Origin of the sequence: Xanthomonas campestris pv. phormiicola (assembly GCA_025666215.1) — a bacterium.
Taxonomy (GTDB): Bacteria; Pseudomonadota; Gammaproteobacteria; order Xanthomonadales; family Xanthomonadaceae; genus Xanthomonas_A; species Xanthomonas_A campestris_A.
Window position 1 is genome coordinate 1616868 of sequence record CP102593.1, and the last position, 456019, is coordinate 2072886.

Consider the following 456019-nt stretch of genomic DNA (forward strand, 5'->3'; position numbering starts at 1 on the left):
GACACGGTTGGGAAGCGCGGTCAGTTGATCGTACTGCGCCATGTATTGCAGTCGAACCTGCATTTGCTGGCGGTGGATGGCGGTGGCAATTTGCGTCGAGACGAACTGCAGCAACTCCTGGTCCTGTTCGCTGTAGCAGACACCGCCCGGATAGCTTTTGACCATGAGCAGGCCAATGGTCCCTTCCTGCGATTTGAGCGGAACACCCAGCCAAGAGAACGGAGGCGTGCCAAAGGAGGGGCGCAGCACTTTCAGGCGATCCACCATCGTCTCAGGTGTCAGCAGCAGCGGCTGGCCGGTCTGAATGATCTCTGCGTAGAGTGTCCCCGGGACCAGGGTGAAAGGCGCTGGCGTTTGCAGATGCTCATCCACATGATAGGGGAAGCTGAGCTGGTCGGTTTCATCGTCATAGAGCGCCACGGAGAAGTTATCTGCGGGCAGTAGTGTGCCGACGATCTGATGGATGCGTTGGAATAGCTTGAGAAGATCCTCGGCAGTGTGGGCTGCTTCGGAAATGGAATAGAGCGCAGCCTGCAAGGATTCGGATCGCTTGCGTTCGGTAATGTCGCGCGCAACCCCGATGCGCAGCTGGTCCGCCGGCGACCAGCGCGCTGACCACATGATGTGCACGACGTGCCCATCCTTGTGCAGGTAGCGGTTCTCGAAATGCAGCTGAGGATGGCCTGCCATCACGGCCACCAGCGAGTTGCGGGTCATCTCGCGATCTTCAGGCAGCATCATGTCGAACATGTTCTTGCCGATCATTTCCTTCGGCGTATATCCGAAAATACGCTCGCACGACGCGCTCGCAAAGACGACGTGGGCATCGACATCCACCGCAAAGACGGCATCCATCATGAGGTCGATAAAGCTGGCCGACGGCGCGTGAGGATTCGGTTCCATAAAAAAGTGTAAGACCTGGATAGCGAGGGGAACCTGGGTCAGTATGCACTTATCGGACCCCGGCACAGGAGGCAATCAGATGGAGTGATTGTTCGGAGGCGCGGCACTGGTTCTAGCGCACAGCGCAGGACGCCACCTCCCAGGCCGACCCCAAATGGATCTCCCCGGTGTCGCCCAGCCTCCCAGAGGAACGTACACGCTCCCCTGTTCTTCATGTGGCATGGTCTGTGCGCGGCCTGCCGGGTGTCGGCACCAGCAAAACGGCCAGAGGAGATCGCCGATTCAAGCGGGCTTGCTCTCGCCCCTTGTTTGGGTGCTAGCTGGCGATGTGGCGCTGCACGTATCGCGAGGGAGCGGCCCCTGCGTCACAAGGGCCGCTTCCGTTGGCCGCGTGGTTCGGCGCCTACCGGGCGGCCGTGTCGTTGAGCGCTTGCGTGCCCACCTGGTCCAGGATGCCGCGCGCGGCGCGGGCGGTGGTGTAGATGGCCTCTCCCAGCGCTGGCAGCGTGCGCGGATCCAGATAGGGCGCCGTGCCGGCGGCGAGGATGTCGCCATGCGCGGTGATGGTGCGGATCAGGCCGTCCAGCGCATTGGCCTGCTCGAGCGTGATGCCGAAGACGAAGCGGTTGGATGCCATCTCAGCGATCCTCCGGTGCGTGGTGGGCGATGGCTGCGTCAGTCTTCGCAGGCCACGCTCACCACCAACTCGCCGTCGCGCACCTGCACGCGCAGCGTGCTGCCGATGGTGAAGCCCAGTTCCTCCATCCAGCGGCCGCCCAGGCGCAGCGCGGGCGTGCGCTTGCCGCTGGCGGAATGGCCGCAGCCGACGGTGCAGGTCCGAGGCGGGCGTGGGCGGGGGGGGGACGTGGCGGGCGGGCCAGTTCGGCAGCGATGGCGGCCGCTGCGTCTTCAACAGTCATCATCGGCGTACACGGTGGCTCGATGTAACGCAGTAACCCGGCCGGCTCGGGCCCGTGGTCGGGCTTCGGTTGGCGCGTTGCACGGTTGCGGGCAGGTGCGGGGCGGGTAGGGGCGCTACGGGATGTGGGTTGACGCATGGCACAGCCTCCTTGGCAGACAGGAACCCGCGCCGATCGGCGACGGGATGTCGGGAGGTTAGAAACCGCACGTAGCCGGCGGGCTTATTTCCCCGAAGGGTGTTGTATTCGCCGCCCTCCCGACGCAGACAGCGCGTCGGAGTGTGCCTGCGAACAGGCACAAAAAACCCACCGGTTTGACGGAGGTGGGCGCCGCTACGTGAGGAGTTTCTACGCTCCTTGAAAGGGATGTCGCTACTGGCTTTTGGGGATGTCAACTGCTTTGGGTTGTAAAGCGATGATGCGTTTTTAAGTGAGCCTGACACTGCTAATGCTGCTGCTGCTGGGCTGATATTTCCTCTGGCCCCGTTGTTCCTTCCGCCGGACGCCTCTCTGCGAAGATTTGAAGACCGTCGACGGAGTTAACGCTCCTTTGATCGACCGGCGCGTCCTGTCAGCGCGGCACGGTAGCTTGCAGGGCGGCCAATCCTTTTGAGTTCGGCCATCCCTCAAATGACGTGAGTACCTTTCCGTCTTGCACCAGGTAGAACGTCGGTGTATCCAGGCTGGTCAACGCTTTCCAGTCATGGCGGAGATACATCGGGTGCATCTGTAGCTTCGGGTGTGCGGTGTTCCAAGCAAGTATGCCGTTGACCGCTAGCGCTGTGTCTGGTGGTACGACAAGCAACAAGTTGTCGCGTATCCACTGTAGTTCAGGCTTTTGCTCAATCTCCGATAAAGCGCGCACCGAGAAAGCGCAAGTTGGATGTACCACTGCAACGATACGCGCGCGGTGCTTCTCCGGAGTCCATGCCTCCACCCGTGCATGCATACGGTCTTCAAGAGCAATAAGTCGGAAACTAGAACCTACAACCGTCCGCGGGATTTTCAGTTGTGGCAACACTGGCAAGTCTGTCGAACCACTGTGTCTGCGTAGTTCGTTGGCCTCGGAGTACCGCGCGACGGTGACGAGCGCCCCGGCATAGGTCTGCGTGTGCCAGTCGGTCAGACCGCCAGCTGCAGCCAACTTGCGGTATAGGCAGCCGAGTACGTCGACGTCGGCAGCTTCCAGTGAGTAGAATTCTGCGTATGCCGTCGCCCTAAAGAGATCGTCATTGTTAAAGCCATGAATCGTCCCTTCCGCGCATGGTTGGATACCGGCAGTCAGCTGGCGGTAGCGCACTACAACTGCATCGCCCCGCGATTGTCCGCTCTCTTCGCGTAGTTGCGCGTTTAAATCTGCTAGCTGCTCATAGAGAGAGTCTGTGCGTGTCTTATCAGATGCAGGGGATGCCCAGGATGCCAATAACGCCGCCATCCAGAGGATGGCGACGCCGAAGCGGGGTGCAGCTCGCATTAGCAGTTGCCCGTACAAATTGAACCAATATTGCGCGAGCAGGTCGCGCGGCCACTGCACCAATAATCCTGATGGTCCTCCGGGAGCGGAATTCCAGGAGTGCTACTTTGGGTGCTACTGCCGCCGCCAAAGGCGCGTATGATTTCTCGGTCGCTGGCGGTATTGATCCGCAGTTTAGGCATGAATTGCAGGGTGCCTTGCAAGCCGAATAGAGACAGTAGTTCATATGCCTGACTACTAGTCAGCTGTGACTCAATGTCGGCGTAGTAAAACGACGTGACGCCGCCGTCATTGAACTGGAGGGAATCAATAAAACGCTTGCGTGCGGCGGGGGAAAGAGAATTGAGTGGTGAATCGCTGGCGTTATTTTTAGATATATAGGCGGCAAGCCCGGACGGCGAGTGAATATGAGCATTCTTTCGAATTATTTTCTGCTGCTCGGAATAGCTGCTACTAAGTTCAGCGGCAACTAGTTCGGCCGCTTTATCAGCGGCTTGCGCTGCTTGCAATGGGGCGGAGCTGCTGAAAATCATGCCTAAACCTAGTGCGGAGCAGGCGATAGCTGTTTGCCACTTCATATAAAACCTCCTGTTTCACATGTATGAAGAGCGGAAAGAACCGTCTTGCCGAACAAAAATTTCAAACTGGAGCAAAAAACCGCAGCAACGAGCGTCCTACTACCAGCGCATGTCTAGCATGCAGATCAGATCGCTTGCGATTTCTAATTTTGTCTACAAGTGGAGACGCTTCTGATGTTTTCCTTGTGCACCAGGCGCTTACGGGGGGCAGGAAAACCCGAGGTCAAAGTGCACTTCTGAACCGCCCCGGGTTTCCTGGAGCGGTTCAGAAGAGAACTAGCAGTGTTCCCAATAGGATAACTCTTGGTTGTCCTTGGTCGTAGGTGGGTCTCCTAATCGACCGCGGCACGTCCATGTGGCTCGGTCGAAGAACTCTAGCTTTTAGCTCATGTGCCCGGAGTAGGGCACGACTTCACGTTCTCGCCGTGGTAAGCCTGGAGCGCCCAGGAGCCACCGCCGTTGCCGTCAGAGACCCATACATAGGTCCAAGATTCCTTCTGGTGGTTGATGCACGAGTTGATCGTCACTGAATCACCAGGCTGACCTCCCGACGGGAGAGACGTAATTGGCGGATTTGAACCGATTGCATTGGCGGTCGCCCGGTCAAGCTGCAGAATCGTCTTAGTGACCGTAACGGTGCCCAACTGATCCACGCCGCCGAGTGGCAGCTTGCTGTCTCGACTGTAGTGTTGCTTCATCCAAGCTTTGAGGGCGCTAAGTTCGGGGGAACCAGCGTAGTATGTCGTAGTGGAGGAGGTAATGACCCAGTTGTCCTGCTGCGCAGACGCAGCGCCAGCAACAACGCTCAGGCCAAAGATACATGCGAAGCTCAGCTTTTGAAGAAATACACGGGAGCGCATGGTAGTAATTTCCTTATTGGCGAGGAAGCGGTCGGGTCGTCCGAACCGCCGATAAAAACGCTACTCCCGCGCCAAGAAGGCTGCAATTGATACAAATTGACACATTGAATATGTCTACAAATCGAACCGCTGCGTGAGTTTCAGAAAGATTTGTGAAGCACTACGACCAAACAGTCCTGCAGAAGCGGCGCTATCACACGGAGCGCTCGCAACTGTTGAGCGTTGAATACAAGGCCCGATGTCCCCCCGTCCTGAGTAGCAGCGGGATTTAGAGTCTGGGGTTGATGATATCGGTGTTAGCAAGGTATTTGGCGTAGTCGGCGGGTGTCATGCCGTCGATGGCCTTCCTTGGACACTCCTCGTTGTATTCCCCGCGCCAACGTTCGATCTCGGGCGTGCGTGCAGCAGCGTCGGGAACCAATGTTCGTTGAGGCACTCATCGCGCAGGCGGCCATTGAACGACTCCATGTAGGCGTTCTGGTTCGGCTTGCCCGGTTGGATCAGTCGAAGCTGCACACCACGCCCGTGCGCCCAGCTCACCATCGTCTTGCCGCAGAACTCCTTGCCGTTGTCGGTACGGATCACCTGCGGCAGGCCGCGACTGATCGCCAGGCGGTCCAGGACGCGGCTGACACCATGGCCGCAGATCGCACGTTCCACCTCGATCGCGACCGCTTCATGTGTGGCATCGTCCACGATCACCAACGATTTGATCACCCGCCCATCGGCAGTGCGGTCGAACACGAAGTCCATCGACCATACTTGGTTGGCCCGTGCTGGCCGCAGCAGCGGCTGGCGCTCGCCCACAGGCACCTTCTTGCGCTTGCGGCGCCTGACCTGCAACTGCTGTTCCTGATACAGCCGCTCCACGCGCTTGTAGTTCACCATCTGCCCTTCCTGCCGCAGTTTCAGGTAGATCATTCCGACGCCATAGCGCTTGTGCCGGTGCGCCAGCGCCAGGATCCGCTGGCGCAGGTCGACATTGCGGTCATCGCGCGGGGCATAGCGCAGTGCACTGGCACTCATCCCGATCATTGCCAGAGCGCGACGCTCGCTGGCGCCACGTCCGATCCACTCGCGCACCAGCGCACGACGCGCCGGTGCGCTCACCACTTTTTTCGCAGCGCATCCTTGATCAACAGGAGGAGATCTATTTGCTCCGCTGCTACCGCTATGTCGAACTCAACCCAGTGCGGGCTGGCATGGTTGTCGATCCGGCGGACTATCGGTGGTCGAGCCATTCCTGCAACGGACTCGGCCAAGCCAACGCGCTGGTGCACCCAAATGGGAGCTATCTGGCCATTGCTTCAGCGGGCGAACGCGCAGACCACTATCGCCGCTTCGTCCTGGATGCCATCGACCCGGACGAAACGGTTGCCATCCGTCTCAACCTGCAGCGCCAACACGCGCTGGGCAACGAGCGCTTCCGTGCGGCCATCCAGCGCCAGCTTGGCCGCCGTGTCGGACCCGCTGCGCGAATGGGTAGGCCGCCAAAGGTCAGACCGATAGGGGAGGAAAGTGCACTCTGACCCTGAGGTTTACCTGATGGATTGGCTCGAGCCAGACGTTGGGGTTAAGCTTTTCCTGACGAGCCGAGAGGCACACGGACGGAATACAGCGCATGGAATCATCAACGCCCAATCAACCCCTGCCTGGGGAGTTCTTCATCCTTGAAGCGGGCACCATCAATGGCCCGGTGAATGGGGTGATGTTTGAGAACATCGACCGCTTGCTGTCGCCTCCGCGACTGATCCTGAAGCCCGAAGGTGGCGGCTTCCCGCCGCTGCGCGAAACCCACGTTTGGTCTACAACCCCAGCAAAGGTCCTTTGCCAAAAGACCTGGAGCCCGGCTTCAGTGGTTACTGGCTGGTGTCAGAACGGCTTCATCAGGTCATGATCTCGGTCGATCCCAACGCGTTTGCGTTCGCAGAGGTGGACTACCGTTTGGCCGACGGCTCGAAGGGGCCGCGCCACTTGCTCTGCGACGTAGTCCAAGAAATCGATGCGCTGGACGAAGACGCTTCTAAGCTCTTCATCGACACCACCGAAGACTTCGTTAACGGCAAGTTCTATGACCTGACCGGCGGCGCAAGCATCACGTTCGACCGTGAACGACTTGGTTCGGCACATGTATTTAAAACGCCGTACACAGGTAGGGTCTTCTGCGATCGAGTATTCAAGGATGCAGCCGCTGCCGTAGGCATTGAGACCAATGCCGACGCCGACGGCCTGTGGTTCATTGATGCTTCGGACATCTAGCAGTGCAGAGCGGCGACCAGGAAGGAGCCTAATTCATGCCTCGCAATGGAGCTGTCTTTCAAGACCACCACGCCATCGAGCAGGAGACTCTGGAGTGCAGTCTGCTGGTTAAAGCGCTATCGACATGCGCGGTTCTTCTTGTGGCAACCTCAGTCACTTGACGATCGACAGCCGTCAGCACATCAGCGTGGCGGTGAGGAAGTGTGCATAGCCCCCCATCAACTGATGGATTGGCTCGGGACAGGCTCGGAGGTTAAGCTGTTCCAGCCGCTGTAAACGCACCCTCATGGATGGGACGAAACGTATGCAATCGAATTCACCGAATCAGCCAAAACCAGGGGAGTTTTTCCTGTTGGAAGCTGGTGCCATCAGCGGCCCCGGGCATGGGGTGGTCTTTGTCAATCTGGATAGATTGCTGACACCGCCGCGGCTTATCCTTTGGCCGGACGGAGGCGGCTTCCCTGTGCTTCGTGAAACACCCCAGTTGATCTACAGTCCGAGCAAAGGCGTTCCTCCGCGGGATTTGGAGGCTGGATTCAGTGGTTATTGGCTCGTATCCGAGCGACTTCACCAAGTCATGGTCTCGGTCGATCCCAATGCCTTTGCTTTTGCAGAGGTGGATTACCGCCTCGCTGACGGTACCGCGGGACCGCGCTACTACCTCTGCGACGTGATTCAGGAAGTCGACGCGCTGGACGAGTCGGCTTCCAAGCTCGTCATCGACACAAGCGATGAGTTCGTCAACGGCAAGTTCTACGATCTGACTGGTGGGGCCAGCCTCACGTTCAAACGTGAACGGCTAGGTTCAGCCCATGTCTTCAAGACCCCTTATAACGACACGGTCTTCTGCGACCGGATCTTCAAGGATGCGGCCGCTGCAGCAGGCATTGCCACCGACACCGATGCCGATGGCATGTGGTTCATCGATGCCTCGGACATCTAGCAGCGCTGCAATAGTGACAAGGAAGGAATCTGATCCATGCCCCGCAACGGACCTGTTTTCCAAGATCATCATGCTATCGAGCAACGAACGCTCGACCGAAGCCCGCTTTGGGAGATGTTGGCAGAACGGGGGGGCGCTTGACATCCACGCTCCTGAGAATCGCATCTTTCTACCTGCCGATCCTGCGTTTGCGCACACTCTGGGCATCGTGCCTCATAGCGGCGGGCCTGTCGGTCACCTGATGGGTTGGACCGGGCCAGACGTTGGAGTTAAGATTTTCCTTACCAGCCGAGAGGCTCGCGGAAGGGATGTAACGTATGGAATCGACAACGTCCAATCAGCCCAAGCCTGGGGAGTTCTTCATCCTCGAAGCGGGCACCATCAATGGTCCAGCGAATGGGGTGGTGTTTGAGAACATCGATCGCTTGCTGTCGCCCCCGCGACTTATCCTGAAGCCAGAAGGTGGCGGCTTCCCGCCGCTGCGCGAAACCCCACGTTTGGTCTACAACCCCAGCAAAGGCCCTCCGCCCAAAGACCTAGAGCCCGGCTTCAGTGGTTACTGGCTGGTGTCGGAACGGCTTCATCAGGTCATGGTCTCGGTCGATCCCGACGCGTTTGCGTTCGCAGAGGTGGATTACCGCTTGGCCGACGGCTCGAAGGGGGCGCGCCACTTCTTCTGCGACGTAGTCCAAGAAATTGATGCGCTGAACGAAGAAGCGTCCAAGCTCTTCATCGACACCACCGAAGACTTCGTCAACGGCAAGTTCTACGACCTAATTGGCGCCAGTGTCACGTTCGACCGCGAACGATTGGGCTCGGCGCATGTGTTCAAGACGCCTTATACGCTTGAGGTCTTCTGCGACAGGGTCTTCAAGGATGCAGTCGCCGCCGCAGGCATTGAGACCAATGCCGATGTCGATGGCATGTGGTTTATCGACGCCTCGAACTGCTAGTGGGAAAAAAGCAGCTTAGGAAGGAGCTCGATCTATGTCTCGCAAAGGACCTAATTTCCAAGACCACCACGCCATCGAACAGCAGACGCTGGAGCGAAGCCAACTGCTCAAGACACTATCGGACGCAGGGCGTTTCGATATCCATGCCCCAGAAAACCGGATCTTTCTACCTGCCGATCCAGCGTTTGCGCAGACCCTGGGCGTTACCCCTCATAGCGGCGGGCCGATCGCGGACTACCAGATCGGATTGCAACGGCGCTTGAGACGTTTGGAGTTGTCCCCAGATGGGAGCGGGGCGCTAGGTGGCGATCCGGACGCATTAGTCCGCATTACAGAGCGCGTGGAAACCCTCCGCGACACAGTGCGAGTGGGTCTTATCAATGGCGATTTGCACACCAACGCGCCGCTTGGCCTTCGCGCCGACGATATCCGTCCGAGTGTCCAGAACTTCTTTTACAACGAAGTTGCGTATGGGCAGGCCAATGCAGCGCAACTCCAGGGCCTGCAAGGCTACGCGCCGGTCGATCACGGCTGGGCGGCGGTGACCCACACCGAAGGCCGGGTGGTGAGTACCCTCCAGCACATTCAGAGCGTCCCCAATCCTTTGACCCGTGGTGGTGCGGTCGAACTCCAGCGCCATGGTCTGTCCCAAGCCATCTCGAATGCCTACCACGACGGCCGCTTGACCCTGTCGCCGAGTAGCGTGGTCGTGGTCGAGAACACCTTGGGCGAAGAAGCCGCACGCAACCTCCGCGTGCCCCGCGGCCAACGCGGCGAAGTCGCCATGCAGCTGTTGATGGGCGAGGCGTCCGCCCGCGGTTTGACCCGTGCTGGTGGACTGCTGGCTACGGGCGTGGATGCCGTGATGACCGCGCGCACGGCTTCGGCGCTGATGGAGCAGGGCAACACCACGGCCGCGCAGTCTGAGGTCGATCACGCCATTGCACGCAACGTTGGTGGCTGGGCCGGCGGTGCGGCGACGGCGGCTGCATTGGGCAGCAGTAGCGGGTTCGTGCCCTCGGCGCTGGTGGTGGGCGATGCCATCCTGATGAGCAAGGCCTTCGACAAAGCCGTCGACCTCAACGAGAACCGCGACATCTTCCACCAGACCGACAAGGCCGGGGTGGAGTGGCAGTTCAACGGGCGGGATTGGGAGCGCCAAGGCGCGTTCGACCGCACGCCCGACGGGCGCGACACTCCTGCTCAGGGACCGGTGGGAGCCAGTTACGTCAAATCGCAGGAATTGGGCGCCATGGCGAACGCCAAGGCCGCCGAGTTCGCGCTGGGCAAAGCGCCCCCGCCGCAGGATCCGTTCAACCTCCCGGCCCAGGCCGGCGACCGGACGGGCCTCGACAACCAGAACTGGCAGCGCAATCCGACCACTGAGTCCTGGGAGCGCCAGGTCAAGACAGGCGTGTCGGGTGCCAACGACCATGGCGTCTATGAGCCGCAGGCCGCTACACCAGAACAGGCGCAGCGCCTGAACCAGGAAGCCCTGGCGCGCATCGAGAACAACGTCGCCACCGGCCGCGAGGCCATCGCCCAGGCCTATCTGGAAAGCCATGCCGCCCAGCGCGGGCAGGACTACGGCGTGGGGGTGCCCGCCGCGGTGGAGAATGCCCGGGCCAGGCAGGATCAGGTGCAAGGCCACGACGGTCAGCTTTACCAGCGCACTGCTGAGGGGCAATGGGCCGGGAAGGACGGGATGGCCAGCGGCAACCTGGCGGTGGAGCTGGAGCTCACCAACCAGATGCGCCAGCCGTCCCTGGAGCGTGCCCAAGAAACCTTGGCGGCCATCGAAGCGCGTCCTGCGCCGACGGTGGCGCAGATGGAGCACAACGAACTCCTGCACCGCTATCGGGTTGCCGGCATCGACCTCAACGCCCAGGAAAACAACTTGGAGGCGGTGAAGCTCGCCACCCAGCGGACAAAGGAGGCCGAAGGCCTCACCGGCCGGATGATGCAGCAGTTGAAGCCGAACGAGCAGGGGCAATACGGCTACGACAGCCCGATTGTTCACTACCAGATCGGACAGGACGGGATGGCCCACCAGGTCGCCTTGACCACCCCGGAGGAGTTGCGCCACGCCAAGGCTGAGTTGAGCCAGTCTGCTGTGGCGCACGTGCCGACGCTGGCCACGGTCTCGGTCACCGCACCGGGCCGCAGCAAGCAGCAGGAGGCCGAGCCGGCGCAGGAGAAGAGCGCGCAGGGTCCGATGCTGGCCGACAACCCCGCGCATCCAGACCATTCCACCTACCAGACGATCCATTCCTGGGTCAGCGGAACGGGGAACTGGAACGAAGACGAGAGCCGCAACGTCACCGCTGCGCTCTACAAGCAGCAGGCCGAAGACCCGTTGGTGAAGCGGGTGGACCGAGTGACCGGCGCGCTGGGCAAGGACGGGGCCGAGAGCGTGCTGGCGGTCTATGCGCCGTTCGGCGACAAGCTGCCGTTCTTCCACGCCCGCGTGGATGGGCGGGAAGCGGCCCAGCAGCCAGCAGAACAGAGCCTGGTGCAGGCCGAGCAGATCAAGGTGGAGCAGGTGCGCCAGCAGCAGGTGGAGATGACGCAGCAGCAGACCACGCAACAGCAGGCAGGCCAAAGCCGGTCTCTGTGAGGGCGGCTACCGGCGTGGCACTGCGGTGCGTGTTGCGAGGGGGCGGACCCCGCAGCACAAGGGTCCTGTCTCCGTTGGCCGCGTGGTTCATTGCCTACCGGGCGGTCGTCTCCTTGAGCGCTTGCGCGCCCACCTGGTCCAGGATGCCGCGCGCCGCGCGGGCGGCGGTGTAGATGGCCTCTCCCAGCGCGGGCAGGGTGCGTGGATCCAGATAGGGCGCCGTGCCGGCGGCGAGGATGTCGCCATGCGCGGCGATGGTGCGGATCAGGCCGTCGAGCGCATCGGCCTGGTCGAGGGTGATGCCGAAGACAAAGCGGTTGGACGCCATCTCAGCGATCCTCCGGTGCGTGGTGGGCGATGGCTGCGTCAGTCCTCGCGGGCCACGCTCAACACCAGTTCGCCATTGCGCACCTGCACGCGCAGCGTCTGGCCGATGGCGAAGCCCAGCTGTTCCAGCCAGCGGCCGCGGAAGCGCAACATGGGCACGTGCTGGTGGCTGGTGGGGTAGTAGCCATAGCCCACCGTGCACTGCGTGGGCGGGCGCGGGCGGCGAGGCGCGCGTGACGCGCGGGCCAGCTCGGCGGCGATGGCGGCCGCGGCGTCTTCCACCGACATCATCGGGGTGCACGGTGGCTCGATGTAACGCAGGAACCCGGCCGGCTCGGGCTCAGGTTTGGGCTGCGGCTGGCGCGCTGCACGTTTGCGGGCAGGCGGGGTGCGCGGAGTGGTGGGGCGGGGTGACGGTTGACGCATGGCACAGCCTCCTTGGCAGACAGGAACCCGCGCCGAAGGGCGACGGGATGTCGGGAGGTTAGAAACCGCACACAGCCGGCGGGCTTATTTCCCCGAAGGGTGTTGTATTCGCCGCCCTCCCGACGCAGACAGCGCGTCGGAGTGTGCCTGCGAACAGGCACAAAAAACCCACCGGTTTGACGGAGGTGGGTGCCGCTGTGTGAGGAGTTTCTACGCTCCTTGGAGGGAATGGTGCTACTGGTTTTCGGGGATGTCAACTAGTTTTTGGCTATAACGGGAAAGGTAATTTTTTAGGTGAATCTGACCTCTTATCTAACTGTTAAGCGCCATCCTTTCGCTTTGCCATTCTTTCGATTGCGGCTTGAACCACCAGCTTGGCAGCCTGTCGGCCTTCTTCATTTTGCGACCAAGTTACGCTTTCGCGTGACAACGCTAAGCCAGCGAGAGTTTCGCTCAAGACGACTTCAATGCCACGATCTACGAGCTCAGACGCTTCAACGTAGATGTCAGGTCCGCAGCCAAAATGCTTGCGCGCATGGTCGAGTTCCACAAGGACAACAATAGCGCCAGAGGCAAGGCGGCAACCAAAGCCGTGGGCCCCGCCCATGCCTGGCTCCTCCCAGCTGTCCAAGGGAATCTGTAATCGCTCAGAGAGTTCAAAGATTGAAGTCTGGATGGTGCAGAGTGGGAACTCTACCCGCAGCCTGTCGCCTTTGGAGAGCTTTGATGGTGCCAGCATGGGTCATGACTTTTTGAGTTAAGCCGAGTCGCGAAGAGGCTCATGCTTTAGTGGGTATAATATCTACGCTCATGCCCAATGTCATTGGGGGAAATATATGACGAAAAGTAATGCATCGACCATTGTTGGTGACCAGGGAGTATTGGCTAACGGCGCCATCCCCTATTGGGTCGTACTCATCAATCCTAACAATGGAAAATGGCAGAAAGGGAGCTGCCTCTATCAGAGGAACGGCCTCGACAAGGTGGCCGTCATTCGAGGTGAAGTGCAGCGCTGCGGAAGTGCAAATTTGAAGGGATAGTCCAAGACTGGGATACCTATCCGGCCCTAAGGTCACCTCGCACGGACTAATTTGAATGAACGTGCCATCGACGAACTCTAGAAAAGCATCGAAGCCAACGATAGGCAGAGTTAGGTCGTTCACCCACGCGGGGTGAACTCCCTCTGAACGGAAAAGCCAGAGGTTGCATATATTGTTTTTGAGCAGCGGGTATTTTTCCAGTGACATCCGATTTCCGAATTAAGCGGCGCCGCTAGGTCATTTTAGGTTGAAGGAATTTATACGAAAAAGCACGGTAAACGTTTGTTTCATCGCTGGACCATGCTGCGGAACGCCAGGAATGGCGATGCGAAGGAGTCGGGCCATGTGAGCCAGCGTAGCCCTTTTCGATGGTCAGCACATTCCGAAAAGCTCTCGCCACGTGACCGGAAGATACCGTATTCGCTTGAACAAAGAGGCTAGAGGGAATATAAATGTCAAACGCATATTTCCTCTGGCCCTGAGGTTTCCCCAGCTTTAGTTCTTAGCAATCAAGAGTTTGCAGCGTCTTTGGTTTGCAAAAGCGCGCGCATGGCGCGATCTTCGCGGTTACCACACCAATGAGGATCGCAGACCATGCGCGCGAGCCAAGTATTGCAAAGATGCCTGGAGTCGGCACTGTCGCCGATGCATGCACTACGCCGGCAGACGCTGCTGCTGGCGGTGGAGTCGCTGCTGGCGGGTCGCCGCCTGGTGCTGATCGATCTGGCCCGCAGCTGGTTGGACGCCGAACGTATCCGTGCGCCGCTGAAGCGACTGGATCGGTTGCTGAGCAACCCACGCTTGCACGCCGAACGTGAGCGCCTGTATGGCGGCATGGTGCGCTGGCTGGTGCGCTCGCCCACGCCGGTGATCGCGGTCGATTGGTGCCGCTTGAAGGGCGATGGCCGCTGGCATCTGTTGCGCGCCGCGGTGCCAGTGGGCGGACGAACCTTGACGTTGCTGGAGCAGGTGTTACCGGAACGGGAACTGGCGTCGCCAAAGGTAGAGCGTCGCTTCCTTGAACGCCTCAAAACACTGTTGCCCGAGCACAGCCGTCCGATCCTGATCACCGACGCAGGCTTCCGGGCGCCGTGGTGCCGGACGGTGGAGCGGCTGGGATGGCAGTGGATCACGCGCCTGCGGCATCGCACCCAGGTCAAACCTATCGAGATCCCCGACCAGGCCGATCAGTGGGTACCGTGCCGCGCTCTGTACGCGTTGACCCTGACGGGCAAGTCACGCGATCTGGGCGTGTTCGACGTGGTGCGCAACGAGCCGATTCAGGCGCGCCTGGTCCTGCATGCGGATAGGCCGCGGGGACGGCGGCACACGACGCTCAAGGGCGAGCGCCGCCGCGGCAAGCAAAGCCGGCAGCATGCACAGCGCGAGGCCGAACCCTGGTTGTTGATGGCGTGCAAGGAGATGGCTCACGTCAGCGCCGGGCAGGTGGTGGCGATCTATCGCCGGCGGATGCAGATCGAACTCGGGTTCCGCGATCTGAAATCGCATCGCTACGGCCAGGCCTTCGAGGACAGCCTGACCCGCAAGCGCGAGCGGATCGAGACGTTGTTGCTGCTGCACGCATTGGCGATGTTCGTGTCCTGGCTGGCAGGCATGGCGGCCGAAGCGATCGAGGCACAGGACAAGCTCAACCCTTACCCGACCGCACGCAGGCTCTACTGCCTGGTGCGATTGGGTCAGGAAGCCTTACAGCGAGGATGGTTGGAACGACCGCTCCACGCCATGCTTCACGCGCTACGTCAGCTGTCACCGGAGGCCAGTCAGAACATGCGGTTCGTAACATGAAAAAGTGGGGAAACCTCAGCCTCTGGCCCCTTTTTTTATTGGTTTCGTAGTTCTACAACTCCTGGTCGGCATATGCGTCCAAAATGCGGTCGCGTATGTTGGGGTTGTAAAAGTCCTTTTTGCTGCTGCTAGGGTTGTTGGGGTCGAGTAGGCGTGAGTGGACAAGCCCGCGCTCTTTCATTAATGGCTTCTTGATGGCATGGAACTCGGCGTTGAACTTGATGTCCGGTTTGCGGCGGCGCAACTGAACCTGCAAATCGGCGTAGGACCATGGGTACGTTTCCATCAGTTGGTTTTCGTCCAGCCGTATGGCAAGCGCTTCGGGATCACGAGTGACCTGCACATTGGCCGCCGTGTCGAGGTTTGACCGCCGCAGGCGCACGTCAACGCGCACAGCGACCTGGTACTCGCCATTGGCAGCGGGCTGTGTTGCTGTTGCTTGCAAGCGATCAATCAATCGCTTCTCGTCTCGCGTGACAACAACGGCGCCCACTTCCTCGATGCCGTGGAAGAACGCAACAGGCAGCATCAACGAAAGGGAGGACCCGAAGTCGCGGTCAAACCATGTCTTGCTTAGTGCCACGTAGTTGCGCACGCTCGCGCAAGCCAGTTCAAGCACGTTTCGCTGCAACAGAGCACTGGCGACGATGAAGTGAGTAGCGTTGTCGCGGACATCGATAATCGCTTCTAGGTTCAATGCCACTTCTTGCGGCACACGACTGGCGCGGTCCTGTGCCTTTTCCAATGCGACGACGCACGCACTCAACTGCAATGTCATCGCGTTGCCCGCGCGGTTCTTCTTCACAGTCATGTGCTTGGTGCTCTTCTCGCCACCCTTCAACTGTCGTGGTACACGCACCTGGATGGCTTTGGGGTCGTTCTTTGACTCTTTCAACAACTTCGCCTTTAAAAGCAGTTCCCATGCATTGACGGCGAGGATGCAAAAGGTCTCTTCGCGGTATGAAAAGGTGGGTTTGTTGTAGACCTCAATTGCCGCAAGCATCGCTGCGTGCGACTTTTCAATGAATTTTTGGTGCAGTGCAGCGGCCATCCCTTAGATTCCCTGTTCCTGTGGATGCATCATGATGGTCAGTTGAACAAAGGAGCCAGAGGAAATATCAATGTCAAACGCATATTTCCTCTGGCCCCTTTGTTGGCGTCGGCTTGGACGAATTGTTAGGCGGCAGGCCGGGAGACGAAGGCATAGATTGCTTCCTCTAGGCTGATGTTGCCGCCTTTGATGCGCTCAAGATAGAACGGCGAGAAGTCTTCTTGCCCCATGATTTCCTGGATGTTGCTGCTGGACAGGGTGTAGAAGAAATCACTGGCTGCCGAAGTGGCCACTGGCTGCTTGTTCTCATGATGCTGCTGGGCCCGCGCTAGACAATGTCGGGCGAGCCGCACCGCGTCACGTGCGGCGACAGGCCGCACCAAGTCTTTTGGACTTTGAATCGAGCCATCCGCGAGAACGCCAGTATACATCGATGGCTCGCGGCCGCGGCGGAGGCTGCCCATAAGCTCAAGTGATGTCTCAAGTGCCTCCTCCATGTTGTCTCGCGCCGTCAGGTTCAGCGCAGGTCCGAAGGCAGCGATGATCTTGGACTTGTGATCGAGAAGGTTGTTCCAAGTCTTCTTGAGTACTTGCCGATCGGCGAGGTTTCGACCTGCGGCACCGAATGCTAAGGCAGACTTGCCGATTTCCTCGATGCCCGCAACCGCAAGAAAATAAGCGCGTGCGAAGTGTTCGGCACTTAGCAACGTTTGGGCCTCATCAACTAGCGCCGTGGCGTTATCGAGCGACGCGACCGAAAGCTTTACGAGCGTTTGCTTGTTGAGTTCTCTCATATGCCGTCTAACACCTGAATTAAGCCGGCCCGCTCGATCAACTGCCCGCTCGTGGCCACAACGAAGCGGGCTCGGCTTGAACGAATTGTTAGGCTCCGCGCCCGATGCCCACGCCTGGCGGATAGTTGACGATAATCCGAACGTCAGTGACCGGACATGCTCCATAGACACGCCTCTGCCAGTTCTTTATGAGCCACGAGCGGGATATGGCTTGAACTCTACCCTTTGCTTTGGCTGAGGCGGGAAGGCTCCAAGAAGCCGCTCCTGCTTTGTAGCCCGTAGTCACAACCAGCGCAAAGCCGCTCGGCGATGACTCCGAAGATACAAGCATAAGATCAACCGGCGCCTCGTGAGGCCAATCGCTCTTCAGTAACCGGAAGACCGAACCCCGCCACAGTTCTTCTTCCGGCCAATTGATCAACTTGCGCCATCTCATAAGGGGCCTAGCTACTATTCGACGACAAAATGGTGTGTAAAACAGGTGCGTAGCGCGCCGATACCGCTACCTTTCGGAGCAGCATGCATCGCAAATTCGATCTTTCGCCAGTCCCGCCGTCGCATAATCCCTGCGTCCAACCCCACGGTCGTTCCCCAGTGCATCCCCGCACAAGGCCGACGCTATCACTTGTTGACGGCCGTCACAAGTTAAAGGCCGCTCGGCGTAACCGCCGGCCGCCTTAATTTGTAGACAAGTTCTTTGATCCCGCGCCATCCAGATGTGCCGAATGGCGGGTTTTCTCGCGATGCGTTAGTTACTCGGCGCACTCCAAACCTGCGCCTTAACTCCCCGAACACTCGCATCCGCCGCGCTATCCAGATCGAACACGATCACGCTGTTCTCGCCTTTACGCTGCATCGGCGCCGGGAAATACAACGCCCGCTGCGGCCCGATGTTCCAATGCCGCCCAGGTTATGGCCGTTGGCCCAGGCGAAACCCTTACCAAACGCCTGCATATCAAGGAAGGTGTCGGTGGGCGTGCCGATCTTGACGGTGCCGCGGCGGAAGGCGGGGCCGTCGGTGGTCCAGCCGATGAGCTTGCTCGGGTCGTCCATCGGTAGCGGGAAGGTCTGCCAGCCGGTCAGGGGCTTGCCGTCGAGCAGCACGGGGTCGACCAGGCCGACGCGGCCGTCGGCCAGGTGGACGCCGTAGTTGATCGGCCGCCGTTTTCTCTCAAAACGGGGGTAGGTTTACTTAGCCAGAAGTCGCGAGATGGGCCGTGAGTAGAGCGGCAATGTCATCTGGATAACTCCAAAACTCTTCCTCTAGGGCGTCCCAAGCCGGAGCCGCGTCTTCGCTGATTTCTTCCAGGCGGCTTCGTCGCGCACTACTGTCGCCCGGCGGCCCCTCTTGGCCAAACTCGGTGTTGGCCAGTTCGACGATCTCGGCCATTCTGTTTGCTCCAATCGCGCGTAGCGCGCTCGGCGCCATCTTTGCCTGATCGCCGTAGGAGTTGAAATAGTATTGATCGAAGTCACCATTGTTCACGTCGGCTTCTAGGCCCCAGATGGTCACCAGAAGTCGATCGCAATCGCCAAGCGTGTCAAATCCATGATCTTGGAGCTTCTTTAAAGCAGCGTCAGTAAGCGACTCGACTTCCATGGCGGCCTAGCTTTTGAGTAAATTTATGTCAACGCATGGACGCAGCTTCCACGCCTTCCTGCAGCAGTTCGGCACCTTGGCCTGTCCGATCCTGTTGCGTCTTCCCTGCACAAACCCCTAGTTCCTGAGGTCGACGCTATCACTTGTGGAATGCCGTCACAAGTTCGGGTCGCCGGCGGAACTGCCAGCGGAGAATGTCAGTGAGAGCGGTAGTGGCCGATGCCACCATCCAATGCCGGTCCAAGTTGTGGATGTTCGACCGAGTATCGGTGAGAAGGGACGCTTAACGCCTCGATTGGGCGTTTTTTGGGCTCAGGGTGGCGTGCATTGCTGGTCTTGTGGTCCAGCAGCCAGCCTTTCTTGGCCTGTTGCAACGACAACCCTCTTTCTAAGCACGTCCATGCGTCTCACGAACTTTTCGTTCTCGAATGCAGCCATCCGGGCGTTGTAGCAAACCTCAATCTGGCCGGACTGCACTGTGACCATGACTAGCACATGGCGTCCTGGTGCAGAAGAGTTCCGCTCCCTCTCGGTGAGAGCAGGAAAAGCCCTTGTCCATCGCATACTTGCGAACTGCGTCTACCACCGATTTCCGGGCTTCTGGGGTGTCCGAAACAACGATCCTGCTCTCGAAGAATCCATCGCAGCCGGTGAGCGATATGGCTGCAGCGACGACAAGAAATGGCACTTTCGGTCGCATAAATCGTCGAACTCCTGGACTTATCGGTTGGAGAACGGTGGACGACCGAAATGCCGCGCCATCCGAATGCAGCGGATAGCGCAGCGCGCTGAGTGACTCAACCGCCCGGCGTCGGCGTACTCCAAACCTGCCCCTTAACCCCACGCACCCTCGCATCCGCCGCACTATCCAGATCGAACACAATCACACTGTTCTCGCCTTTCCGCTGCATCGGCGCCGGAAAATACAACGCCCGCTGCGGCCCGATGTTCCAATGTCGCCCCAGGTTATGGCCGTTGGCCCAGGCGAAGCCTTTGCCGAAGGCCTGCATGTCCAGGAAGGTGTCGGTGGGCGTGCCGATCTTGACGGTGCCGCGGTGGAAGGCGGGGCCGTCGACCTTGGCGGTGGTCCAGCCGGTGAGCTTGCTCGGGTCGTCCATCGGCAGCGGGAAGGTCTGCCAGCCGGTCAGCGGCTTGCCGTCGAGCAGGACCGGGTCGATCAGGCCGGCGCGGCCGTCGGCCAGGTGGGCGCCGTAGTTGATGCGGCCGCTGTTCTCCACCAGCACGTCGAGGGTGTGGGTGCCGGCGGGGATGTCCACGTCCACGGCCACTTGCTGCAGGCGGCGCTCGGCGCTGCCGGCCAACTGGCGATCGACGTAGACGCGGGCGTAGTCGCGCACGTCGCCCAGGTACAGGCTGCCCTTGCGCGGGCCGGTGACGGTGGTGCGGTAGAGGATGTAGCCGTAGGCCTGGCCGTAGCGTTCCATCGGCTGCGGGGTGTCGGTGGTGGCGGCCGGCGCGGGCAGGTTGTCCCACAGCGAGGCGGATTCGCGCAGCGGGGTGGCCGGCAGCTCGGCGAAGCGGATCGGGGTGGGCAGGGCGGGCGGCTGCACGCCGGTGACGCGGGCGATGGTGTCGCGGAACAGGGCGAACTTGGGGGTGGGCCGGCCGGCTTCGTCCAGCACGGCGTCGTAGTCGTAGCTGGTGGTCTGCGGGACGTAGTGGTCGCTGGCGTTCTTCTGGAAGTTGGCGCCGTTCATGAAGCCGAAGCTGGTGCCGCCGACGAACATGTAGAGGTTCGCGGAATGGCCCTGGCGCAGGATCCATTCGAATTCGCTGGCCTGTTTGGCGGCATCGGTGTTGGCGTGTTTGTCGCCCCACTGGTCGAACCAGCCGGCCCAGTATTCGCCCACCATCTGCGGTTGGCCGGGGCGGAACTTGCTCAGGGTCTGGAACGCTTTTTCGGCGTCGCCGGGGCCGAAGTTCACCACGGCCAGGGTATCGGGCAGGGTGCCGTTGGCCAGCACGTCGGCGCCGTCGGCGGTGAACAGCAGGGCCTTGTCGAAGCCGGCCTTGACGAACATGGCGCGGTTGGCCTGCATGTAGACGTGGTCGTCGTCGTAGGAGCCGTATTCGTTCTCGACCTGGACGGCGATGATGGGGCCGCCGTTGCGGTTGAGCCTGGGCTTGACCTGCGCGGCGACGGCGTCGAGGTAGGCCTGGCTGGCGGCGAGGAAGCGCGGGTCCTGGCTGCGCACGCGCATGCCCGGTTCGGCGAACAGCCATGCCGGGTAGCCGCCGGCTTCCCATTCGGCGCACACGTAGGGGCCGGGGCGCAGGATCACGTTGAGGCCCTGCGCGGCGGCTTCGTCGATGAAGGCGGCCAGGTCGTTGTTGCCGCTGAAATCGAACTGGCCCTGGCGCGGTTCGACCAGGTTCCAGAACACGTAGGTCTCCACGGTGTTCAGGCCCATGGCGCGCGCTTTCTGCAGGCGGTCCTTCCAGTAGGCGCGCGGGATGCGCTGGAAGTGGATGGCGCCGGAGATGATCTGGTAGGGCTTGCCGTCGCGGGTGAACTGCGTGCCCTGGGTGGCGAAGGCGGGCCAGGGCGCGGTGGCGTGCGTCGGCTGTGCGGATGCCGGCAGGGACAGCAGGAGCGACAGGGCAAGGGCGGACAGGGAGTGGCGCAGCATGTTGGGTCTCTGGCGGTGGTGGTTGGGCGTTTTGTAGCAGCGGCTTCAGTCGCGACCGGGCGTTACGGGTAAGTTTCGGTCGCGGCTGAAGCCGCTGCTACAGGGGCGTGGGGTGGATCAAACGAAGGAGGGCGGCAGATCTTCCTTGGCTGCGCCGAAGGCGGGATTCGGCTTCGGGCCCATCTCCAGTTCCAGGGTGCCGCCGGCGGCGAGGTCGGCGTGGCGCAGCCAGCTGCGCGTATACGGCTTGCCGTTCCAGCGGGCGCGCTGGATGTAGACGTTGGCGGCGCTGTTGCCGTGGGCGACGACGCTCAGGGTGCGGCCGTTGCCGACGTCGACGTCGGCGCGCTTGAACAGCGGGCTGCCGAGCACGTAGGTGGCGCTGACCGGGTCCACGGCGTAGAAGCCCAGGGCGCTGAGCACGAACCAGGCGCTCATCTGCCCGCAGTCCTCGTTGCCGGACAGGCCGTTGCGTGCGTCGTGGTATTGCTCGCGCAGCAGCCGCCGCACCATCGCCTGGGTCTTGTACGGTTGCCCGGCGTAGGCGAACAGGTAGGCGACGTGGTGGCTGGGTTCGTTGCCGTGCGCGTACTGGCCGACCATGCCGTCGATGTCCGGCGGCGCGTCGGCCGGCAGGTCGGAGCTGGTGGAGAACAGTTCGTCGAGCTTGGCGACGAAGCCGTCGCGGCCGCCGAACAGCTCCATGTAGCCGTACAGGTCGTGCTGGTTGAGGAAGGTGGCCTGCCAGGCGTTGGACTCGGTGAAATCGCGCCATTTCGTGATGTGGCCCATCGCGCGCGGATCGAACGGCGCGGCCCAGTCGCCGTTGCTCAGCCGCGGCTGCACGAAGCCGCTCTTGCGGTTGAACACGTTGCGGTAGTTGCGCGAGCGTTCGCGCAAGGCGCTCGCTTCCTTGGTGGCGCCGGCGGCCTGCGCCAGGTGCGCCACCGCCCAGTCGTCGTAGGCGTATTCGAGGGTGCGGCTGACCGCTTCGTCGACGGTGTCGCTGGGGATGTAGCCGCGCTTGCGGTATTCGTCCAGGCCGTGTGTGGTGTCGTCCATCGCGCGCTTGCGGTAGGCGGGCCAGGCGGCGGCGTAGTCGATACCGGTGAAGCCCTTGGCGTGCGCTTCGGCCAGCACCACGGCGGAGTGGTAGCCGATCATGCAGCCGGTTTCGACGCCTTGCAGCGGCCAGATGCCGACGCCGTCCGGGCATTCGTTGGCGCCGCGCACCAGGCACTGCACCAGGTCGGGCACGCGTTCCGGTTGCACCAGGGTCAGCAAGGGATGCAGCGCGCGGTAGGTGTCCCACAGCGAGTAGGTGCTGTAGTTGTGGTAGCCGGCGGGCGCCTGGTGCACCTTCAAATCCATGCCGCGGTAGCGGCCATCGGTGTCGCTGAACAGGGTCGGCGCGAGCAGGCTGTGGTACAGGCCGGTGTAGAAGATGCGCTGCTGCGCGTCGTCGTCGCTGTCGATGCGCACCCGCGCCAGTTCCTTCTCCCACGCGGCCACGGCGGCGGCGTGTACGCGCGCGAAATCGAAGTCGGGCAGTTCGGTGTCGAGGTTGGCCAGGGCGTTGTCGGCGCTGACCGCGGAGATGCCGACCTTGACCAGCAGCGGCGCGTCGGCGGCGTCGGGGTAGTGCAGCGCCACCTTCAGGTGGGTGCCGTCGGCCTGGTGCGCGCCGGCGGCCAGCGGCTGGTCTTCGGAATAGAGCTGGGCCTTGGCGAACGGCCGCGACAGGCGCATGGCGAAGTAGATGTAGCGGCCCGGCGCCCACTGGTACACGCGGCGCCCGCCGGTTAGGGTGCGCGCATCGACGATGCGCAGTTGCGCGTCGCTGACCCGGGTGGCGATCTCCGGCTTGTCCTGCATGCCGTGGCACAGGTCCAGCAGCAGATGCGCCGGCTTGCCCTTGGGGAAGTGGTAGCGGTGCAGGCCGGCGCGCGCGGTGGCGGTCAGCTCGGCGTGCACGCCGCTGTCCTTCAGGCGCACCCGGTAGTAGCCGGGCGAGGCGGCTTCGTCGGCATGGTCGTAGCGCGAGCGGTAGCCGGCGTCCGGATCCTCCAGCGTGCCGGGGACCAGCTTGACCTCGCCGGTGGCCGGCACGACCAGGAAATCGAGCAGGTCGCCGACGCCGGTGCCGGACAGGTGGGTGTGCGAGAAGCCCATGATCGAGCCGTCGGACTCATGGTAGCCGGAGCACGCATCCCACACTGCGTTGTAGGTGTCCGGGCTCAACTGCACCATGCCGAACGGCAGCGTGGCGCCGGGGAAGGTGTGGCCGTGGCCGCCGGTGCCGATGAACACGTCGACGTGGCGGGTGAGCTCGGCCTTGGCGCGCGCGTCGGCGGGCAGCGCGTAGCTGCCGGCGCGCGCCTGCGCCAGGCGGGCGATGCCGCTGCTGCCGAACAGGGCCAGGGCGATGGCGCCCTGCAGGAAACCGCGTCGTGTGGCCATGGTGCTGTCCTCGATAGATGCAGCGGAGAGGTTGAGGTCTGGGAACTGCGGTAGGGCGGGCTGTTGTGGAAGGGACTTCAGGCCCGACGCTTTCTCGGTAATGCCCGTCGGGACTGCAGTCCCTCCCGCAAGGAGCCGCGAGCGGATCAGCGGCGCAACAGGTGCGGCTTGCGTTGGTGCAGGTCGATGATCAGTTCGCCGAACAGGGTGTTGGCCCAGGCGAACCAGTCGCGGGTGAATGTGTTCGGGTCGTCTTGGTCGAAGGCCTCGTGCATGAAGCCGCTGCCGGCGTCGGTGTTTTTCAGCCAGGCCAGGCATTGGCGGATCTGCGCGTCGTCGTCGCTGGCCAGCGCGTACTGCATGATCGACATCGGCCAGATCATGCGCAGTCCGGCGTGCGGGCCGCCGACGCCTTCGGCGGCGCGGCCCTTGAAGAAGTACGGGTTGCGCTCGCTCCACGCCAGCTGGCGGGTGCGCAGGAACAGCGGGTCGCGGCGGTCGCAGCAGCCCAGGTAGGCCAGGCTCAGCAGGCCAGGCGCGTTGGCGTCGTCGATGAACAGCTGGTTGCCGTAGCCGTCCACTTCGTAGGCCCAGAACGCCTGCCCGTCGGCATCGCGCATCTGCCCGAACCGGCGCGTGGCGGTCTCGACCTCGTCGGCCAGTGCGCGGCATTCGCCGGCGAAGGCGGCATCGTGGTGCAGCGCCTGGCTCATCGCCGCCAGCTGCCGCAACGACGTCACCGCGAACAGGTTGGCCGGCACGAACAGCGGATACACGCAGGCGTCGTCGGAGGGACGGAACATCGAGTGGATCATGCCGTTGGGCCTGGTCGGCTGGCCGTAGCCTTCCAGCACCAGGGTCTCGGTCGCCAGCGGCGAGGGGCGCTGGAAGCTGTAGGGGCCGCGGTCGTGCAGGCGCTGCTGCTCGCGGAAGGTCTTGACCACCACGTGCATCGCTGCGCGCCAGTCGTCGTCGAACGGCGCGGTGTCGCCGCTGGCGCGCCAGTATTCGTGCGCCAGCCGGATCGGGTAGCACAGCGAATCCACTTCCCACTTGCGCTCGCCGACGCCGGGCTTCATGTCGGTGATGTCGGCCACCGACCACTTCAGGCGCTGGCTCTTGCCGTCGGGCAGGAACGCGTTGGCGTAGGGGTCGAGCTGGATGCAGTAGGCCTGGCGCTGGATCAGGCCATGGAACATGCGCCGCAATGCGGGATCGCGTTTGGCGAGAGGGATGTACGGATGCACCTGCGCGGAAGAATCGCGCAGCCACATCGCCTCGATGTCGCCGGTGATGACGAAGGTGTCCGGCTTGCCGTTGCGGGTGCCGGCCTCGACGGTGGTGTCGAGCGTGTTCGGATAGCAGTTCTCGAATAGCCAGGCCAGGCGCGGATCGCCGATGCCGGCCTTGACCGTGCGCAGGTGTCTTTCCACCGCGGCGCTGACGAAGCGCCGTTGCGCCGGGGCTGGGCGCTTGCTGGGCAGGCCTGCCGCCGCTGCACCGGACGCGGCGAAGCCGGGCACGGCGCTGGCGAGCAGGCCGGCGCCGGCTGCGCCGCCGAGCAGGTGGAGGACCTCGCGGCGGGTGACGCCGGGACTCGGGACTCGGGACTCGGGACTCGCCGAGTCACTGCACGGAAGCATGGACGTGGAATCTTGGGGCATGGCGTGAACGAACTCCTGCAATAAGCGTTGCGATGTGCTGTGCTTTCCCGAGTCCCGAGTCCCGAGTCCCGAGTCCCGACGTCACCGCGGAATGGGCACCGTGCCCTGGATCGAAAACGCGGCCTCGTCGCCGGGCGCGCCGGTGCCGGGCTGGCCGCCGCCGACGAACACGCGGTAGTCGCCGGGCTGCACCGCGCGCTGGCCGGCGCGATCGACGTCGCTCAGCTGCCGCGGCGCCAACTCGAAACTCACTTCGCGCGTTTCGCCCGGCTGCAGCGTCACCCGCTGGAAGCCGACCAGGCTGCGCAGCGGCGACTGCGCGCGTTGCGGGTATTCCAGGTACACCTGGACCACTTCGTCGCCGGCACGCGTGCCGCTGTTGCGCACCTGCGTGCGCACCTGCAGGGTCGTGCCGGCCTGCAGCGTCGTCGCCGACAATTGCGGCGCGGCGTAGGCGAAGCGGGTGTAGCTCAGCCCGCTGCCGAACGCGAACAGCGGTTCGCCCTTGAAGTAGCGGTAGGTGCGGCCCTTCATGTCGTAGCTGACGTAGGCCGGCAGGTCCTTGGTGGAGCGGTAGAAGGTCACCGGCAGGCGGCCGCCCGGGTTGACGTCGCCGGCCAGCACCTGCGCGATCGCGGTGCCGCCGGACTGCCCCGGATACCACGCCGCGACGATCGCGTCGGCATGCTGCTTGGCCCAGTTCAGCGCCACCGCGCTGCCGCTCATCAGCACCACCACGAGCGGCTTGCCGCTGGCCTTGGCGCGCTCCAGCAGCGCCTGCTGCGGTGCGGGCAGGGCGAGGTCGTTGCGGTCGCCGCCGTCGAAGCCGGGCACGTCGATGCGCAATTCCTCGCCTTCCACGTCCGGCGACAGGCCGACGAAGGCGACCACCGCATCGGCCTGCGCGACCGCGCGTTCGGCCTCGGCCAGCTGCAGCGCCGGCGGCGCCAGCCATTCCAGGCGCAGGCCCTGGTCCTGGCCGCGGTGCTCCAGTTCCAGGCGGATGCGGCGCGGGCGCGCATCGTCGAAATGCAGCGCGGTCTCGACGTTGCGGCCGTCGGCGTTGTGCATGCCGGCGGGCAGGTGCTTGTCCTCGGCATTGCCGGCGACGACCAGCTGGTCGTCGATGTACAGCCGCACCGGATCGTGGCCGGTGCAATCGAAGCAGCGCGCCACGCGCACCGCCAGGGTGTAGTCGCCCGGCCCGGGCGGCAGCAGCTCGCCGCTCCAGCGCACCGAGTAGCGGTCCTTGTCCACGCCCTTGGCCGGCGCCACGTGGTCCCAGTTGAAGCTGACCACGCGGTCCTGGCGTTGCGTGCGCGGCGTGCCGGCCAGATCGACGTTGTCGAAATACTCGCCACGCAGGCCGGGCTTGCCGTCGCTGCGCAGGGCGGTCTCGGGGATCATGCCGGGCACGCCGGCGGCGAGCGGGGCGCCTTGCGCGTAACTGACGTTCGCGGCACCGAAGCGTTCGCGCAGGCCCAGCAGCGGCGTCACCGGCGCGGCCGAGGTGCCCTGGTAGTTGGCTTCCAGCGCGGCCAGCGCGTCGGCGTTGGGGCCGATCACCGCCAGCCGCAGGCCCGGCTGCAGCGGCAGCGTGGCGTTGCGGTTCTGCAGCAGCACCAGCGATTGCTGCGCGGCCTGCAGCGCCAGCGCGCGGTGCGCGGCGCTGTCCACGTCCTTGGCGCCCAGCCGCGCGTACGGGTCCTTGCGCGGCGGCTGCAGTTCGCCGAGCCGGTAGCGCGCGGCGAACAGCCGCACCAGCGAGCGGTCGAGCGTGGCTTCGTCGGCGTCGCCGCGCTCGATCGCCTTGTCCAGTTCGCGGTAGGCGTAGCCGCAGTTGAGGTCGTGGCCGGCCTTGAGCGCGGCGGCAGCCGAGCCGGCGTTGTCGGCGCGGAAGTAATGGAACTGGGTCATGTCGTCCACGGCATCGCAGTCGGAGACCACGAAGCCCTTGAAGCCCCAGTCGCCGCGCAGGCGACCGTTGAGCAGCCAGTCGCTGGCGCAGGCCGGGGTGCCGTGCAAGGAGTTGTAGGCGCACATCACCGAGCCGGCGCGGCCGTCGACGATGGCGGCGCGGAACGCCGGGGTGTAGGTCGCCTCCACGTCGCGCGGCGACACGTCCACGTCGAAGCCGTGGCGGCCGGGTTCCGGGCCGCTGTGCACGGCCAGGTGCTTGGGCGTGGCGATGGTGCGCGGGTGCGCCGGATCGTCGCCCTGCAGGCCGTGGATGAAGCCCACCGCCAGTTGCCCGGTGAGGTAGGGATCCTCGCCGTAGGTCTCCATGCCGCGGCCCCAGCGCGGGTCGCGGAAGATGTTGATGTTCGGCGACCAGATGGTCAGCCCGGCGTAGCGCGGGTGGTCCTTGCCGGGGCCGCCGGCGAGATTGAACTTGGCGCGCGCTTCGGTCGAGGTCACGGTGCCGACCTGCTCGAGCAGGTCCGTGTTCCAGGTCGCGGCCAGGCCGATCGCCTGCGGGAACACGGTGGCGTAGCCGTTGCGGGCGATGCCGTGCAGGCCCTCGCTCCACCACTCGTAGGCCGGCACGCCCAGGCGCGGGATCGCCGGTGCGTCGTTCATCGCCTGCGCGATCTTTTCCTCGCGGGTCATCTTCGCCACCAGCGCGGCGGCGCGGTCCTCGGCGTCGTCGGCATGGGCCAGGGGGAAGGTGAGCAGTCCCAACACGCATAGCGCCTGTGGGAGGGACTTCAGTCCCGACGCTTTGACGGTACCGTCCTGTCGGGACTGACGTCCCTCCCACAGTGGCGCAGGCTGGCTGCTCTTTCCGGTCCGCATCACTTCGCCTCCGCCGGCTCGGGTGGCGCACCGGCCAGGGTGGCTGCCAGATCGCGCACCTGCAAGGCGCCGCGCAGCTGTTCCAGCGTGGCGGCGCTGCGCACGTGCACGGTCAGCGGCTCGCCCGGCAGCAGGTCGAAGGCGTTGTCGGACAGCGTGGCGTCCAGGTCGCCGAACGCCAGCCACACTTCGCGCGCCAGGGTGTTGCTGGTCAGGGTCAGCGCGTAGCCGTCGCCGTCGGCGCGCAGCTCGCTGCGGATGTTGGGGCTGGGCAGGTGCAGATTCTTGGCCGCATCGAAGAACACCAGGTTGCGCGACAGCACGCGCGCGCCGTCTAGCAGTTCGAACACCGCGAAGCTGCGCAGCGGATCGGCGCGGCGCAGCAGCTGCGCATCGCTGAAGCTGCCCACGCGCACGCTGGACAGCGGCGCCAGGGTCACCGGCTTCTCGCTCTTGCTCAGCACCTTGCCGGACACGTCCATCACCCGCATGCGCCAGCGCGCGGCCAGCGGCGTGGTGCGGTCGGAGACCAGCGTCACCTCGGTCTGGCCCTTGTCGTTGCGCAGCGCGGCAATCAGCTCCGGCGCGTAGAAGCGCTTGGCGTGGTAATGCAGCGCCTTCCAGCGGCCGAAATAGTCCAGGCTCGACCAGGACGCGCCCGGCCACACGTCGTTGAGCTGCCAGTACAGCGAGCCCATCGACTGCGGCCGCGACGCGCGCAGGTGCTCGGCGGCCAGGGCGATGCCCTCGGCCTGCATCAGCTGGCTCAGGTACACGAAGCTCTCGAAGTCCTTGGGCTCGCCGAATGCGCGGCGGATGTACAGCAGCAGGCGCTGGTTGCCGTTGCCCTTGTCGAACTTCTGGTGCGCGCGCATCACCGGCGATTCCGGCTGCAGGTCGCCGGGTTCGGCGAAGGCGCGGATGGTGCGCATCTCCGGGAACGACTGCAGGCCGTATTCGGACATGAAGCGCGGGGTCACGTTGAGGTAGTCGGTGACCGGCAGCGCCGGGCCGCCCCACACCTTCCAGTAGTGCATGTCGCCGTCGTCGGGCTGGTCGGCGGCGCCGTCGAAATCGGTGCCGGGCGAAGTGGCCCAGTACGGGGTGTCGCTGTCGTACTTGCTCACCGCCTCGCGCAGCACGGTGCCGAACAGGGTGGTCATGCCGCGCTCGATGCGGCTGCGTTCCTCCGGATCGATCGATTGCTTGAACTTGACCCGGTCGCCCCAGTTTTCCCAGCCGGTCTGCACTTCGTTGTTGCCGCACCAGATCACGATGCTGGGATGGTCGCCCAGGCGCTTGACCTGCGCCTCGGCCTCGGCGCGGGTGTTCTCGCGGAACGCCACGTCGTAGGGCGGGATTGCGCCGCCGAACATGAAGTCCTGCCAGATCATGATGCCGAGACGGTCGGCGTCCTCGTAGAAGCTGTCCGGCTGGTAGTGGCCGCCGCCCCACATGCGCAGCATGTTCATGTTGGCGTCGCGCGCCGATTGCAGGATGGCGTGCCGCCGCGCGTCGTCCACCCGGCTCGGGAAACTGTCGAACGGGATCAGGTTGGCGCCCTTGGCGAACACCGGGATGCCGTTGACCACGATCGCGAAGCCCTTGCCCCACTGGTCGGTGTCGCGGCGCAGCTCGACGCTGCGCAGGCCGGTGACGCGCTGGGTGGCGTAGCTGTCGCCGGCGGCGTCGCGGATGCGCGCCTTGAACGTGTACAGGTCCTGCTTGCCGTAGCCGGCGGGGAACCAGCGCTGCGGCTTGGCGATGCGCACCGGCACGGTGAGCGTGTTGCTGCCCGGATCGAGCACCGACTTCTGGCTCAGCTGCGCCACGCGCTGGCCGTCGGGGCCGAGCACGTCCAGCTCCAGTTGCACCTCGCCGCTGCGGCCGGCCTGGACTTCCAGTTGCGCGAGCAGTTGCGCCACGTCCGCATCGACGCGTTGCTGGGCGACGTGCAGGCCTTCCACGCGCAGCGCGTCCCAGGCTTCCACGCGCACGTCCTGCCAGATGCCGGCGGTGACGATGCGCGGACCCCAGTCCCAGCCGAAGGTGTACGGCGCCTTGCGCACGTAGGTGGAGCTGTGCCGCGCCACCGGTTCGTCGCCGAACGCCGAGTCGTAGGCGCCGGGCAGCGCGTACGGCTGCTTGGCCAGCCACGGCTGGATCTTCTTGATCGGCGAGAACAGCCGCACTTCCAGTACGTTGTCGCCGCGCTTGAGCAGCGGCTTGGCGTCGACGCGCCACTGCCGGAACATGTTGTCGGCGGCGAGCAGCTTCTTGCCGTTGAGATAGACCTCGGCGAAGGTGTCCAGGCCGTCGAACACCAGTTCCACGTGCTCGCGCGCGAGCAGCGCGGCTTCGGCCTTGAAGCGGGTCTGGTACTGCCAGTCGCTCAACCCGGCCCACTGGATCTTGGCTTCGTTGTCGCGATAGAACGGGTCGGGCACCACCCCGGCCGCGATCAGGTCGGTCTGCACCGTGCCCGGCACCTGCGCCGGCAGCCACTGCGCGGCCTTCGGGAAGTCCTTGGCATGCGCCTCGCCCGGCGCCAGCCGCACCTGCCAGCCCTGTTGCAGCGACAGCGTCGCCGGCACCGCCGCCTGGGCCAACATCGGCAGGCCCATGGCCAGCAGCAGCCCGAGCCGGGCGGGGAAGCGCGCGCGCGGCGCGGAACGGGGACGGCGGTGCGGCTGGGTCATGCGTGGGTCTCCAGGGTCAACGCGCGGCGGCGGGGGGCGCCTGCGCGGTGGTTTCGATCAGGTGGACGGCGCCGATGGCGTAGTACGGGCCGTTGATGCGGGCGGTCGAACGCAGGCACAGGTCGTGCGTTCCGGTTTGCTTGGGCAACGGCGCTTCCAGCGAGAACTGCTCGCCAAGGGCCTTGCCGCCCGGCAGCGGGATCCGCGCCAGCAGCTTGCCCTTGCAGTCGCCCAGGCGCACTTCCAGTTCGCCGTGCGCGGTCCTGGCCGGGTAATGCTTGACCTTGGCCTGCTCGTGCGCCAGCCCGTAGTTGCGCGCCAGCCGCGCCGCATCGATGCGGATGCTGGCGATGCCGTCCAGGCGCGCGTCGGCGTAGCGCCAGCAGCTGCCGAACAGGTCGATGTTGAACACCGGCGTGTCCTTGCCCGGCATGTCCGGCAGCAGCGGCACGCGCAGGCCCAGGCTGCCGTCGGCGCAGGCCCCCAGGCCCTGGGTGTCGCGGCTGAGCAGGCCGGGGCGGTCGAGGATGCGGGTGCGCGGTGCGGCCAGCACGCTGCCGTCGTCGGCGAAGGTGGCCGCGCGCACGGTGACCGGCAGGGTCACCTCGAACGGCTTGGCGTAGCGCGGCGAATCGGCCTTGGGCTCGCTGCCGTCGGTGGTGTAGCGGAAGCTGCCGAACCTGGCCTGGTTGCCGAGCACGATGCTGGCCTTGCCGCTGTCCAGCGCGGTGTTGTCGCCGCCCTGGATGGCGATGTCCGGCGCGAACGCGCCGTCGCCGTAGTCGATGCCGAGCGCGCGGTAGCGGTTGAGCTGCGCCGGCAGGCGCTGCAGGAAGCCGTCCCAGCCGCGCACGGCCATCGGCGACCACGCCGCCTCGGCCAGTGCGTCCAGGCGCGGGAACAGCGCGTGGTCGATATGCCAGGCCGAGGGAATGTATTCGGCCCACAGCGCGGCCTGCGCGCCGAGCACGTGCTTGGCGTCCTCGGCGCTGAGCGCGGCCGGGACCGGATCGAACTCGTAGACCTTCTGCAGCGGCAGCACCGCCAGGCGGCCGTTGGGCTCGTCGCTGCGTGCGCTCTGCAGATTGTCCAGGTACAGCCAGCCGGCCGGCGCCAGCACCACGTCGTGGCCCTGCTTGGCCGCGGTCACCGCGCCGTCGACGCCGCGCCAGGACATCACCGACGCGCTCGCCGGCAGGCCGCCTTCCAGGATCTCGTCCCAGCCGATCAGGCGCCGCTCGTGCTTGGTCAGGTAGTCGGACAGCTGCTGGTTGAACCAGCCCTGCATCGCATGCGCATCCTTGACCCCGAGCTTGCGCATCTGCGCGCGCACCGCGGGCGACCGCTCCCACTGGTCCTTGACCGCTTCGTCGCCGCCGATATGGATGTACGGCGAGGGGAACAGCTGCAGCACTTCGTCGAGCACGCCCTGGATGAAGGTCATGCTCTTTTCGTCGGTGTCGAACAGGTAGGGATTGACGCCCCAGTCCACCGACACCTTCGGCCGCTGCCTGGTCACGCCGACCAGTTCCGGATACGCCGCCACCGCCGCCTGCGCATGCCCGGGCATGTCCAGTTCCGGCACGATGGTGACGTGCCGCGCAGCGGCGTAGGCAACCAGGTCGCGGATCTGGTCCTGGGTGTAGAAGCCGCCGTAGCGGTCGGGCACGCCCTGCGTGCCGGCGCCGGGCGGGGTGCGCCAGGCGCCGATCTCGGTGAGCTTGGGATAGCGCTTGATCTCGATGCGCCAGCCCTGGTCGTCGGTCAGGTGCAGGTGCAGCACGTTGAGCTTGTGCTCGGCCATCGCATCGATGACGTGCTTGACCGTGTCCGGGCCGTGGAAATGGCGGGCCACGTCGAGCAGCAGGCCGCGCCAGCCGAAGCGCGGCCAGTCGCGGATCTTGACCTCCGGCACGTCCACCTCGCCCTTGCCGGCATCGGGGGTGAGCAGCTGCCAGGCGCTCATCGCGCCGTAGAACAGGCCGCGTTCGTCGCGCGCCTGGATCAGCATGGTGCTGCCGTCCACGTCCAGCCCGTAGCCTTCCGGCGCTTCCACCGGGGCGTTGGGGTTCATCTGCAGGCGGATGGCGCCGTTGGCCGGAATGGTCTCGGCGCGCACCTCCAGCGACAGGCCGCGGGTTTTCTCCAGCAGCGTGGCCAGTTGCCGGGCCACGCGCATGGCCGCCTCGTCGTCGGTCGGGACCGACAGCGTGCTGCCGGTGCCGATGGTCAGCGTGGCGCTGCCGCGCTTGACCTGCGCCGGCGCCGGAATCAGCGGCAACGGCGCGGTGCTGACCGGTTTCGGCGCAGCCGGTGCGGGCGCTGCAGCGGGCTTGGCCGTGTCCGCCGCGGCGGGGGCCTGGCGGTCGCAGCCGCTCAGCACGGCAGTGAGGGCGAACAGGGCAAGCCCCAGCCACGTGGTGCGGGACGTCGCCGCGACGCCCGCCGGGGCGGTCGTCGGGCGGTGTGGCGTGCGCTGGCGTGCACCTGCTGCAATCATTCGGTCTACCTCGTGCTGTGCGGACGCCTATCGTAGTGGATCGGCGCGTAACGGATCAGCGCGATGCGGTCGGCAGCTCGTCCCACACCTTCGGATCCTCGGCGCCCAGCACCCAGCAGCTGAAGCCTTCCAGGCCGTATTCCTTGACCAGGGCGTAGCGCGCGCGGAAGCTGCGCGCGTCCGGGCGGAACACCCACTCGCGCATGTCGTCGCGGTAGAAGTAGAACCACGACTCCTGCTCCTGCGCATCCCACTGCACGGTGGCGTTCTGCTCGATCGCCAGCGGGAAGGACTCGTCGGCGTCGATATAGTTCGCCGAGATGTTGGAGGCTTCGGTGCCGTCGGCCTTGACCGGGTTGCCGGTGTACCAGCGGTAGCCATAGGTGGCGATGCCCAGCGACAGCTTCTCCTTCGGCACCTGGGTCAGCGCATAGTCCAGATGCTTCTTCATCCACACCATGCCGTCGACCGGGCCGGGCGTGGTCCAGCGGGTGTGCTGGTCGTAGGTCATCAGGCTGACCAGGTCCACCGCCTGGCCCAGCGCCTTCAGGTCGTAGGCGCCGCGCCAGTACTCCCACATCCACTTGGAGAACGGCCCGCCCTCGGCGTAGCCGGGTGCGTTCGGCACCACCGCCACCGACATCTTGAAGCCGGCCTTGTGCAGCGCGTCGGCGGTCTGCTTGACCATCAGCGTGTAGGCGTCGCGGTCGGTCCAGGCGATATTCTCGAAATCGAACTGGAAGCCGTAGTAGCCGTTCTTTTTGCCGTGGATCAGCAGCGAAGCGATCATGCGCTGCTTCGCCTCCTCGTCGTGCATCAGCTTGTGGAAGCCGTCGCGGCCGGTGGTCATCGACAGGATCGGCATCACCCGCAGCTTCTTCTGCTTGGCGATGTCGTAGATGTAGGTGTTGGGGGTGCCGTTGACCAGGCCGTTCTGGTCCACGCCGTACCAGGTCGGCACCACCACGTCGATCTTGTCGACGTTGGCCAGGAACGAGTTGGTCGATTTCTGCGTGCTCATCAGATAGAACAGCGCGGTCGGGTTCTTGGCCATGGCCGGAGCGCAGACCATGGACAGGGCAAGCAGCAGCCCGGCGAATCGCTTCATCATCGGGGAATATCCGTCAGCGGGTGGAGGTGGGGGAGGGCAGGTCGATGCGGAACACGTAGGCGTGTTCGCCGGCGGGCTTGGCCGGCAGGGTCAGGTGCAGGCCGTCGGCGCGCTGTTCGAACGGCACTTTCTTGCCGGTGGCCAGCAGGGTCACGCCGCGCACGCCGTCGGCGGCGGCGAGCGAGCGGATCACCGCCCTGCCGTCGCCCGGCCAGCCCAGCTCGATCGCGTACAGCGCGCCGTGGCCGGTGGTGAAGCGGAAATCCTCGGCGGTGTAGGGCTTGGTCTTGGTGTCCTGGAAGGTGCCGCCGACCACTTCGGTCGGGCCTTCGCCGTAGGTGCGCCACGGCTGGCTGTCGTAGATCGCCTCGCCGTTGGTCTTCAGCCACTTGCCGATCGACAGCAGGATGTCGCGCTCGGTGTCGGGGATCGAGCCGTCGGCGCGCGGGCCGATGTTGAGCATCAGGTTGCCGTTCTTGCTGACCACGTCCACCAGCATGTGCACGATGAAGGTGGGCGTCTTGTAGGTGTCGTTCTCCACATAGCCCCACGAGGCGTTGCTGACCGAGGTGTCGGTCTGCCAGTGGGTCGGATGGATGCCGGTGAGCTGGCCGCGCTCGATGTCCAGCGTGCCGGCGCCTTCCGGGAACGCGCCGAGCTTGTAGTTCACCACCACCCCGTCGCCGCGCGCGGCAGCATGGTTGTAGTAGTACGACAGCATGGTCGGCAGGGTGCTGCGGAAGGTCGGGTGCGCGATCCACCAGTCGAAGTAGATCAGCTCCGGGTCGTAGCGGTCGATCAGTTCGGTGGTGCGCGCCAGCCAGTCGTCCAGCCACGCCTGCGACACCGGCGTCCAGTCGTTGGCGACGTCAGCGTCGTCCTTGCCGGGAAGGCGGATCTGCGCCGGGCCGTACAGGCCGGCGTAGCGCGGATCGTTGACGTCCGACTCGAAGCTGCGGCCGCCATCGAAGAACCAGTTGTGCTCGGCGCGGTGCGAGGACAGGCCGAAATGCAGGCCTTCGGCGCGGATCGCCTTGGACAGTTCGCCGATCACGTCACGCCTGGGGCCCATCTTGGTCGCGGTCCAGTCCGACAGCTGCGAGTCGTACATCGCGAAGCCGTCGTGGTGTTCGGCCACCGGCACCACGTAGCGCGCGCCGGCCTCGCGGAACAGCTTGGCCCAGCCCTGCGGGTCGAACTTGGGCGCGGTGAACAGCGGGATCAGGTCCTTGTAGCCGAAGGTGGACTGCGGGCCGTACTTCTCGCGGTGGTGCGCGTAGTCCTGGCTGTCCTTGGCGTCGGGTTGGTACATGTTGCGCGAATACCACTCGTTGCCGAAGGCCGGCACCGAGAACACGCCCCAGTGGATGAAGATGCCGAACTTGGCGTTGTCGTACCAGCCGGGCGAACGGTAGTGCTTCAGCGAGGTCCAGTCCGGGCGGAACGGCCCCTTGCGCGCGCCGGCATCGGCTTCGCGCACCAGCCGCGCGCGTTCGGGCGCGTACCTGGCGGTGGCCTGCAACCACTGCTGGTCGATCTGTTCGGGACTGAGGGTGGTGGCGGTGGGCGCGGTCGGCGAGGCGGCATCGTCCGCCGCGGCAAGGAAGGCGCTGGTGCACAGCACAGCGGACAGGGCGAGCGAAAAGGAGCGCAGGCGGCGGCTACGGCGCGGACGGAGGCGGCGGTCGAACGGCATGGGAACTACGCTCCTTTGGCAAAGACGGTCATCGGTTGCCCGGAGGCGACCGGCGATACATGCCGCGGCAGCGAGCGCTGCCGGCAGGTATCGGAGAGGCGATGGGGCGGTACGGGCTTGCGCGAATCACACGTCCGATTATGCAACAGCTCGCAGTGCGATGAGTCGCTTTTCATGGCGCAAATCAAGTGGTTTTCATCGAATCGGCAAGCGTGTCGATCGATGTCGCGCACTGGCACGCGGGCGCGGCGGCTGCGCATGGCGCAGCGTGTCGATGCCGCGACGCACAAACGAAAAAGGGCGGGCGATAAGCAATATCGCCCGCCCCCGAAAAACACGTGCGACCAGGCGGTGGTCGCACGCGCGGCGCATCAGAACTTGAAGTTCAGCTGCGCCTGGTAGCCGCGGCCGTTCTTGTACATGCCGATCGGCGCGTACTTGACCTCGTTGTACCAGTAGTACGTGGAGTCGAGCAGGTTGGTGGCGCTGACGCTGACGCTCATCCAGTCGTTGATCTCGTACGAGGCGGTCAGGTCGAGTTGCTTGTACTCGTCGGTGAACACGTTCGATTCCAGACGGCCGATCTGGGTGAAGTACTTGGAGCGGTAGCTGTAGTTCACGCGCACCATCCACGGGCCGTTTTCCCAGTAGGGGATCACGTTGTAGGTATTCTTGGACAGGTACGGCAGGTTCAGGCCGTTGCTGCTGTTGGATTCGGCATAGGTGTAGTTGGCTTGCAGGCCGAAGCCGTAACCGAACGCCTGCTGATAGTTCAGCGATGCGCCCTTGACCTTGGCGCCCGTCGCGTTCTCCGGCCGGGTGACGCTGTAGGGCTGGTTGACGATGTTGTTGGTCGGGTCGCTCAGGTTCTCCGTCGTCGTCGTGGTGACGATGTAGGAGCTGATGTCGCGGTAGAACACTTCCGCCGACAGCATGCTGGAAGGCGCGAAGTACCATTCTGCCGCCAGGTCGTAGTTGTTCGACTGATAGGGCTTGAGGTCCGGGTTGCCGCCGCTGGCGGTCAGGTCGCCACTGGTGCTGTTGAGCGTGAACGAACCGGCCAGATCGCCGTAGCGAGGGCGGGCGATGACTTTGGCCGCCGAGAAGCGCAGCACCTTGTCGTCGTCTAGGTCATAGGCGATATTGAAGCTCGGCAGCGGCTTGTAATAATGCGTGCTGCTCTGCACCGGGGTGTAGGTGGCGCCGCCATCGTTGGTCTGCCAGTAGGAGGACTTGTCCTTGGTGTCCACATAGCGCAGGCCGAGATTGCCGCGCAACTTGCCAGACTCGAAGTTCAACTGTGCGTACAGGTCGCTGGTGATCTCCTTGACATCGAAGATCTGACCATACTTGGGCAGCATGGCGCCCTGCGGCAGCGACTTCAGGTATTTCAGGATCGCGCTGCGACTGGCTGTGGGCCAGTTGGTCAGATCGCCGCTGGCGCCCAGCCCGTCGTATAGGCCGTTGGGGGTGGTGCCCGGGCTGAAATCGGTGAGCAGGATGTCCTGGTCGGCGTATAGCGCGTTGCCGCGTGAATTCTGACCATTGTCGTGGTTGATGTACTTGTAGCCGAGCTGAAGTTTGTTCAGCGGACCCCAATCCAGGTCGCGCGCCGCATCGAACTGGAAGTACTTTTCCTTGTCCTTGGTGGTCGTGTATTCCAGGCCGCCGGCCTGCTGGCCCGAGGCCAGGCCCCAGTTGGACGCCGAGTTGTCGTCGTAGGTGACGCCGGTGTGGGAGCCGTCGTAGTTGAAGTTGTAGCCGCCGTTCTGCAGCAGGAACTTCATCAGGTATTCGGGATTCTTGCCGCCGGTTGCTTCCGTGGTGCCGACCTGCGAGGTAAGCACCCACTTGTCGCCGTAGAAGTCGTGGCGCAGGTTCAGGCTCTTGGTGACCACCTCGCTCTCGCGATAGTTGGCGTCCAGCTGCGCGTAGGGCTGCGCCAGGCTGCCGTCGGAAACGGTGGCCGAGGTGATGTAGCCGTTCTGCACGTTGGCCTGGGTGACCAGGCGCTGGTTATTGATACTTACGCTCGGATCGGCGGTCGAAGGAGAGCCACAGGAGGTACAGACGTAGCGCGATTCGCTGAAGTTGTTGTACTTGCCCTTGATGTAGATGCCGGTCAGGTTGAACTCGTTCTGTTCGTTCGGCTTCCACTGCAGCGCGCCCTGCAGGCCGTTGCGCTCGCGGGTCTGCTGGAAGTAGGCGCTGTTGATGCCGGCCGGGATCTTGGCGGTAGCGACGTTACCACCGTCGCCCGTGATCGTAGCCGTGGATGGAATATTGGCGCCGGTGCCGTAGCCGAAGAACTCGATGCCAGCGCGCGAGATGTCCTGCTTGTCGTGCGTGGCGGAGATCAACGCGCCGAAGGTCTCGTCGTCGTTCTTCCAGCTCCACAGCGCCGAGCCGCGCGGGTTGCCTTCTTCCGAGCGGTCGTTGTAGTTGTAGCCGACCGAGCCGCGGATGGTGTTCTTCGGCAGGTCCAGCGGCTTGCGGGTGTGCACGATCACGGTGCCGCCGATCGAGCCTTCGTCGATGCGCGCTTCCGGGGTCTTGTAGACCTCCATCAGGCCGATGATTTCCGGCGACAGCAGGGTGTAGTTGAAGGTACGGCCGCTGGTGTCGGTCGGGTTGCCGCCCCAGTCGCCCGAGGCGATGGTCTGGCCGTTGAGCAGCACGCGGTTCAGCGCCGGATCGGTGCCGTTGATGCTGACCTTTTCGCCTTCGCCGAACTGGCGATCGACGCTGATGCCGGGCAGGTGCGCCAGCGACTCGGCGGCGTTGGTGTCCGGGAACTTGCCGATGTCCTCGGCGCTGATCGCGTCGACGATGGAGTTGGCCGAGCGCTTGACCGCCTGGCTCTTCTCCAGCGAGGCGCGGTAGCCGGTGACGGTGATGGTGTCGAGTTCTTGCACGCTCTTGGAAGCGTTGCCGGAAGCGGGCGCTTCCTGGGCGGCGGCGATGCCGGTACCGGACAGATACAACGCAGCCATGATGCTGACGGCTAAAGTGGTGGTGCGGCTATTCATGTTGGCTAAACCCCTGCTGTTTGATGAGTGCGTTGGGCAAGAAGCACCACCCGTCACGCGGTGTGCAGGCCGCTGCCGGCCTTGCTGACCAGTGAGGTCGGCTTGGTGTCCCTGGTGCTGCTTCGGTGCGTGTCGTCCGGCATCTCTAATGACGTGGCGCCTGGGACCGGCGGCACCGACGCGCCGGTCTGCATATTTCCTGGTACTGCTGAAGAGCGATTGCGAAAGCGCGGCAGCCGGGAGGCCAGGCATCCCGGTTGCGTCTTACCTAATGCGAGGTGCAGGAGCAGGAGAAAGTGCGGTGGGACGACTGCGAAGCGTGCATTGGCTGTGTGGCGACATCGGTCCGCTCCCGTGGAATGCCTTCAATTCGTCGATGGAAGGTGTTGGCGCCGTCCGGCCGTGCCGAACCGTGCGTGTGTCATTCCGGTCGCCGCCTGACGCAATCGCACGCGCGTCTGACCGGGACTGGCATTTCCACATTCCATAACCTCCTGTGTCTCGAGTCTGTAACACCGCTGACAGCGTTGTCAATACTTCCTTCACATATTTTTGACTGTCTGTGCCGATGCCGGCAAACGGCCTTGTGGCAAGGGTTCCCGGGGTCCCGGCAGGGCCGCGCTGGGGGGCGATATTGTTGCGTCGCAGCAGGTTTGGCGGGACGCGGTGGACCTCGCATGCTTGCTGCCGGCGGACAGGGTCGGTAACGGTCTACGTGCCGTGCGGCGCTTTGGATGCAGCGGTTCTGACGAATGGGCGCCGGTGATCCAAGGTGGCGGCGGCCTTGCAAGCGCCGCAATGTGCCTGACAACGTTATCAAGAGTGGTCCGGCAGCGACGTGCCATCCATGCTGGATGCGTTTCTCTGTGCTTTGCGGCCGCAGGTTCTTGCGCGGGCGAAGCCTTCGCGGTGGCGGATGGGCGCTGTCGTTCGCGCCGGCAGGAGCGCGCCCACAAAAAAGCCCCCGTCGCTGGACGGGGGCTTTTTTGTGGGGAACGTCGGCGAGGGCTTAGAACTTGAAGTTCAGTGTCGCCTGGTAGGAACGGCCGTTCTTGTACTCGCCGATCGGGGCGTACTTGACCTTGTTGTACCAGTAGTAGGTCGAGTCCAGCAGATTGGTGGCGCTGAAGTTGATGCTCAGCCACTTGTTCACGTTGTACGACGCCGACAGGTCCAGCTCCTTGTAGGCGTCGGCGAAGTAGGTGGAGTTGAGGCGGCCGATCTGGGTGAAGTACTCCGAGCGCCAGCTGTAGTTGACGCGCACCATCCACGGCCCGTGTTCCCAGTAGGGGATCACGTTGTAGGTGTTCTTCGACAGGTACGGCATGTTCAGGCCGTTGCTGGTGTTGGCGGTGGCGTAGGTGTAGTTCGCCTGCAGGCCGAAGCCCAGGCCGAAGCTCTGCTGGTACATCGCCGAGGCGCCGCTGACGGTGGCGTTGGATGCGTTGACCGGCGAGCTGACCGAGTAGGTATGGGTGACGCCCGACGAATCCTGCAACTGCTGGTCGCTGGTGGTGGTGACGATGTAGGTGCCGATGTCGCGATAGAACAGTTCCATGCCGACCATGCTGCTCGGATTGAAGTACCACTCCGCAGCGAGGTCGTAGTTGGTCGATTCGTACGGCTTCAAATCCGGGTTGCCGCCGCTGGCGGTATAGACGCCGGTGGAGCTTTCGCTGAGCGCGATGGCGCCGGCGAGGTCGGAGTAGCGCGGGCGGGCGATGACCTTGGCCGCGGAGAAGCGCAGCACCGCATCGTCGGTCAGGTCGTAGGCGATGTTGAAGCTGGGCAGGGGCTTGAAATAATCCTTGCTGACCGACTGCAGGTAATAGGTACTGCCGCTGTCTTCGGTGGCCCAGTAATTGGACTTGTCGGTCGTGTCGACCAGGCGCACGCCGAAGTTGCCGCGGAACTTGCCCCATTCGTAGTTGGCCTGAGCGTAGGCGTCCTTGGTGATTTCCTTGACGTCGAACGAGGAGGAATAGTCGTAGTAGTTGTGGCCCTGGTCGCCGAGCGACTTCAGGTAGGCGATGACCGAGCTCAGGCTGGCGCTGGACCAGTTGACCAGATCGCCGCTGGCGCCGAGTCCGTCGTACAGTCCGCTCGGGGTGCTGGTCAGGCCGAAGTCGCTGAGCGAGACGTCCGACGTGGCATACAGCGAGCTGCCCCATGCCGAGTTGCTGTTTTCGTGGTTGATGTACTTCACCCCGAGCAGCAGCTTGTTGATCGGCCCCCAGCTCACGTCGCGCGCGGCGTCGAACTGGAAGTACTTCTCGTTGTCGTGGCTGACCGAATAGTAGATGCCGCCGGCCTGCTGGCCGGTGGTCAGCCCCCAGTTGCCGGCGCTGGCGTCGTCGTAGTTGACCGAGGTGTTGCTGCCGTCGTAGGAGAAGTCGTAGCCGCCGTTCTGCAGCAGGAACTTCATCAGGTATTCCGGGTCCTTGCCGCCGCGCGCGCCGGTGGTGCCCATCTGCGAGGTCAGTACCCAGTTGTCGCCATAGAAGTCGTGACGCAGGTTCAGGCTCTTGGTGGTGACGGTGGTCTTGCGGTAGTTGGTATCCAGTTGCGCATACGGTTGGCCGTTGCCGGTATCGCTGGAGACCGACGCGGAGGTGATGTAGCCGTTGTCCACGGTCGCCGAGGTGACCTTGGCCAGGTCGCTGTTGCAGCCCGGACAAATGTAGCGGGACTGGCTGTAGTTGTTGTACACGCCGCGGATGTAGATCCCGGTCAGGTTGAACTCGTTCTGCTCGTTCGGCTTCCACTGCAGCGCGGCCTGCACGCCGTCGCGTTGCCGGGTCTGCTCGAAATAGGAGCTGTTGATGCCGACCGGCACCTTGGCGGTGGCGGTGTCGCCGCTGCCGCTGATGCTGGCGGTGCCGGGAATGCTGGCGCCGGTGGTGTAGCCGAAGAATTCGATGCCGGCGCGGTCGATCTCTTCCTTGTCGTGGGTCGCTGCAACCAGCAAGCCCAGGGTTTCGTCGTCGTTCTTCCAGCTCCACAGGGCCGATCCGCGCGGGTTCGACTTGCCGGAGCGGTCGTTGTAGGAGTAGCCCAGCGAGCCGCGGATGGTGTTCTTCGGCAGGTCCAGGGGCTTGCGCGTGCTGATCATCACCGTGCCGCCGATCGAGCCTTCGTCGATATGCGCTTCGGGCGATTTGTACACCTGCATCAGGCCGATGATTTCCGGCGACAGCAGGGTGTAGTTGAAGGTGCGGCCGCTGGTGTCGGTCGGGTTGCCGCCCCAGTCGCCCGAGGCGATGGTCTGGCCATTGACCAGCACGCGGTTCAGCGCCGGATCGGTGCCGTTGATGCTGACCTTCTCGCCTTCGCCGAACTGGCGATCGACGCTGATGCCGGGCAGGTGCGACAGCGATTCGGCGGCATTGGTATCCGGGAACTTGCCGATGTCCTCGGCGCTGATCGCATCGACGATGGCGTTGGCCGAGCGCTTGACCGCCTGGCTCTTCTCCAGCGAGGCGCGATAGCCGGTGACGGTGATGGTGTCCAGTTGCTGCACCGTTTTCTCGCCGCTTTTCGAATCGCTGTCGGCGCTGGCCGTCGAGTCGGTCGGAACGGTCTGTGCGGCGGCGTTTGCGGACAGATGCAAGGTGGCCATGATGCTGAGGGCGAGTGTGGTGTTGCGGCTTTTCATTGGCGGGAAACCTTATGAGGTGGTGACGCGGGCACGCGGCGGCCACCGAAAGGCCGGTGCACAGGGCCGCTGCCCGGGCTGTGGAAGCGCAGGAGCAACAAAGCGGATGACCGCTCAGCAAGTGGTTCGGTGCCTGTCGTCCGAAGGCTGACGTGGTGATCGCCGTCCGCCGGCACCGATGTCGCCGGACGTTCTGTGTTTCCTGTGTCTTAAGCGGCGGCCGGGCGGTGGTGCATGGCCTAGCCCGAAAATCCGTCGGTGGGATGCGGTGTCGCCGCGTGCGTCTGCGGGATGGAGGGCGAGCGATGGGGCGCGCGCACCGAAAGCGGCATGCGCTCGACGCTGCTGCCGGTTCCTGCGGCGCAACGTGTGCCGGCTGCGGCGAGGGTCGTGTCGAATTGGCCTAACATGCGGTGCCCCATCCCCTGAACATGCGGTGTATTGAGAATGTAATCCGCATGACAGCGATGTCAACGAGATTTTTATGTTTTGCTTGACATCTGGTGGGCGATGTGGTCAAAAATCTACGTGTTTTGCCCGCGTGTAGAATTAATGCCTTTAGAATGCGGCGCACGTCGCAAAGTGGCCGCGTTGGCAAGTGTCAGGCAGGGACGCAGGCGTGCCGCGCCGTGGCAACGCTCCTGCAGCAACCGCTCGTCCTCAGGCGGGCGCGGGATCTTGCCCGCGGACGATGCCGGGGCGAGGCTGCGGGCGAAGTTTTCTCGTGCGGACAGGGGGCTGTCTACATATATATTTGACAACGTTGTCAAGCGTGCTTAACACTCAGCGTATAGTCCGTTCCCGGCGTCCCTCAGGGAGAAAGCGTGTCCGCAAGCAGTTCCCCAATGGTGGCGGCCTCTCCGCGCGCCGAACCCTTCATCGCCGCCGATGTCGGCGGCACGCATGTCCGCATCGGTCTGATGCGCGAGGATGGCGACCTCGCCCATCCGGTCACCGTGCTCGACTATCGCAAGTATCGTTGCGCCGACTATCCGGGCCTGGCCGAAATCATCGGCGAGTTCCTGGCCGGGGTGGGGGGCGAGCCGGTCACCCGCGGCGTCATCGCCAGTGCCGGCTATGCGCTGGAAGATGGCAGCGTCATCACCACCAATTTGCCGTGGAAACTGTCGCCGCCGGACATCCGCGAGCGGCTGGGCCTGAGCGCGCTGCACCTGGTCAACGACTTCGAAGCGGTGGCCTACGCCGCCAGCTACATGGGGGCCAGCGAAGTGCTGCACCTGACCGGTCCGCGCAGCGCGCAGAACGGGCCGGCCTTGATCATCGGCCCGGGGACCGGGCTCGGTGCGGCGGTGTGGATCCCCACCGGCGACGGTGCGGTGGTGCTGGCGACCGAAGCCGGGCATGCCGCGCTGACCGCATGTACCGTGCTGGAGATGGACCTGGTGCGGCATGTGCTCAACGGCAAGGACTACGTGCCGGTGGAGCATCTGCTGTCCGGCCCGGGTCTGCTCAATCTATATGGAGCGTTGTGCGCATTGCGCGGCGCGGTGCCGGTGCATGCGGCGCCCAGCGCGGTCACCGCAGCGGCGCTGGCGGGCGACGATGCGCTCGCGCACGAAAGCCTGTCGGTGTTCTGCGGCCTTCTCGGCAGCATGGTCGGCGATATGGCCTTGCTGTACGGCATCCAGAGCGGCATCTACCTGGCCGGCGGCTTCCTGCCGCAGATCGGCGAGTTCCTGGCCGCAAGCAGCTTCGTGGAGCGCTACTTGAACAAGGGCGCGATGCGCCCGGCGCTGGAGCAGATCCCGGTGAAGCTGGTGGAACACGGCCAGCTCGGAGTGATCGGCGCGGCGAACTGGTTCCTGCAGCAGCCGCGTTGAGCGGCGGCGAGGCAGGGGCGGCGGCGTCCTGCCTGCCGCCGCTGCATCGCCCCCCCACGCCGACGCGCGATGCGCCGGAAGCGGCTGCCGGAGACGGCCCGCGGCCGCCAGAGGCCGTGCCCCGCATGCTGTCCGTGCCGCGGGACATTGCCTGCTATAGCGTGAAGTGCACGCTGAGCATGTAGCTGCGGCCGTTCTTGTAGAGATAGTAGGGCTGGCTTTCCTGGCCCACATAGCTGTAGTAGGTCTCGTCGAGCAGATTGCTGCCTTCCAGTTGCAGCTTGACCTTGTCGGTGATCGCATAGGACAGCGAGGCATCGAGCTGGGTGAAATCGGCGGTCATCTGGTTCGCGCCCAGGCGGCCGATCTGGGTGAAGTAGGCCGAGCGCCAGCCCAGCGTCAGCCGCGCCTCCCATGGCCCTTTCTCGAAGTAGGGGCTGAGGTTGTAGCTGTTCTTGGAGTTGTAGGGCAGGTTGTAGTCGCCCTGGGTGTCGGCCTTGGAGTAGGTGTAGTTGGCCGCCACGCCGAAGCCGCCGCCCAGCTCCTGCTGGTAGCTCAGCGATACGCCCTTGACCTTGGCCGCGCCGGAGTTCTGCGGCAGGGTCACCTCGTAGATGTCCTCGCGGTCGTAGGTGTTGTTGTGCAGCGGCTGCTGCACCAGCGTCTGCAGGATGTAGTTGGAGATGTCGCGGTAGAACAGCTCGCCGGCCAGGACGCTGTTGGGCGCGAAATACCATTCCAGCGACGCGCCGTAGTTGGTCGAGCGGTACGGATCCAGCGCCGGATTGCCGCTGCTGGCGGTGAGCTTGTTGTCGTCGGCGTTGACGTACGGGGTGAGGTCGGCATAGCGCGGGCGGGCGATCACCTTGGCCGCGGCCACGCGCAGGATCAGCGCATCGGACAGGTCGTAGGCGAAGTTCAGCGACGGCAGCCATTCGCCATAGGACTTGTTGTAGCGCACCGGCGCATAGGCGCTGCCGTCGTACTGGTAGCCGCCGATCGCGTCGCGGGTGTTGACGTAGCGCACGCCGATGTTGCCGCGGTAGTTGTAGCCGGAGAAATCCGCCTGCAGATAGGCGGCGCGGTTGCGCTCGACCACGTCGAAGCTGCTGCCGTAGCTGGGCGCGAGCGTGTCGCTGCCGGGCAGGCCGCCGACGTAGTCAACCAGCGCGCCAGGGCTTTGCCGCGGCCAGTGGCGCATGTCGTCGCTGACCGACAGCCCGTCCAGATAGCCGCCGGGCGTGCCGCCGCCATAGACCGCGGCCAGCGTCGTGTTGGGGTCGGCCGGGAAGCTGTCGTAGTACATGTCCTGGGCGGTGCTGTGGCGGGTGGCCTTGATCCCGGCGCGCAGCTTGGTGATCGGCCCCCAGGCCACGTCGTGGTCGAAGTCCAGTTGCGCGTAACGCTCCTTGTCCAGGTTCGGATAGCGGTTGACGGTGGCGCCCAGTACCGACATCGATTCCAGCGCCGACGGCGGCACCGCGTAGTCCACGCCGACATTGCGGTGGTCGATGGCGTAGTCGTAGGCGTCGTTGCCGCGGAAGGTGAGGCCGTAGATGCGATCGGCGCCGCCGGCCGAGCGGGTCGCGCCGACCTGGCCGGAGACGTTCCAGCCATCGCCGTGCCAGTCGCCGCGCAAGGTGTTGCTGCTGGTCCTGACCGTGGTCTTGCGCACGTACGAATCGAGGATGGTCTCGGCGTTGTCGCCATAGGCCCCCGAGGTGGCGACGCCGTCGGTCACGTCCAGCGCGGTGGCATCGGCCGGCACGACGTTGGCGTAGCGGCTCTGGTTGACGTTGTCGAAGGTCTCTTCGACATACAGGCCGGTGTAGGTCAGCTCGAAGGCATCGTTCGGCTTCCACTGCAGCGAGCCGGTGACGCCGTCGCGCTTGCGGGTCTGGGTGAACAGCGCGCTGTTGATCGCGGTGGGATAGACCCCTTGCTTGCCGGCGGCGACCGCGTCGGGGAAGCCGGCGCCCTGGATGTCGCTGTAGCCGAAGATCTCCACGCCGTCGCGGCGCAGCGAGCGCTCCGAATGCATCACCGAGCCGAGCACGCCGAGCGTGCCGGCGTCGTTCTTCCAGTTGTACAGCAGCGAGGCGTTGGGCTTGCCGTCCTCGGAGCGGTCGTTGTCGCCGTAGCTGACGCTGCCGGTCAGCAGGTTCCTGTCCAGTTCCAGCGGCTTGCGCGTGTGCAGGATCACGGTGCCGCCCAGGCTGCCTTCGTCGATGCTGGCCTGCGGGCTCTTGTAGACCTCGGCGCTGCCGATCACTTCCGGCGCCAGCAGCGAATAGTTGAACGAGCGGCTGTCCGGATTGTTCGGATCGCCGCCCCAACTGGTGGAGGCGATGCTCTGGCCGTTGAGCAGGACCCGGTTCAGGGCCGGGTCGGTGCCCAGGATCGAGACCTTCTCGCCTTCGCCGAACTGGCGGTCGACGCTGACCCCGGGCAGGTGCGACAGCGATTCGGCGACGTTGGCGGCGGGAAACTTGCCGACGTCCTCGGCCGAGATCGCATCGACGATCGCATCGGCGTTGCGCTTGATGTTGAGCGATTTCTGCAGGCTGGCGCGGTAGCCGGTGACCTTGACCGCATCCAGTTCCTGGACCGCCGCGGGCGTGGCCTGGCCGTTGGCGGACGCGCCGGCGTCGGCCGCAGGCGTTGCCGCGTCGTCGCGCTGCGGCGTGGGAACTTGCTGGGCGAAGGCGCTGGCCGGTGCGGCCAGCGCGGCGGCGATGGCGAAGGCCAGGGGAGCGAGGCGGGTGTGGTTCAAGCGGGCGGTCTCCGAAAGGTGCGCAGGACGCGAAAGGCCTGCCGGCGTGGCGGCAGGCAAGTGACGCCCTCGGCCCGGATGCGGCGCGATGGGCGAATGGAAAAGAAGGGCGGGGGGGGGGCATGCCGCCGCGCGGCGGAGACGGCATGTCGGCATCGACGCTGTGCGGCGTGACGGCGCGCGCCGCACGTGGGCGCGGCAGCGGCGGATGGTGCACGCGGCTGCGCGTACGTGGGTTGTGCGGACGGGCGGCCACGCACTGGCGGGCCGTGTCGTTCGTTGCGCCGGTTCAAACCGGAAGCACCCCGCGCGATGGCTCAGGAGCGCGGACTGTGTCGCGCTTGTCCTTCGTTGTCAACGCGCATCGCGGTTAAGGAATCGCTAAGAAAAGCGCTGTTTTGCAGGGGAAATCCGCGATTCGTGCGGTGTCGGCAGCGCCGCCGCGGCGCGCCTGCGGTCAACGATGGCTACGCGATTGCGTGCGCCGGTTCACAGATCCCCGCACTGCGCCTGCAAGGCCGCGATCGCGGCCAGGCCGGCGGTCTCGGTGCGCAGGATGCGCGGTCCCAGGCGCAGGCCGGCGAAGCCGGCGGCGTGCAGCGCGGCGCGATCGCGCGGCGACCAGCCGCCTTCCGGGCCGATCGCGATCGTCGCTGCGTTGCCGTCGATGCGTAGCGTGCGCAGCCGGTGTTCGCCTTGCGGATCGAGGGTGAGCTTCAGTTGCGCGCCGGCCACGGCAGCGGCGGCATCGGCCAGCGCCAGCGGCGCGGCCAGGTGGGGGACGCGCGCGCGACCGGATTGTTCGCAGGCCGAGACGACGACGCTGCGCCAGTGCGCCACGCGCTTTTCCACCCGTGCCGCATCCAGCTTCACCTCGGTGCGTTCGGCCCACACCGGCACGATCGCGGCCACGCCCAGTTCGGTCGCTTTCTGCAGGATCAGGTCCATCTTCTCGCCGCGCGCCACGCCCTGCAGCAGGGTGATCGCCAGCGGCGATTCGGTGTCGGCCGGCCGCGCCGCGCCGATGCGCGCGCTGGCGCCGCGCTTGCCGACCTGCAGCAGTTCGGCGTCGTAGTCGCAGCCGTCGCCGTTGAACAGCACGCAGCGGTCGCCCTCGCGCAGCCGCAGCACGCGCAGCAGGTGCCCGGCGACGTCCTCGGGCAGGACCAGGTCGTCGCCTGCGCGCAGCGGCAGCTGCACATGGCAGCGGGTCAGGCGCATGCCACGGCCTCGTCGATCGCGGCCAGGGTGGTCTCGGCGAGCAGCGCCAGCTGGTCGTCGTCCACGCAGTACGGCGGCATCCAGTACAGCACGTCGCCCAGCGGGCGCAGCACCACGCCGCGCTGCAGCGCCGCGCGGTAGGCGCACAGGCCGACCCGCGCGGCGGCCGCGAACGGCGTGCGCCTGTCGCCGTTGCGGGTGAGTTCGAATGCGACCACCATCCCGGCCTGGCGCACGTCGGCCACGTGCGGATGGTCGTTGAACGGGGCCGACAGCGCGCGCATGGTTTCGGCGGTGCCGCGGTTGCGCGCGATCACGTCGTCCTGCTGGAAGATCCGCAGGCAGGCCAGCGCGGCGGCGCAGGCCAGCGGATTGCCGGTGTAGCTGTGCGAGTGCAGGAAGGCGCGCTCGCGGCTGTCGTCGAGGAAGGCGTCATATAAGTGTTGCGTGGCCAGCACCGCCGACAGCGGCAGGAAGCCGCCGGTCAGGCCCTTGGACAGGCACAGCAGGTCCGGCATCACCCCGGCCTGCTCGCAGGCGAACAGGGTACCGGTGCGGCCGAAGCCGGTGGCGATCTCGTCGGCGATCAGGAACGCGCCGTTGGCGTCGCACAGCTCGCGCGCGCGGCGCAGGTAGGCCGGGTCGTGCATGCGCATGCCGCCGGCGCACTGCAGGCGCGGCTCCAGGATCACCGCGCAGATCTCGCCCGGATGGCGGTCGAACAGGTCGGCCAGCGCATCGGCGGCGGCATCGGCGCGCTGCCGCGCGCTCTGCCCCGGCGCGGCCAGGTAGGCGTCGGGCGAGGGCGCGAACAGCGCTTCGCACAGCAGCGGCGCGTACACCCGCCGGTACAGCGGGATGTCGCCGACCGCCAGCGCGCCGATGGTCTCGCCGTGGTAGCCGTTCTCCAGCGCCACGAAGCGGGTGCGGCGGGTCTCGCCGCGGTTGTGGAAATAGTGGAACGCCATCTTCAGCGCCACTTCGACCCCGGCCGAACCGTTGTCGGCGTAGAACACCTTGGCCAGCGGCGCGCGCCCGTCCTGGCGCGGCGCCAGCGCCAGCAACTGCTCGGCCAGTTCCACCGCCGGCGCGTGGCTGAAGCCGGCCAGCATCACCTGTTCCAGCTGGGTGGCCTGCGCTGCGATGGCCGCGGCGATGCGCGGCTCGCTGTGGCCGAACAGATTGGTCCACCAACTGCTGACCGCATCCAGGTAGCGGTTGCCTTCGTGATCGATCAGCCAGGCGCCTTCGCCACGCGCGATCGGCAGCAGCGGCAGGGTGTCGGGATGCTCGCGCATCTGCGTGCAGGGGTGCCACAGCACCGCCAGGTCGCGTTGCCGCCAGGCGGCGGCAGTCTGTGATGCGGTCAGGTCTGTTAGCATTTCGCGCTCATGAACAGGTTCTTCGCTCCGTGCATTCTATCGGTCGACGCTGCGCCGCGGCGCGGGGCGGCGGCGTGAGCCGTCCGTTGCCGATCATCCACGCGCGGCGCGAGCGCGGCGAATCGGCCATGGAGCGCAAGGTCGAAGAGCTGGACCTGGAGTTCAGCAACGGCGAGCGGCGCGTGTTCCACCGGCTCACCTCCCCCGGCCACGGCGCGGTGGTGGTGGTGCCGATGCTGGACGCGCAGACCGTGCTGCTGGTGCGCGAATACGCCGCCGGCGTGCACCGCTACGAACTGGGCCTGGTCAAGGGCCGCATCGATGCCGGCGAGACACCGCTGCAGGCGGCCGACCGCGAACTCAAGGAAGAAGCCGGTTACGGCGCCCGCCAGCTGCAGGTGCTGCGCGCGATGACCCTGGCCCCCACGTATATGAGCCACCAGTCCTGGCTGGTGCTCGCGCAAGATCTCTATCCCGAAAAACTGGCCGGCGACGAGCCGGAGGAACTAGAAGTGGTGCCCTGGAAACTGGCTGAACTGGATCAACTGATGTTGCGTGAGGATTTTTCCGAAGGGCGTTCGCTGGCGGCGCTGTTCATCGCCCGCGAGTGGCTGGGTCGAGCCGGATGATGCGCATCACCGCAGACCTGCGCGAAACCGTCATCGCCATCGCCATCGACGCCGCCGCGGCGATCATGGCCGTCTATGCCACCGGCTTCGACGTCGAGCACAAGGCCGATGCCAGCCCGCTGACCCAGGCCGACCTGGCCGCGCACCGGATCATCGTCGAAGGCCTGGAGCGGCTGACTCCGGACCTGCCGGTGCTGTCCGAGGAGTCGGCGCACATTCCGTGGGACGTGCGCGAGCACTGGACCAGCTACTGGCTGGTGGACCCGCTCGACGGCACCCGCGAGTTCGTCAAGCGCAACGGCGAGTTCAGCGTCAACATCGCGCTGATCCACCAGGGCGCGCCGGTGTTCGGCGTGGTCCAGGCGCCGGTCGATGGCCGCGTCTGGCACGCGGTGCGCGGCGAGCAGGCGTACCGTCGCGACGGTTTCCGCGACACCGCGCTGAATACGCGGCGGCCGGCCAGCGCGCCGCTGCGGGTGGCGGCCAGCCGCTCGCACCGCGATCCGCGCACCGACGCGCTGCTGCTGCGCATGGGCGAGACCGAAGTGATCGCGCAGGGCTCGTCGCTGAAGTTCTGCCGCATCGCCGACGGCGAGCTGGACGTGTACCCGCGCTTCGGCCCGACCTCCGAATGGGACACCGCCGCCGGCCAGTGCGTGCTGCAGGCCGCCGGCGGCACGCTGCTCGCCGCCGATACCGGCAAGCCGTTCCGCTACAACCGCCGCGAATCGCTGCTCAACGGCGATTTCCTGGCGCTGGGCGATCCGATGCTGCCGTGGCGCAGCTGGCTGGGCTGAGCGCTCGCTGTCGCCGGCAGCGGCGATGGCCTGCAAGGCGGCGTCGCGGCTGACGCGGCCGCAATGCGCGCCCTCGGTCGCCGGGCGCGATGACGGCGCTGCGGCCATGCGCCGCCGGTCGTTCGCGTGCGCCGCCGCGCCGCTGGTCCCGTCGCCGGCCGCTCATCGTGCGGGCCGCTCTGCCAAACTAGCCGGCAGGCGGCGCCGTTGCCGTCGCATCGGAACCCGCACGTGACCGCAGCCCGCTACGACCTTCCCGCCCTGCTCGAGATCATGGCGCGCCTGCGCGATCGCGCGCACGGCTGCCCCTGGGACCTGGAGCAGGATTTCGCCAGCATCGCCGCGTACACGATCGAAGAGGCGTACGAGGTGGCCGATGCGATCGACCGCAACGACCTGGACGAGCTGAAGGACGAACTCGGCGACCTGCTGCTGCAGGTGGTGTTCCATGCGCAGATGGCGCGCGAGCAGGGCGCCTTCGGCTTCGACGACGTGGTGACGGCGATCTGCGGCAAGATGGTGCGCCGGCACCCGCATGTGTTCGGCGACAGCCAGGTCGCCGACGCCGAGCAGCAGACGCTGAAGTGGGAAGAGATCAAGCGCAACGAGCGCGCCGCGGCCGGCAAGACCGACAGTTCGGCGTTGGCCGGGATCGCCCGCGGCCTGCCGGAATGGCAGCGGGCGGTGAAGCTGCAGGCGCGCGCGGCACGGGTCGGCTTCGACTGGCCGCGGCCGGAACCGGTGCTGGAGAAGTTGCAGGAAGAGCTGGAGGAAGTGCGTGCGGAATTCGCGCGCGGCGCGGTGCAGGACAACCAGGCGCGGCTGCAGGACGAGATCGGCGATCTGCTGTTCGTCTGCGCCAATCTCGCGCGCCACGCCCAGGTCGATGTCGGTGCTGCGCTGCGCCATGCCAACCAGAAATTCGAACGCCGCTTCCGCGCGATGGAGCAGCTGGCGCAGCACGACGGCAGCGCGCTGGATGGCTTGTCCCTGGATGGGCAGGAAGCCTACTGGCAGCGTGCCAAGCGCCAGGAACGCGACGCGGCGCAGTGAAGACGCTGCTGCTGTTCGTGCTGACCGCCGTGGCCGAGATCGTCGGCTGCTACCTGCCGTACCTGTGGCTGCGCGAGCAGCGCAGCGCGTGGCTGTTGCTGCCGGCGGGCGCCAGCCTGGCCGCGTTCGTGTGGCTGCTGAGCCTGCATCCGGAGGCCAGCGGCCGCGTCTACGCCGCGTACGGTGGCGTCTACATCGCGGTGGCGCTGCTGTGGCTGTGGGCGGTGCAATCGATCCGGCCCACGCGCTGGGACCTGCTCGGCGCCGGCCTGTGCCTGCTCGGCATGGCGGTGATCATGTTCGCGCCGCGGCAGGCCTGAGCGGCGGAAGGTGGGCGTGGCGCAGACGCGGCGGTCCACGCTGCTGGGGACGTCCTGCGCAGCGGCTCCCCGCTGCCGCGTCCGTCCTCTTTAATGTAGGCGCCCGCGCGGCGGCGTATGCTGTGCCTGCGCTGCCTGGGAGGGCCAACGCATGCGTCGCTTCGACAGTTTCCGCGCGTTCTATCCGTTCTACCTTAGCGAGCACCGGCATCCGCTGTCGCGGCGGCTGCATTTCGTCGGCAGCCTCGGCGTGCTGGCGAGCCTGCTGCTGGCGCTGTGCACCGGCCAGCCGCGTTGGCTGTGGGCGGCACCGGTCTGCGGCTACGGCTGCGCCTGGATCGGCCATTTCGTGTTCGAGAAGAACCGCCCCGCGACCTTCAAGCATCCGCTGTACTCGCTGGCCGGCGACTGGGTGATGTTCAAGGACATGCTGCTGGGCCGCATCCGCTGGTGACCGGCACGTGGGCGTGCGCTGGCTATACTGCCAATTCGATTCCTTCCTGGTTAATGGAGCAACCTGATGCCGTCCACCTTCTTCCTCGCGCTGGTGATCCTATTTTTCGGCGTGGTGGTGCTGTTCAAGACCGTGCGCATGGTGCCGCAGGGCTTCCAGTGGACGGTGGAGCGCTTCGGCCGCTACACCCACACCCTGTCGCCGGGCCTGCACTTCCTGATCCCGTGGATGTATGGCGTGGGCCGCAAGGTCAACATGATGGAACAGGTGCTGGACGTGCCCAGCCAGGATGTCATCACCAAGGACAATGCGGTGGTGCGCGTGGACGGGGTGGTGTTCTTCCAGGTGCTGGACGCGGCCAAGGCCGCCTATGAAGTGTCGAACCTGGAGATCGCCACGATCGCGCTGGTGCAGACCAACATCCGTACCGTGATCGGCTCGATGGACCTGGACGAATCGCTGAGCCAGCGCGAGACGATCAACGCGCAGCTGCTCAACGTGGTCGACCACGCGACCAATCCGTGGGGCATCAAGGTCACCCGCATCGAGATCCGCGACATCCAGCCGCCGCGCGACCTGATCGATTCGATGGCGCGGCAGATGAAGGCCGAGCGCGAGAAGCGCGCGCAGATCCTGGAGGCGGAGGGCTCGCGGCAGTCGGAGATCCTGCGCGCCGAGGGCGAGAAGCAGGCCGCGGTGCTGGAGGCCGAAGGCCGCAAGGAGGCCGCGTTCCGCGACGCCGAGGCGCGCGAGCGCCTGGCCGAGGCCGAGGCGCGCGCCACCACGATGGTGTCCAAGGCGATCGCCGAGGGCGACGTGCAGGCGATCAACTACTTCATCGCGCAGAAGTACGTGGAGGCGTTCAAGGAACTGGCCACTGCGCCGAACCAGAAGTTCGTGCTGATGCCGATGGAGTCCAGCGGCATCATCGGCTCGATCGCCGGCATCGGCGAACTGGCGCGCGAGGCGCTGAGCAAGCAGCAGTCCGCGCCGCCGGCGGTGCCGCGCGGCATGCCGCCGCGCAGCGGAGTCTGAGCGATGCGCGCGGAGGTGGTGGCGTGGGGCGCGCTGACCCTGCTGCTGTTCGCGGCCGAGGCGCTGGCGCCGGGCGCGTTCATGCTGTGGATGGGCTTCGCCGCCGCGGCGGTGTTCGTCGCCGTGCTGGCGCTGCCGGACATCGCGCTGCTGCTGCAGATCGGCGCGTTCGTGGTGCTCAGCTTCGTCTCGATTCAGGTGTACCGCACCTGGTTCCGCGGCCGCGACCGGGTCAGCGACCGGCCGCTGCTCAACCGCCGCGCCGAGCAGTTGATCGGCCGGGTGGTGAGGCTGGACCAGCCGATCCAGGCCGGCCGCGGCCGCGCCAAGGTCGACGACGCGTTCTGGGTGGTCGGCGGCCCCGACCTGCCCGCCGGCAGCGCGGTGCGCATCGTCGGCGTCGATGGCATGACGCTGCTGGTGCAGGCGGAGTGAGGCCGGGATTCGGGACTCGGGACTCGGGACTCGGGACTCGGGATTTTCGCAGGTGCCGCGCTTTTTGCTCTTCTGTGGGAGGGGCTGGACTGAGATTGCAGAGAGGCAGTTGCTTTCTCAAATAGTTGGCACTTCTTTCATTGCATCGCTTGACGGCGATTTGCCCCGGGAAGCCATCCTGCCGTCCCGAGTCCCGAGTCCCGAGTCCCGAGTCCCGAGAGTGCCATTCCTTATCCCCCACATGGCCGGCGATAATGGGCGACTTTCCTCACGGACCCGTGCCATGACCCAGAAGACCATCCTCAACGACAGCCATCGCGCCCTCGGCGCCAAGATGGTCGACTTCGGCGGCTGGGACATGCCGATCCACTACGGCTCGCAGATCGACGAGCACCATCAGGTGCGCCGCGACGCCGGCATGTTCGACGTCAGCCACATGACCGTGGTCGACCTGCATGGCGCGCAGGTGCGCGGCTTCCTGCGCCACCTGCTGGCCAACTCGGTGGACAAGCTGAAGCTGCCGGGCAAGGCGCTGTACACCTGCATGCTCAACCCGCAGGGCGGGGTGATCGACGACCTGATCGTCTACTACATGTCCGACACCTTCTTCCGCCTGGTGGTCAACGCCGCCACGCGCAGCAAGGACCTGGCCTGGATCGGCGCGCAGGCGCAGGCGTTCGGCGTGGAGGTGCGCGAGCGCGAGGACTTCGCGATGATCGCGGTGCAGGGCCCGAATGCGCGCGCCAAGGCGATCGGCCTGCTGCGCGAGGACGACCGTGCCGCGGTGCAGAAGCTGGGCCGCTTCGCCGCGTTCGAGGCGACCTCGACCGACGGCGTGGCGCTGTTCGTCGCGCGTACCGGCTACACCGGTGAGGACGGCTTCGAGATCGTGCTGCCGCAGGAGCGGGCGGTGGCGTTCTGGAACGCGCTGCTGCAAGCGGGGGTCAAGCCGGCCGGACTGGGCGCGCGCGACACGCTGCGCCTGGAGGCCGGCATGAACCTGTACGGGCAGGACATGGACGACAGCGTGTCGCCCTACGAGGCGGCGCTGGCCTGGACCGTGGCGCTGGACGAGGGCCGCGTGTTCATCGGCCGCGACGTGCTCGAGGCGCAGAAGGCCAACGGCGCGCCGCGGCAGATGATCGGCCTGGTGATGGACGAGAAGGGCGTGCTGCGCCACGGCCAGAAAGTGCTCACCGCGCAGGGCGACGGCGAGATCCTGTCCGGCACGTTCTCGCCGACGCTGGGCAAGGCGATCGCGTTCGCGCGCGTGCCGGCCGGCGACCCCGGGCAGGTGCGGGTGGACATCCGCGGCAAGGAGGTGCCGGTGCGCGTGGTCAAGTTCCCGTTCGTGCGCGAAGGCCAGGTCCAGCCCGGCGTCCTCGAGTGAACCGGCCGCCGCCGCAATGCGCCCGTGACGTCGTTGCGGAGCATCCGGTTCGCTACACTAGCCACCCATCCCCGATACCGTCTTTTTCCGGAGCAGCCCCATGAGCGAGATCCCTGGCGACCTCAAATTCCTCAAGTCCCATGAATGGGCGCGCGTCGAAGGCAACGGTCGCGTCACCGTCGGCATCTCCGAACATGCCCAGGGCCTGCTCGGCGACCTGGTCTATGTCGAGCTGCCCAACGTCGGCGACGAGGTCGTCGCCGGCAACGGCGTGGCCGTGGTCGAGTCGGTCAAGGCCGCGTCGGACGTGTACAGCCCGCTCACCGGCAAGGTGGTCGAGGTCAATGCCGCACTCAGCGACAAGCCGGAGACGATCAACGAGGACGCCTACGGCGAAGGCTGGATCTTCGTGCTGGAGATCGCCGATCCGGAGCAGTTGAACGACCTGCTGACGCCCGACGACTACGCCGAACTGCTCGAGGAAGACGGCCACTGAGCCGAGCCCCACGTCGCGACAGCCGAACCGGCCGCCTTGTGCGGCCGGTTTTCGTTTGTGCGGCACAAGCGAAAGCGGCGGCAGGAAGCGGAGCGCGCTGTCGACAGTCCGCGAGGTTTGCCGATCGGGCGATCGGCATGTCCACGTGGGCGGCGTAGCGGCGAGCGGACGCAACGCAGGCGCCGGATGCGCCGCACCAGGCGGCGGATGCCGGCCGCGCCGCACGCATTGACGCGCACGACGCGGTCGCCACGTGCTGGAAGGCGGCGCCACTGCAGCGGTGCCTGGACGCGGCGAACGTCGCGCCGGTTTTTTGGCAGTGACGGTGATGTGCATCGCAGTCGGGCGTCGCGGGCGCGGCGTCTGCCGATCGCAGCAGCGCTTGCTGCGCTGCGGCCAGCGTCGGCCAGCGGCGTCGCGTTCGTCCGCTCGGGTGTGTTCGTCGTGGCGTGCGCGCGCGGTGCTGCGGGTCGGTCGAGGCGAGACACGCACTCGGCAGCGGACGCGGCGGCAACAGCACGCGCGACGCATCCGGTCGCGTGTGCGTGATGTGCCGGTGAGGAGCATGCGCAGACATGCGGACGCTACAACGGCATCGTCGCCGCCGCTTCGATGCACTGCGAGGCGCCGCGCACGTGCGCTCGCAAGCGCCGAACAACGCGAAAAAGTTTGCGCAGTTTTGCGCATTTGCTCTTGTGCGATGCCGGAACGGCGCATGCCGCGAAAAGTTTTTTTCAGCTTGCGGACAGGCTCGCGTGCGTGTGCCTGGCTGCCGTCAGCGCCGCGCGCGGCAGCGCGCGAAACGGCCGGTCGCGTCGGCGTGTTGCGAAAAAGCACGGGAATTACCGCTGTTTTTGTTTGCGTCGAAGTTTCGCCGCGGGTTTCGCAACGGCTGTTGTCGAGGTCCCGGGGTCGCCGATCGCGACGATCGGTGCGTTCGCGGCACGCGACGCCTGAAAAAAAATTGCGTAGAACTGTTGACAGTAAAAAAAAGCGTGATTAGGTTTCGCCCAGCAGACGTTGCTGCGCAAGCGAGTGAATCGGATCGACATCAGAACGCGAAGCACAACTTGGACCTCCACCAGGAACCTGATGATGGTGGATCAGGTGTCGCTTCCTTCCGAGAAACGCAACGTCTCCCCTGGCACGACACCCGTATCGAGCTTCGATACGGGTGTTTCTGTATCCGACCCGGCCCGCACTACGCGCCGGCGGATCCTGCAGGCGGACCATCGCCGCGGGTTTGCTTTAACTGGGCGTTTTCAATCCATAGTTCACTGACGAGGAGCCATCCCATGGCCACGAAAAAAGCTGCGAAAAAGAAGCCGGCTGCTAAGAAAGCGGTCAAGAAGACTGCCGCCAAGAAGCCGGCAGCGAAGAAGGTCTCGGTAAAGAAGGCGGTCAAGAAGGTCGCCAAGAAAGTCGCCAAGAAGGTCGCCAAGGTGAAGAAGGCGATCAAGAAGGTCGCCAAGAAGTCCACCGCGAAGAAGGCGGTAAAGAAGACTGCGAAGAAGGCCGCCGCCAAGAAGACCGTCAAGAAGGCCGCCCCGAAGAAGGCGGTAAAGAAGACCGCGAAGAAGGCCGTCGCCAAGAAGGCCGTGAAGAAGTCGGCTGCCAAGAAGCCGGCCGCGAAGAAGGCCGTCGCCAAGAAGGCCGTCGCGAAGAAGAAGCCGGCCGCTCGCAAGAAGAAGGCCGCTCCGGTCGCGCTGCCGGCAACGCCCGCGCCGCTGATCTGATCTGATCCATCCCGATAGCCGTACCCTAAGCTCTCTCCCCGGTGCCCAGCGGGGAGGGAGCTTTTTTATGGGCGTGCGTTTGCCGTCGCTGCGGCGAACCGTTTGCCGTGGCGCCGATGCGCCACCGACGTGTGCGCCATCTGCCGGGTGCCTGCCACCGACGCGTCGCCTGCGCGCTGGCCAGTCTCCGAGCCGGCGCCGTTGCCGCCATCGCATTCTATTGCCGCCTGGTGCGTGCCCGAACTGCACCGAATTCCGGACTGGGTCGCGCCCGGCAGCAGCGATGCCGCGCGCGTCCGCCAAGCGGCTGCGTCGCTGTCGCAGACGAGGTGTTCGCCGACTCCGCTCGGCTTCTCCTGCGTTTGCACAATGGCATCCAGGCAGTGCCGCCATGCCGGCGCTGGCAGCCTCGGCGTTTTCAAACCATCCGCGCCGCGTGCTCTGCGCTGATTGCCGCGCTCGATGCGCCTGTGCGGCGCGTGCGAGCGCGGCAGAGCCGACGTTGCGTGCTGTACCCCATCGCCGCAGTGCCGAGCTGCTGCGTGGCTTGGCCGACCGATCCTCTTTCTCCTGCCGGTGCCTGGGGCCCCTTTGCGAAGGCAGGCACGCAGCGCCGAACGAGGGGGCGTGCGTAGCGTGGCGATGCGCATCGCATGGGCAGCGGCTGCCGCGAGGCTTCGCCCGGACCCGTACGGCGACCTTTTTGCCACGAGGCTTCGCCCGGACCCCTACAGCGACCTTTTTGCCACGAGGCTTCGCCCGGACCCTCACCCCAACCCCTCTCCCGACGGGAGAGGGGCTTTATTCGCTTGATGGGACATCTGTGCGAGCATCCGCGCCGGTTGCGGTTGCGGTTGCGGTTGCGGTGGCGACAGCCGACGGCCAACGCAACCACGGCGTTTCGGTAGACGGGTTCAAGCAGCGCCTGCGCATGGGCGATGGGCCGGGCCGGTGCCGCTACCGCGCGTTGCTCCCGTATAGGAGCGGCAGCAGCGGCGACCGTATCGCCTATCGACGCCGGATTGCGCGCAGTCGCTGGCTTGCGTAGCACCACCCGAGCTTGTCGCGGTGAAGCCGCCCCCTATCGGCCAGGTCTCGCGAAGGCCGCGCACCAGACAGCAGAAAGGCGGCTTGCGCCGCCTTCCGCCGAACCATCGGGGACTGCCTGCGTCAGTGCGGCGACGCGGTCGACTTGGACGAGGACGCGCCCTTCTTGTCCTTCGGATCCGGACGCTCGGCCATCATGTTGTCGCTGCCGAAGTCGGTGTCCACGTCCAGCCAGCGCTGCGTCGGCAGGCCGATCGCGCGGTCCAGGATGGTCGGCAGCAGGCCGGAGGGCAGGCCGCTCTCGCCGTTCCACAGGATCGCCACGCCCAGGTCGCGTTCCGGCACCAGCGCGATCAGGCCGCGATAGCCCTGCACCGCGCCGGCATGGAACACCACCTGGTGGCCCGAGTAATCGAAGATGCGCCAGCCCAGCGCGTAGCTGGCCGAGTTGACCCGCTCGCGGCGCCAGCCCGAGCGCATCTCGCCCGGGGTGGTGATCAGCGGCGCATGCAGCGTGGCCAGCAGCGGCGCCGGCAGCACGTCCGGACGGTGCCCGGTCTGCGCGATCAGCCACTGCGCCATGTCGCTGATGCTGGCGTTGACCCCGGCGGCCGGGGCCAGCCGGTAATAGGTGGGCTTGGGCATCAGCGACACCCAGCCGTTGCGGCTGCGCACGTGCGGGCGCGCCCAGCGCGGGCTGGCCTGGATCCCGGCCAGGCCCATGCTGGCGTCGTTCATGCCCAGCGGCTTGAAGATGCGGCGCTCCACCGACTGTTCGTAGAAGCTGCCGGAGGCGGCGAACACCACATCGCCGATCAGGCTGAAGGCGACGTTCTGGTAGGCGTAGCAGTCGCCCGGCGCGCACTTGAGCGGCGCGTAGGCGAGCTTGTGGCTGAGCGTGTAGTAGTCGGTATTGGATTCGACGTCGCGGTCGTAGGCGTTGTAGGTCAGGCCGACGCGGTGGCTGAGCAGGTCGGCCACGTTCAGCTGGCGGGTGGCGACCGGATCGCTGAGCTGGAAGCCGGGCACGTAGTCGACCACCTTGCTGTCCCAGCGCAGGGTGCCGTCGTTGACCAGCAGCCCGGCCATGGTGCCGGCGAAGGCCTTGGACAGCGAGGCCAAGCGGAACACGGTGTGCGCATCGACCGGCTCGGGGCGGTTGACGTCGGTGACGCCGTAGCCGCGCGCGCTGATCACCTGGCCGTTGTGCACGATCGCCACCGCCAGGCCGGGCACGCGCTCGCCGTAGGTGAGCTGTTCGGCCATCGCTTCCAGGCTGGCGACATCGAAGTCCCTGGCCAGCGGCAGCACCTTGCTCTCCGGCAGCGACGCGCGGTACGGCAGCGGCTGGGTCGGCGAGGTGTAGCGCGTGGCCTCGGTGTAGATCGGCGGCGGCAGCGGCTGCGAGGGCGCCGGCGTCTGCGCGGTGGAGGACATCGCAAAGGGCAGCAATGCCCCGAGCAACCCGGTTGACACCGGTCGAAGGAGCCGGTGCCTGCTGTTCTGTTTCATCGCGCGTGTGGCCTGTGAGGTGCTGCCGAAACCGATTCTAGCGCCGCTTTTCGTGATTGCACAAACCGGGAGAAGATGAATGGGCATCGTCTTGATCCTGCTGGTGATTTTGCCGGGCCCACAATGCCGGCACCGCGGCGTCCGGCGCGGCTGCCGCGACGGCGCGGCGGGTGCCTGAAACACATGCAACCGGTGTGCCGAAGCCGCTGCGGTCGCCGCGGGTCGGGCTGAACCGTTGCCGGTGCAGTGACGGCACGGTGCCGCTGCGGGATCATGGCGCATGCCCAATCCCGACCTTGCCCCGATCCCCGCCGCGCGGACGGCGCCTGCCGCCGCGACCTGGCTGGGCCTGGCCTTCGTGCTGGTCTGGTGTACCGGCTACATCGCCGGCAAGCAGGTGGTGGCGCATGCCGCGCCGTTCACCGCGCTGTTGTGGCGCTTCGGCCTGACCGCACTGTGCTTCGCGCTGGCCGCCGGTCCCGCACGCCTGCGGGCGCTGCCGCGGCAGGAACTGGCACGCAGCGCCGTGGCCGGGGTGTTGATGCTGGCCTTGCAGTTCGGCGGGGTGTACGCGGCGTTCGCGCTGGGCACCGGCTCCGGCGTGGCCGCGCTGGTGATCGGGGCGATGCCGTTGCTGGTGGCCTGGGCCAGTCCATGGTGGGGCGGTCAGCGCTTGCGCGTGGCGCAGTGGCTGGGCATGGCGCTGGGTTTCGCCGGTGTCGCCACGGTCGCTGCCGATCGTATCGATGGCGCCACGCCGTGGGGCGGCTGGCTGGCCTTGCTGGTGGGCCTGTTCGGCATCGCCGCCGGCACCCTGTACCAGAAGCGGCATGCCGCACAGCTCGACCTGCGCGTCGGGCTGGCGGTGCAGAACGCGGCGGCGACGCTGCTGCTGCTGCCGCTGGCGGCATGGGAAGGCTTCCGCTTCCAGGCCAGCGACGGCTTCGTGGCGGCGATGGCGTGGCTGGTGCTGGTCAATTCGATCGGCGGCTTCGCGCTGCTGTTCCTGTTGCTGCGGCGCGGCGCCGCCACCCAGGTGGCGAGCCTGTTCTTCCTGATGCCGCCGGTGACCGCGGTGTTCGGCCACGTGCTGCTCGGCGAGCACCTGACCGCGCTGAAGCTGTGCGGCTTCGCGCTGGCGGCGCTGGGCGTGTGGCTGGCCGGACGCACGCGCTGAAGCGCGGGTTTGCTGTGCCGGCCGCGCCTCAGTCGTCGCGCAGCACGCTGCGGCCGCGGATCAGGTCGGCGGCGCGCTCGGCGATCATCATCGTCGGGCCGTTGGTGTTGCCGCTGACCAGGCGCGGCATCACCGATGCATCGACGACGCGCAGCCCCTCCAGTCCGCGCAGGCGCAGCTGCGGATCGACCACGGCCTGCGCATGGTTGCCCATGCGGCAGGTGCCGATCGGATGGTAGATGGTCTCGGCCTTGGCGCGGATGTAGGCGACCAGGCCGGCCTCGTCCAGGTCCTCGCGCACCGGCAGCAGCGGCGCGCCACGCCAGGGATCGAACGCCGGCTGCTGCAGGATGCGCCGCGCCAGGCGCGCGCATTCCACCAGCATGCGCAGGTCGAAGCCGTCCGGATCGCTGAGGTAGTTCGCCTGGATCCGCGCCGGCGTGCGCGGGTCGGCGTCGTTGAGCGACAGGCGGCCGCGGCTGCGCGGCTGCAGGTGGCAGGCGTGCAGGGTGAAGCCGTCGCCGGGCAGCCGGTTGCGGCCGTGGTCGTCGAGCATCGCCGGCACGAAGTGCAGCTGGATGTCGGCGCGCGCGTCCGGCGCCAGCGGCGAGCGGATGAAGCCGCCGGCCTCGGCGATGTTGCTGCTGCCGGCGCCGCGGTGGCCGCGCAGGAAATAGTCGAAGGCGATCTTCAGCTGGTTGCGGCGGTCGTAGCTGATGCCCGGGCGGGTGCGGTACAGCGTGCACACGTCCAGATGGTCCTGCAGGTTGGCGCCGATCTGCGGCTGGTCCAGGCGCACCGTGATGCCATGGCGCTGCAGTTCGTCGGCCGGGCCGATGCCCGAGAGCATCAGCAGCTGCGGCGAATTCACCGCGCCGGCGCTGAGCAGCACCTCGCGTGCGGCCCGCGCCTGCACTTCGGCGCCGCGTTGCGCGTAGGCGACGCCGACCACGCGTTCGCCCTCGAGCAGCAGGCGCAGCACCAGCGCGTCGGTGATCACCTGCAGGTTGGCGCGTGCCTGCGCCGGCGCCAGGTAGGCGACCGCCGCCGAGCAGCGCGCGCCGTCCTTCTGGGTGACCTGGTACAGGCCCACGCCCTGTTGCTGCGGGCCGTTGAAATCGCGGTTGTGGGCGAAACCGGCCTGTTGCCCGGCGGCGATGAACACGTCGGACAGCGGGTTGTGGTAGCGCAGATCGGACACGTGCAGCGGACCGTCGCCGCCGTGCAGCGCATCGCCGCCGCCGCTGTTGCGCTCGCTGCGCCGGAAATACGGCAGCACGCCCCGCCAGTCCCAACCCTCGGCGCCGTCGGCGGCCCAGTCGTCGTAGTCGGCCGGCACGCCGCGCACGTAGCACATCGCGTTGATCGAACTGGAGCCGCCCAACACCTTGCCGCGCGGCCACCACAGGCGCCGATCGTTCAAGTGCGGCTCCGGCGCGGTGAGGTAGTTCCAGTTGATGCGGCGATTGCCGGTCAGCCGCGCCAGGCCCGCCGGCATGTGGATGAAGGGATTGCGGTCGCGCGGCCCGGCCTCGATCAGCAGCACCTTGCAATCGCGATCCTCGCTGAGCCGGTTGGCCAGCACGCAGCCTGCCGAGCCTGCGCCGATGATGATGTAGTCGTACACCCGCGGTTCCCCTGTTTCGTGGCGCCGACGCTAGTCGCCGCGGATAGAGCATATGCTCGGCGCGCGCTGCGGCGTGCAGATGCCGCGCCCGGCATGCATCTGCGCGCGGCGGCGGCGCTGGCGATGTTGCAGTGCATCGGCTACCGTGCGCGCAACCACCCGGCGAACGGCAGGCCGATGCAAGCGGAAAACAAGCGCGTCCACACCGGCGAGCTGCGCGCGGTGCTGCTGTCCTTCGTCTATTTCTTCTGCGTGCTGTCGGCTTACTACGTGATCCGGCCGGTGCGCGAGCAGCTGGCCGCGGCGGTCGGCTCGACCCAGCTGCCCTGGTTCTACATGGCCACCTTCGTCGCCACGCTGCTGCTGACCCCGCTGTTCGCGTGGATGGCGGCGCGCTGGCCGCGGCGGATCGTGGTGCCGGCGGTGTACGTGTTCTTCGCGCTGTGCCTGCTCGGCTTCGTGCCGCTGTTCAGCGGCCATGGCGGACTCGGTCCGCGCGTGCTGGGCATCGTGTTCTTCGTCTGGGTCAGCGTGTTCAACCTGTTCGTGGTGTCGGTGTTCTGGAGTTTCATGGCCGACATCTGGAGCAACGAACAGGCGCGGCGGCTGTTCCCGCTGATCGGCCTGGGCGGCACCGCCGGCGCGGTGGCCGGGCCGCTGCTGACCCGCGGGCTGGTCGGGGTGATCGGCGTGGCGCCGTTGCTGGTGGTATCGGCGGCGTTGCTCGGCGTCGCCCTGGTGTGCGTGGTCCTGCTCGGGCGCTGGGCGCGGGTGCATGGCGCGCGCCGCCACGACGTCGGCCACGAGGCGGCGGTCGGCGGCGGCATGTTCGACGGCCTCAAGCAGATCCTGGCCAATCCGTTCATGCGCGGCATGGCGCTGCTGATGCTGCTGGGCGACTGCATCGGCACGGCCGGCTATGCGCTGATGACCGATTACTCCGGCGCCACCTTCCACAACGCGGTCGAGCGCACCCAGTTCGCCGCCGACATCGATATGCTGACCAATGTGCTGCAGGTCGCGGTGCAGATCACCGTGACCCGCTGGCTGCTGATGAAGAAGGGCGCCGGCGCGGTGATCGCGCTGTGGGCGCTGGTCAGCGTGGGCGCGTTGGTGGCGACCGCGTTGTCGCCCGATCCGTATGCCCTGGCGGTGTGGATCGTGCCCTGGGTGGTGTTGCCGGTGGTGATCACCCGTTCGCTGACCTACGGCATGGTCGGCCCGGCACGCGAATCGCTGTACACGCGGGTGCCGCGGCAACTGCGCTACCAGGGCAAGAACGCGGTGGATACGGCGGTGTGGCGTGCCGGCGACGTGGCCGTCACCTCGGCGATGATCGGCCTGCGCACGCTGGGTGTGGGCGTGCCCGGTTTCGCCGCGCTGGCGGCGCTGGCGGCAACGCTCTCCGGTGTCATCGGCTGGCGCCTGGCGCGTGCGGTCGAAAGCGCCGCGCCCGTTGCAGCGGCGCAGACGCCCCCGACGCGCTGAGCCTGCGCGCGCGCCGTACGCCCCCGCTGCCGGCCGCCGCGCCAGCCGCTATGCTGTGCATCCTCTTTCGCCGATGGACGCGCGCATGACCCTGCTGGCCTCGATCCTGGTATGCCTGGTGGCCTGGCTGCACGTCTACATCCTGGTGCTGGAGATGTTCCTGTGGACCCGCCCGCTGGGCATGAAGGTGTTCCGCAACACGCCGGACAAGGCGCAGCTGACCAAGGTGCTGGCAGCCAACCAGGGCCTGTACAACGGCTTCCTCGCCGCCGGCCTGGGCTGGGGCGTGGCGGCGCAGCGCGTGGACGTGATGCTGTTCTTCCTGGGCTGCGTGGTCGTGGCCGGACTGTACGGCGCATGGAGCGTCAGCCGCCGCATCCTGTTCGTGCAGGCGCTGCCGGCGGCGCTGGCGAGCGCGGCGGTGCTGCTGGCGTATTGAGCGAGGCAGGGCGTGCTGCCTCGCCCTTAGCCTTTCGCCGGCGTGCGCGGCGACACCCACATGGCGATGCTGGCGAAGAACACCACCTGTTCGCGGTCGTCGCGGATCTCCACGCTGACCGGCAGCTCGTAGCCGCTGTCGGCGGCCACGATCGCCAGGTCCGGCGTCGCCACCGCGTGCATCGTGCCGCTGGCCTTGCTGCGGTATTCGACGCGCATGCCCTTGGGAATCCAGCGCATCGACGGCGGCAGGCTGGCATCGACCATGACCCCGCCGGCCAACTCGGCCAGGTTGCACAGCGCGATCGCATGCACGGTGCCGAGGTGGTTGCTGACGCGGCGCCGATGCGCGATGCGCGCCTCGCAGCGGCCCGGCTGCAGCACGGTGATGCGCGGGGCGATGCTCGCGAAGTAGGGCGCCTTGAAGCAAACGGCGCGGGAAAACAGCCATTGCCCGGCCGGCCAGCGCTGCATGCGTCGATAGAGCGACAGCAGTTTGCTCATGGTGCGTGCCTCAAATGAAGACGGCGGACCGAAGTCCGCCGTCGTGATGAGCGTATTGCCGAGTGGGTTTCAGGCCGCTTCGCGCGAATGGTCGTCGCCGGCCGTGGCACGGTGGTAGTAGCTGGCCGAGCGCAGTTCGTCGGCATCGAAATCGTCCACGCTGATCGTGTCCATGGTGATCTCGCGCAGTTCCTCCAGCTGGCGGCGCTCGTCGGCCGACAGCACGCCTTCGCGCACCGCTTCGTCCAGCTGCGCGGCGAAGTCCAGCGCCTCGATGCCCTTGCTCTTGAGCGCCTTCAGGAACTTGCGCTCGACCGGCTCGGCCAGCACCGCCTTGGTCAGGTAGCTGGCGATACGGCCTCCCGGGTTGTTCTCGCACGGGGTCAGGAACACGCCCTGGCCCAGACGGTCGCGGGCTTCGTTCGGCGTCATCAGCAGCGCGGCGACGCGGTGGCCCAGGCGGTCGCCCGGGGCTTCGGCGCGGCGGCCCCACGGGAAGATCAGCGCCCACATCAGCCAGCCCACCGGACGGATCGGGAAGTTGCGCAGCGCCGCGGACAGCGCCAGTTCGATCTTGTGCACGCTGTCGTGGAACGCCCAGGCCAGCAGCGGCTGGTCGGTGGCCGGCGCGCCGTCGTCGTGATAGCGCTTGAGCATCGCGCTGGTCATGTAGATGTGGCTCAGCACGTCGCCCAGGCGGCCGGACAGCGATTCCTTGAACTTCAGCTTGCCGCCGAGCATCAGCATCGACACGTCGGCCATCAGCGCCAGGTTCGCCGAATAGCGGTCCAGCTTGCGGAAGAAGCGGCGGGTGTAGGCGTCGCCGGGCGCCGCGCCGATGCGTGCGGCGGTCAGGCCGAACCACAGCGAGCGCACCGCGTTGGAGATCGCGAAGCCGATATGGCCGAACAGGTTGCGGTCGAACTCGTCGAGGCCGGCCTTGTGGTCCGGGTTGCCGGCGGCCTTCATCTCCTTCATCACCCACGGATGGCACAGGATCGCGCCCTGGCCGAAGATCAGCAGGCTGCGGGTCATGATGTTGGCGCCTTCCACGGTGATCGCGATCGGCGCCGCCTGCCAGCTGCGGCCGGCGAAGTTGCGCGGCCCGAGGATGATGCCCTTGCCGCCGACCACGTCCATCACGTCGCTGATGACTTCGCGGCTCATCGTGGTGCAGTGGTATTTGGCGATCGCCGACGGCACCGACGGCACGTCGCCGCGGTCCACCGCCGCGGCGGTGGCCTGGGCCAGCGCACTGATCGCATATGCCTTGCCGCCGATCCGCGCCAGCGCTTCCTCCACGCCCTCGAAGCGGCCGACCGACAGGCCGAACTGCTTGCGGATGCGCGCGTAGGCGCCGGTCACCACCGCGCCGTACTTGGCGCCGCCGCTGGCGGTGGAGGGCAGGGTGATCGAGCGGCCCACGGCCAGGCACTCGTTGAGCATGTTCCAGCCCTTGCCGACCATGTCCACGCCGCCGATCAGCTGGCTGAGCGGGATGAACACCTCGCGGCCGTGGATCGGGCCGTTCTGGAACGGCGAGTTCAGCGGGAAGTGGCGGCGCCCGATCTCGACGCCGGGGGTCTCGCGCGGCAGCAGCGCCAGGGTGATGCCGATGTCCTTGGTGTCGCCGATCAGCCCGTCCGGGTCGTACATGCGGAACGCCAGGCCGACCAGCGTGGCCACCGGCGCCAGGGTGATGTAGCGCTTGTCGAAGGTCAGCTTGACGCCGAGCACGTTGGCGCCGTTCCACTCGCTCTTGCAGACGATGCCGTAGTCGGGAATCGAGGTCGCATCGGAGCCGGCGAACGGGCCGGTCAGGCCGAAGCACGGCACTTCCTGGCCGACCGCCAGGCGCGGCAGGTAATAGTCCTTCTGCTCCTTGGAGCCGTAGTGCAGCAGCAGTTCGCCCGGGCCCAGCGAATTGGGCACGCCGACGGTGGAGCTGACCACGCTCGACACCGAAGCGATCTTCTGGATCACCTTGTGATGGGCCAGCGCCGAGAAGCCCAGGCCGCCGTATTCCTTCGGAATGATCATGCCGAAGAAGCGGTGCTTCTTGATGAAGCTCCACAGCTCCGGCGGCAGGTCGGCATGGACGTGGGTGATTTCCCAGTCGTTGGTCATCCGGCACAGCTCTTCCACCGGGCCGTCGAGGAAGGCCTGCTCCTCGGCGGTCAGCTGCGGCTTCGGATAATCGAGCAGCTTCTGCCAGTCCGGATCGCCGCTGAACAGTTCGCCCTCGAAGCCGACCGAACCGGTTTCCAGCGCGATCCGCTCGGTCTGCGACAGCGGCGGCAGCACCTTGCGGAACACCTTCAGCATCGGCGCGGTGAGCAGCGGCTTGCGCACGAACGGCAACAGCAGCGGCACCGCGACCAGCGCCAACAGCACGGCGGCGACGATGGTGGCGGTGTGGTTGGCGCCGAGCAGCCAGCATGCGACCAGCAGCGTGGCGCTCAGCGCGGCCCAGACGGCGAGCCGCATGCGGTGATAGGCGGCGAAGGCGCCTGCCAACAACAACACGAGGAAGGGTGCGACGATGCTCATGGGCTTGCTCCGGGGACATGCTCGGTAACGGCGGACGGTGCGCCGGCGCTAGCCGGTGGCAGTGCGTCCAGATAATGCAACACAGTGGCGGTAAACGCGGCGTTGTCGTCGCCGGCCAGCATATGCGTGGCCTCGGGCAGGTGCACATGCTGCGCATGCGGCACCAACGACAGGAATTCTTCGATGGTCTGCGGGGTGACCAGATCGCTGCGCCCGCCGCTGACCAGCAGCACCGGGCAGTGCACGTTGCTGGCTGCCTGCGCGATCGCGGCCTGGTGCTGCTCGCCATCGCGCGCCAGCTCCTCGACCAGGCGCGGGTCCCAGTGCCAGTACCAGCGGCCGTCGGCGTGCCGGCGCAGGACGCTGCGCAGCGCCTCGGTCGACTTGCGCGCGCGCTGCGGCAGATAGGCGGCGATGGCATCGCCTGCTTCGTCCAGCGTGGCGAAGCCGTGCGGATGCGCGGTCATGAAGGCGAGGATGCGTTCGACCCCGGCCGGTTGCCAGCGCGGGGTGATATCGACCAGCACCATCGCGCGGAACAGGCCCGGCCAGCGCGCCTCGGCCATCAGCCCGAACAGGCCGCCCATCGAGGCGGCGACCAGCACCGGCGCCGGCGCCATTTCGCCGGCGACCACGATCAGGTCGTCGGTGAACTGCTCGCCGCGGTAGGGCAGGGCGGCGGGATTGCGGGTGGAGTCGCCATGGCCGCGCGCGTCGTAGGCGACGCTGCGGTAGCCGTGGGCCTGCAACGCCGCGGCGCTGCCCATCCAGGCATGCCGGGTCTGCCCGAAGCCGTGCGCGAACAGCACGCTGCCCGCAGCGCCGGGCGCGATGACGGTCGCGGCCAGCTGCATGTCGTCCGCGCCGGCGAGCAGGGCGGAGGCGGCCATCGGCATGCGGGAGGGAGAGGAAACCATACGAGTTAGTATGGATGAGTCGCCAGCGATGTCAATACGATGCAGTATGGAAACGAAAAGCCAATGTTGTCGGGCATTTGCGTGCGATTCATGGAGGGCACATACTGCAATCGACTCCCCCGTATGGTTAAATCGACGGATGAACAATGTCTCCGTGTCTTCCACCGACGATGCCGCCGCTCCCAGCGGTGGCCGCAACAACCGACTCAGCGCCGAGGATTGGGCGCAGGCCGCACTGGACCTGATCGCCGAACAGGGCGTCAACTCGGTGGCGGTGGAACCGCTGGCACGGCGTCTGGGCGTGACCAAGGGCAGCTTCTACTGGCATTTTCCTTCGCGCGATGCCTTGCTGCAGGCGGCGCTGGAGCGCTGGGAACTGGTCGAGCAGCAACAGGTGTTCGGCAGCCTGGAAGAGGTGCCGGATCCGCGCACCCGGCTGCGTGCGCTGTTCCAGCTGGTCGCGCACGAGGTCAAGCCGCACATCATCTACAGCGAGTTGCTGAAGGCGCTGGACCATCCGGCGGTGCGCCCGGTCATCGACCGGGTCTCGCAGCGGCGCATGGAGTACCTGATCGCCTCGTTCCGCCAGGCCGGCCTCAGCCGCACCGATGCCCAGCACCGCGCCCGCCTGGCCTACGCGGCCTACGTCGGCTTCCTGCAGCTGTCGCTGCAGCTGCACCAGCCCAAGCAGGCGCGCGAGGAATTCGAGGCCTACGTCGAACACGTGATCGTGACCCTGATCCCGGGGTGATGTTCGTGTCTGGCTGGTGTTTCTGCGAGAGTGGTCTTGCGGGCGTGGGCGAGTTGCGGGAAAGAGTTGTAATGCGTATGCATCAGCTGAACTCCTGTTCCGTCGCTATCTCGTAGTACCTTTCCACGCCGACTTCAAGCACACGCGTACCTAGCATGTAGTGCTGCGAAATACGAATGAGCGTGGGACGATCGGGCGTGCAGGATAAGGGCATGCCTGTTCGCTTGGTCCCTCGCTCAGGATTGCGTTTTCAACGTTCACGTCAATGTTGCACAAGGCTGCCAAGTGAAGCGGCGATGCTTCGCTGGAGCCGCTGTCGAAGTGCTTCGTGCAATTTGCCGTCGCGACGTGTGATTCCTCTCAAAGATCGCGAATCGGGCAGTTTCCGGCTGTCGTACTATCCAAAAAACAACGGCTCCTTTCGGAGCCGTTGTCGTATCAATGCTGCAGATTGCAAACGATCAGAAACGCTGCTGGTACTTCATGTAGATGAAACGACCGATGTCATAACCGCCGTAATAAGAATACCCGGAGCTCGGCTGCGAGTAAGACGGGGCGGCATAGTGCTCGAACACGTTGTTCGCACCGACAGCGACAGTTGCATTCCACGGTGTGTTGTAGCTGACCTGCACGTCGTGGAAAGTGTTTGCCCCGATCTTGTTGACCGGATAGGTGGCGCCAGCGTATTCCGGTGCGGTGAAGTCCGGATTGCTGCAGCGGTCATCGAAATAGCATTGTTCCTTGGTGCTGGAGTAGTAACGCGTGCTCCAGGTGACAGTCCAGTCGTTCAACTGCCACGTCAAGGTCAGGTTCGAGCGCAGGCGGAAATAGCTGCCTCCAGCGCTTTGATAACCGTTTTGCTGGCTGGCCGGATTGTCAGAGTTGTCCTGCTTCAGTTCGTTCTTGGTGACATAGGTGCTCAGCCAAGCAGCGTTGAAGTTACCCCATGCGGTATCCAAGCGGTAGTTGACATCGAAGTCGAAGCCTTCGGTTTCCTGGTAACCAGCGTTGCGCAGGCCGAACGAAAGCGACGTGATGTTGCCTGCTGCGTTGCGGGTAAAGCCGGTGCAACGGGACTCGATGCCGCGCAGGTAGCAATCTTCCAGTAGCGTGGTCGGGTCGTCGGAAACGATGGTGTTCTCGATACGAACGTTCCACCAGTCCAGCGAAGCATTCAGGCCGCTGATGAACTCGGGACTCCACACAAGACCGAGGGTCTTGGAGGTGGAGGTTTCCGGGGTCAGAGTCGGAGTGGAGCCGGAGCTGAAGGGAACGTTGCTCTGCTCGCCGGGACCCGGGGCCGGAGCCGTACCGGAGGCGTTGAGCTGGCGGTAGCCAGCCGGGACCACGGCCGAGCAGCGCGCGTTGCCCGCCGCCGTGCCGAACGAGGTATCGCAGGGGTCGGTGTAGTACTCGAAGCTCTGCGACAGCCCGCCGTACAGGTCGGCAATGGTCGGCGCACGGAAGCCTTCCGCCCAGGTGCCGCGAACCAGCAGCGAGTCGATCGGTTTCCACTTGAAACCGAACTTGCTGTTGACCGTATCACCGAAGTTGTCGTAGTCCGAGTAGCGGCTTGCCAGCGACAAGCTCAGCTCCTTGGCAAGCGGCAAGTCGGCCAGCAGCGGAACCTGGAATTCGGCGTAGACCTCGTCCAGGCTGTACTTGCCTTTCGTCGGACCCGCCGCGAGATCGGTGGAAATGCCGGCCTGGGCCATTGCGTCCGGAGAGAAGCTGCCACTTTCCTGGCGGTGCTCGACGCCGACTGCCACGCCCAGGTCGCCGGCCGGGAGGCTGACGATGGTGCCGGAGATATTTGCGAAGAAGTTCTTCGTTTCGGTCTTCGAAACTGCCTGGCCATCCTGATAAAGGAATGCCTGGACGTTAGGATCGCCGAGGCTGTTGGGCGAGTTGTAACCGTACGGAATCAGCGGATTCCACGGTGTGCAGGTGCCCGCTGCGGTGCCGAGCGGGATTGGGCTGGCCGAGGTGCCGCACTGAGCGACGCCGTTGGCATTGATGAAGGAGGGGCCGGTCGCCTGGCCAACCGCGAGCGTGTTCAAATTTCCGGTGCTGATCTGTACGCCCTTGTTCTGGTTGTACAGGTAGCCTGCATCCCAGTCCCAGAATTTGCCTTCGCCGAACTCGAAGCTGCCGCTGAACGTGCCCGTGAAGCGATAAGTGGTCACGCTGTTGCGCACTTCGCGCGGCACTTCCCAGCCGCGACGAACATATGAAACTGACTGTGGCGATACGCCGGCCGGCAGAGCGCCAGTGGCTTGGTTGCCTACTGGATTGAAGACGCTGTCGATCGACAGTCCGTCGCGCGAAAGCGCAGTGTCGGTGCCACTTGCAGCGGAGTTGAACGGATAGCCGGCATTTTGCGCGAATGACTCGCGATCCGTGTACAGGACGCTGGTGTCGAAGCGGACGTTGTCAGTGAAATTGAACGTGCCGTTCAAGAACGCAGACTTGCGCTCGATGCCGCTATAAACGGTCGATGCGAGCGACGGATTGGACACATCGCTACTGTTCAGTGCACGGTAGCTGGCAATATTGCTCGGATCCAGGCCAGCGACGTCGCGATTCAACGTGCGCGTCACCGAGGTGCCTGCATCAGTTTCGTAAACGAAACGACCGAACTGGGTGGTCCCTGATAGGCCGCCCGGGCGCGCCTCCGACTTCTCGCCGGTCGGGAAGCGGTTGCGGCTGAACCAGCGGTTCTTTGCCCAAACCGGATCTTCCTTGGTGTACTCGACGCCGGCCGTCAGCGAGCCGCGATCGCCAGCAGCGCCGATGATGAAATCATAGACCTGACGTTCGCCATCGCCTTGGCCCCATTGCCCGATATAGGCATTGGCTTCGGCGCCATTGAAATTCTTGCGGGTGATGATGTTGATCACGCCCGCGATGGCATCCGAGCCGTAAATGGTGGAAGCGCCGTCCTTCAATATTTCGATACGTTCGACCGCCACAGCGGGGATCGAAGAGACATCCTGCAAGCCACCATTGGTCGCGCCCAAGCGCTTGCCGTCGACCAGGATCAGGGTGCGGGCAGGGCCCAGGTTGCGCAGGTCGATATAGTAGCCGCCCACATTTTCGCCCGATGACAGCGGCGAGGTGCGGCTGATGGCTGGCGAGCCGGCAGTCGGGATGTTCTGCAGGATGTCGGCGACGGACTTGAAGCCCTGCTTCTCGATCTGGTCGCGGCTGATCAGCAGCACCGGCTGCGAGGTTTCGGTGTCTACTTGGCGGATACGCGAGCCAGTGACTTCGATGCGATCCAGATTGGTCGCACCGGTGCCGGCATCCTGTGCCGAGGCAGCGTTGATGCTGACGCCTGTGCTCGCCACCAGCGCGAGCACAACGGCATCGCGCAGTTTGTTGGTCTTGCAATTCATTATCTCTCTCTCCGAATGAGATCTGGGTTTGACCCATGGTGTGCCTGTCGGTGGAGTCGAAAGAGCGACGCCAAGACCCACAGGGTGAACCGATAGTAACTTCGTCTTGCCAGAAATTAAAGAGTTGTTAATAGGATGGGTAAAATTGTGATGCATGTATCACTAATTTGCGTCTGGCGGACAAAAAAAAGCCCCTGAAAGGGGCGTTTTTTCCGCAGCAACTCCTTTTCGAACAAGGGGTTGGTGTTTACAAGTCCTGCTCGTAGCGCACGTAGGGGATGGTGCCTTCCTCGGTGCTGATGTTGTTCGGGGCGAACGGGTTCTTGCCGCGGGTGATCACGTTCTCGGCGCCGACGGTCAGCTGGCCGCTCCATGGGGTACGCCAGGTCAGGCCAACGCCCAGGCCGGACCACTTGCCGGGCTGGCCCGGCGCGTCGACGACGCGGCCGATGACGTTGGCGCTGAACGAGCCGTAGCCGCCGCCGATGCTCAGGCTCTTGCTGTCCCACTGGTCGACCAGCGCCTGCGAGGCATCGGCGATCGGGACCAGGCGCGCCCGCGCATAGGTGCCGCCGATGGAGACGAAGCCTTCGCGGCCGATGTTCTGCTGCGCGAACACGGTCAGATCGTTCTGCTCCATGCGCAGCGAAGGCGTCTTGTTGGGGCCTGCCAGCCATGCCGGCATGTTCTCGCGGCCGGTGCCCGCCGACAGCGACACGCGCCCGCCGGGGCGGTTGAAGGTGGTGGTCGCGGCGACGTGGTGGCCGACATCGCCGTCGTCGTCGCCCAGGCTGGCGAGCATGCAATGGCTGGCCAGCCCACTGATGCTGCTGCCGCTGGCGCTGTTGCACAGCAGGCCGAGCGAGTCGCCGGACGACAGGCCGAAGGCGGCGTCGAGCGAATTGCGGCCGAAATGCCAGCGTGCGCCGACCGCCTGTTCGCCGGTCGGCTCCAGGTACAGCAGCGCCTCGACCTTGCCGCTGCCCTTGTTCCAGACCGGCAGCACGGTCCGGTCCGAGGGCTTGGTCTGCGCATGCGCGCCCGTGCTCGCCGCAAGGGCGATCAGCAGGGCAAGTGGCAGGCGCAGTAGGGCTCGCATCGGCAGTGTCAGACTCTCGGGCAGGGACTAAAGTTCCCGCCGTGCAGGGTGAACGATACTAGTGGGTTTATGTTTCTTTAACAAGTCGGACTCCCCGGTCCTCGTCCCCGCCCCTGGCTATTGCAAGCGCTCCGAGGGCGCTGGTTCAGCCGGGGTTACAGCGAACAATACGCCGAATTCCGTCAAGGGGAAGTCATAGTGTCGGCCGCAGAACTCGCACCGTATCTCAACTTGGCCGGTTGCCTCGGCCGCGGCGCGCGCTTCTTCCTCGCCGAGCGAGCGCAGCATGGCGGCCACCCGCTCGCGCGAGCAGGAGCAGCCGAAGCGCAGCGGCCTGGTGCCCAGCAGTTCCGGCGCTTCCTCGTGGAACAGCCGGTGCAGCAGGGTATCGGCCGGCAGCGCCAGCAGTTCGGCTTCGCTCACCGTCTCGAACAAGGCGCCGGCGCGGTTCCAGCCGTCCTCGTCGCCGCTGTCGCCGGGCAGTTTCTGCAGCAGCAGGCCGGCCGCCTGGCGGCCGTCGGCGGCCAGGATCAGGCGCGTCGGCAGCTGTTCGGACTGGCGGAAATAGTCTTCGAAGGCCTCGCCCAGTTCGGCCGCCGACAGCGCCACCAGGCTCTGGTAGCGCTGCGGTTCGCGCGGGTCCAGGCCGGGATTTTCGATGGTGATCGCCAGCAGCGCGCCGCTGCCGAGCGCGCGCAGGTCGCGCGGGGCGTCGCTGCCCTCGCCGAGCTGGACGATGCCGCGCAGGGTGCCGGCCGCGGTGCACTCGGCGAACAGGGTGCGCAGCGCGCCCTGGCTGCGCAGTTGCACCGACAGGCGCCCGTCGACCTTGGTGTGGCCGGTGAACAGGGCCGCGGCCACGCAGGCCTCGCCCAGCAACTCGGTCGCCGCGGCGGGATAGCTGGCCGGCGCGAGGATGTCGCGCCAGGCGGACTCCAGGCGCACGTGCACGCCGCGCACGCCGGCGCTGGGCAGCAGGAAGCGGGTCAGGTGATCGTGATCGGAAGAACTCATCGCGGCCTCGCTGCGCATGGGAAGATGGCGGCCGCAGGATAGTGGGTCATCTCGGTGGACAAAGTCGAAGAAGGCATAGCAATGGGGGCGACGCGGGACGTTGCAAGTGGCGCAGCCGTGCCGCGGCGCCGGCGCTGGCTGCGCTGGTTGCTGGCGGCACCGCTGCTGTTCGTGCTGGCGAGCACCTCGCAGGTGATCATGCTGCGCTTCGTCGATCCGCCGTTCTCGGCCATGATGCTCGCGCGCCAGCTCGGCGCCTGGGGCGAGGGCGACTGGTCGTTCCGCATCGCCTACGACTGGCGCGACAGCGCGCAGATCGCCGCCAGCCTGCCGATTTCGCTCGTGGCTGCCGAGGACCAGCGCTTCCCCAGCCACCATGGCTTCGATCTGGAGGCGATCGAGAAGGCGCGCGACCACAATGCGCGCGGCGGGCGCCTGCGCGGCGCCAGCACGATCAGCCAGCAGGTGGCCAAGAACGTGTTCCTGTGGCAGGGCCGCAGTTGGCTGCGCAAGGGGTTGGAGGCCTGGTACACGGTGCTGATCGAGGCGCTGTGGTCGAAGCAGCGGATCCTGGAGGTCTACGCCAATGTCGCCGAGTTCGGCGACGGGGTGTACGGCGCACAGGCGGCGGCGCGCAGTTTCTGGGGCAGGGATGCGGCGCAGCTGAGTCCGGCGCAGAGCGCGCTGCTGGCGGCGGTGCTGCCGGCGCCGCAGCGCTACGCCGCCGCGCGCCCGGGGCCGTACGTGCAGCGCCGCGCCAACTGGATCCAGCGGCAGACGCGGCAGCTGGGCGGGCCGGCCTATCTGCAGGCGCCCTAGGAACATTTGAGCTATAGCGTGCGACGTTGGCCGGTATGAGGCGTTTTTGTATATGTGCGTAGCGACGTGAGCGCTCGGGCACCAGCCCATGGCTATGCCTTCGTGCCTGCCTGAGCCGTCCATGCGCAAGGCGGACACCGCCTGCCAGGAAGTGGTCGAGGGTTTCGGCATGGCGCTGCGGAGGCGCTGGGTTTAGTCCCTCTCCCATCGGGAGAGGGGTTGGGGTGAGGGTAGGGGGCGAAGCGTCTTGTGCAATTTGGGCGCACGAGGCTTTGCCCGTACCCTCATCCGCCCCTTCGGGGCCCCTTCTCCCGGTGGGAGAAGGGAACAGGTCCCGGTGGGAGAAGTGAGCGACTCCAGTTTCTCGTCAGGCGTGCCCTGCCGCTGGTGATCGCGCAGGCCGCTCCGTACCATCGGCACATGGAACCCGAGCGCCTGACCGTCGTCGTCACTGCCTTCAACGAGGCGCAGACCCTGCCGCTGCTGCAGCCGCGGATCCTCGCCGCGCTCGATGGCGTGGATGGCCTGGAGGGGCGGGTGCTGTACGTGGACGACGGCAGCCGCGATGCGACCTGGGAGGTGATCCTGGCGCTGGCCGCGGCCGATCCGCGGGTCGGAGCGCTGCGCCTGTCGCGCAATTTCGGCAAGGAGCTGGCGCTGACCGCGGGCCTGGACTTCGTCGAGCACGGCGCGGCGATGCTGCTGGACGCCGACGGCCAGGATCCGCCGGAGTTGATCGCGCAGTTCGTCGCGCATTGGCGCGACGGCTACGACGACATCTACGGTACCCGCGTTGCGCGCGACGGCGAGGGCTGGCTCAAGCGCGGTACCGCGTCGATGTTCTACCGGGTGATCGGGCGCCTGTCGAAGACGCCGATTCCGGCCGACACCGGCGATTTCCGCCTGCTGTCGCCGCGCGCGCTGGCGGCGCTGGCGCAGTTGCGCGAGCGCCATCGGTTCATGAAGGGCCTGTTCGGCTGGGTCGGGTTCCGGCAGATGGCGCTGCCGTACCGGCGTGCGCCGCGCCTGGCCGGGCGCAGCAAGTTCGGCCTGTGGCGGCTGTGGAACTTCGCGCTGGAAGGCATCACCAGTTTTTCCACCGCGCCGCTGCGGGTGGCCACCTATCTGGGGCTGGCGACCGCGGTGGCCGCGTTCGTGTTCGGCACCTGGATCGTGATCAAGGCGGCGCTGTGGGGCGATCCGGTCGCCGGCTGGCCGACGATGATGGCGGTGATCCTGTTCCTGGGCGGCGCGCAGCTGATCGCGCTGGGGCTGATCGGCGAATACCTGGGCCGGCTGTACGAGGAATCCAAGCAGCGGCCGCTGTATCTGGTCGACAGCTGGCGCGCGCCGGCCGGAGGAGTATCCTCGGCCGTGCGATCCAGCGAACCGGGAGGCAGCGATGCGTACGGTACGACAGTTGTTGGGCGACAAGGGCGGTGAGGTTCACGCGGTGCCGCCGGATGCGGCGGTGGTCGATGCGCTGCGGCTGATGGCCGACAAGGGCATCGGCGCGGTCCTGGTGATGCAGGACGGGCGCCTGGCCGGCATCCTCTCCGAGCGCGACTATGCGCGCAAGGTGGTGCTGCAGGACCGCTCTTCGGCGACCACGCCGGTGCGGGACATCATGAGCACGAAGGTGTACACGGTGGACCCGTCGCAGAGCGTGCAGCAATGCATGGAGCTGATGACCGGGCAGCGCATCCGCCATCTGCCGGTGGTACAGGCCGGCGCGGTGGTCGGGGTGATCTCGATCGGCGACCTGGTCAAGGCGGTGATCGAGGAGCAGCGGCAGGAACTGGACCAGTTGCAGCGCTATATCGCGAGTTGACGGGACTCGGGACCGGGGACTCGGGACCCGGAAAAGCAAGAGCGGGGCTTTTGACTTTCCGAGTCCCGAGTCCCCGGTCCCGAGTCCCGGCTACTTGGCGTAATGACCGCCGCAATCGGCATCCTTGCCCGGGCCGGTTTCCAGCGTCGCCAGCAACGCCGCCGGCGGGGCGATGCTGCCCAGCGCCAGGGCGATCGCGCCGCGCATGCCCAGGGCCTTGAAGTCGGGGCGGAAGGTCGGATCCTTGAAGGTGCCGCCGACGCGCAGCGGCGAGCGCAGCGACAGGATGCTGCGGTCCTTCGGGCGCGCCTTCAGCAGCAGGTCCAGTTTCTCTTCGCCCAGGTCGATGTTGCCGCTGCCGACGAGCAGCGTGTCGGTGCTGTCGAACGCCAGGGCGCGCGCGTCCATCACCCCGTCCCTGACCGCGAAATCGCCGAACGCGCAGCGCACCGGAATCTCGCGGTCCCTGGTGATCAGGAACTTCAGCGATTCGGCGATGTCCAGCCCGGCCAGTTCCATGATCAGGTTGCTGATATGGCCCTTGCCCATGCCGATGGCGACGCTGCCGTCGGCGCTGCCGAGCATCTGCGCGATCGAGTTGCCGGTGCCGGCGAGCGCGATCTCGCCGCCGATCGCGCCGGAGGCTTCCTTGGCCAGTTGTCCGTCCGGGAACAGCTTGCCCAGTTGCATGCCGCGCACCGAGATCTGCGCGCGGGTGGCGATGGTCGGCTTGCGCGCATCCATGCGGATGTCGGAGCGGATGTTGCCGCCGGCCACGCCGAAGTCGAGCGGCTGCAGCAGCAGGACGCCGTCGTTGAGTTTGAGGTGCGCGTCCATGTCGTCCAGCGGCAGCGTCTGCGCGTTGATCCGCTGCGCCTTCCAGCGCACGTCCGCGTCCATCGCACGCAGCTTGCCCAGGTCGTACGGGGTGGACGGCAGCACCTTGCTGTTGGCGGCGAGCTTGGCCGCCTGCGCCTTCTGTTCGGCGTTGGCGGTCTCGCCGGCGCCGGTGCGCGGCGGCGCGCCGACGAAGCCGGCCAGGTCGTCGAAGTCCAGGCGCCGCGAACGCAGGTCCGCGCGCAGGAACGGGCGCTGCCCGGCGGTGTCGATCTGCACGCTGCCGGCCAGGTCGCTGTCGCCGGCGCGGCCGCTGAAGTCCTCGTAGCGCCAGGTTTCGCCGTTGCGCTTGAGCCGGCCGTCGAGCTGGTAGGGCGGGGTGGAGGGAATGGCGATGCCGAGCAGTGGATACAGGTGTTCCATATCGGTACCGGCCAGGCTCAGCTGCAGGTCGAACACACGCAGCTGGAACGGATTGGTCAGCGTGCCGCGCATGTGTGCGCGGGTGCTGCCGGCGCTGCCGCGCAGGTCGATCTTGAACGGATGGTCGCTCTCGCTCAGTTCCAGCGGCGAGGCGGTGCTGCCCTTGAGCGTGAACGGGTTGCCGCGCCAGCGGCCATCGCCGGCGACCGCGATCGGCGGCGCGGCATCGCCGCGGCGGCGCTGCGAGGTCAGGCTGTCCACGCTGACGTCGATGTCGGTGCGGCCGGGAAGGTCCTGGAAACGCAGCCGGCCCTGCTGCACCAGCATGCGGCCCAGGACCACTTGCGTGCCGCCGTCGTTGCTGCCGAAGCTCCAGTTGCCGGGTTGCCCGTTCGGCCCGGTCTCGAGCAGCAGCTTCGGTTGGGTCAGGCGGATCTCCGGAATGCGCACCTTGCCGCGCAGCAATGGCCACAGCGCCAGATCGATCTCGGCGCGTTGCGCGCTGGCCATCTGCGCTTGTTTCGACCAGTCCGCGTTGGCGAAGCGCAGGCGATCGCCGCGGATGGTGACGGTGCTGCCGAGGTCGACGTCGAGATTGCCGTCGATGTGGAAGGCACGGCCGGTCTTGGCCTGTACCGCACGCTCCACCGGGCCCTTGAACCAGTTCCAGTCGAACACCAGGATGACGATCAGCAGCACCAGCACCAGCGCGCCGAGGGCGAACGGCCAACGCCGCAAGCGGCCGTCGGGACGGCGCCAGGGCCAGGAGCGGCGCCGGCCACGTACTGCAGAAGTGGGTTCGCGATCCATCCCGCCATACTAGGCGGCAGGCGTGCACGGGGTGCGAAAGCGCGGGCCGCGCCAGGCTTCGCTAGAGCACTTGCCCGGTCACCGCGACGAAGTGGCAGACGCTGCCGCCGAGCACGAACAGGTGCCAGATCGCGTGGAAGTAGCGCACCGTGTCGCGCTGGTAGAAGTAGGTGCCCAAGGTGTAGAACAGGCCGCCGGCCAGCAGCCAGCACAGGGTGCGCACATCGACCGAGCGCAGCAGCGGTTCGATCGCCACCACGATCAGCCAGCCCATGGCGAGGTACAGGATGGTCGACAGCAGCCGGAAGCGGCCGGTGAAGAACAGCTTGAAGATCACTCCGGCCAGGGCGATGGTCCAGATCGCCGCGAACAGGCCCCAGCCCCAGGGGCCGCGCAGGCCGATCAGGGTGAAAGGCGTATAGGTGCCGGCGATCAGCACGTAGATCGCGCAGTGGTCCAGCACCTGCAGCCGCGCCTTGGCGCCGGGATGCGGGATGGCGTGGTACAGCGTGGAGGCGGTGTACAGCAGCAGCAAGGCGACCCCGAACACGATCGCGCCGGCCAGTTGCCAGCCGTCGCCGTAGATCGCGGCCAGGGTGATCAGCACCGAGCTGCCGGCCAATGCGGCGATCGCGCCCAGGCCATGGGTCAGCGCGCTGGCCAGTTCGTCGCGCCAGTCCGTAGAAGGCGGCGCGTCGGCGTTCGTGAGCGAGGACCGCGGGTCTGCTTGCATGGCTCGAAACGGTACCGCAATTGCGAGCGGTTCGCATCCGTTGCGATGCGGCAATTGGCGCGCGGTTCACGCCCGCGCGCAGGTCGCTTCAGTGCGCCGCGTCAGTCCAGCGCGACGCTGTGCGCGTGCTCGCGGGTCGCGGCGAAGCGCACGTCCGGCGCGCGTTCCTGCGCCAGCTGCAGGTTGACCCGGGTCGGCGCCAGATAGACCAGTTCGCCGGCGCCGTCGATGCCGAGGTTCATCGCGTTCTTCTCGCGAAACTCCTCCAGCTTCTTCGGGTTGTCGCAGTGCACCCAGCGCGCGGTGACCACGCCGACCGGCTCGAAGCTGGCGTCCACGCCGTACTCGTCCTTGAGCCGGTAGGCGACCACTTCGAACTGCAGCACGCCGACCGCGCCCAGGATCAGGTCGTTGCTCATCAGCGGGCGGAAGAACTGGGTGGCGCCTTCCTCGGACAGCTGCGCCAGGCCCTTCTGCAGCTGCTTGAGCTTGAGCGGGTCGCGCAGCCGCGCGCGGCGGAACAGTTCCGGGGCGAAGTTGGGAATGCCGGTGAACGACAGCGCCTCGCCCTCGGTGAAGGTGTCGCCGATGGAGATGGTGCCGTGGTTGTGGATGCCGATGACGTCGCCGGGGTAGGCCTCGGCGGCGATCTCGCGGTCGCTGGCCATGAAGGTCAGCGCGTTGGCCAGCTTGGTGTCCTTGCCGGTGCGCACGTGCAGGGTCTTCATGCCGGCGCTGAAGCGGCCGGAACAGATGCGCATGAACGCGACCCGGTCGCGGTGCTGCGGGTCCATGTTGGCCTGGATCTTGAACACGAAGCCGGTCAGCTTCTCCTCGGTCGGCTGCACCGGGCGGCCGGTGGTGGCATGCACCTGCGGCGGCGGCGCGTGCTCGGCGAAGAAGTCCAGCAGCGGCTGCACGCCGAAGTTGTTGACGCCGGAGCCGAAGAACACCGGGGTCTGCTTGCCGGCGCGGTAGGCATCCAGGTCGAACGGATGGCTGGCGCCCTGCACCAGTTCCAGTTCCTCGCGCAGTTCGGCCAACATCTGCGCGCCGATGCGTTCGGCCAGGCCGGGCGCGTCCAGCGACGGGAAGATGGTCGAGTCCTGGCGGGTGAAGTTGCGGCCCTGTTCGTACAGGTGCACTTCGCCGCTGATCAGGTGCACCACGCCCTTCAGGCGCTGGCCCATGCCGATCGGCCAGGTCACCGGCGCGCACTGGATGCCGAGCACGGTCTCCACTTCGTCGAGCAGGTCGATCGGTTCCTTGCCTTCGCGGTCGAGCTTGTTGATGAAGGTCATGATCGGCGTGTCGCGCAGCCGGCACACTTCCATCAGCTTGATGGTGCGTTCTTCCACGCCCTTGGCCACGTCGATCACCATCAGCGCCGAGTCCACCGCGGTGAGCACGCGGTAGGTGTCCTCGCCGAAGTCGGCGTGGCCGGGGGTGTCGAGCAGGTTGATGATCTTGCCTTCGTACGGGAACTGCATCACCGACGAAGTCACCGAGATGCCGCGCTCCTTCTCCAGCGCCATCCAGTCGGACGTCGCATGGCGCGCGGCCTTGCGGCCCTTGACCGAGCCGGCCATCTGGATCGCGCCGCCGAACAGCAGCAGCTTTTCGGTCAGCGTGGTCTTGCCGGCGTCGGGGTGGGAAATGATGGCGAAGGTGCGGCGGCGCGCAGCTTCCTGGGTAACATCGGACATGGCAACGGCGCCCACTGGGCGATCACGGCTACAGGGAAGAGCGCAATTATAGCGCCGCGGCGCCGGGCACGGGCTGCGCGCCGTCCGCGGCGTCCTCGCTGCGCGGCAATTTGAGTTCGCCGAGCGCGCCGGCCATGCGGAACGGGATCGACTCCAGGCGCATGCCGCGGTTGACCTGCACCGCGAAGTGCAGGTGCGGCGCGGTGCTCAGGCCGGTATTGCCCGACAGCGCGAGGCGTTGCCCGGCAACGACGCGCTGGCCCGGCTGCACCGCCACGCCGCTCGGCGCCAGGTGCGCGTACAGCGCCATGCTGCCGTCGGCGTGGAGGATGCGCACGAAGTTGGCGCGGCCGCCGAAGGTCTCGCGGTCCAGTCCAGCCTCGGCGAAGCCCGCTTCCACCTGCATCACCGTGCCGCCGCGCGCGGCCAGCACCGGGGTGCCTTCGGCCAGGGCGAAATCCAGCGCGTAGTAGTTCTGCGCGTCGTGGTGGCTGAAGTGGCCGCCCACGCCCTGCTCGACGCGCACCGGCGCCGCGGTGAACGGCAAGCGGTACAGGGCATCCTGCGGCGTGGCGGCCGGGTCGCCGGGCACGGCCTCCAGGAGCAGGTCGAACGGGTTGGCGTAGCGTGGGTCGCGGGCGTACAGCCGCGACAGCAGCGCACTGCCGCGGGCGGGCAGCAGCGCGCGCAGCGGCAACGCCGGGACCGCGGCGAGGTTGTCGGCGCGGCGCGAGCGCAGCTGCACCTGCAGCGGCCCGTCCAGGCGGTTGTCGGCCCAGGCCTGTTGCCGTGGAGGTTGGCCATCCAGGCGCAACTGCGCCAGCGGCTGCTCGGTGCTCGCCGACGCCGGCAGCGGTTCGGGCGCCGCAGCGCGCTGCGGATCGGCCACGTGGTCGCCGTAGTGGGCGATGCCGTTGGCGTCCTTCCACGCATACAGCGTCCCGGCTGCGCCTGGGGTGGACGCGACACCCAGCGCCCAGGCGACCAGCAGTGGCCAGCGTGGCGCGGCGCGGAACGGAGCGATGGCGTGGTGGGCGGTGGCGGGGGCCGGGCACTGGCCGGGCATCGGGGCTCCTGGCGCCGGCGTGGGGAGCGCCGTCGCGGTGCGGAGTATGCGGCAGCCGCGATCCCGGCTTCCTTATATCGCTCCATCCGAATAAAGAGATTTGACAATGCCGAAAAACGCTGGCATCGTGGCGTCACCATCGAGACCGGCGGAGGGACAGGCCCTTTGATGCCGGGGCAGCCAGCGGACGCGCAAGCGACCGTGTAGGTGCCAAATCCTGCGGGGACCACCGCGTCCGCCGAAAGATGGTTCGATTCGTGCCTTCCGCACGTCGAACGCGAGCTCCGCGAAGCTCGATGGCCGTTCCTCCCCGGATACCGCCATGAGCCTCGTGAATACGCCAAACCGCCCCCTTGCTGTGAATGCCCCGCTCGATCGCCATGCCGCCGCCGTTGCGCCGGCTGCCGACGGCGTCATCGCGATGCGCGGCGAAGTGGCGGTGGCGCTGCCGTTGCGCCATGCCGGCGTGCAGCTGCTGCGCCTGCGCTACGAACTGAGCGGCCCGGCGGAGGCGCCGGTGGTGTTCGTCGCCGGCGGCATTTCCGCGCATCGCCATCTCGCCGCCAACGCGAGCTTCCCCGAGAAGGGCTGGGCCGAAGGCCTGGTCGCGCCGGGGCGGACGCTGGACCCGAGCCAGCGGCGGCTGCTGGCGTTCGATTTCGTCGGCGCCGACGGCAGCCTGGACGCGCCGATCGACAGCGCCGACCAGGCCGATGCGATCGCCGCGCTGCTGGACGCGCTGGGGATCGACCAGCTGCACGGCTTCGTCGGCTATTCCTACGGCGCGCTGGTCGGCCTGCAACTGGCGGTGCGGCACCCGCGGCGCTTGCTGAAACTGGTCGCGGTCAGCGGTGCGCACCGCGCGCATCCGTATGCCGCGGCGTGGCGCGCGCTGCAGCGCCGCGCGGTGGCACTGGGCCAGTTGCAGTGCGCCGAGAGCCACGGGCTGTCGCTGGCGCGGCAGTTCGCGATGCTCAGCTACCGTACTCCAGAAGAGTTCGGCGAGCGCTTCGATGCGCCGCCGGAAGTGATCAACGGCCGCGTGCGCGTCGCCGCCGAAGACTACCTGGACGCCGCCGGCGCACAGTACGTGGCGCGCACCCAGGTCAATGCCTACCTGCGCCTGTCCGAATCCATCGACCTGCACCGCATCGACCCGGCCGCCGTCGCCGTGCCGACCGTGGTGGTCGCGGTCGAAGGCGACCGCCTGGTGCCGCTGGCCGACCTGGTCACCCTGGTCGAAGGCCTGGGCCCGCGCGGCAGCCTGCGCGTGCTGCGCTCGCCATACGGCCACGACGCCTTCCTGAAAGAAACCGACCGCATCGACGCGATCCTCGCCACCGCCCTTCGCCCCACCGGAGCTACCGCATGAGCACTGCCCACGACAACGATCTGCCCTGCAGCGCCGCCACCGCCGCGGTGCGCGCCGGCATCGATCGCGATACCGCCTACGGCGCGGTGACCCCGCCGATCGTGCTGTCGTCGAACTTCAGCTTCGACGGCTTCGGCAACAAGCGCCAGTACGACTACACCCGCAGCGGCAATCCCACCCGCGACCTGCTCGGCGAAGCGCTGGCGGAACTGGAAGGCGGCGCCGGCGGCGTGATCACCGCCACCGGCATGGGCGCGATCAACCTGGTGCTGAACGCGCTGCTGCAGCCGGGCGACAAGCTGGTGGTGCCGCACGATGCGTACGGCGGCAGCTGGCGGTTGTTCAACGCGCTGGCCAAGAAGGGCCATTTCGAGCTGATCACCGCCGACCTGACCGATCCGCGCTCGCTGGCCGAGGCGCTGGCGCAGTCGCCGCAGCTGGTGCTGATCGAGACCCCGTCCAATCCGCTGCTGCGCATCACCGACCTGCGCTTCGTCATCGATGCCGCGCACAAGGCCGGCGCGCTGGCGGTGGTCGACAACACCTTCCTGTCGCCGGCGCTGCAGAAGCCCATCGCCTTCGGCGCCGATCTGGTGATCCATTCCACCACCAAGTACGTCAACGGCCACAGCGACGTGGTCGGCGGCGCGGTGGTCGCCGCCACCGCCGAACTGCATCAGCAGCTGGTGTGGTGGGCCAACGCGCTGGGCCTGACCGGTTCGCCGTTCGATGCGTTCCTGACCCTGCGCGGCCTGCGCACGCTGGATGCGCGCCTGCGCGTGCACCAGGAAAATGCGCAGGCGGTGGTGGCGCTGCTCGACGGGCATGCCGCGGTCAACCAGGTCTATTACCCGGGCCTGGCTACGCATCCGGGGCATGCGGTGGCGGCGCGGCAGCAGAGCGGCTTCGGCGCGATGATCAGCTTCGAGCTGGCCGGCGGCGAAGCCGAGGTACGTGCCTTCGTCGATGGCCTGCGCTATTTCACCCTGGCCGAGTCGTTGGGCGGGGTCGAGAGCCTGGTCGCGCATCCGGCGTCGATGACGCACGCGGCGATGACGGCCGAGGCGCGCGCCAATGCCGGCATCAGCGATGGCCTGCTGCGGCTGTCGGTGGGCATCGAGTCCAGCGAGGACCTGATCGCCGACCTGCAGGCCGGTCTGCTGCGTGCGCAGCAGGCGGGCGAGGCGGTGGCGCGCAAACGGGTGGACGCGTGAGCGACAGCGTCGCCGATGCAATAGCGCCGGCGCCGGCGCCGGCCGCCGATGCCGCATTGCCGCGACTCGGTCTGCTCGGCACCGGCACGGTCGGCCGCGCCTTCGTCGCGCGCTACCAGGTGCTGCAGCAGCGCCGCCCCGGCTTGCCGGCGTTCGCCTGGCTGGCCAATTCGCGGATCCTGCAGGAGTGCCGGCAAGCGCCGGCGCAGGCGCTGGCCGTGGCCAATGCCGCCGCGCGTGGCGATGGCGGCAGCGCGCCGCAGCCGGCCGACCTGCGTGCCGGCGACATCGTGGTCGACGCCACCGCCAGCGAGGCGGTGGCGCAGCGGCATGCCGAATGGCTGGCGCGCGGGGTGCATGTGGTGACCGCGAACAAGCTCGGCCAGGGCGCGGCGTTGGCGCGCGCCGAACAGATCCATGCCGCGCGGCATGCCGCCGGCGCGCACTACGGCGACAGCGCCACGGTCGGTGCGGGCCTGCCGTTGTTGAGCAGCCTGCGCGCGCTGGCTGCCGGCGGCGACCATATCCACGCGGTGGAAGGCGTGCTGTCCGGCTCGATGGCGTGGCTGCTGCATCGCTACGACGGCAGCCGCGCGTTCTCCGAGTGCGTGCGCGAGGCCGCGGCGGCCGGCTATACCGAGCCGGATCCGCGCGAGGACCTGTCCGGCGAGGACGTGCGCCGCAAGCTGCTGATCCTGGCGCGCGCGGCCGGGCTGCCGCTGCGCGCCGAGCAGGTGCAGGTCGAATCGCTGCTGCCGGCGGCGCTGGCCGCGGCGGCACCGCGGGACGTGGATGCCGCGTTGTCGGCGTTGGATGCGCCGCTGGCGACGCGCCTGGCGCAGGCGCACGCGAACGGCGCCTGCCTGCGTTTCGTCGGCCGCTTCGATGCGCACGGCGCGTCGGTGGGACTGCGCGAGCTGCCGCTGGCGCATCCGCTGGCCAGCGGCGCCGGTACCGACAACCGCGTCGCCATCCACAGCGACCGCTACCTGCAGCAGCCGTTGCTGATCCAGGGCCCCGGCGCCGGGGCCGAGGTGACCGCGGCGGCCTTGCTCGACGACGTGCTGCGCATCGCGGTGCGCTGAAACGCCGGCATCCGCTGCGCCGCTACGGCGCAGCATCCGGTGCGGCGCTCGGCGCGGCCAGCGCCTGCAGCAGCGCGGCGTTGAAGCGCTGCGGCGCTTCCACCTGCGGCGCGTGGCCCAGGTCGGCGAATTCGACCAGCGTGGCGCCGGGAATCGCCGCCGCGGCGCGCTTGCCCAGCGCCGGATAGTCGCCTAGGGTCCTGGCCAGCGCCGGCGGCGCCAGGTCCTTGCCGATCGCGGTGCGGTCGCGCTGGCCGATGAACAGGGTGGTCGGCACGCGGAGTTGCGCGAACCGCTGCAGCACCGGCTGGTTGAACACCATGTCCGAGGTCAGCGCCTGGTTCCAGGCCACGCGCGCGTGGCCGGGGCCGGCGTACAGCCCGGCCTGCATCGTCACCCAGCGGTCGTATTCCGGTTTCCATTGCCCGCCGTAGTAGACGCTCTGCTGGTACTGCTTGATCGAGGCGGCATCGGTCTTGAGCTCCTTCGCGTACCAGTCGTCGACGCTGCGCCACGGTACGCCGGCCGCCTTCCAGTCCTCCAGCCCGATCGGATTGACCAGTAGCAGCCGGCTCACGTCCTGCGGATACTGCAGCGCGTAATGCGCGGCGAGCATGCCGCCCATCGAGTGGCCGACGAAGACCGCCCGGGTGACCCCGGCGTGTTGCAGCAGCGCATGGGTGTTGGCCGCCAGTTGCGCGAAGGAGAACTGGTAGGCCTGCGGCTTGCTCGACTTGCAGAAACCGATCTGGTCCGGCGCGATCACCCGATAGCCTTGCGCGACCAGCGCGGCGATCGCCGACGCCCAGGTCGCCGCGCAGAAGTTCTTGCCGTGCAGCAGCACGACCGTGCGGCCGTTCGGCGTGCCGGTCGGGGCCACGTCCAGGTAGGCCATCTGCAACGGCTGGCGCTGCGAAGCGAAATCGTAGCGCGCGACGGGATACGGATAGTCGAAGCCTTCCAGCTGCGCGCCGTAGCGCGATGCGGGCGTGGCGGCATGGCAGGGCGGCAGCAGGAGCGCGGCGGCGAGCGCGGCGAGAAGCGAGGATCGGCGCATGCGGGCGGGGAGACGTGCGGGGACGCCGCGACTCTAGCCCGGGCCATGCCTGGGCGGCGTCAACGCGCCTCAGCAGCGCGAGTGCACCAGGCTCAGGCAGGCATGGTGCTGCATGCGCTCGGCCGGTTCGTGCAGCGCCGCCAGCACCTGCTCGGCCTGCGTGCCCAGCACCGGGCGATATGCGGCCCAGCCGTTGCGGCCCTTGGCCTTGGCCTGGTACAGCGCGCGGTCGGCGAGGATCAGCAACTGCTCCCAGCCCAGGCGGCTGTCGGGATCGTGCACGAACGGGAATTCGGCCAGGCCGATCGAGCAGGTGATCTGGCCCTGGCGGCCGTGATCGAGCACGAAGGTATGCGCGGCGATCGCCCGGCACATGCGCTCGGCGGCCACGGTCAGGTTCTCGCGCGGCGCCGAGCGCAGCACCAGCAGGAATTCCTCGCCGCCCCAACGCACCACGTAATCGCTTTCGCGGGTCAGCTTGACCAGCAGCTGCGCCATCTGCTGCAGCACCGCGTCGCCGGTATGGTGGCCGCCGCTGTCGTTGATCGACTTGAAATGGTCGATGTCGATCAGCGCGAACAGCATGCCCGAGGACAGCATGTCCTGGTCGTTGGCGGCCATGCGCCGGTACAGCGCGATGTCGCTGGGAATGTGCAGCGACAGGTAGCGGCGATTGCGCAGCTGGGTCAGGTCGTCGGTGAAGCTGGCTTCCTGCAGGCGTTGGTTGGCCGCCTGCAGCGCCTCGGTGCGTTGCCGCACCTGCCGTTCCAGGGTCGCGCGCTGGCGCTGGTTGACCACGCGCGCCATGCCGATGCCGAGCAGCGCCAGCGCCAGCGCGCCCAGCGCCAGCAGCAGCTTGTAGTACAGCGTCTCCTGGAAGCGCAGCCGAATGCGCAGCGGCAACCGCGCCGGCGCCAGTGCCCAGACGCCGGCGTTGTTGCTGCCGCTGACCTCGAACACGTAGTCGCCGCCGGGCAGGTTGGTATAGCTGGCCACGCGCTGGCGGATGTCGTCGAGGGTGCGCCATTGGGTGTCGTAGCCGACCAGGCGGTAGCGCAGTTCCACGTTCTCGGGGGCCTGGAACGAGGCCGCGGTGAACTCGAAATCCAGATCGCGCGCCTGCGCCGGCAACGGCGTGTCGCGCAGCGCCTGCGGCGCCATCCAGCGGCCCTGCGCGCGGATCCGTTCCACCACCGGTTGCGGCGCGACCGGGTTCTTGACGATGCCGGCGGTGTCCATGGTCACCACGCCGTCGCGGCTGGGCAGCCACAGCGTGCCGTTGTCGATGAAGCCCTTGCCGTTGCCGGCGCCGTTGCAGCACAGGCCCTGCACCCCGCCGTGGCGCTGGCCGCGCTCGTTGAGCAGCAGTTCGGCCTGCAGCGGCGTGCCCGGCACCTCGATGCGCTTGAGCAGGCTGGCCAGCGGCATCCGGTACACGCCACGCAGGCCGGCCACCCACAGGCTGCCGTGGCCGTCGTCGGCGATGAAGAACGCCGCGTTGGCCGGCAGTCCGTCGTGTTCGTCGAACATGGTCCAGCGCTTGCCGTCGAACACCCACAGCTGCTCCGACAGGGTGCCGAGCACCCACTGTCCGCCGGGCAGTTCGTGGATCGCGGTGACGTCGGCGTCGGCCAGCGCCGAGCCGGCCTCGGCGAGCGGGAGCAGGCGCTCGCCGCGCAGTTCGTACAGGCCGGCCTGGGAGCCGATCAGCAGGCGGCCGGCGCGGGTTTCGTGGATCAGGCGGATGCGCGGATCGCGCAGGCCCTCGCTGCTGCCGTAGCGATGCAGGCGCACGCCGTCGCTGCGGAACAGGCCGTCGCTGGTGGCGAACCACAGCCGCTGCGCGCGATCGCGGACGATGCCGCTGACCTGCAGTTCGTGCAGCGGCGCCAGCAGCGGCGGCTGGGTGGCGTGCCCGTCGCGGTACAGCAGCGCGCCGCGGCGGGTGCCGATCCACAGTTGACCGGGTTCGGCAAGCAGGGTGTAGGGCACGTCGGGCAGTTGTTCGCGGTGCAGCACCTGTTGAAAGCGGCCGTCGCGCAGCCGTTCCAGGCCGCGGCCGGTCCCGACCCACAGCGAGCCATCGGGATCGCGCGCCAGCGTCCACACCAACGTGTCGCTCAGGCCTTCGTAGCTGCTGTAGCGGCGGGTCCAGCCGTTCCACAGCCGGGTCGCGCCCTTCCAGCGGCTGCCCAGCCACAGGTTGCGTTCGCGATCCTCGAAGATCGCGCTGGCGCCCGCGTCCTGATCGTCTTCGACGTATTGCTCGACGATGCCGCCATCGCGCACGCGCAGCAGGTAGCCGGGCAGGCCCACCCACAGGTTGCCGTCGCTATCCTGGGACAGCGCCTCCACCGCGCGCCGGGTCAGCGCCGGGTCGCCGGGCAGCCGCTGCCAGCGGCCGTCGCGGCGGAACAGCAGGCCGTCGCGGCTGCCGGCCCACAGGCGTCCCTGCGCGTCCAGCAACTGCCGTACCGGCGCCTCGCGCGCGTCGGCCGGCAGCGGCAGCGGCTCGTCGCCGCCCTCGGCGAAACGCAGCACGGCGCCGCGCGTACCGACCCACAGCTCGCCGCCGCGCGGCAGCAGCGCATAGGCGCCGTCGGCGATGCGATGACGCAGGCGCAGCCTGTCGCCGACCACGGCATAGACGCCATCCTGCGCCGCGACCAGCACCGTGCCCTGCGCGTCGACCGCGATCGCTTCGATGTTCAGCAGCGGCGCTTGCGGATCCTGCGGCAGCAGGTTGCTGAAGCGGCCGTCGCGGTAGCGCGCCAGCCCGCGGTAGGTGCCGATCCACAGGTCGCCGCTCGGGTCCACCTGCAAGGCCTTGATCCATGGGCCGGGCAGGTTGGCCGGGGCCTTTTCGCCGAAGGTGGTCATGCGCACGCCATCGAAGCGCGCCAGCCCGCTCATCGTGCCGATCCACAGATAGCCCTGCCGGTCCTGCGCGAAGGCCTGCACGCTCAGTTGCGGCAGCCCTTGTTCCAGGCCCCAGCGTTGGCGTTCGTAGTGGTTGAACTGCTTGTCCGGCTGCAAGGCGGCCGCCGTCGGCACCAGCGAGATCCACGCTCCCAGGAGCATGGCCAGCTTTAGCGCACAGGTGCACCAGGAAGCGGGATGGGACTGCAAGGGCATTCCAGTGCCGGCTCGGCGTATTGTCAAAGTCGCTATCGGCGCAGACCTGCCGATCTTTATCCGTAGCGCGGCAAATGCCTGCGCGGCGCCAGCGATCGCGACGGCCGCGGCAAGGCCTGTCATCCAGGAAGATCCCAGCTGCGCGGCGCCGTGGCGCGCAGCCTGCGCCGTGTCATCGTGCGGGCGCGCCGCGATGCGCCGGTTCGCGCGCCGGTCTGTCCGGTGCATGCGCAGCAGCAGCGCGATCGGCTCGGACATGCAGGGCGCGCCCGCGGCATCGTCTCAGCACTCGATCACGTTCACCGCGAGCCCGCCGCGGCTGGTTTCCTTGTACTTGTCCTGCATGTCGCGGCCGGTGTCGCGCATGGTCCGGATCACCTTGTCCAGCGAGACCTTGTGCTTGCCGTCGCCGCGCATGGCCATGCGGCTGGCGTTGATCGCCTTCACCGCGCCCATCGCGTTGCGCTCGATGCACGGGATCTGCACCAGCCCGCCGATCGGGTCGCAGGTCAGGCCGAGGTTGTGTTCCATGCCGATCTCGGCGGCGTTCTCGATCTGCCCCGGCTTGCCGCCGAGCGCGGCGACCAGGCCGCCGGCGGCCATCGAGCAGGCCACGCCGACTTCGCCCTGGCAGCCGACCTCGGCGCCGGAGATGGAGGCGTTTTCCTTGTACAGGATGCCGATCGCCGCGGCGGTCAGCAGGAAATCGAAGATGCGCTGTTCGTCGCTGCCCGGGCAGAACCGGTCGAAGTAGTGCAGCACCGCCGGAATGATCCCGGCCGCGCCGTTGGTCGGCGCGGTGACCACGCGCCCGCCGGCGGCGTTCTCTTCGTTGACCGCCAGCGCGTACAGGTTGACCCAGTCCAGCGTGGTCAGCGGATCGCGCATCGCCGCTTCCGGCTTGGACGACAGTTCGCGGTACAGCGCCGGTGCGCGCCGCGACACGTGCAGGCCGCCGGGCAGCGTGCCTTCCTCGCGGATGCCGCGCGCCACGCAGGCCTGCATCGCGTTCCACAGCTCGCGCAGGCCGGCGCGGATCTCGTCCTCGCTGCGCCAGCACTTCTCGTTCTCGAACATCAGCGCGGCGATGCTCAGGCCGCTGCGCGCGGCCTGCGCCAGCAGTTCGTCGCCGCTCTTGAACGGGTAGGGCAGCGGCGTTTCGTCGGCGACGATGCGGTCGTCGGCGGCGTCGTCCTGGTTGACCACGAAGCCGCCGCCGACCGAGTAGTAGTCGCGCGTGGCGATCACCGCCTCGTCGGCGGCGTAGGCGGTGAAGCGCATGCCGTTGGTGTGGTACGGCAGCTTCTGGCGCTTGTTCATCGCCAGGTCGCGCTTCTCGTCGAAGGCGATCTCGTGCTGGCCCATCAGGTTGATGCGCCTGCTGCTGCGGATGCGCTCCAGGGTGCTCGGAATGATGTCCGGGTCGATCAGGTTCGGGCGCTGGCCTTCCAGGCCCAGCAGCACCGCCTTGTCGGTGCCGTGGCCGCGCCCGGTCAGCGCCAGCGAGCCGAACACCTCGGCGCGGATCCGCACCACCTCGCCGAGCCGGCCCGGATCCAGCAGCCAGCGGTGCACGAAGCGCTCGGCCGCACGCATCGGCCCCACGGTATGCGAGGAACTCGGCCCGATGCCGATCTTGAACAGGTCGAAGGTGCTGACAGCCATACGTGCCGGAGAGGTGGAAGGCCAAAGACCGTCTATTCTATGCCCCTGGCCCGCCGCGGGCGTCCGCAGCGCAGCATCGGAGCCCGCCATGCCCCTGACCCTGTACCAGCGCGACGACTGCCACCTGTGCGACCAGGCCTTGCTGGTCCTGGCGCAGGCGCGCGCGGGCGACCTGGAAAGCGTTTTCATCGATGGCAACCCGGCGCTGGAGGCGCGCTACGGCGAGCGGGTGCCGGTGCTGCGCGATGTGGGCGGACGCGAGCTGGCGTGGCCGTTCGATGCCGGCGCGGTCGGCCATTGGCTGACGCAGCAGGGCTGAGCCGCTCGGCTCGAGCGGCGCGCACGCGATGCCGCGTCCCCAGGACTCACGCTTGAATGCGTCTTTCAGTCCGGCTTCGGCCCGGCCTGCCGGATGCGCCAGGCCGCAAAAGCCGCCAGGCACAAAAAAAGCGGCGGACCCGACGAGGGAATCCGCCGCCCAGTGGCCGCGTGCCGCTGCGGCCTGTGGCGAATCACTTCGCCTTGAACACGACCTTGGTGCTGATCGCGGTTTCGTTGGGGATGGTCTTGGTGTCGGCCCAGTCGCCGCCGCCGACGCCGAAGTCCAGGCGCTTGACGGTGGCCTTGCCTGCCAGCACCGGCTGCGCGCCCGGGGTCCAGGTGAAGGTCAGGGTCACCGGCCTGGACACGCCGCGCAGTTCCAGGGTGCCGTCGGCAGCGTACTGGTTGTTGCCCAGCGAACGGAACTTGTCGGCGCGGTAGTGGGCGGTGGCGAACTTGGCCACGTTGAAGAAGTCCGGCCCCTGCAAGGTGGAGTCGCGGTCGGCATTGCCGCTCTTGGCGCCGGCCAGCGGGATCGCCACGTCGAGCCTGGCGCCGGCCAGGTTGGCCGGATCGAAGCTGAGCTTGGTGTCGAAGCCGGGGAACTGGCCGGTGAACACTTCGCCGTCGTACTTGCTGGCGAACACCAGGCTCGAGCCCGGCGCCTGCACGTAATCGGCGGCGAACGCGGGGGCGGCGGCGAGCATCGCGACCAGACTGGCGGCGACCGCGGTGGGGGAGGCGAAACGGGACGACATGATGGAACTCCTCAGGACTTGGGGGGCAGCCAGCCGCGCGGCAACATCCGCGCCAGGGTGGCATCGCGTTGCAACAGGTGGTGGTAGAAGGCGGCGCCGGCATGCGCCAGCACCACCGCGATCAGGATCCAGAAGCCCCATTCGTGCACCGCATGCGACAGGTCGCGCAGGTGCGCGTCGGGCGCGCTGAGCTTGGGCACGGCGACCAGGCCGAACCAGCGGAACGGGCGCAGGCCGCTGCTGGAGTCGTACAGCCAGCCGGACAGCGGCATGGCGAAGATCAGCAGGTACAGCAGCGCGTGGGTGGCGCTGGCGATGCGTTCCTGCCAGCCCGGCGTGCCCGGCACCGGCCTGGGCGCGCCGGCGTACAGGCGCCAGCCCAGGCGTGCGATCACCAGCGCCAGCACGGTCAGGCCGAGCGATTTGTGCGCGGTATACACCCAGAAGTACCTGGGCGTCTTCGGCAGCTCGCCCATGGTCAGGCCGACCACGCCCAGCAACAGGATCAAGGCGGCGATCAGCCAATGCAGGGTCTGGCTGACGCCGCCCCAACGCTCGGCGGTGTTCCTGGCGGTCATGGCGTGGATTCCTGGCTGCGGCTGGGTGGCGGAGGGGCGGTGTCGGCGGCGGGCGTGGCCGCTGGCGCCGGGTCGGCGTCGGCGCGGCCCTCGCGGGTGGCCTCGGCCTCGATGCGCAATTCGACCGTGCCGCCGATCACCGACGGCCAGGCGGCGATGCCGAAGTCGGCGCGCTGCAGCGTGGTGGTGGCGGAGAAGCCCACGGTGCGGCGGAACGGCGGCAGCGGATGCCGCTTCAGCGCGTTGAGGGTCACGTCCAGCGCGATCTCGCGGCTGACCCCGTGCAGGGCCAGCATGCCGAACACCTTGGCGTGGGTGGCGTCGATCGGCTCGATCCGGGTGGAGACGAAGCGCGCCTCGGGGAAATGCTCGCCGTCGACCAGGTTGCGCGCCAGCGCGGCGCGGTTCCACTTGTCGTCGCCCAGGTCCAGCCGCTGCAGCGGCACCCGCGCGTCCAGCCGCGCGCTGCGCCAGTCGTCCGGGTCGAACGACAGCGTGCCGGTGCTGCCGGACACGGTGCCCAGCGCCTTGGAGAAGCCGGCGTGCTCGATCGCGAACAGCACGCGGGTGTGCACCGGGTCCAGCGCGTACTGCGCCGGGGCCGCCAGCGCGGCGCTCGGCGAGGTCAGCAGCAGGGCGATCAGGCAGCGCTGGAACATGGGCGGGCCAGGCGAGAGGAGTAACCAGGATTCTAGGCGCAGTCCGCGCTGCCTGCGCCGGTGCCTGCTGCAATGGTTCGTTGCGTCGCGCGGCGGGTGGGCTTTTGCGGCCCCCCGCGGTATAAGAACGCTGCCGCATGCAGGCGGCACGGAGCGGCCGCGCTGTGCGGCCGGCCCCGGCAGTGCGCCGGTGTTCATCCGCCGTCGATCGTTCACTGCCGTTGGAGCCGATGTCGATGCAAATCCCCTGTCCTCGACGCCTGCGCCGCGGCTGGATGCTCGCCTGGCTGCTGGTGCTGGCCGGTTGCTGCTGCGCCAGCGCGCTGGCGGCGGTGCCGGAACTGCCGCGGTTCCGGGTGCTGGGCGCCGAACAGGGGCTGCCGTCCACCGAGATCTCGCGCCTGGCCCTGGATCGCGACGGCTATCTGTGGATCGCCAGCGGCGACGGCCTGGCCCGCTACGACGGGCGCGAGTTCCGCCTGTGGCGCCACGATCCCGCCGATCCGCAGTCGCTGCGCTGCAACTACGTGCAGGAGCTGCACATCGATGCGCGCAACCGGGTCTGGGTCGCCTGCGAAGGCGGCGGCCTGAGCATGCTCGATGGCCGCCGCCGCGGGTTCCGTCATTTCAACATGGCCACGCAACCGGCGATGCGCAGCGACGAGGTGTTCGCCATCGCCAGCCGCAGCGACGAGGTGGTGTTCGGCACCTATGCCGGCGGCCTGTATCGGGTGCCCGCGAATGGGCGGGTGCAGCGCATCCAGGCCGGCGACGGCGAGATCGATGCGATGCTCGACGGCGCGATCGTGGGCCTGGGGTTCGACGACGCCGGGGTGCTGTGGGTCGGCACCTTCAAGGGCATGGTGCGTTACGACGGCACGCGCGCCAGCGCCTACCGGTTGCCCGGTCCGGCGGACGCGCAGCAGAAGGTCGCGGCGGTGATGGCGCTTGCGGACGGCCTGTGGGTCAGCGCCGGCGGCGAGCTGTACCGGCTCGGCCACGATGGCCGCTGGCAGCGCGCCGACTGGACCGGCGCGTTGCAGCGCGGGGCGCTGTGCATGGCCGAGGACGGCAATGGCGGCTACTGGCTCGGCAATGGCCAGGGGCTGTGGCACAAGCCGGCCAACGGCGCCTTGCGCCGCATCGGCGAGGGCGAGGCGGCGGTGGCCGGCGCCAATGTGGTGGTGAGCATGCTGCGCGACAAGGAAGGCGGGCTGTGGGTGTCGTTGCCGACCCGCGGGCTGGGGTATCTGCGTCCGGGCTGGCGGCGGCTGGCGGTGCTGGGGCCGGCGCACGGCCTGGCGCCGGACCTGTATGCCAGCCTGGCGCCGGCGCGCGACGGCAGTGTGTGGCTGGCCGGGACCGGCGGCAATGTGTACCGGCTGCAACCGTCCAGCGGCGAGCTCGGCAAGCCGCTGTGGACGCCCGGCCTGCCCGGCGTGCGGGTGCTGTCGGTGCTGGAGGATACGGCCGGCCAGCTGTGGCTGGGCAGCAGCGCCATGCTGCTGCGCGGTCCTGCCGGCGGCGGCGCGCTGCAGGGGTGGGGACGGACGTCGGCGGCCGACGCGACCCCCGACATCGGCGTCAACAGCTGGTTGCGGCAGCGCGCCGACGGCACCTTGTGGGTGGCCGCGCCCGGGTTCGGGGTGCAGGTGCGCGCGCTCGCCGACGGCCACGTGCTGGACAACATCCATGGTCCGCAACGCGGCCTGGCCGCCGCCGCCGATATCGCCGCGTTCGATCTGGCGCCGGACGGCACGCCGTGGCTGGCCGCCGAGCGCTTGCACTATTGGGACTCCGCCGCCGGGCAGTTCCGCGCGCCGCCGGAGTTCGCCGGCGAACGGGTGCAGTCGTTCGCCTTCGCCGATGCGCAGACCCTGTGGCTGCATCGCCTGTCCGGGCTCGAGCTGTGGCGCCGCGAGGGCGGGCACTGGCGCCAGCTGCACCGTTATGCGGCGGCCGAGGGCGTACCGGCGACCGAGTCGCAGGGGTTGGTCGTCGATCAGCAGGGACGCGCCTGGCTGGGCACGCGCCGCGGCCTGTTCCGGGTGGATCCGCGGCATACGCCTGCGGTGCGCGCGTTCGGCACCCGCGACGGATTGGGCAGCCAGGAGGTGGTCAAACGCGGGCTGCTGATGGCCGCCGACGGGGTGCTGGTGGCCGCCGCCGCCGATGGCAGCGTGGTGCTGCTGGATACGCGGTTGCCGGATCCGCCGCCGGTGCCGCTGACGCTGAGCGTGGAGAGCGTGCAGGTGCGCCGCGGCGAGCGGTTGCTGGCGCTGCCGGTGAGCGGTGGCTTCGCCCTGCAGCCGGACGATCGCGATCTGCGCGTGGTGGCGCGGCTGCTGTCGTTCGTCGATCCGGAGGGCATCGTCTACCGCTTCCGCCTGGCCGGCTACGACCGCGACTGGGTCGCGGTCGGCGCCACCGGCGAGCGCACGCTGCCGCAGTTGCCGGCCGGCGCGCACGTGCTCGAGGTGCAGGCGCGCACCCGCAACGGCGCCTGGTCGCCGACGCTGCGGCTGCCGTTCCGGGTGTATCCGCCATGGTGGCGCAGCGTCTGGGGCATCGCCGGGCTGCTCGCCGCCGCCGCGCTGCTGGTGCTGGCCTCGCTGCGCGCCTACCGCCGCCGCCTGCGCCGCCAGCATGCCTGGCAGCTGGCGCTGCACAAGCAGGAAGTGGCCGAGCAGGCGTCGCTGGCCAAGACCCGTTTCCTGGCCACGCTCGGGCACGAGGTGCGCACGCCGATGACCGGGGTGCTGGGCATGAGCGAACTGCTGCTGGCCACGCCGCTGGATCCCAGGCAGCGCGGCTATACCGAGTCGATCCGCCGCGCCGGCACGCACCTGCTGCACCTGGTCAACGATGCGCTGGACCTGGCGCGGATCGAGGCCGGGCGCCTGCAGCTGGATCTGCAGCCGTTCGCGTTGCAGGCGCTGATCGCCGACGTGGTGAACCTGATGGCGCCGCTGGCGCAGGCGCGCGGCTTGCGCTTCGAATGCCACGACACCTTGCCGGGCGCGGTGACCGTCAACGGCGACGCGGTGCGGGTGCGGCAGATCCTGCTCAATCTGATCGGCAATGCGATCAAGTTCACCGCCAGCGGTTCGGTGACGCTGCACGTGTCGCCGCTGCACAGCGGGCACGGACTGTGCGTGGAGGTCGTCGACACCGGCCCGGGCATCAGCGCCGAGCAGCAGGCGCGGCTGTTCCAGCGCTTCGAACAGGGCGAAGGCCCGCGCACCGCCGCCCGCTACGGCGGCAGCGGGCTGGGCCTGGCGATCAGCCAGGAGCTGGCGATGGCGATGGGTGGGCGCATCCAGGTCGACAGCCGGCTCGGGCACGGCGCGCGGTTCCGGGTGACGCTGCCGCTGCGCTGGCAGCCGCGCGCCGCCGAGGCGGTGACGGTGGTGCCGCTGCCGGCGCGGGCGCAGGCGCCGCTGCGGATCCTGCTGGTCGAGGACGAACCCACCGTGGCCCAGGTGATGGCCGAACTGCTGCGCAGCCGCGGCCACCACGTGGTCTGCGCCGCGCACGGCCTGGACGCGTTGACCGAAGTGACCCAGGGCACGTTCGACCTGGGCCTGCTGGACCTGGACCTGCCGGCGCTCGACGGCCTGGCGCTGGCGCGGCAATTGCGCGCGCTCGGCTACGATTTCCCGCTGATCGCGGTGACGGCGCGTTCCGACGGCGAGGCCGAGGCCGCGGCCAAGGCGGCCGGTTTCGCCTGTTTCGTGCGTAAGCCAGTCACCGGCGACATGCTGGCCGAGGCGATCGGGGCAGCGATGGAGGTTGAAGCCGGGACTCGGGACCCGGGACCCGGGACTCGGAAAGCGTAAGGTCTTGGCGGACGGTGCAGTGGATTCGCAGGCAACGCATGCGACGCTTCGGGTCCCGGGTCCCGGGTCCCGGGTCCCGAGTCCCGCGCCGACCATCCGTCTGTTGCCAGCGGCGGCGCTTATCGCCGACGATGGCGGCGGGCATCGGGGGACACGGCGCCCATGCACAAGGGGACGAGGATGCGGTCGAGACGGATCTTGGGAGGGCTACTGCTGCTGTGGTCGACGGCGGTCGTGGCGGCGGTGCCGCCGACCCCGCAGCCGCGCCAGCTGACCGTGGCCGACGGGTTGCCGTCCAACAGCATCAATGGCTTCGCCGAAGACCAGCTCGGCTACCTGTGGCTGGCCAGCAGCGACGGCCTGGCGCGGTTCGACGGGCGCGGCTACCGCATCTGGCGGATCGAGGACGGGCTGCGCGACAACAAGATCTGGACCGTGCACGTCGATGCGCAGAACCGGGTCTGGTTCGGCACCCAGAACGCCGGCATGGGCATGCTCTCGGCGGACCGGCGCACGTTCCGCTATTACGACCGCAGCAACTACCCGCAGATCGGCGGCGCCACGGTGTTCGCGATCGCCTCCACGCCCGACGGCAGCATCTGGTTCGGCACCGCCAACGGCGGCCTGGACCGGCTGCAGCCGGACGGCGCGCTGAGCCGCTACATGCCGATGCCGGGCGACGAGCGCAGCCTGCCGTCGCCGGCGGTGATCTCGCTGGCGACCACACCCGACGGCACGCTGTGGGTGGGCACCCGCGGCGGCCTGGCGCGCTGGACCGGGCACGACTTCGAACGGCTGCCGGCCTCGGCGCTGCCGCGGCCCGAGGTGCAGGGCCTGACGCCCGAGCGCGACGGCGCGCTGTGGGTGGCCAGCCAGGGCGGCGCGCGCCTGCTGCGCGCCGACGGCAACGTGGTGGCGCCGTACTGGAGCAACCTGCCCAGCGAGAGCGTGCTGGGGATGCTGGTCCACGACCGCCACGGCAATCGCTGGTTCGACACCCTGGACGGCCTGGGCCGCGAGAGCGACGCCGGGCAGATCCGCAACGTGCCGCTGTACAGCAACTCCGCGCACGGCCTGGTCAAGCCCAATTGGTCGTTGGCGTTCGAGGACCGCGAGGGCGATCTGTGGTTCGCCAGCTTCAATGCCGGCCTGTGGTACCTGCCGGCCAACTGGCGGCAGTTTTCGGTGCTGTCGTACCGGGTCGACGATCCGGACTCGATGGGCAATCCCTACGTCATCGCGACCGCCGCCTCGCGCGATGGCGGGGTGTGGCTGGCGGGCACGCGTGGCGTGCTGGACAAGCTGGATCCCGGCAACGGTGCGGTGCGCCACCACATCACCGCGCTGTTCGGGCGCGACTGGTCGCGTGCGCTGGTCGAGGACGGCCAGGGCAGGGTCTGGGCGGCGGCGCCGGCGGGGCTGTTGCGCTACGACCCGAGCAGCGGCGAGGTGCGGCGCTGGGGCAAGCAGAGTGGCGCCGATGCGCCGATGCCCGGCGATGTCGATCGGGCGATGGTCGGCAGCGACGGCCGCTTGTGGTTGTTCGGCGAAGTCGGTGGCGCGCAGATCCGCGACCTGGACGGGCACGTGTTGCGCAACATCGCCCCGGGCGCCGACGGGCTGCCCTCGGAGCTGACCGTGGACGATGCCCGGCCCGGTCCGCTGGGCCAGCCGTGGTTGCTCGGCCAACACGGCGTGCTGGCCTGGGACGCGACCAGCGAGCGCTTCGCGCCGGTGCCGGGCGCGCCGACGCGGGCGCTGAGCGCCTTCACCGTCACCGACGGCAACGTGGTCTGGCTGGCCAGTCTCGGCCGCCTGGAACGCTATCTGTGGGACGGCGGGCGGCTGAGCCTGCTCGACCGCATCGACGCCGAGCAGGAGTTCCCGTCGCTGGCGCCGAACGGCATCGTGGTCGATGCCAGCGGCGTGGCCTGGTTGAGCAGCGTGCGCGGCCTGATCCGGGTCGATCCGGCGAGCAAGGCGATCCGCTCCTACAGCGTGCACGACGGCCTGCCCAACCAGGAATTCCGCGTCCAGACCCTGACCCAGGCGCGCAGCGGGCAGATCCTGGGCGGCACGCCGGACGGGGTGGTGCTGTTCGAGCCGTCGGAGGTGGTGCCGTCGCGGCGGCAGCCGCCGCTGGTGATCGAACGCATCGGCGTGCGTCGCGGCGAGCGCGCGCTGGACCTGCTGCATGCCGGCAGCATCGTGCTGCAGGAAGGCGACCGCGACCTGCATGTCGTCGCGCGCCTGCTGTCGTTCTCCGATACCGACGCCAACACCTACCGGTTCCGGCTCAGCGGCTACGACCCGGACTGGGTCGATGTCGGCGCCAGCGGCGAGCGCCTGTTCTCGCGCCTGCCGTCGGGCCACTACACCCTGGAAATGCAGGCGCGCACCGCCGACAAGGTGTGGTCGAAGGTCACCACGCTGCGCTTCCGCGTGCTGCCGCCGTGGTGGCGCAGCCCCTGGGGCATGACCGGGCTGGCCTTGCTGGCGCTGCTGGCGCTGTGGCTGGCGTCCTACCTGTACCGGCGGCGCCTGCGCCGGCGCAATGCGTGGCAGCTGGCCTTGCACAAACAGGAACTGGCCGAGCAGGCCTCGCTGGCCAAGACCCGTTTCCTGGCCACGCTCGGGCACGAGGTGCGCACGCCGATGACCGGGGTGCTGGGCATGAGCGAACTGCTGCTGGCCACGCCGCTGGATCCCAGGCAGCGCGGCTATACCGAGTCGATCCGCCGCGCCGGCGCGCACCTGCTGCGCCTGGTCAACGATGCGCTGGACCTGGCGCGGATCGAGGCCGGGCGCCTGGAACTGGACCGGCAGCCGTTCGACCTGGGCCAGTTGATCGCCGAACTGGAGGCGATGATGGCGCCGATGGCGCACAGCCGCGGCCTGGCCTTCGCCCTGGACAACGCGATGCCGGCCGAGGTGACCGCCAACGGCGATGCGACCCGGGTGCGGCAGATCCTGCTCAACCTGCTCAACAACGCGATCAAGTTCACCGACCGCGGCGGCGTGACCTTGCGCGTGGCGCCGCTGCACGAGCGCCAGGACGTGCGTTTCGAGGTCGCCGACACCGGCCCGGGCATCAACGCCGAGCAGCAGGCGCGGCTGTTCCAGCGCTTCGAGCAGGCCGACGGCCCGCGCACCGCCGCCCGCTACGGCGGCAGCGGCCTGGGCCTGGCGATCTGCCAGGAGCTGGCGGTGGCGATGGGCGGGCGCGTGGAGCTGCACAGCAGGCTCGGCGTCGGCACCCGCTTCATCGTCGACCTGCCGCTGCCGTGGAGCCCCGAGCCGCTGCATTCCGGCACGCGCGGCGAGCGCGAGGCGCTGGCGGCGACGCGGCCGCTGCGCATCCTGCTGGTCGAGGACGACCCCACCGTCGCCGAAGTGGTCAGCGGCCTGCTGGGCGCGCGCGGGCATCACATCACCCATGCCGCGCATGCCCTGGCGGCGCTGACCGAGGTGGCGGGGAGCAGCTTCGACGTGGCCTTGCTGGACCTGGACCTGCCCGGCCTGGACGGCCTGGCGCTGGCGCGGCAACTGCGCGTGTTCGGCTACGAGATGCCGCTGATCGCGGTCACCGCCCGCACCGACGCCGACGCCGAACCGCAGGCCCGCGCGGCCGGCTTCGACGGTTTCCTGCGCAAGCCGGTGACCGGGGACATGCTGGCCGAGGCGATCGAGGCGGTGGTGGAGCCGGGACCGGGGACTGGGGACTCGGGACTCGAAAAAGCGTGATGTCGCAGCGGATCGTTCCGCAGACTTCGTAGACCAGCCTCCACAGTGCTTCCACGAGTCCCGAGTCCCCGGTCCCGAGTCCCGAGTCCCGAGTCCCGGCTATTCCGCCACTTCCTCCACCTTGTGCGGATGCGGCCGCGTATCCGGCAGCTGCCAGAAGATCAGGGTCGAGGTCAGGGTGATCGCGCCGACGCAGACGAAGGTCGCGTGCAGCGCGGCGGTGGCGCCGTGGCTGTCGCCGAGGTGGTCGTTGAAGGCCGCCAGCAGGCTGCCGGCGGCGGCGGCGCCGAAGCCGGTGGCCAGCATCATCACCATCGACAGCAGGCTGTTGCCGGCGCTGGCCTGGTCGCGGTCCAGGTCGCGCAGGGTCACCGTGTTCATGACCGTGAACTGCAGCGAATTGACCGCGCCGAACAGCGCCAGCTGCAGCAGCCGCCAGCCCAGCGGCTGGCCGGCGTCGAACAGCACGAAGCTGGCCATCGCGACGCCGACCAGCACGGTGTTGGTCATCAGCACCCGGCGATAGCCGTAGTTCTCCACCAGTTTCACCGCCGCGCGCTTGGCGGCCATGCCCGCCAGCGCCACCGGGATCATCATCAGGCCCGCGCGCATCGGGCTCATGCCCAGGCCGACCTGCAGCAGCAGCGGGATCAGGAACGGCATGCTGCCGCTGCCCACGCGCGCGAACAGATTGCCGAGGATGCCGATGCGGAAGCTGACCACCTTGAACAGGTGCAGCGGGAACAGCGCCGTCGGCGCGTTGGCCGCATGCAGCCAGTAGCCGATCAGCGCGGCCAGGCCGGCGATGGCCAGCAGCATCACGAACGCATGGCGCAGGCCCAACTCGGAAATCCCGTCCAGCGCCAGCGACAGCGCGATCATGCCGAACGCCAGCATCGCGTAGCCGATCAGGTCGAAGCGGGTGCGCTGCTCGCCATGGAAATCGGGCATCACCTTCAGCGCGGCAGCGAAGCCGATCGCGCCGATCGGCAGGTTGATCAGGAACACCCAGTGCCACGACGCCACCTGCACCAGCCAGCCGCCGAGGGTCGGCCCGACCAGCGGCCCGATCAGCGCCGGGATCGCGATGAAGCTCATCGCGCTCAGGAACTGCTCGCGCGACACCGAGCGCATCACCGCCAGGCGCCCGACCGGCAGCAGCATCGCCCCGCCGATGCCCTGCAGCACCCGCGCGGCGACCAGATAGGGCAGGCGCGGCGCGGCAGCGCACAGCAGCGAGCCGAGGGTGAACAGCACGATCGCGGCCAGGAAGGTGCGGCGCGTGCCGTAGCGGTCGGCGATCCAGCCCGAGGCGGGGATGAACATCGCCACCGCCAGCGCATAGCTGACCACCACCGACTGCATCTGCAGCGGACTCTCGCCCAGGCTGCGCGCCATCGCCGGCAGCGCGGTGTTGACGATGGTCGCATCGAGCATCTGCATGAAGATGGCCAGCGACACCAGCCACAGCAGCGGCCGGAAACTGCGGTAGTTCGGAACGGAGATCGGATCGGGGGAGGGCGCGGACATCGGCACGCACGGCAACGCGGGGGGGGCATAGGATCGCGCAGATCGCGTGGCGGCGCCGTGCAGCAGCGGGCGGTTATGGTCCCGGTCGCCGTTGGCGGCCGTTCCCGGTTAGTGGTTCAGCGTTGAGGCCTGTCTAGGAGAGAAGGAGGGGCCGGATCCGTTCGATATGTCAAGGGTTGGTTAGTGCGAACCTTATGGCGCCTTGCCGAGAAAATTTCGCGGCCGCGAACGGATTCGCGGCCGCGAAACGGCATGCATTAGCCGGATAACAGGCGCGCAAGCGAAAAAATCAATCCGCTAGCTAACGCCAGTAGGCTCAAACCCAATAAAAAGACGGCATATCCATAGTTGACGAAAGGCCTGCGCTTCCTCAGGGCTCTGAAATAAAAAAACACGACAGCGCCATAGGCGATAGCCATGCAACCGTACAAAGCAACAGTTTGCCAATCCAGTTCATTCGCCTCCCATCCTATCCACGCCACAGCAGTGGCGAAGAATAAAAGTATGAATGATCGGATAAGGTATGTATTGCCAATCGGAATTGTATTCATGGGGTTAATGAATGTATGGTGCAGCGTGCGCCAGATGGAGTGTAAGAGCATGCGATCATAAAGCCAGTGTTGACTGGGACGCCTGGCAAATTATTCCAGCTTACTCCTAGTGCGTCCAGGTGATCCACCATTTCGCCTCCTGCGGTTATGCCAGCAACAGTATTGGGGTAGACGTAGTTCGTTGTCCCGCCCACTCCTCCCCCCGCGTCAACGCTGTTTTCTGGTATGCGATTCCCTGCCGCATCATGAGCGGAGCCTTTTATGTAAATATAGTTTTTGGCATTAAAATCCCATGTGACTTGAAAAAAAGAACCGTCAGTAAACTGAATGTTGTTGGTCACGGTGAAAGGGGTTTTTAAGCCGGTTATAGATACAAAGTTTGTCAGATTTGACAAGGATACCCGAACTCTGTCTTGAGCCCAGTAAAATGGGCCGAGATTATTTTTGCTAAAATTTAAAGAAATAACGGCATCCCGATAGGCGGGTGTTGTAACCGCATCGAACGCAGTCATCCTGCGTGTCGCTTCTTCTGCTATTTGAGTCGCCAATGATGAAGTCGCAACGCTTGGTACATCAAAATCGAAATGGAAGGTATGCCGAAGCTCTGTCGTGCCGGTTGCGTCATAAAGGTCAAGTCCGTAATTCAACAGCTGAACTTCTTCAGATGTCAATGGTATTGTTGTGATCGATATGTTGCCTGAGGGAAGGACGCGATTGTCTTCAATGCGCGCAAGTGGAGTAGTTATTCCCTGGGTATGATAGTGCGACAATTTGCGGCCAGTGAAATCCCAGAAATAATGATGGCCGTTGCCCAGGTCTTGCGCTTGAAATCTAAGTTGTTGATTCCCGCAGGAATTACATACAGAGATGGTGTCGGCTGCTTTGCACTTGACTGAGCAGAGCGCAAGAAACAAAAATAAGCCTGTGAATATTTTTCCCATAAAAATCCTTTTTATTTTCTTTAAAGATTGAGTGCGTCTTGCATGAAGAGGCGGTGCGTCCCTCCAGGGATGCGCGATTGAAAATAATATATTCAAGGAAAAATCTGGTAGACAAGTCTGCGTGGAGCAGGCCAGCAGCACCAGCCACACCAATGGTGTTTGATGGCTGGCTGCTATTGAGTCCGCGATCCTGACTCGCCGTCGGTGAAGGCTCTACCCGCGGCGGCTGTGCCGCTGCACCGCGGCGACCAGCGCGCCGACGTGCTCGGGTTGCATGTCCGGCGACAGCCCGTGGCCGAGGTTGAACACGTGGCCTTCCGCCGAGCCGTTGCCGTCGGCGTAGCTGCGCAGTACGCGCTGCACCTCGCGTTCGATCGCCGCCGGCGAGCCGTACAGCGTGGCCGGGTCCAGGTTGCCCTGCAGCGCGACGCGGCCGCCGCTGCGGCGTGCGGCATCGGCCAGGTCGATGGTCCAGTCCACGCCCAGGCCTTCGGCGCCGGAGGCGGCCAGTTCCTCCAGGTAGGGCGCGTTGCCCTTGCCGAACAGGATCAGCGGGGTGCGCTCGGCGCCGTCGCCGCGCGGCAGTTCGCGGGCGATGCGCTGCAGGTAGGGCAGCGAGAACTCGCGGTACATCGCCGGGCTGAGCACGCCGCCCCAGGTGTCGAATACCTGCAGCGCCTGCGCGCCGGCCGCGCGCTGCGCCGCCAGGTAGGCGATCACCGCGTCGGTGTTGACCGACAGCAACTGGTGCAGCGCCGCCGGTTCGTTCAAGGCCAGCGCCTTGATCCGCGCGTAGTTGTCGCTGCCGCCGCCCTCGACCATGTAGCAGGCCAGCGTCCACGGGCTGCCGGAGAAGCCGATCAGCGGCACGCTGCCGTCCAGCTCGCGGCGGATCACCCGCACCGCGTCCATCACGTAGCGCAGTTCGGTCTCCATGTCCGGCACGCCGAGCCGGGCGATCGCCGCCGCGTCGCGCACCGGGTGCTTGAACTTCGGGCCTTCGCCCTCGACGAAATACAGCTCCAGGCCCATCGCATCGGGGATGGTGAGGATGTCGGAGAACAGGATCGCCGCGTCCAGCGGGAACCGCGCCAGCGGCTGCAGGGTCACTTCACAGGCCAGTTCCGGGGTCTTGGCCATGGCCAGGAAGCTGCCGGCGCGGGCACGGGTGGCGCGGTACTCGGGCAGGTAGCGCCCGGCCTGGCGCATCAGCCACACGGGGGTCTGGTCCACGGGCTCGCGGCGCAGGGCGCGCAGCAGACGGTCGTTCTTGAGCATGGGGGATTCCTTAGCGCGGGGCGTCGGCGCCGCGGGTGAACATGACCTGGAAGCCGCGCTTGAGTTGCGCATCGCGGGCTTTCTCGAAGGCGGCGTGGGCCTCGTCCTGCAGCAGGTATTGCTCGCGCTTGAGCTGCGCGCGGCCGCCGATCTGGCCGCTTTCGCGCAACAGCTCCCAGCCGCCGAACAGGTCCGGTTGCAGGCTCAGCTGGATGTAGCGGGGCGGCTCGTTGCCGCCCGGGCGTTGCTGTAGGAAGACGCGCATGGGCCGATTGTACCCATCGCAGCTCGCCGCGGCGTCGCTGCCGGTCGCGCGTTATGGGACGGGTGGGGAAGCCGGCAGGGCGTCTGGGCCGCGGTCGGCGGGCGGCCGCGGGCGGCTGGCGCGACGCGCGCACCGCCGGCGCGCTGAAACCATGGACGACGCGCGACGTCCTTGCCCGAGCGCGTCTTGGCGCAGGCCTGCGCCCCGGGGGCGGCGCAGGGCACTCGCGCATGCTGGCTCTCGCGGGGTGCACTTTGGGAGGGACTTCAGTCCCGACGCTGTCCGACGTCGGGAGGCCCGCCACTTCGCTCGTGGCGACTGAAGGGCACCTCTAATAACCTCGATTCCAAAAATTCCGCACTATGCGCATCAATGACTTGCGAGCGTTTTAGTCGAGTTTTTGGGGGTTATTAGAGGTGCCCTGAAGTCGCTCCCACAGGGACTTGCGGCGAGCCAGCGACCGAGGGCGGATGGATGCTTCGGCGCGGCAGGCTGCGCTACGCCGCGGCCCGCACGGCGGCGTTCAGCACCGCCAGCACCGCCGCCTCGTCGACGTCGGGCACCACTTCGGCCCGGCCGATGCCGCGCCACAGCACCAGCCGCAGGCGACCGGCGATGTTCTTCTTGTCCAGCCGCATCCGCGCCAGCAGCGCCTGCGGCGCCAGCCCGGCCGGCAGCGCGGTGGGCAGGCCGTAGTCGGCCAGCAGCGCGTGCAGCCGTTCGGTGTCCTGCGCCGTGGCCATGCCCAGCCGCGCCGACAGCTCGGCCGCCAGCACCATGCCCACCGCCACCGCTTCGCCGTGGTTGAGGTTGGCGTTGCCGGGCGCGCCGTAGCCCTGTTCGGTCTCGATCGCGTGGCCGAAGGTGTGGCCGAGGTTGAGCAGGGCGCGCTCGCCCTTCTCCAGCGGGTCGCGGGCCACGATCTCGGCCTTGTGCTCGCAGCTGCGCGCGATCGCCTGCGCCAGCGCGGCCGGTTCGGCGGCCAGCAGGGCGTGGCGTTCGGCATGCAGCCACTCGAAGAACAGCGGGTCGCGGATCGCGCCGTACTTGATCACCTCGGCCAGGCCGGCGCGCAGTTCGCGCGGCGGCAGGTTGCGCAGGGTGGCGGTGTCGGCCAGCACCGCGCGCGGCGGATGGAACGCGCCGACCAGGTTCTTGCCCTGGGCGATGTCCACCGCGGTCTTGCCGCCGACCGAGGAATCGACCATCGCCAGCAGCGTGGTCGGCAGCTGCACGCAATCCACCCCGCGCATCCAGCACGCGGCGGCGAAGCCGGCCAGGTCGCCGACCACGCCGCCGCCCAGCGCCAGCACGCAGGCGTCGCGGGTGGCGCCGAGTTCGGCCAGCGCGGCGATCGCCGCGCCGAAATTGTCCAGGGTCTTGGAGGCCTCGCCGGCGGGGATCACGAACTCGCCGATGCGCAGCTCCGGGCGCGCCGCCAGCAGCGCCTGGCGCACCTGCGCGGCGTACAGCGAGGCGACGTTGCTGTCGCTGAGCAGCAGCACGTGGCGGCCGCGCACGTGCTCGGCCAGGCGTGCGCCGTCGTCGAGCAGGCCGGGGCCGATGCGGATGGTGTAGGCCGGGTCGCCTTCGACCGCGACGCAGCGTTGGGAAACAGTCATGCAATGGGGTCCGGAAGTTTCCACGACGCGGCCAGGCGCACGACCAGCTGCGCGGTGGCTTCGGCGGGATTGAGGTGGTCGGTGTCCAGGATCAGGTCGGCGACTTCGCGGTACAGCGGCTCGCGCACCGCGTGCAGCTCGTGCAGCACCCGTTCGCGGTCGCCGCGCTGCAGCAGCGGACGGCTGCGGTCGCGTTGCAGGCGCTGCAGCTGCGAGGCCACGCTGACCCGCAGGTACACCACGAAGCCGTGTTCGCGCATCTCGCGGCGGCTGTCGGCGTCGAGCACGGCGCCGCCGCCGGTGGAGATGAGGTGGCCGGGGGTGCCGAGCACGCTTTCCAACACGCTGCGCTCGTGCTCGCGGAAACCGGCCTCGCCGGCATGCTCGAACAGCGAGGCGATGCTCGCGCCGGTGCGTTCGACGATGGCCTGGTCGCTATCGACGAATGCAAGGCTGAAGCGCTCGGCCAGGCGGCGGCCGATGACGCTCTTGCCGGCTCCCATCGGGCCGACCAGCACGAGATTGGGGGCGGGATTCATCCGCCGATGCTAGCAGACGCGCCGCGTGCGCAGGCCGGTCGCGCTGCTTGCATGCGTTGCGCCGAGCGCGTGCCGGTGCGCTTGCGGCACGAGCGCGTCGCGGCGCTGGCCGGCGCCTGTGCACGTTGCGCGGCGTTGGCGGCCAGTCAGCTGGGACGGTCAGCGCGCCGGTCGCGGCGCCCGTGCCCGCGCGGCCCTGCGCACGGCATCTGTCGCGCGGTGCTGCGGGCCGCAGCAAAGGCTGGCGAGCGCGCAGCCGATCGCGGCACGCGGTCCGGGCCGGTAGGGCCGGCGCCATGGCCGCCCCGCGCTGCCGCGTGCGTCGCGCCGTGCATGGCGCGACAATGGGGCCTCGTCCGCCGAGTGCCTTGCCGCCATGCCCGATCTCTACGCCGAAGCCCTGTCCACGTTCGCCGACCTGTTCGCGGAGGCGCGGACCAGCGACGAGGCCGAATACAACGCCATGGTCGTCGCCTCGGCCACGCTGGAGGCGCGTCCGTCCTCGCGGGTGGTGCTGCTGAAGTCCTACGACGCGCGCGGTTTCGTGTTCTACACCCACCTGGACAGCCAGAAGGGCCGCGAGCTGCAGGCCAACCCGCAGGCCTCGCTGCTGTTCCTGTGGCGGCGCATGCGCGAGGACGGCGTGCAGGTCCGTATCGATGGCGAAGTGCAACTGGTCGCCGCGGCCGAGGCCGATGCGTATTTCGCCTCGCGCCCGCGCATGAGCCAGATCGGCGCGTGGGCGTCGGCGCAGTCGCGCACCCTGCAGTCGCGCGAGGAGTTCGAGCAGCGCGTGGTCAAGGCCGAGGCCAGCTTCGAAGGCCGCGCGGTGCCGCGTCCGGACGGGTGGGGCGGGTTCCGCGTGGTGCCGCGTAGCTTCGAGTTCTGGTACGGCGGCAAGTACCGCCTGCACGAGCGCTGGCATTACGCTGCCGACGCCGCCGGCCACTGGTCCAAGCGGATGCTGTTCCCGTGACCGAGGGGTTCTCGGTACGCGCCGCCGCCGCTGTCGACCTGCGCGCCTGGGCGGCGCTGCGGATGGCGCTGTGGCCGGACGAGCGCGATGCCTTCGGCGGCGTGGCCGAAGCGCTGCAGCGCGAGGACGCGGCCAATTTCCTGGCCTTCGCCGGCGACGGCCAGGCGATCGGCTTCGCCGACGTCACCCTGCGCCAGGACTACGTCAACGGCACCGACGGTTCGCCGGTGGGGTTTCTGGAAGGCTGGTACGTGGTGCCGGCGTGGCGCGGCCGCGGCATCGGCCGCGCGCTGCTGCGCGAGGTGCGGGAGTGGACCCGCGCGCAGGGCTGCAGCGAGCTGGCCTCCGATGCGCTGATCGACGACGCCGCGGCGCAGGCCGCGCACCGCGCCTGCGGGTTCGAGGAGACCGAGCGCGTGGTGTATTTCCGCATGCCGGTCGAGGACTGACGTGGGTCCGCAGCGCATCGTCTGCCTGACCGAGGAACCCACCGAGACGCTGTACGCGCTCGGCGAGCAGGCGCGCATCGTCGGCATCAGCGGCTTCACCGTGCGGCCGCCGCAGGCGCGCCGCGACAAGCCCAAGGTCAGCGCCTTCACCAGCGCCAGGATCGGCGAGATCCTCAAGCTGCAGCCGGACCTGGCGATCGGCTTTTCCGACATCCAGGCCGAGATCGCCGCCGAGCTGGTGCGCAACGGGGTGGAGGTGTGGATCGCCAACCACCGCAGCGTCGACGGCATCCTCGACTACGTGCGCCGGCTCGGCGCGCTGGTCGGCGCCGGTGCGCGTGCCGACGCCTACGCCGACGAACTGCAGCGCGGGCTGGACACGGTCGCCGCGCAGGCGGCGGCGCTGCCGCGGCGGCCGAAAGTGTATTTCGAGGAATGGGACGAGCCGATCATCACCGGCATCCGCTGGGTCGCCGAGCTGGTGCGCATCGCCGGCGGCGACGACGTGTTTCCGGAGCTGTCGGTGGAACCGCTGGCCAAGGCGCGGATCCTGGCCAACGGCGACGAGGTGGTGCGGCGCGCGCCGGACATCATCCTCGGCTCGTGGTGCGGCAAGCGCTTCCGCCCAGAGCGCGTGGCCGCGCGGCCGGGCTGGGCGGCGATCCCGGCGGTGCGCGACGGCCAGCTGTTCGAGATCAAGTCGCCGCTGATCCTGCAGCCGGGACCGGCGGCATTGACCGACGGCGTGCGCGCGATCGCGGTGATCGTGCAGGCCTGGGCGCAGCGCCAGTAGCCGCGCCCACGCGGGCTCAGCGCGCCGGCGCCGCCTGGGTGCGGCCGGCGACGCCCACGCCGAGCAGCGCCAGCAGCGCGGCCACCGCGAAGGTGGACAGGTACGCGGCGGCCACCGACCGGGTCAGCAGCGCCGCGAACAGCGAGCCGCCCACTGCCAGCGTGGTCGCCACCGCGATCGCCTCGCTCAACTGCAGCGCCGAACTGTTCGCGCCCTGCTGCGCCGGCGGCGACAGGGTCAGGGTCAGCACCGACAGGGTCGGATAGATCAGGCCCATGCCCAGGCCGGTGGCGGCCCAGCCGCCGATCGCGACCGCCGCGGGCAGCGCCGGCCACAGCGCCAGCGCGGTGATCGCCACGCCCAGTGTCATCAGTGCGCAGCCCACGCGCAGCCGGCGCAGGCGGGTGCCGTCGCGGCCGTAGTGGCCCTGGTACCAGGAGCCGGCGAACCAGCCCAGCGCGCCCACGCTCAAGGCCACCCCGGCCCAGGTCGGCGACAGGCCGCGTTCGCGCGACAGCAGCAGCGGCAGGAACGCCTCGCAGCCGAAAAACGCCGATCCGGCGATGCCGCGCAGCGCGATCACGCTGGGCAGCCCGCGTGCCGCGCGCAGGGTGCCGCGCGGCAGCAGCCGCCATGCGCAGGCCAGCAGCAGCGCCAGCGCCGGCAGCACCGTGGCCGCCGCCCAGGCGCCGCGCTGCTGGCCGCCCAGGTACAGCAGGCAGATCCCGGCCGCAGCGCCGATCGACCACAGCAACGGCGCCGCGCTGGAACGCGCCGCTGCGGCCACGCGCGGCAGGCTGCGCAATGCCGGCTGCAGCAGCGCCGCCGAGGGCAATGCCAGCAGCGGCACCGCCAGGAACACCCAGCGCCAGCCGACGTGTTCGACGATCAGCCCGCTGATGCTCGGCCCGATCAGCGACGGCACCACCCAGCCGGCGGAGAACGCGGCGAAGATGCGCGGCCGCAGCGCCTGCGGATACAGCCGCGCGACCAGGACATACAGCGCCACCGAGATCGCGCCGGCGCCCACGCCCTGCACCAGCCGCCCGGCCAGCAGCATCGGCATCGACAGCGCGAAGCCGGCCAGCAGCAGGCCGCACACGAAGCACAGCAGGCCGGCCCACAGCGGTGCCGCCGGACCGCGCAGATCGCTCCAGCGCCCGGCCACGGTCATGCCGATCACGCTGGTGGCCAGGGTGCCGCCGAACGCCAGCGCATACAGCCGCAGGCCGTCCAGCTCGCGCGCCACGGTCGGCATCGCGGTGGCCACCGCCAGCGCTTCGAAGGCGATCAGCGAGACCAGCGCGACCATGCCCAGCGTGGTCGCGCGGTAGTGCGGTGCCAGCACCGACCCGGCGGCAGGCGCCGCAGTTGCAGCGGCATCCGGCAGTGCCGGTGCGGCGGTGCGACGCTCGCTGTTGCGGGGTGTGGCGTGGTTCATCGAACAGCCTTGTGCGGGGCAGGCAGGTCGCCAGCGGACGCTTGCGTTGGGGGGAGGCGGACGTGCAGCATGCGACCTCAACCGCACTCGAGGTCAAGCGATGCATGAGGAGTTGAGCGTGGGGCAGGTCGCCGCACGCAGCGGCGTGGCGGTGTCCGCGCTGCATTTCTACGAGAAGAAGGGCCTGATCCACAGCCTGCGTACCGCCGGCAACCAGCGCCGCTATGCGCGCGACGTGTTGCGTCGGCTGGCGGTGATCCGCGTCGCGCAGCGCGTCGGCGTGCCGCTGGACAGCATCAAGGCCGCGTTCGCGCAGCTGCCCGATGCGCGCACGCCCACGCGCGCGGAGTGGGCGCGGATGTCCGCGGCCTGGCGCCAGGAGCTGGACGCACGCATCGGGCAGCTGACCCAGTTGCGCCACCAGCTCACCGATTGCATCGGCTGCGGCTGCCTGTCGCTGCGCCGCTGCCGCCTGAGCAATCCCGCCGATACGCTGGGCGCGCAGGGCGACGGGCCGCAGCGCTGGACATCGCCCTGAGCGAGCCCGATGCTGGGCGCTGCGTCACGATCGGAGCGGTGCGATGAAGGTGGCGGTCTACAGCGCGCGGCGCTACGACATGAGGTTGCTGGCGCAGGCCAATGTCGCGCATGGCCACGACCTGGTGTTCGTGCAGGACGCGCTGAGCGCGGCGACGGTGCCGCTGGCGGCCGGCTGCGGCGCGGTCTGCGTGTTCGTCAACGACCTGGTCGACGACAGCGTGCTTGGGTTGCTGGCCGCGCTCGGCGTCGGCCTGGTCACCACCCGCTCCACCGGCTTCAACCATGTCGATGCGCTGGCCGCGCGGCGCCACGGCATCGCCACCGCGCGGGTCGGCGACTATTCGCCGTACTCGGTGGCCGAGTTCGCGGTGGGACTGCTGATCGCGGTCAACCGGCGCATCGCCCGCGCCAGCCAGCGCACCCGCGACGGCAACTTCGAACTGGACGGGCTGATGGGCTTCGACCTGCACGGGCGCACCGTCGGCGTGGTCGGCACCGGCAAGATCGGCCGCATCTTCGCCCGCATCATGGCCGGCTTCGGCTGCCGCATGCTCGGCTTCGATCCATTCCCGCATGCCGAGTTCCTGGCGCAGGGCGGCACCTATGCGGACCTGCCGACGCTGCTGGCGCAGAGCGACGTGGTCTCGCTGCACTGCCCGCTGACGCCGCAGACCCGGCACCTGATCGACGCGGCCGCGCTGCAGCGGATCAAGCCCGGCGCGCTGCTGGTCAACACCAGCCGCGGCGGCCTGGTCGATACCGAAGCGGTCATCGCCGCACTGAAATCGGCACGGCTGAGCGGCCTGGCGATCGACGTCTACGAGCAGGAAGCGGACCTGTTCTTCCACGACCTGTCGGCCACGGTCATCACCGACGACGTGATCCAGCGCCTGGTGTCGTTCCCGAACGTCATCGTCACCGGCCACCAGGCGTTCTTCACCGAAGAGGCGATCGGCCAGATCATGGCGGCGACGCTGGACAACGTCAGCGCCTTCGCACACGGCGCGCCGCTGCCGAACCCGATTCCGCTGCCGCCCGGCACTGCCAACGGCATCGGCTGACGCGAACCCGCGCTAGAAATTGCGGCTGAAGCGCACCGTGCCGGCGCCGTCGGCGCTGTGCACGTCCACCACGAAATTCAGCTGGTCGTGCTCGCTGATGCGCACCGTGCCGACATAGTCGGTGTAGGCATCGGTGACCGCTTCGCGCAGGGCGATGGGTTGCCGGCGCCCGCTCAGGTCGGTGGCCACCGCGCTGACCTGGCCGCTGGCCGGCAATTCCTCGCCGGCTTGCACGCGGCGCAGCGCGATCATCACCAGGGCGGTGTCGGCGGCGCGCACGATGCCGTAGCGGCGCGCCACGCTGTCGCTCATCGCCAGCGTCGGCAGCGCGTTGTAGTGCACCCGCAGCGCGCCCAGGTCGGCCTGCGCGGGTGTCGCCGCGAGCAGCGTGGCGGGGCGCGGCGCGTCCTGCGCCGAGCAGGCGGCCAGGGCCAGGCACAACAGCACGGCGGCAGGCAGGCGGCGCATCGGCGGCTCCGGGTCAGTCGTTGGCGGCGGACAGGGCGCGGCCGCGTGCGGCGGCGGCGGCGATGGCGGTGGCGGTCAGCGCTTCGAAGCCGCCGGCCTGGAAGGTCTCGATCGCGGCCTGGGTGGTGCCGTTGGGCGAGGTCACCCGCCGCCGCAGTTCGCTCGGCGCCTCGCCGGATTCGGTGAGCATGCGCGCCGCGCCGAGCAGGGTCTGCAGCACCAGCGTGCGCGCCGCCGCGGCCGGCAGGCCTTGCGCGATGCCGGCCGCTTCCATCGCCTCGGCGAGCAGGAACACATAGGCCGGGCCGCTGCCGGAGACCGCGGTGACCGCATCGATCAGCGCCTCGTCCTCGACCCAGACGGTGACGCCGGCGGCAGCCAGCAAGTGTTCGGCCTGGCGCCTGTGCGCGGCGCTGGCCTGCGCGTTGGCGAACAGGCCGGTGACGCCGGCGCCGAGCAGCGCCGGCGTGTTCGGCATCGCCCGCACCACCGCGTGCGCGCCGCCCAGCCAGCGGTCGATCTGCCGTGCGGTGATGCCGGCGGCGATGGACAGCAGCAGCGGCCGCTGCGCCTGGGCCAGCGTGGCCAGTTCGTTGCAGACGCTGCGCAGCACCTGCGGCTTGACCGCGAACACCCACAGCGGCGCGCCGTCGGCCGCTTCGGCCGCCTCGGCGACTGCGTGCACGGCGTAGTCGGCGGCCAGGGCTTCGCGCAGCGCCGGTACCGGCTCGGCGACGCGGATGGTGTCCGGCGCGATGCCCTGCCGGACCAGTCCGGCGATCAGGCTGCGGGCCATGTTGCCGCCGCCGATGAAGGCGATGTCGGCGCTGGAATGGGGAGGAGGCATGGCGAGGGCACCGAGGACGCGAGTGCGCCCATGGTAGCGGCTGCAATGCCGGCGGACAGCCTGTCGGCCGCTGGCCGGCGCAGCGAGCGGCCGCCGCTGCCTTCCCGATGGCCCGCGCTGGCGACAGGCCGCATGGCCAGCGCGGGGTGGCTCAGTTGGCTTCGGTGAAGGCGATCGAGGGCGTGGTGCCGCCCGATGCGGTGCAGCTGCCCAGGTTGAGATTGTTGGTCTCGCCGGTGGTGCCGGCATTGGCGGCGCAGGTCGGCGCGGCGGTGGAGCCGTTGGTCGCCGCCACCTTGACCGTGATCGACGAACCGGAGTTGAAGTTCGCGCGCGACCCGCCGGCATTGCCGACCACGTTGAACTCGGACGACTTCCACACCGTCGCCAGTTTCACCACGCTGTCATTGGCGCTGATGCTGTAGGCGGTGCTGCCGTTGGTGAAGGTGATGCTGTCGTTGCCGTTGCCGTTGGCGGTGGCCGAACCGGTCAGCTCGACGTTGGCCAGCTGCGTGGCCGGCACGTCGGGGGTGCTGACCGCATTGCTGTTGCGGCAGCAGTCGGTGCCGTCGTCGCTGAGCCAGCCGCTGGGGCAGCTGGAGCCGTAGCCGATCAGCCAGTACTGGATGAACACCGCGGCCTCGCCCTGGGTCTCGTAGCCGGTGGCGTAGACGAACTACTGCCACACGGTGCAGCCGGAGTGCCCGTTGCAGACGCTGGTGGTGCCGTCGTAGTTGGAGTTGATCTGCAGCGAGTATGCGTTGGGGCCGAGAATGCCGCCGCCGCCGAAGGCGGCCACGCCGACGCTGGTTTCGGCGGTGGCCCCGCTGACCTGCGGAAAGCTGCCCACGGTCTTGCTGATCAGGGTGCTGGACTGCAACGCGTAGTCGTAGTCGTAGCCGTTGCCGGTGGTTTCCGAAGCGCCCCAGTGGACGCGGTGCGGGATCGGATGGATGTGCCGGGTCAAGGTCTTGCAGGTGTCCGCTTGCCAGTCGGTGCTGGGGTAGGTGGCGTGGAAGCAGCCTTCGGCCGGTGTCGGCAGGTGCGCCATCGTGTCGCGCCAGGCGCCGTGCGCGCGCACCTCGGCGGGCGTCATCAGCGATTCGTCGGTGGCCGACGCCGCAGTCGCCACTGGCGTGGCCACCGCAGCGGGGACCTGCAGCAGGCCGACGACACACGAAGCAAGCAGGAATCTGGTCGATGCATCCATTTTATTGACCTCGTACGAGCCGATCACATTCGGTGATGGACGGCGGAGAGTCCGCTGTCGCCGCCATGGGAGCGGAGTTTTCCGGGTCAGAACCTCGACCGATTCAACGGTTGTGCATGCCGCATCCGCATGCGTCTTGCTTCAAGTGGAAAAACTATGGTTTTCAATCATTTGAGCTACGACATATTTCCGATGTCACTAAATCGCATTTGAATATTTCGTAGACAAGCGTTCGGTTGCGCTTGCCGCTGTCGCATCTTGCCCGCTTGCGCGTCGTTGTCAGGGGGCGACGTGCGCTGCGCGGCTGCCGAACAGCGCGGTGCCGATGCGCACCATCGTCGCGCCGTCGGCGATCGCCGCGGCGAAGTCGCCGCTCATGCCCATCGACAGCGTGTCGGCGCCGGGGTGCCGCGCTTGCAGTCCGTCGAGCAGGGCGCGCATGCGTTGGAACGCCTGCCGCCGCAGCGCCTGTTCGGGGAACGGCGCCGGGATCGCCATCAGCCCGCGCAGGCGCAGCGTCGGCTGCGCGGCGATCGCCGCGGCCAGCGCGTCCACCTCGCCGGGGGCGCAGCCGTGCTTGCTGGTCTCGTCGTCGATGTTGACCTGGATCAACACGTTCAGCGGTGGCCGCTGCGCCGGGCGGCCGTTGCCCAGGGCGGCGACCAGCTTGATCCGGTCCACGCTCTGCACCCAGTCGAACAGCACGGCGGCCTGTTCGGCCTTGTTCGACTGCAGGTGGCCGATCAGATGCCATTCCAGCTGCAGCCCCGCCAACTCGGCGATCTTGCCGGCCGCTTCCTGCACGTAGTTTTCGCCGAACGCGCCTTGTCCCTGCGCGGCCAGGGCCGCGATCGCCGCGGCCGGTTGGGTCTTGGACACGGCCAGCAGGCGCGCCGGCGGGCGCTGCGCGCAGGCCGCGGCACGGTCCATGTCCAGGCGGATCTGCTGCAAGGGAGAGAGGGGCACGGGCGGCGCTTCTGGCAATGGGGAAGGGCGCTATACTGCCGCCCGGGGAATCATCCTTCCAGTCGCAGCCCAAGGGGAAAAGCAGCGTATGGATATCGCTGAACTATTGGCGTTCTCGGTCAAGAACAAGGCATCCGACCTGCACCTGTCCGCCGGCCTGCCGCCGATGATCCGGGTCGATGGCGACGTGCGCCGCATCAACATCCCGGCGCTGGACCACAAGCAGGTGCACGCGCTGGTGTACGACATCATGTCGGACAAGCAGCGCCGCGACTACGAAGAGTTCCTCGAAGTCGACTTCTCGTTCGAGATCCCCAGCCTGGCGCGCTTCCGCGTCAACGCGTTCAACCAGAACCGCGGCGCCGGCGCGGTGTTCCGTACCATTCCCTCCGAAGTGCTGACCCTGGAAGACCTGGGCTGCCCGCCGATCTTCCGCCAGCTGATCGACCAGCCGCAGGGCCTGATCCTGGTCACCGGGCCGACCGGCTCGGGCAAGTCGACCACGCTCGCCGGCATGATCGACTACATCAACAAGAACGAATACGGCCACATCCTCACCGTCGAGGATCCGATCGAATTCGTGCACACCTCGCAGAAGTGCCTGATCAACCAGCGCGAAGTGCACCGTGACACGCACGGCTTCAACGAGGCGCTGCGCTCGGCGCTGCGCGAAGACCCGGACATCATCCTGGTCGGCGAGTTGCGCGACCTGGAAACCATCCGCCTGGCGCTGACCGCCGCGGAAACCGGGCACCTGGTGTTCGGCACCCTGCACACCAGCTCGGCGGCCAAGACCATCGACCGCATCATCGACGTGTTCCCGGCCGGCGAGAAGCCGATGGTGCGTTCGATGCTGTCCGAATCGCTGCGCGCGGTGATCTCGCAGGCGCTGCTGAAGAAGGTCGGCGGCGGCCGCACCGCGGCGTGGGAGATCATGGTCGGCACCCCGGCGATCCGCAACCTGATCCGCGAGGACAAGGTGGCGCAGATGTACTCGGCGATCCAGACCGGCCAGCAGAACGGCATGCAGACCCTGGACCAGCACCTGCAGGACCTGGTCAAGCGCAGCCTGATCACCCGCAACCAGGCGCGCGAGTACGCCAAGGACAAGCGGGTCTTCGAGTGAAGCCGGGACCGGGGACTCGGGACTCGGAAAAGCGATGCATCGCGGTTTGATCTTTCATTGGGTGGACAGGGCAGGATCGGGAATCGGCGGCTTGCGCTGTTCGAGTCCCGAATCCCGAGTCCCGAGTCCCGGAGCCTGCAAATGAGCACCATCGACTTCACCTCGTTCCTGAAACTGATGGCGCACCAGAAGGCGTCGGACCTGTTCATCACCTCGGGCATGCCGCCGGCGATCAAGGTGCACGGCAAGATCACCCCGATCACGCAGACGCCGCTGACCTCGCAGCAGAGCCGCGACCTGGTGCTGAACGTGATGACCCCGGCGCAGCGCGAGGAGTTCGAGAAGACCCACGAGTGCAACTTCGCCATCGGCGTGGCCGGGGTCGGGCGCTTCCGCGTCAGCTGCTTCTACCAGCGCAACCAGGTCGGCATGGTGCTGCGCCGGATCGAGACGCGCATCCCCACCGTCGACGAACTGAATCTGCCGCCGGTGATCAAGACCCTGGCGATGACCAAGCGTGGCATCATCATCTTCGTCGGCGCCACCGGCACCGGCAAGTCGACCTCGCTGGCGGCGATGATCGGCTACCGCAACCAGAATTCCACCGGGCACATCATCACCATCGAGGACCCGATCGAATTCGTGCACAAGCACGAAGGCTGCATCATCACCCAGCGCGAAGTCGGCATCGACACCGACAGCTGGGAGAACGCGCTGAAGAACACCCTGCGCCAGGCGCCGGACGTGATCATGATCGGCGAGGTGCGCACCCGCGAGGGCATGGACCACGCCATCTCCTTCGCCGAAACCGGCCACCTGGTGCTGTGCACCCTGCATGCCAACAACGCCAACCAGGCGATGGACCGCATCATCAACTTCTTCCCCGAGGACCGCCGCAGCCAGCTGCTGATGGACCTGTCGCTGAACCTGCGCGGCGTGGTCGCCCAGCAGTTGATCCCGACCCCCGACGGCAAGGGCCGGCGCGTGGCGATGGAGATCATGCTCGGCACGCCGCTGGTGCAGGACTACATCCGCGAGGGCGAGATCCACAAGCTCAAGGACGTGATGAAGGAGTCCACCAACCTGGGCATGAAGACCTTCGACCAGAGCCTGTTCGAGCTGTACCAGGCCGGCGAGATCAGCTACGAGGACGCGCTGCGCCACGCCGACTCGCAGAACGAAGTGCGCCTGCGCATCAAGCTCGCCCAGGGCGGCGATGCCAGGACCCTGGCGCAGGGCATGGACGGGGTGGAGATCGCCGAGGTGCGCTGAGCCGGCCTGGGCAGCGATCGCAAGGGCGCGGGGCAGGATGAGGGGAATCAACGTGGCAGCGGTCGTCTCCCGTTCGTCCACTGGCGCCGTGTTTTCAGCCAAACACTCGCTGGAGTCCATCCTGGACTCTTCAATCGAAGGGAGGGAAGTCTGCGTGAACGACGCGCCTGGATTGCTCTGGTCGACACAGCCGCATGCCGGCTACTACATCAATTCGGTGGCGGTGTCCGACGATGGCGATGTCATCGCCGCCGGCACCTTCTTCCACGACTATGGCGGCGCCTCGCAGATGGCCGGGCTGGACGCCGTGCCCGACGCCCAACGCAAGATCTTCGAACGCGTGGCGCCTGCCGCCACGCGCAGCGACGTGCGCGACAACCAGGACGGGTGCTTCGGCACCTACGTCTGGGATCGTGCCGGCAAGCCGCTGCTGGCGAAGGAATTCGACGGCTGGCAGGGCGTGTACTGGGTGGATGTCGCGGCGAACGGCAGCACCGTCGCCAGTTGCGGCTGGAAGAGCCAGAATCCGTATGCGGGCTTCATCGGGGCGTGGGCGCTACCGGGCGGCGAGGAGCTCCTGTCGTTTCCTCTTCCCGGGCGCGGCAACATGGTCTCGCTGGATGGCCGTGGGCAGACCTTGCTGGCCGGGGCCGAGCAGGGCCATCTGTTCTGCCGCGACGGCGCCACGGCCTTCGCCGCGCCAGTGTGCATCGCGCTGAGCGCTGCCGGCGACACCGTCGTCGCCACGGGCATCGCGGTCGACGGCGGCACCGGACTGGTGGCCAGCTATCACGGCGAGATCATCCTGTTCTCGATCGCGTCCGGACAACCGGCGGCCCTGGCGCGCTGGCAGTTGCCCAATGGCGCCTACACCCATGCCGCCGCGCTGTCCGGCGATGGGCGCAGGGCCTATGCCGGCGCCAGCGACGGCACGCTGTACGCCTTCGACGTGGCCGCGTTCCAGGGCATGCCCGCGCCGGTCTGGAGCGAGGCGGTCCCCGGTGGCGCCAAGACCATCTACGGACTGGCCTGCGACGGTGCCGGAGACAAGGTCGCGATCGCCGGCAACCTCGCGCAGGGCGGCATCGTCGCCGTGTACGCCGATGCCGGTAGCGCGGCACAACTGCAGTGGACGTCACCCAGCCAGCACTCGCCCAACTGCCTGGCGTTCGACCCCGGCGGGCGCTGGTTGGGGCTGGCCGATGGCCACCCCGACGGCACGCCCGGCGGGTTCACCCTCTGGGATGCGAGCGACGGCACCGAGCAATGGAACTGGGCCGCGGGCAACATGAGCTGGCCGATCCGCCTGTGCGCCGATGCCTCGGTGGTGGTGGGTGGCAGCGACGACAGCACGGTCACCGCGTTCGTCGGCCCCGGCTCGGCTCCCGCCCGGGACCGGCCGGAGGCGGATGGATGACAGGCTGGGACGCCGAGGCGCCGACCCGCACGCGCGCCGCGGCGCCGCGCCGCCCTGGCGCGCTGCTGGTGCTGTCGGCGGCGCTGGTGGCGGGGTGGCTGGCGGGCTTCGAGTTGGCGCGGGTGCTGGGCTATCAGACGCATGCCAGCCTGTGGTTCCCGCCGGTGGCGGTGACGTTGGCCGCCTTCATGGTGCTGGGCTGGCGCGGCGCGCCGGCGATCGCCATCGCGTGCGTGCTGGCCACGCTGCTCAGCTTCTATCGCACGAGCGGCCACACGGCCGTCCCCGATCGGGCGGTCCTGGAGTACGCGCTGCTGTTCACCGCGCAACAGTTCTGCATCTGGGGCGGCCTGGCCTGGCTGCTGCGCCGGGTCGGCCAGGGGATGTCCTCGACCAGCCTGCCGCGCGCGGTCACCTACTTCATCCTGGGCGGCGGAGTGGCCTCGCTGCTGTCTGCCTGCCTGGGCGGCGCGGGCCTGGTCGTCACCGGCGCCATCGACCTGCCGACCATGTTCGCCCAGTCGATCCCGTGGGCGATCGGCGACTACGCCGGTCTGCTGGCGCTCGGCCCGCTGGCGATCCTCGCGGTGCTGCGTCTGGCCGAGTTCCTGCAGATCGCGCCGTGGCCTGGCATCCCGCGCTTGTCGGGGATGATCGCGCCGAGCGGAAGCGCCACGGGCTATCTGGTCAAGCTCGCGCTGCTGCTCGGCGTCACCCTGGCGGTGATGTGGCTCGCGGCCGCGTTGCCGCGGCAGCCGGCGGTGGTCTTCGCCTTGTTCGTGGTGGTGGTGATCCAGTTGTGGATCGTGCATACCCACGGGATACTGCAGGCGCTGGTGGCGATCGCCGCCTTCAGCCTGCTGATCGCACTGGCCACGCCGCTGCTGCGGCTCGAGGTGCAGGCGCTCGCGCTGCAGTTCGCCATGATCAGCCTGGCGGCGAACAGCTACTTCGGTTTGGCCGTCCCCGGGCTCTACGCCGACAACACGCGGCTGCGCCATGCGCTGGTGCGCGATCCCGTGACCGGGGCGCTGTCGCGGACCGGATTCCTGGAGCAGGTGCTCAACGATCTGCAACTGGCCGCCGAGGATCCCCGTCCGTTGGCGGTGATCGTCGCCGACATGGACAACCTCAAGGCGATCAACGACCAGTTCGGACACGCCGCCGGCGATGCGGCCTTGCGTGCCTTCGTCAAGCGCTGCCGGAGCTGTCTGCGGCCGGGCCAGTTGCTCGGGCGCCGCGGGGGCGACGAGTTCGCGCTGTACCTGCCGCTGACCACGCCGGAGAAGGCGCGCGGGCTGACCGATGCGCTGCGCGGGGCGCTTGCCAAGCCCGGCGAGGACGACGGGTTCGCGACCGGGCTGTCGGCCAGCTTCGGCCTGGCCCTGTGCACCCGGCGGGATCTGGACGCGGAGGCGCTGGAGGAACTTCTCGAACGCGCCGATGCGGAGATGTACGCGGACAAGCGGCAGCGCCGCGCCTTCGCTCGCTGACCGCGGTCGACGCGGCGCGATTCGACAAACGCATCGGCCGAGTGCCACGCATGCAAATGGACAACCCCTACGCCGTCCCCGCCGCCGCGCTGGCGGACGCCGCGCCCGATGCCGCCCCGACCGATCCGCTGGCCACGCTGTTCGCGCCGTCGGGCATCAAGCTGGCCCTGCTGTGCACGACCAGCTTCGGCTGGTATGCGCTGTACTGGTTCTACCGCAACTGGCAGGCGATCCGCCTGATCTCCGGGCGCCGGCGCATCTGGCCGGTGTGGCGCTCGGTGTTCTCGCTGATCTGGATCTTCGCCTGCTTGCGCGCCCTGGATCGCTTGATCGGCGCGCACCGCCGCAGCGTACTGGGCTGGTGGGGACCGGCCCTGGCCTATGTCGGATTGAGCCTGCTGGCGGCGTGGCCGACCCGACTGTCGTTCCTGGCGCTGCTGTCCTGGACGCCGCTGCTCGCGATCAACCGGCGCCTGGTCCGCTTCAAGCGGGCGCGCGGCTTGCGCGAACGCCCGCAGGAGCGATTCAGCGCGTGGACGTGGGTGTGGCTGGCGATCGTCGCACCGTTCTTTTCGCTGGCGATCTTCATGCTGGTGGTGAACGTGCTGCTGCAGCAACCGATCCAGGTGAACTTGCCCGCACCCCGCTGAGCCGGCGTCGCGAGGGGGTTCCGGCGCATCGCCGGTCCGGCATGCGGTCGCGATCCGTGGATGAAGTTTCATCTGCAACCACCGCCCCGCTTGGTGTCTAATACCGCATCCCCGCGTCTTGCCTATTCCCGTGAGCCTCCCCGATTCCGATCTGCGTCCGGACCTGGACCCTTTGCCCGACGACGGTACCGTCGTCACGTCCGGGCCGCTGACGCCGCCGGCGGATTCGGCCGGCACCGCGCGCGATGCGCAGGCGCTGCGGCACAGCGTGGCCGAAGACATCCAGGGCATGCTGCTGGCGACGCTGGTGGCCTCGCTGGGCCTGGCGGTGTTCGCCAAGGGCGGACTGATGATCGGCGGCATGGCCGGGGTGGCGTTCCTGCTGCACTACGCGCTGGGCTGGAACTTCGGCCTGATGTTCGTGCTGGTGAACCTGCCGTTCTACTGGCTGTCGGTGCGGCGCATGGGCTGGGAATTCACTTTGAAGACTTTCGTCGCGGTCGCCGCCTGCGGCGTGCTGACCGATCTGCTGCCGCGCTGGGCGCAGTATTCGGCGATGACGCCGCTGTATTCGGCGCTGGTCGGCGGCGCGCTGGTCGGGCTGGCGATCCTGTTCTTCATCCGCCACCGCGCCAGCCTCGGCGGCGTGGGCATCCTGGCGGTCTACCTGCAGCGCAGCCGCGGCTGGAGCGCGGGCAAGGTGCAGATGGGTTTCGACGGGGCGCTGATGCTGATCGCGTTCTTCGTGCTGGCGCCGCAGCAGGTGCTGTACTCGGCGATCGGCGCGGTGGTGCTGAGCCTGGTGCTGATGTTCAACCACCGCTCCGGGCGCTACATGGGCGTGTGAGCGAGCGGCACGCCGCAGCGCCTGCGTCGCGCGAGGCGCGCAATGCGCGGCGCGTGGGTCTGCGTTGGACGCAGGCGGCGAATGCCGAAACCGCGGCCAGGCGGCGCTCGATGCCGTGCCGATCCCATGCGCGTGCAACCGCCGTTGCGGCAGTGGGCGCCCGATCCACCTTTCGCATTTTCATGATGCGCATTCCATGTGCTGCGGGCGCGTGACTGCCGCAACAGTCCGAGCCAGGACGCCCTGCCTTGGGTGCAGGCATGGGGCCGTTCGCAACTGTCTACGGGAGATCCCGCGTGTCTACGAAATGGCCTTGTCGGCGCGTTCGCCGTCGGCGCATGCTGGTTGCGCAGGCGGGGGCAATACGCGCGAATGACGTGACGCGATCCACGGGAGTCATCGTGCCTGCGATGGGGAAACCACACTAGATTTCCAGCGCTTGCCGGTTCGGCATCGTGATGCTGCCGTGCGGCTGTGCGTGGCAACGGGAAGTGGCGTTTTCAGCTGTCTTTCGAGCACCGAAGGAGAATGCGATGAAGCGTGCGACAGGGTTCGCGGCGTTTGTCTGTGTCTTGATCGCGGCGTGTTCGGCCGTGAATCCCGGTCCCGGTCCGGGACCGCAACAGGGCAATGGCGGCGTGCTGCCGACCAAGCCGGGATCCGTGGCCGGCGCCTGCGTGCCGCCCGGGTCGCCGAATTCGAACTGGTTTCCGCACGCGAATACGCCGGCGCCGGATTCGACGGCTTTCGGTTCCGACAGCACCAATTGCGACTTCCACATCTGGTCGTGGAATGCGTTCCTGTGGCTGACCCAGGACGTGGGCGGGCAGCCGCGGTTCCTGACCATGACCACCGACGGCATCGGCGGTGTCGCCGACGGCGTGCTGGACCCGTTGATCGGCCGCGCGCAGCAGGCGCGCACCGTGGAGCTGATCGATCAGGCCGGGCCGGACGGGGTGTTGGTGGACCGCAACGGACGCGCGGTCTACTACTCGATCCACTCCAACGACGTCTTCGGCCAGTTCATCGCCGGCAACGGCCTGCAGGACCCCAGGCGACTGCGCGCATTCGATCCCGACACGGCCTTTCCGGTGGGCAGCATGACCCTGAAGGCGGCGTGGAAGGTGGTGCAGCCGGGCGAGGACGTCTCGACGTTCTATACCCGCCAGGCGCAGATCGCGAAGCTGGGCATGCGCAAGGGCAAGATCGTCGCCACCGCCGACACCGAAACCCAGACCGTGGCGCTGGTCGGCTTCCATATCGGCGGCACGGTCAACGGGCATCCGGAAATGATCTGGGCCACCTTCGAACACCAGGCCAATGCGCCGGACCTGCCGCAGCCGATGGAGAAGATGCAGCCGAACGACATCGTCTCCAGCAAGGATTGGACGTTCTATCAGGCCAATACCCCGATGAAGCAGTGCAACCTCAACGCCGCCGGTTCCGGTGCGCTGACCTTGAACGCGCAGACGCAGACCCTGAGCCCGGTCACCCAGGTGTGCCGCATGGTGCCGTACGGCGGGCAGAAGCCGTGCCCGCCCGGGGCGACGGACTGCAACATCCCCAACATCATGTCGATGAACACATCGGTGCACAGCCAGTTGAACGATGTGTGGAAGAACTACTTCGAGGTCGGCGCGATCTGGTTCAACCAGCTGGACGCGCTGCAGCCCAACTGCACCTTCCAGCCCGGCTCGTCGCTGGAGTGCGTGCCGCCGGATAAAAAATCGCCGCTGCTCACCGGTTCGATGCGCCTGTCCAATTCCACCATCGAGACCTTCACCCAGGTGCAGAGCGCGCAGGACAACTGCTTCGCCTGCCACAACACCACCCAGGTGATTTCGCCCGATCCGCGCGCGCAGTCGTTGCCGGGGCTGAACGTCAACCTCAGCCATGTGGTGATCAACGACTACTTCCAGGCGCAGCTGCCGCAGAAGGCGCCACCGGCGCCGCGGCCGGCCGCGCAGCGCTGATGCGCGCCATTCCATCCGGATCAGGAGCAGATCATCATGTCCAGCAACGTCTTTCGAGTGCATCCGGCGATCGGCATCGGCCGCGTCGGCGATAGCCAGGAGTTCTATCTGGCGCCGGTGACCGCGGCCGGCGCACGCGGCGCCGACGGCCTGATGGGCGGGTTGCCGGTGCAGCCCGGTACCGAGTCCACGCCGATCACCGCCGACCAGTTCCGCGATGCCGACGGCAACGTCAAGCGCCAGGCCGCGCGGTTCCACATCTACGCCTATCCCAGCGGCAGTTCCGGCACGTATCCCAACGGCGGCGGCACGCGCGTGGACGTGGGCAGCACGGTCGGCGGCAAGACGGTCAAGGACATCGTCTGGACCGTGCATGTGGCCAACAAGAAGCTCAACAACTATTCGACGGTGAGCAAGGACGGCCAGTTTCGCGGTATCGAGGCCTACACGCTGCAGTGTCAGGGCCAGTTGCAGCTGCGCAATGCGAACTACCCCGATTCGGCCAACCCCAGCGATCCCAACGACCCGACGCGTCTGCAGCAGTTGGTCATCGACCCAGGTCCGCGTGCGATCAGCGTCGCTGCCGGCAGTACGGCGCCGGTCGGCTTCGATATGCAGACCACCGCCAGCTATGCCGATACCGCCGGCACGATCCAGCAGGCGCCGGACTATCCGGTCAGCTTTCCGTCGATGTTCCATACGCTTCACGAGCCGCTGGGCGCGCTCGACTCGTTGGGCGACATGCGCGTGGAAGCCAACGGCGCGCTGATCGTGGCCGGCGGCTTTGCGCGGACCTCGGCGGTCGTGCAGGCCGACGGAAGCTATCCGCCGTTGGCGGATGCGACCGAGAACGGCCTGTGGTACGACGATGCCGCCGACGGCCCGGTCAATGCCGTGCTGATCTTCAGCGACGGCTCCAGCGCCAGCGTGCAGGGCGCCTGGTACGTCACCGGCGATCCGGGCTACGCGCCGCAGACCCGCAATGTGGTCTCCACCTGGGACGACGTCTACGACGTGTGGGTGCGCGACCTGGGGCTGGTGCCGTCGCTGTACGCCAACAACGCCTTCGTCGGCACCTATCGGCCGTCCTTCAGCGACGACATCCAGCCGATCTTCCACGCGGCCATGCTGCAGCGCTGGAACACCAACCTGCCGTCGGGCGCGATCAGGGGCCACGACATGATCGGGCAGATCCAGCCGACCGACGACCCGACCGCCAAGATCCCCAACCTGAAGACCTTGATCCGCGATCCGGCCTCCCCGGCCGATACCCAGACCGGCTCGCCGATGATGCCGCTCTCGCTCGGCGATGCGCAGAAGAGCTTCCTCAGCGTCAGCGCGACCCAGTACTTCCTGCTCAACCAGTGGCATGGCAAGAACTACGTGCAAGGCGGCGCACCGACGCTGGGGCCAGGCGAGCTGCTGGACCGGGTCACGCTGCAGAACTGCCTGGGCGGGCGCTACAGCCCGGGCATCGAGGTCTCGTTCCCGATCCGCGACACCCATCTCTACGTGACGCAATGGCAGCAACGCGATTGCGGGCCGTTCCGCATCAACCAGGCATCGCTGGACTACGGCAGCGCGCAGAAGGGCAAGGCGTTCCTGAGCTTCGGCTACGTGCCGCTGCAGTCGCAGCCGGTGGAGCCAGGCGATCTGTCCAAGTTCATGTCGGTGCCCTGGCATACCGACTACAACTCCTGCGCCACCCATCTGCCCGATCCCAACCCCGGAGCCGGCAGCAGCAACCCGAACACCCTCCCGAACAACACCCTGTACTGGTCGTGGCCGGCGGAGCGGCCATTCGCGGTCTATCCGGTGGCGTTGTGCCAGGTCGATCCGGACGACGAGACATGGTATCCGGGCCCGCAGGTGTACTCGGTACGCGGCAGCGGCACCGACAGCGACTATCCGGCGCAGGTCGGGCGCTTCCAGGACTACGCGGATTTCGTCGCCAACTGGGCCAAGGTGGGCTTCGTCGTCAGCGGTGCGCAGATCGCGCAGGTGGCGGGACAGCCGCCGTATCCGGCGGACATGTTCCTGGAAGTGGCGAGCCTGTTCGGCGTGGGCCAGGAGTTCGTCGCGCCCTGGCCGATGGCGAACATTCCGGCCTATCCGCCGCCGTCGTCGGCCGCGGCGAGCGCCGACGCCGATGGTCTCGCCTGAGCCGATCGCCGCGATGGCCGCGAACGATCGCCATGCCGTGGCGATCGTCGGCGGCGGCGCGGCCGGATGCGCCACCGCACTGGCACTGGCCGCGCGTGGCGTCGAGGATGTCGTCGTGGTCGACATGGGCCGCGCCGCGGGCTGGCGGCTGGGCGAGGCGCTGGCGCCGACGGCCGGCGCGGCGCTGCAGCGCCTGGGCGTGTGGGACGCGTTCCTGGCGCAGCGGCCGCTGGCGTCGGCTGGCAGTTGCGCCAGTTGGGGCAAGCCGGAACTGGGCTACAACGACTTCATCGTCGCCGGCCAGGGCAAGGGCTGGCACGTGGATCGCGCCGCCTTCGACGCGATGCTGGCGGCGGCGGTTCCGGCGCAGGGCGGCACGCTGTTGCGCGGGCTGCGCCTGGGCGCGATCGGCCGCGACGCGGACGGCGGCCATGTCCTGGAACTGCATGGCGAAGATGGCGTTGCGCGGCGCTTGCGTGCCGGATTCCTGGTGGATGCCAGCGGCATCGCCGCTGCGGCGGTGCGGCGGCTGGGCGTGGCGCGCAACGAGGTGGACTGCCTGGCGTTCGTCGCCGGCGTCTTCGCGCTGGAACGCGCGGATGCGATCCCATCGCAGGCCTTGCTGGAGGCCTGCCGCGATGGCTGGTGGTACGCGGCGAAGCTGCCGGGTGGACGCATGATGCTGGCCCTGGCGCTGGAGCCGCGTCGGCAGCGGCATTTCCTGCACACGGCAGCGTGGCTGGCGGCGGCGCAGCAGACCCGGCACGTCGCGCGCTGGTTGGCGCGCAGCGGTGCGGCGTTGCCCGATGCCGGCGGCTTGATCGCCGCACTGGGGCCGTCGGCGATCCTCAGCCGCGTGGTCGGCGAGGATTGGCTGGCGGTGGGCGACGCGGCCAGCGCCTACGACCCGCTGACCGCGCACGGCATCGTCAAGGCGCTGCAGGACGGCGAGGCGGCGGCGCACGCGCTGGCGGCGCGGCTGCAGGGCGGCGGCGCGGCGCCGCTGGCGGCCTACCAGGACGGGGTGTTCGCGCGCTTCCGTGCCTATCTGCGCGAGCGCGGGGCGGTGTACGCGCGCGAACGGCGCTGGGCGCAAGCGCCGTTCTGGCAGGCGCGGCTGGCGGCTTGATCCGGCCGTACAGCAACGCTGGACATGCGTTGGCGAGGGGAGCGCCAGCCGGAAATACCGATGATGCGCAGGCGCATGCGCCGACCATGCCGGCGCCTGCATGCTGGTACCGTGCATGCCGCGCCAAGGCGGTGTCGGTCGCCGCTGCCGCCGTGCCGCCGGTTCGGTCAGTCGCCCATGCTCATTGCGCGGGCGGCGTCGCCGCGATCAACGCGACGCTGGCGCGCGCGCGCCGGGACAGCAGCGGCAAGGTCGCCGCCTGGCGGCCGGGCGCGGCGTACAGCCACAGCGCGCAGCAGGCGGCGTAGGAGGTCAGGTCGCGGCTGCGGAAGGCGACGAGGCTGGCGCTGTAGCAGTCCGATCCGTGCCGCAGGCGCAGATCGGCGACGTAGTCGAAGGTGTAGTGGCCGGCGTCGTGCCATGGCCATTGCACGCGCTCCTCGGGGTCGCCGACCTCGGCCGGAACCGGGCAGCGCGCGTTCGGATCCGGGCTGCGTTTGCCGCCCCCGCGCATCGAAACCGAGTCGTTGCAGTTGCCGGTCCGCGACCGCGCGCAGCTGCGGGCGCCGCGCCAGCCAGCGCGCGGCGTCCCGGTCCTCGGGCGCGGCCTGCACCGGGTCCTGCGGCAGCGGCGCCAGCGTGTGCCGATAGCGATAGCGCACCTGCAGCACGCGCGCGCTGCTGCGCTCGTCGGCCAGTGGCGACAGCGGGCGCGACAGGGCCAGCGTGTCCTGGAAGTAGTCGCCGTCGCGATACGCCGCATAGCTGCGGCCGTCGATGCGCAACCAATACAGCGCCTGGTCGCCGCCGCGGCCGTTGATGCTGAACACACCCGCCACCGGCTCGCTGCCCGGCGCGTCGCCGGGCGGCGCCAGGAAGCCGTGCGCGGCGTCGCGCCGGCGCACCGCGATTTCGGTGAACAGGCCGGTACCGCCGACATAGGCGCTGTCCAGCAGATCGCGTTGGCCGTCTTCGTCCAGGTCGAACAGGGGGGAGTGGTGGCTGCCGTTCCCGGCGAGGTCGTCCTGCACGCTGTCGGCGGCGCCCCGGTACTTGCGCAACGCCTGCCACTCGGCAGCGCTGACCCCGGCCGGTTGCGCAGGCGCCGCCGCGGCGCTGCCGTCCGCGTTCGTCGTGGCGATGTCGAAGCTCAGGCCAGTGCTGTCCACATGCCGCTGCAGTACCGTGTCGATCGGGCTGGGGTCGGTGGCCGGCACCGCCTCGATCTCGCGGCGCAGCCGTTCCAGCACCTGCGGCAGCGTCGACGTCCCGGTGTCGGCCGCACGCGCTTGCGCCGCGCTGCCGGCGGCCAGCGCAAGCAGCGCGGCCACCGCCAACGGTGTCGGCCGTGTCCGTGGCGTCCACCGCGGTGCGGCTTCGGCGACAGGCGCAGGCGCGGCACGCGCCGCGGCATGGTTCACGCGCCGCGCATCCACGCCGGATCCAGCCGCGCGATGCGCGCGAAGGCCGGGCAATCCTCGCGGTGCGCGCCGCGCAGGTAGCCCAGGCTCATCAGGAACTCGCCGGTGATCTCGCCGCCGGTGAAGCGGAAAGTGCGCTTGAACAGCTTGATCCACTCGGCCTTGGCGCGCGGATGGTGCGCGTCCAGCCAGGCGGCGAAACCGCCGTGCGAGGCGCGCAGGCCCTGGAGCACCTGCGCGTTGTGGATCGCCGCGTGCACCTTGAGCCGGTTGCGGACGATGCCCGGATCGGCGAGCAGGCGCAGCACGTCGGCCTCGCCATAGCCGGCGACCGTATCCACATCGAAATCGGCGTAGGCGGCGCGGAAGCCGGCGCGTTTCTTCAGCATCAGTTCCCAGCTCAGCCCGGCCTGGTTGATCTCCAATACCAGCCGTTCGAACAGCTCGGGTTCGGCGCGTTGCGGGACGCCGTATTCGTCGTCGTGGTAGGGCCCATGCAGCGCGTGGCCGGGGGCGATGTCGCAATAGCTGGTCATGTCGGGCGCACTCCGTCAGTCGTCCTGGGCGCTGGTTTCGGGGGAGACTTCGGCGCGCTGCGCATCCGGCAAGGTCAGGTCTGGCCAGCGCCGCGGCGCCAGTTGCAGCTTGCCGGCGCGCAGCGCGTCGAACGGCGCATCCGCGCGATCGGGCGAGCTGGGCGAGAAATGCACGCGCGCCACGTCCTGCCAGCGGTCCTGGTTGTGTGCGTGGATGCGGCATTCCATGCCGAAGTTGTCGGTGTCGTTGCACAGCAGCGCTTCGCTGCTGCCGTCGCCGTCCAGGTCGCGCACCAGCAGCACGCAGTGGTCCTCGCGCTGGCGACAGCCGCCGTCGTGCAGGGTGCCGGCGAGCAGCGCCTGCCACCAGCCATCGCCGGGATCGGCGCTGCCGGCGGCGAGCGGGATGTGCTGGCGCAGTTCGGCCGGAGCGGCAATGCGCTCCGGCGCGCGCTTCTCGCCGCTGGCGTCGTCGTCGCCGCCCCAGCGCTGCGTGCGCTGCAGGATGCGTTGCAGCCGTTCGCGCTGCGCCGGGTCCTCGGCGAAGCCGGGCGCATCGCGTAGCGACTGCGCCGCCTGGTAGCCGCGGCGGCCGCTGTCGAAGCGCAGGTAGTACAGGTCCACGTCCGCGGCCGCGGTGCGGCCATCGGCGAAGCGCTGCAACTGGTTGCCGACCACGATGCGGTACCGGTCCAGCAGCGGCGAACTGGCGGCCAGCGCCAGCGCGATCACCGCCCAGGACATGACCCGGTTGACCGGCGCCAGCGGCCGCAGCCAGCGCCCGCCCGGGCGCAGCACCGCCCACGCGTAGCCGAACGCGTAGCCGCAGGCGACCACCGCCACCAGCACGCCGTTGAAGCGGTCCGCGCTCCAGCCGTACTGGTCGATGCGCAGCCACAGCGCGTACAGCGCCAGCAGCGCGTACAGCGGCAGGCTCAGCAGGCCGGCGTCGATCAGCCGTCGCAGCCATTGCGGATAGGGCGGGGTGGCGGCGCCGTCCTGATAGACGGCGTTGACGAACAGCACCAGGGCCGACACCAGGCAGATCAGGATCTTCGCCGCGGCGCGGGTTTCCCACAGCGGCTGCAGGCCGGTGAACGGCAGGCTCAGCGCGAACAGCACCGCCACGAACGCCAGCAGCGGCAGCAGCCCGGTGCAGATCGCGAACAGGATCTGCCGCATCACCTGCACCGCGCGCTGCCGGGTGCGGCCGATCAGCACGCCCAGGCCGAACATGAGGCCGGTGGCGAGATAGACGAAGGCGGTCTGGCCGAACAGGGCGCGGAAGAAATCGATCTTCACCAGCGCGAACAGCGCGCCCCACAGCCACAGCACCAGCCAGCAGATGCCGACGAACAGCCAGGCCAGGGCCAGGGTCAGCGCGTTCTGCCAGGCATGTTCGAACAGTTCGCGGTACGGCGCCTGCCAGTGGCCATGCTGCAGCCGGCACTGCAGCCACGGCAGCAGCACGAACATGCCCAGCGCGATGGCCATGCCGAACGGCACCAGCACCTTCTCGCTGCGCAGCCCGGGCGCGCCGGTGGCGCTCCACGCGGCCCAGGCCGACAGCGCCGCCACCAGCAAGGCCAGGGCGATCGCGTGCTGCCACAGGCGCAATTCGCCCAGGCGCCGCACCGACAGCAGGATCAGCGTCGGCACCGTCAGCACCAGGGTGTACCAGCACACCCGGCCGCCCAGCGCCGCGAACGGCCACCACCCGGCATCGGCGCCACGCTGGGCCAGGTACAGCAGCGCGCCCTGCAGCAGCGCCACCAGAACGATGAAGGCGCGGGTCTGGCGCGGCAGATCGGGGGCGGTTTCCATGCGGGACAGCATCCTTGGCGGCGCGGCGGTGCGCGATCGGGGCGATTATGGCAGTCCGCCCCGGCCCGGCGCAGCGCCGGCGCGGGAGGGACGATAGAATGGGGCCATGTCCGCTTTGCCTACCCCCCTGGCCAACCAACTGCTGATCGCGCTGCCGGCGCTGTCCGATCCCAATTTCGCCCGCGGCGTGGCCCTGATCTGCCAGCACGACGCCAACGGCGCGATGGGCGTGCTGGTCAACCGCGCCTCCGAATACACGCTGGGCGAAGTGCTGGCGCAGATGGGCATCGACACCATCGACGACACGCTGCGCGAGCAGGTGGTGCTCAGCGGCGGGCCGGTGCATCCGGAACGCGGCTTCGTGATCCACGACGGCGAGCGCGCCTGGGATTCGAGCCTGGCGTTCGGCGACGGCCTGTTCCTGACCACCTCGCGCGACGTGCTCGAAGCGATGGCGCGCGGCGACGGTCCGCGCAACGCGGTGGTCGCGCTGGGCTGCGCCGGCTGGGGCGCCGGCCAGCTCGAATACGAGCTGGGCGAGAACAGCTGGCTGACCGCGCCGGCCGATGCCGAACTGCTGTTCGAGCTGCCGCTGGAACGGCGCTGGCAGACCGCGGCCGGCCGCATCGGCGTGGACCTGTTCCGCCTCACCGACTACAGCGGGCATGCCTGAGCCCGGCGCACCCGCTGCGGACACCGCCACTGCCGGCACGATCCGCCGCGACGGCACCGTGCTCGGCTTCGACGTCGGCAACCGCCGCATCGGCGTGGCCGTGGGCAGCAGCTTCGGCAGCGGCGCGCGCGCGCTGGCGGTGGTCGACGTGCATGCGCAGGGGCCGGACTGGCCGGCGCTGGACCGCCTGCACGCCGAATGGCGCCCGCACGGCCTGGTGGTCGGCGACCCGCTGACCCTGGAAGGCGCCGACCAACTCAACCGCAAGCGCGCGCACGCCTTCGCCCGCGAACTCGGCGCCCGTTACAAGCTGCCGGTGGTGCTGGTCGACGAGCGTTCCAGTTCGGTCGAAGCGGCCAAGCGCTTCGCCGTGGACCGCGCCGCCGGGCGCAAGCGCCGCCGCGACGCCGCCGCGCTGGACGCGGTCGCCGCCGCGGTGATCATCGAGCGCTGGCTGGCCGCGCCCGACGACGCCACCCCCATTTCCTGATTCCCTGCCCGGACCCGCCATGACTGACCCGCAACTCGATTCGAACGGGCGCCTGCGCCACCTGCTGACCCTGGAAGGCCTGCCGCGCGCGACCTTGCTGCAATTGCTGGACCGCGCCGGGCAGATCCGCGACGCGGCGGTGGGCCGGGTCGGCAAGCGCAGCGTGCTGGCCGGCACCGCGGTGTGCACGCTGTTCTTCGAGCCGTCCACGCGCACCCGCAGCTCGTTCCAGCTGGCCGCGCAGCGGCTCGGCGCGGACGTGCTGAACTTCGACGCCTCGACCTCGTCCACGCGCAAGGGCGAGACCGCGCGCGACACGCTGAAGAACCTGGAAGCGATGGGCGTACGCGGCTTCGTCGTGCGCCATCCCGAGGACGGCGCGGTCGAGCGCCTGGCCGAGGCGGCCGGCGAGGGCACCGCGCTGATCAACGCCGGCGACGGCCGCAGCGCGCATCCCACCCAGGGCCTGCTCGACATGCTGACCCTGCGCCACGCCAAGGGCGGCGATTTTTCCAGGCTCAAGCTGGTCATCGTCGGCGACGTCAGGCACTCGCGCGTGGCGCGTTCGGACCTGCATGCGCTGCGCACGCTCGGCGCCGGCGAAGTGCGCGTGTGCGGCCCGCAGGCGCTGCTGCCCGACGACGGCACCCTGGACGGCTGCGTGGTCGGCGACGACTTCGACGCCATGCTCGACGGCGTGGACGCGGTGATGATGCTGCGCCTGCAGCGCGAGCGCATGGAGGAAGGCCTGGTGGCCTCGCTGCAGGGCTACCACGCGCAGTACGGCCTCACCGCCGAGCGCCTGCGCCGCGCCGCGCCGGGCGCGGTGGTGCTGCACCCGGGCCCGGTCAACCGCGGCGTGGAGATCACCGACGAAGTCGCCGACGGCGCGCAGTCGTGCATCCTGCGCCAGGTCGCCAACGGCGTGGCGGTGCGCATGGCGGTGCTGGAGACGTTGTTGGGCTGAGCGGGGGCGGGTGACCGCGCTGGACCTTGTGGGAGCGACTTCAGTCGCTCCCACAGGGGACCTCGGTGATGCAGATGGCTTATCGGCACATCCGCGCCACGCCGTTTCGGCCTACCATCGGGGGCGATCCTCCCCACGGACGCCCCACATGATCCATGCCTTGCGCCGCGCCGGTTTCGCCGCGGCTTGCGTTTCCCTCGTCGGCTTCGCCCAGGCCGCTGCCGCCGCGCCGGCCGCTGCAGCCCCCGCCAGCGGCTATGACCCACTGGCCCTGTTCGCGCCCTTGCAACTGCCGCAGCCGGCCACCGCCTATCGCAGCGGCGCCGGCGTGCCCGGGCCGCTGTACTGGCAGAACCGTGCCGACTACGACCTGCACGCCAGCATCGATCCGGCCACGCACACGCTCAGCGGCCAGGAAACCATCACCTACAGCAACCGCAGCCCGGACACGCTGGACGTGCTGTGGCTGCAGCTGGACCAGAACATCTACCGCGCCGACGCGCGCGCCCGCGGCGTGCGCCCGGCGCGCGAGGGGCGTCCGCCGGCGCCGGCCACCGACGGCTACCGCATCGCCAAGGTGGAAGTGGAGCAGGGCGGCAAGCGCGTGCCGGCCAACTTCCTGGTCGACGACACGCGCATGCGCGTGGACCTGCCGCAGCCGCTGGCCGGTGCCGGCAAGGCGCTGAAGCTGCATATCGACTACGCCTACACGGTGCCCGGCACCTGGGGCGGGCGCACCGCGATCACCCCGACCGGCGACGGCGACATCTACGAGATCGCGCAGTGGTATCCGCGCATGTCGGTGTACGACGACCAGCGCGGCTGGGACACGCAGCCCTACCTGGGCGCGGAGTTCTACCTGGAATACGGCGACTTCGACTACGCGGTGACGGTGCCGTGGAACTACCTGGTCGCCGGGTCCGGCGAGCTGGTGAACCCGGCGCAGGTGCTCACCGCCGCGCAGCGCCAGCGCCTGGCCCAGGCCGCGGCCAGCGACCGCACCGTGGCGATCCGCAGCGCCGCCGAAATCGGCGATGCGGCCAGCCGGCCCACCGCCAGCGGCACCCAGACCTGGCGCTTCCACATGGCGCATACCCGCGACGTGGCCTTCGCCGCCTCGCCGGCGTTCGTCTGGGACGCGGCGCGCATCAACCTGCCGGAAGGCAAGCATGCGCTGGCGATGTCGGTGTATCCGCGCGAAGGCGTCGGCGCCGACAAGTGGGACCGCTCCACCGAGTTCGTCAAGGCGTCGATCGAGCACTTCTCGCAGTGGTATCCGTATCCGTGGCCGGTCGCGGTGAACCTCGGCGGCCATGGCGCCGGCATGGAGTACCCGGGCATCGTCTTCGACGACATGCACGACGGCGGCAAGGACCTGTTCTGGATCACCGCGCACGAGCTGGGCCACGGCTGGTTCCCGATGATCGTCGGCTCCAACGAACGCCGCTACGCGTTCATGGACGAAGGCTTCAACACCTTCATCGACGTCTACGCCTCCGACGCGGTCAACCACGGCGAATTCGCGCCCAAGCGCGACAGCGAGTACGCGCCGAAGGGCGGCAACCCGGTCGACGAGATCCTGCCGCTGCTGGCCGATGCGCAGGCGCCGAACCTGCTCGACCGCGCCGACGCCACCAGCGAGACCTACCGGCATCCGCTGACCTACTTCAAGGGCGCGCTGGGCCTGGTGCTGCTGCGCGAACAGATCCTCGGCCCGGCGCGCTTCGATCCGGCATTCCGCAAGTACATCGCCACCTGGGCGTACAGGCATCCGACTCCCTCGGATTTCTTCCGGCTGATGGAAAGCGAGTCCGGCGAGGACCTGGCGTGGTGGTGGCGCGGCTGGTACCTCAACAACTGGCAGCTGGACATGGGCGTGCGTGCGGCCAGCTATGTCGAGCACGACCCGGCCAAGGGCCTGCTGGTGACCTTGCAGAGCAGGCAGAAGCTGGTGATGCCGGCGACCTTGCGCATCGACTTCGCCGACGGCAGCCACCTCGACCAGCGCGTGCCGGTGGAAACCTGGATCCAGCAGACCCAGCCGCAGATCCGCGTGCCGAGCACGCAGAAGGTGCTGCACGTGACCCTGGACCCGGACCACCGCCTGCCCGATGCCGATCGGGGCGACAACCGGCTCGACACGGTGGGCTGAGCCGAGCGGGCTGAGCGGCGCCTGGCGGCTGCATGCCGCTCGCGCCGCTACGCCAGCGCGGCGATCGTGCTGCGTCGCATGCCCTGAAATCGCCTCTGTTCCGGGTCCAGCCTGTCGCGTTTCGACCAAGGGCGCGGCGCAGACGCCGACGTGCGTCTGCCCGGCCTGCCCAGGTGGATTCTCTACACTGCGCGCCCGCACAACAGCCGTGCCGCCACGCCGCTCGGCACCGCGCAGAGACGCCGGCCGTGGGCGCTGCGCGAGCACGGCAGGATCGCGCCGCCGGCTGTCGATCCATAGCGTTTTTCGCTGGTGCTTGCGTTGCCGGGGGGCGGTGGCCGGCCGGCGCTGCGTGCGCTCGTCGATGCTGCAAGCGCAACATCGTGCGCAGGGGCGCAGGCGCAGCAATGACGCGCGATTGTCTCCATTGCGATGCCGCCATGCTGCGCATGCGTCGCCGGGCCGGGCGCAGAGGCCGCCGCTGCGCAGCTCTTCGTCGTTTTCCGTGCGCATCCGGCGATGCGCGCGAGCGCAGCGCAGGCGCCTGTCTTCGTCTGTCGTTGTCTGTCTCCATCTGTCCGTTCGTGTCTGTTTCGCATGTCTTGCGGCGCGATCGTAGGTGCGGGTCTAGCTTCCCGATTCGACCGATTGCGCCTGCGCCAGGCCCGGCGAAGACTGCGTCCGGCCCCCACGCCCCGTGCCATCGCCCATCGCGTCTGCGCAGGGCGCCAGGCATTTATCGCTGCAAGATGGGAGAGTCCGATGAACATCCAGCCGCTCAAGGGCGCGCTCGCGCTTGCCCTGGTTTTCTGCGCATCGCCGGCCGTCGCCGGCCCGGTCGGCTACGGCGCCGCCACCACCGGCGGCGGCAACGCGATCCCGATCAACGTCGCCACGATGGAGGCGATGCAGACCGCGATCGACAACTATTCCGGAAGCGGCGGCCTGGTGCTGAACTACACCGGCCAGTTCAACTTCGCCAGCATCGGCAACGTCTGCGCACAGTGGCAATTGCCGGCCCGGACCGTGCAGATCAAGAACAAGAGCAATATCACCATCAAGGGCGCCAACGGTTCCTCGGCGAACTTCGGCCTGTGGGTGGTGGGCGATGCGCACAACATCATCATCCGCAACATGACCATCGGCCTGCTGCCCGGCGGCGAGGACGCCGATTCGATCTCGCTGGAGGGCAATTCCACCGGCGAGCCATCCAACATCTGGGTCGACCACAACACGGTGTTCGCCTCGTTGACCAAGTGTTCGGGCGCAGGCGACGCGTCCTTCGATGGCGGCATCGACATGAAGAAGGGCGTGCACCACGTCACCGTGTCGTACAACTACGTGCACGACTACCAGAAGGTCGCGCTCAACGGCTACAGCGACAACGACGCCAAGAATGCCGCCGCGCGCACCACCTACCATCACAACCGCTTCGAGAACGTCGAATCGCGGCTGCCGCTGCAACGCCGCGGCCTGAGCCACATCTACAACAACTACTTCAACAACGTGATTACTTCCGGCATCAACGTGCGCATGGGCGGGGTGGCGCTGATCGAAGCCAACTACTTCGAGAACGTGAAGAACCCGGTCACCTCGCGCGACAGCAGCGAAATCGGCTACTGGGACCTGATCAACAACCATGTGGGCAACGGCATCACCTGGAGCGTGCCGGAAAATACCAGCAAACCCTACGCCAACGCCACCACCTGGGTCTCCTCGCAGGTGTTCCCGCAGCCGCTGGGCTACCTCTACACCGCGATCCCGGCGGCGCAGATCAAGGCCAAGGTCATCGCCACGGCCGGGGCGGGCAGCAACCTCGCCGAGTAGGCGCCGTCGTGGCGTGAGCGAACGCAACCGCAGCCGCCTCCATCCGATCCGGAGGCGCCGCCGCCAGAGCGTGCCGATGGCAGGTGCGTGCTGTGCAGCTGGTTCGCGGCATCGTCCGGGCGGACGCTGCGCAGGCACTGGCCACCACCTGCGGACCGGCGCCGGGTGGCCGCTGCGCACGCGCGCGCAATGCGTGAATTTTCACGCCGATTTCATCGATTGGGGCCCGCGCCGGCGGCTCCTGCGGCGGGTCTGCACGCATTCCTCACGTGTCTGAGTGTGTTCAACATAAAGGCGTCTTTGCACGGTCAAGAATCGGCAGCGGTCGCCGTTACCACGCCCAAGCATCGGCATGAGCGTGATGCGCAGCGAATCGTTCCAGGAAGGCGCTCTCTCGCTGCCATCCGCCGTTTCGATGCGGTCGCCGGCATGCGTGTGGTTCACGCGAGTGCCGGCCGTTGCCTATCCCTCATTTCATTCACACTGCATCGGTAATTGCCCCATGATCGGATTTCTCCAGCGCTACAACGTCGGCGCGCGTCTTTCTTCCGCGTTCGGCCTGCTCATCCTGCTGTCCTGCGGCCTAGTGGTTGCCGGGCTGGTCACCATGGCGCAATCGCGCAACGAGATGGAAAACATCGCCAAGCGCAACATGATCCTGGGGTACGCCAATGAAATGCGCGACGCCAGCTCGATCATCGCGATCAACCTGCGCAACATCGTTCTGCCCACCACGCAGGAGGAGAACATCGGTTTCGCCAGGATCGTCGAGCAGCAGCGCAAGCGCTACGAAAAGGTCCATGACCAACTCTATGCGATACCGGTGACCGGGCCTGCCGCCGCACAGATGCGCGGGCAGATCGATCTGGCCTATCAGAACGCCAGCGCACTCAATCAGAAAGTGTTGGATCTGGGCATGAACTACAAGCCCGACGAAGCGCTTGCCGTGCTGCTCAAGCACGCCGCGCCGGCCACCCAGCGCTGGCAGGATGCCGTCGCCAACTATTCCGAGCGGCAGCGCAAGCTCGGCACGGCCGCCTATGTGGAGGCCAATGCCGCGATGAGTCGCGGGCGCGTCATGCTGATCACCGGCGGCGTCATCGTGATCCTGATCAGCAGCGTGCTGGCCTGGCTGATCACCCGCAGCCTGACCGCGCCGCTGAACCGCGCCACGCGCACCGCCCAAGCGATCGCACGCGGCCAGTTGGACAATGACGTCCAGACCGACGCCAAGGACGAGACCGGCCGGCTGTTGACCGCGATGCAACGCATGCAACTGCAGCTGCGCAATCTGATCGCGGCGCAATTGGACATGGCCAGGCGCCACGAAGCGGGCCAGATCAGCTTCCGCATGGATGCTTCCGCGTTCCCGGGCGATTACGGGCGCATGGCCGCGGAAACCAATGCCGTGGTCGGCTCGCATATCGAGGTCAAGCTGAAGCTTACGCAGATCATGGGCCGCTATGCGATCGGCGACCTCAGCCAGGACATGGACCGCCTGCCCGGCGAAAAAGCGGTGCTGACCCAGACCATGGACGAAGTGAAGGGCAACCTGTTGGCGATGAACGGCCAGATCAGGCAGCTGGCGCAGTCCGCCGCCGACGGCGACTTCAGCGCGCGCGGCGATGCCGAGCGTTTCCAGTTCGATTTCCGGGTCATGGTCGAGAGCCTCAACCAGCTGATGACCACCGCCGACGGCAATCTGCAGTCCTTGTCGGCGTTGCTGCAATCCATCGCCAACGGCGACCTGACCGCGCGCATGCACGGCGAGTTCCGCGGCGTGTTCGCGCAGATGCGCGACGACGCCAATGCCACGGCGCACCAGCTGTCGGAAATCGTCGGCCGGATCAAGCACTCGGCGGTGTCGATCAACGCCGCGGCCAGCGAGATCGCCGCCGGCAACGACGACCTGTCGCGGCGCACCGAGCAGCAGGCGGCGAGCCTTGAAGAAACCGCCGCGTCGATGGAAGAGCTGACCTCCACGGTCAAGCAAAATGCCGACCATGCGCGCCAGGCCAACCAGCTCGCGGTCGGTGCGGCCGCGGTCGCCTCCGAAGGCGGCGACGTGGTCGGCCAGGTGGTGACCACGATGAGCGGGATCGAGGCGTCCTCGAAGAAGATCGCCGACATCATCAGCGTCATCGACGGCATCGCGTTCCAGACCAACATCCTGGCGCTCAACGCCGCGGTGGAGGCGGCGCGCGCCGGCGAGCAGGGCCGCGGTTTCGCCGTCGTCGCCAGCGAGGTGCGGACGCTGGCCCAGCGCTCGGCCGGCGCGGCCAAGGAGATCAAGAGCCTGATCGACGACTCGGTCGGCCAGGTCGCCAACGGTTCGACGCTGGTGCGCCAGGCCGGCCAGACCATGAGCGAGATCGTGTCCTCGGTGCAGCGCGTCACCGACATCATGGCCGAGATTTCCTCGGCCTCGCAGGAGCAGTCGGCCGGCATCGAGCAGGTCAACCAGACCGTGACCCAGATGGACGAGAGCACGCAGCAGAATGCGGCCCTGGTGGAAGAGGCCAGCGCCGCGGCGCGGTCGATGGAGCAGCAGGCGACCGAACTGGCGCAGGCGGTGGCCCTGTTCAAGCTGGAAGACGGCGCAGCGCCGGCGCGCCAGCCGACCCGGGCGCTGGCGCCGAAGCCGAAGAGTGCCACCCGTCCGGCGCCGGCACCGGCCGCTGCACGCCGCCTGCAGTCCGTCGCCGCAGTGGCCACGGACAAGGACTGGCAGGAGTTCTGATCGGCGCATTGCCGGGGTTCGCCACAGTGGTTGCACGCTGTGGCGGATACGGCGGATACGGCGGCGCGGCGTCCGGCATTGCCCGCGGGCGACCTCGTCCTGCGATGGCGACTTCAGCAACGAAAACGCCGCGGCCTTCACCGGCCGCGGCGCTGCTGCAGGTGTGGCCGGTCACTGAGGCGCGGTCGGCGCCTTTGTGCGCGGTAGCACGTACGAGGTGATGTACTCGCCGTTGGATCCGTAGACCACGACGATCATCTGGTTGGCGTCCTGGTAGACCACGGTGGCGCTGCACGGGCAGCTCGCGGCGGCGGTGACCATGCCGAGCGGGCGGTCCTTCTCGTCGTTGACGGCGATCAGTTGCTCTTCGGCGGCCAAGCCGATCGGCAGGCGCGATTCGGCGCCCGGGGTGATCGCGAGCACCGTGATCACCTCGTCCTTGGACGAATTGATCTGGGCGAAGGTCAGCCCTGACTTCTCGAACGTGTAGACCTTGAACAGCGGCGACAGGCTGACGTTCTTCTTGCCGGCCGGGAGGCGTTCGCCCATGCCTTGGATCGCGTCGTTGGGTTGCAGCTTCTGCCCGGCGGCTTGGGTCTGCGCCGCGGTGAATGCGACGGCCAGAACGGCCAGGGTCAACAGGGGTTTGCTCATGGTGTCTCTCCTTGTCTTGATGCAGCGGACCGTTGCGCATGGGCCGGGCGGCAGCCGTGGTCCTTTCCGGCCAGGTCGCTCGGTGCAGGTCATCTCCTGGCCTGCCATCACGCGTGCGGGCGGAGCCGTACCAGGCGACCGGCGCAGCGCCCTCGAGGGCGATACGGCGGTCGTCGGGCGACGCTTCCGACTCGACGCTTTGTTCAGTATTTCTGACGTTAGTATCGCTGTCAATATGGAAAATCAATGACATGCGTCATGCATGGCGAAATGCGCATGTTTTGCATCTCCGTACTTGTGGCGCTGCCTGCCGCTGCAGCGGGTCGCGCTTCGCTGGCGCGTGCGCAGCGCGGCGAATGCAGTTGCAAGGCAGGGAAGGGCGGATAGGGCAGGAGGCGGCGATGCGGAGATGCGTCGCGCACGAGCGACGCGGCGGCTTCGGCTGCGCACCACCAGCTCACCCGCTTCGCCACACGCTCGGTGCCGCTGAGCAGATGCCGTGCTGTCCATCGGCGGGATCGCCGGCTGCCGCTGTAAAAGCCCCTCCACGGCCTGCCCAGGATCGGGATGGCGCACCACGGCGAGCATGCCGCCATCGCGACGCGGTATCGTGTCGCGATTCCTGCCAATCGACGAACCCGATGCCGCATCCGTCCCTGCCTCCCGGTCCCGCCGCCACGTCCGCCGCGCCTGCGTTGCGCCATGCGCTGAAGCCGCGGCAACTGATCATGATGGGGCTGGGCAGCGCGATCGGCGCCGGCCTGTTCCTGGGGTCCGGGGTGGGCGTGCACGCGGCCGGGCCGGCGGTGCTGATTTCCTACCTGGTCGCCGGCGCGCTGGTGATCATCGTGATGAACGCGCTGGGCGAGATGGCCGCGGCCAAGCCGGCCAGCGGCGCGTTCTCGGTGTATGCCGCCGATGCGATGGGCGCCACCGCGGGCGCGACGGTGGGGTGGTTGTGGTGGCTGCAGCTGGTGATCGTGATCGCCGCCGAGGCGGTGGGCGCGGCCGGACTGCTGGCGACGGTGTGGCCGGCGTTGCCGGTGCCGTTGGTCGCGGTGGTGTTCATGGCCGCCTTCACCGCGATCAACCTGCTGGGCGTGCGCAATTTCGGCGAGTTCGAATTCTGGTTCGCGATCCTCAAGGTGGTGGCGATCGTCGCCTTCATCCTGGTCGGCGTGGCGCTGCTGGCCGGCTGGCTGCCGGACGTGGCCGCGCCGGGCTGGTCCAATGTCACCGGCAACGGCGGTTTCGCGCCCAAGGGCGTGGCCGGCATCGGCGCGGCGCTGCTGGTGGTGGTGTTCGCCTTCGGCGGCACCGAGATCGTGGCGGTGGCGGCGGCCGAGACCGCCGACCCGGAACGCAGCATCGCGCGCGCGATCCGCACCGTGGCCTGGCGCATCCTTGTGTTCTACATCGGCTCGCTGAGCGTGATCATCGCGGTGGTGCCGTGGCAGAGCGAGGCGCTGAGTTCGCCGTTCGCCGCGGTGCTGCAGGCGGCCAAGATTCCCGGCGCGGCCACCGGCATCACCCTGATCGCGGTGATCGCGTTGCTGTCGGCGCTCAACGCCAATCTGTACGGCGCCTCGCGGATGATCTTCTCGCTGGCGCAGCGCGGCGAGGCGCCGCGCGTGCTGGCCTTCACCAACGGCCAGAAGGTGCCGCTGCTGGCGGTGCTGGCGAGCGTGCTGTTCGGCTTCGCCGCCGCGGTGCTGGAACTGCTGTATCCGAATCGGGTGCTGCCGACGCTGCTGAATATCGTCGGCGCGACCTGCCTGCTGGTGTGGACGATCTCGCTGCTGTCGCAGCTGATCCTGCGCGCGCGTGCCGATCGCGCCGGCACCCGGCTGCCGTTCCGCATGCGCGGCTATCCGGTACTGACCGTGCTGGCGCTGGCGATCCTGGCGCTGATCTTCGGCCTGCTGGTGGCCTCGGCCGACACCCGCGCGCAATTCCTGTCGATGGCCGCGCTGACTGTCGCGATCGCGTTGATCAGCGGCGTGGCGCGGCGGCTGCGTGCGGGGTAGGGCAGGTAGGGCGGCACGTCCAGAGACAAGGGGCGGCTTCAGCCGCGACCTGATGCCGGGCACCGCGATGAAGGCCGAGAAGCGCGCTGTGGTTGTTACGGGAACGGAAAGCGCCGTGCTCACGTCCGTCGCGGCTGAGCCGCTCCTGCAAGACGCGGCGGCGGCTCAGCCCAGCAACAGCCGTGCGCCCAGCGCGCACAGCAGCGCCGGCGGCATCACCAGCGCGCCGACTTTCAGGAAGCGCCAGAAGCCCACGTCCTCGCCTTCGCGGCGGATCGCGGTCAACCACAGGATGGTGGCCAGCGAGCCGGTGATCGACAGGTTCGGCCCCAGGTCCACGCCGATCAGCAGCGCATCGACGACCAGTTGCGGCGGATGCGCCTGGGCGATGGTGGTGCTGGCGATCAGTCCGGCCGGCAGGTTGTTCATCAGGTTGCAGGCGAACGCCAGCAGCGTGCCGGCCGCGCCGGCAGTGGCCAGCGGCGCCTGCGCGGCGGCGGCGGACAGCGCCTGCGCGAGCCAGGCGATGACGCCGGTGCGCGCCAGCGCCTCGACCAGCACGAACAGCCCGGCCACCAGCGGCAGCACCGCCCACGACACCGCCTTGGCCAGCGGCAGCGGCGATTGCCGGCCGCCCAGGCACACTGCCGCCAGCGTGGCCACGCCGGCCAGGCAGGTGGGCAGGCCCAGCTCCAGGCCCAGCGCGGAGACGCCGACCAGCAGCGCCGCGGTGGCGAGGATGCCGGCCAGCGCGAAGGCACCGCCGCGGCTCAGCGGCACCGTGTCCACGCGTTCGGCGCAGCGCCCGCGCAGGTCCTTGCGCTCGGCCCAGTACAGCATGCCGAAGGTGACCCCGATCGCCAGCAGCGACGGCAGCGCGAAGGCGGCCATCCACGCGCCCAGGGTCGGCATGCTGCCGCCGTACAGCACCAGGTTGGCGGGATTGGAGATCGGCAGCACGAAGCTGGCGGCGTTGGCGATCAGCGCGCAGGCGAACAGCAGTGGCAGCGGCTTGGCCCCGGCCTTGCGCGCGGCCGCGTACACCGCCGGGGTCAGCACCACCGCGGTGGCGTCGTTGGACAGGAACGCGGTGACCACGATGCCGACCCCGAACACCAGCGCGAACAGGCGCCGCGGCGAGCCCTTGGCCAGGTTCACCGCATGCATCGCCACCCAGTCGAACAGGCCTTCGGCGCGCGCGGTTTCCGACAGCAGCATCATCCCGATCAGGAACAGGTAGACGTCGTAGCCCTTCAATACCGCGTGCCAGGCTTCGACACCGGGCATCAGGCCGAGCAGCATCAACAGCAACGCACCGCCCACCGCCCACAGCGCCTCGGGCAGCTTGAACGGCCGCGCGATCACGCCCGCGGTGGCCAGCGCGCAGATGCTCCAGGTGGCGAGGTTCGCGGTGGGTCCGCTCAGCATGGGCGTAGCGTCGTTGCAGCGGTGCAGGGCGCGTGCACGCCGCGCCGGGAGTGGTTGACTCGGGCGGTCTTGCGTTCGGCGGCGGACGCGTGGAGAAGGACGGACATGGCGGCAATCGGCGCGCGGATCGGCGAAAAAGAACGGGCCGGCAAGGATAGCAAGCCGGTCGCTGCCGGCTTGGCGTTCGGCGGATTGCGCGGCACCTGCGCACGCCGGCGTTCAGCGGCGAGGCGGCAGCGAAGCGGGGACTACTCTGCCTGGCGGGCGCCAAGCCATGGCTGCGTCGCGAGCGTGCGTTGCATGCAGCGACCGACCAGGCCACGCTCCTGCCGAGTCCCGAGTCCCGAGTCCCGAGTCCCGAGTCCCGAGTCCCCATTCCCCATTCCCCATTCCCGCTACCGCACATGCCTGTCGATCCAGCGCAGCAGGCATTCGCTCAGGCCGGGCCTGGCCGGCACCGACAGCGCGGCGCTGCGTGCGAAGCCGGCCGCGGCCTGGGCGAACTCCTGTTTTGCGCGCCGCATTGCCTGCTGCGCCGCCGCCTGCTGCTGGCGCAACTGCACGATGTGCAGCGACGGCCGCCCGGGCGGCGCGAACTTCTGGTCGCGGCGCAGCGCATCGGCGGACAGGGTGGTGGCGTGCGCGGCGTGCAGCAGCGCCTGTCTGGCCTGGAGCAATTGCAGCAGCCAGTGCCCGGTCTCGCTGAGCCGCCAGGGCGCGGCGGGGTCGGACGTGGCGATCAGCAACGGCGGAATCGCGGCACCGGCTAGGCCGGCGGCGCTCGCGTCCAGGCGCTGCAGCCGCTCGAGGAACTCGGCCTGCGCGAAAGCGGTGTCTGCCATGGGCGGTCCGGGAAGAAACGAGCGCGGACTGTACGCGGTTTTTGCGCGTGGGTGGCTGCTGCGCCGCTGAGGGGGCGCAGCGCGCATGCAAGCCAGGCACGCAATATCCGCACCCGCATTCGCGGCGGGCGAGCGCGCCGCGGCGACGTTCAGGCGCCTTCGGCTGGCTGTCGCGGCCGTGCTGCCTTCGCCGGGCTCGGCGAAGCCAGCCTCGGGCGCCTTTCCGGTCCGGATGCTGCCGCTTGTGGGGCGGGTTCGGTCGCGGCTGCAGCCGCTTCTGCAAGGACGTGAAGGGCTGGAGGCCGTCCCGGCCCGCAGCGCCCGCTCAGCTGCCGCCGATCGCGGTTTCCGGCGCCGCGTCGGCGGTATCGGTGGCGCGCTTCTGCGCGAACAGCCATTGCCACATCTTCGGATTGCGGTAGGTGGCGTCCCAGGCATTGTGGTTGCCTTGCGGATACTCGGTGTAGCGCACGTCGGCATCCAGGTTCTTGAACGCGCGGTAGATCTTGCGGTCGTCGTGCGGCAGCACCACGTCGTCCTCGGCGCCATGGAACATCCACACCGGGATCTGCTGCAGGCGTTCGGCCAGCGCGGTGTAGGGGTCGGGCAGTTCCGCCACCGGAGTGACCACCAGGTATTCGCGGTCCTCGTGCGGGGACAGGATCGCGCCGCACACCGGCACCAGCGCGGCGAAGCGCTGCGGCTGTTGCAGCGCGATTTCCCAGGTGCCGTAGCCGCCCATCGACATGCCGGTCAGATAGGTGCGCTGCGGGTCGCCGTTGAACTCGGCGCTGGCCGCGTCCAGCGCCTGCAGCGCCATGGTCGCGTTGACCCCGTTCCATTCCTCGTCGTCCGGTACCTGCGGCATCACCACCAGCGCCGGGAAGTCGCCCAGGTGGCGGCGCAGATACGGACCCACGCCGGCATCGGCCTGCTGCTTGCCGTCGCTGCCGCGCTCGCCGGAGCCGTGCAGGAACAGCACCACCGGCACCAGCCCCTGGCGGTGCGGCGGCGCCGGCACGAACACCTGGTAGCGGTACAGGCGACCGTCCATGGTCAGCTGGCGGGACACGAAGTGGCCGGTGGCCGGGTCGCTGGGCAGGCTGCTGCAACCGACCATCGACAGGCACAGCAGCATCAGCAACGAACGCATGGACATGGGCGGCCCTCGACGGTGGAGAGCCCCAGTATCGGCGTCCCGGCGCTTTGGCGACAGAGCGCCGTGCTGCCGGGGCCGGGGGCCGGACATGCGCCAGTCAGGCGCCGGCCGCGCAGCGTTCATCCTTGCGCGGGCGGGTCGGCGCGGTCCGGCAAGCGGCGGCGAGAAAGCCGACACATGTGCGCTGCGGGGCGATGCGGCGGCGTTCGCGGCAATGCGCACGCCATGCAGGTCGGCCTACAGCAGCACCAGCGTCGCCAGGCCGAGGAAGCTGAGGAAGCCCATCACGTCGGTCAGGGTGGTCAGGATCACGCCGCCGGCCAGCGCCGGATCGAAGCCCAGGCGCTTGAGCGTCAGCGGCACCAGCACGCCGCCGAGCGCGGCGGTGAGCAGGTTGATGGTCAGCGCCGAGCCGATCACCAGCGACAGCAGCGGCTGCTTGAACCACGCCAGCACGATCAGGCCCAGGCCGATGCCCAGCGCCAGGCCGTTGATCAGCGCCACCGCCAGTTCCTTGCGCAGCAGCACGGTGAAGTTGGAAGCGCCGATCTGGCCCAGCGCCAGGCCGCGCACCATCAGCGCCAGCACCTGGGTGCCGGCGTTGCCGCCCATGCCGGCGACGATCGGCATCAGCGCGGCCAGCGCCACCAGCTTGGAGATGGTGCCCTCGAACTGGCTGACCACGCTGGAGGCGATGAACGCGGTGCCCAGGTTGATGGTCAGCCACAGCAGGCGGCGCCGGAACGCGCGCCGCACCGGGCTGAACATGTCCTCGTCCTCGTCCAGGCCGGCGGCGCTCATCGCCTGGTGCTCGGCCTGGTCGCGGATGATGTCGACCACGTCGTCGATGGTGATGCGGCCGAGCAGGATGTTGTTGTCGTCCACCACCGGCGCGGAGATCCAGTCGTGGTCGGAGAATTGCCGCGCGACCTCGTCGGCGCCTTCGCCCACGTCGATGGCCGGCTGCTCGTCGTCGATCAGCCGGTTGATCGGGGTGGAATCCTCGTGGGTGACCAGCGCGGCCAGCGACACCCGGCCCAGGTACTGGTGGCGGCGGCTGACCACGAACAGGTGATCGGTATGGTCGGGCAGTTCGCCGCGCAGGCGCAGGTAGCGCAGCACCACGTCGACGTTGACGTCGGCGCGCACGGTGACCACGTCCGGGTTCATCAGGCGCCCGGCACTGTCCTCGGGATAGGACAGCACCTGTTCCAGGCGCTCGCGGTTCTCGCGGTCCATCGACTTGAGCACTTCGTCGATGACCGTGTCGGGCAGATCCTCGACCAGGTTGGCCAGGTCGTCGATGTCGAGGTCTTCGACCGCGGCGACGATCTCGTCCGGGTCCATGTCCGCGAGCAGGCTTTCGCGCACTTCCTCGCCGACGTGCAGCAGCACTTCGCCATCGTCTTCCGGGTCGACCAGGCCCCACACCACCACGCGCTTGCCGGGCGGCAGCGACTCCAGCAGGTTGCCGATCTCGGCCGGCGCCAGCGTATTGACCAGCCGCCGCACCGGGCCCAGGCGCCCGCTGTCCAGCGCATCGGACAGCAAACGCAGCTGCCGCGCGGTCTTGTCGTGGCGGACGGCATCGGCCATGCGCTGCTCCTGAAAGTGGAAGGCCGCGCGCCGAAGGCTCGCGGTGGGTCAGATGTTCATCGCAACATTATCGCCTGCATGTTGCGGGAAGCACAGCGCTTGTGGGGCCGGGACTCGGGACCGGGGACTCGGGACTTGGGGTGATCGCTAGTGCATGCACTCCCTGTGCTGTTGCGAGATTATGCGATTGCGCAAGGCATCGCCGACGCGACGCATCGACCGCCTGTCGTGTTCGACGAATCGCTTGTGCCGTCGCTTTTCCGGGTCCCGGGTCCCGACTCAAGCGCAGAGACGCTCGCACTCGCGATCAACCACCCGAGTCCCGAGTCCCGAGTCCCGAGTCCCGGCTCCAGCGCTCGATGCCCTTGCGGTCGCGCGCCTGCAGCAGCTTGGCGCCGCGCAGGCGCAGCGCCTGCAGGTCGGTGTCGCGGATCACCCGGCGCACTTCCAGCATCGTCGCCGGGTGCAGGCTGAACTCGCGCAGCCCCAGCGCCAGCAGGATCGGGGTCAGCGCCGGATCGCCGGCGATTTCGCCGCACACCGCCACCGGTTTGGCGTGGGCCTGGCCGGTGGCGATGACCTGCGCGATCAGGCGCAGCACCGCCGGGTGCAGCGGCGAATACAGCTCGCCCAGCGCTTCGTTGTTGCGGTCGGCGGCGAGCAGGTACTGCACCAGGTCGTTGGTGCCGATCGACAGGAAGTCGATGGCGTCGATGAAGGTGTCCAGCGCGATCGCCGCGGCGGGCACCTCGATCATCGCGCCGATCTGCACCTGCTCGGCGATGGCGTGGCCCTCGCGGCGCAGCTGCGCGGCGATGCGCTTGAGATGCCGGCGCATCGCCATGATCTCCTCGCGCGCGCTGATCATCGGCACCAGCACGCGCACCGGGCCGTAGCCGGAGGCGCGCAGGATCGCGCGCAGCTGCGTGTCCGAGACCTTCGGCCGGGCCAGCGACAGGCGCACGCCGCGCAGGCCCAGTGCCGGGTTCTGCTCGTTGCTCATGGTCAGGCCGGTGCGGTCGGCCTTGTCCGCGCCCAGGTCCAGGGTGCGGATGGTCACCGGCCGCCCGCTCATGCCGAGCACCGCGTCGCGGTAGGTGCGGAACTGTTCTTCCTCGTCGGGCAGCGCGTCGCGCTGCAGGAACAGGAATTCGGTGCGGTACAGGCCCAGGCCGTCGGCGCCGAGCGCATGCGCGCGGGCCACGTCGTCGCGCGACTCGGCGTTGGCCAGCAGCACGATATCGACCCCGTCCAGGGTGCGGCTGGGCTTGGAGCGCAGCTTGCCGAGACCGCGTTGCAGCCTGGCCTGGTCGCGCACGCGGGTGCGGTAGTCGCGCAGGTCGTCGGGCGTGGGCTCGACGATCACCGCGCCCTGCACGCCGTCGACGATCAGCACGTCGCCGTCGTTGATCTTCTGCAGCGCATCGGCGACGCCGACCACCAGCGGCAGGTGCAGGCTGCGCGCCAGGATCGCGCTGTGCGACAGCGCGCTGCCGGCGCTGGTGACGATGCCGACCACGCCCTGCGCCTGCAATTGCGCCAGTTCCGACGGCGCCACGTTCTCGCACACCAGGATCTCGCCGGCCAGGCCGGCGCTGTCGGGCTGGCGCTTCTGCAGGTACGCGTGGATGCGCCCGATCACATGGTCCAGATCGTCCATGCGGCTTTTCAGGTAGGCGTCTTCCATGGCGTCGAACACGGTCGCCAGGCGGTCGCGCTGCAGGCGCAGGGCGTAGTCGGCGCTGTAGCGGCCGGTGCGGATCAGCTCGTCCAGGCCGTGCAGCAGTTCCGGGTCATCCAGCAGCAGCGCGTGCAGGTCGAGGAATTCGCCGACCTCCTTGGCCAGGGCGCCATGCAGGCGCTGGCGCAGGCCGTGCATCTCCTCGCGCGCGGCGTTCACCGCCAGGTGCAGGCGTTCCAGTTCCTCGGGAATCTGCGCTGCGCCGATGCGTTGTTCGGCCACGTCCAGCGCATGCGGCAGGCGCACGCGCGCGCGGCCCAGCGCGTTGCCGCGCGAGGCGCCATGGCCGGCGATGCGCAGGCTCATCGCGCGCACCCGCGTCGGCGCGACGGCCGGTGCCGCATGCTCAGCTGTCCTCGTCGAAGCGCCGCTCGAACAGGCCGACCACGGCCTCCAGCGCATCGGCTTCGTCGGCGCCGTCCACCCGCACCGTCACCGGCGTGCCCTGCGCGGCGGCCAGCAGCATCACGCCCATGATGCTCTTGGCGTTGACCTCGCGGCCCTTGGCCGCGAGCGTGGCGTTGCAGCGGAACGAGGACAGCGTCTGCACCAGCTTGGCGGTCGCGCGCGCATGCAGGCCCAGTCGGTTGGATACGATGAGTTCGCGTTCAAGCATCGTCGATCACCACTCCATTGCGCGAGCCAGCGGCCGCGGTCGCGGGCAACTGGTCCAGCCCCTGTTCGGGGTAGTTCATGATCCGCAGCAGCATCGGCAGGCTCAGCGCCGAGACGCGCCGCACCGGCGTGCCGAGGCGGGCGAGCTTCGTCGCCAGGTTGCTCGGGCTGGCGCCGTACAGGTCGGTCACGACCAGCACGCCGTCGCCGTCATCGACCCGCCGCAACGCCGCCGACGCCTGCGGCAGCAGCGCATCCAGATCGGCATCGAGCGGAACTTCGAACGCTTCGGTCTTCAGCGGCAACTGCCGCAACAATCCGGTGGCCACGCGCAACAGCGACGCGCCCACACCGGGATGAGTAATCAGGAGAATGCCACAGGCCATGGGAGAACGTTAACAGGTCGGGCAGGGCGCAGGGAATGGTTCGGGACTCGGGACCGGGGACTCGGGACTCGATCGCGAGTGCGAGTGCGGGCGTTGTCTGCGATCAGGCGCTCTTCGCTTTTCCGAGTCCCGAGTCCCCGGTCCCGGCCCCACTCAATCCTGCTCGCGATGAAACGTCGCCACCTCCGGCCAGCCCTGCTCGCGCGCGTGGCGCGCCAGGCGTTCGGCCAGGTACACCGAGCGGTGCTTGCCGCCGGTGCAGCCGAAGGCGATGGTGACGTAGCTGCGGGTGTCGTTGCGCAGCCGCGGCAGCCAGGTGTCGAGCAGGTCGACGATCTGCGCGGTGTACCGCTGCACGTCCGGTTGCGCGTCCAGGTAGTCGCGCACGCCGCTGTCGCGGCCGGTCAGCGGGCGCAACTGCGGATCCCAGTGCGGATTGGGCAGCACCCGCGCGTCGAACACGAAGTCCGCTTCGGCCGGCACGCCGCGTTTGTAGGCGAAGGACTCGAACAGCAGCGACAGGCTGTTCTCGTTGGTCAACGCGAACTCGGTGGTCACCCGCCGGCGCAGCTGGTGCACGTTGAGCGTGCTGGTGTCGATCACCGCGTCGGCCTCGCGGCGCAGCGGTTCGGTGAGCGCGCGTTCGCGCTCGATCGCCTCGGGCAGCGACAGGCCCAGGTGCGACAGCGGGTGCCGGCGGCGGGTGTCGGCGTAGCGCTTGATCAGCGCCTCGTCGGTGGCGTCGAAGAACAGCAGCCGCGCGTCCAGGCCGAACTGCGCCACCGCCTCGCGCCAGCGCGACAGCTGCGCCAGGTCGCTGTGGCGGCTGCGCACGTCGATGCCCACCGCCAGCTTGCCGGGGCCGACGTCGTCGCGCACCAGGCTCTTGACGAAGGCCGGCAGCAGTTCCACCGGCAGGTTGTCGACGCAGTAGTAGTCCAGGTCCTCGAAGGTCTTCAGCGCCACCGATTTGCCGGAGCCGGACAGGCCGCTGACGATCACCAGGGTGGAGGTGTTCGCCACCGCGTTCATGGCGTGCGCCGTTCGAGCAGGTTGCTGTGGCGGGCGATGAACATCGCCGCCGGGTCGATGCCCTTGGTGCGCAGGATGTGCAGGCGCGTGGCGGCCTCGGTCAGCACCGCCAGGTTGCGCCCGGGCATCACCGGCAGGGTGATCAGCGGCACGTCCAGGTCCAGCACGTGGCGGGTGCCGGAATCGCCGGTCAGGCGCTCGTAGCCATGCGGGGTCGGTTCGGTCATGGGCCGGGTCAGGTGCACGATCAGGCGAAGATACTTGTTCTTCTTTACAGCGGTGTCGCCGAACATGTCGCGCACGTTGAGCACGCCCAGGCCGCGCACTTCCAGCAGGTCCTGCAGCAGTTCCGGGCAGGTGCCGTCGAGCACGTCGGGGGCGATCTGGGTGAACTCGGGGGCGTCGTCGGCGACCAGCCGATGGCCGCGGCTGAGCAGTTCCAGCGCCAGCTCGCTCTTGCCGGAGCCGGCCTCGCCGGTGATCAGCACGCCGATCGAGTAGATCTCCATGAACACCCCGTGCAGGATCACCCGCGGCGCCAGCGTGCGCGCCAGGTGATAGGAGAGGTGGTTGAGCAGTTCGTGGCCGCGCTTGGGCGAGCCCCACAGCGGCGTATCGGATTCGTCGGCGGCCGCGCGCAGGTCTTCCGGGCACGACTGGTTCTTGGTGATCACCAGCGCCAGCGGCCGCACCTGCACGATCTTCTCGATGGTCTCCCAGCGCTGGCGCGAATCCAGCGAATCCAGCCAGGCCAGTTCCTCGGTGCCGAGGATCTGCACCTTGTTCGGGTAGATCGTATTGAGATAGCCGGCCAGCGACGGGCGCCGCGACACCGCGTTGCCGGCTTCCAGCTCGCGGTGTTCGCCCTTCTGCCCGCCCAGCCAGCGCAGGCCGAGCCGGTCGCGTTGCTGGTCGAACAGTTCGCGGGCGGTGATGCTGGTATTCATGCTCATGCGGCGCTGGCCTGGGGGGCGCCGCCGAGCAGGTCGTGCAGCGCGGCAGCGTCGGGGGCGCGGCGCAGCGCGGCGCGGAAGCGCTCGTCGGAGAACTGTTCGGCCAGTTCCGACAACAGCATCAGGTGTTGGTGGGTGTAGTGCGCGGGCACGGCCATGGCGAAGATCAGGTCGACCTGCGCGCCGTGGCCATCGAAGTCGATCGGCTGGTCCAGCCGCAACAGCGCGCCACGCGGCGCGTCCAGATGCGGGGCGCGGCCGTGCGGGATGGCGATGCCATGGCCGATGGCGGTGCTGCCCAGTTGTTCGCGCTCGCGCAGGCTGGCGAAGAGTTCGTCGCAACCGGCCTGGGGACAGGCCAGCAGGCCGGCGGCGGTTCGCAGCAGGGTGTCGCGATCGGCGGCCGGCAGCACCTGGGTGCGGACGGCCGCTAACAGCTCGGTCAGAGGCATGGATCGGTCAACGGCATGGCAGGAGCGAGGTGTGCAGGATCACACGATATTGTCGCGCACCTCGGCGGCGTGGTGGTCCTGTTTCTTTTCCTTGTGCTTGATGATCAGCCGGTCGAGCTTGTCGGCGAGCAGGTCGATCGCCGCGTACATGGTCTGCGCGCTGGCATCGGCGTGCAGGGTGCGGCCGGGAACGTTGACGGTGGCCTCGACGTGATGGTCGGGCTTGCGCAGCGCCAGCTGGGCGCGGACCTCGATGGTTTCCTCGTAATGCCGCTTCAGCCGCTGCAGCTTGGTCTCCACGTACTCGCGCAAGGCGGGGGTGACTTCGATCTGCTGGCCGTAGGTCTCGATACGCATCGGATACTCCTTGGTTCGGGATTCACCTATGAACCATTGCCGCCGCCGCCGACGCTCAACCGATACGGACGCGTTCGTGGGAAGCGGAAATGTTCATGGCCTCACGATACTTCGCAACCGTGCGCCGCGCCACCGGCACGCCGGCGCCTTTCAGCAGGTCGGCCAGCTTGGCGTCAGAAAGCGGCTTGCGCGGGTTCTCGGCGTCGATCAGGCGCCGGATCATCGCCTGAATGGCGGTGCTGGAGGCTTCGCCGCCGCTGTCGGTGTCGATGCCGGAGGCGAAGAAGGCGCGCAGCGGGATGGTGCCGCGCGGGGTGCGCACGTACTTGCGGGCGATGGCGCGGGAGATGGTGCTCTCGTGCAGGCCCAGTTCGCCGGCGATCTCGCGCAGGGTCAGCGGGCGCAGCGCCTGTTCGCCGAATTCGAGGAAGCCGGCCTGCTGGCGCAGCAGGCAGCGGGTCACCTTGAGCAGGGTCTCGCCGCGCGCCTCCAGGCTCTTCAGCAGCCAGCGCGCCTCCTGCAACTGGCCGCGCAGGTAGCCGGCGTCGCTTTCGCCGCACTGGCGGATCAGCTGTTCGTAGCCGCGGTGGATGGTGACCTTGGGCCGCGCGTGCCCGGCCAGCGCCGCGTGCCAGACGCCGCGCTGGCGCCAGATCACGCAGTCGGGCACCACGTAGGTGTCGGCGCCGAGGTCGCCGACCTGCTTGCCCGGGCGCGGGTCCAGCGAGCGCAGCAGCGTGACCGCGGTCTCCACCGCCGAGGCCGGGCGCTTGAGGTCGTGGGCGATGCCGGCGATGCCGCTGCGCGGCAGTTTCTCCAGCGGGCCGTTGGCGATGGCGCGCGCCAGTTCCAGCCCGGGCGTGTCCGCGGGCAGCACGTCCAGCTGCAGGTTCAGGCATTCGCCCAGCGTGCGCGCGGCGATGCCGACCGGGTCGAAGCGCTGGATCTGGTGCAGCACGGTGCCGATTTCCTCCTCTTCGGCGACGATGTCCGGCTGCAAGGTTTCGGCGATCGCGGCCAGCGGTTCGCGCAGGTAGCCGTCGTCGTCGAGCGCGTCGATCAGCGCTGCGCCGATGCTGCGGTCGCGCGGCGACAGGTGCGACAGGTGCAGCTGCCACAGCAGGTGGTCGATCAGCGTGTCGGGTTCGGCCACGCGCTCGGCGGCGCTGCCCATGTCGTCGTCGTCGTCGAAGGAGCCGCCGTTGCCGCTGCTCCAGGCCGGTTCGGCATCGGACCAGTCGTCGCTGTCGTGCTGCGGCACGTTGTCCAGCGTATCGCCGGCCGGCGGCGCGGCGTCGGCCTCGCCTTCGGCATTGCCGGCGCCGGCGATCTCGAACGTGGGCGCGGCGTCTTCGGCCCATTCCAGCAGCGGATTGCTCTCCACCGCCTCGGCGATCTCCACTTCCAGTTCGGCGCTGGACATCTGCAACAGCTTGATCGCCTGCCGCAACTGCGGCGTCATGACCAGATGCTGTCCCAGCGATGTCTGCAGCCGTGCTTTCATGCCGTAAGTGCCGTGTGTCGCTTGCCTTTATATCAAATGTAAGAAGGTAATTGAGCAGGAGGCAAAAGGATTGGGTCTGAATTGGGTGAGTTGTAAAGTAATCCTATGATCGTAACTGTATATCGATTGCGGCTAAGTCCTTGAGATTTTTTTCCTGTTGACTCTGTGTGAAGCGTGTGTTAGAAAAAAAGCGGCGCCAGCATATCGCTGGCGCCTACGATGATTGTAATGACAAATGGAGTTTGTACTATGGCTTTCGTCGGTTCTGCTTTAAAGAATTCTCTCAAAGTTTTTCCCTTCGTGGCTATTCTTGCTTTTAGTAATTCTGCTTGGGCCAGTAGCTCTGTAACTATCGGTGGGCATACGACAACGTGCGACAATAGTTGTGTAGTGACTTTTAGTGGCGGAGGTAATTATTCGATCAGCGATTGTTGTGGTGGCCAAATTCACACCACATACAATACTCCGGGCACTAAACCTAACGGCTGATTTTTATTCTTTTGCTTAGCATCGGGGTTGTGATGAAGGGTAAGCATTTTATTTTTTCAGGTATTCTCGTCGCAATCCCGATTATTATCTGGGTGTGGAATTTTAGGTCGTTTGATTTTTTGCGCCCCCACGAATCGAATGTGCCTAAGTCTTTGAAAGCAAAAAATTTGTTTGGGTCCATGGACGGGCGGGCTTCGTCAAATCAGGCGGCGCAGAATGGTTCAGGAGATTCCACTGCAGGAGTGGAATTAAGTGGTGATTCATCCCGCCATTCTAGCAAGCAAGGACCCTTTGATGGCGAGAGTGTTTTGATCACCGGGGATGCTATTTCTTTGGGTAAAGCTAAAGCGCTTTTTGACAATAAAAATTTTCCTTCGCTATTGAAAGGTTTTCAGTTAAAATATTCAGGTGACCCTGAGGCCCAGTCGCTAAAAAAAATATACTTCTCTGAGTTAAATCGGCAGCTATCGAAGCGCGACGACATTCGTGGTGTCGATTTTGAATGCGGTGTCACGGTCTGCGTGGGCGCATTGCGTATTGGGGGTGGATTCGATGATCCCGATCTTGTGGGTAATGTTCTTGGGAAATCGAATCCGGTCTATGGGCTTATTGAGACTTCCGTTGTGGTTGATGGAATGACTGAAAAAAGATTCTTTTTCTCTGTCGATCCGCAAGTCCATTCGATTTCGTCAAATTAATCAATTTTTTAAAGTCTGAAAGTTTCACCGAGATAGACACGGCGGACGTCGCTATTGGCCAGCAGCGCTTCCGGCGCCCCCTGCGCCAACACGCTGCCTTCGTTGAGGATATACGCCCGGTCGCAGATTCCCAAGGTTTCGCGCACGTTGTGGTCGGTGATGAGCACGCCGATGCCGCGTTGCTTGAGGTGGGTGACGATGCGCTGGATCTCGCCGACCGAGATCGGATCGACGCCGGCGAAGGGTTCGTCGAGCAGCATCAGCCGCGGCTTGGCCGCCAGCGCGCGGGCGATCTCGCAGCGGCGGCGCTCGCCGCCGGACAGGCTGGCGCCGAGCTGGTCGGCGACGTGGCCGATCTGCAATTCGTCCAGCAGCGAGGACAGTTCGCGCTCGCGGCCGGCGTCGTCCAGGTCCTCGCGCAGTTCCAGCACCAGGCGGATGTTGTCGGCCACGCTGAGCTTGCGGAACACCGACGGCTCCTGCGGCAGGTAGCCGACGCCGAGCTTGGCGCGCTTGTACATCGGCAGCGCGGTGATGTCGTTGCCGTCGAGCACGATGCGCCCGGCATCGGCCTCGACCAGGCCGACGATCATGTAGAAGCAGGTGGTCTTGCCGGCGCCGTTGGGGCCGAGCAGGCCGACCACTTCGCCCGCCTCCAGGGTCAGGGCGAACTCGCGCACGACCTCGCGCTGCTTGTAGCGCTTGCGCAGGCCTTCGGCGAGCAGCATCACTGGCCTCCTTGCTTGGCCGGGGTGGCAGGCTTGGCCGGCGTCGCGGCGGGCTTGGCGGCCGGCTTGGCGCCAGCGGCGGGAGCGCCGGCCGGCGCCGCGTTCTTTGGCTGGATCACGGTGTGCACGCGGGTGCCGTCGCCGCCGCCCTGCATGTCGCCGGTCTTGGTGTTGTAGACCATGCGCTGGCCGGCATTGGTGCCCTTGGGCGAGGTCATGCGGTAGTTGCCGGTGAGGATCACCGTGTCGTTCGACATGGTGTAGTCGATGTTGTCGGCGACGCCGTCCATCGGCGAGCCATCGTCCATCAGCTGCTTCAAGGTCGCCTGCTTGCCCTTGAGTAGCACGCGATCGATGTCGCCATTCTTGCGGAAGATGTCGGCCGTGTCGGCATGTACTTCCAGCGTGCCCTGAATGATGATGACGTTGCCCGACAGGTGGCATTTGCCGTTGTCGTCGATCATGTTGCAATCACTGGCATCGGACTTGATGTCCATCGGCTGGTTGCGATCGGACGACTTGGCCATCGCCAGTGCGGGCAGCAGCAGGGCGAGCAGCGCGAGCTTAGCGGGCAGCGTTGGGTTCATAGCGGGATTTGACCTGTGAAAGGAGCTTGTACTGCCGGGACTTCAAGTCGACCTCGAAGCCGACGCCGGACTGCATCATACCGGGCCGGGTCATGGTGACCGGTTCGGCGGTGCGCGCGGTGTTGGTCTGCGGGAAGACGTCCAGGCTCTGGGTACGGAAGGTGGTGGGCGGGATGCTGGGCACCTTGGGGCTGTCGCCGGCGACGTCGCCGCGCAGGCGCAGTTCGGTGCCGTCGGCGCTGACCCAGCCGGTCTTGCTGCGCATTTCCCAGTGCTGGCCGTTGGCGTCCGGCATCAGGAACAGCGGGGTTTCGATCGCCATGGTCTGGTCGGCGCGGCTGCGTTCCATCTGCGGCGCGCGCAGGGTCATCGACTCCTTGCCCTGCTTGTCCAGCGCGACGATCTGGAAATCGTGCGCGATGTAGTCCGAGCGGGCCTCGGCGTCGCTCGTCGGCACCCGCTTGCTGCGCTGGTGCCAGGCCGACCAGCCGCTGACCACGGCCGCGACCAGCAGCAGGCCGCCGAGAACGGTGCGCCAGTTCATGCGCCATGCTCCTGCAGCAGGGAAGGGACGTGGCCTTGCGCGGCCAGCAGCACGTCGCACAGCTCGCGTGCGGCGCCTTCGCCGCCGCGGGCGCGGGTCAGCCAGTGCACGTGCTCGGCGGTCCACGGATGCGCATTGGCCGGGGCCACCGCCAGCCCAACCACGCGCAGCGGCGCCAGGTCCGGCAGGTCGTCGCCCATGAAGCACACCTGGTCCAGGCTCAATCCGCGTTCGTCGCACAGCGCCTGCACCCCGGCGCGCTTGTCCTTGACCCCGATCTGCACCAGCAGGCCCAGTTCCTGGCCGCGCTTCTCCGCCGCCAGGCTGGGCCGCGCGGTGATCAACGCGACCTCGATGCCGTGCCGGCGCAGCTGCACCAGGCCCTGGCCGTCGAGCACGTTGAACGCCTTGCTCTCGTTGCCGTCGCGGTCGTAGTACAGGCGCCCGTCGGTCAGCGTGCCGTCCACGTCGAAGCAGGCCAGGCGGATGCGGGCGGCGCGGTCGATCAGGTCGGCGGGAAGGTCGGCTAGCGGGGAATAGGGCATGGTTCGCTATATCGGGGCGGGAAGGCCGGCTTTCCAGCAGGCCAGGGCCAGCGGCGCAGGGCGCCGGCAGGCGGTGAACAAGTTCAGGCTGTTAAACCACTCTGGCGCGCAACAGGTCGTGAATGTTGAGCGCGCCGACCGCGCGGCCGTCGCCGTCGACCACGATCAGGCCGGTGATCTTGTGGGTTTCCATCAGCCGTGCGGCCTCGGCGGCGAGCTGGTCGGCGCCGATCGTGCGCGGCTGCCGGGTCATCACGTCGGCGATGCGGGTCTGGCGCACGTCCAGCGCGCTGTCCAGGGTGCGGCGCAGGTCGCCGTCGGTGAACAGGCCGAGCAGGCGCCCGTCGTCATCGACCACCGCGGTCATGCCCAGGCGCTTGCGGCTCATCTCCACCAGCGCCTCGCTGAGGCTGGCGTCCTCGCGCACCTGCGGCAGCTCGTCGCCGCCGTGCATCACGTCGGTGATGTGCAGCAGCAGGCGCCGGCCCAGGCTGCCGGCCGGGTGCGAGCGGGCGAAATCGTCGGCGGTGAAGCCGCGCGCGTCCAGCAGCGCCACCGCCAGCGCATCGCCCAGCGCCAGCGAGGCGGTGGTGCTGGAGGTCGGCGCCAGGTCCAGCGGGCAGGCCTCGGCCGGCACGCTGACGTCCAGGTGCAGGTCGGCCTCGCGGGCCAGTGTGGACCGGGCGTGGCCGGTCATCGCGATCACCGCGTTGCCCTGGCGCTTGAGCACCGGCAGCAGCATCAGGATCTCGTCGGATTCGCCGGAATAGGACAACGCCAGGACCACGTCGGCATCGGTGATCATGCCCAGGTCGCCGTGCCCGGCCTCGCCCGGATGCACGTAGAACGCCGGGGTACCGGTGGAGGCGAGGGTGGCGGCGATCTTGCGCGCCACGTGCCCGGACTTGCCCATGCCGGTGGCGACCACGCGCCCGTGCGAGGCCAGGATCAGCCGGCAGGCGGCGGCGAACGCGGCGCCGATGCGCGCGCCGACCGCGCCCAGCGCGGCCTGCTCGATCTCGACCACGCGGCGGCCGCTGGCGACCAGGCTGGCGTCGTCGGTCGCGGCGGGGGACAGGGGCGATACAGCCATGCGGATGCCGGTCGGAGGGTAGAATGGCCGATCATTTTATTAGGAAAGCCCGTTGGACGCCGAAACCATCCGTAAACTGATCGAGGCCGGCCTGCCCGGCGCGCGCGTGCAGGTGCAGGGCGACGACGGCGTGCACTTCGAGGCCACCGTGGTCAGCGCCGCGTTCGCCGGCAAGCTGCCGCTGGCCCGCCACCGCATGGTCTACGCGACGCTGGGCGAGCTGATGGGCGGGGCGATCCATGCGCTGGCGCTGACCACGCTGACCCCCGAGCAGGCCGGCTGAGCCGCGTTCCGTTCCGTTTCTTCTTTTCCAATCCCCCGAGACCCATGGCCAAAATCGTAGTGACCGGCGGCAACCCGCTGCACGGTGAAGTGAACATTTCCGGCGCCAAGAACGCGGTGCTGCCGATCCTGTGCGCGACCCTGCTGGCCGATGCGCCGGTGGAGATCACCAACGTGCCGCAACTGCACGACGTGATCACCACGGTGAAGCTGCTCGGCGAACTGGGCGCCGAAGTCACCATCGACGAAGGCACCCTGGCGCGCGGCAGCGCGATCACCGTCGATCCGCGCAAGGTTGACCAGCACGTCGCGCCGTACGAACTGGTGCGCACCATGCGCGCCTCGATCCTGGTGCTGGGCCCGTTGCTGGCCAAGTTCGGCGCGGCCGAAGTGTCGCTGCCCGGCGGCTGCGCGATCGGCTCGCGGCCGGTGGACCAGCACATCAAGGGCCTGCAGGCGCTGGGCGCGGAGATCAGCGTCGAGAACGGCTACATCAAGGCCACCAGCAACGGCCGGCTCAAGGGCGGCCGCTACGTGTTCGACATGGTCAGCGTCACCGGCACCGAGAACGTGCTGATGGCCGCGACCCTGGCCGACGGCACCACGGTGCTGGAGAACGCGGCGATGGAGCCGGAAGTCACCGACCTGGCCGACTGCCTGATCGCGCTCGGCGCCAGGATCGAAGGCGCCGGCACCCCGCACATCGTGGTGCGCGGCGTGGAGCGCCTGTCCGGCGGCCGCCACGCGGTGCTGCCCGACCGCATCGAGACCGGCACCTTCCTGGTCGCCGCGGCGATGACCGGCGGCAGCGTCACCGTGCGCCGCGCGCGCGCCGACACGCTCGACGCGGTGCTCGACAAGCTGAGCGAGGCCGGCGCCACAATCGAGACCGGGCCGGACTGGATCCGCCTGGACATGCACGGCAAGCGTCCGCGCGCGGTCAGCCTGACCACCGCGCCGTACCCGGCGTTCCCGACCGACATGCAGGCGCAATTCATGGCGCTCAACTGCGTGGCCGACGGCGTCGGCGTGATCAACGAGACGATCTTCGAGAACCGTTTCATGCACGTCAACGAACTGCTGCGCCTGGGCGCGGACATCCAGGTCGAAGGCCATACCGCGATCGTGCGCGGCAGCGAGCGGCTCAGCGGCGCGCCGGTGATGGCCACCGACCTGCGCGCCTCGGCCTCGCTGATCCTGGCCGGGCTGGTCGCCGACGGCGACACCACCATCGACCGCATCTACCACCTGGACCGTGGCTACGAGAACATCGAGGAGAAGCTGGGGGCGCTGGGCGCGTCCATCCGGCGCATCGCATGATCCTCAAGGGCCGCTTCACCCGCCGGCGCAAGGTGCTGCTGGCGGTGGTGATCCTGGTGCTGGCCTGGGTCGGCTACGCCTGGCAGGCCGGCATCGCCATCACTCAGGGCATCGAACAGCGCGACATGGACTGGAACGGCGACGGCCAGGTCAGCCGCAGCGAGATCGCGCAGGCGTTCTACGCGGTCGGCGTGACCCGCACCCAGGACGGCCCGCGCCAGTGCAGCACCTTCTACTGGCGCGACAGCGGCGCGCAGATCCGCGTGGACTGCCGCACCACGTTCGCGCCGGCCGACCGCGCCAAGTAGGTCGATTCGGTTCCCATCGCCGCCGCCGCGAGCCATGCGCGGCGGCCGACGCAGGGCACTTCCCGCGATGCGCGCCAGGTATGCCGGCATCGTGCCTCGATGCCGCCGGCCGCCGCCATCCGATGCGGCGTGGCGCGCACGTGCGCGTCTGACATCCGGCACTTGCCAGGCGGCGTTTCGCCTGCAGGAAACGACGACATGACCGTTTCATGAATGAAGGCTGTTGCAGTGGCAGCAGTGCGTTCATGTACGCGGTCGTTTTTTGTCAACGCTGAGTTCCGTCGAAATTCCCGCCGCACAGGCGATTGCGCCCGCCAGTACGAATGCGCGCGCGCGGAATGTGGCGTCAATTGCCTGAACGTTGCGAACCGTTGATGCGGCTGCAATGTCGCGAAACGTGCAGGCCAGGCCTGCTCGGTAAATTCAGGTCAAGCCTTCGTAGGAATTTCGTTAAGACCTGCGCCAGGGTGATTCCGTCTTCCCGCGCGCGGGCGTCACGCACTGCGTGCGTCAGGCCGTCCGTCATTCTTCTCCTGCAAGAACACTATCCCATGAGCCACACACGTTCACGCTACTCCATCAAACGTACCGCTTTGGCCACGATGCTCGGCCTGTGTCTCGCCCACGGCGCCGCGCTCGCGCAGAGCACCGCCGGCGACATCGTCGGTAGCGCCAGTTACGCGCAGGGCGCACAGATCCAGGTCAAGAACCTGGACAACGGAATCACGCGCGTCATCGCGCTGGAGGCCGACGGCAAGTTCCATCTTTCGTCGCTGCCGATCGGCAGCTACGAGGTCAGCCTGATCGAGAACGGCAGCGTGGTCGCGGTGCGCAAGGTGGCGGTCGTGGCCGGCAAGACGGTGACGACCGATTTTTCCGAAGCCGCGACCAAGTCGTTGAGCGCGGTCACGGTCAAGGCGCCGATGATCGTCAACGGCATCGACACCAGCAGCGTCGAATCGCGCAGCACCTTCAGCGCCGCCCAGCTCAACGAGCTGCCGGTACCGCGCGACGTGAGCAGCGTCGCCCGCCTGACGCCCGGCACCATCCAGGGCAGCGGCTATTTCGGTAACCTCAATTCGTTCGGCGGCGCGTCGGTGGCGGAGAATACCTACTACGTCAACGGCATGAACGTCACCAATTCCTACGACAACCTCTCCTTCAGCGAGGTGCCGTGGCAGGCGATCGACCAGCTCGACGTGCAGACCGGCGGCTATGGCGCCGAGTACGGCTTCTCCACCGGCGGCGTCACCAGCGTCAACATCAAGCGCGGCACCAACGAGTGGAAGGGCGGCATCAGCATCGATTCGATTCCCGATGAATTCCGCGCGCACCTGGACGACGAATACTTCCGCAGCGGCAGCCTGTACCGTCCGCTCAGCAAGAACAAGTCCAGCAGCAATACCTACACCCTGTGGGAGGGCGGTCCGCTGATCCAGGACAGGCTCTTCATCTTCGCGCTGGGGCAGCTGACCAAGCAGGCTGGCAGCAACTGGAATGGACGCTCGTCTTCTTCCGGTACCACGGCCTCCGAAAACGACTACGCCACCACCACGCCGTACAAGCTGCTCAAGCTCGACTGGTACCTCAACGACAGCAACCACCTGGAGTTCACCGGCTTCGACAACAGCAGCCGCTCCACCTACGACTACTACAACTACAAATTCAACGGCAGCAACACCTACAAGAGCGCCTACAACGGCCAGTTGGTGTCCAAGAGCGGCGGGCCGACCACCATCTTCAAGTGGACCAGCAACCTGACCGACGACCTGACCATGGCGCTGCAGTACGGACGCATGAAGACCAGGAGCGAGCAGTATGCCATCAGTCCCAACGGCACCATCACCAGCTACGACGGTGATGTCAGTTCGGCCAGTTCCGGCTGCCCCGTCGTCTACTATTCCTCCAAGTACACCGGTTCGCAGAACAGTTGCTACATCTCCAGCACGCTGGGCGTATCCAACGGCTACAGCCAGCGCGACGACTATCGTCTGGACTTCGACTGGACGCTGGGCGACCACGAGCTGAAGTTCGGCTACGACTACAACGACTTCACCGCCAAGGCCGGCACATCCTATTCCGGTGGCCACTACTACTATTACGTCAATAACGCCTACGTCTACGACTACGTGTACAAGACCGGCGGCACGGTCGAGGTGAAGCAGGGCTCCTGGTACGTGCAGGACCATTGGCATGTCACTGACAACTTCCTGTTGTCGCTGGGCATCCGCAACGATTCGTTCAAGAACTACAACACCGCCGGCGAGGTTTTCGTCAAGCAGGACAACATCTGGCAGCCGCGCGTGGGCTTCTCGTGGGACATGAAGGGCGACGGCTCCTCGCGCCTGTTCGGCAACCTCGGCCGTTACGCGCTGCCGATCGCGGCCAACGTGGCGCTGCGCGCCGCCAGCGCCTCGCTGTACTCGTACAGCCTGTACTCCTATACCGGGGTCAGTTCCACCGGCACGCCGACGGGGGCCACGCAGATTGGCGATACCGAGTATTTCAACGGCGAGAACGGCACCGCCCCGAGCGCGTCCTCGGTGACCAGCAGGAATCTCAAGCCGTATACCCAGGACGAGGCGATCCTGGGCTATCAGCAGCGGTTGGATTCTTCCCTGGCCTTCCTCAACGACTGGGTGGTGGGCATCAAGGCCACGTATCGCACCATCCACAACGCGATCGACGACAGCTGCGCGGCCGATGCGCTGTATGACGCCGCCAATGCCGCCGGCTACGACACCTCCAACTGGGACGACAAGTGGGATGTGCCCAGCGGCGTGGCCGGCTGCTGGCTGTACAACCCTGGCTCCAGCTCGACGATCACCACCGACGTGAACGGCGACGGCGTTGCCGACACCGTGACCATGTCGGCCAGCTCGCTCGGCCCGAAGGCCAGGCGCACCTACAAGGCGCTGACCCTGAGCGGCGAGAAGGCCACCGATCATTGGTACGGCAACCTCAGCTATACCTGGTCCAAGAGCCAGGGCAACTACGAGGGTCTGGTGAAGTCGAACAACGGCCAGTCCGATACGGGCACCACGTCCGACTTCGACTTCAAGGAAATCATGGAAGGCGCCTACGGCTACCTGGCCAACGACCATCGGCACAGCCTCAAGGCCTATGGCGGCTACAAGATCACGCCAGAGTGGCAGGTCGGCGTGAACATGCTGGTCCAGTCCGGCGCGCCGATCAGCTGCTACGGCGGCGGCAACTCGACGCTGGGAACCTATTACGGCTACGGCTCGGCGTTCCATTACTGCAACGGCGAGATCAGCGAGCAGGGCAGCCAGGGGCGCACGCCATGGACGTTCACCCTCAGTCCCAACCTGGTGTACAAGCCGCAGGCGATCAAGGGCCTCACCGCGCAGCTGTCGGTGCTCAATCTGTTCAACAACGCCAAGCCGTTGCAGGTCTACCAGAGCTACGAGAAGGTGTCCTCGTCGACCCTCACCACGTATTACGAAACCTACAAGCTCGGTCAGTACTACCAGACGCCACGCTATGCGCGCGTGCAGCTGATGTACGAATGGTGATGCGCCGGCGCCACGCCGGATAGCAGCGACGGTGGACCTTCGGGTCCACCATCGGGTGAACGACGAACCCCGGCCTCGGCCGGGGTTCGTCGTTTTGCGCAGCAGCACCCCGGCGCGTGCGGCACGGCCGATGCGGGCGCGGCAGCCGCGATCGCGGAAGCGTGCCGCAACCGGCCGACGTCGCGATGGGCGGTGGTGAGGCGCGGGCGCTGCGCGGGGCGGACGCTGCCCGCCCCGCGCGCGGATCGGGTCAGCGCAGCGTCTTGATGGTCAGGTCCAGCGCGTCCTGGCCGTTCTCGCGCTGCAGGATGCGCACCGGCACCGGCATGTCCGGCACGATCCAGGCGATGATTTCCTTGGAGCCGTCGCTGCGGCTGACCTTGGTCGCCTGCTCGCTCTTGCCGTTGACGGTGATGGCTTCCTTGCCGGCCACCTTGTAGGTCATCGGCTTGGCGCGGCCCTCGTCGACCATGCGGTAGCTGGGGGTCTTGCCGGCGTTGACGTCGCGCGCGATCGCCAGGTTGATCAGCAGCGCGTCCATGTCGCCGGGCTGCAGCTTCACCGGGCCGCGGCGGTCGGGCTTGACGTCGCCGGCCCAGGTCGCCTGCGCGGTGCCCCAGTCGTAGTTGGCGGTCACCGCCTTCTTCTTGATCAGGAACAGCGAGCGGTCGTCGCTGCTGAGCGGACGCAGTTGCCCGCCCTTTTCCTCGAACACGGTGCTCTGGCTGAGATCGGCGACCTGGTTCTTGATCGACAGGCTGTAGCGCCAGCGGTTTGCGCCTTCGCTGGCCAGGGTCATCAGGCCGTTGGCCTGCATGCCCATGTAGCTGGCCTGGTAATCCGCCTTGAACGGCTCCAGCGCCAGGGCGGGCAGGCTGGCGAGCGCCAGCAGGGCGGCGGCGACGGCGGACAGCGGGCGGGCGATGCGTGTCATGGTCAGACTCCTTGGTATTCGGTCAGGCGCAGGTCGATGCGGTCTTCGCCGTCTTCGCGCTGCAGGATGCGCACCGGCGTCGGCACGCCGTTGGCGATCCACAGAATGGTCTCATTCTTGCCGCCGTTGGTGCGCGACACGCGCAGCGCGTCGTAGCTGAGGTCGCCGACCTGCACCGTCTCGGTCTGTTCGGCGGCGTGGTAGATGTGTTCGCGGACCCGGCCGACATCGACGAAGCGGTAGGTCATGGTCTTGCCCGGCTGCGCGTCGCGCATGATCGACAGGTTGATCAGCAACGCGCTCTGGTCGCCGGGCTGCAGCGGGATCGGCTGCTGCCGGTCCTTCTTCAGGTCGCCATCCCAGCGCGCCACGCCCTGGCCCCAGTCGTAGACGCCGGTGACCTTCTTGCCGAAGAAGATCGCCTTCTTCACCGTGCTCTGGCTCTGCGGCACGTAGCGCCCGTCCTGGGTGCGGAACACCGTGCTCTGCTCGATGTTCAGGCCGAGGATGCTGGCGAAACCGCTGCGGCCCTGCACACCGAGATCCACGCGCCATTCGTCGCCACCGCTGTGGCTGACCTCCATGCGCGCATCGCCGGCCTGCTTGCCCTTGTACAGCGCCTGGTAGGTGGCCACGAACGGTTGCAGCGGTGGCGGCGTCCACGGCGCGGCCTGCAGTCCAGGCGCGGCGGCCGCTGCCGGAGCGGCGGCAGGCGCGGTCGGCGCTGGCGGCGCCGCGGTCGGCGTGAATGCCGGCGGCGTGGGCGCCTGCGCGAGCACGCCGACGGCCGGTGCCAGCAGGCCGAGGCAGGCAACGGCAAGAACAGCGAACTGACGCGGAAGGGGCTTCATGGTGATCGGCTGCGAGGGGAGGGGGTGGGCGCGGATGCGCCGCAGCGGAAAAGGAGCTGCGGCCTATTCAGGGAATCAGCATGCCTTGGCAATCTAGGCGCAGCGGACTAAACCGGCACTGACCGTCGAGCCAGACCCTGCCATCCCGTTCAGCCAGGCGCCCGGCGGCGGCCAGTTGCAGCACCGCGCACAGCAGCGCGTGTTCGCGCGGCAGCAGGCGCTGCGCCAGGTCCTCCGGGCGGTCGTCGGCCTGCACCGGCACCTGCGCCTGTGCGATCACCGCGCCGGCATCCAGTTCCGGCACCACGAAGTGCACGCTGGCGCCGTGTTCGGCATCGCCGGCCGCAAGCGCCTGCGCATGGGTGTGCAGGCCGCGGTGCTTGGGCAGCAGCGAGGGGTGGATATTGAGCAGGCGGCCGGCGAAGCGCTGCACGAAGTCGGTGCCGAGGATGCGCATGTAGCCGGCGCAGACGATCCAGTCCGGCTGCACGGCGGCGACCGCGTCGCCCAGCGCCCGGTCGAAGGCGGCGCGGTCGGGGAAGCCGCTCGGCGCCGCCGACCAGCGCTGCGCCGGCGCCACCTTGGCCAGCGCCGGCGCCTGTGCGCGGTCGCTGAACACGCCGACCACCTGCGCGTCCAGCGCGCCGGTGGCGATCGCATCGAGCAGCGCCTGCAGGTTGGAGCCGCGGCCGGAGACCAGCACCGCAAGACGGATCGTCATCGGCGCGGGTCCCGGAACAGCGCGGCGCAGGCCGGGCGCTGCAGCACCAGCAGGGTCCATACACCCAGCGCGGTGCCCAGCGGAAAGCCGAGGCAGGCCAGCGTCGCGGCCGCCTTGCACAGCGTCAGCTGGCGCCGCCGGCGCAGCGCCAGCGCCGCGGCCACGTTCGCCAGCAGCAACGCCAGCCCCAGCGCCAGCATCACCGAGAACATGACGATCACCGCCTGACCGTTGCTCGCGTCGTGGGCGCTCTGTCCGGCCGCGGTCTTGGCCGCTTCGTAGTGGATGCCGAAGGCCAGGAAACCGCCCAGCAACAGCAGCGACAGGCCTTGCAGCCACGCCATCACCGCGTACAGGGTGGCCAGGGTGCGGACATCCGATTCGGCGCGCAGGCACGCCATCCGGTCCGGGTCCTGGGTGGGCAGGGGCGGGGGCGGCGACATCATGCGGCCTCTAGCGCGGCGGCGGGACGGGATGGCCGGCGCGCCGCCACGGCCAGGCGCTGGCGCAGCCCAGCGTGGCCAGCAGCATGTCCATGTGCGCATCCCACGGATCGCCCTGCTGGCCGTTGTAGGACTCGGCCTGCTGCGGCGACAGCAGCAACGCAATCAGCCACTCCAGCCATTCGTACAGCAGGCTGGCGCACATGACCGCCATCGTTGCCAGCGCGAACGCCTGGCGCGGCGACAGCGCCGGCCAGCGCTGCCGCGCGTGGTCGCGCAGCGCCGGCGCCAGGCACAGCCCGAACAGCAGATGGATCAGCCGGTCGGTGTGGTTGCGCTGCCAGCCGAACGCGGCGTTCGGCGACCAGCCGCCGCTCAGCGTGCGCAGCCACTGGTCGTAGGGCACGTTGGAATACAGCCAGTGCGCGGCGATGTCGTGCACGCCGAGGAACAGGCAGATCGCGGCGAAGTGCGCGCTGCGCAGCGGCCAGCGGCGGTCGTGCCAGACCAGCCAGGCGATGCCCAGCACCGCCAGCGAGCTGTGCATCGCCTGTTCCGCCGGCCACAGCGGATGCACCCAGCTGGCGGCGAACACCGCCAGGGTCAGCGCCAGCCAGGCGCGTTTGCCCGCCGCCATGCGGCTCAGCCGATGTGCACGCGTTCGCCGGCGCCGGCCGCCACCACCGCGCCGATCTGCCAATGCGCCAGGCCCAGCGTGTCCAGGCTGCGCTCCAGCGCGGCGACCTGGTCGGGCGCGGCCACCAGCACGAAGCCGATGCCGCAGTTGAAGGTGCGCCACATCTCGCTGTCGGCGACCGCGCCTTCGCGCTGCAGCCATTCGAACACCGGCGGCAGGGTCCAGGCGCTGGCGCGGATGTCCAGGCCCAGGCCGTCGGGGATGACGCGGATGATGTTCTCGGTCAGGCCGCCGCCGGTGATGTGCGCCATCGCGTGGATGCCGTCGGCGTGCGCGCCGCGCAGCAGCGACAGGATCGGCTTGACGTACAGCGCGGTCGGCGCCATCAGCGCGTCGGCCAGGGAGGTGCCGCCGACCTGCAGCTCGGCCGGGCGCCCGGCGCGGTCGTAGATGCGGCGCACCAGCGAGTAGCCGTTGGAGTGCGGGCCGGAGGAGGCGATGCCGATCAGCACGTCGCCCTGGCGCACCTTGGCGCCGTCGAGCAGCTGCGACTTCTCCACCGCGCCGACGGTGAAGCCGGCCAGGTCGTACTCGCCTGGCGGGTACATGTCGGGCATTTCCGCGGTCTCGCCGCCGATCAGCGCGCAGCCGGCCAGTTCGCAGCCGCGGGCGATGCCGCCGACCACCGCCACGGTGGTCTCCACGTCGAGCTTGCCGGTGGCGAAGTAGTCCAGGAAGAACAGCGGTTCGGCGCCCTGCACCAGCACGTCGTTGACGCACATGCCGACCAGATCGATGCCGATGCTGTCGTGCCGGCCCAGCTGTTGCGCCAGCTTCAGCTTGGTGCCGACGCCGTCGGTGCCGGACACCAGCACCGGCTCGCGGTACTTGCCGGACAGGTCGAACAGCGCGCCGAAACCGCCCAGCCCGCCCATCACTTCGGGGCGGAAACTGCGCTTGACCAAGGGCTTGATGCGTTCGACGACGGCATTGCCGGCATCGATGTCGACGCCGGCGTCGCGGTAGGTCAACGGGGCGGCGGCGGGGGTCTTGGGAGTGGTCACGGGCGGTGGCGTCGGCGGAAAGACGGCGATTTTAACAGGCCGCATTGGCGCTACGCCCGCATTCGGGCAACAATTCGCCCCGGATACGCCGAGCAATGGAACCTTCGATGCGCCGCAGCCTTGCCTTACTCCTGTCTTTCGCGCTGTGCCTGCCCGCCGCGGCCGCCCTGGCCCAGGCCGGTCTGCGCACCGAAGGCGACGTCGCCGGCGCGCAGAGCCCCTACGATGCCGAGGTGCCGGTCAACAGCCAGAGCGAGGCCGACCGCAACGGCGCGGTGGCGCGCGCGCTGGGCGTGGTGCTCGGCAAGATCTCCGGCGACCGCGCGGTGATGTCGCGCCCGGGTGTGACCCAGGCGCTGCGCAACGCCAAGAACTTCGTCGACAGCTACGACTACCGCCAGGACCAGGGCACTTCGCCGAGCGGTGCGCCGACCTTCCGCACCACCTTGATCGCGCGCTTCCGGCAGAGCGACGTGGACGGCCTGGCTGCGGCGCTGGGTCTGCCGCTGTGGCCGCAGCCGCGGCCCAAGCCGGTGCTGTGGCTGGCGATCGATGACGGCAGCGGCCCGCGCCTGGTCGCGGTGCAGCAGTCCAATGCCGCACGCAGCGTGCTGGACCGCGCGATCGAGCGCGGCTACCGGCTCGGCCTGCCCACCGGCAGTGCCGCCGAGCAGGCCCTGGTCGGCGCGATCTGGCGCCAGGACACCGCCGCGGTGGCCAGCGCCTCGTCGCGCTACAGCCCGCCGATGCAGCTGATCGGCAAACTGTACCGCGGCAAGTCCGGCGGCTGGACCGCCGACTGGGTGTTCGTCGACAGCGGCAAGGCGCTGTCCAGCTGGTCGGTCAGCGACGCCGACGCGCGCCGGGCCATGGCCGCCGGCGCCGACGGTGCCGCCGACGCGCTGGTCAAGCGCTATGCCAAGGCGGCCAGCACCGGCCCGGCCGGCGTGTACCGGGTGGTGATCAGCGGCATCGGCAGCGCCGACGACTACCTGCGCGTGTCCGCGGCGCTGCAGAACACCTCGGTGGTGCGGCGCATCGTGCCGATCCAGGCCAGCGGTGACCGCCTGGAGCTGGACCTGGACCTGCTCAGCGGCGTGTCCGGGCTGAACCGCATGCTCGGCGCCGACAGTCCGCTGCAGCCGGTGACGGTGCCGGTCGAGGGTGGCCCGATCATCCTCAATACCGAGCGCACGGAGTACCGGCTCAAATGACCCTGTCCCCCGAAGCGGAAATCGCCCAGTTCCTGCGCCGCCTGAAATGGGCCGCGGTGATCCTGGGCGTGCTGTGGGTGGTGGCGCTGCTGGCGCCGATCCTGACGCCGTTCGTGCTGGCCTTGCTGCTGGGCTGGCTCGGCGATCCGCTGGTCGATCGGCTGGAGCGCGCCGGCCGTTCGCGCAACATGGCGGTGACCCTGGTGTTCGTGCTGATGGTGCTGTTGCTGGTGCTGGCGCTGCTGATCCTGGTGCCGATGCTGGAGCGGCAGATCGTCACCTTCATCGACGTGCTGCCGCAGGCGCGCGACTGGTTCACCGGCACCGCGATCCCGTGGGCCGAGCACAAGACCGGGCTGCAGCTGATGGCCTGGCTCGACCCGGAGCGGCTGATCGAATGGATCCGCGGCCACTGGCAGCAGGCCGGCGGCGTCGCCGCGACCTTCTTCGGCTACCTGTCGCGCTCGGGCTTCGCGATGGTCACCTGGGTGGTGAACCTGGTGCTGCTGCCGATCCTGACCTTCTACTTCCTGCGCGACTGGGACATCCTGGTCGAGCGCGTGGCCGCGACCATCCCGCGCAACCACATCGCCACCGTCGGCCGCCTGGCGCGGCAGTCCAACGATGTGCTGGGCGCCTTCATCCGCGGCCAGTTCCTGGTGATGCTGGCGCTGGGGGTGATCTACGCCGGCGGGCTGAGCCTGATCGGGCTCAACCTGGGCCTGCTGATCGGCATCGTCGCCGGCCTGATCAGCTTCATCCCGTACCTGGGCGCGACCACCGGCATCCTGCTGGCGATCCTGGCGGCGCTGGTGCAGGCCAAGGGTTTCGATCTGCAACTGCTGATCCTGGTCGGCGTGGTGTTCACCGTCGGCCAGCTGCTGGAAAGCTACGTGCTGACCCCGCGCATCGTCGGCGACAAGATCGGCCTGCACCCGGTGGCGGTGATCTTCGCGGTGATGGCCGGCGGCCAGCTGTTCGGCTTCCTCGGCATGCTGCTGGCGCTGCCGGTGGCGGCGGTGGCCAACGTGCTGCTGCACTACCTGCACGAGCAGTACCGGCAGAGCGAGCTGTATGCCGGCGACAAGTCGGCGATCCTGCTCGATGGCAGCGCCGAGCGCGCGCCGCTGATCGAACTGCCGCCGCGTAGTTCCGACCAGCCGTGAGCGTGCCGCAGCTGCCGTTGGCGTTGCGCTATCCGCCGGAGCAGCGCTTCGACCGCTATGTCGGCGCCCCGCCCGGCCTGCTGGCGCACTTGCAGGCCGTCGCCGACGGCCGCGACGTGGACTGGATCTACCTGTCCGGTCCCGCCGGCACCGGCAAGACCCACCTGGCGCTGGCGCTGTGCGCGGCGGCCGAGCAGGCCGGGCGCAGCGCCGCCTACCTGCCGCTGCAGGCCGCGTCCGGGCGCTTGCGCGACGCGCTGGAAGCGCTGGAAGGCCGCGACGTGGTCGCGCTGGACGGGCTGGAGGCGATCGCCGGGCAGCGCGAGGACGAAGTGGCGCTGTTCGATTTCCACAACCGTGCGCGCAGCGCGGGGGTGACCCTGCTGTACACCGCGCAGGCGATGCCCGACGGGCTGGCGCTGAATCTGCCCGACCTGCGCTCGCGGCTGGCGCAATGCACGCGCATCGCGCTGTCGCCGCTGGACGACGCCGGCCGCGCCGCGGTGCTGCGCGAGCGCGCGCAGCGCCGCGGGCTGGTGCTGGAGGATGCGGCGATCGACTGGCTGCTGACCCATGCCGGCCGCGACCTGGCCGGCCTGGTCGCGCTGCTCGAGCGCCTGGACCGCGAATCGCTGGCGGCGCAGCGGCGGGTCACGGTGCCGTTTTTGCGGAGAGTGTTGGGGGAGCCGGGACTCGGGACTCGGGACTCGGGACTCGGCAAAAGCTAAGCGCTGGTGTGCGCATGCCGCGGCTGGCGGCAGGCCTGCGTGGCGGCGGCCTGAAACCGGACCGCGGCGAAGATTTCGAACGTACGTGGCAGCGTCCAACCAGAATTCGATCGTCCACTTCGCGCTGAGCGCAACGGCTGCTGGACCTCAGCCTTTGCCGAGCCCCGAGTCCCGAGTCCCGAGTCCCGATTCACGCCCCAACTCGCCATCCAGCTTGGCCAACCGCTGCGGCGTGCCGACGTCGGTCCAGCGGCCGCGATGGTGCAGGCCGTGGATGCGGCCGGCGGCCATGTGCGCGCGCAGGATCGGCGCCAGCGCGAAGCGCGGCGGTGTGGCCTGTTCTGCGACCGGCGTGGCGAACGCCGCCTGCCAATCGCGCAGCAGCTCCGGCCGATAGACGCCCACGCCGGCGTAGGTCAGCAGCGCCGCGCCATCGCTGCGCAGCGTGGCATCGGCATGCAGCGCGAAATCGCCGTGCGCCGCATAGGCCGGCGGATCGACCAGCACCAGCTGCGCCAGCCCGGCCGGTTCCGGCGCCAGCTGCGCGAAATCGAAATCGGTCCAGATATCGCCGTTGACCAGCAGGAACGGCGCCGGCCCGAGCAGCGGCAAGGCGTGCAGCATGCCGCCGCCGGTCTCCAGCGGCGTGGCGCCTTCGTGGGAATAGGCGATGCGCAGGCCGAACGCGCTGCCGTCGCCGAGCGCCTGCGGGAACTGCTCGGCCAGCCACGAGGTGTTGATCACCACCTCGCGCACGCCCAGCGCAGCCAGTTTGCGCAGGTGCCACACGATCAGCGGCGTGCCGCCCACCGCCAGCAGCGGTTTGGGCGTGCGTTCGGTCAGCGGCCGCATGCGCTCGCCGAAGCCGGCGGCGAAGATCAGCGCCTTCATGCGCCGGCCGCCGCGCGTTGCGCCAGCGCCGGCTTGATCCGTGCATCCAGCAACTGCGCCAGCGGCTGCAGGGCGGGGTGCCGCGGCAACACTTCGTCGAGGTAGCCGATGAAGCGCGGCACGTTGTCCAGGTACCAGGCCTTGCCGTCGCGGTAGTTCAGGCGCGCGAAGATGCCCAGGTTCTTCAGGTGCCGCTGCACGCCCATCCAGTCCGCATCGCGCAGGAACTGCGCCAGCGGCGGCAGCGCGATCCCGGCCTGCAGCGCACGCGCGTGGTAGCGCGCCAGCCAGCCATCGACCCGCGCCAGCGGCCAGCTCACCGTGGTGTCCTTGAACAGGCTGACCGGATCGTAGGCGACCGGGCCGAGCACGCAGTCCTGGAAATCCAGCACCGCCGGGCCGTCGGCCACCGGCATCAGGTTGCGCGGCATGAAGTCGCGGTGCACCAGCACCTGCGGCTGCGCCAGCGCGTTGTCCATCAGCTGGCGTTGCACCGCATGCAGCGCCTCGCGTTCGGCGGCGTCCAGGGTCAGCCCCAGATGGCGCTGCAGGAACCATTCCTCGAATAGCCCGGCATCGCGTTGCAGCAGCGCCTCGCCGAACACGCCCAGCGCCGGCGGCGGCGCGATCGCCTGCAGCCGCAGCAGTTGCCCGAGCGCGGCATCGAAGTGGGCATCGGCCGAGGCAGCGTCCAGGGTCTGCGCCAGGGTCGGCCCGCCCAGGTCTTCCAGCAGCAGGAAGCCGGCCTCCGCGTCCTGCGCCAGGATCGCCGGCACGCGCACGCCGCCTTGCTGCAGCAGCGCGTGCATGCGCAACCACGGACGCACGTCCTCCAGGCCGGGCGGCGAATCCATCAGCACGCGGCTGGCGCCTGCGCCGTGGCTGCGCCAGTAGCTGCGCCAGCCGGCGTCGATCGACGCGCGCTGCAGCGTCGCCTGCGTATCGCCCAATGCGGTGCGCGCCCAGTGTTGGCGTTGCGTTGCGCGCAGGTCCGGCGCGTCGGGAAGATCGGTGCTGGAACTCATCGGGACGCTGCGGCGGACATTGGCCGCACAGCGTAAACGTGCGGCGTCGGCATGGCGAGCCGTGCCGGCGCCGCGGTGCGGCCTCAGCGTCTGCCGAGGAACAGCCGCAGCAGCGCGAGCAGGGCGATGGCGCCGAGCAGCGCGCCGAGGAAACCGGCCGGCTCGCCGCGGCTGTACCAGCCCATGTAGTGGCCGAACCAGCCGGCCACCAGCGCGCCGGCGATGCCGAGCAAGACGGTGAACAGGCAGCCGGAGCGGCCGCCGCTGGGCCCCAGGAAGCGCGCCAGCAGGCCGACCACGAAGCCGACCAGGATGACGTACAGCCAACTGTCGCTGCCGAACAGGTTGTGCATGGAGGCGTACCGAAACGTGGAAGTGAAGCGGATCGTGCCAGATTCGGCCGCCACGCGGCGTACATGGCGCAGCGGCGGGCGGCGCCCTTTAAGCGGCCGTGCAGGCGCGGCTCGCGCACGCGCCGTGGCGACGCACCGGATCTGGCCGCGCCCGCAGCATGGCGGCCACCGTCGCCGACGGCCGCCGCACGCTCAGCAGCAGCCGTGCCCGCCGTGCTGCTCGCCGCCGGCCACCGCGGCGCTGCCGGTGGTCTCGCCGCGCACGCTGGCCGCATGGTGCTCGGCGATCACCCTCGACACGCAGGCGGTGACCCGCTTGCCCATCGGGATGTGCAGGAACTCGTTGGGCCCGTGCGCATTGGAATGCGGGCCGAGCACGCCGGTGATCATGAACTGCGCGCCGGGGAACTTCTCGCCGAGCATGCCCATGAACGGGATCGAGCCGCCTTCGCCCATGTACATCGCCGGCTTGCCGAACGCCGCCTGCGAGGCGGCCTCGATCGCGTCGGTCAGCCACGGCGACTGCGCCGGCGCGTTCCAGCCCGAGGACGACTTCTCCAGCGCCAGCGACACCTGCGCCCCGTACGGCGGATCGCGCAGCAGCACATCCTTCAGCAGTTCGCCGGCGCGCTTGCCGTCCAGCGTCGGCGGCAGGCGCAGTGACAGCTTCACCGCGGTCTGCGGACGCAGCACGTTGCCGGCCGAGGCCAGCGGTGGCAGGCCGTCGGCGCCGGTCACCGACAAGGCCGGGCGCCAGGTGCGGTTGAGCACCAGCTCGGTCAGGTCCTCGTTCATCGGGCTCATCCCTGGCAGGAACGGGAACTTGTCGTAGACCTCGTCGCCGAGCACCTCGGCGACCTTGCGCGCCTGCGCCAGGCGTTCGTCCGGAATCTCCGCGTACAGGCCGTCGATCCTGATCTTGCCGGTGGCCTCGTCCTCCAGCCGCGACAGCAGCTCGCGCAGCACGCGGAAGCTGGACGGCACCACGCCGGAGGCATCGCCCGAATGCACGCCTTCGCTGAGCACCTTGACGCTGAAGTTGCCGCCGGCCAGGCCGCGCAGCGAGGTCGTGCACCACAGCTGCTCGTAGTTGCCGCAGCCCGAATCCAGGCACACCACCAGCGACGGCTTGCCGATGCGTTCGGCCAGGTGGTCGACGTAGGCGGGCAGGTCGTAGCTGCCCGATTCCTCGCAGGCCTCGATCAGCACCACGCAGCGCGCGTGCGGGATGCCCTGGTCCTGCAGCGCCAGGATCGCGGCCAGCGAACCGAACAGCGCATAGCCGTCGTCGGCGCCGCCGCGGCCGTACAGGCGCTCGCCCTTGAGCACCGGCGTCCACGGACCCAGGTCGGCGTCCCAGCCGGTCATCTCCGGCTGCTTGTCCAGGTGCCCGTACAGCAGCACCGTGTCCGCGCCGGTCTCCGCGCCGGTGGCCGGCACTTCCAGATAGATCAGCGGCGTGCGCCCTTCCAGCTGCACCACCTCGACCACCAGGCCAGGGATGGCCTGCGCGCGCGCCCAGCGCTCCATCAGCTTCACCGCATCGTCCATGTAGCCATGGGCGACCCAATCGGCATCGAACATCGGCGATTTGTTGGGGATGCGGATGTAATCGACCAGCTGCGGGACGATGTCGTCGTCCCACTTCTCGCTCAGGAAACGGTCGATCTTGGCACTGTCCATGGAGCACTCCAGCTTTATTGCAAAAGAAAGTGACGCGCATTCTACGCCGCGACCGCCGTGTAGGGTTTTTCCTACACGGTGACGCGCTGTTTACCTGCTGTTTGGAAAGGACGTTGGCGATAGGCTGTACCCATGTGGCGAGGGATGCTTTCGACACCGGCAGGAGAGGCCGGTGACGTCCCCATCCAAGTCACAAGGAGTGTTGCCATGCAGTCTTTTATCGTGGTCCTGAAGTCTCTGGTCCTGGCGTTGCTGCTGACCGGTTCCGCGCTCGCCGCGGACAAGGTCAACGTCAACTCCGCTAGTGCAGCGGAAATCGACCGGGTGTTGGTGAACGTGGGTGCCTCCAAGGCACAGGCGATCGTCGATTACAGACAGGCGCACGGACCCTTCAAAAGCGTCGAGGACCTGACGCTGGTGAAGGGGATCGGACTCAAGACGGTCGAACGGAACCACGACCGGATCGAACTGGGAGCCACGAAGGCGACCACGCCGACGGTCGCCAAGACGGCAGCCGCCAAGCCGGTGGAAAGGCGTTAAAGGGATTTAAGGATTAAACGGATTTAAAGCATTCAAGGGATTTGAAAGGACAAGGATACGGCTGGCGCAGGACGCGCGGTCGCGACCTCGCTGAGCAGGACGCTCAGCGGGGGAGGCAGGAAGCCGACAAGGACGTACATCGCCGCCCGGTGTTGCACAGTGACGTGCAGCCGGGCGGCGTTTTTTGTGGGCGATGGTGTTGTGCCGCCGCGCGTTGGGCTCCTCGCCGCGATGTGCTACTCCGACAGCCAACAGCCAACAGCCAACAGCCAACAGCCAATTGCCAACTGCTGCTATCGCTATGGCCCCATGGCCCCGCAGACCGCAGACCGCAGACCGACGACGAACGGCCGGTAGCCGATCGCGATTCCTGCAAGGCGGCTGGGCAGCGTACCGCCGGCACCGATCGTTCCTGCGATCGGCCGGTCGGGAGAGGCGCGGGACACAGGCCGCTGCCGGCCCGCGTCGCTGCATCCGACACCACCCGATCGTGCAGAATGCGCCGATGGACTGGTGCAACGTGCCTTCGCGGGTGATCCCCGCCAACGACTACCGCCGCGAGCGCTGGCGCAACGGACTGGGGTGGACCCGGGAGATCCTGCGCCTGCCGCAGCCCGACAGCGACGATTGGCTGCTGCGCCTGTCGATCGCCGAGATCGAGCAGGATGCGGCCTTTTCCAGCTTCCCCGGCATCGACCGCGAACTGGTGCTGCTGCGCGGCGCCGGCCTGCGCCTGCGCTTCGACGACGGCGCGGTGCACCTGCTGGAACCGCCGTACGCGCGGCTGCGTTTCGCCGGCGAGCGGCCGCTGCGCGGCGAACTGCTCGACGGTCCCACCCACGACTTCAACCTGATGTGGCGCCGCGACCGGCTGCGCGCGCAGCTGCTGCATCGGCCGCTGGTCGGGCCGATGCTGTTCTTCGCCGAACCCCGAATCCGTTGGGTCGTTCATCTTCTGGCAGGGCAGGCGCAGTTCGATGCGGACTGCGGATTGCCGCCGCTGGCCGCTGGCGACAGCGCCTGGTTGGCCGCCAACACCAGGCAGCGCTTCGCTTTGAGCGGTGGCGGCGAGCTGCTGGCGATCCGCATCGAGCCGTTGTCGGCCCCCGCCGACTGAGCTGCCGGCGCCAAGTGCGTGGCTCTTGCGGGGTTGCCGCCGACCGCGTCCAATGCGCGAACGCGGCTATCCCGGAGCCGTGGACCGGAACGAACAGGTGGCCTCGGATAACAGCAGGTGGTTGGCGAAAGTAGTGGTGGTGGACGACGACGCGGCCTTGCGCGACCGGATTCGCGATTATCTGGCCCGTTTCAATTTGCAGACGCACGATGCCGAGAACGGCGTGCAGCTGTATGCGCAGCTGGCGGCCGATCGCTACGACGCGGTGCTGCTCAATGCCGGCCTCGGCGGCGGCGAAGGGCTGAATCTGTGCCGGCAGCTGCGCGACCGTGGCGGCATCGCGATCGTGATGATGGCCGACCAGGCCGAGCCGGTGGATCGGGTGATCGGCCTGGACCTGGGCGCGGACGACTATCTGAGCCGGCCGCTGGACCTGCGCGAACTGGTGGCGCGGCTCAACGCGGTGTTGCGGCGCACCCGTGCGGCGCCGCCGCCGGCACCGGCGCAGGATGGCGCGTGGCAGGTCGATGCCTATCGGCATCAGGCGGTGGCGCCGGATGGGCGGGCGATCCCGTTGTCGCCCAGCGAATTGCGCCTGATGGCGGTGTTCCTCGAGCAGCCCGGCAACGTGCTCAGCCGCGAGGACCTGCGTGCGGCGATCGGCGACAGCGACGGCAGCGTTCCCCAGGGGGGCCGCGGCATCGACCTGCAGGTGTCGCGGCTGCGGCAGAAGCTGGGCGACGACCCGCTGGTGCCGCAATGGATCCGCACCGTGCGCGGCAAGGGCTATCTGTTCGAGCCGCACCGGTTGGGAATGCCTGCCGCACGCTGAGCCGTTGCCGTGTGGCCGGCGCGCCGGAGCGGATGGCGGCACGGCTGGTCCTGCGAGGGGGCGTGCGGGCGGCCGCCTGATCTGTGCCGCCAGCGCCCGCTGTGGCTGGCCCGAGTGTCCGGCGCTGCGCCCCGTGGCGGTCCCGAACATCGGCGCGATATGCGCCTGGCAAGTGCGATGACCTGGCACTTGCGGCGCCTCGTCGATCGCAATCATGTGATTTTCATCACGTATTTCAGTATCGATACAAAGCCGATATCTTGCTGGCAAACCTTGCATCGACACTGCCTGCGTCGGGTTGCCGCGTCGGCGCAGCCATGACCGCAGCAATGGCTGCATTCCACGACTGTACTTCATGACCACAGGGGGTCAGCATGATCAGCAGCATCAGCAGTGGCGTTTCGGCCTATGCCGTCAGCCGCACCAGCACCGCCAGCAGTGCGCTCTCGCAGACGGCGCAAGCCGAAAAGCAGAATCCGCTGCAGCAATTGTTCAAGAGCATCGACAGCGACAGCGACGGCAGCCTCAGCAGTTCCGAGCTGAGCGCGGCGCTGAAGTCCAGCGACAGCGACAGCAGTTCCAGCATCGATATCGACGGCCTGCTCGGCCTGCTCGATCAGGATGGCGGCGGCACCGTCAGCGAAAGCGAGTTCACCCAGGCCTTGCAGCCGCCGCCGCCGCGTGGCGAGGATGGTGGCGACAAGGTGGATGCCGAAGCGCTGCTCAGCAGCCTGGATACCGACGGCGACGGCACCATCAGCAGCGAAGAGCTGAGCGCGGCCAGCCAGGGCAGCGACAGCAGCAGCGACCTGTTCGCCACGCTCGACAGCGACCAGGATGGCGGGATCAGCCTGCAGGAACTGAAGGACGGCATGCGTCCGATGGGACCGCCGCCGCCGCCTGGTGCGGAGGGTAGCGCCGCCGCCAGCACCAGTGCCGGCAGTTCCAGCGCCAGTTCGGATTCCAGTTCCAGCAGCGGCAGCAGCAGCGCGCAGGATGCCTATGCCCTGCTGGCCCAACTGGCGTCGAACCAATACCGCAGCTTCGCCAGCGGCAGCAGCGCGTCGACCTCGTTCTCCGTCGCCGCCTGACCGCGACGGTCCGCCCTGGTGGCGGACCGTCCGCCCCGCCGTGCGCCGCTGGCGCACGCCGCACTTGTCTGGCAGCGTCAGGATCTGCAGGCAGCGGCCGCGCGACGTCGGCGCGCGCCTTGCGCAGATCCGGCGTGTTTCCGGGATCGACATCGTCGAGCAACCCGTACGCGTCGAGCGGGGCCTTCACCGGGATCGGATCGGCTTGCGCGGCAGCTTCTGTGGAGAGTTGCATCAGGCTGCTGCTCGAATCGGTCCGGGGTAGCGTGGACACGGCAAGAGGGCCGGCAGGTTGCGCCAGCCGCCGCCGCGCGTGGCAGCGCTGGATCGCGTTGCGCCGCCGCCGGCGCACGCGCTGGCGTCAGTACACGTCGCGCCGATAGCGCCCTTCCAGCAGCAGGGTTTCCTTGCCCAGCCGCCCCAGCACGTCCTCCAGCACCGCGTCCACGCCGGGCGCCATGCCGCGCAGGCTGCCGCAGACGTAGATCGCCGCGCCTTGCGCGACCCAGTCGCGCAGGTCCGCTGCGGCCGCGCGCAAGGCATCCTGCACGTAGCGGTGCGCGCCGGCGTCGCGCGAGAACACCGCATCCAGCCGTTGCACTGCGCCGTCCGCCAGCCAGGCGCGCAGCTCGTCGCCGTAATGGTCGTCGTGTGCCGCATGGCGCTCGCCGTACAGCAGCCAGGTGCGGGTCGCGCCGGCGTCGATGCGCGCGCGCAGGTGCGCGCGCAGCCCGGCGATGCCGGTGCCATTGCCGATCAGGATCAGCGGCCGTGCCGGATCGGCCGGCGGATGGAAGTTCGGATTCGGGCGCAGCCGCAGGGCGATCTCGGCGCCGACCGGCGCGTCGTCGCACAGCCAGCCGCTGCCCAGGCCAGGCGTGCCGTCGGCGCGCAGCGCGCGGCGCAGCAACAGGCGCAGCGCGCCGTCGCTGGGCATCGAGGCGATCGAGTATTCGCGATGCGGCAACGGTTGCAGGCGCGCGGCCACGGCGGCGGGCGCGATGCCGGCGAGCTGCTCCGGCTCCGGCAGGTAGCTGCGCGCCAGCAGCGCGGCCAGCGTCGTCGGCGCCTGGCCGGGGCGCTGCAGCGTCGCCGTGCCGTCCACGCCGCTGGCCTGCAGCCAGGCCTGCACCACGCTGTCGCCATGACACGGACCGATCTCGGCCAGGTCGCCGGCCTGCCACGCAGGCAGTGCGCCGTCGGCGGGCAGCAGCGCCAGCTCGAACACCGCGCCGCCGACGCTGCCGGGATTGCACAGGCGCCGCCGCTGCAGCTGCCAGCGCTGGTAGGCCGGCGGGCTCCAGTCGGGTTGCTCGCTGGCGCCGGCCAGTTGCCCGAGCAATTGCTGCCAGTGGCGCAGCGCGGCGGCGTCGGCGTTGTCCACGTCGATACGGTCGAACAGCGGATGCGCGCCGTGCTGGCGCAACCAGGCGTCGAGCTGGCGGCCGAACGCGCAGAAGTGGTCGTAGCGGCGATCGCCCAGCGCCAGCAGCGCGTAGCGCAGCTGCGGCAAGGTCGGCGACTGCGCCATCGTCTGGCGCAGGAACGGCAGCGCATGGTCGGGCGGATCGCCTTCGCCGCTGGTGCTGACCACGAACAGTGCCTGCGTTGCGCCGGCCAGGTCGGCCGCGGTGACGTTTTGCAAGGGCAGCACGCGTACCGCCTGGCCCGCCGCACGCAAGGCCGTGGCACTGCGCAGCGCGAGTTGCTGGGCGAAGCCGGTCTGGCTGGCCCAGGCCAGCAGCAGCGGCGCATCGCCCTGCTTGCCGGTGCGCCGCGCGCCGCGGCGAACGCGCCACCACAGCCAAAGGCAGGCTGCCGCGTAGCTGCCCGTTGCCAGCGCCGCGTAGAGAATGCGCTGCTGCGATGGCGCACCGTTCCACCATGGCTGCGGGTGCAGCCGCAGCAGCGCATAGCCGATCGCGCCCAGCAACGCGAACGTCGCCACGTGCCCGACGGCATTCCAGTTGCGTTGCAGCCGCGGCCGGGTCATGCGTCGAGCAGCGCGGCGAAGGCGCTGCTGAGCCGCTCCTGCACGCGTTCGCCATCGCGCAGCAGGAAGCGTGCCGCCAGCCGTTCGCGTTCGGCGCAGGCCAGGCCGGCGTCGGCGCCGAGCACGCTCAGCGCAGTGGCCCAGGCATCGGCCTGCATCGCATCCGTGGCGACCACGCTGACCGCCGCCAGCGTCGCCGCGATCGGCCTGCCGCTGCGCGGATCCAGGGTATGGCTGTAGCGCTGCCCGTCCTGTTCGAAGCGGTGCCAGCGATCGCCGGAGGTGGCGACCGCGCGGCCGTCCAGCGCCAGCACCCGCGGCGGCGTCGGCGCCTGCGCGTCTTCGTCCGGCGCCGATTCCACCAGCACCCGCCATGGCTGACCATCCGGCTTGCGGCCGTAGCCGTAGAGTTCGCCGCCGACCTCGACCAGCGCGCTGGCCACGCCCTGCGCCTGCAGTGCGCGCACCACCAGGTCCACGCCGTAGCCCTTGGCGATCGCCGACAGGTCCAGGCGCAGCCCGCCGGGCTGGCGCAAGCTGCCATCCGCTTCATCCACGACCAGCTGCCGCCAGTCGCCGGCGGCGCGCGCCTGGCGCAGCGCATCCGCATCGGGCACGCGCTGGCGCCCGGCGCCGGCGCCGAAGCCCCACAGCCCCAGCACCGCGCCGATGCTGGGATCGAACGCGCCGTCGCTGCGCCGCGCGACGTCCAACGCGCAGCGCAGTACCTCGGCGAACGCGGCCGGCAGCGCGTGCACGCTGCCGGCCGCGGCGCGGTTGTAGCGGCTGATGTCCGAGTCCGCTTCCCAGGTGCTCATCTGCGCCACCACTTGGTCCAGCTGCGCCTGGATCGCCGCGTGCAGCGGATGCAGATCGCGACGGCGGCGCAGCACCAGCTTCGCGCTCCAGGTGGTGCCCATGCTCTGGCCACCGAGCGTGGCGATCTCGGTCTCGGCGTCGGCGTCGGCCTGGGGCGCGAGCGGCATGTTCATGCCGCGACGTGCCGCCACGCGCAGGGCAGGTGCGCTGTCGCGTTCACTGCGGCAGCACTTCCAGCGTCGCCACGTAGCTGAGCCGGCGCTGCTTGGCCTGCGGCAGCGAGGTCTTGGCGTCCTCGCTGGTGGTTTCCAGCCAGTACATGCCCGCTTCCGGCCAGGTCACGCTGAAGCTGCCCTGCGCGTCGGTGGTCAGCTTCAGTTCGTCCTGCGCATTGCGGTAGCGGGTGCCGCCGCGCACGATCTCCACCTCCAGCCCCGGCGCCGGCTTGCCGTCGATCTGCAGCTTGAAGGTGGCCTTCTCGCCGGCGAACAGGTCGTTGGGATGGGTCACCGGCACCAGTTCCAGGCCACGGCCGCTGGGGGTGAGCGCGGTCTGGTTGGGCGCGCCGTTGGTGACGAAGGTTTCCACCCGGCCCAGCGACTGCGACACCTGCAGATCCTTGGCGTCCTTCGGCACTTCGCTGGCGAAGCTGGCGGCGTTGCCGCGCCAGCGCTTGCGCTGGCCGTTCTCGTTCCAGTTGGCGAACAGGCCGTCGTTGACCAGGGCCAGGCGGTAGGTGCCGGTCTGCGCCAGCTCCACGTCGAACACGCTGCGGTACTTGCCGGTGGCCGGGTTCTGCGGCTGCACCGCGCTGCCGTCGGGCGCGGTGATGGCCAGGGTGTCCAGGCGCAGCGGCACGTGGTTGAAATAGAACAGGTCGTTGGACACCGCCGCATCGACGGTGATCCACGGCCGCTCGCCGGCCAGCACGGTCTGCGAAGGTTGCAGCCAGGCCTTGTGGGCGAGGGCGGAGAACGGCAGCACTGCGGCGATGGCCAGCGCCAGCACGAGAGAACGCTTCATGGACTTGCTCCTTGCGACGAAAGAGGGGGCGCTGGAATCACGGCTTGACGCTCAGGCGCACCGCGCCCAGTTCGCTGCTGCCTTGTGCGCTGCCGGTTGCGCCGGCCTTGGCTGGCCACGCGAACGGGATCTTCAGCAACTCGCGGCCGCCGACTTCGCGCACGGCCTCGACCACCAGCGTGTACTGGCCCGGCGCCAGGCCCTTGAGCTGCTGCGCATCGGTGAAGGCCAGCGCGTGCTTGCCGGCCGGGCGGGTCGGGCCGCTGACGCCGTCCACCGGCAGCTGCAACGTGCGGCCGCTGCGCCGCCACCACTGGCGCAGGTCCGGCAGCCACTTGGTGCCGTGGCCTTCGGCGCTGTCCTTGGACTGGTACCAGACCGCCAGGTTGCGCGCGACCTGCTGGTCGGCGCCTTCCACCCAGATCGCGACGTAGGGACGGTGGTATTCGGCGACGTCGAGCTTGGGAATCTCTACGTCCAGTTCCAGCGTGGCCGCATACGCGGGCATCGACAGCAGGCCGCTCAGGGCGATGGTCAGGGTGACGCGCATGCGAGGCTCCATGGGGTGGAAGAGGTGGATCGGATCAGTGGATCAGCAGCAGTGCGATCAGCAGCGGAATCAGCAGCCCCAGCCCGACCAGCGGCCAGGTCATGCGCCGCTGTCGCGCATGCAGTTGCAGCAGGAACAGGCCGGTGATGCAGAACACCAGGCAGGCCACTGCGAACAGGTCGATGAACCAGCCCCACGCCGGGCCGGCATTGCGGCCCTTGTGCAGGTCGTTGAAATAGGAGATCCAGCCGCGTTCGGTGCGTTCGTACTCGACCGCGCCGCTGCCGCGATCGATGCTCAGCCAGGCATCGCCGCCGGGACCGGGCAAGGCCAGGTACACCTCGTCGGCCGACCATTCGGCCGGTTGCCGGCCCAGGCTCAGCGCCAGTTCGCGTTCCAGCCAGGCCGACACCGGCCGCGGCAGCGGCGCATCGCCATCGGCCTGGCCGCCGAGCCGTTGCAGCAAGGCGGCCGGCAACTGCGCGGTGCGGTTGAGCACCTGCGGCTTGGCCTCGATGCGCGCGGCGTGGTTGAGGGTCAGGCCGGTGGCGGCGAACAGCAGCATGCCGATCAGGCACAGCGCCGAGCTGATCCAGTGCCACTGGTGCAGCGTGCGCAGCCAGAAACCGCGGCGCTGCTGCGCCGTCGCCAGATCGGGAGAGGAGGAGTCGGACAACGCGGCGGTGGAATCGAGGGAGGGCGGAATGCATTCTACATAAATGAGAATTAGTCGCAATTACGGCGGTGTTGCTGCCCTGTGCGCGACCCGAAACGCCTTGCAACCGACCCTTCAACGCAGCGCCGCCGCCCGCGTTGACCGCCCGCGTCAGGTCTCGGACCAGTCGCGCAACAGGTTGTGGTAGACGTTGCTCAGCCGCAGCAGCGCCGTGGCGTCGGCCTTGGCCGCGGTCAGCGCCTGGATCGAGGTGTCCAGCTCGAACAGCAACTGCCGCCGGCTGGCATCGCGCACCAGGCTCTGCACCCAGAAGAACGCCGCCAGGCGCGCGCCGCGGGTCACCGGCAGCACACGGTGCAGGCTGCTGGACGGATACAGGATCAGGTCGCCCGCCGGCAGCTTCACCTCGTGCTCGCCGTAGGTGTCGCTGATGACCAGTTCGCCGCCGTCGTACTCCTCCGGTTCGCACAGGAACAGGGTGCAGGACAGGTCGGTGCGCAGGGTCAGCGCCGGCTGCGTGGCGCTGGCGGCCTGGGTCATCACCGAGCCGTCGACGTGGAAGCCGTACTCGCCGCCGCCCTCGTAGCGGTTGAAGCGCGGCGGGATCGTGCGCAGCGGCAGCGCCGCGGCGAAATACAGCGGGCTGCGCGCTAGCGCGTTGAGCACCGCCTGGCCGAGCTCGTGCTTGAGCGGCGAGGCGTCGGGCAGTTGCAGGTTGCGCTTGACCTGCGCGCCCTGCGCGCCGACCGTCTCGCGGCCGTCGGTCCAGTCGGCGCCGGCTAGCGCCTGGCGGAAGCGCGCCACTTCGTCGGCGCCGAGGATATCGGGGATGTGCAGCAGCATGGGGCGCTCCGGCAGCGGCCGCCTTCGAGCGAAGGCGGCCGCTGCGCATGGATGGGCGAAGCCGCGGTCAGAACTTGATTTCGGCGCTCAGCATCGCCGAGCGCGGCGCGCCGGGCGTATAGCGGAAGCCACTCTTGTTGATGGCCGCGACGTAGTCCTTGTCGAACACGTTGTACACGTTCAGGCGCAGGTCGAAGTGGTCGTTGATCGGGTAGGTCACGACCGCGTCCCATACGGTATACGACTTCACCAGCGCCGGCGTGCCGACCGCGCCGTCGGTGCCGCGCTTCATCTCGCCGGAGTAGCGGGCGCCGCCGCCGACGGTCAGGCCGAACGGCAGGGTGTAGGTGGTCCATGCGGTGAACGCGCTGTCCGGCGTGTAGGCCAGGTCCATGCTGCCGTCCTGCGACACCTTGGCGCCTTGCTTCACCTGCGCGTCCAGCTTGGTGTAGCCGGTGGAGATCGACCAGTTGTCGCTGAGCTTGCCGACCGCCGACAGTTCCACGCCCTGCACCTGCTTCTCGCCGGTCTGGTAGTACAGCCCGTCGCTGCCCTGCGCGATCTCGTTGCTGACGTCGGTGCGGAACAGCGCCATGGTCACGAACAGGGTGTCGTCCAGGAAGTTCCACTTGGTGCCGACTTCGGTGGTCTTGGCTTTCTGCGGATCGAAGCGGGGGTTGTTGGCGTTGTTGGCCGACGCGCTCAGTTCCAGCGCGCTGCCGCCCGGAGGCTGTTGCGAGATCGCGTAGTTGGCGTACAGGCTGATGTTGTCGGCGGCCTTGTAGACCGCGCCGAGCTTCCAGCTGAACAGCGTATCGGAGATGTCCGCGTCCACGCCGACCGCGGTGGTGCAGGGCACGGCGGTGGAGGTGGCGGTGGTGCAGGTCAGGCTGTTGAAGTCGGTCTTGTAGTGGTCGGCGCGCACGCCGGCGGTGACCAGGAAGCTGTCGCCGAACTTCAGCGTGTCGAAGGCGTAGGCCGAGAACGTGGTGGTGGTGCCCTTGCTGTGGGCGCCGTTGCGCGCGGTGACCAGCGGCGTGGTGTTCCAGTCCGGGTCGTACAGGTTGGCCGGATTGGCGGCCAGCCAGGCGGCGCGGTTGACGATGTTGTGGCCCCAGCTGAGCAGTTCCTCGCGCGCGGCTTCCACGCCGGTGCTGAGGTTGTGCTGCACCGCGCCGGTGGCGAAGTCCACGCGCAGGTTCAGCTGGTCGGTGACGATGGTGTACTGCTGGTCCTTGAACGTGGGCAGGCTGCGCGCCACCGTCCAGGTCGAGGTGTCGGCGGGGTTGGGCGTGCGCAGGTTGGCGGTGTTGGGCATGAACGCGAACAGCAGGTAGTCCTGTTGGTTGCGGCCCCAGCGCGCGGTGTTGGTCAGCTTGACCGTGTCGGAGAAGTCGTGCTCGAAGCGGAACGTCGCCATCTTCGCGGTCACGTCGTCGTGGTCGTAGCGGGTGCCGTAGAAGTTCTCGCTGTCCACGCGCGGTGCGTTGGTCAGCCAGGGACGCGCGGGATCGGGCGAGGTGTAGCCGGGCAGGCCGATGGTCGCCACGCCGCCGTCGGGCACGTTGTCCTGCTTCACGTACAGCAGGTCGAGGTAGTAGCGGGTGTCGCTGCCGAGGCCGAACACCAGCGACGAGGCCAGGCCCCAGCGCTTGTTGTTGACGTGGTCGCGGCCGATCGCATCGCTGTCCTGGCCCATGACGTTGACCCGCAGCGCGCTGCTGGCGCCCAGCGTCTGGTTCCAGTCCGCGGTCACGCGCCGCTGGTTGTCGCTGCCGCCGGACAGCGCGCCGCTGACCGCGTCGGTCAGGGTCGCCTGCTTGGTCACCAGGTTGATCGCGCCGGTCGGCGCGCTGCGGCCGTTGTCGGTGCCGGCCGGGCCCTTCTCGACTTCGATCTGCTCGATGTTGAACACATCGCGCGAGATCGAGCCCAGGTCGCGCACGCCATCGACGAAGATGCTGCTGGAGCTGTCGAAGCCGCGCATGTAGATCGCATCGCCGGTGGTGGTGCTGCCGTTCTCGCCGACGTAGAAGGTGCCCACGCCCGGGCTGTTGCGCAGCGCTTCGGTCAGCGTGGTGGCGCCCTGTTCGTTGAACAGGTCCTTGCTGATCACGTTGATGGTCTGCGGGGTGTCGATCAGCGGCTGGGTGAACTTGGGCGAGTCCGGCGCTTCCACCAGGTAGCGCTTGGCGCGCTGCGCTTCGACGTCGACCTTGCCCAGGGTGGTGGGCTGGTCGACGGCGGCAACATCGGCATCGGCGGCGAGCGCGGGGGAAGACAGCAGGCTCAGGCCGCTCAGCAGCGCGGCGGCGGTGAGGGTCTGTGCGGACACTTGGCGGGAAACGGCGTGCTTGCGGCTCTTGATCGGGGAGGTCATGGAAGGTTCGGCTATGCAGGATGGAGGGGCGGTCCGCCGCGTACGCCGTCGCCGTGTCCGCAAGGACAGGGAACCGCATGCGAAGGGCGCAGGGTGGCCGGATGGACCGGCTGCCGCTGGCCGCTTAACGCGGACATCACATCTATTTCCGCGCAAATGCGAATTATTTGCAATAGCTTTCGTTACATTGCGTTACATGGCAGCCCGTGCCATCGCTTCGCGGAAGACCGGCACGAATGCGTTTTTTGATAATACATGATTGAAAATGAAAGGTTTTTCGCGGGGGCTGCGACAGCGTGTTCAGTCGCGATCGTCGCGGGTCCAGATGCTGCCGTGTTCGGACTTCACCGGGAATTTCGGCACCGGACTATAGGCCGGTGCGCACAGCGGGCGGCCGTCGCGGATGTCGAAACGGGCACCGTGCAGCACGCATTCGATGCTGCCTTCGGCGGCATCGAAGCTGCCGGGGGAGAGCTCGTAGTCCTCGTGGCTGCAGCGGTCTTCCAGCGCGTAGAAGGTGCCGTCGAGGTTGAACACCACGATCGGGGTGGCGGTGACCTCGTCCCACACCGTCGCGGTTTCGCCCGGCGCCAGCGCGCCGTCGGCGCAGACGAAGGTCCAGGTCTCGCTCATGCGGCGCCGCCCAGCGGCTTCTCCAGCAGCTCGAAACGCAGGTCGTCGCGCTTGGGCGTGCCGAAGCGCGCGTCGCCGTAGGGGAAGGGCTTCTTGATCCCGGTGCGGCGGTAGCCGCGGCGCTCGTAGAACGCGATCAGCTCGTCGCGCACGTCGATCACCGCCATCTGCATCACCGGCAGCCGCCATTCCTGCCAGGCGATGCGCTCGGCCTCGGCCAGCACGGTCTTGCCCAGGCCGCCGCCCTGCGCCTGCGGCTGCACCGAGAACATGCCGAAATAGCCGGCGCCATCGTCGTCGGCGACGTGCGCGCAGGCGATCAGGGCGCCGTCGCGCTCGGCCAGCAGCACCAGGCTGCGCGGGCGCAGGATGTCGGCGATCAGGACTTCGCGATCGATGCGGTTGCCGTCGAGCAGGTCGGCCTCGGTGGTCCAGCCGACGCGGCTGCTGTCGCCGCGATAGGCCGAGGTGACCAGAGCGGCGATGGCGTCGATGTCGGCAACGGTGGCGGTGCGGAAGGTGAGGGTGTGCATGGGGAGATTTTATGTCAGGGAACGGGACTCGGGACTCGGGACTCGATTCAAGAGTCTTTGCGACATTGTCGCGCGTACCAAGTGCAAGCCGCTCTCCGGGAGTGTCGCTTTTCGAGTCCCGGGTCCCCAGTCCCGAGTCCCGAGTCCCGAACTCAACCCAACAGCTTCCGCACCTTCAGCAACGCCGCCACGAAGCGCTCGATCTCGGCGTGGGTATTGTAGAACGCCAGCGAGGCGCGGCAGGTGGCGGTGACGCCGTAGAACTGCAGCAGCGGATGCGCGCAGTGCTGGCCGGAGCGGATCGCCACGCCTTCCAGGTCCAGCAGCGTGGCCAGGTCGTGGGCATGCGCGCCTTCGACCAGGAACGACACCACCGCGGCCTTGCCCGGCGCGGTGCCGAAGATGCGCAGCCCCTCGATCTTCTGCAGTTCTTCGCTGAAATGCGCCAGCAGTTCGGCCTCGCGCGCTTGCACGTGCTGCAGGCCCAGCGCGCCCAGGTAGTCCACCGCCGCGCCCAGGCCGACGAAGCCGGCGATGTTCGGGGTGCCGGCTTCGAACTTGTGCGGCGGATCGTTGAACACGGTGCCGTCGAAGCTGACTTCCTTGATCATCTCGCCGCCGCCGATGAACGGCGGCATCGCCTGCAGATGCTCGCGCCGCGCCCACAGTGCGCCGGTGCCGGTGGGGCCGCACATCTTGTGTCCGGTGATGGCGTAGAAGTCGCAGCCGATCGCGGCCACGTCCAGCGCGCGGTGCGGCGCGGCCTGCGAGCCGTCGATGACGCTGACGATGCCGCGCTTGCGCGCCTCGCGGCAGATCTCGCGCACCGGATTGACCGTGCCCAGCACGTTGGACACGTGGGTCAGCGCCAGCAGCTTCACGTCCGGGGTCATCGCCTTGCGCAGCGCGTCCAGGTCCAGCGCGCCGTCGGCGGTGATCTCGGCGACCTTGATGGTGGCGCCGGTGCGCTGCGCGACCAGTTGCCACGGCACGATGTTGGCGTGGTGCTCCATCCGCGACACCAGGATGCTGTCGCCGGCCTTGAGCCGCGGCAGCGCCCACGAGTAGGCCACCAGGTTGATCGCGAAGGTGGTGCCGCTGCACAGCACCAGCTCGTCGGCGCGCACGTTGAGGAAGCGCGCCAGCTTGTTGCGCGCGCCCTCGTAGGCGTCGGTGGCCTCGGTGCCGAGCGCATGCACCGCGCGGCTGACGTTGGCGTTGTAGCGGCGGTAGAACTCGTCCAGCGCCGCGATCACCTGCAGCGGCTTCTGCCCGGTGTTGGCGTTGTCGAAATAGATCAGCGGCTTGCCGTGCACCTGCCGCATCAGCAGCGGGAAGTCGCTGCGGACCTTGTCCCAGTCCGGGGCCTGGTCCGGCGCGGTCTTGTGCGGGGCCACGCTGCTCATGCCACGCCCGCGGCGGCCAGTGCCTGGTCCAGGCGCGCGACCAGGAATTCGCTCAGCGATGCATCCAGCACGCGCAGCGGTTCGCGGCAGAACGCGGCGGTCAGCAACTGCTGCGCGCGCTCGCGCGGCAGCCCGCGCGAGCGCAGGTAGAACAGCGCATTGGCGTCGAGCTGGCCGACGGTGGCGCCGTGCGCGGCCTTGACCTCGTCGGCGTCGATCACCAGCACCGGCTGGGTATCGATCTCGGCGTCGGCGGACAGCAGCAGGTTCTTGTTCGACAGGTTGGCATCGCTGCCGTCGGCGCCCTGGCGGATGTGGATGCCGCCATGGAACACCACCCGGCTGCGCGCCGCGGCCACGCCGCGCCACAGCAGTTCGCAGGCGGTGTCGCGGGCGATGTGCTCGATGCCCAGGCGGGTGTCGATCTGGCGGCGGCCGTTGCCGAGCAGCACGCCGTTGGCGACCAGCCGCGCGTTGTCCCCTTCCAGGCGCACGTTGAGCTCGTGCCGCGACAGCGCGCCGCCCAGCTCCAGGTCGATGCGCCGGTACTGCGCGTCGCGCGCCAGCACCGCATCGGTGCGCAGCAGCGCGGTGACGCCGGACGCGTCCGCCTGCACCCGCGCGTGCGCCAGCTGCGCGCCGGCGGCCAGGTGCACGTGCGCCAGGGTGTTGCTCAGGTGCGCGGCCTCGCCGAGGTGCAGGTGATGCTCGACCAGCGACAGCGCCGCGTCCTGGCGCAGTTCGACCAGATGCCGGTGGTGCCAGGCATGGTCGCCGGCGCCGGCGGTGGACACGAACACCAGGTGCAGCGGCACCGCGACCTGCACGCCGGCATCCACGCGCAGCACGCTGCCTTCGTCGGCCAGCGCGGCATTGAGTTGGGCGAACACTTCGTCGCTGCGCTCGAAGCGGCGGCCGAGGAAGCGCATCGCAGCGTCGCCGCTGCGCAGGATCGTGGACAGGCGCTGCAGTTCGACCCCGGCCGGCAGGCCGGCCAAGTCGGACAGCGCCTCGCTGGCGCGGCCGTTGACGAAGGCCAGCCGCGGCGCAGGAATGCCGTCGACGATGGCCGCATCCACGGCGGGCGCCGCGGCCGGTGCGGGGCTGAAGCTGCGCCGTTCCAGCGCGCGCAGCGAGGTGTACTTCCACGCCTCGCTGCGCGGGCCGGGCAGGCCGTCGCGCAGCGCCTGTTCCAGCGGCGCGCGGCGTGCGCCGTCGCCATGGAAAGCGGCCGCCAGGGAGTCGAGCAGGGCGCTCATCAGGCCGTCGCCTCCGGCGCCACACGGTCCTTCAACCATGCGTAGCCATGTGCTTCCAGTTCCAGCGCCAGTTCCGGGCCGCCGCTCTGCACGATGCGGCCGTCGGCCAGCACGTGCACCACGTCCGGCTTGATGTAGTCGAGCAGGCGCTGGTAGTGGGTGATGACCAGGAACGCGCGCTCGGGCGAACGCAGCGCGTTGACGCCTTCGGCGACGGTCTTCAGCGCGTCGATGTCCAGGCCGCTGTCGGTCTCGTCGAGGATCGCCAGCTTCGGCTCCAGCACCGCCAGCTGGAAGATCTCGTTGCGCTTCTTCTCGCCGCCGGAGAACCCCTCGTTGACGCCGCGGTGCAGTAGCTCGTCCTTCAGGTGCAGCACGGCGAGCTTCTGCCGCACCAGCTTCAGGAACTGCATCGAATCCAGTTCGGCCTGCCCGCGTGCCTTGCGCTGCGCGTTGAGCGCGGCGCGCAGGAAGTAGGTGTTGTTGACCCCGGGGATTTCCACCGGGTACTGGAAGGCCAGGAACACGCCGGCGGCGGCGCGTTCTTCCGGTTCCAGTTCGAGCAGGTCGCGGTCTTCGAAGCGCACGCTGCCCTGGGTCACCTCGTAGCCGTCGCGGCCGGCGAGGATATTGCCCAGCGTGGATTTGCCGGCGCCGTTGGGACCCATGATGGCGTGCACCTGGCCGGGCTGCACCTGCAGCGACAGGCCCTTGAGGATGTCCTTGCCGGCGACGGAAGCGTGGAGGTTTTCGATGTTGAGCATGGGAATTGGGAATCGAGAATGGGGAATAGGGAAAAGCAGGTGTTGCCGCAGCTCGGAAGAATCGGGAAGAGAACCGATTCCCGATTCTCCATTCCCGATTCCCTGCCCGGTGGGCGTCAGCCGACCGAGCCTTCCAGCGACACTTCGAGCAGCTTCTTGGCTTCCACCGCGAACTCCATCGGCAGTTCGCGGAACACCTGCTTGCAGAAGCCGTCGACGATCATCGACACCGCGTTTTCCTGGTCGATGCCGCGGGCGCGGCAGTAGAACAGCTGGTCGTCGCTGATCTTGGAGGTGGTGGCCTCGTGCTCGACCGTGGCGGTGGGGTGCTTGACCTCGATGTACGGGAAGGTGTGCGCGCCGCACTGCTTGCCGATCAGCAGCGAATCGCACTGGGTGTAGTTGCGCGCGCCCTCGGCGCCGCGCTCCACCTTGACCAGGCCGCGGTAGGTGTTCTGGCCGCGGCCGGCGCTGATGCCCTTGCTGACGATCTTGCTCTTGGTGCGCTTGCCGATGTGGATCATCTTGGTGCCGGTATCGGCCTGCTGGCGGTGATGGGTCAGCGCCACCGAGTGGAACTCGCCGACCGAGTCGTCGCCGAGCAGCACGCAGGAGGGATACTTCCAGGTGATCGCCGAACCGGTCTCGACCTGGGTCCAGGTGATCTTGCTGCGCGCGCCGCGGCATTCGCCGCGCTTGGTCACGAAGTTGTAGATGCCGCCGACGCCGTTCTCGTCGCCCGGGTACCAGTTCTGCACGGTCGAATACTTGATCTCCGCGTCTTCCAATACCACCAGCTCGACCACCGCCGCATGCAGCTGGTTCTCGTCGCGCATCGGCGCGGTGCAGCCTTCCAGGTAGGACACGTAGGCCTTGTCCTCGCACACGATCAGGGTGCGCTCGAACTGGCCGGTGTGGCCGGCGTTGATGCGGAAATAGGTGCTCAGTTCCATCGGGCAGCGCACGCCCTTGGGAATGAACACGAAGCTGCCGTCGGAGAACACCGCCGAGTTGAGCGCGGCGAAGTAGTTGTCGCCGACCGGCACCACGCTGCCCAGGTACTGCTTGACGATCTCCGGGTGTTCCTTGATCGCCTCGGACATCGAGCAGAAGATCACGCCCTTCTCGGCCAGTTCCTTGCGGAAGGTGGTGCCGACCGAGACCGAGTCGAACACCGCGTCCACCGCCACGCCGGCCAGCTTGGCGCGCTCGTGCAGCGGCACGCCGAGCTTGTCGTAGGTGTCCAGCAGTTCCTTGGGCACATCGTCCAGCGAGGCGTACTTGGGGCCCTTGGGCGCGGAGTAATAGCTCAGCGCCTGGAAATCGATCGGCGCGATGTTGAGCTTGGCCCAGTGCGGCATCGGCATCTTCAGCCAGTGCCGGTAGGCGGCCAGGCGCCATTCGGTCATCCACTCCGGCTCGTCCTTCTTCACGGACAGGGCGCGCACGACGTCTTCGTTCAAGCCGGGCAGGAACGCATCGGATTCGATGTCGGTGATGAAGCCGGCGTCGTAGCGACGTCCCAGCCGTTCCAGGATTTCAGCATTTTCGGTGGCCATGGGGGCTGCCTACAGGTCAGGTGGTCGCGAACCGCACGGCGATCGGTCGCCGCTTGGTTTCGCCGGAAGAGGGGAGCGGGTGCAGCATCTGCGCCAGGGTCACGCCGCGCAGCGCGTCGGCGACCACGTCGTTGATCAGCCGCCAGTTGGAGCGCACGCCGCATTTCTGCGCGATGCCGCACTGGCTGTGGTCCTGGCTGCATTCGGTGATCGCCAGCGGGCCTTCCATCGCCTCGACGATCTGGATCAGGGTGATGGCGTCGGCCGGGCGCGCCAGCCGGTAGCCGCCGTGCACGCCGCGCAGGCCTTCGACCAGCCCGGCCTGGGCCAGCGGCTTGAGCAGCTTGCTGACGGTGGGCGGCTCCAGCCCGGACTGCTCGGCCAGTTCGGTCGCGCTCAGCACCTCGCCGGGACGCGCGGCAAGCACGGTCAGCACGACGGTGGCGTAATCGGTCAACTTGGTGACGCGGAGCATGGACGAACGGCCGGATTTCAATGCGGACCGAAATTGTACGCTTTCATGGCGCCGGCGTCCAAGCCGCGCGTTCATGTTTTTGTCTATCGCTGCGATCGGTACCGCCGCCGGGGCTTGGGATCGTCGCCGATGTGCGCCAGAATCAGCGCTTTCCCGTTCCGGACCGCCGCATGCCCCGCAAGATCGCCGCCCGCAAGTCCCGTATCCATGGCAATGGCGTGTTCGCCGTGCTGCCGCTCAAGAAAGGCGAGCGGGTCATCGAGTACAAGGGGCGCCGCCGCACCCATGCCGAAGTGGACCGCGACGAGGCCGGCGATGTCGAGACCGGGCACACCTTCCTGTTCACGCTCAGCGACGACTACGTGATCGACGCCAACTACGAGGGCAACGACGCGCGCTGGATCAACCACAGCTGCGCGCCGAACTGCGAGGCGGTGATCCTCGAGGCCGAGGGCGACGACCGGCGCCAGGACAAGGTGGTGATCGAGGCGCTGCGTGCGATCAAGCCGGGCGAAGAGCTGACCTACAACTACGGCATCACCCTGGGCGAACGGCATACGCCGCGGCTGAAGAAGATCTGGGAATGCCGCTGCGGATCCAAGAACTGCACCGGGACCATGCTGCAGCCCAAGCGCTGAGTGCGCACCTGCACGTGGCCTAGACGCGCGGCTCACGACGCTGCAACCGCGGCGCTCCTACGGTGACGCTCCCCCTGTAGAGGAGTTTCCCATGAGCACAGCATCTTCCCTGTCCGGCAAGCGCGTCGCGGTCCTGGCCACCGACGGGTTCGAGCAGTCCGAATTGCAGGAACCCAGGCGCCTGCTGGAATCGTGGGGCGCGCAGGTCGATGTGATCGCGCCCGGCGACGGCTCCAGCATCCGCGGCTGGAACAAGAAGGACTGGGGCGACAGCGTGCCGGTCGACAAGCGCCTGGACCAGGCCAATGCCGGCGACTACGACGCGCTGGTGCTGCCGGGCGGAGTGATCAATCCGGACAACCTGCGCACCGAAGCCTCCGCGATCCGCTTCATCCAGTCCTTCGCCGGCGCCGGCAAGCCGGTCGCGGCGATCTGCCACGGCCCCTGGCTGCTGGCCGAAAGCGGTCTGGTGCGCGACAGGCAGGTGACCTCGTGGCCGTCGGTGAAGACCGACCTGAGCAATGCCGGCGGGCGCTGGCAGGATGCGGAAGTGGTGGTGGACGGCAACCTGATCACCAGCCGCAAGCCGGACGATATTCCCGCGTTCGCCGCAGCGGTGGCCAAGGCGCTGGGCTGAGCCGGCGACACAGTCTGCGCAACGATAGGCGGCGGCCTGCGTGCGGGCCGCCGCTTTTCTGCAGGAGGGGCTTCAGCCCCTATCGGGGAATGAGGCAGCCGGATCGATCGAGTCGAGATAAAGCGTCGCGGCCGCCACCGCGCCTGCAGGGAATGCGCTGGTTTTTTCTTCTTCGCGCCGATTCGAGGAGCACTGCGTCATTGCATCGACGGCAGCGGCGCCGCCTCACTGTCCCGACAGCGCACCGGCCGGCACCAGCTTGCCGATGTCCTGGTTGAAGTGCACCACCAGCTTGCCGTTCTCCACCGCCGCCGATTCGATCTGCACATTGCCCATCACCGCGCCCAGCGCCGGATCCAGCTTGTAGATCGGTTCCTTGCGCGCGTAGTCGCCCAGCCAGACGTTGAGCAACTCGCGGGTGTTGGCGTCGAGCTTGCCGCCGTTGGCGGCCGGGCGGAAATCGTCGATGGTCGGCGATTGCAGGTGGAAGCCCTGGGTCTGCTGTTCGTAGCGCAGCCCGCTGGTCAGCAGCACCGTGCCCAGCGGGGTGGGCGCGCCGCCGCCGGTGGCCATGCTCAGGTCGAACTGCATCTTCAGCCGGTCGCCCGGCGGCAGCGACAGCTTGGGATCGCGGATGGTCATCCTGACCAGCCCGCCGAGCGCCTTGTGCGTCTGCGGGAAGCTGCCGTCCAGATACTGCTGCACATCGGCGGCGCCGACGCTGACCTGCTTGCCCTGGATCATCGGCGCGGCCTGCAGCTGGGACGCAGCGGCGAGGGTCAGCAGCGCGGCAGCGCGCAAGGTCGGCAGGCGGAGCTTCATGGGATGTGGTGCCTTGACGGAATCAGGAGTTCAACATAACCGCAGCCGGTGAATGCGCGATTAGCGGAAGCGGGGGCGGAGCGGTTCGACCGCTGGCGACGCACGGGCCGGACCGTCTCACGCGGCGGTCGGTGCCAGCCGCGCCAGGATCGCATCCAGCGCCGGGCGCAGCGGCGCCAGCAACGCCTGCGCCTCGCCGTCGCTGCGCTCGCTGAGTCCGCGCAGCAGTTGCGTGCCGATGGTCAGCGCGGCACGCTCGTCGCCGTGCAGGCCGGGATGGCGCTGCGCCGCTTCGAGCAGGCGCATCCAGTCCTGCCGGCAGCGCGCCTCGAATTCGATGGTGCAGCGGCCTTGGCATTGCAGCCCGTCGGCCTCGATCGGCGTGACGGTGATGCGGTAGCGTTGGGAAGCGGTCATGGACGTGCGCACGGCGGGTGGGTCGATCCAAGATAGGCGCCGTGCGCCGCGATCACGAGAGGGCTGGCCGCGACGCTCTGTTCTAGCGCGCGTCCTCAGGCCGCGCCCGGGTCGCGCCGCAAGCGCAGTCCTGTGGGTTGGGCCTGGTGCTGCCAGCCAGCGCCACCGGGCCTGGATCCGACCATCGGTGAGACGCAGCGTCATGCCCCTCCAGGCCTGGCAAGCCCACGCGGCCGCGATGGCACGCCGCCGTTCAGCGCGCCGCGCGCAGCAGCGGCAGTGGATCGTAGGCGCCGCCCTGGGCATAGACGCCGTAATGCAGGTGCGGTGGCGTGCCGCGCGCGTTGCCGCTGTCGCCGACCGTGCCGAGCGGATCGCCGGCCTCGACCAGGTCGCCGACCTGCAGGCCCGGCGCCCACTCCTGCAGATGCGCGTAGTAATGGCGTTGCCTGGCCGGACCCATGACCCACACCTGGCGGCCACCGAGGCCGCGCTCGGCGACGGCGACCACGATGCCGCGCGTGGCAGACAGCACCGGCGTGCCGCGCTTGGCGAAGATGTCCACGCCGGCGTGCTGGCGATCGCGACCGCGCGGCGCGCCGAAGGTGGCCGCGACGCGGTGCGGGTCCACGCCTTGCACCGGCATGCGCAGCGCGGTCGGCGGCGGCTGTCGCGCCAGTTGCCAGCCGACCCGCGCGCGCAGCGCCCACGGTTGTTGCCAGGCCCAGGCCAGCGCGAGCGCCGTGCAGGCCAGTGCCGCCAAGCGCAGCAGCCAGCGGCGCAGCGTCCGCGCAGGCGAGGCCGCCGCCGCCGGCATTGCCTCAGCCCGTCTGCGTGCCGGCCTGCTTCTGCAACTGCTGCTTCAGCGCCTCGTCGATGCCGAGCTGGCGCGCCAGCTCGTCCAGGTAGCTGCGTTCCATGAAGCTCTGCTCGTCGGCGGCGAGCAGGCTGGCCAGATACATCTCCGAGGCGATTTCCGGCGTCGTCGCGGCCTTCGCCACGTCGGCCGGATCCAGCGGCTTCTCCAGCTCCGCATGCAGCCAGCGCTGCACTTCCTCGTCGCCATGCAGGCGGGTGAACTCGCCTTCGATCAGTTCGCGTTCGCGGGTGTCGAGATGGCCGTCGGCCTTGGCCGCGGCGACCAGCGCGCGCAGGATCGCCTGGCTGTGCTGTTCCACTTCCAGCGGCGGCAATCGGTCCAGGGTCCGCGGTTCCTCCGGCGCGGCGGCACCGAGTTGCTGGCGCTTGTAGTCGCCGTAGGCGCGGTAGGCCATCACCCCGAGCGCGGCCAGGCCGCCATAGGTCGCCAGCTTGCGCGTGGTGCGGTTCTTGCCCAGCAGCAGGCCGAGCGCGCCGCCGCTCAGGGCGCCCTTGCCGAAGTCGGCGTTGAGCATGCCGCCGAGGCCGCCACTCCTGGCGGGCGATCCGGTGGAGGCGGACGTGCCGGTCTTGGCCATGGCCTGGCCGGCGGCGCCCTGCGCCGATTGCAGCAGTTGGTCGAGAAAGCCCTGTAGCTTCATGCACGCGTTCCTTTCGAGTTGAAGCGCCGGTATAGCCGGCGTCGCCTTAGCGGGCCGTCAATCCCGCTGCGGGCGGCGGCGAACGCGCAAAAAAAACGAGACGGCGCAGGCCGTCTCGTCAGGTGTGCTTGCCTGGATCAGGCGACGCTGCTCAGAGCGCGGCGTCCTTGAGCTTCTTCAGCGGGCGCACCTTCAGCTTGGTGGTGGCCGGCTTGGCGGCGAACCACTGCTCTTCCTTGGTGAACGGGTTGATGCCCTTGCGCTTCGGCTTGGCCGGCACGCTGACGGCGGTGATCTTGAGCAGGCCCGGCAGGGTGAACGAACCGGCGCCCTTCTTGCTGACCGAGCCGGCCACGGCGTGCTCGAGCGAGGCCATCACCGCGCGCACGTCCTTGGCGACGACGCCGCTGGCTTCGACGATGTGGGCGACCAGCGCGGACTTGCTCAGCGCTTCCTTGATCGGCTTGGGAGCGGCCGGCTTGGCGGCGGTCTTGGTGGCTACTTTCTTCGCTGCCTTTTTCGGGGCAGCCTTTTTCGCGGTCTTTGCCATGATGTCCTGATTCCGTAAACGAATGGTGGTTGGGTCGCGCCGACCCCGTCGGCATGGCGAAATGTAGGGCATGTGCTACGCCGCGCCAATAGGCAAACCGCAAAAAGACGCGGAAAACGCCCCGCGCCGCGTCTTTTTGCGCCGCAAGGGCGGATGTGGACAGGGAAAACGGCAGCGCGCCGGCGCTCGATGCTGCGTTGAAGCGTTCATGCCGAGCCGCGAACGGGCACGTCGCCACCGCCGCGCCGCCGCCATTCGCCTTGCTGGAATCCCGTGCGCGGGGCGCTTGTCCGGGCTGGTCCGGCGGACAGCGATCTCGCTCGCCGCGTCGCCATCCGCTTCCGATGCGCGCGACTGGGCGCGCACGATCCGTAGCGGGCGCAGTCGTTGCCGTGGAGGCGCAGGGGTGCGCCACCAGCCTGCCGTTGATGCCGACAGGACGTGGCGCATGCCGAGCTTGCCGCCCAGGCTTGGGCTGTCGACGTGTTCGCCAGGCTGGGCGACCGGCGGCGCCTGCGCTCGGACGATCGCCGGCGCCTGCGCAGGATCGATGCACTCCACTTCACAACGCCACCAGTGCCTGGATATGCGCATCGCCGGCGACCGACGCTGCACCGCACAAGGCCGTAACGCCCGCTGCTCTATCGTGCCTGCCTCATTCACTACCACTGCAGGAGTACCGCATGGGCATTTCGCGTCACGCCACCGCGCACTGGGAAGGCGATCTCAAGAATGGCAAGGGCCAGCTGAGCACGCCGCAGAGCGGATTGCTGGAAAACACCCGCTATGCCTTCAGCAGCCGCTTCGGCGACGAGAAGGGCACCAACCCGGAAGAGCTGATCGCCGCCGCGCATGCCGGCTGCTTCACCATGGCGCTGTCGGCCAAGCTCAGCGAGGCGGGTTTCCCGCCGACCGCGCTGGACACGCGCGCCGAGGTCGACCTGTCGATGGAAGGCGGTCCGCAGCTGTCGCAGATCCGGCTCAAGGTCAAGGCCGTGGTCCCGAACATCGAGGCCGCGCAGTTCCGCGCGCTGGCCGACGACGCCAAGCAGAACTGTCCGGTGTCCAAGGCACTGAGCGCGGTGCCGATCAGCCTGGAAGCGGAGCTGGGCTGAGCGCGCCGCCTGGCGCGTGTCGCCAGGCTCGCGGCGCAACACCCATCGAGCCGCGCCTGCACCAGTGGCAGGCGCGGCTTTTTTTGCGCAGTGCGTTGGGAGCGGTTTCAGCTGCGTCGCCTGCCGGGCCGGATGTCCGACCACCTCCGGCAACAGCTGTCGCCGCGCTAAACAGTCTCCGCCGAGCGGTCCCAATTCAGTCTTGTTTCACCGGCGCGGACCGAGCATGCGGTTGCGCGATCCACGCGCCTGGAACCTTCGACATGAACAAGCTCTCGACCCGTCTTCTGACCGCCGCGCTCGCCGTGGGCGTGGTCGGTTCCGCCGCTGCGCAGGACTACGGCCGCTACGACGACTATCGCGACCGCGGCTACCCGAGCAGCGGCAGCTACGAGTACGCGCGTGTGGTCCGCGCCGATCCGATCCTGGTGCACGTGCGCGGCCCGCGCGAGACCACCGAGCGCTGCTACGAACGTCCGGCCTCCGGCGGATATGTGGAGAACGGCTACGGCGGCGGCTACTACAACGGCAGCGACGGCTACCGCGGCACCGATGGCGGACGCAGCGCGGCCACGGTGGTCGGCGGCATCGCCGGTGCGCTGCTGGGCAGCCGCGTCGGCGGCGGCAGCGGGCGCTTCGTCGGCACCGCGGTCGGCACCATGGTCGGCGGCCTGGCCGGGCGCTCGATCTACGACAGCAATGCGCGGACCACGGTGCGGACCGGCTCGGTCAGCGTCTGCGAACCGGTCGCCTACCGCAACGACAGCTACGACCGGGTGGACGGCTACGACGTGACCTACGAGTACGGCGGCCGCTATTACCACACCCGCAGCGCGCAGCCGCCGGGCGACCGCATCCGCGTCCGAGTGGACGTGCTGCCCGACTGATCTGCACTGGGCGCCTCGGGTGAGGCGTCCGCGACAACCGGCCGTGGCCGCCTTGACGGCCGCGGCCGGTCAATGACTACCAAGGGCGCCTGTCGCTGCCGAGACCGACCTGCGCTTGGTCCGCAGCTCAGCGCCAGTCGATGGATCCGTCGATCACCGTCTGCACCTGGCCGCCGGACCAGACCTCGCCGGCGCTGTCCACGCTCAGGGTCAGCAAGGCATCGTGGCCGACCTCGCGGCCCTGGCTGGCCACGTAGCGGCCGTCGCGGCCGGGCAGGGCGGCGCGATGGTCCAGCCACGCCGCGAGCACCGCGTTGGCCGCGCCCGAGGCCGCGTCCTCGAAGCGGCGGCCGTTGCCGACGAACGCGCGCACCGCCAGGTCGTAGGCCTGGCCGATGGCCCGCGCATAGGCGAACACGCCCATGCTGGCGGTGCTTTCGGCCAGCGCGGCGATCGCCTCCCAGTCCGGCGCCAGGCCGCGCAGCGCGGCCTCGTCGGCGATGTCGACCAGCCACCAGCAGCGGCCGCCGTCCATGCGCACCGGCGGCTGCGCGCCCAGCGTCCAGCCGGCCAGCGCGGCGGCCAGGCGCGGATCGGCGGCGTCGGCGATTTCCGCCACCTGCGCGCGCGGGGTGCGGATCGCGATGCTGCGCACGCCGGCATCCACGTCCACGCGCAGCGGCAGCAGTCCGGCGATGCCCTCCTGCACCAGCACGCCGTCCTCGGGCGCGGCGATGCCGGCCTCCAGCACCGCATGCGCAGTGCCGACGCTGGGATGGCCGGCGAACGGGACTTCTTTCTGTGGACTGAACATGCGGATGCCGTAGCTGGCGCCCGGCTGCGTGGCCGGGAACACGAAGGTGGTCTCCGGCAGCCGCGTCCAGCGCGCGATCGCCTGCATGGCGGCGGCGTCCAGCCCCTGCGCGTCCAGCACCACGGCCAGCGGGTTGCCGGCGCCGGGGCGCGGGGAGAACACATCCAGTTGCAGGAAACGGCGCGTGGTCATGGCGGGGCACTCGAAGGCGGGGGCGCAGCTTAGCAATCGCGACGCGTGCGCGATGCGGGGCCGGCGCGTGGCGGGCTTGGCCGGCAAGCGCCAGGAGCGCTGTGCTTGGCATAGAATCGCAGGTTCCGCCCGGCGTTCCGGGCCTCTTTCCCTCCACCAGACCCCACAACGCAATGTCCTCTTCCCCCCACGTCGATCGTTGGATCGTCCTCAAGTTCGGCGGCACCTCGGTGTCGCGTCGTCATCGCTGGGACACGATCGGGAAGCTGGCGAAAAAACGCGCCGACGAGACCGGCGCGCGGGTGCTGGTGGTGGTGTCGGCGCTGTCGGGGGTGACCAACGAGCTGACCGCGATCGCCGACGGCAGCGCCGACAGCGCGCAGCGCGTGGCCGCGCTGGAGCAGCGCCACCGCGACTTCCTGGGCGAACTGGAACTGGACGCGGACAGCGTGCTCGGCGAGCGTCTGGCGGCGCTGCGCGGATTGCTCGATGACCCGCGCGCGGCCAGCCGCACGCTGGACTGGCAGGCCGAGGTGCTGGGCCAGGGCGAGTTGCTGTCCTCGACGCTGGGCGCGGCCTACCTGCGCGCCAGCGGCCTGGATGTCGGCTGGATGGACGCGCGCCAGTGGCTGCACGCGCTGCCGCCGCAGCCGAACCAGAGCGAGTGGTCCAAGCGCCTGTCGGTGTCGTGCCAGTGGCAGTCCGACAGCGCCTGGCGCGAACGTTTCGTCGCCCAGCCGGCGCGGATGCTGATCACCCAGGGCTTCATTTCGCGGCACCAGGACGGCGGCACCGCGATCCTCGGTCGTGGCGGTTCGGACACCTCGGCGGCTTACTTCGGCGCGCTGCTCGGTGCCAGACGGGTGGAGATCTGGACCGACGTGCCGGGCATGTTCAGCGCCAATCCGCGCGAAGTGCCCGATGCGCGCCTGCTGACCCGGCTGGATTATTACGAGGCGCAGGAAATCGCCACCACCGGCGCCAAGGTGCTGCATCCGCGCTCGATCAAGCCGTGCCGCGACGGCGGCGTGCCGATGGCGATCCTGGACACCGAGCGCCCCGAGCTGCCCGGCACCAGCATCGACGGCAACGCGCGCACCGTGCCCGGGGTCAAGGCGATCAGCCGCCGCAACGGCATCGTGCTGGTGTCGATGGAAGGCATCGGCATGTGGCAGCAGGTCGGCTTCCTGGCCGACGTGTTCGCGCGCTTCGCCAAGCACGGCCTGTCGGTGGACCTGATCGGTTCGGCCGAGACCAACGTCACCGTGTCGCTGGACCCGAGCGAGAACCTGGTCAACACCGACGTGCTGGCGGCGCTGTCGGCCGACCTGGCGGAGATCTGCCGGGTCAAGATCATCGTGCCGTGCGCGGCGATCACCCTGGTCGGGCGCGGCATGCGCTCGCTGCTGCACAAGCTCTCGGACGTGTGGGCCACGTTCGGCAAGGAGCGCGTGCACATGATCTCGCAGTCGTCCAACGACCTGAACCTGACCTTCGTCATCGACGAGGCCGATGCCGACGGCCTGCTGCCGATCCTGCACGCCGAACTGATCGACAGCGGCGCGATGCCGGTGGAGGAGACCGAGGTGTTCGGCCCGCGCTGGCGCGAGATCACCGGCAGCGTGCGTGCGCGGCCGACGCCGTGGTGGCATGCGCAGCGCGAGCGCCTGCTGCGCCTGGCCGACGCCGGCACGCCGCGCTATGTCTACCACCTGCCGACGCTGCGCGCGCGCGCCCGCGCGCTCAAGGCGATCGCGCCGATCGACCAGCGCTACTATGCGATCAAGGCCAATTCGCACCCGGCGATTCTCGAGGCGCTGGTCGCCGAGGATTTCGGCCTGGAATGCGTGTCGCACGGCGAACTGCGCCGGGTGTTCGACACCTTGCCGGAGCTGTCGCCGCGGCGCGTGCTGTTCACTCCCAGCTTCGCGCCCAAGGCCGAGTACGAAGCCGCGTTCGCGCTGGGCGTGACCGTCACCGTCGACAACGTCGAGCTGCTGCAGCGCTGGCCGGAGCTGTTCCGCGGCCGCAGCCTGTGGCTGCGCATCGACCTGGGCCATGGCGACGGCCACCACGAGAAGGTCAACACCGGCGGCAAGGCGTCCAAGTTCGGCCTGTCGGCGACGCGGGTGGACGAATTCGTCGAGGCCGCGCGCACGCTGGACATCCGCATCGTCGGCGTGCATGCGCACCTGGGCAGCGGCGTGGAGACGGCGCAGCACTGGCGGCGCATGTGCGACGAACTGGCCGGCTTCGCGCGCCGCATCGGCAGCGTGGAGGTCATCGACATCGGCGGCGGCCTGCCGATCGCCTACAGCGCCGACGACGAGCCGTTCGATCTGGACGCCTGGGCGCAGGGCCTGGCCGAGGTCAAGTCGGTGCACCCGGCGTTCCGCCTGGCGATCGAGCCGGGCCGCTATCTGGTCGCCGAATGCGGCGTGCTGCTGAGCCGCGCCACCCAGGTGATCGAGAAGGACGGCATCCGCCGGGTCGGCCTGGATGCGGGCATGAACGCGCTGATCCGCCCGGCGCTGTACGACGCCTGGCACGACGTGACCAACCTGAGCCGGCTCGAGCGCGACGCCGATGCGGTGTTCGATGTGGTCGGGCCGATCTGCGAATCCAGCGACGTGTTCGGCAAGCGCCGCCGCCTGCCGGCGGCCACCGCGGCGGACGACGTGATGCTGATCGCCGACGCCGGCGCCTACGGCTACGCGATGGCCAGCACCTACAACCAGCGCGAACTGCCGCGGGAGGACGTGATCGATGCGCCTGCCGCCTGAGACGCGCCTTCTTGCGCCGCCGCGCGCAGTGCAAGCGGCCCGCCGCGCTTCGGCGCGCATGCCGCGCCGCCCGCTTCCGGATATGCCATGACCGTTTTCGACAAACAGCAGATCACCACCTTCCGCTTCGTGCGCTGCGGGTTCGACGCCGACAGCGGCGTCGCGCGCCTGGTCTATGCCTTCGACCGGGGCCCGGAGCTGGTGGAGACGATCACCGTGCCCGGCGCGCCGTTCGCGCTGGATGCGGCACGCACGCAGGCGGTGAAGCGCGCGCTGCGCCTGTTGCACCTGATCGCCGGGGTCAGCTACTACAAGGCCGCGGTGCCGCCGCGGATCGAAATCGACGACTACGCGCTCGACGCCGGGACCGCGGCGCTGCTGGACAGCGTGTACCTGCACGGCCTGGGCGAGTTCGCCTACCGCAACGGGCTGGACCTGCGCGAGCGGATCCGCTTCCCGGCGACGGCGGTGGACGAGCAGGGCGCCGCGGCGCTGGGCCTGCGCGCGCACGCGCTGGTCGCGATCGGCGGTGGCAAGGATTCGTTGGTCAGCATCGAGGCCTTGCGCGCGGCCGGGGTGGAGCAGACCGTGGCCTGGATCGGCGGCTCGCAGCTGATCCGCGCCTGCGCCGAGCGCACTGCGCTGCCGACCTTGAACATCGGCCGCGCGCTGGCGCCGGAGCTGTTCGAACTGAACCGGCAGGGCGCGTGGAACGGGCATATCCCGGTGACCGCGGTGAACTCGGCGATCCTGGTGTTCGCCGCGCTGCTGCACGACGCCGGCCAGGTGGTGTTCTCCAACGAGCATTCGGCCAGCTACGGCAGCCAGATCGCCGGCACCGGCGAGGTCAATCATCAGTGGTCCAAGGGCTGGGCGTTCGAGCAGGCGTTCGGCGCGCACGTGCAGCGTTACGTGGCCGCGGACCTGCGCTACTACTCGCTGCTGCGCCCGCTGTCGGAGCTGGCGGTGGCGCGCCAGTTCGCCAGGAACGACCATTACGACGCGCATTTCTCCAGTTGCAACCGCAATTTCCACATCCTCGGCGAGCGCCCGGCGCACCGCTGGTGCGGGGTGTGCCCGAAGTGCCATTTCGTGTTCCTGGCGCTGGCCCCGTTCATGCCCAAGACGCGGCTGGTGCGGATCTTCGGCCGCAACCTGCTCGACGATGCGGCGCAGGCGCCGGGCTTCGATGCGTTGCTGGAATTCCAGGACCACAAGCCGTTCGAATGCGTCGGCGAGGGCCGCGAATCGCGCGCGGCGATGGCCACGCTGGCATCGCGCGCGGAATGGAAGGAGGACGCGCTGGTGGCGCGCTTCATCCGCGAGATCCAGCCGCAGCTGGAGGCCGGCGACCTGCGCGTGGAGCCGCTGCTGGCGCTGGACACGCAGCACCGCATTCCGGCCGAGCTGTGGGAACGCGTGCGTGCGAATTTCGCAGCTTGACGGTCTGCGCGTCGCGCTATGGGGCTGGGGCCGCGAGGGCAGGGCGGCGTATCGCGCGTTGCGCGGCGAGCGGGACTCGGGACTCGGGACTCGGGACTCGGCGGCGGCGCTGCCGCTGACGGTGTTCTGTTCGGTTGACGAAGCGGCTTCGCTGTCGGCGCTCGGGGATCCCGCGCTGCAGGTGGAAACCGAGGCCAGTGCCGAGCGCCTGGCCGCGTTCGATGTGGTGATCAAGTCGCCGGGGATCAGCCCGTACCGGCCCGAGGCGCAGGCCGCGGCGGCGCAAGGCACGCGCTTCATCGGCGGTACCGCGCTGTGGTTCGCCGAACGTGCGGACGCCGACGGCGTGGTGCCGGGCAGCGTCTGCATCACCGGCACCAAGGGCAAGAGCACCAGCACCGCATTGCTGGCGCACCTGCTGCGCGCCGGCGGCCACCGCACCGGGCTGGTCGGCAACATCGGCCTGCCGCTGCTGGAAGTGCTGGCGCCGCCGCAGCCGCCCGACTACTGGGCGATCGAACTGTCCAGTTACCAGACCGGCGACGTGGCGCGCAGCGGTGCGCGGCCGCAGCTGGCGCTGGTGCTGAACCTGTTCCCCGAACATCTGGACTGGCATGGCAGCCAGGCGCGTTATGTCGAGGACAAACTGGCGCTGGTGACCCGGGCGCGGCCGCGCACCGCGCTGCTCAACGCCGCCGATCCGCAGCTGGCGGCCTTGTCGCTGCCCGGCAGCGAGGTGCGCTGGTTCAATCGCGAAGACGGCTGGCACATGCGCGGCGATGTCGTGCATCGCGGCGACGTGGCGGTGTTCGACAGCGCGCGGGCGCCGCTGCCGGGCCGGCACAACCGCGGCAACCTGTGCGCGGTGCTGGCCGCGATCGAGGCGCTGGGCCTGGACGCGGCGGCGCTGGCGCCGGCCGCAGCGCAGTTCCGTCCGCTGCCGAACCGGCTGCAGACCTTGGGCGAGCGCGACGGCGTGGCCTACGTCAACGATTCGATCAGCACCACGCCGCACGCCACGCTGGCGGCGCTGGAGTGCTTCCGCGGGCGCCGCATCGCGCTGCTGGTCGGCGGTCACGATCGTGGCCTGGACTGGCAGGACTTCGCCATGGCGATGGCTCACGGCGCGCCGCTGGAGATCGTCACCATGGGCGGCAACGGTCCGCGCATCCACGCGCTGCTGGCGCCGCTGGCCGCCGCCGGCGGCTTCGGCCTGCACGCGGCCGCGGATCTGCCGGCCGCCGTGGCGCTGGCGCGCGAAGCGCTGGGCGAGGGCGAGGGCGGCGGCGTGGTGCTGCTGTCGCCGGGCGCGCCCAGCTTCGGCGCCTACCGCGACTACGTCGCGCGCGGCCGCCATTTCGCCGAACTGGCCGGGTTCGATCCGGAGGCGATCAGCGCGATCCCGGGGCTGGGCATCGCCTGATCTGGGGGCTTTGCGCATTGAGCTGGCGCGCACGCCGCATGACCGCCGCTGCGCTTAGACTGCCGGCTGGTTCCGATGGGAGAGAGGCGATGCGCACTCGTTCGATGCGGTGGATCGGCCTGCTGGCCCTGGCGCTGCCGTTGCCGGCGCTGGCCGCGATGCAGGCCAAGCCGGTGGAATGGAAGGTCGGCAAGGACAGCTTCAGCGGCGTGCTGGTCTACGACGATGAAGACAACGACAAGCGCCCGGGCCTGGTGATGGTGCCGAACTGGCGCGGGGTCAACGCGTCGGCGATCGAAAAGGCCAAGCAGCTCGCCGGCGACGATTACGTGGTGCTGCTGGCCGACGTCTACGGCAAGGGCAAGCGTCCGGCCAACGATGCCGAGGCCGGGCAGTTCGCCGGTGCGCTGAAGAAGGATCCGGCGACGCTGCGCGCGCGTGCATCGAAGGCGGTCGAGGTGCTGAAGGCGCAGGCCGGCAAGGCGCCGCTGGACGCCTCGCGGATCGGCGCGGTCGGCTTCTGCTTCGGCGGCACCACGGTGCTGGAACTGGTCCGCGCCGGTGCGCCGCTGGCGGGCGTGGTCAGCCTGCACGGCGGCCTGGCCACGCCGTCGCCGGCCGCCGCAGGCAGCGCCAAGACGCCGCTGCTGGTGCTCAACGGCGCCGACGACAAGAGCGTGAGCCGCGACGACATCGCCGCCTTCGAGCAGGAAATGAACGGCGCCGGCGCCGACTGGCAGTTCGTCAACTTCAGCGGCGCGGTGCATTGCTTCGCCGAGGCCGACGCCAACAGCCCGCCGGGCTGCCAATACAATCCGCGCGCGGCCAAGCGTGCCTATCGCATGCTGCACGATTTCTTTGATGAGCGATGGGATTAGGGATTCGGGATTCGCAAAAGCGGCAGGTCTGCGCTTTACGAATCCCAACCCTGTCAGGGCACGCGCGCGCGTCGGATCAGCGCTTAAGTTCGACTGCGGAGCAAGCGTTTCAGAACCATGGGGATTCGCAGAAGCCGCATCGCCGCTTCTGCGAATCCCCAATCCCCAATCCCCAATCCCGTCCGGCGCGCGCAGCGCGCCGGATCAATGCCTGCGTTCCACCGCGTAACGCGCCAATCCGCGCAGCGCGGCCACCGCCTCGCTTTCCGGCAGGCCGTCCAGCGCGCGTTCGGCGGCGGCGGCGTATTCGGCGGCGCGGCGCCGGCTGTAGTCGAGCCCGCCGCTGGCCTGGATCGCCGCCAGCACTTCCGGCATCGCGTCGGCATCGCCTTGTTCGACGATATGGCGCAGGCGCTGGCGGGTGGCGTCGTCGGCGTGCGCCATCGCGTGGATCAGCGGCAGGGTGGCCTTGCCTTCGGCCAGGTCGTCGCCCAGGTTCTTGCCCAGGTCGGTGGCATCGGCGGTGTAGTCGAGCACGTCGTCGGCGATCTGGAACGCATAGCCCAGGTGCATGCCGTAGTCGTACAGGCGCTGCTGCACCTCTTCGGACGCGCCCGAGGCCATCGCCCCGAGCCGGGTGCCGGCGGCGAACAGCACCGCGGTCTTGCGCTCGATCACGCGCAGGTAGGCGGCCTCGTCGGTATCCGGGTTGTGCACGTGCAGCAGCTGCAGCACTTCGCCCTCGGCGATGCGGTTGGTGGTGTCGGCGAGCAGCCGCATCACCTGCATGCTGTCCAGTTCGACCATCAGCTGGAAGCTGCGCGAGTACAGGAAGTCGCCGACCAGGACGCTGGGCGCGTTACCCCACAGCGCGTTGGCGGTACTGCGGCCGCGGCGCAGGTCCGATTCGTCGACCACGTCGTCGTGCAGCAGGGTCGAGGTGTGGATGAACTCGACGATCACCGCCAGCTGGTGGTGCATCGGCCCGCCGCCGCCGCAGGCGCGCCCGGCCAGCATCACCAGCATCGGCCGCAGGCGCTTGCCGCCGGCGGAGACGATGTGCTCGGCGATCTGGTTGATCAGCACCACGTCCGACGCCAGACGGCGGCGGATCAGGGCATCGGCGGCGCTCATGTCGGGCGCGGCCAGCGCCTGGATCTGAGGCAGCCCCAGGGCGGGGCGGAGGTCTTCGGCGAGGCTCATGCGGTCGGACTAGGAGGAATGCAGGGATTATAGGCCCCCCGGTGCGGGCAAGTCCTACGCCTGAACCGGGGTCGGGCTGATATCCGCCGCCAGCCCGGTATAATTCACTGTCTATGCCCGTTCCCGAACGGGCAACCCTATCCGACATGCCCGCGCCCGAGCGGGTTCACCACCCCCCGAACGGAAGAATTCCATGGCCCGCGGCATCAACAAAGTCATCCTCGTCGGCAACCTCGGCAACGATCCCGACACCAAGTACACCCAGGCCGGCATGGCGATCACCCGCATCAGCCTGGCCACCACCAGCGTGCGCAAGGACAAGGACGGCAACCAGCAGGAGCGTACCGAGTGGCACCGCGTGGTGTTCTTCGGCAAGCTCGGCGAGATCGCCGGCGAGTACCTGCGCAAGGGCAGCTCGGTCTACGTCGAGGGCTCGATCCGCTACGACAAGTACACCGGCCAGGACGGCGTGGAGAAGTATTCCACCGACATCGTCGCCGACGAGATGCAGATGCTGGGCGGTCGCGAAGGCGGCGGCGGTGGTGCCGGCATGGGCGGCGATCGTCCGCAGCGTTCGGCACCGCCGCGCCAGGAGCGCCCGAACCAGGGCGGCGGCGGGCAGGACTACGCGCCGCGCCGCCAGCAGCCGGCCCCGCCGCAGTCCGCACCGATGGACGATTTCGCGGACGACGATATTCCGTTCTGAGAATATTCCGCGGCATGCGGTACGCACACCGTTCGACAGGAGGGCCCGCTTTGGCGGGCCTTCTTCGTTTCGTTGGCCCGGTTGAGCGGTAGCGGCGGTGCACGCAGGGCCGTCCTGCGTTGGCGCGGACCGGTGTCGCGTCCGGATCAGGCGTCCATGCGGCAGTCGTGGCAATGGATGGAAAGTCTGCAGTGCAACCATCGCGCATTCGACTGCAGCATGCGGGCGTTGCGTTCGCGCAATATAGGGACCGTGCCTGATGGGGGCCGTGCCTGGCTGGACCACGCCGAACGACGCGGTGCAGTCCAGAGAGTATTCGGCGACTGCTCACATGTGGACGCGGGGCAAGCCCAATCGCAGTCACGTTCGCGCCCGTGCGACTCCGCTGTCCGCGCTGCAGCGGAGGACCTCTTTCCCGATTCGGTCGGGTCTGCGCTCAGGCGCGCACGCGCTTGCGCGCCGTGGATTTGCCTGGCGCATGCGCCGCGGCACTGGCTGCCTGCCGCGGCGCGGCGCCGAGCAGGAACAGCTCGACCGCGCGTTCCACCATCTTGCGCACGGCCGAGGGCGGCAGCGGTGGCGGATCGCGCTGGTAGATGCGCACTTCCACTTCCGCGGTGAGCAGCGCCAGGAAATGCAGGGCGGCGATGGTCGGGTCGCTCCTGCCCAGTTCGCCGCGCGCCATCGCCGCTTCCAGCACCGCGGCCACCGCCACCACCGATTCGCTGGGACCGGCCTGGTAGAACAGCTGGCCGACCTCGGAGCGGCCCGCTTCGGCCACCACCATGCGGTAGACCGCGATGGCGAGCGCATCGTTGCTGACCACCTGCAGCATGCATTCGCCGAAGTGCAGCAGCATCGAGTGCAGGTCGGTCTCGCCGGCGAGGGGCGCCTGCAGGCGCCGGATCGCGTCGGACAGATGCGCGGTCGCGGCGGCGCGGACCACGGCGCTGAACAGGTCTTCCTTGGACGCGAAATAGCCGTACAGGGTGGCCTTGGAGCCGCCCAGCCGTTTCGCCAGTTCGTTCATCGAGGCGCGCTCGTAGCCCAGTTCCTGGAACAGTTTCGTCGCGGCCTCGACGATGGCTTCGCGTCGGGCCTCGGTTCGAACCTTCATTGCGCCTCCTAAAGTGAACCCAACTGTACATTTTTCTGGACAGCAGGGAAAATCTCTTCAAATAATAAACAGTACGGTATGGTTTTATTATGGGCCGACGATGCGTCGGCCAGCAACCGGCCGCAGCGCGTACCACGTGGTGCAGTCGATCCGCGGCAAGCAAGGCGCCTTGTCCGGTTCGGTCAGCTACGCGGTGGAGGTCTAACGCCAGCAACAATCGCCTGCTCGGCGCCTGCGGCCATGCCGGCGCCGGCGTCGGCAATTTCGCCCGCTACGCCAACGCCGGATGCGAATGGCGACGGGGCAAGCGCTTGCCGGACGATTCGGCCGCAATCCGTTGCGCCCGGCCGGCGAGCACAGCGCGATGGCCGCGGCCGGATGGGCCGCGGCCGTGGGCATGGCATCTGTTCGTCGGCATCGACGCGCATTGGATGGGGCAAGAACTGACGCTGCAAGGGCAGTCCGGGCAGCGAATCGATCCGCGCCCCTGGGTGGGCGCCTCGCGGCCGGTGCAGCGCCGATGCGCGGCCGTTGGCGGGCGACGCTGGCGCAGTATCGGCGCACCCGCGAATTCGATCAGCAGCGCGAGCCGGCGGTGTCCGGCAGCCTCAGCCGCGCGTTCTAGCCATGGCCGTGCTCTGCCGGGAGGCAACCAGGATGCGCGGTCGGCAGCAGGATCGCGTGCTGCCGACCGATGGCTTCGGCTATCTGGGGCGCTGGATCGTCGTCGCACTGTTGCGCGACGGTTACCGCGTGTGTGCGGCGGTGGTCGATCCGCGCTGGGAAGCGGAGATTCGCGGCGCGATCGCGCTGCACGCCAGCGCCGCCGACCGACTGGAGATTGTCGCCGCCGATGTCCGCTGCGACGCCGGCCGGGACCGCGCGATTGCCGGCTGTGCGTTCGTGCTGCACAACGCCGCGAGCGCATGCCCACGCGTGTGGCGTCCGGGCTGAGCGTGTGTCTGAACCGGCTGTTCGACACCGGCCTGCAGCGCCTCGCGCCGGAGCTGTGCCACTGCCGCGACTGCGACATGGCCAAGGCGACGCGGGTGCTCGGTTGGTCGCCGCGTCCTGTGCGCGACGGCCTGATCGATACGGCCGGAAGCCTGATGCTGGCGGGGCAGGTGTCGGGTTTTCGCCGGCACCGATGTCTTGCACCGGACGCGGGCAGCGTGGCCGCGTCCACCGCGTATGTGCTGTATTACACTCCGCTGCGCAAGCCAAACCAACACGGATACGGGGGATCAGGATGAGCGGGAGACTGGGGGCAGTCGCGTTGTGCTGTTTGCTGGGGATGGGAGTGGGAATGGGAAGCGCGCAAGCGCAGGTGGATCTGGGGCCGTTCCTGATGAAGGAACAGGTCGGCGAGCTGAAGCTGTCGCCGACCGGCGAGTATTACGCGGCCACCGTGCCGCTGGCGGACCGCACCGCGCTGGCGATGATGCGCCGCTCCGACAACAAGATCGTCGGCAGTTTCTCGATGGAGAAGAATACCCATGTCTCCGATTTCGAGTGGGTCAACGATACGCGCGTGCTGTTCAGCATGGCGCAGAAGATGGGTGAGCGGGATCAGCCGTGGGGGACTGGGGAACTGTTCGCGATCAACGCAGACGGCGGTGCGGCGGAGCTGTTGGTGGGTCAGCGCGTCACTGGCAATGGGCCGGGCACGCTGATCCAGACCAAGAAGGTGGAGAAGGTCATCGCGGAGTGGGTCGGCCCGCTGCCCGGCGACGACCACAACGTCATCATCAAGGCGCGACCGTTCAGCGTCACCCAGGATCCGTACAGCCGCACCGAAGTCCTCGACGTTTACAGCGGTCGCCGTCATCTGCTGACGGGGTCGCCGAAGGTGCGCGGGGCCGATTTCTACAGCGACGAGCAAGGCAAGGTGCGTTTTGCCTGGGGCGCCGATGCGGACCGAGTGAGCAAGCTGTTCTACCGCGACGCGCAGGGCGGCGACTGGCGCCTGCTCAACGACCAGAACCTCAGCCATCACGCCGAATGGCCGATCGGCTTTTCCGAAGATGGGCGCACCGCGTATCTGCGGGTCCAGCAGGACAAGGGCAGCGACGCGATCGTGGCCTGGAACGTGGACAGCAACGAACGCAAGGTGGTGTCGCGCGATGCCCTGGCCGATCCGTACCGGGTCATATACCGCCACGGCACCCGGATCCCGGTAGGTATCGAGGTGTTGGCCGACAAGCCGCGCAGCCTGTTCTTCGACCCGGCCTCGCCCGAGGCCAAGACCCAGCGCTCGCTGGAGGCGGCGTTCCCGGGGCAGGCGGTGTACGTGACCTCCAGCACCCGCGATGGCCGGCTCAACCTGGTGCAGGTGCAATCCGGGCGCAATCCGGGAGAGTTCTACCTGTTCGACACCGTGGCGAAGAAGGCGGATTTCGCATTCGCCAGCCGTGCCGCGTTGCAGCCCGCCAAGCTGGCCGAGGTGCGGCCGATCGCATTGCAGGCGCGCGACGGTCTGCCGTTGCACGGCTTCGTGACCCTGCCTGCGGCGGCTGCGTCCGGCAAGCTGCCCATGGTGGTGATGCCGCATGGAGGCCCATTCGGCGAGTTCGACAACGGCATGTTCGACCAGGATGCGCAGATTCTGGCCAGCGCCGGTTACGCGGTGCTGCAGGTCAACTACCGCGGCTCCTCCAATTACGGTCGTGACTTCCTGTACGCCGGCGGCGGGGAATGGGGCGGTGCGATGCAGGACGACGTGACCGACGCCACGCGTTGGGCGATCGCCCAGGGCATCGCCGATCCCGCACGCATCTGCATGTACGGTGCCAGTTACGGTGCCTATGCGTCGCTGATGGGGGTGGCCAAGGAACCGACGCTGTACCGCTGCGCGGCCGGTTATGTCGGCGTCTACGATCTGCCGATGCTGTACGTCAGAGGCGATACCCAGCAGCGCGACTCCGGCAGGACGTTTTTGCGCGAATGGGTCGGATCGAGCGACGAACTGGCCGTGGTGTCGCCGGTCAATCTCGCCGACAAGATCAAGGTGCCGGTGTTCCTCGCTGCCGGCGGCGAAGACGAGCGCGCACCCATCCAGCATTCGAAAAAGATGGAAGCGGCGCTGAAGAAGGCCGGGGTGCCGGTGCAGACGCTGTACGTCCCCACCGAGGGCCACGGTTTCTATACAGAGGAACACCGCCGTGAGTTCTACACCAGGCTGCTGGCGTTCCTGAGCCGCTCGCTTGGCGGTGCGCAGGCTGCGCCTGCGCGCTAGTCCCACGGAGCCGGTGCGCGGCCGCGCATCAGCGCTCGCACGCCACGAAGGCCAACCCGCGGCCCGACGCCCGGTCGGGCCGCGCCCCACGCGTAGCGGCGATGGGGCCGGATGCTCAGCGCACCCCGTGCATCATCCGCCGCAACAACGGCGCGGCGAGAAAGGCCAGCACCGCGCAGCCCAGGCCGATCCACAGCATCAGCCAGAACAGGTGCGCGTACTTGGCGGCGGCGTCGGCGACGTTCAGCGCTTCGCCTTCCGGTACGTCGATCGCGGCCAGCTTGCCGAACAGCGCGGCCAGCGCTTCGGAGAAGGCGGTGGCCAGGAACCAGGTGCCCATCATCAGGCTGACCACGCGCGGCACCGCGAGCTGGGTCACCGCCGACAGGCCGACCGGCGACAGGCACATCTCGCCGGCTTCCAGCACCAGGTAGGCCAGCACCAGCCACCACACGCTGGCCATCTGCCCGCTGGCGCCGACCTGCTGCGCGGCCAGCGCCAGCGGCACGAACGACAGGCCGGCCAGCAGCAGGCCCATCGCCGACTTGGCCGGCTTGGACGGCTCCAGGCCGCGCCGTTCCAGCCATGCCCACAGCGCGGCGAACAGCGGCGCCAGCAGTACCAGGAACAGCGCGCCCAGGTAGGTCAGCGAACCGGCGGTCTGCGGCAGCACCAGGCAGTCGCGGACCAGGAGCAGCAGCATCAGCACGCTGACCGCGACGAACAGCAGGCGCGGCGCGGCCGAGGTCGGGGTGCGGTCGGACAGCGATGCCGCGGCGACGAAGCCCAGCGGCGCCAGCAGCAACGAAGCGATCGACCACGGCAGCGGCGTGCCAGCGCGGATCACCAGCGACGGCACGATGTCCTTGGTCATCAGCCGGTCGGTGAAGGTGACCCAGGAGCCATAGGTCTGCTCGTACAGGGTGAAGTACACCAGCGCCATCGCGATCAGCACCATCAGCGCGATCATCTGCTGGCGCTGTACCGGCGTGCATCGGGTGCCGGTGAACCAGGCGAACCACAGCAGCACGCCGCCGAGCACCACCAGCATCAGCAGCAAGGCCAGCGAGATCTCGCCGCCCAGGCTGAAGGCGCCGTTGGCCGCGGCCCACATCAGCCAGGCCACCGGCAGCACGCCGAGCACCGCCACCAGATAGATCGCCCATTCGCGCGGCAACCCGGCCACGCGCTGGCGCAGCAGCGCCGGTTGCGCCGGCTCGGCATGGCCGTGCAGGTATTTCTGGCCCCACAGGAACATGCCCAGGCCGAGCAGCATGCCGATCCCGGCCGCGCCGAAACCGTAGCGCCAGCCGTAGGCTTCGCCGAGGAAGCCGCACACCAGCGAGGCGAACAGCGCGCCGAGGTTGATGCCGGCGTAGAACAGCGAGAAGCCGGAGTCGCGGCGCGGATCGTCCTGGGCATACAGCTTGCCGACGATGGTGGAAATGTTGGGCTTGAGGAAGCCCACGCCCATGATGATCAGCGCCAGCGACAGGTAGGTCACGCCCAGCGACGCGGTGTCGCGTACGATTTCGCCATCGACCCGCGTGGCGGCGTGGCCTTCGAAGGCCATGCCGACGTGGCCGAGCACCAGCAGGATGCCGCCGAACACCACCGCCTTGCGCATGCCCAGCCAGCGGTCGGCGAGCAGGCCGCCGATCACCGGCACGCAGTACACCAGGCCGCCATAGGCGCCGAGCAGGTCGAGTCCGGCCTTGTCGCCGAACAGGTGGTACTTGGTCAGGTACAGCAGCAACAGCGCCTTCATCCCGTAGAAGGAGAAGCGCTCCCACATCTCGGTGAAGAAGCAGACGTACACGCCCTTGGGATGGCCGAGGAAATCGTCGCGCGCGTCGCGGGCGGGGAGGGCGGTGGCGGACACGGCTGGCCTGGGGCGGGAAGGGCAGCGGCGGAGTATAGGCGTGCCGGCGGGGCTTGGCTGAGTCGCCGCAGCGTGGCGTTATTCGGGAGGCGGTTCCTTCTCCCATCGGGACCATGGCCCCCTTTTCTGGGGAAGGTGCCCCGCAGGGGCGGATGAGGGTGCGCGCGCAGCCTCGTGGGATCGAAACAGTGCGAGGCTTCGCCCCGTACCCTCACCCCAACCCCTCTCCCGGTGGGAGAGGGGCCGACCATCGGCCGCCGGGGTGCCGCTGCAGTTGCGAATCCCCAATCCCCTAATCCCAAATCCCCGCCTCCCAGGCATGTGCCACAAGCTGGGCGCCGGGATGCTGGACTTGCCCAGCCCCAGACGCTAGCGTGGAAAACGTTTTTGTCGTTTCAGGGGTAACCATGAACAACGCTGCTGCGCCGCGTCAGCTCACCTTCCGCGCGGTCGTGCTGGCGATCGTGCTGGCCGTCGTGCTGTCGGCCGCCAACGCCTACCTGGGGCTGTTCGCCGGCCTGACCATCGCCACCGCGATCCCGGCGGCGGTGGTGTCGATGGGCGTGCTGCGCCTGCTCGGCGGCGGCAGCATCCTGGAGAACAACATCGTACAGACCGGCGCCTCGGCCGGTTCGTCGATCGCGGCCGGGGTGATCTTCACCATCCCGGCGCTGGTGATCATGGGCTACTGGCCGGACTTCAAGTACTGGTGGGTGCTCGGCATCGCCGGCATGGGCGGCCTGCTCGGGGTGCTGTTCTCGGTGCCGCTGCGGCGCTCGATGATCGTCGAGGATCCGCTGCCGTTCCCCGAGGGCAAGGCCGCGGCCGAAGTGCTCAAGGCCGGCGAGAATCCCGGGCCCGGGCTGAAGATCCTGGCGCTGTCGGCGAGCATCGGCGGACTGGTCAAGCTGGCCGCGGCCAGCGGCCTGAAAGTGATTCCGGATACCTGGGCGCAGGCCACCTACCTGGGCAGCAGCAAGCTGGTCGGCTACGTCGGCACCAACCTGTCGCCGGCACTGCTCGGCGTCGGCTATATCGTCGGGCTCAACGTCGGCATCGTGGTGCTGTCCGGCTCGATCCTGTCCTGGCACATCGCCATTCCGCTGTACCAGCAGTTCTTCATGGGCTCGGACCCGGCGCTGGCGCAGAGCCTGGCCAGCGCGCCGGCGGCCGAGGCCGCGTTCGCCATCTGGGCGGCCAAGGTGCGCTACCTGGGCGTGGGCGCGATGCTGATCGGCGGCGTATGGACGCTGTTCTCGCTGCGCAAGTCGCTGCTGTCCGGGGTCAGGAGCGGCTTCGCCGCCGCGCGCAAGAGCACCGCCGGCACGGTGGTGGCCGAGACCGACCGCGACCTGCCGATGAAGTGGATGCTGGTCGCCTTGCTGCTGTGCACGCTGCCGCTGCTGGGCCTGTACCAGGCGATCGTCGGCCAGTGGCACGTCAGCATCCCGATGACCTTGATCATGATCGTCGCCGGCTTCCTGTTCGTGTCGGTGTCCGGCTACCTGGCCGGGCTGATCGGCTCGTCGAACAATCCGGTGTCGGGCATCACCATCTCCACCATCCTGTTCGCCTCGGCGGTGCTGGTGCTGCTGCTCGGGCGCGACTCGCCGATCGGCGCGGTCGCCGCGATCATGATCGGCGCAGTGGTGTGCTGCGCTGCAGCGGTAGGCGGCGACAACCTGCAGGATCTGAAGGCCGGTTACCTGGTCGGCGCCACGCCGTGGAAGCAGCAGTTGATGCTGGCCATCGGCGCATTCTCCTGCGCGCTGATCATGGCGCCGGTGCTGAACCTGCTGGCCCAGGCCTACGGCATCGGCGCGGCGACGCCGGAGCATCCGAACTCGCTGGCGGCGCCGCAGGCGACGCTGATGGCGTCGGTGGCCAAGGGCCTGTTCGGCGGCGAACTGCCGTGGACGATGATCGCCATCGGCGCCGGCGTCGGTGCGGCGATCATCGCCCTGGACGAATGGCTCAAGCGCAGCGGCAAGCGTTTCCGCGTGCCGGTGCTGGCCGCGGCGATCGGCATCTACCTGCCGCTGGAACTGATGGTGCCGATCTTCCTCGGCGGGCTGATCACCCATCTGGTCGAGCGCTTCCACAGGATCCGCGCCGACGACGAGGAAGGCCGCGACCGTGTGCACCGTCCGGGCACGCTGTTCGCCGCCGGCCTGATCACCGGCGAAGCGCTGATGGGCATCGCCATCGCGGTGCCGATCGTGGTCTCCGGCCACGCCGACGTGCTGGCGCTGCCGGAAGCGTTCCATCTGAATCAGTGGTACGGCCTGGTCCTGCTCGCCTTCGTCGGCTGGCTGCTGTACCGCACCGGCTACAAGGGCGAACCGACGGCGCCGCCGTCCGCGTAAGCACGCGCACACGCAGCCCAGCAATGCACGAAGCCCGGCCACGCGCCGGGCTTCGTTTTTTTATGGCGGCGGCACGTGGCGTGCGATGCGTTTGTTTGCCGGCTTGCGCGCAAAAAAAGCTGCGTCGGTCGCGGCCGCACACAGCCGCTGCGGTACGACGCCAGCACCGCCTCCAATCCGCTGCCGCAGCAGCCCTGCACGGAAAGACAGCGGCGCCGCACTCCTGCGAATCCCCAATCCCGAATCCCCAATCCCGGCCCCTCCATGTGTTTGCCGGCTTGCGCACAAATAAAGCCGCATCCGTCGCGGCCGCACACAGCCGCTGCGGTACGACGCCAGCACCGCCTCCAATCCGCTGCCGCAGCAGCCCTGCACGGAAAGACAGCGGCGCCGCGCTCCTGCCAATCCCCAATCCCGAATCCCCAATCCCCAATCCCGGCCCCTCCATGACTTCATGCCTTTGCACCGCGCCCGCCCGCGCGCCTACCATCGACGTTTTGCCGTGTTCCGGAGACGCCCGATGACCTTGCGCTACGCCTTGCTGCCCCTGTGCCTGCTGACCGCGCTGCCTGCGCTGGCGGCGACCCGCGGTTTCGATGTCCGCGACATGGTGGCGCTGGACCGGGTGTCCTCGCCGTTGTTGACGCCCGACGGCGGCACGGTGATCTTCGCCAAGCGGCAGGTGGACAAGGCCAGCGACAAGGCCAGCACCGGACTGTGGCTGCGCAATCTGCGTACCCGCGATGCGGCGCCGCCGAAGCAACTGACCCCGAACGGCTGGAACGTCAATTCGCCGGAGCTGTCGGCCGACGGCAAGACCGTGTACTTCCTCAGCGCCAAGTCCGGCCGCCAGCAGCTGTACGCGCTGCCGCTGGCCGGCGGCGCGCCGCGCCAGCTCACCGACTTCGCGCTGGACGTGGACAGCTACCACGTCGCGCCGCAGGGCGACCGCGTCGCCTTCAGCGCCGGCGTGTTCCAGGACTGCGGCTCGGACCTGGGTTGCACGCAGAAGCGGCTGGACGCGAAGAAGAACGCCAAGGCCAGCGGCGTGGTGTTCGACCAGTTGTTCGTGCGCCACTGGGACACCTGGAACGATGGCCGCCGCAACAGCCTGTTCGTCGCGCCGCTGCCCGGCGACGCCAAGGCCAAGCCGGTGGTCGGCGCCTCGGCGATCAGCGTCACCCTGGCCGGCGACATTCCGTCCAAGCCGTTCGGCGGCAGCGAGGACTACACCTGGGCGCCGGACGGGCAGTCGCTGGTGGCCAGCGTGCGCGTGGCCGGGCGCGAGGAGCCGTGGTCGACCAACTTCGACCTGTACCGGCTGGACGCGGCGGGCAAGGCCGCGCCGGTCAACCTGACCGCGGCCAACCCGGCCTGGGACGCCGGCCCGGTGTTCTCCGCCGACGGCAAGACCCTGTACTACCGCGCGATGAAGCGTCCCGGTTTCGAGGCCGACCGCTTCGGCCTGATGGCGATGGACCTGGCCAGCGGCAAGACCCGCGAGATCGCGCCGCAGTGGGACCGCTCGGCCGGCGAGATCGTGCCCTCGGCCGACGGCGCCACCGTCTACACCACCGCCGACGACCTCGGCCAGCACCCGTTGTTCGCGGTGAATGTCGCCAGCGGCAAGGTCGCGACCGTGGTCGCCGACGGCCACGTCGGCGCGCCGACGCTCGCCGGCAGCACCCTGGCCTACACCCTCAACAGCCTCAAGAGCGGCGACCAGGTGTTCGTCGCCGCTGCCGACGGCCAGCATCCGCGCGCGATCACCGCCAGCGCCGGCGACCAGCTCCCGGACGTGGCCTTCGGCGACTACGAGCAGTTCCAGTTCAAGGGCTGGAACGACGAGACCGTGCACGGTTACGTGGTCAAGCCGTACAACTACCAGCCGGGCAAGACCTATCCGGTCGCGTTCCTGATCCACGGCGGCCCGCAGGGCAGCTTCGGCAACGGCTGGAGCAACCGCTGGAATCCGCAGACCTACGCGGGCCAGGGCTACGCCGTGGTGATGATCGATTTCCACGGCTCCACCGGCTACGGCCAGGCGTTCACCGACGCGATCAGCCAGCACTGGGGCGACCGCCCGCTGGAAGACCTGCAGAAGGGCTGGGCCGCGGCACAGCAGCAGTACAAGTTCCTCGATGGCGACAAGGCCTGCGCGCTCGGCGCCAGCTACGGCGGCTACATGGTGTACTGGATGGCCGGCAACTGGAACCAGCCGTGGAAGTGCCTGGTCGACCACGACGGCGTGTTCGACAACCGCATGATGGGCTACGCCACCGAGGAACTGTGGTTCAGCGAGTGGGAGAACGGCGGCACGCCGTGGCAGAACCCGGCCGGCTACGAGAAGTTCAACCCGGTGCTGCACGTGGACAAGTGGAAGGTGCCGATGCTGGTGATCCACGGCCAGCAGGATTTCCGCATCCCGGTGGAGCAGGGCCTGGCCGCGTTCAGCGCGCTGCAGCGCAAGGGCATCGCCTCCAAGTTCCTGTACTTCCCGGACGAGAACCACTGGGTGTTGAAGCCGCAGAACAGCATCCTGTGGCACGACACGGTCAATGGGTGGTTGAAGCAGCATATCGGGCAGTGAGGCCGGGATTGGGGATTCGGGACTCGGGACTCGGGACTCGGGACTCGGGACTCGGGACTCGGGACTCGGGACTCGGGACTCGGGACTCGGGACTCGGGACTCGGGACTCGGGACTCGGGACTCGGGACTCGGGACGGGTCTCACTCGTGAGTGAGTCACTCCGTCCGTTGTGTCGATCGACGGCGCGGTGCTCGAGTCCGCACCATCCGGCTTTGCTTTTACGAGTCCCGAGTCCCCCGTCCCGAGTCCCGACTCCCCAATGATCCACAACGACATCGTCATCTTCGGCCTGATCGCCGCCACGCTCGGCGCGGTGTTCTGGACCGCGGCGCGGCCGCGCGGGTTCTGGAAGCGCTTCTATGGCGTGGTGCCGGCGCTGCTGCTGTGCTACCTGATTCCCGGCATCTACAACACCGTCGGCCTGATCGACGGGCAGCACAACCGCCTCTACGACCCGGTCGCGCGCGACGTGCTGCTGCCGGCGGCGCTGGTGCTGCTGACCCTCACCATCGACCTGAAGGGCATCCTGCGCCTGGGCCCGAAGCTGGTGGCGATGTACCTGGGTGCCTCCTTCAGCATCATGCTCGGCGCGGTGGTCGCGTTCCAGCTGATGAAGTGGCTGCACCCGGCCACGGTGGCCGGCGATACCTGGGCCGGCATGGCCGCGCTGGCCGGCAGCTGGATCGGCGGCGGCGCCAACATGCTGGCGATGCGCGAGGTGTTCGACGTCGATGCCACCACCTTCGGCCAGTTCGCGGTGGTCGATGTCGGCGTCGGCTACGTGTGGATGGCGCTGCTGATCTTCCTTGCCCCGCGCGCGGCGGCGATCGACGCACGCAGCGGCGCCGACACCAGCGGCATCGACGATCTCAAGCAGCGCATCGCGCAGTTCCAGGCCCAGCACGAGCGCGTCGCCAGCCTGACCGACCTGATGCTGATCGTCGGCCTCGCCTTCGGCGCGGTCGGCCTGGCGCATGCGATCGCGGCGCCGACCGCGGCGTGGTTCGACGCCCACGTCGGCTGGGCCAGGCAGTTCAGCCTCGGCTCGCCGTTCGTGTGGGTGGTGGTGCTGTCCACCACCCTCGGCCTGCTGCTGAGTTTCACCCGCGCACGCACCCTGGAAGGCGCCGGCGCCTCGCGCATCGGCTCGCTGCTGCTGTATTTCCTGATCGCCTGCATCGGCATGCAGATGGACCTGCTGGCGCTGTTCGACCGCCCGTGGATCTTCCTGCTCGGGCTGATCTGGCTGTGCGTGCACGTCGTGCTGCTGCTGGCGCTGGGCAAGCTGCTGCGGGTGCCGTTCTTCTATTTCGCGATCGGCTCGCAGAGCAACGTCGGCGGCCCGGCCTCGGCGCCGGTGGTGGCGGCCGCGTTCCATCCGGCGCTGGCGCCGGTCGGCGTGCTGCTGGGCACGATGGGCTACGCCACCGGCACCTACCTGGCGTATCTGGTCGGGATCACCTTGCGCGCGATGGCGGGCGCGGGCTGAACACAGGCTCAGCGATGTGCCTGAAGAAGAATGTGGGAGCGACTGAAGTCGCTCCCACAGCGAGCACCCTGGTCTGGGGAAGTGGAATCGGCATGGACGCGAAGGGCGCAGGCTGGCCGGCCTGCGCCATGACCGAGGCGCCTACGGCTGCAGCGCCACGCGCCGCTGCTGCTCTTCCTGCTGCGGCAGGGTCGCCTGCAGGTTCTGCTGCTGCAACTGGCCGACGTTGGCCTGCGCCGGTTCGTTGGCCGCCGCCGCGGTCTGCACCTGGCTGCGCAGGTGCGCCGGGTCGTCGGCGCGGCCCTGCACCGCGAACAGGCGGTCGCCGTCGCGGCTGGGGACCAGTTGGTCGATCCGTTTCAGGCCATCGTGGCCGGCCTGCGCGGCGACGCTGGCGGCGGTGTTGAGGAACGCCGCATCGTCGCGCAAACCCAGACGCTCGCGCTGCCCGTCCAACTGCACCACCGCATCGTTGAACAGGCGGCTGCCGGTGGACATGCTGCGTTCCTGGGGCTGCGCGTGGCTCTGCGCGTCCAGTTCCTGCGCCTTGATCACCGAGTCGATGCCGTGCAGGTCCAGCCGATGCTTGAGCATCATCCCCGGCACCAGGCGCTGGCCGAACGACAGCGGATCCGGGTCCGGCAACTGGATCTGGTGGCCGGCGGCGTCGGGCATCGCCCATTTCAGCGGGATGCTGTCTTCCTGCAGGTGGGTCAGCAGTTCGTTCTTGACGTGGTAGCCGCGGATCAATCCATCGGCGGCGTAGTCCTTGGCCGCGGACGCGTCCAGGCCTTCGCGCTCCAGGGTGCGGTCGTTGACCCCGGCGGCGTTGTAGGTGACCGCCGGCACGTCGTTGACCATCGCCGAGGCCGCGGCCAAACCGCCGCCGAGCGAATGCCCGGAGATCATCAGGTCCTGGCCGAACGCCTGCCTGGCCTGGCTGCCGAGCTGGATCGCCGAGGCGTACTGCGCGTCGGCGAAGCCCAGGCCCTGGCCGATGTTGTGCTTCCAGTCCTTGCCTTCGTCGGTGCCGCAGAACGCCAGCACCACGTTGCCCTGGTCGTTGCGGTAGAACGCGGCATCGAAGCCGCTCTTGGCATCGTGCAGCATGCCCGGATCGATGCCGGCGCGCTGCACCGCGCCGTCGTCCAGGCGGGTCCAGCCGTCGGGCAGCGCAGCGAAGCTTTCCGCGCCGCCGGCGCGGCGCTGGGCGGCGGTGGTGTACAGATCCTGCAGCAGGGCAGGAAGTTGCGTGTCCACCGGCTGCGGCTGCTGGCCGCGCACGGCCTCGGCGAACGGGGCGGACGCGGCGCTATCGGAAAGGTCGTTCTGGCTCATGCGCGGTTCCTTGCGAGTGTTGCGAACAGCCGCCTCAGCGGGTCGCTTCCAGGGGGATGTCGTGGGCGCTCAACCAGTCGCGTACCGCGGCGCGGGTCTGCTGCGCGGCGCTGTTGAGCAGGCGCTCAGGCGTGGTGAAGAAATACGCCTGGAAGGTCTTCTGTTGCGCATTGCGCAGGCCCGGATCGACCCCGGCCTGCAGCAGTTTCAGCACCCACGGGTTGCCGGCGCTGCTCTGCGCGGCCAGGTGCAGCAGCGAATTGCCGCTGGCATCGACCCGGTGCGGATCGGCGCCGGCCTGCAGCAGCAGCTGGATCTGCGCGTCGCGCTTGCTCTGCAACGCGCGGAACAGCGGCGTCCAGTTGCCGCGCGCGCTGACCGGATCCACCGGCGCGCCATGCTGCAGCAGGATCTTCAGGTAGTGCGGGTCCTTGGCCATCGCGGCCATGTGCACCACGGTTTCCTGGTCCATGCCCGGTTCGGCCGGATTCGCGCCAGCGTCCAGCAAGGCACTGAGCGCGCGCGGCTGTTCGTTCCAGATCGCGTATTCGAGCAGGGTGACGTTCTGGTCGCCGTGCGCGGACAGATCCACGCCGGGCGCCAGTGCGGCGATGCGCGCCGCGTCGCCGCGCGCGACGGCGGCGGCGATGTCGGCGAGGTGGGGATCGCGGAACGCGACCGAGTGATCCTGCAGCGTGGCTGACATGGCAGAGTGCTCCTTGGCGCCGGGCGGGGCGGCGCATGAGACCGAGATGGACATCGAGGTCGCAAGCGCGATCAGGACGGGGAACTGCTTGCGCATGGAGGGCTCCTTTTCCTGTTCGCGTTCCTGTTGCCGGTGGCGACGATCCTTGCCACCTTGGCCGATGCTAGCAGCTGCCTGGCGATGTTTCGGTAAGGTTTTGTGACCGCGCAGGCAGAACGGGTGCGCGGTTGGGCACCGGAGGGCGCCGCTTAACTCGAACCTAATGTTTGCGCCGGGGGGCGCCTCGGCGGCCTGCTTGCGCAAGGCGCCACACGTGCGCTGTTGCCTGGCACGAGCCCATGCCCGCCACGGCTGGCGCGTGCGCGTGCGCGCGCAGGCGGCGTACATGCGCAGCTGGGCATAATGCGGGTTTCGCCGAGGAGCCTGCGATGACGGCCACACCCTTCGACCTGTTGATCAGCGACTGCGACGGGGTGCTCGTCGACAGCGAAGTGCTGGCCGACCGGGTCATGTTCGATGCGCTGGGCGCCTATGTGCCGCGAGCCGAGCTGGAGGCCTACCTTGCCGGCAGCTTCGGCCAGACCGCGCACGAGATCGTGGAGCGGGTGCAACGGCATTTCGCGGTGACCCTGCCGGCGGGCCTGTTCGAGGAAATCCGGCAGCGTTCGGAAGCGTTGATCGCCGCCGAAGTGCAGCCGATCGACGGCGTGCGCGAGGCCTTGCTGGCGCTGCCGCTGCCGCTGGCGGTCGCCTCCAACAGCCAGCGTCACAGCGTGGTGGCGTCGGTGGCGCGTGCCGGGCTGAGCGAGCGGGTGAACGGCAACCTCTTCAGCGCCGACATGGTGGCGCGGCCGAAGCCGGCGCCGGACGTCTACCTGCTGGCCGCGCGCACCCTGGGCGTGGCGCCGCCGCGCTGCCTGGTGATCGAGGACAGCGCCACCGGCGCCAGCGCGGCGCTGGCCGCGGGCATGACCGTGATCGGGTTCACCGGCGCGGCGCATATCCCGCCGGGGCATGCCGAAACGCTGCGTCACCTCGGCGTGGCGGCGGTGATGGAGCACATGCGGCAGTTGCCGCAGGTCTACGCCGAACTGGTGCGCGCGGCGGCGGCGTAGCTTCGAGCAGGAAGCAGTCGGGACTGCAGTCCCTCCCACAGTGCACCCAGCCAGCTGGCCGCAGGTCCTTGTGGGAGCGACTTCAGGGCACCTCTAATAACCCCAAAAAACTCGACTAAAACGCTCGCAAGTCATTGATGCGCATAGTGCGAAATTTTTGGAATCGAGGTTATTAGAGGTGCCCTTCAGTCGCGACGAACGTGCTGCCGGGTGGTGACGACATGCCCTGGCTGCGCCGCTCGCCGGCGTTTCGCCGTGGAGCGTGGTGGATGGCGAGAGTGGCCGCGGACCGCTTCTCCTCATTCGTAGTGCGCCGCTGCTCCGTGCTGCCTGTCGCGACTGAAGTCGACTCCTGCCTGCGTAGCGGTGCGTGTTCAACGTAAGTGGTAGCGCATGTTCACGCACCGAAGCGGCATCGCGTGCGTCCGAAGCCGCGATGCCCGCAGACACCGGACTCCCGCTGTCACCAATCCCGAATCTCGAATCACAAATCCCGGCATCTCACTCAACAGCACCGAAACCCGCTCTTGCCGCCATAGCGCGCTTCCTGGCGCTCGCGGAAGAAGGTCTTGTAGTCCATCGGTTGCCGGTCGGGATGTTTCTCCAGCACGTGCCGCACGTAGTTGTCGTAGTCGGGAATGCCGCAGCACAGCCGCGCGGTCTGCACCAGGCGCCGCCACAGCCGGCGGTGCGCCTGGTACTGCCCGACCGGAACCAGGTCGTTGCGCATCACAGGTCCGCCATCTGGTGCGGCTGCAGCGCCACGTACGCGGTTTCCTTGTCGCTGCGCTGCGGGTCGCGGCGCGCGGCGAGGATGGTCCTGACCGCGTAGATCAGGATCGAGAACACCACGAACAGGAACAGCGCGGTCAGCCCGGTGTTGACGTAGGCGTTGGTGACGATCTGCTGCATCTGCGCCACCGTCTTGGCCGGCGCGGTGACGGTGCCGCTGGCGATCGCGTCCTGGAACTTGTGCGCCTGCGCCAGGAAGCCCTGCGCCGGGTTGGGGTCGAAGATCTTGATCAGCCCGGCGTAGGTGGTGCAGATCAGCAGCCACAGCGCCGGCACGAGGGTGACCCAGGCGTAGCGGTCGCGCTTCATCTTGAACAGCACCACCGTGCCCAGCATCAGCGCGATGCCGGCGAGCATCTGGTTGGAGATGCCGAACAGCGGCCACAGCGTGCGGATGCCGCCGTACGGATCCTTGACCCCGGTATAGAGCAGGTAACCCCACAGCGCCACGCAGCCGCCGGTGGCGACGATGTTGGCGCCCCACGATTCGGTCCGCTTCAGCGCCGGCACGAAGTTGCCGAGCAGGTCCTGCAGCATGAAGCGCCCGGCGCGGGTGCCGGCATCGACCGCGGTGAGGATGAACAGCGCCTCGAACAGGATCGCGAAGTGGTACCAGAACGCCATCATGTCCTCGCCCGGCAACAGCTGGTGCAGGATCTGCGCGATGCCCACCGCCAGGGTCGGCGCGCCGCCGGCGCGGGCCAGGATGGTGGTCTCGCCGATGTCGCGGGCGGTGGCTTCGAGCACGTCGGGGGTGATGGCGAAGCCCCATTCGCTGACCTTGGCCGCGACCGCGACGATATCGCTGCCCACCATCGAGGCCGGCGCGTTCATCGCGAAATACACGCCCGGCTCGATGATCGAGGCGGCGACCAGCGCCATCACCGCGACGAACGATTCCATCAGCATGCCGCCGTAGCCGATGTAGCGCATGTGGCCTTCGCTGGCGAGCAGCTTGGGGGTGGTGCCGGAGGCGATCAGCGCATGGAAGCCGGACACCGCGCCGCAGGCGATGGTGATGAACAGGAACGGGAAGATGCCGCCGGTCCACACCGGGCCCATGCCGTTGTGCGCGTACTGGGTCAGCGCCGGCATCTTCAGGTCGGGCATGACCACCAGGATGCCGATGGCCAGGGCGATGATGGTGCCGATCTTGAGGAAGGTGGACAGGTAGTCGCGCGGCGCCAGCAGCAGCCACACCGGCAGCACCGAGGCGACGAAGCCGTAGCCGATCAGCATCCAGGTGATCTGCACGTCGGTGAAGGTGAAGGCCGGGCCCCAGGTCGGATCGGCGGCGACCTTGCCGCCGAACCAGATCGCGGCCAGCAGCAGGATCAGCCCCACCACCGAGATCTCGCCGATCTTGCCGGGGCGGATGTAGCGCATGTACACGCCCATCATGATCGCGATCGGCATCGTCGCGATCACCGTGAACATGCCCCACGGACTCTCCGCCAGCGCCTTGACCACCACCATCGCCAGCACCGCCAGGATGATGATCATGATCAGGAACGCGCCGAACAGGGCGATGGTGCCGGGCACCTGGCCCATCTCCTCGCGCACCAGGTCGCCGAGCGAGCGGCCGTTGCGGCGGCTGGACAGGAACAGCACCACGAAGTCCTGCACCGCGCCGGCGAACACCACGCCGACCACCAGCCACAGCAGCCCGGGCAGGTAGCCCATCTGCGCGGCGAGCACCGGGCCGACCAGCGGCCCGGCGCCGGCGATGGCGGCGAAGTGGTGGCCGAACAGCACGTGCTTGTTGGTCGGCACGTAGTCCAGGCCGTCGTTGTTGAGCACCGCCGGGGTGGCCCGGGTCGGGTCCAGCTGCATCACCTTGGTGGCGATGAACAGGCTGTAGAAGCGATAGGCGATCAGGTAGATCGAGACCGCGGCGACCACGATCCACAGCGCGTTGATGTGTTCGCCGCGGCGCAGGGCGATGGTGCCCAGGCAGAACGCCGCCAGCACCGCGAGCGCGGCCCAGGCCAGTTTGGAAAACCCTTTCATGCAGATCGCTCCCCCACAAGATTCCCGCAAGGGTCGCCCCGATGGCCTGGGGGGGTCAATGCCGGGACAGGCGATGGCCCTAGTACTTTGGTCGTAGTCGGCGCCGTATTCGACGATCGCGCGGGGCGCGGGGACGCATGCCAGGCCGTGGCGATGGGGAAGGCGGTGGGTCGAGACGGACTTTGCCTGATCGCTAGGCATCGCGCGGAGCATCGGGTGCAAGAGTGCGGCTGCGGGATCGGCGTGCTTGGCTGCAGTCGGGACTGAAGTCCCTCCCACAAGAGCGGTTATGGCCGGCACGCGCACCGACATCGGCACCCGCATCGCGCCGGAACGCGCCAGAACGCGCCACGCCGACACTCCCGGCGCAGTCGGTGCACCAGGCGCGAGGCTGGCCGGCGCCCCTGCGATGGAACGATGGGTTGCGCCGATCGCGATTGGCCGTCGCCGCGGGCACACCCATGTTGGGGGCTTCACCAGGAGAGCGCCCGCCATGACCGACACCACGACCGCCGTCCCCGCGCACATCGCGCGCACGATCCGTGGCCGCGCCACCGCCGACGGCGACGGGGTCAGGCTGACCCGCGTCATCGGCGGCGGCGAACTGCCCGAGCTGGACCCGTTCCTGCTGCTCGACGAATTCGGCACCGACCGCGCCGAGGACTACATCGGCGGTTTTCCCAGCCATCCGCACCGCGGCTTCGAGACCGTCACCTACATGCTCGACGGGCGCATGCGGCACAAGGACAACCACGGCAACGAAGGCCTGCTGACCCCGGGCAGCGTGCAGTGGATGACCGCCGGCCGCGGCCTGGTGCATTCGGAGATGCCGGAGCAGGAGTCCGGGCGCATGCGCGGCTTCCAGCTGTGGGTGAACCTGCCGGCGCGCGACAAGATGACCGCGCCGCGCTACCAGGAGTTCGCGCCCGAGCGCATCCCGCTGGCGCAGCCGGCGCCGGGAGTGACGGTCAAGGTGATCGCCGGCCAGCTCGGCGACGTGCACGGGCCGATCGCGCAGCCGGCCACCGATCCGCTGTATCTGGACATCGCGCTCGCTGCCGGCGCGCGCTGGGACTACCTGTTGCCGGCCGGGCACACTGCATTCGCCTACGCCTACGAGGGCGCCGCGACGCTGGGCGAGGGCGAGACCGCGCGCGAGCTGCCGGCGCAGACCCTGGCCGTGCTCGGCGGCGGCGACCTGCTGCAGCTGCGGGCGGGAGCGGCGGGCGCGCGGCTGATCCTGGTCGCCGGCCGGCCGCTGCGCGAGCCGGTGGCGCGGCACGGGCCGTTCGTGATGAACACGCGCGAAGAGCTGATGCAGGCCTTCGTGGATTTCCAGGAGGGGCGGTTCTAGCGTTTTTCTGAGCTGTGGCGGGCAGCACAATGTGGGAGCGACTTCAGTCGCGACGGGCCTTCCCGGTAAAGCCCGTTGCGACTGAAGGGCACCTCTAATAACCTCGATTCCAAAAATTCCGCGCTATGCGCATCAATGACTTGCGAGTGCTTTGGTCGAGTTTTTGGGGTTATTAGAGGTGCCCTGAAGTCGCTCCCACAAGGTCCGTGCGCTGAAAGCCCGCCAGCCACAGCGATCCAGCGCCACGCTGGTCGGACGCATGTCCAGGCCCTGCACCAGCGACTGCAGCGATTGCAGTTCCTGCACGTCGCCGGCGTCGATCCAGACCTGCGCGTAGTGGTCCTTGCTCAGCTCGACCACGGTGACCCGGCGCGAGGCCAGGCCCGGCGCATCGACCCCGCCCAGATCCGGCCGGTACCAGTGCACGCTTTCGCCGGCGATGCTGCCTTTCTCTTCGCGCAGGTTGCGCGCCAGCGGGATGTTCGGATCGCGCGAGGTCAGCATCATGCCCAGCACCTGGCGGCCGTCGGCGGTCGTTGCCCGGCACACGATGAAGCCCTTGTCGCTGCGCTCGTTCCATTGCAGGTTGGCCTGCGGCGGCAGTTGCGGGCAGTTCTGCGCCTGCTGCGCCATGGCGGTGGCCGCCGCCAGCACGGCAGGCAGGACCGACAGGCCGGTGAGCCAGTGTGCAACCCTCATTCGCGATGTCCCCATGTACCGCCGCACTGCGACGGCATCGATCTTCAGCGCACGCCGACGCAGGCCGGCACGGCACGTCACCCTCGGTCCATTGCGGGATTCGCGTGCAGTGCATACCCCTACGCAATGCGTGTCCCGGTGTGCGGCTGCAACTCCCGCCGCCGTCCGAACCATAGCCCAGCGGGCGGCGCTTGACAATTGGAATGCGGATCGAAGCGCGGCCGGGCCGGCGGCGCCTCGCCGCCAGGCCACGGACGGCCGCGTCGCCGGCCGGCCTTACTTGCCCGGCTCGGGCAGCGGGATGAATTCCTGGTCGTCGCCGGGAATCAGCCCGAAGCGGCCGTCGCGCCAGTCCTGCTTGGCCTGCTCGATGCGCTCGGTGGAGCTGGACACGAAGTTCCACCACAGGTGGCGCGGCCCGTCCAGCGGCTCGCCGCCCATCAGCATCGCCTTCAGCGGGGTCTTGGCGCGCAGGCGGCCGCGCGCGCCGGGTTCGGGCAACACCAGGTAGCGCGCGGGGATGTCCACGCCGTCCAGCTGCGCCTCGCCTTCCAGCACGTACAGCGAGCGCTGCACGTGGCCGGTGTCCAGGTCGATCTCCGCATCCGCGTCCAGGTCCAGCGCCACGTTCAGCGTGTCGGCGAACACCTTGACCGGCGATTCCTCGCCGTAGGCGCGGCCGGCGATCACCCGCAGCCACACCCCGTCGCGGCGCTGCTGCGGCAGGCTGGCGGCGGCGTGGTGGTAGAACGCCGGCGCGGTTTCCTCGGCCGATTTCGGCAGCGCCACCCAGGTCTGCATGCCGTGCAGCGGATGCGGCTGCGCGCGCAGCGAGGAAGGCGTGCGTTCGGAATGGGCGATGCCGCGGCCGGCGGTCATCCAGTTGACGTCGCCGGCGCGGATCACCTGGTCCGAGCCGAGCGTGTCGCGGTGGCCGATCTCGCCGGACCACAGGAAGGTCACCGTGGCCAGGCCGATGTGCGGATGCGGGCGCACGTCCACGCCGCGGCCGGGTTCGAAGAGCGCCGGGCCCATGTGGTCGATGAACACGAACGGGCCGACGCTGCGCGCCTGCAGGCTGGGCACCGCGCGGCGCACTTCGAAGCCGCCGATGTCGTGGACGCGGGGAGCGATCAGGGTGGGCATGCGCAGCCTCGTGGACATGGAGAACGAATGCGCAAGCATCGCATGCGCGGCCGTCGAGGCGACGGCATCGCGGCAAGACGGACTGTCCCGGGCGATGGCGTCCTGGTGGGCCTGCATTGCAGGGGAGGCGATGCCGCGCACGCCGGCGGCGCGCGCCTGCGCGGTGCCGCGGTGGCTGCGACGCGCAAACCGTATGCATTGCGGGAATGCCTGGCGAGCAGAATCGCATAGTGCAAAAACGCGCGCTCTTTTTGTCTGCAATTTTGTCACTTTGGATGAAATCGTTGGCCGCGAATGGGAATACTTGAGCGCTGCGGCACGGCTGGCGCCGGCCGTGCCGCAGCGTCGCGGCGCGTTCGCTGCATCCATTCCCCCCTTTTGAAGCGGAGAGCATTCCGATGAACCGTTGGTGCAAAAAACCTGGCAATACCGTCAAATTCCTGCTGCCGATCCTGATGTCGCTGGCATCGCTCGCTGCCACGTCGGCATACGCACAAGGTGTTCCGCTGATGAACGTGCCCACCCTTGTCATCAACGACTGGAATGCCAGAGCGCTGCTGGTGTCGGGCGGGCAAGGCAGTGGATGTTATGCCTTCAACAACGCCAAGCGGATCCCGGGTCCGACGCTGCGCACGTATACGCGCTATCAGGTGATCGCCATGGCGTCGGCCAACTGCGCCGAGGGAACCGGCCTGCCCGGCGCCAACTTTATGTTCTTTCCGCGTCCACGTCCGAAGGGCATGTTCATCCGGATCTACCCCAACGGTATCCAGATCGGCAATCTGTAAGCCATCGCCGAAGCATGCGGCTGGCCATGCGCCACTTCGCCGCCGCCGGTGCGCCGCATGGCGGATCGGCACCCGCGTTGCCGCGTCCACCGCAGCCTGTACGCTGCGATGGACGCTTCCATGCAGGACGCGGCCGACATCAGAACAAGCGATCGCCAGCGCCGCTCGGCACCGCCACCTCGCCGCGGCGCGAGGCCAGCCGGTCGGCCAGGCGGGTCGGTTCGGGCAGCCGGTAGCCGCGCAGGCAGCGCTGGGTCCAGTGCAGCGCGCTGTCCACCGCGACGCGGTGGCCGGGCGAGACGATCAACGGATTGCAGCGCGGCTTGCTGCGCAGCGCCCAGCCGATGGTCTCGCCGCGGTGCACGATGGGGCTGCGGTCGCCGGCCTGCGGCCCGGGTTCCTCGAAGCGTCCGGCCAGCAGGCTTTTCGCCACGCCGATGCTGGGCAGGCCGGTGACCACGCCGAAGTGCGCGGCGATGCCGAGCCGGCGTGGATGGGCGATGCCCTGGCCGTCGACGAACACCAGGTCCGGACGCTGCCGCAGCAGGGCCAGCGCGGCCAGCAGCGCCGGCAGTTCGCGAAAGCTCAGCAGTCCCGGCACGTAGGGCATCGAGGTCGGCACACGGGCGATTTCGGCCTGCTGCGGTTGCAGCGTGTCGGCGTCGAGCAGCACCGCGGCGGCGCGGGTGATGCGGCCTTCGTCCTCGAAGCCGACGTCGAACCCGGCTAGCCAGCGCGGCGGGTCCGGCACTTCGTCGTGCAGCCGCACCTGCTTGGCCAGCGTGGCCTGCAACGCCCGCGCCTGCACGATGCTGCCGTCCCAGTCGCCGAAGACCTTGTGCGAAGAAGTATCCATTTGCGAATGATCGCGCCGCATTCGTGGCCGTGGCGTGGAGGAGCTGGGAATGGGGAAACGGGAATGGGGAATCGTCGAGGCATGCTCCTGATCGATGTCTGGCGACGAGAGGTCGCGGTCTCGACGAGAGGGGGACGGTCGTCAGCGCCGATCCGCTTGCGTTCCGGCGTAGCGCGGTCCGGCGCGCCCTTGTAGGAGCTGCTCCAGCCGCGACAGATCGCCAGACGGCAAGGCGCGCTGGAACGCCAAGCCGTTTCCCATTCCCCATTCCCATTTCCCCATTCCCAGCCGTCACATCCCGCTACAATCCAGGGCCGCACGACCCACGCATCCCCCAACGGAGACCGTCGCAGTGACCCGCAAACTCGTACTGTTGCGCCATGGCCAGAGCCAGTGGAACCTGGATAACCGCTTCACCGGCTGGGTGGACGTGGATCTCACCGAGCAAGGCCGCCAGGAAGCCGCCGCCGCCGGTCGCCTGCTGCGCGAGGAGGGGCTGCAGTTCGACGTGGCGCACACCTCGGTGCTCAAGCGCGCCATCCACACCCTGCAGGGCGCGCTGAAGGAACTGGACCAGGACTGGCTGCCGGTGCACAAGAGCTGGCGCCTCAACGAACGCCACTACGGCGGCCTGCAGGGCCTGGACAAGGCCGAGACCGCGGCCAGGCACGGCGAGGAGCAGGTCAAGATCTGGCGCCGTTCCTACGACATCCCGCCGCCGCCGATGGAGGCCGACGATCCGGGCCATCCGCTGCACGACCGCCGCTACGCCACGCTCGACCGCAACGCGTTGCCGGCCACCGAGTCGCTGGCGACCACGCTCGAGCGCGTGCTGCCGTACTGGCACGACGCGATCGCGCCGCAGCTGAAGGCCGGACAGACCGTGCTGGTCACCGCGCACGGCAACTCGTTGCGCGCGCTGTATAAGTATTTGAACGGCGTCTCGCGCGAAGAAATCCTGGAACTCAACATCCCCACCGGCATTCCGTTGCTGTTCGAGCTGGACGACGAGTTGAAGGTGCAGTCCTACCGCTATCTCGGCGATCCGGAAGCGGCGAAGAAGGCGGCCGAGGCGGTGGCCAACCAGGGCAAGGCGAAGTAATAAGCAGGCGCTAGGTGCCGCATCAAGGAGGATGGGATGTTCGATTTCAGTATCTGGCACTTCGTGATCATGTTGGTCCTGCTGGCGCTGCCGGTGCTGGTGTTCGTGGCCGTGTGGCTGGCGATGCGCGCCGACCGGCGTGCGCAAGCGTCGCGTCGCGCCGCTGCGCCGCCACCGCTGCCGCCTGCGGCATCGGTAGAGATGCGGCTGCGCGCGCTCGAGGCGTTGCGCGCGCAGGGCCTGGTCGACCAGGCGGAATACGAGCGCCGGCGCCAGCAGATCCTCGCCGATCTGTGAGCGCGCGGCGCGGCGGCGCGCGGCTTCAGTCGTCGCCGCTCGCGTCCACCCACACCCGCATCTCGCCTTCGCCACGGTTGGCCCAGGCGAAGTAGGGGACGAAGGTCAGGGTCTGCGCCTGCCGCGACGGCGGCGGCGCGTCGTAGCGGTATAGCGGCAAGCTCTCGGCCTGCGCGTCGTCGTGACCGTGCAGGCGTTCGCCCTCGGCCTGCAGCAGCACCTGGCCGGCCAGGGTGCCGCTGCCGGGTTCGGTGCGGATCGCCGCGCTGGCGGGCAGGCGCAGCTGATGCAGCTGCGCGCCGTTGTCGGCCTGCTCCAGGCAGTACACCAGCGGCCCGCGCTGCAGCGCGACCTTGCCGGCCAGATGGCGCACGCGCGGATGGCCGCTGACCCGCATCGGCGGCATCGGCAGGCGCAGGTGCAGGGTGTCGCCGCGCTGCCAGCGCCGTCGCAGCACGCAGTAGCCGTGCTGCAGATGCGCCTCGATCGCCACCGCTTCGCCATTGAGATGCAGTTGCGGCGCGCGGCACCAGTCCGGCAGGCGTAGCGCCAGCGCGGCCTCGACCGGAGCCTCGCAGTCCACGCTCAGTTCCACCTGTTCCTGCCACGGGTACTCGCCACGCTGGCGCAGGGTCAAGGTCTGCCCGTCCACGTCGAACGCGGCGTCGCTGCCGACGTACAGATTCACGTAGAGCGTGTCGTCGCGGCGGGTGTAGATGTAGTGCCCGAGCGAGGTCAGCACGCGGGCGATGTTCGGCGGACAGCAGGCGCAGCCGAACCAGCGCTGGCGCACCGGCTTGACGTGGTCGAAGCCGTGGTTGCCGTGCACGGTGGGCGGATGCACTTCCAGCGGATTGACGTAGAAGAAGTGGCGCCCGTCCAGCGCCATGCCGGCCAGCACGGTGTTGTACAGCGCCCGCTCCATCACATCGGCATAGCGGCTGTCCGGCGCCAGCTGCAGCATGCGGTTGGCGAACATCATCAGCCCGATCGAGGCGCAGCTCTCGTTGTAGGCGGTGTCGTTGGGCAGGTCGTAGTCGACGCTGAAGGCTTCGCCGTAGCTCTGCGCGCCGATCGCGCCGGTGAGGTACAGCTGCCGCTGCGTGGTGTTCTCCCACAGCCGTTCGCAGGTCGCGCGCAGTTCGGCGTCGCCGCTGTGCCGCGCCAGGTGCGCCACGCCGGCGTACAGGTACACGAAGCGCACCGCGTGGCCGACCGCGGTGGTCTGCAGCGCGACCGGCACGTGCGCCTGGCTGTACGCCTTGTCCTCGATCATCCACGCCGGCCCGTGCCCGCCCCAGAAGAAGCTGCGCCCGCGCTTTTCGTATTCTTCGTCGTAGTAGTGCGGCGCGGTGCCGCGCTGCTCGACGAAGTAGCGGGTCAGCGCCAGGTAGCGCGGCTCGCCGGTGGCTTCGTACAGGCGCATCAGCGCCAGTTCGATCTCCGGATGCCCGGGATAGCCGTGCAGTTGCTGCGGGCCGGGACCGAAGGTGGCGTCGATGTGGTCGGCGAGCCGGCACACGATGTCCAGCAGCGCGCGCTTGCCGGTGGCCTGGTGGTAGGCGACGCCGGCCTCGATCATGTGTCCGGCGCAGTACAGCTCGTGGCATTCGGCCAGGTTGCTCCAGCGCTGCTCCGGCGCCTTCACCGTGAAATAGGTGTTGAGGTAGCCGTCGGGCTGCTGCGCGGCGCCGATCAGTTCGATGGTGGCGTCGGCATCGCGCTCCAGCGCCGGATCGGGATGCTGCGCGAGCAGGTAGGCCACCGCTTCCAGCCACTTGGCCACGTCGCTGTCCTGGAACACCATGCCGTAGAACGCGCCGTCGCTGCGCCCGGCGGCGATGCGGAAGTTCTCGATCGCGTGGCTGGGCTCGGCATCGGCGACGTTGTCGTTGAGCGCGTCCCACTGGTAGGGCAGCACCACCTCCTGCACCAGGCGCTGGTAGCGCTGCCAGAACGGGTCGGCGATGCGCAGGCGGTCGAGCGGGAGTTCGGGCGGCGGGGCGAGCGAGTGCGGCATGGAGGCGGCGATCCTGTGGGGAGGAGGAGGGGGGCGGTCAGTGCACCGGGCGCGCGGCCAGATCGGCACCGATCTCGGCCAGCAGCGGCCGGCGCAGGCGGCAGCGGTAGATCACCGCGGCCAGCAGCAGGTGCAGCGCGGCGGGAATCAGCGTTTCCAGCAGGGTGATCGCCTGCAGCGAGGCGTCGGTCTGGTGCTCGGCGCCGGCGCGGTAGCCCACGCGCACGAACAGGTAGCTGATCACCACCGCGCTCGAGGCCCAGGCCAGCTTGATGCAGAACAGGTTGAAGGCGAAGTTGATGCCGGAGGAACGGATGCGGTTCTTCCACGCGCCGTAGTCGTCGGCGAAGGCCATGATCGAGAAGTGCAGCGGCAGCGCGAAGCCCAGCACCAGGCAGTTGACGAAGATCAGCCCCAGCCACAGCGTCTGCTGCGCCGGCCCGGTGGGCATGCACCACTGCAGCACGCCCAGCGCGGCCAGCGCCAGATTGGTGTGCAGGTACAGGGCCAGCGGATCGAAGCGGCGGCACAGCGCGTTGACCACGAGCGCGCCGAGCACCGTGGCCAGCGCCACCATCGCGAAGAACAGCGAGGTGTAGCCGGCGCCGCCGCCGAGCACGTAGTTGATGAAATACAGATAGCCGCCGCCGCGGATGTTGAACACGTTGATCAGCAGGAACGACATCAGCAGCACCAGCCGCATCTGGTCGTTGCGCAGCAGCCCGCGCAGGTGCTGGCCGATGCCGGCCTCGCCCAGCAGGCTGACCGGCACGCGCTCGCGCACGGCGAAGAAGCAGCACAGGAACATCGCCACCGCCAGCGCGCTGAGCAGGCCCACGCCGAGCTGATAGCCGTGCGCGGCATCGCCATCGCCGAGCACCCGCACCAGCCACGGCAGCCCGACCGAGACCAGGAAGCCGGCGACGCCGCACAGCACGAAGCGCCACGACTGCGCCGACACCACTTCGCGGTGGTCGCCGGTCATGCTGTTGATCAGTGCGCAGTACGGCACGTTGATCGCGGTGTAGCACAGCGACAGCAGGAAATAGCTGGCGAAGGCATAGGCGACCTTGGCCGTATGGCTCAGCTGCGGGCTGCTGAAGGTCAGCACGCAGGCGATGCCGATCGGCAAGGCGATCCACAGCTGCCAGCCGCGGAAACGGCCCCAGCGGCTGCGGGTGCGGTCGGCGAGCAGGCCCATCAGCGGATCGGACACCGCATCGGCGATGCGCAGCACGGTGAACAGGGTACCGACCAGGGCCGGGGTCAGGCCGAACACGTCGGTGTAGAAGAAGGTCAGGAAGTTGGCGATCAGGCAGGTGACGATGGTGCCGCCGGCATCGCCCAGGCCGTAGCCGAACTTCTCAAGGCGCGAGAGTCGCTGCGTGGCGGCGGCCTGGTCGGCGCCTGCGGCAACGGGGCCAACGGCGGTCGCATTCAACGGGACGGTTCCTGGCGGGCGCGGGGTCCGGCGCCCGCTCAAAGTCGCACGCCGCCCGGATCGGGACAAGAGCCGGTGCGGTATAAAAACGGTACGATTCCGACCTGCGCGGCCTCGGTAGCGCACGCGGCGATACCGTGTATCTTTGCTGCAGTGCAGCGAGCCATTCGCGACAGGGAGACACTTCCGACATGCTCGAACTCGCAGTGGCCTATCCGATCCGGGTCCAGAACGGCGGCCTGTTCATTTCCCGCGGGGTCGGTGCGCATCCGACGCGGGTGATCCAGTCCTACGAGCTGATCTTCGTCGAGCGCGGCACCCTGTCGATCCGCGAGCAGGACAACGACTTCCATATCGGCCCCGGCGAGACCCTGATCCTGTGGCCGGGGCGCGAACACGCCGGCCTGGGCCGCTTCTCCGACGAGTTGCGCTTCTACTGGGTGCATTTCGAACTGGAGCCGGCGGCGGCGGACGCGGCCGGCGCCACGCTGCTGTCGATGCCGCAGCGCACCGCGATCCGCGACCCGGAGCGGTTCGTCGGCCTGTTCCGCTGGTTCCTCGGCGAGCAGGAGGAGCGGCGCACGCTGCCGATGCTGGAGCCGATCGTGCTGTCGATGCTGCAATGCGTGGCCGGCGCCTGGCCCGATCCGCACGACTCCGACCGCGCCGGCGTGGCGCTGGCCTACCGCGCCAAGCAGCTGATCGGCACCCAGTTCCACACCGCGCTCACCGCGTCCGCGTTGGCCGCGCAGCTGCATTGCAACCCGGACTACCTGGGGCGCATCTACCGCCGCGCGTTCGGCACCACGCTGACCGAGGCGATCCATCGGCAACGCATCGCCTTCGCCGAGAAATTGCTGCTGGTGAACACCTGCAGCGTCGACGAGGTCGCGCAGCGCGCCGGCTTCAGCGACGGCGGCTACTTCCGCCGCATCTTCCGCCAACGCCTGGGCATGACCCCGACCGCGTATCGGCGGTTGTACTGCAAGGAGCACATCAACTCGGGGTGAGCGCGATCGCGCGGGGCCTGCACAGCGCATTGCCTACACTGCGCCGATGTCATGGGAAGCCCGCAAATGAAGAAGGCGTTGAAATGGAGCGGCATCGCCCTGGCGGCATTGGTGCTGGCCTCGCTGGCGGCGCTGTACGGCTACGGCCGCTTCGCCGACCGTGCGCAAGGCCCGGCCAGCCATGCGTTGCCGGCGACCGCGCTGGACACGCCGATCGACCGTGCGGTGGCGCCACTCGCCGCGGCGCATCCCGGGCACAGCGGCATGGTGATCCTGCCCGACAACGTCGAGGCGTTCGCGGTGCGCGCGGCGGCGGCGCGCGCGGCCGGGCGCAGCCTGGACCTGCAGTACTACATCTGGCATGCGGATTTCACCGGCAACCTGCTCTACAACGAGCTGTTGCGCGCCGCCGATCGCGGCGTGCGCGTGCGCCTGCTGCTGGACGACATGAACGTGCACGGCAGCAATTCGGTGTTGGCCGCGCTGGACCGCCACCGGCTGATCGAGGTGCGGCTGTTCAACCCGACCCGCGCGCGCGAAGGCACGCTGATGCGCGGGGTGGAGCTGGTGCTGCGGTTCTTCAGCGTCAACCGGCGCATGCACAACAAGGCCTGGATCGCCGACGGGCGCATGGCGGTGGTGGGCGGGCGCAACGTCGGCGACGAATACTTCGATGCGGCGCGCGACACCAACTTCATGGACACCGATGTGGCGGTGGTCGGGCCGGCGGTGGCGCAGGCCGCGCAGATCTTCGACGCCTACTGGAACAGCCGCAGCGCGGTGCCGCTGAGCGCGCTGGTGCAGGCCGGGCCGGAGGCGCTGCCCAGGCTGCGCGCCAGCATCGATGCCGGCCTGGGCTCGGCGCGCGCGCATCCCTACGTGCAGCGCCTGCGGCAGGCGCCCAGCGTGCGCAACCTGGTCGAGGGCGAGCGCCCACTGCACTGGAGCGCCGACGCCTCGATCGTGTCCGACCCGCCGGAGAAGGCCGAAGGCGCGCCGCCGGGCGCGGACTGGATGACGCCGCGGCTGGTCGGCGAGATGGCGCGCGCGCAACGCGAACTGGCGCTGATCTCGCCGTACTTCGTGCCGGGCGAGGACGGCCTGCGCTGGATCGGCCAGCTGCGCCAGCGTGGCGTGGCGGTCGGCGTGCTGACCAATTCGCTGGCGGCCAACGACGTGGTCGCGGTGCACGGCGGCTATGCCGGCTACCGGGTGCCGTTGCTGCGGCAGGGCGTGGCGCTGTTCGAGCTCAAGCCGCAAGGCGACCCGGGCGGCAGCCTGTTCGGCTCCAGCGGCGCCAGCCTGCATACCAAGGCGTTCGTGGTCGATGGACGCGAAGGCTTCATCGGCTCGTTCAATCTCGATCCGCGCTCGATGAATCTCAACACCGAGATGGGCCTGCTGTTCCGCGATCGCGCCGTGGCGGCCGAACTGCAGCGGCTGTACCGGGCCAAGGTGTCGGCGCCGGTCAGCTACCGGCTGGCGCTGCAGGACGGGGAACTGCGTTGGCAGGATGGCGCGGCGCGGCCGCCGCGGACCTGGACGCACGAGCCGGAAGCGGGCGTGTGGCGGCGCGCCGCCGCGCGGGTGATCGGCTGGTTGCCGCTGGAGTCGCAGCTGTAGCGGCGCAGGCTAGGAATCATTGTGGGAGCGACTTCAGTCGCGACAGGCTTTCCCGGTAACGCCTGTCGCGACTGAAGTCGCTCCCACAAGTAACCGCATCCTGATCCGAAACCGCGTCAGGTCAGCTGCTGCACGATCTCGCGCGCCATCGACCCCAGCGGCAGGATCTTCTCCGCGCCGCCGCGTTTGATCGCTTCCTTGGGCATGCCGAACACGATGCTGCTCTGCTCGTCCTGGGCCACGGTGCGCGCGCCGGCCTGGCGCATCTCCAGCAGGCCGACCGCGCCGTCGTCGCCCATGCCGGTCATGATGATGCCCAGCGCATTGCCGCCGGCGGCGCGCGCGGCGGAGCGGAACAGCACGTCCACCGAGGGCCGGTGCCGGTTCACCGGCGGCCCGTCCACCACCTCCACGAAGTATTGCGCGCCGCTGCGGCGCAGCAGCATGTGCTTGCCGCCCGGCGCGATCAGCGCGCGGCCCGGGACCACGCGGTCGTTGTTGGCCGCTTCCTTCACCGCGATCTGGCACAGGCTGTCCAGGCGCGCGGCGAACGCGGCGGTGAACTTCTCCGGCATGTGCTGGACGATGACGATGCCGGGGCTGACCCGCGGCAGCGCGGTCAGCACCTCCTCCAGCGCCTGGGTACCGCCGGTGGAGGTGCCGATCGCGATCACCCGTTCGGTGGTCTGCGCCAGCGGGCGGCCGCCCTGCGCCGGCAGGATCACGTCGGCGGTGTGCTTGACCTCCGCTTCCACCGGCGGCGCGGCGCTGCGTGCGGCCAGGCGCTTGACGTTGGCGCGCGCGGCGGTGCGCACCGTGGCCACCAGTTCCTCGGCCGAGTCGGTGAGGAACTGCTTCAGGCCGAGCTTGGGCTTGGTCACCACCGCCACCGCGCCGGCGGCCAGCGCGTCCATGGTCACCCGCGCGCCCTTTTCGGTGAGCGTGGAGCAGATCACCACCGGGGTGGGGCGCTCGCTCATGATCTTGCGCAGGAAGGTGATGCCGTCCATCTTCGGCATTTCCACGTCCAGCACGATCACGTCCGGCCATTGCTGGCGCATCTTGTCCATCGCCAGCAGCGGATCGGCGGCCGCGGCGATCACCTCGATGCCGGGCGCCTCGTTGAGCACCGCCACCAGCACCTGGCGCACTACCGCCGAATCGTCGACCACCATGGCCTTGATCGTCGTCGTCATCGGTCGTTCCTTTGAGAAGCGGCAGCGGTGTTCATGGCTTGCGGTACACCGACGGCGCCACCTGCACGACCTCGTTGTTGACGTCGTTGAGGCTTTCCGAGTGGCCGATGCAGAAGATGCCGCCGCGCTTGAGCGTGGACAGGACCCGCGCGACCACTTCGCGCTTGGTCTGGCCGTTGAAGTAGATCATCACGTTGCGCAGGAAGATCACGTCGAACTGGCCGAGATTGGGCAGCGTGGCGTTGAGGTTTGCGTGCAGGAAGCGCACGTTGTCGCGCAGCTTGCGGTCGATCAGCAGGCTGCCTTCGTATTCGCCGCGGCCCTTCAGGCAGTAGCGCTTGAGCAGCGCCGGCGGCATGTGCTCGATGCGCTGCAGCGGATAGTGGCCGCTGCGCGCCTTGGTCAGCACGCGGGTGCTGATGTCGGTGCCGACCACTTCGTAGGGGCGGCCCTGCAGGGTGTCGTCCAGCACCATCGCCATGCTGTAGGCCTCCTCGCCGGTGGAGCTGGCCGCGCTCCAGATGCGGAACGGCGCGTTGCCCTTGTACTCGCTCGCCAGCTTGCGCAGCAGGTCGAAGTGCTTGGGCTCGCGGAAGAAATAGGTTTCGTTGGTGGTCAGCAGGTCGATCGCGGTCTGCACCTCGCCGCTGCCTTCGCGGCTCTCCAGCAGCTTCAGGTACTGGGTGTAGGTCTGCAGCGAGTGCGCCTTCAGGCGCTTGCCCAGGCGCCCGCACAGCATCGCCTTCTTGGCCGGGGAAATGGTGATGCCGGCGGCGTCGAAGATGAAGCGCTGGAACTTGCCGAATTCCTGCTCGGTGATGGTGTCGGTGCTGGTCATGATGGTCCGGGAGTCAGTGGTGCGGCGCTTGCGCCGAGGTGGGGCCGTGTTCCTGCAGCCGCGCCTGGTGCTCGAGCAGCCAGGTAGTCAGGGCGCCGCCGCCCATCGGCCGCGCCAGCAGGTAGCCCTGGCCCAGGTCGCAGCCCAGTTCCTGCAGCAATTGCCAGTCCTCGACCGTTTCGATGCCTTCGGCGACGGTACTCAGGCCCAGCCGCTGGGCCATGCCCAGCGCCGATTCCAGCACGGTGCGCAGATTGCGGCTGCGGTGTGCGTCGTGCACGAAGATGCGGTCGATTTTCAGTTCGGTGAACGGGATGCGGGTCAGCTGTTGCAGCGAGGAGAAGCCGGTGCCGTAGTCGTCCAGCGACAGGCCGAAGCCCTGCAGCCGCAGCCGCGCCAGTATGCCCAGCGCGCTGGCTTCGACCAGCGAGCTTTCGGTGATCTCCAGGATCACGTCGGCCGGCACCAGCCCGTGGCGGCGCAGTTGGCTATGCAGTTCGTCGAGCAGTCCCGGCTCCTGCAGCAGGCACGGCGACAGGTTGATCGCCAGGGTCAGGCGGAAGCCGGATTGCTTCCAGGTCGCCAGCCGCGCCATCGCCTGGTCGGCGACGCTGGCGGTCAGCGCGTGGATCAGGCCTTCGCGTTCGGCCAGGGCGATGAAACGGTCCGGCGCGATCTGCCCGTTCTGCGGATGCCGCCAGCGCGCCAGCGCTTCCACGCCGCTGACCTGGCCACTGCGCATGTCCACCTTGGGCTGGTAGGCCACTTCGATGTCGCCGCGGCGCAGCGCCTCGTGCAGCATCGCCGCATCGGTGGTGTCGCCGGCGCTGGCGTCGTGGCGCGCGGCCGGCGTCGGCTGCGGGTGCGCCTGCAACGCCGCATCGAGCTCGGTCGCACGCAGCGGTTTTTCCAGGCCGGCCAGCACCCGCAGGCCGCTGGCGCGACCGACCTGCAGCACCGAATCGATCAGCGCCGCGCCGCGTTGCGAGGCGACCACGATCGGTACGCGCACGTTGCAGCGGGCCAGCGCGTCGAGCAACTGCACGCCGTCCATGCCGGGCATTTCCAGGTCCACGATCAACAGCCCCGGTGGCGGTCCCTGGCTTACCCGCGCCAGCGCCGCATGGCCGTCCGCCACGCCTTCCACCGCCACCGCACCCAGCCGCAGGCACAGCGCCAGCGCATGTTCGCGCTGGACATGGCTGTCGTCGACGACCAGGACCGTGCCGAACTGGTTGAGCGTGGCGATTTCGTGGACGAGCGGCATGCGGATTCCGTCGGTGAGCAAGGGCTGGGCGTGGCGCCAGGCGCCACGCCGCGCGGGGAACTCAGGCGGCCATGCCTTCCTCGACACCCGGCTCGATGCCGGCCATGGCGACGAACTCCTGGGTGGACAGCGCCGCATCGGCATCGAGCAGGATCACGAAGCGCTCGCCGACCTTGCCCATGCCGTGGATGAAGTCGCGGCGGATGCCGGCGCCGAACGCCGGGGCCGGCGCGATGTCGGCGGCGGCGATCTCCAGCACTTCGCTGACCGCGTCCACCAGCAATCCCAGCACCTGGCGTTCGTTGCCGTTGGCGACTTCGACGATGACGATGCAGGTGCGCTTGGTGACCTCGCTGGCGGCGCGGCCGAAGCGTTGCTGCAGGTCCACCACCGGCACCACCGCGCCGCGCAGGTTGATCACCCCGCGCAAGGCCGGCGGCATCATCGGCACGTCGGTCGGCGTGCGGTATTCGATGATTTCCTTGATGCCGAGGATGCCGACCCCGAACATTTCTTTGCCGAGCAGGAAGGTCAGGAACTGGTCGGGAGCGAGATCGGTGCCGCCGGACGGCGCGGGCGATGCGTGAGCGGTCATGGCCGGTCCTCAGAAGGTTTCGAAATTGGCTTCGTCCGGCGCATCGCCGGCCATCGCGAGCTGGCTTTCGGCGACCCGCACGGACGGCTTGCGTGCCGGAGCGCGCGCAGGCTGCGCCGGCCTGCGCGCGGCCGCCGGCGCGGCGCGGCGCGCCGGCGGTCGCACGGTGTCGAGCTTGAAGAAGCTCATCAGCTGCTGCAGCTGCTCGGCCTGGCCGCTCATCTCCTCGGCGGTGGCGGCCAGTTCTTCGGAATTGGACGCCGCCTGCTGGGTGGTCTGGTTGAGCTGGCCGATCGCGGTGTTGATCTGGTTGACGCCCGAGGCCTGTTCCTCGGAGGCGGCGGTGATTTCCTGCACCAGGTCGGAGGTGCGCTTGATCGACGGCACCATCTGGTCGAGCAGCTTGCCGGCGTTCTCGGCCAGTTCGACGCTGGAGCTGGCGACGTCGCCGATCTCCTGCGCGGCGACCTGGGCGCGCTCGGCCAGCTTGCGCACTTCCGCGGCGACCACGGCGAAGCCCTTGCCGTGTTCGCCGGCGCGCGCCGCCTCGATCGCGGCGTTGAGCGCGAGCAGGTTGGTCTGGTAGGCGATGTCGTCGATGATGCCGATCTTGTGCGCGATCTGCTTCATCGCCTGCACCGTGGCGCGGACCGACTCGCCGCCGTCCATGGCCTGGCTGGAGGCCTTGCTGGCCATGCCGTCGGTGACCTTGGCGTTCTCGGTGTTCTGCCCGATCGAGGCGGTCATCTGCTCGATCGCGGCGCTGGTCTCTTCCACGCCCGCGGCCTGCTCGCTGGCGGCCTGGCTCAGCGACTGCGCGGTGGCGCTGACTTCCTCCGAGGCGCTGGCCAGCGCCTCGGCATTGCCGTTGACCTCGCCGACCACCTGCGACAGGCGCGCGATGGTGTCGTTGACGTAGTTCTTCATTTCCGCATAGGCGCCGTCGTAATTCTTTTCGATGCTCCGGGTCAGGTCGCCTTCGGCCATCGCGCCCATGACCCGCACCACGTCCTGGATGCTGTCGCCGGTGGTCTGCACCAGATCGTTCAGGCCCTGGCCCATCTCGCGCTGGAAGCCGTCCAGCCCGTCCAGGGCGATCCGCTCGGAGAAGTCGCCGCGGTTGGCGGCCTGGACCGCGCGGCGCTGGCCGTCGATGACCAGCTTCAGCCGCTCGACCATGCTGCGCATCGCATACAGCGCGCTGCCGCCGTCGTTGGCGCGGACCTTGACGTCCAGCGCCAGGTCGCCCTGCGCCACCTTGTTGGCGATCTCGGCCACGTAGGCCGGCTCGCCGCCGAGCAGGCGCATCAGCCCGCGCACGATGAACACCGAGATGCCCGCGCCGAGCAGCACGCACAGCGCGATCACCGCGATGATCCAGCTGCGCGCGCTGGCGTACAGCGCATCGCCCTGCGCGCTGGAGGCTTCGCCGCCCTTGACGTTGAGGTCGACCAGCTTGTCCAGGATCGCCGAGGAGGCGTCGAACAGGGTCTGCTGTTGACCGTTCAGCAGTGCCATTGCTTCGCTGGTCTTCAGATCGCGCGACAGCTGCAGCACCTGCTTGTGCAGCGCCAGGTATTCGCCGAACTTGTGCGCGAACTCGTCGTAGTCGGCCTTTTCCTCGGGCGAGGAGATCAGCTTGACGTAGTGGTCGCGATTGCTCGCGTACTCCTCCAGGATCTTCTCCATCTCCTGATCGAACTTGGCCATTTCCTTCGGGTCTTCGCTGATCACATGCTGCAGCTCGGCCACGCGCAGGTCGGAGGTGTTGGTGTTCATCTGCTGGATGTAGCGGATGCTGGGCATCCAGTTCTGGGCCATATCGGTCGAGGACTGGTTGACCTGGGCCAGTTTGTTCGTGGCGAACAGGCCCATGCCGAGCATCAACAGCAAGACCAGGGCGAAGCCGAGGCCGATTCTTGTACCTATTTTCATGTTGGCGAACACGGGAGTGATCTCTTGAGGATGAAATGTAAGAGCCGTCCGGAACGCGGGCGGTGGTTGTTCGGGGGACTGCAGTCAGGGCGCCGCGGCCGTTTCAGAAGCTGTCGAAGTGGGCCTCGTCCGGCGGCGACACCAGCGCCAGCCCGCCCTCGCCGTAGCTGAAGGTGCGTGCCCGCGCCGGCGCCGTCTTCCTGCCGGCGCGCGGCACCGCGACCGGCCGCCGCGGCGCCGCGGTCTGGTTGGTGCGGAAGAAGCTCATCAGCTGCTGCAGCTGCTCGGCCTGGTTGCTCATTTCCTCGGCGGTGGCGGCCAACTCCTCGGAGTTGGATGCGGCCTGCTGGGTGGTCTGGTTGAGCTGGCCGACCGCCGCATTGATCTGGCCGACGCCGGAGGTCTGTTCCTCGGAAGCGGCGGTGATCTCCTGCACCAGGTCGGAGGTGCGCTTGATCGAGGGCACCATCTGGTCGAGCAGCTTGCCGGCGTTCTCGGCCAGCTCGACGCTGGAGGTGGCGACGTCGCCGATCTCCTGCGCGGCGACCTGGCTGCGCTCGGCCAGCTTGCGCACTTCCGCGGCGACCACGGCGAAGCCCTTGCCGTGCTCGCCGGCGCGCGCCGCCTCGATCGCGGCGTTGAGCGCGAGCAGGTTGGTCTGGTAGGCGATGTCGTCGATGATGCCGATCTTGTGCGCGATCTGCTTCATCGCCGCGACCGTGGAGCGCACCGCTTCGCCGCCCTCGATGGCTTCGCGCGCGGCCTTGGCGGCCATGCCGTCGGTGATCTTGGCGTTCTCGGTGTTCTGCGCGATCGAGGCGCTCATCTGTTCCAGCGATGCGCTGGTCTCCTCCACGCCCGCGGCCTGCTCGCTGGCGGCCTGGCTCAGCGACTGCGCGGTGGCGCTGACTTCTTCCGAAGCGCTGGCCAGCGCCTCGGCGTTGATGTTGACCTCGCCGACCACCTGCGCCAGGCGCGCGACGGTGCCGTTGATGCTGTCGCACAGTTCCTTCAGCTGGCCCTGGCAAGCGATGTTGGCGGTGCGGGTCAGGTCGCCGTCCTCGATCGCCCTGAGCACCTGCCGCGCTTCGTTCAGCGGGCCGATCACCGCGTCCAGGGTCTGGTTGATGCCGTCGACGATGCGGCGGAAATCGCCGTGGTGCAGGCCGGCCTCCGCGCGCACGTCGAGGCGGCCGGCGCCGGCCGCCTCGGCCAGCAGGCTGGTGTCGCGGATCAGCGCGCGCAGGTGGGCGCGCACCTGTTCGATGGTCTCGTTGATGAACGCCTTCTTGCCGGGGAAGCTTTCCAGCGGCGCGTCGAAGTTGCCGCGGCCGAATTCGGCAATGCAGGCCATGGCCTTCTTCTTGACCGCGATATGGCCGCCGACCATGCGGTTGATGCCTTCGGCCATGGTGCGGAAGTCGGCATCGAAGCGCTGGCTGTCGATGGTCGCATCGATGTCGCCGGCGTCGTGTTCGCGCGACATGCGTTCGATCTCGGCGCCGACCTGGCGCACGCTGCCCTGCACCTGGCGCAGCGCCAGCAGGATCTCGCAGGCCTGGTCGTTGCGCATGGTCGGCATCACCACCTCGAAATCGCCGCGGGCGAAGCGCGCCAGGGTGGCGGTGCCGATCCGCAACGAGCGGCTGGCCGCATGCACCGCGTAACCCAGCACCGCGGCGCCGACCGCCGCCGCGGCGAGGCCGAGCGCGAGCGTCTGCCCGGGTGGCAGCGCCAGCGCGAAACCGGTTGCGCTCGCTGCCAACGGCAACAGGACGGCAACGGCGAAGCCAGTCCATAGCTTGGAAGAGAGCGAGATCGCGTTGGACATGCCGGCGTACCTGTACGTGGTGGAGTGGCGAGCGCCGTGCGTGGTGCGACCGGTGCGGGACGGATGACGGTTGGACTCAGAACGTTTCGAAAGCGGCTTCGTCGATGCGCGCGGCCGCGACCGGCGCGAATGCGCGCGACCGTGCTCCGCTCGGGACAGCGACCGGCGCGCGCCGCGCCAGCAGAGCAGGGGCGGACGCCGCCTTGGTGGCGCCGGTCCTGAAAAAGCCCATGAGCACCTGCAGTTGTTCGGCCTGACTGTTTACTTCTTCGGCCGTGGCGGCCAATTCTTCAGCGTTGGCGGCCGATTGCTGCGTGGTCTGGTTGAGCTGGACCACCGCGCAGTTGATCTGGCCCACCCCGGAGGTCTGTTCCTCGGAGGCGGCGCTGATCTCCTGCACCAGGTCGGAGGTGCGGCGGATCGACGGCACCATTCCGTCGAGCAGGCGCCCGGCGCTTTCCGCCAGCTCCACGCTGGATCCGGCCACCTCGCCGATCTCGTGCGCGGCGACCTGGCTGCGCTCGGCCAGCTTGCGCACCTCCGCGGCGACCACGGCGAAGCCCTTGCCGTGTTCGCCGGCGCGCGCGGCCTCGATCGCGGCGTTGAGCGCGAGCAGGTTGGTCTGGTAGGCGATGTCGTCGATGATGCTGATCTTCCTGGCGATCTCCTTCATCGCCGCGACCGTGGCGCGCACCGCCTCGCCGCTCTCGGCGGCTTCGCGCGAGGCCTTGGCGGCCATGCCGTCGGTGACCTTGGCGTTGTCCGAATTCTGCGAGATCGAGGCGGTCATCTGCTCCAGCGACGCGCTGGTCTCCTCCACGCCGGCCGCCTGCTCGCTGGCCGCCTGGCTCAGCGACTGCGCGGTGGCCGACAACTGCTCGGAGGCGCTGGCCAGGGTCGCGGCATTGCCGTTGACCTCGTTGACGATGCCGGTGAGCTTGTCGATGGTGGCATTGACGTAGCGCTGCATGTCGGCGAACGCGCCTTCGTAGTGGCCCTGCACCTGGCGGCTGAGGTCGCCGTCGGCGACCGCGCCCATCACCTTGATCACGTCGGCGACGCTGCGCAGGTTGCCGCGCGCCTGCTCGATGGTGTCGTTGATGAAGGCCTTCTTGCCGGGTAGCTGCGCCAGCGGCGCGTCGAAATTGCCGCGGCCGAACTCGGCGACCACGCCCATCGCCAGTTTCTTGACCGCGATGTGCGCGGCCACCATCTGGTTGATGCCGCTGCCCATCGCGCCGAAGTCGCCTTCGAACTTGGCGGTGTCGATGACCACGTCGATATCGCCCTTGTCGTGCTCGGCGGACATGCGGTTGATTTCGGCGATCAGGTGCTTGAAGTTGCCGCGCACATGCTCGATGGTGTCGTTGATGAAGGCCTTCTTGCCGGGCAACGGCGCCAGCGGCGCGTCGAAGTTGCCGTGGCCGAACTCGGCGACCACGCCCATCGCCAGCTTCTTGACCGCGATGTGCGCGGCGACCATCCGGTTGATGCCGTCGCCCATCGCGTGGAAGTCGCCTTCGAATTTGGCGGTGTCGATGACCACGTCGATATCGCCCTTGTCGTGCTCGGCGGACATGCGGTTGATCTCGGCGATCAGCTGCTTGAAGTTGCCGCGCACATGCTCGACGGTGTCGTTGATGAAGGCCTTCTTGCCGGGCAACGGCGCCAGCGGCGCGTCGAAGTTGCCGCGGCCGAACTCGGCCACCACGCCCATCGCCAGTTTCTTGACCGCGATGTGCTCGCCGACCATGCGGTTGATGCCGTCGGCCATGCCACGGAAGTCGCCCTGGAACTGCGCGCTGTCGATGACCGCGTCGATGTCGCCGGCCTCGTGCTGGTCGGACATGCGCCGCATTTGCGCATTCAGACCGGTCAAGTTGCGGCGCACCTGCTCGATGGTGTCGTTGATGAAGGCCTTCTTGCCCGGGAACGCGGCCAGCGGCGCAGCGAAGTTGCCGCGGCCGAATTCGGCCACGCAGTCGATCGCCTGCCTGTTCGCGCTCATGTGCGCGCCGACCATCCGGTTGATGCCGTCGGCGAGGGCGCGGTGCGCGCCCGCCCAGCGTGCCGCGTCCAGCAGCACGTCGCAGTCGCCTGCCGCGTGCGCGCTGGCCATGTGGCCGACGTCGGCATGCAACTGGCGCAGATCGGCCTGCGCCGTGCGCAGCAGCTGCGCCACCTCGTTGTCGGCTGCGCCCGCGGCCGGTGCGATCCGCTCCAGCTCGCCGCGCACCAGCGCGTCCAGCCCGGCGGTGGCCAGGTTCAGCGTGCGCGCCGCGGCGAGCGCGGCCCAGCCCAGCACGCCGGCGCCGGCCAGCGTCGCGGCCGCGACCAGGGCCAGCGCGGCACCTTGCGAGAGGGGCAGCAGCAGGGCAACGGCGGCGGCAGCGGCGGGCAGGGCGACGGCGATGGCCGTCGTGGTCAACAAGGTGGTCGCGATCCGTGAGCGATGAGACATGGCAGCGGTTCCTGGCTAGCGTCTATGAATGGCGTGGGTGCGCAAGCGCACCCGCGGGGCGGCGTCAGGCCGCCAGCGAATCGGTGGAGGGTTCGACTTGCGACAGCAGCGAGGGCACGTCCAGGATCAGCGCGACACCGCCGCTGCCGAGGATGCTCGACCCGCTGATGCCCTTGACCCCGGCGAACACCTTGGCCAGCGGCTTGATCACGGTCTGCCATTCGCCCAGCAGCGTGTCCACCACCAGGCCGAAGCGCTGCGCGCCCTGGCGGATCACCACGATGCTCTCGCGCGGCGGCGGCGCGCCGGCGATGCCGAACAGCGAACGCAGGCGCACGTACGGCAGCACCCCGCCGCGCAGGTCGATGTAGTCGCTCTGGTAGTTCGGCGCGAACTCCACGCATTCCTCGACCACGTCCAGCGGCACCACGAACACCGACTTGCCCACGCCGACCTGGAAGCCGTTGATGATCGCCAGGGTCAGCGGCAGCCGCACCGAGATGGTGGTGCCCACGTCCTGCTGGCTGCTGATGTCCACGCTGCCGCGCAGCGCGGCGATGTTGCGCTTGACCACGTCCATGCCGACGCCGCGGCCGGACAGGTTGGTGACCTTCTCGGCGGTGGAGAAGCCCGGCTCGAAGATCAGCGCGAACACCTCGCGGTCGGACAGGCTGCGGCCGGGCTCGATCAGGCCGCGCTCCAGCGCCTTGGCCAGGATCCTGTCGCGGTTCAGGCCGCCGCCGTCGTCGCTGATCTGGATGACCACGCTGCCCGAATCGTGGAACGCGTTGAGCCGGACCGTGCCGCGCACCGGCTTGCCGCGCGCCTGGCGCAGTTCGGCCGGCTCGATGCCGTGGTCCATCGCGTTGCGCACCAGGTGGGTCAACGGATCGGCGATCTTCTCCACCACCGACTTGTCCAGCTCGGTGTCCTCGCCGTTGACCACCAGCACGATGTCCTTGCCCAGTTCGCGCGCCACGTCGTGGACCACGCGGTGGAAGCGGCTGAAGGTGCCGCCGATCTTGACCATGCGCAGCTGCAGCGCGCTCTCGCGCACGTCCTCGACCAGCCCGGCCAGGATCGAGGTGGATTCGAGCAGTTGCGCGTCGCCGGTGCGCTGCGCGTTGGCGCCGGTGCTGGCGACGGCGATGATCAGTTCGCCGACCAGGTCGATCATGCGGTCGAGCTTGTCGGCATCGACGCGGATCGAGCCGCCCTCGCTGCGTGCGGCCGCGGCGGCCTTGGCCGGCGGCGCCGGCGCGGAAGGAGCCGCGGCTGCGGGCGCGGCCGGCACCGCCGCCGGCTCCGGGCTGCCGAAGTTGGCGAAGTCGTCGGCGTGGCCGTGGCCGCCGGCCTCGGCGACCAGCAGCGGCAGCTCCAGATTGGCGGCATCGCCGTGCGGATCCACCGCCAGCACCTGCAGCTCGCAGTCGTCGCGGACGAATTCGAAGATGTCCTCGATCGCCGATTGCTGCGCGTCCGAGCGCAGCAGGATGTCGAAGCCCAGGTAGCAGGCTTCCGGGTCCAGCTCCGGCAGCGCCGGCACGCGCTCGTGGCGGGTGCGGACCGCCTCCAGCGTGCCCAGGCTGCGCAGGCAGCGGATCAGGTGCAGCGGCGAGTTGCCGAAGCGCAGCGCATCGGGGAACAGCTGCAGCGAGATCCGCCAGTAGCCGGTCTGCGCCGCGGTGGTGGCCACGACTGCGGCGGCGGCCGGCGCGGCGCTCGGCTGCAGATAGGTCTGCAGGCGCGCCAGCAGCGGCTCGCCCTCGGCGGCGAGCACCGCTTCGTCGGCTTCGGCGCCGGCCGCCGCTTCCACCAGCGCGTGGATGTGGTCGCAGCAGGCCAGCATCAGCTGGATCAGCTCCGAGTCCAGCGCCACCGCGTTCTCGCGCACCAGGTCCAGCACGCTCTCCACGACATGGGTGAAGCCGACCAGTTGCGCCAGGTCGAACAGGCCGCCGGAGCCCTTGATGGTGTGCGCGGCGCGGAAGATGGCATTGACCGCGTCCGGGCCGGCTTCGCCGCGTTCGGCTTCCAGCAGGTTGCGTTCCATGTCCTCGAGCAGGTCGCGGCTCTCGGCGATGAAGGTCTGCAGCAGTTGAGCGAGATTCATGAGCCGGCGCCGGTCAGTGGAAGGTGTCGCTGGCGCCGGGCGCGAGCGTGTCGCGCAGGCCGAGCAGGTCGAGCGCGTCGTTGACCGGCGCGCTGCAGCCGTCGAGCTGGAACGGCCGGCCCAGTGCGCGCAGCGCGGCCTGGGTGGCGAGCAGCAGCTGGATGCCGGTGGCGTCGATCTCGGTGACCGCCTGCAGCTGCAGCTGCAGGCCGCCGGGGTGTTCCAGCGCCGGCAGCAGCAAGGGCTTCAGTTCGCCGGCGCGGCGGATGGTCAGGTCGCCGTCCAGGCTCAGTTGCAGCGGCGGGGGCGGGGAGTCCGGGAGTTTCGAGCGCATGGCATGTCTCCGATTCGAGCAAGTGGAACGTCGCAATCCCGGGCCGCGGCGCGGGTGCGGACACGCCGGTCGGGCTTGCTGTAAGCAGATATCGGCGCCTTTTCGGAATATTTAGGCCGAAAGACGCATTTGTCTCGCAAATCCTTGACACGGCTGAGCGGTTCAGGATGGTGAGCGGTCACCCATTCCAGTTGTGGACGAGCGCCGTCCGCCACCACGCAACGGATGCATGCGCCGTGCCAACGCTGCGGTAGCGCTACCACAACAGGAAACGGCCGGGAAAAACCGGCCGTTTGGGGAACGTTCGCATTGTGCGCAGCCTCGGTGCGCGACCGGCTGGAGGGCACGCAACCTTTGGCGCAGGCGTCCTGCGCGCGGCTCAGGGCCTGGAGGTCAGCGCGGCGACAGCGCCGCCAGCAGGCCGCGCGCGGCGTTGAAGCGGTCCGCCGCTTCCGGCAGCGGCAGCTTCACCTTCAGCTTGTCCGGGCCGTCCATCGCGTACAGCCTGGGCTGCTTCTGGATCATCTGGATGATGGTCATCGGATCGACGTGGGGCTTGGCCTCGAACACGATGCGGCCGCCGTTCTCGCCCAGTTCCAGCTTGCGGATGCCCAGCGTATTGGCCTGCAGCTTGAGCTCGGCGATCGCGAACAGGTGCTTGACCGGATCCGGCAGCAGGCCGAAGCGGTCGATCATCTCCACCTGCAGTTCGCGCAGCTGCTCGCTGTCGCGGGCGCTGGAGACGCGCTTGTACAGGGTCAGGCGGGTGTGCACGTCGGGCAGGTAGTCGTCCGGGATCAGCGCCGGCACGTGCAGTTCCACCTCGGCGCCGCGCGCTTCCTCGCCGGCGTCCAGGTCCGGCAGCTTGCCCTGGCGGATGCTGCGCACCGCGCGTTCCAGCAGTTCGGTGTACAGGCTGAAACCGACCTCGGCCATCTGCCCGCTCTGGTCCTCGCCGAGCAGTTCGCCGGCGCCGCGGATCTCCAGGTCGTGGGTGGCCAGGGTGAAGCCGGCGCCGAGTTCGTCCATCGAGGCGATCGCGTCCAGCCGCTTCTGCGCATCGCCGGTGATGCTGCGCCGGTCCGGCACCAGCAGGTAGGCGTAGGCGCGGTGGTGCGAACGGCCGACGCGGCCGCGCAGCTGGTGCAGCTGGGCCAGGCCGAAACGGTCGGCGCGGTTGATGACGATGGTGTTGGCGTTGGGGATGTCGATGCCCGATTCGATGATCGTGGTCGACAGCAGCACGTTGAAGCGCTGCTTCTGGAAATCCAGCATCACCCGCTCCAGCTCGCGCTCGGGCATCTGCCCGTGGGCGATGCCGATGCGCGCTTCGGGCACCAGCTCGCTGAGCTCGCGCTGCATGCGGCCGATGCTTTCCACGTCGTTGTGCAGGAAGTACAGCTGGCCACCGCGCGCCAGCTCGCGCTGGAACGCCTCGCGCAGCAGCGCGTTGTCCCAGGCGGTGACGAAGGTCTGTACCGCCAGCCGGTTCGGCGGCGGGGTGGCGATGATCGACAGGTCGCGCAGCCCGGCCATGGCCATGTTCAGCGTGCGCGGGATCGGCGTGGCGGTGAGCGTGAGCAGGTGCACGTTGGCGCGCAGCGCCTTCAGCGCTTCCTTCTGGCGCACGCCGAAGCGCTGTTCCTCGTCGACCACGACCAGGCCCAGGTCCTTGAACTTGACGTCCGGCTGCAGCAGCCGGTGGGTGCCGATGATGACGTCGATGCCGCCGTCGGCGACCTTCTCCAGCTCGGCCTTGATCTCCTTGGCGCTCTTGAAGCGCGACAGCACCTCCACCCGCAGCGGCCAGTCGGCGAAGCGGTCGCGGAAGTTGCGGTAGTGCTGTTCGGCCAGCAGCGTGGTCGGCACCAGCACCGCCACCTGCTTGCCGGCGCTGGCCGCGGCGAACGCGGCGCGCACCGCGACCTCGGTCTTGCCGAAGCCCACGTCGCCGCAGACCACGCGGTCCATCGGCTGGCTGCTGCCCAGGTCGCGCAGGGTGGCCTCGATCGCGGCCAGCTGGTCGCCGGTCTCCTCGAACGGGAAACCGGCGGCGAACGGTTCGTACATGGCCCGGTCCACCTGCAGCGCCAGGCCGGCGCGGGCGCGGCGCCGCGCCTGGATCTCCAGCAGTTCGGCGGCCACGTCGCGCACCTTCTCGGCGGCGCGGCGCTTGGCCTTGCTCCACTGCTCGCCGCCCAGCGAATGCAGCGGCGCGGTCTCGGCCGAGGCGCCGGAATAGCGGCTGATCAGGTGCAGCTGCGCGACCGGCACGTACAGGCGGTCGCCCTTGGCGTATTCGATCTCCAGGAACTCGCCGGGCATGCCGCCGGCATCGAGCACGATCAGCCCGCGGTAGCGGCCGACGCCGTGGTCCTCGTGCACGATCGGTGCGCCTTCGGTCAGCTCGCCGAGGTCGCGGATGATCGCTTCCGGCTCGCGGCCGGCGCGGCGCGTGCGCCGCGGCTGGCCGGCGCGTTCGGGGAACAGCTGGCGTTCGGTGAGCACCGCGATGCGCGGATCGTCGAGCGCGAAGCCGTCGTCCAGCGGCGCCACCGCGATGGCGAATGCTGCCGGCGCAACATCGAGTCCACCGGAGCCGCCGAGCCCCTCTCCCTGCGGCGACCGAAGGGAGTCCCCGTGGGAGAGAGGGGTTGGGGTGAGGGTACGCCCGCTCGCGGTCTGCTTCCGCGCGGCTGTGGAGGATGCGGACGAGGCAGCGGCCTGCTTCGACGAGGACCGCGCGGGCGGCGTACCCTCATCCGGCGCTTCGCGCCACCTTCTCGCGGTGGGAGAAGGGAGGAATGCGGCGAAATTGGGGATCACCTCGGGTTTCAGGTCCGCCGCGGCCAGCACTTCCAGCAGCGCTTCGCGGCGGCCCGGCGAGTCGGCGGCGATCAGCACGCGGCCCGCGTAGCTGCCGAGGAAGCTCTTCAGCGCTTCGGCCGGCGCCGCGTCCTTGGCCGCCACCGGCAGCGGCGGCAGCGGCTGGTCGCCCAGCGACTGCGCGTCGCCGATGCGCGGGTGATCGGCGGCCCACACCTCGATGCGCGGCAGGCCGTTGAGCTTTTCGCGCAGCGTGTCCGGCGCCTGGTACAGCTCCTCGGGCGCCAGCAGCGGGCGCTCCACGTCGTGGCGGCGCTGCTCGTAGCGGTTCTGGGTCTGCGCCCAGAACGCGTCGGCGGCGGCGCCCACGCCCGGCGCGAGCAGCGGCAGCGCCGTCTCGCCCAGGTAGTCGAACAGGGTGGCGGTGGCATCGCGCGCCGGCGCGCCGGCGCTGCGCGGTTCCTGGAAGAACAGCGGCAGGTAGTACTCGATGCCCGACGGCGCCAGCCGCGCCTTCAGGTCCTGGTACAGCGCGCTGCGCCGCGTGTCCACGTCGAAGCGTTCGCGCAGCGTGGCCAGCACCCGCTCGACGCTGGCATCGTCCATCGGCACTTCGCGGCCGGGCAGCATCTTCACCGCCTGCACGTGGTCCAGCGAGCGCTGCGATTCCGGGTCGAAGGCGCGGATCGAGTCGATGTCCTCGTCCAGCAGTTCGACCCGCAACGGGGTCTCCGCGCCCATCGGGTACACGTCGAGCAGGCCGCCGCGCACCGCGAAATCGCCCGGGTCCATCACCTGCGGCACGTTGCGGTAGCCGGCGCTCTCCAGGCGGCGCTTTTCCGCCTCCAGGTCCAGGCGCTGGCCCACGCGCAGGTCGAAGCTGCCGCCGACGATGTAGCGCAACGGCGCCACGCGCTGCATCAGCGTCTGCACCGGCACCACCACGATGCCTTGCTGCAGCGTCGGCAGCCGGTGCAGCGCCGACAGGCGCTGGCTGATGATGTCCGGGTGCGGGCTGAACTGGTCGTAGGGCAGGGTTTCCCAATCCGGGAACGGCACCACCGGCAGCTGCTGGTCGCCGGCCAGCAGCGTATGCAGGTCGGCTTCGATCTGGTGCGCGCTCTGGTTGTCGCGCGCGACCACCAGCAGCGGCCCGCGATGCGCCGCGGCGGCGCAGGCGATATGCCAGGCCAGTGCGGTCGAGGACGCAGGGGCGCGCCAGAAGGCGCGGAGCTGGCCGGATTTGGGCAGCGGCGGAACGGGGAAGGAAAGAGGCGCCATGGACCGACTAGTTTAGCAAGCTCGGGACCGGGGACTCGGGACTGGGGACCCGGAAAAGCAAGAGCGCCATATGCGGCTTTGGCTCCTGCTCTTCCGGGTCCCCGGTCCCGAGTCCCCGGTCCCGGGCTTTCAGTTGCCCAGTTCCAGCACCACGCGCACCAGTCCCGGCGTGTCCGGGTGCGGCATCGGCTGGAAGCCCAGCGATTCGGCCAGCTGCAGCATCGGCAGGTTGCTTTCGAGCACGTCGCCGTACAGCCGGTCCAGGTACTTGCGCCGCGCCCACTTGACCAGCTTGCGCATCAGCTGCCGGCCCAGGCCCTGGCCGGCGACGAAGCTGCTGACCAGGATCGCGTATTCGGCCTCGCGGGTGCCGGGCGTGATCGCCGCGCGCGCCACCGCGCCGACCACCGCTTCGCCCGGCGGCAACGGTTCGGCCGCGACCAGGGTCAGTTCGGTCTTTGGATTGGGATGGGTCAGGCGCTGCGCCATGTCCTCGGTCAGTTCCTGCACCGAATGCAGGAAGCGCTCGCGGATCTCGGTCGGCCCGAGCAGGCTGAAGGCGCCTTGCAGCGGCGCACCGTCTTCCGGCCGGATCGGCCGGATCAGCAGCTCGCGGCCGCTGGGCAAGGTGAAGTTTTCATGCCACGGAGGCATGCGGTTGCGGGTAGCCATGGCCGGATGATCCTCGACGAAGCCTGGATTCTCGCATTACCCGGGGCCGCGCCCGTGAACGCTGCGCTCACCGCGTTTGCCTACCCTGTGCGGGGATTTTCGACAAGGAGAGGCCATGTCCGGCAGCGGCGATTCGCGGCGCGCCATTTTCTTCGCGCTCGGCGCCAACCTGGCCATCGCCCTGGCCAAGGGCGCGGCGGCGCTGGCCACCGGCTCGGGCGCGATGCTGGCCGAGACCGTGCACTCGCTGGCCGACTGCGGCAACCAGCTGCTGTTGCTGCTGGGCATGCGCCAGGCCAAGCGCCCGGCCAGCGCCGAATATCCGCTGGGCTACGGCCGCGCGATCTACTTCTGGTCGTTCCTGGTGGCGGTGATGCTGTTCTGCATCGGCGGCATGTTCTCGGTGTACGAAGGCGTGCACAAGCTGCTGCAACCCGAGCCGCTGAGCAGCTGGGGCTGGGCGGTGGGCGTGCTGGGGTTCGCGCTGCTCGCCGAGGGCGTGTCGCTGCGCACCTGCCTGCAGGAGATCGCCAAGGTGCGCGGCGAGCGGTCGCTGTGGATCTGGTTCCGCGAGAGCCGCCAGGCCGAGCTGATCGTGATCTTCGGCGAGGACATGGCGGCGCTGCTCGGCCTGGCGCTGGCGCTGGCCGCGGTGCTGCTGACGGTGCTGACCGGCAATCCGCTATGGGACGCGCTGGGCACCATCGCCATCGGCGCGTTGCTGATCGTGGTCGCGGTGCTGGTGGCGATCGAGATCAAGGCGATGCTGATCGGGCAGAGCGTGGACCCGGCCCTGCAGCGGCAACTGCATGCGTTCTTCCAGGGGCAGCCGGAGATCGAGCGGGTGATCCACCTGATCGCGGTGCAGCTCGGCGAGGACGTGATGGTGTCGGTGCAGGCGACGCTGCGCCAGAAGCACGACGCGGCGGCGCTGCTCGCCGACATCACCCGCATCGAGCGCGGCCTGAAGCAGCAGTTCCCGGCGGTGCGCTGGAGCTTCTTCGAGCCGGAGGCGGGCGCCGCCGCGGTCGCTTCCGGCAACTGAGCGGCATTGCTACAGTGGCGCCCGGTCCATCGTGGGCGACAACGCAATGAAGACCTCGAACGCGGTGCTGCTGTCCACCGTGATCACCCTGGCGCTGGTCGCGGTGCTGGGCGGGCTGATGCTGGGCGGCTTCTGGTGGCTCAAGCGCACGATGCAGGGGCCGCCGCCGGTCGCGCCATCGTCCAGCGCCGCGCCCGCGGCGAAGGTGCCGGTGCAGACCGATGCGGTGCTGGCGCCGTACCGGCAACGCCTGGACGCCACGCGCAGGCCGGTGGCGCAGCTGCGCCTGCAGCCGATGGCGCAGGACGATCGTCTGGCCAGCAAGGTCGGCGGCCGCCCGTACTGGACCGCGGACAAGGCATACCCGCAAGACGCCCATGGCCAGCCGCTGGCGCTGCTGGCGCAGGTCGACCTGGCGACGATGCCGCCGCTGCCTGGCTATCCCACGCACGGCATGCTGCAGTTCTTCATCGGCAGCGACGATTTCTATGGCGCCAACCTCGACGGCGCCACCGACCTGGCCGCATTGAGCGCGCAACGCAATTTCCGCGTGGTGTATTGGCCGCGGCCCGACGCGTCGGCGCGGCAGGCCGAGGTGCCGTTGCCGGCCGCCGACACGCTGCCGTTCGACCCGGCGCATCCGCGCGCGATGCAGTTCAGCGTGGGCGAGGAAACCATCGGCAGCAGCGACGTGCACTTCGCACAGGCGCTGGGCCGGCCGTTGGACGAGGTCGCCGCGGCCTATGCCGGCCGCCACGCGCTGGCGCAGGACGACGTGGACGAGGCGCTGTACGAGGCGTTGAATCGCGGCGGGCACAAGCTCGGCGGCTATCCCGAGTTCACCCAGGAGGATCCGCGCAAGCCGCGCGATGCGCAGGTCCTGCTGCTGCAGCTGGACAGCGACGAGGCGATGATGTGGGGCGACAGCGGCATCGCCAACTTCTTCATCGATCCGGCCGACCTGCAGCGCGGCGATTTCAGCCGGGTCGCCTACAACTGGGATTGCTATTGACCCGGCGCCGCGCGCGCCGGGTCACTCCTCGCGCTTGAGCCACTCCAGGCGCGTCGATGCGCCCGCTTCGCCCAGGTGCGTCTTCAGCGCCGGCAACGCGCTCGCCAGGGCCTGCTCGAACTGCCATGGCGGATTGAGCAGCAGCATGCCGCTGCCGTTGAGCCGCAGCGGCGAATCGTCGGGGCGCACCTGCAGTTCGGCCAGCAGCACCGACTTGGCCGGCATCGCCGCGGCCTTGCGGAAGAACGGCTGCAGGCTGCGGCGCTGCTTGATCGGATACCACACCGCGCACATCGCCTGCGGCCAGCGGGTCAGGGTCTCGCGCAGCGCCGCGGCGATCAGCGGATATTCGGCGTCCTGCGATTCGTAGGGCGGATCGATCAGCACCAGGCCGCGGCCGATCCTGGCCGCGCCGGCCTTGGGCGGCACGAACGCCTTGATCGCCGCATAGCCGTCGCCGGCGTGCACCTGCACGCGGCGGTCGTTGGCGAACAGCGCCTTCAGTTCGGCCGCTTCCTCCGGCTGCAGTTCGCAGGCCGCGAGCCGGTCCTGTTCGCGCATCGCCTGGGCGACCAGCAGCGGGGAACCCGGGTAGGCGAGCAGCGCGCCCACGGGGTTGTCGGCCTGCACCGCGCGCAGGTAGCGCTCCAGCACTTCGGGCAGGGTCGGCTGGCCCATCAGTTTCAGCACCCCGGCCGCGGCCTCGCCGGTCTTGCGCGCCTCGCTGGCGGCGAACAGGTAGCGGCCGCGCCCGGCATGGGTGTCGAGCACGAAGAACGGACTGTCCTTGCGCTTGAGCGCATCGATCAGCGCAAGCAGCACGGTGTGCTTGAGCGCGTCGGCATGGTTGCCGGCGTGGTAGGCGTGGCGATAGTTCATCGCGGCAGTGTACGGGCGGGCGGGGGTTGCGGCTATGCTGCGCGCCATGTCCGCGCCCGCCGCCCCCTGTGTCCTCGTCGTCGAGGACGAATCCGCCATCGCCGATACCGTGCTGTACGCCTTGCGCAGCGAGGGCTACCAGGTGCGGCACTGCCTGCTCGGGCGCGAGGCGCTGGCGCAGGCGCGCGCCGGCGGCATCGACGTGGTGGTGCTCGACATCGGCCTGCCCGATCTGGGCGGCTTCGAGGTATGCCGCGAACTGCGCAGCTTCAGCCAGGTGCCGGTGATCTTCCTGACCGCGCGCAACGACGAGATCGACCGCGTGCTCGGCCTGGAACTGGGGGCCGACGACTACATGGCAAAACCCTTCTCGCCGCGCGAACTGGTGGCGCGGGTGCGGGCACGGCTGCGGCGGCCGGCGGTCGCGGCGAGCGCGGGCGCGGACGCGGCGCCGGGCTGGCAGCGGCACGGCGCGTTCGCGATCGACCGCGACGGCCGCCGCATCCACTACGGCGATGCCGCCCTGGACCTGACCCGCTACGAATACGCCCTGCTGGCCGCGCTGCTGCAGCGGCCCGGCGCCATCCTCAGCCGCGCGCAGCTGATGGACCGCGGCTGGGACGCCAGCGCCGACAGCGCCGACCGCACCGTGGACACCCACATCAAGACCCTGCGCGCCAAGCTGCGCGCGGCCGGCGCCGCGCACGACCCGATCCGCACCCATCGCGGTATCGGCTACGCGCTGGAGCCGTGAGATGCGGCTGGGGCTGAAGCTGTTCCTGGGCTTCTTCCTGATCGTCGGCGTCGCCGCGTTCTTCGTGATGCGGGTGTTCGTCAACGAGGTCAAGCCCGGCGTGCGCCAGGCGATGGAATCGACCCTGGTGGACGCGGCCAACGTGCTGGCGCAGATGGCCGCCACCGACCTGAAGGCCGGGCGCATCGGCAGCGGCGCCTTCGCCCGCGACCTGGGCGCGGCGCAGCGGCGCAATCCGCGCGCGATGGTGTGGCGCTTTCCCAAGCGCAGCGTCGACTACCGCGTCACCATCACCGATGCGGCCGGCGTTGTGGTGTTCGATTCGCGCGGCCAGGACCTGGGCCGCGACAACTCGCGCTGGAACGACGTCTACCGCACCTTGCGCGGCGAATACGGCGCGCGCTCCAGCGCAGAGGGCGACGGCGACCCCAACCACACGGTGATGCACGTGGCCGCGCCGATCTACGACCCGGATGAGGGCCGGCGCCTGATCGGCGTGCTGACCCTGTCGCAGCCCAACCGCAGCATCGAGCCGTTCATCGTCGCCAGCCAGCGCAGCATCCTGCTGCGCGGCGCCTGGCTGATCGGCATCTCCGCGCTGATCGGGCTGCTGATGACCTGGGGCCTGTTGCGCGGCATCGGCCGGCTCAACCGCTACGCGCAGGCGGTCAGCGCCGGCGAGCCGGTACCGCCGCCGCCGCCGCGCCGCGACGAGATCGGCGATCTGGGCCGCGCGCTGGAGACGATGCGGCGCAAGCTCGAGGGCAAGGCCTATGTCGAGCAGTACGTGCAGTCGCTGACCCACGAGATGAAGAGCCCGCTGGCGGCGATCCGCGGCGCCGCCGAACTGCTGCAGGAACCGCTGCCGGACGCGGAGCGGCAACGCTTCGTGCGCAACATCGCCGAGCAGCAGCAGCGCCTCACCGAAACCATCGACAAGCTGCTGGCGCTGGCCGAGGTGGAGCAGCACGGCTGGCTGCAGCGGCGCGAGCGCATCGCGCTGGCGCCGCTGTTCACGCAGCTGCAGGAGGCCCTGGCGCCGCAGCTGCGTGCCAGTGGCGTGCAACTGCAGGTGCAGGCGCCGGAGGCGGAACTTGCGCTGGCCGGGGATCCGTATCTGCTGCGCCAGGCCCTGCACAACCTGCTCGACAATGCGATCGCGTTCTCGCCGGGTGGCGGTGTCGTGGTCCTGCGCGTCGGGCGCGAGACCGAGGCGCGCATCGCGCTGCTGGTGGAGGACGCGGGCCCAGGGGTTCCCGATTACGCATTGGAGCGGGTATTCGAGCGCTTCTATTCGCTGGCGCGGCCGGCGACCGGGCAGCGCAGTTCCGGCCTGGGCCTGTCGTTCGTGCGCGAAGTGGCGCGATTGCATGGCGGCGAAGCCAGCCTGCGCAATCGCCAGAGCGGCGGCGCGGTGGCGCGGCTGTCGCTGCCGGCGGCCTGAGCGGCGCCTGGATCCACTGCGGGATCGGTTCCGGGTCGGGCACAGGCCATCGGGTCCGACGGCGTTCTTGATCGGGAAAGCCCGAGGCTTCGCTCGTCGCGACTGAAGTCGCTCCCACAAGGGGCTTGCGGCCAACTGGCTGGGTGCACTGTGGGAGGGGCTTCAGCCCCGACCCTGTCCGCCGAACGTTCGCCCGTCCATCGCTGGCAACGCGAGCGCCTTGCCTGATGGACGTTGCGATCCTGCCTGCCACACGTTCTCCAGCCACTTCACACTCGCTTCAAATTCGCCTCAAACCCCGCACACGCAGGCGCGGCACCCTGGCGTCCTCCATCACCGAGGACCGTCGATGAAATCCCTCAAGCTCGTCCTGCGATTCGCCACCATCGGCGGATTGATCCTGTTGCTGCTGATTCCTTTGATGATGATCCGCGGCACCGTGCAAGACCGCCAGCGCTACCGCGACCAGGCAGTGGAGCGCGTATCGCAAAGCAAGGCCGGCGAGCAGCGCCTGCTCGGCCCGCTGCGGGTGATCCCGTGGACCCAGGTGCGCGATGTCGCGGTGGTCGATGCCGACGGCAAGCGCAGCATCAAGCGCGAAACCGAAACCGGCTACGACCTGCAGACGCCGCGGCACCTGGCGATCGACGGCGAACTCAAGCCTTCGCAACGCAGCATCGGCCTGTTCAAGGTGCAGGTGTACAGCTGGCATGCGCGGCTCAAGGCGCAGTTCGACGATCTCGACTACGAAGCGGTCGAGGGCCGCAGCTACGGCCAGCCGTATCTGGTGGTCGGCATCCAGGACGTGCGCGGGCTGGTCGGCACGCCCAACCTGCGCACCGACGGCAAGGCGCTGGCGCTGCAGCCGGGGTCGCTGGCGCTCGCCGGCCAGTCCAAGGGCGTGCATGCGCTGCTGCCGGCGCTGAGCGATGCGCGCCAGGGCCGGCTCACCGACCTGCACAGCGTGGAAATGGAATTCGTGCTCGACGGCACCCAGGGCCTGTCGATCGTGCCGGTCGGCGACGACAACCAGATCGCGCTCACCTCGCCGTGGCCGCATCCGCTGTTCGGCGGCCGCTTCCTGCCCAACGAGCGCCGCATCACCGAGCAGGGCTTCCAGGCCAGCTGGGCGCTGTCGTCGCTGGCCACCGGCGCGCAGGCGCAGCTGTTCTCCGGCGGCGAGATCGATGCGCTGCGCGTGGACCTGGTCGATCCGGTCGACGTCTACACCCAGGCCGATCGCGCCAGCAAGTACGGCATCCTGTTCGTGGTGCTGACCTTCGTCGCCTTCGCCCTGTTCGAACTGATCAAGCGCCTGCCGATCCATCCGCTGCAATACCTGCTGGTCGGCCTGGCGCTGGCGATCTTCTTCCTGCTGCTGCTCAGCCTGTCCGAGCACATCCCGTTCTGGCAGGCCTACCTGATCTCGGCGCTGGCCTGCATCGGCCTGCAGTTCTTCTACCTGTCCGGCGTGTTGCGCAGCCGCGCTCGCGCCGCCGGCTTCGCCAGCATGCTCACCGTGCTGTACGGCGCGCTGTACGGACTGCTGGCGTCGGAAGACAACGCCTTGCTGATGGGCTCGCTGCTGCTGTTCGGCATCCTCGCCGCGATCATGTGGATCACCCGCAGGATCGACTGGTACGAACTCGGCGCGGCCTTGCGCTGAGCCGGCACGCGACCAGGACTCCGCCATGTCGGCACATATCCATCTGCATCGCCGCGTCCAGGCCCTGTTGCCGGACGCGTTGGACACCCGCGGCCTGCACCGCGGCAATGCCGGCGCGGCGCTGGCGCGCAGCGCGCAGGCGGCGCTGGTCACCGCCGCCGACCGCGGCGGCGCCCTGTGGCTGCGGCTGAGCGAACGCAGCCGCGACGCGCTGGCCACGCACGGTCTTGGGTTCCTGGCGGCCGCGCTGCAGGCCCGCGCCGCCTTGCCCGGCGAGGCCGAACCCTGGCGCTATTGCGCCTGGCGCGCGCTGCGCCGCGATTCGGCCTGGGCGCAGGCCGCCGGGCAGGCCGCGCAGGCCAGCCATGGCCCCGGCTTCGTGACCTGGGAAGCGCAGGGACGCGCGCGGCTGCTGGTGCTGCCGGCGCAGGCGGCGCTGCTGTGCCGCTGGTGGCGGTGAAGCGATCACCGATGCGGGCCAAGCGCGGCTTCGCGTGCCGCCCTCGTTCCCGGCATCGCGATCGTCGGTCGTGGTCGGGCTGGCGAGCGGAGGCACAGGCAAGCGCGATCGCGACGGCGTAGCGGCCATGGACGCCGCGACGGGACGCAGCAACGGACAGGAAGCACGACGCCAGGGACGGCGGCATGGATGGATCGAGCAGGAAGGCGCGATCGTGCGCGGCAATCGCGGCCAAGGACGCCGCCGCAGGACGCAGCAGCGGGCAGGAGGCCCGGCGCCAGGGAAGGCGCCATGGATGGCACGGGCAATCGCGATCGCGCGACGCCATCGCGGCCATGGAGGCCGCGGCAGGACGCAGGACCGGGCAGGGACGCCCAGCGCCAGGGATGGCGACAGGAGTGAATCGACCAGGGCATCGCCAAGCCGGCAGCGCCACGGAAACGCCTGCGGTAGAGTTCACGGATGGACTCTCCGCTTCCCATCCAGCGCCTGCGCGGCGCGCAGATCGCCCCGTTCCTGGACGATGTCGCGCGGCTGCGCATCGCCGTGTTCCGCGACTGGCCGTACCTGTACGCCGGCGACCTGGACTACGAACGCGACTATCTGTCCGCCTACGCCGCCTCGCCGGACAGCGTGTTCGTGCTGGCGCGCGACGGCGAGCGCGTGGTCGGCGCCTCCACCGGGCTGCCGCTCGGCGACGATGCCGAGGCATTCGCCGCGGCGTTCGCCGGCAGCGCCATCGCGGTGGACGACGTGTTCTATTTCGGCGAATCGGTGCTGTTGCCCGCGTATCGCGGCCGCGGCGTCGGCCACGCCTTCTTCGACCACCGCGAAGCGCATGCGCGCGCGCTCGGCCGCTTCGCCCTGACCGCGTTCTGCGCGGTGGACCGCAGTCCCGACGATCCGCGGCGTCCGCCCGGCTACCGCGGCAACGACGCGTTCTGGCACAAGCGCGGCTACGTGCGGCAGCCGTCGCTGCGCATGCAACTGGCCTGGGACGAGCTGGAGCGTGGCGAGATCCTGCACACCCTGAGTTTCTGGACCCGCCCGCTGGAGCCTGCCGCATGAAGATCGCCGTCGCCAAGTACCCGATCGGCGCGCCGGTCGATTTCGCCGCCTTCGCCGACAAGCAGGCGGCCCTGATCGGCCAGGCCGCGCAGGCCGGCGCGCAGCTGGCGGTGCTGCCCGAATACCTGTCGCTGGAACTGGCCGCGACCTTCGCCAGCGCCGTGTCCGAGGACCTGCCGGCCTCGCTGGCGGCGATCCAGGCGCTGCACCCGCAGTACCTGGCGCTGTTCACGCAGCTGGCGCAGCGGCATCGCCTGCACCTGGTCGCCGGCAGCTTCCTGCTGGCCAGCGGCGAGGGCCGCTACCGCAACCGCGCCTACTGGTTTGCGCCCGACGGCCGCCACGGCTGGCAGGACAAGCTGCAGCTGACCGGCTTCGAGAAGGCCACCGGCCTGATCGACGGCGGCGACGCGCTGAAGGTGTTCGCCGCCGACGGCGTGCGCGCCGGCGTGGCGGTCTGCTACGACAGCGAGTTTCCGCTGCCGGTGCGCGCCCAGTACGAGGCCGGCGCGCGCCTGCTGGTGGTGCCCAGCTGCACCGACACCGAGGCCGGCGCCACCCGCGTGCGCATCGGCTGCCTGGCGCGCGCGCTGGAGAACCGCATCTTCGTCGCCCAGTCGGTGACCGCCGGGCTGGCCGAATGGAGTCCGGCGCTGGACGTGAACACCGGCGAGGCGGCGATCTACGCACCGATGGATGCCGGTTTCCCGGCCGACGGCATCGTCGCGCAGACCCGGGGCGAGCAGGTCTGGGCGCTGGCCGACCTGGACTTCGCCGCGTTCGAGGCCAGCCGCGGCCGCGCCCAGGTCGCCAACGACCGCGATTGGCGCGGCCAGCTGGCCCCGGCCATCGCACGCGCGCAGCTGACCGGCTTCGCCCAGGCGCGCTAGCCGTCCCGGCCAGGCGCGATTGGGTCTTGCCGGCCGTCGGCCGGCACTGCGCCGCCGCGCGCCGATCTGCGCCCGAGCGCCCACCGCGGAGACGAGCCGCGCCGCTGCCGCAGCACACGCGATCCGGACGGGCGATGCGTTTTGCTGTCGGTTCCCTTCGCTGCCGACGTAGTGCCGATGCCCAAGACCCTGCTGCCGCACGCCGTGCGCCTGCAATTCGCGCCCGGCGCGCTGGTCCATGCCAACCGGTCCGGCGCCGCCTTCACCGACGCGTGGCAGTGGGTGGCCGGCGACGAACTGCTGCGCTAGCGCATTTGTGGGAGCGACTTCAGTCGCGACCGAAGTCGCTCCCACAATGGCTGGAACGCATCCAGGCACTGTTGCAGCCTGCGCCGCACCGCCTCCGGGCACCGTCGGGCACGGCGGGGTAAAATCGCCCGATTCCCGTTTGCTCCGAGCGTTCCATGGCCTGCCGCACCCGTTTCGCCCCCAGTCCCACCGGTTACCTGCACATCGGCGGCGCGCGCACCGCGCTGTACTGCTGGCTGGAGGCGCGCCACCGCGGCGGCCAGTTCGTGCTGCGCATCGAGGACACCGACCGCGAGCGCAGCACCCAGGCGGCGATCGACGCCATCCTCGAAGCGATGGACTGGCTCGGCCTGGACTACGACGAGGGCCCGGTCTACCAGACCCGGCGCATTGCCCGCTACCAGGAAGTGGCCGAACAGCTGCTCGCCGCCGGCAAGGCCTACTACGCCTACGAGACCCGCGAGGAACTCGACGCAATGCGCGAGGCGGCCATGGCCAGGCAGGAAAAGCCGCGCTACAACGGCGCCGCGCGCGAGCAGGGCCTGCCGTACCGCGACGATCCGAACCGGGTGATCCGCTTCAAGAACCCGGTCGGCGGCAGCGTGGTGTTCGACGACCTGATCAAGGGCCGCATCGAGATCGCCAACAGCGAGCTCGACGACATGGTGATCTTCCGCCCCGACGGCTACCCCACCTACAACTTCGCGGTGGTGGTGGACGACTGGGACATGGGCATCACCGAGGTCATCCGCGGCGACGACCACATCAACAACACCCCGCGCCAGATCAACATCTACCAAGCGCTGGGCGCGCCGGTGCCGAAGTTCGCGCACATGCCGATGATCCTGGACGAGCAGGGCGCCAAGCTGTCCAAGCGCACCGGCGCGGCCGACGTGATGCAGTACAGGGACGCCGGCTACCTGCCGCACGCGCTGATCAACTACCTGGCGCGGCTGGGCTGGTCGCACGGCGACCAGGAACTGTTCGGCCGCCAGGAGCTGATCGACCTGTTCGACGTCAAGGACGTCAACTCCAAGGCGGCGCGGCTGGACATGGCCAAGCTCGGCTGGGTCAACCAGCATTACCTGAAGACCGACGACCCGGCCACGATCGCGCCGCAGCTGGAGCACCAGCTGGCCAAGCTCGGCATCGACCCGGCCGCCGGCCCGGCCGCCGCCGACGTGGTGCTGGCGCTGCGCGAGCGCGTGCAGACGCTGAAGGACATGGCCGAGAAGGCGGTGGTCTGGTACCGGCCGCTGGAGACCTACGACGAGGCCGCGGTGGCCAAGCACCTGAAGCCGGGCGCCGAGCTGGCGCTGGGCAAGGCGCGCGAGCTGCTGGCCGCACTGGACGAATGGAGCGTGGACGGCGTGTCCGCCGCGCTGCACGACGCGGCCGCCGCGCTGGAGATCGGCATGGGCAAGGTGGCGCAGCCGCTGCGCGTGGCCATCACCGGCACCCAGGTCAGCCCGGACATCTCCTACACGGTGTACCTGGCCGGGCGCGAACAGGCCTTGAAACGCATCGACGCCGCGCTCATCAAGATCCCAGCGGGAAGCTGATTCCCCGGAGAACCGCCATGTCCAGCAAGAAGACCGCCTGCACCGAGCCGCACCACCACGTCCACGACGCCGACGACTTCGTCAAGGTGGTGGAGCGGGTGAGCCGCGAACGCGGGCTGCGGCTGACCCCGATCCGCGCCAACGTGCTGCGCCTGATCGCCGAGGCGGGGCGCCCGGTGAAGGCCTACGACCTGCTGGAATGGGTGCGCGAGGGCAAGAGCGTGGGCGCCGACGCGCCGCCCACCGTGTACCGCGCGCTGGATTTCCTGATGGCCAACGGCTTCGTGCACAAGCTCGAGTCGGTCAACGCCTTCGTCGCCTGCCACCATCCCAGCAGCGCGCAGCACTCGGTGCCGTTCCTGATCTGCGACCGCTGCCACAGCGCGGTCGAGCTGGAGGACCGCGACGTGGTCGCGCAACTGGAACAGCGCGCCAAGGCGCTGGGCTTCCAGCCGCAGGCGCAGACCCTGGAAGTGCACGGGCTGTGCGCGCGCTGCGCGGGCTGAGGATCGCGTCCGTAGCCGTGTGACCTGGCCACGGCAGGGCGTCGTGGCGCGCCCGCGGTGCCGGTGCTACTGGCCGCGCGCGGCGGCGGTCAACGCATTGATGTGCAGCAGTGCTTCCTCATAGGCGGCGACCAGCGAGCTTTTCGCATCGCGCCAGGCGTGCATGCTGCGCCCGCTCAGCAAGGGGTGCAGCGGATCGCTGGCGGTCCGGTCGTAGATGTACCAGCAGCCGATCCAGCCGGTCTTGTCCTTGGCTTGGAGGGTGCCGACATTGACGAAATAGCGGTAGACCATGCGCGGCATTGTTCAAGGTGTTGCCCGGTGCGACCGTCGATCGGTGCGCGTGGGGCGTAGGCGGATGGGGGCGGCGTCGCCGGCGCCGGGGACGGTCAGCGCCGCGGTTGTGGTGCACGTCGCCGCCGCGGTGACCAACGCGCCGTTGCAGGCCCGCCGTCGCGGCCGCGGTCCGCGGCCGTCATCGCGTTTGCATGGCCGGCGCGACGACGCCGTCGCCACTGACCCGTGCGGCGAGGGTCTTGCCGGTGCTCTGGTTGCGCACGATGACGGCCTCGCCGAGGCCGGCATCTGCCAGCGCGGTGCCGGCGATGCTGATCTGAAAGCCCGCTGCGCCGGCGACGATGCGCACCTGCTGGCCGCGGTGCACGCCATGGTCGCTGGCCAGGAACCGGCTTAGCAGCAGCTTGCCGGCGCCGAGCGGGCGTAGCAGGGTGTGGCCGACCGCTTGCGCAGGATCGGTCAGGGCATCGGGCGACAGGCTGATGTCCTGCTCGGCGGTGTCGAGCATGCTCGCCTCGAGCACGCGTCCGCCAGCGATGCCGCTGCGCGCCACCAGCACCTTCGCGCGGATCGCGGTGCGCACCGTGTAGCGCGATTGCCCACCCTTGCCGGCCGGGCATTCGGCACCGAGCAGCACGCGGCCGGGCATCGCCTTGAGGATCTCGATCCGCCATCGCTGCGGGCAGGGCGCAGGGCGCCTGGCGGGCGGGATGACGTCCACGTCCAGCCGTGTCGCCTGGATGCCCTGTTGAGCGACCCGCACGCGCAGCCAGTCGCGGGCCGCGTCGGCCACCTGGTTCTGCGGTGCATCTGCCCATGCCGCGGCTGGCGCGGCCAGCCACAGGGCAACGAGCACGAGCGCGGTACAGGTGGCGGGGCGCACGAGAGAGCGGGGCTGCGTCGGCATGCGCAAAATTATCTGCCCACGCACCTGCCGCAATCGCTCAAAGAGTTTTTAGATTTCAGTTGTTGCGGTGCCCACCTTCTACTATCTCGTCCACCCGCCAGGCGGGATGGCGACTTACAGGAACGGCATCTATGGGCTTGGATCTCAAGCAGGCGTTGGGCGTGCATCCGGACGCGCTGGCCTTGCGCAGCGAACGGGCGCAGGTATTGGCTGCCAATCTGGCCAACGACAGCACGCCAGGCTACCAGGCGCGCGACCTCGACTTCCAGGCGCGCCTGCAGCAGAGGTTGGGCGACGCGTCCGAAGCGCCGTTGCCGCAGTTCGACGACGACAAGACGCTTTACCGGGTTCCCGGGCGCACCGCTATGGACGGCAACACGGTGGAGCTCGGCGCCGAGCAGGCGCGCTTCGCGCAGAATGCGGTGGATTTCCAGACCAGCCTGACCTTCGTGAACATGCGCCTGCGCGGACTGGCTGCCGCGATCAAGGGCGAGGCCTGACCGCCATGGGATTCAAGCAGATCACCGAGATCGCCGGGTCGGCGATGTCCGCGCAGACCGTGCGCATGAACACCATCGCCAGCAACCTGGCCAATGCCGGCACCGCCGGCACCGCCGAGCATGCCTATCACGCGCGCAAGCCGGTGTTTGCCGCGATCCTCGACGGTGTCGGCGCACGCGTCCAGGTGCTGGACGTACTGCCCAGCCAGGATCCGCTGGAGCAGCGCTATGAACCCGGCAACCCGCTGGCCGACAGCAACGGGATGGTCTTCTATTCCAACGTCAATCCTGTCGAGGAAATGGCCGACATGCTGTCGGCCACGCGCTCCTATGCGACCAACGTGGAAGTGATGACCCGCATCAACGGCATGCAGCAGCAGATTCTGAAAATGGGAGAAGGCGCATGAGCGCATCGATACAGGGCACGGCCGCGACGCTGTCCGCGCTCGCCGGCAGCGACGCGATCGCAACCAATGGCAGCAGCAACTCCGATCTGTTCATGCAGTTGCTGGTCGCGCAAATCCAGCACCAGGATCCGCTTGCGCCGATGGAGAGCAAGGATTTCGTGCAGCAGTTCGCGGCGATGACCCAGGTGCAGAGCATGGAGAGCATGAGCAGCGCGGCCAGCGCCTCCAACGCGTTGCAGCAGAGCCTGCTGAGCGTCGGTTTCGGCGGCCAGGTCGGCGCGCAGGTCGCCGTCGCCGCCAACACGGTCACGCTCGCTGGCGCGCCGGTCGGTGGCGGTTTCACCCTGGACAGGGCAGTCACCGATGCCGGTGTCGTACTGACCGGCAGCGATGGCGTGGAGCACCGCCTCGCGCTCGGCCCGCAACAGGCCGGCATGGTGGAATTCACGCTCGATCCCGGCCAGCTCGGCCTGCCAGCCGGCCGCTATGCGCTGAAGGCGCAGACCAGCGCCGGTGACACGCCGGACGTGGAGATCCATGGCCGCTTGCAGTCGGTGCGCATGGACACGGCCGGCGCGGTGCTGCTCGACGTGGCTGGCATCGGCGAGGTTCCCACCGCGGGCATCGTCCGCTTCCTGGGGCGCGGCGATGGCGCGTCCTCTTCCAACACCCAGTCCGGAGCCTGACCTACCATGTCCTTCAACATCGCCCTGAGCGGCCTGAACGCGGTGAGCAGCGCGCTGACCCAGATCAGCAACAACATTGCCAACAGTGCCACCTACGGCTTCAAGTCCGGTAGCGCCAGCTTCGCCTCCTCCTATGCCGACGGCAAGGGTGCTGGCACCTACGTCAACTCGGTCAGCCAGACCATCGACCAGAAGGGCAACATCGTCCCGACCGGGCGCGGGCTCGACGCGGCGGTGGACGGGCGCGGTTTCTTCGTCGTCGCCGATAGCGACGGCAGCGTGATGTACACGCGCACAGGCCAGTTCAGTGTCGACGCCAACGGCTTCCTGGTCGATGCCAGCGGCCGCCACCTGCGCGGCTACAGTGCCACCAGCAACGGTGCGCTCGGCGATCTGAGCGTGCCCAGCGGCGGCATGCTGGCCAAGGCCAGCGCCAGCCTCAGCTACGCCGGGACCATGTCTGCGGACTGGAGCGCGCCGGCCACCGCCACTTTCGACATGGCCGATCCCACGTCCTACAACGCGGTGCAGGTCACCAGTGTCTACGATTCGCTTGGGCGCGAGCACACCCTGAGCCAGTACTTCGTACGCGGCAACGGCAACCAAGTCGACGTCCATTACGCCACCGATGGCACCTTGAATGCGGCCACCGGCAGCCTGCAGTTCGACACCAGCGGCCAGCTGACCGTCCCGGCGGCGCCAGTCAGCGTCGCGCTGGGTACCCCGACCGGCGCGGCGCCAATGGTGCTGGCGATCAACTACACCGGCACCGTGTTCGCCGGCGGCAAGTTCAGCACCACCACCAACGCCGCCGACGGCAACGCACCGGGGTCGCTGACCAACGTCACCCTCGACGGCGACGGCAGCATCCAGCTGGGATACAGCAACGGCCAGAAGGTCAGCGCCGGGCAGCTGGCGCTGGCCAGTTTCCCGGCCGAAGAGGCCTTGTCGGCCGTGGACGGCAATGCCTGGCAACCCAATGCCGCCACCGGCGCTGCGGTGTACGGCGTGGCCGGCAGCGGCCTGTTGGGCGCGCTGAAGACGCAGTCGCTGGAAAGCTCGAACGTCAACATGGCCAACGAACTGGTCAACCTGATGAGCACCCAGCAGAACTACCAGGCCAATTCCAAGGTGCTGTCCAGCGAAAACGAAATGATCAAGACGCTGATGCAGGCGATCTAAGCCATGGATGCCTTCCTCTACACCGCGGTCAGCGGCGCCGACTACAGCCAGAAGGCGTTGGCGGTACGTGCCAACAACCTGGCCAATGCACAGACCCCGGGGTTCCGCGCCGACCTGAGCGTGGCCGAACCGCTGCAGATCGAAGGCTACGGCTACGATGCGCGGCTGCAGGCGGCGGTGACCGACACCGTGGTGGATCAGACCAGCGCGCATCTGAGCGAAACCGGGCGGCCGCTGGACATGGCGATCCAGGGCAACGGCTACTTCACGGTGCAGACCGAGGATGGCATCGCGTATTCGCGCGCCGGCAACTTCGCCCTCGACGACCAGGGCGCGATGACCCTCAATGGCCATCCGGTGCTTGGCGATGGTGGCCCGGTGGTGCTGCCGCAGTACGCGGCGCTGGACATCGGCGCTGACGGCAGCGTCTCGGTGCAGGCGCCGGGCACCAGCGAGATGCAGGTGGTCGATCGCCTGACCCTGGTAGCGCCGGAGCCGGCCGATCTGTTCAAGCGCGCGGACGGCCTGCTCGGCTCGCGTGCCGGCATCGCCTATGGGCGCGAGGATGGCGTGCGCGTGGTGTCCGGCCACCTGGAGGACAGCAACGTCTCGGCCATCGAGGAGATGATGCAGACCATGCAGCTCAGCCGCACCTTCGAGATGCAGATGCGGATGTTCCGCAGCGCCGACGAGATGGCCGATTCCGGCAACCGTCTGATCCGCGGTTGAGCGCCCCCCACCGATTCCAAGCACCCCGAGCGACGACATGAACCAGACCTTGTGGATCAGCAAGACCGGCCTGCAGGCGCAGGACACGCGCCTGCAGACCATCGCCAACAACCTCGCCAACGTCAACACGGTTGGGTTCAAGCGCGATCGCGCCATGTTCCAGGATCTGTTCTATCGCGTGGAGCAGCAACCGGGCGCGCAGTTGAACGACGCCACGCTTGCCGGCGGCGTGCAGATCGGCAACGGTACCCGCCTGGCCGGCACGCAGAAGGTGTTCACGCCTGGCAGCCGGCAGGCCTCGGCCAACCAGCTGGACCTGGCGATCGAAGGCAACGGCTTCTTCCAGGTCGAACTGCCCGACGGCGAGATCGGCTACACCCGCGATGGCCAGCTGCGCCCGGACAAGGACGGCGCCCTGGTCACCGCGCAGGGGCTGAGGCTGACCGCGGGCATCACCATTCCCGGCAATGCCAAATCGGTCAGCATCGGCGAGAACGGCATGGTCAGCGCGGTGACGCCTGATTCGGCGACGCCGGTGCAGCTCGGTCAGCTGCAACTGGCCAGTTTCGTCAATCCCGGCAGCCTGCTGGCGATCGGCGACAACCTGTACCGCGAGACCGTGGCCAGCGGCGTGCCGGTCGAAGGCCAGCCCGGCCTGGATGGCATGGGCACGATCAAGCAGTACGCGCTGGAGAGCTCCAACGTGCAGGCGGTGGAGGAAATGGTCGACATGATCGCCGCCCAGCGCACCTATGAAATGAACACCAAGGTGCTGACCGCGGCCGACAACATGATGCAGCAGCTGGCGCAGGCCGCACGCTGATGCCGCGCCTGCACACCCTGGCCGCGCTGCTGCTTGCCGCCGTCCTGGGCAGCTGCGCCACCTTCACTGGCGAGCTGCCGATGCCGGCCGGCGACGACATGCCGCCGTTGGTGCTGGAGCCGCAGCAGGGCAGCTCCGGTGGCGTGTTCGTGCCCGGCATGGGCCGTGCGCTGACCGCCGACAACCGCGCCTACCGCGTCGGCGACGTGCTCACCGTGGACCTGGAGGAGGCCACCCAGGCCAGCAACAGCAACAAGACCGCGATCAGCAAGGATTCGCAGATCGCGATGCCGGACGGCAAGGTGCTCGGCGCGGCGCTGACCCTGGGTACCGACCTGGGCATCAAGCGCGACAACGCCGGCACCGGCACCACCAGCCAGAACAACTCGATGGCCGGCGCGCTCACCGTGATCGTCCAGAAGGTGCTGCCCAACGGCCTGCTGCAGATCGGCGGCGAAAAGAGCCTGATGTTGAACCAGAACGTGGAGACGGTGCGGCTCAGCGGCTACGTGCGCAGCTCTGACCTGGACGCAAGCAACCGGGTGTCCTCGCAGCGCGTGGCCGACGCCCGCATCCGCTACTCCGGCCGCGGCGAGATCGCCAACGCCAACCGCGGCGGCTGGCTGACGCGCTTCTTCAACCATCCGCTTATGCCGTTCTGAGATGCGCATGACGCTCCGTAGCCGCTTGTCCCCGCGCCGCCTGGCGGCGTGCCTGCTGCCGCTGCTATGGCTGGCCGCGGCCGCGCCGGCGCAGCAACTGGAAACCCTGGTCGATGTGGAGGGTATCCGCGAGAACCAGCTCACCGGCTACGGCATCGTGGTCGGCCTCAGCGGTAGCGGCGACGGCACTCAGGCCCGCTATACCAGCCAGTCGCTGCGCAACATGCTCGACCAGTACGGCGTACGCACGCCGGACGGAGTCCAGCTGCGCGCCCGCAACACCGCCGCTGTGATGATCAGCGCGGTGTTCCCGCCCGGCTACCGCAAGGGGCAGACCATCGACGTGGTGGTGTCCTCGATCGGCGACGCCAAGAGCCTGCGCGGCGGTACCCTGCTGCTGGCGCCACTGGCCGGCGCCGACGGCAAAGTCTATGCGCTGGCGCAGGGCAACCTGGTGGTGCCCGGGCTCAGCGCGCAAGGCCGTAGCGGTTCCAGCGTCACCATCAACACGCCCACCGCCGGACGCATTCCCAACGGTGCCACGATCGAAGAGGTGATCCCGTCGGATTTCTCGACGGCGCCGACCATCCGCCTCAACCTGAAGCGCCCCGACTTCCGCACCGCCACCAACATCACCAACGCGCTCAACCGTACTCTGGGCGAGGGCGCCGCGTATTCGCTGGATGCCACCGCGGTGGAAGTGACCGCGCCGCCCGAACCGCGCCAGCGCGTGGCCTTCGTCGCCCGGATCAACGCGCTGGACGTGGACTCCGGCAACGGCGAGCCGCGGGTGGTGTTCAATTCGCGCACCGGCACTGTGGTGATCAGCCAGGACGTCAAGGTCAAGCCGGTCGTGATCTCGCATGGCGCACTGCGGGTGATGATCGGCGAGAGCCCGGCGGTGAGCCAGCCCAATGCCTTCGGCGGCGGCCAGACCGCCACGGTGCCGCAGTCGCAGGTGAACGTCGAGCAGGCGGTGCCGCACACCTTCCGTTGGCCCGCTGGCGCCAGCCTGCAGGCGATCGTGGACACGATCAACAGCATCGGCGCCACGCCTGACGACATGATGGCCATCCTGCAGGCGATGGACGAGGCCGGCGCGCTGACCGGCAAGCTGGTGGTGATCTGATGCGGCCCATGTCGATTTCGTCGTCCCTGCCTTTGCCCGGCGCCGCCGTGTCGGCGCCGCGCGCGGCGGTCACTGATGCCACCGCCGCACAAGCCGCGCTGGTCAAGGCGGCCGAGCAGTTCGAGAGCCTGTTCATCGCGCAGATGTTCAAGCAGATGCGCCAGGCCGCCGAGGCGTTCGGCGACGGCAACGAACCGGGTGCCAGCGCCGGCAATGCGGCCGTGCTCGAGCATGCCGACTGGCTGGTGGCCGACAGCATGTCCAGCCGGCACGCCTTCGGCATTGCCGACTGCCTGATCGCGCAGATGCGCAGCGGCGCAGCCACGACCACCCGCAATGCCACACCTGCGGCGCAAGCCGCCGTGGCGTCCCCGTCTTCATTCGACCCATCCGGAATCCAGCCATGAGCATGCTCTCCATCGGCCTGTCGGGCATCCAGGCCGCCCAGCTCGGCCTGAACATGTCGGCGCGCAATACCGCCAACATGAAGACCGAGGGCTACTCGCGACAAGGCGTGTCGCTGGTGGCCGATTCACGCGGCGGCGTGGAGGTGGCCTCGCTCGTGCGCTACGGCGACGCCTACCGCAGCCGCCAGCTGTGGTCGGCGCTGTCCAGCGAGGGCGAGTACGCGGCGTCCGATCCCTACTTCCACGAGCTGGAATCGACGATGGGAAGCACCGGGGGCAGTGCCGGCGAGGGCGTGGACGCCTTTTTCGCCGCGCTCAACGAAGTCAGTACCGACCCGACCTCGGTGCCGCTGCGGCAACAGGTGATCACCGCCGCGCAGAGCATGGGCACGCGCTTCAATTCGCTGCGCGATGCGCTCAAGAATCAGCTGGACACCGTTGCTCAGCAGGCCGTGGCGATGTCCGAGCAGGTGGGCGCGCTTGCGGCCACCGTGGCCGACCTCAACACGCGCATCAGCGAGGCGGCCGCGACCAAGTCGGCGACCTCCGAACTGATGGATCAGCGCGACCTGGCGCTCGGCGGCATCGCCAAACTGATCGATGTGCAGGTCGGGACGCAGCCCGATGGCACGCTCAGCGTCAGCCTGCGCAACGGCGTGCCGCTGGTCCTCGGCGGCCGCAGCGCCAAGCTGCTGGCCAGCAGCGACGCCGGCGGCGCGTTGTCGCTCAATGTGTCCCTGGATGGCGCATCGTATCCGTTGGCCAGCGGCAGCATCGGCGGCCAGATCGGCGGGCTGGATGACTACGCCAAGGTGGTGGCGGAGAAGATGAACGATGCAAAGACGCTGATCACCGAGCTGGCCAACCGGGTCAACGAGCGGCTCACTGCCGGCTTTGGCAGCAATGGCGCGCCTGGCCTGGCGATGTTCACGGTCGATGCCGACAGCGGCAGGGTCGCCGTCAACGCGGCGCTGACGCCCGCCGCGCTGGGTGCTTCCGCCGCCGCGGACACGCCGGGCAACAGTGACAACCTGGCCTCGGTCATCGCCCTGAGCAAGAACAAGCTGACCATGCCCGGGCTTGGCGAGGTATCCATCACCGATGCTTATACCCTGATGGTTGGCAAGCTGGGTTCGGAAAGCGCCGCCAACAAGGCCGCGCTGAGCACCGCGTCCATCCAGCGGCAGCAGGCGGAGGCGAACCTGAGCTCCGTCAGCGGGGTCAGCAGCGAGGAGGAGGTGGTGAGCGTCTCGGAGTTGCTGCAGTCCTACCAAGCCAACATGAAAGTGATCTCGGTTGCCAACGAGATCATCAAGGTCACCCTGGACGCCTTCTGAGGAGCGGGTCGCGATGCGTGTTGCCAATGGATTCTTCAGTGCCACGGTCAGGCTGAGCCTGGCCAACGACAACATCGCGCTGGCCAACAGCCTGGCGCAGACATCCAGCGAAAGGCGCGTGCTGCTGCCGTCGGACGATGCCGTGGCCAGCGTGCGCCTGCGTATGCTCGCGCGCGATTCGACGATGCTCGACCAGTACCGCGAGAACATCGGCCAGTTGCAGGTGCGCATGCGCCAGGACGAGCTCAGGCTGCGCGACATCGGCCAGGGCATCGCCTCGGCGCACGACGCCATGTTGTGGGCGCTGAACGGCTCCAACACCAGCGCCGACCTGCTGTCGATGGCCACTCCGCTGCGCGCGACCATGGATCAGATGCTGGCCTCGGCAAACAGCACCGACTCGGCGGGGAACTACATGTTCTCCGGCACCCTGACCACGACCGCGCCGATCGCGTACAACCCCAGCGCGGCGCCCGGATCGCGCTACAGCTATGCCGGCAACAGCGAGACCCAGCAGGTGGTGATCGGCAACGACCTGACCCACTCGGCCAACTCCAACGTGCAGGACCTGGCCGAGGTACTCAACAAGATGGACGTGGCGGTGCAGGCGCTGCAGATCCCAGGCGCCCGCATCAACGATCCGGCCGTGCGCGCGCAGATCAGTGCTGCCGAGGCCGCGCTGAACCAGGCGGTGGACACCAACGCCGGCGTCGTCAGCCGCATCGGCAGCGTGCTCAAGATGCTCGGTGAACTCGACAACCGGCACGCGGCGATGCAGGTCAGCAACCAGGAAGCCTCCAGGCAGGCTGACGGCTTCGACATGGCCGAAGTCTACGACCAGATGACGCAACAGAAGGTCGCCATCGAGGCGACCTACAAGGTCTACGGCAAGATCATGCAGTTGAACCCGTTCGACTTGCTGTGAGTGGGCGATGAGCGTGCGCCTGTTGCCGCTGGGCATCGAGCGTCAGGGCCTGCCGACCTCCACCACGGTGACGGCGGCGTCGGCAGCGGGCGACCGGCCGGCGGTGTCGTGGACGCAGGTGGCCGATGCCGACGCCGAACGCGGTTGGGACAGCGCGTTCGCCTCGTACCAGTCGCAGCTCAACCAGCAGGTGACCGGCGCGCAACGCGCGCTGGCCTACCTGGAGCAATTGCGGCTGCGCTTGCGCGAGCTGGCGCGGCGCTTGCGCATCGATACCTCGGTCGGCGAGCAGGCATCCGCGCTGGTCAGCGAGAGCCTGGCGCTGGTGCGTGGACAATGGGAACAGCGCGAGGTCGCCAGCGGCGGCACGCTGGATGCCGACCTGGTGTACTGCCCGGCCGGCGACGCACGGCAACGCTTCCGCATCCATGGCCTGGACAGCGCGGCGCTGAGATTGCCGGATGCGGAGCGGCTGGTGTTCTATCCGCGCGGCCTGGGACGCGCCTCGCGCACCCTGTCGCTGGTGGCAGGCGAGGCCGTCGAGCGGCGCTGGCAGCGGCTGCAGGACGCGCTGGCCCCGGCTGGTATCCGTGTGCAGCTGGACGCGGGCGAGCCGATCCTGTCGATCGCCGAGAGGGCCTGGCCGGCATTGCGCGACAGCCTGCTGATCCACGGCGAGGGTTGGCGGTTTCCTGGCGGCTGGCCGGTGCAGGCGCGGGTACAGGCCCTGCCCGGGGCGATCGTGCCGCATGCGTGGCAGGTCGACACCCGGCCCGATCGGCAGCAGGCGTTCCGCCAGGCCGGCGCGGCGCTGATCCTGCTCGAGCAGACCCGGCTGCAGGTGTCGAGCCTGCTCGCCGACAGTGCGCGCACCCTCCACGCTGACGCCGGCTTTCCCGCCGTGGAGGCGATGCACCGGCTGCTGGGTGGGTTCGTCACCGTGCTTGAGCGCAACAGCGGCTTTCTGCGCCTGGCCACCGCAGGCGCCTGCATGCGCGGCATGAACCGGCGCAAGGTAGGGCAGGTGCTGGGCGAATGAGGCCGCGGCCGCAGTCACGCGCGTGGCAGCAGCAGCCGTAGCTCGGTGCCCTGGCCGGGCCGGCTGTCGATCACCACTTCGCCGCCGTGGTGTTCGACCACGCGCTTGACGAACGACAGTCCCAGGCCGACGCCCTGTTGCTGTCCGCGGTGCCTGGCGGACTGGAACATCGAATCGAACACCAGCGGCAGGTCGTCGGGGGCGATGCCTTCGCCCTGGTCGACCAATCGCAGCAGCAACCGTCCGTCGTGGTGCAGCAGCAGATGGGTCTGCACGGTGGTCCCCGACGGCGAGTACTTGATCGCGTTGTCGAGGATGTTGACGATCGCACGAATCAGCGTGGCCACGTTGCCGCGCACGCGGGTGTCGGTCAGGGTGCATTGCGGCTCGGCCAGCTGGATCGACTTCTGGTTGGCATTGAGCCACATGTAGTCGATCGCCTCGATCACGATGTCCTCCAGGCTGAACAGGGAAAACGAGGCCTGGCTGATCTGTTCGGCACGGCTCAACTGCAGGAAATCGCGCGAGATGCGCAGCGAGTATTCGGCCTGGCGGCGCAGTTCGCCCAGGAATTCCAGGTCCTTGCGCTGCGCACCGGAGGCGCTGGCATCGCCGAGTGCGGCGCCGCGTTGCTCGATCAGGGTCAGTATCGACACCAACGGGGCGCGCACATCGTGGGCGATGTGCTGCAGCGTGGCCTTGGCGTCGGCCACCCGTCCCTTTTCCAGGTCGATCAGGCACAACAGCCGCTGCAGCCTGTCGCTGAACAGGCTGTCCGGGCCCAGGAACGGCAGGCTCAGCAGCAGCCACAGGTGTCCGTCGATGCTGATCTGTTCGCTGCCGAACTGATTGTCGCAGCTGCGCGAGGCCAGCATGTTCAGTGCCACCGCGGGCAGCTGCGCGGCAGCCGCCCTGCTCGCTGGCTGTCCGGCGCGGCAGTTGTCCCACAGGATCCGGCCCTTGGTGCTGGTCACCAGCATCGGGATCGGAATCTTGTCCAGCAACTGCAGTTGGCGCTTGTCCACGCGCAGGAAGCGCAGCATCCGCCAGCGGTAGACGGAATGCGCGCAATACCAGCCTATGCCACTCCCCAGCAGGAACAGCCCGATTCTGGTCGCTATCACGTGTTTACCAGCTTATGACCATCGCATCGTGCCCGGCGTGCAGGTCACCGGTTGCGACTCGCTGCCGACCCGGCGTCGCGCGTTGGGCAGCACTTCGAGCCGGTAGCCGTGGTTGTAGACGGTGGAGACGACCATGCCGTTCTTGGCACGCAGTTCCAGGCTGTTGCGCAACTTGCTGATGTAGGTGGCCAGGGTGGCATCGTACTTGGAATCGACCTTGCCCCAGATCGTCTGGATCAGTTCGTTCTTGCTGACGATGCGTCCCACGTTGCGGAACAGATGCAGGGCCAGGGTGAATTCGCGCGCCGGCAGGTGCACCACCCGCGAGACGCCGTTGTTGCACAGCTTCACGCTACGGGCGCTGACATTGAGCGTGTAGTTGCCGCTCACCACCCATTCGCCGCGCAGGCTTTCCGGGTAGTACTTGCGCTCCTGCGCGCGCACCCGGGCGATCAGTTCGCGCTCTCCGGTCGGCTTGACCAGATAGTCGTCCGCGCCATTTTCCAGCCCGTGCACGATGCTGTCCTCGCCTTCGTGGTTGGACAGCATGATCACCGGCAGCTTACAGGCGTGCTGCTCGCGCACCCAGCGCAGGACCTCGATGCCGTTGCGGCCTGGGACTTCCCAGTCCAGCAGCAGCATATCGACCCGTTCCATCTCCAATAGCTTGACGAAGCTGTTGCCGTCATGTCTGACGACGTTGGGATAGCCGGCCTTGTCCAGCCAGTTGGCCAGGGCCAGGGCCTGGCTGACCGTGTCCTCAAGGATAGCGACGCGCATGTGGTACTCCGTTAGAGAACTGATGGGGAGGGATTAGTCGTTCGTAGACACTTTTCGCAAATGTCTACGCCAGGCCTCAATTGGGCTCACTTACTAGCGATCGTCAAACCACCAGGTTTCTTTAGTTCTAAACCATCATTCTGTGATGCGCACACGAGGCATTGGCCGGAAACCCAATGCACACCACATTCGATGAGTGATATGCGGCACGACGCCTTTTCGTGGCATCAGCGGTACGTACGACGGTGTATGGAATTGCATGCGGCGTCTGTAGTGCGGCCTTGGCGTGCATGTTGACGCATGGCATTGCGTGGGCTCGTCCATGGCGCGCGGCGAACGTCCTGCGCCTGCTCAGCCCAGCGTGCCGATCAGGCTGACCTCGCGTCCGTCTGGAATCTCGTTGTACGACAGCACCCACAGGCCCGGCGCGAACAGGCGTGCGTAGCGCGCAAGGATCGGGCGCAGCCGCGGCACCACCAGCAGCACTGGCGGCAGGCCTTGCTGCTTCATCTGCTCGCGCGTAGCCGGCATGTTCAGCTGCAACTGGGTCAGCACGTTCGGGTCGATCGGATAGTTGTCCAACGGCAGTCGCGTGCCGGCGCTCTCGGCATTGCCCAGTGCACCCAGCAGCAGGCCCTCAAGTTCGTTGCCCAGCCCGAATCCCTGGATCTGGCGCTTGTGCCCGACGATCTCGGTGACGATCTGCCGCCGTAACGCGCAGCGCACCTCGGCGGCCAGCAGGATCGGGTCCTTGGTGGATTCGGCAGCCTCGACCAGGGCCGAGGCGATGGCCTGGATATCCTTCAGCGATACGCCTTCGATCAGCAACGACACGAACACGCGACGCAGCTGCCCGGGCGTCAGCGCCTTGCCCAGTGCTTCGCCCAGCGCTGGCGCGAGTGCTGCCAGGCGTTCCTGCATCGCGCCAACCGCTTCGTAGGTGAACAGTTCCTGCAGGTTGTCGCGCACCACCTTGGACAAGTGAGTGGCGATCACCGTGGCCGTATCCACCACCTGGTAGCCCAGGCCAAGCGCGCGTGCCTTGTGCTCCGGATCGATCCAGGTGACCTTCATCCCGTAGGCCGGATCGATGTCGGGCATGCCATCGAGTTCGCCGTACAGGTTGGAGGACGGGATCGCCATCAGCTTGCCGGCGTGCAGCTGCGCCTGCGCGATCACCGTGCCGCCGAGCAGGATGGCGTACTGTGCCGGCGACTGCGACAGGTCGCTGCGTGCCTGGATCGCCGGGACCAGGAAGCCCAGTCCCTCCGACAGGTTCTGGCGCATGCCGCGGATGCGCTTGCTCAATGGCGCGCCATGGGCCTGGTCGATCAACTCCACCAGCTTGTAGCCCAGTCCCACCGACAGCGTTTCCACATACGGGATCGCGCTCCAGTCCAGGGCCTTGGGCGGCGGAGCGAGCAGCGCCGCCTCGGCCTCGCGCACGTCGCCGTCTTGCCGTGCCTCGGGTTGCAGCCTGTGCAGGCGCCTGCCGATGAAGCCCAGCAGCCCGGCGAAGCCGAGGAACAACACGGCCGGCATGCCCGGCAGCAGGGCGAGCAGGAACAGCAGGCCGGCGGCGCCGTACAGCACCGGCGGGGAGGCAAGCAATTGCCGGCCGAGTTGCTGTTCGATCTCGCCGCTGGCGCTGATGCGGGTCACGATGATCGCCGACGCCGCCGACAGCAGCAAGGCCGGGATCTGCGCGACCAAGCCGTCGCCGATGGTCAGCAGGCCATACTGGCGGAACGCCTCGCCAGCGCTCATGTCGTTGACGGCCACGCCGATCAGCAGGCCGCCGACCATGTTGATCAGCAGCACCAGGATGCCGGCGATGGCGTCGCCGCGCACGAACTTGGAGGCACCGTCCATGGCGCCGTAGAAGTCCGCCTCGGAGGCGACCTCGGCGCGTCGCCGCTGCGCCTGCTCCTGCGAGATCAGGCCGGCGTTGAGATCGGCGTCGATCGCCATCTGCTTGCCGGGCAGCGCATCGAGGGTGAAGCGCGCGGAGACTTCGGAGATGCGCTCGGCACCCTTGGTCACCACCATGAAATTGATGATCATCAGGATGACGAACACCACCAGGCCGACCACGAAATTGCCGCCGATCACCACGTGGCCGAACGATTCGATCACCCGGCCGGCGGCATCGGTGCCCTCGTGGCCGTGCAGCAGCACCGCGCGCGTGGAGGCCACGTTGAGGGTGAGCCGCATCAGCGTGGCGCCGAGGATCACCGTCGGCAGCGCGGAGAACTCCAGCGGCCGCTTCACCGACACGCCGACCAGGATCACCACGATCGCCAGGGCGATGTTGAACACGAACAGGGTGTCCAGCACCAGTGGCGGCAGCGGCAGGATCAACATCGCCAGCAATGCCAGCAGCACGAGCGGAACCGCCAGGCGCAGGCGCCGGAAGTGGGAGGCGAGGGTGGTCAGCGGATTCATGCCGGTTCGGTCTTGAGCAGTTCGGCGGGGATATCGAGGGCGGTGGGCAGCTGCGGCTGTGCGCGGCGATGGCCGGCACGGAACGCCTTGATCTGCAGCACGTAGATCAGCGCCTGGGCCACGGCGTCGTACAGCGCGGCCGGGATCTGCTGGTTGACCTGGCTGGTGTGGTACACGGCTCGCGCCAGCGGCGGCAGCGACAGCACTTCCACGCCGTGTTCCTCGGCAACGCGGCGGATGAACAGCGCCGCCTCGTCCACCCCCTTGGCCACCACGAACGGCGCCATCGCCTGGCGTTCGTTGTACTTGAGCGCCACCGCGTAGTGGCTGGGATTGACCACGACCACGTTGGCGCCAGGCACCGCCTTGCGGATGCCATTGCGCAGCATCAACCGGCGCAGCTGGCGGATGCGTTGTTTGACCTCGGGCCGGCCCTCGCTGGTCTTGTGCTCTTCCTTCACGTCGTGCCGGCTCATGCGCTGCTCGCGCAGGAACAGCAGCCGCTGCACCGGTGCGTCGACCAGCGCGAACAGTACGAACACCGCGCACAGCCACGCCACGCCGTCCAGCAGCAGCCGTGCACCGCCGCGCAGCGCGTCGGCGAGCGGTGCGCCCTGCAGGCGCATGTAGGCGGCCAGGTCGTGGCGCAACAGCCACGCCAGTACCGCGCCCAGCAGCAGCGACTTGAACACCAGCGTGGCGGTCTGCGCGTAGTGCTTGGGCGTCACCATGCGCTTGAGGTTCTCCAGCGGCTGCAGGCGCTGCATGCGCGGCAGCGCCATTTGCGGCGCCCACAGCCAGCCGCCGGGGAACAGCGAGGCCAGCGCAATGCAGGTAGGCAGCGCCAGCAACGGCAGCAACATCTTCACCGTCAGCAGCAGCATCGCCGGGAACAGCTGAGAGGCGGCATCGCCGATGCTGTCGAGGCCGCCGCCGGGCAGGGCCAGGATGAACAACTGGCGGAAATCGACCATCCAGCGCGGTAGCAGCCACACGACCAGCTTGAGGCTGACCAGCAGGCCGACCGCGGTGCCGATGTCGCGCGAGCGCGTGGCCTGGCCCTGTTCGCGCGCCTTGCGCAGCTTCTGCGGCGAGGCCTTCTCGGTCTTCTCGCCGGTCTGCGCCTGGCTCATGGTGTGGCTCCGGACGAGGCGGCAAGCAGGTCCAGCAGGTCCAGCACATGTGCGTTCATGCGCACGAAGTGCTCCGGCAGGGTCGGCACCAGCAGGGTCACCAGCATCAGACCGACCACCACGATCAGCGAGTAGCCCAGCGAGTACAGGTTCAGGCTGGGGGCGGCGCGATTGAGGAAACCGCTGCCGATCTGCACCAGCATGGTGGCGAATACGAACGGCAGCGCCAGCATCAGCGCCGCGGCGAAGATCCAGCCCACCGCCAGCACCAGCTGCTGCAACGCCGACGTGCCGAGCCCGGCGCCGCCCACCGGCCACACCTGGAAGCTGCGCGCCAGCACCTGGGTCAGCACCAGGTGCCCATCCAGGGTGAAGAACAGGAGCATGAAGATCAGATACATCAGTGCGTTCATCGCATCGCTGGAGCTGCCGTTGGCCGGGTCGTTCAGCGTCGCCATCGACAGCCCCATCTGTGCCGCCACCAGGCTCCCGGCCAGCTGCAGCGCAGCCAGTACCAGATGGAAGACCATGCCGAGCATGGCGCCGATCAGCACCTGCTCGGCGACGGTCACCAGCCCATGCAGCGATACCGGCGCGATCTGAGGCAACGCCGGCAGCGTCGGCTGCACCGCCATGGCGAGAATCAGCGCCAGTAGCAGGCGCGCGCGCAGGGGCACCATCATCTCGCCCAGCGCCGGCGCGCTGGCCAGTGCTGCGGCGATGCGGATGAAAGGCCACAGCAGCGTCAGGTAGAACGCCTGCAACTGGTGTAGGAGCGCTTCCATGGCCGCTTCAGCCCGCGAGCTGCGCCGCGTGCTGGAACACCTGGACGGTGTACTGCATCAGCTGCGCGGCGATCCAGTGTCCGGCCAGGCCGATCACCAGCAGCGTCACCAGCAGCCGCGGCAGGAAGCTCATGGTCTGTTCGTTGATCTGGGTCGCGGCCTGGAACAGGCTCACCGCCACGCCCACCACCAGGCTCGGCACCACCAGGACCAGCACCACCAGCACGATCATGCGCAGTGCCTGCACCGCCAGCTCGGCGACCATGTCCGGGGTCATGTTCAGTAACCCTGCACGCTGCTGATCAGCGTGTTCACGGTCAGCGACCAGCCGTCCACCAACACGAACAGCAGCAGCTTCAACGGCAGCGAGATCACCAGCGGCGAGAGCATCATCATGCCCATGGACATCAGCACCGAGGCGACGATGATGTCGATCACCAGGAACGGGATGAACAGCATGCAGCCGATCTGGAACGAGGTCTTCAACTCGCTCAGCACATATGCCGCCAGTTTGACCACGAATGGCTGCTGCATCGGTGGCAGGCTCGGCGAACTGCCGGAGATGCGCGCGATGTTGGCCAGTGTGGCCTTGTCGGTCTGCGCCAGCATGAAGCGCGAGATCGGCGCGTCGCCGCGGCGCAGCGCTTCCTGCGCGGTGATCTGGTCCTGGTCCCACGGCACCAGCGCGGTGTCCCACACCTGCTGCCCGACCGGGCGCATCACCAGCAACGTCAGCACCAGCGCCACACCGGTGACCACGCGTTGCGGCAGGCCCTGCTGCAGGCCCAGCGCCTGCTTGAGCAGCGACAGGACGATCACGTAGCGCAGGAAGCTGGTCATGCTCATCACCAGCGTGGGCAGCAGCCCCAGCAGGGTCATCAGCACCAGGATCTGGGTCTTGACGGTGAAGCCCTGCTCGAGCGAGCCGGACAGCAGCGGCAGCGGGTCGGCGGCCAGCGCGGTCAGCGGCAAGGCCGCCGCCAGCAGCGCCAGCGCCATCCGCCCGCAGGCGCGGACGCGGCGGCGATCGTGGCGTGCGCTCATGGGGTCAGCGAGCCGAGATCGTCCAGTTCGACGATCTTCAACGCATAGTTGTCGCCGGCGGCCACCACTTCGGCCTGACCGATCTGGGTGCCGTTGACCTTGATCAGCAAGGGCTCGCCTGCCGGCCGGTCCAGCTCGATCACCGAGCCGTGCTCCAGGCTCATCAGTTCCGACAGGGCCAGCGTGGCCGAGCCGACCTCCAGGGTGAGCCGCACCGGAATGCGCCGCAGCAGGTGCAGCGGTTCGCGGCGTGAGCTGGACGGGGAGGGGTCGCTGTCGGCGGATGCGTTGCCGATGGCATTCAGCAGGGCATTTGCATCGAGGTCTTGGCTGGTCATCGGGTTACTCGGCAGGCTCGAAGGAAGTCAGGCACAGCACGCCGTGCTTGTCGGCGACGCGTGCGCGGTACATGTGCAAGTCGCCGACCATGAGGTCGGCGCTGGTCGCGTTCGGGATCGGCAGGATGTCGCCGGCGCACAGCCGGGTCAGTGCCTCGAAGGACAGTTCGAGGCTGGCGATCTGTGCGTGGATGCGGATCGGCAAGCGCTCGCGCAATGGCGGTGGCGGTTGTGCCGGCGCCGCCGTGCGCGCCGGCAGGACCGCGCTGAACAGGTGCGCCAGCCAGGCGTCGTCCAGCGCCAGGCGAATGTATCCGTCCAGTCCCAGACGCTCCTCGCGTACCGCGATGCTGACGACGCGATAGTCGCCATGCGGCAGCGTGCGGCTGGCGACGAAGCAGCCGGAACTGGCGCCGCCGCACAGCGCGAAGGCATCCAGCAATTGCTGGTTGATCCCGCCGGCAAAGCGGCGTTCGGTCTCGGTCTCGGCACTGCTCAGCATTGCCGCGATGTCGCCGCTGTCGCCGTAGTGGTAGCCGAGCATGGCCAGCAGCAGCGATCGATCGATTTGCACGATGATGCTGCCGGTGGCGTCGCGGTAGCCGTGCCAGGTGCCGTCGTCGCTGGCGGCGGTGAATGCGCCGATGGTGCTGGCACCGATGGCGAAGCTGGCAGCGCAGCGTTGGTTGAACCGGCGTTCCAGCAGGCGGGCGAACTGTTGCGCCAGCCGTCGCTGGAAATCGCCGAGCAGGTGGTATGGACGTCCGAGCATGCACGGGTCCAGTGTTACGACCGGGCGCGGAAGCGAGCCTGATCGTAGGCGTGCTGCGGCCATAAGCGGGGTGTCGCCTTACATGGCAAGGGGGACTGCATTGTGGTCAATGCAGTCCGCCGCCGAGGCGATTCTCAATGCAATTCAAAGACGCAGCAGGACCGCGGCACGCGTTGGAGCCGGTTGACTGGCGCAGCGGGACGGACGCTTGGCGTCCGTCCCGGTCGGGCGGTTACTGCAGCAGCGAAAGCACCATCTGGGTCATTTCCGAGGACTGCTTCAGCATCGAGGTGCTGGCCTGCATCAGGATCTTCTTCTGGGTCATGTTGGCCGTTTCCGACGCGTAGTCCACGTCCATGATGCGGCCCTGCGCATCATTGGTATTGGTGCGCATGTTGTTGAGGTTGTTGGCCACGTGGGTCAGGCGGTTCTCCGAGGCGCCCAGCGCCGAGCGCACCGCACCGACGCTGTCCAGCGCGCTGGTGATCTTGTCGATCATGGCGTTGGCGTTGCTCTGGGTACTGATCGCGTCGGTTGCGGCCAGGTCGCCGCCGGTGGTGATCAGGCCGCTCAGGCTGGTCAGGTTGGTGGACACGTCCATCGACAGCGTTTCGGCACTGGTCGCACCGATCTGGAAGGTGACCGCGGAGGCCAGCGTGCCGCCGGTGGCGAACAGCTTGTCGCCGCCGAAGCTGGTGTTGTTGAAGATGTTGTTGAGCTCGCTCAGCAGCGAGGTGTATTCGGACTGCAGCGCGGTGCGGTCCTTGCTGGTGGTCGAGCCGTCGGCCGACTGGGTGGCCAGGTCGCCCATGCGCTGCATGATCTTGGTGAACTCGGCGAATGCGCCGTCGCCGGTCTGGATCAGCGAGATGCCGTTCTGGGTGTTCTGCGCGGCCACGGCCATGCCGCTGGTCTGGGCCGCCAGCCGGTTGGCGATCTGCAGTCCGGCTGCGTCGTCGGCGGTGGAGGTGATGCGGTAGCCGGTACCAAGGCGCGTCATCGAGCTGTTCAGATCGACCTGGTTGATGGACAGCGCATTGCGGATGTTCAGCGATGCGGTATTGGTGTGTAGGCTCAACATGATCTGGGTGTCCTTGGAGACGATCGGGATAGTGGTAAGGCGTGAGCGCGACGCCCACATCCCTTCAAGACGACCGCGATCGGTCTGCAGTTAAATGTTCTGCGCGGAGCTTTTGCGTTCCGTGAGCTGCGTCGTCTTCTGCGCTGTGTGCAATGCCGATGACGGCGATGCCGCGCATGGTGCAGGGCGTGCCGGGTGCGATGGCGTCTGGTCGCGCCATCGGGCATGTCGAGGACGGTATTGCAACCGGCGCAGAGGCGCCGCCGCGGCGAGGTCAGCGCTGGCGCATGCCGCGGACCGTATCGACCACCTGCAGCAGCTTCTGCGCGTAGTGGGGATCAGTGGCATAGCCGCCATGCACGAGTGCGCGGGCAAAGGCGTCAGCGTCGTCGCCGAGGTTGCGTGTGCCGGCGTAGCGCGGTGCCTGCAGCAGCCTGGCGTAGTCGAGGAAGGCGCTGGCTTCGTCGCCATAGGCGCGGAAGCGCTGCACCATCTGCTGCATCGCCCCGCCCAGGAATTCGTGGGTGGCCGTGTCGGTGCTGGCGCCACGCCAGTCTGCGCCCGCCTTGAGGCCGAACAGGTTGTGGCCGCTGACCTGGCCGTTGGACGGTGGATGCAGGCCCCAGCCCGATTCCAGTGCCGCGTGCGCGGCGACCAGATCGCTGGAGATACCCAGCTGCGCGGCGGCCTGATCGGCCCATGGCGCGATGCGCGTCAGGAAGTCGTGGCGCTGCGCGGCGTCGGCCGAGCCGGATGCGGGCGGTGCCAGCGCCGGGCCGAGCACACCCGCCGGCAGCATGGTCGCCTGCACGGTAGCAGCAGGCGCGAAACCGTTGCGCACGCTGTCGTCGATGTCCGCATGCAGGCGTGCATAGGTCGCGCCGAAGCCACCGCTCGCACCGCCGGCGGTCGCCGGGGTGGAGGGCGTGGCGACCGTGGCCGGCATCGCCGATTCAAGTCGGAGCATAGGTATGGCGCTCGCCGTGCAGGGCCTGGTGCAGGCTGTCGTAGTGTGCGGCCAGTCGTTCGCCATTGCGCATGCATAGCGACTTGCAGGTCAGCGCCAGCTGCTTGAGTTCCCGGCAGCGGGCCTGCAGGGTGGGGGCTGTTGGCGCGGTGTCCTCGCCCTGGCGGGCGAGCAGGGCGATGAGGCCGAGCAGGCTGGGATTGCGCGCGCGGTGGCGCGCCTCAATCGCCTCCAACTGCATGGTGAGGGCCTCGCAAAGCTGCTTGAGCGAGCGATCGTCGGCCGTCGCCGCTGCCCGGTACTGTTGCTCCAGCAGGTCGGCCAGCTTGCGATACAGCAGCACCTCCTGGTCAAGCTCGCCGATCACCCGTGCCAGTACCGATGCCTGCAGCATTTGATCAGTCCTGCTTGCCGTGGTAACGCAGGATGTTTGCCGCCAGCGCCTCGGCGTCAAAGCGGATCAGGCCGGAGGCGATGGCCTGGCGGATCTCATCGATGCGGCCACTGGTCTCGGTGCTGGCCTTCAGTGCCGCCTCGGCGGCGCTGATGGTGCTGGCATCGGCACCGGACATGGTGACGCTGGACGCCTGCGCGGCAGGTGTGGCGTCGCTGGCCTTGGCCGCAGGCGCAGCGCTGCCCGTGGCAGGGATGCCGGTGGCAGTGGGCGTGCCGGTAGCAGGGAAGTTGATGTGCATGGCAGTACCTTGGGGCGGACGGAACGGGGAGCGCATCCTGTGCAGGAGCGCGTCCAGAGGATAGACGACCGGCAACGGCGATCGTTTAAATCGTCAGTTCGGCACGGCCGCCTCCGCATGTGGCGGGCCGAACCCCGGTAGCTGGCCGACGGCATCGGCGCCGTCGATCAACTGGGTGGCGTGCTGCGGGGCGCCGTACATCTGGCGCATGGTGGCCGCGCGCTGCGCGCTGAGCACAATGAACTCGATGCGGCGGTTCGCTGCCGCGTTGGGGTCGTCCGGAAACAGTGGCGCGTTGTCGGCCATCCCCGCGGTCTGCAGCACCGACAGCGAGGGCATGCCGCCGTCGATCATCAGGTCGCGGGCGGCCAACGCGCGTTCGCTGGACAGGCGCCAGTTCGAATGCCCCTGTCCGTTCGCGCTGCGGTAGGGGCGCGCGTCGGTATGGCCGACCACCAGGATCGGGTTGCCGACCCCGGCGAACAGGCGGCCCAGCTGCCGGATCAGATCGCGAAAGCGCGCCTCGGGGATGGCGCTGCCGAGCTGGAACACACCGCGCCGGTCGGTGTCGTGCAGCAGCACGCGCAAGCCCGCGTCGGAAACCTCGAAGCCCAGGTTGTCCTGCAGTCCGGCCTGCTCGCTGGCCTTGCGCAGGCGCGTGGCGAGCTTGCTCAGGTCGTCCTTGCCGTCGTAGAAGTGGCGCTCGACGCTGGTCGGCGCGTGCATGTCGTCGATATGGCTGCGGTCCGCTTCCAGGATGCCGCTGCCGCCGTCCAGGAGACTGTGCTCGCCATGCGCAAGGCTGGCTTCCTGCTGTTTTGCGTTCAGCAGCCACAGCACCAGGAACAGGCACATCAGCGCCAGGCAGAAGTCGGCGAAGGCCACCTTCCAGGTGCCCGAGTGGTCGTCGTCGTGCTCCTTGCCGCGCGCGCGCTTGACGATGGTCTCGTGGTCCTTGAGCCTGCCGGTCTGGGCGGCGCCGGCGGGAGGGGGGGCGGCGCTCACGCGGCGGCGCCGTCGAGGCGGGTGATCCAGGTTTCCAGCTGGGCGAAGCTGGGCTTGATGTTCAGCGGCATCAGCCGGCGCCCGGCATCCAGCGCCAGCAGCGGCGGCTTGCCGGCGGCATAGGCCACCAGCGCCACCTTGATGCACTCCAGTTCGGCGACCTCGTTCTTGACCGCCTGTGAGATCAGGTTGCTGAGCGGGTCGAGCACGCCGTAGCACAGGAAAATACCCATGAACGTGCCGATCATCGCGGCCGCCACGCGTTCGGCGATCTCGCCGGAACTGGCGCCCTGCGCCACGCTGCTCATCGCCATCACCACGCCCAGGACCGCGGCCACGATGCCAAAGCCGGGCATGGCATCGCCGATCTTGCGCAACGACTTGGACGGCTGCACCAGATCGCCGTAGATCGACTCCAGTTCCTGCTCGAGCACGCCCTCCAGTTCGTGCGCGGTGATCCGCCCGAGCGCCATCAGCCTGAAGTTGTCGACGATGAAGGGTACCAGCCGCGGCGACTGCAGCACCAGCGGATAGCGCTGGAAGATCGGGCTCTGCTCGGGCGATTCCACGTGTACGTCCAGCGCCTTGAGGTCGCGGCCGAGCTGCAACAGTTCGTACAGCAGCAGCATCAGGTGACGCTCGTTCTCGGTCTCGGTACCGCGCTTGCTGAAGACGAATACCTTGCGCAGCTGGCTCAGCAGTTCCAGCAGCACGTGCCGCGGGTTGCCGACCACCAGCGCGCCCAGCGCGGCGCCGACGATGATCACCAGCTCGACCGGTTGCCAGATCAGGCCGGGACTGCCGCCCATCATCAGGAAGCCGCCAAACACGCAGCACAGTACGATGCCGATTCCCACTAGCTGTTGCATGGTCTGTTCCTGATGGCCTGGTGGCCTGATGGGGGGGCGCCGTGCGAGGTGCCGTCGCGGGGCGTCATTCCAATGCCGCGCGCATCTTCGCCAGTGCGCGCTTGTTGATCTGGCAGATGCGCGAGGTGGTGAGGTCGAGGACCTGCGCGATCTCGGCCAGGCCCAGGTCGAATTCATAGTAGAGCTGGACGACCTTCTGTTCGCGCTCGTCCAGGGCCAGCAGCGCCTGCGCCAGGCTGGCCTGGTTGATCGCATGAAGCTCCGGCCCGGCCTGCTGGCTGCCGATATCCAGGCCATTGGCCAGCAGCGCATCGAAGCTGGCGAACTTCTCCGCGTTGTCGTGCAGTTGTGCGCGGTCGTACTCGTCGCTGCTGATGTTCAGCGCCTGGCACACCTCGGCGCGCTCCGGGTCGCGCCCCAGCTGCTGGCGCAGCGTGCGCTCGGCGCTGTGCAGGCGGTGCGCGCCATTGCGCGCGCTGCGCGTGCGCCAGTCCTGGCGCCGCAGCTCGTCGAGGATGGCGCCGCGGATGCGCATTGCCGCATAGCCGACGAATTCGGCATCCGGCGTGCCGTAGCGACGCAGCGCTTCGAGCAGGCCCATCAGCCCGATCTGCTGCATGTCGTCGCGCTCCATCACCGTGCCGGCATGCGCCGCCAGGTTGCCGACCACGCGCTTGACCAGAGGCACGTACTGGATCATCCAGTCGCGCTCCACCAGCGGATCGGCGATTTCGCCGACGCATTGCAGTTGCGTGTACTCGACGTGATGCAGGTTCATTCGATCATCATCCTGGCGATCATGATCTTGGTGAACGGCATGTCCTGTTCCGAGCCATAGGTGTGCAGGTACTGCTGCCGCAGCAGCAGCGAGATGTCGTCGATCCGCATCTGTCGGATCTGCTTGGCGTTGTAGCCGGCCAGCGTGCGCAACGCGATGCTGCGCAGCAGCGGTAGCTGCGCCTTGGTGCGCGTGGCGTGCGATTCGTCCTCGACCGCGAACACCAGGTCCATGGCGAGGTATTGCGAGGGAGCGTCCGGCGCGCTGTCGTGGGTCATGACGATCAGCTTGTCCATGGTGACGTAATGGTCTCCCGGCGGACGCGGGCGCGATCTGACCTTGGAATGCGGGTGGGTGAACGGCCAGCTGCCGGTGTACCAGGCGTATCCGCCGGCGGCCAGGGAGAGTGCGATCAGGGCAGCAACGGAGATGGAGAGCATTTTCATCATCGGGTCACGGTGTGCGCATCGGCCAGGCGGCCCAGCGCCATGCTGATGTCGGCGTACTGGGTGTCGCCTGCGTCCGCGCCCAGTGCGCGGCCGGGCGGCGGGGGGGCGGCGTGTTGCTGCTGTCCGTCACGCGCCTGCCGGCCATGGCGGCCGTCGTCACGGTGCTGGCCGACCTGCACGCTGACGTCGGTGAATTGCCGGTTGGTCAGTTCCTGGCGCAGGCTTTCGCCGGCCGATTGCAGCTGCCGCACCACGTCCTCGCGGCTGGCGCTGAGGTGGATCTGCAGCGTACCGGCGTCGTGCCGGATTTCCACCCTGATGCTGCCGGCCATGTACGGCTCCAGTCGGACCAGGGCCTGCTGCACGCCCTGGCTGTTCTGGAACTGCAGGCGTTGGCCGAGCAGGTCGAGCAGCCTGTTGGCGCCGTCGCTACGTTGGTTGGCTGCGCCTGCGGTCGCGGCAACGGCAGCGCTGGCAATGGCGCCGGCGCCTGGCGTGTCGGCGGGCATGACCGGCGGCACCGGCATGGCGTGCAGTGGGTCCGGCGCCGGTGTGGCCGCTGCCGCGCTCGCATTCATGGACTGCTGCTGCGCGGCAGCGAAGGCCGCGCCGACAGCGATGGCGCGCGCCTGCACGGGCGCGGCCCCGGCGCTGTGATCAGCGGCGGCCTGTCCGCGCTGCGGGTTGTCCAGCGATACGGCATTCGCGGCAGCGGCGATGCGGTCTGCCAGCAGTGCGGTCTGGCTGCGGGCGGAAGCGGCCGGCGCGGCCTGGGCGGCCGGCGGTGTGCTCATTGCCGGTGCCGGGGCGAACACGGCCGCGAGCATCGCCAACGTGGTGGCATGCCGGGCTGGATCGGCGGCATCGTCCGGATCGCCTGCGTCGTTGGCGGCCTCGCCGGCCGCTGAGGCTGCTTGTGGATGCTTGTCCGCGCTCGTCGCCAGCGGCGCCACTGGCGGCGCGCTGGCGGCGGTATCTGGCGCGGCGAGCAGTTGTTTCTGCAGCAGCGCGGCAAGCGCCACGCCCGGTGCGGCGGCGGCATCGGCCGCCAGCGGGGGGGCGGACACGTCCGCTGGCGGCTGCGGCGCGGCGGAGTCGGGCTCGCCCGGTTGCGTGGTTCCCCCGGCATCGGCCGCGGCTGCCTGCGCGTGCAGGTTTTCAAGGGTGGCACTGAAGCGCTCCTGCGCGGCCGGTTCGCCGGGCGCAGCGAGGCGATCGGCCTGCGCCGGCCTGGGCACGGCCTGGGCGACGGCGGCGTGGGCGTGAAGCAGGGTGATCATGGTGCGTCGTCCAGTGGCAGATCGTGGTGTGCGTAGGCGCTCAAGGCCGTGCGGTAGTTTTCCAGGCGTGCGATTTCCTGCGGCAGCCGCACCATCTCCCGGCCCACCAGCAGGTGGATTTCGCGCAAGGTGGCCATGGCCTGCCGCGCGGTGGCGTGGAATGCCTCCGGCCGCGAACCGCCCACGATCCGTTCCAGCACGACACGCACCTGCTCGCATGCTTCGATCGAGGCCTGCCAGTGCTGCGCCTGTACCGCCACGCGCAGGCGCTCGACGGAGAGCAGGAGCACGTCGGCGGGCGACCTGCTGCTCATCCGTTGCATGCCTCCAGCGCCTGCCAGCCCTGGCGCAGGACCAGCACCAGGGACTCCACCTCGTCAACCATCCCGCTGTCCATGGCAATGCCGGCTTCGTTCAGGCGCAGCATCATGTACTCGTAGAGCCGGGCGAGATCGGCGACCGGCTGGCCGCCCTGGTCCACATCCAGCGAACTGGACAGCGCCGTCAGCAGGTCGATGCACTTGTTGATGCTGGCGCCCTTGGCTTCGAAGCGCGCCGCGCCGATGTGTGCACGCAAGCGCGAAAACTCGTCGAGCAGCCCGTTGGTCAGCACCAGCACCAGTTGCACGGGCGAGGCGCTGACGATCTGGGTATTGAGTTCGACCGACTGGTACTGGCCATATCCGAAGGAGTCCATGCTGGATTCAATCTTTGGAGGTCATCGAGTCGAGCAGGGCCATCGTGTATTCCATCTTGCTGCTGAGGGTTTGCACGTTGGTGAATTGGGCGAGATAGCGCTGGTAGAACTGATCGTACTTGTCCGAAAGCTCTTTCTGGTTCTTGTTCAATTCTTCCTGAACTTTCTGCGCCGAGTCGTCGCGCGACTTGAGCAGGCCGTGGGAGGCTTCCAGCCAGATCGGCAGGTAGGTGTTGAGCGCACCGGTGATGCCGCTGGTACCGTCGCCGAGGACGCGGCCAATGGCGCCCGGATCGGTCTTCAGCATTGCCGTCAGGCGACTGCTGTCCAGCACCAGCTGGCCGTCGCGCGCGCTGGTGATGCCCAGGGTGGGCAGGCTCTGGCCGTTCTGCGTCAGGTGAAGCAGGGTGTTCAGGCGCTGCCTGAGCGCCGCGATGCCCGCATCGTTGGCCAATACGCCGCCGGCATCGCCCTTGGCCGGATCGCCGACCCGGGTCAGGTCGTCCAGCGCGCTGCTGAGCTTGTTGTTGGCGTCGACGAAGTCCTGCACGTTCTTGATGGTGGCGGTGTCGTCGCGGGCCACGTCGATGCTGAACGTCGCCGCAGCGCTGAGGAAGGTCACCTTCAGCCCGTCGATGCCGGCGAAGGTGTTGGAACCCTGCTCCACGCGGGTTCCGTCCTTGCCGCCGATGTGGAACACCGCATTGGCGGCGATCGCGGTTTCGTTCGCCCCGGACAGGGCGCTGGCCAGGTTGGCGTCGGCCACTGCGCTGGTATCCAGGCTGAGCTTGCCATCGGCGCCATCGACCGCGGAGTTGATGACCAGGCGCTGTTCGCCATTGATCGTCATCGTCGAGGCGTTGACCTTGCCGCCGCTGGCCTGGTTGATGGCGCGTGCCAGTTCCGCTGCGCTCAGGCTGCCGTCGCCGCTGGCGTCGGCGCCGCTCAGGTCGACGTTGACGATGCTGCCGTCGGCGAGCTTGATCGACAAGCTCCCGGCGCCGGCGGCGGCGACGTCGGCCGGAATCGCCAGGCTGGTCAGCTGGTCGTTGCGTGCCAGCTGCTCGACGTAGAACGCATAACTGCCGGCCGTGGCGTTGCCGGTGGCGCTGGCGGTGGCGGCGCTGGAGTCGGAGGAGGTCGCTGTGTAGGCGAGCACGGTCTTGCCGTCGCTGGCCAGCGTCATGAGCGAATCCTGAAAGGTCTGCAGCGCATCGCGCAGAGTGCTCAAGGCGTCACTGGTCTTCTTGGCCTGGTCCTGCTTGTTGGCCAGCAAGGCGTCTAGGCCCTGGGTGGAGCGGGTGGCATACATCTTGGCCATGGTGGTGGGATAGCTCGCGTCTGAGATTTCCATCGGGGCGTCCGTATCGAGTCAGTAGGTGGGGCGCGCATGCCGGGCGTGCACCCAGGATTGCAGCGCGAGCTGGTCTTGCCGTTTCTGGTCCTGCGCGTGGCGCAGTTGGCGCAGCAGGCCGCGCTTGTCGTGCAGCGCGCGCGTGATCCGCTCGTACTGCAGGCTGGCAAGGTCGAAGACGTCACGGCTGGCCTGGATCCTTGCTTCCTGGCCGCGCAGGTCGCGGCTGTGCACGGTGATCATGTCCAGCAGCGACAGCTTGTAGTGCGCGCTGTTGCTGGCAAGCGCCGCGCTGCCGCCGTCGTTGCGCCCCAGTTCGCCCAGCATGTCGCGCATGCGCTGCAGATTGTGCCGCATGCGTTCGGCGATGGCATGCAGCTTGCGCAATTCCTCGCCCGCGGCGTCCAGCTCGCGCGCGCGCAGTTGCGCGAGCATGTCCAGGGTGGCGACTGTGTGCTCCAGGTTCATTGCAGGATCTCCGCAAGTTGGTTGCAGGCATGGTCAAAACAGGCGGTGTCGTGCATGTCCTGGCGCAGCCAGGCATCGATGCGCGCATGCAGGTTCACGGCGCGGTCGGTCGCCGCGTCGGCGCCGGCGACGTAGCCTCCCAGCGGAATCAGGTCGCGGACCCGGGCATAGCGCGCCATCAGGTCCTTGAGCGCGCGGACGCGGGCCAGTTGCGGCTCGTCCACCACCAGGTCCATGCAGCGGCTGACCGAGCGCAGCACGTCGATGGAGGGGTAATGGCCTTGTGCGGCCAGGTCGCGGGACAGCATGATGTGCCCGTCCAGGATCGCGCGTGCGGTGTCCACCACCGGATCCTGCTCGTCGTCGCCCTCGGCCAGCACCGTGTAGATCGCGCTCATGCTGCCCTGGCCTTCGCCGTTGCCGGCGGTCTCCACCAGCTGCGGCAGCAGGCCGAACACCGATGGCGGATAGCCGCGCGTGGCCGGTGGCTCGCCCAGGGCCAGCGCCACTTCACGCTGTGCCATCGCGTAGCGGGTGAGCGAATCGACCAGCAGCAGCACGTGTTCGCCGGCGTCGCGGTAATGCGCGGCGATGGCATGGCACAGTTCTGTGGCCATCAGCCGCATCAGCGGCGAGTCGTCGGCGGGCGCCACCACCACCACCGCCTTGCGCAGCCCTTGTGGACCGAGTGCGCGTTCGATGAACTCGCGCACTTCGCGACCGCGTTCGCCGATCAGCCCGACCACCACGGTCGAGGCGGTGGTCTGGCGGGTGATCATGCCCAGCAGCACGCTCTTGCCGACCCCGCTGCCGGCGAACAGGCCAACCCGCTGGCCGCGGCCGAGCGTAAGTGCGCCGTTGATCGCGCGCACGCCGACGTCTAGTACGCCACGCACCGGCTGCTTCTTCAGCGGGTTGACCCGTGCCGGGCGCGGCGCCAGCGGCGCGCTGCCGAGCAACGGTCCGAGGCCGTCGATCGGTTCGCCGAGTCCGTCGATCACCCGCCCGCGCCAGTCCGGTCCGATCGACAGCGCGTTGTCGTCCTGCTCGGCGACAACGCGCGCGCCGGCCGCCAGGCCCGCCGGTTTGCGGAACGGCATCAGGAAGCAGGCGTGGTCGCGGAAGCCGACCACGCGCGCGGCCAGCCAGCCGCCTGCGGCCTGCTCGATGCGCACGCGCTGGCCGGTCTCGAATGCATACCCGGTGGCTTCCAGCAGCAGCCCGGATACGCCGACCAGGCGCCCCACCGGGCGCGCGACCGGGACGTCGTCGAGCGTGAGCCGCAGCCGCGCCGCGTTCATGCCGACTCCGCTCCTGCCTGCGTCTGGCCGGGCTCGAGCAGGGCATGGAGTTGCTCCATGCACGCGGCCAGGCGCTGGTCGCAGCCTGCATCCAGTTCGCGCGGGCCGGCCTTGATCCGGCATTCGCCCTTGGCCAGGCGCTCGTCCGGCCGCAGCTGCCAGCGTGCGGCCTGCTCGGCCGCGACGTTGCTGATGCGGCGGTATTCGTCCGGATGCAGCCGCACCTCGACGTGTTCGTCGTCGCTGGGCAAGGCGGCGAGGGCCTCGTCGACGAAGGCAAGCAGGCGCTCTGGATGCAGTTCCAGCTCGGCGCGCACCACCTTGCGGGCGACCTGTTCCACCAGCGGCGCCAGTTCTTGGCGCAGCGCGTCGCGCTGCTGCTGTTGCAGCGTGTGCAGGCCGGCGATCAGTGCTTCCAACGGCGCCGACAACGCCTGCAAGCCGTCCGCGACCAGCGTCTGCGCGCGTTCGCCGCCGGCGGCCAGGCCGTCGCGGTAGCCCTGCGCCACGCCGGCCTCGTGGCCCTCGCGGCGCGCGTCTTCCATCCGCTGCAGTTCCTGCGCGCTATCCAGTGGCGTGTCCAGCAACCCGGCCATGTTCTCGGCCTCCTCGGCCGCGCGCAGCCGCGCCAATGAAGGGAACGCGAACGCGCGGTAGGCACGGCTCACGGCACCACGTCCTCATTGAACAGCTGCAGCTCGATGTCGCCGGCCTCGGCCAGGTCACGCACCTGTTCCATGATCTCGCGGCGGGCCTTGTCGATACGGCTCATCGGCAGCGGCCCGGTGCGCCGCAGCATCTCCTCGAAGGCCTGCACCTGGCGCCGCGGCATCGATTGCGACAGCACCTCGCGCAGTTGCGCATCGGCGCCCTTGAGCGCGATTCCCCAGCTGTCGAACGGCACGGCCTCGAAGATCGCGTTGATCGTGGCCGGGCTCTGGTGCGCGAGCAGGTCGATCGAGTACACGTGATCCTCGATCTTCGCCGTGGCCGACGGATCCTGCTCGCGCAGCAGTTCGATCAGCTGCGCGCGGTTGCCAGGCAGGCGGTTGAGGATTTCCGCGGCCTGGCGCACCCCCTCCACCGAGGCGCTCTGGTTGCCCATGTCTTCCAGGCAACTGTCGACCACCGCTTCCAGATCCAGCAGCAGTTCGTGGTCGATCTCCTTGAGTCGGGCGATGTTGAGCATGATCAACTCGCGCTGCGATTCGGGCAGCGCCGCGATCACCTGGCTGGCCTGTTCGGGCTTGAGGAAGGCCAGGAAGATCGCCTGCATGCGTACGTGCTCGCGCGCCAGGCGCCCGGCCAACCATTGCGGCTGTGCCCATTGCAGGCGCGACATCTTCGGTCCGATCACGTCGCCGTACAGGCTGTTGAGCACGCTATTGGCGACCGCGGCGCCCAGCGCCATGTCCAGCGAGCGCTGCAGATAGCTGCGCGAGGCGCCGTTGACGCTGCTCTGCGCGCGGTAGGCGTCGAAGAATTCCTGCAGCGTCTGCTGGACCGCATCGACCTTGACGCCATGGATGGTCGACATCGCCCGCGTCACCTCGAGCAGTTCCTCGCGCGACAGGCAGCGCAGTACGGCCGCGGCCGCGTCCTCGCCCATGCTCAGCAGGGTGATCGCGGCCCGTTCCAGCGGCGACAGCGCCAGCTGCTTGGGGGCCATCAGTTCATTGCCGGGAGTGCCGACGGTGGAGATGTTATCCATTCTTCTGGATCCAGGGCCGGATGACTTCGGCGACGCGCTCCGGTGCCTGCGTGGCCAGGATCTTGAGATGGTCGATCAGCACGTCCACTTCCGAGCCCACCGGCGGCAGCAGGGTCTCGCTGATCGCCAGCACCTTGGGCTGTGCCGGGGCGGCGACCGGCAGCAGCGACACGGGCTCCGCGCCACTGGCGGCCAGCAGGGGCCCGCCGGCCTGTGTGGTGGCTTCGACCCATTGCCGCAGCATCTTCAGCAGCGGCCGCAGCACCAGGAAGAACCCCAGGATCGCCAGCAGCGCATAGCCCAGGTAGGGCAGGGCCAGCACCAGGTTTTCCGGGTCGCGCCACCATGGCGGCGGCAACGGGTTGGCGTTGGGCTGGAAGCGCAGCGCCGATACCACCAGGGTGTCGTTGCGCTTGGCGTCGATGCCGATGCCGCTGCGCAGGATGTTCTCGATGTTGGCCAGCTGCGCCGGCTGCCAGGGCTGTCCGCTCTTGGCGCCGGCCAGCGCCGGCGCCGCAGCGTTGTTGAGCACCACGGCCACGTTCAGGCGCTTGATCCGCTGCGGGTTGCGCTTGATCTGCACCACGTTGCGGTCGTAGGCATATTGGCGGGTGAGCGCGTTGCGTTTGGAACCCGGGCCGTTGCTGCCGCCATTGGCACCGCCGCCCGCCGCGCCGGCTTGCTGGTTGGTGGCGGTGGGCACGGCACGATTGGACAGCGAGCCGGGCACGCCCAGTGGCATGGTGCCGCTGTCGTTTTCCTCGCGGGTCGCTTCCTGGGTCACGTGCGGTGCGTCGCCGAACTGCTCGTGGGTCTCCTCGACCCGGTCCTGGTCCATTTCCACCGCCACCGAGGCGCGGAAGTTGCCGTCGCCGAGCGAGGGCGCCAGCAGGTCACGGATGTTGTGCAAGGTCTGCTCGCGGATGCGCCCGGCCGCCTCGCTCTGGTCGCTGCCGATCGGCGCCGTGGGATCGACCATCGCCGAGAGCAGGTTGCCGCTCTGGTCGATCACCGAGACGCGCTCGGAGGTGAGGTTGGCGACGCTGCCCGCGACCAGCGCGATGATCGCGGCCACCTGCTGCCGGTCAAGGTGGCGCCCCGGCTTGAGCCCCAGCACCACCGACGCCGAGCTCTTGTCGCCGTCGCTGAGGATGAACGAGGACGACTTTGCCACCGCCAGGTGCACGCGCGCGCTGCTCACCGCCTCCAGGCTCTGGATGCTCTGCGCCAGTTCGCCTTCCAGGCCGCGGCGGAAGCGCACGTCCTGCACGAACTGGCTGACCCCGAGCGGATCGTCGTGGTCGACCACTTCCAGCCCGGGCGGAGTCTTGCCGACCACGCCCTTGGCCGCCAGCAGCATGCGCGCCGTGCCCAGTTTCGATTCGGGTACGAGGATCTGCCCGGTATCCGGATGCAGCCGATAGGCGATGCCGCCGGCGTCCAGCGCCGCCATCGCATCGGCGGTCAGGATCTTCTCCTGCACGCCGTACAACGGCTTGTAGCGCGCGTCGTCATGCTGCAGGTACATCATCACCGCGCCGGTCAGCGCCAGGGCCAGCACCACCAGCGGCAGTGCACGCGGCGACACCGCGGCGGCGGGCAGCTTCGCCAGCGCCGGCACCCAGCGTGCAGCCGCCTGCTTGAGCTTGACGATCACGATCCGGGCCTGGTCAGATGTTCATCTTCAGCAGGTCGTCGAGTCCTGCCATCACCTTGTTGCGCACCTGGGTCAGCATCGAGAACGACAGTCCCGCCTGCTGACTGCTGAGCATCGCGCCAATCAGGTCGTCGCTGTCGCCGCTGTCCACCGCGTCGGCCTGGCGCGCGGCGTCGCGCTGCTGTGCATCGACGCGCTGCAGCGCATGCTGGAACAGCGAAGAGAAGCCCTGTGCCGATGCGTCGCCATCGGCCGCGATGTCCACCGCGCCCGCATTGGCCGGCTTGATCTGCAGCAGCGGGGAAAGCACATCGAGACTGGGCATTGCGGGTAGCGCGGGAACGACGCTCATCGGATGCCTCGCACGGCAGGGCAGATAGGTCGAAGTATTGTGTTGGGCGGGGTTTGGCCTGGCACCGAATCTCAAGAGAATCTTTAACAATGGCCATGGCGCCGACGCTGCACAGCGCATGTAGCAGGCGCGCGCTTCAATGCCATTGCGCGCTGGAACAGCGGCGTTGCTGGCCGCACGCGCGCGGCGCCGGCGAATGCAGGCCTTCCGTCCCATGGCCTGGCTACTTGCGATGCCTGGGGCGGAAGGGGAACGTCGCTAACCCAGGGCGGCGGTCCCATAACCGCCGAAGAACACCAGCAGCGCGCGCTGCGTGGCCTCGCGCAGGTACTGCGGCGAGGGGTTTTTCAGCGCGCCGAACAGGCAGGGCATCAGCGTTTCGGCTTCCAGCAGCCCGGCCAGGTGGCGGGCGGCGGTGGTCGGGTCGGCGTGGCGCAGGCGGCCCTGCCGCATCTGTTCCTGCAGGAACGTGCCGAGGCGGCTCATGCCGTCGTCGGGGCCGCGCTCGAAGAACAGCAGGCCGATGTCCGAGCGGCCGGAGACGCCGATGATGGTCTGCCAGACCTGCACCGACTGTTCCGAGCACAGGAACGCCAGGGCGTCTTCGCCCAGGCGCTGCAACGCGGTCGGCAGGTCGTCCCGGGTCTGCATCAGCGCGGCCAGGATCGGGTCCATGAAGCGCTCGGCGACGCTGTGCGCCACCGCCACGAACAGCTCCTCCTTGGACGGGAAATAGCCGTACAGGGTGCGTTTGGAGCTGCCGGCGCGCGTGGCGATCTGGGTCATCGAGGCGCCCTCGAAGCCAGCCTCCAGGAACACCTCCGCGGCGGCCTCGACGATCGCCTCGCGTTTGGCTTCGGTCCGGACACGCATCGTTCTGCCCTCGGGAAGGGCGCTTAAGTATACCTGGAGGGCAGAAATGATTGACGGCGCCAAATCGCGGGAATAGTATACCAAACCGTACCGTTTACCATTCCTCCCCGCTTGCCCGCGTCCCCAACCGGAGATCCCCTCGTGCGCCCTGTCCTGTCCTCTCGTCTATCGCTGGCCCTGGCCGTGGCGGCCACCTCGCTGCTGAGCGCGTGCGGTTCGCCTCCGGGCGGCCCGCCGCCGCAGGAAGGCACGCCGGAGATGGGCGTGATCACCGTCGCCCCCCGCCCGGTCGCGTTGACCACCGAATTGCCGGGGCGCACGCTGCCGTACCTGATCGCCGATGTGCGGCCGCAGGTGAACGGCATCATTCAGTCCCGCAAGTTCCGCGAAGGCGGCGAGGTCAAGGCCGGCGAGACGCTGTACCAGATCGATCCGGCCACCTACCGTGCCACCTACGACAGCTACGTCGCCGCGCTCGGCAAGGCCCAGGCCACGCTGCGCACCGCGCGGCTGAAGGCCGAGCGTTACCGCGAACTGGTCAAGGTGTCGGCGATCAGCAAGCAGGACAACGACGATGCCGACGCCGCGCTCGGCCAGGCCGAGGCCGACGTCGCCGCGGCCAAGGCCAACGTGGAAAGCGCGCGCATCAACCTGGCCTATGCGCGGGTGGATGCGCCGATTTCCGGGCGCATCGGCAAGTCCAGCGTGACCGCCGGCGCGCTGGTCACCGCCAGCCAGTCCACCGCGCTGGCCACGATCCAGCAGCTGGACCCGATCTATGTCGACGTCACCCAGCCCAGCGCCTCGCTGCTGCGGCTCAAGCACGCGCTGGCCGCCGGCGAACTGGAAAAGGCCGATACCACTGCGGCCAAGGTGTCGCTGCTGATGGAAGACGGCAGCCCGTATCCGCTGCAGGGACGGCTGGAGTTCTCCGACGTCACCGTCGACCAGAGCACCGGGTCGATCACGGTGCGTGCGGTGTTCCCCAATCCGCATGCGGATCTGCTGCCCGGCATGTACGTGCGTGCGGTGCTGCAGGAAGGGACCAAGGACCAGGCGATCCTGGTGCCGCAGCAGGCGGTGTCGCGCAACGGCGCGGGCAAGCCGACCGCGTACGTGGTCGGCGCCGACCACAAGCTGCAGTTGCGGATGCTGGAGACCGATCGCGCGGTCGGCGATCAGTGGCTGGTGCGCAGCGGGCTCAAGCCCGGCGACAAGCTGGTGGTCGATGGCCAGTCGCGGGCGCAACCCGGGGCGACGGTCAAGACCGTGCCGTGGCAGCCGAAGCTTGCGACCGCCGCTCCTGCGGCGGCGGCTCCTGCCGCGCCCGCTGCCGCCGCGGCCACGCCGCGCGCGGCGAACTGAGGGCCTGGACCGTCATGGCACGCTTCTTCATCGACCGCCCGATCTTCGCCTGGGTGCTGGCCATCATCGTGATGCTGGCCGGCATCCTCTCCGTCGCCACCTTGCCCATCGCGCAATACCCGAGCATCGCCCCGCCCGCCGTGGCGATCACCGCCAACTATCCCGGCGCCTCGGCCAAGACCCTCGAGGACACCGTCACCCAGGTCATCGAGCAGAAGATGAAGGGCCTGGACCACCTGAGCTACATGGCCTCCACCAGCGAGTCCAGCGGCCAGGTCACCATCACCCTGACCTTCGACAACGGCACCGACCCGGACACCGCGCAGGTGCAGGTGCAGAACAAGCTGTCGCTGGCCACGCCGTTGCTGCCGCAGGAAGTGCAGCAGCAGGGCGTGACCGTGACCAAGTCGGCGACCAACTTCGTCAACGTGCTGGCCTTCACCTCGGAAGACGGCAGCATGAACGCCTCGGACCTGTCCGACTACGTGGCCGCCAACGTGCAGGAGGCGATCAGCCGTGTCGAAGGCGTCGGCGACACCACGTTGTTCGGCTCGCAGTACGCGATGCGGATCTGGCTTGACCCGAACAAGCTGAGCAATTTCAACCTGACCCCGCTGGACGTGAAGACCGCGGTGCAGGCGCAGAACGCGCAGGTCTCGGCCGGCCAGCTCGGCGCGCTGCCGGCCGCGCCCAACCAGCAGCTCAACGCCACCATCACCGCGCAGACGCGGCTGAAGACCGCAGCCGAGTTCGAGGACATCCTGCTGCGCACCCAGTCCGACGGGTCGCAGGTGCGGTTGCGCGACGTGGCCCGGATCGAACTGGGCAGCGAGAGCTACAACGCCGCCGGCCGCTACAACGGCAAGGCCGCCGCCGGCCTGGCGATCAAGCTCGCCACCGGCGCCAATGCGCTGGACACGGTCAAGGCGATCGACGCCAGCCTGGCCGAGCAGGAGAAGTTCTTCCCGCCCGGCATGAAGGTGCAAAAGCCCTACGACACCACGCCGTTCGTGCGCATCTCGATCGAAGAGGTGATCCGCACCCTGATCGAGGCGGTGGTGCTGGTGTTCCTGGTGATGTACCTGTTCCTGCAGAACTTCCGCGCCACGCTGATCCCGACCATCGCCGTGCCGGTGGTGCTGCTGGGCACCTTCGGCGTCCTGGCCGCGTTCGGTTTCACCATCAACACGCTGACCCTGTTCGCGATGGTGCTGGCGATCGGCCTGCTGGTGGACGACGCCATCGTGGTGGTGGAGAACGTCGAACGGGTGATGAGCGAAGAGCACCTGCCGCCGAAGGAGGCCACGCGCAAGTCGATGGCGCAGATCACCGGCGCGCTGGTCGGTGTGGCCCTGGTGCTGGCGGCGGTGTTCGTGCCGATGGCGTTCTTCGGCGGTTCCACCGGCGTGATCTACCGCCAGTTCTCGATCACCATCGTCTCTGCGATGACCCTGTCGGTGCTGGTGGCGATGGTGCTGACCCCGGCGCTGTGCGCGACCCTGCTCAAGCCGGCCAAGCAGCACGGCATGGCCACGACCGGTTTCTTCGGCTGGTTCAACCGTGTCTTCGAGCGCAGCAACGGCCGCTATCAGGGCGTCGTGCGGCACATGCTGGGCAAGGGCTGGCGCTACATGGTCGCCTACGCGGTGCTGCTGGCGCTGGTGGTGGTCGGCTTCATGAAGCTGCCGGTCGGCTTCCTGCCGGACGAGGACCAGGGCACGCTGTTCGCCTTGATCCAGTTGCCGCCGGGCGCCAGCGCAGCGCGCACCGACGCGGTGATCCACCAGGTCGAACAGCATTTCCTGGTCGATCAGAAGGACTCGGTCGGCAGCATCTTCACGGTGTCCGGCTTCAGCTTCGCCGGCACCGGCCAGAATACCGGGTTGGCGTTCGTGAAACTTCGCCCCTGGGACGAGCGTACCGGCAAGGGACAGAGCGTGACCGAAGTGGCGGCGAAGGCGAGCAAGTTCTTTGCCGGCATTCGCGACGCCAAGGTGTTCGCGTTCGCGCCGCCGGCGGTCTCGGAACTGGGCAATGCGACCGGCTTCGACCTGATGCTGCAGGATCGCGCCAACCTCGGCCACGATGCGCTGATGCAGGCGCGCAACCAGTTGCTGGGCGCGCTGTCGCAGGACTCGCGCCTGGTCGCGGTGCGTCCGAACGGACAGGAAGACACGCCCGAGTTCAAGCTGGACATCGATTCGCACAAGGCCGAGACGCTGGGTCTGTCGATCGACGACATCAACGGCACCTTCTCCAGCGCCTGGGGCAGCACCTACGTCAACGACTTCATCGACAAGGGCCGGGTCAAGAAGGTGATGCTGCAGTCCGATGCCGTCTACCGGATGCTGCCGAGCGACATCGACCGCTGGTACGTGCGCAACAGCGCCGGCACCATGGTCGCGTTCAGCTCCTTCGCCAATGCCAGCTGGACCAGTGGCTCGCCGCGCCTGGAGCGCTACAACGGCGTGCCGTCGGTGGAGATCCTGGGCATGGCCAAGCCGGGCACCGCCTCCAGCGGCCAGGCGCTGGCCATCGTCGAGGCCGCGGTGGCCAAGCTGCCGCCGGGCATCGGCTACGAGTGGACCGGGCTGTCGCGGCAGGAAAAGGCATCCAGTGGCCAGACCGGCATTCTTTACGGGCTGTCGATCCTGATCGTGTTCCTGTGCCTGGCGGCGCTGTACGAAAGCTGGGCGATCCCGTTCGCGGTGATCCTGGTGGTGCCGCTGGGCGTGTTCGGCGCGCTGCTCGGCGCGGTGCTGACCTGGAAGATGAACGACGTGTACTTCCAGGTGGGCCTGTTGACCACGATCGGCCTGGCCAGCAAGAACGCGATCCTGATCGTGGAGTTCGCCCGCGAACTGCACGACAGCGGCAAGAGCCTGGTGCAGTCGGCGCTGGAGGCGGCGCGGATGCGCCTGCGGCCGATCCTGATGACCTCGCTGGCGTTCATCCTCGGCGTGGTGCCGCTGGTCCTGGGCCGCGGCGCCGGTGCCGGCGCGCAGCATGCGCTGGGTACCGCGGTGATCGGCGGCATGCTGTCGGGCACGATCCTGGCGATCTTCTTCGTGCCGCTGTTCTTCGTGCTGGTGTGCGGGCTGTTCAAGCGCCGCGCCGGCAGCCCCGATGACCCGTCCGCCGCGCGTGTCGCGGGAGGAGCCTGAGATGTCCCGTTCGATCCTGACCCCGTTGGCGCTGGCGCTGGCGCTGGCGCTGGCCGTGTCCGTGTCGCTCGCCGGCTGCAGCCTGATGCCGGCCTATGAGCGCCCGGCGGCGCCGGTGCCGGCGCAGTTCGACGGCGCCGGCGCACCGGCCGATGCGCAGAGCGTTCCCGTCGCCGACATCGGCTGGCGTGCGGTGTTCACCGATCCCAGGCTGCAGCAGGTGATCGAGCTGGCGCTGGACAACAACCGCGACCTGCGCGTGGCCGCGCTCAACATCGACCAGGCCTGGGCGCAATACCGCGTGCAACGCGCCGACCTGGCGCCGGGCGTGGACCTGGGCGGCAGCGGCAGCGGCTCGCGCACGCCGGGCGACCTGTCCGGCACCGGGCAACCGCTGGTCGCGCACAGCTACAGCGCCACGCTCGGCATCAGCGCCTACGAACTGGATCTGTTCGGCCGCGTGCGCAGCCTCAAGGAACAGGCGCTGCAGCAGTTCCTGTCCACCACCGAGGCGCAGCGCGGCACCCACATCAGCCTGGTCGCACAGGTGGCCACGGCCTATCTCACGCTGGCCGCCGACCAGGACCTGCTGCGCCTGGCGCAGGACACGCTGACCAGCCAGAGCGAAAGCTACCGGCTGCAGCAGCGCAGTTTCGAGCTCGGCGCGGCCTCGGCGCTGACCCTGCGCCAGGCGCAGACCACTGTGGAAAGCGCACGCGTGGACGTGGAGCGCTACACCGCGCAGGTGGCACAGGACCGCAATGCGTTGCGGCTGCTGGCCGGCACCGAGGTGCCGGCCGAACTGCTGCCGACCGCGCTGCCGGACAGCGCCAGCGCCGACGCCAACATCCTGGCCAGCATTCCGGCGGGATTGCCGTCGGAACTGCTGCAGCGCCGCCCGGACATCCTGGAAGCCGAGCGCACCCTGCAGGCGGCAAATGCGAACATCGGTGCGGCGCGTGCCGCGTTCTATCCGAGCATCAGCCTGACCGCCTCGGCGGGCAGCGCCAGCGCCGGCCTGTCGGGCCTGTTCAAGAGCGGCTCCGGCAGCTGGAGCTTCGCGCCCAGCATCTCGTTGCCGATCTTCGACGGCGGCCGCAACCGCGCCAATCTCGACGTCGCCAAGGTGCAGCGCGACATCGACGTGGCCAACTACGAAAAGGCGATCCAGACCGCGTTCCGCGAGGTCTCCGACGCGCTCGCCGAGCGCAGCACGCTGGGCCGCCAGCTGCAGGCGCAACAGGCGCTGGTGGACGCGTCCGCCGACAGCTACCGGCTGTCGCAGGCGCGCTTCGAGCGCGGCGTGGACAGCTACCTCGGCGCGCTGGACGCGCAGCGCACGCTGTACGGCGCCGAGCAGACCCTGATCAACACGCGGCTGTCGCGCTTCACCAACCTGGTGACCTTCTACAAGGCGCTGGGCGGCGGCTGGGTGGAGATGGCCACGTCCGCGGATGCGACGGCAGCGGTGGAACGCTAGCGATGCCGCGGCAGACGGCCGCGCCGGTGCCGGCGCGGCGGCGCAAGCACGGCGCGGCGCGCGAGAAGCGTGCCGCGATCCTGCGCGCCGCCCGGCAACTGTTTTCCCGCAACGGCTTCGACCACACCAACATGGACGCCATCGCCGCCTGCGCGGACGTGTCCAAGGCCACCGTCTATGCGCATTTCGCCAACAAGGACGCGTTGTTCCGCGTCACCGTGGAAGCGATGGTGGGCGAGATGCCGGACCGCTGGGATGCGCTGCTCGCCACCCGCGAGCCGCTGCAGCGGCGGCTGACGGCGGTGGCGCACGACCTGATGGAGATGACGGCCGCGCCGCTGCTGCAGGCTGTCCAGCGCATGCTCGCGCTGTCCACGCAGGTGTCGCCGCAGCGTGCCGACACGTATTGGGACCTGTGTTTCGAGCGCTACGATCGCGCCATGCAGCAGTGCCTGCGCGCCGAGATCCGGCAAGGCACGCTGACGATCGCCGACGTGGCGCAGGCGTCCGCGCAGTTCTTCGGGTTGATCGCCAGCGCGCCGGCATTGCGCGGATTGCTGACCGGCGAGCCGTTCGCGTCGCAGCGGCCGGGCGCGACTTGCGTGGAAAGCGCGGTTGCGTTGTTCGTGCGCGGCTATCGCGCGGAGGCGGACCCGGCTGCGGCGGCGCGCCGGCGCCTCGCCGCCAAGCCTAGGCGGGCCGCACCGCCGCCAGCGGCCGCGGTTCCCGGATCGGCAGATTGACCAGCGCCGCGGCCACGGCCAGGGCCATGTCGGCGTACCACATCCACTGGTAGTTGCCGAAGCGCTCCAGCGCCACGCCGCCGAGCCAGGCGCCGAAGAAGCCGCCGATCTGGTGCGACAGCAGGGTCAGGCCGAACAGCGTGCCCAGGTAGCGCGGCCCGAACAGTTTGCCGATCAGCCCGGCGGTGGGCGGGACCGTCGCCAGCCAGGTGCAGCCGAGCGCGGCGGCGAACAGGTAGAACGTCAGCGGCGTCGGCGGCGCGAGCAGGTACAGGGCGATCAGCAGCGCGCGGCTGGCGTACAGCGCCAGCAGCAGCCACTTCATGCGCACGCGCTCGCCGAGCTTGCCGGCGATCAGGCTGCCGGCGACGTTGCACAGGCCGATCAGCGCGATGGCGATGGCCGACACGCTGGGCGCCAGCCCGCACAACGCGATCTCGCCGGGCAGGTGGGTGACCAGGAAGGCGATGTGCACGCCGCAGGTGAAAAAGCCCAGGTGCAGGCACCAATAGCTGCGGTCGCGCAGGGCGACGCGCAACTGCGCGCGCAGCCCGCCGTCCGCCGCGGTCGCACCCTGCGCCTGGCCCTTGCGGCGCAGCGGCCAGGCCAGCGGCAGGGTCAGCAGCGACAGCGCCGCCATGCCGGTCATGGCCATCGCCCAGCCGGCGGCGCCGATCATCCATTGCACCAGCGGCGCGAACAGGAACTGGCCGAGCGAGCCGCCGGCGTTGATCAGCCCGGCGGCGAACGAGCGCTGTTCCGGCGCCAGGCGATGCGCGGTGGCGCCGATCAGCACCGAGAAGCTGCCGGCACCGGCACCGGCCGCGGCGAGCAGGCCCAGGCTGACGATCAGGCCCCATTCGGTCGGCAGCCACGGCGCCAGGGCCAGGCCCAGCGCCAGCAATACGCCGCCCAGCCACAGCACCGGCAGCGGACCGCGCTGGTCGGCGATGGCGCCGAACAGCGGCTGCACCGCGCCCCACACGAACTGGCCGACCGCCAGCGCGAAGCTGATCGCGGCGATGCCGACGCCGCTGCTGCGGTGGATCGGCTCGACGAACAGGCCGGTGGTCTGGCGCGCGCCCATGGTCAGCATCAGCGTCGCCGAGGCGACGATCAGCAGGCCCCAGTGGCGGCCGGCCTGGGCGTGCGGCGCCGCGACGCTCATGCGGCAGCGTCCCCGCGCTCGGCGCACAGCGCGCGTTCCAGCTGCCGCAGCTGGCGGTGCAGGGCGTCGATGGCGGCGTTGCCGGCCAGCGCGTCGATCCGCGCCTGCGCGCGCTCCCAGTGCGGCAGCGCGCGTTTGAGCAGGCGCCGGCCGGCGGCGCTGACCACCACCAGCTTCTGCCGCGCATCGTCGCCGCGGCGCTGCTCGATCCAGCCAGCCGCCTGCATCGGCTTGAGATTGCGCGACAGCGTGCTGCGGTCCATGCCCAGCCGCTCGGCCAGCGCACCGAGCTGTTGCGCGGTGCCGGCGCGGCGCAGGATCGAGTACTCGTTCAGGCTCAGCCCCACCGCGCTCAGTTCGCGGTCGTAGACCTGCGAGGTACGCCGCGCGGCGCGGCGCAGCAGGAAACAGGTGCAGCGGCAGGGAGCGGTGTCGTCCATGCCCGGCAAAGTACGTGCATATGCATACAATTGGCAAGCGCCGGACCGACCGGCAGGGCGGCGTGCCGTCCCCGTTCGCGGGCGGCGCGGGCGGGGCATGTCCTGGCCGGTCGACGCCATGCAGGCGGATGCTGCGGCTCGCGCGCAGCTGCAGCGATGCAACGCTTCGCCCAGGCGTAGCGACGCACGCGGACGCTTGCGCGCACGCTCGCGGATCGCCGGCATTGCTATGCTCTGCCGCGCCTTGCGCTTGCCGGAGTGCCGTCCCGATGCCGAACCCACGCACCGCCTCTGTCGCGATCGCCGCCGCGCGGGCGCGTGCGCTGTGGCTGGAGGCGCAGCGGCTGAGCATCCCGGCGCCGTTCGGCGCGGGTCCCGAGGCGGTGCGGCAGGCCACCGCGCACCTGGGCTATGTGCAGATCGACACCATCCATGTGATCGGGCGCAGCCACCACCACGTGCTGTACAGCCGCATTCCCGCCTATCGCAAGCAGGATCTGGAGCAGGCGCAGGCGCAGGACAAGTCGGTGTTCGAGTACTGGACGCATGCGCTGGCCTACGTGCCGATCGCCGACTACCGCATGTACGTGGCGCAGATGGCGCGCTACCGCGCCCAGGCGGACGCGGCCGGCAAGATCGATCCGGCCGATTACGCCAGGCTGCTGCGGCGCATCCGCAGCGACGGGCCGTTGTCGATCCGCGACATCGACGACGACGTGCTGGTCGAGAAGACCCATCCATGGGGCAGCCGCAAGCCTTCGCGCGCGGCATTGCGCTACGGCTTCTTCAGCGGCGACCTGGTGGTCAGCCAGCGCAGCGGCATGCTCAAGACCTACGAGCTGGCCGCGCGCCATTTCGGCTGGAGCCGGCGCCCGCGCCCGGCCAGCGATGCGCAGTACGCGCGCTATCTGCTGCAGCGCGCGCTGCGCGCGCAGGGCCTGGTCGGCGTGGACTCGATCTGCTACGGCAATGCCGGCGCCAAGCCCGCGGTGCGCGCGCTGCTCGCCGCCGCGGTCGCCGCCAAGCGCCTGGTCCCGGTGCATCTGCAGGGCCAGGAGCAGGCCGCGCTATGGGCCGAACCGGCGCTGCTGGAACACGCGCCGCCGCTGCCGGACGAGGCCATCGCGCAGCTGTTGTCGCCGTTCGATCCGCTGCTGATCCAGCGCAAGCGGCTGCAGCAGTTCTTCGGCTACGAACACCGCTTCGAGGCCTATGTGCCGGCGCCGCAGCGGGTGCTCGGCTACTTCGCGCTGCCGGTGCTGGTCGGCGACCGCATCGTCGCCGCCCTGGATCTGAAGATGGAGCGCCAGGCCGGCAGGCTGCTGATCCAGAAATGGACCTGGCTGGTGCCGCAGCGGCCCGCGCTGAAGGCCGCGATCGACGCGGCGCTGCAGCGTTTCGAGCGTTTTCATCTGCAGTGACGCCTGGGAGTCGCCCGCCTCGGCGGGGGCGCCCGGCGCGCAGCGGCACAAGGCGCTGCGTGCCGTGCAACTGGCCGGCGCACACGCGTTGCGTGCGTGCGCCGGCGCGCGGATCAGGCCTTGAAGAAGGCCAGCAGATCCTGGTTGATCTCGTCCGGGTGGGTGGTGCACATGCCGTGCGGGTAGCCCTTGTAGACCTTCAGCGTGGCGTGCTTGACCAGCTTGGCCGACAGCAGCGCCGAGTCGGCGATCGGCACGATCTGGTCGTCGTCGCCGTGCAGGATCAGCACCGGGACGTCGATCTGCTTCAGGTCGTCGGTGAAGTCGGTTTCCGAGAACGCCTGGATGCAGTCGTAGTGGGCCTTGGCGCCGCCCATCATGCCCTGCCGCCACCAGTTGTCCTTGATCCCCTGCGAGACCTTGGCGCCGTCGCGGTTGTAGCCGTAGAACGGCACCGGCACGTCCTGGTAGAACTGCGCGCGGTTGGCGGCGAGCTGCGCGCGGAAGCCGTCGAACACCTCCATCGGCAGGCCGCCCGGGTTGTTCGCGGTCTTGAGCATGATCGGCGGCACCGCGCCGATCAGCACCGCCTTGGCCACGCGGCCGGCGCCGTGCCTGGCGACATAGCGCGCCACTTCGCCGCCGCCGGTGGAATGGCCGACGTGGATCGCGTGCTTCAGGTCCAGATGCTTGGCCAGCGCGGCCACGTCGGCGGCGTAGGTGTCCATGTCGTTGCCGGTCGCGGTCTGCGTGGAGCGGCCATGGCCGCGGCGGTCGTGGGCGATGACGCGATAGCCCTGGGCGAGGAAGAACAGCATCTGCGCGTCCCAGTCGTCGGCGCTGAGCGGCCAGCCGTGGTGGAACACGATGGGCTGGCCGGTGCCCCAGTCCTTGTAGAAGAGTTCGGTTCCGTCTTGCGTGGTGATGCTGGGCATGGTGGTGTCCTGATGGGGCTGCGGACTGGCCGCAGGCGTAGGGGAAGGGCGGGTGCGGACCGGTGCGGCGATGCCCGCCAGCGGCAGGGCGGTCAACGCGGCGGCGCCGAGCAGCAGGCGCCGCCGCAGAGGATCGGCGATGTCGGTGTCCGTGGCGTGAGTGTCCAAGGGAGTCCTGGGGGGAGGCGGTGTCGATGCAGATGATGCGTGCCGGGAGCGCGGCGCCGATTGCATAATCCTGCTCGATTGCCTGGCGGCATGGCGCGCGCGGCGCAGCGCCGCGAGCCGACGCAGTGCCGCGCGCGAACGTGGCAACGTGGCCAAGTCACCTCGTCACCACAGGCCGCTGCTTAGGCTGTGCTTTCCACCCAGCCCGTGCCGCCGCATGTCCGCTGCCAGACACTGTTTCCACGATGCCATCGTTGCCTGCCGGCAGCGCGCGCCTGCGGTGCTGGCGCTGGTGACCGCCACCGAAGGCTCCACCTATGCGCGTGCCGGCGCGGTCGCGCTGTTCGGCGCCGACGGCGCGCAGCAGGGCTGGCTCAGCGGCGGTTGCCTGGAACCGGAGATCGCGCATTGCGCCGCGGCCGCGTCCGCGGCGGGCGCCCTGGCGTGGATGGAGATCGACACGCGCGACGACGCGGACCTGCTGTCCGGTTCGGCGGTGGGCTGTCGCGGTCGCCTGCATCTGGCCTTGCTGCCGGTGCTCGCCTTGCCCGGCTTCGAACGCCTGGCACAGGCGTGGCTGCAGCGCCGCGGCGCGTTGCGCCTGGCGCTGGACGCCGATGGCGGCATCGTTGCCGCGGTCGCTGGCGAAACCCGGCAGTGGCGCGTGCCGTGCCAGGCCTGGCATGGCGCGGCGGCCTGCCGCGGGCAGCTGCAGGTGCCGCCGCCGCCGCGGGTCAGCGTGTTCGGCGCCGGCCCGGAAACCGCCGTGCTGCTGCCGCTGCTGCGGCAACTGGGCTGGATGACCACGCTGGTGGAACAGCGTCCGCGCTGGGTGGCGCAGGCCGCGTTGGCCGACCTGGCCTTGGCGTGCACGCCGACCCGCGCGCTTGACGAGTGCGCCGATAGCGACGCGGCATTGGTGATGCACCATCACTTCGAACTGGACCGGGAAGCGTTGGATGCGCTTGCCGCGAGCGCGATCCCGTTCGTGGGCCTGCTGGGGCCCGTGCGCCGGCGCGAGGACCTGTTCCGCCTGTTGCGCCCGCAGCAACACGCGCAACTGCTGCCGCGGCTGCATTCGCCGATCGGGCTGCGCCTCGGCGGCAGCGGCGCGGAGGCGATCGCGCTGAGCATCGCCGCGCAATTGCAGGGCATCCGCGACGTACAGCAGGCCAGCGCCATCCCGGAACCGAGCCGTTGCAGCGTGACCCGCTTGCGCGCCGGCGAGGCCGCGCCGGCCGCACTGGCGTTGCGCGCGGACGGCGCCGCGCGTGGGGCGGGGCGATGAAGCGCACGCATGCCGCCTTGGTCCTCGGCGCCGGCGCCAGCCGCCGCCTCGGCCACGCCAAGCAGGCGCTCACCCGCGACGGCGAGCCCTTGTTGCGACGCGCGGCACGACTGGCGCTGGCGTCGGCACCGGCACGTTGCGTGGTGGTACTGGGGGCACAGGCCGAGGCGCTGCGCCGGGCACTGGACGAGCTGCCGGTGGAGATCGTGGTCAATCGCGACTGGCCGACCGGCATGGGCGGCAGCCTGGCCTGTCTGCGCGCGGCGCTGCAGGGGGATGCCTCCATCACCCACAGCCTGGTGCTCGGCTGCGACCAGCCGGCACTGGAGGCGGCGCACCTGCAGGATCTGCTGGCGGCGGCGCAGCGCGCTGCCTCCGGCTGCGCGGTCAGCGCCTACGCCGGCGTGCGCGGCATGCCGGCGGTGGTGGCGCAGGCCTGCTGGCGCGAGCTGCCGCTGGGCGGCGAGCAGGGCCTGCGCGCGCTGTTCGATGCGATGGCGCCGGACAGCCTCGGCTGCATCGTCGCCCCGGCGCTGGCACTGGACCTGGACACGCCGCAGGACGTGACCGCTGCGGTGGAGCGCGGCTGGCTGGATCCGTAGCGCCCACGGCTCTGTGCGCGACGTTGCGGTCGATCGACATCGTGCAGGCGCGGCCGCGGGTGGGGCCATCAGCCGCGACGTTTTCCCGGTGGCGCCCGGTCGCGGCTGAAGCCGTTCCTGCCGAGGGCGCGCGAGCCGTTGCGAAGGCGCCAACGGGTCTTGACGCAAAGCCGAGCGAACGCCGCGGCGTGCGCTTGCTTGCTCAGCCGATCAGCTTGTCCGGGGTGATCGGCAGTTCGCGGATGCGCTTGCCGGTGGCATGGAACACGGCATTGGCGATCGCGGCGGGAATGCCGACCATGCCCAGCTCGCCCATGCCCTTGACCCCGAGCGGGTTGACGATGGTGTCGTCCTCCTCGACGAACATGGTCTCGATCAGGTGCACGTCGGCATTGACCGGCACGTGGTAGTCGGCCAGCGAGGCGTTGAGCATGCGCCCGTAGCGATGGTCGACCTCGGTGCCTTCGCTCAGCGCCATGCCGATGCCCATCACCACGCCGCCGATCTCCTGGCTGTGCGAGGTCAGCGGATTCATGATCTTGCCGCAGGCGCTGGCCTCGATGACCCGGGTCACCTGCACCATGCCGGTGTCCGGATCGACCTTGACCTCGATGAACTGCGCGCCGTGCGCGGCGGTGGCGTAGTGCTTGCGCTCGGCCGAGGGTTTGGATTCGTGCACCACCTCCAGTTGCTGCAAGCCGTGCTGGCGCATCAGCCTGGCCACGTCCAGGCCGGCGTCGGCTGTGCCGATCGGCTGCAGGCGGCCATCGGCCAGTTCCACCTGGTCCACGTCCAGCCCGGCGAACGCGGCTTGCCCGTCCTGCCTGGCCAGTTCCAGCAGCTTGCCGCGGATCTCGCGCGCCGCGCCGTGGATCGCGCTGCCGACGCTGGCGGTGGTCCACGAGCCGCCCTGCGACGGCGCCTTCGGCAGGCGCGTGTCGCCGAGTTCGAACTGCACGCGCTTGGCGTCCAGGCCCAGGTACTCGGCGGCGATCAGGGTCATCACCGTGTAGGTGCCGGGGCCGATGTCGGCGGTGGCGCTGCCGACCTGGGCGCTGCCATCGGCCTTGAGCACCACCCGCGCCAGCGCCGGCATCTGCATCGCCGCCCAGGTGCCGGTGGCCATGCCCCAGCCGACCAGCAGGCGGCCGTCGCGCATCGAGCGCGGCTCGGGCGTGCGCTTGCTCCAGCCGAAGGTCTCGGCAGCGAGCGAATAGCATTCGCGCAACGCCTTGCTCGAGAACGGCTTGCCGGTTTCCGGATCGGTCTCGGCGTAGTTGGCCAGGCGCAGCTGCAGCGGATCCATCTTCAGCGCATAGGCCAGTTCGTCCATCGCGCACTCGATGCCGAACATCTGGCTGATGGTGCCGGGCGCGCGCATCGCCTGCGGCGTCGGCAGGTCGGTTTCCACCACCTCGAAGCGGTCCTCGACGTTGGGGCAGGCGTACAGCGAACGCGCGTTGCGAAACAAGTTCTCGTTGAACGCCTCGATGCGCGAGGTGTTGAGCACGTGCCGGTAGCGGATCGCCTGCAGCTTGCCGGCGGCGTCGGCGCCCAGCCCCAGTTCCACCCGGTAGTAGGGGCGGTAGCCGTGGCCGCTGAACATCTGCCGGCGGGTGTAGACGATCTTGACCGGGCGCCCGACCGCCTTGGACACCGCGCCGAGCAGGAAGGTGTAGTAGTTCGGACGCAGGCACGAGCCGAACGCGCCGCCGACGAACAGCGACACCACGTTGACCTGCTGCAGCGGGATGCCGAAGTAGCCGGCCAGCTGCTCGCGGTCCTGGTGCACGTTCTGGCTCTTGTTGATCACGGTCAGCGTGTCGCCGATCCAGTAGCCGATGCCGCCGTGCGGCTCCATCGGGTTGTGGTGCTCGATCGGCATCGTGTACGCGGCTTCCACCTTGACCGGGGCGGCGGCGAGCGCGGCGGCCGGATTGCCGCGCGGTTTCGGCGATTTGTCCGGGGTCGGGTCGTGCGCCTGGCCGAGCAGCGCTGCGACATCGGTGCTCGCCGTTTCCGCCGCGTACTCCACCTGGATCAGCCGCGAGGCCTGCCGCGCCTGTTCGAAGGTGGCGGCCACCACCACCGCGATCGGTTGCGCGCTGAAATGGATGCGGTCGTCGACCAGCGCGCGGAACGACAGGTCCTTGCCCTTCTTCTTGACCGCATCGGACACCGGCTTGACCGCGTTCAGATGGGTCAGCACCTGGATCACCCCCGGCGCGGCTTCGGCGGCAGCGGTGTCGATGCGCAGGATGCGGCCCTTGGCGATGGTGCTGGTGAGGATGTAGCCGTGGGTCAGGTGCGGGATCTGGAATTCCGCCGCATAGCGCGCCTTGCCGGTGACCTTGGCGTAGCCGTCGACGCGGCGCATTTCCTTGCCGATGTAGTTCATTGCGGGTTCTCCGGTTCGGTGCTCAGGCGGCATCGCTGCCGCTGGCGCGGTGCAGGGCGCGGATCATCGCGTGGGTGCCCATCGGCACCTTGTAGGCGTTGTGCGCCAGCGGGCGCGCGGCGGCCATCTCCGCCTGTGCGGCGGCGGCGAAGGCGGCTTCGCCGACGCGCTGCCCGACCAGCGCGCGTTCGGCGGCGTGCGCGCGCCATGGCTTGTGCGCCACCCCGCCCATGGCGATGCGCGCCTCGCGGATGCGCCCGTCCGGCTCCAGGGCCAGCGCCGCGGCCACCGAGACCAGGGCGAACGCGTAGCTGGCGCGGTCGCGTACCTTCAGGTAGTGGCTGTGCGCGGCGAAGCGCTGCGCCGGCAGCACGATCGCTTCGATCAGTTCGCCGTGCGCCAGCTGGTTGTCCAGGTCGGCGCGCGCATCGGGCAGCAGGTGGAACGCGGCGAACGGGATCTCGCGGCGCGCACCGGCCGGCGTGCGCACCTGCACCGTGGCGTCCAGCGCGGCCAGCGCCACGCACATGTCCGACGGATGCACCGCCACGCAGTGGTCGCTGTGGCCGAAGATCGCGTGGGTACGGTTGAGTCCCTCGCGCGCGCCGCAGCCGCTGCCGGGGCTGCGCTTGTTGCAGGGCAGGGCGGTGTCGTAGAAATAGCCGCAGCGCGTGCGCTGCAGCAGGTTGCCGCCGTTGGTCGCCATGTTGCGCAACTGCATCGTCGCCCCGGCCAGGATCGCCTGGCTCAGCAGCGGATAGCGCTGGCGCAGCAGCGGATGGTTCGCGGTGTAAGTGTTGTTGGCCAGCGCGCCCAGGTGCAGGCCGCCGTCGGCGGTTTCGGCGATCTCGGCCAGGCCCTTGAGCCGGGTCAGGTCGACGAGCTCGTCGGCGCCGCTCACCCCTTCCTTCATCAGGTCGAGCAGGTTGGTGCCGCCGCCGAGGAAGCGCGCGTTCGGGTTGGCGGCGACGCGGCGCACCGCGTCCTGCGCGGAGCTGGCGCGCTGGTATTTAAACGGCGTCATCGGCCACCTCCTTCGCCATCTTCAGCGCGGTCAGTTCGGACTGGTCGACGTAGCGCCAGGTCAGCGGCCGCGGCGCGCCGCCGCTGTGCACGTCCTGGATCGCGGCGACGATCTTCGGATAGGCGCCGCAGCGGCAGAGGTTGCCGCTCATGCGTTCGCGCACTTCCGCGTCGCTGAGTTCGGTGACCGGCTGGCTGACGTCGGCGCTGACATGGCTGGCGTCGCCGCGCTTGATCTCGTTGAGCAGGGCCACCGCCGAGCAGATCTGCCCCGGCGTGCAATAGCCGCACTGGAAACCGTCGTGCTGCACGAACGCGGCCTGCATCGGATGCAGCCGTTCGCCGTCGGCCAGGCCTTCGATGGTGGTGATCTGCGCGTCCTCGGCCTGCGCCGCCAGGGTCAGGCAGGACAGGCGCCGCTCGCCGTCGACGATCACCGTGCAGGCGCCGCATTGCCCGTGGTCGCAGCCCTTCTTGGTGCCGGTCAGCGCCAGGTGTTCGCGCAGCGCGTCGAGCAGCGTGGTGCGCGGGTCCAGCTTCAGCGCGCGGCGCTGGCCGTTGACCTGCAGCACCACCGGCATCGCGTTCTGCAGGGTGGCCGCACCGGGGACCGGCGCGGCGAAGGCGGCGTCGCTGAACACGATCTGCCCGCCCGCGCTGCTCAGGCCCGCGGCCGACAGCAGGGCCAGGAATTCGCGCCGCGACAGGCCGTTGATGCCGAGCCGGCGCGCCAGCGCGGCCTCGTCGTCGCTCAGCCCGGCATCGTGCGGGGCGGCGGCACCTGATGCGGCCTGGGAAGGGTGGGGATCGTGCTGCATCGGTCTCTCCTGCCTGGGGGACCGCCGCATCGCTGCGTCGGCGCAGCAAGGGATGGGCGGTTCGACCTGGGTAGCGGTGCCGCCATCGCGGCACCGGCGCACGGGCGTGCTGAGACGCCCATGCCGAGCATTGCAGCGGCGTCGCGAAGAGACTGCGAAGGGAGGGTGGCGGTGTGGTGATGTCGCCGGGATTCGGGATTCGGGATTTTTGCAAGGGCGCGGCAGTTTGCTTTTGTAGGAGGCTTCAGCCGCGACAGGCGCTACGGATAGGGGCTGTCGCGGCTGAAGCCGCTCCTGCAACAGCGCGCCGATCGCAAATTTCGGCGCTGGCAATGCGCGGGCGCTACCAGCGGTACGCCACCGACACCTGGTACTGGCGGCCGGCGATCGGGCGGCCCATGAACACGCCGCCGGTGGCGGCGCCAGGCACGCGCACGTTGCCTTCGGTCAGGCCCAGCTCGTTCGTCACGTGCTGCCGCTGGCGGTGACTTCCCAGTGTTCGCCGGCATGCAGGCTGGCGCCGACGTCGAGCATGTCGTAGGACGGCAGGCGCTGGCTGTTGGCCAGGTCCGCGTAGCGCTCGCCAATGGAGGAGTAGGTGGCGAACACGCGCAGGTCGCCGAACGGCAGCATCCAGTAGTCGCTCGGGGTCAGCCGGAACTGGCGCCTGGGCTGGCGCATCACCTGGTTGCCGGTGTACTCGCGGTAGTTGCGGTACTTGGCGTCCAGCCACACGCCGGTGCCGGCCAGCTCGAAGCCGCCGAACGGACGGATCGCGCCTTCCACCTCCAGGCCGTAGGCGCGCGAATCGCCGACCGTGGTGACGTTGCTGCCGTTGGCCAGGAACGCCTGGAACGGCGAGTTCTTGAAGGTGTTGTAGAACGCGGTCAGGTACAGGTCGTAGGCGGCCGCAGCGGACTTCACTCCCAGTTCGTACTGGTCGATGTCCTGCACCTTGGTCTGCCCGTCGCGCAGGTTGTCGAAGCCGGGGAACTTGACCCCGGAATTGACCCGCGCGAACAGACTGTTGTGGTCGTCGAGCCTGAAGTTCAGGCCGGCGGTCCACGCCAGCGCATCGTCGTCCTGGTCGATGCGGCGCGCGCTCGGCAGCGAGACCGAGGTGGCGTTGTCGTACAGCGTGGCCGGGTTGCCGTCCAGGTCCACCGTGGCGGTGTCGTGCACGGTGCCGGTGACGCGCTGGCGCTCGTAGCGCACGCCCAGGTCCAGGCGCAGGCGTTGGTCCAGTTCCCATTCGTCGGCGACGAATACCGCGGTGTTCTCGCCGTCGTAGTGCGCGCGCAGGGCGAAGAAGGCGGTGCTGGTGAAGCCGTCGCGGGTCGGCTGGCGGCCGTCGTCCAGGCTGACGTCGATGCGCCGCGCGTGGTTCTGCGCGGTCAGCAGCATGCTGTTGCCCAGGTACCAGGTGTCGTTGGAGGAATACTTGGCGTAGTAGCTGCCGATGGTGAGCGTATTGCCGGCGAACAGCTCGCGGCTCAGGCGCAGGTCGTTGGTGAAGGAGTTCAGGCGCTTGTCCACCGACCACCAGCCGGCTTCCAGCACCTGCTGGTTCGGATCGACCGCGCCGCCGCCGTTGGTGTAGGTGGCGCTGCCGGTGCTGCCGTAGCCGGCGATGAAGTCGCCCAGGCGCTGCGGCGCAGCGCCGGTGAACAATGCATAGGTCGGCGCGGTGCCGCCCATCACGCTGAAACGGTCGGCGAGGGTCCAGTCGCCGAGTTGCCAGTTCAGTTCGCCGCCGAACACGTCGATGTCGACCCCGCGGCCGTCGGCCAGGTCGCGCTGCACGGTCTGGCCATTCGGGCCGACCGGCAGGCTGACATTGCGGAAGTCGTTGCTCAGCAGGGTGCCGGTCTGCGCGTCGAGCCCGGGGAAGCTGGACAGGTCGCTGCCGTTGTTGCGCGACAGCAGCGGGATCGCGGTGTAGAAGGCGTTGTCGTCGTCGGTGTGGCGCGCGTAGAAGGTCAGCTCGCCGCTGTCCCAGCGCTTGCTCAGGGTGGCGCTGAACTGGCCGCCCTTGTCGGCGGAGAACTGCGGGTCGCGCACGCCGTCGGTCTCGCGGAAGAAGCCGCCGATGCTTTAGTACCAGCCGTTGCCCATCGGCCCGCTGTCGAACAGGTCGATGCGGCGCAGATTGTCGCTGCGCCGGTGAGGCGCACGCTGCCCGCCGGCTCGTCCTGGCCCTGCTTCTGGATGAAGTTGGCGGTGATGCCGGCCTGGCCGTTGGAGAAGATCGGGCTGGAGCCGCCGCGCAGCACCTCCATGCGCTCGATGGTGTCGTCGGTGCGCGACAGCGTGGAGTTTTCCAGGAACGACAGCGTCGGCGGCGGGAACAGCGGCGAGCCGTCGAGCTGGAAGGTGACGAACGGCGCATCGCCTTCCGACGGCATGCCGCGCACGAAGATGTTGGCGCCGGTGCCGCCGCCGCTGGGCTCGGCCCACACCCCGGGCACGATCTTCAGCAGGTCGGCGCTGCTCTGCGGCACCGCCTGCTGGATCTGTTCGGGCGTGGCGGTGGTGATCGAGAAGCTGGCATCGCGCTTGCGCAGGCCCTTGAAGCGCGCGGTGCCGCTGACCACCACGGTATCCAGGGTGGTGGCGTCGGATTGGGCGGCGGGCGTATCGGGTGCGGCGGTGGTCTGCGCCAGCGCGGTCGGCGCCAGCAGGGCGGCGTCGACGGACAGCGGCAGCAAGCGGGAGGACACGGCAGGTTTCATGAAGAATCTCTCCCTTCTTCATTCGGAACGGTGCGCCGGTGGCAGGGCCGCGTGCGCTGCGCGCGATCGGGGATGGCCAGCCGGACGGCGCGATGCGGAGCGCGTCGCGCAGGCCCTTTGTAACGCGCAAGCCGATCCTGGCCATTGTGCGGTGCGGCAGATGCATCGCTTGCCTGTCGCGTTGCGTGGGCACGCGCGCAGGCCGCGATGCGCGTCAGGGCGCCGAGGCTTGGTCAACGAAGCAACAGCGTCGTGGCGACGCCCAGTGCAAGCACGATCAGCATCACGCCGGAACCGCGCTCCAGCCAGGGCAGCGCGCGTGCGAAGCGGCGCAGCACCGCCTGGTTGCCGATCAGGCCGGCGATCAGCAAGTCCCACAGCAGTACGACGCCGAACATCCAGGCGCCGTAGAGCGTCTTGGAGCACGTACTGGCGTGCGCGTCGCTCAGCATCGCCGCCAGGCTCGCGTAGAACAGCGCATTCTTGGGATTGAGGACGCCCGAGAGCAAGCCCGTGGCGGCGGCCCGGCACCAGGCGCTGCGCGGCTGTGCCGCCGCGGTGGTGCGGCCGCCCAGCGGGACGTGGAGTGGGTTGCCACCGGCGTGGCGCACGAACAACACGCCGAGATAGAGCAGATAGATGCAGCCGGCCAGTTGCAGGGCGATGAACGCGGCGCTGTCCGGTCGTAGCGCGGCGGTGCCGACGAACGCGCCGACGATGAACACTCCGTTGCCCAATGCAATGCCCACGCACGCGCCGCTGGCGACGCGCCAACCGGCCGCCAGCGAAGTTCGCGCGATCAGGAAGAAATCCGGGCCGGGCGAGAGCAATGCAAGGAAATGCACCACGGCGATCATCAGGAATTGCGGCATGCAGGGCGTACGTACTTGGGCTTTCTCGTACTCTGGCGGTCGCCGCGCTTGCTGTATTGAAGGAAATTGCAGTCGCCGCGCTAGGCGCGGAAGCGGCCTGGACTGACGCCCACATGCGCCTTGAATACCCGCTGGAAATGCGCCTGGTCGGCGAAGCCAAGGCGCTGGGCCACGTCGGCGATGCCGGCCCCGTCCCGGATCAGGTGTCTGCCGAGGTTGATGCGCTGGTTCAGTTGCCAGGCGTGCGGTGTCAGGCCGGTGACGGTCCGGAAGGCGCGGATCAGCTGATAGCGGCTCATGCCGGCCAGGTGCGCCAATGCGCCCAATGCCATGCCGGCGGCAGGCGTCGCGCGCAGGCATTCCAGTGCCGGCCGCAGCCGTTCGAGCAGGCGGGTTGGCGCGCTCGGGGCGTCGATGCGCAAGCCGTGCGCGATGTCGCAGTCGCCGATGAATTCGATCAGTTCCGCTTCCTTGTCGCAGCGGTCGGCGTCGGAGAACAGCAGCGCGTTGAGCCGGCAGAAACGGGCGTAGCGCGCGGGGTCGGTGGTGATGCGCACCGGCTCGGCTTCCAGCAACGCGGAGTCGGTGTCCTCCTGGCGGACGCGGCGCAGCCAGTCGGCATCCAGATGCAGCATCTGATAGCTCCAGGTCGCGCCACGCGCCGGGTTGCAGGCATGCACGCGCGCGGCCGGCACCCACACCACCGTGCCGGGGCGCAATCGCAGCGGGCCGGCGGCGGCACCGGTGAAGACGCTGCTGCCGCGATCGACTGCGCCGATGGAAAAGGTCGGATGGTGGTGCGGCCTGTAGCAGGCGCGGCTATCGCAGGCGCGGCGGCTGTCCACGAACGGCATGGCCGGGTCGTGCCAGAACGCCTGGCCCGCATCGCTGCGCGGCCTCCGATCGAATGGCGAGTGGATAGGCATTACCTGCAGCGGCTCGAGAGTGCGTGGCGCAAGGCGCACCGTCCACGTATGGTAGCCGATGGCGTCCGGCCGCTCCGCGCGCGGCGGACGCGATGGATGCGCACCGCGACGCGGTCGAGGCTGAGTGGAGCTCGCACTGGCGCCGCGGATCGGGGAATGCCGGCTCGCGTTTCGATCGCCGCTGCCTCCTGCGTCCGCGCCGTCACGATGGACGCAAAAAAAGAGGCCGCCCGAAGGCGGCCTCCACCGACGCGTGGGAGGGGAGCCGCGTCAGAAGAACAGGCGCACGCCGAACGCCGCGTTGCGGCCGGGCAGCATCACGTCGTCCTTCAGGAACGAGGTGTGCACGCGCGCGTCCTGGTCGGTCAGGTTGTTGCCGTCCAGGAACACTTCCCACGCGGTGGCGCCTGCATCGACGTGGTAGGCCAGGTGCGCATCGACCATGGTGTAGCCGTCGGTCGGGGGCTCGTTGACCGCCACCTTGTCCTGCTTCTGGTAGCGGGTCGCGCCGAGCGACGCGCGCCAGTTGCTCGCGTCCCAGCGCAACTGCGCGCCGTAGCGTGCCGGGGCGATGCGCGGCAGGTTGCCGCCGTCCTTCAGCCGCGCGCGCACGGTGTCGCCGAACACGCGCAGGTCCCAGGCGCCGCTGTCGTTGTCGGCCAGGTGGAAGGTGGCCTCGCCCTCGAAGCCATGGAAGATCGCGTCGGCCTGGGTCCACTGGCGGATCGGCAGGAAGTCGTTGTCTTCCTCGTGGAACCACTGCGCGCCGGTGTCGACGATGTAGATGAAGTCGTCGTAGCGGTTGTAGTACGCCGCCACCTTGGCATCCACCCAGGCGTTCCTGAAGTTCAGTCCCAGCTCGGCCTGGTTGGCCTTCTCCGGCTTGAGCTCGGCATTGCCGATCTCGTAGGCGAGGGTGGCGATATGCGGGCCGTCGGCGAACAGCTCTTCCTCGGCCGGCGCGCGCTCGGCATGGTCGAGGTTGGCGGTCAGGCGCCACTGTTCGTTGAAGCGGAAGCCGCCGCTGAGCGAGACGCTCTTCGGGGTGAAGTCGCGGTCCACGCCGGTGTCGGTCTCGTACTTGACCTTGTCCACGCGCGCGCCGACTTCGGCGCTGACGCGGTCCCAGGTGTTGCGGGCCAGGGCGAACACGCCGATGGCGCGGGTGTCGGTCTTCGGCACGAACGCCTCTTCGCCGATCGCCTGGAAGGTGGAATCGCTGCCCTGCACGCCGAACGCGGTCTGCCAGCCGCCACCGAAGGTGAAGGAGGCTTCGACGCGGCCTTCGTTGGCGCGCTTGTCGAACACCGTGCCCACGTCCTCGCCCTCGAACTCGGTGTGGGTATAGGCGGTATGGCCGAAGCTGTAGCGCAGCGCGCTGCCGTCGCCCCACGGATCGGTCAGCCCGCCCTTGAGCTCGTAGCGGTCCTGGTGCAGGCGCAGCGACACGCCGCGCTCGCCGGCGGCCAGGTCGCCGGGTTCGCCCGGATTGCCGTAGTTGTCGCGGTAGCGCGACGCCGACACGCCGACGAAGCCCCAGTCGCCGGCCAGCGAGGCGCCGACCGAGCCGGTCTTGGTGTCGAGGAAGGAATTGGCCTGGCGCCCCTTGGGCGTGTCGTAGTCGTTCTGGTTGCGGTACACGCCGTCGGCATGGATCGACAGGCCGCTGCCGTTGCCGGCATCGACCCGGAACATGTCGGTGTTGCCGTCCTTGTCGCCGCCGTCGAAGCGCACTTCGGCGCGGCCGTGCACGCCGTCCACCGGGGTCTCGGCGATGCGCCCGTCGACCACGTTGACCACGCCGCCGATCGCGCCGGAGCCGTACAGCAGCGTGGACGGGCCCTTCAGCACTTCGATCTGGTCGGCCAGGAACGACTCCACCGCCGGCGAATGGTCCTGGCTGACGGTTGACACGTCCTGGGTGGACAGGCCATCGCTGAGCACCGCCACGCGCGGGCCGTCCAGGCCGCGGATGATCGGCCGGCCCACGCCGGGGCCGAAGTTGGAGCTCTGCACGCCGGGCAGGCTGGCCACGGTCTCGCCGATGCTGGCGCCGCGGTTCTCGTCCAGGCGCTCGCCGGCCAGCACTTCCACCGGTTGGCTCAGGTCGCCGGCGGCGTCGCGCAGCGGGCTGGCGGTGACCACCACCGCGTCCAGGTCCTTCACGTGGCGGTCCTGCTTGCGGCCATCGGCATGGCGGCTGTCGCTGGCCGGCGGCGTGGCGTCGTCCGCGGCGGGCGCAGCGGCGGCCAGGGCCAGGGCTGGGCTGAGCAGGGTGCCCAGCGCCAGGGACAGGGCGGTGCGACGGAGCGAGCGGAAGCGGGAGGAGGACATAGGCATACCGAATAGGAGGGAAAAGGCGCCGCCAGGCGAGCGCGGGCGCTCGCATTCGCCGCGCGCAGGCGGCGGCAGGCATGGCATGGGGGGCGTGGCGACCCCCTGGTCGCCGGCCGGGTAATGTTATATTATTCTATAACGAAATCACCACTGTGCTGGAAGTCATGTCGCCCACCTCCGATCTGCGCGCGTTGCTCGACCGCCTCGGCGCCACCGGTTCGCTGCTGTGCGCGGTGCATTGCGCGCTGCTGCCGCTGGCATTGGCCGTATTGCCCTCGCTGGGCCTGTCGGTGTGGCTGGGCGATGGCGTGGAACGCACGCTGGTGCTGTTCGTGACCTGCCTGGGCTTGTTCAGCCTGGTCCTCGGCTACCGCCGGCACCGCGCCTGGCAGGCGCTGGGCCTGCTGCTGCTGGGCCTGCTGTCGCTGTGGACCGGCATCCTGGTGCCGGCGCTGCACCATGCGGTGGCGCCGCACGCGGCGATCATGACCTTCGGTGGCACCTTGGTCGGGCTCGCGCACCTGCTCAACCTGCGGCTCAACCACGGCCACGTGCACGACGCCAGCTGCGCCCACTGAGCGCACGTGATAGGCTTGCCGCCCTTGCGCGAGGGCGCTGACCGCGTTGGCCTCGCCAAACCCGTGCACCGCGCGGGGATTTTCGCACACACATTCAGGAGTCGATGAGCATGGGTAAGGGTGACCGCAAGACCGCCAAGGGCAAGCGCTACAACGCCAGCTATGGCAATTCGCGCTCGCACAGCGTGAGCAAGGTGGCCGTGGGCGCCGCGTCGCCGGTCGCCAAGAAGTCGGTGGTCAAGGCCCCGGCGGCGAAGAAGGCCGTGGCCAAGAAGACGGTCGCCAAGGCCGGCTGAGCCTCGGCTCCAGCAGTACGGAAGAACGCGGCGCTTGCGCCGCGTTTTTTTTTGCCTCGAAAAAAACGCGGCAGCCCCGCAGCCCCCAGGGTGCAGCTCAAGCCCCTCTCCCCCCGGCGACCGAAGGAAGTCCCCGTGGGAGAGAGGGGTTGGGGTGAGGGTCCGGCGCGAAGCGACTCGCGGAGTCGGCGCTCAGCGCGGCGGATCGTCCTCGCCGCTGTCGCCGGCCAGGTCGGTGGTCAGCGGCGTCGGCTCGGGTTCTGGTTCGGCGACGGGAGGCACCGTCAGCAACTGTTCGGCCAGGCCGCGATAGATCGGCGTGCGGCACACCAGCGCCGAGGCGCCGCGCGCGATCAGCACCGTGGCCAGGATCGGCAGCAGCATGTCGCTGCTGTCGGTCAGTTCCAGCGAGATCACCGCCGAGGTCAATGGCGCCTGGGTGACGCCGGTCAGATAGGCGCACATGCCGAGCAGCACGAAGGTGCGCGGATCCACGTCCGGCATCAGCACCGCCAGGTTGTGGCCGACGCCGGCACCGACCGCCAGCGCCGGCGAGAACAGGCCGCCGGGGATGCCGGCCACGTACGACACCAGGTTGGCGAGCAGCTTCATCAGCCCGAACTCGTGGCCGACGCTGGCGTGGCCCTGCACCAGGCTGCGCGCCTGCTCGTAGCCGGTGCCGAACGCGCCGTTGCCGAAGATCAGGCCCAGCGCGACCAGCGCCAGGCCGCAGGCCGCGGCCAGCAGGACCGGATGGCGGGCGCGCAGCGCGCCCAGCCAGCGCGGCTTGCCGGCGACGGTGGCCAGCACCATGCGGCTGAACGCGCCGCCGAGCAGGCCGGCGACCACCCCGCACAGCACGATCGCCAGCCACGCCCGGCCCAGCGGCAGCGCCGCGGACACCTTGCCGAAATAGGTGTAGTTGCCGAGCAGGCCCAGCGAGATCACGCCGCCGACGATCACCGCGGTCAGCAAGGTGCCCGAGAAATGGTGTTCGAAACGGCCGCTCAGTTCCTCGATCGCGAACACCACCCCGGCCAGCGGCGTGTTGAACGCCGCGGCGATGCCGGCGGCGCCGCCGGCGAGCAGGAAATGCGAGGCCTGGCGCGGATCGCGGAAACCGAACCAGCGCCCGAGCACGTACATCAGGCTGGCGCCGACGTGCACGGTCGGGCCTTCGCGCCCGACCGAGGCGCCGCCGAGCAAGGCCAGCGTGGTCAGCAGCAGCTTGCCGGCGGACACGCGCAGCGACAGGTTGCTCTGCCGGAAGGCGTCGTCGGGCCGTTCCAGCGCGGCGATGACCTGCGGGATGCCGCTGCCGCGGGTAGGGCGCAACACGCCGTTGGTCAGCCAGGCGAGCAGCGCGAACACGCTGGGGGTGAGCAGCAGCGCCCACCACGGCGAGTGCGCCACGATGCGCTGGAACAGGTGGAAGGCCGCGTCGCTGGCCTTGGCGAACACGATCGCGACCAGCGCCACCGCCACCGCGCCGCCCCACAGCACCGCGCGCTGTTTCCAGCTCTCGTGCGAAAGCAAAGGGCGCAGGCGATGGCGCATGCGCGGCGGCGGCACGGGATCGGGCGACTGCATGCGCTGATTGTCGCATGCGCGCCATCGCTTGGGCCTGTCGCCTCGTCCACACATTCATGCCCGGCGCAGTGTGCGGCGCTGCATCGCCGGGCACGTCGCTACGCCGAACGCAGGCGGCCGCGGCGCAGAATTTGCAGTCGGCACTGTGGCCTGGGAGCGACTCGGGCCATCGGCCGCGACACGCTTCACCGGCGGGCGGCGGCATGGCCGCAGCGCGATCGCGGCGCCGCCGCGGTAGGCGGCGATGCGGCAACCGATGGCGAGGCGCCGCAGTCGGGCAATGCTGCGCCCGGCTAGCGACGCTTCAAGGCACGGCGTGGTGCGACGATGCGGCGCTCAGCGCAATGCCGGCAGCAGTGCCTGCGGATCGCCGTCGTTGGGCGCGGCGGGAATTCCCAGCAGCCGGGTCAGCAGCGGATACACATCGACATTGTCGAACGGCGCCAGCGTGGCGCCCTGGCGGAACGCCGGGCCGCGCGCAATGAACACCGCGCGTGCATCGACGGCAGTGCCGGATCGTAGCCGTGCGAGCCGCGCAGGCCGGTTTGCGGTGTCTCCGCGGCCCGATCGGCCGGCAGAGCATCCCAGCCTTCGTGCATCTGGCACAAGATCGGCGGGACGCGCGGATTGCTGCCGTAGTGCCAGCGCGCCGGAAGCTCGGCCTTGCGCTAGCAGTCGTACTGCGGATGCGCGCCGAGCAGTTGGCTTCGACCCTGGCCTCCTGGCCGGAACGCGGCACGATGCCGACCGACTGGCCGTAGCTGACCACCTCGGCCTCTTGCATCGACACCATGTCCTCGACAATGACCACCTGCTGCGCCGGCACCGTCGCCATGCCGTGGTCGGAGACCACGATCAGGTTGGTGCGATCCAGTTGCCCGCGCCGGGCCAGCCCGTCAAGCAGGCGGCCGATCGCCGCGTCGACCTGTTCGCGCGCGCGTACTGCGCCGATTGCGGGCCGAAGTCGTGGCCGGCCTCGTCGAGCTGCTCGAAATACAGGGTCAGCAGCTGCGGATGCGGCGCGCTGCGATCGTCCAGCCAGCCCATCACCTGGTCGACCCGCGCGTTCGGCGCGACGTCTTTGTCAAAGGTCTGGCGGCGGCTCGGGCGCACCCCCTGGATCGCCGCTTTGCCGCCCGGCCAGGTCCAGCTCGCCGCGGGCAGGCCGGCCTTCTCGGCGCCGACCCAGATCGGTTCGCCGTCCCGCCAGCGGCCGTCGCCGACCGCGTCGCGATCGCTGACCCGGAAAGTGCCCAGCAGCGGGTCGTTCATGCTGTTGTGGACGATGTCGTGGTGGTCCGGACGCAGCCCGGTGACCAGGGTGTAGTGGTTGGGGAAGGTCAGCGACGGATACGACGGCGTCATCCATCGCGCACGCATGCCCTCGCGCGCCAGCAGGCTCAGGTTCGGCGCAATGCCGCGATCGAGCATGTCCGCGCGCAGCGCGTCGATCGAGATCAGCAGCAACGGTCGCTGCGCCTGGCTGGACGCTGCCTGCGTTGCGGTGGTCTTGGTAGTGGGAGAAGAGGGGGCGGAGGCGCAAGCGCCGAGCAGCAGCGCCGCGCAGGCGCTTGCCAGTCGTAGGGCGATGGAAGTCATCGGCGCATGATAGAGCGCGCATGGTGACTTGACGAAGATATGGGTAGAGCTCTGGTGTTGCTTGGTAGATTGGCTTGCCGAAGATCAAACGCTATTTTTGGCATGTGGCCGAAGCAATGACTGGCCGATCGGTCCACACTTTCCCGGCATTCGCCGGGAAAGTGCTGAGCAGTAGTACAGGCAAGCTAAAAGTCGCATCCTCCCGGTGGCACCAGCACAGTTGAAGTTCCGAATGCACAACGCTCCCAGGGCGGACTGCCCGGAGGCAGTTCAGGCGTCGATGGCTGTTGGCCGTTACCTCCTCCATTACCTCCACCATGGCTGGTCTGTGGGGTGGGGTCGCTTCCCAGGAAGAGGTTGCTGTCTGTCCGAGTATAATTTGCGCAATAGGATGCGTTGCAGATGATGAATCGATCTCCTGTCATCCTGCGAAAATAAGTTTGCTGCGACAGGCTGCCGTCAATGCTTTGCAGAAAAGCGGCGGTTCCTACATCGGGTCCTGGAGTTTGTATCGTGCATGTTGGGCAGTGATAGGGGCCGTAGACGCCGGGTACGTCGTGAATGTCATCACCCGCGAAGGCTATGCCGGCCATGGCTAGTGTCGTGATGACTGCTGCCTATCCAATCTTCATATCCATTGAGTCGCTATCCCTAATTTAGTTTTTGCAGCAACTTGAGTAAATATTATGGGCCATTGCTTCGGCTTTTTCTGAAGCTTCAGGATTAAGCCGATCTTTCAATATCGCAACTTCTTTGTGGCTGAATATCTCGGGCATGGCAAGTTGCGCTGCGCGTTTATAGGCGTAAGCTCGAAGTGGGTCTTCGCTCATTAGGCTGCTGCCGCTGTACATGCCGGATAAGGCGATCATTGCATCAACGCTGCCAGCGGCAACAAGACTGTTTAAATAGGAGAGGCTTCTGGATTTGTACTCAATGACCTTTTCTGGATTCTTCAGCGCTTCTTCGCGGTTGCCAATAATGGCTTCCGAGTCGGTTGCATAAAGCAACTGTGCTTCGGGCAGTCCTGCTGCAGCTGCTTGCGCAAGTTGCCGCCCACGCTGTGCGAGGATATCCTTGCTTCCTTCGCAATCGAAGCGGCGCTGTCTAAGCGACTCGAATACTGCTCGCTCATCAATGCCTGCTTCCTTGTATGCAAGTAATTGCGATTCATTGACGCTCATGCTGGCAAGGCTAATGCATGGAGAAAGCTTTTCGTAGATGGTCAGGGCGGCCCTGGCGTCGCCCTTGTCAGCAAGCGGTAGCAATTGCTGCACTACAGCGGCTGCATTGCCCTTGGGGACTGTAACTCGGTCGGCTTCCTGAAGGAGATGGTGGGTCTTCCGTTTCTGTGGGTTCGGCGCGGACCCAGTTGCTTGCCCCAATGCTTGCGCGTCTTTATCAGTGGTGCTGTCTTGATGTCGGGGTGTCATGCCTGAGCTGTTGCGGTTTTCACTATAGAACCAGGCGCTGATGCCGAGAGCTGCACCGCAGGCTAGCAATGCACATGTCATGTATTTCATCTTTCCCATTCTGCTTCCTTGTCTAAATTTTAGATGCGCAAATGCGGCCAATCAGCTGATTGGAACGGTTGCTTTGTGTCGTTTGTGAGGGGCGCAATTAATGATGTTAAGAATTCCGTTCCATCTCGGGTCTACGAGGTGGAACTGTCAGGCTATTTTGATGCTTGCTGACAGTTGGGAGCGACGGGCTAGCTAGTGATAAAGATAGCTTGCTTGCTGTGTTGAGCATGATCGCGCATGCGTTTTGAGTCAAGCGCGATCTTTCTAGCGTTTGATACGAATGTATGTGGGCACTCTCGTTCGAAAGAGTTGTCGCTAGCCGGCCATTACTGGTGGTGGCGTCGTGGGCCTGTCATTTTTCACTGCACCGCTCCACCTCGCGCCGCTCCAACGCCAGCAGCGCGGCCTTGGTCGGCAGGCCGCCGCCGAAGCCGGTCAGGGTGCCGTTGGCGCCGATCACCCGGTGGCAGGGCAGCACGATCGGCAGCGGATTGCGGCCGTTGGCGGCGCCGACCGCGCGTACCGCGCGTGGCTGCTCGATATGCCGCGCCAGCTGCGCGTAGCTCCAGGTCGCGCCGAACGGAATCTGCGCCAGCGCCTGCCACACGCGGCACTGGAAGGCGGTGCCGCGCGGCGCCAGCGGCAGGTCGAAGCGGCTGCGTTCGCCGGCGAAATACGCCAGCAACTGCTCGCGCGCTGCGCGCACCGGTGCCGCGTCGCGGATCCAGTCGGCACGGCCGCGCGCGTCGTAGCGGTTCTCCGGGAACAGGATGTGGCGCACGCCGTCGTCGCCGACGGCCACGGTCAGCTCGCCGATCGGGGTGGCGAAGGCGTCGTAGTACAGGCGTTGCTCAATCATCGGGAGTCTCCTCGGGTGGATCGCCGGCCAGATGCCACAGGTGCAGCACGGCATAGGCGCGCCATGGCCGCCAGGCCTGCGCGCGGGCGTCGGTGGCGCGTTCGCTCAGGCGCGCGCCGTCGGCGCCGAGCATGCGTTGCAGGACCAGGTCGCCGGCCGGGAACGCATCGGGCTGACCGAGCGCACGCAGCGCGATGTAGTGCGCGGTCCAGGCGCCGATGCCGGGCAGGGCGGTGGCGCGTGCGACGAAGTCGGACAGGCGCTGGCCGGCGCGGAACGGCAGGCGTCCGTCCACCACCGCCGCGGCCAGCGCGCGGATCGTGGCGGCGCGCGAGCGCGGCAGGCCGATCGCCTCCAGCGGCGCGTCCAGCAGGTCCTGCGGCGCCGGGAACGCGCGGTCCAGGCCGGACGGCTGGCCGGGCCGCTGCGCGCCGTGGCGCTCGACCAGGCGCGCGGCCAGGGTCGCCGCGCCGGCCACGCTGACCTGCTGGCCGAGCACCGCGCGCACCGCCACTTCGAAGCCGTCCCAGCCGCCGGGCACGCGCAGTCCCGGGCGCCGCGCGATCGCGCGCGCCAGCAGCGGCTCGGTGCCGAGCGTGGCGTGCACGGCGCGCAGGTCGGCATCCAGGTCGAAGATGCGGCGCACCCGCCGCACGATGTCGGGAATCGCGCGCGGATCGGCCGCGGCGATCTGCAGGCGCAATTCGTGGCGCTGCGGATCGGCCTCGACGCGGATCCTGGTGGAGGCGTCGAGCGGGCCCAGCACGCGCTCGTAGCTGGCCTCGCCGATGCGCTCGATGCCGGGGATCGCGCGCTTGCGCAGGAACGCCAGCATGGCTGCGAAATCCAGCGGCGGGCGGTAGCCCAGGCGCAGCAGCAGGTCGCCGCCGGGCACCGCGGCGCGCTGTTTGCGGATCGCCGACGGCGGCATGCCGCAGCCCTCCAGGAACGCGGTGTTGAAGCGCCTCAGGCTGTTGAAACCGGCTGCCAGCGCCACCTGGGTGATCGGCAGCGCGGTCTCGGTCAGCAATTGCTTGGCCAGCAGCAGGCGCCGCGTCGCATGCACCGCGGCCGGGGTGGCGCCGAGCTGGGCGACGAACACGCGCTGCAACTGGCGCGCGCTGAGCCCGACGTCGGCGGCGAGCCGTTCGACGCTGGCGTCCTGCAGCGCGCCCTCGGCGATCAGCGCCAGCGCACGCTGCACCGATTCCTCGCCCAGGTGCTGCTGCGCTTCCGGCGACAGTTCCGGCCGGCAGCGCAGGCACGGACGGTAGCCGGCCGCGGCGGCGGCGGCGGCGCTGGGGTAGTAGCGCACGTTGCTGCGCTTGGGCGGGGGCGCCGGGCACACCGGCCGGCAGTAGATGCCGGTGCTGCGCACGGCGGTGAAGAACACCCCGTCGAAGCGCGCATCGCGGGACTGGCGGGCGCGGTCGTAGAGGTCGTGGTCGTCGGGCGTGGTGTGCGGCATGCGGCCAGTCTAGTCCGCGCCGATGCGCCGGACTGGCCGTTTTCGGACATGGATGCATCGGCCCCGGCGTGGTCCGCACAGACGCCGCTGTCGCGGGATGCCGGCGGTTTAGATGCAGTTGGGAACTGACTGCGTATCGGCACTAGACTAGCGACGCGCACGTTCCAAAGCGTCGTCTCTTCACTTCGCGGATGCCCTGCTTGCTTCTTCCGTCCAAAACCTGGTGGCTGTCGTTGTGCTGCGTTGGCCTGTTGTCGTGCCAGCAGGGCGCGCCGTCCACCGGCAAGACCGTGGCCGACAGCCCGCCCGGCGACGGCGAGCACATGGTCTCGGTGGGGGCGCCGCCGCCGTCCGCGCCGCCACCTGCCGCCAGGCCGAAACCGGCCAATGACGCCGATACCGACCTGTGGGACGCGGCCGCGCTGGAGAACGGCGAGGCCTTCGTCAGCTGCGATACCGACTACGCGGCCGAGGCCGGCGACGGCGAGGCGCTGGCCGGGCTGGACCGGCCGACGGTCGAGGCGGCGTTGGCGCCGTGCCGCGAGCGCGGCCTGCTGCGGGTGCGCTACGAAGGCAAGATCAACGCCGGCTTCGCCGCGATGGTGCGGCGCCTGGCCGAGGTCGCCAAGCGCGCCGGCATCGGCAAGCGCGTGCTGGACCTGGATTCCAGCGGCGGCCAGGTCGAGGCGGCGATCCGCGCCGGCGATGCGATCGGCGAATCCGGCTGGACCATCTGGGTGCGCGAGGGCTCGATCTGCCACAGCGCCTGCGTGTTCGTGCTCGCCGCCGGCGACAATCGGCTGATCTCCGGCAAGGTCGGCATCCACCGCATGATGCGGATCAGCTCCACCGCGACCTCGCGCGCCGAACTCAACCGCGAACTGCAGGAGGTCTACGGCAACGTCAAGGACTACCTGGAGCGCAACGGCGTGGCGGTGGCGGTGGCCGACCTGATGATGACCGTGCCCAATCGCAGCCTGCGCCTGCTCAGCAACGACGAACTCAAGCAGTACGGGCTGGACGGGACCAACGCGGTGCAGGACGACCTGGAGCGGATCAAGCAGCTGCGCAAGTGCGGCGACGATTTCGTGCGGCGCAAGGACGCATTCCTGATCGCCTTCGACCACGAGTGCAAGGCCAAGGGCGTGGACCTGGAGACGCTGACCGCCTGCGGCCAGGCGCTGAAGCAGCGTTTCGGCTTCCCCGACCAGGCCTGCCCGGCGGAGAGCCCGCTGTCGGAAATCGACGTGGCCACGCTGCCGCTGGCCTCGCCCGGCGCCTGAATGCCTGCTGGGCCTGGTTTCCGGCGTTCACGTCCCAGGCACCGCGGCGGCGCTAGCGTCCGCGCCATCCACTTCGGGAGCGGGCACATGGCGATCGGAACCAGGCTGATGGTGCGGCTCTACCTGCCGCCGGCGTTGCTGGTGCTGGGCGGCTTCCTGGTCGCCGAACTGCTACTGCGCTTCGCCAGCGGCACGCATGCGCAGACCCTGGCGCGCATCGCCTCGCTGCTGAGCCTGGCCGGCCTGCTGGGCGGCACCGCGTGGGCCTTGGGCGTCAGCTGGCATGCCTGGCACCGGCAGCGCTATGCGGTGCCGGTGACCGCGACCGCGCCGGGCGAGGAGCCATGAGCGTCGCTGCGCAGGCGCGCGTGGCCGGCGTAGACTGCGGCCCCCGCCGTCACCGCGCTGCCTGAGCGATGCCCATGCCGTTGTCACCTCGCCTGTTCCCCGCGTTGCTGGGCGCTGCCGTGTTCGCTGCGGCGGCGCAGACCGCACCGACGCAGAGCGTCCCCGCGCAGTCCGCGCCGGCCGAGCCAGCGGCGCCCAAGCCCGCCGCCGCCAAACCCGCCGCGGCCAAGCGTGCCGATCCTGCCGCGCCGGGACCGCTGTCCAAGCAGGATGCGCAGATGGCGCAGGCCGGCCTGCGCGCCGCGCAGCTGGTCGACGCCGGACGCAGCGGCGAGCTGTGGGATGGCGCATCCGCGGTGGCCAAGAAGGCCGTCGCGCGCGATGTGTTCGTGCGCCAGGTCGATGCCAGCCGCGCCCGGCTCGGCGCGCTGCTCGGCCGCGGCGTGGCCAGCGTGGCGCGGGTGCAGTACGCGGCGGGCTCGCAGGTGCCGCCCGGGGTCTACGTCAACATCAGTTTCCCCAGCCGGTTCGCCAATGCGCCGCAACCGGTGCGCGAGCTGGTCTCGCTGCGCCTGGACGAGGACAAGACCTGGCGCCTGGTCGGCTACCACGTCGGCCCGCCGAACTGACGCGCACGCGCGTCGCTCCCTGATTTTCGCAACTGTCCGAGGTGTCGATGAGTATCGAAATCCGCATGCTGGCCTGGGCGATCCTGCTCGGGATCGTGCAACTGCTGCTGGCCGCGGCGTTCGTCACCGCGCAGCGCGGCCTGAAGTGGAATGCCGGTGCGCGCGACGCGTCGTTGCCGCCGCCCGGCGGCGTGGCCGGGCGCCTGGACCGCGCGCTGCGCAACTTCCTGGAGACCTTCCCGTTCTTCGCCGCCGCGGCGCTGGCGGTGGTGGCGATGGGCAAGGGCAGCGCGCATACCGCGCTGGCGGCGCAGCTGTATTTCTGGGCGCGGCTGGCCTATGTGCCGTTGTACGCGGCGGGCGTGCCCTACCTGCGCAGCCTGGTGTGGGTGGTGTCGCTGTGGTCGCTCCTGCAGATGGTGTGGGCGCTGGTCTGAGGCTGCGCGCGTAGCATTGCCGCAGCGGGCGCCCGAAAGGCGCGATGCTGCGACCGTTTGCCGCAGCGCTGATCCAGATCAATGCCGCGCGCCGCGGCGGGTTTATGCTGGCTGCGTCTTGGACAGGAGCGCAGCGATGCATGTGGATATCGCCATTGTCGGTGCCGGCCCCGCGGGCCTGTGTTTCGCCCGGTCGCTGGCCGGTAGCGGCCTGTCGCTGGCGCTGATCGAGCCGCAGCCGCGCGCGGCCCTGGCCGAGGCCGCCTTCGATGGCCGCGAGATCGCGCTGACCCACGCCTCGCGCAGCTTGCTCGAGCAACTGGACCTGTGGTCGCGGATCGATCCGGACGCGATCGCGCCGCTGCGCGATGCGCGGGTGATGAACGGCTCCTCGCCATTCGCGCTGACCTTCGCCGCCAGCCAGGACCGCCGCGGCGACCTGGGCTGGCTGGTGCCCAACCACCTGATCCGCCGCGCCGCGTTCGCCGCGGTGCAGGCGCAGTCGGGCTTGACCCTGCTCGACGGCGTCTCGGTGCAGGCGCTGCGCAGCGACGACAGCCAGGCGCAGCTGCGCCTGTCCAATGGCCAGGCGCTGACCGCGCGCCTGGTGGTGGCGGCCGACAGCCGTTTCTCGACGACCCGGCGCATGCTCGGCATCGGTGCGCAGATGCGCGATTTCGGCCGCAGCATGCTGGTGTGCCGGGTCAGCCACGAACGCCCGCACCATCACACCGCCTGGGAGTGGTTCGGCTACGGCCAGACCCTGGCGCTGCTGCCGCTGCACGGCAACCAGGCCTCGGCGGTGCTGACCCTGGCGCCGGATCGCGCGCAGGCGCTGCTGGACATGGATGAGGCCGCGCTGGGCGCCGAGATCAGCGCCCGCTTCGAGCACCGGCTCGGCGCGATGACGCCGATCGTGCGGCCGCAGGTGTATCCGCTGGTCGCGGTGTACGCGCGACGTTTCGTCGGCAAGCGCTACGCACTGATCGGCGATGCCGCGGTGGGCATGCACCCGGTGACCGCACACGGTTTCAATTTCGGCCTGCAGAGCCAGGCGCGGCTGGCGCGCGCGCTGCACGCGGCGGCGGCGCAGGGCCGCGACATCGCCGCGCCGGCGCTGCTGGCCGGCTACGAGCGCGGCCACCGCCTGGCCACGCGCCCGCTGTACGAGGCGACCAACGCGATCGCCGCGCTGTACACCGACGACCGCCTGCCGGCGCGCGCGCTGCGCAACGCGGCGCTGCGCGTGGCCGACCGGGTGGCGCCGTTCAAGCGCGCGATCGCCGCGCACCTGACCCAGCGCGGTGCGGTGGGTGCGCGCTGAGGCGCGGACGCGCGCGGGATGTGTAGACATATCCTGTCGCTCGGCGAATCACCGCGACAGCCGAGCTGCCAGGCCAGTGCCACCGCGCACCGCTTCTTCGCCTGCCTACATCCCCCCCCGTGGGAGCGGCTTCAGCCGCGACCGGGCGTTACCAGGGCAGCTCCGGTCGCGGCTGAAGCCGCTCATACAAAAAACGCCGGCGCCAGCTGGCATTGGTGGCATGGCCTGTGGATCGGCACGCGGTGTCGGCTGTTCTATTCGCTTGGCGAAGTGATTGTGGGAGCGGCTTCAGTCGCGACCGGCGTTAGCGGGAGAGCCCGTCGCGACTGAAGGGCATCTCTAACAACCTCGATTCTAAAAATTTCGCACTATGCGCATCAATGACTTGCGAGCGTTTTAGTCGAGTTTTTTGGGGTTATTAGAGGTGCCCTGAAGTCGCTCCCACAGAAACATCGTTGCCTGGGACAGATGCAAGAAAGCGCCTAGCGCTGCGGCGTGCGGGCGGGGCGGCGTGCGTCCGCTTCGGCGATGAGCTGGGCGAGGACGGCTTGCGCATCGCCGCCGCGCTGCGCCGCTTCGATCGGCGCGATGGCCCAGGCGCAGTCGGCGTGGCGCAGGTGCAGGCGCCAGTCGCCGGCCCAGGCATCCAGTTCGTCCAGCCCCAGGAAGACCGCGCCGCCACGGTCGGCATGCCCGCCATGGATGGACTGCGCCAGGCACAGCGGCCGCGCTGCGGCCGGATCGATCAGCACTTCGTACACGTCGTGCAGCGGATCGTCCGCCGACGGCGCGATGTTGCGCATGCCGATGCTGATCAGCATGGCGCGGCGGCCGCGTCGTGCCGCCGGGCAAGCGGCGCGCAGGGCGTGCCGTCTACGCTCATACCTTGCCGATCACCCGGATCTGCACGTCGTCCAGCGCGACCACCTGGCCCGCGCGGATCTTGCAGGCCTTGCGCACTTCGACTTCGCCGTCCACGCGCACCTGGCCTTCGCTGATCACGGTCTTGGCCGCGCCGCCGCTGTCGCACACGCCGGTCAGCTTCAACAAGTGCTTGAGTTCGACGTAATCGCTTTCTAACTGGAGATCGATGGTCTGCATTGGGGGACGCTGTTCGGAAATCGGCGCCCATTGTCGGTCATTCGCGCACGAAACGCTCGGACTTCGCGCCACGCTGAACCGCGTCGCCTCCACCGCGACGCATGCGCGCTCGCGCTCAGTCGCGCCGGAAGCGCTCCACTTCGTCGAGCAGACGGCCGGCCTTGCGCAGGCTCGCTCCGCCCAGGCCGTCGTCGACGATCCGCGTCAGCCATGCTCGCCCGGGATGGCGCGACCAGCGATAGAGCCAGGCGCTGGCCGCGATGCCCGCCACGCCCACGCCGAGTCCGATCCATACCACGGCCTGCGCCCTTGCCAGCAGATCGATGCCGGCGAGCGCGGCCAGCACCATCAGCACCGGCACCCACAGCAGCCACCACGACAGCCCGCAGACCACGCCGCTGCCGACGTACCAGCGGCGGGCGCGCGCGATCCGCCGCTGGATCTCCAGCACCGGCGCGCTGTAGTCGATGTGCAGCAGCCGGCCCAGGACGATGCCGGCCAGCGCCACGGTGACCACGCCATAGGCATGCACCGCCACGCCGGCGGCGATCAGGTACGCCGGCAACGCACCGCCGCGGCTCCACAGCAGGCCGGCCAGGGCGATGCAGCACAGGCCGAACGGCAGCTGCAGGAGCTGGCCCCACAGCAACGGGCGCAGGCTGCGCTGCACGCGCTGCAGGTGGTGCTGCTGCAGCAGCTGCGCTTGCAGGCGGTCGTGGCGTTGCAGGCGCTGGTCCAGCGCGTGCCAGGCTTGTTTCAGTTCGTCGGGATGCATGGGTCGGTTCCTGTGGGGGATTCAGAGTTCGTCGTGGAGGCGTTGCTTGAGGCGGCCGATCCTGGTGGAGACGTTGCTTTCGCCGATGCCCAGGATCTCGGCGATCTCGCGCTGCGGGCGGTCGTCCAGGTACAGCAGCGCCAGCGCCCGCTCCAGCGGCGGCAGCTGGGCGATGAAGCGGTACAGCGCCTGCACCTGGCGTTCGCGCTCCGGATCGGCGGGGTGCGGGTCGGCGATGTCCAGGTCCTGCAGCGGCAGGGTCTGCCGGTGCGCGCGGCTGCGCCCGCGCAGGTCGCCGATCGCCACGTTCAGCGCGATCCGGTACAGCCAGGTGGAGAACGGCCGCTGCCGGTCGTAGCGGGGGAAGGCCCGCCAGGCCTGCGCGGCGATCTCCTGGATCAGGTCGGCACGGTCGTCCGGATCCCGGCAATAGCTGCCGGCCACTTTCGCGGCGATGCCGCGGTGCGCCTGGAACAGCGTGGCGAAGTCGGCTGGGGGTGGGGCGGCAGGGGTGGGAGCGTCGGGCATCGGGCGGGTCGCGGAAGGGGCTGCAAGGTGGTTCGCGGCAGGCCGGGGTTTCTCACGCCTGAACGGTTTCGTTCACGTGGTTTCGACATGCGGCCCGCCAAGGCGCACAATGTGCTTCTTTGCGCCTGCCGGTTCTCTGCGGCGCCTCCGGAGTCTCCCATGTCCCAAGATACCCCCGCGCCGCTGCTGTTCGCAGATCTCGGCCTCTCGCCTGCTGTGATGAAGGCCGTCGCCGATGTCGGCTACGAGTCGCCGTCGCCGATCCAGGCCGCCACCATTCCCGCGCTGCTGACCGGCCGCGACCTGCTCGGCCAGGCCCAGACCGGCACCGGCAAGACCGCCGCGTTCGCGCTGCCGATCCTGTCGCGGCTGGACTTCAACCAGCGCAAGCCGCAGGCGCTGGTGCTGGCGCCGACCCGCGAGCTGGCGATCCAGGTCGCCGAGGCGTTCCACCGCTACGCCGGCGCGATCCCCGGCTTCCAGGTGCTGCCGGTGTACGGCGGCCAGCCCTACGTGCAGCAGCTGTCGGCGCTCAAGCGCGGCGTGCACGTGGTGGTGGGCACCCCGGGCCGGGTCATCGACCACCTCGAGCGCGGCACCCTGGACCTGTCGGAGCTGAAGACGCTGGTGCTGGACGAGGCCGACGAGATGCTGCGCATGGGCTTCATCGACGACGTCGAGGCGGTGCTGAAGAAGCTGCCGGCCTCGCGCCAGGTGGCGCTGTTCTCGGCGACCATGCCGACCGCGATCAAGCGCATCGCGCAGACCTATCTGAACGATCCGGCCGAAGTCATCATCGCCTCCAAGACCACCACGTCGGCGAACATCCGCCAGCGTTACTGGGCGGTCAGCGGGTTGCACAAGCTCGACGCGCTGACCCGGATCCTGGAAGTGGAGCCGTTCGACGCGATGATCGTGTTCGCGCGCACCAAGGCCGCCACCGACGAGCTGGCGCAGAAGCTGCAGGCGCGCGGCCTGGCCGCCGCGGCGATCAACGGCGACATCCAGCAGTCGCAGCGCGAGCGGGTGATCCAGCAGCTCAAGGACGGCAAGCTCGACATCCTGGTCGCCACCGACGTGGCCGCGCGCGGCCTGGACGTGGAGCGGATCAGCCACGTGCTGAACTACGACATCCCGTACGACACCGAAAGCTACGTGCACCGCATCGGCCGCACCGGCCGCGCCGGCCGCAGCGGCGAGGCGATCCTGTTCGTCAGCCCGCGCGAGAAGGGCATGCTGCGCGCGATCGAGCGCGCCACCCGGCAGCCGATCGAGGAGATGCAGCTGCCGAGCGTGGACGCGGTCAACGACCAGCGCGTGACCCGCTTCATGGAGAAGATCAGCGAGACCATCGCCGGCGGCGGCATCGACATGTACCGCGAGCTGCTGCAGCGCTTCGAGACCGAGAAGAACGTGCCGATGGTCGAGGTCGCCGCGGCGCTGGCGCGCCTGCTGCAGGGCGACACGCCGCTGTTGCTGGCGCCGGAGCGCGCGCGTCCGCCGCAGGGCGAGCGCTTCGAGCGGCCCGGCGCCGAGCGCCGCGAGCGCGCCGACCGCGGCGAACGCACGGAGCGTCCCAGGTTCGAGCCGAAGTTCGATCGCGAGGCGCGCCCGCCGCGCCGCGACGAGGGCGAGCGCGCGCCGCGTGCGCCGCGCCCCGCGCCGGCCGGGCACGGCCCCGACTTCGACTACCAGCGCGACGTCGGCAGCTTCGAGGCGCCGCGCCGCGACAAGGCGCCGAAGGCGCCGCGCGGCGAGCCGGAGGTGGGCATGGAGACCTACCGCATCGAGGTCGGCCACCAGCATGGGGTCAAGCCGGCCAACATCGTCGGCGCCATCGCCAACGAGGCCGGCCTGGAGAGCAAGTACATCGGCCGCATCGACATCCACGACGACCATTCGGTGCTGGACCTGCCGGCGGACATGCCGCGCGAGCTGCTGACCCACCTGAAGAAGGTCTGGGTCTCCGGCCAGCAACTGCAGATGCGCAAGCTCGACGGCGACGATGCCGGCGCCAGCGCGCCGTTCAAGCCGAAGTTCGCGCGTGCCGCGGGCAAGCCCGGCGGCCGCCCGAACGCGGCCGGTCCGCGCCCGGCCGGCGCGGCCACCCGCCTGGCCGACAAGGCCGGCGAGCGCCCGCCGCGCAAGGGGCCGCCGAAGCGCTGAAGAGCCGGGAATAGGGAGTAGGGAATCGGGAATGGGGCGTCCCCGCTGCCGCACCCCCCTTCCTTCCCGGAGCTAGCCATTGCCCCAGATGGCAGCAGCCCGCTCTTGCCACTCCCGATTCCCCATTCCCCATTCCCAGCCCATGTCCGTCCGCCTCAACAAGCACATCGCCGAGACCGGCTACTGTTCGCGCCGCGAGGCCGACCGGCTGATCGCCGCGCGCCGCGTCACCGTCAACGGCCGGCCCGGCGGGGTCGGTGCAGTGGTGGGCGAGGGCGACGAGGTGCAGGTCGACGGCCAGCCGCTGCGCGCGCGCGCCAAGCAGAAATCCGGCCGCCGCCACGTCTACATCGCGCTGAACAAGCCGGTCGGGGTGACCTGCACCACCGAGAGCGAGGTCAAGGGCAACATCGTCGATTTCGTCGGCCACGAGCAGCGCATCTTCCCGATCGGGCGCCTGGACAAGGAGTCCGAAGGCCTGATCCTGATGACCAGCAACGGCGACATCGTCAACGAGATCCTGCGCGCCGAGAACCGCCACCAGAAGGAATACCTGGTGGCGGTGAACAAGCCGGTCAGCGACGAGTTCCTGCGCGGCATGGCGCGCGGGGTGCGCGTGCACAACGAGACCACGCTGCCGTGCCGCACCGCGCGGATCGCCAAGTTCGGCTTCCGCGTCGTGCTCGAGCAGGGCCTGAACCGGCAGATCCGGCTGATGGCCGCCGCGTTCGACTACCGCGTCACCCAACTGCGCCGCGTGCGCATCGACAACATCAAGCTCGGCGCGCTGAAGCCGGGCCAGTGGCGCAACCTCACCGAGCAGGAGCTGCGCGGCCTGCTGCCGCAGCGCCAGGACTGGTGAGGTCGGCCGCGGCGCGGCTTTTCACTGGCATTTGTGCCGAAAGTGGCGATACTCCGCGGCGCATCCCGCTGCCCTGCCGCCCGCTCCCGTGATCAAGCCACGCAAGCCCGACAACGAAGCCGACCGCCTGCACGCGCTGCATGCGCTGCAGATCCTGGACACCGAGCCGGAGGCGTCCTACGACGACCTGGTCGGCATCGCCGCCAGCCTGTGCGACACGCCCTCGGCGCTGATCTCGCTGGTCGACGAGGAGCGGCAGTGGCTGAAGTCGCAGCGCAACGTCACCCTGCTCAGCACCTCGCGCGACGCCTCGTTCTGCGGCCACACCATTCTCGCCCCGCAGGACGTGCTGGTGGTCACGGACGCGGCTGCGGACCCGCGGTTCGCGTTCAATCCGCTGGTCACCGAGGTCGGCGTCCGCTTCTATGCAGGTGCGCCGCTGTTGAACCGCGAGGGGCTGGCGGTGGGTGCGCTGTGCGTGCTCGACCACCGTCCGCGCACGCTCGAACCGGAGCAGGTGGTGGCGCTGCAGGCGCTGTCGCGGCAGGTGATGCAATTGATCGAGCTGCGCCGCACCAGCCACGCGCTGGCGCTGCAACTGCGCGAACGCGAACGCTACGAGCAGCAACTGGCCCGATACCAGGCTTCGCTGGAATCGCTCAACGCCGACCTGCTCGAGCAATCGCGCACCGATCCGTTGACCGGGCTGTTCAACCGCCGCGCCTTCGCCACCGCGTTGATGGTCAACGCGGAGACGGCGCAGTTCGGCGCCGTGCCGCTCAGCCTGGCCTTGCTGGACCTGGACTATTTCAAGCACATCAACGATCTGCACGGCCACGACAAGGGCGACGCGGTGCTGCTGGCGCTGGCCGACATGCTGCGCGCGCAGGTGCCGCCGGGCAGCCTGGTCGCGCGCTACGGCGGCGAGGAGTTCGCGATCCTGCTGCCGGGGCTGGACGCGCGCCAGGCCATGCACGAATGCGAGACGCTGCGCCAGGAAGTCTCTCTGCTGCAGCTCGGCGTGCCGTTGACCGCCAGCTTCGGCGTGGCCACCCAGCAGCCGGGCGAAAACGCCGATCAATTGCTCAAGCGCGCCGACCTGGCGCTGTACCGGGCCAAGCGCGCCGGCCGCGATTGCGTCTCGCTGGCGCAGTGAACCGCGCCGGCGTCGGGTTCACTCCAGCGCGTTCTTCGCTTCGGACGTGGCCAGCAGTTCCGGGTGCCGCAGCGGCCTGGTGCGGGTCAGCAACGGATGCAGGAACACCGCGCCCAGGATCACCGCCACGCCCAGGTAGAACAGTGCGGTGAGTTGCTTCTGCTCGTCCAGCAGCAGGATCGCGAACACGATCGCGTAGACCGGCTCCAGGTTGGTCACCAGTTGCACTGCGTACGCGCTGAGGCGGCGCAGCGCGACCAGCGCCAGCGCGAACGGCAGCAGCGTGCACAGCAACGCCAGGGCCAGCAGCAGCAAGGTGTCGTGCAGGCTCGGCAGCACCAGCAACGGGCCGCTCAGCGCCGGCAGCACGAACGGCAGCAGCGGCGCCAGCAAGGTCAGGGTCAGGGTGCCGGCGCCCAGTTCCAGGGCGGTCACGGTCAACGGGTCGGCATGGTCGACCAGGCGTTTGTTGAGCGAGCCGAACGCGGCGACGAACAGCGCCGACACCGCGCCGACCGCCACCCCGGCGCGCATTCCGTCGGGCACGCCGCCGACCACCAGCGCCACGCCCGGCAGCACCGCCAGGCCGAACACCAGTTCGCTGGGGCGGAACGGACGCTTGGCCACCCACGGTTCGATCACCGCGGTGAACACCGGCGCCAGCGCGATGCAGGTCGCCGCCACCGAGGCATTGGCCAGCTTGATCGCGCCATAGAAGGTCAACCAGTGCAGGCCGACCAACGCGCCGACCACGGCGTAACCGAGCGCCAGCTTCGGGGTCAGCGCGGCCAGCCCGCGCCACACCCGCGGCAGCAGCGCCAGCGCCGCCACCACCATCAGCATCCGCCACCACACCAGCGGCAAGGCCGGCAGGGTGATCAGCTTGCCGAGGATCGCGGTGATTCCCCACAGCAGCACGCAGAAGTGGATTTGCAGCTGGGCTTTGGTCGTGGGGTGCAGGGGCATGCGGCCATTGTCGCGTAAACCGGTGCGCCACCGCGATGGGTGGCGCGCGCGATCCGTCCTATTCGCGCTGCGTTGCCGGCTTGGCGACCATCCGTGCATGCAGTGCGGTGAGGATCGGCACCAGCAGCGAGGTCACGATCACCGAGGCCGCCACCAGGGCGGTGGCGGCCGGCGCGCTGGCGCGGAATTGCGGCGCCATCGTCGCGATCAGCGCGGGCGTCGCCACCGCCGCGCCAGCGGTGCTGGAGGCGGCGATGCCGGCGCTGCCGGTACCGCCGCCCAACAGCCGGTCGGCGAGCAGCAACGGGATTCCGGTGACGACGACGACCGCCAGGCCGAGCAGCACGCCGGGCAGGCCGGCGCTGGCGATCACGTGCAGGTCCAGGGTATTGCCCAGGGCGAAGGCGAAGAACGGAATCAGCGCCGGCACCGCGCCGCCGAACAACGCGCGCAGTTGCGGATCCAGATTGCCCAGCGCGAAGCCGGCCAGCAGCGGCAACACCGCGCCGACGAACAGGCGCGGTTCGAATCCGGCGATGCCGGCGCTGCCGAGGATGATCATGGTCACCAGCGGTCCGGATTCCAGCGACATCAATATCACCGCGCCGGCCTCGCCGGGTTCGCCGTACTGCTGCATGATCGACGCGAACAGCCCGCCATTGGTCATGTCCATCGCCGCGACCAGTGCCAGCACCGAGAGGCCTTTCAGATAGCCCTCGCCGATGCCGTCCGGCGGCAGCAGGTGCGAGGCGGCCACCGCCACCAGCCAGGCGACGGCGATCTTGGTCAGCATCAGCACGCCGGACTGGCGCAGCACCCGGCCGCTGGCGCGCAAGCGGATCGACGCGCCCATGCAGAAGAACCACACCGCCAGGATCGGCACGGTGCCGCCGATCAGGCCCTGGGTGAAAGAGCCGAAGAATTCGCCCGCCTGCGGCCACGCGCCGTGGCAGGCGGCGCCCAGGAACAGCGGGACCAGCATCATGCCGCCTGGCAGGCGTTCGAGGGCGCGCTTGATCTGCATCGGTTCGGTATCCGGGGGCGATTGCGGACCCGTTTGTACCGCAGACATGGGGCATCCGTTGCAGCGTCGCGTCCGCTGTCTGTAGACAGTTCAGCCAGGCTGCGTCCTGCGCCGGCAGCACCGCCGTGTCGCGGCGCTGCTCAGCGCTTGCCGAGCTCGGCCAGCAGCGCCGTCGCCGCGGCCGGATTGCGCTCCTTGGCGGCGCTGATGAAATAGAGGAAGACCTCGCGCGGCCTGGCCTTGGCGGCCGGCATGGCGGCATGCGGCAGCGTGTCCGGGTCCTGGCCGCGACGCCAGGCCTGCGCCTGTTCGGCCCAGGCGCGCAGTTCCTCGGGCGCATAGCCGTGGGCCAGCGCGGCGCGGCTGCGCATCAGCCGCGCGTAGACGAAGTCGGCGCTGAGGTCGGCGAAGGAGGGGAAGTCGGGCGAATCGGTGAACACCGTGGCCACGCCGTGGCGGCGCACCAGGTCCAGCAACTGCGGTCCGACGCAGGCCGGGTCGCGCACTTCCAGCACATGCCGCAGGCGGCGGCCGCCGGCCTGCTGCGGCAGCAGCTCCAGGAACGCGGCGAGCTCGTCGAGCGCGAGCGTGCGGCCGTGCTCGAACTGCCAGACCAGCGGGCCGAGCTTGTCGCCGAGCGTGGCGATGCCGCCGACGAAATCCTCGATCTGCGCGCCGGCCGCGGCCAGCTTGCGCAGGCCGGTGATGCGCTTGGGCGCCTTGGCCGAGAACAGGAAATCCGCCGGTGTCTCGTCGCGCCAGCGCGCATAGGTGTCCGGCTTCTGCATGCCGTAGTAGGTGCCGTTGATCTCGATGCTGCTGACCTGGCGGCTGGCGTATTCCAGCTCGCGGCGTTGCACCAGCCCCTGCGGGTAGAACATGCCGCCGCGCCACGGCGCATAGGTCCAGCCGCCGATGCCGACGCGGATGCCGTCCGGCGCGGCCGGGGCGGAGTCGAAGAGATCGTTCATGGCATGGTTGTCGGCGCGGACGGGGAGGCGAATTGTGCCGCAGCCCGCGCCGATGCCGCGTGCATGGCGCGCGCAACGGCCGCGGCGGCACGCTTGCATGCAATGGCCGCTGCCGCCGCTGCGGGCATCGCGCTACCATCCAGGCAACGCCCGCTGCCCGACCGACCATGACCTGGACCACGCCCGATCTGTGCGACGACCATCCCGAGGTGCAGGTCGCCGAGCCGCTGTTCCGCAGCTACGGCGGCCACGCCGCGTTCTGCGGGCCGATCGTCACCGTGCGCTGTTTCGAGGACAACTCGCGGGTGCGCGAACTGGCGGCCACGCCCGGTGCCGGCCGCGTCATCGTCGTCGATGGGCAGGGCTCGCTGCGCTGCGCGCTGCTTGGCGACCAGATCGCCGGGAACGCGGTGCGGCACGGCTGGGCCGGGCTGCTGATCCACGGCGGCGTGCGCGACGTGGAGGCGTTGGCGGCGCTGCCGCTGGGCGTGCAGGCGCTGGCCGCATGCCCGCGCAAGACCGAAAAACGCGGCCTTGGCGAGGTCGATGTGCCGCTGCACTTCGCCGGCGTGGCGTTCGTGCCCGGGCACTGGCTGTATGCCGATCGCAACGGCGTGCTGGTCGCCGCGCAGGCGCTGCTGCCGGCGTGAGCGCGCCTGCGCCTTTTCCCTTCCTTGCTGGAGATACCGATTTGAAGACTCTGTCGATGGGCTGCCTGCTGCTGGCGATGGCCGCCACCGCGCAGGCGCAAGCGCCGGCCGCGGTCGACGCCAACGCCAACGCCAACGCCAACGCCGCATTGCCGCCTGCGCTGCAGGACCTGGATGCGCGGGTCGAGCGCGTGCGCAAGCAGTTCGACGTGCCCGGCATCGCCATCGCCATCGTCAAGGACGGGCAGGTGGTGCTGGAGCGCGGCTACGGCGTGCGCGAACTGGGCAAGCCCGAGCCGGTGGACGCGCAGACCCTGTTCGCGATCGCCTCCAACACCAAGGCGTTCACCGCCGCGGCGCTGTCGATCCTGGCCGACGAGGGCAAGCTGAAACTCGACGACCGGGTCATCGAACACCTGCCGTGGTTCCAGATGGCCGATCCCTACGTGACCCGCGAGATGCGCGTGCGCGACCTGCTCAGCCACCGCAGCGGGCTGAGCCTGGGCGCCGGCGACCTGCTGTTCTGGCCGGCGACCAGCTACAGCAACGAGGACGTGGTGCGGCGCCTGGCGCAGGTGCCGCTGAAGGGCAGCTTCCGCGACCGCTATGCCTACGACAACATCCTCTACGCGGTGGCGCAGAAGGTGATCGAGCAGGTCTCCGGGCAGTCCTACGCCGAGTTCGTGCGCCAGCGCATCTTCGTGCCGGTGGGCATGAGCGGCACGCGCATCAACAGCGACTACCTGCAGCCGGGCGATCGCGCCGCGGTCGGCCATGCCAGGTTCGATTTCCGCGAGCTGCGTCCGGTGCCGCCGCTGACCTGGTCGAACAATTCCGGCGCCGGCGGCATCTATGCCAGCGTGCACGACATGGCCAAGTGGATGCAGGTGCAGCTCGACGGCGGCCGCCTGCCGTCGGCCGATGGCCAGGAGCGGCGTTTGTTCAGTGCGCAGCGGCAGCAGGAGATGTGGCAGGTGATCACCCCGATCGCCATCGCCGAGCCGAGCGTGCCGCAACTGCTGCCGGCCAAGCCGAACTTCGCCGGCTACGGCGAGGGCTGGAGCCTGAGCGACTATCGCGGGCACAAGCTGGTCTGGCACACCGGCGGCTGGCCGGGCATGGTGTCGCGGCTGACCCTGCTGCCGGAGCAGAAACTGGGCGTGATCGTGCTGACCAATCAGGAAGTGGGCGCCGCGTTCAACGCGCTCACCCTGCAGGTGCTCGACGCCTACCTGGGCGCGCCGGCGACCGACTGGACCGCCGCCTATGCCGCCGCGGTGGCCAAGGCCGACGCGAAGGCCGACGAGGACTGGCACAAGCACCAGGCCGCGCGCGACGCCACCTCCAAGCCATCGTTGCCGCTGGCCGGTTACGCAGGGACTTATCGCGATCCGTGGTACGGCGAGGTGGCGATCGTGCAGCGCGGCAAGCAGTTGGAACTGCGCTTCAGCAAGACCGCGCAACTGGTCGGCACGCTGGAGCACTGGCAGCACGACACCTTCATCGTGCGCTGGCGCGACCGTTCGCTCAATGCCGATGCCTTCGTCAATTTCGCGCTGACGCCGGACGGCAAGGTGCGCGAAGTGCGCATGGAGGCGATTTCGCCGCTGACCGATTTCAGCTTCGACTTCCAGGATCTGCTGCTGACCCCGGTGGCCGCCGCGTCGTGAGCGAGGCGATGCCGATGCTCTCGCATGTGCACCTCGGGGTGAACGACTTTCCGGCCGCGTTCGCGTTCTACGCGCCGCTGTTGCAGGCGCTGGGGCAGCAGCTGAAATTTCGCGACGACGTGCGCGGCTGGGCCGGCTGGACGCCGCCGGATGCGCCGCGGCCGCTGCTGCTGATCGGCCGTGCCTTCGATGGCCGGCCGGCGACCCCCGGCAACGGGCAGATGCTCGCATTGCAGGCGGCGAACCGGACGCAGGTGGAGCGCTGCCATGCGCTGGCGCTGGCCCAGGGCGCGCGCTGCGAAGGCGCGCCCGGGCTGCGCCCGCACTATCATCCGGACTATTACGGCGCGTACTTCCGCGACCTGGACGGGAACAAGCTGTGCGTGTGCTGCCATGGCGCGGAATGAGCGCGGCGGCGATGCCGCTGTCCGCGTTTCGCTGCGCGGCGTCGCCGAGTCGGGAATGGACGCAGATCGGCAGGTCGATGGGGAACGGCTGCCTGGCCGCACGCAGACAGAGGCGGCTTAACGCCGTGCCTGGATCGCGAGCCTGAAACGCTGTTTCGGCTCGTCCGTCGCACCGAGCCGCCGGTAGAAACCGATGGCCGGCGCGTTCCAGCACGGCGTCAGCCATTCCACACGCTCGGCACCGTGCTCGCAGGCGTGGCCGACGACGGCATCCAGCAACGCTCGGCCGAGTCCTTTCCGCGCCACTGCTCGCGCAGAGACAGGCAGTCGAGATGGAACATGCGGCGTCCGCGCCAGGTGCAGAAGCCGGCATGCCCGCTGGCGTAGCCGATCGCGACCGCGGCCTCTTCGGCGACCCAGGCGAACACCGCGGGCGATGCACCCGACAGCCCGGCGCGCAAACCGTCCGCATCGGGTGCCGTGCCTGCCGGCGCGCGTTCGAAGCGGGCATGCGCCGCGCACAGGGTGACCAGTGCCGCACTGTCGTCGGCGCCGGCGCGGCGGATCATGCGGGGTCCGCGCCGGTGGCGCCGCGCACCAGCGCGAAGCCTTCGTCCAGCCAGCCGGTGATGCCGCCGATCATCAGCTTCACCGGGCGTTGCAGCGTGGCCAGGCGCAGCGCCGCCTTGTCGGCGCCATTGCAATGCGGGCCGGCGCAATACACCACGAACAGGGTGTCGGCCGGATAGGCGGACAGCTTGCCCGGGACGAGCTTGGCGTGCGGCAGGTTGATCGCGCCCGGCAGGTGGCCCTGTGCGTACAGCGCCGGGGAACGGACATCGAGCAGGACGAAGCCAGCATCGGCGGCGGACACCGCTTCGTGCACATCCCAGCAATCGGTTTCCAGCGACCGCTTGGCGGCGAAATGGCGCAGCGCCTCGGCGCTGGAGGCGGCAGGTGTCTGCAGCACGGGGTTGGGCATGGGCGTGTCCTCGGGATGGGAGCGGCCAGTGTGCCGCCGGCGCCACGGCGGCTACACTGGCAGGGTTGACGAACATCGGTCGTTTTCTGCCATGACCAAAAAGCCGCCCTACGTGGTCGCGCTGGCCTATCCGAACCTGTGCCTGTTCGAGTTCGGCATCGCCGCCGAGCTGTTCGGCCTGCCGCGGCCGGAACTGGACGTGCCGTGGTACCGCTTCGGCGTGGCGATGACCGCGCGCAAGGTGCACAGCGGCATCGGCGGGCTGCGGGTCGCCGCCGACGGCGGACTGGAACTGCTGCGCAAGGCGCACACCATCGTGGTGCCGGGCTGGAGCGGGCCGGCGGTGTTGCCGGCTGCCGCGTTGAAGGCCGCCCTGTGCGCTGCGCACGCCCGCGGCGCGCGGCTGCTGTCGATCTGCTCGGGCGCGTTCCTGCTCGGCCATTGCGGGCTGCTCGACGGGCGCAGGGCGACCACGCATTGGCGTTACGCGCAGCAGTTCCGTGACCGCTTCCCGGCCAGCACCCTGGTCTGCGATGCGCTGTACGTGGAAGACGGCCGCATCGTGACCTCGGCCGGCAGCGCCGCCGGCATCGATGCCGGCCTGCACCTGATCCGCAGCGACTTCGGCACCGCCGTGGCCAACCGCGTGGCGCAGCGCCTGGTGATGCTGCCGCACCGCGAGGGCGGGCAACGCCAGTTCGTCGCCAGCCCGGTCGTCGCGCCGCGCCGCCATCCGTTCGACGGCGTGTTCGACTGGGCGCGGCAGCAACTGCATGCCGGCATCGGCGCTGCGGACCTGGCCCGGGCCGCGGCGATGAGCGAGCGCAACTTCTATCGCCGCTTCAAGGCGGCGATCGGCACCACCCCGGCGCACTGGCTGCAGCAGGAGCGGGTACGCGCGGCGAAAGCCTTGCTGGAGGACGGACGGCTGGATCTGGAGCGGGTGGCCGCGGCCTGCGGCTTCGAGACGCTGGAGGCGTTCCGGGCCGCGTTCCGGCGCAACGTGGGCGTGGCGCCATCGGTGTACCGCAGCGGCTTCGGGCCGTTCGCCTGAGGCCGGAACGCGTGCGCACGCCGCGCCGCCCGGCGCAAGCACACACGGCGAGAACACCGGCATCGGCTACGCTGCGCGTCTTGCAAGAGGATGGTCTGCAATGTTCCGCTGGTTCGAGTCGCTGATTCCCGTGTTCCCCGCCATCGACCCGCGCACTCCGCCGCGCGGGGTCTGGCGCTTCTATGCGTTCTACCTGCGCCCGGTGTGGCCGGTGTTCGCCGCCACCCTGGTGGCCGGGCTGCTGCTGGCGCTGGTCGAGGTGGCGATGTTCGATTTCCTCGCCCGCATCGTCGACCTGGTCGCCGAAGCGCCGGGGCCGGATTTCTTCGCGCGCCACCGCGACGAACTGCTGTGGATGGCCGCCATCACCCTGGTCGCGCGGCCGCTGCTGACCGGGCTGCACAACCTGCTGGTCAACCAGGCGATCATGCCCGGGCTGAGCAATCGCACGCGCTGGCTGATGCACAACTACGTGGTGCGGCAGAGCCTGAATTTCTTCCAGAACGATTTCGCCGGGCGCATCGCCAACCGGGTCATGCAGACCGGCACCTCGCTGCGTGAATCGGCGGTGCAGATGGTCGATGCGCTGTGGTACATCCTGGTCTACACCGGCACCGCGCTGTACCTGTTCGCGCAGGCCGACATGCGCTTGATGCTGCCGCTGATCGGCTGGCTGGTCGCCTACGTGGCGCTGATGGCGTACTTCGTGCCGCGCATGCAGCGGCGCGCGTGGATCGCCTCGGAGGCGCGCTCCAAGGCGATGGGCCGCATCGTCGACGGCTACACCAACATCGCCACGCTGAAACTGTTCGCGCATGCCCGGCGCGAAGAGGCCTACGTGCGCGAGTCGATCCAGGAACTGGCGGTCAAGCACCGCGGGCAGACCCGCATGACCACCGCCATGGACCTGTCGATCGCGGCGTTGAACGGCTTCCTGATCGTCGGCACCTGCGCGCTGGCCATGTGGCTGTGGAGCCAGGGGCGGATCAGCGTCGGCGCGATCACCCTGGCCACCGGACTGGTGATCCGCATCCACAACATGTCCGGCTGGATCATGTGGGTGGTCAACGGCATCTTCGAGGACATCGGCACGGTGCAGGACGGCATGGAGAGCGTGGCCCAGCCGATCCAGGTGCAGGATCGCGCCGATGCGCAGGCGCTGCAGGTGAGCCGCGGCGAGGTGCGTTTCGAGCACATCCATTTCCACTACGGCAAGCGCGGCGGGGTCATCGCCGGGCTCGACCTGCAGGTGCGCGCGGGCGAGAAGATCGGCCTGGTGGGGCCGTCCGGCGCCGGCAAATCGACCCTGGTCAACGTGTTGCTGCGGCTGTACGACCTGGAGAGCGGGCGCATTCTGATCGACGGCCAGGACATCGCCATGGTGACCCAGGAGAGCCTGCGCGGGCAGATCGGCCTGGTCACCCAGGACACCTCGCTGCTGCACCGCTCGATCCGCGACAACCTGCTGTACGGCCGCCCCGATGCCAGCCAGGCGCAACTGCACGCGGCGGTGCGCAAGGCGCGCGCCGACGGCTTCATCGACGCGCTGCGCGACGGCGAAGGCCGCAGCGGCTACGACGCGCATGTCGGCGAACGCGGGGTCAAGCTGTCCGGCGGCCAGCGCCAGCGCATCGCCATCGCCCGGGTGCTGCTGAAGGACGCGCCGATCCTGGTGCTGGACGAAGCCACCTCGGCGCTGGATTCGGAAGTGGAGGCGGCGATCCAGGACAGCCTGGACGAGCTGATGGCGGGCAAGACGGTGATCGCGATCGCGCACCGGCTCTCGACCATCGCGCGGATGGACCGGCTGGTGGTGATGGACCAGGGCGCGATCGTCGAAACCGGCACCCACGCCGAACTGGTCGCGCGCGGCGGCCTGTACGCACGGCTGTGGGCGCGGCAGACCGGAGGTTTCGTCGCGGTCGACGCCTGAGCTGCCTGCGCCATGGCCGAGCGTGCGCGCTCGGCCATGGCGTGCCGCTGCGGCGATGCGCGAGCGGTCCGGCGCGGCAAGCCTTGGCGAGGGGCGGCGCCGCCGGTCGCAGGCCGGCACGCAGGTGCTTGAGCCACCGGCATGCCGATCCTGGCGCTGCTGCGCGTTTTCGCGGGCGGCGGCTCAGCCTTGCGGCGAAAGATGGCCGCCGCCCGGCAGCTCCCAGCGTTTGCCGCCGAGCCAGCGGTTTCCGGGCTGCCGCGGGTCGTAACGGATCTCGTGGCCCTGGCTGTCGATATGCGCCAGTTTCTCCTGCGGCGTCGTGCCGGCCAGGGTCAGTCCGGCCACGCGCGAATCGCCGGTGACGATCCAGCGGCTGCTGGCGTCCAGCGACAGCGACGCGCCCTCGCTGCGGCCATGCAGCGTGCTTTGCGTGGTCAGCTCCAGGCTGACGCTGCCGCCATCGGCGGCGACCACGTCGCCGGGCAAGGTCTGCCGATTGGCCTGGACCAGCGCCTGGCCGCCATTGCGACCGGGCGTCCCCCATTGCCCCGCCGCCGCCTTGATCAGCACGCCGGAATCGGCAGTCAGGGCGACGTTCTCCAGCACGATCTGGCCTTGCGTGTTGGTCACGTAGAACAGCGGTCCCTGCTGCGCATGGAAACTGCCGCCGTGCTGCACATACACGCTGAGCTGGCCATGCGCGTCGCCGGAAAAGCTCTGGTACAGCATCGCGCCGCGCTCGCGTGCGGCCCGCAGATCGCTGTCGATCACCTCGATCCGGTTGGAACCTTCGATGACCGCCGCTTCCGCGCCCGTTGCCTGGACCTGCACGCCGCGAATGCGGATGTCACCGGTGGAATACAGTCCCGGGGAGCGGTAGCCATGGCTGAGCAGGCGCCCCCCCTCGACCTGGATGGTGCCGCCACCGCGATCGGTGGCCACCGCCGCCGCGCTTTCGTCGAAGGTTTCGATCTGCACCTGGCGCAGTTGCAGGTGACCGCCGCGGGTCGCGTCCACGCCATGCGCGCCGACGCCGTGCGCGGTGATCCGCACCTGCTCCAGCGTGGCCTGGCTGGCGGCATCGGCCACAGACACCGCGTTGGCGCCGATGCCGTTGGCCACGATCTGTCCGCCGTGCATGCGCAGTTGCCCGTCCGCGGTGACCAGCACTGCGGCATTGAGGCCGTAGAAGCTGCTGTTCTCGTGCGACGAGGAGTCGCCATGCTTGTCGATCTGCGCGTCGAGCAACTGCAGCACGCCGCGTTGCCTGACCCAGATCGACGACACGTCGGCGGCATCGGCCGGATAGTGGCGCGCACGTTCGGGTGCCGGTACGGCGGCGTCGACCGTGTAGGCGCCGCGCAGGGTGTAGGCGCGCGCGCCACCCGGTGGCGGGCCGGGCGGCCTTGCGCCGCCCTTGGCGCTGGCGCCGTGCCTGCCCTGCGGTGGCGGCATGCCGTCCGGTGGCGGGCATGGCGGTGCGTCGCCGGACCCCGGCGGCGGGCCCGGCGGTGCAGCGCCATCAGCGTCCGGTGGCGGACCCGGCGGCGTGCAGGCGCTGGCGGCAGGGGACTGCGCGGGGGTGCTACCGTCGGCGGCGTTCGCGCAGGCGACCGCCAACAGCAACGCGGGGAGCAGCAGGGTGACAGGCGATTTCACGATGAGCCTCGGCAAGCAGGATGACGTTGCCGATGCTAGGAGGGACGTGCGCGGCATGCGTGTCGTCGCATGTTCGGCACGATGCATTGCGATACAGAGCGTGCGGCAACGATACGTCCGCGCCGGCTCGGCTTGCCGTGGCTTGGCTGGAGCGCCGCGGCGATACGCAACGACACAAAACGATGAGTGCGGCGCCAGCGTCGCGCCATCGCATGCGCGCTGTCGCCCCCACGGTTCGCTGCGCAAACCGCGGGCCCCGGCTCATCACCTTCCAGATCCCCGCGCCTGTCGGCGCGCCCCCCTTGACTCAAGGGGGGCTTTTCTCCAGTTGGATCACGTGAAGGAATCAGGTGAGAGATAGCGTTTTTACGAATCCCCACTCCCGAATCCCCACTCCCGGCCCCTCACTGGATCGGCTCGTCCAGCATCAGCTCGCGCACGAAGCGCACCGGCGGCGCGCCGTAGGACAGCACCTGGTCGTGGTAGGCCTTCAGGTCGAAGGTGTCGCCGAGCTTGGCCTGCATCGCCTTGCGCAGGTCCAGGTGTTCCTGCACGCCGACGAAGTAGGTCGGCAACTGCGCCGAGGTCAGCTGCGCGCGCACCCACTTGCCTTCGGCTTCGCTCTGCTGCTGGAAGGTGTCGTGCACCATCAGCCGCATCGCCTGTTCCTTGCTCCAGTTGTCCACGTGCACGCCCTGGTCGAGCAGCGCGTTGGCGATGCTGCGCAGGTAGAACTTCAGTTGCACCAGGTGGAACAGCGGATCGTTGTCCAGGTAACCCTGCTCCTGCATCATCCGCTCGGTGTACACGGCCCAACCCTCGGCGAACACGCCCGAGCGCAGCACGCCGCGCAGCGTGGAGGGGAACTTGGCCGAGTGCCAGCCTTCCACGTAATGGCCGGGCACGCCTTCGTGGATGCTCAGCAGGTGGATCATGCGGCCGTTGTATTCGCGCAGGAACGACTCGGCCTGCTGCGCGCTCCAGTCGTCGGGAATCGGCGACACCGCGTAGAAGGTCTTCAGGTTCTTGTCCAGCGGGCCGGGCGAGTCGCAGTACGCCACCGCCACGCCGCGCTGGAACTCGGGCATCAGGATGATGTCCACCGGCGCGTCGGGCAGGGTCAGCAGGTCCTTGGCGCGGACGAATTCGGTGGAGGAGGCCAGCGAGGCCTTGGCGTCCTCGACCACCTTGTCGCGCGCCGGGTGCTGCGCGTAGGCCAGTTCCAGCGCCGCCTCGATCGCGGCCTGCTGCTGCGCGTCGCTGGGCGCATCGACCAGCGCCGGCGCGTTCGGGCGGTCCTTCAGCACGGTGCGGGCGATGCCGTACATCTCCTCGCGCACGCGCTTGAGTTCGGCGTCGGCGCGTTGCTTGATCTCGGCGCGCGACAGCGAGGAGTTGAGCGCGAATTTCAGCTTCTGGTCGTAGTTTTCCGCACCGATGCGGAAGTCGCCCTTGGCGTTGGGCACCAGGGTCTTGTCCAGCCAGGTCTGCTGCTCGGCCACCGCCTGCTTCAGCCCGTCGATCGCCGCCTGCAGGCGCTGCGCGTCGGCGTCGGGCAGTTCCTTGACGTGCGGGACGATGAAGGTGTCGACGATGCTGAGGATGCCCTGGTTCTGCTTGGCCACGGTCTGCGCGTTGATCAGCGGCACCCGCGCCGGGTCCAGGTTCGCGCGCGCCTGCGCGAACAGCGCCGGGATCTTCTCCATGCGCGCGGTGGCCGACTTCAGCCGCTGCGGCAGCGGCGCGAATTCGCGCGCCATCAGCCCGTAGATCGCGCCGCCGGCCAGGCCGTTGTAGACCTGCGGATCCCAGGCCCAGCTCTGCGCCACCTCGCTGCTCCAGATGTCCGACTGCAACTGGTTGCGCAGGATCGCCGCATCCACCTGGTTCTCGCGCGAGAGCTTGGTCACCTGCAGCTTGTCCAGGTCCGCCAGCAGCTGCTTGCTCGCCTCCAGGCTCTTCTGCCGGCCGGCGGCGCTGAGATCGTCCAGCTCGCTGTCGTAGCGGTGATCGCCGGTCTGGGTGGCGCCGACCGGGGACAGCTGCATCCAGGTGTCCACGGCACGCTTGGACAGCGCAGCGAAGCTGGCGTCGGCGGCCGGATCGGCGGCGTCGGCAGCGGCGCCGGGCGTGGCGGCGGACGCCGTCGTCGGCGCGTCGGCGGGCTTCTGGCAGCCGGCGAGGGCGGCGAGCAGGGCGGCAGCGAGCAGGTGCTTGCGCATCGGGTTTCCTGTGGCGAGTCGATCCGCAAGCATAGGCGGCCGCGGCGGCGCGCGCACCTGCCGTTCGATTACTCTGGCGCTTCTTCTTGGACGGGAGTGCAGGGATGAACGATACGGGCAGCTGCCATTGCGGGGGTAGCGCATTCGAATTGGAAATCGAGGCGCCGATCGCCGAGGTCAACTGTTCGTTGTGCCGCCGCCGCGGCGGATTGCTGTGGTTCGGCGCGCGCGCGGTGCTGACGCTGCGCAGCGCGCCGCAGGCCTTGGGCACGTATCGGTTCAATCGCCAGCACATCGACCATCACCATTGCCCGGACTGCGGCATCGCGCCGTTCAGCGAAGGCGCCCATCCCAAGACCGGCGAGGCGACGGTGGCGGTCAACGTGCGCTGCCTGCCGCAGCTGGACCTGGGCGCGCTGCAGGTGCATACCGTCGACGGAGCCAGCCTGTGACGGCGCGCTCGTGGTACTGGTGGCTACCTACCATGGTGTGGGAGCGACTTCAGTCGCGACGGGCCTTCCCGGTACAGCCCGTCGCGACTGAAGTCGCTCCCACAACAAGCAACATCCGCATCGTCTGTGCGCCCTTGCTGCTGATGCTGGCGCTCGCCGCCTGCTCCAGGCACAGCGCCGAAGGCGCGGCCGTGGCGCCCGCCGCCGCGCCGGCCGCTGCACCGACCATCGATGGCCGCGCGGCGATGCTGGCCTACGAGCACGAGGTGAAGGTGCAACTGCCGGCGGCGCAGATCCAGGCGCGGCTCAAGCAGGCCCAGGACAGCTGCCTCAACGGACGCTTCGGCGCCTGCAACGTGCTGTCGCTGCAGCAAAGCGGCGGTGATTATCCGCGGGCCGCACTGAGCGTGCGCATCGTGCCCGCCGGGGTGGAGCCGATGATCGCGCAGGCCGGCAATGGCGGCGAGATCGGCAGCCGCAGCACCCATGCCGAGGACCTGGCGCAGGCGGTGCAGGACAACGCCGCGTTGCAGCAGCGCCTGCAGGCCGAACAGCGCCGCCTGCAGGAATTCCAGCAGCGCCGCGACCTCAGCGTCGCCGACATGATCAGCCTGTCGGCGAAGCTGGCCGAACTCGATACGCAATTGCTGGCCGCCAGCCAGGAGGCGGCGCAGCAGCGCCGGCGCATCCAGACGCAGCGCTTGACCCTGCAGTTCGCCGCGTTCGATGGCGAGCGCAGCCGCAGCGAGATCGGCGCAGCCTTCGCCGACACGGGCGCGATCTTCGCCTCCGCCACCGCCTGGGCGATCCGTGCGATCGCGGCGCTGACCCCGTTCGTGCTGCTCGGCGTGGTGCTGTGGTGGCTGGTCGCCTGGCTGCGTCGGCGACGCAGGCGCGTCTAGGAAACCGGCGCTCTCGATGCTGTCACTTGTGGGAGCGGCTTCAGCTGCGACGGGCTTTGTCATTGAGACCTGTCGCAGCTGAAACCGCTCCTGCAGTGCTTCGGCAGCGGATAGAGAGAAGGCGCTAGCCTTCGTCCTGCTCGAATTCCACGATCACTTCCAGGTCGAAGGCCAACGCCTCCACCGCTTCGCGCACCTTCTGCGCGGTGGCGAGGTTGCCGGATTCGATCTCGACTTCGTGGGTGCCCGGACCCTGGTCGTCGGGCAGGCCGGCGGAGCTGGAATCGTCGTCGTCCATATGGCTCATCAGATCGTCGATTTCCTCGACGTGCTCGATGCCTTCCAGGCTGCCGAGCAGGTTGATGATGGCGCGGGCGTCGTCTTCACTGCCGGTGATGCGGATACGGAGCAGGGGCATGCGTCTTCCTCTGAGTCGGGGGAAGGCAAGGCTAGGCAGGCACCGGCTAAGACCAAGTGATGACGGCTCAGCGCGGTTGCGACGCGGCGCTGCCGAGAACGGCGTGATCCACCGTGGTCTCGGCGTACACCGGCGCCAGCAGCGCCTCGGCCGCCGCGCGCAGCATCGCCGGGGCGATGTAGTGGCGATGGCCGCGCGCGATCAGCGCCATGTACAGGCGGCCGAACCAGTTGCGGCAGGCCACGCGCGTGTCCAGGCTCAGTTCGACGCTGCCGTCCTCGGCGACGTCCACGCCCACGCAGCTGCGGAACGCCAGGTGCCGGTCGTCGGCGCCGAGCAGCACCTGCGCGCGCCGGTCGTGCGCGGCGTGCGCTTGGCCCAGCACCGGGAAGCGGCCGGCGAACAGGCGCTCGCGCTGCGGCGACAGCAGCGAGGACACCGGACACCCGAGCGGCGAGGTGCGCAGCCGCAGCGGCGCGACCAGCGTGTTGCGGATCCGCATCAGCCAGGTCACGCCGAGCGGCCGACGCTGCAGGAAACCTTCCAGCAGCGCCACCATCAGCGCGTGCGCGCCGCGCTGGCGCAGCTGATGCGCCTCGAGCCGCAGGCGCACGCTGTCCTGGTGGTCGTGCGCCTGCAGTTCGTCCCACAGCAGCGAGCCGGGCACCGGCTGCGGCCGCGCGCGCACCGCTGCCAGGCGCGGCGCCAGCGCGACGAAGCCGGGCGGATGCCGCCACCTGCCCAGCGCCTGGCGCAGGCGCCCGCTGCGCGCGCGCAGGTCCGCGCACCAGGCCAGGCGCCGGCTGCCGGGCGAGGCGGACAGCGACAGGCGCACGGTCGGCACCTGCAGCGCCTGCGCCGGCGGCGACGCCAGCAGTGCGCGCACCGCCTCCGGCAGCAATTCGGTCAGCGTGGCGATGTCGGCGGTGCCGGCCATGACCCGTGCGCGCACGTCCGCGCTCAGGTCGCCGCCGGCCTCGTCGCTGTGGCAGGACAGCGCGAAGAACGCCGGGTGCGCTGCGTTCGCGCGCAGCGGCGCGAACTGGTGCCAGGTGCCGCCGCCGAAGCGCACGGTGAACAGGCAGTCGGCCGGCAGGTCGACGTGGCGCAATGCGGCCAGGAAATGCTGCGGGTCCTGCTCGAGCTGCGCCATCGATGCGGTGCAGAAGCGCAGCTGCGCGCCGCCGCTGCCGGTGATCGCGGTGAACATGCGGTGCCCGGCGTGGCGATGGAAGGGATGCCCGTTCGCGCCGACCGCGAAGGAGAACAGCGCGGTCGATTCGCCATTGGCAAAATCGGTGTCGGCCAGCCGTGCCGACGGTTCGTCCAGCGCATCGTGGAAGCTGGGGTGCGCGCGCTGGCGCACGCAGGCCTGGGCGATCAGCGGATCACCGGCGCCGGCGCCGAGCTGCGCGATCAGGGTCACTTCCACCGGCAGTCCGCCGCTGTACGAGGCCAGGCGCACGGAGGGAAAACCTGCCTGTGCGGCAGCGGTTTCGCGGAGCGGGGCGGTGGACATCGGCGGGTTCCTTTTGGCCGGGGAGGGACGGGTCAGGCGTTCTTCTTCGCCAGCTTGCGCGCTTCGCGCTTGAGCGGGCCGGCGCTGGGGCAGACCTCGAAGGCGAAGCCGCTGAGCGTATTGACCAGGTTGTCGGGGGTCAGCCGGTACACCACGAACTGGCCGCGGCGCTCGCTCGACACCAGCCCGGCCGCTTCCAGCACCGACAGGTGCCGCGAGATCGCCGGCGCGCTCATCGCGAAGCGCTGCCCGATCTGCCCGGCGGTGAGTTCCTGCGCCGACAGGTAGGCCAGGATCTCGCGGCGCGGGCGGGAGGCGAGGGCTTCGAAGACGCGGTCGATGGACATCAGGGATTAGATAATTAACGAATTAGCTAATTAATGACGCATCGATGTCGGTGTGTCAAGCGCCCAGTGCGAACGGTCCCGATTTCGGGCGGTGGCGTTTTGCAGGAGCGGGCGGCCAGGCGCGAGCGGCTAACCCGCCCTCGGCGGCAACCCGAGCAGTTCCGCCGGCAGCGCCGGCATGGGCGTGCGTTCGTCCAGCGCCTCGCGCTTGAGCCAGTCGATGAACTGGCTGGCCGCCGGGCTGGGCAGGCGGTGGCCGGGATGCACGATGTAGTAGGAATAACGCGCCTTCAGCGCCGGGCCGGGCAGCCGCACCAGTTCGTAGCGCTGCAGGTAGGGCTGGGCGATGTGCTTGCGCGCCAGCACGGCGCCGACGCCGTACACCGCCGCGCGCATCGCATCGGTGCTGTCGTTGAAGGTGTGCATCGGCGGCAGCTCCACGCCGCGCACCGCGGCGGCGCGGAACCAGTCGCGCCAGCCCTGCGGCGACATGTCGGTGAGCAGCGGCAGCTGCGCGATCTGCTCGGGGCGGCGCAGCGTGGCCAGTTGCGGCAGCGCCGGCGAGGCCACCGGGAACAGTGCGTCGTCCATCAGGTGGTGCGAGGTCAGTCCCGGCCACGCACCCTGGCCGTAGCGGATGCCCAACTCGGGGCCGCCGTCCTCGAAGCGCGAGAACGCCGCGTCGGTCTGGATGTCCAGGCGCACGTGCGGATGCGCCTGGCAGAAGCGCGGCAGCCGCGGCAGCAGCCAGCAGTAGGACAGCGAGCGCAGCGTGGTGATGCGCAGCGGCGCGGTATCGGCCTGCGGGTGCAGGTTGCCGGCCACCGCGGCGATGTCGGCCAGCGCCGCGCTGGCCGCATCGGCCAGTTGCCGGCCCTCGGCGGTCAGCTTGACCCCACGCGCGTGGCGCTGGAACAGCGTCGCGCCGAGCAGCGCTTCCAGCTTGCGCACGTGGTGGCTGACCGCGCTGGCGGTGAGGTGCAGTTCCTCCGCGGCATGGGCGAAGTTCTGGTGGCGCGCCGCGGCGGCGAACACGCCGAGCGCGGGCAGCAGGGCAGGGCGCAGTTGCATGGCTAGACACGCGGCAGATTTGTGGCTCGCGACGATACTACGCGCTTGTGGGCGTTGCGGCGGAGCGCGATCCTGGCAGCCATGCGCAAGATGCGGGGCCGGTACGGGCCGCGTTGGTGCGCGACCCCGCTTCCGCCGCTGTTCGCGCGCGTTGCCTGTTGCCCGGTGGCAGGTGGCAGCCGCGTCCGCGGCGACGGCACGATCGACGGCAGCGGACACAAGATGAATCCAGGAGACAACACGGTGAATGCAGCCCATCCCGCGTCCGGCGATCCAGCCGACGTCCTTCCGGTACCCGCGGTGCGCGACTGGCGCACGCCCCTGGAGCTGCTGTTCCTGGGCATCGTCTGGGGCTGCTCGTTCCTGTTCATGCGCGTGGCGGCGCCGCAGTTCGGCGCCTATGCGCTGGTGGAACTGCGCCTGGCGCTGGGGGCGACGGTGCTGCTGCCGTTCCTATGGATGGCGCGTGCGCGCTTTCCGCTGCGGCGCTGGCCGACGCTGGCGGCGATCGGGCTGCTCAACTCGGCGTTGCCGTTCCTGCTGTTCGCCTGGGGCGCGCAGCATGCGCCGGCGGCGATCGGCGCGATCTGCAACGCGATGACCGTGCTGTTCACCGCGCTGATTGCGTTCCTGTTCTTCGGCGAGAAGATCGGCGTGCGCCGCGCGGTGGCGCTGCTGATCGGCTTCGTCGGCATCGTGGTCCTGGCCACCGGCAAGTCGGCCGGGCTGAGCGTGGGGCCGGCGGCGTTCGCCGGCGCCACCGCCTCGCTGCTGTACGGCATCGGCTACAGCCTGGTGAAGCGCCATATGAGCGACCTGCCGCCGGCGGCGTCGGCCGCCTCCACGCTGGGCTGCAGCGCAGTGCTGCTGGCGCCGCTGGCATGGACGCATTGGCCGGCCGCGCCGGTGCCGGCGGTGGCCTGGGCCTGCGCCGGCGCGCTGGGCGTGGTCTGCACCGGCCTCGCCTTCCTGATGTACTACCGGCTGATCCAGCGCATCGGCCCGGCGCGCGCGTCCACGGTGACCTACCTGGTCCCGGTGTTCGGCGCGCTGCTGTCCTGGTCGATCCTCGGCGAGCCGTTGACCTGGAGCATGCTGCTGGCCGGCGCGCTGATCCTGGGCAGCGTCGCCTTCAGCCAGCGCGCGCGTTGAGGGACTTGCCGATGACCGCTTCCCTGCTCGCATCGCAATTCGCCTACAAGGCCTGGGCCAACGCCGAACTGCTGCAGGCGCTGGCGCAGATCGACGCGGCCGCGTATCCGGCGCCACGGCAGCGCGCGATCCGGCTGTTGAACCACACCTACGTCGTGGACCGGATCTTCGCCGCGCACCTGGACGGCGGCACGCATGCGTTCACGGCCAGCAACACGCCGGAGACGCCGGCGCTGGAGGCATTGCACGCGGCCGTCGCCGAATCCGACCGGTGGTATGCCGGCTACGTCGTCCAGCTCGATGCGACCGCATTGCAACAGTCGCGCGCATTCCGCTTCACCGACGGCGATGCCGGCACGATGACGCGCGAGGAAATGCTGTTTCACGTGCTGGCGCACGGCGCCTATCACCGCGGCAACATCGCCATGCTGCTGAGCGACTGCGGGGTGGAACAGCCACGCGAGCTGTTCACCCGCTTCCTGCACGCGCGCGAACCCGAGCGCCGCGGCACAGCGCCGGCGTAGGCCGTTGGCGCCGCACCGGCACGATGCATGGTGCGGCCCGCCGGCGAGCGCGATGGCGAACTACTGCGGCGGCGTGCGCACCGGCAGCGGCACGTTGCACAGGTCGATGTGCCCGGCCGGGCGCTTGTAGAACGCGTCCTTGCGGTTGCGCCGCGCTTCGGCCACGTCGCGGAAGGTCTGCGTGTCGGTGCGCAGCAGCTGCAGCGGAGTGCGTTCGGCCTCGGGCAGGTCGCTGGCGAGCTCGATCGCGCGGATCGGGGTGCGCTGTTCGGGCTTGGCGTAGAAGCCCATCGGGTCCGGTCCGCGCGGCATCACGCTGAGCAGCTCCATGCCCTTGACCACGCGCCCGACCACGGTGATGTTGCGGTCCAGCTGCCGCGGCGATTGCCCGGTGACCACGTACAGTTCGGCACCGATGCTGCTGTCCTCGTCGTTGTTGCGGCCGGCGCCGAGGGTGCCGTAGCAGTGCGCCAGCCACGCCTTGCCGTCCTTGGGGTCGCGCGCGGCCGGGAAGCCGTCGACGAAGCCCACCTGCGGTGCCCAGCCGTCGCGGTCGGGCAGCGCCTGGAATGCCAGGCCCTTGGCGTCGCGCTGGAACTCGGCAGGCAGGTGCCGCTTGGCCGAGCCCAGCGACTTGGCCTTGTCCGGCTCCTCGCCGTCGGGATCGCCGAACTGCACCACGAAATTGTCCTGCGAGCGGTAGATGCTCAGGCCGTCCCAGAAGTGCTCGTGGGCCAGGGTGCGGATATTGCCGACGTGCTGCGGCGCGAACGCCGGCGCCAGCTCGATGACCACGCGGCCGCTGTCCAGCTCCAGGTACAGCGTGTTGGCCGGGTCCAGCGTGCGCCAGTCGCTGGGCTTGGAGGCGTCCAGGATCTGCTGCGGACTGCGGTACGGCGTGGCCGTCGGCGGCGCCGCCAGCGCGGCGCCGGCAGACAGCGACAGCGCGAGGGCGAGCAGGGTGGGGCGCAAGGGCATGGCGTCGGCCTGGTGGGAGGTGGTCGATTCTTACCCATGCCTGCGGCGCTGCCAATGGCGCCGAGCCGGTGGCCGGCGTCGGCTGGGCAGCGGTCGCCCGCCGGCGGCGGCAGCACGCGGAGCGGGTAGGGAAAATCCGGTGGCGGGAGGCGACCATCAGCCATGGCCAAGAAGCGACCAAGGGGACGGCCGGCGCACGACGACGTCCTCACGCCGGCCGAGTGGCGCCTCGCGCATGCGGTGCAGCATGGCCTCAGCAACCGCCGGATTGCGGCGGGAAAAGGCGTCAGCCTGGACGCGGTCAAGTTCCACATGGCCAATATCCTGGCCAAGCTCGGCCTGCCCGATCGCAAGGCGCTTGGACAATGGTTTCGTGCACCGCGCGCAAGCGCCCTGGACAGCGGCAAGGAGACAACGACGGTGGAAGCGCGATCGCTCGGAAAAATCGGTCAGATCTGCAGGTCCGTCGACGACATCGACGCGGCGGCGCGCTGGTAGGGCGAGGTGCTTGGGCTGCCGCATCTTTACACCTTCGGCCCGATGGCGTTCTTCGACTGCGCCGGCACGCGACTGCTGTTGACCCAGCAGGCCGCCGCGTCCACGGCCGATTCCATCCTCTACTTCCGCGTCGACGACATCCTGGGCGCATACGAACGGCTGGCGTCGCGCGGCGTCGCGTTCATCAACGTCCCGCACATGGTCCATCGCCATGGCGGCGGGACGGAAGAGTGGATGGCGTTCTTCAAGGACTCCGAAGGACGGCCGCTGGCCCTCATGGCCCAGGTCGCGCCCTAGGCTGCGCCGCCTGGAAGGCCTTCGGCCGCTCCGCCGTGTAGACCGATGCGTCGCGCGATGCGGCAGGGACGCCGCTCGCCAGCGGCCGCTGCGACCGGGCATCACCCGCGGCACCATGACTATGGGCACATTCGCTATACCTGACTCAACACTAGTATGCATTCCAACCTAGTTGGGGAGCGGTCATGGTCGAGCCGGATGCACAGCTGAAGAAGTTCCAGAAGGAGCTGAGCGCGGGCACGGTATCGCTCGCGCTGCTGGCGGTGCTGGCCGAGGCCAAGGAACCCCTGTACGGCTACCTGATCGCCAAGCGCCTGGAAAAAGTGGGCGAGGGCGTGCTCAGCGGCAAGCAGAGCGCGCTGTATCCGGTGTTGCGCAATCTGGAAGCGGCCGGCCTGCTGTCCAGCCATGTCGAACCGTCGGTGGCCGGGCCGCCACGGCGCTACTACCGCATTACCGACCCCGGCCACGCCACCTTGCAGCAGTGGGCAGCGGCGTGGCGCGCCACCCGCGATTCCGTCGATTCCGTCCTGAAGGGGATTTCAGAATGAGCAGCGAACAACGCCAGGCGCGGCCGTTGCCGGCCACCATTCCCGACTATCTGGCGCAATTGCGCACGGCGCTGGCCGGCGCCGACCCGGCGCTGGTCCAGGATGCGCTGTACGACGCGGAGGAATACCTGCGCGCCGAGCTGGCCGAGCAGGCCGGCAAGAGCGAGGCCGAGGTCATCGCCGAGGTCGCCGGCAGCTACGGCGCGCCGGAGGAGGTGGCCGCGATCTATCGCGACACCGAGGTCACGGTGAACCGCGCGCTGAAGCCGCCGGCGCCACCCAGGCGCAAGTCGCTGCTCGGCCGCTTCTTCGGCGTGGCCGCCGATCCGCGCGCCTACGGTGCGTTGTTCTACATGCTGCTGGCGCTGGTCACCGGCATCTTCTACTTCACCTGGGTGGTCGCCGGGGTCAGCGTCTCGCTGGGCATGCTGGTGCTGATCATCGGCGTGCCGTTGCTGGTGCTGTTCTTCGGTTCGGTGCGGCTGCTGTCGCTGGTGGAAGGGCGTATCGTCGAGGTCTTGCTGGGCGAGCGCATGCCGCGGCGCCCACTGTACAGCGCACCGGAGCAGCCATGGTTGCGACGCATCGCACAGATGTTCACCGACGCGCGGACCTGGACCACGATGCTGTATTTCCTGTTGATGCTGCCGCTGGGGATCTTCTACTTCAGTGTGTTCATCACCCTGCTGAGTACCGGATTGGCGTTCGCGGCGGCACCGCTGGGATTTTTCCTCCCGCACCAGTTCAACGCGATGTTCGTCGACTGGAACGTCACCGAAAGCGCGCCGTGGCTGCTGCCGCTGTGGAGTGCGCTGGGCATCGTGCTGCTGTTCGCCACGCTGCACCTGGCGCGCGCCGTCGGCAAGTTGCACGGCATGCTGGCCAAGCACCTGTTGGTGCACAGCGCGGCGCAATGACCGTGTCGCCGCGGCCGGCAGCTGCCGGCCGCGGTACGCCGCTCAGCCGGCCTTGCGGCTGCCGCGGCGCTTGAGCGGGGTGACGTTGCCGCTCGGCGCCTGCGCCGTGGTGGTCGCGTTGGCGGCGATGAACGCGCGCACCTGCGGATAGACGATGTCGCGCCAGCGGCGGCCGCTGAAGATGCCGTAGTGGCCGGCGCCTTCCACTTCCAGATGCTGGCGGCGCTGCGCGGCGATGCCGGTGCACAGGTCCTGCGCGGCGGCGGTCTGGCCCAGGCCGGAGATGTCGTCCAGTTCGCCTTCGATGCTGAGCAGGGCGGTGTCGCGGATCGCCGCCGGATCCACCCGCTCGCCGCCGATCACCCATTCCCCGCGCGGCAGCAGGAACTCCTGGAACACCACCCGGATCGTGTCCAGGTAGTAGGTCGCGGGCATGTCCAGCACCGCGTTGTACTCGTCGTAGAAACGGCGGTGCGCCTCGGCGTCCTGCAGGTCGCCCTTGACCAGGTTGGCGTAGAAATCCCAGTGCGACATGAAGTGCCGGCTGGGGTTCATCGCCAGGAACCCGGTGTGCTGCAGGAAGCCCGGATACACCGCGCGGCCGTGCCCGGGATACGTCTGCGGCACGGTGTGGATGACGTTGTGCTCGAACCAGGACAGCGGATTGCGCGTGGCCAGGTTGTTGACCTGGGTCGGGCTGCGGCGCGCGTCGATCGGCCCGCCCATCATCACCAGCGAGCGCGGCGTGGCTTCGCCGCGTCCGGCCATCAGCGACACCGCGGCCAGCACCGGCACGGTCGGCTGGCACACGCTGATCACGTGCAGCTTGTCGGCGCCGATGTGGCGGATGAAGTCCTGCACGTAGTTGACGTAGTCGTCCAGGCCGAAGTCGCCGTCGCTCTGCGGCACCATGCGCGCGTCGATCCAGTCGGTGACGTAGACCTTGTGGTCGCGCAGCAGGGTGCGCACGGTATCGCGCAGCAGGGTGGCGTGGTGCCCGGACAGCGGCGCCACCACCAGCACGGCAGGCTGCTGCTTGAGCCCGGCCACGACCTTGGCGTCGTCGCTGAAGCGCTTGAAGCGCAGCAGGCGGCAGAACGGCTTGCGCAGCACTTCCTGCTCGACGATCGGCAGCGGGTGGCCGTCGACCTCGACATGGTCCAGCGCCCAGGCCGGCTTCTCGTAGTCCTTGCCGAGCCGGTGCAGCAGTTCGTTGCTGGCGGCCAGGCGCTCGGCGCCCGGGAGCGTGGCCCACAGGCTATTGGCGTCGGAGAAGATCTTGGCGTTGGCCGCGGCCTGGTGGACCCAGGGGGCGAGCAGGTTGCGGGTCAGTTCGTGCCACTGGTAGAGCATGCCGGTGTTTCCATCCTGAGCGTATGCTGCCGTGCAGCATATCCTATCCGGGGTGGTTGCACCTTAATGGGGCACCAGACCAATCGTTTCCAGCGCCGCCGCATCCCCCGCCAGCGCTGGCGACAGCCAGCAATGACTGCCGACCGGGCGCAGTCCGAGCGCACCAAACTGGCGCCGGTACCAGCGCGCCGGACGCGGCTGGAAGCCGGCATGGTCGCCGTCGAAGGCGTCCTCCACGGCGAAGGTCTCCAGGAACGCGACCCCGCCGCACAGCTCGGCCAGGCCCGGCAGGCCCTGGCGCAATTCGCGGTTGGGGACGTAGTGCAGCACGTCCGAGCACACCAGCAAGTCCACCGGCGCGCACGGCCGCAGCCAGGCGAAATCGCCGAACCGCGCCGGGCGCAGATTGCGGTGGCGGCCGTAGCGCGCCACCGCGTACTCGCTGCTGTCGAAGCCCAGATAGCGCAGTTTCGGCCGCAGCTTCAGCAGCGGCGCGCGCCAGGCGCCTTCGCCGCAGCCGATGTCGAGCACGCTGCGGATCGGCCGTTCCAGGTAGTACTCGGCCTGGGCGACGGCGAGGGCGACCTTGCGCGCCAGGCGCGCGTTGCCGCCGATATCGTCGCGGCGATACCAGCGCTGGAAATAGTCGGCGTCGTACTGTTTGTCCATGCGGGGTCGTGGGTCCGTGCGGGCGCGAGGCGAATCGGCGAAAATGGCGTGACATCCTACGCCAGCGACCCGGAGCCAGCGCATGCAACTCTATCTGTGGATCAAGTCCCTGCACCTGCTGTTCGTGGTCGCATGGATGGCGGCGGTGTTCTACCTGCCGCGGATCCTGGTCAACATCGCCGAGAGCGCAGGGCAGGCGGAGGTGCAGGCACGGCTGGTGCTGATGGGGCGGCGCCTGTACCGCTTCGGCCACATGATGTTCGGCCTGGCGCTGCTGCTGGGGCTGACGCTGTGGCTGGGCTACAAGGTGCTGCCCGACTTCCCGACCATGGTCGCGCCCGGGCACAGCGGCTGGCTGCACGCCAAGCTGGGCCTGGTGGCGCTGATGCTCGGCTACTACATCTTCAGCGGGCGCTGGCTCAAGGGCGTGGGCCAGGCGCGCACGCTGCCGTCCTCGCGCGCGCTGCGCCTGTTCAACGAACTGCCGGTGCTGGCGCTGCTGGTGGTGATCTGGTTGGTGTTGGCGAAGCCGTTCTGAGCCGGGATTTGGGATTTGGGATTGGGGATTGGGGATTGGGGATTGGAAAATCCTGGTCGCCGATCCTTTCCGGGCTTGCTCAAGCAACTAGGTGCTGCGGCTGTCTAGTTGTTTTAGTTCGCTGCGGGCCAGGTCGATCCACTGGCGTTGGTCGCGCTGGTAGTAGCGCGGGGCCAGGCTGGAGCGCTTCAGCACTTCGTTGAACACTTCGCGCGCGCGCTGCGGCTGGCCCGCGCGTTGCAACAGTTGCGCGTAACGCACGCGCGCTTCTTCGCCGGGGTAGTCGTCGGCGAGCGCGGCGTATTCTTCCAGCGCCGCGTCGGTGTCGCCCAGCGCCTCGGTGGCACGCGCGTAGAGCAGGTGGCCGTCGTGCGAGCGGAACTGCGGGTTGGCGGCGATCAGCCGGTCCAGCGTGGCTTTCACCGCGGCCGGCTGGTCCAGGCCGAACTGCGCCTTGGCCAGTCCCAGCAGCAGTCCGGGGTCGTCGCGGTGGATGCCGCGCAAGCCGCTCTCGAACACCTCGGCGGCCTGTGCGTACTCGCCATTGCCCAGGTGCACCTCGGCCAGTTGCCGGCGGTTGTCCACGGTGTCGGCCAGTTCCAGGCGGTTGCCGGCGGTGCGCTTGTCGCGGTTCGGATCGAGGGTGGCGCCGACCTTGCGCAGGTGGCGGCGCGCGCGCGGATCGTTGCGCCATTCCGGCAGCAGTTCGGCGATCACGTAGATCAGGATCCCCAGATACGAAAAGATCAGCAGGATGAAGATCCAGTACAGCGGGCGGCCGCTGCGCACCACGTGCACGCAGCAGGCCAGCTGCAAGGCCAGCGACAGCAGGACGATGGGATTCATGGACAACGCTTCCTTGTGTCGCGATCAGGCCGCTTCGTACGCCCCGTAGCCGCGCAGGCGCTCGTAGCGCTTCTGCAGCAACTGCTCGAGCGGCAGTTTTTCCAGCGCGTCCAGCTCGTTGAGCAGCACCGCCTTCAGGCGCCTGGCCATCTGCGTGGGGTTGCGGTGCGCGCCGCCGATCGGCTCGCGCACGACCTTGTCGACCAGGCCCAGCGCGGACAGGCGCTTGGCGGTCAGGCCCAGTTGCTCGGCCGCGTCCTTGGCCTTGGCCGCGTCCTTCCACAGGATCGAGGCGCAGCCTTCCGGCGAGATCACCGAATAGGTGCCGTACTCCAGCATCAGGGTGCGGTCGCCGACGCCGATCGCCAGCGCGCCGCCGGAGCCGCCTTCGCCGATCACGGTGCAGATCACCGGCACTTTGAGCTCGGCCATCTCCAGCAGGTTGCGCGCGATCGCCTCGCTCTGGCCGCGCTCCTCCGCGCCGATGCCGGGATAGGCGCCAGGGGTGTCGATGAAGGTCAGCAGCGGCAGCTTGAAGCGCTCGGCCAGCTTCATCAGCCGCAGCGCCTTGCGGTAGCCCTCCGGACGCGGCATGCCGAAGTTGCGCGCGACCTTGGTCTTGGTGTCGCGGCCCTTCTGGTGGCCGATGATGACCACCGGGCGCCCGTCGATGCGGCCCAGGCCGCCGACGATCGCCTTGTCGTCGGCGAACGCGCGGTCGCCGGCCAGTTCCTGGAACTCGTCGCAGAACACGTTGATGTAGTCCAGCGTGTACGGACGCTGCGGATGCCGCGCCAGCTGCGAGATCTGCCACGACGACAGGTCGCGGAAGATCTGCGCGGTGCGCACCCGCAGCTTGTCCTGCAGCGCGCGCACCTCGGTGTCGACGTTGACCGCCGGGGCGGTGCTGGCGCTGCGCAGTTCCTGGATCTTGGCTTCCAGATCGGCGATGGGTTGCTCGAAGTCGAGGTAGTTCGGATTCATTGGAGGCCGTCGTGAACGTAAGGGGCGCAGTTTAGCCGAACCGATGTCGGTCACCCGTACGGGGCCGTGCGGTTGGGGCCGGGAATGGGGAGTGGGGAATGGGGAATCGACAAGGCGGCACAGCTGCAGTCAGGGCGGTGAGCGCAGATCCTGCTTTTCCCATTCTCCATTCCCGACTCCCCACTCCCGGCTTCTCACGCCCACGGCGGGCTGTACTTGACCTTCACCGCACGCACGCCCGGATCGGCGCGCAGGGTGTCCAGCAGTTGCGGGTCCACGCGCACCGCGTGGCTGCCGTTGAGGTCGAGCATGCCGGCCACGGCGCCGTGTTCGGACTGCAGCAGCAGGTCCAGGCGCAGCGGCGTCTTGCCGGGGCGGTGGCGCGCCAGCAGTGCGTCGATGCGCGGCCAGGTGCTGCGCTGGCGCAGGTCCAGGCGCAGCGACAGGCGCTGCGCGTGGTGGGTGCAGATCTGTTCGTAGTCCCAGCACTGGCGGATGCGCATCGCATAGCCGCCGTTGAATTCGTCCTCGCGCACGCCGCCCTTGACGATCAGGATGCGGTCGCGGGTGAGCAGGTGGCCGAACTCGGCGATGGCGTCGGTGAACGCGCTGCACTCGACCCGGCCGCGGCCGTCCTCGAGCTGCACGAACACCTGGCTGTCGCCCTTGCGGCGCACGCCGACCACCTGGCCGGCGAGGATCGCGCTGGTTTCCGGGCGCCAGGCGCGTTTCTCGCCGTCGCCGCCGCCGCCGCGCCCGCCGCCGGATTGCGCGCAGATCTTCTCCAGCGCGCCCAGGTCGCAGCCGACCAGCTCGCGCACTTCCTCGCGGTACGGATCGAACGGGTGGCCGCTGAGGTAGAAGCCCAGCGTCTCGCGCTCGCCGGTCAGCAGCTGGCCCAGCGGCCATTCCTTGCTTTCCGACAGGTCCAGGTGCAGCGCCGGGGCGCTGGTGTCGGCGCCGCCGAACAGCGAGTTCTGCCCGGAGGCGCGCTCGCGCGCCATCTGCTCGGTGGCCTTCATCACCTCCGGCAGCTGCAGCATCAGCGTGGCGCGGTTGCTGCCCAGCCCGTCCATCGCGCCGGCGTTGATCAGCGCTTCCAGGGTGCGCTTGTTGAGCTTGGCCGATTCCACGCGCGTGCAGAAATCCAGCAGCGAGGCGTATTCGCCGCCGCGCTCGCGCTCGGCCACGATCGCCTCGCAGGCGCCGCGGCCCACGCCCTTGATCGCGCCCAGGCCGTACTGGATGGTGTCCGGCGTGGCCGCTTCGAACATGTACGCCGAGGCGTTGAGCCGCGGCGGCAGCACGGTCAGGCCGAGGTTGCGCACCTCGTCGAGGAAGCCGACCACCTTGTCGGTGTTGTCCATGTCCGAGGACAGCGTCGCGGCCATGAACTCGGCCGGGTAGTGCCGCTTCAGCCATGCGGTCTGGTAGCTGACCAGCGCGTAGGCGGCGGCGTGCGACTTGTTGAAGCCGTAGCCGGCGAACTTCTCCATCAGGTCGAAGATTTCGTCGGCCTTGGCCTCGCCGACGCCGCCCTTGGCCGCACCCTCGCGGAAGATCTCGCGGTGCTTGGCCATCTCGGCCGGCACCTTCTTGCCCATCGCGCGGCGCAGCAGGTCGGCGCCGCCCAGCGAGTAGGCGCCGACGATCTGCGCCATCTGCATCACCTGCTCCTGGTACACCATGATGCCGTAGGTGTCCTTCAGGATCGCTTCGGTGCGCGGATCGGGGTAGATGATCTCCTGCTGGCCGTGCTTGCGCGCGTTGAAGTCCGGGATCAGGTCCATCGGGCCGGGGCGGTACAGTGACACCAGCGCGATCAGGTCTTCGAAGCGGTCGGGCTTGGCGTCCTTGAGCAGCCGGCGCATGCCCGAGGATTCGAACTGGAACACCGCGCCGGTGTTGCCCGAGGCGAAGATGCCCTTGTAGGTGGGCGCGTCGTCGAGCGGGATCGCGGTGATGTCCACCGGCGGGATGCCGGCGCGCGCATGGCGCACGTTGATCGCCTTCACCGCCCAGTCGATGATGGTCAGCGTGCGCAGGCCGAGGAAGTCGAACTTGACCAGGCCGACCTGCTCGACGTCGTCCTTGTCGAACTGGGTGACCGGGTTCCTGCCCAGGTTGTCGACGTCGTGTTCGGCGAACAGCGGGCAGAAGTCGGACAGCGGCGTCGGCGCGATCACCACGCCGCCGGCGTGCTTGCCGGCGTTGCGGGTCAGGTCCTCCAGCTGCCGCGCCAGGTCCATCAGGTCGCGGACGTCGTCCTCGCTCTGGTAGCGCTGGATCAGCTCCGGCGAGGCCATCTCGCTGTCCTTGCCTTCGCCCATCGCGTCCTTCAGCGTGATGCCGAGGATGTTGGGGATCAGCTTGGCCACGCCGTCGACCAGGCCGTACGGGAAGCCGAGCACGCGGCCGCAGTCGCGCACCACCGCCTTGGCCGCCATGGTGCCGTAGGTGATGATCTGGCTGACCCGGTCGCGCCCGTACTTGCGCGCCACGTAGTCGATGACCTCGTCGCGGCGGTCCATGCAGAAGTCGATGTCGAAGTCGGGCATCGACACGCGTTCGGGATTGAGGAAGCGCTCGAACAGCAGGTTGTACGGCAGCGGGTCCAGGTCGGTGATCTGCAGCGCCCACGCCACCAGCGAGCCGGCGCCGGAGCCGCGGCCCGGGCCGATCGGGATGCCCTGGTTCTTGCCCCACTGGATGAAGTCGGCCACGATCAGGAAGTAGCCGGGGAAGCCCATCTTGATGATCGTGTCCAGCTCGAACTCGAGCCGGTCGACGTAGTCCTGGCGGGTCTTGCCCGGCGCCAGCGGGTTCTTCTCCAGGCGCGCGGCCAGGCCGTCGCGCGACTGGCTGCGGATCCAGCTGTCCAGCGTCTCGTTGTCGGGCACCGGGTAGGCGGGCAGGAAGTAGGTGCCCAGCTGCATCTCGATGTTGCAGCGCTGCGCCAGCGCCAGCGTGTTGTCGATGGCGTCGGGAATGTCGGCGAACAGCGCGGCCATTTCCTCGGACGACTTCAGGTATTGCTGGTCGCTGTAGTCGCGCGGGCGCTTGGGGTCGTCGAGCACGCGGCCGGAGGAAATGCACACGCGCGCCTCGTGCGCGGCGAAATCGCTGGCGTACAGGAAACGCACGTCGTTGCTGGCCACCACCGGCAAGCCGCGGGTGCCGGCGGCATGCAGCGCGAACTGGTTGAACGCCTCCTCGCCGTCGCGGCCGGTGCGGGTCAGTTCCAGGTGCAGGCCGTCGCCGAAGATGCGTTGCCAGTCGGCCAGTTGCTGCTCGGCCAGGTCGTGGCGGCCTTCGCTGGCCAGGCGTCCGGCCAGGCTGTCGCGCCCGGCCAGCGCGAACAGGTTGTCGCTGCCGGCCTGCAGCCATTCCGGGCGGATCGCCACGCCGCCTTCGTTGCGGTGGCCTTCCAGCCAGGCACGGGTCAGCAGCCGCGACAGGCTCAGGTAGCCGTCGCGGTTGCGGCACAGCACGGTGAGCCGCCACGGCGTCTCCGCGGCGCTGTCGGCGATCAGCAGGTCGGCGCCGGCGATCGGCTTGATGCCCACGCCTTCGGCGGCCTTGTAGAACTTGACCAGCGCGAACAGGTTGTTCAGGTCGGTGACCGCGAGCGCGGGCAACTCCAGTTCGACCGCGCGACTGAGCAGGTTGGCCTGTTTGGCTTTCTTCGGGTCGGCCTGATCCGGTTTCTCGGGCACGCGGATGGTCGAATCCGCCAGCGAGAACTCGGTGTGGACGTGCAGATGGGCGAAGCGGGAAGTGGACATGCGGAACCAGAACGATGCCCGGGCAGGGTAGCGGCGGGGGCGGGGACGGGCAAGGCTTGACAGTCTCGGGACTCGGGACCGGGGACTCGGGACCCGGTGGTCCGCCGCGTGCGGACCCTGTGCGCGCTGTTGCAGGCCGGAAGCTATGCGCTCTGCGGCTGTTCCGGGTCCCGGGTCCCGAGTCCCGGGTCCCGCCCCAGCAACGCACGCCGCACCGGCGCGAAGCTGCGCCGATGCTGCGGGCACGGACCGTGCGCGGCCAGGGCGGCCAGGTGCGCCGGGGTGGGGTAGCCCTTGTGCAGGTCGAAGCCGTAGTGCGGATGCTGTTCGTGCAGGCGCTGCATGAGGCGGTCGCGGGTGACCTTGGCCACGATCGAGGCGGCCATGATCGCGCGGTCCAGGCCGTCGCCGCCGACCAGCGCCTCGGCGGCGCAGGGCAGGCCCTTGGGCACGCGGTTGCCGTCGATGCGCGCGAAACCGGCCACGTGCGCCACGCCCTCGACCGCGCGGCGCATGCCCAGCATGGTGGCCTGGTAGATGTTCAGCCGGTCGATCTCCCCGGCCTCGATCAGCACCACCTGCCAGGCCAGCGCACGCTCGACGATGCGTGCGTACAGCGTCTCGCGGCGCGCGGCGGTCAACTGCTTGGAATCGTCCAGGCCGTTGATGCGGGGGCGCGCCGGATCGAACACCACCGCGGCCACCGCCACCGGCCCGGCCAGCGGCCCGCGCCCGGCTTCGTCGACGCCGGCGTAGAGCCGGGACTCGGGACCCGGGACTCGGGACTCGGAAAGCAGGGGGTGCTGCGGGGACGTGCGATCGGGATGCTTCATGCTGTTGCTTCTTCCGAGTCCCGAGTCCCGAGTCCCGAGTCCCGCTGCTCCAGCAATTCCGCTACCGCATCGGCCGCACGCGCCGAGGCGTCCTGGCGCAGCAACTGGTGCAGGCGCGCGTACTCGGGCTGCAGCGCGGCCACCGCCTGCGGGTCGCGCAGCCAGTGCAGCAGTGCGGCGGCGAGCGCCTCCGGGGTGCAGGCGTCCTGCATCAGTTCCGGCGCCAGATCGTGGCCGGCGAGGATGTTGGGCAGCGCGTAGCGGTCCACCTTCAGCAGGCCCAGCGCCTTGACGATGCGGTAGGTCAGCGGCGCAACCTTGTAGCCGACCACCATCGGCCGCTTCACCAGCATCGCCTCCAGCGTGGCGGTGCCGGAGGCGAGCAGCACCACGTCGGCGGCGAGCAGCGCGGTACGGGCCTGGCCGTCGAGCAGGTGCGAATACACCACCGGCAAGGCCGAGCGCGACAGCTGCTCGGCCAGCAAGGCCTTGCATGCGGGATTGGCGGCCGGCACCAGCACATGCGCGCCTGGCGTCTGCTGCAGCACCTGCCAGGCGGCGGCGAAGAAGGTATCGCCGAGCCGGCCGATCTCGCCCAGGCGGCTGCCCGGCAGCACCGCCAGCACGGTCGCGCCGGCCGGCAGGCCGAGTTCGGCGCGCGCCGCATCGCGGTCCTCGTGCAGGGCGATCGCGTCGGCCATCGGGTGGCCGACGAAGCGCGCATCCACGCCGTGCCTGGCGTAGATCGGCGGTTCCATCGGGAACAGGCACAGCACCCGGTCGGCGCTGGCGCCGATCTTGGCCGCGCGCCGTTCGCGCCAGGCCCACACCGACGGGCTCACGTAGTGCACGGTGCGGATGCCGCGCTGCTTGAGCCAGCGCTCCACGCCGAGGTTGAAGTCGGGCGCGTCGATGCCGACGAACACGTCCGGGCGCCAGTCCAGCAGGCGCTGGCGCAGCTCGCGGCGCAGTTTCAGCAGCCGCGGCAGGTGCCGCAGCACCTCCATCAGCCCCATCACCGCCAGTTCGCTGGCATCGAACCAGGTCTGGCAGCCGGCGTTGCGCATCGCATCGCCGCCGATGCCGGCGAATTCGGCCTGCGGATAGCGCGCGCGCAGCGCCTCGATCAGCCCGGCGCCCAGCTGGTCGCCGGAGGCCTCGCCGGCGACCAGGGCGATGCGCAGCTTGGCTGCGCCGGGACTCGGGACTTGGGACTCGGGACTCGGAGTGCGGGACTCGGGACTCGGGACTCGGGACTCGAAAGGCGCAGTGCCGCCTTGAATCCGCTCCGGACGGGTGCTGTTCCGGGTCCCGAGTCCCGAGTCCCGAGTCCCGATGTTCATCGCAACAACGGCCGCTCGCTGGCTTCGATGAATTCCAGCATCGCGCGCACGTCCTCGCTGCTTTCGGCCAGCACCGCCAGCTGCTGCTTGGCCTCGGCCAGCGGCAGGCCGGCCACGTACAGCGCGCGGTAGGCGCGCTTGATCGCGGCCAGGCGCTCGGTGTCGAAGCCGCGGCGCTTGAGACCTTCGCTGTTGATGCCGCGCGGGCGTCCCAGCGAGTTGCCGCCGACCATGGTGAACGGCGGCACGTCGCCGTTGATCAGCGCGCCCATGCCGAGGAAGGCGTGATCGCCGATGCGGCAGAACTGGTGCGCGCCGGCGAAGCCGCTGATGATCACGTGGTCGCCGACTTCGACATGCCCGGCCAGGGTGGTGTTGTTGGAAAACACGCAATGGTCGCCGACCACGCAGTCGTGGGCGACGTGGGTATAGGCCAGGAACCAGTTGTCGCTGCCGACGCGGGTGATGCCGCCGCCGTTGCCGGTGCCGCGGCTGACGGTGACGAACTCGCGGATCACGTTGCGGTCGCCGACCACCAGTTCGGTGCGTTCGCCGGCGAACTTCTTGTCCTGCGGATCGCCGCCGAGCGCGACGTGGCCGACCAGATGGTTGCCGCGGCCGATCCGGGTCGGGCCGACGATGCTGCAATGCGGGCCGATCACGCTGCCTTCGCCGATCTCGACCTCGGCGCCGATCAGGGTGAAGGCGCCGACGCGCACATCCGCCGCCAGCGTCGCCGACGGATCGATCACCGCGGTGGGATGGATGAGAGGGGCGTTGTCGCTCATTGCAGGTCTCCTGCCTGGATCATTCGCGGGTGCCGGCGCACAGCACCTCGGCGCAGGCGACGACCTTGCCGTCCACCTTGGCTTCGCCGTAGTACACGGCCATGTTGCGGATCACCCGCTTGATCTCCACGTGCAGCTCCAGCACGTCGCCGGGCACGACCTGGCTGCTGAAGCGGGCCTTGTCGACCTTGACCATGTAGAACAGCTTGGACTGCGCATCGCGGCCCAGCGCGAGCTGGGTCAGCACGCCGCCGGCCTGGGCCAGCGCCTCGATGATCAGCACGCCGGGCATGATCGGCTGGCCGGGGAAATGGCCCTGGAAGAACGGCTCGTTCACGCTCACGTTCTTGTGCGCGACGATCTTGCGGTTCTCGAAGTCGAGCGAAATCACCTTGTCCACCAGCAGGAACGGGTAGCGGTGCGGGATCAACTTCTGGATCTGCTGGATGTCCGGCAGGGTCTGGTCGTGGCTCATTGCTTCTCCTTGCTGACAGACAGGATGCGACGGGCCAGGGCATCGAGCTGCTTGAAGCGCGCGGCGTTCTTGCGCCACGTGCGGTTGTCGGTCAACGGGGTGCCGGACGAATACTCGCCCGGCTCATGGATGGAGTTGCGCACCACCGACTTGCCGGTGATCACCACCTTGTCGCAGATTTCCAGGTGGCCGACCACGCCGACCGCGCCGCCGAGCATGCAATAGCGGCCGATCCTGGCGCTGCCGGCGATGCCGGTGCAGCCGGCGATCGCGCTGTGCGCGCCGATGTGCACGTTGTGCGCGACCTGCACCAGGTTGTCCAGGCGCACGTCTTCCTCGAGCGTGGTGTCTTCCAGCGCGCCGCGATCGACGCAGGCGTTGGCGCCGATCTCGCAATCGTCGCCGATCACCACGCCGCCGAGCTGCGGCACCTTGATCCAGTGGCCGGCGTCCATCGCCAGGCCGAAGCCATCGGCGCCGAGCACCGCGCCGGGATGGATGCGCACGCGCTTGCCCAGCCGCACGCGGGTGACCAGGGTGACGCGGGCGATCAGTTCGCAGCCGTCGCCGACCCGGCAGTCGTCGCCGATCACGCAGCCCGGGCCGATCACGCAGCCGTCGCCGACCACGCTGCGCGCGCCGATGCTGACGAAGGCGCCGATGTGCGCGCCGGCGGCGATCTGCGCGCTGGGGTCGATGCTGGCGCTGGGATGGATGCCGGGCGGACGCGCCGGCGCCACGTCGAACAGCGCGGCGATCTTGGCGAAGGCGACGTACGGATCGCGCGCGATCAGCGCGGTACCGCGCGCCGCCTCGGCATCGTCGGCGCGCAGCACCACCACCGCCGCGGCGCTGTCAGCCAGCTGCGCGCGATAGCGCGGATTGGCCAGGAAACTGAGCTGGCCGGGGCCGGCATGCGCCAGCGTGGCGACGCCATGCACGGCCACGCCGCCATCGCCATGCAGCTGCAGGCCGAAGCGCCCGGCGATCTCGTGTGCGGTATAGGAAGGAGTATTCACGCCGGGATTCTACCGTGTGCCACCGGCACGGTCATGCTGCCCCTGCGGGCAGGTGCCATGGGCAAGAGGCGGCCAATGCATGCGGGCCGCCATGGCTGCGGTCAGCCAACCCTGGAAAAACCCCTGCTTCGGCTAGATCGCGATCAATCAAATAGAGAAACGTCCATGCTTCGATCAGGTTGCGATCAGCCAGCTGGAGCAAAGCCCCCTTTAGTTAAAGGGGGCGCGCCGACAGGCGCGGGGATTTGGCGAGCCAAGCCCCCGGGGCCCAGGTTCCCGCTACGCGGGAGCCTGGGGCCGCCAGGACAACGCCCTGGCGGCGGGTGGGCAGTTCTTTAGAACTGCCCACCAAAGGTGAACTGCAGACGCTCGATCTCGTCGTTGTCTTCCTTCTTCAACGGGAACGCGTAGCTGATCGAGATCGGGCCGACCGGCGCGCGCCACAGCAGCGCCACGCCGGTGGAGGCACGCAGTTCGTTGGTCTTGTAGTTGTCCACGCCGTTGAACACGTTGCCGACGTCGACGAACGCGGAGACGCGTGCCGACGGGCTGTCGAACAGCTTGGGGAAATACAGTTCGGCCGAACCCACGGTCTTGAACGAGCCGCCCAGCGGCTGGCCGCGTGTATACGAGGCAGTGGCTTCCGAACGCGGACCGAGGGTGTTGTCCTCGAAGCCGCGCACCGAGTTGGTGCCGCCGGCGTAGAAGTTCTCGTAGAACGGCAGGCCCGAGGCGGTGACCGTGCGGGTGGTGCCGTCGGCGTTGGTGATGGTGCGGCTGACGTCGCTGCCGTAGCTGTCGCCGTAGCCGAATTCGGCGCGGGTGTTGAGCACGATGGAAGGAATGATCGGCCAGTACTTGGAGATCTGGTAGTTCAGCTTCCAGTACTCGACGGTGGAGCCGGGCAGGGTGGCTTCCAGGCCCACGCGCTGGTACATGCCGCGGGTGGGCATGAAGTAGTCGTTGCGGGTGTCGCGCGCCCAGCCCAGTTCGCTGCGCCAGGCGTGGAAGGTCTTCTGTCCGATCGCGTCGATGTAGTTGATGATCGCCTGCGGGGTGTAGCCGGCGTAGGTGGTGATCTGGTTGCTGTCGATGCCGAACATCACCGACACGGTGTCGTTCTCGGTGATCGGCACGCCGAAGATCATCTGCGCCGCGCCGTTCTTGCTGTTGTACTGGGCGGTGCCGAAGTCGGAGTAGTCCAGCTTGCGGTAGGAGATGTTGTAGCCCAGCGACACGCCGTCGTCGGTGAAGAACGGGTTGGTGTAGGAGAACGCGTAGCGCTCCTGGTAGCTGCTGCGCGAGGCGTCCACCGAGACGCGATTGCCGCCGCCCAGGAAGTTGTTCTGCGACAGCTGGATCGAGGTGGTCACGCCGTAGGTCTGCGAATAGCCCAGGCCGAAGGTGAAGCTGCCCGAGGTGGTTTCCTTGACGCTGTAGACCACGTCGACCTTGTCGTTGCTGCCCGGTACCGGCGGCGTTTCCACGTCCACCGACTCGAAGTAGCCCAGGCGCTGCAGGCGGATCTTGGAGCGGTCGATCGCGGCCTGCGAGTACCAGCTGTTCTCGAACTGGCGCATCTCTCGGCGCAGCACTTCGTCGGAGGTGCGGGTGTTGCCCTTGAACACGATGCGGCGGACCGACACGCGCGGACCCGGCACCACCTGCAGGTTGATCGCGACGGTGCGCTTCTCGCGGTCGGTGGTGGGGATCGGGTTGACCTTGGCGAAGGCGTAGCCGATGTTGCTGAGGGTGTTGGTGATCGCGTCGGAGCTGAATTCCAGCAGCGCGCGCGAGAAGGTGTCGCCGGCTTTCGGGATCACCAGCTTCTCGACCTCTTCCTGCGGCAGCACGGTGTCGCCGGTGACCTTGATGTCGGAGATCTTGTACTGCTCGCCTTCGGTGATGCCGGCGGTCAGGTACATGTCGCGCTTGTCGGGGCTGATCGCCACCTGGGTGGAATCGACGCTGAAATCGACGTAGCCGCGGTCCAGGTACCAGGAGTTGAGCTTCTCCAGGTCGCCGGACAGCTTTTCCTTGGAGTACTGGTCGTCGCGGCGGTACCACGACAGCCAGTTGTGCTCGCGCGACTCCCAGTTCTCCAGGATGTCGTCGGTGGCGAACTTCTCGGTGCCGATCAGGTTGACGTGCTGGATCTTGGCGGCCTTGCCTTCCTTGATCGCGATCGCCACGTCGACCCGGTTGCGGTCCAGCGGGCTCACCGTCGGGGTGATCTGGACGTTGTACTTGCCGCGGTTGTTGTACTGGCGGGTCAGTTCCTGGGTCACCCGGTCCAGGCTCAGCCGGTCGAAGGTGCCGCCCTCGGTCAGGCCGATGTCGGACAGGCCCTTGAGCAGCTCTTCGCTCTTGATGTCCTTGTTGCCGGTGACGGTCAGCTTGTTGATCGCCGGACGTTCCTTGACCGTGACCACCAGGATGTTGCCCTGGCGATCGACCTGCACGTCCTCGAAGAAGCCGGTGCGGTACAGCGCGCGGATCGCTTCGCCGACCTTGGCGTCGTCGACCGTGTCGCCGCGTTCCACCGGAAGGTAGGTGAACACGGTGCCGGAGGAGATGCGTTGCAGCCCGTCGACGCGGATGTCGCTGGCGGTGAAGGGCTCCGTCGCCTGGGCCAGAACCGGCAGGCTGAGGCTGGCGGCAAGGGCGAGGGCTAGCAGGCGGCGAGTGGGAAATCGCGTCATGTCACGTCCGGTAGAGGTCGATATCGTTGTTGCATGGGCGCCGGCGTAAGACGACGACAGCGGGGTCGGGTGGATCAGCATCGGGTTCATCGCAGGACCTGGCCGAAGATGTCGTTGTAGAACGCCAACCCCATCAGCCCGGCCAGCATCGTCAGACCGACGAACTGCCCCGCAGCCATGGCACGCTCGCTCAGCGGGCTGCCCTTGACCAACTCAATAAGGTAATACAGCAAGTGCCCGCCGTCCAAGATTGGAATCGGCAGCAGGTTCATGATCGCCAGGCTCAGCGACAGCAGCGCCAGGAAATACAGGAACCAGTCCGGCCCCTGCTGGGCCGAGACGTTGGCCACCTTGGCGATGGTGATCGGCCCGGACACGTTCTTGATCGAGGCCTGGCCGGTCAGCATGCGCCGGATCAGCCCCAGGGTATCCCCGGCCAGCTTGCCGGTCTCGCGGAACGCGACCGGGATCGCCGCCAGCGGGCCGTACTGCAGTTTGGCGTCGAACGCCGGCGGCGGACGGTCCTGCTGGCCAACCTTCACGCCCAGCGACAGGCCCTTCAGCCGCGGATCCTTGCTGGGCGTGAGGCGCACCTCCAGGGCCAGCCGTTCGCCGTTGCGCTCGACCTCGACCAGGCCGCTGCCGCCGCTCCTGGCCAGTGCCTGGACCTGCGGCGCGACTTGGTCGGCGCCGGCGACCGAGGCGCCATCCACCGCCAGGATCAGGTCGCCGGGGCGCAGCACGCCGTCGGCGGCCGAACCCGGGGTCACCTCGGAGACGAGCGCCGGCTGCAGGCTGAAGCGCCAGGTCAGGCCGGCCAGGCGCGGCACCTGCTGCTCGTCGAAGCCGGCAGGCAGCTGCGACAGGCGCAGCGTATGCACGCGGCTGGCGCCGTCCTGCACGTCCTCGGTCTGGATGCGCACGTCCGCGGCGTCCATCGCCGCCACGGTCAGCTGCATGCTGGCATCGCTCCAGCTGGAGACCTCGCGCTTGCCGATGCGCACGATGCGTTCGCCCGGCTGCAGCCCGGCCTGCAGCGCCAGGCCCTCGGCGTGGCCGACCACCGCCGCGTAATCCTGCTTGCCGATCACGAACATCGCCCACAGCAGCGCCACGCACAGCACCAGATTGGCGATCGGGCCGGCGGCGACGATGGCGATGCGCTGCCACACGTTCTTGTTGTTGAAGGCCTGCCCGCGCTCGCCCGGGGCGACCTCGCCCTCGCGTTCGTCGAGCATCTTCACGTAGCCGCCCAGCGGGATCGCGGCGATCGCGAACTCGGTGCCATGGCGGTCGTGGTACGACCACAGCGGCTTGCCGAAGCCCACCGAGAAGCGCAGCACCTTGACCCCGCAGCGGCGGGCGACCCAGAAGTGGCCGAACTCGTGGAAGGTCACCAGCACGCCCAGGCTGACGATCATCCACCAGACGGACCCGATGAAATCACCCATGCGCGTGGCTCATAGGGGCGTGCGTGTCAGACATGGGCAGGCTGGCGGGCAATGGCGAGTTCGGTGATCTTGCGCGATTGCGCGTCCGCCGCCAGCAGCGCGTCCAGGGAGTCGGCCGCGCCCGCGGGCAGCACGGTCAGGGCGTTCTCGACCAGCGCAGGAATTGATAGGAAACCGATACGGCCCTGAAGAAAAGCTGAAACAGCCACCTCGTTGGCCGCGTTCAGGATCGCCGGGGCGCTGCCGCCGGCCTGCAGCGCGCGCCAGGCCAGGCCCAGGCAGGGGAAGGCGTCCAGGTCCGCCGGTTCGAACTCCAGGCGGCCATGGGCCAGCAGGTCCAGTCCGGCGACCCCGGATTCGATCCGCTGCGGCCAGCCCAGGCCCACCGCCAGGGTGGTGCGCATGTCCGGCAAACCCATCTGCGCCAAGGTGGAACCGTCGATGAACTCCACCAGCGAGTGCACCAGGCTCTGCGGGTGCACCAGCACCTCGATGCGCGACGGCGGCAGCGCGAACAGATGGTGCGCCTCGATCACTTCCAGGCCCTTGTTCATCAAGGTGGCCGAGTCGACCGAGATCTTCGGGCCCATCGACCACTTCGGATGCGCCACCGCCTGCGCCGGGGTCACGCCCTGCAGGCGGGCGCGGTCCCAGCCGCGGAACGGTCCGCCGGACGCGGTCAGCAGGACCCGCCGCACCTCCGCGCCGGCCTGGCGCGAGCGCAGGCACTGGAAGATCGCGCTGTGTTCGCTGTCGATCGGGATGATCTCGGCGCCGGCCGCGGCGGCGGCAGCGGTGACCAGCTCGCCGGCCAGCACCAGCGATTCCTTGTTGGCCAGCAGCAGGCGCTTGCCGGCGCGGGCCGCGGCCAGGGTCGAGCCCAGGCCGGCGGCGCCGACGATGGCGGCGACCACGCTGTCGCAGGCGTCGCTGGTCACCAGCTGCTCCAGCGCGGCGGCGCCGGCATGCGCCTGGGTGCGCAGCCCGGCAGCGCGCAGCCCGTCGCGCAGCGCCGGGTACAGCGCCGGGTCGGCGATCACCGCGTGCGCCGGCCGGTGCGCGGCGCACAGCGCCAGCAGCCCGGCGACGTTGCCGCCGGCGGCCAGCACGCTGGCGCGCAGCCGCTGCGGGTGGCGCGCGATCACGTCCAGCGCGGAGGCGCCGATCGAGCCGGTGGCGCCGAGCACGGCGATGTGGCGGACGGCGTCGGTCATGCTAGAACCCGAAGATGTCCTTGCCCAGCGCGAAGATCGGCAGCGCCGCCAGCACGCCGTCGATGCGGTCCAGCACGCCGCCATGGCCGGGGATCACGTTGCCCGAGTCCTTGGCGCCGACGTGGCGCTTGAGCAGGCTTTCGAACAGGTCGCCGACCACCGAGGCCAGCACGCTGACCGCGGCCACGATCAGCAGGCCGGGCAGCTGCGGCAGGGTGACCCCGGCCAGCCAGCCGAAGCCGGCGGCGCAGACCAGGCCGGCCAGCAGTCCACCGAGCAGGCCTTCGACGGTCTTGTTGGGGCTGATCCGCGGCGCCAGCTTGTGCTTGCCGAACCGGCGCCCGGCGAAATAGGCGCCGGAATCGGCGGCCCATACCGTGACCAGCGCGGTCAGCAGCCAGCGGTGGCCGTTCGGCTCGCTGGCATGGATCAGGCCCAGTGCGGCCCAGGCCGGGACGATCGCCAGGGTGCCGGCGGCCAGCTTGAACACCCGCGCGTAGGTGGCGTGGTCGGAGCCGAACTGGAAGAAGCGCAGCCACAGCAGCGCCACGCACCACCAGCCGACGCCGACCAGGGTGGTCAGCTGGAACAGCACCAGCGAGCCGGCCGAGGCCCACACCAGCAGCACCATCAGCAGCAGGTTGAGCACCAGCAGGATGGTGCGCGGCAAGGTGTCGTCGACCTCCGCCAGCTTCAGCCACTCCCACAGGCCGATCAGGAAGATCAGCGCGGCCAGGGCGGCCAGCCATTGCGTCGGCAGCAGCAGGATGGCGCAAATGGCCAGTGGGGCCATGATCAGCGCGGCGATGACACGGGTACGGGTCATGCGGGTGTGTTCTCCGTCGCCGGGGCGACTTGCGCGCTGGTCAGGCCGAAACGCCGCTCGCGGCTGGCGTAGTCGTCCAGGGCTTGTTGCAGCACCTCGGCGCCGAACTCGGGCCACAGGGTCTCGGTGAACCACAGCTCGGTGTAGGCCAGCTGCCACAGCAGGAAATTGCTGATGCGCACGTCGCCGCCGGTGCGGATGAACAGGTCCGGCGGCGGCAGGTCGGCCAGCGCCATCTGCGCCGACAGCAGGTCCTCGTCGATCTGCTCGGGGCGCAGGCGTCCGGCCGCGACCTCCTCGGCCAGCGCCCGCGCGGCCTGGGCGATGTCCTGGCGGCCGCCGTAGCTGGCCGCGATCGACAGGTGCAGGGCCTGGTTGTGCCGGGTGCCGGCTTCGGCCTGGGCCATGCGCTCGCGCAGCGACGCGGCGAAGCGCGAGCGGTCGCCGATGAAGCGCACGCGCACGCCGCGCCGCTGCAGTTCCTCGACCTCGCGGTCCAGCGCGTGCAGGAACAGCTTCATCAGCGCGTCCACCTCGTCCTGCGGACGGCCCCAGTTCTCGCTGGAGAAGGCGAACAGGGTCAGCGCGGGGATGCCGCGCTCCAGGCAGAAGTCGATGGTGCGGTTGACCGCGCGCGCGCCGGCGCGGTGGCCGATCACGCGCGGCCGGCGGCGGCGCTGCGCCCAGCGGCCGTTGCCATCCATGATGATGGCGATGTGGCGGGGCAGGGACATGGAGTGGGGGTCGGAAGACATGGCCGAACGGCGCAGGCTCAGACCGCCATCAGTTCCTGTTCCTTGCCCTTGACCACGTCGTCGACGTCCTTGATCGCCTTGTCGGTCAGTTTCTGGATGTCGTCTTCGGCGGCGCGCGCCTCGTCCTCGGTGACCTGCTTGTCCTTCAGCAGATCCTTGATCTGCTGGTTGGCATCGCGACGGATGTTGCGGATCGCGACCTTGCTGTCCTCGCCTTCGCCATGCACGACCTTGGACAGCTCGCGGCGGCGCTCTTCGGTCAGCGCGGGCAGGTTGAGGCGGATGGTGGTGCCGGAGGTGTTCGGGGTCAGGCCCAGGTCCGAGGCCAGGATCGCCTTCTCCACCGCGCTGACCATCTGCTTTTCCCACGGGCTGATGGTCAGCGAGCGGGCATCGGTCACGGCGACGCTGGCGACCTGGCTCAGCGGCATTTCCGAACCGTAGTAATTGACCTTCAGGTGCTCGACCAGGGCAGTCGAGGCGCGGCCGGTACGCACCTTGATGAGCGTATGCCGCAGCGCATCGATGCTCTTGGCCATGCGGGTCTGTGCGTCTTGTTTGATTTCGTTGAGCATCGCCGGTGTCCGTGCTGAATCTGAATCGGACGATTATAGCGGGTAACTGCCGGGACCCGGGACTCGGGACTCGGAAAAGCGCAGCGCGACGAACTGAAGCTTTACCGACTTCCGTTCTTCGGGTCCCGAGTCCCGGGTCCCGGGTCCCGATTCTTCAGCTACGCCCCTTGACCAGCGTGCCGATCTCCGCGCCGTGCAGGATCTTCAGCAGTTCGCCGGGCTGGCCCATGTTGAAGATGCGCAGCGGCAGGTCGCTGTCGCGGGCCAGGGCGAAGGCGGCGGTGTCCATCACTTCCAGGTTGCGCGCGATCACTTCGTCGTAGGTCAGGCTGTCGAAGCGCACCGCGTCGGCATGCTTCTTCGGGTCCTTGTCGTACACGCCATCGACCTTGGTCGCCTTCAGCAGCAGGTCCGCGCCGATCTCGATCGCGCGCAGCGCCGCGCCGGAGTCGGTGGTGAAGAACGGATTGCCGGTGCCGGCGGCGAAGATCGCGATGCGGCCCTTCTCCAGGTGGCGGATCGCGCGGCGGCGGATGAAGTCCTCGCACACGTCGTTGATCTTGATCGCGCTCATCACCCGCACCTTGGCGCCGAGCTTTTCCAGCGCGTCCTGCATCGCCAGCGCGTTGATGACGGTGGCCAGCATGCCCATGTGGTCGCCGGTGACCCGGTCCATGCCGCCGGCGGCCAGGCCGGCGCCGCGGAAGATGTTGCCGCCGCCGATCACCAGCGCCACTTCCGCGCCGGCCTGCTGCGCCTCGATCACTTCATGGGCGAGGCGGTTGATGACCTTGGGGTCGATGCCGTAGTCCCCGTCCCCCATCAGCGCTTCGCCGGAAAGTTTCAACAGGATGCGGCGATAGGCGAGCTGGGACATGGTGACCTCGTGGGGGACGGGCAAACCACGCGATTCTAGCCCAGGCGCGGCGCGGAATCCCGCGCAACCGCGCGCCGGCGCAGTGGCGCGGTTCAGGCCAGGGTGTCGCGGAACGAGCGCGCGGTGACGCGGTTGCGGCCGCCGTGCTTGGAGCTGTAGAGCATGTCGTCGGCGGCCTGCAGCAGCTCCTGTGCGGTGCCGAAGCGCTCGCGCCCGCCCTGGGTGGCGACGCCGGCGGAGAAGCTGATGTACAGCGGCCCGCTGTTCAGTTCCACCATCGGCCGCTGCGCGATGTCGCTGAGGATGCGCTGGATCACGCTCAGCGCGGCTTCCTCGCTGGTGTTGGGCAGCAGCACCAGGAATTCCTCGCCGCCGAAGCGCGCCACGGTGTCGCTGCTGCGCAGCAGCGGCTGCAGGGCCTGCGCGAACGCGCGCAGCACCTGGTCGCCGATCAGGTGGCCATGGGTGTCGTTGATCTTCTTGAAGTCGTCCAGGTCGATGAAGGCGATCGACAGCGGCCAGTCGTGGCGGCTGGCCAGGTCGAACTGCTGGTTGAGCAGGACGTCCAGCTGTTGCCGGTTGTACACCCCGGTCAGCGCGTCGCGGCTGGCCTGCTCGGTCAGGCGGCGCGCGCGCTGCTCCGATTCGTCGGCCAGATGCCGCGCGTGGGTGGCTTCCTGGATCTGGCGCAGGTTGCGCAGCACCATCAGTTCGCGGGCATGGCTGATGATCGCGTCGATCCGCTCCGGCTGCGCGATGCGCACATCGAAGATCGGGCCGATGACCGGCAGGGCTTCGGCCATGCCCGCGATCACTTCGTCGAAGCGGCGGCTGTCCAGCTGCAGTTCGCGATACGCGCGCTCCATCGCCAGGCCGCGCGCGGCATCGATGTCGCTGCTCAGCCAGATGTCGGCGACGCTGCCGGACAGCAGCACGCACTTGCCGAACGTGTCCGGCGCCAGCTCGGTGCCGGCGCTGTGGCCGATGCTGCGCTGCAGGTAATCGGGCAGCTTCCACTTGTGCGCCAGCCAGGCGCCGACTTCGGCGTGGTCGCAACCGAGCCGCTCGCGCTCCATCGCGACCAGCGTCTCGCTGCCGCTGCCGCCGGCATCGCGCAGCAGCGGCGCGTAGTCGTCGTGGCAGATGTGCAGCAGGGCCAACGTGCCCATGTCCTGCAGCAGCCCGGCCAGCATCAGTTCCTCCTGCTTGCGCAGGCCCATGGCCTGGCCGAGCAGGCGGCTGGCCAGCGCCGACAGCACGCTGCGCCGCCAGATCCGTTCCTGCAGGTCGCTGGCGCCGGCACCGTCGCGCAGGCTCTGCACCATCGAAAAGCCCAGCGCCAGGCTCAGCGCGGCGTTGAGCCCGAGCATGGTTAGCGCCTGGCCGAGGTTTTCGGTGCGGCGCCGGCTGGCGTACAGCGGCGAATTGGCGATGCGCAGCATGCGCGCGCTCAGCGCCATGTCCATCGCGATGGTGTCGGCGGTGGTGGCCAGATCCACGTCCGGATCCTGGGCCAGGTCGATGATGCGCAGCGCAATGCCGGGCGGCGAGGGCAGGTTGCGGGAATGAGCCAGGATGGCTTCGAGTTCAGGGCGCATGCGGTTCCGCGGAAAGTGTGATCAGGGTAGCGGTGTCTCCCGCCGTGCCCAGAGCGTACCACCGGCAAAAAAAAAGCCGCGACAAGCGCGGCTTTTTTCTGCGGATGGGTCGGACTCAGGCCAGGCCGGCCTGCTTCATCACTTCGGCGGCGTAGTCTTCCACCACCTTCTCGATGCCTTCGCCCACGGCCAGGCGCTGGAAGCCGACCACGTCGGCGCCGGCGGCCTTGACCGCCTGCTCCACGCTCTGGTCGGTGTTCAGCACGTAGGGCTGGCCATACAGGGTGACTTCGTTGACGATCTTGGCGATCTTGCCGCTGATGATCTTCTCCAGGATGTCGGCCGGCTTGGCCTTGTCCTTTTCCGACATCTTGGCCAGCTCGATCTCCTTTTCCTTGGCGACGAAGTCGGCCGGGACGTCGGACGCCTTCACGTGCGGCGGGTTCATCGCCGCGATGTGCATGGCGATGCCGCGGGCCAGCTCGATGTCGCCGCCCTTGACCTCGACCAGCACGCCGATGCGGCCGCCGTGCACGTAGGCGGCGACGTTGTTGGCGCTGTCGATGCGCGCCAGGCGGCGCACCTGCACGTTCTCGCCGACCTTGGCGATGACCGCGGCGCGGGCTTCCTCGACGGTCTCGCCGCCGGGCAGCTTGGCGCTCTTCAGCGCCTCGGCGTCGGCGGCGCCGGAGCTCAGCGCGGCCTGGGCCACGGCTTCGGTGAAGGCCAGGAAGTTGTTGTCCTTGGCGACGAAGTCGGTCTCGGAGTTGATCTCGACCAGCACGGCCTTGCCGCCGTCCTGGGCCATCGCGATGCGGCCTTCGGCGGCGACGCGGTCGGCCTTCTTGTCGGCCTTGGCCAGGCCCGACTTGCGCAGCCACTCGGCGGCGTTGTCGATATGGCCGGCGTTCTCGGTGAGCGCCTTCTTGCATTCCATCATGCCGGCGCCGGTGCGCTCGCGCAGTTCCTTGACCAGGGAAGCGGTGATTTCCACGGGGTGACCTCACAAAAGGTGGGAAAGGGCCGGCTTGCGGCCGGCCGGGAATCTGGGAAACGGGCGCTTGCGGCGCCCGCGGACCCGGGCGCGCAGCGCGCGCCGGGTGGCGACTGCGCATGCTCGCGCAATCGCATGGCGCGCCGGTTACTCGGCGGCGGGAGCGGCTTCTTCGGCCTTCTTGCCGTTCCTGCGCGGGCCGCGGCCCTTGTCGTCGCCGGCTTCGCTGAACTCTTCCTCGCGCACGCTGGCGGCGTTCGGCGCGGCGGCCTTGCCTTCCAGCACGGCGTCGGCGGCAGCGCGGGCGTACAGCTGCACGGCACGGATGGCGTCGTCGTTGCCCGGGATGGCGTAGTCCACCAGTTCCGGGTTGTAGTTGGTGTCGACCACCGCGATCACCGGGATGCCGAGCTTCTTGGCTTCCTTGATGGCGATGTCTTCATGGCCGATGTCGATGACGAACAGCGCGTCGGGCAGGCGGTTCATTTCCTTGATGCCGCCCAGCGAGGCCAGCAGCTTCTCGCGCTCGCGGCGCAGGGTCAGCACTTCGTGCTTGACCAGCTTGTCGAAGGTGCCGTCGGTTTCGGCCGCTTCCAGTTCCTTCAGGCGCGCCACCGACTGCTTGACGGTGCGGAAGTTGGTCAGCGTGCCGCCCAGCCAGCGCTGGGTCATGAACGGCTGGCCGCAACGCTCGGCTTCTTCCTTCACCGAGTCGCGGGCGCTGCGCTTGGTGCCCAGGAACAGGATGGTGCCGCGCTTCTGCGCGACGCTGGAGATGAAGTTCATCGCGTCGTTGAACAGCGGAACCGTCTTCTCGAGGTTGATGATGTGGATCTTGCCGCGCGCGCCGAAGATGTACGGCGCCATCTTGGGGTTCCAGTAGCGGGTCTGGTGGCCGAAGTGGACGCCGGCTTCCAGCATCTGACGCATGGTGACTTGGGGCATTGCAGTGACTCCTGATGGGGAACCGGCCGTGCGCAGGCGGTTTGGGTGAAGTCCGCGCATGGACATGCAGGCCGTTGCGGGGCGTGCACGACGGTTCCGGGGTTGGGCCTCCCTGCGGCCTTACGTGACCGAACTCCTCGCGGAGCACCCCGGCACGGGCGATGGCAGCAGGTGTGGATTCGCCGGTGCGTCCGGCGTGGACGGTTCGCTGGCCCGGGCGGGCGCAACGAAGCGGCGGAACTATAGCGGGCCGCGGCCTTGCGCGCAAATGCGCGCCGGCCGGGTCATTCGGCCAGCAGGGGCTGCAGCTCGGCCTGGCTGTCGAGCCGGGCGGCGAAATGGCCGCCGCGCGCGCTGCCGACCTCGGCCGGCAACGGCCAGCGCTTGAGTTCCCCGGCCAGCACGTAGCCGGCCAGGTTGTGGAACAGGGTCAGCTGGCGGCCATCGGCACCGATGAAGCTGAGGTCGCTCAGGCGCGCGTGCGCCCCGCCGCGGTTGCGTACCTGCAGTTCGTGGCCGTAGGCGCCGGCGACCAGGCTGGCGCTGAGTACGGCGGTCGGCGCGGCACCGGGCGGGGACAGGAACACCGGGGTGGAATAGCGCAGCAGCAGGCGTGGGTCGGCGGGGGCGGCGTCCGCTGCCGGGCGCTCTTCCAGCACCAGGCGGTAGGCGATCTCGCCGTCGGTCGCGGCCGGCCCGGTGCGCACCACCCGCAGCAGCTGCCGCCCCTGGGCGGGGATGTCGATCAGGCGCGGGCTGACCTGGACGTCGTCGGTCGCCTGCAACCGCTCCATGCCGTCGACCTGGTGCCAGCGGTACAGCTTGGCCTGCGCCTGCCAGGGCCGGTCCTGGCGATTGCTCACCCAGATTTCGGCGGTCTGCGTGCCGGGCGGGATCTGCACGATGGTCGGGCTGATGCGCACGCCGGCGGCCGCGGCCAGGCCCGGCAGCAGCGCCAGCAGCAGGCCGGCGATGCTTACGCGGTGGCGGCCGCCCACCTAGAACGCGACCGTGGCGTAGCGCGCATCCCGGTGCTGCAGGCCGTCGCCCAGACTCAGGCTCAGCGCCAGCGCACCGGCGTTGGGTGCGGCGGCGCCGTCGATGCTGACCTGGTAGGGCAGAGGGCGGCTACAGGCCACCTGCGCGGCGGCCGCGCCCGGCTGGCTGTGGCTGGCGGTGTCGATCTCGCAGCTGCCCAGCAGGCGGATGCCGACCCGGAACGCCGTGCTCTCGTTCGCGCCTGGATTCTGCGCCGCCGCGCTGGCGCAGACGGCGCACAGGCCGGCGAGCAGCAGCGATTGCATGAACGGGCTGGCGGTCATGGTGGTATTCCCGGGAGGATGCGACAGATAACGGCGTGCCGTGCAGCAACTTTATCGCCTCCGCGCCCGCGTTTAGCCCTCAGTAGGTCACCGTGACCTTGACCACGTCGCTGTAGCTGCCCGGGGTCGGGGTCTGCGCGGCCGGCACCTGGCCGTACAGGGTCAGCGACTGGGTGCTGCCGGTGCCGGTGCCGGTCTGGGTGTCGCTGTTGAGGGTGCTGCCCCAGCGCTGGCTGCGCGCCGCGTCGCGGTACAGCTCGTAGCGCAGGTACTGGCCGGCGGCGTTGCGCATGCGCCGGATGTTGCCGCTGGCGTTCTGGCCGTTGTCCAGGCTGACCTGCCAGGCGGTGCGCCGGACGCAGTTCATGCTCAGGGCGGTGGTGTAGTTCAGGGCGGTATCGACCAGGCCGGCGTGGCTGCCGAAGTCCAGGTCGGCGATGCTGGCGATGGTGCACAGCGGGGCCGCGTTGGCCGAGCTCACGAACGGGAACTGCACCGCGGTGCCGCCGCCCTTGCCGCCGGTGGTACAGGAGGTGGGCAGGATCGCGGGGGTGCCGATCAGCGGCTCGTCGTAGCGGTACTGCAGGTTGGTGTACACCCCGCTGAAGCTGTTCTGGTACAGGCCGGTGGCGATGCCGCTCTGCAGCGGCACGCGCCCATAGACGGTGTAGCTGGCGCTGCCGCTGCCGCCGGTCAGCAGCGACGAATAGGTCAGGTCCACCTGCAGCGGCGTGGAAGCGTTCAGCGCGCTGCCCCAGATCAGGCTGCGGGCGCTGTCGCGGTACAGCTGGAAGCCGAGGCTGTCGCTGAGCGGGTTGAGCATGCGCCGCGGCGCGATGCCCAGGCCGCCGCCCTGCGCGCCCTCGCCGATGTTCAGGCACATGCGCACGTAGATCGTGCCCAGGATGCTGAGCGCGCCGGTCTGGCAGGTGACCGTGATCTGCGCGCTGCTGTCGGTCGCAGCGCTGGTGGAGACGTTGCCGAAATCCAGCGCGGTGGCCACCGCCGTGCAGGTGGTGGTGGCGTCGGCGCGCAGCGGCGCCAGCGCCGCGGCCAGGGCCAGCAGGGCGCCGCACTGCCATGCGCCGCGGGTCACGGCGCCGGCCCTGCGCTGCAGCGCAGCGGTCCCAGGCGGGTCGGGCGCCGTTGCGGCGTGTAGTCGATCGTGACCCTGCAGCTGGCTGCGGCCATCTCCACCTCCAGTTCGTTGCGGCCGGGCTTCAGCCCTTCCAGGTAGGCCTCGCCGTCGTAGCCGACCACCGCGGCGATGCCCGGACCGCGCACCCGGCTGCCGACCGGCAGCGGGGCGTCGCGCGCATCGTGCAATTGCACCAGGACGCCGTCGCTGCTGCGGATCGGGAAGTCCACCACCACCCCGGTGCGGTCGCGCGGCACCACGATCTGGTCGACCCGCTCCGGCCGCATCTGCGGCGGCAGTTGCATCGGGTCGATCGACACCTGGTTGTGCTGCCAGCCCATCAGCGGGGTGATCAGCAGCAAGCCGCGGGCGTCGGTGACCCCGATCGGGCGGTTTTCCAGCAGCACCGGCACGTCGGCGATGCCGCCGGTGGAGACCAGGGCGAAGGCCTGGTCGAGATCGCGGCTGGGGAACCAGCCGCCGCCGATCCAGGCCAGGCCGCCGGAGGCTTCGGCATAACCGTAGGCCTGGCCGCCGTAGCTGGCCAGGCCCGCGGCATAGCGTGCGGTGTCGCGCCGCCAGGTGGCCTCGGCCAGGCCGCCGGCGCTGTCCTGGCCGCTGCGCGCCTGCAGCCGCCAGCCGCTGCCGCCGTCGGCGGGAGCCGAGCGGCTGAGGTCGGCGGCGACGCTGAGGCGCTCGCCGACCCGCTGCAGCGCGACGCTGGCCTGGCGCGCGCCGCCGAGCGCGATCGACCAGCCCAGGTACACGCTGCGATCGCTGGCCTGGTCCAGATTCTGGTTGACGCTCAGGTTCAGCGAGGACTGCCACGGCAGTACGCGGGTCCAGAACAGGCTGGCATAGCGCACGTCGTCGCTGTCGGGGTAGGACAGGCGCACATAGCTCATCGACACGTTGCCCAGCCGTTCCCAACTGACTCCGGCCAGCGCGCGTTCGCTGATCCGCGGCGGCGGCGCGCCGTACTGCGAGGCCACGTCGCGATAGCCGCGCTGCGCGCGCTGGGTGTCCATCGAGACGTTGAAGCGGCCGTTGTTCCAGCGGTAGCTGAGCGCGTACTGGCGACCGCTCAGGCCGTTGCCCTGGCTATGCGCCAGCGATGCGCCGACCACCCCGGCCCGCGGCAGCAGCCAGATGCCGCCGGCGCCGGCGTTGCGGACTCCGGCGCCGGCCTCGGCGTGGGCCTCGGCGGTGAAGCCGGCGCTGAGGCCGCGGCGCCAGCTGGCGCTGCCGACGGTGTCGCCGGCGTAGGCGAAGGCGTCGCTGCCGTAGCCCTCGCGGACCCGGCCCAGCGCCAGCGACCAGTCGTCCAGGCCTTCGGCCAGCAGGTCCTGGGTGGCATAGAACGGGAATTCGACCGAGCGGCTGCGGCCGTAGGCGTCGGTGATCACCAGTTGCGCGTTGCCGGCGCCGTCCACGCCGGGCGCCGCCGACAGCTGGAACGGCCCGGCCGGCAACTCCGAGCCGTACTGGCGGATGCCGTTGACGTACAGGTCTACGCTCGAAGGCACCGTCACTTCGCCGAGGAATTCCGGCAGCGGCGTGGTCACGCGATACGGCTGCAGGCCGAAATCGCGGCCCACGCGCACGCCGCCCAGGCGCAGCGTGCGGCTCCAGCTGGTGCTGCTGCTCAGCGTGTCGCCGAGCACCACGCTGGTCATGCGGTCGGGCAGCGACCATTGCCACTGCGTGTCCAGCCGGATCGCCTGGCTGCGCCAGTCGCGCTGCGGCTCGCGGTACAGGCGGGCGACGAAGGATTGCCGGACCATGGCCTGGCCGAGCAGGCCGCTGCCCAGGCCGAACGCACGGATTTCGCCGCTGGTGGTGAGGTTGCTGGCGCTGCCCTGGCGACTGGCATACACGTCGTAGTCGAGCAGGGCGCCGGGCGAACTGGTGGCCGGCAGCGCCGGGCCGCTGGCCTGCGCGTCGATGCGGGTCAGCGGCACGTCGAGCAGCGCCACCGGCGCATCGATCGCCAGTTGCTGCAGGCCGGCGTCGTAGCGGTAGCGCACCCCGTCCAGGCTCTCCAGGGCGATCGTCGCGGCGGCGTCGGCGGCGTCGGCGGCGTCGATGCGCAGGCCCAGCTGACGCAGCGTGGCCGCATCGGCGAGCATGCGTGCGCCTTCGCGCTGGAAGCGGAACAGTCCGGGCTTGCGGGTCTCGTTCACGGTGACCTCCAGGTACAGCGTTTCCTGCTCCGGGGGCGGGTCGCCGGGCTGGGCGACGGCGAGCTGAGCGGCGCTTGCCCACAGCGCCAGCAGCAGCTCAAGGAGCCTGTGCTTCCAGCGCGAGCGATTGAGCAAGGGGCTCACCGTTGATCGTGGCCTTGAACGTGCCGTCGGCACGCACCAGCGCAGGAGGAAGCGGCCAGCGCTTGTGTTGGCCAGGCAGCACGTAGCCGGCCAGGCCGTCGGCGATCGCGGCACGGGTGCCGTCGCTGGCGACGAAATGCAGGTCCACCAGCTGCGCGTGTTCGCTGCCCTGGTTGACGACCTCCAGCGCCGGCGCGGCGGCGTCGCGGATCAGCCGTGCCTGCAGCGCGGGGGCCGCGGCGGCGGCCGGCTTGACGAAGATGGGCACCGAGTAGCGCAGCACGAACTGCAGCCCGGACGCGCTGGCCGTGGCGTCCGCCGAGGGCAGTTCGTCGACCAGGACCCGATAGGTCTCCTCGGTGGTCCTGGGCGCATCGTCCAGGCGGATGATGCGCACCAGTTGCCGCGAGTGCGGCGCCAGTTCCAGCATCGGCGGGCTGATCGCGATCCTGTCGCTGGGGTCGAGCAGGTCCTCGCCGTCCTGCTGGCGCCAGCGGAACACCCGCACCTGCGCCTGCAGCGGCGTGTCGCCGCTGTTGCTCAGCCACAGGCCCTGCGCCGACTGTTCCGCGGTCAACTGCACCGAGGTCGGTGCGACCTGCAGGCTGGCGGCCTGGGCCGCCAGGATCGCCGCCAGCCACAGGGCGGCAGCGATCGGCATGCGGAATGGAAGGGGGCGGCGCAAGGACATGGGAACGCTCCGGTTACCAGGTGACGGTGGCGGTGACGACGTCGCTGTACGAGCCGGCAGGGTAATTGGTGCTGGCGACCTGGCCGTAGACGACGAGCGGTTGTACCGCACCATTGCCGGTGCCGGCCTGGGTGTCGCTGCCGATGGTCGACCCCCAGTTCTGGGTGCGCGCCGAGTTGCGGTACAGGGCGTACGGCACGCGTGCGGTATTGCCGGCATCGGCGCTGCCCATGGTGCGCGAGGTCACCGTCGCGCCGGAGCCGCTGCCGGCGTTGAGCGCGATGTTGTACGGGGTGCCCGAGGTGCAGCGCACGTTCAAGGTGCCGGTGCTGTTGATCGAGGTCTGGGTGGAGTTGACGCTGCCGAAATCGACGTCGGTCGGGGCGGTCTGGATGTCGCAGACGCTGGTGATCTGGATCTTGACGTTGAAGGTGCGCGAGTCGGTCTGGGCGGAAGCGATGCCGGTCCCGGCGGCCAGCAGCGCAATGGTGGCGAGTGCACGATGGAAAGCTTGCATGGGGTGAGGCTCTTCGGAATGACGGAGTCCGTCGGTGCCGAAACCAATGCAAAGTGTGGGCCAGTGCACATATTTCTGGATGTGCATCTAGTTTTCGGTTTTGATGACAACCCCGATTTCGCGGGTTTAAGTTTGTGAATACGGGAGGGCGGCAGCCCGGTGCCGAAAAACCGGCAGTACGCACGGGCGCGTTCAGGAAAGCCGCGAATGAGCGATAATGGCGGGTATGACCGTCAATCTGAAAACTCCCCAGGACATCGAGAAGATGCGCATCGCCGGCCGCCTGGCCGCCGAGGTGCTCGACATTATCGGGCCACATGTGAAGCCCGGCGTGACCACCGCCGAGCTGGACCGCATCTGCCACGACCACATCGTCAACGTGCAGCAGGCGGTGCCGGCCAACGTCGGTTACCGCGGCTACCCGAAGACGGTATGCAGCTCGGTGAACAACGTGATCTGCCACGGCATCCCCAGCGACAGCAAGGTCCTGAAGGACGGCGACATCGTCAATATCGACGTCACCGTGATCAAGGACGGCTGGCATGGCGACACCAGCCGCATGTACTACGTCGGCACGCCGTCGGTGATGGCGCGGCGCCTGGTCGAAGCCACCTACGAGGCGATGTGGCGCGGCATCCGCGCGGTGCGGCCGGGCGCCACGCTCGGCGACGTCGGCCACGCGATCCAGCAATACGCCGAAGGCGAGCGTTTCAGCGTGGTGCGCGAGTACTGCGGCCACGGCATCGGCAAGGTCTACCACGACGAGCCGCAGGTGCTGCATTACGGCCGTCCCGGCGAAGGCCTGGTGCTGACGCCGGGCATGACCTTCACCATCGAGCCGATGATCAACGAAGGCTCGCGCTTCACCCGCGTGCTGCCGGACGGCTGGACCGTGGTGACCAAGGACCGCAAGCTGTCGGCGCAGTGGGAGCACATGATCGCGGTCACCGAAGACGGCGTGGAAGTGCTGACCCTGTCGCCCGGCGGCCTCGGCGAGCCGTGAGCCTGCTGCCGGCCGGCACCGATGCCGGCATGCCCGACGCGGCGGCCGACGATGCCGATTGGGCCGCTGCGGCCCGGCAACTGCTGGTCCAGGCCGACGCGCGGCTGTGCAAGCGCTTCGACCAGGGCGAGGACATCGACCGCCTGCTGGCGCTGCGCGCGCGCGCGCTGGACCAGCTGATCAAGCATGCCTGGAACCGCTGCCTGCCGCGCGACGCCGGACTGGCGCTTTTTGCGGTCGGCGGCTACGGCCGCGGCGAGTTGTTCCCGCGCTCGGACATCGACCTGCTGGTGCTCGGCGAACCCGAGCGCCAGCGCGCGCACGAGCAGGCGCTGGCGCGGCTGTTCGCGCTGCTCTGGCACGCCGGCGTGCCGGTGAGCCATGCGGTGCGTTCGGCCGCGCAATGCACCACCGCCTGCGCCGACCAGACCGTGCTGACCGCGCTGATCGAGGCGCGCCCGCTGCTCGCCGATGCCGCCGCGCGGGCGGCGCTGGCCGCGGCGATCGCGCCGCAGAAGGTGTGGACGCCGCGCGCGTTCTTCCTGGCCAAGCGCGAGGAACTGCAGACCCGCCACCAGCGTTTCGGCGACACCGCCGACAACCTGGAGCCAGACATCAAGGACGGCCCGGGCGGCCTGCGCGACCTGCACACGCTGGGCTGGATGGCGCTGCGCGCGTTCGGCGTGCGCGATCTGGAAGCGCTGGTCGGGCTGGGCCACGTCGGCCACGACGAGGCCGATGCGCTGGCGCGCGAACGCAAGGCGCTGGCACGGCTGCGCTTCGGCCTGCATCTGGTCGCCGGGCGCCCGGAGGAGCGGCTGCGTTTCGACTACCAGAAGGCGTTGGCGCAGCGCCTGGGCTATGTCGACGACCCGGAGAGCCTGGGCGTGGAGAAGATGATGCAGCGCTTCTATCGCAGTGCGGCGATGATCCGGCGCATCAGCGACCGCCTGCTGCAGCGCTTCGAGGAACAGTTCGACGGCGAGGCGCAGCCGCAGCCGCTGGGCGCCGGCTTCTCGCTGCGCCGCGGTTACCTGGCCGCCGATGCCGAGACCTGGCCGCAGGCCGATCCGGTGCAGGTGTTCGGGCTGTTCGCGATCTGGGCCGCGCATGGCGAGGTGCGCGGCCTGCATTCGCTGACCGCGCGCGCGCTGGCCGAGGCGCTGCCGCAGTTGCCCGCCTACGACAGCGCCAGCGCGCTGGCGCGCGAGCGGTTCCTGGCGCTGCTGCGCGGCCCGCGCGCGGTGCAGACGCTGACCCGGATGGCGCGGCTGGGCGTGCTCGGGCAATGGATCCCGGCGTTCGCGCAGGTCTCCGGGCGCATGCAGTTCGACCTGTTCCATGTGTACACGGTGGACCAGCACACGCTGATGGTGCTGAAGAACATCGCGGTGTTCGCCAGCGCCCGCGCCGACGACCGTTTCTCGATCGCGCACGAGGTGTGGCCGCGGCTGCGCAAGCCGGAGCTGCTGCTGCTGGCCGGGCTGTTCCACGACATCGCCAAGGGCCGCGGCGGCGACCATTCCGAACTCGGCGCGGTGGATGCGCGCGCGTTCTGCGCCGGCCACGGACTCAGCGCGGCCGATACCGAACTGGTGGTGTGGCTGGTCGAGCAGCACCTGCGCATGTCGGTGACCGCGCAGAAGCAGGACATCTCCGATGCGGACGTGATCCACCGCTTCGCCACCCTGGTCGGCGACCGCGAGCGCCTGGATTACCTGTATCTGCTGACCTGCGCCGACATCGCCGGCACCAGCCCCAAGCTGTGGAACGCGTGGAAGGACCGGTTGCTGGCCGACCTGTATTTCGCCGCGCGGCGCGCGCTGCGCGAAGGCCTGGAGCATCCGCTGCCGGTCGCCGAACGGGTGCAGGAAGCGCGCGAGGCCACCCGCGCGCTGATGCATCTCCAGGGACACGACGACGCCGTCATCGACCGCCAGTTCGCCGGCATGCCGGACGAGAGCTTCCTGCGCTTCCGCCCCGAGCAACTGGCCTGGCAGGCCAGTTCGCTGATGGAAGTGGAACTGGGCGGCACCCTGGTCAAGGTGCGCCCGGTCACCCCCGACGACGACGCGCTGGAAGTGTTCGTGTATTCGCCGGACCGCGACGGCCTGTTCGCCGCCATCGTGATGACCCTGGACCGGCTCGGCTACGGCATCCACCGCGCCCGCGTGCTCGACGCGCCGCACGCGGCGATCTTCGATACCTTCGAGGTGATGCCGGCCGATGCCTTCGCCAGCGGCGACACCGCGCAGCTGGAAGCGGCGCTGCGCGAGGCGCTGGCCGGCGACCTGACCCGGCTGCGCCCGGCGCGGCGCGTGGTGCCGCGGCAGCTGCGCCATTTCCGCTTCGCGCCGCGCATCGAATTCCGCGAGAGCGTGGACGGCCGCCGCACCCGCCTGAGCCTGGTCGCGCCGGACCGGCCCGGGCTGCTGTCGAACGTGGCGCAGGTGCTGCGCCGCCAGCAGCTGCGCGTGCACGACGCGCGCATCGCCACCTTCGGCGAGCGCGCCGAGGACGTGTTCCAGATCACCGACGAGCACAACCTGCCGTTGCCCGACGCCTCCCGCCAGGCGCTGCACGCCGCACTGCAGGCCTGTCTGGACCCCGATACCCCGCCTGGAGAATCCCGCTAATGGCCACCAAGAAGCCTGCCGCCGGCAAGAAGCCTGCCGCCAAGACCGCTGCCGCCAGCAAGACCGCTGCGAAGAAGACCGAGGTCAGGAAGACCGCCGTCACCAGCGCTGCCGCCAAGCCGGTGGCCGCGCCGAAATCGCCGGCCAAGCCGGTGCGCGCCAAGCCGGCCGCCGGCCCCGGCGCCGACGAGCTGAAGTTCACCATCGACAGTGCCTTCGAGCGCCGCGCCGCACTGACCCTGGACGAGATCGAGGGCTCGACCAAGCCGGTGGTCAACCGCGTCATCGATGGCCTGGAAGCGGGCGAGTTCCGCGTCGCCGAGCCGGACGGGCACGGCGGCTGGAAGGTCAACGAGTGGCTGAAGAAGGCGGTGCTGCTGTATTTCCGGGTCAATGAGATGGCCGTGGTCGAGGCGCAGCCGGCGCCGTTCTGGGACAAGGTCGAATCGCGCTTCGCCGGCTATCACGAGGCCGACTTCCGCAAGGCCGGCGTGCGCGTGGTGCCGGGCGCGATCGCCCGCCGCGGCAGCTATTTCGGCAAGGACGTGGTGCTGATGCCGAGCTTCACCAACATCGGGGCGCACGTGGGCGAGGGCACCATGGTCGATACCTGGGCCACGGTCGGGTCGTGCGCGCAGATCGGCAAGCATTGCCACCTGTCCGGCGGCGCCGGCATCGGCGGCGTGCTCGAACCGCTGCAGGCCGGCCCGACCATCATCGAGGACCACTGCTTCGTCGGCGCGCGTTCGGAAGTGGTGGAGGGCGTGGTGGTCGGCCACCACAGCGTGATCGGCATGGGCGTGTTCATCGGCCAGAGCACGCGCATCTACAACCGCGCCACCGGCGAGGTCTCCTACGGCTACGTGCCGCCGTACAGCGTAGTGGTGTCCGGCCAGCTGCCGTCCAAGGACGGCTCGCACTCGCTGTACTGCGCGGTGATCGTCAAGCAGGTCGATGCCAGGACCCGCAGCAAGACCAGCGTCAACGACCTGCTGCGCGGCCTGGCCGATTGAGCATTTCCTTCCCCCTCCGGGGGAAGGTGGCGCGCAGCGCCGGATGAGGGTACGAGCGCAGCCTCGCGCATCCAAACTCCGCGAGACGCTTCGCGCCGGACCCTCACCCCAACCCCTCTCCCGGAGGGAGAGGGGCTTTATTCGCTTGATGGGACACTTCCGATGACGACGCTGTACGGACTGAAGAACTGCGATACCTGCAAGAAGGCGACGAAATGGCTGGACCGCTTCGGCGTGGCCCATGCGTTCGTCGATTACCGCGAACACAAGCCGAGTCCGGAGACCCTGCTCGCATGGGCCGGCAAGGCCGGCGGTTTCGATGCGCTGGTCAACAAGTCCTCGACCACCTGGCGGCAGCTGCCGGACAACAGGAAGACGCCGGGGTCCGAGGCCGAATGGAAGCTGCTGCTGCGCGAATATCCGCAATTGATCCGCCGGCCGGTGGTCGTGACCGACGACGGGCAACTCAGCCAGGGCTTCTCGGACAACGGCTTCAAGCAGCGCTTCGGCGTAGGCTGAGCCGGTGGCGCGGCTCCTCGCTTCCTGTCGGAGCGGCCCCGGGTGGCCTCGGGCCATCGGCTGCGACCGTACTGCTTCGGACTTCACCGAAACCCGGATCAAGCGCAGTTGCCGGCATGCCTGGCACCCTCCGTTCCTGTCGCGGCCGAAGCCGCTCCTACCGTGATTCCCCGCCATGTCCGACGTCGTCGACCTCACCTGTGACCTGATCGCCCGCCCGTCGCTGACCCCCGACGATGCCGGCTGCCAGGACCTGATCGCGCAGCGGCTGGCGCGCGCCGGCTTCGCCATCGAGCGGCTGCGCTTCGGCCAGGTCGACAACCTGTGGGCCACGCACGGCAGCGGCGCGCCGGTGCTGGCGCTGCTCGGCCATACCGACGTGGTGCCGCCCGGGCCGCGCGAAGCCTGGGCCAGCGATCCGTTCGTGCCGCAGATCCGCGACGGCGTGCTGTACGGCCGCGGCGCGGCCGACATGAAGAGCGGGGTGGCCGCGTTCGTGGTCGCCGCCGAGCAGTTCGTCGCCGCGCAGCCGCAGCACCCCGGCACGCTGGCGCTGCTGCTGACCTCCGACGAGGAGGGCGACGCGCTGGACGGCGTGCGCAAGGTCGCCGAGACCTTCCGCGCGCGCGGCGAGCGCATCGACTGGTGCATCACCGGCGAGCCTTCGTCCAGCGAGCGGCTCGGCGACCTGTTGCGCGTCGGCCGCCGCGGCAGCCTGTCGGCCACGCTCGCGGTGCAGGGCGTGCAGGGGCACGTGGCGTATCCGCACAAGGCGCGCAACCCGATCCACCTCGCCGCGCCGGCGCTGGCGGAGCTGGTCGCGCGGCATTGGGACGACGGCTACGAGAGCTTCCCGCCGACCAGCCTGCAGATCTCCAACGTGCATGCCGGTACCGGCGCCAACAACGTGATCCCCGGCGACCTGCAGGTGGCCTTCAACCTGCGCTACAACCCGCACTGGGACGCGCCGCGGCTGGAAGCGGAGATCGCCGCGCTGCTCGACCGCCACGGCCTGGACTGCACGCTGCGCTGGCATCGCAGCGGCGAGCCGTTCTACACCCCGGAAGGGCGCCTGCGCAGCATCGCGCGCGAGGTGCTGGGCGAGGTCGCCGGCGCGGCGCCGGAAGAGAGCACCGGCGGCGGCACCTCCGATGCGCGCTTCATCGCCTCGCTGGGCGCGCAATGCATCGAGGTCGGCCCGGTCAACGCCAGCATCCACCAGGTGGACGAGCACGTGCGCGTCGCCGACCTGGAGGCGCTGCCGGCGCTGTACCTGCGCCTGATCGAACGGTTGCTGTCGTAACAGTTGCGCCGTTGCGCCGGCCGGGTTACGTTCGCCGCATGACCTCGCTGTCCGCCTTCCGCCCGATCCACGCCAACGGCCGCAATAATGCGCTGGCGAATAATCGTGCGCGGCCGATGCGGGTCTGCGACTAGGCGCTACCGAAACACCACGCCCAGTCTCCAGAAAACCCGCATCGGCCGATGCGGGTTTTTTTTTGTGAGATTTTCGCTGCATCGCGGTGCCGGCCGGCAACCGCTCCAGACCCCCACACACCATCCAGGAGCTTTTCCATGTGTTCGATCTTCGGCATCTTCGGCCTGCAACCGGGCGACGACCTGCAGGCGCTGCGCCGGCAGGCGCTGGACTGCTCGCAGCGGCAGCGCCATCGCGGTCCGGACTGGAGCGGCGTGTATGTCGACGACGGTGCGATCCTGGTGCATGAGCGCCTGGCCATCGTCGATCCGGCCGGCGGCTCGCAGCCGTTGCTGTCCGCAGACGGCCAGCTGGCGCTGGCGGTCAACGGCGAGATCTACAACCACCGCGAACTGAAGAAGCAGCTGACCCAGCCGTACGCGTTCCAGACCGGGTCGGATTGCGAGGTGATCAACGCGCTGTACCGCGAGCAGACGCCGGCCGCGCTGCTCAACCGGCTCAACGGCATCTTCGCCTTCGCGCTGTGGGACAAGGCCGCCGGACGCGTGCTGATCGCGCGCGATCCGATGGGCGTGTGCCCGCTGTACTGGGGCCACGACACCCAGGGCCGGCTGCGCGTGGCCTCGGAGATGAAGTCGCTGGCCGACAGCTGCGCCGACGTCGCCCAGTTCCCGCCGGGCCATTACTACGACAGCGCCAGCGGCGAACTGCAGCAGTATTACCGCAAGCCGTGGCGCGACTACGACGCCGTGCAGGGCGTACAGGTCGGCAAGCAGGAACTGCGCGAGGCGTTCGAGCGCGCCGTGCACCGCCAGCTGATGACCGACGTGCCGTACGGCGTGCTGCTGTCCGGCGGGCTGGATTCCTCGCTGGTCGCGGCGGTGGCGGCGCGCTTCGCGCGCAAGCGCATCGAGGACAACGACGAGGCCGAGGCCTGGTGGCCACGCCTGCATTCGTTCGCGATCGGCCTGAAGGGCTCGCCCGACCTGGCCGCCGCGGCGATCGCCGCCGAGGCGCTGGGCACCGTGCACCACGGCTTCGAATACACCTTCGAGGAAGGCCTGGACGCGTTGCCGGAAGTGATCCGGCACATCGAGACCTACGACGTCACCACCATCCGCGCGTCCACGCCGATGTTCCTGCTGGCGCGGCGGATCAAGGCGATGGGGGTGAAGATGGTGCTGTCCGGCGAGGGCAGCGACGAGATCTTCGGCGGCTACCTGTACTTCCACAAGGCGCCGAACGCGCGCGAATTCCACGAGGAGCTGATCCGCAAGCTCGACGCGCTCTACAACTACGACTGCCTGCGCGCCAACAAGTCGATGATGGCCTGGGGCGTGGAGCCGCGGGTGCCGTTCCTGGACGTGGAGTTCCTGGACGTGGCGATGCGCATGGACGCGCAGTACAAGATGATCGACAAGACCAGCAGCGGCGCGATCCGCATGGAAAAAGGCGTGCTGCGCGAGGCCTTCGAAGGCTACCTGCCCGAGTCGATCCTGTGGCGGCAGAAGGAGCAGTTCAGCGACGGCGTCGGCTACGGCTGGATCGACGGGCTCAAGGCGCATGCGCAGGCGCAGGTCAGCGACCGCGAACTGGCCGCGGCCGACAAGCGCTTCCCGGCCAACCCGCCGCAGACCAAGGAAGCCTATTACTACCGCACGCTGTTCGAGCGCGCGTTCCCCACGCCGGCCGCGGCCGAGACCGTGCCCGGCGGCAAGTCGATCGCCTGCTCCTCGCCGGCGGCGATCGCCTGGGATGCGAGCTTCGCGACGATGGCCGATCCGTCCGGCCGCGCGGTGGCCGGGGTCCACGAACAGGCGCTGGGGGCGTGACAGGCGCGTGCCGCTGGCGGTCTGCCGGCGGCACGCAACGCATTGGGCCGTGGCACTGACGACCGCGACCAACGTCACGATAGCGACCACGTTGTGGGAGCGACTTCAGTCGCGACGGGCGTTACCGGTAGTGCCCGTCGCGACTGAAGTCGCTCCCACAAGTGTCCCTGTTCGGATAGGTGAAGCGATCCCTGCCGCACGTTGCCGCGCACGTCCGTGGCGTTACCACGCAGCGCCTACTCGAAACGCATGCAGCGCCCGTAGCGCTCCGGCTGGATGTCCACGCCGGAGGCGTCGGCCTGGTTGTTCTTGCGCCACAGGTTCTGGCGGAAGTCCGCGCCGCTGCAGTTGGCGGCGCGGTCCACGCCGATCGTGTAGGTGTAGGGATTGCCCTGGAAGGTGTTGTTCTCGAAGGTGTTGTCCTGGCTCATGCTGTTGTCCCAGCACAGGATCTCCGGAGTGCGCTGGCGGATCGAGCAGGCCAGGTAGATGCCTGAGCCCTTGTTGCCGGTGAACTGGTTGCCGACGAACAGGTTGCGCCGCGCATCGGCCAGGTACACGCCCTGGCTGCCGTTGCGCTCCAGGCGGTTGTTGCGGATCTCGCTGTCTTCCAGATGCTCGGTGGTGATGCCGGCGGCGACGTTGTCGTGGATGTAGTTGTCGATCAGCCTGACCTTGGAAGTGCGGTTGAACGACACGCCGTCCCAGATCGCGCCGGACACGTCGTTGCGCTCGATCAGCAGGTCGCGGCTGTCGTACTCGCTGAGCAGGCAGGCGCTGCGGCACTTGCTCACGCGCAGCCCGGACAGGCGGATGTTCTGGCCGGCGCGCACCACCACCAGGCTGTTGCTCAGGTACGGGCGCTCGGGCATGAACTCCTTGTCCGCGCTGCCGCCGACGATCTGCAGTTGCTCGATGCTCACGTCGCGGATCGGTCGCTGCGGGCGCTCGTTCTGGTAGTCGCCGACCACGATGACCGGCTGCTGCACGCCATCCTGCATGCGCAGCACGGTGGCATCGCCCTGGCCGCGCAGGCGCAGGCCGTCGCGCTGGATCGACAGCAGCTTGGTCACGTGGAAGTCGCCGGCGGTCAGGCACACCGTGGCCGGCTTGCCGTCGTTGGGCACGCGGTCCACCGCGGCCTGCAGGTCGTCGCCCGGCTCGGCGCGCACGCTGCAGTCGGTGGCGGCGGCCGCGGGCGCGGCGGCCGTGGCGCAGCCGCTCGACAGGCAGGCGGCGAGCGGCAACAACAGGGCGAGCAGGGGATGGGCATTCATCGGATACAGGCTCCGCTTGGGGGAGGGAGGGGGAGGACCGCAGGCGCCACGCGCTGGCCGCGGCGGCAGGTCGGATCGCGTGGTGCGCATCAGCGCGACAAGGGCCTCATTGTCGCGCAGGTGGCCGTAATGTCAGCGTGTAGCGGGCCGGACCGGGCAGGAACGGCGAGGCGCGGCCCTGCACCCAGTCGTCGTGGCCGGCGCCCCAGAACGGCGACAGCGGATGCTCGCTCTGGCCGCCGGGCATGTGCGCGATGCCGTCGGCCTCGTGGCCGGGCGCGACCACCATGCGCTCGGAGGCGCCGAAGTCCGGACGCTGCACCCGCGGCATGTCGTTGTCGCCGGGCAAGGCCTCGGTCGGCATGCACAGCCAGCGCCGCAACCCTTCCGGCAGCGAGCGCGCCAGCGGATGGCAGATCGCGGCGGTGTTCTGTTCGCCCCAACGGCGCTGCGGCAACGGCGCGTGCTGGTTGGGTTGGTCGCGGACCTCGGCGGCGGCGTCCTCCAGCAAGGCCTGCCAGCTGCCGTAGCGGCGCGGCAGCAAGTGCGGCGGTTGCTGCTGCAGCATCGGCCAGGCCACCGCTTCCAGCTGCGGCAGCGGCGGCATGGCGTCATCGGCGCCGAGTTCTGCGCGCGCCGGGGCGATCAGGCCGTCGCGGATCCGGGTCAGCAGCGCCAGGCGCCAGGCGCGCACCAGCCGGTAACTCACCGAGTCGGTGCTGGCGCGGCCTTCCCAGTGCTGGCTGGCCTGCGCCAGCGCATGCAGCGCTGGCGTCGCGGCACCGCCGTCGCGTTGCTGCAGCAGCGTCCACCAGCGTTGCAGCAGCAGCGCGCGGTCGTCGAGCTGGATCGCCAGCAATTGGCGCTCGTCCAGTTGCGGATGCAGGCGCAGGTCGTTGCGGATCTGCTGCGCGCGCGCGCCCAGCGCATAGCCGCCATCGCCGAGCACGGCCAACTCATCGCCGCCGACGACGCGCGCATTGGCGGTCCACAGTTGTCCGTCGGCCGGATCGATCCGCTGCGGCGAATGCGCAGTGGAGACCGGCCAGGGCGCGCAGCGCTGCGCTGCCGGCACCGCCGCGCTGACGTCATGGACCAGCGCGTCGCTGCGGCAATTGGGTCCGCGCAGCGGCAGCGCGCCGAGCACGCGCCAGCCGATGTGCCCGGCACTGTCGGCCAGCACCAGGTTCTGCGCCGGGGTGGCGATGTGCTGCGCGCTGGCGAAGGCGCTGGCGAAGGCGCTGGCGAGGGAATCGGCGCGGGCCAGGTCGGCCAGGCCCAGGTTCAGCGCGCCGGGCAGTTGCGCCACCCAGCGTTGCGCCAGCGCGGTGCCGTCCGGCTCGTGCTGCAGGATCGGGCCATAGACGGTGTCTTCCACGTCCAGCGCGACGTCCAGGCCGCCGGCCACCTTGATCCTTTCGCGGTGATGAACGACCGCGGTGCAGCCGGGCTGCGGCGTGGCCGCGCACGGCGTCAACCGGTACCAGTCGCTGGTGTCGGCGTAGCTGTTGGTGAAGCCCCAGGCGACGTGGCCGTTGCTGCCGACGATCACCGCCGGCAGGCCCGGCAGCGAAAAGCCGGTGACGTCCACGCGGCCGCCCGGCGCCTGCGCGTCGGCGTAGCGCAGGCGCACCCGGAACCACAGGCTGGGCGCGCCCAGCTGCAGATGCATGTCGTTGGCGACGATGGCGCGGCCGTCGGCGCTGCGGCTGCCGGCAATCGCCCAGTTGTTGCTGCCCGGTGCGGCATGGTCCGCGGTGTCGGCATCGCGCGGGGCGTCGGGCAGGCTGCGCAGATCGACCTGGCTGGCGTCGGGCAGCGTGGCGTCGCCGCGCGCCTGCGCATCCAGCGGCGCGTCCCAACTGCTGCCGTCGTGGCGCAGCAGCGCGAACAGCGGCGCCGGCAAGTGCTGTTGCAGGCGGTACAGCGACAGCTCGCGGCCGAGTTGGCGGCCTTGCAGATCGAAATACATCGCGTCGCCGGCCAGTACCGAGTCCACCGGTTGCCAGTCGCACGGCGCCTTGACCAGCAGCAGGTAGGGCCACGGCCGCACCCGCAGCGCATGCAGGCCGCGGTTGACGCCGGCGCTGTAGGCCTGCAGCGCCGCGGCATGGCTGCCGCCGAAACTGGCCAGTTGCGCGGCGGCGTGCGCGCGCAGGCGGTGCATGCGGCGTTGCCTGTCCACCCCGAGCGTGGCGTTGCCGACCAGGTCCGACAGTTCGCCGGCCGCGGCGCGGCGCATCAGGTCCATCTGGAAGTAGCGTTCCTGCGCATGCACGTAGCCGAGCGCACGCATCGCATCGGCCTCGTTGCCGGCGTCGATGGTGACCGTGCCCTGCGCGTCGCGCTGGATCCGCACCGGCGCCGCCAGCCCGTCCAGATCCCCCTGGCCGTCGAGCGTGGCCAGGCTGCCGCGCAGCAGCAGCCATGTCGCCAGCAGCAGGCCGATCGCCAGCATCGCCAGCCACAACGCTCCGCGTCTCCACTTGCTGCGCATCCATCCATCTCCGCCGGGCGATCCTGGATTCTAGACGCGACTGCGTGTCGCTCTGATGCAACAGTCGCCCGCAGTCGCGCCCGGTTGGGCCAGGGTCAGCTTCGATCGCGAAGGTGGTCGCGTACGCCCCCGATGGAATCGGGATGCTAATGATTCCGATTGGAACGCGGCCCGCGCGGCTCGGGCACTATGGCGGCCTTAGACGCTACGGAGCCTGCCCCATGAAGGGACATCCTGAAGTTGTGCAATGCCTCAAGGACCTGCTGCGCGGCGAACTCGCTGCGCGCGATCAATATTTCATCCACTCGCGGCGCTACGAGGATCAGGGCCTGCAGGCGCTGTACGCGCGCATCAACCACGAGATGGAAGAGGAGACCGAGCACGCCGACGCGCTGCTGCGGCGCATCCTGTTCCTGGAAGGCGACCCGGACATGCGCCCGCATGCGTTCGAGCCCGGGCGCACGGTCGAGGAGATGCTGGAAAAAGACCTGCAGGTCGAATATGAAGTGCGCGCGAACCTGGCCGCCGGCATGAAGCTGTGCGAGGAGCACGGCGACTACGTCAGCCGCGACATCCTGCTCAAGCAGCTGCAGGACACCGAAGAAGACCACGCCTGGTGGCTGGAACAGCAACTGGGCCTGATCAAGCGGCTGGGCATGGCGCTGTACCAGACCTCGAAGATCGGCGGCAGTGGGGTGGGGGAGTAACTGGCGGGACTCGGGACTCGGGACTCGGGACTCGGGAGAGCCTACCGCTGATTGCCGATGTATGGCGAGGCAAAAAAATCGGCCCGAAAGGGCCGATTTGCTGTTTGCTGTTGCGAGTCCCCAGTCCCCAGTCCCGAGTCCCGAGTCCCGAGTCCCGAGTCCCGGCCCCACCTCACTCCACCGCCAGGTCGTCCACCTTCTGCCACCCGCGCGGCAGCAGTCCGCCGCGGCTGGCGCGCACGCCGAGGTAGGCGTCCAGGTCCTTGAACGACAGCGACATGGTGCGCTGGCCGCTCTTCACCAGCAGCGTGTTGCCCGGCGCGACCGCGGCGATCGCCACCACCCGCTCGGTGCCGAGCTTGGCCTTGGGGATGTCGATGATCTTGTTGCCCTTGCCCTTGTCCAGCTCGGGCAGGTCGGCGATCGGGAACGCCAGCAGGTGGCCGGCACTGGTCACCGCGACGATGCGGTCGGTTTGCAGATTGCTCACCGACGCCGGCGGCAGCACCTTGGCGTTCGGGGTCAGGTTGAGCATCGCCTTGCCGGCCTTGTTGCGGCTGGTCAGGTTCTCGAAGCGGGTGACGAAGCCGTAGCCGTGCGAGGACGCCAGCACCAGCCGGCTGTCGTTGTCGCCGCTGGCCATGGCCTGGAACGACGCGCCGGAGGCCGGCGAGAAACGCCCGGTCAGCGGCTCGCCGTTGCCGCGCGCCGACGGCAGCGAATGCGCCAGGGTGGAGTAGGCGCGGCCTTCCGAATCCAGGAACGCCACCTGCTGCGTGCTGCGCCCGCGCACCGCGGCCAGCAGGCTGTCGCCGTCGCGGTAGGACAGGCCGGCCGGGTCCACGTCGTGGCCCTTGGCCGCGCGGATCCAGCCCTTCTCCGACATCACGATGGTCATCGGCTCGCTCGGCACCAGTTCGGTCTCGTCGATCGCCTGCGCCGCGCCGCGCTGCACCAGCGGCGAGCGCCGCGCGTCGCCGAACTTCTTGGCGTCGGCGACCAGCTCGTCCTTGATCATCTTCTTCAGCTTGGTCTTGCTGGCCAGCACCGCCTGCAGCTGTTCGCGCTCCTTGGCCAGCGCGTTTTGCTCGCCGCGGATCTTCATCTCTTCCAGCCGCGCCAGCTGGCGCAGGCGGGTTTCCAGGATGTAGTCGGCCTGTTCCTCGCTGAGCGCGAAGCGCGCGATCAGCGCCGGCTTGGGCTCGTCCTCGCTGCGGATGATGCGGATCACTTCGTCCAGGTTGAGGAACGCGACCAGCAGGCCGTCCAACAGGTGCAGGCGCCGCTCGACCTTCTCCAGCCGATGGTTGAGCCGGCGCACCACGGTGTCGCTGCGGAAGCGCAGCCACTCCTCCAGCAAGGTCTTGAGGTTCTTGACCTGCGGGCGGCCGTCCAGGCCGATCACGTTGAGGTTGACCCGGTAGCTGCGCTCCAGGTCGGTGGTGGCGAACAGGTGGCCCATCAGCTGCTCGGCGTCGACCCGGTTGGAGCGCGGCACCAGCACCACCCGCACCGGGTTGGCGTGGTCGGACTCGTCGCGGATGTCTTCCAGCCACGGCAGCTTCTTGACGCGCATCTGCTGCGCGATCTGCTCGATCACCTTCGACGGCGACACCTGGTAGGGCAGCGCGGTGACCACGATGTTGGCGTGTTCCTTCTGGAACGTGGCGCGCGCGCGCACGCTGCCGTGGCCGGTCTCGTAGATCGCGCGCAGGTCGGCGGCCGGGGTGATGATCTCGGCGGTGGTCGGGTAGTCCGGGCCGCGCACGTGTTCGCACAGGTCGGCGACGCTGGCGTCGGGATCGTCGAGCAGGCGGATCAGCGCGCTGACGATCTCGTTGAGGTTGTGCGGCGGCACGTCGGTGGCCATGCCCACGGCGATGCCGGTGGTACCGTTGAGCAGCAGGTGTGGCAGCCGCGCCGGCATCCAGGTCGGCTCGTCCATGGTGCCGTCGAAGTTCGGCGACCAGTCCACCGTGCCCTGGCCGAGCTCGCCGAGCAGCACTTCGGCGATCGGGGTCAGCTTGGATTCGGTGTAGCGCATCGCCGCGAACGACTTCGGGTCGTCGGTGGAGCCGAAGTTGCCCTGGCCCTCGATCAGCGGGTAGCGGTAGGAGAACGGCTGCGCCATCAGCACCAGCGCCTCGTAGCAGGCGCTGTCGCCATGCGGGTGGTATTTGCCGATCACGTCGCCGACGGTGCGCGCGGACTTCTTCGGCTTGGCCGTCGCGTTCAGGCCCAGCTCGCTCATCGCGTAGATGATGCGCCGCTGCACCGGTTTCAGGCCGTCGCCGAGGAACGGCAGGGCGCGGTCCAGCACCACGTACATGGAGTAGTCGAGGTAGGCGCGTTCGGCGTATTCGCGCAGCGGCAGCTGTTCGAAACCATGGAAGGCGGGGCGGGCGAGGTCGGTCATGCGCAGGAAATACCTATAGGGGAACGCGGCGGCGGGCGCCGCAGGTCAGCCGGTCGATTATCCGGATGCGGCCGGCGATGCCAAGCCGCGCGTCGCGCCGGCGCGACCGGCCGCGGCCAGATAACGCGCCGGCGGACTGCCGAAATGGGCGCGGAAGGCGGTGACGAAGGCGCTGGGGCTGCTGTAGCCGAGCCGATGCGCGGTGTCGGCGACGCTGGCGCCGTCGTTCAGCTGCCGCAGCGCCTCGGCCAGCCGCGCCTGCTGCCGCCAGCCGGCGAAGCTGAGCCCGGTTTCCTCGCGGAAATGCCGGCTCAGGCTGCGCGGCGACAGCCCGGCCCAGTGCGCCCACTGCGCCAGCGAGCGGCCATCGGCAGGGGTGGCGAGCAATTGCGCGGCGATGCGCAGCAGGCGCCGGTCGCTGGGAATCGGCAGGTGCAGGCGTTCGATCGGCGCCTGGCGCAATTCGTCCAGCAGCACCGCGCAGATCCGCTGCTGGTCCGCATCCAGGGTCTGCGGCATGCCCCACGCGGCCACCCGCAGCAGCAGTTCGCGCAGCAGGCCGTTCATGCCGATCACGCACGGACGATCGGCCAGGTCCGCGCAGGCCGCCGGGTGGACCAGCAGCACATGGATACGCAGCGGCCCGGAGATCTGCACCGTATGCAGTTCCTGCGGCGGCATCCAGCCGGCGCAACCGGGCGGCAGCGTCCAGTGGCCATGCTCGGTGCGGGTGCCGAGCAACCCCTCTTCCACGCAGATCATCTGCCCGCGGACATGACGGTGCCAGTCCACCTCGTGTTCCAGCGCGAGCGGGGTCTGCGCCAGGAACGCCAGCAGCGGCGGACCTTCGGCCTGGTCGAACCATTCGGCGATGCGCGGATCGTACAGGTCGGCGGTTGCGCCATGGTGCGGCGGGGGGAGAGGCACGGATGGCCGGATTTCGATATCCATTGTCCCGATTGTAATACTGAGCCAGGCTCCGGCGCCGCTAGAGTGGCGGCGCGCCAGCGTTGCACTGCTGCAACGCAGTATTTACTTATTTATGGGATATTTTCTTGACATATATTTCTAAATGAAAATAATTGGCGCCCATGAACTGCGCTCCCTCCCTCCCTGGTCCGCCCTCGTTCGGCCTGCTGCTGCGGCAGGTGCGCGACGGGCTGATGCGCCGCCTGGACGCCTCCATGACCGAACTCCAGCTCGGCCTGGGCTTCAGCCACTACATCGGCATGAAGGCGCTGGCATACATGTCGCCCTGCACCGCCAACGAGTTGGCCCAGGCCATCGACCAGAACCCCAGCGCGGTCACCCGCCTGCTGGACAAGTTCCAGGACCTGGGCTGGGTACGCCGTGAAGCGCATGCGCAGGACCGCCGCGCGCTGCAGATCGTGCTCACCGACGAGGGCCGCGCGCTGTGGCAGCAGCTCAGGCAGCGCGGCGACGAGGCCATCGCCAGCGCGCTGCGCGACCTCTCGGCCGACGAGCGCGAACACCTCACATCGCTGTTGACCCGCGTCCGCGACTCCCTCAATTCGCCATGATTCCGCTTATGAACCTCTCCGCTTCGTCCCATCGCCTGCGCCCGTTCGCGGCCGCGGCACTCACCCTGGCGCTGGCCGCCTGCGCCAGCAGCCGTGGCCTGGAACCGCAGGGCCGCCGGCTCGATGCCGACCGGCAATTGCAGGCCGGCAAGACCCTGGCCGCCGACCAGCTGGCGCCGGCCGCCTGGCCGCAGCAGGACTGGTGGAAGGCGCTGGGCGACCCGCAGCTCGACGCGCTGATCGCCGAGGCGCTGCAGGGCACGCCGAACCTGGAGGCGGCCGACGCGCGGCTGCGCCTGGCGCAGGCGCAGGCCGGCGCGGCCAATGCCGACCGCGGCGCCAAGCTGTCGCTGTCGGCCGGCTATACCGGCCTGCAACTGCCCAAGGGACTGGCCGGCGACGAGATCGGCGGCAAGTACATCCACAACGAGCAGGCGCTGCTGGACTTCAGCTACGGCTTCGACCTGTGGGGCGGCAAGCGCGCGGCCTGGGAAGCGGCGGTGGACCAGGCGCATGCGGCGCAGGTCGATGCGCAGGCCGCGCGCCTGGACCTGTCGGCCGGCGTGGCCCGCGCCTATGCGCAGCTCGGCTACGCCTGGCGCCTGTACGACCTGGCCGGCGAAGAGCTGGCGCGCTCGGACAACAGCCTGAAGCTGGTGCGGCAGCGGGTCGGCGCCGGCATCGACAGCAACCTGCAGCTGCGCCAGGCCGAGGCGCGGGTGCCGGCCGCGCGCCAGCAGCAGCAGGCGGCGCAGCAGCAGATCGACGAGGCGCGTACCGCGCTGGCGGCGCTGCTCGGCCGCGGCCCGGATCGCGGGCTTGAGATCGAGCGCCCGCGGCCGCTCGATCCGGTGGCGGTGCAATTGCCGTCGGTGCTGCCCAGCGATCTGCTAGGGCGCCGCCCGGACGTGGTCGCCGCGCGCTGGCGGGTCGAGGCGGCGTCGCAGAGCATTGGCGCGGCCAAGGCGCAGTTCTATCCGAGCATCAACCTGCTCGCGCTCGGCGGCGTCGCCGCGACCAATCCCGCCGACCTGTTCAAGGGCGACGCCCTGCTCGGCGTGTTCGCGCCGAGCCTGAGCCTGCCGTTGTTCGACAGCGGCCGCCTGCGCAGCCAGCTGGCCGAGCGCGATGCGCAATACGACCTGGCGGTGGCCACTTACAACCAGGCGCTGGTGGCGGCGCTGCGCGAGGTCGCCGATCAGGTCAGCGCGGCGCGTTCGCTGGCGCAGCAGGCGCAACAGCAGGCGCAGGCGGTGGGCACCGCGCAGGCCGCCTTCGACCTGGCGCAGCAGCGCTACCGCGCCGGCATCGGCAACTACCTGGACGTGCTGAGCGTGCAGCAGCAGTTGCTCGAGGCGCAGCAGCGCCTGGCCTCGCTGCAGTCCAACCAGATCCTGGTGTCGGTGCGCCTGAACCAGGCGCTGGGCGGCGGCTACGACGCCACCTCCGCCGCCGACGCGCCGTCGACCTCCTCCGCTTCCACGCATTCCTGAGACCGCTGCAATGAATCAGACAACGACTCCCGATTCCTCCGCTCCCGCCCCGAGCCGGCGCGGCATGCTGCTGCGCGGCCTGGCCGTGCTGGTGGTGCTGGTGCTGATCGCGCTGGCGATCTGGTACTTCGTCTCCGGCCGCTGGCACGAAGACACCGACGACGCCTACGTGCAGGGCAACCTGGTGCAGATCACGCCGATGGTGGCCGGTACCGTGGTCAGCATCGGCGCCGACGACGGCATGCGCGTGGAGCGCGGCCAGTTGCTGGTCAAGCTCGATCCGGCCGACACCCAGGTCGCGCTGCAGCAGGCCGAGGCCAATCTGGCGCGCACCGTGCGCCAGGTGCGCGGCCTGTTCCGCAGCGTGCAAGGCGCGCAGGCCGAGCTGTCGTCGCAGCAGGTGACCCTGCAGCGCGCCCGCGCCGACGTCGCCCGCCGCAGCAGCCTGGTCGCCACCGGCGCGATCTCCGCCGAGGAACTGGCGCATGCGCGCGACCAGCTGGCCGCCGCCGAGGCCGCGGTCAGCGGTTCGCGCGAGACGGTGGAGCGCAACCGCGCGCTGATCGACGACAACGGCGTGGCCCACCAGCCCGACGTGCAGGCCGCCGCCGCGCAGGTGCGCCAGGCGTTCCTCAACAATGCCCGCAGCGCGATCGTCGCGCCGGTGTCCGGCTACGTCGCGCGGCGCTCGGTGCAGGTCGGCCAGCGCGTGCAGCCCGGCACCGCGCTGATGGCGGTGGTGCCGCTGGAGCAGGTGTGGGTGGACGCCAACTTCAAGGAAACCCAGCTCAAGCACATGCGCCTGGGCCAGCCGGTGGAACTGGAGTCGGACCTGTACGGCGGCGCGGTGCGCTACCAGGGCACGGTGCAGAGCCTGGGCCTGGGCACCGGTAGCGCGTTCTCGCTGCTGCCGGCGCAGAACGCCAGCGGCAACTGGATCAAGATCGTGCAGCGCGTGCCGGTGCGCATCGCCATCGATCCCAAGCAGCTGGCGCAGAATCCGCTGCGCATCGGCCTGTCGATGAAGGTGGACGTGAACCTGCACCAGCAGGGCGGCGGCGTGCTGCCGAGCAAGTTCGCCACCGGCACGCTGCTGGATACCGACGTCTATGCGCAGCAGCTGGGCCAGGCCGACGAGGCCATCGCGCAGATCATCCACGCCAACCTGCCCGACGCCGCCAAGGCGAACTGAGTCCGGCCATGTCCAACCAAGCTGCCACTCCTGCCGCGCCCGGCGCTCCGGGCGCACCGGCCGCCGCGTTCCGCCCGCCCAGCGTGGCGTTGTGCACGGTGGGCCTGGCGATGGCCTCGTTCATGCAGGTGCTCGATACCACCATCGCCAACGTCTCGTTGCCGACCATCGCCGGCAACCTCGGCGCCAGTTCGCAGCAGGCGACCTGGGTCATCACCTCGTTCGCGGTCAGCAATGCGATCGCGCTGCCGCTGACCGGCTTTTTGAGCCGGCGCTTCGGCGAGACCAAGCTGTTCGTGTGGGCCACGCTGTCCTTCACCATTGCCTCGCTGCTGTGCGGCCTGGCGCAGAGCATGGGCATGCTGGTGGTGTCGCGCGCGATCCAGGGCTTCGTGTGCGGGCCGATGTACCCGATCACGCAGAGCCTGCTGGTGTCGATCTACCCGCGCGAGAAACGCGGGCAGGCGCTGGCGCTGCTGGCGATGATCACCGTGGTCGCGCCGATCGCCGGCCCGATCCTGGGCGGCTGGATCACCGACAACTACAGCTGGGAATGGATCTTCCTGATCAACGTGCCGCTGGGCATCATCGCCGCGATCGTGGTCGGCTCGCAGCTGCGCGGCCGTCCGGAACCGACCGAGCGCCCGCGCATGGACTACGTCGGCCTGATCACGCTGGTCATCGGCGTCGGCTGCCTGCAGCTGGTGCTGGACCTGGGCAACGACGAGGACTGGTTCAGCTCGGACAAGATCGTGGTACTGGCCGCGATCTCGGCGGTGGCGCTGGCGGTGTTCCTGATCTGGGAACTGACCGACAAGGATCCGATCGTCAACCTGCGCCTGTTCCGCCACCGCAACTTCCGCGCCGGCACCATGGCGCTGATCGTGGCCTACGCCGCGTTCTTCAGCGTCTCGCTGCTGATCCCGCAGTGGCTGCAGCGCGACATGGGCTACACCGCGATCTGGGCCGGCCTGGCCACCGCGCCGATCGGCATCCTGCCGGTACTGATGACGCCGTTCGTCGGCAAGTACGCCTCGCGCTTCGACCTGCGCATGCTGGCCAGCATCGCCTTCATCTTCATGGCCACCACCAGCTTCATGCGTTCGGACTTCAGTCTGCAGGTCGATTTCGCCCACGTGGCCGGGGTGCAGTTGCTGATGGGCGTGGGCGTGGCGCTGTTCTTCATGCCGGTGCTGCAGATCCTGCTGTCGGACCTGGACGGGCGCGAGATCGCGGCCGGTTCCGGCCTGGCCACGTTCCTGCGCACGCTGGGCGGCAGCTTCGCCGCCTCGCTGACCACCTACCTGTGGGCCAAGCGCACGCAACTGCACCACGCCCACCTCACCGAGCACATCTCCACGTATACGCCGGGGATGCAGGAACAGGTGCAGGCGATGGGGCAGGGCGATCTGCAGAACGGGGCCGCGTTCCTCAACAACACCATCAACCACCAGGCCTCGCAGATGGGCTTCAACGACATCTTCTACCTGCTGGGCTGGACGTTCCTGGGCATCATCTTCTTCCTGTGGCTGGCCAAGCCGCCGTTCGCGGGCGGCGGCGGAGCGGCCGCGGCGGGCGGTCACTGAGTCCGCCGCGCCGGCAACGACGAAACCCCGCCGCGCGCGGGGTTGCGTTTGTGCGGCGGCGGCAGGCGCGCTTGCCGCCGCGGCGAGCGGCGGACCAGAATGCCGCTCCCTCGCAAGCATCGGCAGGTTCGGACATGCAGCGTTTTCTGCGCGCCTTGTGGTCCCGCTCGGATTCCTCGCGGCCGCGCCGCGGCGCTGCACGCGCCCGGCAGTGTGCAGCGCTGCTGCTGTGCCTCGGCGCCCTCGGCGTCGGCGGCGCGCAGGCCGAGCCGAACGTGGCGGCGATCACCCCGACCGACCGCCTGCACGAAGCCTGGTGGGCGCAGCGCCACCAGCAGGTGCTGGCGCAGGCGCGCGCGCATGCGGACACGCCGCTGCTGCTGATCGGCGACTCGATCACCCACAACTACGACAAGGCCAATGCGCCGGACGAGGATTTCCAGCCGACCTGGCAGACCTTCTACGGCCGCCGCGGCGCGCTGAACCTGGGTTTCAGCGGCGATGCCACCGAGCACGTGCTGTGGCGGCTGCAGCACGGCGAAGTGGACGGCCTGCGGCCCAAGGTCGCGATGCTGCTGATCGGCACCAACAACACCGGCCACGAGCGGCAGAGCGCCGCCGACACCGTGCTCGGCATCGACGCGGTGGTGGCGACCCTGGAGCAGCGCCTGCCGGCCACGCGCATCCTGCTGCTCGGCCTGCTGCCCAGCGCCGGATCGGCGCAGAAGCGCGCGCGCGACGCCGAGGTCAACCGCGCCCTGGCGGTGCGCTACGGCGACAATCCGCGGGTGGCCTACCTCGATATCGGCGCGATCTTCCTCGAGCACGGCGCGCTCGACCAGAGCCTGTTCTACGATCCGCGGCTGCATCCGCCAGGCGATGCCCTGCACCCGGACACGCGCGGCCAGCGGCGCATGGCCGAGGCGATCGAGCCGACCCTGGCGCGCCTGCTCGGCGAACCGCCGCGGCTGCCCTTGGCGGCGATGACGCAGGCCAATACCGCGATCATCCCGGTGCCGTGGCTGGAGCAGGATTCCTATGACTGGTACGCGCGCCACCACGCGGCGCTGGAGGCGGCGCGCCGGGTGCAGCCCGAGGTGGTGATGATCGGCGATTCCATCACCCACTTCTGGGCCGGGCCGCCGCAGGCCACCCGGGTCGGCGGCGCGCAGGCCTGGCAGCGCACCTTCGGCGCGTCCAGGGTGCTGAACCTGGGCTTCGGCTGGGATCGCACCCAGAACGTGCTGTGGCGGCTGCGGCAGGGCGAAGTGGACGGGTTGGCGCCGCGCTGGGTGGTGATCAACATCGGCACCAACAACCTCACCGGCACCGAGAACGCGCGGGCCAGCACGCCGCAGGAAGCGGCCGATGGCGTGGCCGCGGTGGTCGCCGAGGTGCGCCAGCGGCTGCCGCGCAGCAGGATCGTGCTGATGGGCATCCTGCCGCGCGGCTTCGCCGCCGACGCGCCGCTGCGCGCCCCGATCGCGCAGACCAACCGCCTGCTGGCCGCGCGTTTCGGCCACGATCCGGCGGTGCGCTGGCTGGACATCGGCGCACGCTTCCTGCAGCCCGACGGCAGCCTGCCGCAGGCGCTGATGCCCGACAGCACCCATCCCAGCGAGGAGGGCTACCGGATCTGGGGCGAAGCGCTGCGCGAGATCGGCGTCGGCGGTTGAAACGCGCTGCCGCGGTTACTGCCGGGCCACTGCAGCACCTGTATGAGCGGCTTCAGCCGCGACAGGAACTTGCCGAAGGTGGCTGTCGCGGCTGAAGCCGCTCCTGCAGGGGATGCCCGCCGGCGCATGCCGCGGTGCGCTCAGCCCTTGTCCGGCTTGAGCAGCTCCAGCACCGCTTCGCGGCGCCGTGCGGGCAGGTTGCGGTAGCGGGTCAGCAGCGCCTGCTCGTGCGGGTCGTGCGCCTGCAGCGCGTAGTCGGCCGGCAGGTCGTGCACGCGCGCGCCGCTCTGGCCGTGGCCGCAGATCAGTTCGTCCAGCGAGCGCTTGAGTACGCCGCGCAGGTTCGGCAACAGGCGAAAGCTCGGGGTCTCGCGATCGTTCTCCCATGCCGACACCGACGACTTGGTCACGCCCAGCGCGAAGCCCAATTGTTCCTGGGTGAGCCCGGCGGCTTTCCTGGCTTCGCGCAACCGGTCGCCGAAGCTTTTCATCGCGGTGGGCCTTGCAGTTACGGGGCCTACCAAGATATGGAGCATCCGTAACCTTGTCGTACAGCCATGCTTGACTCTAGATGTTCGGGAATCCGATACTTTGGCGGTGCGGGCCGCGCTGACGCGTGAGCGCACGCACGCCGGACACGGACGACCGAGGAATGCATGGTATTTCGCCTATTTTCCATTGCCGTTGCAGCGACAGCGCAGCGGCGCCCCATGGCGTTTCGCCAGGCGGGCCAGGCCGCCGCGCGCGCGCGGCGCGCAGCCGCAGACGCGGCGGAGGATGGGGCATGGCCACCTACGAAGTGAAGCTGCGGCGCGTGGCGCAGCTGGAGCCGGCGCTGTGCGTGCTGGTCCACGCCGCCAACGCGTATCTGGCCGCGCGCGCGGCCGAGCGCCACAACCCGGGCTACCGGGCGTACATGGTGGCGGTGTGGGTGGACGGCGTGCGCGTGGACATCGGCGCGTTCCGCCGGCCGGATCGCTAGTGCGTGTCATCAGGTTCCCGATTAGGTCGTGTTGGGTGTGCCGGGTCGCCAGCCGGCGCTGCGTGGTGCAGCGCCTGACAGGTATGGCGCGCGCAAGAAGCCATGCTCTGCGCGGTCCTTCCGCGGCACGGGTGTCGCACCGCCGCCGTGCAGTGACTTTCGCCACATGACCGCGCGCAGCGCTTGCGGCGAGCCTGCATCGATTCCCCGAGGCGACTTCATCGATGCGCAGGTCCTGGCCGTTTCTCCTGTTGCTGCTGTCTGCTTTCGGTGCGCCTGCGCAGGCCGAAGCTGCCGGCGAAGTCGGCAAGCACGGCCATCGTCCGCAGCTGTCCTCGCGACAGTGCGGTCTGGGCACGCCGTTCAACGTGCTTGCCGACAGCGGCGGTATCTGGCTGTACCGCACCGGCGGGTCGCCACGCGAGATCTTCTTCCACGGCGGCGCACTGAGCGTCGACCACACGTTGCAGCAGATCAGCGCCGGCGATGCGCAACGGCTGCAGGAAATGGAGAGGGACATTCGCGTGCTGATGCCGCAGGTTGCCGAGATCGCGCATGCTGCGGTCGATCTCAGCTACGACGCGCTCGGCGGGGTCGTCGAGGTGCTGACCGGCAGTTGGCTCAACGCGCGCAAGATCGAGCGGCTGCGCAAGCGCGCGAACGCTTACGTCGATGGCACGCTCGGCAAGGGGCGCTGGGAGCAGGATGCGTTCGGCGGCAACTTCGGCAAGTACGTCGAAGTCGAAGCCGAGGCGTTCAAGGGCAGCATCGCGCGGCACATGCTGTGGCAGATCGCCACCGGCCGCGCGGATGCAATAGACGCACGCGCCGCCAGGATGGACGGTGCATTGGATGCCAGGCTCGATGCGCAAGGCGAGGCGATCGAAGCCAAGGCCGAGGGGGTGTGCAGCACCGTGGCGAAACTCCGCCGATTGCAGGACGCACTGGAGTTCCGCTACCAGGACCAGCCGCTGCGAATGCTCGCGCCGGCGCAGGACGATGGGTCCGGTGCTGGCATCGATGTCGCCGCCGATGCCGGGCGCGGGCCCGGTGGTGGCGACAAGCCGCGCAGCGACGCGATCGGCCTGCCTTCGGTTCCATTGCGCTAGAAGCCGAAGGGCGCGCGTGTTCGGCCGGCGCGTCATCGCGCCAGCCGGGACAGGCGCGCCGCATCGGCCAGCCTGACGGGCCGGGCATGGCGTCGTGCGCGGGATGGGGCGAGGCGAGTGCCGCGTCGTCTTCGATGTTTCGCTGCGCTCGCGACTGGCCGCGCCCGGCGGCGGCCTTCGCTGCCTGCCTGCGCCGTGGCTGCCGCCAGAAACGAAACAACCCGCTTTCGCGGGTTTTCCAGTAGCCCTGCGGACTTCCTCGGGAAGTCCGTAGAGCCGGATGTGGTGCCCAGGAGAGGACTCGAACCTCCACGGTTTTACCCGCTAGTACCTGAAACTAGTGCGTCTACCAATTCCGCCACCTGGGCAATTCAGGCGCGAAATTCTGCTGGCGCCGCCGGATGCTGTCAAGCGCGCCGAGGCAGTGGCTTGCGGCACCCAGGCAGCGTCGATCGCTGGTCGCAGCGCTGGTCGTCGAGGGGCCGCAGCAGCGAGAATTGGAGAATTGCAGGAGGTCTGTGGGCGCGGCATTGCCCGTAAGACCATCGGGAGCAAGCCCCGTCCCGCAAACACCGGGCAAAAAAAATCCCGCCGAAGCGGGTTTTTCTTTTACTTCCTGCTGTATCTGGTGCCCAGGAGAGGACTCGAACCTCCACGAAGTTGCCCCCGCTAGCACCTGAAGCTAGTGCGTCTACCAATTCCGCCACCTGGGCGATACAGGCCGACGATATTGTCGGTTGCGCGCGCCGCTGTCAAGCGGCGCGCGCATCGCCCACCGACGCCTCAGCTGGCGGTGAAGCGCAGGCCCTGGTTGATCGCGCAGCGGTAGCCGAGCGTGGTGCCGGTCTGCTGGTAGCCGGGCAGGGCGAACACCGCCATGCTGAAGTCGATGCTGCTGTCCGGATGCACCTGGTAACGCAGGAACTGCTGGATCGGCTTGCCGTCGCGGCCCACGGTGAGGTGCTCGTCGGCGAAGGACAGGGTGCCGTCGGCGATCACCCGATATGCGCCGATGCGCAGGCCGCCGCGGGTCTGGGTCGTGGTGGCGCCGCCGGCACTGGGCGTGCATTGGCTCAGGTCGACCGCGACCGCGACCGAGGCGCCGGTGTCCAGCGCGCGTTCGATCTCGGCGAGCGAGTTGAGGGGCGCGGCGGCGCCGGCAGGGTGGGCGAAGGCGAGCAGCGAGGCGGCGATCAGCGAGAGGGGCAGGGACTTCATGCGGAGCTCCGGAGCGTGGGGGAGGGGGTTCGCCGCACGCACGTTAGTCCTTTGCGCTGCGCGGTCAACCGACAAAATCGCGTTCTCCCGGCTGTGTCACAGCGCTTGTTCGAAGCAGGTCCGCTCGCCCTCGCGCAGCTTTCGCGTCGTGTCCGAATCCGCATGAAAGATGCGGTTTTTTGCCGAATGCGCCGTGCCTGCGCGGGTGATGCCGCCAGGATTGGGCCCGCTCGCGATCCGGCGCCGCGATGCCGTGCATGACGGTCGCGCAGGCGCGTCGCCTCGCGTTGCAGTCGGGCCATCCGGACGCCGCATCGCGCGCCGGCATTGACAAGGGCGCGCGCTGTCCGCAGAATTCGCGGCCTCCATCGCCCAGATGGCGGAATTGGTAGACGCACTAGCTTCAGGTGCTAGCGGGGGCAACTTCGTGGAGGTTCGAGTCCTCTTCTGGGCACCACATGCAACACGCGGGAGCGCTGAACTCCCGCAACGACCGGCCCGCTGACGCGGGCCTCGTCGTTTCTGGAAGTGGCCGGCCACCATCGCGCCCGCCGGTTTGCCTGCGTTGACGGCCCAGCGAGTACCATGGGAGGATGACCAATCGAAAAACCAAGTCCGGCAAGCCCGGCAAGCCCGCATCCCACGACACGCCCGCCAGCAAGGCCGGCACCCCGGCGGCGGCGCCGCCGCCGAAGAAATCCAAGATGCCGTCGTGGATGCCCAGCCTCCCCAGTTTCCTGCGGCGCAGTCCCAAGCCGCCGTTGCAGCCGCTGCATCCGCCCGAGCCCGTGTCCGCACCCTCCTCGCGAAAGAAGCCGCCGGCCGCGGTGGCCGATCCGTTCGCCGCCCGCGAGGCCGAGCGCTACGCCGAGCCGATCGCCAGCCGCGAGGCGATCCTGCAACTGCTGGACCGCTGCGATGGCCCGCAGACCCTGGAAGAATTGGCCGGCCAACTCGGCCTGACCGAGCCTTCGCGCATGGAGGCGTTGAGCAAGCGCCTGGGCGCGATGCTGCGCGAGGCGCAGCTGGTGCAGAACCGCCGCGGCGGCTACGCGCCGGTGCAGCAGACCAACCTGATCCCCGGCGTGGTGATCGCCAATCCCGACGGCTTCGGCTTCCTGCGTCCGGACGAGGGCGGCGACGACCTGTTCCTGCCGCCCTACGAGATGCGCAAGGTGCTGCATGGCGACCGCGCGCTGGCCAACGTCACCGGCATCGACCGCCGCGGCCGCCGCGAAGGCAGCATCGCGCGCGTGCTCGAGCGCGGCCTGAGCCGGTTGATCGGCCGCTTCAGCATGGAGGGCGGCATCGCCTACGTGGTGCCGGACGACAAGCGCATCCAGCGCAACATCCAGATCCCGACCGATGCGATGGGCGAGGCGCGCGACGGCCAGCTGGTGGTGTGCGAGCTCACCTCCACCCCGGACGGGCGGCGCCCGCCGATCGGCAAGATCATCGCGGTGCTCGGCGACAAGCTGACCCCCTCGCTGGTGGTGGAAACCGCGATCCACGGCCGCGAGCTGCCGTACGAATTCCCGCAGGCGGTGCTCGACGAAGCCGCCGCGGTGCCGCTGACGGTGGAGCCGGCGGCGATCAAGGGCCGCGTGGACCTGCGGCAGACCCCGCTGGTGACCATCGACGGCGCCGACGCCAAGGATTTCGACGACGCGGTGTTCTGCGAGCCGAACGCCGAAGGCTTCCGCCTGGTGGTCGCCATCGCCGACGTGTCGCACTACGTGCGCCCGGGCACGCCGCTGGACGTGGAGGCGATCCGCCGCGCGACCTCGGTGTATTTCCCCGGCTTCGTGGTGCCGATGCTGCCGGAGACGCTGTCCAACGGCATCTGCTCGCTCAATCCCAAGGTCGACCGCATGTGCTTCGTGTGCGACATGCAGATCGACCGCCAGGGCGAGGTGGCCGGCGCGCGCTTCTACGAGGCGGTGATGAATTCGCACGCGCGGCTCACCTACGATCAGGTGTGGCAGGCGGTGGGCGAAAAGGACGAGCAGGTGCGCAAGGACGTGGCCGCGGTGCTGCCGCAGATCGAGCGCCTGTACCAGCTGTTCCACGTGCTGGCCAAGGCGCGTGCGCGCCGCGGCGCGATCGAGTTCGAGACCTCGGAAGTGCGCTTCGTGCTCGACAACACCGGCGAGGTGACCCAGGCCGGGATGCTGGTGCGCAACGATGCGCACAAGCTGATCGAGGAATGCATGATCGCCGCCAACGTGGCCGCGGCGCGGCACCTGCTGGAGGCGCGCATCCCGGCGCCGTACCGCGTGCACGAGCGGCCGCCGGAGTCCAAGTACGCCGACCTGCTCGAGTTCCTCAAGGAATTCAAGCTGAGCCTGCCGCCATGGAACAAGGTGGTGCCGGGCGACTACACCAAGCTGCTGAAGAAGGTGCGCGAGCGCCCCGACGCGGCCTTGCTGGAGTCGGTGCTGCTGCGCAGCCAGAGCATGGCGGTGTACTCGCCGGACAACGCCGGCCACTTCGGCCTGGCGCTGGAGGCGTACGCGCACTTCACCTCGCCGATCCGCCGTTATCCGGACCTGCTGGTGCACCGCGCGATCAAGTACGCGCTGACCCGCGGCGCGCCGGACAAGTACCTGTATTCGCCGCGCGAGATGGCGGCGCTGGCGCTGCAGTGCTCCGAGCGCGAGCGCCGTGCCGACGAGGCCGAGCGCGAGGTCGACGAGCGCTACCGCGCGGCGTGGATGGAAAAGCACGTCGGCGGCCAGTTCGACGGCGTGGTCAGCGGCGTCACCAGCTTCGGCCTGTTCGTGGAGCTGGACCAGTCCAAGGTCAACGGCCTGATCCACGTGACCCAGTTGCCGCAGGACTATTACCAGTTCGACGCGGTGCGCAAGACCCTGTCCGGCGAGCGCCGCGGCATGCAGTTCCGGCTCGGCGACCGGGTCCGCATCCTGGTGCTCAAGGCCAGCATGGAAGAGCGCAAGATCGATTTCCGCCTGGTGGTGGAAGGCGAGCCGATGACCGACATGCCGCCGCCGGAACGCGGCCAGCAGCAGCCGGCCAAGCGCAAGAAAAAGAAGTACTGACGGCGCAGCGTCGCGGCGGGCCGCTTGTGGCCGGCCGCCGCGATCGTTCGCCCCTTGCGCGCAGCGCATGGGGCGCTGCCTGCGCGATGCGGTTCGCAGCGGAGAGCAGACATGCAGCACGACGACTACAGCGGCGGTTGCCAGTGCGGCGCGGTGCGCTTCCGGGTGCGCGGCCGGCTCGACGACGCTTCGATCTGCCATTGCCGGATGTGCCAGAAGGCGTTCGGCGCCTACTACGCGCCGCTGGTGTCCACACGCGGCGCGGAGCTGGTGTGGACGCGTGGGGCGCCGAAGCATTTCCAGTCCTCCAACCTGGTGCGGCGCGGTTTTTGCGCCGACTGCGGCACGCCGCTGACCTACGAAGCGCCGGACGGCATCGCCGTGGCCGCCGGTGCGTTCGACCAGCCGGCGGCGTTGCCGCCGCGGATCCAGTACGGGCTGGAAGCCAAGCTGCCGTTCGTGGACGGCTTGCACCGCTTGCCTGTGCGCACTACCGAGGACGATCTGGAGAACGCGCCGTTCCTGGCGCAGTTGGTGTCGCACCAGCATCCGGATCACGACACCGGGCGCTGGCCGGCCTGAGCGGGGCCGCCGGGCCGCGCCGAACGCGGGGCCAGGACCCGCTCGCCGAGGCCGTCTCCGCAGGCCTGTGCGCACCGCGCAGCGAGCGCCGCATGGGCGTTCGGGCGTGTCGCCGCGGCCGCTGCAGGCGTCCGTCGTTCTTGCCGGGCGCGCGGGATTGCCATGCGCGCCGCCTGTCCGGCACTGCTGCGCGGCGGCGGCTGCGTCGGGTCCTGTCGCCCTGCTGTGCATGAAGCGGATGCCCGGCCGGCGCGGTCATGCGGTGCGGGCAATGTGACGCGAGCGCCGGCAACGCCTACCATTCCCGCTTTCCTTCCTCGCAGTCCCCGCCTCATGAGCAAGCAGAACCAGTGGATCGTCGGCGTCAACGCCGTGGCCTCGTCGATCGAGAACGATGCCGACAACGTGCGCGAAGTGCTGATCGAGGCGGGCAGCAAGAACCCGCGGCTGGTGGAGATCGAGGAGAACGCGCGGCGCAAGGGCATCGAGGTGCGGCGGGTGAATACCCAGGCGCTGGACGGCGTCGGCGGCTCGGTGCGCCACCAGGGCGTGGCCGCGCGCTATGCGGCGGCGCGCACCTGGGGCGAGAACGAACTGGAAGGCCTGGTCGCCGCCGCCGAAGGCCGCGCGCTGCTGCTGGTGCTCGACGGGGTGCAGGATCCGCACAACCTCGGCGCCTGCCTGCGCAGCGCGGCGGCGGCCGGTGCCACTGCGGTGGTGATTCCGAAGGACAAGTCGGCGCCGGTCAACGCCACCGTGCGCAAGACCTCGGCCGGCGCCGCCGACCGCATTCCGATCGTGGCGGTGACCAACCTGGCACGCTGCCTGCGCGACCTGCAGAAGCAGGGCGTGTGGATCTACGGCCTGGTCGGCGAGGCCGAGACCTCGCTGTACGCGCAGGACCTGCGCGGCAACGTGGCGCTGGTGCTGGGCGGCGAATCCGACGGCCTGCGCCGGCTGACCCGCGAGCACTGCGACGGCCTGGTCAAGATCCCGATGCCGGGCGACATCGAGAGCCTCAACGTGTCGGTGGCGACCGGCGTGACCCTGTTCGAGGCGGTTCGGCAGCGCATGGGGTGAGGGGCCGAAGCCGTCATGCCCGCCGCTGCGTTCGTCGCGACTGAAGTCGCTCCCCCGGTGGGCTCCGGATGCTTGGATGAGTGCGTTGTGGAAGCGCTTCGAACCCTGACCGCCTCCGAAGGTGGAAGGTCCACCACTTCGTTTGTCGCGGCTGAAGCCGCTCCTGCACGGGCCGCGCTCGCATGTATCGGGCGAGCCGGCCGGGTGCACTGTGGGAAGGGCTTCGGCCCCGACTGCACGGTGGCGGAAGGTTCCGGGCTGCGTTCGTCGTCGTTGACGACCCGAGGCCACTTGAAGCCGGAGTGCGGCGAGCCGGCTGGGTCCACTGTTGGGGGCTTCAGCCCCGACCGGCCCGTGCGCGCCGTTCTTCGGTCTGGCCCATGGCTCCGCAGCCGCCTGGCGCCGGTCGCGGCGATGTTCCGCTTCAGCGCTGGTCGATCGCTGTCACCGCCACCGCCGACGTTGCGCCGGTAGCGGATGCCGTCGCCCCGCTGCCGCCCAGCGCCTGGTACAGGGTGACGTCGTTGTTGAGCTGGTCGAGCCTGGCCTGGGCCAGGGTCAGTTCCGCGCTGCGCCGGGTCTGCTGCGCGTCCAGCCAGGTGCGCAGGTCGGCGGCGCCGCTGCGGTAGCGCACTTCGTACATGCGCTCCACGTCGCGTGCGGCAGCGAAGGACTTCTGCGCCGAGGCCACCTGCGTCTCCAGCTGGGTGCGCGCCGACAAGGCGTTGTCGACGTCGCCCAGGGCGGTGTACAGCGTGGTGCGGAAGGTGCTGGCGGCGATCTCGTAGCTGGTGCCGGTGATGCGGGTGTTGAGCTGGGCCTGGCGCAGGTTGAGGAACGGCAGGGTCAGCCCGGCGCCGAGCGTGGCCAGCGGATTCTTCAGTACGTTCGTCAGCGTGGCGCTGCTGCCGTCGAGCGAGCCGGTCAGGCTCAGCGCCGGGTAGTAGCTGGTCGCGGTGACCTTGATGTCGGCCAGCGCGCTGCGCAGCCGCAGCTCGGCCGCGCGCAGGTCCGGGCGGCGCGCCAACAGTTCCGCCGGCAGGCCCGGCGCCAGTACCGGGCGCGCGAATGCGTCCAGATTCTGCGGTTCCTCGGCTTGCGGCCACGCCTGGCCGTCCAGCAGCACGGTCAGCTTGTTGCGGGCTTCCACGCGCTGTTGCAGCAGCTTGCTCTGCTCGGTGCGCTGGCTTTCCAGGTTCTGCTCGGCCTCGCGCACTTCCAGCCGCGACACCTCGCCAGCCTGGAACTGTACCTGCACCAGTTGCAGGGTCTTGGCCAGGCGCGCGAGATTCTCCTCGCCGGCGGCGATGCTCTGGTTGAGATAGCCGAGTTGCCAGTATTGGTCGCAGACCTCGCCGACCAGGGCCAGCGCGGTGTTCTCGCGGTCCTCGTCGGTAGCCTCGGCTTCCCAGCGGTCGGCATCGCGCTGCGCGCGCAGCTTGCCCCACAGGTCGATCTCCCAGCTCAGCGACACGCTGGCGGCATTGCTGCGGGCGACGTCGTCGTGATGGTCGGTGGCGCGGCTGCCGGAGGCACTGACGCTGCCGCTGGCGCTGGGCCACCGCTCGGTCTCGCTCAGGCCGGCCTGCAGCCGCGCCTGGCGCAGGCGCAATCCGGCCGTGGCCAGGTCGGCGTTGACCGCCAACGCATGCGCCACCAGGCGGTCCAGGCGCGGATCGCCGAAGCCTTGCCACCAGGCGTCGGCGGCGATGTCGTGGGCGGGGTAGGTGGCCTGGCGCGCCAGCGGCTGGCGCGCGTCGCCGGCAGTATCGGCACCGGCGGCGTACTGCTGCGGCACGGCGATCGGCGCGGCGCGGTACTGGCCGGTGCTGACGCAGCCGGACAACGTGGCGAGCAGGGCCAGCGGCAACAGCGCCGGGCGTAACGAAGAGAGCATGTTCATTCGCGGGCCAAGGCCTCCACGGGATCGAGTTGCGCGGCGTTGCGCGCGGGCAGGAAGCCGAACACCACGCCGATCAGGCTGGAGCAGGCGAAGGCGGCGACGATCGAGCCGGTCGAGAAGATCATGCTGAAGCTGCCGCCGGCCACGGCGAACACCCGGCCCAGCGCCAGCGCCAGGCCGACCCCGAGCAGGCCGCCGAGCAGGCACACCAGCACCGCCTCGATCAGGAACTGCTGCATGATGTCGCTCTGCCGCGCGCCGACCGCCATGCGCACGCCGATTTCGCGGGTGCGTTCGGTCACCGACACCAGCATGATGTTCATCACCCCGATGCCGCCGACCACCAGCGCGATGGCGGCGATCGCGCCGATCATCAGGGTCAGCGTCTGCGTGGTCTTCTCGATGGTCTCGCGGATCTCGGCGCTGTTGCTGAGGAAGAAATCCTCGCTGCCGTGGCGCAGTTTCAGCAGCCGCGTCAGCGCCTGTTCGGCCGCATCCATCGGTGTGGCGTCGGACACGCGCACGGTGATGCTGGACACGTAGCTCTGGCCGAGCATGCGCGACATCGCGGTGGTGTAGGGCACCCAGATGCTCAGCGTGGAACTGCTGCCGAAGCCGGTGGTCTGCTTCTGCGCCACGCCGACCACGCGTACCGGCACGTTGCCGAGCAGGATCACCTGGCCGATCGGGCTGCGCGGAGAGCTGCCGAAGAACTGCGTGCGGGTGTTCTGGTCGATCACCGCCACCTGCTCGATGCGCGACACCGCCTCGGCGCCGAAGAACGCGCCTTCGGCCAGCTTCAAGCCCTTGACCCGGAAATACTGCTCGCCGACGCCGCTGACCTGGGCGGTGGCCGACTGGTTGCCGTAGCGCGCGGTGACCGAGGTGGAGACATTGGGCGTGGCGCTGTCCACGTAACTCTGCTGCGCCAGCGCGGTGGCGTCGCGCGCCTTGAGCGTCTGCACCCGGCCCGAGCGCATGTCGCCGAAGCCGCTGCCCGGATAGACCTCGATGGTGTTGGTGCCGAGTGCGGAGATGTTGGACAGGATCTGCTGCTGCGAGCCGTTGCCCAGCGCCACCACCGACACCACCGAGGCGATGCCGATGATGATCCCGAGCATGGTCAGGAAGGTGCGCAGGCGATGCGCGTTCATCGCCAGCAGCGCCATCCGGAACGCTTCGGTGAACCGGTCGCGCAGCGCCTGGAAGCGGCTGCCGCCGGTGGCGGCCGGTTCCAGGCGGCGCGCGGCGCGGCGCGGGTCGATCGCCGGGTTGGCGCGGTCGGCGATGATCGCGCCGTCGCGGATCTCGATGATGCGCTGCGCGTGCTGCGCCACCGACATGTCGTGGGTGACGATGATGATGGTGTGGCCTTCGGCATGCAGCTCGCCGAGGATCGCCATCACTTCCTCGCCCGAACGCGTGTCCAGTGCGCCGGTGGGTTCGTCGGCCAGGATCACCTGGCCGCCGTTCATCAGCGCGCGCGCGATCGAGACGCGCTGCTGCTGGCCGCCGGAGAGCTTGCCCGGGGTATGCCCGGCGCGGTCGCTGAGCCCGAGCCGGCGCAGCAGCTCGGCCGAGCGCGCGCTGCGCGCCGCCGCAGGCATGCCGGCATACACCGCGGGCACTTCGATGTTGCCGCTGGCGTCGAGGTCGCCGAGCAGGTGGTAGCGCTGGAAGATGAAGCCGAAGTGCTCGCGGCGCAGCTGCGCCAGCTCGTCCGGCTGCATCGCGCCGGTGGCGCGGCCGGCCACGCGGTAGCTGCCGGCGCTGGGCCGGTCCAGGCAGCCGAGGATGTTCATCAGGGTGGACTTGCCGGAGCCGGACTGGCCGACGATGGCCAACATCTCGCCGGCGGCGATGTCCAGGTTGACGTCGCGCAGCACGACCAGGGTCTCGTCGCCGGCCGGGAATTCGCGGCGCAGGTCGCGCAGTTGCAGCAGTGCTTCGCTCATGGTCGGGGCCTCACATGCCCATCGGCGGCGGGCCGCCGCCGGGGCCGCCGCGGCGCTGGCTGTTCTTCTCGCTGGCCGCCTGCTTGGTCGCGGCGGTAGCCTCGCCGACCACCACCTGCTCGCCCTCGCGCAGGCCGCTCTTCACTTCGGCCAGCGCGTTGTTGTTGAGGCCGATGCTCACGATGCGCGGCTGCGGGCGTCCGTCGGCGCCGACCACCTGCACCGTGTAGCGGCCGTCGCCGCGCTTGTCGCCCAGTGCCGCCGAGGGAATGCTCAGCACCTTGCTGGCCTTGCCGAGCACGATGCTGACCTGCGCGGTCATGTAGGTGCGCAGTTCGCGGCTGGCATTGTCCACGTCGAACAGGCCGTAGTAGTAGATCGCCGAACTGGAGGTGGAGGTGGACGAAGAGGACGTGGTCGTGGACGTGCTGTCCTCGCTGGTCACCGATTCGGGCGCCGGGGCGATGTCGCGCAGGGTGCTGGTGTAGCGCTTGTCCGGATTGCCGAGGATGCTGAAATACACCGGCTGGCCTTCCTTGGTCTTGACCACGTCGGCTTCGGAGATCTCCGCGTACACGGTCATGGTGTTGAGGTTGCCGAGCATGACGATGGTCGGCGTGCTCTGGTTGGCGTTGACGGTCTGCCCCTGCTTGGACACCACCGCGACCACGGTGCCGTCGATCGGCGCGGTGATCTTGGTGTAGCCCAGGGTGGTCTGCGCGCTGTCCACCGTGGTCTGCTGCTCGGCGATGGTGGCGTCGAGCGCGGCGATCTGCGCGCGGGTGCCTTCCAGCGTGGCGCGCGCGCTGTCGTAGTCGGCCTGGGAGGTGGCCTCGGCGGCCAGCATCTGCTGCTGGCGCTTGAACGCCAGTTCGTACTGGCGCAGGTTGGCGACCTGCACCTGGCGCGTGGCGCGCGCGTTCTGCAGCGCCGCCTGCGCGCTCCTGAGCGTGTTGAGCTGGGTGCGCGAATCGATCTCGGCGATCAGGTCGCCGGCCTTGACGTTGTCGCCGAGCTTGACCTTCAGCGACTCGATGCGGCCGGATGCCTGCGCGCCGACGCTGACCAGCTGCGAGGGCTTGATCGTGCCGGTGGCCTCGACGGTCTGCTCGATGTCGCCGCGGACCACCGGCGAGGTGGCCAGGGTCGGTGCCGGCGGCGGCCGCAGCCACCAGGCCGCGCTCGCGGCGAGCAGCAGCGCAAGGATCAGCAGCACGATGCGGTTGCGTCGTGTCTTGGGAAGCGCGGATTTCACGGAGGCGGGACCTGTGGCCTGGCCGCGTGCTGCGGCGTCGACAGCAGCATGGCGGCCGCGCCCGCCCGGCCTCAACGCACGCTCTGTGTCGGCGTGTATCGGGTTCAGCGTGGCCGGTATCGCAGTGTTTCCGGCCAGGCTGGCGATACGCGGCGACACGGACCGGGCGCGCGCGCCGATCGGCTAGGATGGATCATCGCCGCATGAAGGAAGAACCGACGATGCATCGCCTGCTGGTGGTCGACGACGACGTCGACATCCGCACCCTCCTGGCCGAACAGCTGGGCCGCGCCGGCTATCAGGTCAGCACCGCCAGCGACGGCGCGCAGATGCGCCAGGTGCTGGAGCGCGAACACGTGGACCTGATCGTGCTCGACCTGAACCTGCCGCGCGAGGACGGACTGACCCTGTGCCGCGACCTGCGCGCCAGGTCGAGCACGCCGGTGATCATGCTGACCGCGCGCAGCGAGCCGATCGACCGCGTGCTCGGCCTGGAGATGGGCGCCGACGACTACCTGGCCAAACCGTTCGAACCGCGCGAACTGCTGGCGCGGATCCGCAACGTGCTGCGCCGGACCGAGGCGCTGCCGGCCAACCTGGAGCCGCTGGCGATCCGCCGCGCGCGCTTCGGCGGCTGGCTGTTCGATCTGGAACAACGCCACCTGGTCGATCCGGGCAGCAGGGTGGTGGTGCTGTCCGGTGCCGAATTCCGCCTGCTGCGGGTGTTCGTCGGCCATGCCAACAAGGTGCTGTCGCGCGAACAGCTGGTGGCGCTGAGCAGCGGCCGCCAGTACGAGGCGCAGGACCGCGCGATCGACCTGCAGATCAGCCGGCTGCGGCAGAAGCTGGGCGACAGCGGCGGCGACGGCCTGATCAAGACAGTGCGCAACGAAGGCTATGTGCTGGCCGCGGCGGTGGCGCTGGAATGAAGCGGCTGCGCCGGTTCTTCGCCTCGATGGCCGGGCGCCTGTTCCTGATCCTGCTGCTGGGCATGGCCTGCGCGGCCAGCTTCGCCACGCTGCTGGCCAATGCCAAGCGCCGCCAGGAATTCGACCGGCAGAACATGGAGCGCGCCGCCGACCGCCTGCAGAGCTTCGTCGAGCTGTTGCAGAGCGCCGGCCCGGAATTGCGCGCGCGGCTGCTGTCGCTGGGCGGGCCAGGCATCCGCATCCTGCCGGCCACGGCGCGCGCGCAGACGCCGGACCCGGTGTTCGCCGCGGTGCTCGGCGCGCGCGGCGGCGCACTCGCGCCGGCGCAGGTGTCGCGCCTGGACATGCCCGCCTGCATGCCACAGCGTCCGGATTTCCTGCCGCCGCCGCAGCGCCGCGACTTCGACCGCCAGGACGCCTCGCTGGAACCGCCGACCTGCCGGCTGATCGCCTTGCGCCTGGACGACGGCACGCCGCTGCGGCTGGGCCTGCAGACCCAGCCGATCGCGCGGCAGACCGCGCTGGCGGTGGACCCGCTGTTCCTGTCGCTGCTGGCGCTGGCCATCGCGCTGCTGGCCTATGTGGTCGCGCGCATCGCCAGCACGCCGCTGCAGCGGCTGGCCGATGCCGCCGCCGACCTCGGCCAGGACCTGCAGCGCCCGCCGCTGCAGGTGCGCGGGCCGCTGGAAGTGCGCCGCGCCGCGCAGGCCTTCAATGCGATGCAGCAGCGCCTGCAGCGGCACCTGGGCGAACGCACGCAGATGCTGGCGGCGATCACCCACGACCTGCAGACCCCGTCCACGCGGCTGCGGCTGCGCCTGGAGAACGTGCAGGACGACGCCCTGCGCGAGCGCCTGATCGGCGACCTGGCGGCGATGCAGGCGCTGATCCGCGAAGGCCTGGAACTGGCGCGCAGCGCCGAAACCGCCGAGCAGCGCGCCGCGCTGGACCTGGATTCGCTGCTGCAGAGCGTGGTCGAGGATGCCGCCGAAGCCGGCGCCGACGCGGTGTTCGAGCGCGGTTGCGGCGCGGTGCTGCCGCTGCGCCCGCTGGCGATGCACCGGCTGTTCTCCAATCTCGTCGACAACGCGCTGAAGTACGGCGGGTCGGTGCGGGTGGCGGCCGAACGCCATGCCGACGGCGCGCTCGGCGTGTACGTGCGCGACTGCGGCCCGGGCATCGCCGAGGACGAGCTGGAGACGGTGTTCGCCCCGTTCGTGCGCCTGGAGACGTCGCGCTCGCGCGAGACCGGCGGCGCCGGCCTGGGCCTGACCATCGCCCGTGCGCTGGCCGAGAAGGACGGCGCCACGCTGCGCCTGCGCAACCTGGCCGGGGGCGGGCTGGAAGCCTGCGTGCAGTGGGCGGCGCCGCTGCGCCGGAGCTGAGCGCGGCACGCGTCCTGCGCCTGCCGCCGCGTGTCCACCCGCGGCGGCGGATTTTTGCCTACCATGTGCGCTCTTCCCGTGTTGCGTTCCGGTAATGAGCCAGCATCTGCCCCGTCTCGCCGATTCTGGCCGGCCGCCGCGCCCCGGGGCATCTCGTCCATTGCCGAGCAGGACCGACCCGCAGGGCCGCGCTTGCGCCCACCGACATCCACGCCCTGGCTTGCCTCGTGTACGCGCAAGCATCCTGCGACCTGCGCGGGGATCGATAGCACGCGCTAGCGCTTTCCAGGCCGGATCGACCCGGTGAGGGCGGCGGCGTCGGAGCATGCGACGGCCGTCCGCCGCGCCGCGCATGCGTGGCGATCGGTCCTGCTGGCGCTGCTTGTTCTGTTGTTCGGAGCAGGTACCGCGGCGGCGGACGACATGGCCGATACCGGGCCGCCGCCGCTGCGCGACTACGCGGTGGATGCCTGGACCTCGCGCAACGGCTTGCCGCACAACTCGCTGCGCGGCCTGGCGCAGACCGCGGACGGGCGTCTGTGGTTCGCCACCTGGGAAGGGCTGGTGCGCTACAACGGACTGGACTTCGCGGTGATCGACCGCAGCACCCATCCCGGCCTGCCCGACAACGGCGTCGGCGCGCTATACGTAGGCCACGACGGCGCGCTGTGGCTCAGCGACTCGCGCGGCAACCTGGGCCGCTACGACCGCGCCGGCGACTGGCGCTTCTGGCGGCAGCCGCCGGGCTGGCCGCGCGCGCTGATCCACGCCATGACCGAGGACCGCCAGGGACGGTTGTGGCTGCTGTTCGAAGGCAACGGCCTGGGCTGCCTGTGGCCGGACGGCCGCTTCGACTACCAGCCGGCACCGCCCGGCCTGCCGCTGGCCAACAGCTTCCCGCGGATCGCGGTCGACGACCGCGGCCGGGTCTGGATCGGCAGCCTCGACGGTCTGCTGTACCGCGATGCGCAGGGCGTGCTGCGGCGTGCGCCGGACGCCTTCGGGCTGCCGCCCGGCCTGGCCTGGCCGTACCGCGATGCGGACGGCACGCTGTGGCTGGTCGCCGGCGAGAACGTGTACCGGCTGCAGGGCGAGCGCGCCGAGCTGGTGCACCGCCTGCCGGGCTACGGCCACTTCACCGCGATGCTGCGCGACCGCGACGGCGCGCTGTGGCTGGGCACCGAGAACCAGGGCCTGCTGCGCATCGGCCGGCACGGCATCGAGCACATGGCGCCGGGCGACATACTGCCCGACGGGCGCATCGTGAGCCTGCTCGAGGACGCCGAGGGCAGCGTCTGGATCGGCGCCAACGGCGGCCTGTTCCGGCTGCGCGAAACCCTGTTCACCAGCTACACGCGCCGCGACGGCCTCAGCGGCGACTATGTGCGCGCGCTGCTGGAAGCGCCCGGCGGCGCGCTGTGGATCGGCAGCGCCGCCGGCCTGGACCGGATGGCGGCGGACGGCACGATCGCGCCGTCCGGGCTGCGCAACGCCGACGGCAGCGCGCCGTCGGTGCTGAGCCTGGCGCGCGGCGCGGATGGCGACCTGTGGGTCGGCACCTATGCCGACGGCGTGTACCGGCTGCGCGACGGCCGCGTGCGCCGCCATTACGACAAGGCCGATGGCCTGCCCAGCGGCCACGTGCGCGCGATCAGCGTGGACGGCGCCGGCACGGTATGGATCGGCACCCAGCGCGGGCTGGTGCGCATCGATGGCGAACAGGCGCGCGTCGCCGACGTGCCGGGCCTGCCGCAGGGCCTGATCACCGCGCTGGCCAGCATCGACGGCGCGCTGTGGATCGGCTCGGTCGAAGGCGCCTCGGTGCTGCGTGACGGCCGCGTGCAGCGGCTGCCGCTGGAACCGCTGGGCGGCGCGCGCAGCGTGTTCGGCTTCCAGGCGCTGGGCCGCGACATGTGGATCTCCACCGACCGTGGCTTGCACCGCTACCGCGACGGCCAACTGGCGCGTGTCGGCCTGGAGCAGGGCATGCCGGTGGACACCGTGTTCCAGCTGGTCCGCGACCGCCTCGGCAACGTCTGGATCAGCAGCAACCGCGGCGTGCTGCGGACCAGCGCCGACGCGCTCGACGCGGTGGCCGATGGCCGCGTCGGCAAGCTGCAGGTGACCCGCTACAACGAGATCGACGGCATGGCCAATGCCCAGGGCAACGGCAGCTCCGGCCCATCGGAACTCGTGCGTGGCGACGGCAGCGTGTGGCTGGTCACCGCCGGCGGCATCAGCACGGTCGATCCGCGGCGCTTGCAGCGGTTCCGCGAACGCCTGCCGCCGCCGGCGGCGATCGAGAACGTGTTGCTGGATGGGCGGCCGTTCGCGTGGCGGCGCCAGTCGCGGCTGCCCGGCGCCAGGCGCATCGCGGTGTCCTACGTCGGGCTCAGCTATCTGTTGCCCGAGCGCATCCGCTACCGCACCCGGCTCGACGGCCTGGACAAGAATTGGGTGGAACGCGGCCAGCAGCGCAGCGTCGAGTTCATCGGCCTGCCGCCGGGCGACTACACCTTGCGTGTGGCCGCGGCGCATCCGGACGGCGCCTGGAGCGCGCGCGAGGCGGTGTGGCGGTTCAGCGTCGCCCCGCTGTGGTGGCAGCGCCGCAGCGTGCAGGCCGCTGCCGTGCTGGCGCTGCTGCTCGGGCTGGTGGCGGTGTACCGCTACCTGATCGCCCGCTACCAGCGGCGCAATCTGCGCCTGGAGCGGCTGGTCAAGCAGCGCACCGGCGCGCTGCAACTGCAGACCGAGCGGCTGCTGCGCGCCGACGCCGACAAGAACCAGTTGCTGGCCGAACTGCAGGACCAGGCCGACGCGTTCGAGCGCCAGGCCAACGAGGACGCGCTGACCGGGCTGCCGAACCGCCGCCATTTCGACGAAGTGCTGCTGCGCGACGTGCGCCGCGCGCAGCGCAGCGGCACGCCGTTGTGCCTGCTGGTGATCGACATCGACCGCTTCAAGCAGATCAACGACGGCTACTCGCACGCCACCGGCGACGCGGTACTGCGCGAGGTCGGGCACCTGCTCGCCGAGGCCTGCCGCACCTCCGACCTGCCGGCGCGGCTGGGCGGCGAGGAATTCGCGGTGCTGCTCGGCGACACCCCGCTGGCCGACGCCGAGCGCATGGCCGCGCGCCTGCGCGACCTGTTCCACGCGCGCCTGCAGTGGGCCGATGCCCCGGCGCTGCGGGTGACCTTCAGCGCCGGGCTGGTCGCGCTGAGCGGGGAGGAGACGCCGAGCCAGCTGCTGCAGCGCGCGGACGTGGCGTTGTATCGGGCGAAGAGCGGCGGGCGGGACCGGGTGTGCGTGGGGTGAGGATGGGGGCGGTGTGCCGCTGCGCTCTCCCTGGCGATCCGCGTGCGCCTCAGGAGCCGTCAGGCCATCCTGGCCTTGGCCTTGGCCTGGGCTGCGCGAATTTGCTGTTGCATGCGCCTGGCGGACCAGGTGTCAGGGACGTCGATATCGATTCCCTGCGCTTCCAGTATGAAAAAAAGCATCGCTGCTGCTTGAACCGGGTACAGGCGCAAGTTGATTTTGAGCGGCGCGGCATTGCGCGGTTGTATCCAGAAGCTCGCTGATCCTTGCGGTGCCTTGGAGGAATATTCCACTGAAATGTAGGCGCTGACCACGTCTTTGAATTGAATGATGTCAACGCCAAAAAGGCTTCGGCGTTTCAGCAGGTTTCGGCTGATTTCGAGCCGAATCGTGCTCAAGACGAACAATAGCCCGGCGCTGGAAGCGAGGACGCCAAGCAGGAAGCCATGGTTCCCTTTCTCGAGCCAGAGAAGCACCCCCAAGCGTTGAGAAAAGCGATGCTGCGATGCCGACAACCACGAGCAAGTGTGTTCCCGCACGGAATGTCTTTGCGATTCCAGGGTTCATCGGCGTTTGTGTTCCATGTGGCCAGAAACCGCGACGCGACAACGAAGCCGCGCAGAGGCGTGGTGGCGGTTGCTCAGATTATCCGGATGCCTTGAGCTGGAGGAGCGCCTGTCTCACGCGTCGGCCGTTGCAGCGGCGCACGCCGGCGCGGAGGGCGAGCGCCCGGCAGAGCAAGCGTTCACCGTCTTGCCAGGTGTCGATGGCGTTAGGCGCTGCCGGACGATACCCGGCAGCGTGCGAAACGCCCTAGCCGAGCTGCGGCGCCGGCCACGCATTGGCGATCTTGCAGAACAGGCGCGCGGTCTGCTCGGTGTCGTAGACCGCGCTGTGCGCGTCGGCGGCGTTCCAGTCGAAGCCGGCCGCCTGTACGGCGCGCGCCAGCACGGTCTGGCCGTAGGCGATGCCGGCCAGGGTCACGGTGTCGAACACGCTGAAGGGGTGGAACGGGTTGCGCTTGTGGCCGCAGCGGGCCACGGTGGCGTTGAGGAAGTTCAGGTCGAAGTGGGCGTTGTGGCCGACCAGGATCGCGCGCTGGCAGCCGTACTTCTTCACCGCCGCGCGCACCGGCGCGAACACGTGGTCCAGCGCCTCGCGCTCGGGCTTGGCGAAGCGGAACGGGTGGTCGAGGATGATGCCGGTGACTTCCAGCGACTTCGGGTCGATGGCGGTGCCGGGCGCCGGCACCACATGCGCGCTGGCGGTGGCGCCGGGGTACAGCTGGCCGGCGTCGTCCATCTCGATCGGCACCGCGGCGATCTCCAGCAGCGCGTGCCGGTTCCAGTCGAAGCCGCCGGTCTCCACGTCCACCACCACCGGCAGATAGCCGCGGAAACGCCGCGACATCGGGGTGGCGGCGAGGGGCTGGGACGGGCTTTCGACGTGGTCGTTCATGCGTGCAGGGTAGCAGAGCGCGGCTAAACCTCGGCCGCGATGGGGCGCGCGGGCCTGGCGAAGACGGATCGAGTCAGGCGCGCGCCTTCGACACAGGCGCCGCGCCACGGGGCGCGACGAAGTTCTGCGGATCGGTGACGCGACGTCCGGATCGAGGGAGCGCCGTCGACGGAGTGGTGTGGGAGCGACTTCAGTCGCGACGGGCGTTCCCGGTAAGGCCCGTCGCGACTGAAGTCGCTCCCACAGTGGCAGGACCGGTGGACCGAAATGCCACCGTGCTTGGTTGTCGCGTTGCGCGCCTCAGGCCGGCACGCGGGTGCCGAGCACGCTGCCCTGCTGGCGCAGGCGCTCGAGCAGCGCGGCGCCGTCGTGCAGCAGCGCGGCCGGGTCCTGGCCGTGCTCGGCGGCCAGGCGCAGCAGCAGCGCGCGCCCGCTGTGCTCGCCGGCGCGCAGCCGTTCCACCAGTTCGTGGGCCAGCGGCGCCAGTTCGGCGAAGCGGGCCTGGCCGTCGGCATCGCGCCGCGCCAGCAGGAAGGTCGGCTGCGCCGGCGCCTCCTGCGGCTGCCAGCCTGGGCCGATGCGCTGCACCGGCCAGCGATAGCGCAGCAGGCGCAGCCAGGGCGACAGCTGCGCAATGCCGTCGAGCAGGTCGCCGTGCGGATCGTGCGGCGGCAGCGGCACATCGTCGATCTGTACCTCCAGCTCGACCGTCTCGTAGTGCGCCAGCTCCGCCAGCCACGGCCGTTGCGCATCCTCGCCGCGTTGCTGCAGGAAGCGGACGAACTCGCCGCCGATGCGCGGGAACAATGGCGTGGGTGCGCGGTGCTCGACGCAGAACGCGCGCAGCAGTGCCTGCCATGCGTCCTCGCCAAGGGTGGCGCGCAGCACCGGGAAATGCGAGGCGAGCAATTGCGCGAGGTTGTCGAAGAACAGCGCGCGGTACACCGCCAGCCGCCGCGGCTCGATGTCCGCCGGCGGCGCGTGCCGCTGCGGATCGCGCAGGTGCAGGGCCAGCGCGAACTGCTGCGCGTGCAGGGAATCAGCCATGCGCCACCTGCGCCATCTGCGCTGCTTGCGCCGACACGGCCTGCGCCTGCGCGTCGCGGATGCGCTGCACCTCGTACAGCAGTTCGGACAGCGGCGGGAAGTGGCTGTCGCGCTCCAGCAGGGTCGGGCGCACCCCGTGCAGGCGGTAGGCGGCGTCGAGCAATTGCCAGACATCGGCGTCCACCGCCGCGCCGTGGGTGTCGATCTTCAGCGCGCTGGCGGCGTCGTCGCGATGCCCGGCGATGTGGTACGAGGCGATACGTGCGCTGGGCATCGCGGCGAGGAAGGCGCGGGCGTCGTAGCCATGGTTGGCGGCGTTGACGCAGACGTTGTTGACGTCGAGCAGCAGGTCGCAGTCGGCTTCGGCCAGCACCGCGGCGACGAACTCGGCTTCGCTCAACGCCTGGCCGGGCGCGGCGTAGTAGGACACGTTCTCCACCGCGATGCGCCGGCCCAGCGCATCCTGCGCCTGGGCGATGCGTGCGCCGGCGTGGCGTACCGCCTCGTCGGTGAACGGCAGCGGCAGCAGTTCGTAGAGCTGGCCGTCGTCGGCGCTGTAGCTCAGGTGTTCGCTGTACAGCGCGACGCGGTGCCGATCCAGGAACCGCCGGGTCTGCCGCAGCAGGTCCGCGTCCAGCGGCGCCATGCCGCCGAGCGACAGCGACAGGCCATGGCAGCTCAGCGGATGGCGCGCGGCCAGCGTATCCAGCATCGCGCCCAGGCGGCCGCCGATGCCGATCCAGTTGTCCGGCGCGCACTCGAGAAAATCGAACGCGGCCGGCGGCGCCTGCAGCAGCTCGGGCAGCAGACCGCGGCGCAGGCCGAGTCCGGCGCTCGCCGCGGGCAGCAGGCGCGGCGCGGAATCAGCCGCCGCCACCGCACTTGCCTTCGCCGCACTTGCCCTCGGCCATCGCCTTGTCGTCGTGCTGGGCCGCGGCGGCGGCGGCCTTGTCCGGCTTGGCCGTAGCGGCGTCCTGCGCATGCGCACCGCATGCGCCCTCGGCGGCCTTGTCGGCGCCGGCGGCATCCGTGGACTTGGCATTGGTTTTGGGCTGCGCCGGCACCGTGGTCGCTGCCTTGTCGGCGCTGGGCGGCGCCGCGGCCTGGGCGCCGAGCGCATAGCCCTGGGCCAGGTCGGTCATCGCCAGCGCGGAGGCGGACAGGCCCAGGCCGCCGAGCAGGACGGCGCCGGCGAGGGCAGTGGACGGACGCGAGGGAATGGACATGCGGACTCTCCTGGCAGGCGAACGTGGTGCCGGCGTCGCCACGCTGGCCGTGTCCGCCAAGCGTACCCGCTGGCGCCGTGCGCCGCATGCGGCGCTGCGCCGTCCGCCAACGAAAAGGCCCCGCCGAAGCGGGGCCTGGTGTGCGCCGCCGCCTCAGCGGCTGTTGGCGATGACGCTGCTGATGACGCCGGTGGCGACGGCGATCAGCACGTACTGGTTGTCGACCCGGCGCCACTCGTGGCCACGCGGCGGCGCCTTCAGGCCGCGCTTGCGGTAGTCGGGCACGCGGTCGCCGCGATGATCGGAGGCCAGGCGTTCGCCGCGCTTGTAGTGGCGCGGACCTTCGTGGCGGCCGTTGTCGTGGCGGTCGTCGCCATGATCGTCGCGGCGGCCGTCGTTGCGCGCCTGTTGCGGACCGCGATCGCCGTGCTGGTCCTTGCGGCCCTTGTCGTCCTGATGGTCCTTGCGCACCTGCTGCGGATCGCGGTCGCGATCGTGGTCGTCCTGGCCGGCGGCGAATGCGCCGCCGGAGGCCAGCAAGGACAGGGCGAGGACCGAACCGATGATGCGCTTCATGGTGTCTCCTGGGTGGTCGGTGGAGAACGGCTCCACGCGTACCGACACGCTAGGCGCCAGCCGATGAATAGGCGATAAAATTTCCAGGAGATTCAATCATTTGCACGTGTCGATATGTGTCGCCACGTATCGACCGCGTCGAGGCCGCGTGAATCCGGACTCAGATGCCCGAGGTGCTGCTGGTTTCGTCGCGCTTGTCGCGCGGCGGCAACGGCTGGTCGCCATGCACCAGGAACCACACGTTCTCGGCGATATTGGTGGCGTGGTCGCCGATCCGCTCCAGGTTCTTGGCCATGAACAGCAGATGCGTGCACGGGGTGATGTTGCGCGGATCTTCCATCATGTAGGTCAGCAGTTCGCGGAACAGGGCGGTGTACTGCGCGTCCAGCAGCGCATCGCCCTGGCGGACCCGCAGCGCGGCGTCGGCGTCGTTGTTCTGGTAGGCGCGCAGCGCCTCGCGGACCTGCTCGGCGGCGAGCTTGCCGAGCTGGCGCAGGCCCAGCGTCTGTGGCATCGGCGGCGAGGTGTTCAGCGCGATCGAGCGCTTGGCCACGTTCGCCGCGTAGTCGCCGATGCGCTCGATGTCGGCCGGGATGCGCAGGCCGGCGAGGATCTCGCGCAGGTCGCGCGCCATCGGTCCACGCAGCGCCAGCCGCATCACGTCGCTGCTGATCGCATGCTCGAGCGCGTCGATCGCCTCGTCGTTGACGACGATGCGCAGCGCGGCGTTGTCGTCGCGGCGCTCGACCACGTCCAGCGCCGCTTCCAGCTGCGCCACCGCGGTCTCGCCCATGCGCACGATCTCGGCGGCGATGCGGTGCTGTTCTTCGTCGTAGCTCTTCACGATGTGCTCGTTCGGCGGGGTGTTCATGTCGTAGGTCCGTTGGATTCGTTAGTGTCGCCGCGGCCATCCTGGCGTCGCGGGGCTGGCGTCGGGCGTCTCAGCCGAAGCGGCCGGTGATGTAGTCTTCGGTCTGCTGCTTGCTGGGCTGCGAGAAGATCATCTCGGTACGATCGTGCTCGATCAGGTCGCCCAGGTACATGAAGGCGGTGTAGTCGGACACGCGCGCGGCCTGCTGCATGTTGTGGGTGACGATGACGATGGTGTAGTCGTTCTTCAACTCCTCCACCAGCTGCTCGATGCGGCTGGTGGAAATGGGGTCCAGCGCCGAGGTCGGCTCGTCGAGCAGCAGCACGTCCGGGCGCAGGGCGACGGCGCGGGCGATGCACAGGCGCTGCTGCTGGCCGCCGGACAGGCCCAGCGCGCTCTGCCCGAGCTTGTCCTTGACCTCGTCCCACAGCGCGCCCTGGCGCAGCGCCTGCTCGACGCGATCGGTCATGTCCGCCTTGGACAGCTTCTCGTGGTGGCGGATGCCGTAGGCGACGTTCTCGAAGATGGTCATCGGGAACGGCACCGGCTTCTGGAACACCATGCCGACCTTGCTGCGCAGGCGGTTCATCGGGTACTTCGGCGACAGGATGTTCTCGCCGTCCAGCAGCACCTCGCCGCGCGCCTCCAGCTTCGGATACAGCGCATAGATGCGGTTGAAGATGCGCAGCAGGGTCGACTTGCCGCAACCGGACGGGCCGATCAGCGCGGTGACGCGCTTTTCCGGCACCTCGATGTTGATGCCCTTCAGCGCGTGGTACTTGTCGTAGTAGAAGTCCAGGCCGCGTGCGGCCACCTTGACCGGCGATGGCGCCAGCGCGGTGTGTCCGGCGGGCATGGCGATGCGGTGCATCGGTGCGGTGTTGTGCTGATCGTTCATGGCCGGTTCCATAGGGAAATCAATCGTTGGACGTCTTGTAGCGGCGCAGCAGGCCGCGCGCGCCGAGGCTGACCAGCAGCACGAACACGGTGAGCACCAGCGCGCCGGACCAGGCCAGCTGCTGCCAGCTCGGGTAGGGGCTGCCGGCGAAGGAGTTCATCACCACCGGCACACTCGCCATCGGCTGCATGACGTTGTTGTTCCAGTACTGGTTGCCGAATGCGGTGAACAGCAACGGCGCGGTCTCGCCGCTGATGCGCGCCAGCGCCAGCAGCACGCCGGTGACGATGCCGGCCGAGGCGCTGCGGTACAGCACCTGCACCGTCACCTTCCACTGCGGGATGCCCAGCGACAGCGCCGCTTCGCGCATCTGCGAGGGCACCAGGCGCAGCATCTCGTCGGTGGTGCGCACCACCACCGGCAGCACGATGAAGGCCAGCGACAGCGCGCCGGCCATCGCCGAGAAGCGTCCGCCGGTCTGCATCACGTACAGCGTGTAGACGAACAGGCCGAGCACGATCGACGGCGCCGACAGCAGGATGTCGTTGACGAAACGCACCACCTGGCCGGTCTTGCGCGCATTGCCGTATTCGGCCAGCCAGGTGCCGGCGGCCACGCCCAGCGGGGTGCCGATCAGCAGTGCCAGGCCGCACATCACCGCGCTGCCGAAGAACGCATTGGCCAGGCCGCCTTCTTCGCCCGGCGGCGGGGTCATGCGGGTGAACAGGTGGATATCGATGCCGGCGATGCCCTTGGACAGCAGGGTCCACAGGATCCAGCCCAGGAACGCCAGCCCGAACAGCGCGGTGAGGCAGGACAGCAGCAGCGCGAACACGTTGACCACGCGGCGGCGGTTGTACAGGCGGTCGGCGATGTCGGCGGCCATCAGTTGCCCTCCCGGCGCGACAGTTGCTGCAGCATCAGGCGGGCGATCGCCAGCACCACGAAGGTGACGATGAACAGCACGAAGCCCAGCAGCAGCAGCGCCGAGCGGTAGGTTTCCGTGGCCTCGCCGAAGTCGTTGGCGATCAGCGCGGCGATGGTGGTGCCCGGTTCCAGCAGCGACGGCGACAGCCGCACCGTGTTGCCGACCACGAACGCCACCGCCATGGTCTCGCCGAGCGCGCGGCCCAGGCCCAGGAAGATGCCGCCGATCACCGCCGAGCGGGTGTAGGGCAGCACGATGTCCCAGCTCACTTCCCATTTGGTCGAGCCCAGCGCGTAGGCCGATTCCTTCAGCCGCGTCGGCACGGTCAGGAACACCTCGCGCATCACCGAGGAGATGAACGGGATCACCATGATCGCCAGCACGAAGCCGGCGGTGAGCAGGCCGATGCCCAGCGGCGGGCCCTGGAACATCGGCCCGATCACCGGCAGCGTGCCGATGTGGTCGTTGAGCCACGGCGTGCCGTATTCGGTCATCACCGGCACCAGCACGAACAGGCCCCACATGCCGTAGATGATCGACGGGATGCCGGCCAGCAGCTCGATCGCGGTGCCGATCGGGCCGCGCAGCCAGCGCGGCGACACTTCGGTCAGGAAGAACGCGATGCCGTAGCTCACCGGGACCGCGATCAGCATCGCGATCAATGCGGTGACCAGGGTGCCGTAGATCGGCGCCAGCGCGCCGTACTTGTTCTCGACCGGATTCCATTCGCTGGAGTAGAAGAAGCTCAGGCCCTGCATCTGCAGGGCATGGCGGCCGCCCCACAGCATCGACAGCGCCGCGCTGGCCAGGGCGATGAGGACGAACACGACGGTAGCGGTGAGCGTCCAGCGGAACAGACGGTCGGCACGGGCGTCGCGCAGGTCGCGTCCGCTGGGCGCCGATATCGCTTCGGGAATGACAGTGGCGTTCATGGGCTCGGTGTGTGCCGGAGCGCGCGGTGGCGCGATCCGGTCGTTGCCGCGGCGGCGATGGCCGCGCGCGGTGGGTGGCTGCGTCGCTCCCGCGCAGGCGGGAACCCGAAAGTCCGGAATACGTGGTACCGATGCGGCGACCGGCGCTGCCTGCCGCAGCGCCGAGCGCGATGCACATGCGCGGCGCGTCCCGCCGCCGCGCACATGCTTCCGCCGGCGAGGGCGGAAGCGGGGTAGCGCTTACTTGAACTCTTTGGCCCAGTAGGCTTCGATCTGCTGCACCAGCTCCGGCGGCAGCGGCACGTAGTGCAGTTCGTTGGCCTGCGGCTGGCCCTTCTCGAACGCCCACTTGAAGAACGCCAGGGTCGCCTTGCTGCGCGCGGCATCCTTGGGCTGCTTGTGCATCAGCATGAAGTTGGTGGCGGTGATCGGCCACGCCTGCGCGCCGGCGGCGTTGGTGATGACCAGGTTGAAGTCCTTGGCGTTGGCCCAGTCGGCCGACGCGGCGGCCGCGGCGAAGCTGTCGGCGTTGGGCTGCACCCAGTTGCCGGCGGCGTTCTGCAGCGAGGCGTACGGCATCTTGTTCTGCAGCGCGTAGGCCAGCTCGACGT

The 456019-nt window shown here is 68.8% G+C and carries 393 protein-coding genes, 3 tRNA genes, 9 pseudogenes and 1 riboswitch (2 of these 406 only partly in view); of the genes and pseudogenes, 162 read left to right on the forward strand and 243 right to left on the reverse strand.

The window, feature by feature from the left end; all coding sequences use genetic code 11:
* From NRY95_06605 to NRY95_06635, 7 genes and pseudogenes are all read right to left on the reverse strand, one after another.
* Positions 1-903, reverse strand: partial view of a diguanylate cyclase gene (locus tag NRY95_06605; protein UYC17623.1) — the 5' portion only. 432 nt of this gene lie to the left of the window's left edge; only the first 903 of its 1335 coding nucleotides appear in the window; it begins with the start codon at positions 901-903; its stop codon lies off the left edge, out of view.
* 403 nt (positions 904-1306) lie between these two features.
* Positions 1307-1540: a hypothetical protein gene (locus NRY95_06610; protein ID UYC17624.1), complete on the reverse strand. Its 234-nt coding sequence runs from the start codon at positions 1538-1540 to the stop codon at positions 1307-1309.
* A 38-nt stretch (positions 1541-1578) separates the two neighbouring features.
* On the reverse strand, positions 1579-1689 hold the full coding sequence (locus tag NRY95_06615; GenBank protein UYC18525.1) for a type I toxin-antitoxin system SymE family toxin: 111 nt from the start codon (positions 1687-1689) through the stop codon (positions 1579-1581).
* Positions 1690-2394: 705 nt separating this feature from the next.
* Positions 2395-3357 (reverse strand): hypothetical protein, encoded by a 963-nt coding sequence (locus tag NRY95_06620; GenBank protein UYC17625.1) that lies wholly within the window; start codon positions 3355-3357, stop codon positions 2395-2397.
* Entirely contained in the window at positions 3297-3875 is a 579-nt protein-coding gene (locus NRY95_06625) for a hypothetical protein (GenBank protein ID UYC17626.1), read from the reverse strand. Before NRY95_06625 ends, NRY95_06620 begins: the two co-directional genes overlap by 61 nt.
* Positions 3876-4261: 386 nt before the next feature.
* On the reverse strand, positions 4262-4735 hold the full coding sequence (locus NRY95_06630; protein UYC17627.1) for a hypothetical protein: 474 nt from the start codon (positions 4733-4735) through the stop codon (positions 4262-4264).
* 268 nt (positions 4736-5003) lie between these two features.
* Positions 5004-5904: pseudogene (locus tag NRY95_06635) on the reverse strand (IS3 family transposase).
* Between the two features lie 539 nt (positions 5905-6443).
* Here NRY95_06635 and NRY95_06640 point away from each other — a divergent pair.
* The 4 genes and pseudogenes from NRY95_06640 to NRY95_06655 all read left to right on the forward strand — a co-directional run bounded on the left by NRY95_06640 (position 6444) and on the right by NRY95_06655 (position 11507).
* Positions 6444-6994 (forward strand): annotated as a pseudogene (locus tag NRY95_06640) (DUF1629 domain-containing protein).
* 304 nt (positions 6995-7298) lie between these two features.
* Positions 7299-7937: a DUF1629 domain-containing protein gene (locus NRY95_06645; protein ID UYC17628.1), complete on the forward strand. Its 639-nt coding sequence runs from the start codon at positions 7299-7301 to the stop codon at positions 7935-7937.
* Positions 7938-8254: 317 nt separating this feature from the next.
* Positions 8255-8890 carry a DUF1629 domain-containing protein gene (locus tag NRY95_06650; GenBank protein UYC17629.1) on the forward strand — a complete coding sequence of 212 codons (636 nt, stop codon included), beginning with the start codon at positions 8255-8257 and terminating at the stop codon, positions 8888-8890.
* A gap of 34 nt (positions 8891-8924) precedes the next feature.
* Positions 8925-11507: an AHH domain-containing protein gene (locus tag NRY95_06655; protein UYC17630.1), complete on the forward strand. Its 2583-nt coding sequence runs from the start codon at positions 8925-8927 to the stop codon at positions 11505-11507.
* Positions 11508-11601: 94 nt separating this feature from the next.
* On the opposite strand, the gene NRY95_06660 is transcribed toward NRY95_06655, so the two are convergent.
* From NRY95_06660 to NRY95_06670, 3 genes are all read right to left on the reverse strand, one after another.
* Positions 11602-11835 carry a hypothetical protein gene (locus NRY95_06660; protein ID UYC17631.1) on the reverse strand — a complete coding sequence of 78 codons (234 nt, stop codon included), beginning with the start codon at positions 11833-11835 and terminating at the stop codon, positions 11602-11604.
* A 38-nt stretch (positions 11836-11873) separates the two neighbouring features.
* Complete coding sequence (locus tag NRY95_06665) at positions 11874-12260, reverse strand: type I toxin-antitoxin system SymE family toxin (protein UYC17632.1); 387 nt, start codon at positions 12258-12260, stop codon at positions 11874-11876.
* Positions 12261-12579: 319 nt separating this feature from the next.
* Positions 12580-12999: a hypothetical protein gene (locus NRY95_06670; protein ID UYC17633.1), complete on the reverse strand. Its 420-nt coding sequence runs from the start codon at positions 12997-12999 to the stop codon at positions 12580-12582.
* Between the two features lie 895 nt (positions 13000-13894).
* Here NRY95_06670 and NRY95_06675 point away from each other — a divergent pair.
* Positions 13895-15106, forward strand: coding sequence for an IS4 family transposase (locus tag NRY95_06675; protein UYC17634.1), 1212 nt, complete (start codon positions 13895-13897; stop codon positions 15104-15106).
* Positions 15107-15158: 52 nt separating this feature from the next.
* On the opposite strand, the gene NRY95_06680 is transcribed toward NRY95_06675, so the two are convergent.
* From NRY95_06680 to NRY95_06745, 14 genes and pseudogenes are all read right to left on the reverse strand, one after another.
* Positions 15159-16157, reverse strand: a complete 999-nt coding sequence (locus tag NRY95_06680) for a DUF3644 domain-containing protein (protein ID UYC17635.1) — start codon at positions 16155-16157, stop codon at positions 15159-15161.
* 125 nt (positions 16158-16282) lie between these two features.
* Entirely contained in the window at positions 16283-16951 is a 669-nt protein-coding gene (locus tag NRY95_06685) for an AbiV family abortive infection protein (GenBank protein ID UYC17636.1), read from the reverse strand.
* A 748-nt stretch (positions 16952-17699) separates the two neighbouring features.
* Positions 17700-18106 (reverse strand): annotated as a pseudogene (locus NRY95_06690) (beta-galactosidase).
* 37 nt (positions 18107-18143) lie between these two features.
* Positions 18144-18551: a DMP19 family protein gene (locus NRY95_06695; GenBank protein ID UYC17637.1), complete on the reverse strand. Its 408-nt coding sequence runs from the start codon at positions 18549-18551 to the stop codon at positions 18144-18146.
* 797 nt (positions 18552-19348) lie between these two features.
* Complete coding sequence (locus NRY95_06700; GenBank protein UYC17638.1) at positions 19349-21202, reverse strand: beta-galactosidase; 1854 nt, start codon at positions 21200-21202, stop codon at positions 19349-19351.
* A gap of 117 nt (positions 21203-21319) precedes the next feature.
* Entirely contained in the window at positions 21320-23662 is a 2343-nt protein-coding gene (locus tag NRY95_06705) for a GH92 family glycosyl hydrolase (protein ID UYC17639.1), read from the reverse strand.
* Between the two features lie 146 nt (positions 23663-23808).
* Positions 23809-25305, reverse strand: coding sequence for a glycoside hydrolase family 125 protein (locus tag NRY95_06710; protein ID UYC17640.1), 1497 nt, complete (start codon positions 25303-25305; stop codon positions 23809-23811).
* Between the two features lie 102 nt (positions 25306-25407).
* Positions 25408-28122: a glycoside hydrolase family 3 C-terminal domain-containing protein gene (locus NRY95_06715; protein ID UYC17641.1), complete on the reverse strand. Its 2715-nt coding sequence runs from the start codon at positions 28120-28122 to the stop codon at positions 25408-25410.
* On the reverse strand, positions 28122-30821 hold the full coding sequence (locus NRY95_06720; protein UYC17642.1) for an Ig-like domain repeat protein: 2700 nt from the start codon (positions 30819-30821) through the stop codon (positions 28122-28124). Before NRY95_06720 ends, NRY95_06715 begins: the two co-directional genes overlap by 1 nt.
* Before the next feature lie 16 nt (positions 30822-30837).
* Positions 30838-33321: a family 20 glycosylhydrolase gene (locus NRY95_06725; protein UYC17643.1), complete on the reverse strand. Its 2484-nt coding sequence runs from the start codon at positions 33319-33321 to the stop codon at positions 30838-30840.
* Between the two features lie 55 nt (positions 33322-33376).
* Positions 33377-34432, reverse strand: a complete 1056-nt coding sequence (locus NRY95_06730) for a glycosyl hydrolase family 18 protein (protein ID UYC17644.1) — start codon at positions 34430-34432, stop codon at positions 33377-33379.
* 13 nt (positions 34433-34445) lie between these two features.
* Positions 34446-36128: an alpha-L-fucosidase gene (locus tag NRY95_06735; protein UYC17645.1), complete on the reverse strand. Its 1683-nt coding sequence runs from the start codon at positions 36126-36128 to the stop codon at positions 34446-34448.
* Between the two features lie 371 nt (positions 36129-36499).
* Entirely contained in the window at positions 36500-39157 is a 2658-nt protein-coding gene (locus NRY95_06740; GenBank protein ID UYC17646.1) for a TonB-dependent receptor, read from the reverse strand.
* Positions 39158-40166: 1009 nt separating this feature from the next.
* Positions 40167-42812 carry a TonB-dependent receptor gene (locus NRY95_06745; protein ID UYC17647.1) on the reverse strand — a complete coding sequence of 882 codons (2646 nt, stop codon included), beginning with the start codon at positions 42810-42812 and terminating at the stop codon, positions 40167-40169.
* Between the two features lie 824 nt (positions 42813-43636).
* On the opposite strand from NRY95_06745, the gene NRY95_06750 reads away from it, so the two are divergent.
* Positions 43637-44653, forward strand: coding sequence for a glucokinase (locus tag NRY95_06750; GenBank protein UYC17648.1), 1017 nt, complete (start codon positions 43637-43639; stop codon positions 44651-44653).
* 154 nt (positions 44654-44807) lie between these two features.
* On the opposite strand, the gene NRY95_06755 is transcribed toward NRY95_06750, so the two are convergent.
* The 3 genes from NRY95_06755 to bioA all read right to left on the reverse strand — a co-directional run bounded on the left by NRY95_06755 (position 44808) and on the right by bioA (position 50029).
* On the reverse strand, positions 44808-47426 hold the full coding sequence (locus tag NRY95_06755) for a TonB-dependent receptor (protein UYC17649.1): 2619 nt from the start codon (positions 47424-47426) through the stop codon (positions 44808-44810).
* 489 nt (positions 47427-47915) lie between these two features.
* Entirely contained in the window at positions 47916-48647 is a 732-nt protein-coding gene (locus tag NRY95_06760; protein ID UYC17650.1) for a 16S rRNA (uracil(1498)-N(3))-methyltransferase, read from the reverse strand.
* Positions 48638-50029, reverse strand: coding sequence for an adenosylmethionine--8-amino-7-oxononanoate transaminase (gene bioA / locus NRY95_06765; protein UYC17651.1), 1392 nt, complete (start codon positions 50027-50029; stop codon positions 48638-48640). Before bioA ends, NRY95_06760 begins: the two co-directional genes overlap by 10 nt.
* Before the next feature lie 128 nt (positions 50030-50157).
* Here bioA and nudE point away from each other — a divergent pair, with 128 nt between their 5' ends.
* The 10 genes from nudE to NRY95_06815 all read left to right on the forward strand — a co-directional run bounded on the left by nudE (position 50158) and on the right by NRY95_06815 (position 58374).
* Positions 50158-50658, forward strand: a complete 501-nt coding sequence (gene nudE / locus NRY95_06770) for an ADP compounds hydrolase NudE (protein ID UYC18526.1) — start codon at positions 50158-50160, stop codon at positions 50656-50658.
* On the forward strand, positions 50655-51455 hold the full coding sequence (gene cysQ / locus NRY95_06775; GenBank protein ID UYC17652.1) for a 3'(2'),5'-bisphosphate nucleotidase CysQ: 801 nt from the start codon (positions 50655-50657) through the stop codon (positions 51453-51455). Before nudE ends, cysQ begins: the two co-directional genes overlap by 4 nt.
* Positions 51456-51728: 273 nt before the next feature.
* Entirely contained in the window at positions 51729-52508 is a 780-nt protein-coding gene (gene mazG, locus NRY95_06780) for a nucleoside triphosphate pyrophosphohydrolase (protein ID UYC18527.1), read from the forward strand.
* Positions 52505-52828: a YnfA family protein gene (locus NRY95_06785; protein UYC17653.1), complete on the forward strand. Its 324-nt coding sequence runs from the start codon at positions 52505-52507 to the stop codon at positions 52826-52828. The genes mazG and NRY95_06785 overlap by 4 nt, the downstream gene beginning before the upstream one ends.
* Positions 52829-52979: 151 nt before the next feature.
* Positions 52980-53282, forward strand: coding sequence for a DUF962 domain-containing protein (locus NRY95_06790; GenBank protein ID UYC17654.1), 303 nt, complete (start codon positions 52980-52982; stop codon positions 53280-53282).
* A 66-nt stretch (positions 53283-53348) separates the two neighbouring features.
* Complete coding sequence (locus NRY95_06795) at positions 53349-54317, forward strand: SPFH/Band 7/PHB domain protein (protein UYC17655.1); 969 nt, start codon at positions 53349-53351, stop codon at positions 54315-54317.
* Positions 54318-54320: 3 nt separating this feature from the next.
* Positions 54321-54752, forward strand: coding sequence for an NfeD family protein (locus NRY95_06800; protein ID UYC17656.1), 432 nt, complete (start codon positions 54321-54323; stop codon positions 54750-54752).
* A 283-nt stretch (positions 54753-55035) separates the two neighbouring features.
* Positions 55036-56142 (forward strand): glycine cleavage system aminomethyltransferase GcvT, encoded by a 1107-nt coding sequence (gcvT, locus tag NRY95_06805; protein ID UYC17657.1) that lies wholly within the window; start codon positions 55036-55038, stop codon positions 56140-56142.
* A 100-nt stretch (positions 56143-56242) separates the two neighbouring features.
* The gene (gene gcvH, locus NRY95_06810) at positions 56243-56638 is read left to right on the forward strand and encodes a glycine cleavage system protein GcvH (GenBank protein UYC17658.1); all 396 of its coding nucleotides are present in this window, start codon (positions 56243-56245) and stop codon (positions 56636-56638) included.
* 1295 nt (positions 56639-57933) lie between these two features.
* Positions 57934-58374 (forward strand): hypothetical protein, encoded by a 441-nt coding sequence (locus tag NRY95_06815; GenBank protein ID UYC17659.1) that lies wholly within the window; start codon positions 57934-57936, stop codon positions 58372-58374.
* 1170 nt (positions 58375-59544) lie between these two features.
* On the opposite strand, the gene NRY95_06820 is transcribed toward NRY95_06815, so the two are convergent.
* Positions 59545-60897 (reverse strand): beta-lactamase family protein, encoded by a 1353-nt coding sequence (locus NRY95_06820; protein ID UYC17660.1) that lies wholly within the window; start codon positions 60895-60897, stop codon positions 59545-59547.
* Positions 60898-61213: 316 nt separating this feature from the next.
* On the opposite strand from NRY95_06820, the gene NRY95_06825 reads away from it, so the two are divergent.
* Entirely contained in the window at positions 61214-62110 is an 897-nt protein-coding gene (locus tag NRY95_06825; protein UYC17661.1) for a DMT family transporter, read from the forward strand.
* A 28-nt stretch (positions 62111-62138) separates the two neighbouring features.
* On the opposite strand, the gene NRY95_06830 is transcribed toward NRY95_06825, so the two are convergent.
* Entirely contained in the window at positions 62139-63737 is a 1599-nt protein-coding gene (locus NRY95_06830; GenBank protein UYC17662.1) for a choline dehydrogenase, read from the reverse strand.
* Positions 63738-63830: 93 nt separating this feature from the next.
* Between NRY95_06830 and NRY95_06835 the strand changes: the two genes are divergently transcribed.
* Positions 63831-65225 carry an MFS transporter gene (locus NRY95_06835; protein UYC17663.1) on the forward strand — a complete coding sequence of 465 codons (1395 nt, stop codon included), beginning with the start codon at positions 63831-63833 and terminating at the stop codon, positions 65223-65225.
* A gap of 85 nt (positions 65226-65310) precedes the next feature.
* Entirely contained in the window at positions 65311-65664 is a 354-nt protein-coding gene (locus NRY95_06840; GenBank protein UYC17664.1) for a DUF1304 domain-containing protein, read from the forward strand.
* Positions 65665-65690: 26 nt separating this feature from the next.
* Here NRY95_06840 and NRY95_06845 read toward each other — a convergent pair whose 3' ends face one another.
* The 3 genes from NRY95_06845 to NRY95_06855 form a co-directional block, all read right to left on the reverse strand.
* Positions 65691-66167: a DUF4442 domain-containing protein gene (locus NRY95_06845; GenBank protein UYC17665.1), complete on the reverse strand. Its 477-nt coding sequence runs from the start codon at positions 66165-66167 to the stop codon at positions 65691-65693.
* 69 nt (positions 66168-66236) lie between these two features.
* The gene (locus NRY95_06850; GenBank protein UYC17666.1) at positions 66237-68717 is read right to left on the reverse strand and encodes an acyl-CoA dehydrogenase; all 2481 of its coding nucleotides are present in this window, start codon (positions 68715-68717) and stop codon (positions 66237-66239) included.
* The gene (locus tag NRY95_06855) at positions 68714-69571 is read right to left on the reverse strand and encodes an alpha/beta hydrolase (GenBank protein ID UYC18528.1); all 858 of its coding nucleotides are present in this window, start codon (positions 69569-69571) and stop codon (positions 68714-68716) included. Before NRY95_06855 ends, NRY95_06850 begins: the two co-directional genes overlap by 4 nt.
* 202 nt (positions 69572-69773) lie before the next feature.
* On the opposite strand from NRY95_06855, the gene NRY95_06860 reads away from it, so the two are divergent.
* A complete protein-coding gene (locus NRY95_06860) occupies positions 69774-70385 on the forward strand; it encodes a TetR/AcrR family transcriptional regulator (GenBank protein ID UYC17667.1) in 612 nt (203 codons plus the stop codon).
* 461 nt (positions 70386-70846) lie between these two features.
* Here NRY95_06860 and NRY95_06865 read toward each other — a convergent pair whose 3' ends face one another.
* The 3 genes from NRY95_06865 to NRY95_06875 form a co-directional block, all read right to left on the reverse strand.
* On the reverse strand, positions 70847-73783 hold the full coding sequence (locus NRY95_06865) for a TonB-dependent receptor (GenBank protein UYC17668.1): 2937 nt from the start codon (positions 73781-73783) through the stop codon (positions 70847-70849).
* Between the two features lie 247 nt (positions 73784-74030).
* On the reverse strand, positions 74031-74882 hold the full coding sequence (locus NRY95_06870; GenBank protein ID UYC17669.1) for a hypothetical protein: 852 nt from the start codon (positions 74880-74882) through the stop codon (positions 74031-74033).
* A 117-nt stretch (positions 74883-74999) separates the two neighbouring features.
* Positions 75000-75914, reverse strand: a complete 915-nt coding sequence (locus NRY95_06875; protein UYC17670.1) for an Hsp33 family molecular chaperone HslO — start codon at positions 75912-75914, stop codon at positions 75000-75002.
* 63 nt (positions 75915-75977) lie between these two features.
* Between NRY95_06875 and mtgA the strand changes: the two genes are divergently transcribed.
* The 3 genes from mtgA (at position 75978) to NRY95_06890 (ending at position 78546) form a co-directional block, all read left to right on the forward strand.
* Positions 75978-76715, forward strand: coding sequence for a monofunctional biosynthetic peptidoglycan transglycosylase (gene mtgA / locus NRY95_06880; protein ID UYC17671.1), 738 nt, complete (start codon positions 75978-75980; stop codon positions 76713-76715).
* Positions 76716-77135: 420 nt separating this feature from the next.
* Positions 77136-78158, forward strand: coding sequence for a glycosyltransferase family 2 protein (locus NRY95_06885; protein UYC17672.1), 1023 nt, complete (start codon positions 77136-77138; stop codon positions 78156-78158).
* On the forward strand, positions 78118-78546 hold the full coding sequence (locus NRY95_06890; protein ID UYC17673.1) for a CBS domain-containing protein: 429 nt from the start codon (positions 78118-78120) through the stop codon (positions 78544-78546). The genes NRY95_06885 and NRY95_06890 overlap by 41 nt, the downstream gene beginning before the upstream one ends.
* Before the next feature lie 90 nt (positions 78547-78636).
* On the opposite strand, the gene NRY95_06895 is transcribed toward NRY95_06890, so the two are convergent.
* From NRY95_06895 to NRY95_06910, 4 genes are all read right to left on the reverse strand, one after another.
* Positions 78637-80616: an AsmA family protein gene (locus NRY95_06895; GenBank protein ID UYC17674.1), complete on the reverse strand. Its 1980-nt coding sequence runs from the start codon at positions 80614-80616 to the stop codon at positions 78637-78639.
* A gap of 61 nt (positions 80617-80677) precedes the next feature.
* Positions 80678-81349, reverse strand: coding sequence for a hemolysin III family protein (locus tag NRY95_06900; protein ID UYC17675.1), 672 nt, complete (start codon positions 81347-81349; stop codon positions 80678-80680).
* Positions 81350-81450: 101 nt separating this feature from the next.
* Positions 81451-83055, reverse strand: coding sequence for a peptide chain release factor 3 (locus tag NRY95_06905; GenBank protein UYC17676.1), 1605 nt, complete (start codon positions 83053-83055; stop codon positions 81451-81453).
* Between the two features lie 46 nt (positions 83056-83101).
* A complete protein-coding gene (locus tag NRY95_06910) occupies positions 83102-84046 on the reverse strand; it encodes a M23 family metallopeptidase (GenBank protein UYC18529.1) in 945 nt (314 codons plus the stop codon).
* 208 nt (positions 84047-84254) lie between these two features.
* Positions 84255-84373, forward strand: a riboswitch (SAM riboswitch).
* A 70-nt stretch (positions 84374-84443) separates the two neighbouring features.
* Between NRY95_06910 and NRY95_06915 the strand changes: the two genes are divergently transcribed.
* Genes NRY95_06915 through NRY95_06925 form a run of 3 tightly spaced genes read left to right on the forward strand, consistent with a single transcriptional unit; the run spans position 84444 to position 87792 of the window.
* Positions 84444-85493: a homoserine O-succinyltransferase gene (locus NRY95_06915; GenBank protein UYC17677.1), complete on the forward strand. Its 1050-nt coding sequence runs from the start codon at positions 84444-84446 to the stop codon at positions 85491-85493.
* On the forward strand, positions 85490-86707 hold the full coding sequence (locus NRY95_06920) for an O-succinylhomoserine (thiol)-lyase (protein UYC17678.1): 1218 nt from the start codon (positions 85490-85492) through the stop codon (positions 86705-86707). Before NRY95_06915 ends, NRY95_06920 begins: the two co-directional genes overlap by 4 nt.
* 20 nt (positions 86708-86727) lie before the next feature.
* Positions 86728-87792, forward strand: a complete 1065-nt coding sequence (locus NRY95_06925) for a homoserine dehydrogenase (protein UYC18530.1) — start codon at positions 86728-86730, stop codon at positions 87790-87792.
* 22 nt (positions 87793-87814) lie between these two features.
* Here NRY95_06925 and NRY95_06930 read toward each other — a convergent pair whose 3' ends face one another.
* The 3 genes from NRY95_06930 to NRY95_06940 all read right to left on the reverse strand — a co-directional run bounded on the left by NRY95_06930 (position 87815) and on the right by NRY95_06940 (position 93649).
* Positions 87815-88849, reverse strand: a complete 1035-nt coding sequence (locus NRY95_06930; protein UYC17679.1) for an alpha/beta hydrolase — start codon at positions 88847-88849, stop codon at positions 87815-87817.
* Between the two features lie 69 nt (positions 88850-88918).
* A complete protein-coding gene (locus NRY95_06935) occupies positions 88919-91930 on the reverse strand; it encodes a diguanylate cyclase (protein ID UYC17680.1) in 3012 nt (1003 codons plus the stop codon).
* A gap of 336 nt (positions 91931-92266) precedes the next feature.
* On the reverse strand, positions 92267-93649 hold the full coding sequence (locus tag NRY95_06940; protein ID UYC17681.1) for an L-serine ammonia-lyase: 1383 nt from the start codon (positions 93647-93649) through the stop codon (positions 92267-92269).
* Between the two features lie 88 nt (positions 93650-93737).
* On the opposite strand from NRY95_06940, the gene NRY95_06945 reads away from it, so the two are divergent.
* A complete protein-coding gene (locus tag NRY95_06945; protein UYC17682.1) occupies positions 93738-93968 on the forward strand; it encodes a glutaredoxin family protein in 231 nt (76 codons plus the stop codon).
* A gap of 193 nt (positions 93969-94161) precedes the next feature.
* Here the strand turns inward: NRY95_06945 and NRY95_06950 are convergent, their stop codons facing one another.
* From NRY95_06950 to NRY95_06960, 3 genes are read right to left on the reverse strand one after another with little or no spacing between them, the layout of a single operon-like run.
* Entirely contained in the window at positions 94162-94728 is a 567-nt protein-coding gene (locus tag NRY95_06950) for a YceI family protein (protein ID UYC17683.1), read from the reverse strand.
* Positions 94729-94739: 11 nt separating this feature from the next.
* The gene (locus NRY95_06955; protein ID UYC17684.1) at positions 94740-95306 is read right to left on the reverse strand and encodes a cytochrome b; all 567 of its coding nucleotides are present in this window, start codon (positions 95304-95306) and stop codon (positions 94740-94742) included.
* Positions 95303-95965, reverse strand: a complete 663-nt coding sequence (locus NRY95_06960; GenBank protein UYC17685.1) for a YceI family protein — start codon at positions 95963-95965, stop codon at positions 95303-95305. Before NRY95_06960 ends, NRY95_06955 begins: the two co-directional genes overlap by 4 nt.
* A 236-nt stretch (positions 95966-96201) precedes the next feature.
* Here NRY95_06960 and NRY95_06965 point away from each other — a divergent pair, with 236 nt between their 5' ends.
* Together NRY95_06965 and NRY95_06970 are read left to right on the forward strand one after the other, a co-directional pair.
* Positions 96202-99804 carry an ATP-binding protein gene (locus NRY95_06965; GenBank protein UYC17686.1) on the forward strand — a complete coding sequence of 1201 codons (3603 nt, stop codon included), beginning with the start codon at positions 96202-96204 and terminating at the stop codon, positions 99802-99804.
* A 180-nt stretch (positions 99805-99984) separates the two neighbouring features.
* Positions 99985-103548 carry an ATP-binding protein gene (locus tag NRY95_06970; protein ID UYC17687.1) on the forward strand — a complete coding sequence of 1188 codons (3564 nt, stop codon included), beginning with the start codon at positions 99985-99987 and terminating at the stop codon, positions 103546-103548.
* 99 nt (positions 103549-103647) lie between these two features.
* On the opposite strand, the gene mdtD is transcribed toward NRY95_06970, so the two are convergent.
* From mdtD to NRY95_07005, 7 genes are all read right to left on the reverse strand, one after another.
* Entirely contained in the window at positions 103648-105078 is a 1431-nt protein-coding gene (gene mdtD, locus NRY95_06975; GenBank protein ID UYC17688.1) for a multidrug transporter subunit MdtD, read from the reverse strand.
* A gap of 257 nt (positions 105079-105335) precedes the next feature.
* Entirely contained in the window at positions 105336-105629 is a 294-nt protein-coding gene (locus tag NRY95_06980; protein UYC17689.1) for a hypothetical protein, read from the reverse strand.
* Positions 105626-106720: a hypothetical protein gene (locus tag NRY95_06985; GenBank protein ID UYC17690.1), complete on the reverse strand. Its 1095-nt coding sequence runs from the start codon at positions 106718-106720 to the stop codon at positions 105626-105628. Before NRY95_06985 ends, NRY95_06980 begins: the two co-directional genes overlap by 4 nt.
* Positions 106721-106783: 63 nt before the next feature.
* Positions 106784-107848, reverse strand: a complete 1065-nt coding sequence (hemE, locus tag NRY95_06990; protein ID UYC17691.1) for a uroporphyrinogen decarboxylase — start codon at positions 107846-107848, stop codon at positions 106784-106786.
* A 10-nt stretch (positions 107849-107858) separates the two neighbouring features.
* Positions 107859-108113, reverse strand: coding sequence for a WGR domain-containing protein (locus tag NRY95_06995; protein ID UYC17692.1), 255 nt, complete (start codon positions 108111-108113; stop codon positions 107859-107861).
* 497 nt (positions 108114-108610) lie between these two features.
* Positions 108611-109735 (reverse strand): 3-dehydroquinate synthase, encoded by a 1125-nt coding sequence (aroB, locus tag NRY95_07000; GenBank protein UYC17693.1) that lies wholly within the window; start codon positions 109733-109735, stop codon positions 108611-108613.
* Positions 109732-110274: a shikimate kinase gene (locus NRY95_07005; GenBank protein UYC17694.1), complete on the reverse strand. Its 543-nt coding sequence runs from the start codon at positions 110272-110274 to the stop codon at positions 109732-109734. The genes aroB and NRY95_07005 overlap by 4 nt, the downstream gene beginning before the upstream one ends.
* Positions 110275-110650: 376 nt before the next feature.
* Between NRY95_07005 and pdxH the strand changes: the two genes are divergently transcribed.
* From pdxH to NRY95_07020, 3 genes are read left to right on the forward strand one after another with little or no spacing between them, the layout of a single operon-like run.
* Positions 110651-111250, forward strand: a complete 600-nt coding sequence (pdxH, locus tag NRY95_07010) for a pyridoxamine 5'-phosphate oxidase (protein ID UYC17695.1) — start codon at positions 110651-110653, stop codon at positions 111248-111250.
* Complete coding sequence (locus NRY95_07015; GenBank protein ID UYC17696.1) at positions 111247-111699, forward strand: GNAT family N-acetyltransferase; 453 nt, start codon at positions 111247-111249, stop codon at positions 111697-111699. The genes pdxH and NRY95_07015 overlap by 4 nt, the downstream gene beginning before the upstream one ends.
* A 1-nt stretch (position 111700) precedes the next feature.
* The gene (locus NRY95_07020) at positions 111701-112492 is read left to right on the forward strand and encodes a cobalamin-binding protein (GenBank protein UYC17697.1); all 792 of its coding nucleotides are present in this window, start codon (positions 111701-111703) and stop codon (positions 112490-112492) included.
* A 16-nt stretch (positions 112493-112508) separates the two neighbouring features.
* Here the strand turns inward: NRY95_07020 and NRY95_07025 are convergent, their stop codons facing one another.
* The gene (locus tag NRY95_07025; GenBank protein ID UYC17698.1) at positions 112509-113933 is read right to left on the reverse strand and encodes an MFS transporter; all 1425 of its coding nucleotides are present in this window, start codon (positions 113931-113933) and stop codon (positions 112509-112511) included.
* 100 nt (positions 113934-114033) lie between these two features.
* Between NRY95_07025 and soxR the strand changes: the two genes are divergently transcribed.
* Both soxR and NRY95_07035 read left to right on the forward strand, forming a co-directional pair.
* A complete protein-coding gene (soxR, locus tag NRY95_07030) occupies positions 114034-114471 on the forward strand; it encodes a redox-sensitive transcriptional activator SoxR (GenBank protein UYC17699.1) in 438 nt (145 codons plus the stop codon).
* Between the two features lie 43 nt (positions 114472-114514).
* Positions 114515-115534, forward strand: coding sequence for a 2-hydroxyacid dehydrogenase (locus tag NRY95_07035; GenBank protein UYC17700.1), 1020 nt, complete (start codon positions 114515-114517; stop codon positions 115532-115534).
* A 12-nt stretch (positions 115535-115546) separates the two neighbouring features.
* Here NRY95_07035 and NRY95_07040 read toward each other — a convergent pair whose 3' ends face one another.
* The 5 genes from NRY95_07040 to NRY95_07060 form a co-directional block, all read right to left on the reverse strand.
* Positions 115547-116002: a DUF4426 domain-containing protein gene (locus tag NRY95_07040; protein UYC17701.1), complete on the reverse strand. Its 456-nt coding sequence runs from the start codon at positions 116000-116002 to the stop codon at positions 115547-115549.
* 13 nt (positions 116003-116015) lie between these two features.
* A complete protein-coding gene (gene proC, locus NRY95_07045) occupies positions 116016-116849 on the reverse strand; it encodes a pyrroline-5-carboxylate reductase (protein UYC17702.1) in 834 nt (277 codons plus the stop codon).
* 151 nt (positions 116850-117000) lie between these two features.
* Positions 117001-117483 (reverse strand): hypothetical protein, encoded by a 483-nt coding sequence (locus tag NRY95_07050; GenBank protein ID UYC17703.1) that lies wholly within the window; start codon positions 117481-117483, stop codon positions 117001-117003.
* A gap of 42 nt (positions 117484-117525) precedes the next feature.
* Entirely contained in the window at positions 117526-118059 is a 534-nt protein-coding gene (locus tag NRY95_07055; protein UYC17704.1) for a hypothetical protein, read from the reverse strand.
* Between the two features lie 279 nt (positions 118060-118338).
* Positions 118339-118989, reverse strand: coding sequence for a YggS family pyridoxal phosphate-dependent enzyme (locus NRY95_07060; GenBank protein UYC18531.1), 651 nt, complete (start codon positions 118987-118989; stop codon positions 118339-118341).
* 124 nt (positions 118990-119113) lie between these two features.
* Here NRY95_07060 and NRY95_07065 point away from each other — a divergent pair, with 124 nt between their 5' ends.
* From NRY95_07065 to NRY95_07090, 6 genes are all read left to right on the forward strand, one after another.
* Entirely contained in the window at positions 119114-120151 is a 1038-nt protein-coding gene (locus NRY95_07065) for a type IV pilus twitching motility protein PilT (protein ID UYC17705.1), read from the forward strand.
* 141 nt (positions 120152-120292) lie between these two features.
* Positions 120293-121423: a PilT/PilU family type 4a pilus ATPase gene (locus NRY95_07070; protein ID UYC17706.1), complete on the forward strand. Its 1131-nt coding sequence runs from the start codon at positions 120293-120295 to the stop codon at positions 121421-121423.
* A gap of 154 nt (positions 121424-121577) precedes the next feature.
* Entirely contained in the window at positions 121578-122840 is a 1263-nt protein-coding gene (locus NRY95_07075; GenBank protein UYC17707.1) for a PQQ-binding-like beta-propeller repeat protein, read from the forward strand.
* Complete coding sequence (locus tag NRY95_07080; protein ID UYC17708.1) at positions 122837-124333, forward strand: diguanylate cyclase; 1497 nt, start codon at positions 122837-122839, stop codon at positions 124331-124333. Before NRY95_07075 ends, NRY95_07080 begins: the two co-directional genes overlap by 4 nt.
* A 50-nt stretch (positions 124334-124383) precedes the next feature.
* Positions 124384-124983, forward strand: coding sequence for an MFS transporter permease (locus NRY95_07085; protein UYC17709.1), 600 nt, complete (start codon positions 124384-124386; stop codon positions 124981-124983).
* 130 nt (positions 124984-125113) lie between these two features.
* Positions 125114-125830, forward strand: a complete 717-nt coding sequence (locus tag NRY95_07090) for a YitT family protein (protein ID UYC17710.1) — start codon at positions 125114-125116, stop codon at positions 125828-125830.
* A 424-nt stretch (positions 125831-126254) separates the two neighbouring features.
* Here the strand turns inward: NRY95_07090 and NRY95_07095 are convergent, their stop codons facing one another.
* Positions 126255-126692, reverse strand: coding sequence for a hypothetical protein (locus NRY95_07095; GenBank protein ID UYC17711.1), 438 nt, complete (start codon positions 126690-126692; stop codon positions 126255-126257).
* Here NRY95_07095 and NRY95_07100 point away from each other — a divergent pair.
* Genes NRY95_07100 through NRY95_07110 form a run of 3 tightly spaced genes read left to right on the forward strand, consistent with a single transcriptional unit; the run spans position 126676 to position 131095 of the window.
* Positions 126676-127803 carry a hypothetical protein gene (locus NRY95_07100; protein UYC17712.1) on the forward strand — a complete coding sequence of 376 codons (1128 nt, stop codon included), beginning with the start codon at positions 126676-126678 and terminating at the stop codon, positions 127801-127803. The genes NRY95_07095 and NRY95_07100 overlap by 17 nt on opposite strands.
* Positions 127804-127839: 36 nt before the next feature.
* A complete protein-coding gene (locus NRY95_07105) occupies positions 127840-129966 on the forward strand; it encodes a LodA/GoxA family CTQ-dependent oxidase (GenBank protein ID UYC17713.1) in 2127 nt (708 codons plus the stop codon).
* 13 nt (positions 129967-129979) lie between these two features.
* The gene (locus NRY95_07110; protein UYC17714.1) at positions 129980-131095 is read left to right on the forward strand and encodes an FAD-dependent oxidoreductase; all 1116 of its coding nucleotides are present in this window, start codon (positions 129980-129982) and stop codon (positions 131093-131095) included.
* 181 nt (positions 131096-131276) lie between these two features.
* On the opposite strand, the pseudogene NRY95_07115 reads toward NRY95_07110, so the two are convergent.
* The 3 genes and pseudogenes from NRY95_07115 to NRY95_07125 form a co-directional block, all read right to left on the reverse strand.
* Positions 131277-132417, reverse strand: a pseudogene (locus tag NRY95_07115) (hypothetical protein).
* A 95-nt stretch (positions 132418-132512) separates the two neighbouring features.
* Entirely contained in the window at positions 132513-133052 is a 540-nt protein-coding gene (locus NRY95_07120) for a DNA-3-methyladenine glycosylase I (protein ID UYC17715.1), read from the reverse strand.
* 15 nt (positions 133053-133067) lie between these two features.
* Positions 133068-134876 carry a DUF4153 domain-containing protein gene (locus NRY95_07125; GenBank protein ID UYC17716.1) on the reverse strand — a complete coding sequence of 603 codons (1809 nt, stop codon included), beginning with the start codon at positions 134874-134876 and terminating at the stop codon, positions 133068-133070.
* A gap of 106 nt (positions 134877-134982) precedes the next feature.
* Between NRY95_07125 and NRY95_07130 the strand changes: the two genes are divergently transcribed.
* From NRY95_07130 to NRY95_07155, 6 genes are all read left to right on the forward strand, one after another.
* Positions 134983-135549 (forward strand): YqgE/AlgH family protein, encoded by a 567-nt coding sequence (locus NRY95_07130; protein ID UYC17717.1) that lies wholly within the window; start codon positions 134983-134985, stop codon positions 135547-135549.
* Positions 135542-136039, forward strand: coding sequence for a Holliday junction resolvase RuvX (gene ruvX, locus NRY95_07135; GenBank protein UYC17718.1), 498 nt, complete (start codon positions 135542-135544; stop codon positions 136037-136039). Before NRY95_07130 ends, ruvX begins: the two co-directional genes overlap by 8 nt.
* Before the next feature lie 19 nt (positions 136040-136058).
* Entirely contained in the window at positions 136059-137006 is a 948-nt protein-coding gene (locus NRY95_07140) for an aspartate carbamoyltransferase catalytic subunit (GenBank protein UYC17719.1), read from the forward strand.
* A gap of 148 nt (positions 137007-137154) precedes the next feature.
* Positions 137155-139158, forward strand: coding sequence for a M1 family metallopeptidase (locus tag NRY95_07145; protein UYC17720.1), 2004 nt, complete (start codon positions 137155-137157; stop codon positions 139156-139158).
* Between the two features lie 762 nt (positions 139159-139920).
* A complete protein-coding gene (locus NRY95_07150; GenBank protein ID UYC17721.1) occupies positions 139921-140985 on the forward strand; it encodes a polysaccharide lyase family 1 protein in 1065 nt (354 codons plus the stop codon).
* A gap of 502 nt (positions 140986-141487) precedes the next feature.
* Positions 141488-143725 carry a methyl-accepting chemotaxis protein gene (locus tag NRY95_07155; GenBank protein ID UYC17722.1) on the forward strand — a complete coding sequence of 746 codons (2238 nt, stop codon included), beginning with the start codon at positions 141488-141490 and terminating at the stop codon, positions 143723-143725.
* A gap of 171 nt (positions 143726-143896) precedes the next feature.
* Here NRY95_07155 and NRY95_07160 read toward each other — a convergent pair whose 3' ends face one another.
* Positions 143897-144379 carry a hypothetical protein gene (locus NRY95_07160; protein UYC17723.1) on the reverse strand — a complete coding sequence of 161 codons (483 nt, stop codon included), beginning with the start codon at positions 144377-144379 and terminating at the stop codon, positions 143897-143899.
* A gap of 641 nt (positions 144380-145020) precedes the next feature.
* Here NRY95_07160 and NRY95_07165 point away from each other — a divergent pair.
* Positions 145021-146406: an amino acid permease gene (locus NRY95_07165; protein UYC17724.1), complete on the forward strand. Its 1386-nt coding sequence runs from the start codon at positions 145021-145023 to the stop codon at positions 146404-146406.
* A 165-nt stretch (positions 146407-146571) separates the two neighbouring features.
* On the opposite strand, the gene NRY95_07170 is transcribed toward NRY95_07165, so the two are convergent.
* The 12 genes from NRY95_07170 to NRY95_07225 form a co-directional block, all read right to left on the reverse strand.
* Complete coding sequence (locus tag NRY95_07170) at positions 146572-147834, reverse strand: arsenic transporter (GenBank protein UYC17725.1); 1263 nt, start codon at positions 147832-147834, stop codon at positions 146572-146574.
* 395 nt (positions 147835-148229) lie between these two features.
* Positions 148230-148676 carry a hypothetical protein gene (locus NRY95_07175; protein UYC17726.1) on the reverse strand — a complete coding sequence of 149 codons (447 nt, stop codon included), beginning with the start codon at positions 148674-148676 and terminating at the stop codon, positions 148230-148232.
* A 325-nt stretch (positions 148677-149001) separates the two neighbouring features.
* Positions 149002-149835: a prolyl oligopeptidase family serine peptidase gene (locus NRY95_07180; GenBank protein ID UYC17727.1), complete on the reverse strand. Its 834-nt coding sequence runs from the start codon at positions 149833-149835 to the stop codon at positions 149002-149004.
* 237 nt (positions 149836-150072) lie between these two features.
* On the reverse strand, positions 150073-151431 hold the full coding sequence (gene mgtE / locus NRY95_07185; protein UYC17728.1) for a magnesium transporter: 1359 nt from the start codon (positions 151429-151431) through the stop codon (positions 150073-150075).
* A 307-nt stretch (positions 151432-151738) separates the two neighbouring features.
* Positions 151739-153478: a phosphoenolpyruvate--protein phosphotransferase gene (gene ptsP / locus NRY95_07190; GenBank protein ID UYC17729.1), complete on the reverse strand. Its 1740-nt coding sequence runs from the start codon at positions 153476-153478 to the stop codon at positions 151739-151741.
* 40 nt (positions 153479-153518) lie between these two features.
* On the reverse strand, positions 153519-153788 hold the full coding sequence (locus NRY95_07195) for an HPr family phosphocarrier protein (GenBank protein ID UYC17730.1): 270 nt from the start codon (positions 153786-153788) through the stop codon (positions 153519-153521).
* Positions 153781-154173: a PTS fructose IIA subunit family protein gene (locus tag NRY95_07200; GenBank protein UYC17731.1), complete on the reverse strand. Its 393-nt coding sequence runs from the start codon at positions 154171-154173 to the stop codon at positions 153781-153783. The genes NRY95_07195 and NRY95_07200 overlap by 8 nt, the downstream gene beginning before the upstream one ends.
* A 153-nt stretch (positions 154174-154326) precedes the next feature.
* Positions 154327-155205, reverse strand: a complete 879-nt coding sequence (gene rapZ, locus NRY95_07205) for an RNase adapter RapZ (GenBank protein ID UYC17732.1) — start codon at positions 155203-155205, stop codon at positions 154327-154329.
* Positions 155202-156152 carry an HPr(Ser) kinase/phosphatase gene (gene hprK, locus NRY95_07210; protein UYC18532.1) on the reverse strand — a complete coding sequence of 317 codons (951 nt, stop codon included), beginning with the start codon at positions 156150-156152 and terminating at the stop codon, positions 155202-155204. Before hprK ends, rapZ begins: the two co-directional genes overlap by 4 nt.
* Before the next feature lie 2 nt (positions 156153-156154).
* Positions 156155-156610 carry a PTS sugar transporter subunit IIA gene (locus NRY95_07215; GenBank protein ID UYC17733.1) on the reverse strand — a complete coding sequence of 152 codons (456 nt, stop codon included), beginning with the start codon at positions 156608-156610 and terminating at the stop codon, positions 156155-156157.
* 39 nt (positions 156611-156649) lie between these two features.
* Positions 156650-156967: a ribosome-associated translation inhibitor RaiA gene (gene raiA / locus NRY95_07220; GenBank protein UYC17734.1), complete on the reverse strand. Its 318-nt coding sequence runs from the start codon at positions 156965-156967 to the stop codon at positions 156650-156652.
* A gap of 55 nt (positions 156968-157022) precedes the next feature.
* Complete coding sequence (locus tag NRY95_07225; GenBank protein ID UYC17735.1) at positions 157023-158471, reverse strand: RNA polymerase factor sigma-54; 1449 nt, start codon at positions 158469-158471, stop codon at positions 157023-157025.
* A gap of 521 nt (positions 158472-158992) precedes the next feature.
* On the opposite strand from NRY95_07225, the gene NRY95_07230 reads away from it, so the two are divergent.
* Positions 158993-159658 (forward strand): hypothetical protein, encoded by a 666-nt coding sequence (locus NRY95_07230; protein UYC17736.1) that lies wholly within the window; start codon positions 158993-158995, stop codon positions 159656-159658.
* Between the two features lie 8 nt (positions 159659-159666).
* Here NRY95_07230 and lptB read toward each other — a convergent pair whose 3' ends face one another.
* From lptB to NRY95_07255, 5 genes are all read right to left on the reverse strand, one after another.
* A complete protein-coding gene (lptB, locus tag NRY95_07235) occupies positions 159667-160386 on the reverse strand; it encodes an LPS export ABC transporter ATP-binding protein (GenBank protein ID UYC17737.1) in 720 nt (239 codons plus the stop codon).
* A complete protein-coding gene (lptA, locus tag NRY95_07240; protein ID UYC17738.1) occupies positions 160386-160973 on the reverse strand; it encodes a lipopolysaccharide transport periplasmic protein LptA in 588 nt (195 codons plus the stop codon). Before lptA ends, lptB begins: the two co-directional genes overlap by 1 nt.
* The gene (gene lptC / locus NRY95_07245) at positions 160951-161517 is read right to left on the reverse strand and encodes an LPS export ABC transporter periplasmic protein LptC (protein UYC17739.1); all 567 of its coding nucleotides are present in this window, start codon (positions 161515-161517) and stop codon (positions 160951-160953) included. The genes lptA and lptC overlap by 23 nt, the downstream gene beginning before the upstream one ends.
* Positions 161514-162062, reverse strand: a complete 549-nt coding sequence (locus NRY95_07250) for an HAD hydrolase family protein (protein UYC17740.1) — start codon at positions 162060-162062, stop codon at positions 161514-161516. The genes lptC and NRY95_07250 overlap by 4 nt, the downstream gene beginning before the upstream one ends.
* Positions 162063-162153: 91 nt before the next feature.
* Positions 162154-163155, reverse strand: a complete 1002-nt coding sequence (locus NRY95_07255; GenBank protein ID UYC17741.1) for a KpsF/GutQ family sugar-phosphate isomerase — start codon at positions 163153-163155, stop codon at positions 162154-162156.
* Positions 163156-163207: 52 nt separating this feature from the next.
* Between NRY95_07255 and NRY95_07260 the strand changes: the two genes are divergently transcribed.
* The 4 genes from NRY95_07260 (at position 163208) to NRY95_07275 (ending at position 168601) form a co-directional block, all read left to right on the forward strand.
* Complete coding sequence (locus NRY95_07260; protein UYC17742.1) at positions 163208-163438, forward strand: BolA/IbaG family iron-sulfur metabolism protein; 231 nt, start codon at positions 163208-163210, stop codon at positions 163436-163438.
* 44 nt (positions 163439-163482) lie between these two features.
* Positions 163483-164757 carry a UDP-N-acetylglucosamine 1-carboxyvinyltransferase gene (gene murA / locus NRY95_07265; protein ID UYC17743.1) on the forward strand — a complete coding sequence of 425 codons (1275 nt, stop codon included), beginning with the start codon at positions 163483-163485 and terminating at the stop codon, positions 164755-164757.
* The gene (locus NRY95_07270) at positions 164754-165065 is read left to right on the forward strand and encodes an EF-hand domain-containing protein (protein ID UYC17744.1); all 312 of its coding nucleotides are present in this window, start codon (positions 164754-164756) and stop codon (positions 165063-165065) included. Before murA ends, NRY95_07270 begins: the two co-directional genes overlap by 4 nt.
* A gap of 551 nt (positions 165066-165616) precedes the next feature.
* Positions 165617-168601, forward strand: a complete 2985-nt coding sequence (locus NRY95_07275) for a TonB-dependent receptor (GenBank protein UYC17745.1) — start codon at positions 165617-165619, stop codon at positions 168599-168601.
* Positions 168602-168851: 250 nt separating this feature from the next.
* Here the strand turns inward: NRY95_07275 and NRY95_07280 are convergent, their stop codons facing one another.
* The 6 genes from NRY95_07280 to purM form a co-directional block, all read right to left on the reverse strand.
* On the reverse strand, positions 168852-169535 hold the full coding sequence (locus NRY95_07280; GenBank protein ID UYC17746.1) for a DUF3108 domain-containing protein: 684 nt from the start codon (positions 169533-169535) through the stop codon (positions 168852-168854).
* Between the two features lie 2 nt (positions 169536-169537).
* Positions 169538-170386, reverse strand: a complete 849-nt coding sequence (locus NRY95_07285) for a DUF3108 domain-containing protein (protein ID UYC17747.1) — start codon at positions 170384-170386, stop codon at positions 169538-169540.
* Positions 170387-170453: 67 nt separating this feature from the next.
* Entirely contained in the window at positions 170454-171107 is a 654-nt protein-coding gene (gene purN / locus NRY95_07290) for a phosphoribosylglycinamide formyltransferase (GenBank protein UYC17748.1), read from the reverse strand.
* The gene (locus NRY95_07295) at positions 171104-171550 is read right to left on the reverse strand and encodes a hypothetical protein (GenBank protein UYC17749.1); all 447 of its coding nucleotides are present in this window, start codon (positions 171548-171550) and stop codon (positions 171104-171106) included. The genes purN and NRY95_07295 overlap by 4 nt, the downstream gene beginning before the upstream one ends.
* Before the next feature lie 10 nt (positions 171551-171560).
* Positions 171561-172187, reverse strand: a complete 627-nt coding sequence (locus NRY95_07300) for a DUF2238 domain-containing protein (GenBank protein ID UYC17750.1) — start codon at positions 172185-172187, stop codon at positions 171561-171563.
* Positions 172188-172192: 5 nt separating this feature from the next.
* Positions 172193-173218, reverse strand: coding sequence for a phosphoribosylformylglycinamidine cyclo-ligase (gene purM / locus NRY95_07305; protein ID UYC18533.1), 1026 nt, complete (start codon positions 173216-173218; stop codon positions 172193-172195).
* A 128-nt stretch (positions 173219-173346) separates the two neighbouring features.
* Between purM and NRY95_07310 the strand changes: the two genes are divergently transcribed.
* The 3 genes from NRY95_07310 to hda are packed head-to-tail and all read left to right on the forward strand — an operon-like array spanning position 173347 to position 176359.
* Positions 173347-174465, forward strand: a complete 1119-nt coding sequence (locus tag NRY95_07310) for a DUF2066 domain-containing protein (protein ID UYC17751.1) — start codon at positions 173347-173349, stop codon at positions 174463-174465.
* Positions 174462-175631, forward strand: coding sequence for an AI-2E family transporter (locus NRY95_07315; GenBank protein ID UYC17752.1), 1170 nt, complete (start codon positions 174462-174464; stop codon positions 175629-175631). The genes NRY95_07310 and NRY95_07315 overlap by 4 nt, the downstream gene beginning before the upstream one ends.
* On the forward strand, positions 175628-176359 hold the full coding sequence (gene hda / locus NRY95_07320) for a DnaA regulatory inactivator Hda (protein UYC17753.1): 732 nt from the start codon (positions 175628-175630) through the stop codon (positions 176357-176359). Before NRY95_07315 ends, hda begins: the two co-directional genes overlap by 4 nt.
* 147 nt (positions 176360-176506) lie before the next feature.
* On the opposite strand, the gene NRY95_07325 is transcribed toward hda, so the two are convergent.
* The 4 genes from NRY95_07325 to NRY95_07340 form a co-directional block, all read right to left on the reverse strand.
* Positions 176507-177250, reverse strand: a complete 744-nt coding sequence (locus NRY95_07325) for a nucleotidyltransferase family protein (protein UYC17754.1) — start codon at positions 177248-177250, stop codon at positions 176507-176509.
* Positions 177247-178275: a phosphotransferase gene (locus NRY95_07330; GenBank protein ID UYC17755.1), complete on the reverse strand. Its 1029-nt coding sequence runs from the start codon at positions 178273-178275 to the stop codon at positions 177247-177249. The genes NRY95_07325 and NRY95_07330 overlap by 4 nt, the downstream gene beginning before the upstream one ends.
* A gap of 83 nt (positions 178276-178358) precedes the next feature.
* On the reverse strand, positions 178359-178628 hold the full coding sequence (locus tag NRY95_07335) for a GlsB/YeaQ/YmgE family stress response membrane protein (GenBank protein ID UYC17756.1): 270 nt from the start codon (positions 178626-178628) through the stop codon (positions 178359-178361).
* Positions 178629-178820: 192 nt separating this feature from the next.
* Positions 178821-180311, reverse strand: a complete 1491-nt coding sequence (locus NRY95_07340; protein UYC17757.1) for a M20 family metallopeptidase — start codon at positions 180309-180311, stop codon at positions 178821-178823.
* A gap of 132 nt (positions 180312-180443) precedes the next feature.
* Between NRY95_07340 and NRY95_07345 the strand changes: the two genes are divergently transcribed.
* From NRY95_07345 to NRY95_07360, 4 genes are all read left to right on the forward strand, one after another.
* Positions 180444-180851 carry a helix-hairpin-helix domain-containing protein gene (locus tag NRY95_07345; GenBank protein ID UYC17758.1) on the forward strand — a complete coding sequence of 136 codons (408 nt, stop codon included), beginning with the start codon at positions 180444-180446 and terminating at the stop codon, positions 180849-180851.
* Positions 180852-181356: 505 nt separating this feature from the next.
* Entirely contained in the window at positions 181357-181968 is a 612-nt protein-coding gene (locus tag NRY95_07350; GenBank protein UYC17759.1) for a HutD family protein, read from the forward strand.
* A 52-nt stretch (positions 181969-182020) separates the two neighbouring features.
* Entirely contained in the window at positions 182021-182800 is a 780-nt protein-coding gene (locus NRY95_07355; protein ID UYC17760.1) for a response regulator transcription factor, read from the forward strand.
* Positions 182801-183174: 374 nt separating this feature from the next.
* A complete protein-coding gene (locus tag NRY95_07360) occupies positions 183175-183891 on the forward strand; it encodes an EF-hand domain-containing protein (protein UYC17761.1) in 717 nt (238 codons plus the stop codon).
* A 361-nt stretch (positions 183892-184252) separates the two neighbouring features.
* On the opposite strand, the gene NRY95_07365 is transcribed toward NRY95_07360, so the two are convergent.
* The 14 genes from NRY95_07365 to NRY95_07430 form a co-directional block, all read right to left on the reverse strand.
* A complete protein-coding gene (locus tag NRY95_07365) occupies positions 184253-185884 on the reverse strand; it encodes a sulfite reductase flavoprotein subunit alpha (GenBank protein UYC17762.1) in 1632 nt (543 codons plus the stop codon).
* Complete coding sequence (locus NRY95_07370; protein UYC17763.1) at positions 185881-186876, reverse strand: FAD:protein FMN transferase; 996 nt, start codon at positions 186874-186876, stop codon at positions 185881-185883. Before NRY95_07370 ends, NRY95_07365 begins: the two co-directional genes overlap by 4 nt.
* Positions 186877-186919: 43 nt before the next feature.
* Complete coding sequence (locus NRY95_07375) at positions 186920-187726, reverse strand: DUF4198 domain-containing protein (protein UYC17764.1); 807 nt, start codon at positions 187724-187726, stop codon at positions 186920-186922.
* Between the two features lie 37 nt (positions 187727-187763).
* The gene (locus NRY95_07380; protein UYC17765.1) at positions 187764-188276 is read right to left on the reverse strand and encodes a DUF2271 domain-containing protein; all 513 of its coding nucleotides are present in this window, start codon (positions 188274-188276) and stop codon (positions 187764-187766) included.
* A 34-nt stretch (positions 188277-188310) separates the two neighbouring features.
* Positions 188311-188952, reverse strand: a complete 642-nt coding sequence (locus tag NRY95_07385; protein UYC17766.1) for a PepSY-associated TM helix domain-containing protein — start codon at positions 188950-188952, stop codon at positions 188311-188313.
* A 150-nt stretch (positions 188953-189102) separates the two neighbouring features.
* Positions 189103-189795 (reverse strand): Fe2+-dependent dioxygenase, encoded by a 693-nt coding sequence (locus tag NRY95_07390; GenBank protein ID UYC17767.1) that lies wholly within the window; start codon positions 189793-189795, stop codon positions 189103-189105.
* A 67-nt stretch (positions 189796-189862) separates the two neighbouring features.
* Positions 189863-192175 (reverse strand): catecholate siderophore receptor Fiu, encoded by a 2313-nt coding sequence (locus NRY95_07395; GenBank protein UYC17768.1) that lies wholly within the window; start codon positions 192173-192175, stop codon positions 189863-189865.
* A 300-nt stretch (positions 192176-192475) separates the two neighbouring features.
* Positions 192476-192808 (reverse strand): non-heme iron oxygenase ferredoxin subunit, encoded by a 333-nt coding sequence (locus NRY95_07400; GenBank protein UYC17769.1) that lies wholly within the window; start codon positions 192806-192808, stop codon positions 192476-192478.
* The gene (locus NRY95_07405) at positions 192805-193341 is read right to left on the reverse strand and encodes a GNAT family N-acetyltransferase (GenBank protein ID UYC17770.1); all 537 of its coding nucleotides are present in this window, start codon (positions 193339-193341) and stop codon (positions 192805-192807) included. Before NRY95_07405 ends, NRY95_07400 begins: the two co-directional genes overlap by 4 nt.
* 152 nt (positions 193342-193493) lie before the next feature.
* A complete protein-coding gene (locus tag NRY95_07410) occupies positions 193494-194747 on the reverse strand; it encodes a cysteine desulfurase (protein UYC17771.1) in 1254 nt (417 codons plus the stop codon).
* Positions 194744-196006 (reverse strand): Fe-S cluster assembly protein SufD, encoded by a 1263-nt coding sequence (sufD, locus tag NRY95_07415; GenBank protein UYC17772.1) that lies wholly within the window; start codon positions 196004-196006, stop codon positions 194744-194746. The genes NRY95_07410 and sufD overlap by 4 nt, the downstream gene beginning before the upstream one ends.
* Positions 196006-196770: a Fe-S cluster assembly ATPase SufC gene (gene sufC / locus NRY95_07420; protein ID UYC17773.1), complete on the reverse strand. Its 765-nt coding sequence runs from the start codon at positions 196768-196770 to the stop codon at positions 196006-196008. Before sufC ends, sufD begins: the two co-directional genes overlap by 1 nt.
* A 116-nt stretch (positions 196771-196886) precedes the next feature.
* Positions 196887-198329, reverse strand: coding sequence for a Fe-S cluster assembly protein SufB (sufB, locus tag NRY95_07425; GenBank protein ID UYC17774.1), 1443 nt, complete (start codon positions 198327-198329; stop codon positions 196887-196889).
* A 16-nt stretch (positions 198330-198345) separates the two neighbouring features.
* A complete protein-coding gene (locus tag NRY95_07430) occupies positions 198346-198804 on the reverse strand; it encodes an SUF system Fe-S cluster assembly regulator (GenBank protein ID UYC17775.1) in 459 nt (152 codons plus the stop codon).
* 170 nt (positions 198805-198974) lie between these two features.
* On the opposite strand from NRY95_07430, the gene NRY95_07435 reads away from it, so the two are divergent.
* On the forward strand, positions 198975-199442 hold the full coding sequence (locus NRY95_07435) for an SET domain-containing protein-lysine N-methyltransferase (GenBank protein UYC17776.1): 468 nt from the start codon (positions 198975-198977) through the stop codon (positions 199440-199442).
* 91 nt (positions 199443-199533) lie between these two features.
* Complete coding sequence (locus tag NRY95_07440) at positions 199534-200079, forward strand: type 1 glutamine amidotransferase (GenBank protein ID UYC17777.1); 546 nt, start codon at positions 199534-199536, stop codon at positions 200077-200079.
* Between the two features lie 225 nt (positions 200080-200304).
* Here the strand turns inward: NRY95_07440 and NRY95_07445 are convergent, their stop codons facing one another.
* From NRY95_07445 to NRY95_07465, 5 genes are all read right to left on the reverse strand, one after another.
* A complete protein-coding gene (locus tag NRY95_07445; GenBank protein ID UYC17778.1) occupies positions 200305-200901 on the reverse strand; it encodes a DUF1439 domain-containing protein in 597 nt (198 codons plus the stop codon).
* Positions 200902-201018: 117 nt separating this feature from the next.
* Entirely contained in the window at positions 201019-201318 is a 300-nt protein-coding gene (locus NRY95_07450; protein ID UYC17779.1) for a DUF3861 domain-containing protein, read from the reverse strand.
* 253 nt (positions 201319-201571) lie between these two features.
* Entirely contained in the window at positions 201572-202135 is a 564-nt protein-coding gene (locus NRY95_07455; protein UYC17780.1) for a M23 family metallopeptidase, read from the reverse strand.
* 4 nt (positions 202136-202139) lie between these two features.
* Positions 202140-202838, reverse strand: a complete 699-nt coding sequence (locus NRY95_07460) for a tellurite resistance TerB family protein (protein ID UYC17781.1) — start codon at positions 202836-202838, stop codon at positions 202140-202142.
* 151 nt (positions 202839-202989) lie between these two features.
* Positions 202990-203388 (reverse strand): HU family DNA-binding protein, encoded by a 399-nt coding sequence (locus NRY95_07465; GenBank protein UYC17782.1) that lies wholly within the window; start codon positions 203386-203388, stop codon positions 202990-202992.
* A 683-nt stretch (positions 203389-204071) separates the two neighbouring features.
* Between NRY95_07465 and NRY95_07470 the strand changes: the two genes are divergently transcribed.
* Together NRY95_07470 and NRY95_07475 are read left to right on the forward strand one after the other, a co-directional pair.
* Positions 204072-204503: an OsmC family protein gene (locus tag NRY95_07470; GenBank protein ID UYC17783.1), complete on the forward strand. Its 432-nt coding sequence runs from the start codon at positions 204072-204074 to the stop codon at positions 204501-204503.
* Between the two features lie 263 nt (positions 204504-204766).
* A complete protein-coding gene (locus tag NRY95_07475) occupies positions 204767-205390 on the forward strand; it encodes a glycine zipper 2TM domain-containing protein (GenBank protein ID UYC17784.1) in 624 nt (207 codons plus the stop codon).
* 127 nt (positions 205391-205517) lie between these two features.
* Here the strand turns inward: NRY95_07475 and NRY95_07480 are convergent, their stop codons facing one another.
* Complete coding sequence (locus NRY95_07480) at positions 205518-206396, reverse strand: PhzF family phenazine biosynthesis protein (protein ID UYC17785.1); 879 nt, start codon at positions 206394-206396, stop codon at positions 205518-205520.
* A gap of 173 nt (positions 206397-206569) precedes the next feature.
* Here NRY95_07480 and NRY95_07485 point away from each other — a divergent pair, with 173 nt between their 5' ends.
* The 4 genes from NRY95_07485 to NRY95_07500 all read left to right on the forward strand — a co-directional run bounded on the left by NRY95_07485 (position 206570) and on the right by NRY95_07500 (position 212923).
* Positions 206570-209179 carry a bifunctional aspartate kinase/diaminopimelate decarboxylase gene (locus NRY95_07485; protein ID UYC17786.1) on the forward strand — a complete coding sequence of 870 codons (2610 nt, stop codon included), beginning with the start codon at positions 206570-206572 and terminating at the stop codon, positions 209177-209179.
* A gap of 87 nt (positions 209180-209266) precedes the next feature.
* Positions 209267-210622: an endonuclease domain-containing protein gene (locus NRY95_07490; protein ID UYC17787.1), complete on the forward strand. Its 1356-nt coding sequence runs from the start codon at positions 209267-209269 to the stop codon at positions 210620-210622.
* On the forward strand, positions 210603-212045 hold the full coding sequence (gene murD, locus NRY95_07495) for a UDP-N-acetylmuramoyl-L-alanine--D-glutamate ligase (protein UYC17788.1): 1443 nt from the start codon (positions 210603-210605) through the stop codon (positions 212043-212045). The genes NRY95_07490 and murD overlap by 20 nt, the downstream gene beginning before the upstream one ends.
* Before the next feature lie 89 nt (positions 212046-212134).
* Positions 212135-212923, forward strand: coding sequence for a dienelactone hydrolase family protein (locus NRY95_07500; protein ID UYC17789.1), 789 nt, complete (start codon positions 212135-212137; stop codon positions 212921-212923).
* A 204-nt stretch (positions 212924-213127) separates the two neighbouring features.
* Here the strand turns inward: NRY95_07500 and NRY95_07505 are convergent, their stop codons facing one another.
* Complete coding sequence (locus tag NRY95_07505; GenBank protein UYC17790.1) at positions 213128-214126, reverse strand: polyprenyl synthetase family protein; 999 nt, start codon at positions 214124-214126, stop codon at positions 213128-213130.
* A 193-nt stretch (positions 214127-214319) separates the two neighbouring features.
* On the opposite strand from NRY95_07505, the gene NRY95_07510 reads away from it, so the two are divergent.
* Positions 214320-214832: a single-stranded DNA-binding protein gene (locus NRY95_07510; protein ID UYC17791.1), complete on the forward strand. Its 513-nt coding sequence runs from the start codon at positions 214320-214322 to the stop codon at positions 214830-214832.
* Between the two features lie 436 nt (positions 214833-215268).
* Here NRY95_07510 and NRY95_07515 read toward each other — a convergent pair whose 3' ends face one another.
* Positions 215269-215949, reverse strand: a complete 681-nt coding sequence (locus NRY95_07515) for a TetR/AcrR family transcriptional regulator (GenBank protein UYC17792.1) — start codon at positions 215947-215949, stop codon at positions 215269-215271.
* 127 nt (positions 215950-216076) lie between these two features.
* Here NRY95_07515 and NRY95_07520 point away from each other — a divergent pair.
* From NRY95_07520 to NRY95_07540, 5 genes and pseudogenes are all read left to right on the forward strand, one after another.
* Positions 216077-216209 (forward strand): annotated as a pseudogene (locus tag NRY95_07520) (hypothetical protein).
* Positions 216210-216241: 32 nt separating this feature from the next.
* Positions 216242-216574: a lipid A deacylase LpxR family protein gene (locus NRY95_07525; GenBank protein UYC17793.1), complete on the forward strand. Its 333-nt coding sequence runs from the start codon at positions 216242-216244 to the stop codon at positions 216572-216574.
* Positions 216575-216576: 2 nt separating this feature from the next.
* Positions 216577-216903, forward strand: a complete 327-nt coding sequence (locus NRY95_07530) for a hypothetical protein (GenBank protein ID UYC17794.1) — start codon at positions 216577-216579, stop codon at positions 216901-216903.
* Positions 216876-217202 carry a hypothetical protein gene (locus NRY95_07535; protein ID UYC18681.1) on the forward strand — a complete coding sequence of 109 codons (327 nt, stop codon included), beginning with the start codon at positions 216876-216878 and terminating at the stop codon, positions 217200-217202. Before NRY95_07530 ends, NRY95_07535 begins: the two co-directional genes overlap by 28 nt.
* A gap of 53 nt (positions 217203-217255) precedes the next feature.
* On the forward strand, positions 217256-219184 hold the full coding sequence (locus NRY95_07540) for a S9 family peptidase (protein UYC17795.1): 1929 nt from the start codon (positions 217256-217258) through the stop codon (positions 219182-219184).
* A 115-nt stretch (positions 219185-219299) separates the two neighbouring features.
* Here NRY95_07540 and NRY95_07545 read toward each other — a convergent pair whose 3' ends face one another.
* Positions 219300-221066 carry an oligopeptide:H+ symporter gene (locus NRY95_07545; protein ID UYC17796.1) on the reverse strand — a complete coding sequence of 589 codons (1767 nt, stop codon included), beginning with the start codon at positions 221064-221066 and terminating at the stop codon, positions 219300-219302.
* Between the two features lie 407 nt (positions 221067-221473).
* Here NRY95_07545 and NRY95_07550 point away from each other — a divergent pair, with 407 nt between their 5' ends.
* The 3 genes from NRY95_07550 to NRY95_07560 all read left to right on the forward strand — a co-directional run bounded on the left by NRY95_07550 (position 221474) and on the right by NRY95_07560 (position 227511).
* A complete protein-coding gene (locus NRY95_07550) occupies positions 221474-223432 on the forward strand; it encodes an oligopeptide transporter, OPT family (protein UYC17797.1) in 1959 nt (652 codons plus the stop codon).
* Positions 223433-223952: 520 nt separating this feature from the next.
* Positions 223953-226022, forward strand: coding sequence for a S9 family peptidase (locus NRY95_07555; protein ID UYC17798.1), 2070 nt, complete (start codon positions 223953-223955; stop codon positions 226020-226022).
* Between the two features lie 259 nt (positions 226023-226281).
* Positions 226282-227511, forward strand: a complete 1230-nt coding sequence (locus NRY95_07560; GenBank protein ID UYC17799.1) for a DUF819 family protein — start codon at positions 226282-226284, stop codon at positions 227509-227511.
* A gap of 141 nt (positions 227512-227652) precedes the next feature.
* Here the strand turns inward: NRY95_07560 and NRY95_07565 are convergent, their stop codons facing one another.
* Both NRY95_07565 and NRY95_07570 read right to left on the reverse strand, forming a co-directional pair.
* Positions 227653-228849, reverse strand: coding sequence for a DUF2974 domain-containing protein (locus NRY95_07565; GenBank protein ID UYC17800.1), 1197 nt, complete (start codon positions 228847-228849; stop codon positions 227653-227655).
* Positions 228850-228883: 34 nt separating this feature from the next.
* Positions 228884-229651: an ankyrin repeat domain-containing protein gene (locus tag NRY95_07570; protein UYC17801.1), complete on the reverse strand. Its 768-nt coding sequence runs from the start codon at positions 229649-229651 to the stop codon at positions 228884-228886.
* Positions 229652-229983: 332 nt separating this feature from the next.
* Between NRY95_07570 and NRY95_07575 the strand changes: the two genes are divergently transcribed.
* On the forward strand, positions 229984-230670 hold the full coding sequence (locus NRY95_07575) for an HAD-IA family hydrolase (GenBank protein UYC17802.1): 687 nt from the start codon (positions 229984-229986) through the stop codon (positions 230668-230670).
* 505 nt (positions 230671-231175) lie between these two features.
* Here NRY95_07575 and NRY95_07580 read toward each other — a convergent pair.
* Both NRY95_07580 and NRY95_07585 read right to left on the reverse strand, forming a co-directional pair.
* Positions 231176-231400 (reverse strand): YbdD/YjiX family protein, encoded by a 225-nt coding sequence (locus tag NRY95_07580; protein UYC17803.1) that lies wholly within the window; start codon positions 231398-231400, stop codon positions 231176-231178.
* Positions 231400-233472 (reverse strand): carbon starvation protein A, encoded by a 2073-nt coding sequence (locus tag NRY95_07585; protein ID UYC17804.1) that lies wholly within the window; start codon positions 233470-233472, stop codon positions 231400-231402. Before NRY95_07585 ends, NRY95_07580 begins: the two co-directional genes overlap by 1 nt.
* Positions 233473-233965: 493 nt before the next feature.
* Here NRY95_07585 and NRY95_07590 point away from each other — a divergent pair, with 493 nt between their 5' ends.
* Positions 233966-234826, forward strand: coding sequence for a pirin family protein (locus NRY95_07590; GenBank protein ID UYC17805.1), 861 nt, complete (start codon positions 233966-233968; stop codon positions 234824-234826).
* Positions 234827-235057: 231 nt separating this feature from the next.
* Here NRY95_07590 and NRY95_07595 read toward each other — a convergent pair.
* Positions 235058-235525 (reverse strand): annotated as a pseudogene (locus NRY95_07595) (hypothetical protein).
* A 276-nt stretch (positions 235526-235801) separates the two neighbouring features.
* On the reverse strand, positions 235802-236671 hold the full coding sequence (locus NRY95_07600) for a pirin family protein (GenBank protein ID UYC17806.1): 870 nt from the start codon (positions 236669-236671) through the stop codon (positions 235802-235804).
* On the opposite strand from NRY95_07600, the gene NRY95_07605 reads away from it, so the two are divergent.
* Complete coding sequence (locus tag NRY95_07605) at positions 236670-237053, forward strand: hypothetical protein (protein UYC17807.1); 384 nt, start codon at positions 236670-236672, stop codon at positions 237051-237053. The genes NRY95_07600 and NRY95_07605 overlap by 2 nt on opposite strands.
* Before the next feature lie 16 nt (positions 237054-237069).
* Entirely contained in the window at positions 237070-237459 is a 390-nt protein-coding gene (locus NRY95_07610; protein ID UYC17808.1) for a hypothetical protein, read from the forward strand.
* A gap of 139 nt (positions 237460-237598) precedes the next feature.
* On the opposite strand, the gene nfi is transcribed toward NRY95_07610, so the two are convergent.
* Complete coding sequence (gene nfi / locus NRY95_07615; protein ID UYC17809.1) at positions 237599-238315, reverse strand: deoxyribonuclease V; 717 nt, start codon at positions 238313-238315, stop codon at positions 237599-237601.
* A gap of 352 nt (positions 238316-238667) precedes the next feature.
* Here nfi and gpmA point away from each other — a divergent pair, with 352 nt between their 5' ends.
* Positions 238668-239417 (forward strand): 2,3-diphosphoglycerate-dependent phosphoglycerate mutase, encoded by a 750-nt coding sequence (gene gpmA / locus NRY95_07620; GenBank protein ID UYC17810.1) that lies wholly within the window; start codon positions 238668-238670, stop codon positions 239415-239417.
* Positions 239418-239453: 36 nt separating this feature from the next.
* Positions 239454-239714, forward strand: coding sequence for an SHOCT domain-containing protein (locus NRY95_07625; GenBank protein UYC17811.1), 261 nt, complete (start codon positions 239454-239456; stop codon positions 239712-239714).
* Positions 239715-239739: 25 nt separating this feature from the next.
* On the opposite strand, the gene NRY95_07630 is transcribed toward NRY95_07625, so the two are convergent.
* Entirely contained in the window at positions 239740-241734 is a 1995-nt protein-coding gene (locus tag NRY95_07630) for a glycoside hydrolase family 127 protein (protein ID UYC17812.1), read from the reverse strand.
* 37 nt (positions 241735-241771) lie between these two features.
* A complete protein-coding gene (locus NRY95_07635) occupies positions 241772-243175 on the reverse strand; it encodes an MFS transporter (protein UYC17813.1) in 1404 nt (467 codons plus the stop codon).
* Between the two features lie 191 nt (positions 243176-243366).
* On the opposite strand from NRY95_07635, the gene NRY95_07640 reads away from it, so the two are divergent.
* Both NRY95_07640 and NRY95_07645 read left to right on the forward strand, forming a co-directional pair.
* Entirely contained in the window at positions 243367-244185 is an 819-nt protein-coding gene (locus NRY95_07640; GenBank protein ID UYC17814.1) for an AraC family transcriptional regulator, read from the forward strand.
* A 66-nt stretch (positions 244186-244251) separates the two neighbouring features.
* Complete coding sequence (locus tag NRY95_07645) at positions 244252-245808, forward strand: phospholipase D family protein (GenBank protein UYC17815.1); 1557 nt, start codon at positions 244252-244254, stop codon at positions 245806-245808.
* Positions 245809-245924: 116 nt separating this feature from the next.
* Here the strand turns inward: NRY95_07645 and NRY95_07650 are convergent, their stop codons facing one another.
* The 11 genes from NRY95_07650 to NRY95_07700 form a co-directional block, all read right to left on the reverse strand.
* Positions 245925-247004, reverse strand: coding sequence for a chemotaxis response regulator protein-glutamate methylesterase (locus tag NRY95_07650; protein ID UYC17816.1), 1080 nt, complete (start codon positions 247002-247004; stop codon positions 245925-245927).
* Between the two features lie 31 nt (positions 247005-247035).
* Complete coding sequence (locus tag NRY95_07655; protein UYC17817.1) at positions 247036-247842, reverse strand: protein-glutamate O-methyltransferase CheR; 807 nt, start codon at positions 247840-247842, stop codon at positions 247036-247038.
* 13 nt (positions 247843-247855) lie between these two features.
* On the reverse strand, positions 247856-249109 hold the full coding sequence (locus NRY95_07660; GenBank protein UYC17818.1) for an EAL domain-containing protein: 1254 nt from the start codon (positions 249107-249109) through the stop codon (positions 247856-247858).
* Positions 249110-249170: 61 nt separating this feature from the next.
* A complete protein-coding gene (locus NRY95_07665) occupies positions 249171-249704 on the reverse strand; it encodes a chemotaxis protein CheW (protein ID UYC17819.1) in 534 nt (177 codons plus the stop codon).
* Between the two features lie 9 nt (positions 249705-249713).
* Entirely contained in the window at positions 249714-251651 is a 1938-nt protein-coding gene (locus NRY95_07670) for an MCP four helix bundle domain-containing protein (GenBank protein ID UYC17820.1), read from the reverse strand.
* 91 nt (positions 251652-251742) lie between these two features.
* Positions 251743-253470, reverse strand: a complete 1728-nt coding sequence (locus NRY95_07675; protein UYC17821.1) for a methyl-accepting chemotaxis protein — start codon at positions 253468-253470, stop codon at positions 251743-251745.
* Positions 253471-253546: 76 nt separating this feature from the next.
* Complete coding sequence (locus tag NRY95_07680) at positions 253547-255931, reverse strand: methyl-accepting chemotaxis protein (GenBank protein UYC17822.1); 2385 nt, start codon at positions 255929-255931, stop codon at positions 253547-253549.
* Positions 255932-255995: 64 nt separating this feature from the next.
* Positions 255996-258044 (reverse strand): chemotaxis protein CheA, encoded by a 2049-nt coding sequence (locus NRY95_07685; GenBank protein ID UYC17823.1) that lies wholly within the window; start codon positions 258042-258044, stop codon positions 255996-255998.
* Positions 258045-258057: 13 nt separating this feature from the next.
* Positions 258058-258378, reverse strand: coding sequence for an STAS domain-containing protein (locus NRY95_07690; GenBank protein UYC17824.1), 321 nt, complete (start codon positions 258376-258378; stop codon positions 258058-258060).
* 393 nt (positions 258379-258771) lie between these two features.
* Entirely contained in the window at positions 258772-262485 is a 3714-nt protein-coding gene (mfd, locus tag NRY95_07695; GenBank protein ID UYC17825.1) for a transcription-repair coupling factor, read from the reverse strand.
* Positions 262486-262614: 129 nt separating this feature from the next.
* Positions 262615-263157: a GNAT family N-acetyltransferase gene (locus tag NRY95_07700; protein ID UYC17826.1), complete on the reverse strand. Its 543-nt coding sequence runs from the start codon at positions 263155-263157 to the stop codon at positions 262615-262617.
* Positions 263158-263272: 115 nt separating this feature from the next.
* On the opposite strand from NRY95_07700, the gene NRY95_07705 reads away from it, so the two are divergent.
* The gene (locus NRY95_07705; protein UYC17827.1) at positions 263273-264202 is read left to right on the forward strand and encodes a cation diffusion facilitator family transporter; all 930 of its coding nucleotides are present in this window, start codon (positions 263273-263275) and stop codon (positions 264200-264202) included.
* Positions 264203-264248: 46 nt separating this feature from the next.
* Positions 264249-265214, forward strand: coding sequence for a YwqG family protein (locus NRY95_07710; protein UYC17828.1), 966 nt, complete (start codon positions 264249-264251; stop codon positions 265212-265214).
* Between the two features lie 21 nt (positions 265215-265235).
* On the opposite strand, the gene rlmJ is transcribed toward NRY95_07710, so the two are convergent.
* Complete coding sequence (gene rlmJ, locus NRY95_07715) at positions 265236-266093, reverse strand: 23S rRNA (adenine(2030)-N(6))-methyltransferase RlmJ (GenBank protein UYC17829.1); 858 nt, start codon at positions 266091-266093, stop codon at positions 265236-265238.
* Positions 266094-266127: 34 nt separating this feature from the next.
* Here rlmJ and creB point away from each other — a divergent pair, with 34 nt between their 5' ends.
* The 9 genes and pseudogenes from creB to NRY95_07760 all read left to right on the forward strand — a co-directional run bounded on the left by creB (position 266128) and on the right by NRY95_07760 (position 274752).
* Positions 266128-266847: a two-component system response regulator CreB gene (gene creB, locus NRY95_07720; GenBank protein ID UYC17830.1), complete on the forward strand. Its 720-nt coding sequence runs from the start codon at positions 266128-266130 to the stop codon at positions 266845-266847.
* Position 266848: 1 nt separating this feature from the next.
* Complete coding sequence (creC, locus tag NRY95_07725) at positions 266849-268291, forward strand: two-component system sensor histidine kinase CreC (protein ID UYC17831.1); 1443 nt, start codon at positions 266849-266851, stop codon at positions 268289-268291.
* Between the two features lie 349 nt (positions 268292-268640).
* Complete coding sequence (gene creD, locus NRY95_07730) at positions 268641-269957, forward strand: cell envelope integrity protein CreD (GenBank protein ID UYC17832.1); 1317 nt, start codon at positions 268641-268643, stop codon at positions 269955-269957.
* Between the two features lie 25 nt (positions 269958-269982).
* Positions 269983-270417 carry a hypothetical protein gene (locus tag NRY95_07735; GenBank protein ID UYC17833.1) on the forward strand — a complete coding sequence of 145 codons (435 nt, stop codon included), beginning with the start codon at positions 269983-269985 and terminating at the stop codon, positions 270415-270417.
* A 462-nt stretch (positions 270418-270879) separates the two neighbouring features.
* Positions 270880-271485, forward strand: a complete 606-nt coding sequence (locus NRY95_07740) for a GNAT family N-acetyltransferase (protein ID UYC17834.1) — start codon at positions 270880-270882, stop codon at positions 271483-271485.
* Positions 271482-272375, forward strand: a complete 894-nt coding sequence (locus NRY95_07745) for a carbon-nitrogen hydrolase family protein (protein ID UYC17835.1) — start codon at positions 271482-271484, stop codon at positions 272373-272375. Before NRY95_07740 ends, NRY95_07745 begins: the two co-directional genes overlap by 4 nt.
* Positions 272376-272552: 177 nt before the next feature.
* Positions 272553-272672, forward strand: a pseudogene (locus NRY95_07750) (DUF3616 domain-containing protein).
* A 167-nt stretch (positions 272673-272839) separates the two neighbouring features.
* Positions 272840-274246 (forward strand): glutamate--tRNA ligase, encoded by a 1407-nt coding sequence (gene gltX, locus NRY95_07755; protein UYC17836.1) that lies wholly within the window; start codon positions 272840-272842, stop codon positions 274244-274246.
* Positions 274247-274263: 17 nt separating this feature from the next.
* Positions 274264-274752 carry a transcriptional repressor gene (locus NRY95_07760; protein ID UYC17837.1) on the forward strand — a complete coding sequence of 163 codons (489 nt, stop codon included), beginning with the start codon at positions 274264-274266 and terminating at the stop codon, positions 274750-274752.
* A 66-nt stretch (positions 274753-274818) separates the two neighbouring features.
* Here NRY95_07760 and NRY95_07765 read toward each other — a convergent pair whose 3' ends face one another.
* Positions 274819-275046, reverse strand: coding sequence for a hypothetical protein (locus tag NRY95_07765; GenBank protein UYC17838.1), 228 nt, complete (start codon positions 275044-275046; stop codon positions 274819-274821).
* A gap of 181 nt (positions 275047-275227) precedes the next feature.
* Entirely contained in the window at positions 275228-275956 is a 729-nt protein-coding gene (flgA, locus tag NRY95_07770) for a flagellar basal body P-ring formation chaperone FlgA (GenBank protein UYC17839.1), read from the reverse strand.
* Between the two features lie 131 nt (positions 275957-276087).
* On the opposite strand from flgA, the gene flgB reads away from it, so the two are divergent.
* Genes flgB through NRY95_07830 form a run of 12 tightly spaced genes read left to right on the forward strand, consistent with a single transcriptional unit; the run spans position 276088 to position 285782 of the window.
* Positions 276088-276456 carry a flagellar basal body rod protein FlgB gene (gene flgB, locus NRY95_07775; GenBank protein ID UYC17840.1) on the forward strand — a complete coding sequence of 123 codons (369 nt, stop codon included), beginning with the start codon at positions 276088-276090 and terminating at the stop codon, positions 276454-276456.
* A gap of 5 nt (positions 276457-276461) precedes the next feature.
* Positions 276462-276863, forward strand: coding sequence for a flagellar basal body rod protein FlgC (gene flgC / locus NRY95_07780; protein UYC17841.1), 402 nt, complete (start codon positions 276462-276464; stop codon positions 276861-276863).
* Positions 276860-277549, forward strand: a complete 690-nt coding sequence (locus NRY95_07785) for a flagellar biosynthesis protein FlgD (GenBank protein UYC17842.1) — start codon at positions 276860-276862, stop codon at positions 277547-277549. The genes flgC and NRY95_07785 overlap by 4 nt, the downstream gene beginning before the upstream one ends.
* A 6-nt stretch (positions 277550-277555) precedes the next feature.
* A complete protein-coding gene (locus NRY95_07790) occupies positions 277556-278731 on the forward strand; it encodes a flagellar hook-basal body complex protein (GenBank protein ID UYC17843.1) in 1176 nt (391 codons plus the stop codon).
* Between the two features lie 3 nt (positions 278732-278734).
* Positions 278735-279460 carry a flagellar basal body rod protein FlgF gene (gene flgF / locus NRY95_07795; GenBank protein ID UYC17844.1) on the forward strand — a complete coding sequence of 242 codons (726 nt, stop codon included), beginning with the start codon at positions 278735-278737 and terminating at the stop codon, positions 279458-279460.
* 37 nt (positions 279461-279497) lie between these two features.
* Entirely contained in the window at positions 279498-280283 is a 786-nt protein-coding gene (flgG, locus tag NRY95_07800; protein ID UYC17845.1) for a flagellar basal-body rod protein FlgG, read from the forward strand.
* The gene (locus NRY95_07805) at positions 280283-280945 is read left to right on the forward strand and encodes a flagellar basal body L-ring protein FlgH (GenBank protein UYC17846.1); all 663 of its coding nucleotides are present in this window, start codon (positions 280283-280285) and stop codon (positions 280943-280945) included. Before flgG ends, NRY95_07805 begins: the two co-directional genes overlap by 1 nt.
* A 7-nt stretch (positions 280946-280952) precedes the next feature.
* A complete protein-coding gene (locus NRY95_07810) occupies positions 280953-282074 on the forward strand; it encodes a flagellar basal body P-ring protein FlgI (protein ID UYC17847.1) in 1122 nt (373 codons plus the stop codon).
* Positions 282075-282082: 8 nt separating this feature from the next.
* On the forward strand, positions 282083-282481 hold the full coding sequence (locus tag NRY95_07815; GenBank protein ID UYC17848.1) for a hypothetical protein: 399 nt from the start codon (positions 282083-282085) through the stop codon (positions 282479-282481).
* Positions 282478-283818 carry a flagellar hook-associated protein FlgK gene (flgK, locus tag NRY95_07820; protein ID UYC17849.1) on the forward strand — a complete coding sequence of 447 codons (1341 nt, stop codon included), beginning with the start codon at positions 282478-282480 and terminating at the stop codon, positions 283816-283818. The genes NRY95_07815 and flgK overlap by 4 nt, the downstream gene beginning before the upstream one ends.
* A gap of 13 nt (positions 283819-283831) precedes the next feature.
* The gene (locus tag NRY95_07825) at positions 283832-284743 is read left to right on the forward strand and encodes a hypothetical protein (GenBank protein UYC17850.1); all 912 of its coding nucleotides are present in this window, start codon (positions 283832-283834) and stop codon (positions 284741-284743) included.
* A gap of 7 nt (positions 284744-284750) precedes the next feature.
* Positions 284751-285782: a hypothetical protein gene (locus tag NRY95_07830; GenBank protein UYC17851.1), complete on the forward strand. Its 1032-nt coding sequence runs from the start codon at positions 284751-284753 to the stop codon at positions 285780-285782.
* Positions 285783-285796: 14 nt separating this feature from the next.
* Here NRY95_07830 and NRY95_07835 read toward each other — a convergent pair whose 3' ends face one another.
* The 28 genes from NRY95_07835 to NRY95_07970 form a co-directional block, all read right to left on the reverse strand.
* Positions 285797-286906 (reverse strand): HAMP domain-containing histidine kinase, encoded by a 1110-nt coding sequence (locus NRY95_07835; GenBank protein ID UYC17852.1) that lies wholly within the window; start codon positions 286904-286906, stop codon positions 285797-285799.
* 12 nt (positions 286907-286918) lie between these two features.
* On the reverse strand, positions 286919-287686 hold the full coding sequence (locus NRY95_07840) for a response regulator transcription factor (protein UYC17853.1): 768 nt from the start codon (positions 287684-287686) through the stop codon (positions 286919-286921).
* A gap of 351 nt (positions 287687-288037) precedes the next feature.
* The gene (locus NRY95_07845) at positions 288038-290131 is read right to left on the reverse strand and encodes a flagellar biosynthesis protein FlhA (protein ID UYC17854.1); all 2094 of its coding nucleotides are present in this window, start codon (positions 290129-290131) and stop codon (positions 288038-288040) included.
* Positions 290128-291264 (reverse strand): flagellar type III secretion system protein FlhB, encoded by a 1137-nt coding sequence (locus tag NRY95_07850; protein ID UYC17855.1) that lies wholly within the window; start codon positions 291262-291264, stop codon positions 290128-290130. The genes NRY95_07845 and NRY95_07850 overlap by 4 nt, the downstream gene beginning before the upstream one ends.
* Positions 291261-292049, reverse strand: coding sequence for a flagellar biosynthetic protein FliR (fliR, locus tag NRY95_07855; protein ID UYC17856.1), 789 nt, complete (start codon positions 292047-292049; stop codon positions 291261-291263). The genes NRY95_07850 and fliR overlap by 4 nt, the downstream gene beginning before the upstream one ends.
* Positions 292050-292056: 7 nt before the next feature.
* Positions 292057-292326, reverse strand: a complete 270-nt coding sequence (locus NRY95_07860) for a flagellar biosynthetic protein FliQ (protein ID UYC17857.1) — start codon at positions 292324-292326, stop codon at positions 292057-292059.
* 2 nt (positions 292327-292328) lie between these two features.
* Positions 292329-293093 carry an EscR/YscR/HrcR family type III secretion system export apparatus protein gene (locus NRY95_07865; protein ID UYC17858.1) on the reverse strand — a complete coding sequence of 255 codons (765 nt, stop codon included), beginning with the start codon at positions 293091-293093 and terminating at the stop codon, positions 292329-292331.
* Positions 293090-293431, reverse strand: a complete 342-nt coding sequence (gene fliN / locus NRY95_07870; protein ID UYC17859.1) for a flagellar motor switch protein FliN — start codon at positions 293429-293431, stop codon at positions 293090-293092. Before fliN ends, NRY95_07865 begins: the two co-directional genes overlap by 4 nt.
* Positions 293432-293435: 4 nt before the next feature.
* Positions 293436-294203, reverse strand: a complete 768-nt coding sequence (locus NRY95_07875) for a hypothetical protein (GenBank protein ID UYC17860.1) — start codon at positions 294201-294203, stop codon at positions 293436-293438.
* Between the two features lie 232 nt (positions 294204-294435).
* The gene (locus NRY95_07880; GenBank protein ID UYC17861.1) at positions 294436-295284 is read right to left on the reverse strand and encodes a flagellin; all 849 of its coding nucleotides are present in this window, start codon (positions 295282-295284) and stop codon (positions 294436-294438) included.
* A 274-nt stretch (positions 295285-295558) separates the two neighbouring features.
* Positions 295559-296251, reverse strand: coding sequence for a glucosaminidase domain-containing protein (locus tag NRY95_07885; GenBank protein ID UYC17862.1), 693 nt, complete (start codon positions 296249-296251; stop codon positions 295559-295561).
* A complete protein-coding gene (locus tag NRY95_07890) occupies positions 296238-296645 on the reverse strand; it encodes a flagellar protein FlgN (GenBank protein ID UYC17863.1) in 408 nt (135 codons plus the stop codon). The genes NRY95_07885 and NRY95_07890 overlap by 14 nt, the downstream gene beginning before the upstream one ends.
* Positions 296646-296649: 4 nt before the next feature.
* Positions 296650-296946 (reverse strand): flagellar biosynthesis anti-sigma factor FlgM, encoded by a 297-nt coding sequence (gene flgM, locus NRY95_07895; GenBank protein UYC17864.1) that lies wholly within the window; start codon positions 296944-296946, stop codon positions 296650-296652.
* Between the two features lie 93 nt (positions 296947-297039).
* The gene (locus NRY95_07900; GenBank protein ID UYC17865.1) at positions 297040-297951 is read right to left on the reverse strand and encodes an OmpA family protein; all 912 of its coding nucleotides are present in this window, start codon (positions 297949-297951) and stop codon (positions 297040-297042) included.
* A complete protein-coding gene (gene motA / locus NRY95_07905; protein ID UYC17866.1) occupies positions 297948-298820 on the reverse strand; it encodes a flagellar motor stator protein MotA in 873 nt (290 codons plus the stop codon). The genes NRY95_07900 and motA overlap by 4 nt, the downstream gene beginning before the upstream one ends.
* 64 nt (positions 298821-298884) lie before the next feature.
* A complete protein-coding gene (locus NRY95_07910; protein UYC17867.1) occupies positions 298885-299598 on the reverse strand; it encodes a FliA/WhiG family RNA polymerase sigma factor in 714 nt (237 codons plus the stop codon).
* On the reverse strand, positions 299595-300044 hold the full coding sequence (locus NRY95_07915) for a hypothetical protein (GenBank protein ID UYC17868.1): 450 nt from the start codon (positions 300042-300044) through the stop codon (positions 299595-299597). Before NRY95_07915 ends, NRY95_07910 begins: the two co-directional genes overlap by 4 nt.
* Positions 300044-301069: a flagellar hook-length control protein FliK gene (locus tag NRY95_07920; protein ID UYC17869.1), complete on the reverse strand. Its 1026-nt coding sequence runs from the start codon at positions 301067-301069 to the stop codon at positions 300044-300046. Before NRY95_07920 ends, NRY95_07915 begins: the two co-directional genes overlap by 1 nt.
* 254 nt (positions 301070-301323) lie before the next feature.
* Positions 301324-301650: a hypothetical protein gene (locus tag NRY95_07925; GenBank protein UYC17870.1), complete on the reverse strand. Its 327-nt coding sequence runs from the start codon at positions 301648-301650 to the stop codon at positions 301324-301326.
* Positions 301638-302024, reverse strand: coding sequence for a flagellar export chaperone FliS (gene fliS, locus NRY95_07930; GenBank protein ID UYC17871.1), 387 nt, complete (start codon positions 302022-302024; stop codon positions 301638-301640). The genes NRY95_07925 and fliS overlap by 13 nt, the downstream gene beginning before the upstream one ends.
* A gap of 7 nt (positions 302025-302031) precedes the next feature.
* On the reverse strand, positions 302032-303378 hold the full coding sequence (gene fliD / locus NRY95_07935) for a flagellar filament capping protein FliD (protein UYC17872.1): 1347 nt from the start codon (positions 303376-303378) through the stop codon (positions 302032-302034).
* 18 nt (positions 303379-303396) lie between these two features.
* Complete coding sequence (locus NRY95_07940; GenBank protein ID UYC17873.1) at positions 303397-303846, reverse strand: hypothetical protein; 450 nt, start codon at positions 303844-303846, stop codon at positions 303397-303399.
* On the reverse strand, positions 303843-305147 hold the full coding sequence (locus NRY95_07945) for a FliI/YscN family ATPase (protein UYC17874.1): 1305 nt from the start codon (positions 305145-305147) through the stop codon (positions 303843-303845). The genes NRY95_07940 and NRY95_07945 overlap by 4 nt, the downstream gene beginning before the upstream one ends.
* Positions 305144-305815, reverse strand: a complete 672-nt coding sequence (locus NRY95_07950; protein ID UYC17875.1) for a FliH/SctL family protein — start codon at positions 305813-305815, stop codon at positions 305144-305146. Before NRY95_07950 ends, NRY95_07945 begins: the two co-directional genes overlap by 4 nt.
* Complete coding sequence (locus tag NRY95_07955; protein UYC17876.1) at positions 305812-306858, reverse strand: flagellar motor switch protein FliG; 1047 nt, start codon at positions 306856-306858, stop codon at positions 305812-305814. The genes NRY95_07950 and NRY95_07955 overlap by 4 nt, the downstream gene beginning before the upstream one ends.
* Positions 306851-308515 carry a flagellar M-ring protein FliF gene (gene fliF, locus NRY95_07960; protein UYC17877.1) on the reverse strand — a complete coding sequence of 555 codons (1665 nt, stop codon included), beginning with the start codon at positions 308513-308515 and terminating at the stop codon, positions 306851-306853. Before fliF ends, NRY95_07955 begins: the two co-directional genes overlap by 8 nt.
* A 13-nt stretch (positions 308516-308528) precedes the next feature.
* Positions 308529-308867, reverse strand: a complete 339-nt coding sequence (locus NRY95_07965; GenBank protein UYC17878.1) for a flagellar hook-basal body complex protein FliE — start codon at positions 308865-308867, stop codon at positions 308529-308531.
* Positions 308868-309125: 258 nt separating this feature from the next.
* Positions 309126-309740 (reverse strand): TetR/AcrR family transcriptional regulator, encoded by a 615-nt coding sequence (locus NRY95_07970; protein UYC17879.1) that lies wholly within the window; start codon positions 309738-309740, stop codon positions 309126-309128.
* A gap of 141 nt (positions 309741-309881) precedes the next feature.
* Between NRY95_07970 and NRY95_07975 the strand changes: the two genes are divergently transcribed.
* Genes NRY95_07975 through NRY95_07990 form a run of 4 tightly spaced genes read left to right on the forward strand, consistent with a single transcriptional unit; the run spans position 309882 to position 316492 of the window.
* The gene (locus tag NRY95_07975) at positions 309882-311105 is read left to right on the forward strand and encodes an efflux RND transporter periplasmic adaptor subunit (protein UYC17880.1); all 1224 of its coding nucleotides are present in this window, start codon (positions 309882-309884) and stop codon (positions 311103-311105) included.
* Positions 311106-311119: 14 nt separating this feature from the next.
* On the forward strand, positions 311120-314269 hold the full coding sequence (locus NRY95_07980; GenBank protein ID UYC17881.1) for an efflux RND transporter permease subunit: 3150 nt from the start codon (positions 311120-311122) through the stop codon (positions 314267-314269).
* Between the two features lies 1 nt (position 314270).
* Positions 314271-315749, forward strand: coding sequence for an AdeC/AdeK/OprM family multidrug efflux complex outer membrane factor (gene adeC, locus NRY95_07985; GenBank protein ID UYC17882.1), 1479 nt, complete (start codon positions 314271-314273; stop codon positions 315747-315749).
* 2 nt (positions 315750-315751) lie between these two features.
* Entirely contained in the window at positions 315752-316492 is a 741-nt protein-coding gene (locus tag NRY95_07990) for a TetR/AcrR family transcriptional regulator (protein ID UYC17883.1), read from the forward strand.
* On the opposite strand, the gene NRY95_07995 is transcribed toward NRY95_07990, so the two are convergent.
* Positions 316440-317660: an MFS transporter gene (locus NRY95_07995; protein ID UYC17884.1), complete on the reverse strand. Its 1221-nt coding sequence runs from the start codon at positions 317658-317660 to the stop codon at positions 316440-316442. The two genes, NRY95_07990 and NRY95_07995, sit on opposite strands and share 53 nt — an antisense overlap.
* On the reverse strand, positions 317657-318100 hold the full coding sequence (locus NRY95_08000) for a MarR family winged helix-turn-helix transcriptional regulator (GenBank protein ID UYC17885.1): 444 nt from the start codon (positions 318098-318100) through the stop codon (positions 317657-317659). Before NRY95_08000 ends, NRY95_07995 begins: the two co-directional genes overlap by 4 nt.
* A 269-nt stretch (positions 318101-318369) precedes the next feature.
* Here NRY95_08000 and NRY95_08005 point away from each other — a divergent pair, with 269 nt between their 5' ends.
* Complete coding sequence (locus tag NRY95_08005; protein ID UYC17886.1) at positions 318370-319521, forward strand: winged helix DNA-binding domain-containing protein; 1152 nt, start codon at positions 318370-318372, stop codon at positions 319519-319521.
* A 113-nt stretch (positions 319522-319634) separates the two neighbouring features.
* Here the strand turns inward: NRY95_08005 and NRY95_08010 are convergent, their stop codons facing one another.
* Positions 319635-320456 carry an alpha/beta hydrolase gene (locus NRY95_08010; protein UYC18534.1) on the reverse strand — a complete coding sequence of 274 codons (822 nt, stop codon included), beginning with the start codon at positions 320454-320456 and terminating at the stop codon, positions 319635-319637.
* A gap of 385 nt (positions 320457-320841) precedes the next feature.
* Here NRY95_08010 and NRY95_08015 point away from each other — a divergent pair, with 385 nt between their 5' ends.
* The gene (locus NRY95_08015) at positions 320842-321912 is read left to right on the forward strand and encodes an XdhC family protein (GenBank protein ID UYC17887.1); all 1071 of its coding nucleotides are present in this window, start codon (positions 320842-320844) and stop codon (positions 321910-321912) included.
* Positions 321909-322514, forward strand: a complete 606-nt coding sequence (locus NRY95_08020) for a nucleotidyltransferase family protein (GenBank protein ID UYC17888.1) — start codon at positions 321909-321911, stop codon at positions 322512-322514. Before NRY95_08015 ends, NRY95_08020 begins: the two co-directional genes overlap by 4 nt.
* Before the next feature lie 202 nt (positions 322515-322716).
* Here NRY95_08020 and NRY95_08025 read toward each other — a convergent pair whose 3' ends face one another.
* The 7 genes and pseudogenes from NRY95_08025 to NRY95_08055 all read right to left on the reverse strand — a co-directional run bounded on the left by NRY95_08025 (position 322717) and on the right by NRY95_08055 (position 333617).
* A complete protein-coding gene (locus NRY95_08025; GenBank protein UYC17889.1) occupies positions 322717-324912 on the reverse strand; it encodes a xanthine dehydrogenase family protein molybdopterin-binding subunit in 2196 nt (731 codons plus the stop codon).
* Between the two features lie 22 nt (positions 324913-324934).
* The gene (locus tag NRY95_08030) at positions 324935-325936 is read right to left on the reverse strand and encodes a xanthine dehydrogenase family protein subunit M (GenBank protein UYC17890.1); all 1002 of its coding nucleotides are present in this window, start codon (positions 325934-325936) and stop codon (positions 324935-324937) included.
* On the reverse strand, positions 325923-326753 hold the full coding sequence (locus NRY95_08035; protein UYC17891.1) for a 2Fe-2S iron-sulfur cluster-binding protein: 831 nt from the start codon (positions 326751-326753) through the stop codon (positions 325923-325925). The genes NRY95_08030 and NRY95_08035 overlap by 14 nt, the downstream gene beginning before the upstream one ends.
* Positions 326754-327096: 343 nt before the next feature.
* Positions 327097-329485 (reverse strand): annotated as a pseudogene (locus NRY95_08040) (TonB-dependent receptor).
* Between the two features lie 233 nt (positions 329486-329718).
* A complete protein-coding gene (locus NRY95_08045) occupies positions 329719-330357 on the reverse strand; it encodes a LysE family translocator (GenBank protein UYC17892.1) in 639 nt (212 codons plus the stop codon).
* 80 nt (positions 330358-330437) lie between these two features.
* Complete coding sequence (locus NRY95_08050) at positions 330438-331211, reverse strand: AraC family transcriptional regulator (protein ID UYC17893.1); 774 nt, start codon at positions 331209-331211, stop codon at positions 330438-330440.
* Positions 331212-331553: 342 nt separating this feature from the next.
* Positions 331554-333617, reverse strand: a complete 2064-nt coding sequence (locus tag NRY95_08055; protein UYC17894.1) for a TonB-dependent receptor — start codon at positions 333615-333617, stop codon at positions 331554-331556.
* A 167-nt stretch (positions 333618-333784) separates the two neighbouring features.
* On the opposite strand from NRY95_08055, the gene NRY95_08060 reads away from it, so the two are divergent.
* Together NRY95_08060 and NRY95_08065 are read left to right on the forward strand one after the other, a co-directional pair.
* Entirely contained in the window at positions 333785-334198 is a 414-nt protein-coding gene (locus NRY95_08060; GenBank protein UYC17895.1) for a MerC domain-containing protein, read from the forward strand.
* Between the two features lie 110 nt (positions 334199-334308).
* Positions 334309-334494, forward strand: coding sequence for a 30S ribosomal protein THX (locus tag NRY95_08065; protein ID UYC17896.1), 186 nt, complete (start codon positions 334309-334311; stop codon positions 334492-334494).
* 192 nt (positions 334495-334686) lie between these two features.
* Here NRY95_08065 and NRY95_08070 read toward each other — a convergent pair whose 3' ends face one another.
* The 5 genes and pseudogenes from NRY95_08070 to NRY95_08090 all read right to left on the reverse strand — a co-directional run bounded on the left by NRY95_08070 (position 334687) and on the right by NRY95_08090 (position 341530).
* Complete coding sequence (locus tag NRY95_08070; GenBank protein ID UYC17897.1) at positions 334687-336084, reverse strand: chloride channel protein; 1398 nt, start codon at positions 336082-336084, stop codon at positions 334687-334689.
* A 336-nt stretch (positions 336085-336420) separates the two neighbouring features.
* Positions 336421-337683 (reverse strand): annotated as a pseudogene (locus NRY95_08075) (ectonucleotide pyrophosphatase/phosphodiesterase).
* Between the two features lie 656 nt (positions 337684-338339).
* Entirely contained in the window at positions 338340-339212 is an 873-nt protein-coding gene (locus tag NRY95_08080; protein ID UYC17898.1) for a hypothetical protein, read from the reverse strand.
* Between the two features lie 343 nt (positions 339213-339555).
* On the reverse strand, positions 339556-340062 hold the full coding sequence (locus NRY95_08085) for a methylated-DNA--[protein]-cysteine S-methyltransferase (GenBank protein UYC17899.1): 507 nt from the start codon (positions 340060-340062) through the stop codon (positions 339556-339558).
* Complete coding sequence (locus NRY95_08090) at positions 340055-341530, reverse strand: helix-turn-helix domain-containing protein (protein UYC17900.1); 1476 nt, start codon at positions 341528-341530, stop codon at positions 340055-340057. The genes NRY95_08085 and NRY95_08090 overlap by 8 nt, the downstream gene beginning before the upstream one ends.
* Before the next feature lie 191 nt (positions 341531-341721).
* Between NRY95_08090 and NRY95_08095 the strand changes: the two genes are divergently transcribed.
* The 5 genes from NRY95_08095 to ubiM all read left to right on the forward strand — a co-directional run bounded on the left by NRY95_08095 (position 341722) and on the right by ubiM (position 345551).
* Positions 341722-342813 carry a hypothetical protein gene (locus NRY95_08095; GenBank protein ID UYC17901.1) on the forward strand — a complete coding sequence of 364 codons (1092 nt, stop codon included), beginning with the start codon at positions 341722-341724 and terminating at the stop codon, positions 342811-342813.
* Between the two features lie 87 nt (positions 342814-342900).
* Positions 342901-343161, forward strand: coding sequence for a hypothetical protein (locus NRY95_08100; protein ID UYC17902.1), 261 nt, complete (start codon positions 342901-342903; stop codon positions 343159-343161).
* A gap of 74 nt (positions 343162-343235) precedes the next feature.
* A complete protein-coding gene (locus NRY95_08105) occupies positions 343236-343790 on the forward strand; it encodes a DUF4019 domain-containing protein (protein UYC17903.1) in 555 nt (184 codons plus the stop codon).
* A 41-nt stretch (positions 343791-343831) separates the two neighbouring features.
* Positions 343832-344227, forward strand: coding sequence for an MAPEG family protein (locus NRY95_08110; GenBank protein UYC17904.1), 396 nt, complete (start codon positions 343832-343834; stop codon positions 344225-344227).
* Positions 344228-344363: 136 nt separating this feature from the next.
* A complete protein-coding gene (ubiM, locus tag NRY95_08115) occupies positions 344364-345551 on the forward strand; it encodes a 5-demethoxyubiquinol-8 5-hydroxylase UbiM (GenBank protein ID UYC17905.1) in 1188 nt (395 codons plus the stop codon).
* A 482-nt stretch (positions 345552-346033) separates the two neighbouring features.
* Here the strand turns inward: ubiM and NRY95_08120 are convergent, their stop codons facing one another.
* The 4 genes from NRY95_08120 to NRY95_08135 all read right to left on the reverse strand — a co-directional run bounded on the left by NRY95_08120 (position 346034) and on the right by NRY95_08135 (position 347955).
* Positions 346034-346372 carry a hypothetical protein gene (locus NRY95_08120; GenBank protein UYC17906.1) on the reverse strand — a complete coding sequence of 113 codons (339 nt, stop codon included), beginning with the start codon at positions 346370-346372 and terminating at the stop codon, positions 346034-346036.
* A 58-nt stretch (positions 346373-346430) separates the two neighbouring features.
* Positions 346431-346652: an RNA-binding S4 domain-containing protein gene (locus NRY95_08125; protein ID UYC17907.1), complete on the reverse strand. Its 222-nt coding sequence runs from the start codon at positions 346650-346652 to the stop codon at positions 346431-346433.
* Between the two features lie 115 nt (positions 346653-346767).
* Positions 346768-347427, reverse strand: a complete 660-nt coding sequence (locus NRY95_08130; GenBank protein UYC17908.1) for a serine/threonine protein kinase — start codon at positions 347425-347427, stop codon at positions 346768-346770.
* Between the two features lie 21 nt (positions 347428-347448).
* Complete coding sequence (locus NRY95_08135; GenBank protein ID UYC17909.1) at positions 347449-347955, reverse strand: sigma-70 family RNA polymerase sigma factor; 507 nt, start codon at positions 347953-347955, stop codon at positions 347449-347451.
* 159 nt (positions 347956-348114) lie between these two features.
* Here NRY95_08135 and NRY95_08140 point away from each other — a divergent pair, with 159 nt between their 5' ends.
* The 3 genes from NRY95_08140 (at position 348115) to NRY95_08150 (ending at position 352139) form a co-directional block, all read left to right on the forward strand.
* Positions 348115-350121 carry a DEAD/DEAH box helicase gene (locus NRY95_08140; GenBank protein UYC17910.1) on the forward strand — a complete coding sequence of 669 codons (2007 nt, stop codon included), beginning with the start codon at positions 348115-348117 and terminating at the stop codon, positions 350119-350121.
* Positions 350122-350263: 142 nt separating this feature from the next.
* Entirely contained in the window at positions 350264-350983 is a 720-nt protein-coding gene (locus NRY95_08145; GenBank protein UYC17911.1) for a pseudouridine synthase, read from the forward strand.
* Positions 350984-351071: 88 nt separating this feature from the next.
* Complete coding sequence (locus NRY95_08150; GenBank protein ID UYC17912.1) at positions 351072-352139, forward strand: sensor domain-containing diguanylate cyclase; 1068 nt, start codon at positions 351072-351074, stop codon at positions 352137-352139.
* Between the two features lie 18 nt (positions 352140-352157).
* On the opposite strand, the gene NRY95_08155 is transcribed toward NRY95_08150, so the two are convergent.
* The 3 genes from NRY95_08155 to NRY95_08165 form a co-directional block, all read right to left on the reverse strand.
* Positions 352158-353105, reverse strand: a complete 948-nt coding sequence (locus NRY95_08155) for a DMT family transporter (GenBank protein ID UYC17913.1) — start codon at positions 353103-353105, stop codon at positions 352158-352160.
* A gap of 58 nt (positions 353106-353163) precedes the next feature.
* The gene (kdgT, locus tag NRY95_08160) at positions 353164-354129 is read right to left on the reverse strand and encodes a 2-keto-3-deoxygluconate transporter (protein ID UYC17914.1); all 966 of its coding nucleotides are present in this window, start codon (positions 354127-354129) and stop codon (positions 353164-353166) included.
* 140 nt (positions 354130-354269) lie between these two features.
* Positions 354270-355100 (reverse strand): DUF72 domain-containing protein, encoded by an 831-nt coding sequence (locus NRY95_08165; protein ID UYC17915.1) that lies wholly within the window; start codon positions 355098-355100, stop codon positions 354270-354272.
* Positions 355101-355267: 167 nt separating this feature from the next.
* Between NRY95_08165 and rraA the strand changes: the two genes are divergently transcribed.
* Genes rraA through NRY95_08180 form a run of 3 tightly spaced genes read left to right on the forward strand, consistent with a single transcriptional unit; the run spans position 355268 to position 357827 of the window.
* A complete protein-coding gene (rraA, locus tag NRY95_08170) occupies positions 355268-355750 on the forward strand; it encodes a ribonuclease E activity regulator RraA (GenBank protein ID UYC17916.1) in 483 nt (160 codons plus the stop codon).
* A 41-nt stretch (positions 355751-355791) separates the two neighbouring features.
* Positions 355792-357420 (forward strand): serine hydrolase, encoded by a 1629-nt coding sequence (locus tag NRY95_08175; GenBank protein ID UYC17917.1) that lies wholly within the window; start codon positions 355792-355794, stop codon positions 357418-357420.
* An 8-nt stretch (positions 357421-357428) separates the two neighbouring features.
* The gene (locus NRY95_08180) at positions 357429-357827 is read left to right on the forward strand and encodes a VOC family protein (protein ID UYC17918.1); all 399 of its coding nucleotides are present in this window, start codon (positions 357429-357431) and stop codon (positions 357825-357827) included.
* A gap of 218 nt (positions 357828-358045) precedes the next feature.
* On the opposite strand, the gene NRY95_08185 is transcribed toward NRY95_08180, so the two are convergent.
* The gene (locus tag NRY95_08185) at positions 358046-358396 is read right to left on the reverse strand and encodes a hypothetical protein (protein UYC17919.1); all 351 of its coding nucleotides are present in this window, start codon (positions 358394-358396) and stop codon (positions 358046-358048) included.
* Positions 358393-358809, reverse strand: a complete 417-nt coding sequence (locus NRY95_08190; GenBank protein UYC17920.1) for a rhodanese-like domain-containing protein — start codon at positions 358807-358809, stop codon at positions 358393-358395. Before NRY95_08190 ends, NRY95_08185 begins: the two co-directional genes overlap by 4 nt.
* 91 nt (positions 358810-358900) lie before the next feature.
* Here NRY95_08190 and NRY95_08195 point away from each other — a divergent pair, with 91 nt between their 5' ends.
* Positions 358901-359863, forward strand: a complete 963-nt coding sequence (locus NRY95_08195) for a helix-turn-helix domain-containing protein (protein UYC17921.1) — start codon at positions 358901-358903, stop codon at positions 359861-359863.
* 100 nt (positions 359864-359963) lie between these two features.
* Entirely contained in the window at positions 359964-361796 is a 1833-nt protein-coding gene (locus NRY95_08200; GenBank protein ID UYC17922.1) for an ABC transporter ATP-binding protein/permease, read from the forward strand.
* Between the two features lie 183 nt (positions 361797-361979).
* On the opposite strand, the gene NRY95_08205 is transcribed toward NRY95_08200, so the two are convergent.
* Positions 361980-363458: a hypothetical protein gene (locus NRY95_08205; protein UYC17923.1), complete on the reverse strand. Its 1479-nt coding sequence runs from the start codon at positions 363456-363458 to the stop codon at positions 361980-361982.
* 404 nt (positions 363459-363862) lie between these two features.
* Positions 363863-365680 (reverse strand): DUF885 domain-containing protein, encoded by a 1818-nt coding sequence (locus NRY95_08210; protein ID UYC17924.1) that lies wholly within the window; start codon positions 365678-365680, stop codon positions 363863-363865.
* 104 nt (positions 365681-365784) lie between these two features.
* Between NRY95_08210 and NRY95_08215 the strand changes: the two genes are divergently transcribed.
* Entirely contained in the window at positions 365785-366132 is a 348-nt protein-coding gene (locus tag NRY95_08215) for an aldehyde-activating protein (protein ID UYC17925.1), read from the forward strand.
* 143 nt (positions 366133-366275) lie between these two features.
* Positions 366276-367034: a DUF4349 domain-containing protein gene (locus tag NRY95_08220; protein ID UYC18535.1), complete on the forward strand. Its 759-nt coding sequence runs from the start codon at positions 366276-366278 to the stop codon at positions 367032-367034.
* Positions 367035-367158: 124 nt separating this feature from the next.
* On the opposite strand, the gene NRY95_08225 is transcribed toward NRY95_08220, so the two are convergent.
* From NRY95_08225 to NRY95_08240, 4 genes are all read right to left on the reverse strand, one after another.
* A complete protein-coding gene (locus tag NRY95_08225; protein ID UYC17926.1) occupies positions 367159-367452 on the reverse strand; it encodes a hypothetical protein in 294 nt (97 codons plus the stop codon).
* A 67-nt stretch (positions 367453-367519) separates the two neighbouring features.
* Positions 367520-368971, reverse strand: a complete 1452-nt coding sequence (locus NRY95_08230; protein UYC17927.1) for a DUF2867 domain-containing protein — start codon at positions 368969-368971, stop codon at positions 367520-367522.
* Positions 368972-369003: 32 nt separating this feature from the next.
* Positions 369004-369318, reverse strand: a complete 315-nt coding sequence (locus NRY95_08235) for a metalloregulator ArsR/SmtB family transcription factor (GenBank protein UYC17928.1) — start codon at positions 369316-369318, stop codon at positions 369004-369006.
* Between the two features lie 129 nt (positions 369319-369447).
* Positions 369448-370389 carry a LysR substrate-binding domain-containing protein gene (locus NRY95_08240; protein UYC17929.1) on the reverse strand — a complete coding sequence of 314 codons (942 nt, stop codon included), beginning with the start codon at positions 370387-370389 and terminating at the stop codon, positions 369448-369450.
* A gap of 243 nt (positions 370390-370632) precedes the next feature.
* Between NRY95_08240 and NRY95_08245 the strand changes: the two genes are divergently transcribed.
* Together NRY95_08245 and NRY95_08250 are read left to right on the forward strand one after the other, a co-directional pair.
* On the forward strand, positions 370633-371541 hold the full coding sequence (locus NRY95_08245; protein UYC17930.1) for a DMT family transporter: 909 nt from the start codon (positions 370633-370635) through the stop codon (positions 371539-371541).
* An 11-nt stretch (positions 371542-371552) separates the two neighbouring features.
* Complete coding sequence (locus NRY95_08250) at positions 371553-372065, forward strand: DinB family protein (GenBank protein UYC17931.1); 513 nt, start codon at positions 371553-371555, stop codon at positions 372063-372065.
* 60 nt (positions 372066-372125) lie between these two features.
* Here NRY95_08250 and NRY95_08255 read toward each other — a convergent pair whose 3' ends face one another.
* Complete coding sequence (locus NRY95_08255; protein ID UYC17932.1) at positions 372126-373043, reverse strand: peptidylprolyl isomerase; 918 nt, start codon at positions 373041-373043, stop codon at positions 372126-372128.
* 162 nt (positions 373044-373205) lie between these two features.
* Between NRY95_08255 and NRY95_08260 the strand changes: the two genes are divergently transcribed.
* The 4 genes from NRY95_08260 to NRY95_08275 all read left to right on the forward strand — a co-directional run bounded on the left by NRY95_08260 (position 373206) and on the right by NRY95_08275 (position 375306).
* On the forward strand, positions 373206-373541 hold the full coding sequence (locus tag NRY95_08260; GenBank protein UYC17933.1) for a LuxR C-terminal-related transcriptional regulator: 336 nt from the start codon (positions 373206-373208) through the stop codon (positions 373539-373541).
* A 42-nt stretch (positions 373542-373583) separates the two neighbouring features.
* On the forward strand, positions 373584-373838 hold the full coding sequence (locus NRY95_08265; protein UYC17934.1) for a VOC family protein: 255 nt from the start codon (positions 373584-373586) through the stop codon (positions 373836-373838).
* A 185-nt stretch (positions 373839-374023) separates the two neighbouring features.
* Positions 374024-374389 carry a PadR family transcriptional regulator gene (locus NRY95_08270; GenBank protein UYC17935.1) on the forward strand — a complete coding sequence of 122 codons (366 nt, stop codon included), beginning with the start codon at positions 374024-374026 and terminating at the stop codon, positions 374387-374389.
* On the forward strand, positions 374386-375306 hold the full coding sequence (locus NRY95_08275) for a sensor domain-containing protein (GenBank protein ID UYC17936.1): 921 nt from the start codon (positions 374386-374388) through the stop codon (positions 375304-375306). Before NRY95_08270 ends, NRY95_08275 begins: the two co-directional genes overlap by 4 nt.
* A 42-nt stretch (positions 375307-375348) precedes the next feature.
* Here NRY95_08275 and phaZ read toward each other — a convergent pair whose 3' ends face one another.
* Positions 375349-376659 (reverse strand): polyhydroxyalkanoate depolymerase, encoded by a 1311-nt coding sequence (phaZ, locus tag NRY95_08280; protein ID UYC17937.1) that lies wholly within the window; start codon positions 376657-376659, stop codon positions 375349-375351.
* 63 nt (positions 376660-376722) lie between these two features.
* Positions 376723-377328, reverse strand: a complete 606-nt coding sequence (locus tag NRY95_08285; GenBank protein ID UYC17938.1) for a class I SAM-dependent methyltransferase — start codon at positions 377326-377328, stop codon at positions 376723-376725.
* 82 nt (positions 377329-377410) lie between these two features.
* Between NRY95_08285 and NRY95_08290 the strand changes: the two genes are divergently transcribed.
* Complete coding sequence (locus NRY95_08290) at positions 377411-377866, forward strand: CopD family protein (GenBank protein ID UYC17939.1); 456 nt, start codon at positions 377411-377413, stop codon at positions 377864-377866.
* 87 nt (positions 377867-377953) lie between these two features.
* On the opposite strand, the gene NRY95_08295 is transcribed toward NRY95_08290, so the two are convergent.
* The 24 genes from NRY95_08295 to NRY95_08410 form a co-directional block, all read right to left on the reverse strand.
* A complete protein-coding gene (locus NRY95_08295) occupies positions 377954-378712 on the reverse strand; it encodes a tetratricopeptide repeat protein (GenBank protein UYC17940.1) in 759 nt (252 codons plus the stop codon).
* Positions 378713-378736: 24 nt separating this feature from the next.
* Positions 378737-379696: an acetyl-CoA carboxylase carboxyltransferase subunit alpha gene (locus NRY95_08300; protein ID UYC17941.1), complete on the reverse strand. Its 960-nt coding sequence runs from the start codon at positions 379694-379696 to the stop codon at positions 378737-378739.
* Between the two features lie 194 nt (positions 379697-379890).
* Positions 379891-383481, reverse strand: coding sequence for a DNA polymerase III subunit alpha (gene dnaE / locus NRY95_08305; GenBank protein UYC17942.1), 3591 nt, complete (start codon positions 383479-383481; stop codon positions 379891-379893).
* 143 nt (positions 383482-383624) lie between these two features.
* Positions 383625-384314: a ribonuclease HII gene (locus NRY95_08310; GenBank protein UYC17943.1), complete on the reverse strand. Its 690-nt coding sequence runs from the start codon at positions 384312-384314 to the stop codon at positions 383625-383627.
* Positions 384311-385657: a lipid-A-disaccharide synthase gene (gene lpxB / locus NRY95_08315; protein ID UYC17944.1), complete on the reverse strand. Its 1347-nt coding sequence runs from the start codon at positions 385655-385657 to the stop codon at positions 384311-384313. Before lpxB ends, NRY95_08310 begins: the two co-directional genes overlap by 4 nt.
* Positions 385654-386445 carry an acyl-ACP--UDP-N-acetylglucosamine O-acyltransferase gene (gene lpxA / locus NRY95_08320; GenBank protein UYC17945.1) on the reverse strand — a complete coding sequence of 264 codons (792 nt, stop codon included), beginning with the start codon at positions 386443-386445 and terminating at the stop codon, positions 385654-385656. Before lpxA ends, lpxB begins: the two co-directional genes overlap by 4 nt.
* Positions 386446-386464: 19 nt before the next feature.
* Complete coding sequence (gene fabZ, locus NRY95_08325; GenBank protein ID UYC17946.1) at positions 386465-386920, reverse strand: 3-hydroxyacyl-ACP dehydratase FabZ; 456 nt, start codon at positions 386918-386920, stop codon at positions 386465-386467.
* A complete protein-coding gene (lpxD, locus tag NRY95_08330) occupies positions 386917-387939 on the reverse strand; it encodes a UDP-3-O-(3-hydroxymyristoyl)glucosamine N-acyltransferase (protein UYC17947.1) in 1023 nt (340 codons plus the stop codon). The genes fabZ and lpxD overlap by 4 nt, the downstream gene beginning before the upstream one ends.
* A gap of 335 nt (positions 387940-388274) precedes the next feature.
* Positions 388275-390641, reverse strand: a complete 2367-nt coding sequence (bamA, locus tag NRY95_08335; protein UYC17948.1) for an outer membrane protein assembly factor BamA — start codon at positions 390639-390641, stop codon at positions 388275-388277.
* A gap of 86 nt (positions 390642-390727) precedes the next feature.
* Positions 390728-392092 carry an RIP metalloprotease RseP gene (gene rseP / locus NRY95_08340; GenBank protein ID UYC17949.1) on the reverse strand — a complete coding sequence of 455 codons (1365 nt, stop codon included), beginning with the start codon at positions 392090-392092 and terminating at the stop codon, positions 390728-390730.
* Positions 392093-392118: 26 nt separating this feature from the next.
* Entirely contained in the window at positions 392119-393306 is a 1188-nt protein-coding gene (dxr, locus tag NRY95_08345; GenBank protein UYC17950.1) for a 1-deoxy-D-xylulose-5-phosphate reductoisomerase, read from the reverse strand.
* A 1-nt stretch (position 393307) separates the two neighbouring features.
* The gene (locus tag NRY95_08350; protein ID UYC17951.1) at positions 393308-394132 is read right to left on the reverse strand and encodes a phosphatidate cytidylyltransferase; all 825 of its coding nucleotides are present in this window, start codon (positions 394130-394132) and stop codon (positions 393308-393310) included.
* Positions 394129-394866, reverse strand: a complete 738-nt coding sequence (gene uppS / locus NRY95_08355; protein ID UYC17952.1) for a polyprenyl diphosphate synthase — start codon at positions 394864-394866, stop codon at positions 394129-394131. The genes NRY95_08350 and uppS overlap by 4 nt, the downstream gene beginning before the upstream one ends.
* Before the next feature lie 38 nt (positions 394867-394904).
* Positions 394905-395462, reverse strand: a complete 558-nt coding sequence (gene frr / locus NRY95_08360) for a ribosome recycling factor (GenBank protein ID UYC17953.1) — start codon at positions 395460-395462, stop codon at positions 394905-394907.
* Positions 395463-395616: 154 nt separating this feature from the next.
* Positions 395617-396339 carry a UMP kinase gene (gene pyrH / locus NRY95_08365; GenBank protein ID UYC17954.1) on the reverse strand — a complete coding sequence of 241 codons (723 nt, stop codon included), beginning with the start codon at positions 396337-396339 and terminating at the stop codon, positions 395617-395619.
* Between the two features lie 92 nt (positions 396340-396431).
* Complete coding sequence (locus NRY95_08370; protein UYC17955.1) at positions 396432-397937, reverse strand: GGDEF domain-containing protein; 1506 nt, start codon at positions 397935-397937, stop codon at positions 396432-396434.
* Between the two features lie 115 nt (positions 397938-398052).
* Positions 398053-398931 (reverse strand): translation elongation factor Ts, encoded by an 879-nt coding sequence (tsf, locus tag NRY95_08375; GenBank protein ID UYC17956.1) that lies wholly within the window; start codon positions 398929-398931, stop codon positions 398053-398055.
* Positions 398932-399078: 147 nt separating this feature from the next.
* A complete protein-coding gene (rpsB, locus tag NRY95_08380; protein UYC17957.1) occupies positions 399079-399876 on the reverse strand; it encodes a 30S ribosomal protein S2 in 798 nt (265 codons plus the stop codon).
* Positions 399877-400160: 284 nt separating this feature from the next.
* Positions 400161-400874: a fimbria/pilus periplasmic chaperone gene (locus NRY95_08385; GenBank protein ID UYC17958.1), complete on the reverse strand. Its 714-nt coding sequence runs from the start codon at positions 400872-400874 to the stop codon at positions 400161-400163.
* Entirely contained in the window at positions 400875-401198 is a 324-nt protein-coding gene (locus NRY95_08390) for a hypothetical protein (protein ID UYC17959.1), read from the reverse strand. It lies immediately after the preceding gene.
* A gap of 79 nt (positions 401199-401277) precedes the next feature.
* Positions 401278-402294, reverse strand: coding sequence for a spore coat U domain-containing protein (locus NRY95_08395; GenBank protein ID UYC17960.1), 1017 nt, complete (start codon positions 402292-402294; stop codon positions 401278-401280).
* On the reverse strand, positions 402291-404663 hold the full coding sequence (locus tag NRY95_08400) for a fimbria/pilus outer membrane usher protein (protein ID UYC17961.1): 2373 nt from the start codon (positions 404661-404663) through the stop codon (positions 402291-402293). Before NRY95_08400 ends, NRY95_08395 begins: the two co-directional genes overlap by 4 nt.
* On the reverse strand, positions 404617-405324 hold the full coding sequence (locus tag NRY95_08405) for a fimbria/pilus periplasmic chaperone (protein UYC17962.1): 708 nt from the start codon (positions 405322-405324) through the stop codon (positions 404617-404619). Before NRY95_08405 ends, NRY95_08400 begins: the two co-directional genes overlap by 47 nt.
* A gap of 43 nt (positions 405325-405367) precedes the next feature.
* The gene (locus NRY95_08410; protein UYC17963.1) at positions 405368-405871 is read right to left on the reverse strand and encodes a spore coat U domain-containing protein; all 504 of its coding nucleotides are present in this window, start codon (positions 405869-405871) and stop codon (positions 405368-405370) included.
* 226 nt (positions 405872-406097) lie between these two features.
* Here NRY95_08410 and map point away from each other — a divergent pair, with 226 nt between their 5' ends.
* The 6 genes from map to asnB all read left to right on the forward strand — a co-directional run bounded on the left by map (position 406098) and on the right by asnB (position 414312).
* Entirely contained in the window at positions 406098-406874 is a 777-nt protein-coding gene (map, locus tag NRY95_08415; protein UYC18536.1) for a type I methionyl aminopeptidase, read from the forward strand.
* Positions 406875-406903: 29 nt separating this feature from the next.
* Entirely contained in the window at positions 406904-409510 is a 2607-nt protein-coding gene (locus NRY95_08420; protein ID UYC18537.1) for a [protein-PII] uridylyltransferase, read from the forward strand.
* Positions 409510-410523: a 2,3,4,5-tetrahydropyridine-2,6-dicarboxylate N-succinyltransferase gene (dapD, locus tag NRY95_08425; protein ID UYC17964.1), complete on the forward strand. Its 1014-nt coding sequence runs from the start codon at positions 409510-409512 to the stop codon at positions 410521-410523. Before NRY95_08420 ends, dapD begins: the two co-directional genes overlap by 1 nt.
* Positions 410524-410685: 162 nt before the next feature.
* Positions 410686-411042 (forward strand): arsenate reductase, encoded by a 357-nt coding sequence (locus tag NRY95_08430; protein ID UYC17965.1) that lies wholly within the window; start codon positions 410686-410688, stop codon positions 411040-411042.
* 175 nt (positions 411043-411217) lie between these two features.
* On the forward strand, positions 411218-412345 hold the full coding sequence (gene dapE, locus NRY95_08435) for a succinyl-diaminopimelate desuccinylase (protein ID UYC17966.1): 1128 nt from the start codon (positions 411218-411220) through the stop codon (positions 412343-412345).
* A gap of 272 nt (positions 412346-412617) precedes the next feature.
* Positions 412618-414312, forward strand: coding sequence for an asparagine synthase B (gene asnB / locus NRY95_08440; protein ID UYC17967.1), 1695 nt, complete (start codon positions 412618-412620; stop codon positions 414310-414312).
* Between the two features lie 236 nt (positions 414313-414548).
* Here the strand turns inward: asnB and NRY95_08445 are convergent, their stop codons facing one another.
* Both NRY95_08445 and NRY95_08450 read right to left on the reverse strand, forming a co-directional pair.
* A complete protein-coding gene (locus NRY95_08445; protein UYC17968.1) occupies positions 414549-415589 on the reverse strand; it encodes a right-handed parallel beta-helix repeat-containing protein in 1041 nt (346 codons plus the stop codon).
* 106 nt (positions 415590-415695) lie between these two features.
* On the reverse strand, positions 415696-418086 hold the full coding sequence (locus NRY95_08450) for a penicillin acylase family protein (GenBank protein ID UYC17969.1): 2391 nt from the start codon (positions 418084-418086) through the stop codon (positions 415696-415698).
* Between the two features lie 221 nt (positions 418087-418307).
* On the opposite strand from NRY95_08450, the gene bfr reads away from it, so the two are divergent.
* Entirely contained in the window at positions 418308-418793 is a 486-nt protein-coding gene (gene bfr / locus NRY95_08455; protein ID UYC17970.1) for a bacterioferritin, read from the forward strand.
* A gap of 172 nt (positions 418794-418965) precedes the next feature.
* On the opposite strand, the gene parC is transcribed toward bfr, so the two are convergent.
* Together parC and NRY95_08465 are read right to left on the reverse strand one after the other, a co-directional pair.
* Positions 418966-421209, reverse strand: coding sequence for a DNA topoisomerase IV subunit A (parC, locus tag NRY95_08460; GenBank protein ID UYC17971.1), 2244 nt, complete (start codon positions 421207-421209; stop codon positions 418966-418968).
* A gap of 57 nt (positions 421210-421266) precedes the next feature.
* Positions 421267-422160 carry a helix-turn-helix transcriptional regulator gene (locus tag NRY95_08465; GenBank protein UYC17972.1) on the reverse strand — a complete coding sequence of 298 codons (894 nt, stop codon included), beginning with the start codon at positions 422158-422160 and terminating at the stop codon, positions 421267-421269.
* 140 nt (positions 422161-422300) lie between these two features.
* Between NRY95_08465 and NRY95_08470 the strand changes: the two genes are divergently transcribed.
* The 5 genes from NRY95_08470 (at position 422301) to NRY95_08490 (ending at position 428697) form a co-directional block, all read left to right on the forward strand.
* Positions 422301-422750 carry a MarR family transcriptional regulator gene (locus NRY95_08470; GenBank protein ID UYC17973.1) on the forward strand — a complete coding sequence of 150 codons (450 nt, stop codon included), beginning with the start codon at positions 422301-422303 and terminating at the stop codon, positions 422748-422750.
* An 8-nt stretch (positions 422751-422758) separates the two neighbouring features.
* Positions 422759-424243 carry an efflux transporter outer membrane subunit gene (locus NRY95_08475; GenBank protein UYC17974.1) on the forward strand — a complete coding sequence of 495 codons (1485 nt, stop codon included), beginning with the start codon at positions 422759-422761 and terminating at the stop codon, positions 424241-424243.
* Positions 424244-424253: 10 nt separating this feature from the next.
* On the forward strand, positions 424254-425435 hold the full coding sequence (locus NRY95_08480) for an efflux RND transporter periplasmic adaptor subunit (GenBank protein ID UYC17975.1): 1182 nt from the start codon (positions 424254-424256) through the stop codon (positions 425433-425435).
* A gap of 8 nt (positions 425436-425443) precedes the next feature.
* Positions 425444-427021 carry a DHA2 family efflux MFS transporter permease subunit gene (locus NRY95_08485; protein UYC17976.1) on the forward strand — a complete coding sequence of 526 codons (1578 nt, stop codon included), beginning with the start codon at positions 425444-425446 and terminating at the stop codon, positions 427019-427021.
* A gap of 134 nt (positions 427022-427155) precedes the next feature.
* Positions 427156-428697, forward strand: a complete 1542-nt coding sequence (locus NRY95_08490) for a GDSL-type esterase/lipase family protein (protein ID UYC17977.1) — start codon at positions 427156-427158, stop codon at positions 428695-428697.
* 140 nt (positions 428698-428837) lie between these two features.
* Here the strand turns inward: NRY95_08490 and NRY95_08495 are convergent, their stop codons facing one another.
* A complete protein-coding gene (locus NRY95_08495) occupies positions 428838-429188 on the reverse strand; it encodes a helix-turn-helix domain-containing protein (GenBank protein UYC17978.1) in 351 nt (116 codons plus the stop codon).
* Between the two features lie 293 nt (positions 429189-429481).
* Here NRY95_08495 and NRY95_08500 point away from each other — a divergent pair, with 293 nt between their 5' ends.
* A complete protein-coding gene (locus tag NRY95_08500; GenBank protein ID UYC17979.1) occupies positions 429482-429679 on the forward strand; it encodes a hypothetical protein in 198 nt (65 codons plus the stop codon).
* 224 nt (positions 429680-429903) lie between these two features.
* Positions 429904-430788 (forward strand): YggN family protein, encoded by an 885-nt coding sequence (locus tag NRY95_08505; GenBank protein ID UYC17980.1) that lies wholly within the window; start codon positions 429904-429906, stop codon positions 430786-430788.
* A 283-nt stretch (positions 430789-431071) separates the two neighbouring features.
* Here the strand turns inward: NRY95_08505 and NRY95_08510 are convergent.
* The 3 genes from NRY95_08510 to NRY95_08520 all read right to left on the reverse strand — a co-directional run bounded on the left by NRY95_08510 (position 431072) and on the right by NRY95_08520 (position 432006).
* Positions 431072-431156, reverse strand: a tRNA-Leu gene (locus tag NRY95_08510).
* Between the two features lie 258 nt (positions 431157-431414).
* A tRNA-Leu gene (locus NRY95_08515) sits at positions 431415-431501 on the reverse strand.
* A gap of 70 nt (positions 431502-431571) precedes the next feature.
* The gene (locus tag NRY95_08520) at positions 431572-432006 is read right to left on the reverse strand and encodes a VirK family protein (GenBank protein ID UYC17981.1); all 435 of its coding nucleotides are present in this window, start codon (positions 432004-432006) and stop codon (positions 431572-431574) included.
* A gap of 370 nt (positions 432007-432376) precedes the next feature.
* On the opposite strand from NRY95_08520, the gene NRY95_08525 reads away from it, so the two are divergent.
* The 4 genes from NRY95_08525 (at position 432377) to rlmB (ending at position 436727) form a co-directional block, all read left to right on the forward strand.
* A tRNA-Leu gene (locus tag NRY95_08525) sits at positions 432377-432463 on the forward strand.
* 136 nt (positions 432464-432599) lie between these two features.
* Entirely contained in the window at positions 432600-435065 is a 2466-nt protein-coding gene (rnr, locus tag NRY95_08530; protein ID UYC17982.1) for a ribonuclease R, read from the forward strand.
* Positions 435066-435176: 111 nt separating this feature from the next.
* Positions 435177-435647, forward strand: coding sequence for a GFA family protein (locus NRY95_08535; protein ID UYC17983.1), 471 nt, complete (start codon positions 435177-435179; stop codon positions 435645-435647).
* Between the two features lie 333 nt (positions 435648-435980).
* Positions 435981-436727, forward strand: coding sequence for a 23S rRNA (guanosine(2251)-2'-O)-methyltransferase RlmB (rlmB, locus tag NRY95_08540; GenBank protein ID UYC17984.1), 747 nt, complete (start codon positions 435981-435983; stop codon positions 436725-436727).
* 424 nt (positions 436728-437151) lie between these two features.
* Here the strand turns inward: rlmB and NRY95_08545 are convergent, their stop codons facing one another.
* Genes NRY95_08545 through NRY95_08555 form a run of 3 tightly spaced genes read right to left on the reverse strand, consistent with a single transcriptional unit; the run spans position 437152 to position 441840 of the window.
* Complete coding sequence (locus NRY95_08545; protein UYC17985.1) at positions 437152-438624, reverse strand: efflux transporter outer membrane subunit; 1473 nt, start codon at positions 438622-438624, stop codon at positions 437152-437154.
* A 2-nt stretch (positions 438625-438626) separates the two neighbouring features.
* Complete coding sequence (locus tag NRY95_08550) at positions 438627-440585, reverse strand: MacB family efflux pump subunit (GenBank protein ID UYC17986.1); 1959 nt, start codon at positions 440583-440585, stop codon at positions 438627-438629.
* Positions 440586-440595: 10 nt separating this feature from the next.
* Positions 440596-441840 (reverse strand): efflux RND transporter periplasmic adaptor subunit, encoded by a 1245-nt coding sequence (locus tag NRY95_08555; protein UYC17987.1) that lies wholly within the window; start codon positions 441838-441840, stop codon positions 440596-440598.
* 203 nt (positions 441841-442043) lie between these two features.
* Between NRY95_08555 and NRY95_08560 the strand changes: the two genes are divergently transcribed.
* The 3 genes from NRY95_08560 (at position 442044) to NRY95_08570 (ending at position 447472) form a co-directional block, all read left to right on the forward strand.
* Entirely contained in the window at positions 442044-442769 is a 726-nt protein-coding gene (locus NRY95_08560) for a response regulator transcription factor (protein UYC17988.1), read from the forward strand.
* Entirely contained in the window at positions 442766-444154 is a 1389-nt protein-coding gene (locus NRY95_08565) for an ATP-binding protein (protein UYC17989.1), read from the forward strand. The genes NRY95_08560 and NRY95_08565 overlap by 4 nt, the downstream gene beginning before the upstream one ends.
* Positions 444155-444577: 423 nt before the next feature.
* Positions 444578-447472 (forward strand): diguanylate cyclase, encoded by a 2895-nt coding sequence (locus tag NRY95_08570; GenBank protein UYC17990.1) that lies wholly within the window; start codon positions 444578-444580, stop codon positions 447470-447472.
* 59 nt (positions 447473-447531) lie between these two features.
* Here the strand turns inward: NRY95_08570 and NRY95_08575 are convergent, their stop codons facing one another.
* The 11 genes from NRY95_08575 to pstS all read right to left on the reverse strand — a co-directional run.
* Complete coding sequence (locus NRY95_08575; protein ID UYC17991.1) at positions 447532-447948, reverse strand: hypothetical protein; 417 nt, start codon at positions 447946-447948, stop codon at positions 447532-447534.
* A 337-nt stretch (positions 447949-448285) separates the two neighbouring features.
* Positions 448286-448930 carry a ribonuclease T gene (gene rnt, locus NRY95_08580; protein ID UYC17992.1) on the reverse strand — a complete coding sequence of 215 codons (645 nt, stop codon included), beginning with the start codon at positions 448928-448930 and terminating at the stop codon, positions 448286-448288.
* A gap of 300 nt (positions 448931-449230) precedes the next feature.
* A complete protein-coding gene (locus tag NRY95_08585; protein UYC17993.1) occupies positions 449231-449977 on the reverse strand; it encodes a putative DNA-binding domain-containing protein in 747 nt (248 codons plus the stop codon).
* Positions 449970-450854: a DUF692 domain-containing protein gene (locus NRY95_08590; protein ID UYC17994.1), complete on the reverse strand. Its 885-nt coding sequence runs from the start codon at positions 450852-450854 to the stop codon at positions 449970-449972. The genes NRY95_08585 and NRY95_08590 overlap by 8 nt, the downstream gene beginning before the upstream one ends.
* The gene (locus NRY95_08595) at positions 450841-451203 is read right to left on the reverse strand and encodes a hypothetical protein (protein UYC17995.1); all 363 of its coding nucleotides are present in this window, start codon (positions 451201-451203) and stop codon (positions 450841-450843) included. The genes NRY95_08590 and NRY95_08595 overlap by 14 nt, the downstream gene beginning before the upstream one ends.
* 153 nt (positions 451204-451356) lie before the next feature.
* A complete protein-coding gene (locus NRY95_08600; GenBank protein UYC17996.1) occupies positions 451357-451779 on the reverse strand; it encodes an RcnB family protein in 423 nt (140 codons plus the stop codon).
* Positions 451780-451939: 160 nt separating this feature from the next.
* Positions 451940-452650 carry a phosphate signaling complex protein PhoU gene (gene phoU / locus NRY95_08605; protein UYC17997.1) on the reverse strand — a complete coding sequence of 237 codons (711 nt, stop codon included), beginning with the start codon at positions 452648-452650 and terminating at the stop codon, positions 451940-451942.
* A gap of 70 nt (positions 452651-452720) precedes the next feature.
* Positions 452721-453548, reverse strand: a complete 828-nt coding sequence (pstB, locus tag NRY95_08610) for a phosphate ABC transporter ATP-binding protein PstB (GenBank protein ID UYC17998.1) — start codon at positions 453546-453548, stop codon at positions 452721-452723.
* Between the two features lie 19 nt (positions 453549-453567).
* Positions 453568-454437 carry a phosphate ABC transporter permease PstA gene (gene pstA, locus NRY95_08615; protein ID UYC18538.1) on the reverse strand — a complete coding sequence of 290 codons (870 nt, stop codon included), beginning with the start codon at positions 454435-454437 and terminating at the stop codon, positions 453568-453570.
* The gene (gene pstC / locus NRY95_08620; GenBank protein UYC17999.1) at positions 454434-455408 is read right to left on the reverse strand and encodes a phosphate ABC transporter permease subunit PstC; all 975 of its coding nucleotides are present in this window, start codon (positions 455406-455408) and stop codon (positions 454434-454436) included. Before pstC ends, pstA begins: the two co-directional genes overlap by 4 nt.
* A gap of 240 nt (positions 455409-455648) precedes the next feature.
* Positions 455649-456019: the 3' portion of a phosphate ABC transporter substrate-binding protein PstS gene (pstS, locus tag NRY95_08625; GenBank protein UYC18000.1), read on the reverse strand. It continues 730 nt past the right edge of the window; only the last 371 of its 1101 coding nucleotides appear in the window; its start codon lies beyond the right edge, outside the window; it ends in the stop codon at positions 455649-455651.

What these genes read in the sequence shown, in the direction of transcription:
- NRY95_06610 (UYC17624.1), bottom strand. Translation starts at nt 1,540, where the DNA reads ATGGCATCCAACCGCTTCGTCTTCGGCATCACGCTCGAGCAGGCCAAT.
- NRY95_06625 (UYC17626.1), bottom strand. Translation starts at nt 3,875, where the DNA reads ATGAAGTGGCAAACAGCTATCGCCTGCTCCGCACTAGGTTTAGGCATG.
- NRY95_06630 (UYC17627.1), bottom strand. Translation starts at nt 4,735, where the DNA reads ATGCGCTCCCGTGTATTTCTTCAAAAGCTGAGCTTCGCATGTATCTTT.
- NRY95_06645 (UYC17628.1), top strand. Translation starts at nt 7,299, where the DNA reads ATGCAATCGAATTCACCGAATCAGCCAAAACCAGGGGAGTTTTTCCTG.
- NRY95_06650 (UYC17629.1), top strand. Translation starts at nt 8,255, where the DNA reads ATGGAATCGACAACGTCCAATCAGCCCAAGCCTGGGGAGTTCTTCATC.
- NRY95_06655 (UYC17630.1), top strand. Translation starts at nt 8,925, where the DNA reads ATGTCTCGCAAAGGACCTAATTTCCAAGACCACCACGCCATCGAACAG.
- NRY95_06660 (UYC17631.1), bottom strand. Translation starts at nt 11,835, where the DNA reads ATGGCGTCCAACCGCTTTGTCTTCGGCATCACCCTCGACCAGGCCGAT.
- NRY95_06665 (UYC17632.1), bottom strand. Translation starts at nt 12,260, where the DNA reads ATGCGTCAACCGTCACCCCGCCCCACCACTCCGCGCACCCCGCCTGCC.
- NRY95_06670 (UYC17633.1), bottom strand. Translation starts at nt 12,999, where the DNA reads ATGCTGGCACCATCAAAGCTCTCCAAAGGCGACAGGCTGCGGGTAGAG.
- NRY95_06675 (UYC17634.1), top strand. Translation starts at nt 13,895, where the DNA reads ATGCGCGCGAGCCAAGTATTGCAAAGATGCCTGGAGTCGGCACTGTCG.
- NRY95_06680 (UYC17635.1), bottom strand. Translation starts at nt 16,157, where the DNA reads ATGGCCGCTGCACTGCACCAAAAATTCATTGAAAAGTCGCACGCAGCG.
- NRY95_06685 (UYC17636.1), bottom strand. Translation starts at nt 16,951, where the DNA reads ATGAGAGAACTCAACAAGCAAACGCTCGTAAAGCTTTCGGTCGCGTCG.
- NRY95_06695 (UYC17637.1), bottom strand. Translation starts at nt 18,551, where the DNA reads ATGGAAGTCGAGTCGCTTACTGACGCTGCTTTAAAGAAGCTCCAAGAT.
- NRY95_06700 (UYC17638.1), bottom strand. Translation starts at nt 21,202, where the DNA reads ATGCTGCGCCACTCCCTGTCCGCCCTTGCCCTGTCGCTCCTGCTGTCC.
- NRY95_06705 (UYC17639.1), bottom strand. Translation starts at nt 23,662, where the DNA reads ATGGCCACACGACGCGGTTTCCTGCAGGGCGCCATCGCCCTGGCCCTG.
- NRY95_06710 (UYC17640.1), bottom strand. Translation starts at nt 25,305, where the DNA reads ATGCTTCCGTGCAGTGACTCGGCGAGTCCCGAGTCCCGAGTCCCGAGT.
- NRY95_06715 (UYC17641.1), bottom strand. Translation starts at nt 28,122, where the DNA reads ATGCGGACCGGAAAGAGCAGCCAGCCTGCGCCACTGTGGGAGGGACGT.
- NRY95_06720 (UYC17642.1), bottom strand. Translation starts at nt 30,821, where the DNA reads ATGACCCAGCCGCACCGCCGTCCCCGTTCCGCGCCGCGCGCGCGCTTC.
- NRY95_06725 (UYC17643.1), bottom strand. Translation starts at nt 33,321, where the DNA reads ATGATTGCAGCAGGTGCACGCCAGCGCACGCCACACCGCCCGACGACC.
- NRY95_06730 (UYC17644.1), bottom strand. Translation starts at nt 34,432, where the DNA reads ATGATGAAGCGATTCGCCGGGCTGCTGCTTGCCCTGTCCATGGTCTGC.
- NRY95_06735 (UYC17645.1), bottom strand. Translation starts at nt 36,128, where the DNA reads ATGCCGTTCGACCGCCGCCTCCGTCCGCGCCGTAGCCGCCGCCTGCGC.
- NRY95_06740 (UYC17646.1), bottom strand. Translation starts at nt 39,157, where the DNA reads ATGAATAGCCGCACCACCACTTTAGCCGTCAGCATCATGGCTGCGTTG.
- NRY95_06745 (UYC17647.1), bottom strand. Translation starts at nt 42,812, where the DNA reads ATGAAAAGCCGCAACACCACACTCGCCCTCAGCATCATGGCCACCTTG.
- NRY95_06760 (UYC17650.1), bottom strand. Translation starts at nt 48,647, where the DNA reads ATGCGCCTGACCCGCTGCCATGTGCAGCTGCCGCTGCGCGCAGGCGAC.
- bioA (UYC17651.1), bottom strand. Translation starts at nt 50,029, where the DNA reads ATGCTAACAGACCTGACCGCATCACAGACTGCCGCCGCCTGGCGGCAA.
- nudE (UYC18526.1), top strand. Translation starts at nt 50,158, where the DNA reads ATGGAGCGCAAGGTCGAAGAGCTGGACCTGGAGTTCAGCAACGGCGAG.
- cysQ (UYC17652.1), top strand. Translation starts at nt 50,655, where the DNA reads ATGATGCGCATCACCGCAGACCTGCGCGAAACCGTCATCGCCATCGCC.
- mazG (UYC18527.1), top strand. Translation starts at nt 51,729, where the DNA reads ATGGCGCGCCTGCGCGATCGCGCGCACGGCTGCCCCTGGGACCTGGAG.
- NRY95_06790 (UYC17654.1), top strand. Translation starts at nt 52,980, where the DNA reads ATGCGTCGCTTCGACAGTTTCCGCGCGTTCTATCCGTTCTACCTTAGC.
- NRY95_06795 (UYC17655.1), top strand. Translation starts at nt 53,349, where the DNA reads ATGCCGTCCACCTTCTTCCTCGCGCTGGTGATCCTATTTTTCGGCGTG.
- NRY95_06800 (UYC17656.1), top strand. Translation starts at nt 54,321, where the DNA reads ATGCGCGCGGAGGTGGTGGCGTGGGGCGCGCTGACCCTGCTGCTGTTC.
- gcvT (UYC17657.1), top strand. Translation starts at nt 55,036, where the DNA reads ATGACCCAGAAGACCATCCTCAACGACAGCCATCGCGCCCTCGGCGCC.
- gcvH (UYC17658.1), top strand. Translation starts at nt 56,243, where the DNA reads ATGAGCGAGATCCCTGGCGACCTCAAATTCCTCAAGTCCCATGAATGG.
- NRY95_06815 (UYC17659.1), top strand. Translation starts at nt 57,934, where the DNA reads ATGGCCACGAAAAAAGCTGCGAAAAAGAAGCCGGCTGCTAAGAAAGCG.
- NRY95_06825 (UYC17661.1), top strand. Translation starts at nt 61,214, where the DNA reads ATGCCCAATCCCGACCTTGCCCCGATCCCCGCCGCGCGGACGGCGCCT.
- NRY95_06835 (UYC17663.1), top strand. Translation starts at nt 63,831, where the DNA reads ATGCATCTGCGCGCGGCGGCGGCGCTGGCGATGTTGCAGTGCATCGGC.
- NRY95_06840 (UYC17664.1), top strand. Translation starts at nt 65,311, where the DNA reads ATGACCCTGCTGGCCTCGATCCTGGTATGCCTGGTGGCCTGGCTGCAC.
- NRY95_06845 (UYC17665.1), bottom strand. Translation starts at nt 66,167, where the DNA reads ATGAGCAAACTGCTGTCGCTCTATCGACGCATGCAGCGCTGGCCGGCC.
- NRY95_06850 (UYC17666.1), bottom strand. Translation starts at nt 68,717, where the DNA reads ATGAGCATCGTCGCACCCTTCCTCGTGTTGTTGTTGGCAGGCGCCTTC.
- NRY95_06855 (UYC18528.1), bottom strand. Translation starts at nt 69,571, where the DNA reads ATGCAGCTGGCCGCGACCGTCATCGCGCCCGGCGCTGCGGGCAGCGTG.
- NRY95_06860 (UYC17667.1), top strand. Translation starts at nt 69,774, where the DNA reads ATGAACAATGTCTCCGTGTCTTCCACCGACGATGCCGCCGCTCCCAGC.
- NRY95_06865 (UYC17668.1), bottom strand. Translation starts at nt 73,783, where the DNA reads ATGAATTGCAAGACCAACAAACTGCGCGATGCCGTTGTGCTCGCGCTG.
- NRY95_06870 (UYC17669.1), bottom strand. Translation starts at nt 74,882, where the DNA reads ATGCGAGCCCTACTGCGCCTGCCACTTGCCCTGCTGATCGCCCTTGCG.
- NRY95_06875 (UYC17670.1), bottom strand. Translation starts at nt 75,914, where the DNA reads ATGCGCAGCGAGGCCGCGATGAGTTCTTCCGATCACGATCACCTGACC.
- mtgA (UYC17671.1), top strand. Translation starts at nt 75,978, where the DNA reads ATGGGGGCGACGCGGGACGTTGCAAGTGGCGCAGCCGTGCCGCGGCGC.
- NRY95_06885 (UYC17672.1), top strand. Translation starts at nt 77,136, where the DNA reads ATGGAACCCGAGCGCCTGACCGTCGTCGTCACTGCCTTCAACGAGGCG.
- NRY95_06890 (UYC17673.1), top strand. Translation starts at nt 78,118, where the DNA reads ATGCGTACGGTACGACAGTTGTTGGGCGACAAGGGCGGTGAGGTTCAC.
- NRY95_06895 (UYC17674.1), bottom strand. Translation starts at nt 80,616, where the DNA reads ATGGATCGCGAACCCACTTCTGCAGTACGTGGCCGGCGCCGCTCCTGG.
- NRY95_06900 (UYC17675.1), bottom strand. Translation starts at nt 81,349, where the DNA reads ATGCAAGCAGACCCGCGGTCCTCGCTCACGAACGCCGACGCGCCGCCT.
- NRY95_06905 (UYC17676.1), bottom strand. Translation starts at nt 83,055, where the DNA reads ATGTCCGATGTTACCCAGGAAGCTGCGCGCCGCCGCACCTTCGCCATC.
- NRY95_06915 (UYC17677.1), top strand. Translation starts at nt 84,444, where the DNA reads ATGAGCCTCGTGAATACGCCAAACCGCCCCCTTGCTGTGAATGCCCCG.
- NRY95_06920 (UYC17678.1), top strand. Translation starts at nt 85,490, where the DNA reads ATGAGCACTGCCCACGACAACGATCTGCCCTGCAGCGCCGCCACCGCC.
- NRY95_06930 (UYC17679.1), bottom strand. Translation starts at nt 88,849, where the DNA reads ATGCGCCGATCCTCGCTTCTCGCCGCGCTCGCCGCCGCGCTCCTGCTG.
- NRY95_06935 (UYC17680.1), bottom strand. Translation starts at nt 91,930, where the DNA reads ATGCTCCTGGGAGCGTGGATCTCGCTGGTGCCGACGGCGGCCGCCTTG.
- NRY95_06940 (UYC17681.1), bottom strand. Translation starts at nt 93,649, where the DNA reads ATGGCTGTCAGCACCTTCGACCTGTTCAAGATCGGCATCGGGCCGAGT.
- NRY95_06945 (UYC17682.1), top strand. Translation starts at nt 93,738, where the DNA reads ATGCCCCTGACCCTGTACCAGCGCGACGACTGCCACCTGTGCGACCAG.
- NRY95_06950 (UYC17683.1), bottom strand. Translation starts at nt 94,728, where the DNA reads ATGTCGTCCCGTTTCGCCTCCCCCACCGCGGTCGCCGCCAGTCTGGTC.
- NRY95_06955 (UYC17684.1), bottom strand. Translation starts at nt 95,306, where the DNA reads ATGACCGCCAGGAACACCGCCGAGCGTTGGGGCGGCGTCAGCCAGACC.
- NRY95_06960 (UYC17685.1), bottom strand. Translation starts at nt 95,965, where the DNA reads ATGTTCCAGCGCTGCCTGATCGCCCTGCTGCTGACCTCGCCGAGCGCC.
- NRY95_06965 (UYC17686.1), top strand. Translation starts at nt 96,202, where the DNA reads ATGCAAATCCCCTGTCCTCGACGCCTGCGCCGCGGCTGGATGCTCGCC.
- NRY95_06970 (UYC17687.1), top strand. Translation starts at nt 99,985, where the DNA reads ATGCGGTCGAGACGGATCTTGGGAGGGCTACTGCTGCTGTGGTCGACG.
- mdtD (UYC17688.1), bottom strand. Translation starts at nt 105,078, where the DNA reads ATGTCCGCGCCCTCCCCCGATCCGATCTCCGTTCCGAACTACCGCAGT.
- NRY95_06980 (UYC17689.1), bottom strand. Translation starts at nt 105,629, where the DNA reads ATGAATACAATTCCGATTGGCAATACATACCTTATCCGATCATTCATA.
- hemE (UYC17691.1), bottom strand. Translation starts at nt 107,848, where the DNA reads ATGCTCAAGAACGACCGTCTGCTGCGCGCCCTGCGCCGCGAGCCCGTG.
- NRY95_06995 (UYC17692.1), bottom strand. Translation starts at nt 108,113, where the DNA reads ATGCGCGTCTTCCTACAGCAACGCCCGGGCGGCAACGAGCCGCCCCGC.
- aroB (UYC17693.1), bottom strand. Translation starts at nt 109,735, where the DNA reads ATGACTGTTTCCCAACGCTGCGTCGCGGTCGAAGGCGACCCGGCCTAC.
- NRY95_07005 (UYC17694.1), bottom strand. Translation starts at nt 110,274, where the DNA reads ATGAATCCCGCCCCCAATCTCGTGCTGGTCGGCCCGATGGGAGCCGGC.
- pdxH (UYC17695.1), top strand. Translation starts at nt 110,651, where the DNA reads ATGCCCGATCTCTACGCCGAAGCCCTGTCCACGTTCGCCGACCTGTTC.
- NRY95_07025 (UYC17698.1), bottom strand. Translation starts at nt 113,933, where the DNA reads ATGAACCACGCCACACCCCGCAACAGCGAGCGTCGCACCGCCGCACCG.
- soxR (UYC17699.1), top strand. Translation starts at nt 114,034, where the DNA reads ATGCATGAGGAGTTGAGCGTGGGGCAGGTCGCCGCACGCAGCGGCGTG.
- NRY95_07035 (UYC17700.1), top strand. Translation starts at nt 114,515, where the DNA reads ATGAAGGTGGCGGTCTACAGCGCGCGGCGCTACGACATGAGGTTGCTG.
- NRY95_07040 (UYC17701.1), bottom strand. Translation starts at nt 116,002, where the DNA reads ATGCGCCGCCTGCCTGCCGCCGTGCTGTTGTGCCTGGCCCTGGCCGCC.
- proC (UYC17702.1), bottom strand. Translation starts at nt 116,849, where the DNA reads ATGCCTCCTCCCCATTCCAGCGCCGACATCGCCTTCATCGGCGGCGGC.
- NRY95_07055 (UYC17704.1), bottom strand. Translation starts at nt 118,059, where the DNA reads ATGGATGCATCGACCAGATTCCTGCTTGCTTCGTGTGTCGTCGGCCTG.
- NRY95_07060 (UYC18531.1), bottom strand. Translation starts at nt 118,989, where the DNA reads ATGGACCGTGCCGCGGCCTGCGCGCAGCGCCCGCCGGCGCGCCTGCTG.
- NRY95_07065 (UYC17705.1), top strand. Translation starts at nt 119,114, where the DNA reads ATGGATATCGCTGAACTATTGGCGTTCTCGGTCAAGAACAAGGCATCC.
- NRY95_07070 (UYC17706.1), top strand. Translation starts at nt 120,293, where the DNA reads ATGAGCACCATCGACTTCACCTCGTTCCTGAAACTGATGGCGCACCAG.
- NRY95_07080 (UYC17708.1), top strand. Translation starts at nt 122,837, where the DNA reads ATGACAGGCTGGGACGCCGAGGCGCCGACCCGCACGCGCGCCGCGGCG.
- NRY95_07085 (UYC17709.1), top strand. Translation starts at nt 124,384, where the DNA reads ATGCAAATGGACAACCCCTACGCCGTCCCCGCCGCCGCGCTGGCGGAC.
- NRY95_07100 (UYC17712.1), top strand. Translation starts at nt 126,676, where the DNA reads ATGACCACCGACGGCATCGGCGGTGTCGCCGACGGCGTGCTGGACCCG.
- NRY95_07095 (UYC17711.1), bottom strand. Translation starts at nt 126,692, where the DNA reads ATGCCGTCGGTGGTCATGGTCAGGAACCGCGGCTGCCCGCCCACGTCC.
- NRY95_07105 (UYC17713.1), top strand. Translation starts at nt 127,840, where the DNA reads ATGTCCAGCAACGTCTTTCGAGTGCATCCGGCGATCGGCATCGGCCGC.
- NRY95_07110 (UYC17714.1), top strand. Translation starts at nt 129,980, where the DNA reads ATGGCCGCGAACGATCGCCATGCCGTGGCGATCGTCGGCGGCGGCGCG.
- NRY95_07120 (UYC17715.1), bottom strand. Translation starts at nt 133,052, where the DNA reads ATGACCAGCTATTGCGACATCGCCCCCGGCCACGCGCTGCATGGGCCC.
- NRY95_07125 (UYC17716.1), bottom strand. Translation starts at nt 134,876, where the DNA reads ATGGAAACCGCCCCCGATCTGCCGCGCCAGACCCGCGCCTTCATCGTT.
- NRY95_07130 (UYC17717.1), top strand. Translation starts at nt 134,983, where the DNA reads ATGTCCGCTTTGCCTACCCCCCTGGCCAACCAACTGCTGATCGCGCTG.
- ruvX (UYC17718.1), top strand. Translation starts at nt 135,542, where the DNA reads ATGCCTGAGCCCGGCGCACCCGCTGCGGACACCGCCACTGCCGGCACG.
- NRY95_07140 (UYC17719.1), top strand. Translation starts at nt 136,059, where the DNA reads ATGACTGACCCGCAACTCGATTCGAACGGGCGCCTGCGCCACCTGCTG.
- NRY95_07145 (UYC17720.1), top strand. Translation starts at nt 137,155, where the DNA reads ATGATCCATGCCTTGCGCCGCGCCGGTTTCGCCGCGGCTTGCGTTTCC.
- NRY95_07150 (UYC17721.1), top strand. Translation starts at nt 139,921, where the DNA reads ATGAACATCCAGCCGCTCAAGGGCGCGCTCGCGCTTGCCCTGGTTTTC.
- NRY95_07155 (UYC17722.1), top strand. Translation starts at nt 141,488, where the DNA reads ATGATCGGATTTCTCCAGCGCTACAACGTCGGCGCGCGTCTTTCTTCC.
- NRY95_07160 (UYC17723.1), bottom strand. Translation starts at nt 144,379, where the DNA reads ATGAGCAAACCCCTGTTGACCCTGGCCGTTCTGGCCGTCGCATTCACC.
- NRY95_07165 (UYC17724.1), top strand. Translation starts at nt 145,021, where the DNA reads ATGCCGCATCCGTCCCTGCCTCCCGGTCCCGCCGCCACGTCCGCCGCG.
- NRY95_07170 (UYC17725.1), bottom strand. Translation starts at nt 147,834, where the DNA reads ATGCTGAGCGGACCCACCGCGAACCTCGCCACCTGGAGCATCTGCGCG.
- NRY95_07175 (UYC17726.1), bottom strand. Translation starts at nt 148,676, where the DNA reads ATGGCAGACACCGCTTTCGCGCAGGCCGAGTTCCTCGAGCGGCTGCAG.
- NRY95_07180 (UYC17727.1), bottom strand. Translation starts at nt 149,835, where the DNA reads ATGTCCATGCGTTCGTTGCTGATGCTGCTGTGCCTGTCGATGGTCGGT.
- mgtE (UYC17728.1), bottom strand. Translation starts at nt 151,431, where the DNA reads ATGGCCGATGCCGTCCGCCACGACAAGACCGCGCGGCAGCTGCGTTTG.
- ptsP (UYC17729.1), bottom strand. Translation starts at nt 153,478, where the DNA reads ATGAGCCTGCGCATCGCCGGCCATGGCGCCTCGCGCGGCAACGCGCTG.
- NRY95_07195 (UYC17730.1), bottom strand. Translation starts at nt 153,788, where the DNA reads ATGCTTGAACGCGAACTCATCGTATCCAACCGACTGGGCCTGCATGCG.
- NRY95_07200 (UYC17731.1), bottom strand. Translation starts at nt 154,173, where the DNA reads ATGGCCTGTGGCATTCTCCTGATTACTCATCCCGGTGTGGGCGCGTCG.
- rapZ (UYC17732.1), bottom strand. Translation starts at nt 155,205, where the DNA reads ATGAACGCGGTGGCGAACACCTCCACCCTGGTGATCGTCAGCGGCCTG.
- hprK (UYC18532.1), bottom strand. Translation starts at nt 156,152, where the DNA reads ATGAATACCAGCATCACCGCCCGCGAACTGTTCGACCAGCAACGCGAC.
- NRY95_07215 (UYC17733.1), bottom strand. Translation starts at nt 156,610, where the DNA reads ATGCCTCTGACCGAGCTGTTAGCGGCCGTCCGCACCCAGGTGCTGCCG.
- raiA (UYC17734.1), bottom strand. Translation starts at nt 156,967, where the DNA reads ATGCGTATCGAGACCTACGGCCAGCAGATCGAAGTCACCCCCGCCTTG.
- NRY95_07225 (UYC17735.1), bottom strand. Translation starts at nt 158,471, where the DNA reads ATGAAAGCACGGCTGCAGACATCGCTGGGACAGCATCTGGTCATGACG.
- NRY95_07230 (UYC17736.1), top strand. Translation starts at nt 158,993, where the DNA reads ATGAAGGGTAAGCATTTTATTTTTTCAGGTATTCTCGTCGCAATCCCG.
- lptB (UYC17737.1), bottom strand. Translation starts at nt 160,386, where the DNA reads ATGCTGCTCGCCGAAGGCCTGCGCAAGCGCTACAAGCAGCGCGAGGTC.
- lptA (UYC17738.1), bottom strand. Translation starts at nt 160,973, where the DNA reads ATGAACCCAACGCTGCCCGCTAAGCTCGCGCTGCTCGCCCTGCTGCTG.
- lptC (UYC17739.1), bottom strand. Translation starts at nt 161,517, where the DNA reads ATGAACTGGCGCACCGTTCTCGGCGGCCTGCTGCTGGTCGCGGCCGTG.
- NRY95_07250 (UYC17740.1), bottom strand. Translation starts at nt 162,062, where the DNA reads ATGCCCTATTCCCCGCTAGCCGACCTTCCCGCCGACCTGATCGACCGC.
- NRY95_07255 (UYC17741.1), bottom strand. Translation starts at nt 163,155, where the DNA reads ATGGCTGTATCGCCCCTGTCCCCCGCCGCGACCGACGACGCCAGCCTG.
- murA (UYC17743.1), top strand. Translation starts at nt 163,483, where the DNA reads ATGGCCAAAATCGTAGTGACCGGCGGCAACCCGCTGCACGGTGAAGTG.
- NRY95_07270 (UYC17744.1), top strand. Translation starts at nt 164,754, where the DNA reads ATGATCCTCAAGGGCCGCTTCACCCGCCGGCGCAAGGTGCTGCTGGCG.
- NRY95_07275 (UYC17745.1), top strand. Translation starts at nt 165,617, where the DNA reads ATGAGCCACACACGTTCACGCTACTCCATCAAACGTACCGCTTTGGCC.
- NRY95_07280 (UYC17746.1), bottom strand. Translation starts at nt 169,535, where the DNA reads ATGACACGCATCGCCCGCCCGCTGTCCGCCGTCGCCGCCGCCCTGCTG.
- NRY95_07285 (UYC17747.1), bottom strand. Translation starts at nt 170,386, where the DNA reads ATGAAGCCCCTTCCGCGTCAGTTCGCTGTTCTTGCCGTTGCCTGCCTC.
- purN (UYC17748.1), bottom strand. Translation starts at nt 171,107, where the DNA reads ATGACGATCCGTCTTGCGGTGCTGGTCTCCGGCCGCGGCTCCAACCTG.
- NRY95_07295 (UYC17749.1), bottom strand. Translation starts at nt 171,550, where the DNA reads ATGTCGCCGCCCCCGCCCCTGCCCACCCAGGACCCGGACCGGATGGCG.
- NRY95_07300 (UYC17750.1), bottom strand. Translation starts at nt 172,187, where the DNA reads ATGGCGGCGGGCAAACGCGCCTGGCTGGCGCTGACCCTGGCGGTGTTC.
- NRY95_07310 (UYC17751.1), top strand. Translation starts at nt 173,347, where the DNA reads ATGGAACCTTCGATGCGCCGCAGCCTTGCCTTACTCCTGTCTTTCGCG.
- NRY95_07315 (UYC17752.1), top strand. Translation starts at nt 174,462, where the DNA reads ATGACCCTGTCCCCCGAAGCGGAAATCGCCCAGTTCCTGCGCCGCCTG.
- NRY95_07325 (UYC17754.1), bottom strand. Translation starts at nt 177,250, where the DNA reads ATGAAGGCGCTGATCTTCGCCGCCGGCTTCGGCGAGCGCATGCGGCCG.
- NRY95_07330 (UYC17755.1), bottom strand. Translation starts at nt 178,275, where the DNA reads ATGAGTTCCAGCACCGATCTTCCCGACGCGCCGGACCTGCGCGCAACG.
- NRY95_07335 (UYC17756.1), bottom strand. Translation starts at nt 178,628, where the DNA reads ATGCACAACCTGTTCGGCAGCGACAGTTGGCTGTACGTCATCCTGGTC.
- NRY95_07340 (UYC17757.1), bottom strand. Translation starts at nt 180,311, where the DNA reads ATGGACAGTGCCAAGATCGACCGTTTCCTGAGCGAGAAGTGGGACGAC.
- NRY95_07345 (UYC17758.1), top strand. Translation starts at nt 180,444, where the DNA reads ATGTGGCGAGGGATGCTTTCGACACCGGCAGGAGAGGCCGGTGACGTC.
- NRY95_07350 (UYC17759.1), top strand. Translation starts at nt 181,357, where the DNA reads ATGGACTGGTGCAACGTGCCTTCGCGGGTGATCCCCGCCAACGACTAC.
- NRY95_07355 (UYC17760.1), top strand. Translation starts at nt 182,021, where the DNA reads ATGCGCGAACGCGGCTATCCCGGAGCCGTGGACCGGAACGAACAGGTG.
- NRY95_07360 (UYC17761.1), top strand. Translation starts at nt 183,175, where the DNA reads ATGATCAGCAGCATCAGCAGTGGCGTTTCGGCCTATGCCGTCAGCCGC.
- NRY95_07365 (UYC17762.1), bottom strand. Translation starts at nt 185,884, where the DNA reads ATGACCCGGCCGCGGCTGCAACGCAACTGGAATGCCGTCGGGCACGTG.
- NRY95_07370 (UYC17763.1), bottom strand. Translation starts at nt 186,876, where the DNA reads ATGAACATGCCGCTCGCGCCCCAGGCCGACGCCGACGCCGAGACCGAG.
- NRY95_07375 (UYC17764.1), bottom strand. Translation starts at nt 187,726, where the DNA reads ATGAAGCGTTCTCTCGTGCTGGCGCTGGCCATCGCCGCAGTGCTGCCG.
- NRY95_07380 (UYC17765.1), bottom strand. Translation starts at nt 188,276, where the DNA reads ATGCGCGTCACCCTGACCATCGCCCTGAGCGGCCTGCTGTCGATGCCC.
- NRY95_07390 (UYC17767.1), bottom strand. Translation starts at nt 189,795, where the DNA reads ATGCTGCTGCACATCCCCGATATCCTCGGCGCCGACGAAGTGGCGCGC.
- NRY95_07395 (UYC17768.1), bottom strand. Translation starts at nt 192,175, where the DNA reads ATGACCTCCCCGATCAAGAGCCGCAAGCACGCCGTTTCCCGCCAAGTG.
- NRY95_07400 (UYC17769.1), bottom strand. Translation starts at nt 192,808, where the DNA reads ATGAGCGAGACCTGGACCTTCGTCTGCGCCGACGGCGCGCTGGCGCCG.
- NRY95_07405 (UYC17770.1), bottom strand. Translation starts at nt 193,341, where the DNA reads ATGCACACCCTCACCTTCCGCACCGCCACCGTTGCCGACATCGACGCC.
- NRY95_07410 (UYC17771.1), bottom strand. Translation starts at nt 194,747, where the DNA reads ATGAGCAGCGTGGCCCCGCACAAGACCGCGCCGGACCAGGCCCCGGAC.
- sufD (UYC17772.1), bottom strand. Translation starts at nt 196,006, where the DNA reads ATGAGCGCCCTGCTCGACTCCCTGGCGGCCGCTTTCCATGGCGACGGC.
- sufC (UYC17773.1), bottom strand. Translation starts at nt 196,770, where the DNA reads ATGCTCAACATCGAAAACCTCCACGCTTCCGTCGCCGGCAAGGACATC.
- sufB (UYC17774.1), bottom strand. Translation starts at nt 198,329, where the DNA reads ATGGCCACCGAAAATGCTGAAATCCTGGAACGGCTGGGACGTCGCTAC.
- NRY95_07430 (UYC17775.1), bottom strand. Translation starts at nt 198,804, where the DNA reads ATGCTCCGCGTCACCAAGTTGACCGATTACGCCACCGTCGTGCTGACC.
- NRY95_07435 (UYC17776.1), top strand. Translation starts at nt 198,975, where the DNA reads ATGCCCCGCAAGATCGCCGCCCGCAAGTCCCGTATCCATGGCAATGGC.
- NRY95_07440 (UYC17777.1), top strand. Translation starts at nt 199,534, where the DNA reads ATGAGCACAGCATCTTCCCTGTCCGGCAAGCGCGTCGCGGTCCTGGCC.
- NRY95_07445 (UYC17778.1), bottom strand. Translation starts at nt 200,901, where the DNA reads ATGAAGCTCCGCCTGCCGACCTTGCGCGCTGCCGCGCTGCTGACCCTC.
- NRY95_07450 (UYC17779.1), bottom strand. Translation starts at nt 201,318, where the DNA reads ATGACCGCTTCCCAACGCTACCGCATCACCGTCACGCCGATCGAGGCC.
- NRY95_07455 (UYC17780.1), bottom strand. Translation starts at nt 202,135, where the DNA reads ATGCCGGCGGCGGCGGCCTCGCCTGCGCGGACGCTGCGCCGCTGGCTG.
- NRY95_07460 (UYC17781.1), bottom strand. Translation starts at nt 202,838, where the DNA reads ATGAAGCTACAGGGCTTTCTCGACCAACTGCTGCAATCGGCGCAGGGC.
- NRY95_07465 (UYC17782.1), bottom strand. Translation starts at nt 203,388, where the DNA reads ATGGCAAAGACCGCGAAAAAGGCTGCCCCGAAAAAGGCAGCGAAGAAA.
- NRY95_07470 (UYC17783.1), top strand. Translation starts at nt 204,072, where the DNA reads ATGGGCATTTCGCGTCACGCCACCGCGCACTGGGAAGGCGATCTCAAG.
- NRY95_07475 (UYC17784.1), top strand. Translation starts at nt 204,767, where the DNA reads ATGAACAAGCTCTCGACCCGTCTTCTGACCGCCGCGCTCGCCGTGGGC.
- NRY95_07480 (UYC17785.1), bottom strand. Translation starts at nt 206,396, where the DNA reads ATGACCACGCGCCGTTTCCTGCAACTGGATGTGTTCTCCCCGCGCCCC.
- NRY95_07485 (UYC17786.1), top strand. Translation starts at nt 206,570, where the DNA reads ATGTCCTCTTCCCCCCACGTCGATCGTTGGATCGTCCTCAAGTTCGGC.
- NRY95_07490 (UYC17787.1), top strand. Translation starts at nt 209,267, where the DNA reads ATGACCGTTTTCGACAAACAGCAGATCACCACCTTCCGCTTCGTGCGC.
- NRY95_07500 (UYC17789.1), top strand. Translation starts at nt 212,135, where the DNA reads ATGCGCACTCGTTCGATGCGGTGGATCGGCCTGCTGGCCCTGGCGCTG.
- NRY95_07505 (UYC17790.1), bottom strand. Translation starts at nt 214,126, where the DNA reads ATGAGCCTCGCCGAAGACCTCCGCCCCGCCCTGGGGCTGCCTCAGATC.
- NRY95_07510 (UYC17791.1), top strand. Translation starts at nt 214,320, where the DNA reads ATGGCCCGCGGCATCAACAAAGTCATCCTCGTCGGCAACCTCGGCAAC.
- NRY95_07515 (UYC17792.1), bottom strand. Translation starts at nt 215,949, where the DNA reads ATGAAGGTTCGAACCGAGGCCCGACGCGAAGCCATCGTCGAGGCCGCG.
- NRY95_07525 (UYC17793.1), top strand. Translation starts at nt 216,242, where the DNA reads ATGGCGACGGGGCAAGCGCTTGCCGGACGATTCGGCCGCAATCCGTTG.
- NRY95_07530 (UYC17794.1), top strand. Translation starts at nt 216,577, where the DNA reads ATGGCCGTGCTCTGCCGGGAGGCAACCAGGATGCGCGGTCGGCAGCAG.
- NRY95_07535 (UYC18681.1), top strand. Translation starts at nt 216,876, where the DNA reads ATGCCCACGCGTGTGGCGTCCGGGCTGAGCGTGTGTCTGAACCGGCTG.
- NRY95_07540 (UYC17795.1), top strand. Translation starts at nt 217,256, where the DNA reads ATGGGAAGCGCGCAAGCGCAGGTGGATCTGGGGCCGTTCCTGATGAAG.
- NRY95_07550 (UYC17797.1), top strand. Translation starts at nt 221,474, where the DNA reads ATGAACAACGCTGCTGCGCCGCGTCAGCTCACCTTCCGCGCGGTCGTG.
- NRY95_07555 (UYC17798.1), top strand. Translation starts at nt 223,953, where the DNA reads ATGACCTTGCGCTACGCCTTGCTGCCCCTGTGCCTGCTGACCGCGCTG.
- NRY95_07560 (UYC17799.1), top strand. Translation starts at nt 226,282, where the DNA reads ATGATCCACAACGACATCGTCATCTTCGGCCTGATCGCCGCCACGCTC.
- NRY95_07565 (UYC17800.1), bottom strand. Translation starts at nt 228,849, where the DNA reads ATGAGCCAGAACGACCTTTCCGATAGCGCCGCGTCCGCCCCGTTCGCC.
- NRY95_07570 (UYC17801.1), bottom strand. Translation starts at nt 229,651, where the DNA reads ATGCGCAAGCAGTTCCCCGTCCTGATCGCGCTTGCGACCTCGATGTCC.
- NRY95_07575 (UYC17802.1), top strand. Translation starts at nt 229,984, where the DNA reads ATGACGGCCACACCCTTCGACCTGTTGATCAGCGACTGCGACGGGGTG.
- NRY95_07580 (UYC17803.1), bottom strand. Translation starts at nt 231,400, where the DNA reads ATGCGCAACGACCTGGTTCCGGTCGGGCAGTACCAGGCGCACCGCCGG.
- NRY95_07585 (UYC17804.1), bottom strand. Translation starts at nt 233,472, where the DNA reads ATGAAAGGGTTTTCCAAACTGGCCTGGGCCGCGCTCGCGGTGCTGGCG.
- NRY95_07590 (UYC17805.1), top strand. Translation starts at nt 233,966, where the DNA reads ATGACCGACACCACGACCGCCGTCCCCGCGCACATCGCGCGCACGATC.
- NRY95_07605 (UYC17807.1), top strand. Translation starts at nt 236,670, where the DNA reads ATGCGCAGCCTCGTGGACATGGAGAACGAATGCGCAAGCATCGCATGC.
- NRY95_07600 (UYC17806.1), bottom strand. Translation starts at nt 236,671, where the DNA reads ATGCCCACCCTGATCGCTCCCCGCGTCCACGACATCGGCGGCTTCGAA.
- NRY95_07610 (UYC17808.1), top strand. Translation starts at nt 237,070, where the DNA reads ATGAACCGTTGGTGCAAAAAACCTGGCAATACCGTCAAATTCCTGCTG.
- nfi (UYC17809.1), bottom strand. Translation starts at nt 238,315, where the DNA reads ATGGATACTTCTTCGCACAAGGTCTTCGGCGACTGGGACGGCAGCATC.
- NRY95_07625 (UYC17811.1), top strand. Translation starts at nt 239,454, where the DNA reads ATGTTCGATTTCAGTATCTGGCACTTCGTGATCATGTTGGTCCTGCTG.
- NRY95_07630 (UYC17812.1), bottom strand. Translation starts at nt 241,734, where the DNA reads ATGCCGCACTCGCTCGCCCCGCCGCCCGAACTCCCGCTCGACCGCCTG.
- NRY95_07640 (UYC17814.1), top strand. Translation starts at nt 243,367, where the DNA reads ATGCTCGAACTCGCAGTGGCCTATCCGATCCGGGTCCAGAACGGCGGC.
- NRY95_07645 (UYC17815.1), top strand. Translation starts at nt 244,252, where the DNA reads ATGAAGAAGGCGTTGAAATGGAGCGGCATCGCCCTGGCGGCATTGGTG.
- NRY95_07650 (UYC17816.1), bottom strand. Translation starts at nt 247,004, where the DNA reads ATGACGACGACGATCAAGGCCATGGTGGTCGACGATTCGGCGGTAGTG.
- NRY95_07655 (UYC17817.1), bottom strand. Translation starts at nt 247,842, where the DNA reads ATGACCAGCACCGACACCATCACCGAGCAGGAATTCGGCAAGTTCCAG.
- NRY95_07660 (UYC17818.1), bottom strand. Translation starts at nt 249,109, where the DNA reads ATGCCGCTCGTCCACGAAATCGCCACGCTCAACCAGTTCGGCACGGTC.
- NRY95_07665 (UYC17819.1), bottom strand. Translation starts at nt 249,704, where the DNA reads ATGACCGCTCACGCATCGCCCGCGCCGTCCGGCGGCACCGATCTCGCT.
- NRY95_07675 (UYC17821.1), bottom strand. Translation starts at nt 253,470, where the DNA reads ATGTCCAACGCGATCTCGCTCTCTTCCAAGCTATGGACTGGCTTCGCC.
- NRY95_07680 (UYC17822.1), bottom strand. Translation starts at nt 255,931, where the DNA reads ATGTCTCATCGCTCACGGATCGCGACCACCTTGTTGACCACGACGGCC.
- NRY95_07685 (UYC17823.1), bottom strand. Translation starts at nt 258,044, where the DNA reads ATGAATCTCGCTCAACTGCTGCAGACCTTCATCGCCGAGAGCCGCGAC.
- NRY95_07690 (UYC17824.1), bottom strand. Translation starts at nt 258,378, where the DNA reads ATGCGCTCGAAACTCCCGGACTCCCCGCCCCCGCCGCTGCAACTGAGC.
- mfd (UYC17825.1), bottom strand. Translation starts at nt 262,485, where the DNA reads ATGGCGCCTCTTTCCTTCCCCGTTCCGCCGCTGCCCAAATCCGGCCAG.
- NRY95_07700 (UYC17826.1), bottom strand. Translation starts at nt 263,157, where the DNA reads ATGGCTACCCGCAACCGCATGCCTCCGTGGCATGAAAACTTCACCTTG.
- NRY95_07705 (UYC17827.1), top strand. Translation starts at nt 263,273, where the DNA reads ATGTCCGGCAGCGGCGATTCGCGGCGCGCCATTTTCTTCGCGCTCGGC.
- NRY95_07710 (UYC17828.1), top strand. Translation starts at nt 264,249, where the DNA reads ATGAAGACCTCGAACGCGGTGCTGCTGTCCACCGTGATCACCCTGGCG.
- rlmJ (UYC17829.1), bottom strand. Translation starts at nt 266,093, where the DNA reads ATGAACTATCGCCACGCCTACCACGCCGGCAACCATGCCGACGCGCTC.
- creB (UYC17830.1), top strand. Translation starts at nt 266,128, where the DNA reads ATGCTGCGCGCCATGTCCGCGCCCGCCGCCCCCTGTGTCCTCGTCGTC.
- creC (UYC17831.1), top strand. Translation starts at nt 266,849, where the DNA reads ATGCGGCTGGGGCTGAAGCTGTTCCTGGGCTTCTTCCTGATCGTCGGC.
- creD (UYC17832.1), top strand. Translation starts at nt 268,641, where the DNA reads ATGAAATCCCTCAAGCTCGTCCTGCGATTCGCCACCATCGGCGGATTG.
- NRY95_07735 (UYC17833.1), top strand. Translation starts at nt 269,983, where the DNA reads ATGTCGGCACATATCCATCTGCATCGCCGCGTCCAGGCCCTGTTGCCG.
- NRY95_07740 (UYC17834.1), top strand. Translation starts at nt 270,880, where the DNA reads ATGGACTCTCCGCTTCCCATCCAGCGCCTGCGCGGCGCGCAGATCGCC.
- NRY95_07745 (UYC17835.1), top strand. Translation starts at nt 271,482, where the DNA reads ATGAAGATCGCCGTCGCCAAGTACCCGATCGGCGCGCCGGTCGATTTC.
- gltX (UYC17836.1), top strand. Translation starts at nt 272,840, where the DNA reads ATGGCCTGCCGCACCCGTTTCGCCCCCAGTCCCACCGGTTACCTGCAC.
- NRY95_07760 (UYC17837.1), top strand. Translation starts at nt 274,264, where the DNA reads ATGTCCAGCAAGAAGACCGCCTGCACCGAGCCGCACCACCACGTCCAC.
- NRY95_07765 (UYC17838.1), bottom strand. Translation starts at nt 275,046, where the DNA reads ATGGTCTACCGCTATTTCGTCAATGTCGGCACCCTCCAAGCCAAGGAC.
- flgA (UYC17839.1), bottom strand. Translation starts at nt 275,956, where the DNA reads ATGCCGACGCAGCCCCGCTCTCTCGTGCGCCCCGCCACCTGTACCGCG.
- flgB (UYC17840.1), top strand. Translation starts at nt 276,088, where the DNA reads ATGGGCTTGGATCTCAAGCAGGCGTTGGGCGTGCATCCGGACGCGCTG.
- flgC (UYC17841.1), top strand. Translation starts at nt 276,462, where the DNA reads ATGGGATTCAAGCAGATCACCGAGATCGCCGGGTCGGCGATGTCCGCG.
- NRY95_07785 (UYC17842.1), top strand. Translation starts at nt 276,860, where the DNA reads ATGAGCGCATCGATACAGGGCACGGCCGCGACGCTGTCCGCGCTCGCC.
- NRY95_07790 (UYC17843.1), top strand. Translation starts at nt 277,556, where the DNA reads ATGTCCTTCAACATCGCCCTGAGCGGCCTGAACGCGGTGAGCAGCGCG.
- flgF (UYC17844.1), top strand. Translation starts at nt 278,735, where the DNA reads ATGGATGCCTTCCTCTACACCGCGGTCAGCGGCGCCGACTACAGCCAG.
- flgG (UYC17845.1), top strand. Translation starts at nt 279,498, where the DNA reads ATGAACCAGACCTTGTGGATCAGCAAGACCGGCCTGCAGGCGCAGGAC.
- NRY95_07805 (UYC17846.1), top strand. Translation starts at nt 280,283, where the DNA reads ATGCCGCGCCTGCACACCCTGGCCGCGCTGCTGCTTGCCGCCGTCCTG.
- NRY95_07810 (UYC17847.1), top strand. Translation starts at nt 280,953, where the DNA reads ATGACGCTCCGTAGCCGCTTGTCCCCGCGCCGCCTGGCGGCGTGCCTG.
- NRY95_07815 (UYC17848.1), top strand. Translation starts at nt 282,083, where the DNA reads ATGTCGATTTCGTCGTCCCTGCCTTTGCCCGGCGCCGCCGTGTCGGCG.
- flgK (UYC17849.1), top strand. Translation starts at nt 282,478, where the DNA reads ATGAGCATGCTCTCCATCGGCCTGTCGGGCATCCAGGCCGCCCAGCTC.
- NRY95_07825 (UYC17850.1), top strand. Translation starts at nt 283,832, where the DNA reads ATGCGTGTTGCCAATGGATTCTTCAGTGCCACGGTCAGGCTGAGCCTG.
- NRY95_07830 (UYC17851.1), top strand. Translation starts at nt 284,751, where the DNA reads ATGAGCGTGCGCCTGTTGCCGCTGGGCATCGAGCGTCAGGGCCTGCCG.
- NRY95_07840 (UYC17853.1), bottom strand. Translation starts at nt 287,686, where the DNA reads ATGCGCGTCGCTATCCTTGAGGACACGGTCAGCCAGGCCCTGGCCCTG.
- NRY95_07845 (UYC17854.1), bottom strand. Translation starts at nt 290,131, where the DNA reads ATGAATCCGCTGACCACCCTCGCCTCCCACTTCCGGCGCCTGCGCCTG.
- NRY95_07850 (UYC17855.1), bottom strand. Translation starts at nt 291,264, where the DNA reads ATGAGCCAGGCGCAGACCGGCGAGAAGACCGAGAAGGCCTCGCCGCAG.
- fliR (UYC17856.1), bottom strand. Translation starts at nt 292,049, where the DNA reads ATGGAAGCGCTCCTACACCAGTTGCAGGCGTTCTACCTGACGCTGCTG.
- NRY95_07860 (UYC17857.1), bottom strand. Translation starts at nt 292,326, where the DNA reads ATGACCCCGGACATGGTCGCCGAGCTGGCGGTGCAGGCACTGCGCATG.
- NRY95_07865 (UYC17858.1), bottom strand. Translation starts at nt 293,093, where the DNA reads ATGAGCGCACGCCACGATCGCCGCCGCGTCCGCGCCTGCGGGCGGATG.
- fliN (UYC17859.1), bottom strand. Translation starts at nt 293,431, where the DNA reads ATGACCAGCCAAGACCTCGATGCAAATGCCCTGCTGAATGCCATCGGC.
- NRY95_07875 (UYC17860.1), bottom strand. Translation starts at nt 294,203, where the DNA reads ATGCTCGGACGTCCATACCACCTGCTCGGCGATTTCCAGCGACGGCTG.
- NRY95_07880 (UYC17861.1), bottom strand. Translation starts at nt 295,284, where the DNA reads ATGTTGAGCCTACACACCAATACCGCATCGCTGAACATCCGCAATGCG.
- NRY95_07885 (UYC17862.1), bottom strand. Translation starts at nt 296,251, where the DNA reads ATGCTCCGACTTGAATCGGCGATGCCGGCCACGGTCGCCACGCCCTCC.
- NRY95_07890 (UYC17863.1), bottom strand. Translation starts at nt 296,645, where the DNA reads ATGCTGCAGGCATCGGTACTGGCACGGGTGATCGGCGAGCTTGACCAG.
- flgM (UYC17864.1), bottom strand. Translation starts at nt 296,946, where the DNA reads ATGCACATCAACTTCCCTGCTACCGGCACGCCCACTGCCACCGGCATC.
- motA (UYC17866.1), bottom strand. Translation starts at nt 298,820, where the DNA reads ATGCAACAGCTAGTGGGAATCGGCATCGTACTGTGCTGCGTGTTTGGC.
- NRY95_07910 (UYC17867.1), bottom strand. Translation starts at nt 299,598, where the DNA reads ATGAACCTGCATCACGTCGAGTACACGCAACTGCAATGCGTCGGCGAA.
- NRY95_07915 (UYC17868.1), bottom strand. Translation starts at nt 300,044, where the DNA reads ATGAAAATGCTCTCCATCTCCGTTGCTGCCCTGATCGCACTCTCCCTG.
- NRY95_07925 (UYC17870.1), bottom strand. Translation starts at nt 301,650, where the DNA reads ATGCAACGGATGAGCAGCAGGTCGCCCGCCGACGTGCTCCTGCTCTCC.
- fliS (UYC17871.1), bottom strand. Translation starts at nt 302,024, where the DNA reads ATGGACTCCTTCGGATATGGCCAGTACCAGTCGGTCGAACTCAATACC.
- fliD (UYC17872.1), bottom strand. Translation starts at nt 303,378, where the DNA reads ATGGAAATCTCAGACGCGAGCTATCCCACCACCATGGCCAAGATGTAT.
- NRY95_07940 (UYC17873.1), bottom strand. Translation starts at nt 303,846, where the DNA reads ATGAACCTGGAGCACACAGTCGCCACCCTGGACATGCTCGCGCAACTG.
- NRY95_07945 (UYC17874.1), bottom strand. Translation starts at nt 305,147, where the DNA reads ATGAACGCGGCGCGGCTGCGGCTCACGCTCGACGACGTCCCGGTCGCG.
- NRY95_07955 (UYC17876.1), bottom strand. Translation starts at nt 306,858, where the DNA reads ATGGATAACATCTCCACCGTCGGCACTCCCGGCAATGAACTGATGGCC.
- NRY95_07965 (UYC17878.1), bottom strand. Translation starts at nt 308,867, where the DNA reads ATGAGCGTCGTTCCCGCGCTACCCGCAATGCCCAGTCTCGATGTGCTT.
- NRY95_07970 (UYC17879.1), bottom strand. Translation starts at nt 309,740, where the DNA reads ATGCGTGTCCGGACCGAAGCCAAACGCGAGGCGATCGTCGAGGCCGCC.
- NRY95_07980 (UYC17881.1), top strand. Translation starts at nt 311,120, where the DNA reads ATGGCACGCTTCTTCATCGACCGCCCGATCTTCGCCTGGGTGCTGGCC.
- adeC (UYC17882.1), top strand. Translation starts at nt 314,271, where the DNA reads ATGTCCCGTTCGATCCTGACCCCGTTGGCGCTGGCGCTGGCGCTGGCG.
- NRY95_07990 (UYC17883.1), top strand. Translation starts at nt 315,752, where the DNA reads ATGCCGCGGCAGACGGCCGCGCCGGTGCCGGCGCGGCGGCGCAAGCAC.
- NRY95_07995 (UYC17884.1), bottom strand. Translation starts at nt 317,660, where the DNA reads ATGAGCGTCGCGGCGCCGCACGCCCAGGCCGGCCGCCACTGGGGCCTG.
- NRY95_08000 (UYC17885.1), bottom strand. Translation starts at nt 318,100, where the DNA reads ATGGACGACACCGCTCCCTGCCGCTGCACCTGTTTCCTGCTGCGCCGC.
- NRY95_08005 (UYC17886.1), top strand. Translation starts at nt 318,370, where the DNA reads ATGCCGAACCCACGCACCGCCTCTGTCGCGATCGCCGCCGCGCGGGCG.
- NRY95_08010 (UYC18534.1), bottom strand. Translation starts at nt 320,456, where the DNA reads ATGCCCAGCATCACCACGCAAGACGGAACCGAACTCTTCTACAAGGAC.
- NRY95_08015 (UYC17887.1), top strand. Translation starts at nt 320,842, where the DNA reads ATGTCCGCTGCCAGACACTGTTTCCACGATGCCATCGTTGCCTGCCGG.
- NRY95_08020 (UYC17888.1), top strand. Translation starts at nt 321,909, where the DNA reads ATGAAGCGCACGCATGCCGCCTTGGTCCTCGGCGCCGGCGCCAGCCGC.
- NRY95_08025 (UYC17889.1), bottom strand. Translation starts at nt 324,912, where the DNA reads ATGAACTACATCGGCAAGGAAATGCGCCGCGTCGACGGCTACGCCAAG.
- NRY95_08030 (UYC17890.1), bottom strand. Translation starts at nt 325,936, where the DNA reads ATGACGCCGTTTAAATACCAGCGCGCCAGCTCCGCGCAGGACGCGGTG.
- NRY95_08035 (UYC17891.1), bottom strand. Translation starts at nt 326,753, where the DNA reads ATGCAGCACGATCCCCACCCTTCCCAGGCCGCATCAGGTGCCGCCGCC.
- NRY95_08045 (UYC17892.1), bottom strand. Translation starts at nt 330,357, where the DNA reads ATGCCGCAATTCCTGATGATCGCCGTGGTGCATTTCCTTGCATTGCTC.
- NRY95_08050 (UYC17893.1), bottom strand. Translation starts at nt 331,211, where the DNA reads ATGCCGTTCGTGGACAGCCGCCGCGCCTGCGATAGCCGCGCCTGCTAC.
- NRY95_08055 (UYC17894.1), bottom strand. Translation starts at nt 333,617, where the DNA reads ATGTCCTCCTCCCGCTTCCGCTCGCTCCGTCGCACCGCCCTGTCCCTG.
- NRY95_08060 (UYC17895.1), top strand. Translation starts at nt 333,785, where the DNA reads ATGTCGCCCACCTCCGATCTGCGCGCGTTGCTCGACCGCCTCGGCGCC.
- NRY95_08065 (UYC17896.1), top strand. Translation starts at nt 334,309, where the DNA reads ATGGGTAAGGGTGACCGCAAGACCGCCAAGGGCAAGCGCTACAACGCC.
- NRY95_08070 (UYC17897.1), bottom strand. Translation starts at nt 336,084, where the DNA reads ATGCAGTCGCCCGATCCCGTGCCGCCGCCGCGCATGCGCCATCGCCTG.
- NRY95_08080 (UYC17898.1), bottom strand. Translation starts at nt 339,212, where the DNA reads ATGGGAAAGATGAAATACATGACATGTGCATTGCTAGCCTGCGGTGCA.
- NRY95_08085 (UYC17899.1), bottom strand. Translation starts at nt 340,062, where the DNA reads ATGATTGAGCAACGCCTGTACTACGACGCCTTCGCCACCCCGATCGGC.
- NRY95_08090 (UYC17900.1), bottom strand. Translation starts at nt 341,530, where the DNA reads ATGCCGCACACCACGCCCGACGACCACGACCTCTACGACCGCGCCCGC.
- NRY95_08095 (UYC17901.1), top strand. Translation starts at nt 341,722, where the DNA reads ATGCCCTGCTTGCTTCTTCCGTCCAAAACCTGGTGGCTGTCGTTGTGC.
- NRY95_08100 (UYC17902.1), top strand. Translation starts at nt 342,901, where the DNA reads ATGGCGATCGGAACCAGGCTGATGGTGCGGCTCTACCTGCCGCCGGCG.
- NRY95_08105 (UYC17903.1), top strand. Translation starts at nt 343,236, where the DNA reads ATGCCGTTGTCACCTCGCCTGTTCCCCGCGTTGCTGGGCGCTGCCGTG.
- ubiM (UYC17905.1), top strand. Translation starts at nt 344,364, where the DNA reads ATGCATGTGGATATCGCCATTGTCGGTGCCGGCCCCGCGGGCCTGTGT.
- NRY95_08120 (UYC17906.1), bottom strand. Translation starts at nt 346,372, where the DNA reads ATGCTGATCAGCATCGGCATGCGCAACATCGCGCCGTCGGCGGACGAT.
- NRY95_08125 (UYC17907.1), bottom strand. Translation starts at nt 346,652, where the DNA reads ATGCAGACCATCGATCTCCAGTTAGAAAGCGATTACGTCGAACTCAAG.
- NRY95_08130 (UYC17908.1), bottom strand. Translation starts at nt 347,427, where the DNA reads ATGCATCCCGACGAACTGAAACAAGCCTGGCACGCGCTGGACCAGCGC.
- NRY95_08135 (UYC17909.1), bottom strand. Translation starts at nt 347,955, where the DNA reads ATGCCCGACGCTCCCACCCCTGCCGCCCCACCCCCAGCCGACTTCGCC.
- NRY95_08140 (UYC17910.1), top strand. Translation starts at nt 348,115, where the DNA reads ATGTCCCAAGATACCCCCGCGCCGCTGCTGTTCGCAGATCTCGGCCTC.
- NRY95_08145 (UYC17911.1), top strand. Translation starts at nt 350,264, where the DNA reads ATGTCCGTCCGCCTCAACAAGCACATCGCCGAGACCGGCTACTGTTCG.
- NRY95_08155 (UYC17913.1), bottom strand. Translation starts at nt 353,105, where the DNA reads ATGCCCCTGCACCCCACGACCAAAGCCCAGCTGCAAATCCACTTCTGC.
- kdgT (UYC17914.1), bottom strand. Translation starts at nt 354,129, where the DNA reads ATGCAGATCAAGCGCGCCCTCGAACGCCTGCCAGGCGGCATGATGCTG.
- NRY95_08165 (UYC17915.1), bottom strand. Translation starts at nt 355,100, where the DNA reads ATGAACGATCTCTTCGACTCCGCCCCGGCCGCGCCGGACGGCATCCGC.
- rraA (UYC17916.1), top strand. Translation starts at nt 355,268, where the DNA reads ATGACCTGGACCACGCCCGATCTGTGCGACGACCATCCCGAGGTGCAG.
- NRY95_08180 (UYC17918.1), top strand. Translation starts at nt 357,429, where the DNA reads ATGCCGATGCTCTCGCATGTGCACCTCGGGGTGAACGACTTTCCGGCC.
- NRY95_08185 (UYC17919.1), bottom strand. Translation starts at nt 358,396, where the DNA reads ATGATCCGCCGCGCCGGCGCCGACGACAGTGCGGCACTGGTCACCCTG.
- NRY95_08190 (UYC17920.1), bottom strand. Translation starts at nt 358,809, where the DNA reads ATGCCCAACCCCGTGCTGCAGACACCTGCCGCCTCCAGCGCCGAGGCG.
- NRY95_08195 (UYC17921.1), top strand. Translation starts at nt 358,901, where the DNA reads ATGACCAAAAAGCCGCCCTACGTGGTCGCGCTGGCCTATCCGAACCTG.
- NRY95_08200 (UYC17922.1), top strand. Translation starts at nt 359,964, where the DNA reads ATGTTCCGCTGGTTCGAGTCGCTGATTCCCGTGTTCCCCGCCATCGAC.
- NRY95_08210 (UYC17924.1), bottom strand. Translation starts at nt 365,680, where the DNA reads ATGCGCAAGCACCTGCTCGCTGCCGCCCTGCTCGCCGCCCTCGCCGGC.
- NRY95_08215 (UYC17925.1), top strand. Translation starts at nt 365,785, where the DNA reads ATGAACGATACGGGCAGCTGCCATTGCGGGGGTAGCGCATTCGAATTG.
- NRY95_08220 (UYC18535.1), top strand. Translation starts at nt 366,276, where the DNA reads ATGCTGGCGCTCGCCGCCTGCTCCAGGCACAGCGCCGAAGGCGCGGCC.
- NRY95_08225 (UYC17926.1), bottom strand. Translation starts at nt 367,452, where the DNA reads ATGCCCCTGCTCCGTATCCGCATCACCGGCAGTGAAGACGACGCCCGC.
- NRY95_08230 (UYC17927.1), bottom strand. Translation starts at nt 368,971, where the DNA reads ATGTCCACCGCCCCGCTCCGCGAAACCGCTGCCGCACAGGCAGGTTTT.
- NRY95_08235 (UYC17928.1), bottom strand. Translation starts at nt 369,318, where the DNA reads ATGTCCATCGACCGCGTCTTCGAAGCCCTCGCCTCCCGCCCGCGCCGC.
- NRY95_08240 (UYC17929.1), bottom strand. Translation starts at nt 370,389, where the DNA reads ATGCAACTGCGCCCTGCCCTGCTGCCCGCGCTCGGCGTGTTCGCCGCC.
- NRY95_08250 (UYC17931.1), top strand. Translation starts at nt 371,553, where the DNA reads ATGACCGCTTCCCTGCTCGCATCGCAATTCGCCTACAAGGCCTGGGCC.
- NRY95_08255 (UYC17932.1), bottom strand. Translation starts at nt 373,043, where the DNA reads ATGCCCTTGCGCCCCACCCTGCTCGCCCTCGCGCTGTCGCTGTCTGCC.
- NRY95_08260 (UYC17933.1), top strand. Translation starts at nt 373,206, where the DNA reads ATGGCCAAGAAGCGACCAAGGGGACGGCCGGCGCACGACGACGTCCTC.
- NRY95_08265 (UYC17934.1), top strand. Translation starts at nt 373,584, where the DNA reads ATGGCGTTCTTCGACTGCGCCGGCACGCGACTGCTGTTGACCCAGCAG.
- NRY95_08270 (UYC17935.1), top strand. Translation starts at nt 374,024, where the DNA reads ATGGTCGAGCCGGATGCACAGCTGAAGAAGTTCCAGAAGGAGCTGAGC.
- NRY95_08275 (UYC17936.1), top strand. Translation starts at nt 374,386, where the DNA reads ATGAGCAGCGAACAACGCCAGGCGCGGCCGTTGCCGGCCACCATTCCC.
- phaZ (UYC17937.1), bottom strand. Translation starts at nt 376,659, where the DNA reads ATGCTCTACCAGTGGCACGAACTGACCCGCAACCTGCTCGCCCCCTGG.
- NRY95_08285 (UYC17938.1), bottom strand. Translation starts at nt 377,328, where the DNA reads ATGGACAAACAGTACGACGCCGACTATTTCCAGCGCTGGTATCGCCGC.
- NRY95_08290 (UYC17939.1), top strand. Translation starts at nt 377,411, where the DNA reads ATGCAACTCTATCTGTGGATCAAGTCCCTGCACCTGCTGTTCGTGGTC.
- NRY95_08295 (UYC17940.1), bottom strand. Translation starts at nt 378,712, where the DNA reads ATGAATCCCATCGTCCTGCTGTCGCTGGCCTTGCAGCTGGCCTGCTGC.
- NRY95_08300 (UYC17941.1), bottom strand. Translation starts at nt 379,696, where the DNA reads ATGAATCCGAACTACCTCGACTTCGAGCAACCCATCGCCGATCTGGAA.
- dnaE (UYC17942.1), bottom strand. Translation starts at nt 383,481, where the DNA reads ATGTCCACTTCCCGCTTCGCCCATCTGCACGTCCACACCGAGTTCTCG.
- NRY95_08310 (UYC17943.1), bottom strand. Translation starts at nt 384,314, where the DNA reads ATGAAGCATCCCGATCGCACGTCCCCGCAGCACCCCCTGCTTTCCGAG.
- lpxB (UYC17944.1), bottom strand. Translation starts at nt 385,657, where the DNA reads ATGAACATCGGGACTCGGGACTCGGGACTCGGGACCCGGAACAGCACC.
- lpxA (UYC17945.1), bottom strand. Translation starts at nt 386,445, where the DNA reads ATGAGCGACAACGCCCCTCTCATCCATCCCACCGCGGTGATCGATCCG.
- fabZ (UYC17946.1), bottom strand. Translation starts at nt 386,920, where the DNA reads ATGAGCCACGACCAGACCCTGCCGGACATCCAGCAGATCCAGAAGTTG.
- bamA (UYC17948.1), bottom strand. Translation starts at nt 390,641, where the DNA reads ATGACGCGATTTCCCACTCGCCGCCTGCTAGCCCTCGCCCTTGCCGCC.
- rseP (UYC17949.1), bottom strand. Translation starts at nt 392,092, where the DNA reads ATGGGTGATTTCATCGGGTCCGTCTGGTGGATGATCGTCAGCCTGGGC.
- dxr (UYC17950.1), bottom strand. Translation starts at nt 393,306, where the DNA reads ATGACCGACGCCGTCCGCCACATCGCCGTGCTCGGCGCCACCGGCTCG.
- NRY95_08350 (UYC17951.1), bottom strand. Translation starts at nt 394,132, where the DNA reads ATGACCCGTACCCGTGTCATCGCCGCGCTGATCATGGCCCCACTGGCC.
- uppS (UYC17952.1), bottom strand. Translation starts at nt 394,866, where the DNA reads ATGTCCCTGCCCCGCCACATCGCCATCATCATGGATGGCAACGGCCGC.
- frr (UYC17953.1), bottom strand. Translation starts at nt 395,462, where the DNA reads ATGCTCAACGAAATCAAACAAGACGCACAGACCCGCATGGCCAAGAGC.
- pyrH (UYC17954.1), bottom strand. Translation starts at nt 396,339, where the DNA reads ATGTCCCAGCTCGCCTATCGCCGCATCCTGTTGAAACTTTCCGGCGAA.
- NRY95_08370 (UYC17955.1), bottom strand. Translation starts at nt 397,937, where the DNA reads ATGCGCCCTGAACTCGAAGCCATCCTGGCTCATTCCCGCAACCTGCCC.
- rpsB (UYC17957.1), bottom strand. Translation starts at nt 399,876, where the DNA reads ATGCCCCAAGTCACCATGCGTCAGATGCTGGAAGCCGGCGTCCACTTC.
- NRY95_08390 (UYC17959.1), bottom strand. Translation starts at nt 401,198, where the DNA reads ATGACCGCCAGCCCGTTCATGCAATCGCTGCTGCTCGCCGGCCTGTGC.
- NRY95_08405 (UYC17962.1), bottom strand. Translation starts at nt 405,324, where the DNA reads ATGCCGATCGCTGCCGCCCTGTGGCTGGCGGCGATCCTGGCGGCCCAG.
- NRY95_08410 (UYC17963.1), bottom strand. Translation starts at nt 405,871, where the DNA reads ATGCAAGCTTTCCATCGTGCACTCGCCACCATTGCGCTGCTGGCCGCC.
- map (UYC18536.1), top strand. Translation starts at nt 406,098, where the DNA reads ATGACCGTCAATCTGAAAACTCCCCAGGACATCGAGAAGATGCGCATC.
- NRY95_08420 (UYC18537.1), top strand. Translation starts at nt 406,904, where the DNA reads ATGCCCGACGCGGCGGCCGACGATGCCGATTGGGCCGCTGCGGCCCGG.
- dapD (UYC17964.1), top strand. Translation starts at nt 409,510, where the DNA reads ATGGCCACCAAGAAGCCTGCCGCCGGCAAGAAGCCTGCCGCCAAGACC.
- NRY95_08430 (UYC17965.1), top strand. Translation starts at nt 410,686, where the DNA reads ATGACGACGCTGTACGGACTGAAGAACTGCGATACCTGCAAGAAGGCG.
- dapE (UYC17966.1), top strand. Translation starts at nt 411,218, where the DNA reads ATGTCCGACGTCGTCGACCTCACCTGTGACCTGATCGCCCGCCCGTCG.
- asnB (UYC17967.1), top strand. Translation starts at nt 412,618, where the DNA reads ATGTGTTCGATCTTCGGCATCTTCGGCCTGCAACCGGGCGACGACCTG.
- NRY95_08445 (UYC17968.1), bottom strand. Translation starts at nt 415,589, where the DNA reads ATGAATGCCCATCCCCTGCTCGCCCTGTTGTTGCCGCTCGCCGCCTGC.
- NRY95_08450 (UYC17969.1), bottom strand. Translation starts at nt 418,086, where the DNA reads ATGCGCAGCAAGTGGAGACGCGGAGCGTTGTGGCTGGCGATGCTGGCG.
- bfr (UYC17970.1), top strand. Translation starts at nt 418,308, where the DNA reads ATGAAGGGACATCCTGAAGTTGTGCAATGCCTCAAGGACCTGCTGCGC.
- parC (UYC17971.1), bottom strand. Translation starts at nt 421,209, where the DNA reads ATGACCGACCTCGCCCGCCCCGCCTTCCATGGTTTCGAACAGCTGCCG.
- NRY95_08465 (UYC17972.1), bottom strand. Translation starts at nt 422,160, where the DNA reads ATGGATATCGAAATCCGGCCATCCGTGCCTCTCCCCCCGCCGCACCAT.
- NRY95_08470 (UYC17973.1), top strand. Translation starts at nt 422,301, where the DNA reads ATGAACTGCGCTCCCTCCCTCCCTGGTCCGCCCTCGTTCGGCCTGCTG.
- NRY95_08475 (UYC17974.1), top strand. Translation starts at nt 422,759, where the DNA reads ATGAACCTCTCCGCTTCGTCCCATCGCCTGCGCCCGTTCGCGGCCGCG.
- NRY95_08480 (UYC17975.1), top strand. Translation starts at nt 424,254, where the DNA reads ATGAATCAGACAACGACTCCCGATTCCTCCGCTCCCGCCCCGAGCCGG.
- NRY95_08485 (UYC17976.1), top strand. Translation starts at nt 425,444, where the DNA reads ATGTCCAACCAAGCTGCCACTCCTGCCGCGCCCGGCGCTCCGGGCGCA.
- NRY95_08490 (UYC17977.1), top strand. Translation starts at nt 427,156, where the DNA reads ATGCAGCGTTTTCTGCGCGCCTTGTGGTCCCGCTCGGATTCCTCGCGG.
- NRY95_08495 (UYC17978.1), bottom strand. Translation starts at nt 429,188, where the DNA reads ATGAAAAGCTTCGGCGACCGGTTGCGCGAAGCCAGGAAAGCCGCCGGG.
- NRY95_08500 (UYC17979.1), top strand. Translation starts at nt 429,482, where the DNA reads ATGGCCACCTACGAAGTGAAGCTGCGGCGCGTGGCGCAGCTGGAGCCG.
- NRY95_08505 (UYC17980.1), top strand. Translation starts at nt 429,904, where the DNA reads ATGCGCAGGTCCTGGCCGTTTCTCCTGTTGCTGCTGTCTGCTTTCGGT.
- NRY95_08520 (UYC17981.1), bottom strand. Translation starts at nt 432,006, where the DNA reads ATGAAGTCCCTGCCCCTCTCGCTGATCGCCGCCTCGCTGCTCGCCTTC.
- rnr (UYC17982.1), top strand. Translation starts at nt 432,600, where the DNA reads ATGACCAATCGAAAAACCAAGTCCGGCAAGCCCGGCAAGCCCGCATCC.
- NRY95_08535 (UYC17983.1), top strand. Translation starts at nt 435,177, where the DNA reads ATGCAGCACGACGACTACAGCGGCGGTTGCCAGTGCGGCGCGGTGCGC.
- rlmB (UYC17984.1), top strand. Translation starts at nt 435,981, where the DNA reads ATGAGCAAGCAGAACCAGTGGATCGTCGGCGTCAACGCCGTGGCCTCG.
- NRY95_08545 (UYC17985.1), bottom strand. Translation starts at nt 438,624, where the DNA reads ATGCTCTCTTCGTTACGCCCGGCGCTGTTGCCGCTGGCCCTGCTCGCC.
- NRY95_08550 (UYC17986.1), bottom strand. Translation starts at nt 440,585, where the DNA reads ATGAGCGAAGCACTGCTGCAACTGCGCGACCTGCGCCGCGAATTCCCG.
- NRY95_08560 (UYC17988.1), top strand. Translation starts at nt 442,044, where the DNA reads ATGAAGGAAGAACCGACGATGCATCGCCTGCTGGTGGTCGACGACGAC.
- NRY95_08565 (UYC17989.1), top strand. Translation starts at nt 442,766, where the DNA reads ATGAAGCGGCTGCGCCGGTTCTTCGCCTCGATGGCCGGGCGCCTGTTC.
- NRY95_08570 (UYC17990.1), top strand. Translation starts at nt 444,578, where the DNA reads ATGGCCGATACCGGGCCGCCGCCGCTGCGCGACTACGCGGTGGATGCC.
- rnt (UYC17992.1), bottom strand. Translation starts at nt 448,930, where the DNA reads ATGAACGACCACGTCGAAAGCCCGTCCCAGCCCCTCGCCGCCACCCCG.
- NRY95_08585 (UYC17993.1), bottom strand. Translation starts at nt 449,977, where the DNA reads ATGGCTGATTCCCTGCACGCGCAGCAGTTCGCGCTGGCCCTGCACCTG.
- NRY95_08595 (UYC17995.1), bottom strand. Translation starts at nt 451,203, where the DNA reads ATGTCCATTCCCTCGCGTCCGTCCACTGCCCTCGCCGGCGCCGTCCTG.
- NRY95_08600 (UYC17996.1), bottom strand. Translation starts at nt 451,779, where the DNA reads ATGAAGCGCATCATCGGTTCGGTCCTCGCCCTGTCCTTGCTGGCCTCC.
- phoU (UYC17997.1), bottom strand. Translation starts at nt 452,650, where the DNA reads ATGAACACCCCGCCGAACGAGCACATCGTGAAGAGCTACGACGAAGAA.
- pstB (UYC17998.1), bottom strand. Translation starts at nt 453,548, where the DNA reads ATGAACGATCAGCACAACACCGCACCGATGCACCGCATCGCCATGCCC.
- pstC (UYC17999.1), bottom strand. Translation starts at nt 455,408, where the DNA reads ATGAACGCCACTGTCATTCCCGAAGCGATATCGGCGCCCAGCGGACGC.